The 452,139-nt window shown below is 70.2% G+C and carries 431 protein-coding genes, 2 tRNA genes, 3 rRNA genes and 2 pseudogenes (1 of these 438 only partly in view); 151 read left to right on the top strand and 287 right to left on the bottom strand.

All coding sequences use genetic code 11. The annotated features are described in order from the left end of the window. The 5 genes in view from AC2DFQ_RS02190 to add are tightly spaced (at most 38 nt apart) and all read right to left on the bottom strand, a layout consistent with a single transcriptional unit that may run on beyond the window. Window positions 1–1,096, bottom strand: the 5' portion of a protein-coding gene (locus AC2DFQ_RS02190) for an adenine deaminase C-terminal domain-containing protein (RefSeq protein ID WP_484532805.1). It extends 716 nt beyond the left edge of the window; only the first 1,096 of its 1,812 coding nucleotides appear in the window; it begins with the start codon at window positions 1,094–1,096; its stop codon lies off the left edge, out of view. Continuing rightward, complete coding sequence (locus AC2DFQ_RS02185) at window positions 1,093–2,625, bottom strand: ATP-binding cassette domain-containing protein (RefSeq protein WP_484532804.1); 1,533 nt, start codon at window positions 2,623–2,625, stop codon at window positions 1,093–1,095. Before AC2DFQ_RS02185 ends, AC2DFQ_RS02190 begins: the two co-directional genes overlap by 4 nt. Further along, the gene (locus AC2DFQ_RS02180) at window positions 2,622–3,632 is read right to left on the bottom strand and encodes a BMP family ABC transporter substrate-binding protein (RefSeq protein ID WP_484532803.1); all 1,011 of its coding nucleotides are present in this window, start codon (window positions 3,630–3,632) and stop codon (window positions 2,622–2,624) included. Before AC2DFQ_RS02180 ends, AC2DFQ_RS02185 begins: the two co-directional genes overlap by 4 nt. 38 nt (window positions 3,633–3,670) lie before the next feature. Continuing rightward, window positions 3,671–4,309, bottom strand: coding sequence for a hypothetical protein (locus AC2DFQ_RS02175; RefSeq protein ID WP_484532802.1), 639 nt, complete (start codon window positions 4,307–4,309; stop codon window positions 3,671–3,673). Next, window positions 4,306–5,409 (bottom strand): adenosine deaminase, encoded by a 1,104-nt coding sequence (gene add / locus AC2DFQ_RS02170; protein ID WP_484532801.1) that lies wholly within the window; start codon window positions 5,407–5,409, stop codon window positions 4,306–4,308. Before add ends, AC2DFQ_RS02175 begins: the two co-directional genes overlap by 4 nt. Before the next feature lie 181 nt (window positions 5,410–5,590). Between add and AC2DFQ_RS02165 the strand changes: the two genes are divergently transcribed. Beyond that, window positions 5,591–6,079, top strand: a complete 489-nt coding sequence (locus AC2DFQ_RS02165) for a nucleoside deaminase (protein WP_484532800.1) — start codon at window positions 5,591–5,593, stop codon at window positions 6,077–6,079. On the opposite strand, the gene AC2DFQ_RS02160 is transcribed toward AC2DFQ_RS02165, so the two are convergent. The 3 genes from AC2DFQ_RS02160 to AC2DFQ_RS02150 form a co-directional block, all read right to left on the bottom strand. After that, the gene (locus tag AC2DFQ_RS02160) at window positions 6,076–6,834 is read right to left on the bottom strand and encodes a GntR family transcriptional regulator (protein ID WP_484509478.1); all 759 of its coding nucleotides are present in this window, start codon (window positions 6,832–6,834) and stop codon (window positions 6,076–6,078) included. The two genes, AC2DFQ_RS02165 and AC2DFQ_RS02160, sit on opposite strands and share 4 nt — an antisense overlap. Window positions 6,835–6,912: 78 nt before the next feature. Further along, window positions 6,913–7,737 (bottom strand): SDR family NAD(P)-dependent oxidoreductase, encoded by an 825-nt coding sequence (locus AC2DFQ_RS02155; RefSeq protein WP_484532799.1) that lies wholly within the window; start codon window positions 7,735–7,737, stop codon window positions 6,913–6,915. A 60-nt stretch (window positions 7,738–7,797) separates the two neighbouring features. Beyond that, the gene (locus tag AC2DFQ_RS02150) at window positions 7,798–8,280 is read right to left on the bottom strand and encodes a pyridoxamine 5'-phosphate oxidase family protein (RefSeq protein ID WP_484532798.1); all 483 of its coding nucleotides are present in this window, start codon (window positions 8,278–8,280) and stop codon (window positions 7,798–7,800) included. 208 nt (window positions 8,281–8,488) lie between these two features. On the opposite strand from AC2DFQ_RS02150, the gene AC2DFQ_RS02145 reads away from it, so the two are divergent. Next, window positions 8,489–10,252, top strand: coding sequence for a thiamine pyrophosphate-dependent enzyme (locus AC2DFQ_RS02145; protein ID WP_484532797.1), 1,764 nt, complete (start codon window positions 8,489–8,491; stop codon window positions 10,250–10,252). A 42-nt stretch (window positions 10,253–10,294) separates the two neighbouring features. Here the strand turns inward: AC2DFQ_RS02145 and AC2DFQ_RS02140 are convergent, their stop codons facing one another. Both AC2DFQ_RS02140 and AC2DFQ_RS02135 read right to left on the bottom strand, forming a co-directional pair. Further along, window positions 10,295–10,684: a nuclear transport factor 2 family protein gene (locus tag AC2DFQ_RS02140; protein WP_484509482.1), complete on the bottom strand. Its 390-nt coding sequence runs from the start codon at window positions 10,682–10,684 to the stop codon at window positions 10,295–10,297. Between the two features lie 49 nt (window positions 10,685–10,733). Beyond that, window positions 10,734–11,468, bottom strand: a complete 735-nt coding sequence (locus AC2DFQ_RS02135; protein ID WP_484532796.1) for an NUDIX hydrolase — start codon at window positions 11,466–11,468, stop codon at window positions 10,734–10,736. A 142-nt stretch (window positions 11,469–11,610) separates the two neighbouring features. Between AC2DFQ_RS02135 and AC2DFQ_RS02130 the strand changes: the two genes are divergently transcribed. From AC2DFQ_RS02130 to AC2DFQ_RS02115, 4 genes are all read left to right on the top strand, one after another. Continuing rightward, window positions 11,611–11,904 carry a thioredoxin domain-containing protein gene (locus tag AC2DFQ_RS02130; protein WP_484509484.1) on the top strand — a complete coding sequence of 98 codons (294 nt, stop codon included), beginning with the start codon at window positions 11,611–11,613 and terminating at the stop codon, window positions 11,902–11,904. Window positions 11,905–12,000: 96 nt separating this feature from the next. Next, window positions 12,001–12,465 carry a peptide-methionine (R)-S-oxide reductase MsrB gene (msrB, locus tag AC2DFQ_RS02125; RefSeq protein WP_484532795.1) on the top strand — a complete coding sequence of 155 codons (465 nt, stop codon included), beginning with the start codon at window positions 12,001–12,003 and terminating at the stop codon, window positions 12,463–12,465. Then, window positions 12,462–13,013 (top strand): peptide-methionine (S)-S-oxide reductase MsrA, encoded by a 552-nt coding sequence (gene msrA, locus AC2DFQ_RS02120; protein WP_484509486.1) that lies wholly within the window; start codon window positions 12,462–12,464, stop codon window positions 13,011–13,013. The genes msrB and msrA overlap by 4 nt, the downstream gene beginning before the upstream one ends. Window positions 13,014–13,147: 134 nt before the next feature. Next, on the top strand, window positions 13,148–14,230 hold the full coding sequence (locus AC2DFQ_RS02115; RefSeq protein ID WP_484509487.1) for a DNA polymerase IV: 1,083 nt from the start codon (window positions 13,148–13,150) through the stop codon (window positions 14,228–14,230). 29 nt (window positions 14,231–14,259) lie between these two features. Here the strand turns inward: AC2DFQ_RS02115 and AC2DFQ_RS02110 are convergent, their stop codons facing one another. Then, the gene (locus AC2DFQ_RS02110) at window positions 14,260–14,703 is read right to left on the bottom strand and encodes a hypothetical protein (RefSeq protein WP_484509488.1); all 444 of its coding nucleotides are present in this window, start codon (window positions 14,701–14,703) and stop codon (window positions 14,260–14,262) included. Window positions 14,704–14,805: 102 nt separating this feature from the next. Beyond that, window positions 14,806–15,435: a M15 family metallopeptidase gene (locus AC2DFQ_RS02105; RefSeq protein ID WP_484532794.1), complete on the bottom strand. Its 630-nt coding sequence runs from the start codon at window positions 15,433–15,435 to the stop codon at window positions 14,806–14,808. Between the two features lie 87 nt (window positions 15,436–15,522). Between AC2DFQ_RS02105 and AC2DFQ_RS02100 the strand changes: the two genes are divergently transcribed. Together AC2DFQ_RS02100 and AC2DFQ_RS02095 are read left to right on the top strand one after the other, a co-directional pair. Next, window positions 15,523–16,182: a response regulator transcription factor gene (locus AC2DFQ_RS02100; protein ID WP_484509490.1), complete on the top strand. Its 660-nt coding sequence runs from the start codon at window positions 15,523–15,525 to the stop codon at window positions 16,180–16,182. Next, complete coding sequence (locus tag AC2DFQ_RS02095) at window positions 16,179–17,258, top strand: sensor histidine kinase (RefSeq protein ID WP_484509491.1); 1,080 nt, start codon at window positions 16,179–16,181, stop codon at window positions 17,256–17,258. The genes AC2DFQ_RS02100 and AC2DFQ_RS02095 overlap by 4 nt, the downstream gene beginning before the upstream one ends. Here the strand turns inward: AC2DFQ_RS02095 and AC2DFQ_RS02090 are convergent. The 4 genes from AC2DFQ_RS02090 to AC2DFQ_RS02075 form a co-directional block, all read right to left on the bottom strand. After that, window positions 17,231–17,671 carry a VanZ family protein gene (locus AC2DFQ_RS02090; protein WP_484532793.1) on the bottom strand — a complete coding sequence of 147 codons (441 nt, stop codon included), beginning with the start codon at window positions 17,669–17,671 and terminating at the stop codon, window positions 17,231–17,233. The genes AC2DFQ_RS02095 and AC2DFQ_RS02090 overlap by 28 nt on opposite strands. Window positions 17,672–17,722: 51 nt before the next feature. Next, entirely contained in the window at window positions 17,723–18,541 is an 819-nt protein-coding gene (locus tag AC2DFQ_RS02085) for an SDR family oxidoreductase (RefSeq protein ID WP_484509493.1), read from the bottom strand. Between the two features lie 92 nt (window positions 18,542–18,633). Next, the gene (locus AC2DFQ_RS02080; protein ID WP_484509494.1) at window positions 18,634–18,804 is read right to left on the bottom strand and encodes a hypothetical protein; all 171 of its coding nucleotides are present in this window, start codon (window positions 18,802–18,804) and stop codon (window positions 18,634–18,636) included. A gap of 124 nt (window positions 18,805–18,928) precedes the next feature. After that, window positions 18,929–19,831, bottom strand: coding sequence for an NADP-dependent oxidoreductase (locus AC2DFQ_RS02075; protein ID WP_484532792.1), 903 nt, complete (start codon window positions 19,829–19,831; stop codon window positions 18,929–18,931). A 103-nt stretch (window positions 19,832–19,934) separates the two neighbouring features. On the opposite strand from AC2DFQ_RS02075, the gene AC2DFQ_RS02070 reads away from it, so the two are divergent. The 4 genes from AC2DFQ_RS02070 to AC2DFQ_RS02055 all read left to right on the top strand — a co-directional run bounded on the left by AC2DFQ_RS02070 (window position 19,935) and on the right by AC2DFQ_RS02055 (window position 22,752). Next, complete coding sequence (locus tag AC2DFQ_RS02070; protein WP_484532791.1) at window positions 19,935–20,447, top strand: MarR family winged helix-turn-helix transcriptional regulator; 513 nt, start codon at window positions 19,935–19,937, stop codon at window positions 20,445–20,447. Window positions 20,448–20,574: 127 nt separating this feature from the next. Beyond that, window positions 20,575–21,345 (top strand): glycosyltransferase family A protein, encoded by a 771-nt coding sequence (locus AC2DFQ_RS02065; RefSeq protein WP_484509497.1) that lies wholly within the window; start codon window positions 20,575–20,577, stop codon window positions 21,343–21,345. Beyond that, window positions 21,332–22,141 (top strand): endonuclease/exonuclease/phosphatase family protein, encoded by an 810-nt coding sequence (locus AC2DFQ_RS02060; protein ID WP_484532790.1) that lies wholly within the window; start codon window positions 21,332–21,334, stop codon window positions 22,139–22,141. The genes AC2DFQ_RS02065 and AC2DFQ_RS02060 overlap by 14 nt, the downstream gene beginning before the upstream one ends. Next, window positions 22,138–22,752, top strand: coding sequence for a DUF2238 domain-containing protein (locus tag AC2DFQ_RS02055; protein WP_484532789.1), 615 nt, complete (start codon window positions 22,138–22,140; stop codon window positions 22,750–22,752). Before AC2DFQ_RS02060 ends, AC2DFQ_RS02055 begins: the two co-directional genes overlap by 4 nt. A gap of 35 nt (window positions 22,753–22,787) precedes the next feature. Here the strand turns inward: AC2DFQ_RS02055 and AC2DFQ_RS02050 are convergent, their stop codons facing one another. Then, entirely contained in the window at window positions 22,788–23,294 is a 507-nt protein-coding gene (locus AC2DFQ_RS02050) for a glycine cleavage system transcriptional repressor (protein WP_484532788.1), read from the bottom strand. Window positions 23,295–23,460: 166 nt separating this feature from the next. On the opposite strand from AC2DFQ_RS02050, the gene AC2DFQ_RS02045 reads away from it, so the two are divergent. Then, window positions 23,461–23,754: a DUF503 domain-containing protein gene (locus AC2DFQ_RS02045; RefSeq protein WP_484509997.1), complete on the top strand. Its 294-nt coding sequence runs from the start codon at window positions 23,461–23,463 to the stop codon at window positions 23,752–23,754. Window positions 23,755–23,761: 7 nt separating this feature from the next. Here the strand turns inward: AC2DFQ_RS02045 and AC2DFQ_RS02040 are convergent, their stop codons facing one another. Further along, window positions 23,762–24,082 (bottom strand): TraR/DksA family transcriptional regulator, encoded by a 321-nt coding sequence (locus AC2DFQ_RS02040; RefSeq protein WP_484509501.1) that lies wholly within the window; start codon window positions 24,080–24,082, stop codon window positions 23,762–23,764. A gap of 119 nt (window positions 24,083–24,201) precedes the next feature. Between AC2DFQ_RS02040 and AC2DFQ_RS02035 the strand changes: the two genes are divergently transcribed. Both AC2DFQ_RS02035 and AC2DFQ_RS02030 read left to right on the top strand, forming a co-directional pair. Then, entirely contained in the window at window positions 24,202–25,035 is an 834-nt protein-coding gene (locus tag AC2DFQ_RS02035; RefSeq protein WP_484532787.1) for a helix-turn-helix transcriptional regulator, read from the top strand. 69 nt (window positions 25,036–25,104) lie between these two features. Next, the gene (locus tag AC2DFQ_RS02030) at window positions 25,105–26,127 is read left to right on the top strand and encodes an FUSC family protein (RefSeq protein WP_484532786.1); all 1,023 of its coding nucleotides are present in this window, start codon (window positions 25,105–25,107) and stop codon (window positions 26,125–26,127) included. Window positions 26,128–26,140: 13 nt separating this feature from the next. On the opposite strand, the gene AC2DFQ_RS02025 is transcribed toward AC2DFQ_RS02030, so the two are convergent. From AC2DFQ_RS02025 to AC2DFQ_RS02010, 4 genes are read right to left on the bottom strand one after another with little or no spacing between them, the layout of a single operon-like run. After that, on the bottom strand, window positions 26,141–26,785 hold the full coding sequence (locus AC2DFQ_RS02025) for an SDR family oxidoreductase (protein WP_484533123.1): 645 nt from the start codon (window positions 26,783–26,785) through the stop codon (window positions 26,141–26,143). Next, window positions 26,782–26,907, bottom strand: coding sequence for a hypothetical protein (locus AC2DFQ_RS02020; RefSeq protein WP_484509504.1), 126 nt, complete (start codon window positions 26,905–26,907; stop codon window positions 26,782–26,784). The genes AC2DFQ_RS02025 and AC2DFQ_RS02020 overlap by 4 nt, the downstream gene beginning before the upstream one ends. A 49-nt stretch (window positions 26,908–26,956) precedes the next feature. Continuing rightward, entirely contained in the window at window positions 26,957–28,063 is a 1,107-nt protein-coding gene (locus tag AC2DFQ_RS02015) for an NAD(P)-binding domain-containing protein (protein WP_484509505.1), read from the bottom strand. A 28-nt stretch (window positions 28,064–28,091) separates the two neighbouring features. Continuing rightward, window positions 28,092–28,538, bottom strand: coding sequence for a YchJ family protein (locus AC2DFQ_RS02010; protein WP_484532785.1), 447 nt, complete (start codon window positions 28,536–28,538; stop codon window positions 28,092–28,094). Between the two features lie 152 nt (window positions 28,539–28,690). Here AC2DFQ_RS02010 and AC2DFQ_RS02005 point away from each other — a divergent pair, with 152 nt between their 5' ends. Then, window positions 28,691–29,665 (top strand): DUF4352 domain-containing protein, encoded by a 975-nt coding sequence (locus AC2DFQ_RS02005; protein ID WP_484532784.1) that lies wholly within the window; start codon window positions 28,691–28,693, stop codon window positions 29,663–29,665. Between the two features lie 53 nt (window positions 29,666–29,718). On the opposite strand, the gene AC2DFQ_RS02000 is transcribed toward AC2DFQ_RS02005, so the two are convergent. Continuing rightward, window positions 29,719–30,306, bottom strand: a complete 588-nt coding sequence (locus tag AC2DFQ_RS02000) for a nucleoside deaminase (protein WP_484532783.1) — start codon at window positions 30,304–30,306, stop codon at window positions 29,719–29,721. 111 nt (window positions 30,307–30,417) lie between these two features. Between AC2DFQ_RS02000 and AC2DFQ_RS01995 the strand changes: the two genes are divergently transcribed. Then, window positions 30,418–30,948: a hypothetical protein gene (locus AC2DFQ_RS01995; protein ID WP_484532782.1), complete on the top strand. Its 531-nt coding sequence runs from the start codon at window positions 30,418–30,420 to the stop codon at window positions 30,946–30,948. Between the two features lie 335 nt (window positions 30,949–31,283). After that, entirely contained in the window at window positions 31,284–31,760 is a 477-nt protein-coding gene (locus tag AC2DFQ_RS01990) for a hypothetical protein (protein ID WP_484509510.1), read from the top strand. Between the two features lie 130 nt (window positions 31,761–31,890). On the opposite strand, the gene AC2DFQ_RS01985 is transcribed toward AC2DFQ_RS01990, so the two are convergent. Further along, window positions 31,891–32,148 (bottom strand): hypothetical protein, encoded by a 258-nt coding sequence (locus AC2DFQ_RS01985; protein WP_484509511.1) that lies wholly within the window; start codon window positions 32,146–32,148, stop codon window positions 31,891–31,893. A gap of 43 nt (window positions 32,149–32,191) precedes the next feature. Between AC2DFQ_RS01985 and AC2DFQ_RS01980 the strand changes: the two genes are divergently transcribed. Further along, entirely contained in the window at window positions 32,192–33,118 is a 927-nt protein-coding gene (locus tag AC2DFQ_RS01980; protein ID WP_484532781.1) for a 5'-3' exonuclease, read from the top strand. Window positions 33,119–33,692: 574 nt separating this feature from the next. Here the strand turns inward: AC2DFQ_RS01980 and AC2DFQ_RS01975 are convergent. The 3 genes from AC2DFQ_RS01975 to trpD are packed head-to-tail and all read right to left on the bottom strand — an operon-like array spanning window position 33,693 to window position 37,045. Next, window positions 33,693–34,967 carry an MFS transporter gene (locus AC2DFQ_RS01975; protein WP_484532780.1) on the bottom strand — a complete coding sequence of 425 codons (1,275 nt, stop codon included), beginning with the start codon at window positions 34,965–34,967 and terminating at the stop codon, window positions 33,693–33,695. 20 nt (window positions 34,968–34,987) lie between these two features. After that, complete coding sequence (locus AC2DFQ_RS01970) at window positions 34,988–35,980, bottom strand: PHP domain-containing protein (RefSeq protein ID WP_484532779.1); 993 nt, start codon at window positions 35,978–35,980, stop codon at window positions 34,988–34,990. Window positions 35,981–35,983: 3 nt separating this feature from the next. Next, entirely contained in the window at window positions 35,984–37,045 is a 1,062-nt protein-coding gene (trpD, locus tag AC2DFQ_RS01965; RefSeq protein WP_484532778.1) for an anthranilate phosphoribosyltransferase, read from the bottom strand. Window positions 37,046–37,197: 152 nt separating this feature from the next. On the opposite strand from trpD, the gene ctaE reads away from it, so the two are divergent. From ctaE to AC2DFQ_RS01930, 7 genes are all read left to right on the top strand, one after another. Continuing rightward, a complete protein-coding gene (gene ctaE / locus AC2DFQ_RS01960; protein WP_484509516.1) occupies window positions 37,198–37,833 on the top strand; it encodes an aa3-type cytochrome oxidase subunit III in 636 nt (211 codons plus the stop codon). A 19-nt stretch (window positions 37,834–37,852) separates the two neighbouring features. Next, window positions 37,853–38,656 carry a cytochrome bc1 complex diheme cytochrome c subunit gene (qcrC, locus tag AC2DFQ_RS01955; protein WP_484509517.1) on the top strand — a complete coding sequence of 268 codons (804 nt, stop codon included), beginning with the start codon at window positions 37,853–37,855 and terminating at the stop codon, window positions 38,654–38,656. Window positions 38,657–38,695: 39 nt separating this feature from the next. Then, entirely contained in the window at window positions 38,696–39,775 is a 1,080-nt protein-coding gene (qcrA, locus tag AC2DFQ_RS01950; RefSeq protein ID WP_484509518.1) for a cytochrome bc1 complex Rieske iron-sulfur subunit, read from the top strand. Further along, window positions 39,772–41,619, top strand: coding sequence for a cytochrome bc1 complex cytochrome b subunit (qcrB, locus tag AC2DFQ_RS01945; protein ID WP_484509519.1), 1,848 nt, complete (start codon window positions 39,772–39,774; stop codon window positions 41,617–41,619). Before qcrA ends, qcrB begins: the two co-directional genes overlap by 4 nt. Before the next feature lie 131 nt (window positions 41,620–41,750). After that, window positions 41,751–42,173: a rhodanese-like domain-containing protein gene (locus tag AC2DFQ_RS01940; protein WP_484532777.1), complete on the top strand. Its 423-nt coding sequence runs from the start codon at window positions 41,751–41,753 to the stop codon at window positions 42,171–42,173. A 63-nt stretch (window positions 42,174–42,236) separates the two neighbouring features. Beyond that, window positions 42,237–42,755, top strand: coding sequence for a DUF2243 domain-containing protein (locus AC2DFQ_RS01935; RefSeq protein ID WP_484532776.1), 519 nt, complete (start codon window positions 42,237–42,239; stop codon window positions 42,753–42,755). Further along, window positions 42,752–43,573 carry a cytochrome c oxidase assembly protein gene (locus AC2DFQ_RS01930; protein ID WP_484532775.1) on the top strand — a complete coding sequence of 274 codons (822 nt, stop codon included), beginning with the start codon at window positions 42,752–42,754 and terminating at the stop codon, window positions 43,571–43,573. Before AC2DFQ_RS01935 ends, AC2DFQ_RS01930 begins: the two co-directional genes overlap by 4 nt. Here the strand turns inward: AC2DFQ_RS01930 and AC2DFQ_RS01925 are convergent. The 6 genes from AC2DFQ_RS01925 to AC2DFQ_RS01900 form a co-directional block, all read right to left on the bottom strand. After that, window positions 43,543–44,304 (bottom strand): PP2C family protein-serine/threonine phosphatase, encoded by a 762-nt coding sequence (locus AC2DFQ_RS01925; RefSeq protein WP_484509522.1) that lies wholly within the window; start codon window positions 44,302–44,304, stop codon window positions 43,543–43,545. The genes AC2DFQ_RS01930 and AC2DFQ_RS01925 overlap by 31 nt on opposite strands. A gap of 34 nt (window positions 44,305–44,338) precedes the next feature. Beyond that, window positions 44,339–44,770, bottom strand: a complete 432-nt coding sequence (locus AC2DFQ_RS01920) for a cytochrome c oxidase subunit 4 (RefSeq protein ID WP_484509523.1) — start codon at window positions 44,768–44,770, stop codon at window positions 44,339–44,341. Then, window positions 44,770–46,533, bottom strand: coding sequence for an aa3-type cytochrome oxidase subunit I (gene ctaD / locus AC2DFQ_RS01915; protein ID WP_484509524.1), 1,764 nt, complete (start codon window positions 46,531–46,533; stop codon window positions 44,770–44,772). The genes AC2DFQ_RS01920 and ctaD overlap by 1 nt, the downstream gene beginning before the upstream one ends. Before the next feature lie 6 nt (window positions 46,534–46,539). After that, window positions 46,540–47,427 carry an aa3-type cytochrome oxidase subunit II gene (gene ctaC, locus AC2DFQ_RS01910; RefSeq protein WP_484509525.1) on the bottom strand — a complete coding sequence of 296 codons (888 nt, stop codon included), beginning with the start codon at window positions 47,425–47,427 and terminating at the stop codon, window positions 46,540–46,542. A gap of 173 nt (window positions 47,428–47,600) precedes the next feature. Continuing rightward, window positions 47,601–47,966 carry a HesB/IscA family protein gene (locus AC2DFQ_RS01905; protein WP_484509526.1) on the bottom strand — a complete coding sequence of 122 codons (366 nt, stop codon included), beginning with the start codon at window positions 47,964–47,966 and terminating at the stop codon, window positions 47,601–47,603. Between the two features lie 94 nt (window positions 47,967–48,060). Beyond that, window positions 48,061–49,455, bottom strand: coding sequence for a M20/M25/M40 family metallo-hydrolase (locus tag AC2DFQ_RS01900; protein ID WP_484532774.1), 1,395 nt, complete (start codon window positions 49,453–49,455; stop codon window positions 48,061–48,063). Between the two features lie 46 nt (window positions 49,456–49,501). Here AC2DFQ_RS01900 and AC2DFQ_RS01895 point away from each other — a divergent pair, with 46 nt between their 5' ends. Further along, window positions 49,502–50,068 (top strand): DUF3043 domain-containing protein, encoded by a 567-nt coding sequence (locus AC2DFQ_RS01895; RefSeq protein ID WP_484509528.1) that lies wholly within the window; start codon window positions 49,502–49,504, stop codon window positions 50,066–50,068. Between the two features lie 148 nt (window positions 50,069–50,216). Here the strand turns inward: AC2DFQ_RS01895 and AC2DFQ_RS01890 are convergent, their stop codons facing one another. The 5 genes from AC2DFQ_RS01890 to dnaE form a co-directional block, all read right to left on the bottom strand. Continuing rightward, window positions 50,217–51,230 carry a quinone-dependent dihydroorotate dehydrogenase gene (locus AC2DFQ_RS01890; RefSeq protein WP_484532773.1) on the bottom strand — a complete coding sequence of 338 codons (1,014 nt, stop codon included), beginning with the start codon at window positions 51,228–51,230 and terminating at the stop codon, window positions 50,217–50,219. A 32-nt stretch (window positions 51,231–51,262) separates the two neighbouring features. Then, window positions 51,263–51,751, bottom strand: coding sequence for a transcriptional regulator NrdR (nrdR, locus tag AC2DFQ_RS01885; protein ID WP_484509530.1), 489 nt, complete (start codon window positions 51,749–51,751; stop codon window positions 51,263–51,265). Between the two features lie 25 nt (window positions 51,752–51,776). Further along, window positions 51,777–53,105 (bottom strand): histidinol dehydrogenase, encoded by a 1,329-nt coding sequence (gene hisD / locus AC2DFQ_RS01880; protein WP_484532772.1) that lies wholly within the window; start codon window positions 53,103–53,105, stop codon window positions 51,777–51,779. Window positions 53,106–53,125: 20 nt separating this feature from the next. Next, entirely contained in the window at window positions 53,126–54,283 is a 1,158-nt protein-coding gene (locus AC2DFQ_RS01875) for a hypothetical protein (protein WP_484509532.1), read from the bottom strand. A gap of 100 nt (window positions 54,284–54,383) precedes the next feature. Then, entirely contained in the window at window positions 54,384–57,848 is a 3,465-nt protein-coding gene (gene dnaE / locus AC2DFQ_RS01870) for a DNA polymerase III subunit alpha (RefSeq protein WP_484533122.1), read from the bottom strand. 266 nt (window positions 57,849–58,114) lie between these two features. Between dnaE and AC2DFQ_RS01865 the strand changes: the two genes are divergently transcribed. Both AC2DFQ_RS01865 and AC2DFQ_RS01860 read left to right on the top strand, forming a co-directional pair. Continuing rightward, the gene (locus tag AC2DFQ_RS01865) at window positions 58,115–60,700 is read left to right on the top strand and encodes a CocE/NonD family hydrolase (RefSeq protein WP_484532771.1); all 2,586 of its coding nucleotides are present in this window, start codon (window positions 58,115–58,117) and stop codon (window positions 60,698–60,700) included. 53 nt (window positions 60,701–60,753) lie between these two features. Beyond that, the gene (locus AC2DFQ_RS01860) at window positions 60,754–61,227 is read left to right on the top strand and encodes an NUDIX hydrolase (RefSeq protein ID WP_484532770.1); all 474 of its coding nucleotides are present in this window, start codon (window positions 60,754–60,756) and stop codon (window positions 61,225–61,227) included. A gap of 432 nt (window positions 61,228–61,659) precedes the next feature. Here AC2DFQ_RS01860 and AC2DFQ_RS01855 read toward each other — a convergent pair whose 3' ends face one another. The 19 genes from AC2DFQ_RS01855 to AC2DFQ_RS01765 form a co-directional block, all read right to left on the bottom strand. Next, window positions 61,660–62,583: an RluA family pseudouridine synthase gene (locus AC2DFQ_RS01855; protein WP_484509535.1), complete on the bottom strand. Its 924-nt coding sequence runs from the start codon at window positions 62,581–62,583 to the stop codon at window positions 61,660–61,662. Further along, the gene (gene lspA / locus AC2DFQ_RS01850; protein WP_484532769.1) at window positions 62,583–63,200 is read right to left on the bottom strand and encodes a signal peptidase II; all 618 of its coding nucleotides are present in this window, start codon (window positions 63,198–63,200) and stop codon (window positions 62,583–62,585) included. Before lspA ends, AC2DFQ_RS01855 begins: the two co-directional genes overlap by 1 nt. 9 nt (window positions 63,201–63,209) lie before the next feature. Continuing rightward, the gene (locus tag AC2DFQ_RS01845) at window positions 63,210–63,815 is read right to left on the bottom strand and encodes a DivIVA domain-containing protein (protein WP_484532768.1); all 606 of its coding nucleotides are present in this window, start codon (window positions 63,813–63,815) and stop codon (window positions 63,210–63,212) included. A gap of 129 nt (window positions 63,816–63,944) precedes the next feature. Further along, complete coding sequence (locus tag AC2DFQ_RS01840) at window positions 63,945–64,247, bottom strand: YggT family protein (RefSeq protein WP_484509538.1); 303 nt, start codon at window positions 64,245–64,247, stop codon at window positions 63,945–63,947. Between the two features lie 6 nt (window positions 64,248–64,253). Continuing rightward, window positions 64,254–64,712 (bottom strand): cell division protein SepF, encoded by a 459-nt coding sequence (locus AC2DFQ_RS01835; protein WP_484532767.1) that lies wholly within the window; start codon window positions 64,710–64,712, stop codon window positions 64,254–64,256. A gap of 31 nt (window positions 64,713–64,743) precedes the next feature. After that, window positions 64,744–65,433 carry a YggS family pyridoxal phosphate-dependent enzyme gene (locus tag AC2DFQ_RS01830; RefSeq protein WP_484532766.1) on the bottom strand — a complete coding sequence of 230 codons (690 nt, stop codon included), beginning with the start codon at window positions 65,431–65,433 and terminating at the stop codon, window positions 64,744–64,746. Window positions 65,434–65,500: 67 nt separating this feature from the next. Then, complete coding sequence (ftsZ, locus tag AC2DFQ_RS01825) at window positions 65,501–66,667, bottom strand: cell division protein FtsZ (protein WP_484509541.1); 1,167 nt, start codon at window positions 66,665–66,667, stop codon at window positions 65,501–65,503. A 144-nt stretch (window positions 66,668–66,811) separates the two neighbouring features. After that, complete coding sequence (locus AC2DFQ_RS01820; RefSeq protein ID WP_484509542.1) at window positions 66,812–67,762, bottom strand: FtsQ-type POTRA domain-containing protein; 951 nt, start codon at window positions 67,760–67,762, stop codon at window positions 66,812–66,814. A gap of 5 nt (window positions 67,763–67,767) precedes the next feature. Continuing rightward, window positions 67,768–69,177: a UDP-N-acetylmuramate--L-alanine ligase gene (gene murC, locus AC2DFQ_RS01815; RefSeq protein WP_484509543.1), complete on the bottom strand. Its 1,410-nt coding sequence runs from the start codon at window positions 69,175–69,177 to the stop codon at window positions 67,768–67,770. A gap of 12 nt (window positions 69,178–69,189) precedes the next feature. Beyond that, window positions 69,190–70,314: a UDP-N-acetylglucosamine--N-acetylmuramyl-(pentapeptide) pyrophosphoryl-undecaprenol N-acetylglucosamine transferase gene (locus tag AC2DFQ_RS01810; RefSeq protein WP_484509544.1), complete on the bottom strand. Its 1,125-nt coding sequence runs from the start codon at window positions 70,312–70,314 to the stop codon at window positions 69,190–69,192. Window positions 70,315–70,512: 198 nt separating this feature from the next. Beyond that, a complete protein-coding gene (ftsW, locus tag AC2DFQ_RS01805; RefSeq protein ID WP_484532765.1) occupies window positions 70,513–71,712 on the bottom strand; it encodes a putative lipid II flippase FtsW in 1,200 nt (399 codons plus the stop codon). Further along, window positions 71,675–73,234 (bottom strand): UDP-N-acetylmuramoyl-L-alanine--D-glutamate ligase, encoded by a 1,560-nt coding sequence (murD, locus tag AC2DFQ_RS01800; protein WP_484532764.1) that lies wholly within the window; start codon window positions 73,232–73,234, stop codon window positions 71,675–71,677. The genes ftsW and murD overlap by 38 nt, the downstream gene beginning before the upstream one ends. Next, the gene (gene mraY / locus AC2DFQ_RS01795; RefSeq protein WP_484509547.1) at window positions 73,231–74,334 is read right to left on the bottom strand and encodes a phospho-N-acetylmuramoyl-pentapeptide-transferase; all 1,104 of its coding nucleotides are present in this window, start codon (window positions 74,332–74,334) and stop codon (window positions 73,231–73,233) included. The genes murD and mraY overlap by 4 nt, the downstream gene beginning before the upstream one ends. Further along, window positions 74,331–75,743 carry a UDP-N-acetylmuramoyl-tripeptide--D-alanyl-D-alanine ligase gene (locus AC2DFQ_RS01790; protein WP_484532763.1) on the bottom strand — a complete coding sequence of 471 codons (1,413 nt, stop codon included), beginning with the start codon at window positions 75,741–75,743 and terminating at the stop codon, window positions 74,331–74,333. The genes mraY and AC2DFQ_RS01790 overlap by 4 nt, the downstream gene beginning before the upstream one ends. Window positions 75,744–75,761: 18 nt before the next feature. Beyond that, window positions 75,762–77,555 (bottom strand): peptidoglycan D,D-transpeptidase FtsI family protein, encoded by a 1,794-nt coding sequence (locus AC2DFQ_RS01785; protein WP_484532762.1) that lies wholly within the window; start codon window positions 77,553–77,555, stop codon window positions 75,762–75,764. 4 nt (window positions 77,556–77,559) lie between these two features. Then, window positions 77,560–78,159, bottom strand: coding sequence for a cell division protein FtsL (ftsL, locus tag AC2DFQ_RS01780; RefSeq protein WP_484532761.1), 600 nt, complete (start codon window positions 78,157–78,159; stop codon window positions 77,560–77,562). Then, window positions 78,156–79,109, bottom strand: a complete 954-nt coding sequence (gene rsmH, locus AC2DFQ_RS01775) for a 16S rRNA (cytosine(1402)-N(4))-methyltransferase RsmH (RefSeq protein WP_484532760.1) — start codon at window positions 79,107–79,109, stop codon at window positions 78,156–78,158. The genes ftsL and rsmH overlap by 4 nt, the downstream gene beginning before the upstream one ends. Window positions 79,110–79,207: 98 nt before the next feature. Next, window positions 79,208–79,639: a division/cell wall cluster transcriptional repressor MraZ gene (gene mraZ, locus AC2DFQ_RS01770; RefSeq protein WP_484509552.1), complete on the bottom strand. Its 432-nt coding sequence runs from the start codon at window positions 79,637–79,639 to the stop codon at window positions 79,208–79,210. Between the two features lie 209 nt (window positions 79,640–79,848). Next, a complete protein-coding gene (locus AC2DFQ_RS01765) occupies window positions 79,849–80,223 on the bottom strand; it encodes a DUF3040 domain-containing protein (protein ID WP_484509553.1) in 375 nt (124 codons plus the stop codon). Window positions 80,224–80,286: 63 nt separating this feature from the next. On the opposite strand from AC2DFQ_RS01765, the gene AC2DFQ_RS01760 reads away from it, so the two are divergent. After that, window positions 80,287–81,378 (top strand): polyprenyl synthetase family protein, encoded by a 1,092-nt coding sequence (locus tag AC2DFQ_RS01760; protein WP_484532759.1) that lies wholly within the window; start codon window positions 80,287–80,289, stop codon window positions 81,376–81,378. Window positions 81,379–81,390: 12 nt separating this feature from the next. Here the strand turns inward: AC2DFQ_RS01760 and AC2DFQ_RS01755 are convergent, their stop codons facing one another. Then, a complete protein-coding gene (locus AC2DFQ_RS01755) occupies window positions 81,391–81,735 on the bottom strand; it encodes an Rv2175c family DNA-binding protein (protein ID WP_484509555.1) in 345 nt (114 codons plus the stop codon). Window positions 81,736–81,913: 178 nt separating this feature from the next. Between AC2DFQ_RS01755 and AC2DFQ_RS01750 the strand changes: the two genes are divergently transcribed. Together AC2DFQ_RS01750 and pknB are read left to right on the top strand one after the other, a co-directional pair. Next, a complete protein-coding gene (locus tag AC2DFQ_RS01750) occupies window positions 81,914–82,939 on the top strand; it encodes a LysM peptidoglycan-binding domain-containing protein (RefSeq protein ID WP_484509556.1) in 1,026 nt (341 codons plus the stop codon). Window positions 82,940–83,022: 83 nt separating this feature from the next. Continuing rightward, window positions 83,023–84,951: a Stk1 family PASTA domain-containing Ser/Thr kinase gene (gene pknB / locus AC2DFQ_RS01745; protein ID WP_484532758.1), complete on the top strand. Its 1,929-nt coding sequence runs from the start codon at window positions 83,023–83,025 to the stop codon at window positions 84,949–84,951. Between the two features lie 54 nt (window positions 84,952–85,005). Here the strand turns inward: pknB and AC2DFQ_RS01740 are convergent, their stop codons facing one another. The 3 genes from AC2DFQ_RS01740 to AC2DFQ_RS01730 are packed head-to-tail and all read right to left on the bottom strand — an operon-like array spanning window position 85,006 to window position 88,004. Beyond that, window positions 85,006–86,343 carry a class II 3-deoxy-7-phosphoheptulonate synthase gene (locus tag AC2DFQ_RS01740; RefSeq protein WP_484532757.1) on the bottom strand — a complete coding sequence of 446 codons (1,338 nt, stop codon included), beginning with the start codon at window positions 86,341–86,343 and terminating at the stop codon, window positions 85,006–85,008. A 9-nt stretch (window positions 86,344–86,352) separates the two neighbouring features. Continuing rightward, entirely contained in the window at window positions 86,353–87,066 is a 714-nt protein-coding gene (locus AC2DFQ_RS01735; protein ID WP_484509559.1) for a lysophospholipid acyltransferase family protein, read from the bottom strand. Window positions 87,067–87,068: 2 nt separating this feature from the next. Then, a complete protein-coding gene (locus AC2DFQ_RS01730) occupies window positions 87,069–88,004 on the bottom strand; it encodes an ROK family glucokinase (RefSeq protein ID WP_484510000.1) in 936 nt (311 codons plus the stop codon). A gap of 135 nt (window positions 88,005–88,139) precedes the next feature. On the opposite strand from AC2DFQ_RS01730, the gene AC2DFQ_RS01725 reads away from it, so the two are divergent. After that, entirely contained in the window at window positions 88,140–89,963 is a 1,824-nt protein-coding gene (locus tag AC2DFQ_RS01725) for an AMP-dependent synthetase/ligase (protein WP_484509560.1), read from the top strand. A gap of 98 nt (window positions 89,964–90,061) precedes the next feature. On the opposite strand, the gene AC2DFQ_RS01720 is transcribed toward AC2DFQ_RS01725, so the two are convergent. The 3 genes from AC2DFQ_RS01720 to AC2DFQ_RS01710 are packed head-to-tail and all read right to left on the bottom strand — an operon-like array spanning window position 90,062 to window position 95,524. Then, window positions 90,062–90,553, bottom strand: a complete 492-nt coding sequence (locus tag AC2DFQ_RS01720) for a peptide deformylase (RefSeq protein ID WP_484509561.1) — start codon at window positions 90,551–90,553, stop codon at window positions 90,062–90,064. Window positions 90,554–90,557: 4 nt separating this feature from the next. Continuing rightward, window positions 90,558–92,069, bottom strand: coding sequence for a MinD/ParA family ATP-binding protein (locus tag AC2DFQ_RS01715; protein ID WP_484532756.1), 1,512 nt, complete (start codon window positions 92,067–92,069; stop codon window positions 90,558–90,560). A gap of 47 nt (window positions 92,070–92,116) precedes the next feature. Continuing rightward, entirely contained in the window at window positions 92,117–95,524 is a 3,408-nt protein-coding gene (locus AC2DFQ_RS01710) for a pyruvate carboxylase (protein WP_484509563.1), read from the bottom strand. Between the two features lie 65 nt (window positions 95,525–95,589). Between AC2DFQ_RS01710 and AC2DFQ_RS01705 the strand changes: the two genes are divergently transcribed. Further along, window positions 95,590–96,402 (top strand): ParA family protein, encoded by an 813-nt coding sequence (locus tag AC2DFQ_RS01705; RefSeq protein WP_484509564.1) that lies wholly within the window; start codon window positions 95,590–95,592, stop codon window positions 96,400–96,402. Window positions 96,403–96,508: 106 nt separating this feature from the next. Here AC2DFQ_RS01705 and AC2DFQ_RS01700 read toward each other — a convergent pair whose 3' ends face one another. From AC2DFQ_RS01700 to AC2DFQ_RS01690, 3 genes are all read right to left on the bottom strand, one after another. After that, entirely contained in the window at window positions 96,509–97,054 is a 546-nt protein-coding gene (locus AC2DFQ_RS01700; protein ID WP_484509565.1) for a MerR family transcriptional regulator, read from the bottom strand. 91 nt (window positions 97,055–97,145) lie between these two features. Beyond that, on the bottom strand, window positions 97,146–97,835 hold the full coding sequence (gene ftsR / locus AC2DFQ_RS01695; protein ID WP_484509566.1) for a transcriptional regulator FtsR: 690 nt from the start codon (window positions 97,833–97,835) through the stop codon (window positions 97,146–97,148). Further along, window positions 97,835–98,335, bottom strand: a complete 501-nt coding sequence (locus AC2DFQ_RS01690) for an FHA domain-containing protein (RefSeq protein ID WP_484509567.1) — start codon at window positions 98,333–98,335, stop codon at window positions 97,835–97,837. The genes ftsR and AC2DFQ_RS01690 overlap by 1 nt, the downstream gene beginning before the upstream one ends. 164 nt (window positions 98,336–98,499) lie before the next feature. On the opposite strand from AC2DFQ_RS01690, the gene AC2DFQ_RS01685 reads away from it, so the two are divergent. Beyond that, window positions 98,500–98,847, top strand: a complete 348-nt coding sequence (locus AC2DFQ_RS01685) for a hypothetical protein (protein ID WP_484509568.1) — start codon at window positions 98,500–98,502, stop codon at window positions 98,845–98,847. 18 nt (window positions 98,848–98,865) lie between these two features. Here AC2DFQ_RS01685 and AC2DFQ_RS01680 read toward each other — a convergent pair whose 3' ends face one another. After that, window positions 98,866–99,267 carry a four-helix bundle copper-binding protein gene (locus tag AC2DFQ_RS01680; protein WP_484509569.1) on the bottom strand — a complete coding sequence of 134 codons (402 nt, stop codon included), beginning with the start codon at window positions 99,265–99,267 and terminating at the stop codon, window positions 98,866–98,868. Window positions 99,268–99,367: 100 nt separating this feature from the next. Here AC2DFQ_RS01680 and AC2DFQ_RS01675 point away from each other — a divergent pair, with 100 nt between their 5' ends. Together AC2DFQ_RS01675 and lpdA are read left to right on the top strand one after the other, a co-directional pair. Further along, a complete protein-coding gene (locus tag AC2DFQ_RS01675) occupies window positions 99,368–100,009 on the top strand; it encodes a copper resistance CopC family protein (RefSeq protein WP_484509570.1) in 642 nt (213 codons plus the stop codon). A 10-nt stretch (window positions 100,010–100,019) separates the two neighbouring features. Beyond that, window positions 100,020–101,417 carry a dihydrolipoyl dehydrogenase gene (gene lpdA, locus AC2DFQ_RS01670; RefSeq protein WP_484532755.1) on the top strand — a complete coding sequence of 466 codons (1,398 nt, stop codon included), beginning with the start codon at window positions 100,020–100,022 and terminating at the stop codon, window positions 101,415–101,417. Between the two features lie 158 nt (window positions 101,418–101,575). Here the strand turns inward: lpdA and AC2DFQ_RS01665 are convergent, their stop codons facing one another. Both AC2DFQ_RS01665 and AC2DFQ_RS01660 read right to left on the bottom strand, forming a co-directional pair. After that, window positions 101,576–102,208, bottom strand: coding sequence for a CYTH domain-containing protein (locus AC2DFQ_RS01665; RefSeq protein ID WP_484532754.1), 633 nt, complete (start codon window positions 102,206–102,208; stop codon window positions 101,576–101,578). Further along, complete coding sequence (locus AC2DFQ_RS01660; protein ID WP_484509573.1) at window positions 102,205–102,435, bottom strand: response regulator; 231 nt, start codon at window positions 102,433–102,435, stop codon at window positions 102,205–102,207. Before AC2DFQ_RS01660 ends, AC2DFQ_RS01665 begins: the two co-directional genes overlap by 4 nt. 68 nt (window positions 102,436–102,503) lie before the next feature. Here AC2DFQ_RS01660 and glgP point away from each other — a divergent pair, with 68 nt between their 5' ends. Together glgP and AC2DFQ_RS01650 are read left to right on the top strand one after the other, a co-directional pair. Continuing rightward, window positions 102,504–105,053 (top strand): alpha-glucan family phosphorylase, encoded by a 2,550-nt coding sequence (gene glgP, locus AC2DFQ_RS01655; RefSeq protein WP_484532753.1) that lies wholly within the window; start codon window positions 102,504–102,506, stop codon window positions 105,051–105,053. Continuing rightward, window positions 105,050–105,796, top strand: a complete 747-nt coding sequence (locus AC2DFQ_RS01650) for a glutamine amidotransferase (protein ID WP_484532752.1) — start codon at window positions 105,050–105,052, stop codon at window positions 105,794–105,796. The genes glgP and AC2DFQ_RS01650 overlap by 4 nt, the downstream gene beginning before the upstream one ends. Here the strand turns inward: AC2DFQ_RS01650 and AC2DFQ_RS01645 are convergent. The 7 genes from AC2DFQ_RS01645 to AC2DFQ_RS01615 form a co-directional block, all read right to left on the bottom strand. Next, on the bottom strand, window positions 105,784–106,497 hold the full coding sequence (locus AC2DFQ_RS01645) for an NAD(P)H-hydrate epimerase (protein ID WP_484509576.1): 714 nt from the start codon (window positions 106,495–106,497) through the stop codon (window positions 105,784–105,786). The genes AC2DFQ_RS01650 and AC2DFQ_RS01645 overlap by 13 nt on opposite strands. Beyond that, window positions 106,490–107,485 (bottom strand): YhjD/YihY/BrkB family envelope integrity protein, encoded by a 996-nt coding sequence (locus AC2DFQ_RS01640; protein WP_484532751.1) that lies wholly within the window; start codon window positions 107,483–107,485, stop codon window positions 106,490–106,492. Before AC2DFQ_RS01640 ends, AC2DFQ_RS01645 begins: the two co-directional genes overlap by 8 nt. Before the next feature lie 61 nt (window positions 107,486–107,546). Beyond that, complete coding sequence (locus AC2DFQ_RS01635; RefSeq protein ID WP_484532750.1) at window positions 107,547–108,053, bottom strand: prepilin peptidase; 507 nt, start codon at window positions 108,051–108,053, stop codon at window positions 107,547–107,549. Window position 108,054: 1 nt separating this feature from the next. Beyond that, window positions 108,055–108,354, bottom strand: a complete 300-nt coding sequence (locus AC2DFQ_RS01630; RefSeq protein WP_484509579.1) for a DUF1905 domain-containing protein — start codon at window positions 108,352–108,354, stop codon at window positions 108,055–108,057. Between the two features lie 2 nt (window positions 108,355–108,356). After that, the gene (locus AC2DFQ_RS01625) at window positions 108,357–109,160 is read right to left on the bottom strand and encodes a glycosyltransferase family A protein (protein ID WP_484532749.1); all 804 of its coding nucleotides are present in this window, start codon (window positions 109,158–109,160) and stop codon (window positions 108,357–108,359) included. A gap of 65 nt (window positions 109,161–109,225) precedes the next feature. Beyond that, the gene (locus tag AC2DFQ_RS01620; protein ID WP_484532748.1) at window positions 109,226–110,209 is read right to left on the bottom strand and encodes a helix-turn-helix domain-containing protein; all 984 of its coding nucleotides are present in this window, start codon (window positions 110,207–110,209) and stop codon (window positions 109,226–109,228) included. Between the two features lie 58 nt (window positions 110,210–110,267). Beyond that, window positions 110,268–111,266: an alpha/beta hydrolase gene (locus AC2DFQ_RS01615; protein ID WP_484532747.1), complete on the bottom strand. Its 999-nt coding sequence runs from the start codon at window positions 111,264–111,266 to the stop codon at window positions 110,268–110,270. A 191-nt stretch (window positions 111,267–111,457) separates the two neighbouring features. On the opposite strand from AC2DFQ_RS01615, the gene AC2DFQ_RS01610 reads away from it, so the two are divergent. Further along, window positions 111,458–112,825: an MFS transporter gene (locus AC2DFQ_RS01610; RefSeq protein WP_484509583.1), complete on the top strand. Its 1,368-nt coding sequence runs from the start codon at window positions 111,458–111,460 to the stop codon at window positions 112,823–112,825. 42 nt (window positions 112,826–112,867) lie between these two features. Here the strand turns inward: AC2DFQ_RS01610 and AC2DFQ_RS01605 are convergent, their stop codons facing one another. Both AC2DFQ_RS01605 and AC2DFQ_RS01600 read right to left on the bottom strand, forming a co-directional pair. Further along, window positions 112,868–113,791, bottom strand: a complete 924-nt coding sequence (locus AC2DFQ_RS01605; RefSeq protein ID WP_484532746.1) for a L,D-transpeptidase — start codon at window positions 113,789–113,791, stop codon at window positions 112,868–112,870. A 63-nt stretch (window positions 113,792–113,854) separates the two neighbouring features. Continuing rightward, window positions 113,855–114,190: a nuclear transport factor 2 family protein gene (locus AC2DFQ_RS01600; protein ID WP_484532745.1), complete on the bottom strand. Its 336-nt coding sequence runs from the start codon at window positions 114,188–114,190 to the stop codon at window positions 113,855–113,857. A 180-nt stretch (window positions 114,191–114,370) separates the two neighbouring features. Here AC2DFQ_RS01600 and AC2DFQ_RS01595 point away from each other — a divergent pair, with 180 nt between their 5' ends. The 3 genes from AC2DFQ_RS01595 (at window position 114,371) to AC2DFQ_RS01585 (ending at window position 117,557) form a co-directional block, all read left to right on the top strand. Further along, window positions 114,371–115,597, top strand: coding sequence for a serine hydrolase domain-containing protein (locus AC2DFQ_RS01595; RefSeq protein WP_484509586.1), 1,227 nt, complete (start codon window positions 114,371–114,373; stop codon window positions 115,595–115,597). 68 nt (window positions 115,598–115,665) lie between these two features. Further along, a complete protein-coding gene (locus AC2DFQ_RS01590) occupies window positions 115,666–116,898 on the top strand; it encodes a sensor histidine kinase (RefSeq protein WP_484532744.1) in 1,233 nt (410 codons plus the stop codon). After that, window positions 116,895–117,557 (top strand): response regulator, encoded by a 663-nt coding sequence (locus AC2DFQ_RS01585; RefSeq protein WP_484532743.1) that lies wholly within the window; start codon window positions 116,895–116,897, stop codon window positions 117,555–117,557. Before AC2DFQ_RS01590 ends, AC2DFQ_RS01585 begins: the two co-directional genes overlap by 4 nt. Before the next feature lie 39 nt (window positions 117,558–117,596). Here the strand turns inward: AC2DFQ_RS01585 and AC2DFQ_RS01580 are convergent, their stop codons facing one another. The 4 genes from AC2DFQ_RS01580 to AC2DFQ_RS01565 form a co-directional block, all read right to left on the bottom strand. Then, window positions 117,597–118,163, bottom strand: coding sequence for a mismatch-specific DNA-glycosylase (locus AC2DFQ_RS01580; protein WP_484532742.1), 567 nt, complete (start codon window positions 118,161–118,163; stop codon window positions 117,597–117,599). 1 nt (window position 118,164) lies between these two features. Then, a complete protein-coding gene (locus AC2DFQ_RS01575; RefSeq protein WP_484532741.1) occupies window positions 118,165–119,154 on the bottom strand; it encodes an aldo/keto reductase in 990 nt (329 codons plus the stop codon). A 106-nt stretch (window positions 119,155–119,260) separates the two neighbouring features. Further along, on the bottom strand, window positions 119,261–119,743 hold the full coding sequence (locus AC2DFQ_RS01570; RefSeq protein WP_484532740.1) for a GAF domain-containing protein: 483 nt from the start codon (window positions 119,741–119,743) through the stop codon (window positions 119,261–119,263). Between the two features lie 142 nt (window positions 119,744–119,885). Further along, complete coding sequence (locus tag AC2DFQ_RS01565; RefSeq protein WP_484532739.1) at window positions 119,886–120,899, bottom strand: LLM class flavin-dependent oxidoreductase; 1,014 nt, start codon at window positions 120,897–120,899, stop codon at window positions 119,886–119,888. Window positions 120,900–121,001: 102 nt separating this feature from the next. Here AC2DFQ_RS01565 and AC2DFQ_RS01560 point away from each other — a divergent pair, with 102 nt between their 5' ends. Continuing rightward, window positions 121,002–121,463: a MarR family winged helix-turn-helix transcriptional regulator gene (locus tag AC2DFQ_RS01560; RefSeq protein ID WP_484532738.1), complete on the top strand. Its 462-nt coding sequence runs from the start codon at window positions 121,002–121,004 to the stop codon at window positions 121,461–121,463. Between the two features lie 176 nt (window positions 121,464–121,639). Next, complete coding sequence (gene bla / locus AC2DFQ_RS01555) at window positions 121,640–122,569, top strand: class A beta-lactamase (protein ID WP_484532737.1); 930 nt, start codon at window positions 121,640–121,642, stop codon at window positions 122,567–122,569. 21 nt (window positions 122,570–122,590) lie between these two features. Here bla and AC2DFQ_RS01550 read toward each other — a convergent pair whose 3' ends face one another. Further along, window positions 122,591–123,460: a helix-turn-helix transcriptional regulator gene (locus tag AC2DFQ_RS01550; RefSeq protein ID WP_484532736.1), complete on the bottom strand. Its 870-nt coding sequence runs from the start codon at window positions 123,458–123,460 to the stop codon at window positions 122,591–122,593. A gap of 108 nt (window positions 123,461–123,568) precedes the next feature. After that, window positions 123,569–124,165 carry a TetR/AcrR family transcriptional regulator gene (locus AC2DFQ_RS01545; RefSeq protein WP_484532735.1) on the bottom strand — a complete coding sequence of 199 codons (597 nt, stop codon included), beginning with the start codon at window positions 124,163–124,165 and terminating at the stop codon, window positions 123,569–123,571. 175 nt (window positions 124,166–124,340) lie between these two features. Here AC2DFQ_RS01545 and AC2DFQ_RS01540 point away from each other — a divergent pair, with 175 nt between their 5' ends. Both AC2DFQ_RS01540 and AC2DFQ_RS01535 read left to right on the top strand, forming a co-directional pair. Beyond that, window positions 124,341–125,255, top strand: a complete 915-nt coding sequence (locus AC2DFQ_RS01540; protein ID WP_484532734.1) for an alpha/beta hydrolase family protein — start codon at window positions 124,341–124,343, stop codon at window positions 125,253–125,255. A 53-nt stretch (window positions 125,256–125,308) separates the two neighbouring features. Then, window positions 125,309–125,815, top strand: coding sequence for a GNAT family N-acetyltransferase (locus AC2DFQ_RS01535; RefSeq protein ID WP_484532733.1), 507 nt, complete (start codon window positions 125,309–125,311; stop codon window positions 125,813–125,815). A 10-nt stretch (window positions 125,816–125,825) separates the two neighbouring features. On the opposite strand, the gene AC2DFQ_RS01530 is transcribed toward AC2DFQ_RS01535, so the two are convergent. Further along, window positions 125,826–126,266, bottom strand: a complete 441-nt coding sequence (locus AC2DFQ_RS01530; protein WP_484532732.1) for a MerR family transcriptional regulator — start codon at window positions 126,264–126,266, stop codon at window positions 125,826–125,828. 128 nt (window positions 126,267–126,394) lie between these two features. Here AC2DFQ_RS01530 and AC2DFQ_RS01525 point away from each other — a divergent pair, with 128 nt between their 5' ends. Then, window positions 126,395–127,117, top strand: coding sequence for an SDR family oxidoreductase (locus AC2DFQ_RS01525; protein WP_484532731.1), 723 nt, complete (start codon window positions 126,395–126,397; stop codon window positions 127,115–127,117). Between the two features lie 172 nt (window positions 127,118–127,289). Next, window positions 127,290–127,745, top strand: a complete 456-nt coding sequence (locus AC2DFQ_RS01520; RefSeq protein WP_484532730.1) for an aromatic ring-opening dioxygenase LigA — start codon at window positions 127,290–127,292, stop codon at window positions 127,743–127,745. Window positions 127,746–127,852: 107 nt separating this feature from the next. Here the strand turns inward: AC2DFQ_RS01520 and AC2DFQ_RS01515 are convergent. Beyond that, a tRNA-Pro gene (locus tag AC2DFQ_RS01515) sits at window positions 127,853–127,926 on the bottom strand. Between the two features lie 138 nt (window positions 127,927–128,064). On the opposite strand from AC2DFQ_RS01515, the gene AC2DFQ_RS01510 reads away from it, so the two are divergent. The 4 genes from AC2DFQ_RS01510 to AC2DFQ_RS01495 all read left to right on the top strand — a co-directional run bounded on the left by AC2DFQ_RS01510 (window position 128,065) and on the right by AC2DFQ_RS01495 (window position 131,480). Further along, window positions 128,065–129,480: an HNH endonuclease gene (locus AC2DFQ_RS01510; protein WP_484532729.1), complete on the top strand. Its 1,416-nt coding sequence runs from the start codon at window positions 128,065–128,067 to the stop codon at window positions 129,478–129,480. A 39-nt stretch (window positions 129,481–129,519) separates the two neighbouring features. After that, complete coding sequence (locus AC2DFQ_RS01505; protein WP_484509603.1) at window positions 129,520–130,101, top strand: GNAT family N-acetyltransferase; 582 nt, start codon at window positions 129,520–129,522, stop codon at window positions 130,099–130,101. 115 nt (window positions 130,102–130,216) lie between these two features. Beyond that, window positions 130,217–131,062, top strand: coding sequence for a GNAT family N-acetyltransferase (locus AC2DFQ_RS01500; protein WP_484509604.1), 846 nt, complete (start codon window positions 130,217–130,219; stop codon window positions 131,060–131,062). A gap of 49 nt (window positions 131,063–131,111) precedes the next feature. Continuing rightward, complete coding sequence (locus tag AC2DFQ_RS01495; protein WP_484509605.1) at window positions 131,112–131,480, top strand: RNA-binding S4 domain-containing protein; 369 nt, start codon at window positions 131,112–131,114, stop codon at window positions 131,478–131,480. A 1-nt stretch (window position 131,481) separates the two neighbouring features. Here AC2DFQ_RS01495 and AC2DFQ_RS01490 read toward each other — a convergent pair whose 3' ends face one another. From AC2DFQ_RS01490 to infC, 44 genes are all read right to left on the bottom strand, one after another. Next, window positions 131,482–132,381, bottom strand: a complete 900-nt coding sequence (locus AC2DFQ_RS01490; protein WP_484509606.1) for an NUDIX domain-containing protein — start codon at window positions 132,379–132,381, stop codon at window positions 131,482–131,484. A 96-nt stretch (window positions 132,382–132,477) separates the two neighbouring features. Then, the gene (locus AC2DFQ_RS01485; RefSeq protein WP_484532728.1) at window positions 132,478–133,161 is read right to left on the bottom strand and encodes an SDR family NAD(P)-dependent oxidoreductase; all 684 of its coding nucleotides are present in this window, start codon (window positions 133,159–133,161) and stop codon (window positions 132,478–132,480) included. 111 nt (window positions 133,162–133,272) lie between these two features. Further along, entirely contained in the window at window positions 133,273–134,796 is a 1,524-nt protein-coding gene (gene der / locus AC2DFQ_RS01480) for a ribosome biogenesis GTPase Der (protein WP_484509608.1), read from the bottom strand. Then, window positions 134,786–135,469, bottom strand: coding sequence for a (d)CMP kinase (gene cmk / locus AC2DFQ_RS01475; protein WP_484532727.1), 684 nt, complete (start codon window positions 135,467–135,469; stop codon window positions 134,786–134,788). Before cmk ends, der begins: the two co-directional genes overlap by 11 nt. Beyond that, complete coding sequence (locus tag AC2DFQ_RS01470) at window positions 135,462–136,592, bottom strand: prephenate dehydrogenase (protein WP_484532726.1); 1,131 nt, start codon at window positions 136,590–136,592, stop codon at window positions 135,462–135,464. The genes cmk and AC2DFQ_RS01470 overlap by 8 nt, the downstream gene beginning before the upstream one ends. Then, complete coding sequence (locus AC2DFQ_RS01465) at window positions 136,589–137,356, bottom strand: pseudouridine synthase (protein WP_484509611.1); 768 nt, start codon at window positions 137,354–137,356, stop codon at window positions 136,589–136,591. Before AC2DFQ_RS01465 ends, AC2DFQ_RS01470 begins: the two co-directional genes overlap by 4 nt. After that, entirely contained in the window at window positions 137,353–137,943 is a 591-nt protein-coding gene (scpB, locus tag AC2DFQ_RS01460; protein ID WP_484532725.1) for an SMC-Scp complex subunit ScpB, read from the bottom strand. Before scpB ends, AC2DFQ_RS01465 begins: the two co-directional genes overlap by 4 nt. Beyond that, window positions 137,933–138,748: a segregation and condensation protein A gene (locus AC2DFQ_RS01455; RefSeq protein ID WP_484533121.1), complete on the bottom strand. Its 816-nt coding sequence runs from the start codon at window positions 138,746–138,748 to the stop codon at window positions 137,933–137,935. Before AC2DFQ_RS01455 ends, scpB begins: the two co-directional genes overlap by 11 nt. A gap of 40 nt (window positions 138,749–138,788) precedes the next feature. Continuing rightward, a complete protein-coding gene (locus AC2DFQ_RS01450; protein ID WP_484509614.1) occupies window positions 138,789–139,703 on the bottom strand; it encodes a ParA family protein in 915 nt (304 codons plus the stop codon). A gap of 92 nt (window positions 139,704–139,795) precedes the next feature. Next, a complete protein-coding gene (gene xerD, locus AC2DFQ_RS01445) occupies window positions 139,796–140,719 on the bottom strand; it encodes a site-specific tyrosine recombinase XerD (protein ID WP_484532724.1) in 924 nt (307 codons plus the stop codon). Window position 140,720: 1 nt separating this feature from the next. Continuing rightward, complete coding sequence (locus AC2DFQ_RS01440) at window positions 140,721–141,320, bottom strand: NUDIX domain-containing protein (RefSeq protein WP_484532723.1); 600 nt, start codon at window positions 141,318–141,320, stop codon at window positions 140,721–140,723. Continuing rightward, on the bottom strand, window positions 141,317–143,005 hold the full coding sequence (pyrG, locus tag AC2DFQ_RS01435) for a CTP synthase (RefSeq protein ID WP_484509617.1): 1,689 nt from the start codon (window positions 143,003–143,005) through the stop codon (window positions 141,317–141,319). The genes AC2DFQ_RS01440 and pyrG overlap by 4 nt, the downstream gene beginning before the upstream one ends. Window positions 143,006–143,099: 94 nt before the next feature. After that, a complete protein-coding gene (locus AC2DFQ_RS01430) occupies window positions 143,100–145,898 on the bottom strand; it encodes a hypothetical protein (RefSeq protein ID WP_484532722.1) in 2,799 nt (932 codons plus the stop codon). A 38-nt stretch (window positions 145,899–145,936) separates the two neighbouring features. Further along, on the bottom strand, window positions 145,937–147,628 hold the full coding sequence (recN, locus tag AC2DFQ_RS01425; RefSeq protein WP_484533120.1) for a DNA repair protein RecN: 1,692 nt from the start codon (window positions 147,626–147,628) through the stop codon (window positions 145,937–145,939). Beyond that, window positions 147,625–148,545 (bottom strand): NAD kinase, encoded by a 921-nt coding sequence (locus AC2DFQ_RS01420; RefSeq protein WP_484532721.1) that lies wholly within the window; start codon window positions 148,543–148,545, stop codon window positions 147,625–147,627. Before AC2DFQ_RS01420 ends, recN begins: the two co-directional genes overlap by 4 nt. Beyond that, complete coding sequence (locus AC2DFQ_RS01415; protein ID WP_484532720.1) at window positions 148,542–149,342, bottom strand: TlyA family RNA methyltransferase; 801 nt, start codon at window positions 149,340–149,342, stop codon at window positions 148,542–148,544. Before AC2DFQ_RS01415 ends, AC2DFQ_RS01420 begins: the two co-directional genes overlap by 4 nt. Further along, on the bottom strand, window positions 149,339–149,509 hold the full coding sequence (locus AC2DFQ_RS01410) for a hypothetical protein (protein ID WP_484532719.1): 171 nt from the start codon (window positions 149,507–149,509) through the stop codon (window positions 149,339–149,341). The genes AC2DFQ_RS01415 and AC2DFQ_RS01410 overlap by 4 nt, the downstream gene beginning before the upstream one ends. A 17-nt stretch (window positions 149,510–149,526) precedes the next feature. Next, entirely contained in the window at window positions 149,527–150,567 is a 1,041-nt protein-coding gene (locus AC2DFQ_RS01405; RefSeq protein ID WP_484532718.1) for an HAD-IIA family hydrolase, read from the bottom strand. Then, window positions 150,564–151,301 (bottom strand): hypothetical protein, encoded by a 738-nt coding sequence (locus AC2DFQ_RS01400; protein ID WP_484532717.1) that lies wholly within the window; start codon window positions 151,299–151,301, stop codon window positions 150,564–150,566. Before AC2DFQ_RS01400 ends, AC2DFQ_RS01405 begins: the two co-directional genes overlap by 4 nt. Before the next feature lie 579 nt (window positions 151,302–151,880). After that, window positions 151,881–151,997 (bottom strand): 5S ribosomal RNA (gene rrf / locus AC2DFQ_RS01395). 106 nt (window positions 151,998–152,103) lie between these two features. Next, window positions 152,104–155,209: ribosomal RNA gene (locus AC2DFQ_RS01390) — 23S ribosomal RNA — on the bottom strand. A gap of 407 nt (window positions 155,210–155,616) precedes the next feature. Beyond that, window positions 155,617–157,136, bottom strand: a 16S ribosomal RNA gene (locus AC2DFQ_RS01385). The 16S, 23S and 5S rRNA genes sit together here, the layout of an rRNA operon. 549 nt (window positions 157,137–157,685) lie before the next feature. Beyond that, window positions 157,686–158,480 carry a DUF4184 family protein gene (locus AC2DFQ_RS01380; protein ID WP_484532716.1) on the bottom strand — a complete coding sequence of 265 codons (795 nt, stop codon included), beginning with the start codon at window positions 158,478–158,480 and terminating at the stop codon, window positions 157,686–157,688. A 9-nt stretch (window positions 158,481–158,489) separates the two neighbouring features. Further along, window positions 158,490–159,803, bottom strand: coding sequence for a tyrosine--tRNA ligase (gene tyrS, locus AC2DFQ_RS01375; protein WP_484532715.1), 1,314 nt, complete (start codon window positions 159,801–159,803; stop codon window positions 158,490–158,492). A 30-nt stretch (window positions 159,804–159,833) separates the two neighbouring features. Next, on the bottom strand, window positions 159,834–159,953 hold the full coding sequence (locus tag AC2DFQ_RS01370) for a VOC family protein (RefSeq protein WP_484532714.1): 120 nt from the start codon (window positions 159,951–159,953) through the stop codon (window positions 159,834–159,836). Further along, on the bottom strand, window positions 159,940–160,638 hold the full coding sequence (locus AC2DFQ_RS01365) for a hypothetical protein (protein WP_484532713.1): 699 nt from the start codon (window positions 160,636–160,638) through the stop codon (window positions 159,940–159,942). The genes AC2DFQ_RS01370 and AC2DFQ_RS01365 overlap by 14 nt, the downstream gene beginning before the upstream one ends. Then, window positions 160,635–161,285, bottom strand: coding sequence for a SatD family protein (locus AC2DFQ_RS01360; protein WP_484532712.1), 651 nt, complete (start codon window positions 161,283–161,285; stop codon window positions 160,635–160,637). The genes AC2DFQ_RS01365 and AC2DFQ_RS01360 overlap by 4 nt, the downstream gene beginning before the upstream one ends. A 49-nt stretch (window positions 161,286–161,334) precedes the next feature. Then, window positions 161,335–162,762, bottom strand: coding sequence for an argininosuccinate lyase (argH, locus tag AC2DFQ_RS01355; RefSeq protein ID WP_484532711.1), 1,428 nt, complete (start codon window positions 162,760–162,762; stop codon window positions 161,335–161,337). Further along, window positions 162,759–163,898, bottom strand: a complete 1,140-nt coding sequence (locus tag AC2DFQ_RS01350; protein WP_484532710.1) for a heparan-alpha-glucosaminide N-acetyltransferase domain-containing protein — start codon at window positions 163,896–163,898, stop codon at window positions 162,759–162,761. The genes argH and AC2DFQ_RS01350 overlap by 4 nt, the downstream gene beginning before the upstream one ends. After that, window positions 163,877–164,800, bottom strand: coding sequence for an ornithine carbamoyltransferase (argF, locus tag AC2DFQ_RS01345; protein WP_484532709.1), 924 nt, complete (start codon window positions 164,798–164,800; stop codon window positions 163,877–163,879). Before argF ends, AC2DFQ_RS01350 begins: the two co-directional genes overlap by 22 nt. Further along, window positions 164,797–166,038 (bottom strand): acetylornithine transaminase, encoded by a 1,242-nt coding sequence (locus AC2DFQ_RS01340; RefSeq protein WP_484532708.1) that lies wholly within the window; start codon window positions 166,036–166,038, stop codon window positions 164,797–164,799. The genes argF and AC2DFQ_RS01340 overlap by 4 nt, the downstream gene beginning before the upstream one ends. Beyond that, the gene (gene argB / locus AC2DFQ_RS01335; protein WP_484532707.1) at window positions 166,035–166,937 is read right to left on the bottom strand and encodes an acetylglutamate kinase; all 903 of its coding nucleotides are present in this window, start codon (window positions 166,935–166,937) and stop codon (window positions 166,035–166,037) included. The genes AC2DFQ_RS01340 and argB overlap by 4 nt, the downstream gene beginning before the upstream one ends. After that, complete coding sequence (gene argJ, locus AC2DFQ_RS01330) at window positions 166,934–168,091, bottom strand: bifunctional glutamate N-acetyltransferase/amino-acid acetyltransferase ArgJ (RefSeq protein ID WP_484532706.1); 1,158 nt, start codon at window positions 168,089–168,091, stop codon at window positions 166,934–166,936. The genes argB and argJ overlap by 4 nt, the downstream gene beginning before the upstream one ends. After that, window positions 168,088–169,137 carry an N-acetyl-gamma-glutamyl-phosphate reductase gene (gene argC, locus AC2DFQ_RS01325; protein WP_484532705.1) on the bottom strand — a complete coding sequence of 350 codons (1,050 nt, stop codon included), beginning with the start codon at window positions 169,135–169,137 and terminating at the stop codon, window positions 168,088–168,090. Before argC ends, argJ begins: the two co-directional genes overlap by 4 nt. A gap of 454 nt (window positions 169,138–169,591) precedes the next feature. Beyond that, window positions 169,592–172,147, bottom strand: a complete 2,556-nt coding sequence (gene pheT, locus AC2DFQ_RS01320) for a phenylalanine--tRNA ligase subunit beta (RefSeq protein WP_484532704.1) — start codon at window positions 172,145–172,147, stop codon at window positions 169,592–169,594. Next, complete coding sequence (gene pheS / locus AC2DFQ_RS01315; protein WP_484509635.1) at window positions 172,147–173,187, bottom strand: phenylalanine--tRNA ligase subunit alpha; 1,041 nt, start codon at window positions 173,185–173,187, stop codon at window positions 172,147–172,149. The genes pheT and pheS overlap by 1 nt, the downstream gene beginning before the upstream one ends. Window positions 173,188–173,232: 45 nt before the next feature. Then, window positions 173,233–174,141, bottom strand: coding sequence for an amino acid ABC transporter permease (locus AC2DFQ_RS01310; RefSeq protein ID WP_484532703.1), 909 nt, complete (start codon window positions 174,139–174,141; stop codon window positions 173,233–173,235). Next, window positions 174,138–174,794, bottom strand: coding sequence for an amino acid ABC transporter permease (locus AC2DFQ_RS01305; protein ID WP_484509637.1), 657 nt, complete (start codon window positions 174,792–174,794; stop codon window positions 174,138–174,140). Before AC2DFQ_RS01305 ends, AC2DFQ_RS01310 begins: the two co-directional genes overlap by 4 nt. Before the next feature lie 91 nt (window positions 174,795–174,885). Further along, complete coding sequence (locus tag AC2DFQ_RS01300; RefSeq protein ID WP_484532702.1) at window positions 174,886–175,791, bottom strand: glutamate ABC transporter substrate-binding protein; 906 nt, start codon at window positions 175,789–175,791, stop codon at window positions 174,886–174,888. Window positions 175,792–175,884: 93 nt separating this feature from the next. Continuing rightward, window positions 175,885–176,649 (bottom strand): amino acid ABC transporter ATP-binding protein, encoded by a 765-nt coding sequence (locus AC2DFQ_RS01295; RefSeq protein WP_484532701.1) that lies wholly within the window; start codon window positions 176,647–176,649, stop codon window positions 175,885–175,887. An 83-nt stretch (window positions 176,650–176,732) separates the two neighbouring features. After that, the gene (locus tag AC2DFQ_RS01290) at window positions 176,733–177,533 is read right to left on the bottom strand and encodes a TrmH family RNA methyltransferase (protein WP_484532700.1); all 801 of its coding nucleotides are present in this window, start codon (window positions 177,531–177,533) and stop codon (window positions 176,733–176,735) included. Between the two features lie 108 nt (window positions 177,534–177,641). Beyond that, a complete protein-coding gene (gene rplT / locus AC2DFQ_RS01285; protein ID WP_484509641.1) occupies window positions 177,642–178,025 on the bottom strand; it encodes a 50S ribosomal protein L20 in 384 nt (127 codons plus the stop codon). Between the two features lie 29 nt (window positions 178,026–178,054). Beyond that, window positions 178,055–178,249, bottom strand: coding sequence for a 50S ribosomal protein L35 (gene rpmI / locus AC2DFQ_RS01280; protein WP_484509642.1), 195 nt, complete (start codon window positions 178,247–178,249; stop codon window positions 178,055–178,057). A 49-nt stretch (window positions 178,250–178,298) separates the two neighbouring features. Then, complete coding sequence (gene infC, locus AC2DFQ_RS01275; protein WP_484532699.1) at window positions 178,299–179,015, bottom strand: translation initiation factor IF-3; 717 nt, start codon at window positions 179,013–179,015, stop codon at window positions 178,299–178,301. Window positions 179,016–179,186: 171 nt separating this feature from the next. On the opposite strand from infC, the gene AC2DFQ_RS01270 reads away from it, so the two are divergent. Then, complete coding sequence (locus AC2DFQ_RS01270) at window positions 179,187–179,591, top strand: DUF1844 domain-containing protein (RefSeq protein ID WP_484532698.1); 405 nt, start codon at window positions 179,187–179,189, stop codon at window positions 179,589–179,591. A 177-nt stretch (window positions 179,592–179,768) separates the two neighbouring features. Here the strand turns inward: AC2DFQ_RS01270 and AC2DFQ_RS01265 are convergent, their stop codons facing one another. The 6 genes from AC2DFQ_RS01265 to AC2DFQ_RS01240 are packed head-to-tail and all read right to left on the bottom strand — an operon-like array spanning window position 179,769 to window position 184,039. Continuing rightward, window positions 179,769–180,539: an SseB family protein gene (locus AC2DFQ_RS01265; protein WP_484532697.1), complete on the bottom strand. Its 771-nt coding sequence runs from the start codon at window positions 180,537–180,539 to the stop codon at window positions 179,769–179,771. Next, window positions 180,523–181,269: a bifunctional 1-(5-phosphoribosyl)-5-((5-phosphoribosylamino)methylideneamino)imidazole-4-carboxamide isomerase/phosphoribosylanthranilate isomerase PriA gene (priA, locus tag AC2DFQ_RS01260; protein ID WP_484509645.1), complete on the bottom strand. Its 747-nt coding sequence runs from the start codon at window positions 181,267–181,269 to the stop codon at window positions 180,523–180,525. The genes AC2DFQ_RS01265 and priA overlap by 17 nt, the downstream gene beginning before the upstream one ends. A 46-nt stretch (window positions 181,270–181,315) precedes the next feature. Next, a complete protein-coding gene (hisH, locus tag AC2DFQ_RS01255; protein ID WP_484532696.1) occupies window positions 181,316–181,966 on the bottom strand; it encodes an imidazole glycerol phosphate synthase subunit HisH in 651 nt (216 codons plus the stop codon). Next, window positions 181,963–182,577, bottom strand: coding sequence for an imidazoleglycerol-phosphate dehydratase HisB (gene hisB, locus AC2DFQ_RS01250; RefSeq protein WP_484532695.1), 615 nt, complete (start codon window positions 182,575–182,577; stop codon window positions 181,963–181,965). The genes hisH and hisB overlap by 4 nt, the downstream gene beginning before the upstream one ends. Continuing rightward, complete coding sequence (locus AC2DFQ_RS01245) at window positions 182,574–183,659, bottom strand: histidinol-phosphate transaminase (protein ID WP_484532694.1); 1,086 nt, start codon at window positions 183,657–183,659, stop codon at window positions 182,574–182,576. Before AC2DFQ_RS01245 ends, hisB begins: the two co-directional genes overlap by 4 nt. Before the next feature lie 29 nt (window positions 183,660–183,688). Further along, complete coding sequence (locus AC2DFQ_RS01240; RefSeq protein ID WP_484532693.1) at window positions 183,689–184,039, bottom strand: LysM peptidoglycan-binding domain-containing protein; 351 nt, start codon at window positions 184,037–184,039, stop codon at window positions 183,689–183,691. A gap of 252 nt (window positions 184,040–184,291) precedes the next feature. Here AC2DFQ_RS01240 and lexA point away from each other — a divergent pair, with 252 nt between their 5' ends. Next, the gene (gene lexA / locus AC2DFQ_RS01235) at window positions 184,292–184,972 is read left to right on the top strand and encodes a transcriptional repressor LexA (protein WP_484509650.1); all 681 of its coding nucleotides are present in this window, start codon (window positions 184,292–184,294) and stop codon (window positions 184,970–184,972) included. Between the two features lie 86 nt (window positions 184,973–185,058). On the opposite strand, the gene metE is transcribed toward lexA, so the two are convergent. Then, entirely contained in the window at window positions 185,059–187,386 is a 2,328-nt protein-coding gene (gene metE / locus AC2DFQ_RS01230) for a 5-methyltetrahydropteroyltriglutamate--homocysteine S-methyltransferase (RefSeq protein ID WP_484532692.1), read from the bottom strand. Beyond that, the gene (locus tag AC2DFQ_RS01225) at window positions 187,383–188,333 is read right to left on the bottom strand and encodes a methylenetetrahydrofolate reductase (protein WP_484509652.1); all 951 of its coding nucleotides are present in this window, start codon (window positions 188,331–188,333) and stop codon (window positions 187,383–187,385) included. The genes metE and AC2DFQ_RS01225 overlap by 4 nt, the downstream gene beginning before the upstream one ends. A gap of 163 nt (window positions 188,334–188,496) precedes the next feature. On the opposite strand from AC2DFQ_RS01225, the gene AC2DFQ_RS01220 reads away from it, so the two are divergent. Together AC2DFQ_RS01220 and AC2DFQ_RS01215 are read left to right on the top strand one after the other, a co-directional pair. Continuing rightward, a complete protein-coding gene (locus AC2DFQ_RS01220) occupies window positions 188,497–190,413 on the top strand; it encodes a S9 family peptidase (protein ID WP_484532691.1) in 1,917 nt (638 codons plus the stop codon). Between the two features lie 74 nt (window positions 190,414–190,487). Next, a complete protein-coding gene (locus AC2DFQ_RS01215; protein WP_484532690.1) occupies window positions 190,488–191,048 on the top strand; it encodes a hypothetical protein in 561 nt (186 codons plus the stop codon). Between the two features lie 70 nt (window positions 191,049–191,118). Here AC2DFQ_RS01215 and hflX read toward each other — a convergent pair whose 3' ends face one another. Further along, window positions 191,119–192,660 carry a GTPase HflX gene (hflX, locus tag AC2DFQ_RS01210; protein ID WP_484532689.1) on the bottom strand — a complete coding sequence of 514 codons (1,542 nt, stop codon included), beginning with the start codon at window positions 192,658–192,660 and terminating at the stop codon, window positions 191,119–191,121. A gap of 102 nt (window positions 192,661–192,762) precedes the next feature. Here hflX and AC2DFQ_RS01205 point away from each other — a divergent pair, with 102 nt between their 5' ends. Continuing rightward, entirely contained in the window at window positions 192,763–193,404 is a 642-nt protein-coding gene (locus tag AC2DFQ_RS01205; protein ID WP_484509656.1) for a class I SAM-dependent methyltransferase, read from the top strand. Between the two features lie 19 nt (window positions 193,405–193,423). Here AC2DFQ_RS01205 and dapF read toward each other — a convergent pair whose 3' ends face one another. The 15 genes from dapF to AC2DFQ_RS01130 all read right to left on the bottom strand — a co-directional run bounded on the left by dapF (window position 193,424) and on the right by AC2DFQ_RS01130 (window position 208,082). Further along, window positions 193,424–194,281, bottom strand: a complete 858-nt coding sequence (gene dapF, locus AC2DFQ_RS01200; protein ID WP_484532688.1) for a diaminopimelate epimerase — start codon at window positions 194,279–194,281, stop codon at window positions 193,424–193,426. 62 nt (window positions 194,282–194,343) lie between these two features. Continuing rightward, window positions 194,344–194,766, bottom strand: coding sequence for a GNAT family acetyltransferase (locus AC2DFQ_RS01195; RefSeq protein WP_484532687.1), 423 nt, complete (start codon window positions 194,764–194,766; stop codon window positions 194,344–194,346). Continuing rightward, window positions 194,763–195,683: a tRNA (adenosine(37)-N6)-dimethylallyltransferase MiaA gene (gene miaA, locus AC2DFQ_RS01190; protein WP_484532686.1), complete on the bottom strand. Its 921-nt coding sequence runs from the start codon at window positions 195,681–195,683 to the stop codon at window positions 194,763–194,765. The genes AC2DFQ_RS01195 and miaA overlap by 4 nt, the downstream gene beginning before the upstream one ends. Next, the gene (gene miaB, locus AC2DFQ_RS01185) at window positions 195,680–197,221 is read right to left on the bottom strand and encodes a tRNA (N6-isopentenyl adenosine(37)-C2)-methylthiotransferase MiaB (RefSeq protein ID WP_484532685.1); all 1,542 of its coding nucleotides are present in this window, start codon (window positions 197,219–197,221) and stop codon (window positions 195,680–195,682) included. Before miaB ends, miaA begins: the two co-directional genes overlap by 4 nt. Window positions 197,222–197,299: 78 nt before the next feature. Further along, the gene (locus tag AC2DFQ_RS01180; RefSeq protein ID WP_484532684.1) at window positions 197,300–197,935 is read right to left on the bottom strand and encodes a regulatory protein RecX; all 636 of its coding nucleotides are present in this window, start codon (window positions 197,933–197,935) and stop codon (window positions 197,300–197,302) included. Window positions 197,936–197,966: 31 nt separating this feature from the next. Then, on the bottom strand, window positions 197,967–199,013 hold the full coding sequence (gene recA, locus AC2DFQ_RS01175) for a recombinase RecA (RefSeq protein ID WP_484509662.1): 1,047 nt from the start codon (window positions 199,011–199,013) through the stop codon (window positions 197,967–197,969). A gap of 234 nt (window positions 199,014–199,247) precedes the next feature. Next, window positions 199,248–199,472 carry a DUF3046 domain-containing protein gene (locus tag AC2DFQ_RS01170; RefSeq protein WP_484509663.1) on the bottom strand — a complete coding sequence of 75 codons (225 nt, stop codon included), beginning with the start codon at window positions 199,470–199,472 and terminating at the stop codon, window positions 199,248–199,250. A 3-nt stretch (window positions 199,473–199,475) separates the two neighbouring features. Beyond that, window positions 199,476–199,784, bottom strand: coding sequence for a helix-turn-helix domain-containing protein (locus tag AC2DFQ_RS01165; protein ID WP_484509664.1), 309 nt, complete (start codon window positions 199,782–199,784; stop codon window positions 199,476–199,478). A gap of 157 nt (window positions 199,785–199,941) precedes the next feature. Next, entirely contained in the window at window positions 199,942–200,466 is a 525-nt protein-coding gene (locus AC2DFQ_RS01160; RefSeq protein ID WP_484533119.1) for a CinA family protein, read from the bottom strand. Continuing rightward, the gene (gene pgsA, locus AC2DFQ_RS01155) at window positions 200,466–201,053 is read right to left on the bottom strand and encodes a CDP-diacylglycerol--glycerol-3-phosphate 3-phosphatidyltransferase (protein WP_484532683.1); all 588 of its coding nucleotides are present in this window, start codon (window positions 201,051–201,053) and stop codon (window positions 200,466–200,468) included. The genes AC2DFQ_RS01160 and pgsA overlap by 1 nt, the downstream gene beginning before the upstream one ends. Further along, window positions 201,053–203,737, bottom strand: a complete 2,685-nt coding sequence (locus tag AC2DFQ_RS01150; RefSeq protein WP_484532682.1) for an FtsK/SpoIIIE family DNA translocase — start codon at window positions 203,735–203,737, stop codon at window positions 201,053–201,055. Before AC2DFQ_RS01150 ends, pgsA begins: the two co-directional genes overlap by 1 nt. Before the next feature lie 122 nt (window positions 203,738–203,859). Beyond that, window positions 203,860–204,351, bottom strand: a complete 492-nt coding sequence (locus tag AC2DFQ_RS01145) for a GNAT family N-acetyltransferase (RefSeq protein ID WP_484532681.1) — start codon at window positions 204,349–204,351, stop codon at window positions 203,860–203,862. A gap of 2 nt (window positions 204,352–204,353) precedes the next feature. After that, entirely contained in the window at window positions 204,354–206,030 is a 1,677-nt protein-coding gene (locus AC2DFQ_RS01140) for a ribonuclease J (protein ID WP_484509668.1), read from the bottom strand. A gap of 62 nt (window positions 206,031–206,092) precedes the next feature. Beyond that, on the bottom strand, window positions 206,093–207,070 hold the full coding sequence (gene dapA, locus AC2DFQ_RS01135) for a 4-hydroxy-tetrahydrodipicolinate synthase (protein WP_484509669.1): 978 nt from the start codon (window positions 207,068–207,070) through the stop codon (window positions 206,093–206,095). Window positions 207,071–207,317: 247 nt separating this feature from the next. Next, window positions 207,318–208,082 carry an SDR family NAD(P)-dependent oxidoreductase gene (locus tag AC2DFQ_RS01130; protein ID WP_484532680.1) on the bottom strand — a complete coding sequence of 255 codons (765 nt, stop codon included), beginning with the start codon at window positions 208,080–208,082 and terminating at the stop codon, window positions 207,318–207,320. 35 nt (window positions 208,083–208,117) lie between these two features. Between AC2DFQ_RS01130 and AC2DFQ_RS01125 the strand changes: the two genes are divergently transcribed. The 3 genes from AC2DFQ_RS01125 (at window position 208,118) to gadC (ending at window position 212,096) form a co-directional block, all read left to right on the top strand. Next, window positions 208,118–208,672 (top strand): DUF6578 domain-containing protein, encoded by a 555-nt coding sequence (locus AC2DFQ_RS01125; protein ID WP_484509671.1) that lies wholly within the window; start codon window positions 208,118–208,120, stop codon window positions 208,670–208,672. Between the two features lie 442 nt (window positions 208,673–209,114). After that, window positions 209,115–210,491, top strand: a complete 1,377-nt coding sequence (gene gad, locus AC2DFQ_RS01120; protein ID WP_484509672.1) for a glutamate decarboxylase — start codon at window positions 209,115–209,117, stop codon at window positions 210,489–210,491. Between the two features lie 9 nt (window positions 210,492–210,500). Continuing rightward, the gene (gadC, locus tag AC2DFQ_RS01115) at window positions 210,501–212,096 is read left to right on the top strand and encodes a glutamate/gamma-aminobutyrate antiporter GadC (RefSeq protein ID WP_484509673.1); all 1,596 of its coding nucleotides are present in this window, start codon (window positions 210,501–210,503) and stop codon (window positions 212,094–212,096) included. A gap of 386 nt (window positions 212,097–212,482) precedes the next feature. Here gadC and AC2DFQ_RS01110 read toward each other — a convergent pair. The 4 genes and pseudogenes from AC2DFQ_RS01110 to thyX form a co-directional block, all read right to left on the bottom strand. Then, a pseudogene (locus AC2DFQ_RS01110) lies at window positions 212,483–213,097 on the bottom strand (YhgE/Pip family protein); the annotation flags it as partial. A gap of 120 nt (window positions 213,098–213,217) precedes the next feature. Then, window positions 213,218–214,279, bottom strand: a pseudogene (locus AC2DFQ_RS01105) (YhgE/Pip domain-containing protein); the annotation flags it as partial. A gap of 11 nt (window positions 214,280–214,290) precedes the next feature. After that, window positions 214,291–214,884, bottom strand: a complete 594-nt coding sequence (locus AC2DFQ_RS01100; protein ID WP_484532679.1) for a hypothetical protein — start codon at window positions 214,882–214,884, stop codon at window positions 214,291–214,293. Between the two features lie 230 nt (window positions 214,885–215,114). Continuing rightward, window positions 215,115–215,858, bottom strand: coding sequence for an FAD-dependent thymidylate synthase (gene thyX, locus AC2DFQ_RS01095; protein ID WP_484509675.1), 744 nt, complete (start codon window positions 215,856–215,858; stop codon window positions 215,115–215,117). Between the two features lie 105 nt (window positions 215,859–215,963). Here thyX and AC2DFQ_RS01090 point away from each other — a divergent pair, with 105 nt between their 5' ends. The 4 genes from AC2DFQ_RS01090 (at window position 215,964) to AC2DFQ_RS01075 (ending at window position 218,401) form a co-directional block, all read left to right on the top strand. Next, window positions 215,964–216,401: a thioredoxin family protein gene (locus AC2DFQ_RS01090; RefSeq protein ID WP_484532678.1), complete on the top strand. Its 438-nt coding sequence runs from the start codon at window positions 215,964–215,966 to the stop codon at window positions 216,399–216,401. Further along, window positions 216,394–216,957, top strand: coding sequence for a DUF4395 domain-containing protein (locus AC2DFQ_RS01085; protein WP_484532677.1), 564 nt, complete (start codon window positions 216,394–216,396; stop codon window positions 216,955–216,957). Before AC2DFQ_RS01090 ends, AC2DFQ_RS01085 begins: the two co-directional genes overlap by 8 nt. Window positions 216,958–217,077: 120 nt before the next feature. Then, window positions 217,078–217,503, top strand: coding sequence for an OsmC family peroxiredoxin (locus AC2DFQ_RS01080; RefSeq protein ID WP_484532676.1), 426 nt, complete (start codon window positions 217,078–217,080; stop codon window positions 217,501–217,503). Next, window positions 217,496–218,401 (top strand): TIGR01777 family oxidoreductase, encoded by a 906-nt coding sequence (locus AC2DFQ_RS01075; RefSeq protein WP_484532675.1) that lies wholly within the window; start codon window positions 217,496–217,498, stop codon window positions 218,399–218,401. Before AC2DFQ_RS01080 ends, AC2DFQ_RS01075 begins: the two co-directional genes overlap by 8 nt. Before the next feature lie 20 nt (window positions 218,402–218,421). Here the strand turns inward: AC2DFQ_RS01075 and AC2DFQ_RS01070 are convergent, their stop codons facing one another. Together AC2DFQ_RS01070 and dapB are read right to left on the bottom strand one after the other, a co-directional pair. Then, window positions 218,422–218,877 (bottom strand): hypothetical protein, encoded by a 456-nt coding sequence (locus AC2DFQ_RS01070; protein ID WP_484532674.1) that lies wholly within the window; start codon window positions 218,875–218,877, stop codon window positions 218,422–218,424. Continuing rightward, window positions 218,874–219,686 carry a 4-hydroxy-tetrahydrodipicolinate reductase gene (gene dapB, locus AC2DFQ_RS01065; protein WP_484509681.1) on the bottom strand — a complete coding sequence of 271 codons (813 nt, stop codon included), beginning with the start codon at window positions 219,684–219,686 and terminating at the stop codon, window positions 218,874–218,876. Before dapB ends, AC2DFQ_RS01070 begins: the two co-directional genes overlap by 4 nt. A 31-nt stretch (window positions 219,687–219,717) precedes the next feature. On the opposite strand from dapB, the gene AC2DFQ_RS01060 reads away from it, so the two are divergent. Next, on the top strand, window positions 219,718–220,185 hold the full coding sequence (locus AC2DFQ_RS01060) for a GNAT family N-acetyltransferase (protein ID WP_484532673.1): 468 nt from the start codon (window positions 219,718–219,720) through the stop codon (window positions 220,183–220,185). On the opposite strand, the gene AC2DFQ_RS01055 is transcribed toward AC2DFQ_RS01060, so the two are convergent. The 4 genes from AC2DFQ_RS01055 to AC2DFQ_RS01040 all read right to left on the bottom strand — a co-directional run bounded on the left by AC2DFQ_RS01055 (window position 220,165) and on the right by AC2DFQ_RS01040 (window position 225,257). Further along, window positions 220,165–220,809 (bottom strand): GrpB family protein, encoded by a 645-nt coding sequence (locus AC2DFQ_RS01055; protein WP_484532672.1) that lies wholly within the window; start codon window positions 220,807–220,809, stop codon window positions 220,165–220,167. The genes AC2DFQ_RS01060 and AC2DFQ_RS01055 overlap by 21 nt on opposite strands. Before the next feature lie 235 nt (window positions 220,810–221,044). Then, window positions 221,045–221,647: a histidine phosphatase family protein gene (locus AC2DFQ_RS01050; protein WP_484509684.1), complete on the bottom strand. Its 603-nt coding sequence runs from the start codon at window positions 221,645–221,647 to the stop codon at window positions 221,045–221,047. A 101-nt stretch (window positions 221,648–221,748) separates the two neighbouring features. Continuing rightward, window positions 221,749–222,774: an aldo/keto reductase gene (locus tag AC2DFQ_RS01045; protein ID WP_484532671.1), complete on the bottom strand. Its 1,026-nt coding sequence runs from the start codon at window positions 222,772–222,774 to the stop codon at window positions 221,749–221,751. A gap of 197 nt (window positions 222,775–222,971) precedes the next feature. Beyond that, a complete protein-coding gene (locus AC2DFQ_RS01040; RefSeq protein WP_484532670.1) occupies window positions 222,972–225,257 on the bottom strand; it encodes a polyribonucleotide nucleotidyltransferase in 2,286 nt (761 codons plus the stop codon). 327 nt (window positions 225,258–225,584) lie between these two features. On the opposite strand from AC2DFQ_RS01040, the gene AC2DFQ_RS01035 reads away from it, so the two are divergent. Next, window positions 225,585–226,802, top strand: a complete 1,218-nt coding sequence (locus tag AC2DFQ_RS01035; RefSeq protein WP_484532669.1) for an aggregation-promoting factor C-terminal-like domain-containing protein — start codon at window positions 225,585–225,587, stop codon at window positions 226,800–226,802. A 27-nt stretch (window positions 226,803–226,829) separates the two neighbouring features. Further along, window positions 226,830–227,015, top strand: coding sequence for a DUF5302 domain-containing protein (locus tag AC2DFQ_RS01030; protein ID WP_484509688.1), 186 nt, complete (start codon window positions 226,830–226,832; stop codon window positions 227,013–227,015). A 334-nt stretch (window positions 227,016–227,349) separates the two neighbouring features. Here AC2DFQ_RS01030 and AC2DFQ_RS01025 read toward each other — a convergent pair whose 3' ends face one another. From AC2DFQ_RS01025 to AC2DFQ_RS01010, 4 genes are all read right to left on the bottom strand, one after another. Then, window positions 227,350–228,105 carry a fructosamine kinase family protein gene (locus tag AC2DFQ_RS01025; protein ID WP_484533118.1) on the bottom strand — a complete coding sequence of 252 codons (756 nt, stop codon included), beginning with the start codon at window positions 228,103–228,105 and terminating at the stop codon, window positions 227,350–227,352. Window positions 228,106–228,122: 17 nt separating this feature from the next. Continuing rightward, window positions 228,123–228,788 carry a CE1759 family FMN reductase gene (locus tag AC2DFQ_RS01020; protein WP_484509689.1) on the bottom strand — a complete coding sequence of 222 codons (666 nt, stop codon included), beginning with the start codon at window positions 228,786–228,788 and terminating at the stop codon, window positions 228,123–228,125. Between the two features lies 1 nt (window position 228,789). Further along, a complete protein-coding gene (locus tag AC2DFQ_RS01015) occupies window positions 228,790–229,995 on the bottom strand; it encodes an LLM class flavin-dependent oxidoreductase (protein ID WP_484533117.1) in 1,206 nt (401 codons plus the stop codon). A gap of 107 nt (window positions 229,996–230,102) precedes the next feature. Next, a complete protein-coding gene (locus tag AC2DFQ_RS01010; RefSeq protein ID WP_484532668.1) occupies window positions 230,103–230,987 on the bottom strand; it encodes an alpha/beta fold hydrolase in 885 nt (294 codons plus the stop codon). A 77-nt stretch (window positions 230,988–231,064) separates the two neighbouring features. Here AC2DFQ_RS01010 and AC2DFQ_RS01005 point away from each other — a divergent pair, with 77 nt between their 5' ends. Next, window positions 231,065–232,249, top strand: a complete 1,185-nt coding sequence (locus AC2DFQ_RS01005) for an acyltransferase family protein (protein ID WP_484532667.1) — start codon at window positions 231,065–231,067, stop codon at window positions 232,247–232,249. Window positions 232,250–232,299: 50 nt separating this feature from the next. After that, window positions 232,300–233,328, top strand: a complete 1,029-nt coding sequence (locus AC2DFQ_RS01000) for an isopenicillin N synthase family dioxygenase (protein WP_484532666.1) — start codon at window positions 232,300–232,302, stop codon at window positions 233,326–233,328. A gap of 120 nt (window positions 233,329–233,448) precedes the next feature. On the opposite strand, the gene AC2DFQ_RS00995 is transcribed toward AC2DFQ_RS01000, so the two are convergent. Together AC2DFQ_RS00995 and rpsO are read right to left on the bottom strand one after the other, a co-directional pair. Then, a complete protein-coding gene (locus AC2DFQ_RS00995) occupies window positions 233,449–234,501 on the bottom strand; it encodes a DUF2776 family protein (RefSeq protein ID WP_484509693.1) in 1,053 nt (350 codons plus the stop codon). A gap of 169 nt (window positions 234,502–234,670) precedes the next feature. Then, complete coding sequence (gene rpsO, locus AC2DFQ_RS00990) at window positions 234,671–234,940, bottom strand: 30S ribosomal protein S15 (RefSeq protein WP_484509694.1); 270 nt, start codon at window positions 234,938–234,940, stop codon at window positions 234,671–234,673. Between the two features lie 191 nt (window positions 234,941–235,131). Between rpsO and AC2DFQ_RS00985 the strand changes: the two genes are divergently transcribed. Together AC2DFQ_RS00985 and AC2DFQ_RS00980 are read left to right on the top strand one after the other, a co-directional pair. Further along, window positions 235,132–236,463 carry an MFS transporter gene (locus tag AC2DFQ_RS00985; RefSeq protein ID WP_484532665.1) on the top strand — a complete coding sequence of 444 codons (1,332 nt, stop codon included), beginning with the start codon at window positions 235,132–235,134 and terminating at the stop codon, window positions 236,461–236,463. An 88-nt stretch (window positions 236,464–236,551) separates the two neighbouring features. Beyond that, on the top strand, window positions 236,552–237,478 hold the full coding sequence (locus tag AC2DFQ_RS00980; protein ID WP_484532664.1) for a DMT family transporter: 927 nt from the start codon (window positions 236,552–236,554) through the stop codon (window positions 237,476–237,478). A gap of 45 nt (window positions 237,479–237,523) precedes the next feature. Here AC2DFQ_RS00980 and AC2DFQ_RS00975 read toward each other — a convergent pair whose 3' ends face one another. From AC2DFQ_RS00975 to AC2DFQ_RS00965, 3 genes are all read right to left on the bottom strand, one after another. Then, a complete protein-coding gene (locus tag AC2DFQ_RS00975; RefSeq protein WP_484509697.1) occupies window positions 237,524–238,090 on the bottom strand; it encodes a YceI family protein in 567 nt (188 codons plus the stop codon). A gap of 128 nt (window positions 238,091–238,218) precedes the next feature. Then, entirely contained in the window at window positions 238,219–238,584 is a 366-nt protein-coding gene (locus AC2DFQ_RS00970) for an FKBP-type peptidyl-prolyl cis-trans isomerase (RefSeq protein WP_484532663.1), read from the bottom strand. A 164-nt stretch (window positions 238,585–238,748) separates the two neighbouring features. Next, on the bottom strand, window positions 238,749–239,912 hold the full coding sequence (locus AC2DFQ_RS00965) for a PrsW family intramembrane metalloprotease (protein ID WP_484509699.1): 1,164 nt from the start codon (window positions 239,910–239,912) through the stop codon (window positions 238,749–238,751). 76 nt (window positions 239,913–239,988) lie between these two features. On the opposite strand from AC2DFQ_RS00965, the gene AC2DFQ_RS00960 reads away from it, so the two are divergent. After that, a complete protein-coding gene (locus AC2DFQ_RS00960) occupies window positions 239,989–240,852 on the top strand; it encodes a fumarylacetoacetate hydrolase family protein (protein ID WP_484509700.1) in 864 nt (287 codons plus the stop codon). Window positions 240,853–240,855: 3 nt separating this feature from the next. Here AC2DFQ_RS00960 and AC2DFQ_RS00955 read toward each other — a convergent pair whose 3' ends face one another. The 4 genes from AC2DFQ_RS00955 to AC2DFQ_RS00940 all read right to left on the bottom strand — a co-directional run bounded on the left by AC2DFQ_RS00955 (window position 240,856) and on the right by AC2DFQ_RS00940 (window position 244,965). Then, window positions 240,856–242,328 carry an aspartate ammonia-lyase gene (locus AC2DFQ_RS00955; RefSeq protein WP_484509701.1) on the bottom strand — a complete coding sequence of 491 codons (1,473 nt, stop codon included), beginning with the start codon at window positions 242,326–242,328 and terminating at the stop codon, window positions 240,856–240,858. 113 nt (window positions 242,329–242,441) lie between these two features. Further along, the gene (locus AC2DFQ_RS00950; RefSeq protein ID WP_484532662.1) at window positions 242,442–243,353 is read right to left on the bottom strand and encodes a phosphodiesterase; all 912 of its coding nucleotides are present in this window, start codon (window positions 243,351–243,353) and stop codon (window positions 242,442–242,444) included. A 29-nt stretch (window positions 243,354–243,382) separates the two neighbouring features. Then, window positions 243,383–243,715: a peptidase gene (locus AC2DFQ_RS00945; protein WP_484532661.1), complete on the bottom strand. Its 333-nt coding sequence runs from the start codon at window positions 243,713–243,715 to the stop codon at window positions 243,383–243,385. Next, on the bottom strand, window positions 243,712–244,965 hold the full coding sequence (locus AC2DFQ_RS00940; protein WP_484532660.1) for an anion permease: 1,254 nt from the start codon (window positions 244,963–244,965) through the stop codon (window positions 243,712–243,714). Before AC2DFQ_RS00940 ends, AC2DFQ_RS00945 begins: the two co-directional genes overlap by 4 nt. 175 nt (window positions 244,966–245,140) lie before the next feature. On the opposite strand from AC2DFQ_RS00940, the gene AC2DFQ_RS00935 reads away from it, so the two are divergent. Continuing rightward, entirely contained in the window at window positions 245,141–247,258 is a 2,118-nt protein-coding gene (locus AC2DFQ_RS00935) for a S9 family peptidase (RefSeq protein WP_484532659.1), read from the top strand. 413 nt (window positions 247,259–247,671) lie between these two features. Beyond that, on the top strand, window positions 247,672–248,586 hold the full coding sequence (locus tag AC2DFQ_RS00930; RefSeq protein WP_484532658.1) for a hypothetical protein: 915 nt from the start codon (window positions 247,672–247,674) through the stop codon (window positions 248,584–248,586). 466 nt (window positions 248,587–249,052) lie between these two features. Here the strand turns inward: AC2DFQ_RS00930 and AC2DFQ_RS00925 are convergent, their stop codons facing one another. From AC2DFQ_RS00925 to AC2DFQ_RS00910, 4 genes are all read right to left on the bottom strand, one after another. Next, on the bottom strand, window positions 249,053–250,081 hold the full coding sequence (locus AC2DFQ_RS00925; RefSeq protein WP_484509708.1) for a 6-phosphofructokinase: 1,029 nt from the start codon (window positions 250,079–250,081) through the stop codon (window positions 249,053–249,055). Between the two features lie 98 nt (window positions 250,082–250,179). Beyond that, a complete protein-coding gene (locus AC2DFQ_RS00920) occupies window positions 250,180–252,339 on the bottom strand; it encodes a DEAD/DEAH box helicase (protein WP_484532657.1) in 2,160 nt (719 codons plus the stop codon). Between the two features lie 193 nt (window positions 252,340–252,532). Next, on the bottom strand, window positions 252,533–253,153 hold the full coding sequence (locus tag AC2DFQ_RS00915) for a hypothetical protein (RefSeq protein WP_484532656.1): 621 nt from the start codon (window positions 253,151–253,153) through the stop codon (window positions 252,533–252,535). Window positions 253,154–253,211: 58 nt separating this feature from the next. Beyond that, window positions 253,212–255,623 carry a heavy metal translocating P-type ATPase gene (locus AC2DFQ_RS00910; protein WP_484532655.1) on the bottom strand — a complete coding sequence of 804 codons (2,412 nt, stop codon included), beginning with the start codon at window positions 255,621–255,623 and terminating at the stop codon, window positions 253,212–253,214. Window positions 255,624–255,700: 77 nt separating this feature from the next. Between AC2DFQ_RS00910 and AC2DFQ_RS00905 the strand changes: the two genes are divergently transcribed. Both AC2DFQ_RS00905 and deoC read left to right on the top strand, forming a co-directional pair. Next, on the top strand, window positions 255,701–257,062 hold the full coding sequence (locus AC2DFQ_RS00905) for an MFS transporter (protein ID WP_484532654.1): 1,362 nt from the start codon (window positions 255,701–255,703) through the stop codon (window positions 257,060–257,062). A 9-nt stretch (window positions 257,063–257,071) separates the two neighbouring features. Continuing rightward, window positions 257,072–257,788 carry a deoxyribose-phosphate aldolase gene (gene deoC / locus AC2DFQ_RS00900; RefSeq protein ID WP_484532653.1) on the top strand — a complete coding sequence of 239 codons (717 nt, stop codon included), beginning with the start codon at window positions 257,072–257,074 and terminating at the stop codon, window positions 257,786–257,788. On the opposite strand, the gene AC2DFQ_RS00895 is transcribed toward deoC, so the two are convergent. Genes AC2DFQ_RS00895 through AC2DFQ_RS00875 form a run of 5 tightly spaced genes read right to left on the bottom strand, consistent with a single transcriptional unit; the run spans window position 257,782 to window position 261,170 of the window. Further along, entirely contained in the window at window positions 257,782–258,762 is a 981-nt protein-coding gene (locus AC2DFQ_RS00895) for a bifunctional riboflavin kinase/FAD synthetase (RefSeq protein WP_484509713.1), read from the bottom strand. The two genes, deoC and AC2DFQ_RS00895, sit on opposite strands and share 7 nt — an antisense overlap. Then, entirely contained in the window at window positions 258,759–259,190 is a 432-nt protein-coding gene (locus tag AC2DFQ_RS00890; protein ID WP_484532652.1) for a hypothetical protein, read from the bottom strand. Before AC2DFQ_RS00890 ends, AC2DFQ_RS00895 begins: the two co-directional genes overlap by 4 nt. 44 nt (window positions 259,191–259,234) lie before the next feature. Next, on the bottom strand, window positions 259,235–259,603 hold the full coding sequence (locus AC2DFQ_RS00885) for a hypothetical protein (RefSeq protein WP_484532651.1): 369 nt from the start codon (window positions 259,601–259,603) through the stop codon (window positions 259,235–259,237). Continuing rightward, window positions 259,600–260,496 carry a tRNA pseudouridine(55) synthase TruB gene (gene truB, locus AC2DFQ_RS00880; RefSeq protein WP_484532650.1) on the bottom strand — a complete coding sequence of 299 codons (897 nt, stop codon included), beginning with the start codon at window positions 260,494–260,496 and terminating at the stop codon, window positions 259,600–259,602. Before truB ends, AC2DFQ_RS00885 begins: the two co-directional genes overlap by 4 nt. Next, entirely contained in the window at window positions 260,496–261,170 is a 675-nt protein-coding gene (locus AC2DFQ_RS00875) for a nucleoside/nucleotide kinase family protein (protein ID WP_484532649.1), read from the bottom strand. Before AC2DFQ_RS00875 ends, truB begins: the two co-directional genes overlap by 1 nt. 95 nt (window positions 261,171–261,265) lie before the next feature. Between AC2DFQ_RS00875 and AC2DFQ_RS00870 the strand changes: the two genes are divergently transcribed. Continuing rightward, entirely contained in the window at window positions 261,266–262,132 is an 867-nt protein-coding gene (locus AC2DFQ_RS00870; RefSeq protein WP_484532648.1) for an HhH-GPD family protein, read from the top strand. A gap of 25 nt (window positions 262,133–262,157) precedes the next feature. On the opposite strand, the gene rbfA is transcribed toward AC2DFQ_RS00870, so the two are convergent. The 5 genes from rbfA to AC2DFQ_RS00845 form a co-directional block, all read right to left on the bottom strand. Beyond that, complete coding sequence (gene rbfA, locus AC2DFQ_RS00865; RefSeq protein WP_484532647.1) at window positions 262,158–262,685, bottom strand: 30S ribosome-binding factor RbfA; 528 nt, start codon at window positions 262,683–262,685, stop codon at window positions 262,158–262,160. Window positions 262,686–262,907: 222 nt separating this feature from the next. Then, window positions 262,908–265,712 carry a translation initiation factor IF-2 gene (gene infB / locus AC2DFQ_RS00860; protein WP_484532646.1) on the bottom strand — a complete coding sequence of 935 codons (2,805 nt, stop codon included), beginning with the start codon at window positions 265,710–265,712 and terminating at the stop codon, window positions 262,908–262,910. Window positions 265,713–265,804: 92 nt separating this feature from the next. Then, window positions 265,805–266,056, bottom strand: a complete 252-nt coding sequence (locus AC2DFQ_RS00855; RefSeq protein ID WP_484509721.1) for a YlxR family protein — start codon at window positions 266,054–266,056, stop codon at window positions 265,805–265,807. A 30-nt stretch (window positions 266,057–266,086) separates the two neighbouring features. Continuing rightward, entirely contained in the window at window positions 266,087–267,073 is a 987-nt protein-coding gene (gene nusA / locus AC2DFQ_RS00850) for a transcription termination factor NusA (protein WP_484509722.1), read from the bottom strand. A 105-nt stretch (window positions 267,074–267,178) separates the two neighbouring features. Next, entirely contained in the window at window positions 267,179–269,020 is a 1,842-nt protein-coding gene (locus tag AC2DFQ_RS00845) for a lipase family protein (RefSeq protein ID WP_484532645.1), read from the bottom strand. A 242-nt stretch (window positions 269,021–269,262) separates the two neighbouring features. Between AC2DFQ_RS00845 and AC2DFQ_RS00840 the strand changes: the two genes are divergently transcribed. Further along, the gene (locus AC2DFQ_RS00840) at window positions 269,263–271,842 is read left to right on the top strand and encodes a hypothetical protein (RefSeq protein ID WP_484532644.1); all 2,580 of its coding nucleotides are present in this window, start codon (window positions 269,263–269,265) and stop codon (window positions 271,840–271,842) included. A 65-nt stretch (window positions 271,843–271,907) separates the two neighbouring features. Here AC2DFQ_RS00840 and AC2DFQ_RS00835 read toward each other — a convergent pair whose 3' ends face one another. Both AC2DFQ_RS00835 and AC2DFQ_RS00830 read right to left on the bottom strand, forming a co-directional pair. Further along, window positions 271,908–273,677: a proline--tRNA ligase gene (locus AC2DFQ_RS00835; protein WP_484509725.1), complete on the bottom strand. Its 1,770-nt coding sequence runs from the start codon at window positions 273,675–273,677 to the stop codon at window positions 271,908–271,910. Between the two features lie 36 nt (window positions 273,678–273,713). Continuing rightward, window positions 273,714–274,754, bottom strand: a complete 1,041-nt coding sequence (locus tag AC2DFQ_RS00830) for a DUF3558 domain-containing protein (protein WP_484532643.1) — start codon at window positions 274,752–274,754, stop codon at window positions 273,714–273,716. Between the two features lie 79 nt (window positions 274,755–274,833). On the opposite strand from AC2DFQ_RS00830, the gene pcp reads away from it, so the two are divergent. After that, window positions 274,834–275,469, top strand: coding sequence for a pyroglutamyl-peptidase I (gene pcp / locus AC2DFQ_RS00825; RefSeq protein ID WP_484532642.1), 636 nt, complete (start codon window positions 274,834–274,836; stop codon window positions 275,467–275,469). A gap of 144 nt (window positions 275,470–275,613) precedes the next feature. On the opposite strand, the gene AC2DFQ_RS00820 is transcribed toward pcp, so the two are convergent. Together AC2DFQ_RS00820 and ispG are read right to left on the bottom strand one after the other, a co-directional pair. Continuing rightward, window positions 275,614–276,807, bottom strand: a complete 1,194-nt coding sequence (locus tag AC2DFQ_RS00820; RefSeq protein WP_484532641.1) for a benzoate/H(+) symporter BenE family transporter — start codon at window positions 276,805–276,807, stop codon at window positions 275,614–275,616. Between the two features lie 228 nt (window positions 276,808–277,035). After that, on the bottom strand, window positions 277,036–278,166 hold the full coding sequence (ispG, locus tag AC2DFQ_RS00815) for a flavodoxin-dependent (E)-4-hydroxy-3-methylbut-2-enyl-diphosphate synthase (protein WP_484510008.1): 1,131 nt from the start codon (window positions 278,164–278,166) through the stop codon (window positions 277,036–277,038). Between the two features lie 200 nt (window positions 278,167–278,366). Here ispG and AC2DFQ_RS00810 point away from each other — a divergent pair, with 200 nt between their 5' ends. After that, window positions 278,367–280,271: a chorismate-binding protein gene (locus AC2DFQ_RS00810; protein WP_484532640.1), complete on the top strand. Its 1,905-nt coding sequence runs from the start codon at window positions 278,367–278,369 to the stop codon at window positions 280,269–280,271. 10 nt (window positions 280,272–280,281) lie between these two features. On the opposite strand, the gene AC2DFQ_RS00805 is transcribed toward AC2DFQ_RS00810, so the two are convergent. Then, on the bottom strand, window positions 280,282–281,628 hold the full coding sequence (locus AC2DFQ_RS00805) for a M50 family metallopeptidase (protein WP_484532639.1): 1,347 nt from the start codon (window positions 281,626–281,628) through the stop codon (window positions 280,282–280,284). Window positions 281,629–281,701: 73 nt separating this feature from the next. On the opposite strand from AC2DFQ_RS00805, the gene AC2DFQ_RS00800 reads away from it, so the two are divergent. The 3 genes from AC2DFQ_RS00800 to AC2DFQ_RS00790 all read left to right on the top strand — a co-directional run bounded on the left by AC2DFQ_RS00800 (window position 281,702) and on the right by AC2DFQ_RS00790 (window position 284,908). Continuing rightward, complete coding sequence (locus tag AC2DFQ_RS00800; RefSeq protein WP_484532638.1) at window positions 281,702–282,301, top strand: hypothetical protein; 600 nt, start codon at window positions 281,702–281,704, stop codon at window positions 282,299–282,301. Window positions 282,302–282,398: 97 nt separating this feature from the next. Next, on the top strand, window positions 282,399–283,103 hold the full coding sequence (locus tag AC2DFQ_RS00795; protein ID WP_484532637.1) for a DUF1775 domain-containing protein: 705 nt from the start codon (window positions 282,399–282,401) through the stop codon (window positions 283,101–283,103). A 143-nt stretch (window positions 283,104–283,246) separates the two neighbouring features. Then, on the top strand, window positions 283,247–284,908 hold the full coding sequence (locus AC2DFQ_RS00790) for a Mur ligase family protein (protein WP_484532636.1): 1,662 nt from the start codon (window positions 283,247–283,249) through the stop codon (window positions 284,906–284,908). A gap of 75 nt (window positions 284,909–284,983) precedes the next feature. Here AC2DFQ_RS00790 and dxr read toward each other — a convergent pair whose 3' ends face one another. Both dxr and AC2DFQ_RS00780 read right to left on the bottom strand, forming a co-directional pair. Then, the gene (dxr, locus tag AC2DFQ_RS00785) at window positions 284,984–286,069 is read right to left on the bottom strand and encodes a 1-deoxy-D-xylulose-5-phosphate reductoisomerase (RefSeq protein WP_484532635.1); all 1,086 of its coding nucleotides are present in this window, start codon (window positions 286,067–286,069) and stop codon (window positions 284,984–284,986) included. Between the two features lie 29 nt (window positions 286,070–286,098). Continuing rightward, window positions 286,099–287,040, bottom strand: a complete 942-nt coding sequence (locus tag AC2DFQ_RS00780) for an FKBP-type peptidyl-prolyl cis-trans isomerase (protein WP_484532634.1) — start codon at window positions 287,038–287,040, stop codon at window positions 286,099–286,101. Window positions 287,041–287,153: 113 nt separating this feature from the next. Here AC2DFQ_RS00780 and AC2DFQ_RS00775 point away from each other — a divergent pair, with 113 nt between their 5' ends. The 4 genes from AC2DFQ_RS00775 to dhaM all read left to right on the top strand — a co-directional run bounded on the left by AC2DFQ_RS00775 (window position 287,154) and on the right by dhaM (window position 290,356). Then, entirely contained in the window at window positions 287,154–287,915 is a 762-nt protein-coding gene (locus tag AC2DFQ_RS00775) for a lysophospholipid acyltransferase family protein (protein WP_484509736.1), read from the top strand. Window positions 287,916–287,994: 79 nt separating this feature from the next. Continuing rightward, window positions 287,995–288,987: a dihydroxyacetone kinase subunit DhaK gene (gene dhaK / locus AC2DFQ_RS00770; protein WP_484532633.1), complete on the top strand. Its 993-nt coding sequence runs from the start codon at window positions 287,995–287,997 to the stop codon at window positions 288,985–288,987. Window positions 288,988–288,992: 5 nt separating this feature from the next. After that, entirely contained in the window at window positions 288,993–289,631 is a 639-nt protein-coding gene (gene dhaL / locus AC2DFQ_RS00765; RefSeq protein WP_484509738.1) for a dihydroxyacetone kinase subunit DhaL, read from the top strand. Continuing rightward, window positions 289,628–290,356 (top strand): dihydroxyacetone kinase phosphoryl donor subunit DhaM, encoded by a 729-nt coding sequence (gene dhaM, locus AC2DFQ_RS00760; protein WP_484532632.1) that lies wholly within the window; start codon window positions 289,628–289,630, stop codon window positions 290,354–290,356. The genes dhaL and dhaM overlap by 4 nt, the downstream gene beginning before the upstream one ends. A gap of 8 nt (window positions 290,357–290,364) precedes the next feature. On the opposite strand, the gene AC2DFQ_RS00755 is transcribed toward dhaM, so the two are convergent. After that, window positions 290,365–291,333: a sugar-binding transcriptional regulator gene (locus tag AC2DFQ_RS00755; RefSeq protein ID WP_484509740.1), complete on the bottom strand. Its 969-nt coding sequence runs from the start codon at window positions 291,331–291,333 to the stop codon at window positions 290,365–290,367. A 118-nt stretch (window positions 291,334–291,451) separates the two neighbouring features. Here AC2DFQ_RS00755 and AC2DFQ_RS00750 point away from each other — a divergent pair, with 118 nt between their 5' ends. The 3 genes from AC2DFQ_RS00750 to glpK all read left to right on the top strand — a co-directional run bounded on the left by AC2DFQ_RS00750 (window position 291,452) and on the right by glpK (window position 295,608). Further along, a complete protein-coding gene (locus AC2DFQ_RS00750; RefSeq protein ID WP_484509741.1) occupies window positions 291,452–293,164 on the top strand; it encodes a glycerol-3-phosphate dehydrogenase/oxidase in 1,713 nt (570 codons plus the stop codon). A gap of 106 nt (window positions 293,165–293,270) precedes the next feature. Then, window positions 293,271–294,023: an MIP/aquaporin family protein gene (locus AC2DFQ_RS00745; RefSeq protein WP_484509742.1), complete on the top strand. Its 753-nt coding sequence runs from the start codon at window positions 293,271–293,273 to the stop codon at window positions 294,021–294,023. Between the two features lie 70 nt (window positions 294,024–294,093). Further along, window positions 294,094–295,608, top strand: coding sequence for a glycerol kinase GlpK (gene glpK, locus AC2DFQ_RS00740; RefSeq protein ID WP_484509743.1), 1,515 nt, complete (start codon window positions 294,094–294,096; stop codon window positions 295,606–295,608). A gap of 62 nt (window positions 295,609–295,670) precedes the next feature. Here glpK and AC2DFQ_RS00735 read toward each other — a convergent pair whose 3' ends face one another. Then, window positions 295,671–296,150, bottom strand: coding sequence for an OsmC family protein (locus AC2DFQ_RS00735; protein WP_484532631.1), 480 nt, complete (start codon window positions 296,148–296,150; stop codon window positions 295,671–295,673). A 61-nt stretch (window positions 296,151–296,211) separates the two neighbouring features. On the opposite strand from AC2DFQ_RS00735, the gene AC2DFQ_RS00730 reads away from it, so the two are divergent. Both AC2DFQ_RS00730 and ald read left to right on the top strand, forming a co-directional pair. Beyond that, complete coding sequence (locus AC2DFQ_RS00730) at window positions 296,212–297,195, top strand: asparaginase (protein WP_484532630.1); 984 nt, start codon at window positions 296,212–296,214, stop codon at window positions 297,193–297,195. Window positions 297,196–297,232: 37 nt separating this feature from the next. Further along, on the top strand, window positions 297,233–298,348 hold the full coding sequence (gene ald / locus AC2DFQ_RS00725; RefSeq protein ID WP_484532629.1) for an alanine dehydrogenase: 1,116 nt from the start codon (window positions 297,233–297,235) through the stop codon (window positions 298,346–298,348). Window positions 298,349–298,461: 113 nt separating this feature from the next. Here ald and AC2DFQ_RS00720 read toward each other — a convergent pair whose 3' ends face one another. The 12 genes from AC2DFQ_RS00720 to atpB form a co-directional block, all read right to left on the bottom strand. Continuing rightward, window positions 298,462–301,248 (bottom strand): FtsK/SpoIIIE domain-containing protein, encoded by a 2,787-nt coding sequence (locus AC2DFQ_RS00720; RefSeq protein WP_484532628.1) that lies wholly within the window; start codon window positions 301,246–301,248, stop codon window positions 298,462–298,464. 93 nt (window positions 301,249–301,341) lie between these two features. Then, entirely contained in the window at window positions 301,342–302,115 is a 774-nt protein-coding gene (locus AC2DFQ_RS00715) for a PP2C family protein-serine/threonine phosphatase (RefSeq protein WP_484509748.1), read from the bottom strand. A gap of 172 nt (window positions 302,116–302,287) precedes the next feature. Continuing rightward, a complete protein-coding gene (locus AC2DFQ_RS00710) occupies window positions 302,288–303,022 on the bottom strand; it encodes a DUF5684 domain-containing protein (RefSeq protein WP_484532627.1) in 735 nt (244 codons plus the stop codon). Window positions 303,023–303,139: 117 nt separating this feature from the next. After that, a complete protein-coding gene (locus tag AC2DFQ_RS00705; protein ID WP_484532626.1) occupies window positions 303,140–303,889 on the bottom strand; it encodes a YaaA family protein in 750 nt (249 codons plus the stop codon). A 97-nt stretch (window positions 303,890–303,986) separates the two neighbouring features. After that, entirely contained in the window at window positions 303,987–304,247 is a 261-nt protein-coding gene (locus tag AC2DFQ_RS00700) for a F0F1 ATP synthase subunit epsilon (protein ID WP_484509751.1), read from the bottom strand. Between the two features lies 1 nt (window position 304,248). Then, entirely contained in the window at window positions 304,249–305,691 is a 1,443-nt protein-coding gene (atpD, locus tag AC2DFQ_RS00695; protein WP_484509752.1) for a F0F1 ATP synthase subunit beta, read from the bottom strand. Window positions 305,692–305,713: 22 nt separating this feature from the next. Continuing rightward, window positions 305,714–306,610 (bottom strand): F0F1 ATP synthase subunit gamma, encoded by an 897-nt coding sequence (locus AC2DFQ_RS00690; RefSeq protein WP_484509753.1) that lies wholly within the window; start codon window positions 306,608–306,610, stop codon window positions 305,714–305,716. A 21-nt stretch (window positions 306,611–306,631) separates the two neighbouring features. Continuing rightward, the gene (atpA, locus tag AC2DFQ_RS00685; protein ID WP_484509754.1) at window positions 306,632–308,269 is read right to left on the bottom strand and encodes a F0F1 ATP synthase subunit alpha; all 1,638 of its coding nucleotides are present in this window, start codon (window positions 308,267–308,269) and stop codon (window positions 306,632–306,634) included. A gap of 72 nt (window positions 308,270–308,341) precedes the next feature. Continuing rightward, window positions 308,342–309,133: a F0F1 ATP synthase subunit delta gene (locus AC2DFQ_RS00680; protein WP_484532625.1), complete on the bottom strand. Its 792-nt coding sequence runs from the start codon at window positions 309,131–309,133 to the stop codon at window positions 308,342–308,344. After that, window positions 309,133–309,741: a F0F1 ATP synthase subunit B gene (locus AC2DFQ_RS00675; RefSeq protein ID WP_484509756.1), complete on the bottom strand. Its 609-nt coding sequence runs from the start codon at window positions 309,739–309,741 to the stop codon at window positions 309,133–309,135. Before AC2DFQ_RS00675 ends, AC2DFQ_RS00680 begins: the two co-directional genes overlap by 1 nt. 34 nt (window positions 309,742–309,775) lie before the next feature. Beyond that, complete coding sequence (gene atpE, locus AC2DFQ_RS00670; RefSeq protein WP_043360904.1) at window positions 309,776–310,009, bottom strand: F0F1 ATP synthase subunit C; 234 nt, start codon at window positions 310,007–310,009, stop codon at window positions 309,776–309,778. A gap of 46 nt (window positions 310,010–310,055) precedes the next feature. Next, window positions 310,056–310,757 carry a F0F1 ATP synthase subunit A gene (gene atpB / locus AC2DFQ_RS00665; protein WP_484533116.1) on the bottom strand — a complete coding sequence of 234 codons (702 nt, stop codon included), beginning with the start codon at window positions 310,755–310,757 and terminating at the stop codon, window positions 310,056–310,058. On the opposite strand from atpB, the gene AC2DFQ_RS00660 reads away from it, so the two are divergent. Next, on the top strand, window positions 310,729–310,860 hold the full coding sequence (locus tag AC2DFQ_RS00660; protein WP_484509757.1) for a hypothetical protein: 132 nt from the start codon (window positions 310,729–310,731) through the stop codon (window positions 310,858–310,860). The genes atpB and AC2DFQ_RS00660 overlap by 29 nt on opposite strands. A 138-nt stretch (window positions 310,861–310,998) precedes the next feature. Here the strand turns inward: AC2DFQ_RS00660 and AC2DFQ_RS00655 are convergent, their stop codons facing one another. From AC2DFQ_RS00655 to prmC, 4 genes are all read right to left on the bottom strand, one after another. After that, a complete protein-coding gene (locus tag AC2DFQ_RS00655; RefSeq protein ID WP_484509758.1) occupies window positions 310,999–311,469 on the bottom strand; it encodes a Cg1360 family ATP-synthase-associated protein in 471 nt (156 codons plus the stop codon). Beyond that, complete coding sequence (locus AC2DFQ_RS00650) at window positions 311,466–312,620, bottom strand: MraY family glycosyltransferase (RefSeq protein ID WP_484509759.1); 1,155 nt, start codon at window positions 312,618–312,620, stop codon at window positions 311,466–311,468. Before AC2DFQ_RS00650 ends, AC2DFQ_RS00655 begins: the two co-directional genes overlap by 4 nt. Beyond that, on the bottom strand, window positions 312,617–313,336 hold the full coding sequence (locus tag AC2DFQ_RS00645) for an L-threonylcarbamoyladenylate synthase (RefSeq protein ID WP_484532624.1): 720 nt from the start codon (window positions 313,334–313,336) through the stop codon (window positions 312,617–312,619). The genes AC2DFQ_RS00650 and AC2DFQ_RS00645 overlap by 4 nt, the downstream gene beginning before the upstream one ends. Window positions 313,337–313,452: 116 nt before the next feature. After that, window positions 313,453–314,346, bottom strand: coding sequence for a peptide chain release factor N(5)-glutamine methyltransferase (gene prmC / locus AC2DFQ_RS00640; protein WP_484509761.1), 894 nt, complete (start codon window positions 314,344–314,346; stop codon window positions 313,453–313,455). Between the two features lie 91 nt (window positions 314,347–314,437). Between prmC and cysK the strand changes: the two genes are divergently transcribed. The 3 genes from cysK to AC2DFQ_RS00625 all read left to right on the top strand — a co-directional run bounded on the left by cysK (window position 314,438) and on the right by AC2DFQ_RS00625 (window position 317,407). Beyond that, window positions 314,438–315,376, top strand: coding sequence for a cysteine synthase A (gene cysK, locus AC2DFQ_RS00635; RefSeq protein WP_484509762.1), 939 nt, complete (start codon window positions 314,438–314,440; stop codon window positions 315,374–315,376). Continuing rightward, window positions 315,377–315,946 (top strand): serine O-acetyltransferase EpsC, encoded by a 570-nt coding sequence (gene epsC / locus AC2DFQ_RS00630; RefSeq protein WP_484509763.1) that lies wholly within the window; start codon window positions 315,377–315,379, stop codon window positions 315,944–315,946. Window positions 315,947–316,009: 63 nt separating this feature from the next. Then, the gene (locus AC2DFQ_RS00625; protein ID WP_484532623.1) at window positions 316,010–317,407 is read left to right on the top strand and encodes an amidase; all 1,398 of its coding nucleotides are present in this window, start codon (window positions 316,010–316,012) and stop codon (window positions 317,405–317,407) included. Window positions 317,408–317,503: 96 nt separating this feature from the next. Here AC2DFQ_RS00625 and prfA read toward each other — a convergent pair whose 3' ends face one another. The 9 genes from prfA to AC2DFQ_RS00580 form a co-directional block, all read right to left on the bottom strand. Next, window positions 317,504–318,580 (bottom strand): peptide chain release factor 1, encoded by a 1,077-nt coding sequence (prfA, locus tag AC2DFQ_RS00620; protein WP_484510010.1) that lies wholly within the window; start codon window positions 318,578–318,580, stop codon window positions 317,504–317,506. A 33-nt stretch (window positions 318,581–318,613) separates the two neighbouring features. After that, on the bottom strand, window positions 318,614–320,800 hold the full coding sequence (gene rho / locus AC2DFQ_RS00615; protein WP_484532622.1) for a transcription termination factor Rho: 2,187 nt from the start codon (window positions 320,798–320,800) through the stop codon (window positions 318,614–318,616). A 192-nt stretch (window positions 320,801–320,992) separates the two neighbouring features. Continuing rightward, on the bottom strand, window positions 320,993–321,904 hold the full coding sequence (gene thrB, locus AC2DFQ_RS00610) for a homoserine kinase (RefSeq protein WP_484532621.1): 912 nt from the start codon (window positions 321,902–321,904) through the stop codon (window positions 320,993–320,995). Then, entirely contained in the window at window positions 321,901–322,983 is a 1,083-nt protein-coding gene (gene thrC / locus AC2DFQ_RS00605) for a threonine synthase (RefSeq protein WP_484509767.1), read from the bottom strand. Before thrC ends, thrB begins: the two co-directional genes overlap by 4 nt. A gap of 1 nt (window position 322,984) precedes the next feature. Beyond that, the gene (locus AC2DFQ_RS00600; protein WP_484509768.1) at window positions 322,985–324,340 is read right to left on the bottom strand and encodes a homoserine dehydrogenase; all 1,356 of its coding nucleotides are present in this window, start codon (window positions 324,338–324,340) and stop codon (window positions 322,985–322,987) included. Further along, window positions 324,337–325,782: a diaminopimelate decarboxylase gene (lysA, locus tag AC2DFQ_RS00595; protein ID WP_484533115.1), complete on the bottom strand. Its 1,446-nt coding sequence runs from the start codon at window positions 325,780–325,782 to the stop codon at window positions 324,337–324,339. The genes AC2DFQ_RS00600 and lysA overlap by 4 nt, the downstream gene beginning before the upstream one ends. Before the next feature lie 187 nt (window positions 325,783–325,969). Next, a complete protein-coding gene (locus AC2DFQ_RS00590; RefSeq protein WP_484532620.1) occupies window positions 325,970–326,782 on the bottom strand; it encodes an LmeA family phospholipid-binding protein in 813 nt (270 codons plus the stop codon). 2 nt (window positions 326,783–326,784) lie between these two features. Then, on the bottom strand, window positions 326,785–328,467 hold the full coding sequence (argS, locus tag AC2DFQ_RS00585) for an arginine--tRNA ligase (RefSeq protein ID WP_484532619.1): 1,683 nt from the start codon (window positions 328,465–328,467) through the stop codon (window positions 326,785–326,787). Window positions 328,468–328,709: 242 nt separating this feature from the next. Then, window positions 328,710–329,522, bottom strand: coding sequence for a transglutaminase-like domain-containing protein (locus tag AC2DFQ_RS00580; protein WP_484532618.1), 813 nt, complete (start codon window positions 329,520–329,522; stop codon window positions 328,710–328,712). Between the two features lie 146 nt (window positions 329,523–329,668). Between AC2DFQ_RS00580 and AC2DFQ_RS00575 the strand changes: the two genes are divergently transcribed. Further along, window positions 329,669–330,499: an SGNH/GDSL hydrolase family protein gene (locus AC2DFQ_RS00575; protein ID WP_484532617.1), complete on the top strand. Its 831-nt coding sequence runs from the start codon at window positions 329,669–329,671 to the stop codon at window positions 330,497–330,499. 36 nt (window positions 330,500–330,535) lie between these two features. On the opposite strand, the gene AC2DFQ_RS00570 is transcribed toward AC2DFQ_RS00575, so the two are convergent. Then, entirely contained in the window at window positions 330,536–330,694 is a 159-nt protein-coding gene (locus AC2DFQ_RS00570; RefSeq protein WP_484532616.1) for a hypothetical protein, read from the bottom strand. A gap of 144 nt (window positions 330,695–330,838) precedes the next feature. Here AC2DFQ_RS00570 and AC2DFQ_RS00565 point away from each other — a divergent pair, with 144 nt between their 5' ends. Both AC2DFQ_RS00565 and AC2DFQ_RS00560 read left to right on the top strand, forming a co-directional pair. Beyond that, on the top strand, window positions 330,839–331,057 hold the full coding sequence (locus AC2DFQ_RS00565; protein WP_484532615.1) for a hypothetical protein: 219 nt from the start codon (window positions 330,839–330,841) through the stop codon (window positions 331,055–331,057). Window positions 331,058–331,160: 103 nt separating this feature from the next. Then, window positions 331,161–331,490: a hypothetical protein gene (locus AC2DFQ_RS00560; protein ID WP_484532614.1), complete on the top strand. Its 330-nt coding sequence runs from the start codon at window positions 331,161–331,163 to the stop codon at window positions 331,488–331,490. A gap of 91 nt (window positions 331,491–331,581) precedes the next feature. Here the strand turns inward: AC2DFQ_RS00560 and AC2DFQ_RS00555 are convergent, their stop codons facing one another. Continuing rightward, on the bottom strand, window positions 331,582–331,791 hold the full coding sequence (locus AC2DFQ_RS00555; protein ID WP_484532613.1) for a hypothetical protein: 210 nt from the start codon (window positions 331,789–331,791) through the stop codon (window positions 331,582–331,584). An 87-nt stretch (window positions 331,792–331,878) separates the two neighbouring features. Beyond that, window positions 331,879–332,217, bottom strand: coding sequence for a sugar ABC transporter ATPase (locus tag AC2DFQ_RS00550; protein WP_484509777.1), 339 nt, complete (start codon window positions 332,215–332,217; stop codon window positions 331,879–331,881). Between the two features lie 155 nt (window positions 332,218–332,372). Between AC2DFQ_RS00550 and AC2DFQ_RS00545 the strand changes: the two genes are divergently transcribed. Further along, window positions 332,373–333,212: an SDR family oxidoreductase gene (locus AC2DFQ_RS00545; RefSeq protein WP_484509778.1), complete on the top strand. Its 840-nt coding sequence runs from the start codon at window positions 332,373–332,375 to the stop codon at window positions 333,210–333,212. Window positions 333,213–333,255: 43 nt separating this feature from the next. Here AC2DFQ_RS00545 and AC2DFQ_RS00540 read toward each other — a convergent pair whose 3' ends face one another. Next, entirely contained in the window at window positions 333,256–334,023 is a 768-nt protein-coding gene (locus AC2DFQ_RS00540) for a LuxR C-terminal-related transcriptional regulator (RefSeq protein ID WP_484532612.1), read from the bottom strand. Window positions 334,024–334,423: 400 nt separating this feature from the next. Between AC2DFQ_RS00540 and AC2DFQ_RS00535 the strand changes: the two genes are divergently transcribed. From AC2DFQ_RS00535 to AC2DFQ_RS00520, 4 genes are all read left to right on the top strand, one after another. Continuing rightward, a complete protein-coding gene (locus AC2DFQ_RS00535; protein WP_484532611.1) occupies window positions 334,424–335,956 on the top strand; it encodes a Cys-Gln thioester bond-forming surface protein in 1,533 nt (510 codons plus the stop codon). Further along, on the top strand, window positions 335,953–337,455 hold the full coding sequence (locus tag AC2DFQ_RS00530; protein ID WP_484532610.1) for a Cys-Gln thioester bond-forming surface protein: 1,503 nt from the start codon (window positions 335,953–335,955) through the stop codon (window positions 337,453–337,455). Before AC2DFQ_RS00535 ends, AC2DFQ_RS00530 begins: the two co-directional genes overlap by 4 nt. Before the next feature lie 99 nt (window positions 337,456–337,554). Further along, the gene (locus tag AC2DFQ_RS00525) at window positions 337,555–338,382 is read left to right on the top strand and encodes a universal stress protein (protein ID WP_484509782.1); all 828 of its coding nucleotides are present in this window, start codon (window positions 337,555–337,557) and stop codon (window positions 338,380–338,382) included. 69 nt (window positions 338,383–338,451) lie between these two features. After that, window positions 338,452–338,859 (top strand): HIRAN domain-containing protein, encoded by a 408-nt coding sequence (locus tag AC2DFQ_RS00520; protein ID WP_484509783.1) that lies wholly within the window; start codon window positions 338,452–338,454, stop codon window positions 338,857–338,859. 34 nt (window positions 338,860–338,893) lie between these two features. Here AC2DFQ_RS00520 and AC2DFQ_RS00515 read toward each other — a convergent pair whose 3' ends face one another. The 4 genes from AC2DFQ_RS00515 to AC2DFQ_RS00500 form a co-directional block, all read right to left on the bottom strand. Further along, window positions 338,894–340,096, bottom strand: a complete 1,203-nt coding sequence (locus tag AC2DFQ_RS00515; RefSeq protein ID WP_484532609.1) for a Fic family protein — start codon at window positions 340,094–340,096, stop codon at window positions 338,894–338,896. 36 nt (window positions 340,097–340,132) lie between these two features. Beyond that, window positions 340,133–342,874 (bottom strand): cation-translocating P-type ATPase, encoded by a 2,742-nt coding sequence (locus tag AC2DFQ_RS00510; protein WP_484532608.1) that lies wholly within the window; start codon window positions 342,872–342,874, stop codon window positions 340,133–340,135. Between the two features lie 135 nt (window positions 342,875–343,009). Next, entirely contained in the window at window positions 343,010–343,180 is a 171-nt protein-coding gene (locus AC2DFQ_RS00505; RefSeq protein WP_484509786.1) for a CsbD family protein, read from the bottom strand. A 101-nt stretch (window positions 343,181–343,281) separates the two neighbouring features. After that, window positions 343,282–344,328 (bottom strand): YihY/virulence factor BrkB family protein, encoded by a 1,047-nt coding sequence (locus AC2DFQ_RS00500; protein ID WP_484509787.1) that lies wholly within the window; start codon window positions 344,326–344,328, stop codon window positions 343,282–343,284. Window positions 344,329–344,540: 212 nt separating this feature from the next. Between AC2DFQ_RS00500 and AC2DFQ_RS00495 the strand changes: the two genes are divergently transcribed. Then, window positions 344,541–344,723 carry a hypothetical protein gene (locus AC2DFQ_RS00495; RefSeq protein ID WP_484509788.1) on the top strand — a complete coding sequence of 61 codons (183 nt, stop codon included), beginning with the start codon at window positions 344,541–344,543 and terminating at the stop codon, window positions 344,721–344,723. A 215-nt stretch (window positions 344,724–344,938) separates the two neighbouring features. Then, on the top strand, window positions 344,939–345,148 hold the full coding sequence (locus AC2DFQ_RS00490; protein WP_484509789.1) for a hypothetical protein: 210 nt from the start codon (window positions 344,939–344,941) through the stop codon (window positions 345,146–345,148). Window positions 345,149–345,243: 95 nt separating this feature from the next. On the opposite strand, the gene AC2DFQ_RS00485 is transcribed toward AC2DFQ_RS00490, so the two are convergent. From AC2DFQ_RS00485 to AC2DFQ_RS00460, 6 genes are all read right to left on the bottom strand, one after another. Beyond that, window positions 345,244–345,316, bottom strand: a tRNA-Arg gene (locus AC2DFQ_RS00485). Window positions 345,317–345,443: 127 nt separating this feature from the next. Next, window positions 345,444–346,733 (bottom strand): hypothetical protein, encoded by a 1,290-nt coding sequence (locus tag AC2DFQ_RS00480; protein WP_484509790.1) that lies wholly within the window; start codon window positions 346,731–346,733, stop codon window positions 345,444–345,446. A 95-nt stretch (window positions 346,734–346,828) separates the two neighbouring features. Then, complete coding sequence (locus tag AC2DFQ_RS00475; RefSeq protein ID WP_484532607.1) at window positions 346,829–347,146, bottom strand: DMT family transporter; 318 nt, start codon at window positions 347,144–347,146, stop codon at window positions 346,829–346,831. 112 nt (window positions 347,147–347,258) lie between these two features. After that, window positions 347,259–348,194, bottom strand: a complete 936-nt coding sequence (locus AC2DFQ_RS00470; RefSeq protein ID WP_484532606.1) for a CPBP family intramembrane glutamic endopeptidase — start codon at window positions 348,192–348,194, stop codon at window positions 347,259–347,261. Beyond that, entirely contained in the window at window positions 348,191–348,925 is a 735-nt protein-coding gene (trmB, locus tag AC2DFQ_RS00465; RefSeq protein WP_484532605.1) for a tRNA (guanosine(46)-N7)-methyltransferase TrmB, read from the bottom strand. The genes AC2DFQ_RS00470 and trmB overlap by 4 nt, the downstream gene beginning before the upstream one ends. Window positions 348,926–349,029: 104 nt before the next feature. Next, the gene (locus AC2DFQ_RS00460) at window positions 349,030–349,863 is read right to left on the bottom strand and encodes a DUF3097 domain-containing protein (RefSeq protein WP_484509794.1); all 834 of its coding nucleotides are present in this window, start codon (window positions 349,861–349,863) and stop codon (window positions 349,030–349,032) included. Between the two features lie 143 nt (window positions 349,864–350,006). On the opposite strand from AC2DFQ_RS00460, the gene AC2DFQ_RS00455 reads away from it, so the two are divergent. The 4 genes from AC2DFQ_RS00455 (at window position 350,007) to AC2DFQ_RS00440 (ending at window position 354,219) form a co-directional block, all read left to right on the top strand. Next, on the top strand, window positions 350,007–352,013 hold the full coding sequence (locus tag AC2DFQ_RS00455) for a TPM domain-containing protein (protein ID WP_484532604.1): 2,007 nt from the start codon (window positions 350,007–350,009) through the stop codon (window positions 352,011–352,013). An 85-nt stretch (window positions 352,014–352,098) separates the two neighbouring features. Next, window positions 352,099–352,860: a PspA/IM30 family protein gene (locus tag AC2DFQ_RS00450; RefSeq protein ID WP_484509796.1), complete on the top strand. Its 762-nt coding sequence runs from the start codon at window positions 352,099–352,101 to the stop codon at window positions 352,858–352,860. 94 nt (window positions 352,861–352,954) lie between these two features. Further along, window positions 352,955–353,764, top strand: coding sequence for an arginase family protein (locus tag AC2DFQ_RS00445; RefSeq protein WP_484509797.1), 810 nt, complete (start codon window positions 352,955–352,957; stop codon window positions 353,762–353,764). Next, window positions 353,761–354,219, top strand: coding sequence for a Fe-S oxidoreductase (locus AC2DFQ_RS00440; protein ID WP_484532603.1), 459 nt, complete (start codon window positions 353,761–353,763; stop codon window positions 354,217–354,219). The genes AC2DFQ_RS00445 and AC2DFQ_RS00440 overlap by 4 nt, the downstream gene beginning before the upstream one ends. Window positions 354,220–354,343: 124 nt before the next feature. Here the strand turns inward: AC2DFQ_RS00440 and AC2DFQ_RS00435 are convergent, their stop codons facing one another. The 3 genes from AC2DFQ_RS00435 to AC2DFQ_RS00425 form a co-directional block, all read right to left on the bottom strand. Continuing rightward, a complete protein-coding gene (locus AC2DFQ_RS00435) occupies window positions 354,344–354,808 on the bottom strand; it encodes an SIP domain-containing protein (protein ID WP_484509799.1) in 465 nt (154 codons plus the stop codon). Between the two features lie 83 nt (window positions 354,809–354,891). Then, complete coding sequence (locus AC2DFQ_RS00430) at window positions 354,892–355,617, bottom strand: tyrosine-protein phosphatase (protein ID WP_484509800.1); 726 nt, start codon at window positions 355,615–355,617, stop codon at window positions 354,892–354,894. Beyond that, on the bottom strand, window positions 355,614–356,090 hold the full coding sequence (locus AC2DFQ_RS00425) for a carboxymuconolactone decarboxylase family protein (RefSeq protein WP_484532602.1): 477 nt from the start codon (window positions 356,088–356,090) through the stop codon (window positions 355,614–355,616). The genes AC2DFQ_RS00430 and AC2DFQ_RS00425 overlap by 4 nt, the downstream gene beginning before the upstream one ends. 79 nt (window positions 356,091–356,169) lie before the next feature. Between AC2DFQ_RS00425 and AC2DFQ_RS00420 the strand changes: the two genes are divergently transcribed. The 8 genes from AC2DFQ_RS00420 to AC2DFQ_RS00385 all read left to right on the top strand — a co-directional run bounded on the left by AC2DFQ_RS00420 (window position 356,170) and on the right by AC2DFQ_RS00385 (window position 363,608). Beyond that, window positions 356,170–357,111, top strand: a complete 942-nt coding sequence (locus AC2DFQ_RS00420) for an alpha/beta fold hydrolase (protein ID WP_484532601.1) — start codon at window positions 356,170–356,172, stop codon at window positions 357,109–357,111. 130 nt (window positions 357,112–357,241) lie between these two features. Beyond that, window positions 357,242–358,753 carry an ABC transporter substrate-binding protein gene (locus AC2DFQ_RS00415; protein WP_484509803.1) on the top strand — a complete coding sequence of 504 codons (1,512 nt, stop codon included), beginning with the start codon at window positions 357,242–357,244 and terminating at the stop codon, window positions 358,751–358,753. Next, window positions 358,750–359,700 carry an ABC transporter permease gene (locus AC2DFQ_RS00410; RefSeq protein ID WP_484509804.1) on the top strand — a complete coding sequence of 317 codons (951 nt, stop codon included), beginning with the start codon at window positions 358,750–358,752 and terminating at the stop codon, window positions 359,698–359,700. Before AC2DFQ_RS00415 ends, AC2DFQ_RS00410 begins: the two co-directional genes overlap by 4 nt. Next, window positions 359,697–360,584: an ABC transporter permease gene (locus tag AC2DFQ_RS00405; RefSeq protein ID WP_484509805.1), complete on the top strand. Its 888-nt coding sequence runs from the start codon at window positions 359,697–359,699 to the stop codon at window positions 360,582–360,584. Before AC2DFQ_RS00410 ends, AC2DFQ_RS00405 begins: the two co-directional genes overlap by 4 nt. Beyond that, on the top strand, window positions 360,581–361,384 hold the full coding sequence (locus AC2DFQ_RS00400; protein ID WP_484532600.1) for an ATP-binding cassette domain-containing protein: 804 nt from the start codon (window positions 360,581–360,583) through the stop codon (window positions 361,382–361,384). The genes AC2DFQ_RS00405 and AC2DFQ_RS00400 overlap by 4 nt, the downstream gene beginning before the upstream one ends. Continuing rightward, window positions 361,381–362,172 carry an ABC transporter ATP-binding protein gene (locus tag AC2DFQ_RS00395; RefSeq protein WP_484509807.1) on the top strand — a complete coding sequence of 264 codons (792 nt, stop codon included), beginning with the start codon at window positions 361,381–361,383 and terminating at the stop codon, window positions 362,170–362,172. Before AC2DFQ_RS00400 ends, AC2DFQ_RS00395 begins: the two co-directional genes overlap by 4 nt. Before the next feature lie 37 nt (window positions 362,173–362,209). Next, window positions 362,210–363,277 (top strand): M4 family metallopeptidase, encoded by a 1,068-nt coding sequence (locus AC2DFQ_RS00390; RefSeq protein WP_484532599.1) that lies wholly within the window; start codon window positions 362,210–362,212, stop codon window positions 363,275–363,277. Further along, window positions 363,258–363,608 (top strand): protealysin inhibitor emfourin, encoded by a 351-nt coding sequence (locus tag AC2DFQ_RS00385; RefSeq protein ID WP_484532598.1) that lies wholly within the window; start codon window positions 363,258–363,260, stop codon window positions 363,606–363,608. The genes AC2DFQ_RS00390 and AC2DFQ_RS00385 overlap by 20 nt, the downstream gene beginning before the upstream one ends. A 24-nt stretch (window positions 363,609–363,632) precedes the next feature. Here the strand turns inward: AC2DFQ_RS00385 and AC2DFQ_RS00380 are convergent, their stop codons facing one another. The 3 genes from AC2DFQ_RS00380 to AC2DFQ_RS00370 form a co-directional block, all read right to left on the bottom strand. Then, window positions 363,633–364,244: a GNAT family N-acetyltransferase gene (locus AC2DFQ_RS00380; RefSeq protein WP_484532597.1), complete on the bottom strand. Its 612-nt coding sequence runs from the start codon at window positions 364,242–364,244 to the stop codon at window positions 363,633–363,635. Between the two features lie 120 nt (window positions 364,245–364,364). Further along, window positions 364,365–365,063 carry a uracil-DNA glycosylase gene (locus AC2DFQ_RS00375; protein WP_484532596.1) on the bottom strand — a complete coding sequence of 233 codons (699 nt, stop codon included), beginning with the start codon at window positions 365,061–365,063 and terminating at the stop codon, window positions 364,365–364,367. Window position 365,064: 1 nt separating this feature from the next. After that, window positions 365,065–365,562 carry a phosphoribosyltransferase gene (locus AC2DFQ_RS00370; protein ID WP_484509812.1) on the bottom strand — a complete coding sequence of 166 codons (498 nt, stop codon included), beginning with the start codon at window positions 365,560–365,562 and terminating at the stop codon, window positions 365,065–365,067. Between the two features lie 103 nt (window positions 365,563–365,665). Here AC2DFQ_RS00370 and AC2DFQ_RS00365 point away from each other — a divergent pair, with 103 nt between their 5' ends. Next, on the top strand, window positions 365,666–367,123 hold the full coding sequence (locus AC2DFQ_RS00365; protein ID WP_484533114.1) for an MFS transporter: 1,458 nt from the start codon (window positions 365,666–365,668) through the stop codon (window positions 367,121–367,123). Window positions 367,124–367,227: 104 nt separating this feature from the next. Here AC2DFQ_RS00365 and AC2DFQ_RS00360 read toward each other — a convergent pair whose 3' ends face one another. Beyond that, window positions 367,228–368,007, bottom strand: coding sequence for an SDR family oxidoreductase (locus AC2DFQ_RS00360; RefSeq protein ID WP_484532595.1), 780 nt, complete (start codon window positions 368,005–368,007; stop codon window positions 367,228–367,230). A gap of 126 nt (window positions 368,008–368,133) precedes the next feature. Between AC2DFQ_RS00360 and AC2DFQ_RS00355 the strand changes: the two genes are divergently transcribed. Then, window positions 368,134–369,456, top strand: a complete 1,323-nt coding sequence (locus tag AC2DFQ_RS00355; RefSeq protein ID WP_484509814.1) for a bifunctional o-acetylhomoserine/o-acetylserine sulfhydrylase — start codon at window positions 368,134–368,136, stop codon at window positions 369,454–369,456. Between the two features lie 234 nt (window positions 369,457–369,690). After that, complete coding sequence (gene metX / locus AC2DFQ_RS00350) at window positions 369,691–370,896, top strand: homoserine O-acetyltransferase MetX (RefSeq protein ID WP_484509815.1); 1,206 nt, start codon at window positions 369,691–369,693, stop codon at window positions 370,894–370,896. 51 nt (window positions 370,897–370,947) lie between these two features. Here metX and AC2DFQ_RS00345 read toward each other — a convergent pair whose 3' ends face one another. The 4 genes from AC2DFQ_RS00345 to AC2DFQ_RS00330 are packed head-to-tail and all read right to left on the bottom strand — an operon-like array spanning window position 370,948 to window position 374,623. Then, entirely contained in the window at window positions 370,948–372,168 is a 1,221-nt protein-coding gene (locus AC2DFQ_RS00345; RefSeq protein WP_484532594.1) for an MFS transporter, read from the bottom strand. Window positions 372,169–372,187: 19 nt separating this feature from the next. Further along, complete coding sequence (locus tag AC2DFQ_RS00340; RefSeq protein ID WP_484509817.1) at window positions 372,188–372,505, bottom strand: thiamine-binding protein; 318 nt, start codon at window positions 372,503–372,505, stop codon at window positions 372,188–372,190. Window positions 372,506–372,514: 9 nt separating this feature from the next. Then, window positions 372,515–373,732 carry a hypothetical protein gene (locus AC2DFQ_RS00335; protein WP_484532593.1) on the bottom strand — a complete coding sequence of 406 codons (1,218 nt, stop codon included), beginning with the start codon at window positions 373,730–373,732 and terminating at the stop codon, window positions 372,515–372,517. A gap of 45 nt (window positions 373,733–373,777) precedes the next feature. Continuing rightward, the gene (locus AC2DFQ_RS00330; RefSeq protein WP_484532592.1) at window positions 373,778–374,623 is read right to left on the bottom strand and encodes an ADP-dependent NAD(P)H-hydrate dehydratase; all 846 of its coding nucleotides are present in this window, start codon (window positions 374,621–374,623) and stop codon (window positions 373,778–373,780) included. A 31-nt stretch (window positions 374,624–374,654) separates the two neighbouring features. Between AC2DFQ_RS00330 and AC2DFQ_RS00325 the strand changes: the two genes are divergently transcribed. Beyond that, a complete protein-coding gene (locus tag AC2DFQ_RS00325) occupies window positions 374,655–375,719 on the top strand; it encodes an NADH:flavin oxidoreductase/NADH oxidase (RefSeq protein WP_484532591.1) in 1,065 nt (354 codons plus the stop codon). A gap of 51 nt (window positions 375,720–375,770) precedes the next feature. On the opposite strand, the gene AC2DFQ_RS00320 is transcribed toward AC2DFQ_RS00325, so the two are convergent. The 3 genes from AC2DFQ_RS00320 to guaB1 all read right to left on the bottom strand — a co-directional run bounded on the left by AC2DFQ_RS00320 (window position 375,771) and on the right by guaB1 (window position 379,864). Further along, a complete protein-coding gene (locus AC2DFQ_RS00320) occupies window positions 375,771–376,817 on the bottom strand; it encodes a hemolysin family protein (protein ID WP_484509821.1) in 1,047 nt (348 codons plus the stop codon). Next, complete coding sequence (locus AC2DFQ_RS00315) at window positions 376,814–378,157, bottom strand: hemolysin family protein (RefSeq protein WP_484532590.1); 1,344 nt, start codon at window positions 378,155–378,157, stop codon at window positions 376,814–376,816. Before AC2DFQ_RS00315 ends, AC2DFQ_RS00320 begins: the two co-directional genes overlap by 4 nt. 249 nt (window positions 378,158–378,406) lie before the next feature. Beyond that, window positions 378,407–379,864, bottom strand: a complete 1,458-nt coding sequence (gene guaB1, locus AC2DFQ_RS00310; protein WP_484532589.1) for a GMP reductase — start codon at window positions 379,862–379,864, stop codon at window positions 378,407–378,409. 144 nt (window positions 379,865–380,008) lie between these two features. Here guaB1 and AC2DFQ_RS00305 point away from each other — a divergent pair, with 144 nt between their 5' ends. After that, window positions 380,009–383,677 carry a multifunctional oxoglutarate decarboxylase/oxoglutarate dehydrogenase thiamine pyrophosphate-binding subunit/dihydrolipoyllysine-residue succinyltransferase subunit gene (locus AC2DFQ_RS00305; protein WP_484532588.1) on the top strand — a complete coding sequence of 1,223 codons (3,669 nt, stop codon included), beginning with the start codon at window positions 380,009–380,011 and terminating at the stop codon, window positions 383,675–383,677. Window positions 383,678–383,694: 17 nt separating this feature from the next. On the opposite strand, the gene AC2DFQ_RS00300 is transcribed toward AC2DFQ_RS00305, so the two are convergent. From AC2DFQ_RS00300 to AC2DFQ_RS00290, 3 genes are all read right to left on the bottom strand, one after another. Next, a complete protein-coding gene (locus AC2DFQ_RS00300) occupies window positions 383,695–384,993 on the bottom strand; it encodes a GNAT family N-acetyltransferase (RefSeq protein WP_484532587.1) in 1,299 nt (432 codons plus the stop codon). Window positions 384,994–385,059: 66 nt separating this feature from the next. Then, the gene (locus AC2DFQ_RS00295) at window positions 385,060–385,299 is read right to left on the bottom strand and encodes a zf-HC2 domain-containing protein (protein WP_484509826.1); all 240 of its coding nucleotides are present in this window, start codon (window positions 385,297–385,299) and stop codon (window positions 385,060–385,062) included. A 13-nt stretch (window positions 385,300–385,312) separates the two neighbouring features. Beyond that, window positions 385,313–385,909 carry a sigma-70 family RNA polymerase sigma factor gene (locus tag AC2DFQ_RS00290; RefSeq protein WP_484532586.1) on the bottom strand — a complete coding sequence of 199 codons (597 nt, stop codon included), beginning with the start codon at window positions 385,907–385,909 and terminating at the stop codon, window positions 385,313–385,315. A 103-nt stretch (window positions 385,910–386,012) separates the two neighbouring features. Between AC2DFQ_RS00290 and aroA the strand changes: the two genes are divergently transcribed. The 3 genes from aroA to bcp are packed head-to-tail and all read left to right on the top strand — an operon-like array spanning window position 386,013 to window position 388,894. Continuing rightward, window positions 386,013–387,353 carry a 3-phosphoshikimate 1-carboxyvinyltransferase gene (aroA, locus tag AC2DFQ_RS00285; protein ID WP_484509827.1) on the top strand — a complete coding sequence of 447 codons (1,341 nt, stop codon included), beginning with the start codon at window positions 386,013–386,015 and terminating at the stop codon, window positions 387,351–387,353. Window positions 387,354–387,368: 15 nt separating this feature from the next. After that, window positions 387,369–388,421: a ribosome small subunit-dependent GTPase A gene (rsgA, locus tag AC2DFQ_RS00280; RefSeq protein ID WP_484509828.1), complete on the top strand. Its 1,053-nt coding sequence runs from the start codon at window positions 387,369–387,371 to the stop codon at window positions 388,419–388,421. Further along, window positions 388,418–388,894, top strand: coding sequence for a thioredoxin-dependent thiol peroxidase (gene bcp, locus AC2DFQ_RS00275; protein WP_484509829.1), 477 nt, complete (start codon window positions 388,418–388,420; stop codon window positions 388,892–388,894). The genes rsgA and bcp overlap by 4 nt, the downstream gene beginning before the upstream one ends. Window positions 388,895–388,908: 14 nt before the next feature. Here bcp and AC2DFQ_RS00270 read toward each other — a convergent pair whose 3' ends face one another. Beyond that, the gene (locus AC2DFQ_RS00270; protein ID WP_484509830.1) at window positions 388,909–389,295 is read right to left on the bottom strand and encodes a histidine kinase; all 387 of its coding nucleotides are present in this window, start codon (window positions 389,293–389,295) and stop codon (window positions 388,909–388,911) included. Window positions 389,296–389,511: 216 nt separating this feature from the next. Between AC2DFQ_RS00270 and AC2DFQ_RS00265 the strand changes: the two genes are divergently transcribed. Continuing rightward, entirely contained in the window at window positions 389,512–389,760 is a 249-nt protein-coding gene (locus tag AC2DFQ_RS00265; protein ID WP_019182239.1) for a WhiB family transcriptional regulator, read from the top strand. 99 nt (window positions 389,761–389,859) lie between these two features. On the opposite strand, the gene AC2DFQ_RS00260 is transcribed toward AC2DFQ_RS00265, so the two are convergent. From AC2DFQ_RS00260 to AC2DFQ_RS00250, 3 genes are read right to left on the bottom strand one after another with little or no spacing between them, the layout of a single operon-like run. Continuing rightward, on the bottom strand, window positions 389,860–391,353 hold the full coding sequence (locus AC2DFQ_RS00260) for a sensor histidine kinase (protein WP_484509831.1): 1,494 nt from the start codon (window positions 391,351–391,353) through the stop codon (window positions 389,860–389,862). A gap of 34 nt (window positions 391,354–391,387) precedes the next feature. Further along, complete coding sequence (locus AC2DFQ_RS00255) at window positions 391,388–392,644, bottom strand: CpaE/TadZ family protein (protein ID WP_484532585.1); 1,257 nt, start codon at window positions 392,642–392,644, stop codon at window positions 391,388–391,390. Further along, on the bottom strand, window positions 392,641–393,270 hold the full coding sequence (locus AC2DFQ_RS00250; RefSeq protein ID WP_484509833.1) for an SAF domain-containing protein: 630 nt from the start codon (window positions 393,268–393,270) through the stop codon (window positions 392,641–392,643). The genes AC2DFQ_RS00255 and AC2DFQ_RS00250 overlap by 4 nt, the downstream gene beginning before the upstream one ends. Before the next feature lie 98 nt (window positions 393,271–393,368). Here AC2DFQ_RS00250 and AC2DFQ_RS00245 point away from each other — a divergent pair, with 98 nt between their 5' ends. Further along, on the top strand, window positions 393,369–393,650 hold the full coding sequence (locus AC2DFQ_RS00245; RefSeq protein ID WP_484509834.1) for a helix-turn-helix domain-containing protein: 282 nt from the start codon (window positions 393,369–393,371) through the stop codon (window positions 393,648–393,650). 5 nt (window positions 393,651–393,655) lie between these two features. Here AC2DFQ_RS00245 and AC2DFQ_RS00240 read toward each other — a convergent pair whose 3' ends face one another. Continuing rightward, the gene (locus tag AC2DFQ_RS00240; protein ID WP_484532584.1) at window positions 393,656–394,273 is read right to left on the bottom strand and encodes a hypothetical protein; all 618 of its coding nucleotides are present in this window, start codon (window positions 394,271–394,273) and stop codon (window positions 393,656–393,658) included. A gap of 150 nt (window positions 394,274–394,423) precedes the next feature. Here AC2DFQ_RS00240 and AC2DFQ_RS00235 point away from each other — a divergent pair, with 150 nt between their 5' ends. Further along, complete coding sequence (locus AC2DFQ_RS00235; RefSeq protein ID WP_484532583.1) at window positions 394,424–394,864, top strand: Rv3235 family protein; 441 nt, start codon at window positions 394,424–394,426, stop codon at window positions 394,862–394,864. Window position 394,865: 1 nt separating this feature from the next. Here the strand turns inward: AC2DFQ_RS00235 and AC2DFQ_RS00230 are convergent, their stop codons facing one another. From AC2DFQ_RS00230 to secA, 3 genes are all read right to left on the bottom strand, one after another. After that, on the bottom strand, window positions 394,866–395,213 hold the full coding sequence (locus AC2DFQ_RS00230; protein WP_484532582.1) for a hypothetical protein: 348 nt from the start codon (window positions 395,211–395,213) through the stop codon (window positions 394,866–394,868). A 104-nt stretch (window positions 395,214–395,317) separates the two neighbouring features. Continuing rightward, window positions 395,318–396,544 carry a pyridoxal phosphate-dependent aminotransferase gene (locus tag AC2DFQ_RS00225; RefSeq protein ID WP_484509838.1) on the bottom strand — a complete coding sequence of 409 codons (1,227 nt, stop codon included), beginning with the start codon at window positions 396,542–396,544 and terminating at the stop codon, window positions 395,318–395,320. A gap of 88 nt (window positions 396,545–396,632) precedes the next feature. Further along, on the bottom strand, window positions 396,633–399,455 hold the full coding sequence (gene secA / locus AC2DFQ_RS00220) for a preprotein translocase subunit SecA (protein ID WP_484509839.1): 2,823 nt from the start codon (window positions 399,453–399,455) through the stop codon (window positions 396,633–396,635). Between the two features lie 179 nt (window positions 399,456–399,634). Here secA and AC2DFQ_RS00215 point away from each other — a divergent pair, with 179 nt between their 5' ends. Continuing rightward, on the top strand, window positions 399,635–400,948 hold the full coding sequence (locus AC2DFQ_RS00215) for a hypothetical protein (RefSeq protein ID WP_484509840.1): 1,314 nt from the start codon (window positions 399,635–399,637) through the stop codon (window positions 400,946–400,948). 527 nt (window positions 400,949–401,475) lie between these two features. Here the strand turns inward: AC2DFQ_RS00215 and hpf are convergent. From hpf to mtrA, 5 genes are all read right to left on the bottom strand, one after another. Then, window positions 401,476–402,138: a ribosome hibernation-promoting factor, HPF/YfiA family gene (gene hpf, locus AC2DFQ_RS00210; RefSeq protein ID WP_484509841.1), complete on the bottom strand. Its 663-nt coding sequence runs from the start codon at window positions 402,136–402,138 to the stop codon at window positions 401,476–401,478. Between the two features lie 102 nt (window positions 402,139–402,240). Next, window positions 402,241–402,903 (bottom strand): ComF family protein, encoded by a 663-nt coding sequence (locus AC2DFQ_RS00205; RefSeq protein ID WP_484532581.1) that lies wholly within the window; start codon window positions 402,901–402,903, stop codon window positions 402,241–402,243. Window positions 402,904–402,995: 92 nt separating this feature from the next. Then, window positions 402,996–404,660, bottom strand: coding sequence for an LpqB family beta-propeller domain-containing protein (locus AC2DFQ_RS00200; protein WP_484509843.1), 1,665 nt, complete (start codon window positions 404,658–404,660; stop codon window positions 402,996–402,998). Continuing rightward, window positions 404,657–406,324 carry an MtrAB system histidine kinase MtrB gene (gene mtrB, locus AC2DFQ_RS00195; protein WP_484509844.1) on the bottom strand — a complete coding sequence of 556 codons (1,668 nt, stop codon included), beginning with the start codon at window positions 406,322–406,324 and terminating at the stop codon, window positions 404,657–404,659. Before mtrB ends, AC2DFQ_RS00200 begins: the two co-directional genes overlap by 4 nt. Window positions 406,325–406,331: 7 nt before the next feature. Further along, window positions 406,332–407,012 carry an MtrAB system response regulator MtrA gene (gene mtrA, locus AC2DFQ_RS00190; protein ID WP_484509845.1) on the bottom strand — a complete coding sequence of 227 codons (681 nt, stop codon included), beginning with the start codon at window positions 407,010–407,012 and terminating at the stop codon, window positions 406,332–406,334. Between the two features lie 156 nt (window positions 407,013–407,168). Between mtrA and AC2DFQ_RS00185 the strand changes: the two genes are divergently transcribed. The 5 genes from AC2DFQ_RS00185 to AC2DFQ_RS00165 are packed head-to-tail and all read left to right on the top strand — an operon-like array spanning window position 407,169 to window position 412,580. Then, the gene (locus AC2DFQ_RS00185) at window positions 407,169–408,476 is read left to right on the top strand and encodes a glycerophosphoryl diester phosphodiesterase membrane domain-containing protein (RefSeq protein ID WP_484509846.1); all 1,308 of its coding nucleotides are present in this window, start codon (window positions 407,169–407,171) and stop codon (window positions 408,474–408,476) included. Window positions 408,477–408,484: 8 nt separating this feature from the next. Continuing rightward, complete coding sequence (locus AC2DFQ_RS00180; RefSeq protein WP_484532580.1) at window positions 408,485–409,132, top strand: DUF4129 domain-containing protein; 648 nt, start codon at window positions 408,485–408,487, stop codon at window positions 409,130–409,132. After that, the gene (locus AC2DFQ_RS00175) at window positions 409,129–410,292 is read left to right on the top strand and encodes a DUF4350 domain-containing protein (protein ID WP_484532579.1); all 1,164 of its coding nucleotides are present in this window, start codon (window positions 409,129–409,131) and stop codon (window positions 410,290–410,292) included. The genes AC2DFQ_RS00180 and AC2DFQ_RS00175 overlap by 4 nt, the downstream gene beginning before the upstream one ends. Further along, window positions 410,289–411,275: an AAA family ATPase gene (locus AC2DFQ_RS00170; RefSeq protein WP_484532578.1), complete on the top strand. Its 987-nt coding sequence runs from the start codon at window positions 410,289–410,291 to the stop codon at window positions 411,273–411,275. The genes AC2DFQ_RS00175 and AC2DFQ_RS00170 overlap by 4 nt, the downstream gene beginning before the upstream one ends. A 3-nt stretch (window positions 411,276–411,278) precedes the next feature. Further along, on the top strand, window positions 411,279–412,580 hold the full coding sequence (locus tag AC2DFQ_RS00165; protein WP_484532577.1) for a DUF58 domain-containing protein: 1,302 nt from the start codon (window positions 411,279–411,281) through the stop codon (window positions 412,578–412,580). Between the two features lie 54 nt (window positions 412,581–412,634). Here AC2DFQ_RS00165 and katG read toward each other — a convergent pair whose 3' ends face one another. The 3 genes from katG to AC2DFQ_RS00150 form a co-directional block, all read right to left on the bottom strand. Continuing rightward, window positions 412,635–414,896, bottom strand: coding sequence for a catalase/peroxidase HPI (katG, locus tag AC2DFQ_RS00160; protein ID WP_484532576.1), 2,262 nt, complete (start codon window positions 414,894–414,896; stop codon window positions 412,635–412,637). Continuing rightward, on the bottom strand, window positions 414,893–415,354 hold the full coding sequence (locus AC2DFQ_RS00155; RefSeq protein WP_484509852.1) for a Fur family transcriptional regulator: 462 nt from the start codon (window positions 415,352–415,354) through the stop codon (window positions 414,893–414,895). Before AC2DFQ_RS00155 ends, katG begins: the two co-directional genes overlap by 4 nt. 160 nt (window positions 415,355–415,514) lie before the next feature. Continuing rightward, complete coding sequence (locus AC2DFQ_RS00150) at window positions 415,515–416,510, bottom strand: stage II sporulation protein M (RefSeq protein WP_484532575.1); 996 nt, start codon at window positions 416,508–416,510, stop codon at window positions 415,515–415,517. Window positions 416,511–416,526: 16 nt separating this feature from the next. Between AC2DFQ_RS00150 and AC2DFQ_RS00145 the strand changes: the two genes are divergently transcribed. After that, complete coding sequence (locus AC2DFQ_RS00145; protein ID WP_484532574.1) at window positions 416,527–417,351, top strand: RDD family protein; 825 nt, start codon at window positions 416,527–416,529, stop codon at window positions 417,349–417,351. Between the two features lie 24 nt (window positions 417,352–417,375). On the opposite strand, the gene AC2DFQ_RS00140 is transcribed toward AC2DFQ_RS00145, so the two are convergent. Beyond that, the gene (locus AC2DFQ_RS00140; RefSeq protein ID WP_484509855.1) at window positions 417,376–417,582 is read right to left on the bottom strand and encodes a DUF3499 family protein; all 207 of its coding nucleotides are present in this window, start codon (window positions 417,580–417,582) and stop codon (window positions 417,376–417,378) included. Between the two features lie 69 nt (window positions 417,583–417,651). On the opposite strand from AC2DFQ_RS00140, the gene AC2DFQ_RS00135 reads away from it, so the two are divergent. After that, the gene (locus AC2DFQ_RS00135) at window positions 417,652–418,086 is read left to right on the top strand and encodes a metallopeptidase family protein (protein ID WP_484509856.1); all 435 of its coding nucleotides are present in this window, start codon (window positions 417,652–417,654) and stop codon (window positions 418,084–418,086) included. Window positions 418,087–418,095: 9 nt separating this feature from the next. Here the strand turns inward: AC2DFQ_RS00135 and AC2DFQ_RS00130 are convergent, their stop codons facing one another. The 4 genes from AC2DFQ_RS00130 to manA form a co-directional block, all read right to left on the bottom strand. Then, window positions 418,096–419,490 carry a DUF5719 family protein gene (locus AC2DFQ_RS00130; RefSeq protein WP_484532573.1) on the bottom strand — a complete coding sequence of 465 codons (1,395 nt, stop codon included), beginning with the start codon at window positions 419,488–419,490 and terminating at the stop codon, window positions 418,096–418,098. After that, window positions 419,487–422,315, bottom strand: a complete 2,829-nt coding sequence (locus tag AC2DFQ_RS00125; protein ID WP_484532572.1) for a glycosyltransferase — start codon at window positions 422,313–422,315, stop codon at window positions 419,487–419,489. The genes AC2DFQ_RS00130 and AC2DFQ_RS00125 overlap by 4 nt, the downstream gene beginning before the upstream one ends. A gap of 68 nt (window positions 422,316–422,383) precedes the next feature. Further along, complete coding sequence (locus AC2DFQ_RS00120; protein ID WP_484509859.1) at window positions 422,384–422,707, bottom strand: WhiB family transcriptional regulator; 324 nt, start codon at window positions 422,705–422,707, stop codon at window positions 422,384–422,386. 143 nt (window positions 422,708–422,850) lie between these two features. Beyond that, window positions 422,851–424,020 (bottom strand): mannose-6-phosphate isomerase, class I, encoded by a 1,170-nt coding sequence (gene manA / locus AC2DFQ_RS00115; RefSeq protein WP_484532571.1) that lies wholly within the window; start codon window positions 424,018–424,020, stop codon window positions 422,851–422,853. 41 nt (window positions 424,021–424,061) lie between these two features. On the opposite strand from manA, the gene AC2DFQ_RS00110 reads away from it, so the two are divergent. The 4 genes from AC2DFQ_RS00110 to AC2DFQ_RS00095 are packed head-to-tail and all read left to right on the top strand — an operon-like array spanning window position 424,062 to window position 429,744. Continuing rightward, on the top strand, window positions 424,062–425,465 hold the full coding sequence (locus AC2DFQ_RS00110) for an O-antigen ligase family protein (RefSeq protein ID WP_484532570.1): 1,404 nt from the start codon (window positions 424,062–424,064) through the stop codon (window positions 425,463–425,465). Next, window positions 425,462–426,808: an O-antigen ligase family protein gene (locus AC2DFQ_RS00105; RefSeq protein ID WP_484532569.1), complete on the top strand. Its 1,347-nt coding sequence runs from the start codon at window positions 425,462–425,464 to the stop codon at window positions 426,806–426,808. The genes AC2DFQ_RS00110 and AC2DFQ_RS00105 overlap by 4 nt, the downstream gene beginning before the upstream one ends. A 52-nt stretch (window positions 426,809–426,860) precedes the next feature. Beyond that, window positions 426,861–428,783: a glycosyltransferase gene (locus tag AC2DFQ_RS00100; RefSeq protein WP_484509863.1), complete on the top strand. Its 1,923-nt coding sequence runs from the start codon at window positions 426,861–426,863 to the stop codon at window positions 428,781–428,783. Beyond that, window positions 428,767–429,744: a glycosyltransferase family 2 protein gene (locus tag AC2DFQ_RS00095; protein WP_484532568.1), complete on the top strand. Its 978-nt coding sequence runs from the start codon at window positions 428,767–428,769 to the stop codon at window positions 429,742–429,744. Before AC2DFQ_RS00100 ends, AC2DFQ_RS00095 begins: the two co-directional genes overlap by 17 nt. Here the strand turns inward: AC2DFQ_RS00095 and AC2DFQ_RS00090 are convergent. From AC2DFQ_RS00090 to glf, 3 genes are read right to left on the bottom strand one after another with little or no spacing between them, the layout of a single operon-like run. Next, a complete protein-coding gene (locus AC2DFQ_RS00090; RefSeq protein WP_484532567.1) occupies window positions 429,729–430,475 on the bottom strand; it encodes an ABC transporter ATP-binding protein in 747 nt (248 codons plus the stop codon). The two genes, AC2DFQ_RS00095 and AC2DFQ_RS00090, sit on opposite strands and share 16 nt — an antisense overlap. Then, window positions 430,475–431,266 carry an ABC transporter permease gene (locus AC2DFQ_RS00085; protein WP_484532566.1) on the bottom strand — a complete coding sequence of 264 codons (792 nt, stop codon included), beginning with the start codon at window positions 431,264–431,266 and terminating at the stop codon, window positions 430,475–430,477. The genes AC2DFQ_RS00090 and AC2DFQ_RS00085 overlap by 1 nt, the downstream gene beginning before the upstream one ends. 45 nt (window positions 431,267–431,311) lie before the next feature. Then, a complete protein-coding gene (glf, locus tag AC2DFQ_RS00080) occupies window positions 431,312–432,448 on the bottom strand; it encodes a UDP-galactopyranose mutase (protein WP_484532565.1) in 1,137 nt (378 codons plus the stop codon). 153 nt (window positions 432,449–432,601) lie between these two features. Here glf and AC2DFQ_RS00075 point away from each other — a divergent pair, with 153 nt between their 5' ends. The 9 genes from AC2DFQ_RS00075 (at window position 432,602) to AC2DFQ_RS00035 (ending at window position 444,385) form a co-directional block, all read left to right on the top strand. Further along, window positions 432,602–434,542 carry a DUF6541 family protein gene (locus AC2DFQ_RS00075; protein ID WP_484532564.1) on the top strand — a complete coding sequence of 647 codons (1,941 nt, stop codon included), beginning with the start codon at window positions 432,602–432,604 and terminating at the stop codon, window positions 434,540–434,542. Next, window positions 434,539–435,738: a glycosyltransferase family 4 protein gene (locus tag AC2DFQ_RS00070; RefSeq protein ID WP_484532563.1), complete on the top strand. Its 1,200-nt coding sequence runs from the start codon at window positions 434,539–434,541 to the stop codon at window positions 435,736–435,738. The genes AC2DFQ_RS00075 and AC2DFQ_RS00070 overlap by 4 nt, the downstream gene beginning before the upstream one ends. After that, window positions 435,735–436,934 carry a glycosyltransferase family 2 protein gene (locus tag AC2DFQ_RS00065; RefSeq protein WP_484532562.1) on the top strand — a complete coding sequence of 400 codons (1,200 nt, stop codon included), beginning with the start codon at window positions 435,735–435,737 and terminating at the stop codon, window positions 436,932–436,934. The genes AC2DFQ_RS00070 and AC2DFQ_RS00065 overlap by 4 nt, the downstream gene beginning before the upstream one ends. 2 nt (window positions 436,935–436,936) lie before the next feature. Further along, complete coding sequence (locus AC2DFQ_RS00060) at window positions 436,937–438,076, top strand: glycosyltransferase family 4 protein (protein WP_484532561.1); 1,140 nt, start codon at window positions 436,937–436,939, stop codon at window positions 438,074–438,076. Beyond that, a complete protein-coding gene (locus tag AC2DFQ_RS00055) occupies window positions 438,069–439,310 on the top strand; it encodes a lipopolysaccharide biosynthesis protein (protein ID WP_484532560.1) in 1,242 nt (413 codons plus the stop codon). Before AC2DFQ_RS00060 ends, AC2DFQ_RS00055 begins: the two co-directional genes overlap by 8 nt. Further along, entirely contained in the window at window positions 439,307–440,200 is an 894-nt protein-coding gene (locus AC2DFQ_RS00050) for a glycosyltransferase family 2 protein (protein WP_484532559.1), read from the top strand. The genes AC2DFQ_RS00055 and AC2DFQ_RS00050 overlap by 4 nt, the downstream gene beginning before the upstream one ends. 501 nt (window positions 440,201–440,701) lie before the next feature. Next, window positions 440,702–442,927: a glycosyltransferase family protein gene (locus AC2DFQ_RS00045; protein ID WP_484532558.1), complete on the top strand. Its 2,226-nt coding sequence runs from the start codon at window positions 440,702–440,704 to the stop codon at window positions 442,925–442,927. A gap of 20 nt (window positions 442,928–442,947) precedes the next feature. Continuing rightward, on the top strand, window positions 442,948–443,397 hold the full coding sequence (locus AC2DFQ_RS00040) for a GtrA family protein (RefSeq protein ID WP_484532557.1): 450 nt from the start codon (window positions 442,948–442,950) through the stop codon (window positions 443,395–443,397). Window positions 443,398–443,419: 22 nt separating this feature from the next. Further along, entirely contained in the window at window positions 443,420–444,385 is a 966-nt protein-coding gene (locus tag AC2DFQ_RS00035; RefSeq protein WP_484532556.1) for a glycosyltransferase family 2 protein, read from the top strand. A gap of 53 nt (window positions 444,386–444,438) precedes the next feature. Here the strand turns inward: AC2DFQ_RS00035 and AC2DFQ_RS00030 are convergent, their stop codons facing one another. The 6 genes from AC2DFQ_RS00030 to AC2DFQ_RS00005 all read right to left on the bottom strand — a co-directional run. Continuing rightward, window positions 444,439–445,437 carry a Gfo/Idh/MocA family oxidoreductase gene (locus tag AC2DFQ_RS00030; protein ID WP_484532555.1) on the bottom strand — a complete coding sequence of 333 codons (999 nt, stop codon included), beginning with the start codon at window positions 445,435–445,437 and terminating at the stop codon, window positions 444,439–444,441. Continuing rightward, complete coding sequence (locus tag AC2DFQ_RS00025; protein ID WP_484532554.1) at window positions 445,437–446,534, bottom strand: DegT/DnrJ/EryC1/StrS family aminotransferase; 1,098 nt, start codon at window positions 446,532–446,534, stop codon at window positions 445,437–445,439. Before AC2DFQ_RS00025 ends, AC2DFQ_RS00030 begins: the two co-directional genes overlap by 1 nt. Window positions 446,535–446,574: 40 nt before the next feature. Further along, a complete protein-coding gene (locus tag AC2DFQ_RS00020) occupies window positions 446,575–448,623 on the bottom strand; it encodes a DUF7657 domain-containing protein (RefSeq protein ID WP_484532553.1) in 2,049 nt (682 codons plus the stop codon). Beyond that, window positions 448,620–449,813: an ABC transporter ATP-binding protein gene (locus tag AC2DFQ_RS00015; protein ID WP_484532552.1), complete on the bottom strand. Its 1,194-nt coding sequence runs from the start codon at window positions 449,811–449,813 to the stop codon at window positions 448,620–448,622. Before AC2DFQ_RS00015 ends, AC2DFQ_RS00020 begins: the two co-directional genes overlap by 4 nt. Further along, window positions 449,813–450,730 (bottom strand): ABC transporter permease, encoded by a 918-nt coding sequence (locus tag AC2DFQ_RS00010; RefSeq protein WP_484532551.1) that lies wholly within the window; start codon window positions 450,728–450,730, stop codon window positions 449,813–449,815. Before AC2DFQ_RS00010 ends, AC2DFQ_RS00015 begins: the two co-directional genes overlap by 1 nt. A 27-nt stretch (window positions 450,731–450,757) precedes the next feature. Continuing rightward, the coding region (locus AC2DFQ_RS00005; RefSeq protein ID WP_484532550.1) for a rhamnan synthesis F family protein at window positions 450,758–452,139 on the bottom strand (1,382 nt) is incomplete at its 5' end.

The raw sequence follows: 452,139 nt of genomic DNA, 5'->3' as shown, positions 1-452,139 counted from the left end.
GCGCCACTCCGTCTCGCGCCGCCACCTCGCCGGCGACGAGGACGACGCTCGGGCGGACCTCGGCGAGGTCGGGGATGATCTGGAGATCGGCCAGGCGCGAGGGCGCGATGACGCCGATCGCCTGGTCGAGCCGGTAGTAGAGCGCCGGCTGAGTGGTGGCGATGCGATAGGCCAGTTGCGGGTCGACGCCGAACCGGATGGCCTGGCGCACGTGGTGATCGATGTGCCCCTCCTGGTGCAGGTCGAGGGCGTGCTTGTCGTCCGCGCAGAAACTCATCGACCGCAGCGCCGGGGCGATGGCGTCGACATCGGCGAACAGCGGCACGGTGTTGTCTGTCAGCGATGAGCCCATGACCGTGATCCGGGCCCCGAGGCGCACCCGTTCCAGCACCTCATCCACCGTCGCGGCGTTGTGGTCGTCGCCGACACCGGCGGCGAGGTATCCCCACAGCGACTCGCGCGTCTGGGCGGCGGTGTGACCCGTGATGCGTCGCCCGCTCGCGAGCGCCTCGCGGAATCGCCCCGTGGAGACGTCCCCGTAGTCGAACGGGTTGCTCTCGCCCAGGGTGACGGTGACATCATCGTGCAGCCGTGCCCGGACGGTCTCCTCCGGGATGACCGCGCCGCCGCGCTCGAGGGCGAACGAGCCCGGCGTGGCCGGCGACACCTGCTGGAACACGTGCAGCGGAGTGCCGGTGCGCAGGGTGAAATCCATCCCGCGCGCGCCCCACACGTTCGCCGATCCGTTGGGGTCGGTCAGCACGGTCGTCGTCCCGCGGGGCACCGACAGCCGCGCGAGCTCCCCGGGAGTGAGGTTGGTGTACTCGATGTGGAGGTGCGTGTCGATGAACCCGGGAACCACGTGACATCCGGTCGCATCGATCTCGCTCCTTGCCGTGGCGACATGCCCCCACGGGGTCAGTGCTGCGATGTGACGGCCGGCGATGACGACATCGACGTCGAGCCACTCCTCGGTTCCGGGCGACTGGACCTGCCCACCGCGGACGATGAGGTCGGCTTCGGCGTCGCCTGCCGCGACCGCGCGGAGCCGACCGAGCTCAGCGGCGGTGGGCAGAAGGTCGGTCAGTTCTGTCATGAGTGCTCCTCGGCGTGGATGTCGAGCCCCGCCATCGCCTCGCCCACACGCGCGGTCGAGGCCTGGGCTGCGGGAATGTCAGCGGCGACGCGTCCGGCGTAAAGCACGAGGATGCGGTCGGCGAGGGTGCGGATCTCCTCGAGGTCGTGAGAGGCGACCACCACCGCCGCTCCCCCCTCGGCGGCGGCGATGAGCCGGTCCCGGATGGCCTGAGCCGCACGGAGATCGAGACCCTGCGTCGGGCCGTAGGCGAGCACCGCGCGCGGGGCACCCGTCCCCGTACCCGGCCACACGCGACCCAGCTCCCGGGCGACGAGGAGTTTCTGCTGGTTGCCACCGGACAGGCCGCCCGCGGCGAGGGCCGGGGCCGCGGGGCGCACATCGAACCCGCGCAACCGCGCCTGCGCATCGGCCTCCGCGGGGCGCGGCCCGCGCGTCCCGCGGGCGGACTCGTAAAGCCCGAGCGTGGCGCCCAGCGGCATCGCGGGCACCAGGGCCTCCGCGCGCTCCTCCGGGATCCACGCGACGCCCCTCTGCAGGAGCGCGTGCGCGTCGAGCCCCCGGTCACCGTCGAACTCCACTGTTCCGGCGGTCGGCGCCCGGAGCCCCGCGAGCACCTCGAGGAGCGTGTTCTGTCCGCTGCCGGCCACACCGGCCACCCCCACGATCTCGCCCGCGCGCACGGTGAGCGACACGTCGGACAGCGACGCATCCGCCTCGGAAGCGGCGGCGATGCCGCGTGCGACGATCACCGGCTCCCCCGGTCGCCGGGCCGCGCGGGGAGCCGGCTCTGGGAGGTCTCCCACCATGAGACGGGCGATCTCGGTTGCGGCGAGTCCGCGCGCCGGCCCCGAGTGCACGCGGCGGCCGTGCGAGAGCACGGTCACCTCGTCGGCGACGGCACGGACCTCCTCCAGCCGGTGCGTGATCAGCACCACCGCCAGACCCAGATCGCACAGTCGCCGCAGGTGCTCGAAGAGCCCGCCGACCTCGACGGGTCCGAGACTGGCCGTCGGCTCGTCGAGGATGAGCGTCGTCGCCCCCTCGGCCAGGGCCACGACGATCTCGCCGAGCTGGCGATGGGCCTGGCTGAGGCGAGCGGTCGGAGCGTCCAGGTCGACGGCGACGCCCGCGCGGCTCAGCGTGTCTGCCAGGAGGGCGCGTGCCGGGCGGCGCCGTGCGATCCGGCGAGGTCCGGCGAGAAGGAAGTTGTCGACGAGACTCAACTGACCGACGAGGCTGAGTTGCTGCGGCACCATGTTGACCCCGCGCGCCTTCCCGTCGGCGCGATCACGCGGGGCGAACGGATCGCCGCCCAGGCTCATGCTCCCGGCGCTGGGCATCTCGATTCCGGCCAGGATCTTGGCGAGCGTCGACTTGCCCGCTCCGTTCTCGCCGACGAGGGCGTGGACGGCGCCCGGGCGGACGACGATATCGACGCTGTCGAGAGCCCGGACAGCGCCGAAGGTCTTGGAGACCGACCGGGCGACCAATGCCGCCCGGTCGGTCTCGACGAACGGGACGGTCATCGGGGAATGGTCACGCTTCCGTCGGCGATCCCGGTGACGAGCTCCTCGACCTTGGTGGCGACGTCCGCGGCGACCGTACCGTCGACGTCATTGATCTCCTGGTAGACGATGCCGCCGTTGGCAAGCGTCGAGACGACGCCTTGACCGCCGAAGCCGCCGTCGCCGACCGCCTCGACCCACGCCTTGAGGATGGGGTACATGTCCAGGTCGACCGTCGACACGTTCGTCGCGAGCGCCTCTTCGCCGGCCGCCGGGGAGACGCCGACCGAGAGCACACGGGCGCCGGATGCGGCGGCCCCGACACCGGCGGCGATCCCGTCACCCGTCGTGTAGATGAGCTCGGCACCTTGACCGATGAGGCCCGTCGTCGCGGATGCGGCGGCCTCGGCGTCGTCGAAGCTCCCGGCGTACACCACGGGAAGCAGCGTCGCCTCGGGGTTGGCGGCGGCCACGCCCTGCTGGAAGAACTCATCGGTGGCGACGACGAAGTCGAGTTCGAGGCTCTCCACGCGGCCGATCGGGCTGACCCCGGTCGCGCCCGCGATGTAGCCGGAGAGGTAGCCGACCTGCGACGAGTCGTAGGTCCAGGTCTCGACGTTGTCGGTGTGGCGTTCGAGGATGTCGGGCCCGCCCGAGGCGGTGAAGGCGATGTCGGGGAAGTCCTCCGCGACGGCGAAGATCGCGTCGCCGAGCTCGATCCCGTGGCCGATGATGAGGTCGAATCCCTGGCTCGCGAAGTCCGCGATGACCGGTTCGCTCGTGGCCGGGTCGGCCATCTGTTCGCGCAGCTCGTACTCGATCAGTCCCTCCTCCTCCAGCTGGGCGAGTGCGTCGGCGAGGGCCTGGTTGAAGGCGCCGTCGTTGGCGTGACCCGGGGTCAGCGCGCCGACGCGGATCACGTCGTCGTCATCGCCGGTGCCCCCGCTAGTGGTTGCGGCGCCGGCGCAGCCGGCGAGAGCGAAGACGGTCGTGGCCGCGAGGGCGACGAGGAAGGGGCGGGTGCGCATGGGCGGGGTCCTTTCGGGGTTCGGAAGTCGGGTGCGAGTCAGGGGACGGACACGGTGAAGCCGGGGGCGAGCGTTGCCCCGACGAACGCGGCACTGTCCTCGGACCAGTGCGCCAGCACGGCGCCGGTTCGGCGGTCGAAGCACGGGTCCAGGCGCACGGCGGCGGGCGGAGCATCCGGATGCAGCGCCTCGTCGTCGACGCAGAGCACCGCGCCGCCGGCGAAGGCTCGAGGCGTGGCGGTCTCGGGAAGCCGGCCCTCGCGCGCCAGAGCGACCAGGGCGGCGGTGGCGAGGAACCCGCGCAGCTGCGTGTCGTGGTCGCACAGCGACGACGTCTTGGGACACCCGGTGAGCCAGGTCACGGATCCGTCGGGGGTGACGCGCACTCGGCTGCGCTGCGTCCCGAGCGCCGCGTCCCCCTGCGCCACCGCCTCGATTTGGACGGAGAAGGCGTCGCCTGCGCGCCGGATGCTGATGCGCTCGGTGTAGAGCGGCTCGGACTTGGAGCCGTCCACCGTGTACGCGTCGGGCCACGCGGCCACGATGGGCGCCAGCGGGACGTTCCCGTCGCTCGCGAGAGCGGCCCCGGCGGCCACCGCGGCGACCCCGAGCGCCCCCAGGCCGCCTACGGCCAGGGCGATCAAGGTGCGACGGCGTCCACCGGTGCGGCGGCTCATGCGGCGACACCGACACCCTCCGCGACGGCGGCGAGCTCGGCGTGCAGGGAGGCCTGGGTGTCGGGATCGGCGAAGGACGCGTCGATGGATCGCGCGGCGAAACCGACCAGGTCGGCGTATCCGAAGCCGAACTGCTCGCCCGCCACCGCCCAGTCGCTCTCCAGCGTGGAGCCCAGCGGAGCGGGGTCGTCGGTGTTGAGGGTGACCGCGACGCCGGCGGCGAGAAGGCGCGGCAACGGGTGCTCCGGCCACGAGCCGTAGATGCCGAGCGTCAGGTTGGAGCGCGGGCACACCCCGAGGCTCACCCCATTGGCGATGAGGTGCTCCAGCAGCGCCGGATCTTCGATCGCCCGCACGCCGTGGTCGATGCGCTCGGCACCCAGGAGGTCGACCGCATCCCACACCCCTTCCGGGCCGCTGGACTCCCCCGCGTGGACCGTACGATGCAGGCCCGCGGCAGCCGCCGCGGCGAATGCCGAGCGGAACTTCTCGCCCGTGCGGCCGGTGACCTTCTCGTCGCCGTCCACCGACAGCGCGACCACCCGTCGGGGTCGGTTCGCCGCGAGGGCGGCGACGATGTCGTCCGCCTCACCGGAGCTCTGCGCACGCAGAAGCGAGTACGCGATGTTCACCGTGCACAACCCGTCCTGCTGCGCCTCGTCCAGACCTGCGGCCATCGCGTCGAGGAGGTCGAGTTCGCGTCCACGCCACGCACTCCAGTGGGTGGGGTTCACGATGACGTCGCTGTACCGGATGCCCGACGCACTCTGCCGGGCCGCGAACGCGTACGCGACCCGCGCCGCCTGGTCGGGCGTGCGGACGAGACCGCACTGCCAGTCGAGGAACCGGAGGAATCCGGTGAGCCCACCCGACCCCGCCGCGGCACCGCCGCCGGTGGTCACATCGGGCGCCGTATACGCATGGTGGGTCGAGATGTCGAAGAGGGTCGCGGCCGGCCCCGGCAGAGCAACGCCGTTCTCCTTCGCGAGCGACAGCAGGTCGAAAAGAGAGAAGGTCCCCTCCAGGTGCACGTGGACCTCGGCCTTGGGCAGGGCTCGGATCACGCTCTCGTCGATGCGCGGCGGTGCGGGGTGGGACATGGCGCTCTCTCGGTCGGGTGCTCGGGATAGTCGAACGCTAATTGCCAGCCCCAACTTGTTGACAAGTGGACGCTGTATCTTTCGAAGGCCGTAACACGGGCGTAATCCCGCCTCACGATTGTGCGGGACCGATCGCTACCGTGGAAATTCGGACGTAGTACTTGTTCACAAGGAGACCTGGATGACCCAGCAACTGTCGGATGCCGACCTCGGGAACCTGCGCGAGAGCCTGCGGGTGGCCCAGCGCGCACGGGAGGCGGGAACGCACCCGTTCGGGTCGCTGGTGGTCAGCGCCGACGGGCGGATCGTCGCAGCCTTCGGCAACAACTCCCTCCCTCCGGACGGTGACCCCACTCAGCACGCGGAACTTCAGGCGGTCGCCGCGGCCTTCCGTGTACTCGGGGCCGACGGCATGGCCGGGACGACGCTGTTCACGAGCGCGGAACCGTGCGCGATGTGCGCGGGGGCGGCCTACTGGTGCGGCATCGATCGCGTCGTGTATGCGCTGTCCGAGCGTCGGCTCCTCGAGCTCACCGGCGACCACCCGGAGAATCCGACGTTCTCCCTCCCCTGCCGCGAGGTATTCGCACGCGGGCAGCGGGATGTCACCGTGATCGGGCCACTTCTGGAGGACGAGGCCGCCCAGGCGCACATCGGTTTCTGGAACTAGGAACGCACCGAGCCGCCCCAGGGCGGGCGCACCGTGCGCACGAGCGAGTACGACACGATGTCCGGCGCGTGGTACTCGATGCTGTGCATGAGCCGGCGACCGCTCGCGCCGATCCCGACGATCTCGAACGTCATGACCGGCGTGCCGGCGGGTCGCTCGAAGAGCTCCGAGAGCTCCGGGTCCAGCGCCGCGACGCCGGGGGTGGACACCTCCCAGATGACCGGTTCGCCCCAGATGAGGGCGGCGACGGTGAAAACCGACTCGTCGGGGTCGCACGGATCATCGCCGTCCAGGGGGACGGTGTCGTCGGCGATCATCGCCACCGCGCCGTCGGCACGCCACCGCTTTCGCACGCGGAGCGCCGACATGGTGGCCGGCAGCTCCATCAGGGCGCCGATGTCGGCGCCCAGCTCTGCGCGGTGCGAGGCGAGCGTCTCCACCGACGCATCGAAGCCCAGACGGTCGAGCAGCTCGGTGTGCTCGAACTGCTCCTCCAGCCGCACGCTGAGGCGCAGCGCGATCGGGTCGACCGTGGTCACCGACCCCTGCCGGCGGCGCAGGATGCCGAGCGCCTCGAGGCCGGCCATCGCGTTGCGCAGCTGCTGGCGCGAACATCCCAGCCGGGCCGCCAGTTCCAGTTCGCCCGGAAGCGGCGTGCGGCCGGCGGCGGCCTCCCGCACGAAGCGCAGGAGCTCGTGCTGGATGCGAAGGCTCTCGCCCTCGCTGCGCGGTCGGGGCAACGGCAGGTACGTCACATCCGCCCTCCGGTCGGATCGGATTCGGCCGCCCTCACGCTAGCGCACGCAGGACGCCTGCCAGGGTCGAGGTGCGTGTCAGAGCCCGACGAGTTCCGCGCTGCGCTCCCACAGCTTCTTCGCCAGCACCGGGTCATCGGCGGCCGGGTTGGTGCGGGCGACACGGTTGCGGGCGTAATACCGTCCGGGCTCCCAGTCCAGACCCGGCTTGCCCAGCGCGAGCCACGTCAGGCGCGACCCGCCGACCTCCGAGGAGACCAGGAACCGCCTCATCACGGGATTGTTGTACATCAGCCCCCACGCGCCGGTGGAGGCGGCGGCGACCCCGCTGGCGACCCCGCCGGGGTGAAATGCCACCGCGTTCACTCCGGCATCCCCGTATCGGCGCTGCAGCTCCTTGGTGAACAGGACGTTGGCGAGCTTGGCATTGCCGTACGCCGTGCTGGCGGTGTAGCGCTGCTCACCCTGCAGGTCGTCGATGTCGAAGCGCGCGAGCGTACGCGCGGCGACGCTGGAGGTCTGGATCACCGCCGCCGAACTCTCCACCAACCGGTCCAGGAGCAGGTTCGTGAGGAGGAACGCCCCGAGGTGGTTCACCTGAAAGGTCACCTCGAACCCGTCCGAGGTCACGCTCCGGGTCTCGCCGAAGATCCCGCCGGCGTTGTTGGCCAGGACGTCGATGCGCGGATAGGTCCCGAGAAGCGTCGCGGCGAGGTCGCGTACCTGCGACAGCTCGCTGTAGTCGGCCACGTGCCACGGGGCGCCGATCCGGCGGGCGACGGAGCTCGTCCTGACGGGATCGCGCCCGACCACCACGACCCGCTCGCCCGCGTCCTGCAGTTGAGCGGCCGCCGCCGCGCCGATGCCGTCGCTGGCTCCGGTGATCACGATGGTGCGGGGCACGGAATCTCCTTCGATTCGGACTCGGACGGCGCGGCCCGCTGCGAACGGCGAGCGATCCTGTCAGAGGTTGAACTTCTCGTTCTCCCCCTCCATGCGCTCGCCGGTCACCTTGTGCGTGATGAACGCGACGACGCTCGCCACCCGGCCGCCCGGGCTGTCCCAGTACTCGCCGCTGTGGGTGTCGATCTTCAGCAGCACGACGTCGGGGTCTTCCGGGCCGTCCGGGAACCACGCTTCCAGCCCCGCGTTCCATTGCTCGCGCAGCTTTGCGTCGTCCTGGACGACGTGGGCCGTTCCCGACAGCGACAGCCACGCGTCGTTCGAGCTGAAGGAGACGCCAACGGTGGCGTCGAGGCCGATGTGCTCCACTGCCGAGGCATCACGGCTGATCACGAACCAGAGGTCGCCGTCGAACTCGGTCTCCTGCACCGTCAGAGGGTGGGCGACGAGCTTGCCGTCTGCCGTGCGGGTGGTCACCATCGCGAAACGGAATTTCTTCAGCAGTTCGTTGAGCTTGGCAAGCTCCGAAGGATCAGCGGTCATGGGATTTCCTCTCGAGAACGGACACCCCCATGCAACCGCCGCGCACCCGCTCGAAGCGAGGCGTTGACAGGCCCGAAGATCCATGCGGCGGATCGCACGCGAGAGCCCCCTGCCTCCGGCCGCCACAACCCCCTGGACGGACCACCGCCGCTCGCGAAGACTCGACGGACACGTCGAAGGCGCCCCCGTGCGCCGAGAAAGGATCACCGTGGCAGCGAACGTCGCCGAGCAGCTCGTCCAGCAGCTCATCGATGCCGGAGTGAAGCGCATCTACGGGATCGTCGGAGACTCCCTCAACCCGGTGGTCGACGCGGTGCGGCGGACGGGTGGTTCGGCCCACGGCGGGATCGACTGGATCCACGTGCGCCACGAGGAGGCCGCCGCGTTCGCCGCGGCCGCCGAGGCCCAGCTCACCGGGGAGCTCGCCGTCTGCGCAGGCAGCTGCGGGCCGGGAAACCTCCACCTCATCAACGGTCTCTACGACGCGCACCGCTCGGGCGCGCCGGTCCTGGCGATCGCCAGCCACATCCCCACGGTGGAGATCGGGTCGGACTACTTCCAGGAGACGCATCCCGAGCGCCTGTTCACCGAGTGCTCGAACTATTGCGAACTCGTGTCGACGGCGGAGCAGTCACCGCGCGTGGTCAACTCCGCCATCCGCCACGCCACCGGAGGATCGGGTGTGGCCGTGGTGGTTCTCCCGGGCGACCTCGCCGCCGACAAAGCCGCCGGGACCTTCCCGCCCTTCGTCCCGGCGCGCCCCGGCCGGGTCGCCCCCGCCGCCGCCGACGTCGAGACGCTGGCGGCCGCGATCGGGAAAGCGAAGAAGATCGCGCTGTTCGCCGGGGAGGGCGTCCGCGACGCACGCGACCAGGTGCTCGCCTTCGCCGGCCACCTCCAGGCGCCGATGGGTCACACCCTGCGGAGCAAGCAGTGGATCCAGTACGACAACCCGTTCGACGTGGGGATGTCGGGGCTCCTCGGATATGGCGGCATCGACCGCGCCATGCAGCAGGCGGACCTGCTGCTGCTGCTGGGCACCGACTTCCCCTACGGCCAGTTCTTCCCCGACGCCGGCGACGTGACGATTGCGCAGATCGACGAGGACGCCACCCGCCTCGGGCGACGCGCAGCCGTGACGCACCCCATCCACGGGGATGTCGGCCTCACCCTCGAGGCCCTGCAGGCGCGGCTGCCCGCCCGCAGCGACCGCACGTTCCTCGAGGAGACGCTGAAGCGCCACCGCACGGCGATGAGGGACGCGGTCGCGGCCTACACCGACTCGGATGCGGTGCCCATCCACCCCGAGCGCGCCATGACCGCGATCGACCGGGCCGCCGCATCCGACGCCGTCTTCACCGCCGACACCGGGATGGGTAACGTCTGGCAGGCGCGCTACGTCACGCCCACCGCGGACCGTCGGCTGCTGGCGTCGTTCCGGCACGGCTCGATGGCCAACGCGCTCCCCCAGGCCATCGGCGCGCAGATCGCCTACCCCGACCGACAGGTGATCGCCATCGCCGGCGACGGCGGACTGTCCATGCTCCTCGGCGAACTCATCACCGCCGCCGCGTACCGGCTGCCCATCAACGTCTTCGTGTTCAACAACTCCACGCTCGGCATGGTCAAACTCGAAATGCTCGTCAACGGGTACCCCGATTTCGGGGTGGACGTCCCGATGGTGGATTTCGCTGCGCTCGCTCAGAGTCTCGGGTTCCTCACCCAGCGCGTGACCGATCCGGGTGACCTGGATGCGGCGATCGCGACCTCGCTCGGACACGCCGGCCCCTCGTTGGTGGACATCGTGACCGACCCCGATGCTCTCTCCATGCCGGCGACGATCACCGCGGAGCAGGTGACCGGATTCGGCCTGTCCATGACCAAGCTCGTACTCGGAGCCGAGCATTCCGGCGGCGTCCGTCAGGTGATCGAGACCGCCAAGACCAACATCAAGCACCTTCGGGGGCTGTAGAGCGGGCGGCCATCGAAGAGGGGCCGCGGAGGCGGCAGCGGCCTAGAGCTCGGCGCTCTCCTCGCCCGGCACAGGCGTCTGCTGGTACAGCGCGAGCCGCCACCGGCCCTCGGTCCGCACGTAGACGCTCGACATGAGCGCATCGAACGGCGGACCGCCGGAGGCGCGGAACGCCCGGCCCCGGTAGATGAAGGCCGCCGCATCCGCCCCCATCTCCACGAGACGCTCGTCGGTGATCTGGTACGCCGACCATGCCGGTGCGTCATCGAGGGAGGCCACCACGGCGTCGCGATCGAGCACCGAGCCGTCGGCGAGCACCATGACCGCGTTGTCGGTCATGATCGAGCCGTAGAACTCCCCGCCGGTCCCGTCCGACAGGGCGGTCCACCCGGCATGTTCCAGGCGCAGCAGTTCGGAGACGTCGAAGCCCATGCCGCCAGTCTCCGGGCGGGCGGGCAGAGGCGCAACCAGTGGCCCCGGGTTACGCGCTGTCGGTCGGCGCGGGCGGCGGCAGGGGAAGCTCGCGCTCCGGATCCCACGGCTCCGCCCAGCCGAGGCGGTCGAAGAGCGCGTCCAGCAGCATCCCGGTGAAGCCCCACACCAGATGCGCACCCTCCGCGTGCGGCACGAGGAACGCAGGACCGCGCCACTCCGAGCCGTCCCGCCGGAACACCGTCACCCCGCGGTTGGCCTGGTCGAGCAGGTCGGCGACCGGCGCGCGGAACACGGCGGCCGATTCCGCGTCGTCGACGACCCGCACCGGGGACGGTTGCCGCCACCACCCCACGACAGGGGTGACCACGTGGCGGGAGTACTCGAGCGGCACGGGTGCGAGCGTGCCGAGGACCTCGACCCCGGCGGGATCCAGCCCCGTCTCCTCCTCCGCCTCACGCAGCGCGGCCGCGACCGGGTTCTCATCGTCAGGATCCACGCGTCCTCCCGGAAAGGCGACCTGACCGGGGTGAGAGCGAAGCGTGGCGGCCCGCGCCAGGAGGAGGACGTCGAGGTCGCGGGAGACGGCGCGGGCCTGCGCGTCGTGCTCGCTCGCCCGGGCGTCGAGCACGCCGAACAGGATCAGCACGGCCGCTGCGCGGGCGTTCGCTCCGGCGTCGGGGGCGGGGGGCACGAAGGAGCGCCCTTCCTCATCGACCCCACCGGTCTCGGCGAGCGCGGCCAGCTGCGATCGCGCGTTTCGCAGAGCGGAGTCGACGGCCATTTCCCCAGGGTACGCCGACGGCCCGACAGGGGCGCCGAGGTCGCTCCTCCGCGACGGGATCCCCCCGCCTCACGCCCGGGGCCGTCCGACGGGCGAAATATCGGGAGACGGCCGGGTGTTACCCCCCAAAGGGGAGGTGGCCATGGCACACACACCGACGATCGGGTTCGAGCTGTATTCGACGTCCTTCTGCGGCGCGTGCCGGCAGACGCGAACGGTGCTCGAGCGAGCGCGGCAGCTCGTCCCGGGCGTTACCGTCTCCGAGCACGATGTCGCCTTCGAGCCCGACCTCGCCGAGGAACGCGGCATCGTGTCGACACCGACGGTGATCGTGCGTGATGGCGCGGGGGTGGAGCTGGCGCGTGCGAGCGGCGTTCCGAGCCTGGACCACATCCTCGTCGCCGCGGCACGAGCGATCGACGCCGAGGCGGGCTGACTCACGGGGCCCTGCCAGCTTCGCGGGACCAAAAGAGCCGCGCCCGTCGTTGTCCTCCGTGGACGCCGCAGCCAGCGGCGTCATCGAGGAGGAATCGTGAACGACGAGTACCGCACCACCCCCGAGGCGCTGAGCCGCCTCACCCCCACCCAGTACCACGTGACGCAGGAGGCCGGCACGGAGCCGCCGTTCCGCAACCGGTACTGGGACCACCACGAGGCCGGCATCTATGTCGACGTGGTCTCCGGCGAGCCGCTGTTCTCGTCGACCGACAAATTCGACAGCGGCACGGGCTGGCCGAGTTTCACCCGACCGATCGCTGTGGCCGCCGTGACGGAGGAGACCGACCGTACGCTGTGGATGACCCGCACCGAGGTTCGCTCGGCCGCCGCCGGCAGCCACCTCGGGCACGTGTTCGACGACGGCCCGCGCGAGGCCGGCGGGCTACGGTACTGCATGAACTCCGCCGCACTGCGCTTCGTTCCGCTCGACGACCTCGAGGCCCAGGGGTACGGCGCCTACCGCACGCTTTTCACCGACACGAAGGAGAACCCATCATGACCACCGACACCGGAGCCGTCACCCGCATCCCCGGCGCGGAGACCGCCGTCCTCGCCGGCGGTTGCTTCTGGGGCATGGAGGACCTCATCCGCCGCCAGCCCGGGGTCCTGCAGACCCGCGTCGGCTACAGCGGCGGCAGCAACGAGCACGCGACGTACCGCAACCACCCCGGTCACGCGGAGGCCGTCGAGATCGTCTTCGATCCCGCCCAGACCACGTACCGCGACATCCTCGCGTTCTTCTTCCAGATCCACGACCCGTCGACGCTGAACCGACAGGGCAACGACGTGGGCACCAGCTACCGCTCGGCGATCTTCCCGCAGAGTCCGGAGCAGGAGCGCGTCGCGCGCGACACGATCGCCGACGTGGATGCCTCGGGGCTGTGGCCGGGCGAGGCCGTGACCACGATGGAGCCGGCCGGTCCGTTCTGGGAGGCCGAGCCCGAGCACCAGGACTACCTGATCAAGTACCCCAACGGGTACACGTGCCACTTCCCGCGTGCCGGTTGGGTGCTGCCCCGCCGCGCCGAGGCGAGCGCTACCGTCTGACCCTCCCTCGCCCGCTCCTGCGTGGGGCGGGCGAGAGGATGGGCGCGCGGCGGCACGGAGCACGCGACGGACGGATCCGGACGCACCGGCCGGGACGGGTGTGCATCGCCGCGTCCCGGGCCACACTGGATCGCATGAGCGACAGTGCCGAGCGGGCGTGGGTGCTGCACGTGGACCTCGACCAGTTCATCGCGGCCGTCGAGGTGCTCCGCCGGCCGGAACTGGCCGGCAAGCCGGTGATCGTCGGCGGCCGTGGCGACCCGGCGGAGCGGGCGGTGGTGTCCACCGCCTCGTATGAAGCACGCGCGTTCGGTGTCGGATCGGGGATGCCGTTGCGCCTGGCCGCCCGGAAGGTGCCCGACGCCGTGATCCTCCCGGTCGACGCGCCCGCCTACACGGCGGCCTCCGAGGAGGTCATGGCCACGCTGCGCGCACAGCCCCGGGCCGTCGTGCAGGTGCTCGGCTGGGACGAGGCCTTCGTCGGGATTGCGACGGATGATCCGGAAGCATACGCCCGCGCCATCCAGGCGGCCGTGCTCGAGCGGACGCAGCTGCACTGCAGCGTCGGCATCGGCGACACGCTGGTGCGCGCCAAGGTGGCAACCGGTTTCGGCAAACCCCGGGGCGTCTTCCGTCTCACCGCCGACAACTGGCTGGAGGTGATGGGAGACCGGCCCACGATCGACCTGTGGGGGGTCGGCACGAAGGTCTCACGGCGTCTGGAAACCCTCGGCATCCGCACGGTGACCCAGCTCGCGGCCGCCGACGAGGCACCGCTCGTCGCCGAGTTCGGGCCACGCATGGGCCCGTGGTACCGCCAGCTGGGCCGCGGCGACGGGGCCGCCGTCGTGGATGACACGCCATGGGTGGCGCGCGGACACGGGCGCGAGACGACGTTCCAGCAGAACGTCGCCGACCCCGACGCGATAGAACAGGCAGCCCGTGACCTCGCCGCGCAGGTGCTCGACGATGTCGCCGCCGAAGGCCGGCCGGTCGTCGGGGTGGGGCTGAAGGTGCGGTACGCGCCCTTCACGACGAAGACGTTCACGCGCAAGGTGGCGACGACCTTCGACCGGGGGGTGGTGCTCGAGGAGATCCTCCGGCTGGTGGCGAAGATCGAGCCCGACCGGCCGCTCCGACTCCTCGGGGTCCGAGCGGAGATGGAGATGCCCGACGGTGCGCGCGAGGGCCACACGCCCACGCGCGGCGGGTGGTAGGGCCGAGAACCCGTGCGCCGCGCCGGCGCTCAGGGCACGTCGTCGAGGGCGAGGGGGTCGACGCCGCCGTCGTGCAGAAGGAACTGGGCACGCAGGTGCATGCCGACCTCGCGGCATCCGCCCGCCAGCGCCCTCGCCCACTCCCGGTCATCGGCGGTGGGCGTCGCGTCACCCGTGCGCTCCCACACCAGCACCGCCTGGCTCGCCTCCACGATCTCGGCGATCATCGTCAGGCGATGGGCGAGCACGAGCGAGGCGGGAAGGGTGCCGAGGTCGGCCGTCTCGGACGGCTCGTACGGGTCTCCCGGCAGCTCGGCCCCGGGCATCAGCGGACCCACCACGCGGTGATCGTCATCGAGGAAGATGAGCCACAGCTGGCGACGGATGGCCTCTTTCAACAGGCCGTCGAGCCATCGCTGCAGGTCGGAGTCGGTCGGCAGTGGTCGGTGGGCGGGAGGTGTCGTGTGCGTCATCCCTCCACCGTCCCTCCGTCGCGGAGTCCCCGCGCCCCGGACGAGCACGGCGGTGGATGAGCACGGGCGGTCGCCGCCTGGGGAGGAGAGACCGATCCGCGGTCAGCGGGAGGATTCGGCGGCCGCCCGGACTCCCGACTCCGATGCCGATCGCACTGCCGACGCATCCGGGGCCATCGTCGGGCACGCTTCGCCGGGCTCGATGATCCGCTCGTAGTGCCACATCTCGTTGGCGTACACCTGGCACAGTCCGTACTGCGCGCCGTGCTGGCTGAGCCAGGACTGCGCGTCGACCGGGACGATATCGATCGCCTCCCCCGTGACATGGGCGGACTCCTCGGGGGCGGCGACGAACTGTCGTGCCACCTCTTCGCTGCCGTAGGTCTCGACGGCGGTGTCGAGCAGCCAGTCCTGGTAGGCGGCGCTGCGCCATCCGCTCGTGACTTCGAAGGGCACCCCCGCCAGGGCTGCGTCCGCTGCCGCCTCCCTCATCGCGTGCAGGAGCTCCGGCTCGAGGTTCGCGATGGCGGGATGCTCGTCGCTGAGCGAGATCGCCGCGCCCTCGGGGATGAGGCCGTCGCGGATGTCCGGTGTGAAGGGTGTCGTCGCGAACGACGCGGTCAATCCGGTCGCGAGGATCAGCAGCGCCGCCACGATGGCGGCGAGGCACGCGCCTGCCGCAATGAAGGTCGCCGGACGGATGCGGGTGACGGGGGTGGTGGCGATCGGCATGGCAGCCATCCCACCGGGGCGAGCGTTGCCGCGGCGTATGCCGGTCGTCATACACCCGCGATATGTCGACCCACTTAGCATGGGGGCGTGCGCGTGCTGATTGTCGAAGACGAGTTGTACCTCGCCGAAGCGATCCGCGACGGACTGCGCCTGGAGGCGATCGCCGCCGACATCGCGGGTGACGGCGACACCGCGCTCGAGCAGCTCGCCGTCAACACGTACGACGTGGTCGTGCTCGACCGCGACATTCCGGGGCCGAACGGCGACGAGATCGCGCGCGGTCTGGTGGACGAACCCTCGAGCCCCCGCGTGCTCATGCTCACTGCGGCCGACCGCCTCGACGACAAGGCCTCCGGCTTCGAAAGCGGTGCCGACGACTACCTGACCAAGCCGTTCGCGCTGCGCGAGCTGGTGCTGCGCATCCGCGCTCTGGGCCGCCGCCCGGCGGCGGGCACTCCCCCGGTCGTCGAGGTCGGCGGGGTACGGCTGGACCGGTTCCGTCGGGAGGTCTTCCGTGACGAGCGCTATGTCGGGCTGACGCGCAAGCAGTTCGCCGTCCTCGACGTACTCATGACAGCCGGTGGCGGGGTGGTCAGCGCCGAAGACCTGCTCGAGCGCGCGTGGGATGAGAACGCCGACCCCTTCACCAACGCCGTCCGCATCACGATCTCGACCCTGCGCAAGCGCCTCGGCGAACCCTGGGTGATCGAGACGGTCCCCGGCGTCGGCTACCGGATGACCCCGTGACTCGGCCACGGCCGCGCGGGGTCCCCGTTCGCATCAAGCTCGCGCTGACCTACGCCGGCTTCCTCGTGGTCGCGGGCATGGCGCTCTTCGCGGTCGGGTTCCTCCTCCTGCGGTACATTCCCGAGGGCAACCTCCTGCTTGCCAACGGTAACGACTACGCACCGCGGCGCCGCGACCTCATCGACGTCTTCGTCCGTTACGCCTGGTGGGCGGTCGCCGGGCTCGTGGTGTTCGGTCTCGTCGGCGGCTGGGTGCTGGCCGGGCTCATCCTGCGTCCGCTCGATCGCATCGCCGACGCTGCGCGGCAGGCGCGGGACGGGCGCCTGGACCTGCGCCTCCACCTCCCCGGCCGCGGCGACGAACTCACCGACCTCGCCGACACGCTGGACGCGCTGCTGGATCGGGTGCAGGGCACGATCGACGAGGAACGTCGCTTCGCGGCGAACGCCTCGCACGAACTGCGCACGCCCCACGCGATCATCCGCACGATGGTCGAGGTCGCCCAAGCCGATCCCTCCGGACGTGATGTCGACGTGCTCCTGCAGCGCATCGCCCGAACGAACGAGCGCGCCGTCGCAACCACCGAAGCTCTCCTCGACCTGGCCCGAGCCGGCCACGGCGGGGCGCTCCGCACCGAAGCGATCGACCTGGCCGATGTCGTCCGCGCCGCCGTCGAGGACGTACACGCCGATGTGGCGGGACGGGGCATCCATCTGCAGCCGGACATCACCTCCTGCACGGTGACGGGAAACGCCGCGCTGCTCAGGCAGTTGGTGTGGAACCTGCTGCATAACGCGATCGTCCACAACGTCGACGGAGGCTGGATCGACGTGCACCTCAGGCGGTGCGAGCTCGTGGTCGCCAACAGCGGAGAGGTGCACGCCACCGACGTGGCCGCGACACTGACGGAACCGTTCGTCCGCGGCGCCGGCCGCTCCCGCGGGGCCGGCGGACACGACGGCGCCGGTCTCGGGCTCGCGATCGTCGCCGCGATCGTTCGGGCCCACTCGGGGGGGCTCACGGTGAGGGCGCGCCCCGACGGCGGTCTTCAGGTGCGGGTGACGCTGCCCCGGTGAGCTCGGGCGACAACGACCACCAGCGTCCGGACCGCGGTCACCGCGACCGCACCGAAGGCGCCGCCCGCTGTGTTCCACAGGACATCGGCCGCATCGGGGATGCGCCCGGGGATCAAGGCCTGCACGTACTCGACCGCCGCGGACACACCCAGGCCGGCAAGAACGGCGAGCGGCCACAGCCGGCGGGGCAGAACGAGCGCGGCGGCGGCACCGAGCGGCACGAACATGGCCATGTTCATCAGCCGCTCGGCCTCGGCGTAGCCGGCTCCTGCGAACAGCGGCATCGTGACCGCATCCGCCCACTCGAGGAACGCCGCCCGCGCCGGGCCGACGAACATCTGCGGCGCGAGGGTGAGCGCTGCCACGAGAAGCAGCGCGAGTGAGGCCAGAAGACCGCGGGAGAGGTGACGCATGCTCCCAGTTCAGCGCGGCCGACGTTGCGTCAGCGTATGCGAATCAGGCCCTCACCCCTGAGCGAGACGGGCGACGTCGTCCCACTCCTGCCACGTCTGGAGCCGGGACTCGTAGTCGCGACGCGCGACGGACAGGGGGGCGGCTCCGAAGAACACGCGCAGCGGCGGCTCCTCCGCATCCACGATCCTCAGGATGGCCTGCGCCGATGCGGTCGGATCGCCGGGGGCCTGGGCGGCGCGCTGCTGCGCGCGACGCTCGCGGGCCGCGTCGTAGGCGGGAAGGGGGTCGGAGTGGCGCGAACTCGGGCCCGCCCAGTCGGTGGCGAACCCGCCCGGCTCGACGATCGTGACCTTGATACCGAACTCGGCCACTTCCAGCGCGAGGGCCTGCGAGAACCCCTCGAGCGCCCACTTCGACGCGTGGTACGCGCTCAGGTTGGCGAACGCCGAGATGCCGCCGATCGATGACACCTGGATGATGTGGCCCGATCCCTGCTCGCGCATGAGCGGCACCGCCGCCTGCGACACCCAGACGGCACCGAACAGGTTCGTCTCCATCTGGTCGCGGAGGTCTTTCTCGCTGAGCTCCTCGGCCATTCCGAAGTGACCGTACCCGGCGTTGTTGATGACGACATCGAGGCGGCCGAAGTGCTCGTACGCCGTCTGCACGGCGGCGAAATCGGCCGCGCGATCGGTCACGTCCAGCGCGATCGGCAGCAGGGCGTCCCCGAATCGCTCGACCAGGTCATCCAGCGACGCGACGTCGCGCGCTGTCGCGGCTACGCGATCGCCACGCTCGAGCGCTGCCGTCGCCCACTCCCGCCCGAAGCCGCGAGAGGTGCCGGTGATGAACCACGTCTTCTGTGCCATACCGAGCACGATAGCGCCGCACGCGGGTGACGCCTGCGGCCAGGACTCGAATATGCGTACAACCCCCTGCGTTCGTGCGCAGGACGGCCGGGTCAATCGTTCTCGTCGCCCTCTGCGCTTGGCGTGGCCTCGCCGTCGGTGCCTCCGGCATGGTTCTCTGCGGCGGCAGCGTCTTCGCGCACCTCGTCAGAGACCGCATCCGTGGGCGGCGCGTCGTCGGAGTGTGCGTCGTCCGCGTCGCGGCCGTGGCTGGTGTCGCTCATGAGGTTTCCTTCCGTCCTCTCCAGCCTCGTCACCGCGCGCCCGGCGACAACCCCCTGGACATCGGCGCCCCGCGCAGCGTACGGAGATCGATGAGGCCCTTCGGAGGCTGAGCTCCGGCGTTGGTCAGGGCTGGATGATGACGACCTTGCCGCCGCCGTTCTCGGCCAGGGTATGCGCCTCGACGATGTCGGCCAAGGAGACCTCGTGGTCGACGCGGGGCGTGTAAAGCCCGTCCCGCCCGAGCGCGGCGGCGTACCGCAGGAGTGCCGAGTCGTTGCGCGAGCTGACGGACGTGGCGCCGAGTTGCGCAGCCCCCTCGTGATCGATGACGGTGACGACCTGGGAGGCCACCCCGACGATGCTCACCAGATCCGGCAGCGTGTCGGACGGGGCCGAGTGCAGGGCTGCGTCCACACCGTCGGGCGCGAGGACGGCCACCCGCTCAGCCAGGCCCGGGCCATACGTCGTCGGAAGAACACCGAGCGACTCGAGGTGCGGATGGTTGCTCTCGCGGCCCGTGCCGATGACGGTGGCGCCGGCAGCGAGGGCGAACGCTGCGGCGGCGGTGCCGACGGCACCGGACGCGCCCTCGATGAGCAACGTCTTGCCGTTCAGGTCACCCAGCGCGTCGATGACGGCCGCGGCAGTGGTGGACGCGAGTCCTGCGGCGGCGGCCTGCGCCGTCGACCACGTCTCAGGGACGCTGCTCCATGCGGTCAGAACCGCGTACTCGGCCGTGGTGTCGCTGACCCCGCCCAGGCCGAACACGACGTCACCGACCTGCGTGTCTGTCACACCCGCACCGACTTCGTCGACGACGCCGACCGCATCCCGGCCGGGGATGGCAGGCAGGGGCACGGGCAAGGCCTGCGCGAGGTGACCGGCGCGCAGCACCACGTCGACAGGATTCACGCTCGTCGCATGCACCTTGATCCGAACCAAACCCTCGCCGGCGTGGGGTTCCGGCGCGTCCTCGATGACGAGGACGTCGGGGGCTCCGTACGAGTGGAAGCGGGCAGCGCGCATAAGGGTTCTGCTTTCTGGTGAGCACGACGCAGCATTACTTGCCGCGGAAACTAATGCTACCCCCAGAATTCCTTTCCGCGGCAAGCAAAGGTACTCTGTGATCATGCCTGCCGCAGATCACCTCTCTCCACAGCAGGACCGGACGTGGTCGCTGCTGGTAGGCGTCATGATGTGGCTTCCGGCGGAACTGGATGCCTACCTGGAGCGGTCAGCCCATCTGAGCCACGCCGAGTACGGGGTGCTGCGCTCCTTGTCCGCCAGCGAGGACCGGGAAATCCACATGAGCCACCTGGCTGCCACGGCCAGCGTGACACCGTCGCACCTGTCGCGGATCGTCGGCCGGCTGGAGAAACGCACCCTCCTCACCCGGAGCACGGACCCCGCGGACGCGCGCAAGACCCGGGCGAGGTTGACGCAACCGGGGGCGCGCCTGGTGGCCGAGGTAGAGCCCGGATACGCCGCCGAAGTGCGCGCTCGAGTGTTCGCGCTTCTCGAGGACCGGCAGGTCGAGCAGCTGGAGGACCTTGCCGAAACGATCCTCACGCCGCTGCGAAGTGAGTGCGTAGCCGCCTTGCCACCGCGAGCAGCCCGCGAGGGCGTGAGAAGCGCGTCATGACGCCCTGAGACGGGGTACCGGCTGGGGCCGGGGGTGTCAACCGTGCGGACCCCGACCGAGGCAGCACCTAGCGTGAGGGTGCGACCGGCGACCCCGGTTCGGTCTGCATCCTGACCGAGGAGGCGACGTGACCCGAGTATCCGTCGTCATCCCCGTCAAGAACGACGATGCCGAGCTTCGCCGGTGCCTTCGCGCTCTGGCGGTGCAGACCCGCGTACCCGACGAAGTGATCGTCGTCGACAACGGCTCGTCCGACTCTTCCGCCGCCGTGGCTGCCGAGGCCGGAGCGCGCGTGCTGCGCTGCGAGCGCCCAGGAATTCCCGCCGCCAGCGCCCGCGGGTACGACGCCGCACGCGGTGACATCGTGCTGCGCCTGGACGCGGACTGCATGCCGGCGGTCACCTGGGTGCAGGTCATGACCTCGGCGTTCGAGCGCCGTCCGGATGTCGCCGCGTTCACCGGAGGTGCCCGGTTCCTCGACGGGCCGCGCGTGTTGCGCGTACCGCTGGCAGCCCTGTATCTGGGCGCGTATGCCGCCGTCGCGGTCCCGGCACTCGGGCACCTCCCGCTCTACGGATCCAACATGGGGTTCCGCCGTGACGCTTGGCGCGGCGCCCGCCGGGCGATACACCTGTCGACAGAGGTGCACGACGATTTCGACCTCGCTTTCCACATCGGCCTCCGTCACCGCATCCGGTACCTCCCCCACGCGGCGATGGGCGTGTCGATGCGGCCGTTCGGCCATGCGGGTGCGTTCGCGCGCCGCACCGCGCGCGGTGTGCTCAGCGTCGTGGTGCACTGGCCGGGCGACTTCCCGCCGGTGCGGTGGGTGCATCTCGCGATGCGCCGCGCCGTCGATCGGAACCGGCACGGAGGGGGCGCCCATGCGCATCGGTGAGGCGCTGGTGGGCCCGGCCAGCCCGCCCGAGATCTCGATCATGACCTTCAACGTCCTTCGTGCCCGGAAGGCCTCGCCGGGATGGAAGGACCGGCGCGACCGCGTCGCGGCGCTGCTCCGACGGGAAGGCCCGACCATCCTCGGCGCGCAAGAAGTGCTCCCTCACCAGGTGGGCGTGCTGCGCGACGCGCTCGGCGGCACCTACCGGTCGGTCGGGCGCGGTCGCGATGCCGACGGCGGCGGCGAGGGCTGCCCGATCTTCTTCGACGCGAGCCGGCTGGAGCTGCTCGACTGGGAGCAGACGTCCCTGTCGACCCGGCCGGAAACGGCGGGCACGCGGGCGTGGGGATCACTGTTCCCCCGCGTTCTCACTCGCGCCGAACTCCTCGACCGCGCCACCGGCGTGCGGTTCACCGCCCTGAACACGCACCTCGATGTGCTTTCGCCGCTGGCTCGCCGACGCGCCGCGGAGATCATCGCCGCTCGTGCGGGAGACGGACCGGCCGTGGTCACGGGCGACTTCAACGCCGGTCCCACATCCCCGGCTCGGCGCATCCTGGTCGCATCCGGACTCGCCGACGCCTGGGCCGTCGCCGGTGAGTACCTGACCCGCGAATGGGCGACGTACGCACGCCGCCGTCGTCCCCGCTCGGGAGGCCCGCGCATCGACGCCATCCATGTCCGCGGGTGCGATGTCCTGCGGGTCGGAATCGACGCGCGACCGGTACGCGGCGGTTGGCCGTCGGATCATCTCCCCGTCCAGGCGGTCGTCCGGATGCGGGAGGACCGCGCGTGATCGAACGTTTCCTGCGTCGACCGTCCACCGTCGGCGACTGGATCGCCGACGCGATCCGGGTGGTGGGGGTGATCAGCGTCCTGGTCGCCGGCGTCGGGTGGTCCGCCGTCGACGCGGGCATCCTCGCCTTCGCGCTCCCCGCCCTCGTCCTCCCCCGCTTCCTCGGCGTGCGTGCCGCCTTCGACATCATCTTCGGTCTCTCGGTGCTGGTGGCGGCGTGGAGCAACGTGCTGGACCTCTACCGCACGGTGCCGGGCTGGGATCTCTTCGTGCACTTCGAGTGCACGGGCGTCATCGCCCTCATGCTCTATCTCCTCGCCGGGCGCCTCGACATCATCCGCGACGCCCTGGACGCGAGAGCGCCCGCCCGCATCCCGCTCGTGCTGGTTCCGCTGACAGGCCTGGCCATCAGCGCGGTGTGGGAGATGATCGAATGGGGCGGCTACACCTTCATCACCGACGACATCTTCGTCGCCTACGTCGACACGATCGGGGACATGGCCGCCGGAGGGCTGGGCTCCCTCGCAGCCGGGGCGATCGCCTGCCGCGTGCGTCTCATCCGGCGCGACGATCGGGCGGAAAGCGCGGTGCACGCGGACGCCGTCGGCTAACCTGCGCCGCAAAACGACCCACCGGGCGCCCGGCGTCAGTCGAGGGTCAGATCCACCTGGATCTCCGCCGCGAGCCGTTCCAGTTGCGCCCGGACGTCCTCCAGTCCCACCTCGACGGGAACGAGAGCGGCGATCGAGGCTTCGAACAGCCGCCCGCCCGACATCGCGGCATCCCGGGTCTCCGTCGTCATCCGTTCGATGCTGAGCCCCTGACCGGTGAGGGCGGCCGAGATGTCGCGCACGATCCCCGGATGGTCGTTGCCGATCACCTGCACGGCGACGTGCCGGGATGCGGCCGGGACGCCGGATCCGGCGGCCGGGACCGCGACGGTGACGAGGCCCTCGATCGCGTTGAGGGCGTTGCTGAGCGCCTCGGCGCGCGCCGCGGGGACGGACACTTCGACGATCCCGGCGAAGGCGCCGGACAGTTCGGCCAGCTGGCTGTTCTCCCAGTTGCCGTCATGGGCATCGACCACGCCGGCCACCGCAGCGACGATGCCGGCACGGTCGTCTCCGACGAGGGTGAGGACGAGGGTGGTCATGCCGTCAGCGTACTCAGGTGGCGCTCGCACCCGCAGGAGGGTCGACGGAGGCGGTGGCGCCTCGAGAAGGCAGGAGGTAGACACGAACCATGACACCCACCAGCGACGGGCTCGCCGCCAGATCGGTCGAGTGGTTCCTGCAGCCTCGAGGCGCGGCCGATTGAGCATGTGGGTCGGATGGATCGAATTCGACCTGCTGCTCGGCGACGTATCCTCGCTCAAGCAGAAGCGCAGCGTCGTGCGGCCCATCGTCGCGGACCTCAGCCGCCGTACCGAGGCGTCGGCCGCGGAGACCGGAGCGCACGACCTGCACCGCCGCGCCGAGATCGGCGTCGCTGTCGTCGCGGGCGACGCCGCCCACGTCCGGGATGTCCTCGACCGCGCGGAACGCGCGATGGCGGAGCATCCGGAGGTGACGCTGCTGTCCGCCCGCCGGGGACTGTCCTCCAGCGACGACTGACGCGCGTCTACGCGCAGGCGACGCAGAGGTCGGCCATCGGCCGCACCTCCATGCGCTCCTCGGGGATCCGGCGGCCGCAGCGCGCGCACACACCGTAGGAGCCGTCCGCGACGCGGCGGAGCGCCGCATCGATCTCGGCGAGCTCGGCGATGGCGCCGCGGCGGAGAGCATCCACCCGCGTCCACTCCCCCGACAGGGTCGACCCTTCCGGATCGTGCTCGTCGTCGGCGGTGCCGTCTGCACGGTCGCGCAGGAGGTCGCGCTCATCGGCGTCCAGGCGCGCCAGTCGCGCCGACACCTCGGCGCGCAGACGTTCCAGATCGGGCATGTTCCCACGCTACGCCCCTCGCCGCGCGGTCGGCCGACGCGGGCGTCGTCGCGCTCGCCCCCGCATCGAGGTATCAACGATCCCTGGTTGGCGCGCCCGGGAGCGAGGAGGATGACCCCATGCAGCAACTGGCTGAGTTTCTCCGCAACCGTCGCGAGGCGTTGCAGCCCGAAGACGTGGGTCTGCCACGCGGGCCGCGCCGGCGGACACCGGGGCTGCGCCGTGAGGAGGTCGCTGCGCTGGCGGGCATGTCGACGGACTACCTCAACCGGCTGGAGCAGGCGCGCGGACCGCAGCCCTCCGAGCAGATGCTCACCGCACTCGCGCGGGCGCTGCACCTCGAGCGCGCCGAGCGCGACCATCTCTTCCGTCTGGCCGGGCACGCCGCGCCCGAGCGGGAGGGCATCTCCACCCACGTCTCGACCGGGATGCTGCGGATCCTCGAGCGTCTCACCGACACCCCGGCACAGGTGGTCAACGAACTCGGAGAGACCCTCGCGCAGACCGAGCCTGCGCGGGCGCTCCTCGGTGATGCCCGGCAATTGACCGGGATGCGGCGCTCGACGGTGTTCCGCTGGTTCACCGAGCCGGAATCACGAGACATCTATGCGCGCGCCGATCACGAGCTGCGCGGTCGCACCTTCGTTGCGGAACTGCGCGCGGTGTACACCCGCACCGGCGAACGCTCCCGCGCCGGCGCGATCGTGGCGGAACTGCTCCGCCGGAGCTCCGAGTTCGCTGCCATCTGGGCTCAGCACGAGGTTGCGGAGAAGCATCCGACGACCAAGCGCTTCGCGCACCCGGACGTGGGCGAGATGACGCTGCACTGTCAGACGCTGCTCGACACCGAAACATGCCATCGATTGCTCGTGTTCACGGCAACCCCCGGCACCGAGGACGCGGAGAAGCTCGCGCTGCTGCGGGTCATCGGCACCCAGCTCTCGACGCGCTGAGCCGGCGGGGCCGCCCGACGCCGCAGGCAACCCCCTGCCTGCGACGAGCCTGCCTGTCAGACTCGTACCATGCGCATCCCGGCCACCTTCCGAGCGCCCCGGAGGGGGCCGCTCCTGCAGGTGGCCAAGATGGCCGTTGCGACGATCGCGGCGTGGCTGGTCGCCGGGTGGCTCGTGCAGGGACCGCCGCCCGTCTTCGCCGCGATCGCGGCTCTCCTCGTCGTGCAGCCGAGCCTGAACCAGTCGTTCACCAAGGCCATCGAGCGCAGCGTCGGCGTGATCGTGGGCGTGCTCATCGCTTCGGCCCTGGGCATCGCGCTGGGGTCGCACACCTGGGTGATCCTCCTGTCCACCGCCGTGGCCCTCCTGGCGGCGTGGGCACTGAAGATGACGCCGGGAACGACCAACCAGGTCGCCATCAGCGCCGTCCTCGTCCTCGCCCTCGGCACGGCCACACCCGGCTACGCCGTCGATCGGGTTCTGGAGACCCTGATCGGTGCGGTGATGGGGTTCCTGGTCAACCTGGCGGTGGTTCCCCCGGTGGCCGTCACGCCGGCCCGCCAGAAGACCCGCGCGCTCGTCCTCGAGACCGCCGATGCGCTCGACCGTCTCGCCGACGCCCTCGTCACGCCCCAGTCGCGCGATCAGCTGGAGGAACTGCTCCTGACCGCGCGACTGCTGCGTCCCATGCGCGACGCCGCGGAGGCGTCGATCGGGGATGCCGCCGACTCGCTCACCTTCAACCCGCGCGGACGTCGCCTGCGCGCGGACCTTGCCCGCGTCCAAGAACTGCTCGACGCGTTCACGCCGATCCTCACGCAGGTCATCGGGATGACGCGGGCCGTGTACGACCGCTATGACGCGACGATCGCCGGCGAACCCTCCGTGCAGGCGATCGCGGAGCAGTTGCACCGCGCCGCACACGACGCGCGGCTGCGCGTGTCGGAGGTGCGCGATGAGGCAGCGACGTCGGAGCCGCCGGCGCTCACCCGGCCGCTGCAGGTGGCCACCCCGTCGGCCGACCACTGGGTGCTGGTCGGCTCGCTGCTGATGGATCTGAACCGCATCCACGAGAGCCTCGGCGAGCGCTGAGCACCTGCCGGCGTCAGCGGCCGAGCGCCTCCGCGATGGGCACATCCCCCGAGCCGAACCGCAGAAAGCGGCCCACGGTCCGATCATCGGCCAGAGCCGCCACGATCACGGCGGCCACGTCGGCCCGCGGGACGGCGCCGTCCCCCTCCGGGTCGATCTCGATCCGACCGGTCGGGGGATCGAGGGTCAGCGTGCCCGGTCCCAGGATGGTCCAGTCCAGACCACTCGCCCGCAGATGGTCGTCGGCGGCGAGCTTCGCGTCGGCGTAGGCGAAGAAGGGGTCGTCGGGGTCGATGCCGTGACCCGGTGACGAGCCGATCCACGAGACCATGACGTACCGGCGGACGCCCGCCGCCTTGGCCGCATCCATGGTGCGCACCGCCGCGTCGCGGTCGACGGCGTAGGTGCGGGCGGCGCTCCCCCCGCCGGCTCCGGCGGACCACACGATCGCGTCGAAGCCCGCGAACGTTTCGCGGAGCGCGGCGCCGTGGCTGCTCTCCAGGTCGAGGACGAGCGGCTCCGCCCCGGTCGCGGCGATCTCGTCGGCGTGGTCGGGGTTGCGGATCGCCGACGTCACGTCGTCGCCCCGCGCCACCAGGAGGGGAGCGAGCAGGAGGCCCACCTTCCCGTGGCCGCCCAGGATGAGTACCCGCATCAGTTCTTCCCCACCCACTCGAAACGCAGCGTGGTCACCAGCGCGCTGCCGGCGGGGTGGATCGTGCCCACTGCCCCGTCTCTGGGGGCGCGGAGCAGATGGGTCGGAATCGCGGAATCGGTCACATCCACACGTTAGGGCGTCACCGACGGATGCAGCGAGGGCTTGACGCGCTCACACGACGGAGGGAAGCCGCTCGGAGGCGATCGCCGCCGCAACCGCACGCCCCGCGCGGTTGGCTCCTATCGTCGACGCGGACGGCCCGTAACCGATGAAGAACACGCGCGGGTCATCGAGCGAGCGCCCCTGCCCCACACGGAACCCTCCCTGGGGCGTGCGCAGCTTCAGCGGCGCGAGGTGCTCCAGTGCCGGCCGGAACCCCGTGGCCCACAGGATCGCGTCCACCTCGAGCAGCGACCCGTCGGGCATCCGGACGCCGTTCTCTTCGATCCGTGTGAACATCGGGAGACGGTTCAAGACCCCGCGCTCCTGAGCGCGACGCGCCCACGGCGTCCAGTGCATTCCCGTGACCGAGATGACGCTTCCCGGTGGGAGCCCCTGGCGCACGCGCTCCTCGACTCCGGCGATCGCGGCGACGCGCGCCGGGACGTCGAAGTCGCCCTCGATCCACTCGGGTTCCCGCCGCGTCATCCAGAAGGTCGTCGCGACATGCGAGATCTCCTCGAGCAGCTGCACGCCCGAGATGCCGGCGCCTACGACGATCACGCGCTGCCCGGCGAACTCCTCGGCGGACACATAGTCGGCGGTGTGCAGCTGACGGCCGCGGAACCTCTCCTGTCCGGGGTAGTGAGGCCAGAAGGGCCGCGTCCAGGTCCCGGTGGCGTTCACGATGTAACGCACGGCCCATGTGCCCGAGTCGGTTTCGACCACGAGGCGCCCGTGCGGGTCGGCGTCGGCGGCCCGCACCGCGGTGACGGTGACCGGTCGCTGGACGTCGAGTTCGAACCGATCCTCGTACTCCGCGAAGTAGGGCGGGAGGGCGTCGCGCGCTCGCGAGCGCGGGTCGGCCGGGGGCACCGGGAAGCCCGGAAGCTCGTGGATGCCGTTCACCGTGGCCATGCGCAGGGACGGCCAGCGATGCTGCCAGGCGCCGCCGGGGGCGGCGTTGGCATCGAGCACGACGAAGGTTCCCTTCGCCTCCGGTGTGCTCTGCGATACCGGCAGGAACCCGCGACGGCGCAGGTGGTAGCCCGCCGAGAGACCGGCCTGACCTGCGCCCAGGACGGCGACGTCCGCTTCCCGGGGCTGGTCGGACGTCATGGACGGGAGAACCTGCGGGGAGCCGCGGCTATTCCGCCGAGACGTCGCCGTCCAGGTACAGCCAGCGGCCCCCACGCCGGGCGAATCGGCTGCGCTCCTGCAGCACGCCGCGTCCGCCGGAGTCGCGCCAGTGCGCGCGGAACTCCACCGTCTCCTCGCGGTCCGTGGTCTCCTCGCCGTCCGCGGACTCGTCGCCGTCCGTGGACGCGGCCGCGTCGAGGATCTCCAGCCGCTCCCATGTCAGCGCCGCGTCGAGCGAGACGGTCTCGGGCCGGGTTCGCGGGTGCCACGTGCGCCGCAGATGCGCTGCATCCCCGATCCGGAACGCGGTGAAGCGCGAACGCATGAGCCGCTCGGGCGAGGGGGCGGCCTGTCCGGCCAGCAACGGCCCGCAGCACGCGGTGAACGACCTGCCGCTTCCGCACGGGCATGCCGCATCCTCGGGAGGGATCGAGGCGGCGGCACCGAAGGACATCCCGCCACCCTAACCCGGGCAGGTCGCGCCGGCCGGGCGGTCCTCTCCTCCCCCGCGGCGGTCGTCGCGCAGCTTCCCACAGCTCGGGCGCGGACGGGATAAGGTCCGGCCCGCGGTCCGTAGCATGGGCGCACCCGGCGACAAGGAGCAGCATGACCGATCCGCAGAACCCGTGGGGCGGCGCGGCGAGCGCGACCCCGCCGAGCGCTCCGCCGCTCGTCATGCAGCAGCCCTACCCCGGTGCGCCGCCCACCCTGGCTCCGGCTGCGACGGGATGGGCTGGGACAGGGCCGGCGGATGACGGTGACGGGACGGTCCGGTCCGGGCTCGCCGCGACGGCACTCGTCCTCGGCATCCTCTGCGTCGTGTGCGCGGTGATCCCGTTCCTGGGGACGATCCTCATCGCACCGCTCGTGGTGGCGACCCTGACCTGCGCGGTCATCGCGATGAACCGCCCCGGAGCTTCCCGCGCGCTCCCCGTCATCGCGCTGGTGCTCGCCCTCGCCGGGGTGCTGGTCACCGCCGCGTCATCCGTGGGACGCTCCGCGCCCGCACGGTGGCCGTGGGAGGCCGACCGCTCCGCCGGACTCCCCGCGCCACCCGGCGCCCCGGGTGCCGCCGAGCCGGACCCGGCCGAACCCCCACTGCTGGGCGTGGTGGGCCTGGACGGCAGCGGGACGTCACGCGCGGATCCACTGCCCTACGGCACCTCCGTGACGGTCGTGGATGAGAACACCGGCGACGAGGTGTGGAGCATCACGGTCGGTGCACCCCAGGACGCCACCGCCGCGGTCTCCGACGCCCCGGGCGCCGACGCGGAGAACGGCGGCTATGTGGCGGTCCCCCTCGAACTCACCAACCTCAGCGATACGCCGATCGACCCGTCGCGCGATTACGAGTACACGCTCTACGCCTGGCTGCTCACCGGCGACGGGGGCCGCGCCGACCCGACCTACGTGGCAGAGGAGGCGGGTTACCGCGCGAGCTTCGATCTCGACGAGGTGGCCCCCGGCGACACCGTGGAGTACTTCGAAGTCTTCGATGTGGCGCCCACGGTCACCGGCACCGGGTTCCTCGTGCTGGAGCTTCCCGAGGGAGGCGAGATCTTCTGGGGACCGGCGCAGTGAGCCTCAGCCGTCGGCGGATTCGCGGGCGACGTGCAGCGGCCGGGTGCCGCGCCTCAGGACGTGCCGCGGGCGTTGTAGACGAGGACGTCGGACTTCCCGTACTCGGCGAACACGGCGACCGCCTCATCCCGGCGCACACCGGTGACGACCTGGATGCCGCGTGCCTCGAACTGGGCCGCCCAGTCATCGACGACCGGTCCCTCGTCGAATCCGCTCAGAGCCTCCAGTTCGGGGCCGTCGCCGGCGATGACGAGGGAGCGGACGCCGCTCCACATCGTGGCGCCGTAACACATCACGCATGGGCGCCAGTTGACCACCAGCTGCAGGTTCGCATCCGAGGCGCCGAGGTCCCAGCGCTCCACCGCCGTCTGGGCCAGGCTGATCGCGGTCACCTCGGCGTGCATCGAGCTGAGGCCGGAGCTGAGCACGACGTTCACCCCGGCCGACACCAGGCGGCCACTGTCGGCCTCGACGACGATCGCGGCGAACGGGCCGCCGTTCCCGGCTCGCCAGTTGCGGTCGGCGAGTTCATTGACGAGATCCATGCGGTCCTCGAGCGACGGCAGCAGCTCGGGCAGGTTCGGGAAATCGGACAGGATCCACTCCGGCAGCGTTGCGGAGAAGGAGGTGGCAAGAGTCATGGCGCCATTGTGTCGGATCCATGTTTCCGCCCTGCTACGCACGATCTCGCCGACCGGATGTCGCTGTGGATAACGGATGCGCTCGACCGACCCCGCTCGTAGCCTGGTGCCATGCTCGCCCGAGTCGCCCGCGCCATCGCCGTCGTCCTGCTGGCCGGCGCTGCGATGACCGGATGTGCCGGAACGCCCGAACCGCAAGCGAGCACCCCGGCGCCCCTGACGGACGAGCAGGCGTTCGCCGCGGCGGAGGAGACCTACCGCGCCTACGTCGACGCGTTGAACCAGGTGGACCTGAGCGACCCCACCACCTTCGAGCCCGTGTACGCCCTCACCACCGGAGACTTAAACGCGCAGGACCGGCGAAACTTCTCGGAATGGCACGCGGACGGCCTCTCCATCGAGGGAGACGCGGTCGTTGCCGGGCTACAGCCCGTGGAAATCTCACAGCGGTCTAGCCAGATCGATATTGTCCTTGAGGCCTGTTACGACGTCTCGACGGTTGACGTGGTTACTCCTGAGGGGGCTTCTCTCGTGGACGAGGAAAGACCTGCCGTCCAGCCCCTACGCATCACGGCTGTACGACCCCAAGGCGACGCTCTGCTGATCGCGTCGATCGAGCCCGCGCAGGAGTTGAGATGTTAGGAGCACTTCTGGCGACGGCTCTGGTCGCTGGAGGCGCCATGGGCTATACCGGGTCGGCGTGCAACTCGGCTCAAATCTTAGTTTCTGCATGCGTATCTAACTCGGGCACCGGGGTCGACATCGTCGGGGAGCGGAACGAGCCCGGCCGGAACAACGGCGGGGCCGGCACCGGGCGCAGGTCCGGTGGGGGCACGGGCCCCGCGGACGCAAACTCCAGCCCGGCGACGCAACCGGCGCGGGCCGACGGGTGCACCGAGGTCCCCGCCCGGACCGGCACGTTCCTGGTGTGTCCCGCGGAAGCCGAGGAGGAAGAGGTCGCTCCCGGGATCCCGGCGGTGACCGCGCGCGACCTCGCGAGCTTCGCCCCCGCGGGCCCGGCGCTGGGCAGTGAGCCCGAGGGCGTCGGTGTCGTCGGAATGCCCGCCAACTTCGTCGCCTCGGCGTCGGCGCAGACCACGGGCGGCACCCTCTTCGGCCGACCGGTGACGGTGCAGTTCACCCCGGCCGCCTTCGTCTTCGATTACGGCGATGGTTCCACCGCGCGCTCGGCGTCGGGCGGAGCATCCTGGCGCGACCTGGGCCAGGCGCAGTTCACGCCCACGCCGACCAGCCACTCCTACGCCGAACGCGGCACGTACGACGTCTCGGTCACGATCGAGTACACCGCGGCGGTCGACTTCGGCACGGGGTGGTTCCCGGTCCGCGGCGTCGTCACAGCCACCACGGCCGGCTATCCGGTCGAGATCTTCGAGGTGCGCACCGCACTCGTCGACAAGACGTGCGCCGAGAATCCCACCGGCCCCGGCTGCTGACGCCCCCCGTATCGAGGAGATCTCGGGAATCGAGGATCCCACCGGCCGATCGGGTCCTCGATCGGCGAGATCTCCTCCGATTCATGCGACGGATGCTCGCGGACACCGCCTCGGTGTACCGCAGCTGCTTCTAGTCTTCCGACGACGCCGCTGGCGCCGGTCCCACCTGGGCCGGCCTTTCTCCACGCAGCCGCAGGGCGTTCCCCGCATAGGTGACAGCGAGCGCTCCGAAAAAGAGCAGGATCGCAGCTCCCGCGAGGATCCCGAAACTGCTGCCCCCGTGGGGGATTCGTAAGATCAGGATGGCCGCGCCGGCGGAGGCGGCAACCGCGTTGAGAATCGCCTGGCCGACGGCCAGTCGGAAGCTGGTGGTCTTCATCGCGAACATTCCGTCAATGTACTGCCCGTTCGACGGGCAGTAGCCTGTCGATGTGTCCCCGCGTCCAGACAAGTTGCTTCTGCTCGACACCGCCTCCCTCTACTTCCGAGCGTTCTACGGGGTGCCCGATACGGTGCGCTCCCCCGACGGGACGCCGGTGAACGCGGTCCGGGGGCTGCTCGACATCATCGCGAAGCTGGTCACGACCTACCACCCGACCCACGTGGTGGCGTGCTGGGACGATGACTGGCGCCCGCAGTGGCGAGTCGATCTCATTCCGAGCTACAAGACGCACCGCGTGGCCGAAGTCGTCGCCGACGCACCGGATGTGGAAGTGGTACCCGACCCGCTGGAGGTGCAGATCCCCGTCATCCGGGAGGCCCTCACCATCCTCGGGATCCCCGTCGTAGGCGCCCCCGAGCACGAAGCCGACGACGTCATCGGCACGCTCGCGACGCGCGCCGACATCCCGGTCGACATCGTCACCGGCGACCGTGACCTTTTTCAGCTCATCGATGACGAGCGCGAAGTCCGCGTGGTGTACACGGCGCGCGGCATGAGCAACCTCGAAGTCGTCACCGATGCCACCGTCGTCGCGAAGTACGGCGTGCATGCGCCGCAGTACGCCGACTTCGCCGCGCTCCGCGGCGACGCCTCCGACGGGCTGCCCGGTGTCGCCGGCATCGGGGAGAAGTCGGCCGCCACCCTCCTTACCGCCCACGGCGATCTGGCTGGCATCGTCGCTGCCGCCGAGTCCGGCGAGGGGATGACCGCGGGCCAGCGCGCGAAGATGCTCGCGGGCTCGGCGTACCTGGCCGTCGCCCCGACGGTCGTCGAAGTGGTGCGTGACCTCGACCTGCCGCCCGTGGACGCCCGCCTGCCCGGTGTGGACGCCGAACGCCGTGCGGCAGCCGAAGAGCTCGCAGAGCGGTGGAACCTCGGGTCCTCCATGACCCGCGTCCTCAACGCCCTGACCTGATCAGCGCGGCATCCACCGGCGCGGCATCCATCGGTGCGGCCACGGTGCGCAAAACTCAGGAGATTCCGGCATTTTCGGGGCCCACAGCGCCGTCCGGCCGGCGTGTCTCCTGAGTTTTGAACGCCGGTCCGCCGCGACGGCCCCCGCCACGCACCCCCACCGACCAACGGCGCATCGCCGGCATCCATCCGCAGCCCATCGCCGCGGCGCCGGGCCCTCCGTCGCGGCGGTGCGCAAAACTCAGGAGATTCGGGCATTCTCGGGGCCCACAGCGCCGTCCGGCCGGCGTGTCTCCTGAGTTTTGAACGCCGGTCCGCCGCGATGGCCCCCGCCACACACCCCCACCGACCAACGGCACATCGCCGGCATCCATCCGCAGCCCATCGCCGCGCCGGCGGGCCACGCGCCCCTCGGCCGCCGTCGCTGCGCCGGGACCTCCCCCGCGGCCGAGGTGCGCACAACTCAGGAGATTCGGGAATTCTCGGGGCCCACACCACCCGCCGCTCGGCGTGTCTCCTGAGTTTTGAACACCGCCGGGGCCGCGCCGCGCGACGCGCGCCCGCCGCCGCGGCCCTCAGCGGGCGCGACGCACGGCGGAGAACGCGGCCGCCAGCAGCACGGTGTACACCGCCGCGGCGATCACGAGCACGATCAGCGCGCCGGTCCAGTCGCCGCTGAATTCCCGCATCGCCCCCAGCACCGGACCGGCCATCGCACCGATGGCGTAGCCGCCGCCCTGGACGAAGGCCGACATGCCTGCTGCCTCGCCGTCCGAGCGGGCCACTTGGACGAGCACGCTGAAGACCGCCACGAATCCGCCCGAGTGCCCGATGGCGCCGATCGACAGCCACAGCACCATCAGCGACGGGGCCGCGAGCACGCCGACGGTGAGGGCGAGCCAGCTCCCACTGATCACCACGACCGTCACCCACGGCGGAGCCACTCGCGTCAACAGCGGCACCACGAACGCTCCCACGATGCCGACGCCCTGGAAGATCGAGGCGAGGGCACCGGCTGCCGTGCGGTCCAGCGCCAACAGGTCGCCGGAGAGCACGGGAAGCCAAGTGGTGAACCCGAAGTAGATGAAGGTCTGGAACGCGAAGGTCGCCAAGAGGAGCCACGGCACGGGTCGCCGCAGGAACGATGCGCTGCGCGTGCTGATCACCGGCATGGGGCCCGTGAGCGTGCGCGGGTCGATGTCCTCGATGGCGCCGGCGCGTGCCGGGCTCGCCCCGGAATACCGCTCGCCGATGTCGATGCCCGCGCGGCGCCAGCGCGCGAGGTGCGCGCCCCACAATGCGATACCGGCGATGGTCAGCACCGACCACAGCAGCAGGGCGAGGGGCCACCCCACCAGGGATGCCAGCGGCGCCGTCAGCAGCGAGGTGAGCAGAGACCCGGCGTTGAGCATCGCGACATACGCGGCGGTCAGCAGACTCACCCGCCCGGGGGGCACGTCGCGCCGGATGATGACGGGGATGACGACGTTGCCAACCGTGATGGCCGCGCCGATGACGACCGTTCCGACCAGCATCCACCCGAAGGTCGGTAGAGCCCGCACCGCCGTTCCCACCAGCACCCCGGTGAGCGAGATCAGGAGCGCCAGTTCCGGGCCCGAACGACGGATCACGAACGCGGCGACCGGCGTGAGGATCGCGAACATGAGCACCGGCGCGGTCGTCAGCAGCGCGACGGTCGTGGCCCCCAGGCCGAGATCCTGCTCGATGTCGCGCAGCACGGGGGTCGGCGCCACGATCGGGCCACGCAGGCTCAGCGCGGCTACCAGGACTCCCGCGATGAGCAGCCACGGGAGGGGCCTGCCGAGGGCACCCCCACGTGGCGAGGTCATCACCCCAGTCTACGAGCGGCTCACCGCCTGCGTCCCAGCCATTCCCGCAGCTTCGGCAACGGCCAGGTCGTGACGATCCGGTCGGCCGGGATGCCGGCCCGCTCGGCTCGCGCGGCGCCGTAGTCCAGCAGAGACAGCTGACCGGGCGCGTGGGCATCGGAGTCGATGGAGAAGAGGCACCCCTTCTCCATCGCGATCGCGATCAGCTCGTCCGGAGGATCCTGCCGCTCGGGCCGTGAGTTGATCTCCACGGCGACGCCGTGCGCCGCGCAGGCCTCGAACACCGCGTGCGGGTCTAGGTCGGAGGGCGGCCGTGTGCCGCGTGAACCCTCCACCAGGCGACCGGTGACGTGCCCGAGCACGTCGACGTGCGGGCCCGACACGGCGGCGACCAGACGTCGCGTCATCGGCGCACGCTCCATCCGCAGCAGTGAGTGCACCGACGCCACCACGACGTCCAGCTCGTCCAGGAGGGCGTCCTCCTGGTCGAGGGAGCCATCCTCGAGGATGTCGACCTCGATGCCGCTGAGGAGGGTGAAGCCGTCGCCGCTCATCCCCGGGACGACCTCGAGCTGGGCGCGCAGTCGCTCAGGGGAGAGCCCGTTGGCAACGCGCAGGCGCGGCGAGTGATCGGTGAGCGCGAGGTATTCGTGCCCGAGGCGGCGGGCGGCATCCACCATCGCCTGAATGGGGGTGAGTCCGTCCGACCACTCGCTGTGGCTGTGCAGGTCGCCGCGGAGGGCCGCGCGCAGCTCGGACGGCCCGGCGACGCCGGCCTTCTCCCTCAGCGACGCCAGGTACTCCGGCACGTCGCCGGCCAGCGCCTGCTGGATGACGGTGAACGTCGAGTCCCCGATCCCCTTCCGCCGCCGCAGCCCCGGGTCGCGCAGCTGCGCGTCATCCAGCCCGGCGATGGCATCGGCCGCCGAGCGGAACGCCTTGGACTTGTAGCGGCTGGAGCGCTCGCGCTCGAGGAGGTACGCGATCTCGGTCAGGGCGTCCAGCGGATCCATGCCTCAGCCCGCCAGCTCCTGCGAGGTCGCCGCCCATGCTTCCAGCTTCGCGGCCGCGCGGCCGTCGTCCACCGCCGCGGCCGCCTCCCCATGCGCCTCGGCCAGTCGCTCCACGATGGGACGCTGCACCTCGCCCGGGTCGCGGAACAGCCGGTACGCCACGATGCCGGCGGCGGCGTTGAGCAGGACGATGTCGCGGACCGGTCCGGAGTCGCCGGCGAGCACCCGACGAACCACGCCGGCGTTGTGCTGCGGGTCGCCGCCGAGGAGGTCGTCCATGTCGGCGAGGGGGATGCCGAGGTCCCGCGGGTCGAGGTCGTGCTCGTGCACGTCGCCCAGGCTGATCTCCCACAGACGGCTGTGCCCCGTGGTGGTCAGCTCGTCCAGGCCGTCATCGCCGCGGAACACCAGCGCTGTGGCACCGCGGGTGCGGAACACGCCCGTGATCAGCGGCACGCGGTCCAGATGAGCGACACCGACCGCGTTGGCTTCCGCGCGCGCCGGGTTGCACAGCGGGCCGAGGAAGTTGAACACCGTGGGAACACCCAGCTCCGCCCGGGTGGCCCCCGCGTGCCGGAACCCGGGGTGGAAGGCCGCCGCGAAGGCGAAGGTGATCCCCGTGCGAGCGAGCGTCTCGGCCACCTCATCCGGAGCGAGGGTGAGGTCGATGCCCAGCGCGGAGAGCACATCGGACGATCCCGACTGGGAGCTCGCGGCACGGTTGCCGTGCTTGACGACGGGCACACCGGCTCCGGCGGCGACGATGGCGGCCATGCTGGAGACGTTGACGGTCCCGTACCGATCGCCCCCGGTGCCGACGATGTCGAGGACGCCCGCCGGTACCGGGAGCGGGAGGGCGGCCTCCAGGATCGCGTCGCGGAAGCCGACGATCTCGTCCACCGTCTCGCCCTTGGCGCGCAGGGCGATGAGGAAGCCCGCGAGCTGCGAGGGCGTCGCCTCGCCCTGCATGATGCGTCGCATCGCCCACGTGGATTCCGACACGCTGAGGTCTTCCCCGCCCAGGAGGCTCGTCAGGATCTCGGGCCACGCATACCGCTCCGCCATCCTGCGATCCTATCGAGCGGCAACGCCCCGACCGCGGGCGCATTCAGGGACGACCCGTGGTGAACTTGCGGCCGATTCTGAGGCGTCGCTTATCTCGACGGCAGGTCGATCGGGCACGGCGGTGCCAAAACCTGGGACGGGAATCGGCCATAATGGGGAGCGTGACGACGCCAGCGACATACCCCCAGGCTTTCAGGTCCGTGAAACGGCCCGATCCGGTCGCGGTCGGCACCATTGTCTGGCTCGGCAGCGAAGTCATGTTCTTCGCCGGCCTCTTCGCGATCTACTTCACGCTGCGCAGCACCTCTCCGGAGCTGTGGGCCGAGGAGACCCAGCTGCTGAACGTCCCCTACGCGACGGTCAACACGATCATCCTCGTGCTGTCGTCCGTGACGTGCCAGATGGGTGTCTTCGCCGCCGAGCGCTTCCAGCCGTACCGCACGGGCGCGAGCCCGCTGAAGTGGGGCATGGTCGAGTGGTTCTATCTCACCTTCGCCCTGGGCGCGATCTTCGTGTCCGGCCAGGTGTGGGAGTACGCCCAGCTCGTCGCGGAGGGCATGCCCATCACGGCGAACCCGTACGCGTCGGCGTTCTACCTGACCACCGGCTTCCACGCCCTGCACGTCACCGGCGGCCTGATCGCCTTCCTCCTGGTGATCGGCCGCGCGTACGCCGTCAAGAACTTCGGGCGCAAGGAGATGACCACCTCGATCGTGGTGTCGTACTACTGGCACTTCGTCGACGTGGTCTGGATCGCGCTGTTCCTCGTCATCTACTTCCTGAAATAGAGCGGAGCTCCACCTCGACATGGCACGTGAGAAGAAGCGACGCTCGTCCGGCCGCCGGAGCCCCCTGGCCGCCGCGGCACTGATCGGCATCGGCCTGCTCGTCACCGGCGGCCTCTACGCGGGTGCGACCGCGGCGATCGCCGCAACCGAAGACGACTCCCCCACCGCATCCACCCTCACCGTGGAAGACGGCCAGAAGCTGTTCCAAGCCAACTGCGCCACCTGCCACGGCATGGATCTGCAGGGCACCGAGAACGGCCCGTCCCTCTACGGGGTCGGCGAGCTGTCGGTGCACTTCCAGGTCTCCACCGGCCGTATGCCTCTCCAGGCGCAGGCCCCCCAGGCCCCGCAGAAGCCGGTGCAGTTCACCGAGGACCAGATCGCCGCGATGGCTGCCTACGTGCAGTCGACCTCGGTCGGTCCGACGTTCCCCGATGAGGAGGTGCTGGACGGAGAGGGCGACGTCGCCGAGGGCGCCGAGCTCTTCCGCATCAACTGCGCGATGTGCCACAACGTCGCCGGTGCCGGTGGTGCGCTCACGGAGGGCAAGTACGCCCCGGGGCTTCACACCACCTCTCCGCTGAACATGTACGGGGCGATGGTCACCGGCCCGCAGAACATGCCGGTCTTCAACGACTTGAACCTCACCCTCGAGGACAAGCGCGACATCATCTCCTACCTGGTCTTCCTGCAGGAGAACGAGTCGCCCGGTGGCTACGCGCTCGGTTCACTCGGACCGGTCGCCGAGGGATTGTTCATCTGGATCTTCGGTATCGGCTCGCTCATCGCGCTGACCGTGTGGATCACGGCGAAATCCAACTGATAGACGCTTAACGGCATTCCGGAACGTACGAGGAGCAGCATGGCACACGAGGACGACGCGCTCGAGCACGGGAGGGCTTCCTGGAAGCCGTCTTCGGGGCTCGCGGTCGCGGTGACAGACCCCGTGAGGAATCCGGAGCTCCCGCCGCACCGTGAGCGAGTGACGGACAAGGACCCCAAGGCGATGCGCCGTGCCGTGCGCACGGTCTACACGCTGTTCTACCTCTCGGTCGCAGCGAGCATCTGGGCGGTCGCGGCATACATGCTGTTCCCGATCGAGTCGGGTTCGCTGGTGGACATCCGCTACAACAACCTCTTCATCGGGCTCGGCATCGCGCTGGCGCTGCTGGCGATCGGCATCGGCGCCATCCACTGGTCCAAGGCGATCATGTCCGACAAGGAGTACATCGAGCCCCGCCACGCGACGCGCGGCCGCGACGACACGCGCGCCGCGGCGGTGCAGGTCTTCGCCGCCGCCAACGAGGAGTCCGGATTCGGGCGCCGGACGATGATCCGCAACTCGCTGTTCGCCGCGCTGGCGGCATCGATCCTGCCGGGCATCACCCTCTTCCGCGGGCTGGCACCGGAGAACACCCCGGAGCACCCGCACGCGGGCGACCCGGTGTACCTCCTCAGCCACACGATGTGGAAAGAGGGCTCGCGTCTCGCTCAGGACCCCTCGGGCCGCCCCATCCGCGCGGCCGAAGTCACCCTGGGATCGGCCTTCCACGTCATCCCCGAAGAACTCGCCGGCGTGAGCCACCACGATGGGTACCTCGAGGAGAAGGCGAAGGCGATCGTCCTGCTCATGCGTCTTCTGCCCGAGGATCTGAACGAGCCCGAGGACAAGAAGGACTGGTCCTACGACGGCATCGTCGCCTACTCCAAGGTGTGCACGCACGTCGGATGCCCCGTCGCGCTCTACGAGCAGCACACCCACCACCTGCTCTGCCCTTGCCACCAGTCGCAGTTCGACGTCGCCAACGGTGCGGCCGTCATCTTCGGCCCCGCCGCCCGTCCCCTGCCGCAGCTTCCGATCACGGTCGACGACGAGGGATACCTCGTCGCCCGCAGTGACTTCCACGAGCCCGTCGGCCCCAGCTTCTGGGAGCGCCATTGAGCACCACGACTCATCCCACGGACAACGTCACCACCGAGCCGGCGAATCATCCCGCACCGGGGAATGCCGGACGCGACGGAAAGCCGCTCGGCGGACGGTTCGTCGGCGCTGCCGCGAACTACCTCGACGAGCGAACCAGCATCTCGGGCATCGTCAAGGAGCTCGGTCGCAAGATCTTCCCTGACCACTGGTCCTTCATGCTCGGCGAGATCGCTCTGTGGAGCTTCGTCGTCGTCCTGCTGTCGGGCACCTTCCTGACGTTCTTCTTCGAGGCGTCGATGGTGGAGACGCACTACGACGGCGCCTACGCGCCCATGCGGGGCGTCGCGATGTCGGCGGCGCTGGAATCCACGCTGCACATCTCGTTCGACCTGCGTGGCGGCCTGCTGGTCCGCCAGATCCACCACTGGGCCGCGCTCGTGTTCGTCGCCGGTATCGGCGTGCACATGCTCCGCGTGTTCTTCACCGGCGCGTTCCGCAAGCCGCGGGAACTGAACTGGGTGGTCGGCTTCATCCTCTTCATCCTCGCCCTGGCCGAAGGATTCACCGGCTACTCCCTGCCCGACGACCTGCTGTCGGGCAACGGCCTGCGCATCATCGACGGCATGGTCAAGGGCATCCCGGTGGCCGGAACGTGGATCTCGTTCCTGCTGTTCGGCGGCGAGTTCCCCGGTTCGGTGATCGTCGGTCGCCTCTACACGCTGCACATCCTGCTGCTGCCGGCGATCCTGGTCGCCCTGCTCGTGGTGCACCTGATGCTCATGATCATCAACAAGCACACGCAGTTCGCCGGCCCTGCACGCACCAACGACAACGTCGTGGGCTACCCGATCATGCCGGTGTACATGTCGAAGATGGGCGGGTTCTTCTTCATCACGTTCGGCGTGATCGTGCTCGTCGCTTCGCTGTTCACGATCAACCCGATCTGGAACTACGGTCCCTACGATCCTTCTCCGGTCTCCGCGGGCACCCAGCCGGACTGGTACATCGGGTTCGCCGACGGCGCCCTGCGCCTGGTACCGCCGTACCTCGAGTTCGTCCTGTGGGATCGCACGTGGTCGTGGAACATCCTCATCCCGCTGGCCGTGCTCGGCGTGTTCATCGTGCTCGTCCTGATCTACCCCTTCATCGAGGCGTGGATCACCGGCGACAAGCGCGAGCACCACATCGCGCAGCGTCCGCGCAACGCTCCGACCCGCACCGCGATCGGCGCCGCCGGCGTCACCTTCTACGCGGTGCTGTGGGCTGCGGCGTCCTCGGACATCATCGCCACGCACTTCTGGCTCACGATGGAAGGCGTCATCCACGCCCTGCAGGCGCTGCTGATCGTCGGCCCGATCGTGGCCTACTTCGTCACCAAGCGCATCTGTCTCGCCCTGCAGAAGAAGGACCGCGAGATCCTCCTGCACGGCTACGAGTCCGGCCGGATCGTGCGCCTCCCCGGCGGGGAGTACATCGAGGTCCACCAGCCGGTCGACGAGTACGACCGCTGGAAGCTCGTCGACTCGGAGAACATCTACGCCCCGCTGGTCGTGCGTCCCAACGCTCAGGGACGCATCCCCTGGCATGAGCACGTACGGGCCGCGTTCTCGCGCTGGTTCTTCGAGGACCGCCTCGCCCCGCTCACGCAGGCGGAACTGGATGCGGCGGCCGCGCACCAGCACCACGAGCTCGACCACGTCACGCACGTGGCCGAGGACGAGCTCGAGGCCTCCGATCAGCGCGCCATCGGGGAAGGCCGCCCCGTGGCCGCCCCCCACGACGAGCGAGCGGAAATGGAGATGCCCTCTCCGAAGGGACTGGAGGAGCGCAATCGTCCCACGGGAGAAGACAAGCCGCAGTGACGCGGTGAGATGAAACTCCGGGATGCCCGGTCCGCCCCGCGGACCGGGCATCCCGCGTTTCTGGCAGGATTCGCGCGACCGGCAGCTCACTCAGGATCCGCGCGACGACACGTCTCCCGTAGCCTGATGCGATGACCGACCGTGCCGCGTACTTCCGTGCCCGCCTCGCCGCCGAGACCGACCCGTCCGACGTGTACGCCGCGCAGAAGGCGGGTGACGCGTTCGTCCTCGTGGATGTGCGGGGGCAGGATGCGTGGGCGCAGGGACGCATCCCTGGGGCCATCCACATGCCCTACCGGCAGATCGCCGAGCGGGCGCCGCGGGAGCTCGATCCGGCGGTGCCGGTCGTCGTGTACTGCTGGAGCCCCGGGTGCAACGCCGGCGTGAAGGGCGCGCTCGAGTTCGCCCAGCTCGGCTATGACGTCAGGGAGATGATCGGCGGATACGAATACTGGGTGCGGGAAGGGCAGCCGTCCGAGGGTGACGACGGACCACTGACCCGCACCTTCGATCCCCTCGTCATGGTGGTGCACTCCCCCGTGCTCTCGTCGTAGCGGCGCCCCGCGGCGCTGTCCACCCCGTGTCACCGACCCGGGGCTGCAGCCGAGGCTGGGACCATGACCGTTCCTGCATCCGCCCGCCGCCCGACGACGCCGCGCCCTTCGTGGACATCACGCGCTGACCGGTCGTCACAGAACGCCTGGTCGGGCGCGTTGTTCGGTGTCGGCCTGATCGCGTTCGTCGACGAAGCCGTGTTCCATCAGTTGCTGCACTGGCACCACTTCTACGACCGCAGTACCACCGACATCGGCCTGGTCTCCGACGGCCTCTTTCACGCATTCAGTTGGTTCGCGACGATCGGCGGACTCTTCCTCCTGACAGACCTCCGCCGCCGTAACGCCCTGTGGGCGACGCGGTGGGCCGGCGGCGTGCTGGTAGGAGCCGGCGCCTTCCAGCTGTATGACGGGCTGCTCCAGCACAAGGTATGGCGCATCCACCAGATCCGCTACGTCGAGGACCTCCTGCCGTACGACCTCACCTGGAACATCTCCGCGGCCCTTGTCCTGATCGCGGGGATCGTGGTCGTAGCGCGAACCGGCCGACGCCGCGCCCTCGCGTACGCGGAGGCGGCGTGAGCGAGGCCGTCACCGCGCACGTCCATGCCGGCGGCGGAACCGGGTTCCTCGATGTGCTGCTCGTCGCTCTGTCGGCGTTCGCGGTGACGATCTACGTCACCGCGGCTCTCGCGACGCGACGAAGAGGACGGGAGTGGCCGATCTTGCGCGTGCTCGCGTGGGTCACAGGCGTAACCCTCGCTGCACTCTCCGTCACGGGCCCGGTGGCGGCGGCAGCCCGGAACGACTTCGTCGTGCACATGTGGGGGCACCTGGCTGCGGGGATGGCCGCTCCCGTGCTGCTGGTGCTCGCAGCCCCCGTCACGCTGGCCTTGCGGTCTCTGCCGCTCACCCCGGCGCGACGGCTGTCACGGATGCTGCGCTCCTGGCCGGCCCGCCTCGTCTCCTCGCCCCTCCTCGCCGCGGTGCTGAGCGCGGGCGGCCTGTGGGTGCTCTACCTCACTCCCCTGTTCCCGGCGATGCACGACAATCCGCTCCTGCACGTGGTGGTGCACGCTCACCTCCTTGCCGCCGGTTACCTCTTCACCGCGGCTGTGATCGGCCGAGATCCTCGCCCGCACCGCGCGCGCCGCACCGTGCTCGCCGCGGTGCTCATGGCGGCGATGGCCTCGCACGCCGTGCTCGCGAAATACCTCTACGCGTATCCCCCCGAGGTGGTTCCCGTGGCCCAAGCCCGGGAGGGAGCGCAGCTGATGTACTACGCGGGCGCCTGGGTGGAGGTGGCGATCATCGTCATCTTCTGCGCCGACTGGTACCGCGCCGCGGGCCGCCGGATCGGCACGACGGCTCAGGCCGTCTCGACGTCTTCGGCGAAATAGCGTGCGGCCGACCCGGAGAACACCGGCGGAGAGGCCTCGGAGTCGTCCTCGATGATGTCGCACACCACCGCCGTCACGTTGTCGAGGGAGCCGGCCTCGAGCGCGAACGCGACGAGGTCGGCGGCAGCCTGGCGCGGGCTCTCCCCCGCGCCCAGCAGCGCGGCCACCTCTGGCTCTGGGATGTAATCGGTCACTCCGTCGCTGCAGAGCAGCCAGCGGTCGCCGGCGAGAGCCGTGCGCTCGCTGACGGAGACCACATCGTTCTCGCCACCGCCGAGGGACGCCGTGATGATGTTGCGTCGCGGGTGGGTCGAGGCCGCTTCCGGCGCGAGCAGACCGTGGTCCACGAGCGCCTGCACGTACGAGTCATCCCGTGTCTCCCGGGTGAACCACCCGTCGCGCAGTAGGTACCCCCGTGAGTCGCCGCTGTGCGCCACGAGCATCGAGCCGCTGTGCGCCACGAAGAGGCCGGTGAAGGTCGTCGACATGCCCTGCAGGGACGGATCGCGCACCACATGGGCCCGGAGGTCCCAATTGGCCTCGCGGATGCGGACGAGCAACGCCTCCGCATCGGACGCGCCCGGCGCCCCGGCCACGAGGCGGTGGACGAGGGCTGCCGAGGCCAGGTCGCCCGACGGCCCACCACCGACGCCGTCGGCCACCGCCGCGCCCCAGGACGCAGTGAAGGCGGCGTCCTGATTCGTCGAACGGTGCGGCCCGATGTCGGACACCGCAGCCGCTCTCAGTCGGATCGGCACTCGCCGCTCAGCGCGCGAAATATCCGCGATAGTACTCGAACACCCAGCCGACGATGGCGACGACGAAGATGCTGAGCCCGATGGGCATCATCCAGGTGCCCACGGCGAGCCCGATCATTGCGATCGCCGCCGAGAACGCGAGCACGATGGGCCACCACGACCACGGGCTGAACTCGCCGATCTCCGGGTCACCGTCGTCGATGTCGGCGGTGAGGGTATCTTCGGGCAGCTCACCGCCCTGTGCGCGGTGGACGCGCTGGACGTAGAACGCGATCAGCGCCGACATCAGTGCCGCGAAGATCAGGGCGATCGTGCCGACCCATTCGATGCGGGTGACGACATCGCCGGAGTAGAAGATGATCGCCCATACCGTGTAGACGATCCCGACGATCAGGAAGAAGACCGACAGCAGCCACCACAGGTTCGCGTTGGCGCGCATTACTTGACCTCCCCCTCGGCGGCGTCGACGACCGGTGCGTCGGGCGCGTCCTTGGCCGGGCCCACACCGACCGGGATGCCGGCCTCGGGGTGGTTCAGGTCGAACGCGGGGCGCTCACTGCGGATGCGCGGAATCGACGTGAAGTTGTGGCGGGGCGGCGGCGACGAGGTCGCCCACTCCAGGGAGCCGCCGTAGCCCCACGGGTCGTTGACCGTGATCCTCGGCGCCTTGCGCGCCGTGATCCACACGTTCAGCAGGAACGGGATCATCGAAGCACCGAGGATCATCGCACCCACGGTGGAGACCTGGTTCTCCCACGTCCAATTGTCCTGCGGCGAGTAGTCCGCGTAGCGGCGCACCATGCCGTCCACGCCCAGCCAGTGCTGGATGAGGAAGGTCATGTGGAAGCCGATGAACAGCATCCAGAAGTGCACGTAGCCGAGCCGCTCGTTCAGCATCCGCCCCGTCCACTTCGGCCACCAGAAGTAGAACCCGGCGAACATCGCGAACACGACCGTGCCGAACACGACGTAGTGGAAGTGGGCCACCACGAAGTACGAGTCGGACAGGTGGAAGTCCAGCGGCGGTGAGGCGAGGATGACGCCGGTGAGGCCGCCGAAGACGAACGAGATCAGGAAGCCGAGGGCGAAGACCATCGGAGTTTCGAAGGTCACCGACCCGCGCCACATCGTGCCGATCCAGTTGAAGATCTTCACCCCGGTCGGAACGGCGATGAGCATCGTCATCAGGGCGAAGAAGGGCAGCAGCACCGCACCGGTGACGTACATGTGGTGCGCCCACACCGACACCGACAGGGCCGCGATCGCGATCGTGGCGTAGACGAGGGTCTTGTACCCGAAGATCGGCTTCCGGCTGAAGACGGGGAAGATCTCCGACACGATGCCGAAGAACGGCAGCGCGATGATGTACACCTCGGGGTGACCGAAGAACCAGAACAGGTGCTGCCACAGCAGCACGCCGCCGGCAGCGGGGTCGTAGATGTGCGACCCGAGCACGCGGTCGCTGGCGGCGGCCAGGATGGCGGCGGCCAGCACGGGGAAGGCCAGCAGGATCAGGATGCTGGTGATCAGCGTGTTCCACGTGAAGATCGGCATCCGCCACATGGTCATGCCGGGCGCGCGCATCGTGAGGATCGTGGTGATGAAGTTCACGGCACCCAGGATCGTGCCGAAACCGCTCATGCCGAGGCCCAGCATCCAGAGGTTTCCGCCGACGCCTGGCGAGAAGCTGGCATTGGCGAGCGGCTGATAGGCGAACCAACCGAATCCGGCAGCACCAGCGGGGGTCAGGAAGCCGGAGATCGCGATGAGCGAGCCGAACAGGAACAGCCAGAAGGCGAAAGCGTTCAGTCGCGGGAAGGCGACGTCGGGAGCACCGATCTGCAGCGGGAGGATCGCATTGGCGAAGCCGGCGAACAGCGGCGTCGCGAACATCAGCAGCATGATCGTGCCGTGCATGGTGAACAGCTGGTTGTACTGCTCCTTGGTCGGCAGGATCTGCATGCCCGGCTCGAACAGCTCGGCGCGGATGATCAGCGCCATCACGCCACCGAGCATGAAGAACATCACCGAGGAGATGAGGTACAGGTAACCGATCGTCTTGTGGTCGGTGGAGGTGATCCACTTCACGACGATGTTGCCCTTGTGCTCGACGCGGGACGTGGTCAGCAGCGCCGCCTGGCGGGGCGGGATCGTCGTCGGGCGGCCGGGCGCCGATTCTTTCGGCGGAAGCGTGGTGGTCATGCTCGCTTAACCTTCCTCGGCGCGGCCGAACCCGGTGTTACCCCGGAGTCGGTCATAGGCCTCGTCGATGTCACCGGTCTGTCCCGAGGCGCGCAGCGTGTCGAGGTAGTCCTCGTACTCCGCGTCACTGACGACCTTGACGTTGAACAGCATGGCGGAGTGGTACTCGCCGCACAGTTCGGCGCACTTGCCGGCGTAGGTGCCCTCGCGGGTGGGCGTGAACGACCAGTAGTTGTCGCGCCCGATGTACATGTCCTTCTTGTACAGGAAGTCGATGACCCAGAAGGAGTGCGCGACATCGCGCGACTGCAGCTCGATCTGCACCGTCCTGTCCACCGGCAGGTAGAGGGTGGGCAACGCGTCCTGGTCGACGGTGCCGTCGCCCTCGGGCACGGCCTGCACGCCCATGGTCCACACGGCGTCGGAGGCGTCCTCGGCCTCGCCGTTGTACTGGAAGTCCCATGCCCACTGCTTGCCGTAGGCGGTGATCGACACCTCGGGGTCTTCGTACTGGTCCTCGAGGATGTCCTGGTCGCGCGCGGTGAAGGCGAAGAATCCGACGACGAGGATCAGCGGCACGACCGTGTAGAAGATCTCGATCGGCATGTTGTAGCGCAGCTGCACCGGAAGGCCCGACTGGCCTTTACGACGGCGGTACGCGATGGCGGCCCAGAGCATGAGCCCCCAGGTGACCAGGCCCACGACCAGCAGCACGATCCAGGAGTTGACCCACAGCCCGGCGACCATGTCGACGCGGTTCGTGGTGGGGACGCCGTCTTCCTGGAACCCCGGCAGGTAGCCGTGGAGCTGGGTCGGGCTGCAGCCGGCGAGCACTGCTGCCGTGGCGATCCCAACCGGAAGGAAGGCCCAGCGGAGGCGGCGTTTCGAGGGCACGGTGCACCTTTCCGGACGTGAATGTTGCTCGTTCAGTCTAGGGCAAGCTCTCATGCTTCTCAGGACAACCGCTCAGCCGCGAAAACGCGAAAACCCGCGGGACGAGGCGAAAGTCGCTCGCGTACCGCGGGTTCTGGCGTGTCGGTCCCGGGCTCGGCCCGGGCCGCGTCAGATCAGTGGAAGCTGTCGCCGCAGGCGCAGCTGCCGGCAGCGTTGGGGTTGTCGATCGTGAACCCCTGCTCCGAGATGGTGTCCTTGAAGTCGATGGTCGCCCCGTCCAGGTACGGCACGCTCATGTCGTCGACGATGACCTCGACGCCGCCGAAGTCGACGGCCTTGTCACCATCGAGGTAGCGCTCGTCGAAATAGAGCTGGTAAATGAGCCCGGAGCATCCGCCGGGCTGCACGGCCACGCGGAGACGGAGGTCGTCGCGCCCTTCCTGGTCGAGAAGGTTCTTGATCTTCAGAGCGGCGGCGTCGGTGAGCCCGACCCCGTGCTCGCGGACGGTCTGGTCGGTGGACAGCGCGGTGTCGGTCATGACATCCCCCTCTTCATCGGAGCGCGTCGCGGTTCGGACACGATGATTCTACGCCGCCCGGCGCGAGCGCGCCCCGCCGCCGCATCCGCGCGTCTCACACGGTGCGCGCGTCGAGGCTCTCCAGCAGCAGCGCCTCGGCGGCCACCGCGTGCCGGAAGGTGTCCAGGTGCAGCGACTCATTCGGGCTGTGTGCACGCGAGTTGGGGTCTTCCACGCCCGTGACGAGGATCTGGGCTTCGGGGAATTCGCGGACGAGGTCGGCGATGAAGGGGATCGACCCGCCGACACCGACGTCGATGCTCGGGACGCCGTACCCCTCTTCGAAGGCCCGGCGCACGTCCTCGACGGCCCACCCGCCGGTGTCGACGAGGAAGCCGTCGCCGCAGTCGACGTCGGAGAAGGTCAGCTCGGCACCGAAGGGCGCGCGCTCTCGCAGGTGCGCCTGAATCGCCTCGAACGCCTCGACGGCGGGTTGGCCGGGCGCCACGCGGGCGCTCACCACGACCGTGATCTCGGGCGCCAGGGTGTTGGATGCGGCGGCAACGCTGGTCGCGTCGATGCCGGTGACCGTGATCGAGGGCTGGTTCCAGATGCGACTGAGGATCGCGTCGCGTCCGATGGGCGTGACGCCCTCGAGCAGCCCGGCTTCGCCCCGCAACGTCTCCTCGGTGTACTCGGGGGTCGCCGCATCCCGGATCGAAAGTCCCGGCACGGCGACCGCGCCGTCGTCGTCCCACAGGGTCGCGAGGAGCTTCACGGTCGCGAGCATGGCGTCGGGCGCCGCTCCCCCGAACATCCCGGAGTGCGACGCGTGGTCGAGGGTCCGCACGCGCAGGGTGAAGCGGGCATTCCCCCGGAGCGACACCGTGAGACCCGGGGTGCGCTCGTCCCAGTTGCCCGAGTCGGCCACGACGATCGCATCGGCGCGCAGCGCGTCGGCGTTGTCGGCGAGGAACTGGCCGAATGAGCGCGAGCCGTACTCCTCCTCACCCTCGATGAACACGGCGACACCGAGGTCGACGTCCCGCCCGAGCGCCTCGATCAGCGCGCGAAGAGCCGCGACATGAGCCATGACCCCGGCCTTGTCATCGGCGGCCCCGCGGCCGTACAGACGGCCGTCGCGCACGGTCGGCTCGAAAGGGGGCGTCTCCCACAGCGCCTCGTCGCCGGCGGGCTGCACGTCGTGGTGGGCGTACAGCAGGACCGTGGGCCGGCCGTTGCGGGCGGCGCGGGTGGCCAGGACGGCCGGTTGCCCGTGCTCGTCGGTGCCGGGGATCGCGGCGGTCTTCACCTCGACGCTGTCGAAGAACTCCAGTCCGCGGAAGAGTTCCGCCACCGCCTCGGCGCTGCGGGCGATCTGCGCCTGGTCGAAGGCGGGCCACGCGACGGAGGGGATGCGCACGAGGGACCCGAGATCGGCCAGTGCGGAGGGGATCACGGATGCTGCGGCTGCGCGCACAGCATCTCTGCGGGAGTGTTCGGGGGTCATGCGAGTAATCTTAGAGAGCCCCATCCACTGTCTGCCGAGGTTCCCCGTGGCCAAGACCCCCGTCCCCGCGTCCAACGACGCCCCCGTCGACCCTGCCCGCTCGGGCAAGGGACGTGCGACTCCGACGCGTGCCGAGCGGGAGGCCGCACGCAAGCGCCCGCTCGTCGCCGACACCAAGGAGGCGAAGGCCCGCGCTCGCGCCGAGCTGGCAGCGCGCCGCGAGAAGGCGCGGCTGGGGATGGCGGCCGGGGACGACCGCTACCTGCCGGTGCGCGACAAGGGTCCGCAGCGGCGCTTCGCGCGCGACTTCGTCGACTCGGGCTGGCACCTGGGCGAGGGCGTCATGCCCTTCATGGTGCTCGTGATCGTGGCGACCATCATCCCCGTGCCGATGTTCCAGTACTGGGCGTTCGTCGCCCTGTGGATCTTCGTGCTCTTCGTCATCGGCGACATGATCATCACGTCGATCCGGGTCAAGCGCGCCGCCCGGGAGAAGTTCGGTGCCGACCGCATGGAGAAGGGCCTCGGGTGGTACTCGGCCATGCGGACGGTCCAGATGCGCTTCATGCGCCTCCCCAAGCCGCAGGTCAAGCGCGGCCAGCACCCCGCCTGACCGCCCGGGCCGCCCGCGGCCCGGCCGCGAGACTGCACGCTGCCGGCGAGGCAGCGGCATTATGTCGCACTCTCGTCGGCAGGCTGCGGTCTCGCGGACCCGAGTCGTGCGTGGAGCGGAGGGGCGTCGTGCGTGGAGCGGAGGGGCGTCAGAGGCCGCGGTTGATCTGGCGAGCCCAGAGCGGGCCGCGGTACAGGAACGCGGTGTAGCCCTGCACGAGGGTCGCGCCGGCGTCCAGGCGCTCCCGCACATCGGCGGCGGTCTCGACCCCGCCGGCGGAGATGACGACGAACTCCGCCGGCACCACGGCGCGCACGAGGCGCAGCACGGCCATCGCGCGCAGCTTCAGCGGGGCGCCGGACAGGCCGCCCTCCCCCGCCGCCGCGACGATCGCCGGCGGCGTGCGCAGACCCTCGCGCGAGATCGTGGTGTTCGTGGCGATGAGCCCCGCGAGTCCCAGGTCCACGGCGAGGCGGGCGATCGCCTGCACCTCGTCGTCGTCGAGGTCGGGTGAGATCTTCACCAGCAGGGGGGTCGACCCCGCGGCATCCCGCACCGCCGTCAGCAGGGGGCGCAACGTGTCGAGCGCCTGGAGCCCGCGGAGACCCGGCGTGTTCGGTGACGAGACGTTCACCACGAGATAGTCGGCCAGCGGCGCGAGCAGCCGCGTGCTGCGGACGTAGTCGGCAGCGGCCTCGGCGACCTCGACCACGCGGCTCTTGCCGATGTTCACCCCGATGACCGGGCGGATGCGCCGCCGCCGCAGCCGCTCGAGGCGCCGGGCCGCAGCCTCGGCCCCGCCGTTGTTGAACCCCATCCGGTTCACCACGGCGCGGTCGGCGACGAGGCGGAAGAGCCGGGGGCGAGGGTTGCCCGGCTGCGGGAGCGCGGTGACCGTGCCGACCTCGACGTGCCCGAAGCCGAGAGCATGAAGCCCCGGCACCATCCGCACGTCCTTGTCGAAGCCCGCGGCGACGCCGAAGGGCGAGTCGAACGTCTCGCCCAGCGCCTCGGTGCGCAGCCCTGGGCGGGGTGCGGTGAAGCGCCGGGCCACCCATGAGAACGGGGGGACTCCCAGGAGGCGGATGACCGGGACGGCCAGGTGGTGCGCACGTTCGGGGTCGATCCGCGACAGGACGAGGCGGAAAAGCAGCGGGTACATCCCCGCCAGCCTAGGCCCCCCGGGACGGAGCGCTACTCCGCGACGCCGGCCGGTTCGTCGGCGGCTCGGCGGGCGGAGTGATCGGCGCGCAGCAGCCCGATCGCGGACTCGAAGTCTTCGAGCGACTCGAACCCCTGGTAGACGCTCGCGAAGCGGAGGTAGGCGACCTCGTCCAGCTCGCGCAACGGTCCGAGGATCGCCAGGCCGATCTCGTTCGCCTCGATCTGCGAGGCGCCGGTCTGGCGCACGGTCTCCTCGACGCTCTGCGCCAGCATCGCCAGGTCGGCCTCGGTGACCGGTCGGCCCTGACAGGCCTTCCGCACTCCCGCCATCACCTTCTCGCGGCTGAAGGGCTCGATCACGCCGGAGCGCTTGATGATGTTGAGACTGGCCGTCTCCACGGTCGAGAAGCGGCCCCCGCACTCGGGGCACTGACGGCGGCGACGGATGCTGAGACCGTCGTCGCTCGTGCGGGAATCGATGACGCGGGAGTCGGGGTGGCGACAGAACGGGCAGTGCATGGCATCGACAGACTACGCGACGACGTCAGTCCTCGCGCGGTTCCCGAGCCTGCCGGGGGGCGAAACGCGCCACGACCGCCTCGCCGTGCGCGGGCAGCGCCTCCGCCTCGGCGAGGGCCACGATCCCTTCGCGCACCGCTGCCAGGGCGTCGCGGTCGTATTCGATCACCTGCTGCGGGCGCAGGAACGTCGCCGCCGAGAGCCCCGCGGCGTATCGCGCCTGCCCGCCCGTGGGCAGCACGTGGTTGCTTCCGGCCAGGTAGTCGCCGAGGCTCACGGGCGAGTACGGCCCCACGAAGACGGCGCCGGCGTGGACGAACAGTTCGGGGCGAGGGTCGGCCAGGTGCAGTTCGAGGTGTTCCGGGGCGTAGGCATTGCTGAACGCGGCGGCGCCGTCCAGATCGTCCACCAGGACGATGGCGGACTGCGGACCGGTCAGCGCTGCGCGCACCCGCGCGGTGTGACGGGTCTGCGCCGCGCGCTCGGCCACCGCATCCGCCACGGCCGCTGCCATCGCGGGCGACTCGGTCACCAGGACCGCGGAGGCCTGCTCGTCGTGCTCGGCCTGGCTCACGAGGTCGGCGGCGACCAGCACCGGATCGGCGCTGTCGTCGGCGACGACGAGGATCTCGGTCGCGCCGGCCTCGGCGTCCGTGCCCACCCGACCGGCGACGGCGCGTTTGGCGGCCGCGACGAAGTTGTTGCCGGGCCCGGTGACGACATCGACCGGCTCCAGCCCCAGGGAGGCCACCCCGTACGCGAACGCGCCGATGGCCCCGGCGCCGCCCATCGCGTAGACCTCGGTGATGCCCAGCAGGTGCGCCGCGGCGAGGATGACGGGGTGCACACGCCCGTCGAACTCGCGCTGCGGCGGCGAGGCCAGCGCGACCTCCCCCACCCCGGCGACCTGGGCGGGCACCACGTTCATCACGACGCTCGAGGGGTAGACCGCCTTCCCCCCGGGCACGTACACGCCCACCCGGCGCACCGGCTGCCACCGCTGGGTGACGAGCGCCCCGGGGCCGAGGTGGGTCGTCACCGGCGGCGGCACCTGCGCCGCGGAGGCGTCCCGGACGCGGCGGATGGCTTCTTCCAGCGCCGCGCGCACGGCCGGGCTCAGCGACGCGGCGGCCTCGGACAGCTGCTCCGCCGGGACGCGCACGTCGTGGCCGGAGACCCTATCGAACCGCTCGGCTTGCTCGCGCAACGCCGTCTCGCCGCGCTGTGCCACGTCGGCAACGATCGCCGCGGCCGTCGTGAGAGCCTCGTCACGGGCCGCGACGGCACGCGGGACGGCGTCGAGGAGATCGGCCGTCGTCAGATTCCGACCGCGCAGGTCGATGGTGCGGAGCATCCGTCCAGGCTACCGGCGGCTCAGCCGCGCGTGACCCCGGTCACGTCGTGGAGGTAGCCCACCCGGCCGTCCTCGTGGCGGATGACGAAGACCTCACCGCGGTCCTCGATCACCAGCGCCCACGCGGTGGGACCGATGCGGAACAGCGGGTTGCCGTAGTCGTCGACCACGTCGCGCTCGACGGGAACGAGCGCCCAGAACGCCTGCACCTGCGGCGGAGCGGCCTGCGCGGAGGTGACGGTCTCGTCCGCCATCGACCACTCGCGCGTCTGCGGCTCCTGCGCGGCAGGCTCCTGCGCGGCAGGCTCCTCGCGGAGAGGGGCGAAGACGTCCGTGTCGTACGAACCGGTGTCACCGGACGTACCGGCGGGCGAGGGGGCCGGTGAGGCGGAACCGGTGCCGTACGCACCGGTGCCGTACGCACCGGTGTCGTAGGCCGTGGTCTGCGGTGCCCCGGAGGGGACGGCTGCGGCCTCGACGGGAGCAGGGGCAGCGGCAGGCGCAGGCCGCTCGCGCGCGGGGCGCTGGGTCACCGGCCGGACGGGGCGGGCATTGCGGTGCGCGGGCGTTTCGCGACGGCCCTGGAAGTCCTGCTCCAGCACCGGGATGATCGGCGCGAAGACGGTCAGCACGACGCCGGCGAGCATGAGCACGACTTCGACCCACACCACCCAGGAGCGGGTCCAGAACCCGGTCTCCATCACGATCGCGATCGTCTCCCACAGCTCGGTGAGCCAGACCAGCGCCGCCACGGAGAAGGCGACCGAGGCGAACTGGTCGATGGCGAGGGACCCCACCCGGCGAATGCCCTCGGGAGAGAGGCGACGGAGGACCAGGAGGAACACGGCGACGGTCGGCAGGCCGATCGTCGCGATCCAGGACAGGCCCGACACCCACACGTTGTCGCCACCGAAGAGCGGCCGCGCGTTGCCCTCCACGATGTTGAGCGGGAAGAACGAGACGATGAAGGCCACGAGCCAGACGCCCACGAGGGCGACCTCGCGGATCGAGAACGGACCCACGCCGTACTGCGGCGGGGTCTCCTGCTCGGAGGCGGTCGGAGCCTCGTCGTGCTCGGCGGCGGTGCGAGCCGCGTCGTGCTCGGCGGCGGTGCGAGCCGCGTCGTCGGCAGCGGGGGCGCGGGCGATGGTGGTGTCGTCCAGTTCGGCGTCAGTCACGATGTTCCTCTCAAGGGGGCGGGGACGATCCTACCGAGGGTCGCCGACGCATCCCAGGCAGGCGCCGGTGCATTGACAGGGCTTACGCAGATCCGGCACATCAGCCAAGGCAGTTCGGGCCGAGCAGACCCTTGAGCTCGCCGTACAGATCGGCGGTCACCCGCACGGGATGCGGGACGTCGAACACCTTCGCGGTGCCGCCCTTGTGGAGTTTGAGCGTCACCTCGGTGTCGCCGCGGTGACGGTGCAGAGTCTGGAGAAGCTCGCTCACGAGGTCTTCGCTGGCGCGTTGCTCGGGCATCAACAGCACCAGCGGGCCCGAGTCATCCATCGACCCCAGATCCGGCGAGAACGCCGACTGGGCGTGCAGGTTCAGACCGTCATCGCGCCGGGACACCCTGCCGCGGACCACGAGGATGGCGTCGGCCTGCAGGACCGGGGAGAACTCCTGGTAGGTCTTCCCCATGAACATCACGGTGACCTCGCCGTTGAAGTCTTCGACGGTGATCATGCCGTAGGGGTTGCCGCTCTGCTTGGCGACGCGGTGCTGCACGCTGGTGACCAGTCCCGCGATGGTGACCTGGTCGCCGTCCTGCACGTCGTCGGACGAGAGCAGGTCGTGGATGCTGGTGGACGCGTGCTTGGCGAGGGAGACCTCGAGGCCGGCCAGCGGGTGGTCGGAGACGTAGAGACCGAGCATCTCGCGCTCGAAGGCGAGCTTGTCCTTCTTGGTCCACTCCGGCCGGTCGGGCACCTTGGCGTCCAGCTGCGGTTCGTCCCACAGCGAGTCGAAGTCGAAACCGACCTCGCCGTTGGCCTCCCGCCGCTTGTCGAGCACGGCCCCCTCGGTCGCGTCCTCGTGGATCTCCAGAAGCGCCCGGCGCGTCGCCCCGAGCGAGTCGAAAGCGCCGGCCTTGATGAGCGATTCCACCGTGCGCTTGTTCGCCACGTGTAACGGCGCCTTGGCCAAGAAGTCATGGAACGAGGTGAAGGCGACCGCCTGCCGCGCCGCGACGATCCCGTCGACGACGTTCGCACCGACGTTGCGTACCGCGCCGAGGCCGAAGCGGATGTCTTCTCCGACGGCGGCGAAATACCGGATCGACTGGTTCACGTCGGGTGGGAGCACCTGGATCCCCATGCGGCGGCACTCGTTCAGGTAGACCGCCATCTTGTCCTTGGAGTCGCCGACGCTGGTGAGCAGCGCCGCCATGTACTCCGCGGGATAGTGGGACTTCAGATAGGCCGTCCAGTAGGAGACCAGTCCGTACGCCGCGGAGTGCGCCTTGTTGAAGGCGTAGTCGGAGAACGGGAGGAGGATGTCCCACAGAGCCTTGATCGCCGCTTCCCCGAAGCCGCGCTCCACCATGCCGCCGTGGAAGCCCTCGTACTGCTTGTCCAGCTCCGACTTCTTCTTCTTGCCCATCGCGCGACGGAGAATGTCGGCCTGGCCGAGCGAGAACCCCGCCACCCGCTGGGCGATGGCCATCACCTGCTCCTGATAGATGATCAGGCCGTGGGTGGCCTCGAGGATCTCCTTGAGCGGCTCTTCGAGCTCGGGATGGATCGGCGTGATCTCCTGCTGGCCGTTCTTGCGCAGTGCGTAGTTGATGTGGGAGTTCGCCCCCATGGGCCCGGGGCGGTACAGCGCGATGACGGCCGAGATGTCTTCGAAGTTGTCGGGCTTCATCAACCGCAGGAGCGACCGCATCGGGCCGCCGTCGAGCTGGAACACCCCGAGCGTGTCACCGCGGGAGAGCAGTTCATAGGAGTCCGCGTCGTCGAGCGGGAGGTCTTCCAGGACGAGCTTCTCGCCGCGGTTGGCCTCGATGTTGTCGACGGCGTCGTTGATGATCGTGAGGTTGCGAAGCCCCAGGAAGTCCATCTTGATGAGGCCGAGGGACTCGCACGCGGGATAGTCGAACTGCGTGACGATCTGGCCGTCCTGCTCGCGGCGCATGATCGGGATGATGTCGATGAGCGGTTCGCTCGACATGATCACGCCCGCCGCGTGCACACCCCACTGACGCTTGAGGTTCTCGAGCCCGACGGCGGTGTCGAAGACCGTCTTGGCTTCGGTGTCGGTCTCGATGAGGGTCCGGAACTCCGCGGCCTCCTTGAAGCGCGGGTGCTCCTTGTTGAACATGCCGTCCAGCGGCATGTCTTTCCCCATCACGGCCGGGGGCATCGCCTTGGTGAGCTTCTCCCCCATGCTGAACGGGAATCCCAGCACGCGGCCGGCGTCCTTGAGGGCCTGCTTCGCCTTGATCGTGCCGTAGGTCACGATCTGCGCGACGCGCTCGTCGCCGTACTTCTCGGTGACGTACTGGATGACCTCGCCGCGGCGACGGTCGTCGAAGTCGACGTCGAAGTCCGGCATCGACACGCGATCGGGGTTGAGGAAGCGCTCGAAGATGAGGCCGTGCCGCAGCGGGTCGAGGTCGGTGATCCGCATCGCGTAGGCCGCCATCGACCCCGCCCCCGAGCCACGGCCGGGGCCGACCCGGATGCCGTGGTCCTTGGCCCAGTTGATGAAGTCGGCGACCACCAGGAAGTAACCGGGGAAGCCCATCTGCGTGATGACGCCGGTCTCGTATTCGGCCTGCGTGCGCACCTCGGCGGGGATGCCGTCGGGGTAACGGAACTCCAGCCCCTTCTCGACCTCCTTGATGAACCACGACTCCTCGGTCTCTCCGGCCGGGACCGGGAAGCGGGGCATGTAGTTCGCGGAGGTGTTGAACTCGACGTCGCAGCGCTCGGCGATCAGCAGTGTGTTGTCGCAGGCCTCCGGGTGGTCGCGGAAGATCTGCCGCATCTCGGCGGGAGACTTCACGTAGTACCCGTCGCCGTCGAACTTGAACCGCTTGGGGTCGTCCAGCGTGGACCCCGACTGCACGCACAGAAGCGCCGCGTGGCTCGTGGCGTCGTGCTGGTGGGTGTAGTGCAGGTCGTTGGTGCCGACGAGCGGGATGTTCAGGTCTTTGGCGATCTTCAGGAGATCGCTCATGACCCGACGCTCGATCGACAGCCCGTGATCCATGATCTCGGCGAAGTAGTTCTCCTTGCCGAAGATGTCCTGGAACTCGGCCGCCGCGGCACGCGCCGCGTCGTACTGGCCGAGCCGCAGCCGCGTCTGCACCTCCCCTGAGGGGCAACCGGTGGTCGCGATGAGCCCCTTCGAGTAGGTCTGCAGCAGCTCGCGGTCCATGCGCGGCTTGAAGTAGTAGCCCTCGATCGAGGCCCTGCTGGAGAGGCGGAAGAGGTTGTGCATCCCCTCGGTGGTCTCGGACAGCAGGGTCATGTGCGTGTAGGCGCCCGAACCCGAGACGTCGTCGTTGCTCTGCTCAGGCGTGCCCCAGCGCACGCGCGCCTTGTCTGCGCGGTGGGTACCCGGGGTCACGTACGCCTCGATGCCGATGATCGGCTTGATTCCGGCATCCTTCGCGGTCTTGTAGAACTCGTACGCCGCGAACGTGTTGCCGTGATCGGTCACCGCGATGGCCGGCATGCCCTGCCGGACGGCCTCCTGGACCATCGGGCCGATGCGCGCGGCGCCGTCGAGCATCGAGTACTCGCTGTGGACATGCAGGTGAGCGAAGGAGTCGGATGCCACGCATCGAGTCTACGAGCGCCCTCGGACACGGGCTGCTCCGCAACGCGCTCGCCGCGGGCGCGCATTGTCCCTGCGTCGTGTTACGGGCACCGACGCGTTCCTCAGTGACCGGTTACGGTTTCGTGACGCCCGACCGGCGAACATAACGGTCTGGTCACGTTTCCGCAGAGGCGCGCTGCGGGGACATCGGCCCCCCGGCGCGACGTTATGAATTGGTTATGGAATTATTACGAAATGCGCCCCCCGCGCGGCCACATCGACGCACTGTCCCCCGCAGGATCACCGCCGCGGCCATCGCCGTCGGCATCGCCGCCACGCTCGTGGCACCGGCCACGGCTGCCACCGCCGCGCCCGTGCCCGCACCCACCCCCATCGTCGGAACGTCGACGCAGCCGGTTTTCGAGTACGCCGAAGCGATCCGTGAGCGCGTGTACATCCCCGTCGAGGGCGTCGACCAGGACCGCGACGGGGTGACCGACCGCACGGCCATCGACATCGTCCGTCCGGACGCGGACCCCGCGACGCTCGCGGTACCCGCCATCATCGACCCCAGCCCGTACTTCACGACCGTCGGGCGCGGTAACGAATCGCAGAAGCTGTCGGATCAGGACGGCGACGGCGTGACCGATCTGTTCCCGCTGTTCTACGACAACTACTTCGTCCCCCGCGGGTACGCCGTCATCCACGCACAGATGAACGGCACGGGGTTCTCCACCGGCTGCCCCCTGCACGGGGGCTCCGGCGACATCGCGAGCATGAAGGTCGTCATCGACTGGCTGCAGGGCCGCGTCCCCGGATTCGACGCCGCGGGCGACCCCGTCACCGCCGACTGGCACAACGGCCGGGCGGGCATGATCGGCAAGTCCTACGACGGCACCCTCGCCAACGGCGTCGCCGCCACCGGCGTCGACGGGCTCTCGACGATCGTCCCGATCGATGCCATCAGCGAGTGGTACCGCTACTCGCGGACCAACGGCATCCGGCACAACACCGACTATCCCGCGAGCCTGTCGAGCAACGTCACGAACGAGGATCGTCGCGCGGTGTGCGCGCCGACCCGGGACGAGATGAACGCGATCGACGGCGACGAGACCGGCGACATCAACGCGTTCTGGCAGGAGCGCGACTACCGCGCCGACGCGGACAACGTGCGCGCGTCCGTGTTCGCCGTGCACGGCCTGAATGACGACAACGTGCGGATGAGTCAATTCGCCGAGTACTGGGACGCCCTGGGTGCCAGCGACGTCCCGCGGAAGGTATGGCTGCCGCGCGTGGGTCACGTCGATCCGTTCGACTTCCGCCGCGAGGTATGGGTCGACACGCTGCACCGCTGGTTCGACTACTGGCTGTACGGCCTGGAGAACGGCATCATGTCGGAGCCGCAGTCCACGGTCGAATCCGACCCCGCCGTCTACCTGGACGAGGTCTCCTGGCCCGCGCCGGGTGCCGAGCAGGTCGATGTCCATGTCACCGGGCAGCCGGGGACGGAAGGCTCGCTCGCCCTGGCGCCGACGGAGGGAGCGACCACCATCGCCTTCACCGGCCCCGGCAACAGCCCGAACGAGACCGCGCTGATCACCGGCCCCGAGGGTCAGCAGTCCTCCCGGCTGGTCATCCTGTCCGAGCCGCTCGAACAGGACCTGCGCATCTCCGGCACCCCCACCGTCCGCCTCGACGCGTCGCTGAGCCAGGAGCAGACGAATCTCGGCGCGCTGCTGGTCGACTACAGCACCGCCGCCCGGACACCCCGTGGCACCGGGGACGGAGTGCAGAACCTCGCCACGCGCACCTGCTGGGGTGGCGCCAGCGCGTTCGACAACGCGTGCTACCTCGAGGTGGAGCGACGGTCGGCCACCACCGATTTCTGGCGTGTCTCACGCGGCGTGCTGGACTCGTCCAACCGCGACACCCTGATCGACGGCCAGGCGACGCCGGTGGTCCCCGGGCAGATGTACGGATTCGACTGGACGCTGGAGCCGTACGACTACACGTTCCGCGCCGGCAGCCGCATCGGCCTGGTCCTGACGACCAACATGTCCGGGTTCGTCGCAGGATCCCCGGGAGCCACCGTCACGATCGACGCGACGAGCAGTTCCCTCGTTCTGCCGGTGGTCGGCGGCCTCGACGCCGCCGCACGCTCGGGCGCGTTCGGGGCTCCGGCGCCGGTCACCCTGAGCTTCGACGTCGGCGGTCAGGGGACGGCACCAGCCGCCCAAGAGGTCGCGTACGGCAGCGCGCCGACGGCCCCGGCCGACCCGACCGCCGATGGCCTGGGCTTCGGCGGCTGGTACGCGGATGCCGCGCTCACCACGCCGTTCGACTTCTCGTCGCCGCTGACGGCCAGCACCACCGCCTATGCGCGGTGGCTCACCGTGGCCGAACGCATCGCGTCGATCGAACTCGAGATGAGCGCCCCGTCGGTGCCGCAGGGCGGCACTCTGACGGCGACGGTCGAGGGCTTCGACGCCGACGGCGAGAGCCTCGGTGATGTCACGTCGTTGGCGGTTCTCACCAGTTCCGTGGCGACGGATGTCTTCTCGGGGAACACGGTCAGCTTCCCGCAGGCGAGCCCGCACACGATCACGGCGACGGTGAACGGCCTGACCTCGAGCGTCACCGTGGAGGTCATCCCCGCGGACACCCCGGTGACGGACGAGCGTGAGGGCGGCGTGGGAGCCATCGCATCCGGTCTCGCCGCCACCGGCGGCGGAGCGCTCGCGCTCGTCGGCCTCACCGCCGCCGCCGCGCTGCTCGTCGTCGGAGCCGTGCTCCTGACGGCGCGCCGGAGGCGACGCCTGAGCTGAGCCGGATCGGGGGTGGGGACCGGCTCGGTCCCCACCCCCGCTACCGTGGACGCATGGCCACCCCCGAATTCGTCCTGTCCCTGCGCGAGAAGATCGGGCAAGCCCCGCTCCCCCTCGTCGGGGTCACGGCCGTCGTGTTCCGCGACGAGAAGGTGCTGCTGGGCAAGCGCACCGACAACGGTCGGTGGGCGCCGGTCTCGGGCATCGTCGAACCGGGCGAGGAACCCGCCGACACCGCGGTACGGGAATGCCTCGAAGAGGCAGGAGTCGTCGTCCGCGCCACCCGCCTGGCCCTCGTCCACCAGATCCCCCGCATGACTTACGCCAACGGCGACCAGGTCGACTACCTCGATCTCGTGTTCCGCTGCGACTGGATCTCGGGTGAGCCGCATCCCGCCGACGGCGAATTGACCGAGGTCGGCTTCTACGGCCTGGGCGAGCTGACCGATGTCGCCCACGAGCACGTCCGCCGGATCGCCCTGGCGATGGCCGAGGACGACCCGGCGACCTTCTCCGGCGGCCGCTAGCGCGGATGCGCGGCCCGCGGCCGGAGGATCGCATCGAGGTCGGAGCATCCGCCCGTCATCCTCCGACGACGGTGCCGTCCTCCGACGCGCGAGCCGCCGGCGACGGGGCGGATGCGCGGGCCGCGGGCGCTACAGAGTCCGACGCATCAGCACCCGAGGAAAACCGCCAGCTGGGACACGGGGCGCCGCGAGGGTGCCGCGGCCTTCTCGAACAGCCGCTTCCTCCCGACATAGGCCATCGTGAGGTCGACCTTCTCGTCGCAACCACGTCGAACGACCTCGCGGCGCGTACGTCCACGGTTGATCGCCGTGTGCCGCCTTCCCCGACACTGTCCTCACCGAGGTCGGAGGATGCTGCGCGCGTCGGAGGATGCGCGCAGGATCCTCCGACGAAGGCGAAATGCTCCGACGAAGCGGAACGCCCAGACGCGGTCAGTCGGCGCGGAGGATCTCCAGGGCGCGGGCCAGGTCGGCGGGATACTCGGAGGTGAACGTCGACCACTCCCCCGTCTCGGGGTGTGCGAAGGACAGCTGGCGGGCGTGCAGCCACTGGCGGGTGAGGCCGAGGCGGGCCGACAGCGTCGGGTCGGCCCCGTAGAGGGGGTCGCCCACACAGGGATGCCGGTGCGCGGCCATGTGGACGCGGATCTGGTGCGTCCGCCCCGTCTCGAGGTGGATCTCCAGCAGGGAAGCGCCGGGAAACGCCTCGAGGGTCTCGTAGTGGGTGACGGAGTCCTTGCCGGCGGGCGTCACGGCGAACTTCCACGAGTGCGTGGGATGACGACCGATCGGCGCATCGATCGTGCCGGCGAGGGGATCGGGGTGGCCCTGCACGACGGCGTGGTAGATCTTCTCCACCTCGCGTTCCTTGAACGCCCGCTTGAGGACGGTGTAGGCGTGCTCGGTCTTCGCCACCACCATGAGCCCGCTCGTCCCGACGTCCAGACGATGCACGATCCCGCGCCGCTCGGCGGCGCCGCTGGTGGAGATGCGGAACCCGGCCCCCGCCAGTGCGCCGAGCACCGTGGGCCCCTCCCAGCCCATCGACGGATGCGCCGCCACCCCCGAGGGCTTGTCCACCACGACGATGTCGTCGTCGTCGTACACGATGCCGAGGCCCGGCACCTCGACGGGCACGATCTCGGGTTCGCGTTTGGCCGTCCACGTCACCTGGAGCCACGCGCCGCCGTGCAGCCGGTCGGACTTGCCGACCGTCCGTCCGTCCTGCTCGACGCCCCCCGCGTCGGCCACCTCCGCGGCGAAGGTGCGGGAGAATCCGAGCATCTTCGCCAGTGCGGCATCCACCCGGGTGCCGTCGAGCCCGTCGGGGACGGGAAGACTCCGTGACTCCGTCATCAGCGCGGCGCCGGTCCGGGGTCGGTCTGATCGCCGACCGCGCCCGGCTCCTCATCATCCGGGACGGCGTCATCCCCGGCGGCGTCATCCCCGGCGGCGGCACGGGTCTCCCGCGTGCCGTCCAGGCGCAGCCCGATGAGGACGAGCAGCGCCACGGCGATCATCATCGTGACGATGAAGATGTCGGCGACGTTGTAGATGGCCGGCATCATCCAGGGCGTGGAGATGAAATCCACCACGTGTCCTACGGGGAATCCCGGTGACCGCAGCAGCCGGTCGGTGAGGTTCCCGAGGACGCCGCCCAGGAGCAGTCCGAGCGTCACCGCCCACGCGCGGGAGGTCACGCGTGTCACGGCGAGCCAGACGAGGACGACGGCGACGACGGCCAGCGCGATCGTGAAGACCCACGTGACACCCTGCCCGAGCGAGAACGCCGCGCCGGGGTTTCGCACCAGGTAGAACTGCAGGAACTCGCCGAGCACGGGAACCGGCTCCTCGGGAGGCAGGTTCGCGATGGCGAGGTACTTCGTGAACTGGTCGGCGGCCAGCACCGTCACCGCGAGGATCGCGATGAGGATGCCGGCCGCCGCCTTATGCAGGGGTGCTCGGCTGCGCACCGAGCGGGCCTAGAGCCCGATCGCCGAGACCGGGGTGGATCCGGACGGCGTTGCGGTCGTATCGAGGTCGCGGAGCTTGCCCTCGATGTAGCTGCGCAGCTGTGCGCGGTAGTCGCGCTCGAACGCGTTCAGCTCGGAGATGCGGCCCTCCAGCGCGACGCGCTCCTTCTCCAGGCGCGCGATCTCGTCGCGGCCCTTCGCCTCGGCCTCGGCCAGGATGGCCGCCGCGCGGGACTGGGCTTCGGAGATGAGCTGGTCGCGCTGCGCCTTGCCCTCGGCGACGTGCTCGTCGTGCAGGCGCTGGGCCAGCTCGATGATGCCCGCCGACGTCGATGCCGGGTCGGCGGAGGAGACGGGGGCGGCGACCGGGGTGGGCGCGGGGACGTCGGTGACGACCGGCTCGGCCGGTGCTTCCGCGCGCGGCTCGGCGGCGGGCTGCTCACCGGACTCGTAAGCGGCGAGCCGGGCCTTCAGCTCCTCGTTCTCGGCGAGGGCCTTACGCCACTCGACGACGATCTCGTCGAGGAAGTCGTCCACCTCGTCCGGGTCGAAGCCTTCCTTGAACCGGACGTGCTGAAACTGCTTGGTGACGACGTCATCAGGGGTCAATGGCATGGTGATTCCTCTTTCGAGAGCTGGTCTCGGGCCGGGGTTCTGACGGCGCTCCGGGCCGTGCGTGCTTCGAGCAAGCATAGTCGGCGGCTCCGCAGGCTGTCGAAGCCTTGCGGTCGGGCCGGGGGTCGGTCAGCCTCCGGCGATCGAGCGCGTGATCCCCAGCAGGAGGAAGCACAGCAGCATCGTCAACGCGAAGGCGAAGTCGATGGCGACGGGCCCCACACGCAAGGGCGGGATGAAGCGACGGAAGAGCCGGATCGGCGGGTCGGTCACCGTATAGACGACCTCGGCCGCGATCAGTGCCCCACCGCGCGGTCGCCACGACCGGTTGAACATCGGGATGTATTCGAGCACGAGTCGCACGAGCAGCACGATGACGTACAGGAAGAGCAGCCCGTTGAGGATCGTGGCGACCAGGCGCAGCACGTCCACGGTCGGTTACGGCTGAGCGAACGCGACGGACTCGGAGTCCCCCTGCGCAAGCGCACCGTCGCCGGATACGGCGATGTTCTCCGGAGACAGCAGGAACACCTTGCTCGTGACCCGCTCGATCCGCCCGTACAGCCCCATGGACAGGCCGCTGGCGAAATCGATCAGGCGGCGCGCGTCGGCGTCGCTCATCTGCGACAGGTTGATGATGACCGGAACGCCCTCGCGGAAGTTCTCGGCGATCACCTGCGCGTCGCGGTACTGCTTGGGGTGCACCGTCAGGATCTCGCTGATCGGGCCCGGGGTCGGCTGACGCACCACCGAGGGGCGGTGGATCGGCGTCACCGGTGCGGCCTTCTCGACAGCCTGCGGTTTGCGGCTCGAAGGCTGCGTCGCCGGCTCGTCGAAGGCTTCCTCTTCGTCAGCGAGGCCCAGGTACACCATGGTCTTTTTGAGCGGGTTCGACATCGCATCCTCCGTTCGCTCGTCTGTTCCGAGGCTATCCGCGCACGGGCCTCGGGCCCGTGATTGCCGAGCCGATCCGCAGGTGTGTCGCGCCCATTGCGATCGCTTCGGGGAAATCTCCGGTCATCCCGGCCGAGATCCACGTCGCCTCCGGTGCCACGCTGCGCACCGCGTCCGCCGCGGCACGCAGGCGGGAGAAGGCGCGCTCGGGCTCCTCGTCCAGCGGAGCGACGGCCATGACGCCCCGGACGCGCAGGGTGGGCAGCGCCGCCACGTGTTCGGCCAAGCCGAGGACAGCCGCCGGCTCGACACCGCCGCGACCGGGATCGTCGGTCAGGTTCACCTGCACGAGCACGTCCAGGACGCCCCCCGGCTCGGGGGCCGCCGCATCCAGGGCATCGGCCAGCCGCGCACGGTCGATCGAGTGCACCGCCGATGCCACGGCACGGATGGCCCGGGCCTTATTGGTCTGCGCCTGCCCGATGAAGTGCCACCGCAGGTCGGTCAGCGCCGTCAGGTCGGCCGCCTTCGCCGTCAGCTCCTGCTGACGGTTCTCCCCCACGTCTCGCACACCCAGCGCGTACAGGTCGCGCACGAGGGCGGCCGGGTGGAACTTCGTCACGACGATGCGGGTGATCTCCGCGGGATCGCGCCCGGCGGCCCGGGCGGATGCGGCGATCCGCTCATCGACGGCGGCCAGACGGTCGGCCAGTTCGCTGTCCACGATTCCTCCCGGAAAACGCTGTGGCGGGCCCGGGGCATGCCGGACCCGCCACCGCTGTTGAGGACTCCTACTTCAGGAAGTCGGGGATGTCCAGGTCGTCGTCGCCGAATGCCGAGTCGTAGGCAGGCTCGGGATGGCGGGCAGCGACCGGCACCGACTCGCGCACGCGCTCCTCCTCGGCGACCGGCGCCGAGGGCGTGGTCTCCTCGGTGGGCAGCGGCAGGGGCGGGAGGACGGGCGTTGCCGGCCGCTGGGCAGCACCCACGGCATCCAGACGCAGCGACGGCTCTCCGCCGTCGAAGCCTGCCGCGATGACCGTGACCCGCACCTCGTCGCCGAGAGTGTCGTCGATCACCGTTCCGAAGATGATGTTGGCCTCGGGATGCGCGGCCTCCTTCACCAGCTGCGCGGCGTCGTTGATCTCGAAGATGCCGAGGTTCGAGCCGCCCTGGATCGACAGCAGGACGCCGTGGGCGCCCTCGATCGACGCCTCCAGCAGCGGAGACTCGACGGCCAGTTCGGCGGCCTTGATCGCGCGATCGGCGCCGCGCGCGGAGCCGATGCCCATGAGCGCGGATCCCGCACCCTGCATGACCGACTTGACGTCGGCGAAGTCGAGGTTGATGAGACCCGGCGTGGTGATGAGGTCGGTGATGCCCTGCACACCGGCCAGGAGCACCTGGTCGGCCGTGGCGAAGGCCTCGATCATCGAGATGCCGCGGTCGCTGATCTCGAGGAGCCGGTCGTTCGGCACCACGATGAGGGTGTCGACCTCTTCCTTGAGCTTGGAGACGCCGGTCTCGGCCTGCTGCTGGCGGCGACGCCCCTCGAAGGAGAAGGGCTTCGTGACGACACCGATGGTCAGGGCGCCGATCGACTTGGCGATGCGTGCGACGACCGGTGCGCCACCGGTGCCCGTGCCACCGCCCTCGCCGGCCGTGACGAACACCATGTCGGCGCCGGCCAATGCCTCTTCGATGTCTTCCGCGTGGTCCTCTGCGGCGCGGCGCCCCACCTCGGGGTCGGCGCCGGCACCGAGGCCGCGCGTGAGTTCCCGTCCGACGTCGAGCTTGACGTCGGCGTCGCTCATGAGCAGCGCCTGAGCGTCCGTGTTGATCGCAATGAACTCCACGCCGCGCAGGCCGAGCTCGATCATGCGGTTGACGGCGTTGACGCCACCACCGCCGACTCCCACGACCTTGATCACGGCGAGGTAGTTCTGGTTCTGGCTCATGCCGGCCTCCATATCCCGAACCTTAAACCTCATCTAGAGGGTTAAAGAATTGCTGGGTATGCAATTCCTGATTCCGAACGTAGGTGGCGGACGCGGCGTCAGCCGGAGCGACGCGGCGTGTCGCCACAACCCGCGGATAAAGCGTCAGCGCACCACGATGGCCGACGGGGAGGAGACGTCGTACACGCTCGTGTCGGCAGGCGGACGGCCCTGCATCGCGCGCTCCAGGGTGAGGGCCTTGAGAGCGGATCGGTCGGCGCTCCCCCACACGACCGTCGTCTCGGTCGCGCCCAGGGTCAGCGTGACGTCATCGGCCGTGGTGGCCGAGACCGCCGTCACCTGCATCCGGATCGCGTCGGGCAGCGACCGCATGACCCGCCCCGCCGCCTGGAACGCCGCCGACCCCACGCCGCCGGTGATGGTGAGCACCGGCTGACCCGGTGGCGCCGAGGGGGTCGTCGACAGCGCGACGCCCGCGGCATCCACGACCGTGTAGCCGGCGGCGGATCCGATCGCCCCCACCGGGGTGCGTTCGACGATACGTACGACGAGGTCGTGCGGCGGGCGCGCCTCGAGCGTGTAGGACTCCACGAGCGGGAAGCGCACGAGCGCGGCTTTCACGGCACTGTCGTCCACGAGCGGGAGCGGCGTGCCGAGCTGGTCGTCGAGAGCCTCCGCGACGGCGTTCGCATCCAGCGTGCTCGTCCCGGCGACCTCGATGCGCTCCACGGCGAACAGCGGACTGTAGGCGGCACCCACCGTGCCCAGGACGAGCAGCGCCACCGCCGCGGCGGCACCGATCCACAGCATCCGCCGGCGGCGCTGGCGCACCGTGAACCGGCGCACCTCTGCGCGGAGTGCCCGCCGGCGGGCACGGGAGGCGCGCCACACGTCGCGCAGACCGAGTCGGTCAGGGGTTCCGGCGTCTTCCGGAGCGGTCGGCGCGGACGGGCGGGCGGGGCTCCACCGCTCCTCGCCCGGAAGGAGCGGGATGACCGGGGCGGTGGGTTCGCGCGCGGCGGCCGGCTTCTCGGTGGTCCGTCGGGCGGGCGACGATTCCGCGGGCGGCGGCGGCAGGGGGCTCGGCCGGCGCATCCGCGTCACTCCTCGGCGATCTCGGCGGTGCGCGAGAGTGCCTCGAGCACCTGCGGGATGATGAGGTTCACGTTGCCGCAGCCGAGGGTGATGACGTAGTCGCCGCCGCGCGCCACCGCCGCGGTGTAGTCGGCGGCCTCCTGCCAGTCCGCGACGAAGTGGACGTGGTCGGGATCGCGGAAGGCACCGCTGACCAGTTCTCCGGTGACACCGGGTACCGGATCTTCGCGGGCGCCGTACACGTCCAGCACGACGGTGTGATCGGCGTACGACTCCAGCACCTCGGCGAACTCGCGGTACATCGCCTGAGTGCGCGAGTAGGTGTGCGGCTGGTGCAGGGCGATGATGCGGCCGTCGCCGATGACGGTACGGGCGGCCGCGAGGGCGGCGGCGACCTCGGTCGGATGGTGCGCGTAATCGTCGTACACGCTCACCCCGCGCCGGACGTCGTGCAGCTCGAACCGCCGCGCGGTGCCCCCGAACCCGGAGACCGCTCGGGCCGCCGCAGCGACGTCGTACCCGAGCGTGACCAGCACCGCGACGGCGCCCGCGGCGTTGACGGCGTTGTGCGCGCCGGGAACCCGCAACTGCAACGGAACGGTCGTGCCGGCGGTCGTGAGGGTGAAGGAGACGGGTCCGTCGGTGCGGATGTCGGCCACGCGGACGTCGGCGGAAGCATCCAGCCCGAACGTGATGACGCGAGGGTGCGACAGGCGTGCGCGCACGCGCTGCGCGCCGGGGTCATCGGCCGAGATCACCACCGCCTCGCGCGCCCGGTCGGCGAACTGCGCGAAGGCGGCATCGAACGCGTCGAACGAGCCGTAGTGGTCGAGGTGGTCGGGATCGACGTTCGTGATCAGCGCGACCGCCGTGTCGTAGAGCAGGAACGTGCCATCGGATTCGTCGGCCTCGATCACGACCAGATCGTCGGAGCCGGTCGCGCTGGAGGCGTCGTAGTCGGCGATCACCCCGCCGTTGACGAACGTCGGGTCGGCGTCGAGGGCGCGCAGGCCCGTGACGATCATGCCGGTGGAGGTCGTCTTGCCGTGGGCACCGGCGACCGACACGAGCCGGCGTCCGCCGATGAGCCAGTGCAGCGCCTGCGACCGGTGGATCACGGCGAGCCCGCGCTGTTTGGCGGTGACGAACTCGGGGTTCTCCGGCCAGATGGCGCCGGTGTGGACGACCGTGTCGGCGTCGCCCAGATGAGCGGCGTCGTGACCGACGTGCACGGTCGCGCCGAGGCTCTCCAGGGCACGCAGCCCGGGGCTGTCGGCGCGGTCGGACCCCGACACGCGGATGCCGCGCTCGAGGAACATGCGCGCCAGCCCCGACATCCCCGAGCCGCCGATGCCGATGAAGTGGGCGGCTTCGATGTTCTCGGGGATGGGCAGGCTCAAGTCGGGTCGAATCATGACCCGATCATCCTAGGTCGGCGTTCCTGGGCGTCGGCCCCGGCGCGCGGAGGCACCGTCGCTCCGGCCCGCAAGGGCCTCGTCGATCAGGTCGATGACGTTCTGCGTTCCGGTGCGCGTGCCGGCGGAGGCCGCCGCATCCCGCATCGCCCGCCGTGCGCCGGCATCCTGCAGCAGCGGGACCAGTTCTGCCCGCACGCGGTCGGGCGTGAGTTCCGCGTCGGGGATGATGCGGGCAGCTCCCGCGCGGACGGCGGCGGCGGCGTTGAGGCGCTGCTCGCCGTTGCCGACGGCGTAAGGCACGTAGACGGCGGGGATCCCGAGGGCGCTGACCTCGCTGACGGTCGCCGCCCCCGACCGCGACACGATGACGTCGGCGAGGGCGTAGGCCAGATCCATCCGGTCGACGTAGCGGACGACGGCGTAACCGGGCGCGCCGGGATCGGGGAGGTCGGACCGCTCGCCGGTGACGTGCAGCAGCTGCCAGCCGGCGGCGAGGACGTCCTGCCACGAGCCGCCGAAGGCTTCGTTGAGCCGCTGGGCGCCCAGCGAGCCGCCGAAGACGAGGAGCGTGGGGCGACCGGCGTCGAGCCCGAAGTGCTCGGCCGCCGCGGAGCGGGAGGCCGCGGCATCGAGGTCGACGATCTCGCGGCGCAGCGGCATCCCGACGACGCGTGCGCCCCGGAGCGGCGTGCCGGCGAACGCCACGCCCACGGCGGCCGCGCCGCGAGCGCCGAGCACGTTCGCGAGGCCCGGTCTGGCGTTGGCCTCGTGCACCACGACCGGCACGCCCGCGCGCCGGGCGGCGACGTAGGCGGGGGCCGACGCGTAGCCGCCGAATCCCGTGACCACGTCCACCTCGCGGTCGCGCAGGTGGGCGCGCACCTGCGCGATGGCGCGGCGGAAGCGGACCGGGAACATCGCCGCGGCGCGGTCGGGGCGACGCGGGAAGGGGACCTTGTCGACGACGAGCAGCTCGTAGCCGCGCAGTGGGACGAGGCGTGACTCCAGGCCCTCGCGCGTGCCCAGCACGTACACGGCGGCGTCGGGGTCGCGCTCACGCAGGCCGTCGGCGACGGCGAGCAGCGGGTTGACGTGGCCGGCCGTGCCGCCGCCGGCGAGGAGGTAGGTCGTCACCATCCGACCCTAACAACCGCCGCCTGTGCGTTCCTGCCTGACCCCGCACCCGCACCGCGTACCGTACTCAGTCTGAACCGCTCAGGCGGAGCGCTCGGCCGCAGGAACACGCGGACTCGTCCTGCACCCAGTGCCGTTCAGACTGAGTACGGTACGGGGGCGGCGCGGCAGCGGGCCCGGATGGGGAGGGCGACAGCGTCAGCGGACGCGGACGGGGAGGCTGCGGGCGAACGAGAGCAGCACGCCGCACGCGATCAGCACCGAAAGCAGGCTCGTGCCTCCCTGGGACATGAAGGGCAGCGGAACGCCCAGCACCGGGAACACCCGCAGGACGACGCCGATGTTGATGAGCGCCTGCCCGACGATCCAGATGGAGATGGCACCGGCGACGATCCGCACGAAAGGGTCGTGGGTCTTGCGCACGATGTGGAAGGCCCCCACCGCGAACAGCGCGAACAGGGCCAGCACCACGGCGCAGCCGATCAGCCCCAGCTCCTCCCCCACGATGGCGAAGATGTAGTCGTTCGCCGCCGCGGGGAGCCAGTCGTATTTCTCCTTCGAGTTCCCCAGCCCCAGTCCGAAGATGCCGCCCGACGCCAGACCCCACACGCCGTGCAGCGACTGGTAGCAGGTGTCGTAGTAGCAGTCGAGCGAGCCCGCGTTGAGGAAGCTCATGATGCGCGCCATGCGGTTCGGGCTGCTCACGGCGAAGAAGACCACGGCGATCACGGCGGCCAGAGCGGGCAGGATGAAGATCCGCAGCTTCACGCCCGAGAAGAACAGGGCTGCGAGCACGATGAGCACGAGGATCATCGCGGTGCCGAGGTCCCGTCCGGCCAGGACCGTCGCGATGACCATGATCGCGACCGGGACGATCGGGATGAAGACGTGGCTCCACGACGTGAGAAGGGTGCGCTTGCGGTACATCACCGCCCCCATCCACAGCGCCAGTGCGATCTTGAGGAACTCCGCGGGCTGGAATTGGAAGCCGGCGATCGAGACCCAGTTGCGGTTTCCGTACGACTCGATGCCGAGCCCGGGCACGAACACGAGAAGCTGGAAGACGGTCGCGCCGATGAGGGCCGGCCACGCGATCCTGCGGAGGAACGTCACAGGGAATCGGCTGATGACGAACATCAGCGGGATGCCTAGCACCGCGAAGACGCCCTGTTTGATCACATGCTCGAACGGGTTCTGCGCCCCTCCGAGCGCCGACGTCGCCGACAGCACCATGATGAGCCCGAACCCGGTGAGCAGGAGCGCGGTGGAGGCGATGAGGAGGAATTCGCTCGGCACCGGTGCGAAGACCCGTCCGAGCGACACCTTCGCGGCGAGACCGCGACGAGAGGGGTCGGCAGGGTCAGGCGCCTGGGTCGGGGGCGGTGTCGTCGTGGTCACGCGGTTCCCCCTTCCCTGCCGGCGGGCGGCCGGCGATACGTTCGTTCACCGCATCGGCGAATCGCCTGCCGCGGTCGGCGTAGGAGGAGAACTGGTCGAAGGATGCCGCCGCCGGTGCCAGCAGCACCACGTCTCCGTCGCGAGCGACGTCCATCGCCAGGTCGACGACCCGTGCCATGACGTTCTCAGTCTCTGCGGGGTCGACCTCGAACACCGGCACCCCGGGCGCGTGTCGCGCGAACGCGTCCAGCACGGCGCCGCGCTCGACGCCGATCACGATCGCGGCCTTGGCCGCCGCACCGCGCCCGGCCACGAGCGGGGCGATGTCGACGCCCTTGAGGAGTCCTCCCACCACCCACAGCGCACCGGGGAACGCTGCGAGCGAGGATGCCGCGGCATGCGGATTCGTCGCCTTCGAGTCGTCCACCCACGTCACGCCGTCGTGCACGGCGACCACCTGGATGCGGTGCGGGTCGAGCGTGAACGACGCCAGTGCCGAGCGGATGGCCGCGGGCGCGACATCCCGGGAGCGAGCCAGGGCGCTGGCGGCGAGGACGTTCGAGACGATGTGCGCAGCGCCGAGCCCTGCCGCGGCGAGGTCGGCGACCGTGGTGAGCTCCAGAGCCGAGGTGCGCCGCTCCTGGAGGAACGCGCGGTCGACGAGGATGCCGTCCACCACGCCGAGGTCGCTGGGTCCCGGAACGCCGAGGTCGAATCCGATCGCCCGCGCGCCCTCGACGACGTCGGCTTCTTCGACCATCTCCCGCGTCGCGGCATCGGCCTTGTTGTAGACGCACGCGACGCGCACGTTCTGGTACACGACGGCCTTGGCCGCACGGTACGCCGCGAACGAGCCGTGCCACTCGAGGTGGTCGTCGGCGAGGTTGAGGCACACCGATGCGTACGGCGACAGCGGGTCGGGTCCGCTCTGCCGCCCGAGGTACCAGAGCTGGTGGCTGGAGAGCTCGACCACCAGCACGTCGAAGCCGGCGGGTTCGCGGACGGCGTCGAGCACCGGCACGCCGATGTTGCCCACCGGGGCAGCGCGCAGCCCGCCGGCTGCGAGCATCGACGCCGTCAGCCGGGTCGTGGTCGTCTTGCCGTTGGTGCCGGTGATCAGCATCCAGTCCGCCGGCGTGCCGTCGGGGCGCAGCACCTTGTCGCGGACGCGCCACGCCAGTTCCACGTCGCCCCACAGCGCCGTGCCGGTGTCCTGGGTCCACGCGACCACCGGATGCTGCGGCGAGAACCCCGGCGAGGCGACGACCACGTCGGGGGCGAAGGCGACCAGCTCCTCCGGCACCGAGGAGAGGGCGCCGGTCCACAACCGCGCCCCGATCACCGGGAGGAGCCGCTCGTACTCGTCGTCGACGGACTCGGTGAAGACGAAGACGACGGCCCCGAGCTCGGCGAGAGTGTCGGCGACGGAGAATCCGGTGACCGACATGCCCAGCACTGCGACGCGCAGGCCGCGCCAGTCGGCATGCCAGCTGGTGAGGGTGTCCAGGCGCTCGGCGCTCATGCCCGCGACAGCCACTCGACGTAGAAGAATCCGACGCCGGAGACGGCGAGCAGGCCCGCGATGATCCACATCCGCACCACGATGGTGACCTCGGACCAGCCGCGCATCTCGAGGTGGTGATGCAGGGGGCTCATCAGGAAGAGCCGTTTGCCGCGCGTGATCTTGAAGTACGCGCGCTGCAGGATGACCGACCCGGACGCGATGACGTAGACGCCTGCGACGAGAACCATCAGAAGCTCGGTGCGGGTGAGGATCGCCATCGCGGCGATCACGCCGCCGATGGCCATGGAGCCCACGTCGCCCATGAAGATCTTCGCCTTGGGCGCGTTCCACCACAGGAATCCGACGAGCGCGCCCACGAAGGCCGCCGAGATGATGGCGAGGTCGAACGGATCACGGGTGCCGTAGCAGGCGGGTTGCACGGCCTCTGCGACGTTCGTGCAGACCTGCTGCACCTGCCAGAAGGCGATGAGGCTGTACGCGCCGACGACGAAGATGCCCGAGCCTGCCGCGAGGCCGTCCAGCCCGTCGGTGACGTTGACGGAGTTGGAGGTGGCGACCCCGATGAGCGAGACCCATGCGAGGTAGAGGAGCCAGCCGATGACGGGGCCGAGGGCGAACAGCCACAGCAGCGGGACGTCGCGGAACACGGAGATGTAGGCGGATGCGGGGGTTTGCCCCGCCCGGTTGGGGAAGTTCAGGGCGACGATGCCGAACGGCACGGTCACGATCACCTGCCCGACGATCTTCCGCCAGCCGGTGAGGCCGAGGCTGCGCTGCCGTCGGACCTTCATGTAGTCGTCGATGAAGCCGACGGCGCCGAACCCGACCATCATCCAGATCACGAGCCAGCCGGAGATGGTGGGCGGGTTGTTGCCGGTGAAAGAACCGACGAGGTAGCCGACGATCGTGCCGAGGATGAAGATCGTGCCGCCCATCGTGGGCGTGCCGCGCTTGGCGCCGTGGGAGGGGTTGCGGATGTCTTCGGGCGTGCGGATCACCTGACCCCAGCCCCACTTGCGGAACAGCCGCAGGAAGACAGGGGTGAGGAAGAGCGTGAACGCCAGGGAGATCGCCGCGGCAGTCAGGAGGGATCTCACGAGAACGATTCTCCCAGACGATCGCCGAGGAACCGGAGGCCCGCGGAGTTGGAGCTCTTCACCAGCACGCGGTCACCGTCGCGCAGTTCGCCGAGGAGGTAGTCGTATGCCGCGTCGGCGTCCGGGAAGAACACCGCCTCGCCGTCCCACGAGCCCTGAGAGATCGCCTCCAGGTACATCCGTCGCGCGTCGGAGCCGACGACGACGATGCGCTGGATGCCCAGGCGCACCGCGAGGAGGCCGATGCGGTCGTGCTCGTCGCCGGAGTACTCCCCCAGTTCGCTCATGGCGCCGAGGACGGCGACGGTGCGCTCGTGGGGTGCGGTGATCTGCGCGAGGGTGCGGAGGGCTGCGGCCATCGAGTCGGGACTGGCGTTGTACGCGTCGTTGAGGATGCGGACACGGTCCGAACCCAGCGGCTGCATGCGCCAGCGCTCGGCGATCTCGACCGTCTCGACGCGGGCGATCGCGTCGGCGGCGGTGACCCCGAGCGCGGTGGCGGCGGCGATGGCGGCGAGGGCGTTCATCACGTGGTGCTCGCCGAGGACCTGGAGGCGAAGGGGCATCGCCACGCCGTCCACGACGAGGTCGGCCCGGGTGCCCCTCGCGCCGACCTCCACGTCGATCGCGCGGACCTCGGCGCCGGGGCCGCGTCCGAACCAGCGCACCGACACGTCGCCCTCGGCGGCGATCGGCGCCATCGCGCTCACCCGCGGATCGTCGGCGTTGAGGACTGCGAGTCCGCCCGGGCGGACGGCGCGGACGAGTTCGGATTTCGCCGCGAACGTGGCCTCGATGCCGCCGAATCCGCCGGCGTGCGCCATTCCGACCATGAGCACCACGCCGATGTCGGGGGTGACGAGGCCGGCCAACCGGGCGATCTCCCCGGGGCCGCTCGCCCCGAACTCGCTCACGAGGAACCGGGTGCGCTCGCTCACGCGCAGCATCGTCAGGGGGGCGCCGACGGAGTTGTTGAACGAGGCGCGCGGGGCGACGGTCTCCCCTTCGCCCTCGAGGATGCGGGCGAGAAGGTTCTTCGTGGTCGTCTTGCCGTTGGACCCGGTGATCCCGACGATGCGCAGGTCTCCGCGCTCGCGGACGCGGGCGACGACTTCGCGCGCCAGGTCGGCGAGGGCGGCCACCGCATCCGGGACCACCACCTGTGTGACGGCGGCATCGACCGGGTGCTCGACGACCGCGAGGGCGGCGCCGCGCGCGACCGCCGCATCCACGAATTGATGCCCGTCGGTGGTCTCGCCGGGCTTGGCGACGAAGATTCCGCCCGGCTCGATCAGCCGGGAATCGGTGTCGACGGCGCCGGAGACGACCGTCTCGGGGGTGTCGGATCCGGCGAGACGGAGGACGCCGCCGACGGCGTCCGTGAGCTGTGTGAGGGTGAGGGCAATCATGGTGTGTGCGGCGGAGCGTCAGCCGAACTTGGGCAGTTCGGGAGTGGCGGAGCCCGACGGCATGACGCGGTAGGTCTTGAGAACCTGCGTCATCGCCTTCTGGAACGCCGGCGCGTTGGCCGCAGACGACTTTACCGTCGCGGGCTCGTCGAGAGTGACCGCGACGACGTACTGCGGGTCCTCGGCGGGAGCGAAGCCGATCATCGTCGTGTAGTACGCACCCGCTTTGTAGCCGCCGGCGCCGTCGGGTTTCTCACCCGTTCCGGTCTTCACCGCCAGGCGGTAGCCGGGGATCTCGATCTGCTTGGACAGGGTTCCCTGCGCGGCGACGTTCTCCAGCATCAGGGAGACCTCGTCGGCGGCCTTCTCGCCCACCACCTGCTGCCCGGTGGCGTCGGGCACGTCCGTCACCGTGCCGTCGGCGCGCGTGCACCCCTCCACGAGCGACAGCGGCATGCGCACGCCGCCGTTCGCGAGCGTCTGGTATGCGTTCACGAGTTCGGGAACCGTCGTGGTGAGGCCCTGCCCGAAGTTCACGTTGTAGTAGGTCTGGTTGTCCCACTGGTCGAACGGGCGCAGCTCGCCCTTGGCCTTCTTGTCGCCGTTGAAGTCGATGACCGAGCCGCTGCCGATGCCGAAACTCTTCAGGTAGTCGTAGCGCGTCTGAGCGTTGACGGTGTCGCCGAACTTCGAGATGCCGACGTTGGACGAATCGATCAGCACCCCGGTGAGCGTGTACGTGTTCGTGGGGTGGACGAACGGGTCGCGCACGCTCGCGCCGTTGGGGAACGACTCCTTCGTGGCGGCGGTGACGGTGGACGAGGGGGTGGCCCCGCCCGCGTCGATCGCGATCGCCGCGGTGAGCGCCTTGAACGTGGAACCGGGTTCGAAGGACCCGCTGAAGATGCGGCTGTACCGGTCGTCGTCCTCGGCGCCGTCGACGTGGTTGGGGTCGACCGTGGGGTACTCCGCCATCGCGCGGACCTTGCCGGTGTCGACCTCGGCGACGGTGATCGTTCCCGACTGCGCGCCGGTGTTCTGCACCTGCTCGGCGATCAGCTGCTGCAGGTACCACTCGAGGTCGCGGTTGATCGTCAGCTGCAGCGTCCCCCCGTCCACGGCGGGCTCCTCCACCGCCGTGCCCGGAATCGTGACGCCGTCCTTGCCGCGCTGCCACCGCAGCAGCCCGTCGGTGGCGCTCAGGCAGTCGTTCTGGGCCTGCTCGAGACCCGCGAGGGGCTGGCCGTCGGTTCCCACGAAGCCGATGAGGTTGCCCGCAACGGCCCCGTCGGGATACATCCGCGACGGGTGGGGAACGAACGTGAGGAACGGGATGTCCAGGTCGGCGAGGGCTCGGTACTGCTCTGTCGTGAGACCGCGCTGGAGGTAGGCGAACCTGTTCTCGGGATCCTCGGCCAGGGCGTCCGGAACGATCCTCTCCACCTCCGCTGCCTCCTGGCCGGTCACGCCGGCCAGGAGGACGGCGATCTCGGCCCACGTGACCTCCACGCGCTCGCCGTTCGGGTCTGTCCGCTTCACGCCCTGCTGCGCGAGGTAGGGGTCCAGCTGCGCGTCGTACAGCAGGATGCTGCCGGCCAGGGTCGCGCCGGTCTCATCGACGATGGCTCCGCGGGTGCCGTGGAGCTTGCGCTCGGCGGCGAAGCCGAGCGAGAGGGAGTCGTCGATGTGCTCGCGGGCGTTGACGACCTGGATGTCCACCAGGCGCACCACGAAGCCGACGAGCACCGCGAGGACCACCGCGAGGGCGACCACCGTGCGGCGTCGGGGGCTTCTCGTGCTGCGTGTGGTCATGGGGCTATCGTGTCGCGGGAGTGGGCAGGCCGTCGGTGATCGGCGGGGGTGTCGTCGAACCGGTGCCGTCGGCGGCCGTCCCGGCTTCGGCTCCGTCCTCGACCACGAGCGGAGCGCCCTGGATGGTCGCCTCCGGTGCGGTGATCAGCGGCGTGTCGGTGATGAGCGCGTTCTGCACGGCGCCACGGTTCAGAGCATCCACCGCCGACGTTCCGGCGGCGGCGTGGCCTGCCCCGATGATCGCTCCGTCGCTGAGGCGGAGGTAGGAGGGCGATTCGTTGATCACCATGCCCAGCGCCGCGGCGTTGGCGGCGAGGTACTGGGGGGAGTTGAGTCCGGCGACGTCGTCGGCGAGGATCTGCTTCTCGTACGTGAGGTCGCGCTGCTGCTGCGTCAGCGCGGCCATCTCGTACGTCCCCTGGGTCGTGAGGATCGACAGTCCCATCTGCGCGAGGGCGATCGCGACGGCACCGGCGACGGAGATGACCCCGTAGGCCAGTTTCGGGCGGCGGCGGCGAACGGGCTCCTGAACGACGTGCAGCCGTCGAGACGGCGGCGTCTGCGCGGGCCGCCGGAGCGGGACCGCGGTGGCGAGATCGGTCATGCCGCCTCCCTGATCCGCTCGGCGGCGCGCAGGCGCACGGGGGTGGCACGCGGGTTGCGGGCGCGTTCGTCGTCGGAGGCGAGTTCGGCGCCCTTCACCAGGAGCCGGAAGCGCGGTGCGTGTTCGGGGAGCTCGACGGGGAGGCCCGCCGGTGCCGTCGAACGGCTGGCCTCGGCCAGCACCCGCTTGACGAACCGGTCTTCGAGCGACTGGTAGGACAGGACGACGATGCGCCCACCGACCCCCAGGAGATCGAGCGCCGCGGGCAGGGCCCGATCGAGCGCTGCCAGCTCGCCGTTGACCTCGATGCGCAGCGCCTGGAACACCCGTTTGGCGGGATGCCCGGCGTTCTGCAGGGCGGCCGGGGTGGCCGCCGACAGAATCTCCACGAGCCGGCCCGAGCGCACGATGGGCTCCTCGGCTCGCGCGGCGATGATGGCGCGCGCGTAGCGGCCGGCGAGCTTCTCCTCGCCGTACCGCTCGAAGATGCGACGCAGGTCGCCCTCGCCGTAGGTCGCGAGAACGTCCGCTGCGGTGATTCCCGCGCTCTGGTCCATGCGCATGTCCAGCGGAGCATCCTTCGCGTAGGCGAATCCCCGGTCGGCGACATCCAGCTGCAGCGAGGAGACACCGAGATCGAACAGGATGCCGTCGACGCGGTCGACGCCGGCCCCGGCGACCGCCGCGGCGATGCCGTCGTAGACGGTGTGGACGAGCGTGACGCGGTCACCGAACGGCGCGAGCCGCTCCCCCGCGATCCGCAGCGCATCCGTGTCGCGGTCGAGGCCGATCATCCGCAGCTGCGGGAAGCGCTCGAGGAAGGCCTCGGAGTGGCCGCCCATGCCGAGCGTCGCGTCGACGAAGACGGCGCCGGGGCGGCCCAGGGCAGGGGCGAGCAGCTCGAGGCAGCGCTCGAGGAGGACGGGAGTGTGGATGTCGCGGGAGTCCATGATGCAGGGGCCTCGGCCCCGAGCTCTGATCCCCATCCGCTTCGACCTGGCGCCGGGGAAGTGCGTCAGGGCGAGCGGCTGGGAATCACAGCCGGGGGTCAGAACAAGCCCGGGATCACCTCCTGCTCCATCTCGGCGTACGTCTCTTCGTTGCTCTCGGCGTAGGCGGTCCACGCGTCGGCGTTCCAGATCTCCGCGTGTGCGCCGACGCCGGTGACGACGAGGTCGCGCTCGAGCGCTGCGTATGACCGCAGTGCCGGCGGGATCGTGATGCGGTTCTGGCTATCGGGCTTCTCCGCGCTGGCGGCGGACAAGAACATGCGCAGGAAGTCACGCGCCTGCTTGTTGTTCAACGGCGCTTCGCGGATGCGCTCGTGCACCCGCTCGAACTCCGTCGTGCTGAACACGTACAGGCAGCGCTCCTGTCCGCGGGTGACGACCACGCCTGCACCGAGGTCGTCGCGGAACTTCGCCGGGAGGATGACGCGGCCCTTGTCGTCGAGCTTGGGGTTGTGCGTGCCGAGCAGCATCCGTACACCCCCTCCGTCCGGCCCTGCGAAGTGACTCCACTTTACTCCACTCTCCTCCACTTAACCATCACAATCCACCCCCGCGTGGGCTTTTTCCCCGTCGAGCGGCGAATTCCCCGCGGAGCGGGCGCGGGAGCGCACAAAAAAAGCACCGACTCCGCAGAGTCGGTGCTTGTGTCGTCCGGGCTGCCCGCCCGGTCAGATGCGGGTCAGCGCCCTTCTTGGCGGCGGTCCCAGCGGTCGTTCATGCGATCCATGAAAGAGGAGCCGGTCGCCTGAGCGGGGCGGGGGCGCGAAGTGGAGGACGCGGGAGGTGCGGCGCCGCGCAGGGGGGTCACGGCGAGGATGACGCCGCCGAGCATGAGGGCGAACCCCACGACGCCGACCACGATGCCGGGGGGGTTCATGCCGACCGTCACGCCGAAGATGAGGCCGCCGAGGCCGAGGAGGACGAGGATCGTGCCGTAGACGATGTTGCGGTAGCTGAGCGCACGCACGGGTGCCGTGACGACGTCGGCGTCGTTGCGCATGAGATGGCGTTCCATCTCGTCCAGCAGGCGCTGCTCCTGTTCGGAGAGTGGCATGGAACCCCCTCGGTGTATCTTGGCGTCGATTCTACGCGCGCGGTGAGTTACTAGGCTAGGCCCGTGTCGCCCTCCCCGGATCCCATCGAGGCTGTTTCCCAGCGTCTGAGCACCTTCATCGCGGATCGACGGGCCGAGGCCGGCGACCTCGGCGACGAAGCCCTTCTCCTCATCGAGGCCGCCGCCCACGCGGTGGAAGGCGGCAAGCGACTTCGCGCCCGCTTCTGTCTCACCGGATGGCGCGCCGTCGCCTTCCCGCGGCACGGCGACCCCGTCCCGGCCGCCGCCATCGGCGCGGCCGCCGCCCTCGAGATCTTCCACGCCGCCGCACTGGTCCACGACGACCTCATCGACAACTCCGACACCCGCCGCGGCCGTCCCTCCGGGCACCGCGGTCTCGAAGCCGCGCACGCGAGCCGGCGGTGGCACGGCGACGCCGCCTCGTTCGGCCGCTCGGGTGCCATCCTCCTGGGCGACCTCCTCGTGGCGTGGAGCGACGATCTGCTCGAGGAGGCAATCGCCTCCCTCCCGCCCGGACGCGCCGCCGCCACCCGTGCGGCGTACGCGCGGATGCGCCGCGACGTCACGGTCGGGCAGTTCCTCGATGTGGCCGAGGAGTCGGCCTTCACGAGCCAGCCGGATGTCGCGCACGCCGACCGCGCTCTGCGGGTGGCGTCGCTGAAGTCGGCGCGCTACAGCATCCAGCAGCCCCTGTTGATCGGGGCGGCCCTGGCCGGCGCCGATGCCGCGCAGGATGCCGCGCTGTCGGCGTTCGGGCATCCGGTCGGCATGGCGTTCCAGCTGCGGGACGACGTGCTGGGGGTGTTCGGTGACGCCTCCGTCACCGGCAAGCCCTCGGGGGACGACCTGCGGGAGGGCAAGCGCACGGTGCTCGTCGCCTACGCGCGGGAGGCGCTCTCGCCGGGCGCGCGTCAGGTGTTCGATGAGCTGCTGGGCGACCGCGGGCTGGACGAGGGACAGATCGCCTCGCTGCAGCGCACCATCGCCGAGACGGGTGCCCTTCAGCGCACCGAGGACCTGATCGCCACCTTCGCCCGCGAGGCGGATCGGGCGCTGTCGGGCGCGCACCTGGACAACGCCGCCGTCGGCGAGTTGCGCGAACTGGCACGCGCGGCCACGACGCGCTCGTCCTGACCTGCTGCGGACTCAGGCGAGGGTCTGGGCGACCCGTCGCACCTCCGCCTTGCGCCCCGCGCGGAGCGCCTCCAGGGGCGCGACACCGATCGACTCCTCCGGCGTCAGCAGCCAGTCGATGGCCTCGTCGTCGCTGAAACCTGCGTCATGCAGCACGATCGCCGTCCCGCGCAGGGACGACAGCGGCTGACCGTCGACGAGGAACAGCGCCGGGACCTTGATCGGCCCCTCACGGCGAGAAGCGATGAGGTGGTGCTCGTCGATGAGCCGCCGGACGCGGCCCAGTGGTTCGCCCAGCGCGTCGACGAGTTCGGGGAGGGTCAGCCACGTGGTTTCGAGGGGGGTACCGGTCACCATTTCACTATCTCACCCCGTCCGCGCCGTCCTCCGCTTTCTCCGCTCCGCGCGCGGTTTCCTGCGTCTCATTCACGCGGCGTCCGCGCTCGCGGTGTCACAGTTTTCACAGCAGTCACAGTGGTTGACATCATTAACACATCCGTGACAGCGTGACCGCAGTCGAGAAACGGAGCATCCCATGCGACATTCCGGGCGAATCCCCCGCGTCCGCTCGTTGGCCTCCGGTCTGCCGCTGGCACTGGCCGGATCCATCGCGCTCGCGCTCACTCCCGAATCCGCGCACGCGGTCGCGCCGCCGTCCGCGCCGGAGCCCGCGCGTTCGGGCGACTCCCCCGGCCCTGTCACCGCCCCCACGGGAAAGGCCAGGGCCGCGCACGCCGCCCCGCTGGCACTGTCAGCGCCGGCCGAGTACGTCGTCCAGGCCGGCGACACCATCAGCAGCATTGCCGGCCGCCACGGGCTCCGCACCGGCGACGTGCTCAGGTCGAACGGCCTGAGCTGGTCGTCGATCATCTACCCCGGTCAGGTGCTGCGACTGGCCGCTTCCGCCGCCGCCCCGGCGGCCCCGGCGGCGGCCGCCCCCGCGCCCGCCGCACCCAGCGCCGCGCACACGGTGCGAGCGGGTGACACGGTGAGTGCGATCGCCTCCGCCCACGGGGTGAGCACGCAGGCGGTCCTCGATGCCAACGGCCTGACGCGGGCATCGATCATCTACCCCGGGCAGACCCTGGCCCTCCCGGCACCGGTCCTCTCCGCTGCGCCGGCCGCGTCATCCACGCCTGCTGCCCCTGCCGCCGGGCTCGACGCGGAGCAGACCGCCAACGCCCAGACGATCATCCGCGTCGGGCGCGAGGTCGGGGTGTCCGACCGGGGCATCGTCATCGCCCTGGGCACCGCGATGCAGGAGTCGTGGTTGCGCAACCTCGACGGGGGAGACCGCGACTCGCTCGGGCTCTTCCAGCAGCGCCCGAGCACCGGATGGGGAACGGCCGCCGAGATCCTCGACCCCGTCCGATCCACCCGTGCATTCTTCGGCGGGGCCGGCGACCCCAACGGCGGGAACACCCGCGGGCTCCTGGACATCCCCGGGTGGGAGACGATGGCCTACGCCGACGCAGCGCAAGCCGTTCAGATCTCCGCATTCCCCGACCGATATGCCCAGTGGGAGCAGCCGGCCACGGTGTGGCTGGCCGCGCTGGGCTGACGCCGGGAATCCGCCGGGAACGACTGGGTAACGCCGGTGAGGCGCTCCCGGGGCTCGCACAGCCTCCTCCGTAGACTCTCCCCGTGAGCACGACTCAGGCCGACCCGCTGATCGGACGTCTCGTCGACGGCCGATACCGGGTTCGCGCGCGCATCGCGCGGGGCGGGATGGCGACCGTGTACGTCGCGACCGACCTCCGCCTGGAGCGCCGGATCGCGCTCAAGGTCATGCACGGGCACCTCAGCGACGACGCCGTGTTCCAGAGCCGCTTCATCCAGGAGGCCCGCTCCGCCGCGCGCCTGGCCGACCCGCACGTGGTGAACGTGTTCGACCAGGGCCAGGACGGCGACATGGCCTACCTCGTCATGGAATACCTGCCCGGCATCACGCTGCGCGAGCTCATGCGCGAGCACCGCCGGCTCACCGTTCCGCAGACGGTGACGATCATGGATGCGGTGCTCTCGGGCCTGGCAGCGGCCCACCGCGCCGGGATCGTCCACCGCGACGTCAAGCCCGAGAACGTCCTCCTCGCCGAGGACGGCCGGATCAAGATCGGCGACTTCGGCCTCGCACGAGCAACCACGGCCAACACCGCCTCCGGCCAGATGCTCATGGGCACGATCGCCTACCTCGCCCCCGAGCTCGTCACCCGCGGCACAGCCGACGCCCGCAGCGACATCTATTCGCTCGGCATCATGCTCTACGAGATGCTCACCGGGGAGCAGCCCTACAAGGGCGAGCAGCCGATGCAGATCGCCTTCCAGCACGCGACGGACTCCGTGCCCCGGCCGAGCGTGAAGAACCCCGGCGTCCCCGAGCAGCTCGACGAGCTCGTCCTGTGGGCCACCGAGAAGGTGCCCGACGATCGTCCGCTCGACGCCGGCGTCATGCTCGCCCGCCTCCGCGAGATCGAGCGCGAGCTCGGCGTCGCGCCCCAGGTCGCCCGCGCCGTCGCGGTCGGGACCACGGCGACCGAGGATGAGGTGGATTCCCGCGAGCTCACCAAGGTGCTGCCGCACACCGTCGTCAGCGCACCGACGGCGGTGGAAGAATCCGACAACGGCGCGCGCCTGCGTGCGCGGACGAAGCGCCGGGCGGCGAAGGGCGGATGGCTGTTCGTGCTCGTGCTTCTGCTGGCCGGGCTCGCCGGCGGCGCGGGATGGTGGTTCGGTTCGGGCCCCGGGTCCCTCGTGGTCGTCACGGACGTCTCGGACGGGACCTTCGCCGACGCGCAGGCCCGGCTGGCCGAAGACACGCTCGTCGCCGTCGAGGAGGGCGTCTACAACCTCGAGGTCCCCGCCGGCACGGTCGTCACCACCGACCCGCCGGCCGGCTCCCGCGTCGACCGCGAGACGAGCGTGACCGTGCTGGTCTCCCTCGGACCGCGGCCGCAGACGGTGGAGCCGGTGTCCGGGATGACGGCCGAGCAGGCCCGCGGCATCCTCACCGGCGTCAATCTCGTCGTGAGCGAACCGGATCAGGCCGAATTCACCGATGCGCCCGCGGGGTCCGTCATCGGCGCGACGTTGACCCCCCGGGCCGGCGAACCCGCCGACTGCTCACAGGGATGCGAGGCCCACGAGGGCGACACGATGTCGCTGCTGGTGTCCCTCGGCCCGGTGCCCGACGTCTCCGGTGTCAGCGTCGACCGTGCCACGCAGCGGTTGACCGACGTCGGCCTCGAGGTCTCCGGCGACCGCCCGTCGGACTACAGCAACTCGATCGCCGAGGGGGATGTCATCGGCATCCTGGATCGCGAGGAGAGCGGCAACTGGCGCCCCGGCGACGCCGTGACGCTGCTCGTGTCGGAGGGTCCTCGCCCGATCGAGGTGCCCGACGTGGTGGGCAGCACGGTCGCGGATGCGATGAACACGCTGCGCCGCGCCGGCTTCGAGCCCGGCACGGCCCTCCCCGAACTGGTGTGGGGCATCTTCACCGTCAACCGCACCGACCCCGAGGCCGGGACATCCCACCGCCCCGGCACCGCGGTGCGGGTCTTCGCCACCGGTTGACCTCGGCCGGGCCCGCGGGAGCTGTCCGCGGCGCGCACGGGCTCCGCGGTGTCGTCAGAGCCTTTCGAGCTCCTCGGCGACCAGGAAGGCGAGCTCGAGGCTCTGCATGTGGTTCAGGCGCGGGTCGCACAGGCTCTCGTAGCGGGTCGCCAGGGTGGCCTCGTCGATCCGCTCCGAGCCGCCCAGGCACTCCGTCACGTCGTCGCCGGTGAGTTCGACGTGGATGCCGCCGGGGAAGGTCCCCACGGCGCGGTGCGCCTCGAAGAACCCGCGCACCTCGTCCACCACGTCGTCGAAGCGGCGCGTCTTGTAGCCGGTCGGCGTCGTGATGCCGTTGCCGTGCATCGGGTCGGTCACCCACAGCGGGGTCGCGCCGGAAGCCTTCACGGCCTCCAGGAGCGGCGGAAGCGCGTCCCGGATCTGTGCGGCGCCCATGCGCGTGATGAACGTCAGACGCCCGGGCTCGCGCTGGGGGTCGAGCTTGTCGATGAGCGCCAGCGCGGTCTCCGGCGTCGTGCTGGGCCCGAGCTTGACGCCGATGGGGTTGCGGATGCGGGAGAAGTAATCCACGTGCGCTCCGTCGAGGTCACGCGTGCGCTCCCCGATCCAGACGAAGTGCGCCGAGGTGTTGTAGGGCGTCCCGGTGCGCGAATCGATCCGCGTCATGGGCCGCTCGTAGTCCATCAGCAGGCCCTCATGGCCGGTGTAGAACTCCACGCGCCGCAGCTCGTCGAAGTCGGCGCCGGCGGCCTCCATGAACTTCATGGCGCGGTCGATCTCCGACGCCAGTCGCTCGTACCGCTGGTTCGCGGGGTTGGAGGCGAAGCCCCTGTTCCAGCTGTGCACTTCGCGGAGGTCGGCGAAGCCTCCCTGGGTGAAGGCGCGGACGAGGTTCAGGGTCGACGCAGCGGTGTGGTAGCCCTTCAACAGGCGTGCGGGGTCGGCTTTACGGGATTCCTCCGTGAAGTCGTACCCGTTGACGATGTCTCCGCGGTACGCCGGCAGCGTCACGTCTCCGCGCGTCTCGGTGTCGCTCGAGCGGGGCTTGGCGAACTGTCCCGCCATGCGGCCCATCTTCACGATCGGCATCGAGGCGCCGTAGGTCAGCACGACGGCCATCTGCAGAAGCGTCTTGACCCGGTTGCGGATCTGATCGGCCGTCGCACCGGCGAACGTCTCGGCGCAGTCACCGCCCTGGAGGAGGAAAGCCTCTCCGGACGCGGCCCGGGCGAGGCGTTCGCGCAGCAGATCCACCTCACCGGCGAACACCAGCGGGGGTAGGCTCGCGATCTCCGCGGATGCTGCGGCCACCGCATCGGCGTCATACCACTGGGGCTGCTGCTTGATGGGCAGAGTGCGCCAGTGATCGAGGCCGTCGAGGTGCTGAAGCATCCTCGAAGTCTATCGGCGCGGGGAGTCCCCGGTGCTCCCGCGGGACGCCAGGAGGCGGTCCTTGACCGTGGAGGCGTAGACGTCCTCGTACTCCTGCTCGCCCAGCCGCTGGAGTGCCACCGTGATCTCGTCGGTGACCGACCGCAGGATGTAGCGGTCGCTTTCCATGCCGGCGAAGCGCGAGAAGTCCAGGGGCTCTCCGATGACGACCCCCACGCGTCCGATCCGCGGGATGCGCGTGCCGATCGGCTGGATCGTGTCGGTGTCGACCATGACCACCGGCACCACGGGGACATGGGCTTCCAGCGCCATCCGGGCGATCCCGGTACGCCCGCGGTAGAGCTTGCCGTCGGGGCTCCGCGTGCCCTCGGGGTAGATGCCCAGGAGCTCGCCGCGGCCGAGGACGCGCAGGCCCGTGTTCAAAGACGCCTCGGAGGCCTTGCCGCCGGTGCGGTCGATCGGGATCTGACCGGTGGCCTTGAGGAACCCGCGCGTCGCCCAGCCTTTGATGCCTTTGCCGGTGAAGTAGTCGCTCTTGGCGAGGAACGCCATCCGGCGGTCGATCATGAGGGGGAGGAAGACCGAGTCGGCGAAGGACAGGTGGTTGCTGGCGAGGATGGCCGCGCCCTCGGTGGGGACGTTGCGGCGACCCACGATCCAGGGGCGGAAGACCGCCTTGAGGAACGGCCCGATCACGACGTACTTCATCAGCCAATAGAACATGCTCAGCCGTCCCTGCCCGCGAGATCGGCGACACCGATGACCCCGGCGTCGTTGCCCAATTGCGCCACCGCGAACTCCGCGACCGGGCGGTCGCCGAACCCGGGGAGCGATGTCTCGTAGGCGATCCGCACCGGCTCGAGGAGCACATCGCCCAGCTGGGCGACTCCCCCGCCGATGACGAACACCTCGGGGTCGAGCACGGCCTGGAACCCGCCGCACGCCTCCCCCAGGGCGGTGGCCACCCGGCGGAGCGCTTCCAGCGCACCGGGGTCGCCGGCCAGCACGAGACGCGAGATCTCCGACCCGTGGATGGTGCCGTCCACGTCCCGTGCGTCCGCCAGAGCCTGCCCGATCCCGCCCTGAGTCGCCAGCGACGACGCCTCCCGCTGGAGCGCCCGCCCGGACGCATACTGCTCGAGGCATCCGTTCTGTCCGCAGCCGCACGGGAGTCCGTTGCGGGCGAACCGGATGTGGCCGAGCTCGCCGCCGATGCCGTGCCCTCCGCGGTACAGCTTTCCTTCCGCCACGACCGCCCCGCCGACGCCCGTGCCCATCGTGAGCATCACCATGTCCGATCGCCCCCGCGCGGCCCCGAAGCGGAACTCGCCCCATCCGGCGGCATTGGCGTCGTTCTCGATCGAGACGCGCGTGCCCAGCCGCGCCTCCAGTACGGCGCGCAGCGGCTCGTTCCGCCAGGCGATGTTCGGGGCGTGGATGACCGTGGCACGGGTGCGGTCGATGAACCCGGCGGCTGCCACGCCGATCGCGGAGACGTCGTGACGCGAGCGCAAGGCGTCGGCCATCGCGACGACGGCGTCCACCAGCGCATCCACATCCACCGGGGTGTCCACACGGAGCTTCTCGATGACGCCGCCCGCGGCGTCGACGACGGCCCCGGCGATCTTCGTCCCGCCGATGTCGATCCCGACGTTGAGCACCGTGCTCCCTCCCCACCGACGACCGACGACGGCGCCTGAAAGTCTAGTCACGCGGCAGGTACCCACGAAGGGTCCCCGCGTCCCGATACACTCAAGTATCGGAAGGCTGTTCTTCCCGGTACCGAAGGAGTTGCCGTGATTCAATTCGATGTCCCTGTGGTCGTGCCCGCCGACCCGAGTGCGAACATCTCAGATCTGCTCGCCGAGCGCGCCGCCGGCACGCCCGACCGCCCGCTTTTCGCGGTTCCGGACGGCCCTGGTTGGCGTGACGTGACCGCGGCGGAGTTCCAGCGCCAGGTGATCGACCTCGCCAAGGGTTTCGTCGCCGCCGGAATCCAGCCCGGCGACAAGGTCGCCTTCCTCGCCCGCACGACGTACGACTGGACGCTGGTGGACTTCGCGCTCTTCTACGCGGGGGCCGTGATGGTGCCCGTCTACGAGACGAGCTCGCCCGCGCAGATCCACTGGATGCTGTCGGATTCGGGGGCCATCGCCGTCATCGTGGAATCCCCCGACCATTCCGCACGACTGGACGAGGTGCGCGCCGACCTGCCGCTCGTCCGCGACGTGTGGGGGATGCACCTGGGCGATCTCGACAAGCTCAGCAGGGCCGGCGCATCCGTCGATGAGGCCGAGATCCAGCGCCGCCGCAGCCTCGCCCAGGGCGACGACATCGCGACGTTGATCTATACGTCGGGGTCCACCGGTCGCCCGAAGGGGTGCGTGCTGACCCACAGCAACTTCGTCGAGCTCTCGCGCAACGCCGCCAAGGCACTCCATGAGGTCGTCGCGCCCGGTGCCTCCACCCTGCTGTTCATCACGACCGCGCACGTGTTCGCGCGCTTCATCTCGATCCTTTCCGTTCACGCGGGGGTGAAGGTGGGGCATCAGCCCGACACCAAGCAGTTGCTCCCCGCGCTCGGATCGTTCAAGCCGACGTTCCTCCTCGCGGTGCCACGAGTGTTCGAGAAGGTGTACAACTCCGCCGAGCAGAAGGCCGAGGCCGGCGGCCGGGGCAAGATCTTCCGCTCCGCGGCGCATGTGGCCGTGGAGCACTCCAAGCTCCTGCAGGAGGGCAAGAAGGTTCCGCTCGGCCTGACGCTCCGGTTCCGGCTCTTCGATCGCCTGGTGTACTCGAAGCTGCGTGCCGCCATGGGCGGGCGCGTGCAGTACGCCGTGTCGGGTTCGGCACCGTTGGGCGAGCGTCTCGGCCACTTCTTCCACAGCCTGGGCGTGGTGATCCTGGAGGGCTACGGCCTCACCGAGACCACCGCCCCCGCGACGGTGAACCTCCCGACCAAGTCCAAGATCGGCTCGGTCGGACCGGCGGTGCCCGGGGTGGGCGTCCGCCTCGCCGACGACGGCGAGATCGAGGTGCGCGGGATCAACGTCTTCAAGGAGTACTGGCGCAATCCCGAGGCGACGGCCGCGGCGTTCGACGGTGACTGGTTCAAGACCGGCGATATCGGCGCGTTCGACGGCGAGGGCTTCCTCACCATCACCGGGCGGAAGAAGGAGATCCTCGTCACCGCCGGCGGGAAGAACGTCGCGCCGGCGGCGCTGGAGGATCCCATCCGCGCCAACCCGATCATCGGGCAGGTCGTGGTGGTCGGCGACCAGAAGCCCTTCATCTCGGCGCTGATCACGCTCGACTCCGAGATGCTCCCGGCATGGCTGGCCAACAACGGGCTCTCAGCGGACATGACGCTCGCCGACGCCGCGCGCCACGAGGCGGTCCACGCGACCGTCCAGCGTGCCATCGACGAGGCCAACGCCCACGTGTCCCGGGCCGAGTCGATCCGGAAGTTCACGATCCTCCCGATCGAGTGGACCGAGGCGAGCGGTCACCTCACGCCCAAGCTCAGCATCAAGCGGAGCGTCATCATGACCGACTTCGCCGCCGAGGTCGAGGAGATCTACGCCGCGCCGGTGACCACGAGCAACGTCACGCTCCCCTGACGCATCCCGCGCCCGCCGCGAGAAACCACATCCGGGTCGAGAAACCCCGCGTCGCGGGGTGTCTCGCCCGAGATGTGGTTTCTCGCGTGTGGGGCGGGTCAGAACCAGGCGCTCTCGCGGATCTCGCGCATCGCCTGGCGACGCACGTCGGCCGGCAGACGCTGGACGAACAGCATCCCGTCGAGGTGGTCGGTCTCGTGCTGGAGGGCCTGGGCCATGAGCCCCTCCCCCTCGAGGATCAGCTCCTCGCCGTCGAGGTCCATCCCGACGACCTTCGCGTACGGATGGCGCGGAGCATCGTGCCACACGCCGGGGATGGAGAGGCACCCCTCCGCCGTCGGCACGAGGTCGCCGTCGGTCTCGACGAGCACGGGGTTCAGGACGTAGCCGATGTCACCATCGATGTTGTAGCTGAAGGCCCGCAAGCCGACGCCGATCTGTGGCGCGGCGACCCCCGCGCGGCCCGGAGGCTCCACGGTGTCCAGGAGATCGCGGACGAGCGCGCGGACGCCGTCGTCGATGTCGGTGATGAGGGCGCTGGGCGCGCGGAGGACGGGGTCGCCGAAGAGGCGGATGCTGCGGACAGTCATCGCCTCACGCGGCCTGACCGGGGTCGCGCAAGCCTTCGACGACCGCGGCGGCCAGCCGGCGCGCGGCCTGCCGGGTGCCGGGCTGAAGGTCGCGGAACGTGATGTGGCTGCCCGAGCCGATCAGCGGGTCGTACGGCATCCGCACCACGGAGCGCACACGCGTGCGGAAGTGCGCCTCGAGCTCGTCCTCGTTCACGAGCGGGGGGCCGGGTCGAGCGTTGTTGAGCACCACCACGGCGCTGCGCACCTGGTCGGAGTATCCGTTGGTCTCCAGCCACGTGAGCGTCTCGGACGCGAGCCGCGCCTCGTCCACGCTCAGCCCCGCGACGATGACGAGTTCATCGGCCATCTCGAGGGTGGCGCCCATGACCGAGTGCACGATGCCGGTGCCGGTGTCGGTCAGGACGATCGAGTAGTAGTGGGCGGCGACGGCGGCCACGTCGTGGTAGTCGCGGTCGCTGAAGGCCTCGGACACCCGCGGGTCGGAATCGGAGGCCAGGACATCCAGGCGCGTGGTGTCACGCGCGACGATCGTGGAGATGTCGTTGAAGCCCGTGACCTCGCCGCGCACGCGGGCCAGGTCTCGCACGGTGCGCCCGCGGGCGCCTCCGATGCGGTCGGCGAGCGTCCCGCGATCGGGGTTCGCATCGATGGCGATGACGCGGTCATCCCGCGCCGACGCCAGCGCCATGCCGAGGAGCGTCGTGATGGTCGTCTTGCCCACCCCGCCCTTGCGCGAGAGCACCGGGACGAAGCGCGCTCCGCCCGGCAGCGGCGCGCTGATGCGCACATCCAGCTGCTTGCGTGCACGGGCCTTGCGGCTGTCGCCGAGGTTGATGCGGTGGCGGGAGAGGGAGTACACCAGCTGCTGCCACAGCCCCTCCGGCTCCGCACCGCTGATCTGACCGCGGTCGAGCAGCCGGTCGGCCGTCAGCAGGTCGGGGGTCTCTCGGCTCGCGTCGAACTCGCCCAGGCGCTTGGACGCGAGATCCAGTTCGGGTTGCGGGGGGTGGACCCGCTCGACAGCGTGCGCGCGCTCACCGCGACCGTGCTCGTCGGAGTGATGAGCGGCTCGGCGGCTGGAGGGGACGACCCCGGTCAGCGGAACGGGGTCGCCCACCGGGATCGAGCCGGTCGCGCGCGCCACGGGCACCGCAGTGGTGTCGGAACCGGCGGGCGGCGTCTCAGCCGGCATGCCCGCGGCGGGCGGCGTGGATTCCTCGTCCGCGGCGGGCTCGTCGACGACCTCGTCGGCGTCGTGGATGTCGCCGGTCGGCGTGTACGACTCGGGGGCGTGCTCGAGGATGATGTCGCCGGTCGCGATCTCCTCGACCGCGACGTCGTCGACCGCTTCGTCCTCGGCGAGGTCGTCATCGTCGACCGGAAGAGACAGGCTCACGCGCGCCGTACGGGCTCCGAGGATGCCGATGCCGGCCGTGTCGAGGCTGCCGGCATCGGTCAGCATGCCGTGCTCGGCCTCTTCGTCGGGCGTCTCGTCGTGTCGATCGGGCGTCACAGCAGGTCTCCAAACGGGGTCGGGCGCGCCGCGCCCATCCCCCCAGGTTACTGCGAGGGGCGGATGACGACCAAAAGGTCCCCCGCGTCCACATGCCGGGTCGAGTCGATGACGAGGCGCTCCACGACGCCGTCCAGGGGGCTGGTGATGGCGGCCTCCATCTTCATCGCCTCGATCGAGGCGACCGGCTGTCCCGCTGCCACGGTGTCGCCGACGGCCGTCTTGACCGTCACGACCCCGGAGAAGGGCGCTGCGACCTGACCGGGCTTGGAGGTGTCCGCGCGCTCGGCCGCGCGGGTCTCCACCGCGATCGATCGATCGCGGACGAAGACCGGTCGCAGCTGGCCGTTCAGCGTCGTCATGACGGTGCGCATGCCCTTGTCGTCGGCTTCCCCGATCGCCTCGAGGCCTACGAACAGCTGCACCCCGCGCTCGATCTCCACCACGTGCTCGGCGCCGGGCATGAGGCCGTAGAGGTAATCGGCCGTGTCGAGAGCGCTGAGATCGCCGTAGTTCTCCCGTGCCTCGGCGTACGCCTGGGTCGGTGCGGGGAAAAGCAGCCGGTTGAGTCGGTCGCGTCGCCGGGGCGAATCCGCCGCCAGCTCCCCGGCATCCTCCTCGGTCAGTGGCGTCACGCCGATCTTCACGTCGCGACCGGCGAGGACCTTCGTCCGGAACGGCTCCGGCCAGCCGCCGGGAAGGTCGCCGAGCTCCCCCGCCATGAAGCCCACGACCGAGTCGGGGACGTCGTACTTCTCCGGGTGGGCGGCGAAGTCAGCCGGATCGGCCTTGACGGCGGCGAGGTGGAGCGCGAGGTCTCCCACGACCTTCGACGACGGCGTGACCTTCGGGACGCGGCCGAGGATGTCGTTGGCGGCCGCGTACATGTCTTCGATCAGCTCGAAGTCGTCGGCGAGACCGAGCGCGATGGCCTGCTGGCGGAGGTTGGAAAGCTGCCCGCCCGGGATCTCGTGCCGGTACACCCGCCCGGTGGGGCCGGGAAGGCCCGACTCGAACGGGCGGTAGAGGTGCCGGACGGCCTCCCAGTACGGCTCCAGATCCGACACGGCGCGAAGATCGAGCCCGGTGTCGCGCTCGGTGTGCGCGAGCGCGGCGACCAGCGCGGACAGGGACGGCTGGCTCGTCGTCCCCGACATCGGCGCGGACGCCGCATCCACCGCATCCGCGCCCGCCGCCGAGGCGGCCAGGAGCGTGGCGAGCTGCCCGCCCGCGGTGTCGTGGGTGTGGACGTGGACGGGCAGATCGAACCGGTCGCGCAGCGCCGCGACCAGCCGCGTCGCCGCGGCCGGCCGGAGCAGCCCCGCCATGTCTTTGATCGCCAGCACGTGGGCGCCGGCATCCACGATCTGCTCGGCCAGACGCAGGTAGTAGTCCAGCGTGTACAGCGTCTCGTCCGGGTCGAGCAGGTCGCCGGTGTAGCAGACGGCCACCTCCGCGACCGAACGCCCCGTCGCGAGCACGGCGTCGATGGCCGGACGCATCTGCGACACGTCGTTGAGCGCGTCGAAGATGCGGAAGATGTCGATGCCGCTGGCGGATGCCTCGGCCACGAAGGCGTCGGTCACCTCGGTCGGGTACGGCGTGTACCCGACGGTGTTGCGGCCGCGCAGGAGCATCTGGACGGCGATGTTCGGCAGAGCGGTGCGCAGCGCATCGAGGCGCTCCCACGGGTCTTCGGCGAGGAATCGCAGCGCGACGTCGTAGGTGGCTCCGCCCCACGCCTCCACCGACAGAAGCTGCGGCGTGAGCCGTGCCACGTACGGGGCGACGGTGACCAGGTCCTTCGTGCGCACCCGCGTGGCCAGCAACGACTGGTGCGCGTCACGGAACGTCGTCTCGGTGACGGCGAGGGCCGTCTGCTCTCGCAGCGCCCGCGCGAACCCGGCGGGGCCGAGCTCGTCCAGGCGCTGGCGGGAACCGGCCGGCGCGGGTGTCAGAAGGTCGAGCGCGGGGAGCTTGAGCCTCGGGTTCACCGTCACCGGGTTCTCCCCGTTCGGGCGGTTCACCGTGGCGTCGACGAGCCAGCTGAGGATCTTCGTGCCCCGGTCCTTCGACTCCCGGCCGCGCAGCAGTTCCGGGCGCTCGTCGATGAACGATGTGCTCACATCGCCGGCGAGGAAGGCGGGGTCATCCAGCACCGCCTGCAGGAACGGGATGTTGGTCGAGACCCCGCGGATGCGGAACTCCGCCAGTGCCCGCCGGGCACGCGCGACGGCCGCGGGGAAGTCACGTCCGCGGCAGGTCAGCTTGGCCAGCATCGAGTCGAAGTGCGGGCTGATCTGCGAACCGGCCGCCGTCGTCCCGCCGTCCAGCCGGATGCCCGCGCCGCCGGGCGAGCGGTACGTCGTGATCTTGCCGGTGTCGGGACGGAACCCGTGCGAGGGGTCTTCCGTGGTGAGCCGGCACTGCAGCGCGGCGCCCCGCAGTCGGATCTCGTTCTGGGCGAGGTGCAGCTCGTCGAGCGTCTCCCCCGCGGCGATGCGCATCTGCGACTGGACGAGGTCGACGTCGGTGACCTCTTCGGTGACGGTGTGCTCCACCTGGATGCGGGGGTTCATCTCGATGAAGACGACCTCGCCGGTGCGGGGGCCGGCCGTCTCCAGGAGGAATTCCACCGTGCCGGCGTTCTGGTAGCCGATCGATTCGGCGAACGCGACCGCGTAGCGGTGCAGGGCGGTGCGGATGTCGTCGGACAGGTTGGGGGCCGGCGCGATCTCGATGACCTTCTGATGACGCCGCTGCAGCGAGCAGTCGCGCTCGAACAGGTGCACGGTGTGCCCGGTGCGGTCGGCGAGGATCTGCACCTCGATGTGACGGGGCCGCTGCACGGCCTGCTCCAAGAACATCCGCGCGTCGCCGAAGGCGCTCTGCGCTTCGCGCATGGCCTCCGCCAGTGCGGGGGCGAGCTCTCCCCGGGACTCGACGCGCCGCATGCCGCGCCCGCCGCCGCCGGCGACCGCCTTGGCGAACAACGGGAAGCCGATGTCCTCGGCCTGTGCCACCAGCGCGTCGACGTCGTCGGAGGCGCCCGTGGAGCGGAGGACCGGGACCCCCGCGGAGGTGGCGTGCTCCTTGGCGGTGACCTTGTTGCCGGCCATCTCCAGCACCGGGGCGGGCGGGCCGATGAAGGCGATGCCGTTGGCCGCCGCGCGCTCGGCGAGGTCGGGGTTCTCCGAGAGGAAGCCGTACCCGGGGTAGATCGCGTCCGCACCGCTTTCGCGGGCGACGCGGATGATCTCGTCCACATCGAGGTACGCCCGGACCGGGTGGCCCCGTTCGCCGATCTGGTAGGCCTCATCCGCCTTCAGCCGGTGCAGCGAGAAGCGATCCTCATAGGGATAGACGGCGACCGTTCGGGCGCCGACCTCGTACGCGGCTCGAAAAGCACGGATGGCGATCTCGCCGCGGTTGGCGACCAGGATCTTCTTGAACATGCGCACCTCACGGTGGTGGTGGCCGGAATGTGCTCACAGCTTATGGGACGGTAACGTAGACGATTGTGCACGTACTCTCCGTCAGCTCCCTCAAGGGCGGCGTAGGCAAGACCACCGTCACACTCGGGCTTGCCTCCGCGGCTTTCGCGCGCGGCGTGCGCACCCTCGTCGTCGATCTCGACCCGCAATCGGACGTTTCCACGGGGATGGACATCCAGGTAGCGGGGCGTTTGAACGTCGCGGATGTCCTCGCCAATCCCCGGGAGAAGGTGGTGCGTCAGGCCATCACCAGCAGCGGCTGGGCGAAGGTGCACCCCGGCACGATCGACGTGCTCATCGGCAGCCCGTCCGCGATCAACTTCGACGGCCCACATCCGAGTGTGCGCGACGTCTGGAAGCTGGAAGAGGCCCTCGCCACGATCGAGGCCGACTACGACCTCGTCCTCATCGACTGCGCTCCGTCGCTGAACGCCCTCACGCGTACCGCGTGGGCCGCGAGCGACCGGGTCATCGTCGTCACCGAACCCGGATTGTTCTCGGTCGCCGCCGCCGACCGCGCGCTGCGCGCGATCGAGGAGATCCGCCGCGGCCTGTCCCCCCGTCTCCAGCCGCTCGGGGTGGTCGTCAACCGCGTGCGTCCCCAGTCGATCGAGCACCAGTTCCGTATCAAGGAGCTGCGCGACATGTTCGGCCCGCTCGTCCTGAACCCGCAGCTGCCCGAGCGCACGTCGCTGCAGCAGGCGCAGGGCGCCGCCAAGCCCCTCCACGTATGGCCCGGCGACTCGGCCCAGGAGCTGGCCGCGGACTTCGATGCGCTACTGGACCGCGTGATGCGCACCGGCCGCATCCCGGTTCCCGGCGACGCCGCCAGCGTCTGATCGCCGCGGCGCACTCCGATCAGTCCCCTCCGCCCGACTCCGGACAGATGCACGTCGGACGTTCCCCAATCCCGGGAGATCGGGAATCCGGGACGGTTCCGGGAGCCTAGGCGCTGCGCTTGACCCGACGAGCGGCGAGCTCGTCGACCGGGTCGGGTACGGTCGCGTCGAACTCCACGAGCGTGGACTCGACCTCGCGGAGCACCTTGCCCACGGCGATGCCGAAGACGCCCTGACCGCGGCTGACCAGGTCGATCACCTCGTCGTTGGAGGTGCACAGGTAGACCGATGCGCCATCGCTCATGAGGGTCGTCCCGGCGAGGTCGCGGATGCCGGCGGCACGGAGCTGATCCACGGCGGTGCGGATCTGCTGCAGGGAGATGCCGGTGTCCAGCAGCCGCTTGACGAGCTTGAGAACCAGGATGTCGCGGAAGCCGTACAGCCGCTGGGATCCGGACCCGGTCGCACCGCGCACGGTGGGCTCGACGAGCTCGGTGCGGGCCCAGTAGTCGAGCTGGCGATACGTGATCCCCGCGGCCCGAGCGGCGACGGCGCCGCGGTAGCCGACCTCGTCATCCATCGCGGGCAACCCATCGGTGAAGAGAAGATCCGAGACGAACCGAGGTTCGCCGACAGCTTCATCAGCGGTCATGCCGGAAACCTCCTCACCGAATTGGATAGCTCCACGCTAGATGAGCGAGGGGTCCCGGGCAACGACATCCCCGGCGCGGCGTGTCGAGCGATCACGACATGATGCGTTCGATGGCGTCGCGCACGAAGACGGCTCGGACGTCCTCCAGGCGCTTGGCGAGCTCGGGCGCCAGCTCGCTCGCACGGGCGCGCGACGCGGCATCCGTCCGCCGCATCAGCGTCGCCAGCGCCGACTCGATGAGCGCGGCCTCGCGCTCGGCGCTCTGGCGCAGTGAACGCAGATGGCGCGGCTCGATCCCATGCCGGTCCAGCGCCACCAGCGCGCGCAGCAAGGCCACGGTCTGGTCGGTGTAGGACTCCGCAGCGGCGATCACACCCGTGCTGATCGCGTCATTGAGCAGCTGCGGAGCCGCACCGGCAGCGGCCAGCAGCTCGGGGCGCCGATAGCGACGCGCCGCCGGCACGATCGAGGGGACCGCGTTGGGCGGTGACGGGTCGCGCCCAGCATCGAGCTCGCCGAGGTAGTCGCGGATGACGTTCAGGGGCAGGTAGTGATCGCGCTGCAGGGTCAGTGCCAGCCGGAGCCGATCGAGGTCGTCCGCGCAGAATTTGCGGTACCCGGAGTCGGTCCGCGTGGGCGTGACGATGCCCTGAACCTCGAGGAAACGCAGTTTGCTGGAAGTGAGGGAGGGAAACTCCGGCGTCAGCCGGGCGAGGACCTGACCGATGCTGAGAAGTCCCGCGGACGAAGAGGATCGACCGCGGGCAGAGGCGGCGGGCATCAGGCGTCGGCGACCAGCGGGAGATCCGCCGGCGAGACGAAGAAGGTGAGCCGGAATTTTCCGATCCGCACCTCGGCGCCGTTGGTCAGCGCGGTGCGGTCGACCCGTTCCCCGTTCACGTAGGTGCCGTTCAGGGACCGTTGATCGACGATGTCGAAACGCGGCGTCTCGCGGATGATCTCGGCGTGGCGGCGCGACACGGTCACGTCGTCGAAGAAGATGTCGGCCTCGGGGTGGCGCCCCACCGTGGTCACATCGGTGTCGAGCAGGTAGCGCGCACCCGCGGTCGGCCCGGAACGGACGATCAGCAGCGCGGCGCCCGAAGGCAGGGCGCCGATCGCCTCGACCTCGGCTTCGTTGAGTTCGCTTCCGAACGGCACGAAGGACAGATCGGCGTCGTGGCCGAAGGTCTGCGTGGTGTCATGTGAGCGCGCTTGCGGCGTACCGTCATCGGCGTCACGCCGGATCTCGCCCGGCTCGGGTCGACGTGTTTCGTCCACGAGTCCTCCTTCCGCGTCCACACTATCCGATCGCCCGGGTGTCACCAGGTCCGTCCCCAGGGCGGGCGAGAGGGAGTGTTGCGCTGTGTAACGGCGTCGGGAGCGCCGTGTGTCGTCTCCGCCTAGCCTGGCGGGACTTCGAACCTACTGACAAGGAGTCCGCCGTGTCGAGCCCGTCCCCCCGCCGCCCGCCCCTCGAGGTGAGGGAGCGGGCGGCGTGCAGGTGCGTGGCCGGTGATGCGTGCTCCTCGTTCGCTCCCGGGCACGCGCTGCACCTCATCCAGGCGCGCCTGGCGGCGGCGACGCCGTCGGAGTGGGTCGACGCGCTGGTGGCCGCCGTCGATGCCGGCGCCGGTGAGGTGGAGCTGCGGGCGGTGGCCGACGGCACGCCTTTCACCGTGTGGCACGCCGCACCGCTCGGCCTCACCGTCGGGGAGCCCGTGACGCTGCACTCCCGTTATGCGGTGCTCGCGACCCGCGGGCGGCGCCTGAACGTCGCACGGCTCGGCTGAGCGCCCGCGGGGGCGCGGTCAGGCCGCGGCCATCATCGAGTCCCTGAGCGCCATGCACGCGTCGATGCAGGCGCGGCACGCCTGAGCGCACATGTCGCACACCACGTGATGCGGGGCGTGCTCGAGGCACTCCTCCTCGCACACCTGGCACATCGCGATGCATGCGTCGAGCATCGCCATCATCGCCGCCGGAGTGGTGCCCTGCATCCGCAGCAGCGTGCGCATCATCGTGTTGCACATGTCCGCGCAGTTCATGCAGGCCGGCGCACACGAGAGCATCTGCGTCGCGCACACGGTGCACGCCTGCTCGCACGCCGCACACGCGTCCAGGCACGCCTGCAGCACCTCCATGTCCATCGTGTCCATGCCGGGCATCGACATCCCGTCGGCCGACATCACGTCCATCATCCGAGCATCCATTGCGCGCCTCCGTGTTCTCCGGCGGCGGGCAGGACCGCCCGCCTGCCCGTCATGGTAGGGCGCCGGACCGTCGCGCAGAAGCCCCAGTTAGGCTCGGAACGTGATCACCGCGCAGCTCCGAATCCGTCCCGCCGCCGCTCTCGTGGCCGCTGCCGTGCTGGCCGTCGTCCTGCTGGGGGCGTTCGCCTCCCCCGCTGCCGCCCACGACGAGCTGCTCTCCAGCGACCCCGGGGCCGACGCCGCCGTGGATGCCCTCCCCGAGACCGTGACCCTCACCTTCAGCGGCGAGCTGCTCGGCGGCGAGGACGCGAACGAGGTGCAGGTGACGGATGCGGCGGGGGCGACGCTGAGCGAGGGGCCCGCGGTCGTAGACGGAACCACGCTCACCCAGACCCTCGCCGGTGAGGCCAGCGGCAGCATCCAGGTGCTGTGGCGGGTGGTGTCCGGCGACGGCCATCCCATCTCCGGCGAGTTCGCCTTCACCGTCACCGGCTCGCCCGAGCCGACCGCTTCGCCGAGCGAGAGCGCCGCCACCGCGGAGCCGCGCGAGACCGCGACCCCCAGCGCCGCGCCGGAGCCGTCGGCAACGCCCGCTGACGCCCCGGCCGAGGATGCCGCCGCTCCGCTGCCGTGGATCATCGGGGTGGTCGTCCTGCTGCTCGTCATCGCCCTCGTGCTCTACCTCCTCGTGGTGCGTCCACGGCGCAACCGAGCCGTCTCCGACCCCTCCGCCGACCGATAGGCTGGGAGTCATGCCTCACTACGACGTCGTCATCCTTGGCGCGGGTCCCGGCGGTTACGTCGCGGCGGTCCGCAGTGCTCAGCTCGGCCTTTCGGTCGCGGTCATCGAAGAGAAGTACTGGGGCGGTGTCTGCCTCAACGTGGGCTGCATCCCCTCCAAGGCGCTTCTGCGCAACGCCGACCTGGCGCACACCTTCCACGCGAAGGCCGACCTCTTCGGCATCTCCGGAGACGTCACGTTCGACTTCGGCGCGGCGTGGGATCGCAGCCGCAAGGTCGCGGACGGCCACGTCAAGGGCATCCACTACCTGATGAAGAAGAACAAGGTCACCGAGTACGACGGCCGCGGCACCTTCGTCGACGCGAACTCGATCGATGTGGCCAAGGCCGACGGCGCAGTCGAGCGCGTCACCTTCGACAACGCGATCATCGCCACCGGCTCCACCGTCCGGCTCCTGCCCGGTGTGACCCTCAGCGAGAACGTCGTGACGTACGAGGAGCAGATCCTCAACCGCGAGTTGCCCGAATCGATGGTCATCGTGGGCGCCGGCGCAATCGGCATGGAGTTCGCCTACGTGCTGACCAACTACGGCGTCAAGGTCACGATCATCGAATTCCTCGACCGGGCCCTCCCCAACGAGGATGCCGAGGTCTCCAAGGAGATCCAGAAGCAGTACAAGGGTTATGGCGTCGACATCCTCACCTCGACCAAGGTCGAGACCGTCGTCGACTCCGGTGACAAGGTCACCGTCACCTACACGGCCAAGGACGGCACGAAGGGCTCGATCGAGGCCGACCGCGTGCTCATGTCCATCGGCTTCGCGCCGCGCGTGGAGGGCTTCGGCCTGGAGAGCACCGGCGTGAAGCTCACCGAGCGCGGCGCCATCGGCATCGACGACTACATGCGCACGAACGTGCCGCACATCTACGCGATCGGTGACGTCACCGCGAAGCTCCAGCTGGCGCACGTCGCCGAGGCGCAGGGTGTCGTGGCGGCCGAGACCATCGGCAAGGCCGAGACCATGACGCTGGGCGACTACCGGATGATGCCGCGGGCGACCTTCTGCACCCCGCAGGTGGCGTCGTTCGGTCTCACCGAGCAGCAGGCCCGGGATGCCGGCCACGAGATCAAGGTCGCGAAGTTCCCCTTCAGCGCCAACGGCAAGGCCAACGGCCTGGGCGAGCCGGTCGGGTTCGTCAAGCTCATCGCCGACGCCGAGCACCTCGAACTCCTCGGCGGTCACCTCATCGGCCCCGACGTCTCCGAGCTTCTGCCCGAGCTGACGCTGGCGCAGAAGTGGGACCTCACCGCGGTCGAACTGGCCCGGAACGTCCACACCCACCCGACGCTGTCGGAGGCGCTTCAGGAAGCGTTCCACGGCCTCGCCGGGCACATGATCAACATCTGACGCGCCCGGTCGCCGCTCTCCGCGCGACCGGACAGCAGACCTGCGGCGCCGCCCCGTCCGAAGCCGGGGGCGGCGCCGTGGCGTTTCCCACGCAGTCGAGTCGCCGGAAAACGTCGGGTTGCAGGCGGAAACCGCGCGTTTGTTGGCGACTCGACGGGTCAGCGGCCGAGCGTGCGGGCGAGCTTCGAATCGGATGCGGCGGGGCGGCCGCCGGCGGCAGCGACCGCGGCGTCCACGGCCGCGAAGAATGCGTCGCGCCAGGCCCGATCGGCGGGGGCGGCGGGGCCGAGTTCGACCTCCCACTCGCGCCACCGGGTCTCTCGGCCCGCTCGTTCGTCCAGCGCCCGGACGCGGTCGTCGACGAATTCCGCAACGAGTTCCCCGTCCGCATCCCGCAGCGCGTATGCCGTGCGCGTGTTGCGGACGCGCGCCAGCGGGGCCAGCGGCGGCGCCGCCCACCCCGCGATCGCGGCGATGAGCCCCTCGGGGGGAACGGGGTCGCCGTCCGAGTCATCCAGCGGCCACTGCCATTCGTGGCGGCCGTCCGGGGCCGACACCTTCACGTGCCATCCGGCGTCGGGGCCGCCCGATCGGCGCCGCACCGCGACGTGGGCTCGCGCGAGCGCGGCGTCAGCGGTGTCGAGGTAACGCGCGTCCAGCTCGCGTACCTCCGGTGCGCCGACCCGCACCACCCCCGGCAGAGCCGACCAGTCCGGAAGCGCGGTGCGCGCATCGACGTCGTACTTGCGCTCGACCTCGACGGAGCGGTGCGGCTCGGCGGCCTCGGTCACCCCAGGCGTCCATCCTCATTCGGGTTGATGTCCTCGGTCTCCTCGGCGTAACGGTAGGTCGCCCGCGTAGGACCGTCGTCATCGCCGGTGTTCTCGAACTCGCCCTCGCGGCGGTAGACCAGCTGGCCCTCGCCGTAGGGCACGATCAGGGTGTCGTCGTCGTTGTCGTCGTCGAGGGGAAGAACCTGGCCGTCCAGCGGCCCTCCGGTCAATCGTGCGATAGCCATTCCGACAGCGTAGCCCCCACCCGTCGACCACCGCGGGGCCGGCGTCCGGCTCACTTAGACTCGGTGGGGTGAAGGCCCTGCGTACGTTCACCGTCCGGCCCGTGCTCGCCGAGCCGCTCGCTCCGCTGGACCGCCTCGCATCCAACTGGCGATGGTCCTGGAGCCGTGGCACGCATGCGCTGTTCGCGTCGATGGACGGGCAGCTGTGGCAGCAGGTGGGCGAGAACCCGTCCCGGATGCTGGGGGCTCTCGGCCAGTCGAGGTTGGACGAGCTCGCCGGCGACGAGAACTTCACCTCGCGTGTCCGCGAGGAGGACGAGCGCCTGCAGGCGTACCTGACCGGCGACCGCTGGTTCCAGAGCCTGCCCGAGCCCAGACCCCGCTCGATCGCGTACTTCTCCCCCGAGTTCGGGGTCGACGGCTCTCTCCCGCAGTACTCCGGCGGCCTCGGCATCCTCGCCGGCGATCACCTCAAGAGCGCGTCCGACCTCGGCGTTCCGCTCACCGGCGTGGGGCTGTTCTACCGCGCGGGATACTTCCGCCAGTCCATCGGCGACGACGGCTGGCAGCGGGAGAGCTATCCGGTGCTCGATCCCTACGGCCTGGGCCTGACGCTCCTGCGGGAATCCGACGACTCGCCGGTCGAGGTCTCCTTGACCGTCACCGGCGGCCGCACCCTGTTCGCACGCATCTGGGTCGCCGACATCGGGCGCGTGCCGCTCCTGCTCATGGATTCGGAGACCCCCTCCAACCCGGAAGACCTCCGCCGCGTCACCGACCGTCTGTACGGCGGAAGCGGGGAGCACCGTCTCCTGCAGGAGCTGCTGCTCGGGGTGGGCGGCGTCCGGGCCGTCCGGGCGTGGACCCGGGTGACCGGCCGCGACGAGCCGGAGGTCTACCACACCAACGAGGGCCACGCGGGCTTCCAGGGGCTCGAGCGCATGTCGGAGCTCATCAGCGGGGCGGGCCTGTCCTTCGACGCCGCGCTGGCGCAGGTCCGCGCATCCACCGTCTTCACCACGCACACCCCCGTCCCCGCCGGTATCGACCGCTTCCCCCGCGGGCTCGTCGCCGAGTACCTCGCGACGGGCCTCCTGCCCGGGCTCGACACGGAACGCGCACTCGCGCTCGCGGGCGAGGGGTACGCCGGCGGCGACGGCGACGTCTTCAACATGGCCGTCCTCGGACTGCACCTCGGGCAACACGCCAATGGCGTGTCGGCGCTCCACGGCAAGGTCAGCCGATCGATGTTCGGGGCGCTCTGGCCGGGAGTGGACACCGACGAAGTGCCCATCGGGTCGATCACCAACGGCGTCCACGGCCCCACGTGGGTGCACCCGGCTCTGAAGGGCCTCAGCGAGCGGGCGTTCGGCGACGCGCTGACGACCGAGCACGACTGGCGCGACGGCGCGCTGGTCTCGGACGGGGAGCTGTGGGCGGTGCGCGCCGAGATGAAGCACGAACTCATCGCCGAGGCGCGGCGACGCCTGTCCGAGGCGGCGGGGTCGACGGCCGGAGCCTGGGCCGGGGAGGTCCTGGACCCCGGGGTCCTCACGATCGGATTCGCCCGGCGGGTGCCCACCTACAAGCGGCTCACCCTCATGCTGCGCGACCCCGAGCGGCTCACGCGGCTTCTCACCGACCCCGAGCGACCGGTGCAGATCGTGATCGGCGGCAAGTCGCATCCGGCCGATGACTCGGGCAAGCAGCTCATCCAGCAGCTCGTGCGCTTCAGCCGCGACCCCCGGGTGCGCGGGCGCATCGTGTTCCTGCCCGACTACGACATCACCCTGGCCAAGACGCTGTACCCGGGATGCGACGTGTGGCTGAACAACCCGCTCCGCCCGCTGGAGGCGTGCGGCACCTCGGGCATGAAAGCCGCGCTCAACGGTGCGCTGAACCTGTCGGTGCTCGATGGCTGGTGGGACGAGTGGTACGACGGCCGCAACGGCTGGGCGATCCCCACCGCCGACAGCGCCACGAGCGACGAGGAGCGCGACGACCTGGAGTCCGCGGCCCTTTACGACCTCATCGAGCATCAGCTCATCCCGGCGTACTACGAGCGCGAGGGCGGGATCCCGCGGGCGTGGCTGGATCGCGTGCGCCACACGATGACGGACCTCGGGGCGAAGGCGACGAGCGACCGGATGGTGCGGGAGTACGTCACCGACCTCTACGCGCCCGCCTCCGTCCACGCCCGCGCCCTGACGGCCGACGGGTACGCCGCAGCCGCCGAGCTCGCCGCGTACCTCACCCGCGTGCGCGCGGGCTGGTCTGCCGTCCGGGTGCTGAGCGTGGATGCCACGGGAATCTCCCAGCAGGCGCACGCCGGCAACCGACTGGGGGTGCGCGCCGAGGTGGAGCTGGGCGCGCTGGCTCCGGAGGATGTGGCGGTGCAACTCGTGTCGGGCCGCGCCGACCCGGACGGCGAGCTGACCGGTGAGCGCGCGATCCTCGCGCTCACGCCCGGCGAGAGGGGGAACGGCGGTCCGACCGTCTTCGAAGGGGTCCTCGACCTCGACGTGACCGGCCCCTTCGGCTACACCGTCCGCGCCGTGGCGCACCATCCGCACCTCGTCTCGGCCGTCGAGCCGGGCCTGGTGACCTTCGCGTCGTGACCGTGGTGACGCAACGCCCCTTCGTCCTTCTCGCCACGCGCGCGGAGGACGACCCCGCCGACGAGGAGTACGCGCTGTTCCTGCGCTACAGCGGACTGCGTGCCGACCAGCTGCAGCGTGTGCGGCTGGAGGCGGGACCGCTCCCTCCCCTGGACCTGGACGCGATCTCGGGGATCTTCGTCGGCGGCAGCCCCTTCAACGCGTCCGACCCCGTCGCGCGGAAGTCCGCCGTCCAGCAGCGCGTGGAAGCCGAATTCGCCGCCCTGCTGCCGGAGGTCGTGGCGCGTGATATCCCCTTCCTCGGCGCCTGCTACGGCGTCGGCACGCTGGGGACGCACCTGGGCGCGGCGATCGACGGCCGGTACGCCGAGCCCATCAGCATCGTGCCGGTCTCGCTCACCGACGCCGGGGCGGACGACCCCCTGCTGTCCGGGATGCCGCGCACGTTCGACGCGTTCGTCGGACACAAGGAATCGATCAGCTCGCTGCCGCCTGAGGCCGTGCTGCTGGCGTCGTCGCCGGGATGCCCCGTGCAGATGTTCCGGGTGGGAGAGAACGTCTACGCCACCCAGTTCCACCCCGAGCTGGATGTCGACGGCATCACGACACGCATCCGCGCGTACGCAGGGTACGGCTACTTCCCCCCGGACGAGATGGATGCCACCCTGGCGGCTGTCCGGCGTGTGCCCGTCACCGAGCCCGGCCGCATTCTGCGCCGGTTCGTGGAGCGTTACGCCCGCTGAGTGCGGGGTACGCGCACGACCGGAACCGGTCCGGTCACGGCCGGTCTGGTGCGCGCCAGAGCGGGCTCAAGGCCAAGCTCGACCAGCCGCAGGTCGCCGGCCAGCCGCGGACCGCGGCCGCGGACGAGGCCGGCCTTGACGGCGCCGAAGGTGACGGTCGTATCCGCGGGGAGCACCGTGTCGTCGGCGTCACCGTCGTCGGGATGCAGGCCGCTGGGCAGGTCGACAGCGATCACCGTCGTGCCGCCCGCGCGGATCACCGGGAGGAGCGACTCGACCACGGCGCGGGCCACACCGCGCAGGCGCGGGTCGGCGGAGGCGCCGATGCCGAGGATGCCGTCGAGCACGAGGGCATAGGTCGCCGGTTCCCGGCACACCTCCCCCGCCGCTCGCAGTTCGGCGCCGGCGCTCATCGCGGCGGCCAGTGCCTCCCGGTGGACCCGGTCGGAGGTGAGGACCACGTCCACGGGTTGGCCCGGTGACGCGACCTCCGCGGCGGCGTACAGGGCGTCGCCCCCATTGTCACCGCTTCCCGCCAGCACCAGCACCCGGCCCGGCGCCTGCGCCAGCCGCTCGCGCACGACCTCGGCGAGGGCGGAGGCGGCCTCCCGCATGAGAGGCTCGCCGGCGGCGAGCAGCGGCGCCTCGGCAGCACGGACGGCAGCGGCGGTGTAGGCGGGGACGAGCGCGCGCTCAGGCATTCTCGCGTTCTTTCGCCTCCGCCTCGCGTGCGGCGCGCAACTCGTCGGTCATGGCTTGCACCGAGCGCTCGGCGCGGCGCACCCGGAACTGCGCGAGAGTGCTGGCGCCGTGGCGCGCGCCCAGGCGGTCCTCGTCCTCCTCCGTGCCGATGACGATGTACGCGGAAGCGATCAGGATGACCTGGCTCGACAGGTTGAGCCACAACAGGAGGGCGATGAGGGAGGCGAACGAGGCCAGCAGCGGATTGTTGGACGCTCCGCCGACGAAGAAGCCCGACAGCTGCTGAAGCACGGTCAGGCCGAACCCGCCCAGCATCGCGCCGGTCCACAGCGTCCGCGCCCGAGGGCGTACGCCGGACAGCAGACGGAAGGATGCCGCGACCACGACCGTGTCCAGCGCGAAGACCACCAGCGCCGACACGAGCCACGCGACGAAGCCGAGCGCGGGAGAGCCCCCCGGGATGCCCAGCCAGCCGGTCAGCAGCGTGAGTCCGGCGGTGGCGAGGAACGTGGTCGCCGCCGCCGCGGCCAGGCCGGCACCGATGCCGATGGCCAGGAGGAGATTGCGGAGGATGACCCAGACGAACAGGATGTCGTCGGTGGCGATGCCGGCGATCGAGCGCAGCGCCGAGCGCAGCGATCCCACCGCGCCGATGGCCGCGCCGACGAGCGCGACGACCGAGATGGCGCCGGCGATGCTGAGACCGGCAGGCTCCGGGAGCTTGTCGAGGTCGACCAGCTCCAGGAGCCCCGGGATGGCCGCGTCCAGCGCGCCGACGAGGGCGCGCCACGCCTCGCGGTTGCCCGCGAGCCATAGCGCCGCGACCGAGAACCCGAGGAGCACCCCGGCGAACAACGCGAAGAGGGTTCGGTAGGTGACCGAGTCGGCGAGCATGGGTCCGCGCGCCCTGGTGTACAGCAAAGCAGCGCGCACCGGGCGACGCGCGAGCGCCCAGGCCGTGACGCGGGACAGCACCGTGCTCGACATATCGTCAGGCTATCGGCTGGCCCGTCCGGGATCCGGGGGTTGACGCCCGACCGGCCGGCCGTCAGTCCGCGCCGAGCGAGGGCAGAAGGGCCGCGATGATCGCGAACCAGGCCCCGCCCAGCATCCACGGCCCGAAGGGGATCGCCGTCGCCGCCCGCGCCCTCCGCGCGACCATCAGGAAGAGCGCGTAGAACCCGGCGAGGAGGAACCCCGCCAGCGCGCCGGTGAGCACGGCGTCCCACCCGATGAACCCCAGGTAGGCGCCCACCACTCCGGCCAACTTGACGTCTCCCCCGCCCATGGCGGCGGAGCGGAGCATCCGCAGCACCAGGTAGAAGGCGAACAGGGCCAGCGCACCCCCGGCGGCGACGAGAAGGCGGTCCGCAGCGCCGGAGGTGAGAGCGGAACCGGTCAGGAGGACGGCGGCGACCGGGTATCCCGGAAGGACATACCGATCGGGCAGCCGGTGGGTGCGCGCGTCCAGGACCGCGAGGACGACCGACTGCACGGCGAAGAAGCCGTACGCGGCGAGCGCGCATCCCACGGCGATCCCGGTGGCAGGCGTCATCTCAGCCGTCGAGGATGTCGAGCCGTACGGTCAGGGGGCCGCCGTCCACGAGGCCCTCCGCCACGCGGACGGCGCGCTTGAGCGGGAGCGAGTAGATGCCCGAGGAACCCGGGAAGATCGAGGTGCGCCACGTCGTCGTCCCGACCGTGGCCTCCACGCGCACCGCGCCGAAGCCCCGCGCGAAGGGCTCCATGATCTCCCGGATGTCGGCACTCAGCTCCTCCGGGACCTCCGCGAAATACCATGCCGAGTCCTCACGCGCGTTCCAGCGATACACCTCGGAGTCGAACTCGATCTGCATCGTCACCTCTTCCCGTCCTCGGTGGGCGCTCCGTCCGCGGGCCAGGAGATGCGGGCGGCATCCAGCGGGTGCGCTTCGTGGGATTCCCGTGCGCGGTGCCACGGCGCACCGGTCGGCCAGCTGGCCGCGAAGGTGGGGACGACCCGCCACACGCGCCTCAGGAGCGCGGAGGGGCGCGCGAACGGGCGGGCGGAGACCGGCATGCGCAGGTGCGGGTCGTATCGGACGCCGTCGGCCGGGCGGAGGTGGATGGTCAGGTCGAGGTCGTCGTGGATGCGGGGGTTGGTGCGGTCGACCTCGTCGCGCACCCGCGCCCACACGCTCGAGCGCATCGCAAAGTTCGATCCGAAGACCAGCGGGATTCCCAGCCACTGCCGCACCCAGTAGGTTCCGCCCCCGATGTACCAGTGGGCGCCGAGGTAGTTCACGAGCGGTGTGGAGCCGTAGAACTCCGCGCCGCCGGTGAGAACGCCCAGGTGGGGGTCGGCGACGAAGGACTGCACGATGCGCGAGACCCAGTCGGGATGCGGCCGCGAGTCCGCGTCCACGCGTGCGATGAGATCGAACCCGAGCGCTTCGTCGTAGCCGCGCGCGGCGGCGGGCCAGATACCCACGAGCGGTTCCGACACGACGCGCGCGCCGTGGCGCCGGCCGACGTCGCCGGAGCCGTCGGTGCTGGCGTTGTCGACGACGATGACCTCGTCGGGCCGACGGGTCTGGGCAGCGAGGGCCCGGAGGCACGCGTCCAGGAACGACGCGTCGTTACGGCACGGGATGACCACGGCGATACGCGGGACCAGGGACACGCGGCCTACGCTACTCGCGGGTCCCCGGCCCCGCGGCCCGGGCGCCGGCGGCTGGGGAGAGCGGCTCACTCCGCCCGCACCGACAGGCGGAACAGGATGCGGGCGACCTCGTACCGCGTGCGGCCCACCGGTGTGCGCGGGTCGTACCCGAGCAGCCGGGTGAGGGCGTCGTGGCGCGCCTGCAGGGTGGAGTGGTGCATGCCCATCGCCACCGCGGCCGCCCGCACGCTCTCGGCGTGGGCGAGCGTGTCGAGCGCCGATCGGCTGTGGGGGTCCAGGCCGGCCAGGACGGCGACATCCGGGTGCGTTCGGCCGGCGGCGTGGGCGGCGAGGACGGCGTCCAGCAGCACTCCGTACTCGGCGGCGTCGATCACGGGCGTCGCGTCGTCGGAGAGCCGGTACGCCACCAGCGCCGACTCCCATGATCGCGGCAGGTCCAGGACCGTTCCCGGAGCTCCCCTTCCCCCGCGGGAGAGCGCGGCCGTGCCGCGGGAGACGGTGGCACGCACGACGCCGTACCGGGTCGCGACCAGCCGGGACGGCCCGGTGGGAGTGACCTCCGGGGATGTCGCGAGCACGCACAGGGCGCCCGGGTCCAATCGGAGCCGCGTCGCGGCGGCCTCGCGGTCGGCCGGGGCGCGCGCGGCATCGAGCACCGCCTCGACGGCATCGTCGGGTGCTGCCACTCGGCGGGCGCGCACCGACGCGACGCCCAGCCCCCACCGTTCCAGGACCAGCTGGTCGTTGATGTGCCGCTCGCCGTCCCGCTCCAGCCAGATCCGGGCCGACTCGTCCACCCAGAGCGTCAGCCAGCCGCTGGCCGGATCGGCGTCGACAGGGTCTGCCAGGCGCCTCCCGGACGCATCGACGCGGATGACCCTGCCGGAGGCCTGAAGCCCGGCGACCGCGCCGGACAGTGCCGCCGCCCCCCGCACGAGGGTCTCGAGGTTGACCCCGCCCGCCACGAGGGCGTCGAAGTAGGAGATCACCCTGAAGCTCTCGCTCACGGTGGGATCGAGTGACGTGACCCGGCCCATCAGCTCCTGCATGCTCGGCTCCCTCGCGCGCGCCCGCGTTCATCCTGCCACGCCGGCCGAACGGGGCAGGTCAATACTCCAGGAGCCGGTGCACCCAGCGGTCGCGTGCGTCGCGCATCTGCTGTGACAGAGCGGCCTGCGGCGCGTACCCCTCGAAGCCGTGGTACCCCCCGGGCCACACGTGGAGCTCGGCTTCCCCGCCCGTTGCCCAGATGGCACTGGCGTAGGCCACATCCTCGTCGCGGAACACCTCGGCACTTCCGCAGTCGATGAAAGCCGGGGGGAGGCCCGAGAGGTCGGTGGCCCGCGCGGGGGCGGCGTAGATGGAGACATCCGCGGTGCCCCGCCGGTCGCCCAGGAGGGCGGTCCACCCGGTGCGGTTGCTGCCACGATCCCAGACGCCCACCCCGTCGATCTGCAGCGTGGAGGAACTGCGATCGCGATCGTCGAGCATGGGGTACATCAGAAGCTGGCCGAGGAGCGGCCGGTCGCCGCGGTCGCGCATGAGGAGCGTCACTCCCGCCGCGAGCCCGCCCCCCGCGCTGGCGCCGACGAGGAGGATTCGCTCGGGATCGGCGCCCAGCTCGCGGGCGTTGTCACGGAGCCAGCGAACGCCGGCGTAGGAGTCCTCGACCGGATACGGGTCGGGGAACTCCGGCGCGAGGCGGTACTCGAACGAGACGGCCACCGCGTCGTAGCGGTGCAGCCAGTCGAAGAGCGCCGCGACCCCCGACCAGCGGTCACCCACGATCATGCCGCCCCCGTGCAGGTACGCGATCGCCGGGCCGCCGCGGCGCCGGCCGCGCGCCTCGAGGACGGTGGCGACCAGCGATGCGCCGTCGAGGCCCGGCACGCGCACATCCCGCGTCACCAGTCCTGCGCCATGGGCCATCTCGGCCGTCACGCGCACCCGCGGGTTGCGGCGCATCGGCTCGATCATGTCCGGGGTGACCGTCTGCGGCACGCCGTCGGCGAGCGCGGTGAGGGCCGCCTCGAGTTCGGGGTCGAACGGGGGCCGGGCGATCCGCGGACCGCTCCCGGTCCTGTCAGTGGTGCCGATGTGTTCCATTGCGCTCTCTCACCCGGGTCTCGTCGGTGCGACCGCCACCATCCTGCCGGTATCGCCGACCCCTCCGCACCGCCATCTGGCGCGCCGGCGGGCACGAACTGCCCGCCAGCCGGCGGGGCGCGGCGATCGTCCGCGGTCATACGGTGGCGTGCGTCGAGAGCCGACGAGGGCTTTCGTCCGAAAGGATGACCATGAGCACTGCCGCAGGGGTCGACACATCGACGACCGATCCCACCGTCCGCCGCCGCCGGGCGATCCGAGGAGCCTTCTGGGGGTTCCTCGTCGACTCGTTCGACATCTACCTCCCCTCGATCGCTCTGCTGCCGGCGATGATCTACTTCACCCAGGGCATGGATGCGGGGCAGACGGCGGTGGTCACCGGCTTCACGCTCGCGACCACGCTTTTCGGTCGTCCGATCGGTGCGTTCCTCTTCGGCCACCTCGCCGACAAGCTCGGGCGTAAGCGCGTCGGGGCGATCTCGATGTACGGGTTCGGTCTCATCACGCTCCTCATCGCGTGCCTTCCCGGCGCCGAGCAGATCGGCAGCGTCGCGGCGATCACCCTTCTCCTCCTCCTCCGCTTCGTCGACGGGATCTTCCTCGGCGGCGAGTACACCGCGGCCACGCCCATGGCGATCGAGTACGCGAAGGTGTCACGGCGCGGTTTCATCGGCGGTTTCGTCCAGAGCGCCTCGACGATCGGCTACCTCGCGATCGCGGTGTTCACCTTCCTCGCCCTGCAGATCTCCCCCGCCGGCGACATCGACTCGCCCTACGTGCAGTGGGGCTGGCGGATCCCGTTCGTCATCGGCGCGATCTTCGCGTGGGTCGTCGCGCGGTACCTCCGCAACGACGTGGAGGAGTCGGTCATCTGGATCGAGGCAGAGAAGGCCAAGAACCCGATCCGCGAGATGCTCGGACGCACGCACATCACCGCGTTCATCCAGGTGTTCGTCCTGATGACCGGGGTGTTCTTCATGGTGAACATGGTGGGCTCGGTCATCCCCCAGCTGCTGCTGGCCCGCGAGGGGTTCACCGCGACCGATCTGACCCTGAGCATCATCTTCGCCAACATCATCGTCCCGTTCGCGTACATGCTCTCCGGGCGCCTCAGCGACACCTTCGGGCGCAAGCCCGTCCTGCTGTTCGCGGGGAGCCTCGTCCTGGTCGTGATGTCGGGGCTGTTCCTCGTCCTCGGCAGCGACATCCAGATCCCCTTCTTCGGGCTGGTCGCGATCGTGTTCTTCGTGCAGTGCGTCAACGGCTTCACGATCGGCACCCTGCCCTCGTACATCAACGAGCGTTTCCCCACCCGTATCCGCTCCTCCGGCTGGGGCATCGGATACTCCCTCGCCGTCGTGATCCCCGGCTTCTTCGCCGCCTACCAGGCGGGACTGTCGACCCTCATGCCGCTGAGTCTGACGCCGGTCGTGCTGACGGTTGTCGCCGGCGTTCTGATCATCGTGAGCGTCGCGGTCTCGCCGGAGACCCGCGGAGTCGACCTCTCCAGCGACGCGGCCGTCCGCTCGCCCAGGGAAGAGGAGCAGGCGAAGGCCTGATATCGGCCGAGACCGTGCGCCGCTGCCGCAGGCGGTGCCTGCTCAGCGGATGACGACGGGGGTTCCCACCGGCAGCTGCCCGAGGCGGTCGATGGCCTCCGGCGCGAGCCGGATGCAGCCGTTGGAGATCGCACCCGATCGGGCGTCGTGGTAGTGGAACGCCGTGACGGCGACCGGGACGCCCCCGAAGCCGTCGAGGGTGGGCGACTGGACGGAGAGGTACACCAGCGGATGACCCCGCGTGTAGGCGAGCGCCGCTTCCGTGCGGACCATCATGACGAACGAGCGGCCACGGGGCGTGGGAGTCGCCTCCGTTCCCCAGGCGAAGTCGTCGGCCACGCGTTCGCGGGCTCCGTCAGCCGTGACGATGTCCAGGGTGCGGGCGCCGAGGTCGACCTCGATCGTCGCCTGCGCAGCGGTGAACTCGACGTCCTGGGCTCGCACCCAGCCGGTCAGCTGCGCCGGGTTGCCCGTCGACGGCAACGCGGCCCGACCGGTGAGCAGCACATGCACCCAATGCTCCTGCCGCTCGATCACGGGAACCGTCGTACCGTCGTAGTGGTGGTCCCGCGGAAGCGCGGCGACCGGCTCCCCGGTCGGATCGGCGAAGACCGGGACCCGCTCGGCGGTCGCGCGCGCCAGCTCGCCGGTGAGGGGCCCGTACGGATCGGCGTCCACCGGGAGGCCCGGGATGACGGCGTACACGTCGACCTGCGGCAACGAATCCAGCGCGTATGCCGTGGTGTTGGCGGGGAATCCGGATGGCGTCGGGGTCGTCGTCGCACGCGGTGACGGCGCGATGCTCGGAGCCGGCGGCGCCGGCGGCGCGGTCGCCGCCGGAGTCGACGTGCCACCTCGGTCGGCGAGGACCCACACGGCGACACCACCGCCGGCGACGAGGACGGCGGCGACGGCCATCGCGACGCCGCGGGCAGCGCGGGGTGCGGGGCGGCGGAGATCGGTCACTCCCCCATGGTCGGCCTCCGCGCCGCGCGGGGCAAGCGCCGTTGACTACTCCGGCTACTCCGGCTACTCCGGCGCGATCGTCAGGCGCGAGATCCGGCCGTCCGTCAGCTCGAACGTCATCGGCCCGGTGCCGTTGTAGCCGTCGCCGCTGACGGTGAGGGTCACCACGAAGGAACCGGTGCCCGTGCCGGGGGCGATGTCCACCAGGGAGAAGTGCGCCCGCTTGCCGATGTTGTCGGTCTGGTTCCACTGCGCGACGCCGTCGCGTCCGCGGAAGACCCGGCCCCAATCCGACAGCACGGCGTCATCGGAGAACGCGGCGAGGAACCCCTCCGCGTCGCCGGCGTTGGTGGCGTCGACGAACGCGGCGATCGCGGGGGGTACGGGGGTGTCTGCCATGGGAGATCCTTCCGGATGAGGGGTGCTGACCACAGCGTGCCCCCTCCCGGGGGTCGGCGGCAACCGTCGGGGCTCGGGTCGACGGACCGGGGGGCGCGGCGCAGCGTCCTGTTCTTCCGGACAGGGCGGACTGATCCCGCGGCCGGGGTGCCGGCCGATGCGAAGGCAGATGCTGGTGTCATGACCGAGAACACCACCTCCCCCGCCCCCGCCTCCTCCCCCGCCGAGGGGCGCCCCCAGCGCCGCGGCCGGATCGTGCTGGCCAGCGCGGCCGCCGCTGCCCTCGTCGTCGGCGCGTTCGCCTTCGGCGCCGCGGCGCGCAGCACCCCCGCCGATGCCGAGCGCGAGAGGCTCGAGCAGCGTCTGCAATCCATCGTGGACGCCGGTTACCCCGCCGCGCAGGCCGCCATCACCCACCCCGACGGCACCAGCATCGAGGTGCTGGTCGGCGACGGCGACCTGGATTCGGACCGCGACACCCCGCAGGACGGCGAGGTGCGCGTCGGCAGCAACACCAAGATGTTCGTCGCGACGGTCGTGATGCAGCTCGTCGAGGAGGGTCTGGTCTCCCTCGACGAACCGATCGACACCTACCTGCCCGGCGTGATCGCCGGCGAAGGCATCGACGGGACGGCCATCACCGTGCGGAACCTCCTGCAGCACACCGCCGGCCTCGCCGAGAACGCCGAGGAGTTCGCCCTGGACGCCTTCGGGTCGCAGGAGCTCTACGTCTCTGCGCGTGACATGGTGGACATCGGTCTCTCCCAGCCGGCCAACTTCGCCCCCGGCGAGCGCTTCGACTACAGCAACACGAACTATTTCGTCCTCGGTCTCCTCATCGAGCGCGTCACACAGCGCGCCCTCTGGGAGCAGATCGACGAGCGGATCGTGCAGCCGCTGGAGCTGGAGCACACCTACCTCCCCGGACCGGCCGAGCGCGAGCTGCGCGGCGACCACATCGAGGGGTACCACGCCGATTTCCCCGGAGAGCTGCGGGAGATCACCGACCTCGACACCTCGACGGCATGGTCCGCCGGCGCGCTGGTGTCCACCCCGACCGAGGTGAATCTCTTCATGCAGGCGCTGCTCCGCGGCGACCTCGTGAGCGAGGAGAGCCTGGCGCTCATGCAGCAGACGGTCCCGGCGCCCGACCCCTTCCACCCGGACAACGCGTACGGCCTCGGCCTGCAGAGCTTCTCGCTCGATGACGGCGGCCTGGCCTGGGGACACGGGGGCGACATCCAGGGGATGCAGACGCGCAACGCCGTGGCCCCCGACGGAACCGCCGTCACCATCGCCGTCAGCGCGCTCCCGTGGGCGATCGCGGACCCGGAGGCGGAAGAGCCGCTGGAGGAGAAGTACCAGGTCATCTTCGACGTGCTGGACGAGACGCTGGCGGATCAGTGATCCGCTCCGATCAGACGACGGGTGTCGGCGCGACTGCGCGCCGGCACCCGTCGTGGTTGACTCTGACCATGTCCGAGCCCGCGGCACCTCCCCCCGCATCGGGGTGGCGGGTCGCGGTTGTGCCCGTGCTGGTCCTCGCCGTCGCGGTGGGGTACGTCGGGGTGGACTTCGCCGGCAGCTTCGATGACCCGGTGATCTCGCCGGTCCCGCCCGTCGCCCACGCCGCGCTGGTGGCGCTCCAGGCCCTCGCCCTGGTCTCACGCACACGCTTTCCGGTTGCCGCCCTGGCCGCGGTCGTCGGTTTGGATGCGGCGATCCTCGCCACCAGCGGCGGAGAGCTGGGGATCGGGGCGCTCGCGGTCCTCTTTGCGACCTACGCCGTGTGGCGGCGGTTGCGGTGGCCCGCCTCCCTCGTCCCGGTCGGGGTCGCCGCGGCCGCGACCGTCGCCGTCGGTGCCGTCGCGATGACGCTGGCCGGCATGCCCGCAGCCGCCATCGTCATTGCGAGCATGTCGCGGATCGTCGTTCTCTACGGGTTACCCGTCGCCGCCGCCGAATACGTCGGCAACAGGGAGCAGCTCGCTCTCGCGCATCGCGAGCGGGCCCTGTTCCTCGAGCGCGAGCGCCGCGAGAGGGCCGAACGTGCACTGCGCAGCGAACGAACCGCGCTGGCCCGCGAACTCCACGACGTGGCCGGCCACCACCTTTCCGGCATCATCGTCTCGGCGCAGGCGGCGTCGGCACTGACCCGGACCGATCCGGAACGCGCGCGCGAGATGCTCGCCGCCGTCCAGGCCGACGCCCGCACCGCCCTGACCGACCTGCGCCGAACCGTCGGACTGCTGCGCGAGGACGACGGGGCGGGGGCGGGGCCTCAGGCGCCCGCCGAACCACCGTCGCTCTCCCGCATCCCCGCCCTGATCACCCAGGCCCGGGAGTCGGGCCGCAGCGTGGACCTGGTCGTCGAGGGTGAGTCGCCGCCGCTCGGGCCGCTCGCCGAGACGGCGGCCTACCGGATGGTTCAGGAGTCGCTGGCCAACGCTGCGCGCCACGCTCCCGGCGCCGCATCCGAGGTGCGGGTGGAGGCCGGTGCGGATGCCGTCCGCATCGTCGTGCGCAACGAGCCGAGCGATCAGGCGCCACCCCGCGATGTCACCGCAGGCTCGGACGGGTACGGCCTGGCCGGCATGCGGGAGCGTGCCGAACTGATCGGGGCGCGACTGAGCACCGGCGCGCAACCGGACGGCGGGTGGCGGAACGAACTCGTCATCCCGCGACCACCAGAGAGGAACGCCGGATGATCCGAGTGCTCATCGCCGACGACCAGTCCATCGTGCGGGCCGGGCTGTCGGTCATCATCGGGGCCGAGGACGACCTCGAGGTCGTCGGCGAAGCGGCCGACGGGGCCGAGGCGATCGCGATGGCCCGGATGCTGCATCCCGACGTCGTGTGCATGGACATCCGGATGCCGGGAACGGACGGGATCGCCGCGACCCGGGCGATCACCAGCGACCCCGCGCTGTCCACCGACGTGCTGGTGCTCACGACCTTCGACATCGACGAAGACGTCTTCGCCGCGCTGGAAGCGGGAGCTGCCGGGTTCCTGCTCAAGGGGGCCGACGAGGCGGCACTGCTGGGAGCCATCCGCTCCGTGGCCGCGGGCGACGGGACGCTCGATCAGCGGCTGACCCGCCGCATCCTGAAGGAGTTCACCGAACGGCGGCCCGGAGTCGCATCCCGCACCGGCGGAGCGACCGCGGTGGCGCTGACCGAGCGCGAACTCGACGTCCTGCGGCTGCTGGCCGAGGGGCTGTCGAACGCGGAGATCGGCGAGCGACTGTTCGTCGAAACCACGACGGTGAAGTACCACCTGGCGCAGATCCTGCAGAAGACGGGCTCCCGCGACCGCCTGCAGGCCGTGCTGTGGGGCATCCGCACGGGCGTGGTCCCGATCGGCTGACGCGGCGTTGTGACGGGCGCTGCGAGCGGTGGCCGGAGTTCAGGAGAGGATGCCCGCGGCCCGGGCCGGTTCGGCGTACGCCGTCGCCAGCGACGCGACGGTGTCGTGCGCGTTCAGTCCGCTCGGGTGCGGGACGACCCACGTCGAGACACCCGCGATCTCGTTGCTTTGCCGCCCCACCGACGCGCGGGGGTATCCGAACGCCTGCCGGTAGGCCGTCACGCCTAGGACGGCGATGACGCGCGGCTGCCAGCGCTGCACGTCCACGGCCACGCGCTCCGCGCCGTCCCGCAGTTCGTCCCGGGTCAGCTCGTCGGCGCGGGAGGTGGCCCGGCGGACGAGCGCCGAGATCCCGATCCCGGCGTCGAGGATCATCCGCCGGCCCTCGTCGCTCAACGGCTCGGAGAAGGCGGGAAGGCGGGGCAGGATGCCCGCCGCCACCAGCGCCGGGTAGAACCGATTGCCCGGATGGGCGAACGGCGTTCCGGTCGCCGCGGTCCACAGACTCGGGTTGATGCCCACGAAGAGGAGCTTCGGATGCTCCGGCACGAGGTCGGGGATGGTGGCGCCCCGGAACGACTCCAGTTCTGCGCGAGTGAACCGCATGTCACCAGTGCGGGTGGATGTCCGCCCGCAGGCGCTCGTCGTACACGCGATGTACGGCCGCGTCGAAGCCGCTGAGATCGACGTCGGACAGGACGGCCGCCGCATCCGCGTTCTTCTCCGCCTGTGCGACGCTGCGGGCTCCCGGGATGACGCTCGTGACGCCGGGCTGGGAGGCGATCCACGCGAGGGTGGCGGCCGGGAGGGACACCCCCTCCGGGAGCGCCTGGGTCAATTCGGCAACGGCGGCAAGGCCGACCTCGAAATCGACGCCCGAGAAGGTCTCGCCGCGGTCGAATGCCTCACCGTGCCGGTTGAAGGCGCGGTGATCGTCGGCGGCGAACGTCGTGTCGGCGGTGTACTTGCCCGACAGCAGACCGGACGCCAGTGGCACCCGAGCGAAGATCGCCACTCCGGCCGCGCGCGCGGCGGGGAGCACCTCATCCAGCGGCTTCAACCGGAACGGGTTGAAGATGATCTGGACGTTCGTCACGTTCGGCCGTGCGATGGCGGCGAGGGCCTGCGCCGTCGTCTCCACCGATACGCCGTGGGCGGCGATGGTGCCGTCGGCCACGAGCGCGTCCAGCGCGTCGTACGTCGCGTCGCTCTCGATCACCTCGGTGGGCGGGCAGTGCAACTGCACGAGATCGAGCGTGTCCGTGCCGAGGTTCCGGCGCGAACGGTCCGCCCAGGCGCGGAAGTTCTCCGGCGTGTAGTTCTCCGGCGTCTGCTCCACTCGGCGTCCGATTTTGGTCGCGACGAAGATGTCCGCTCCGGGATGCTCCGCGAGGTAGGCCCCGATGAACCTCTCGCTGCGTCCATCCCCGTACACATCCGCCGTATCGAACAGGGTCACGCCGCGATCCGCCGCCGTGGTGAGGATGGCGCGGGCCGCGTCATCGGTGACCTCACCCCAGTCGGCCCCGAGTTGCCAGGTGCCCAGGCCGATGGCCGAGACGGTGCGGCCGGTGCGGCCGAGTTCGCGCTGCTGCATGATGTTCCCTCCGAGCCGGGCACACGGCCCGCCGCTACGACAATGCCACGGATCTCTTCGCGACGGGACCGACCTGGGGCCGGGCACCTCACCGCATCTGGTCGCGTCAGCGCCGCCACAGCCGCACTGATGCCTCGGCCGCCGCGTGGTCGTGGATCTCCTGCCAGTTGCGGCCTCCCCGGGCGAACGCGACAAGCACGCGCCGGGGAACGTCGTTCTCGGAAACCGGGTCGTCCAGCCAGGAGCAGCGCCGGACGTGAACGAGGTCGACGCGCGCTGCCTCGGCGCTGCCGTCGTAACGCCAGGGTCCTCCGAGGCGCCCGAGCCAGAAGAGGCCGTCGACGTCCCGGGTCCACACCAAGGCGCCATCGGGGACCGCAGCGAATCGCTCGAGGCGGCGCGCCATCCGCTCATCGTGGTGGGCAGCCAGGCCGGCGGTCGCCTCCCCCAGCGACCCCGGCTGCGATGCCAGGATCCCACCGAGGCCGCACAGACCTTCCGAAAGCGCGCGCTCCACCGCTGCACCGTCCGGCACGTCGTCGTTCCGCGACCGCATCGGAGCGCGGAACGCACGGGGGAACTCGGTCACGGATGTCATCCTCGCAGGCCCCGGTCGCGCCGGACGCACCTGTCGTCGGGGCCTCAGGGCAGACTCCGCGTCATGACGGAGGTAGGTCCTCTGGTCCTGCCGTGGAACGCCGACAGCTGCTGACCGACTCATCGCGAACCGGTCAGTCGTGCCATCCGAGCTCGCGTCCGATGGCGTGGACTGCCGCGAGCTGTCGAATGTTGAAGTCCACGCCGAGCTGGTTGGGGATAGTGACGAGAACGGTGTCCGCAGCGGACAGTGCCACATCGTGTCGGAGGCGTTCGACGAGATCTTCGGGCTCACCGATGAATGAGGCGCCATACCGGTAGGCCGTGCCCTTGAGGACACCGATCCCCTCGTCCCGGTCGAGGCTCGTGCCGAAGTAGGCCCGGCTCTCCTCGTCGACGAGCGGAACGATGCTGCGAACGACGGTGACCCGGGGGCTCCACGACCACCCGTGCTTCCGCCACGCATTCCGAAAACCTTCGATCTGTTCGAGTTGGAGCTCGCTGAACGGGATGCCCTTCTCATCGATGATCAGTGTCGAGCTCATGAGCCCCAACCCCTGCTCCGCCGCCCAGAGCGCGGTGTTGAGATTGCCGGCACCCCACTGAATGCGCTCATGCAGGGTCGAGGACTGTGGGCTCACCGGCAGACGGCCGAAGCCGGCGCCATGCTCCGGGTTCGGGGCGGCGATCGCCGCTCCCCGGATGGCGGCCAGCGCCTGCTTCGTGTGCTCCCGCGCCATCTCCCCGGGCTCCTGACCCGCTGCGGGAACGTGGCCGAAGTGCCGGTAGCCACGGTCGGCCGCCTCGGGCGACCCGCGTCCGACGCCGAGTTGCACACGCCCTCCGGAGAGCAGATCCAGCGACGCTGCCTGCTCGGCGAAATAGAGCGGGGACTCGTAACGCATGTCGATGACACCGGTGCCGACGTCGAGCTGCCTGGTGCGCGCGGCAATGGTGGCCAGCAGCGGGAAGGGCGAGGACTGCTGCTCCGCGAAGTGGTGCACCCGGAAGTAGGCACCCCTCATGCCGATCTCCTCGGCGGCGACGGCGAGATCGACAGACTGCGAGAGCGACTCACCGGCCGATCTCACACGCGAACCCATCCCCTGACTCCAATACCCGAACGAGAGGAATCCGATCTTCTTCACGCCACTCCTTGATTACCCGCAACTTGACGATTCAAGTAGAACCTAGGCCGTACAACTTGAACAATCAAGTCAGCTGTGCGAGATTGGCGTGGAGGGGGAAGTATGAGCCACCGGCCGCCATTGAGCCACGACGAAGAGTCCGCGTGGACCCAGCTGCACATCATCGCGCAGTGCCTCCCGACCGTCATGGAGCAACAACTGCGACGCGACGCGGGTCTGGGCTACTACGAGTACGCCGTGCTCCTGACCCTGCACCGTCAACCGGACCACTCCACGCCGATGAACGAGCTCAGCGCGATCACGGCCGGCTCGCTCTCTCGCCTCTCCCACACCATCACGCGAATGACGGAGCGCGGGCTCGTCACTCGGGAACGCCGCGGCACGAACCGGCACGTCGCTCTCACCGAGACCGGGCGTCGCACCTTCCTCGCCGCCGCAGCCGGACATATGGACCAAATCCGGGAGCAGGTGCTCGACCACATCCCCCCGGACATGGTCGCGTTGCTCGGCGAGATCCTCCGCCCTGTCGCCGAGCAACTCCGCAGGACAGTGCCGCGCGGCTGACGCCGACGCCGGGTCCGCCCCACCCGGTGCGGGCACCCGCAGAGGAGCGGCAGCGAACCGGGGGACGGTTCACCAGCCCCCGGTTACGACCCGCAGTGCCTCCATCTCGACCACCAATACCTCACTGACGCCGCCACCCTCGGCCCATCCCGGGCCGCCCGCCCTATGGAGTACTCGTGACCCGTTCCTCTGTCCTCGGTCGTCTCGCGACCTGCGCCGTCGCCGTCACCGCGTCGGGGGCGATGGCTCTCGCCGGATGCTCCGCATCCGGACCGGCGACGGAGCCGACCGCGTCCGCCCCGGCGGCGACCGCGATCGCACCGCCCGATACCTCTGCGGCCTTCACCGAACTCGAGTCGCGATTCGACGCGCGGGTGGGCGTCTACGCCCTCGACACCGGAACGGGCGCGGAAGTGGCGTGGCGCGATGACGAGCGCTTCGCCTATGCGTCGACGGTGAAGGCGATCGCAGCCGCAGCCGTACTCGACCAGCGGGGCGTCGAGGGCCTCGAGGAGGACGTGCGGATCACCGCCGACGTCCTCCTCCCCCACTCACCGGTCACCGAGCAGCGGGTCGGTGAGACGATGACCCTCGCTGAGATCGCCGCGGCTGCCGTGACCCGCAGCGACAACGCCGCAGGAAACTACCTCTTCGACGCCCTCGGCGGCCCCCAGGCACTCGACGCCGCGCTCGCCGAGCTCGGCGACGACGTGACGACCGTGTCACGCGACGAGCCCGAACTGAACGAAGCCGCCCCCGGCGACGACCGTGACACGACCACACCGCGCGCCTTCGCCGAGAACCTGCACGAGTACGTTCTCGGCGACACGCTGACCGACGACGAAGAAGCACTCCTGGCCGGGTGGCTCACCAGCACGCAGACCGGCGACACGCTCGTGCGCGCCAACCTGCCCCGCGACTGGGTCGTCGGAGACAAGTCCGGCGCCGGCAGCTACGCCAGCCGCGGTGATATCGCGGTCATCTGGCCCACGGAGGGCGCACCGATCGTGATCGCCGTCTTGTCGGGACGCGACACGCAGGACGCCGAGTACGACGACCGGCTCGTTGCGGAGGCCGCCGAGGTCGCCGTCTCGGCCTTGAGATGAACCGCGGTACCGCGGTTCCGGTCAGCGCTCCGCGTCGACCAGCAGGTCGCCCGGCGTCCGCTCCGGCGCCGATGCGGACGCGAGGAGGGCCAGCTTCTCGGCCGCGACGGTTCCCGCATCCGCGTGATAGACGACGAGCATCAGGCCCTGGGTCCCGCCGATGCTGAGGCGCTCGCGGTTGAGAGCCAGCTCGCCGACCTGAGGGTGGACGATCCGGATGAGAGTCCCGCGCTGTCCTCGCACCTCGTGCCGGGCCCAGAGCTCGCGGAACAGCGCGCTGCCCCGGGACAGCTCGCCCACCAGAGCGATGAAACGGGGATCATCGACCGCCGTGCCGGCGGACTGCCGCAGATTCGCGATCAAGCACTCCGCCAGGTCTGCCCAGTCGGGCTGCAGAGCCTGCTCGGAGGGGTCGAGGAACATATCCTTCAGCTGGTTCCTGCCCGGTGCGAGGCGCGGATTCAGCACCGTGGCGAGTGGGTTGGCGGCCAGGACATCGAAATACCGCCCCTCGATGAAGGCGGGCTGAACCAGCGAATCGAGGAGCTTGAGCGCGCTGGGCGGCACGGTCTCCGTGGGCGCAGGGCGTCGATGGAGCCGCGGCGCCTCGGCGCCCAGCGCCAGGAGGTGGGCGACGTGCTCGTCATCGAGGCGGAGCACCCGGGCGATCGACTCGAGGACCTGCGCCGAGGGGTTGCGATCGCGTCCTCGCTCCAGGCGCAGGTAATAGTCCGCGCTGATGCCGGCGAGCATGGCGACTTCCTCCCGCCGCAGGCCCGGCACCCGCCGTCTGCCGACCTCCGGGATCCCCGCCTGCCGCGGCGTCACGAGCTCCCGCCGCGCACGCAGGTAGGCACCCAGCGGGTTGTTCGTCTCGTTCGCGCTGTGCATGGGATACTCAACCGGCCGGGCGGACGGATTATTTCGGGCTGTCGCGCTACGACGCCACGCGGCGTGACGAATGCGGTTCCCGCCCCGTGGCGGGAGCGGGCAGCGCACTCACGCCTCGGAGTCGGATCGGCGGAGTCCTCGGAGCAGGAGAGCGACCATGCGGCGCGGGTCGTAGCGCGCGTCGGCGTCGCTCCCCACGCACAGGTTGCCGATCGCGCGCATCACCTCGTACGCGTCCGCGTCCGCACTGATCTGGCCCGCCTTCTCCGCCGCTGCCAGCATGTCGGCGAAGACGGGCACGAGCCGCTCGAGGAAGTGCTCGTGCAGCCGCTGGAATCGGGCGTCGTCCGACCCCAGCGCGTCGGCCAGCCCGTGTTTGGTGACGAGGAAGTCGACGAACTGGTCCACCCACGCCTCCAGCGCGACCAGGGGTGACCGTTCCGAGGCCAGCAGCCGGGGGCCCGCGACTGCGCAGTCCTCGACTTGATGGCCGTACACCGCGATGACGAGGTCGGTGCGGGTCGGGAAGTGCCGGTAGATCGTGCCCAGGCCGACACCCGCCGCGCCGGCGATCTCCCGGATCGGCGCATCGACGCCGGAGGTCGCGAAAACGGTGGCGGCAGCGACGAGCACCCGCTGCTCGTTGCGCATCGCGTCGGTGCGACGCGCGCGGGGTGGCGAGGTGGGCGGCATTGGCTGAGTCATCGAACTTCTTTCTGTCTCTTGACAATGCGGAACATTGTTCCGTAACGTTACCGGAACACAGATCCGCTACCACTCTACTCGTGCGGCGTTCTCTGTCACCTCGCTCCATCACTCACTACCCGGAGAGGCTCACGTCGATGACCTACACCAGCTACACCCGAACCCCGCATCCCCCGTGCTCTCGCTCGCACCGGTGACGATCTCCACGCCGGATCGCGTGAAAGATCTGGAGGTGCGCGTGTCCGCACCCGTCGACGGCACGGACCTGCCCATCGTCCTGCTGTCGCACGGACACGGGCCGGCGAACTTCCTGTCGTCGCTCTACGGGTACGGCCCCGTCGCCAACTTCCTCGCCGCGCACGGGTTCGTGGTCATCCAGCCCACGCACCTCGACTCGGCCACGCTCGGTCTGCGCGAGTCCGACGACCCGGAAGCTCCTCTGTTCTGGCGCTCGCGCGCCACGGACATGTCGCGCATCCTCGATCACCTCGACGCGATCGAGGCCGCGTTGCCGGGGCTCGCCGGACGTACCGACCGGGACAAGACCGCGATCGTCGGCCACTCGATGGGCGGTTTCACGGCCAACCTGTTACTGGGCGCCCGCACGATCGATCCTGCCGATGGCTCCGTGGTCGATCTCACCGAGCCGCGTTTCACGGCCGGGGTCGTGATGTCGGCGCCAGGGCGCGGAGGCGACTCGCTGAGCGATTACGCGCGCGAGCACTACCCGGTCTTCACGGGCTCAGAGTTCTCGCACATGAGCACGCCCGCTCTGCTGATCGCCGGCGCGGACGACGCGTCGGAGCACCTGACGGTGCGCGGGCCCGACTGGTACACCGACCCCTACACGCTCTCCCCCGGGCGTAAGGCGCTGGTCCAGCTCTTCGGTGCCGGTCACAGCCTGGGTGGAGTCCCGGGATACGACGCCGCCGAATCGGCGGATGAGAACCCCGAACTGGTCGACGCCGTCGAGTGGCTCACGTGGGCGTTCCTTCGGACCGAGCTGGGCCTCGACGAGAACGCGTGGACGGTGGCGAGCGAGTCCTTCTCCGGCGCCGCCACTCCGCTCGGACGCCTCGAGTCGAAATAGCGTCCGATGTCCCCGGTCTCTCGCCACCGGGGACATCGAGGCAGGATGAAGGGGTGACCGAACGGCATATCCGGGAAGCCCTCCCCTCGGACGACACCTCGGTGCTGATGCTCATGACGGAGTACATGACGTGGGCGTTGGCGACGTTCGAGAGCACGTACGGGTTCTCCATGGAGGGCGAGGCGGAACACACCCCCGCGTCGTTGCACCGCTTCCGCCGTCCCCGCGGGCTGCTCGCGCTGGCAGAGGTCGACGGGATGCCCGCCGGGGTGGGAGCTGCGCGGGCGCTGAATCCCGGTGTGGTCGAGATCAAACGGATGTACGTGCGTCCCGAGCACCGCGGCGTACACCTCGGATCTCGGATGCTGGACTGGCTGCTCGATGGCTCCCGCGATCACTTCCAGGCGCCGATCATCCGGCTGGATAGCAACCGCTTCATGGGCGACGCCCACCGACTCTACGAATCCCGAGGCTTCGTCGAGCGAGCACCGTACGACGAGACCGACATCCCGCCCGACCTCCGGCACCTCTGGCGGTTCTACGAGCGCTCCCTGGCGTAGTCCAAGGCGCTCACGCGGCCGCGTCGGCGGGCGCCGCCATTCCTCGGGGTTCGGGGGTGTACGGCGTCCAGGCGGGTTCTCGGAGGGGGGGACAGTGTTCAGCAGTCGGATGGTTGGCGATGTCGATCATTCGATCGAGAGCATCCCGCGCCGCGGCGAGGTCTGCCATCGCGGTGGTGATCCGGTCACGTTCGGCCGCCATCAGCTCGAGCGCTTCGGGAGAAGCGTGCCCGGCTTCGATGCAGGGCAGGAGCTTGCGGATGGTGCGGCTGGGCAGGCCTGCGGTGAAGAGCTGCTGGATCAGGCGGACGCGTTCGACGGCCGAGTCGGGGTAGGTGCGCTGGCCGCTGAAGGTGCGGTCCGAGGCGAGCAGGCCTTGCTCTTCGTAGTAGCGGAGGGCTCTGGTGCTCACGCCTGCCCTTCGCGCGACCTCTCCTATGCGCACGTGCATCCTCCCTCTCATCCCGCCTCGGCGGACCGCCCACTTGACCTTGACGCCAACGTGAAGGATTAGCGTAGCCGCCGGCGTGCCCACCCCGGACCGCTGAACGAAAATAAGCACACAGGAGCACCGCACACATGAACGTCACCCCTCAGATCGCTCTCGTCACCGGCGCCAACCGCGGTATCGGTCGGCAGTTCGTTCTCGAACTGCTCGAGCGAGGGGCGAGCAAGGTCTACGCGACGGCTCGCCGGCCCGAGAGCCTCGACTTCGACGACGCCCGCGTGGTGCCGCTCCGCCTCGATCTGTTGGACCACGAGTCCATCGTCGCTGCCGCGGAGGCCGCCCCGGACGTGTCCCTTCTCATCAACAACGCCGGCATCAGCACCGGTACCCCGCTCGTCACGGGCGATCTGAGCATGATCCACCGCGAGATGGACACGCATTTCTGGGGCACGCTCGCCACGATCCGCGCGTTCAGCCCGATCCTGGCGGACAACGGCGGAGGAGAGATCGTGAACGTCCTCTCTGCAATGTCCTGGTTCGCCGCGCCGGGCGCAGGCGCCTACGCGGCAGGGAAGGCCGCCGCGTGGAATATGACCAACGCCGTCCGCCTGGAACTGGCCGCTCAGGAAACGCACGTCCTGGGGGTGCTCCTCGCCACAGCGGACACCGACATGATGGCCGGATACGAGGGCCCGCTGATGCACCCTCGGGACGTGGCTCGCGCGACGCTCGACGGTCTGGCCGCGGGGTCGATCGAGGTTGTCGTCGACGACTGGACCGCCATGGTGAAGGGATCACTCTCCGGTGACCAAGCCGCGTTCTACGTGAGGATCACCGAGCTCCTCGGGGCGTAGGCGTCTCACCGGCCGGCTTCGCGGCGCCGCATCCACGACCCGGGGCGCCGCTGAGCAGGCGCCGGTGAAGTCAGGCTCACATTGGGGTCGAGCGCCCCTACTGGGGTCAGGCCACCAATGACACGCTGCAGAGAGGGCGAGGTTCCCCTCGTCCTCTCACTGGGAGGTCACCATGACGCAGTCGACAACCGACCACGAAGTCCGTACTTCGAGAAAGCGCCCCTTGATCTGGTGGGTCGGCTTGCTGGCGATCGTCGCCGGCATCGTGATGATCGTGACCGGCGGGGTGGTGTGGGGTGTGGTGAGCTCCCAACTCGCCGACCAGCGCATCACTGTCGCCGACGACGCGTCCTTCCTCGCCGGCGCGGAGGTCAGGGGCCCGCTCACTGCGCTGGCTCAGGCAGACATCATCAACGTGCATGCCACGGAGATGGCCGACGGGAAGACGTACGCCGAGCTCGATCGGGACGACCCCCTCCGCGACACGGTGATGAACGCCTCGTTCCTGCGCGCATCGCTTTTCACCTCCGTCGTGTCGTTCGGCGTGGCCCTGTTCGCGATGGGCGCGGGTCTCGTCTTCGCTCTGCTCGGTTGGGCCGTCATGAGGCTCAGCACCACCCGCTCCTGAGCGCGATCAGAACGCGAAACCGGGCCGGGGTCCCTCTCGGAGCCCTCGGCTCTTCACGGACATGCAGAAGGCCCGGAACCTCTTGTGAGATTCCGGGCCTCTTCCGGTCGGGATGACAGGATTTGAACCTGCGACCCCTTGACCCCCAGTCAAGTGCGCTACCAAGCTGCGCCACATCCCGGTGCCCGCGAGCGGACAACTCCCCCATCTTAGCCCGTCCGTTCGGCCGCCGCGAACGCGGCGCGGACACTTCAGCGTCGTTGTCCACGAGCCCCGGAACACTCGAACGAATGTCCGAGGTTGGTGATTCCATAGAGGCATGAACAACCCGGTGGACCCGCTCCTGGAGACCACGACCGCTCTGCGGGCGGCGTGGGGCGCGGCGAGTTCCGCCCACGGAGATGCGCGCGCGATGACTGCGGCGGATCTGCTCGACATGAACGAGCGGATCGCCGCAATCCGACGCCAGCTCGACGGCCTGCACACACAGGTCGCAGCCGAGATGGCGGCCCGGTCGCGCCCCGAGCTCGGCAAGGACGGCCTCGCCCGGCAGGCGGGATTCCGCACCCCCGCCAAGCTGATCGCCGCGAGTACCGGTGGCCACGTCGGCGACGCCGTCCGGCTCATCCAGGTCGGCGAGGCCACACGCGAACGCAGCCTCCTTTCGGGCGAGTCGGCTCCCCCGCGGCATCCCGAGGTCGCACGTGCGGTAAGCACGGGCGCGATCAGCGTCGCAGCGGCCTGCGCGATCACCGGGATGCTGGATCGCATCGCCCTCCGCGTCGACATGGCCACATGGACCGAAGCCGAACGAGCCCTGGTCGGCCAGGCGCCGCTCCTCTCGCTCGAAGAACTGCACGCCGTGCTGCGCCGTGCCGAGGCACACCTCGACCCCGACGGGCTCGAGCCGGCCACCGGCGAGATGCACGGCGAACGGTCGTTGAAGATCGGGCACGACGCCTCCGGTATGACCGTGCTGACCGCGCGGCTCGACCCGGAGAGCGCAGCGCCCGTGGTCGCTGCGATCGATGCGATCGTCACGGCACAGCTCCGAACGTCGCGGGGACGCAACACCCCGGACGGGGTCGTGCTCGAGGACGGTTCCGCACCCGTCGCGGCGGAGTCCCGATCGCTGCCGCAGCTCCGCGCCGACGCCCTGGCCGCGATCTGCCGCCACGCGATCGGATGCGACTCCCACGTCGTACCCGGGCCGTCGACATCGGTCATCGTGCGCATGGATCTCGATCACCTCACCACCGGTACCGGCATCGCGACCATCGACGGGATCGAACAGCCCATCGACGCGGGCGCCGCCCGCCGTCTCGGCGCGGCGGCGAACATCATCCCCTGCGTCCTCGGCACCGACAGCGAGGTCCTCGACTTCGGGCGAAGCAGGCGGCACTTCACGAAGGCGCAACGCCGAGCACTCGTCGAACGGGACGGCGGATGCGCCTTCTGCCACCTTCCCCCCGCCTACGCCGAAGCGCACCACATCCTCTGGTGGCTGCGAGACGACGGACCCACCGACCTCGACAACGGGATCCTCCTCTGCACGGCATGCCACCACCGGGTGCACTCAGAAGGATGGGAGATCCGGATCGAAACGCCACCGGGTTCCCCGCCATCCGCCGGCGCCGTCTGGTTCATCCCACCCGCGCACATCGATCCCGACCGCACGCCACGCTTGGGCGGGCGAAGACGCTTCGACCCCCTCGCCTTCATCCTCGCCGCCTGAGCCGATCGGGATGTCCCCGCCCGCGATTACCCTTCCGATATGAGCATCGAGATCCTCCCCGCAACCGCCGAACGGTTCGACGATGCCGAGCACGCCCTGACCGGCGGCGGCGACGGTCCGTCGTGTCAGTGCCAGTGGTGGATGATCCCGGCCGCCGAGTTCCGCACCGCCACGCGCGAGCAGAAGACCGACATGCTGCGCATCGAGACGGCGGGCGACCGGTCCCCGGGGCTGGTCGCCTACGTCGACGGGGGCCCCGCAGGCTGGGTGCGCGTCGGGCCGCGCACAGCGCAACCCCGTCTCCTGCGTACTCGGATACTCATTGCCAACACACCCGAGCCGTTGGATGACCCGTCGGTGTGGGCGGTCTCCTGCTTTGCGATCCGCAAAGAGCACCGCGGCGCCGGCCTCATGCGGAAGCTTCTGGATGCCGCCGTCGCCCACGCCCGAAGCGCCGGCGCTCGCGTCCTAGAGGCTTACCCGTTCGACCCCTCCGTGAATAAGCGCCCGTCCAACGACCTCTACCGCGGCGTGCTGTCGGTGTTCACCGCGGCCGGGTTCGACGTCGTGGCACGGCCCAGTGACGACCGCGCCCTCGTGTCGCTCACCCTCCGCGAGTGACGCGGCGGGCCGCATCCGCCTCCACGGCCACCATCACCCCGGTCATCACGACCGCCGCGGCCGCAAGCGAAGCGCCCCGGTCCCGGGCGTCGTGGGGGCAACTACACTCGTTCGAATGCGCGACCTGGAAATCATCACCGCCGCAGAGACCCGCGAGATCAACACGCTTCTGAGCCTGTTGAGTTCCGGCACACAACAGACGCGTGATGCGCTCGGCATGACCGCCGTCCAACTCCCGAGCGGAGTGGCTGTCACGGCGCTCGGGAAGGACCCGGGCGGGTTCTGGAATCGAGTGCTCGGTCTCGGCCTGTTCGAGCCCGCCACACCGGAGGCGACGGATGCTGCCATGCAGGTTCTGGCGCAGAGCACCGCAGACGTGGCCAGGGTCCAAGTGGTACCCGAACTGCTCACCGACGAGTGGGACGACATCGCCGCGCACCATCGACTTCGCCGATCGGGGGCGTGGTACAAGCTCGGGCTGCAACTCTCGCAGTTCGATGCATCGCCATCGGGTCCCCCGGTTCGACAGTTCCGGGGCGACGAAGTCGACGAGGGAGCACGCCTCCTCGGTGGCGCGTTCGGTTGGTCCGACGAGGTCGTCGACGCGGTCTACAGCTCCCCGGTCCGGTCGGGGGCACTTCTCGGTTACGGCGCCTTCGATGGCGACCGGATGATCGCCGCTGCCGCTGTCGCAGTCGACGGCCCCACCGCGCACATGTACGGCGCGGCCACATTGCCCGAGTATCAGAGGAGGGGCGCTCAGACGGCGCTCATCGCTGCCCGCGCGGTGGCGGCCCGGGAGGCAGGCTGTGAGCTGGCGATCGCCGAAACGTGGGTACCCGAGACCGAGGGAGGCAACCCGTCGCTCAACAACATGATGCGTTCCGGCTTCGAGGTGCTGTATCAGCGCGACAACTGGGTGTGGGAGCGCTCGAAGGACGCACCCGGCGCCGAGGCGTGACGACGCTCATCGACGACGGTGATGTGCGGCCGGCGTCGAGGATCGCGCGATGACGGGCGGTTCGGCCCGCGTCGACGCGTGGCTGTGGGCCGTGCGCGTCTACAAGACACGATCGATCGCCACGACCGCCTGCCGGGCAGGGCACGTGCGCGTCAACGGCGAGCGAGCCAAGGCCTCGGTGCAGGTGCGCCCCGGAGACGAGTTGCGGGTGCGCGTCGCCGGATTCGACCGCATCCTGGTCGTTCGTGAACCGATCGCCAAGCGCGTGAGCGCTGCGCAGGCAGCACTCGCCGCGGAGGATCGGACGCCTCCCCCGCCGCCACGCGAGAGCATCCCCGCGTTCGCGGTGCGCGACCGCGGTGCGGGGAGGCCCACCAAGCGCGAGCGGCGCGAGATCGATCGCCTGCGCGGATCCTGACTCAGCCGAGCAGCTCGAGCAGCCAGCCCGCGCCGCGGGTGGATGCCCCGAGAGCCTCCACGCGCTCCCGCAGTCCGCGGTCACTGGTGACGACGATCGCCTGATCCGGATGCGGCAGCGCGGCGGTCTGCCGGACGATCTCGTCATCGCCCTCGCCGGGCGCTGCAACCACCCTGACCCCCGCCCACTCCGACGCCGCACTCCGTGCAGCCCCCTCCACGACCGCCACCAGGGACGGGAACCATCGCGTCGCGCTGAGACCGAGCGCCTCGGCGTCGACGCCCGTGGCGGCCAGGACGTCGAGCCGTTCCAGCAGGCGCCCTGCCGCGCCCGCCCGGTCACGCCACCAGCCGTCGGGAACCGAACCCATGACGTTCGCGACGTCCACGACGATCGTCGGGCGGATGTCCAGCGCTCCGCGGAGAGCCGGCCACGACGCCGCGAAACCCGGATGCAACGGCAGCTGATCCACGTCAGCGATCGGCACCCACGCCAGCGCGCGGCTCTCCGGGTCGCTGATGACGGGCTCGAACGGTTCGATGACATCGCCGACGAGAGTGGTATAGCTCCACACGTCCAGGTCGAGCACGCTCACGAATCGCGGCACCACCGATCCGCCGGGGACCCCGGCTTCTTCCGCCGCCTCACGCAGCGCGGCCGCGCCGGCCGACTCGTCCTCGTGCCGGGCACCCCCTGGGAGGCCCCACGTGTCACCGAAATGGCTCCACGCCACCCGATGCTGCAGCAGCACTCCGCGCTCCGGGTCGACGGCGAGGAGCCCCGCGGCGCCGAAGCGCCCCCAGTACCGCTCGCCGGAGGCGGCGACCACCCACGCGTCGCCGGGGTCGCGCGGACCCGACGGGCGGCGCGGCTCCCCTGGGCGGGGCGGCTGATTGCTCACGCTCCCAGCCTGTCATAGCGCTGACGGGTCGAGTCGCCGACATCCGCGCGGCGGCGGCGAAAAAGGCGACGGATGCTGGCGACCCGACCCCCTCGTTCACCAGCGCAGGACGCCGGCTTCGTCGTGGAACGTTCCGGTCGGGCCGTCCTCGCCGAGGGTGGCCCACTGGACGATGAACCGCGCCGTCTCCTCGACCGGCCGCCCGACTCCGAACGCCGCGGTCATGTCCGTGGCCGTCGTGCCCGGCTCGATCGCATTGAACTTGATGCCGGGGTGGGCCTTGGCGTACTGCACCATGAGCATCGTCGCCGCCGCCTTCGACGCCGAGTACAGCACGATCGCGAAGCCCGACTCCACCCGGTCGGGGTTGTTCACGGCCCAGAAGGAGCCGAGGCTGCTCGAGAGGGCGACGACGTTCGGGTTCGACGAGCGCTCCAGGAGCGGCAGTGCCGCCTCGGTGACCCGGACGATCCCCACCGCGTTCGTGTCGAACGAGCGCTGCGCGGCAACGCTGTGACGCTCCAGATCCTGAACACCGGCGTTGTGCACGAGAACATCCAGGCGTCCTTCGGCTGCCTCGATGGCCGCCATCGCGGCGTCCACGGACTCGTCGTCGGTCACATCGAGGTGCACGTACTTCGCGCCGACGCTCGCAGCGGCCTGCGCCCCGCGATCCGCGTCGCGCGCGCCGATGTAGACGGTGTGGCCCATCTCACGCAGCTGCTTGGCGGTCTCGAATCCGATGCCTCGGTTGGCGCCGGTGATCAATATGACGGTCATCTCTGTCCTCCCGGGCGGTTCGATCGAACCGCCCGTTGAGACGCTAAGCGACGCGCCGCCGGCGAGTCAGAGCCCTCTCGACACGGGGGTCTGACGGGACCCCCGTTCCGGTCAGCGCTGGCGACGCTCGCGGATCCGCATGTTCAGGACGATCGGCGTGCCCTCGAAGCCGTAGATCTCCCGCAGGCGCCGCTGGATGAACCGGCGGTAGCCCGGGTCGAGGAACCCGGTCGTGAACAGGACGAACGTGGGCGGACGGGTGGAGGCCTGCGTGCCGAAGAGGATGCGGGGCTGCTTGCCGCCGCGCAGGGGGTGCGGGTGCTCGGCGACGAGTTCGGAGAGGAACGCGTTGAACTTCCCGGTGGGGATGCGCTGGTCCCACGAGTTCAGGGCCGTGTCCAGGGCGGGGACGAGCCGGTCGAGGTGCCGGCCGGTGCGGGCGGAGATGTTCACCCGCGGCGCCCAGGCGACGTGGGCCAGATCCTGTTCGATCTCGCGCTCGAGGTACCGGCGCCGGTCCTGGTTCTCGAGCTCCGGCGTGTTGAGCAGATCCCACTTGTTGAACGCGAGCACCAGGGCGCGCCCCGATTCGAGGACGAGGTCGATGATGCGCACGTCCTGCTCGCTGAGGGGCTGCGAGATGTCCAGCACGACGACGGCGACTTCGGCCTTCTCCAGCGCGGTCGCGGTGCGCAGCGACGCGTAGAAGTCGGCCCCCTGCTGCAGGTGCACGCGCCGGCGGATGCCGGCGGTGTCGACGAAGCGCCACAGCCGTCCGCCGAGCTCGACGACCTCGTCCACGGGGTCGCGGGTGGTTCCGGCGAGCTCGTTGACGACGACGCGCTCCTGGCCTGCCGCCTTGTTCAGCAGCGACGATTTGCCGACGTTCGGACGACCGAGGATCGCCACCCGGCGCGGTCCGCCGATCTCGTGCTTGGCGATGGCGGAGACCTCCGGCAGCACCTTCATGAGCGCATCGAGCAGATCCGCCACTCCGCGCCCGTGGATCGCCGAGACCGGGTACGGCTCACCGAGGCCGAGGTTCCACAGCGCTGCGGCCTCGGGCTCCTGGCGTGCGTCGTCGATCTTGTTCGCCACGAGGAACACCGGCTTGCCGCTGCGACGTAGGAGTTTGACGACGTGCTCGTCGGTGGAGGTGGCGCCCACGCGCGCATCCACGACGAACAGCACGACGTCGGCGAGGTCGATGGCCACTTCGGCCTGCAGTGCGACGGAGCGGTCGATGCCGCGCGCGTCGGGTTCCCACCCTCCGGTGTCCACCAGCGAGAAGCGGCGGTCCATCCATTCGGCCCGGTAGGTCACCCGGTCACGCGTCACGCCCGGGGTGTCCTCCACGACCGCCTCTCGGCGACCGAGGATGCGGTTCACCAGGGCCGACTTGCCCACGTTGGGGCGTCCGACGATCGCCACCACCGGCAGCGCGGGCAGGAATTCGATCCCGTCACCGCCCTCGGCGAGCCCCGCCAGGAGCGCGGCGTCCTCGTCATCCAGCTCGAAATCATCGAGGCTGGCCCGAAGAGCCGCAGCCCGCTGCTCGGCGAGCGTCTCATCGAGCTCGTCCATCTTCTCGGCGAGCTGGTCGGGACCGGCGTCGTATTCGTCTTCAGCGCCCATCGAGGGCTCCCCTCGTGCGTTCGATCGCCGTGAGAACGGCGTCGACGGTTTGTGCGAAATCCAGGTCGCTCGAATCGACGACCTCCACGCCGGGGGCGGCGGTGAGGAAGTCGACGACAGCGGAGTCGGTGGCGTCGCGGCGATGCAATGCCGCCGCGACGGAGGCGGCGTCCTGGGTGGTCAGTTCGGCGCTGCGGCGCGCGGCGCGGATCTCGGGGGCCGCCGTCAGCAGCAGTCGCACGGGTGCGTCCGGGGCGACGACGGTGGTGATGTCGCGTCCCTCGACCACGACGCCGGGACGGCCCGACTCGGCGATGAGTCGCCGGAAGAGCGCGTTCACGGCGTGCCGCACGGCGGGGATGCGCGCAACGCCGCTCACGGCGTCGGTCACGCGCGGCTCACGGATGGCGTTGGTGACATCGCGATCGCCCACGCGCACCCAGTAGTCGTCGGGGGCGAGCGAGATGGCGAAGTCGAAGTCGCCGAACACGTCGAGGACGGCGGAGGCATCCGACGTGTCGGCGCCGTGGTCCAGCGCATGCCATGCCAGGGCGCGGTAGGCCGCGCCCGTGTCGAGGTAGCCGAAGCCGAGTCGGCGGGCGGCTTCTTTCGAGACGCTCGATTTCCCGCTGCCCGCGGGGCCGTCGATGGCGATGATCGTGGGGTCAGTCATGGGTGCTCGCAATCCGCCAACCGCGGGCGGTCAGGCCATCGGTGGCGCGGCGCACCGCGTCGGGGACGACACTGATCTCGGCCAGGCCGAACTGCGCACCCGGGGAGTGTTCGAGGCGAAGGTCTTCGACGTTGACGGCCAGCTCCCCCAGTTCGCCGAAGAGACGGCCGAGCTGCCCGGGGGTGTCGTCGACCATCACGACGAAGGACTCGAAGCGGCGGTTCTGGCCGTGCTTGCCGGGAAGACGCTCGACTCCCTCGTTGCCGCGGCGGATGAGGTCGGCCACCGCGCGGCGCGCCCCCGGGGCATCCGGTGCCCGCAGCGCATCGGCGACGGCCGTGAGGTCTCCGGCGAGCGCGTCGAGGACATCGACGACGGGAGCGGCGTTGGCGCCGAGGATCTGAACCCACAGCTCGGGGGCGGATGCGGCGATGCGCGTGGTGTCGCGCACCCCCTGACCGGCCAGTCCCAGCGCAGCATCGGGAGCATCGACGAAGCGACCGGCAAGAAGGCTCGCCACCAGCTGCGGGACGTGGGAGACGAGCGCGACCGAGCGATCGTGCTCGTCCGGCGACATCTCCACCGGTACCGCGCCGAGTTCCAGTGCCAGGCCCTCCACCAGCGCGAGGTCTTCGGGCGGCGTCTCGCCGTCGCGGCAGACGACCCACGGCCGGCCGACGAACAGATCGGCACGGGCGGAGATCGCGCCGCCGCGTTCGCGTCCGGCCAGCGGGTGCGACCCGATGTAGTGGGTGAGGTCGACACCGCGCGCGCGCAGCTCGTGCAGGGGCTGCAGCTTGACACTGGCGACATCGGTGACCACGGCCCCCGGGTGGTCGGCGAGCTCACGGGCGATGACGTCGGCGGTCACGTCCGGCGGCACGGCCACGACGATCAGCGCCGGCGCGTCGTCGGGGTGCGCGGGCCGGCCGGCGCCGTAATCTACGGCCAGGCGCAGCTGCGCGGGAGACGCGTCGTCGAGCGCGACATCGACACCGCGTGCGGCGAGGGCGTGCCCGATGCTCGCACCCAGGAGTCCTGCTCCGACGATCCGCACCGTCCCTCGAACACGCGGGGCCAGCGGGGCGGCCGCGCGCGCGGAAGAAGTCTCTGAATCGCTCACGGGGTTTCGTCTGGTGCGCCCTCGCGACGCGAGAGGGTCAGCAGCGCACCACGTTCCACCTTAGTCAACTCGCGCGCCCGCCCGACCGGGAGGCTTCCCAGGTGCAGCGGGCCGAACTGGCGGCGCACCAGTTCGACGACGGGATGCCCCACCTCGGCCATCATGCGGCGCACGATCCGGTTGCGCCCGGAGTGCAGCGTCAGTTCGACGAGACTCGACTCGCCGGACGCGTCCAGAAGCCGGGCCTTGTCCGCAGCGATGGGGCCGTCTTCCAGCTCGATACCGCGGGTCAACCGTGCGATGGTCTGCGCGGTGACGCGCCCGTCCACCTTGGCGATGTACACCTTCGTGACCCCGAACGAGGGGTGCGCGAGCACGTGGGCGAGGTCGCCGTCGTTCGTGAGGACGAGCAGGCCGCTGGTGTCGGCGTCGAGGCGGCCGACGTTGTACAGACGTTCGCTCCATTCCTCGGTGAACCGGCGGAGGTCGGGGCGGCCGTGCTCGTCCTTCATGGTGCTCACCACACCGGTCGGCTTGTTGAGCATGACGTAGCGCTTGTCGGTGTCCAGCTGCACGGCGACACCGTCGACGTCGATGAGGTCGACGTCGGGGTCGACGCGGCTGCCGAGCTCGGTGACGACCGTGCCGTTGACGCGCACCCGGCCCTCGACGATGAGCTGTTCGGAGACGCGGCGGGATGCGACGCCGGCGTTGGCCAGCGCCTTCTGCAGTCGAACGCCCTCGGTGTCGCGCGGCTCGCTCATCGCACCCCCTCCAGGTCGAAACCCTCGGACCCGTCATCCAGGAGCGGCGAGATGTGCGGCAGCTCGTCGAGCGAGTTGATGCCGAGGTTGCCCAGAAGCGCCTCGGTCGTGCCGTAGTGGATCGCCCCCGTTTCCGGGTCGGTGAACACCTCCGTGATGAGGCCGCGGGCCAAGAGCGTGCGCACGACGGAGTCGACGTTGACGGCGCGGATCGATGCGACCTGTCCCCGCGTGACGGGCTGCTTGTACGCGATCACCGCGAGAGTCTCCAGCGCCGCCTGGGACAGGCGCGAGGGGGCCTGCGTGTTGACGAACTCCGACACGAGGTCATCGAACTCGGCGCGGACGTACATCCGCCACCCCCCGCCGACCTCCCGCAACTCGAAGCCGCGACGCGGGCCGGAGGCGTTCCCGTCGTAATCATCGACCAGGGACTCCACCGCCTGGCGCACGGCCGCGACCGGCGCGCCCACGGCGGCGGCGAGACTCACGAGGCTCTGCGGCTCTTCGACGATCAGCAGAATGGCCTCCAGCCGCCGGGCGACGTCGGTTGCCGCCCCCGTGCCTGTCGACGTGTCATCGGTCATAGTCGGCTCCCAGGGTCGCGAGGTTCTCCTCCGACCACCGTTCGGCGGTCCAGCGGAGGGTGAGTTCCCCGAGCGGTTCGAGCTGCTCGAACGTCAGCGCCGCGTGGCGATACAGCTCGAGCACGGAGAGGAAGCGCGCCACGACCACTCCGGTCTGCGTCACCCCGGCGATGAGGTCGCGAAACGACAGGACGCCGGCGCTGCGGAGGAGGGTGACGACGACCGCGGCCTGTTCCCGGATGCTCACCAGCGGGGCATGCAGATGGTCAAGGCCCACACGCGGGATCTCCTTGGGCGCGAAGGCGAGCAGGGCCAGCGCGGCGAAGTCGTCGGGGCTGAGCGTCCAGACCAGGTCGGGGGCGGCGTTGCGGTACTTCTCATCCAGTCGCACGGCGCGCACGTGCCGGCGGTCTTCCGCCTGGAGGCGGTGGGCGAACCATGCCGAGACCTCCTTGAAGGCGCGGTACTGCAGCAGCCGCGCGAACAGCAGGTCGCGGGCTTCGAGCAGGGCGACGGATTCGGCGTCCACGAGCTCGCCCTGCGGCAGGAGCCCGGCGACCTTCATGTCCAGGAGCGTGGCGGCCACGACGAGGAACTCCGAGGCTTCGTCCAGCTGCGCGTCAGGTCCCAGTGCCCGCAGGTAGCCGATGAACTCGTCGGTGACGGCGCTGAGCGCCACCTCGGTGATGTCGAGCTCGCGCTGCGAGATGAGGGAGAGGAGCAGGTCGAACGGGCCGTCGAACACCGGCAGCGAGACGCGGAACCCTTCGACATCGCTCAGGGACCGCCCTTCGACATCGCTCAGGGACCGCCCTTCCGTCCCCTCGTCGGTCGGCGGAGCCTCGTCAGGCGACGGCGCCACGGGCGACCAGCTCCCGCGCCAGGCGCAGGTACGCCTGTGCGGCCGCGTGCTCGGGCGCGAATTCGGTGATCGGCACACCCGAGACCGACGCGTCGGGGAACTTCACGGTACGGCCGATGACCGTTTCCAGAACGTCGTCGCCGAACGCCTCGACGACGCGCTCGAGAACCTCGCGCGAATGCAGCGTCCGCGGGTCGTACATGGTGGCGAGCACGCCGTCGAGCATGATCGCGGGGTTCAGCCGGTCGCGCACCTTGTCGATGGTCTCCACGAGGAGCGCGACGCCGCGGAGCGCGAAGAACTCGCATTCCAGCGGGATGACCACGCCGTGGCTTGCCGTGAGGGCGTTGACGGTGAGGAGCCCGAGCGACGGCTGGCAGTCGATGAGGATCACGTCGTACTCGGGGGCGACATGGCGCAGCACCCGGGCGAGGATGGTCTCCCGGGCCACCTCGTTGACGAGGTGCACCTCGGCGGCGGACAGATCGATGTTGGCGGGGATGACGTCCAGGCCCTCGACCGAGGTGTGCACGATCGTGTCGTGCGGGTCGCGCTTGGTGTCCAGCAGCAGGTCGTAGATGGTCGGGATCTCGTGCGTCTGGATGCCCAGACCTGCCGACAGCGCACCCTGCGGGTCGAAGTCGATCGCGAGGACCTTGCGGCCGTAGCCGGCGAGGGCTGCGGCGAGGTTGATGGTCGTCGTGGTCTTGCCCACGCCGCCCTTCTGGTTGCACAGCGCGATGATGCGCGCCGGCCCATGTCCGTCCAGCTTCGGGGGCGTCGGGAAGCCGTGGTAGGGACGACCCGTCGGGCCGAGGATGACCTCGTCCCGGGCCGCTGCGGCCTTCGCCTTGCCCTTGGTCGCGCTGCCCGCCACAGACTCTCCTGACCTTGCCATAATCTCCCCCGATTCTAACCGGCCGATGGCCCTGTCCCCTGGACGCGCGCCGCATCCGCATGATCCCGGCGCTCGACCGCGGTGACGCCGCGTCAGCGGGCGCGGGGGTGCGACGTGGCGTACACGTCGCGCAGCGCGTCGACGCTCACGTGCGTGTAGATCTGGGTGGTGGCCACCGAGGCATGTCCGAGCAGCTCCTGAACCACCCGCACGTCCGCGCCGCCCTGCAGCAGATGCGTCGCGAACGAGTGGCGGAGGGTATGCGGGGACACGTGCGCCGACAGCCCCGCGCGCTCGGCGGCGCTCTGGAGGATGAGCCACGCACTCTGGCGTGACAGCGGTGCGCCGCGCACCCCGAGGAACAGCCGCGGAGACGCCGTCCCGCGACGGGAGAGCTCGGGCCGCACGCGGGTCAGGTAGGCGTCGACCGCGGCGCGGGCGTACGAGCCGACCGGCACGATGCGCTCCTTCGAGCCCTTGCCCCGCACGCGCAGCACATCGCCGTGCGCGAGGTCGTCGACATCCAGCTGCACGATCTCCGACACGCGTGCGCCGGTGGCGTACAGCAGTTCGAGGAGAGCCCGGTCGCGGATGCCGGCGATGTCGGCGGCGGCGGCCTCCTGCGGCTCGGGGCCCGACGCGTTCAGAAGCCGCGTGACCTGGTCGATGGTGAGCGCCTTCGGGAGGCGCTGTGCCGCCTTCGGTGGGCGCAGCCGGCCCGACGGGTCCTCCGCCGCGATCCCTTCACGGGCGAGGAAGCGGTGCAGCCCGCGCACCGAGGACTGCAGCCGCGCGATGCTGGATGCTGCCGGCGGCGGCTGAGCGGAAGCCCGCTCCGCCGCGAAGCGGGCCACCAGCCCCGGATTCACCGCATCCGAGTCGTCCGCGCCGTGCTCGCCGAGCCACTCCAGGTAGCCGGCGAGGTCGCGGCGGTAGGCGGCCACGGTGTGCTCGGACAGGCCGCGCTCGAGCGAGATGTGCCGCAGGTACGCGTCGACCGCGCGCGACAGGCGCACGTCACCGTCCCGTCGGGTCGCCCGCCTCGCGGCGCAAGACCTCGGCGGCGGCGAGCACGCCCGTGGCGAGGATGCCGTTGGTCAGGCGCCCCTCCAGCACCCCGGTGACCGCGTCGGCCAGCGGAATACGCGCCACGCGCATGTCGGCTTCCTCATCCGCGCGGGCGAACGCCTGCGGAGCATCCGACAGTCCCCGCGCCAGGAACAGGTGCACCGTCTCGTCGTTGCCGCCGGGGCTCGTGCGCAGAGACGCGAGGGGCTGCCACCGGGAGGCGACGAGATCGACCTCTTCGGCGAGTTCGCGCTTCGCGGTCTCCAGCGGCGGCTCACCGGCGACATCGAGCAGCCCCGCGGGGATCTCCCAGTCGCGGAGGCGCAGCGGATGGCGGTACTGCTGGATCAGCACCACGTTCTCGTCGTCGTCGATCGCCACGATCGCCGACGCGCCGGGGTGCTCGACGTACTGGCGGACGATCTCGCCGTCGCCGTAGCGCACGGTGTCCGATCGCACGTTCCACACGGCCCCGCGGTAGACGACCTCGCTCGAGACGACCTCGGGCGCGAGGGGCTCGTCGCGCAGCGCCTCGTCGCCGGCGGTCATGCCTGCTCCACATCGAACAGTTCGCTGGCACGGTGGCGCTCCAGCGCCGCACCGATGAGCCCGCGGAACAGCGGATGCGGCTCCGTCGGGCGGGAACGCAGCTCGGGGTGCGCCTGCGTGGCGATGTAGTACGGGTGCACCTCGCGCGGGAGTTCGACGTACTCCACCAGGCCCAGCTCGGGGTTCACTCCGGAGAAGACCAAGCCGGCTTCGGCGAGCTGATCCCGGTAGGCGTTGTTGACCTCGTAGCGGTGGCGGTGGCGCTCGGACACCCGGGGCGTCCCGTAGACCTCCTCGGCGATCGACCCGGCGAGCAGGTCCGCGGGATAGAGGCCCAGTCGCATCGTGCCGCCCAGATCGCCCCGGTCGAGGATGTCGATCTGCTCGGCCATCGTCGCCACGATCGGGTTGGCGGTGTCGGGGTCGAATTCGCTGGACGAGGCGTCCTCGATGCCGGCGACGTTACGCGCGTACTCGATGACGATGCACTGCAGGCCGAGGCAGATGCCCAGGGTCGGGATGCCCTGCTCCCGGGCGAAGCGCAGCGCGCCGAGCTTGCCCTCGATCCCCCGGATCCCGAAACCGCCCGGGATGACGATGCCGTCCAGGGCGCCGAGCGCCTTGGCCGCGCCATCCGGCGTCTCACACAGGTCGGAGGGGATCCACGTGATGTTCACATGGGTCTCCTCGCCGAATCCACCGGCCTTGAGCGCCTCGGTGACCGACAGATACGCATCGGGGAGGTCGATGTACTTGCCGACGAGTCCGATGGTCACCTCGTGCTTGGGATTGTGCACGGCCTGCAGCACGCGCTCCCAGCGCGACCAGTCCACCTCGTCGGCCTTGCCGATCCCCAGAGACTGGACGATGTAGTCGTCGAGTCCCTGCTCGTGGAGCATCGTCGGGATGTCGTAGATGCTCGGCACGTCCACCGCGTTGACGACCGCGGCCTCGTCGACGTCGCACATGAGGGCGATCTTTCGCTTGTTCGACTCGGTGACCGGGCGGTCGCTGCGCAGCACGAGGGCGTCGGGCTGGATTCCGATGGAGCGCAGCGTCGCGACGGAGTGCTGCGTGGGCTTGGTCTTCTGCTCGCCCGAGGCTCCCATGAACGGCACGAGCGACACGTGCACGAAGAACACATTGTTCCGGCCGAGCTCATGGCGGATCTGGCGGGCGGATTCGATGAAGGGCTGGGACTCGATGTCGCCCACCGTGCCGCCGATCTCGGTGATGATGACGTCGGGCCGTGGCTCCTCGGTGGCCTGCAGCCGCATCCGCCGTTTGATCTCGTCGGTGATGTGCGGGATCACCTGCACGGTGTCGCCGAGGTACTCGCCCCGTCGCTCGCGCGCGATCACCTGCGAGTAGATCTGACCCGTGGTCACGTTCGCGGCCTGGCTCAGGTTGATGTCGAGGAAGCGCTCGTAGTGTCCGATATCGAGGTCGGTCTCCGCACCGTCGTCGGTGACGAAGACCTCGCCGTGCTGGAACGGGTTCATCGTGCCCGGATCGACGTTCAGATACGGATCGAGTTTCTGCATCACGACACGCAGGCCGCGAGCGGTGAGAAGGTTGCCGAGGCTGGCCGCCGTCAGGCCCTTCCCGAGAGACGAAACGACACCGCCCGTCACGAAAATGTGCTTGGTGGTGTCGTTCGGATGTCCCGCGTCTGAAGTCTGCATCACGGGCTTCGATCCTATCAGCCGGCTACCGGTAAGACTCCGCCGCGGCGCGTGCGGAACTGGTTCCCTGCAGTCTGCCAGCATCCGGGCGTTCTCATGGTCTCCGCCGAGTGACGAACGCATTCCAGCCGGCCAGCACGACGGCGATGCCCGCGGGGATGCCGAGCAGGATCAGAAGGGGGTCCTCCCCCACCGCATCGGCTGTGCGCCATACGGAGATGACGACCGCCGCGGCGGCGAACCAGGGCGGAAGCCACCGCACGACGTCTCGGAGCAGGCCGGGGCGCTTCACGCGCTCCACGCCCCCGCCCCGCAGGATGAGGCCGAACAGCGCCGTGCCCGCGGCCAGGGCCGACAACGCGAGGGCGATCACCGTCGGGGCGACGCGCGCGGTCTCCGCCACCCACCAGGAACGGCGGTCCACATCGACGAAGGTCCCGGGAGGGAACACCAGGTGGACCCCGATGTCCTCGTTGGCCTCCGTGGGCCAGTAGCCGTCGGACTCCACCGCCATCTGCCAGCCGTCACCGACATCGCCTCCCGCTCCGCCCCGCTCCAGTGCACGCACGACGGCCTCGCCGCCGCTGCGTCCGGCCAGCCATCCGCTGGCATCGGACGCTTCCCCGGCCAGCGCCGCGGGGATGCGCACAGACAGCGAGACCCTTTCCAGCGTGTGCTCCGGCTGCCACGACCACGCCCACTCCCACCCCTCGTTCAGCGCGGTCCACAACACCTCCTCGGACCACTGGCCGCCCCGCTGCACGGGCACAGCCGCATTCGCGAGGATGTAGTCGATCGTCACGACATGCTCGCCACCCCAATGGCGTGTCAGGGCCGTCTGCAGAAAGGCCATCCCCTGCTCGCGGCGCACCTGGAACGGCACGGGTTCGCCGTCCACAACGACCGCCGAGACCTCCAATGCCATGTCGTGGCCGGACACCACGTCGCGCCACTGCCGCATCACCTGGGGCAGGAGATCGCGGTCGTCATCGATGAACACCGCGAGCGTCTCGGTCACCGAGACGCGGGCCTTGCCGGCGGCGGTCCGCTCCACCTCGGCATCGGCGGTGAACTCGCTCACGACCCAGCCGCGCCCACCGGGCAGATCACCCGAGTATGCGAGATCCTCGGCCCTCTCGCGCTCGGACGGTGAAGGCACGAGGTATGCCAGCAGGAGGACCGCGGCCACGCTCACAACGGCGACGGCACGAACGATCAGCCGCGGCAAGGAGAGGAACCCGGCCGGCATGCGGGAGTGCGGAGAGCCGTGGTCGGAGAGCAGTCGCGTCACCAGCGCACCGGCGCCCCGAGGCGGGGAGAACATCACCGCGTACGTGAGGAGCTCATCGCGCAGGGTCATCCGCTCGGCCGACTGCGTCTGCTCCAGGTAGAGCCGCAGACCCAGCAGGTGCTCCTTCGCGAGTGCACCGGCACGAGTGAGGGGGCGGGCCGACAGTGCCACGGCCAGGACGACGGCGGCGAGGAGGAAGCTCGCCGTCACGATCAGGAGGGGCCACCAGTAGACGGACAGGGGGATCTGGTGCGACAGCTGGCGCACGAGACCCAGCTGGAGCAGCAGGAGCCCGAGGGCCGCACCGACGAACACGTCGCGGACGATGCCGCGGGGCACGCGCCTCAGCCCGGAACGGAACTGTTCCCCCCACGCCGGGGCGGTGAGGTAGGTGCGCCACGCCGGAACGATGTCGCCCGGCCGGCCGGTGCGCCATGCGACCGGCCCGACGCCGGCCCATGGCCCGCGGTCGCGGCGCCTCTCATGCAGCGCCTGCACGAGAGGCGCGGTGAGGACCTGACGCATCACCCGGGAGGCGACGGGGGCCGGCACGGCGGGGTCCGGTTCGTATTGGGCGACGTACCAGGCCCGGCCCGCGTCGTCGTTCCACACCGTCGCTCTGGCTGCGAGCACGAACAGCATCCCGACGGCGAGGAGGAGGAGCGGCACGAAGGGGCCGACCATGAGCACCCAGTACAGCGGCGGCGGGTCGGGCATCGCGAAGGTGCCCTCGGCGAAGCGGGCCGTGAACCAGAACTGCGCGTACGGGGGCAGCGACTGGTCGTTCTCCACGACGTAGGTCACGGTGTCGGCGGTCTCGGTGTCGGGCGTGAGACTGGTGGCGTCCGACAGCAGGGTCCACGCGACGGCGGCCCGCGGGGGACGCTCGAGCGCATCGTCGAGCTCGCGCGGAATGACCAGGGTGGCGGACGTGCCGGCCACCCCCTGTGGCGAGGCCGGACCGAACAGGTCCCACTCCAGCAGGTCCTGCATCCGATCGGTGGATCGGTCGAGGGCGCGGTAGGCGACGTCGGAGAGGGTGTAACGCACGACGAACTCGTGCGCGCCACGGAGGACCGCGCCGCTCTCCCAGCGCAGCGTGGTCGTCGTGGCGTCGGGGTCGACGGTCACCTCGGCAGGCGTCCCGTCGATCTGCGCCCCGGTGACCTCGGGGTGCAGGTCGTGCCCGCCGTAGTGCGACGCGATCGTGCGGCTGATCCCGGTCTCGACTACCCCGTCCGGGAAGACCGCGTCGATCCGCTCCTCCACGTGCAGCAGCATCCGTCCCTCGTCGGTGCGCTCCACCTCGAAGGTCGCGTCGAACGATCGCGCGATCCACCGGTCGGTGGCCTCCGATGCGGCCGCTGTGATGTCGTCGAGGTCGCGGGGCTCGTTGACCACCGGGCCGAGCAACAGGATCAGCCCAGAACCGGCGATCAGCAACCACACCCCGAGGTTTGCGAGGCGGAGCCCGAGTGGTCCCCGCGCCCGTGTCCGCGCCTCCAGCCAGACCAGAGAACGGGACAGCGCCCGGTAGAGCGGTGTGGGGCGCCGCGTCTGGATGTGGACGGCACCGTCGGGGGCCGGTCCGTCCGCGGCCACCGGCCCGTCACTACCCGTCGGGTCGGACGCCTCCGGGGTCACCGGGTCACGCGGCCGGCGGCCAGCAGCTCACGCGCGTGCGTGATCGCGGCGTCGGAGTCGGGCATCCCCGACAGCAGCCGTGCCATCTCGGCCTCGCGCTCGGCGCCGTCCAGGCGCCGGACGCTGGAGGCGGTGACGGACCCGTCGGTGCCTTTCACCACGGAGAGGTGGTTGCCGGCGAAAGCGGCGACCTGCGCGAGATGCGTCACGGCGATCACCTGCGATGTCTCCGCCAGACGGGCCAGGCGTCGGCCGACTTCGATCGCCGCCGCCCCGCCGATTCCCGCATCCACTTCGTCGAAGACGAACGTGGGCACGGGATCCACCCCGGCGAGCACCACCTCGATGGCGAGCATGACCCGGCTGAGTTCCCCACCCGAAGCGCCCCGCGCCACCGGTCGAGGCTCCGCGCCGGGGTGCGGGGCGAGCAGGATGGTGACGTCGTCACGTCCGGATGCGGAAGCGGCCCCGGGCGCGACGGCGACGGTGAGCGTCGCATCCGGCAGCGCGAGGGCGTGGAGCTCCTCCGTCACCGCTGTTGCCAGCCGTCCTGCCGCTTCGACGCGAGCCGCGCTCAGCGCTTCCGCTGCCCGGTCGAGGCGCCCGGCCGCTTCCGACCGCTCGGCGGAGAGACGCGCGATGCGGTCGGAGTCGTCATCCAGCTCCGCGAGACGGGCCGAACCCGTCTCGAGCAGGTCGAGGGCCGCGTCCAGGCTGCCATGGGTGCGGGCGAGCCCGGCGAGCACTGCCCGGCGCTCCTCGACGGCGGCGAGCTCGTGCGGGCCGGTCTCGTCGAGATCGGCGAGGTAGCCCGACAGCGCCGCGGCGATGTCGGTGACCCGGTAGCCGAGTTCGGCCACCTGATCGGCCAGCTCGGTCAGCGCCGTATCCCCGCCGCGCTCGAGCGCCCGCCGCGCGTCGGCGAGCAGTGCGGTCACGTCGGGCGCGTCGCTCTCGGAGGAGAGCGCCTCGTGCGCGGTGACGGCTGCGAGCCGGAGCTCCTCGGCGTTCCCGAGGCGTTCGGCGCGCGCTGCCAATTGCACGTCCTCCCCCGCGACAGGCGCGGCGGCCTCGATCTCGGCGATGCGCGCGCGCAGGTCGTCCGCCTCACGCGCACGCACATCCCGGTCGTTCTCGATCGTCGTCAGCTCCGCGTCGAGCGCGCGCCAGCTCTCGTACGCGTCCCGGTACGCGGCCAGCGCGCCTGCGAGCGGGGCGCCGCCGAAACGATCGAGCGCATCCCGTTGCGCGGCCGATGAGCGCAGTCGCAGCTGGTCGGATTGACCGTGGACGACGACGAGATCGTCGGCGAGGTCGGCGAGCACCCCCGCGGGGGCGGTGCGTCCTCCCACGGTCGCCCGCCCGCGGCCCTCGCTGGAGACGGTACGTCCGAGGTACAGCTCGGCGCGGCCGTCGCCGATGGGTTCGATGTCGCCGCCGGCCTCCCGGACGCGATCGGCCACCGAGCCGTGCTCGGGCACGACCCAGACGCCTTCCACCCAGGCCTGGCCGGCACCCGAGCGCACCGCACCGGAGTCGGCCCGCTGGCCCAGCAGCAGTCCCAGCCCGGTGACGACCATGGTCTTCCCGGCTCCGGTCTCCCCCGTGATCGCGGTGAAACCGGCACCGATGGGCAGTGTCGCGTCGGCGATCACGCCCAGATCGCGCAGGCGCATCTGCTCGATCACGCCGGCGCCCCGTCGGGGCCGCGCCACCCCTCCACAGGAAGGCGGAACTTGCGGACGAGCCGGTCGGTGAACACGGCGGGATGCAGCCGCGCCAGGCGTACCGGTCGACTGGAGCGGCGGACCACCACGCGGGCGCCGGGGGGCAGATCGTGCGAGCGCCGGCCGTCGCACCAGAGGATGCCGACGCCACTGGTCCGCTCGAGCACCTCGATGGCCACGGACGCGTCGGGATCCACGACCAGCGGACGCGCGAACAGGGCGTGCGCCGAGAGGGGCACCACCGCGATCGCCTCGACGTTCGGCCAGATCACGGGGCCACCGGCGGAGAAGTTGTACGCGGTCGACCCGGTGGGTGACGCGACGACGACCCCGTCACATCCGAACGACGACAGCGGCCTCCCGTCGACCTCCATCACGACCTCGAGCATGCGTTCGCGGCTGGCCTTCTCCACGGTCGCTTCGTTCAGCGCCCACGTCTCGTAGATGACGTTGTTGGCCGCGTCCTTCACCCGCACCGCGAGCGCGAGGCGCTCCTCGACGCGATAATCCTTGGCGATCACGCGTCGCACCGCATCGTCCATGTCGTCGCGTTCGATCTCCGCCAGGAAGCCGACGTGACCGAGGTTGATGCCCAGGATGGGCGCCGTGCCGCCGCGGACCAGTTCGGCGGCCCGCAGGATCGTGCCGTCGCCGCCCAGGACGATGGCGAGCTCGACGTCTTCCAGGGGCACGTCCACGGCGAGCGTGCCCACGCCGGTGAAGTCCAGCAGATCGTCGAGCTCCGCCCGGTCGTCTGCGGAGAGCACGGGCCGGGCGCCCGCCGACCGCAGCTCCGACAGGACGCGGCGCGCTGCATCCACCGTGTCTTCCCGGCGGGAGTGCACGACGACCAGGATGCTGCGTTCGCTCGAATTCATGGGGTACCGACCACTTCGTTCAGGGTGCTCCCCCATTCTGACGGATCGCTTCCCCGACCGGTCGCCAGATGCACCACGAACTCGCGATTGCCGTGCGTGCCGGGCACCGGCGACTGGATGATCCCCACCGTGCGAAGACCCACGTCCCACGCCGACCACAGCACGGTACTCACCGCGTCCGCCCGCAGCGCAGGATCGCTCACGAGGCCGCCTTTGACGGCGGTGCGGCCCACTTCGAACTGGGGTTTGACCAGGAGCACGACATCGGCATCGGGCGCCGCCACCGCGACCACCGCGGGGAGGACGTGGGTGAGGGAGATGAAGGACAGGTCGCCGGTGACCACCGTGGGCGCGGCGGCGATCCCGGTGGCCTCGGCCAGACTCGCCGCATCCATGTACCGGACGTTGTAGCCCTCGACGGCGATCACCCCAGAATCCGCCGCCACCTGGGGCGCGAGCTGCCCGTGGCCGACGTCCACGGCCAGGACCGGAGCGGCTCCGCGCTCGCGCAGAACCTGGGTGAACCCTCCCGTGGACGCTCCGAGGTCCAGCGCCAGACGCCCGCGGACATCGATGCCGAACGCGTCGAGGCCCGCCAGCAGCTTGTGCGCGGCACGGCTGACGTAGGAGTCCGCGGCGGCGACTTCGATGAGCACGTCCTCATCGACCGGGGTGGAGGGCTTGACCACGGGACGCCCATCGACGCTGACGGACCCCGCGCTGATGAGCTGCGCGGCCTGGGTACGCGAGCGCGCGAGTCCTCGCGCAGCAACGGCCGCGTCGAGGCGCTGCGTCATCCGCGCGATCCGCCGTCCGCGGTCGGCCCCGACTCGAGCCGCCGGGCGAGCTCGTCGTGCAGGGATGCGTAGGCGCCCGCGCGATTGGCGAGCGGCTGCGATTCGATCACCCGGAGGCGGCTGATCAACTCGTGGCCGTCGTCGGAGGGGTCGTCGCGGTCGGGCATGCCGCTATCGTAACGACCTACACCCGCCAGAAGGGGTCGGCATACAGGCGTTCGGGCACGCGGAACCCGTAGATGGCACGTCCCGATGACCAGATGGCCGACGCCCCGGCGCGGAGTAGGTCGACCGGGCGATCGCCTTCCGCCACGATGCGGAGGTCGGCGCCGTCGATCTCGACGGTGGACCGGCCCACGGTCGTGCGGGCCCCGTCGACGAGAGTCTGCGGGTACGGCTCGAAGAGCTCGCGCAGATCACCGAGGATCACGTCCGGTCGCGCGTCCGGCGGGGCCGCGAGCACGTGCTTGGGACGGTCGATCCCGGTGAGCACGAGCGCGGAGGCGATCCCGGCCCGCGAGGCGCCCTGGATGTCGGTGTCGAGGCGATCACCGATGAACAGGGGTGAGGCGGCACCGAAGCGGGCCACCGCTTCGGTGAAGATGGGCGTCTCCGGCTTTCCGGCGACGGTCGCCAACCGCCCGACAGCCGTGTGCACGGCCGAGACGAGTGTCCCGTTCCCCGGCGCGATTCCCCGTGCCTGCGGGATCGTCCAGTCGGTGTTCGTGGCGATCCACGGGATGCCGCCCTCCTCCTCCGGCCGCTGCAGGGCGTAGGCGGCCTCGGCAAGCTGTGCCCAGCCGACCTCGGGCGCGAACCCCTGCACCACGGCGGCCGGGGCATCCTCGGCGCTCCGCGTCACGGTGTAGCCCGCCTTCTCCACCTCGACGACCAGTCCTTCCCCGCCGACGACGAGGATCGTGGCGGGCGGGGCGACGCGATCACGGAGCAGCCGCATCGCCGCCTGCGGGCTGGTGACGACCGCGTCCGCCCTCACGGTGAGACCGAGCTCGGTCAGATGCGCGGCGACTGATGCATCGGTGCGGGAGGCGTTGTTGGTGATGAACCCGAGCCGGCGCCCCTCCCGCTCGGCACGGTTGAGGCTATCGACGGCGTGCGGGATCGCACCGGGACCGGCGTATACGACGCCGTCGAGGTCGGCGAGAACGACGTCGACCCCGTCCAGCGGCGCAGGGCCGGAAGGTGCCGGACGGCGACGGATCACTCCGGGGACCCCGGGCCTTCGACGCGCCGCGTCGCCGGGGCGTCATCATCCTCCTCGTCGACCTCCTCCACGACGAGCACCTCGCGGTCGGCCGCCCCTGTCGCGGCATCGAGCGCGTCTTCGGCTACCTCGGCGCGGCGATACCACTGTTCCGCCTCGTCGTCGCGGCCGAGCTCCTCCAGCACCGCCGCGCGGGCGGCGAACAGACCGGGGCTCCACTCGAAGGCGCGATCGGGGTCGAGTTCGGGGATATCGAGTTCCCGCAACGCCTCCTCCGGCTGCCCCAGGTCGAGCCGCGCGCCCGACATGGCGATCGCGAGTTCGACCCGCACCCCGACCGGCAGGGTGGAGCGTTCCACCGAACGGCCCACCTCGAGAGCGCGATCGGGACGCCCGACGCCGCGCTCGCTGTCGACGATGAGCGGCAACTGGTCGTCGCGTCCGGAGATCCGGCGGTACGTCCGCAGCTCCCGCAGGGCCAGCGCGAAGTCCCCGATCGCGTACGCAGTGATGGCGGCCGTCTCGCGGACCACCCCGACACGCCCTGCGCGGCGGGTCGCTGCCAGCGCGTGCTCATGCGCCAGCGCCGGGTCCTCGTCGATCAAGCGGGCTGCCATCGCGAGATGGCGGGCGACGTTCTCCGCGTTCTCCTTGCTCAGCGTCTTCAGCTCGTTGCGGGCCGGCGACGCCAGGTCGTACGGCGTGACCTCGTCGGGAATGAGCGGCTCGGCCACGCGGGCACGACGGTCGTCACTGGTCGGAATCGGACGCGGCGAACGGTGATCGGCTCCGCCTCGCGGGGCCGCGCCCCGGCCCGACGCGTCGTCGCGACCGCTCGGACGCTCTCCGGAGGGTCGTCGATCCGCGCGACGCGCGCCGTCGGCCGCCGGGCGCTGGCCGGATCCTGCGGAACGGGGGCCGTCACCCCACGGCCGACGCTCCCCGCCCCCCGCCGGACGGCGAGGCCCGTCACCCCACGGTCGACGTTCGCCGTCGCTGCGGGGACGACGTTCGCCATCACCGGCCGGCCGCTGCGGCCGATCGCCCGACGGGCGGCGCGGAGCATCGCCGTTCGGGCGTCGCGGAGCATCGCCGTTCGGGCGTCGCGCCCCACCGCCGTCGCGCCGCGGCGCGTCCGAGGAGGCCCGAGGAGGACGCTCGTCGCGGCGGTCGCGGTCCCCACCGCCGGAGCGCGCCGTGCGCGGTTCGCGGTCGTCGCGGTCGTCCGTTGCCACGGTGATCTCCCTTGGGATAAAAGTGCCCGTAAAACGCGAAATGGCCACCCAACGTTGGGTGGCCATTTCTCGAAAGAAGTCCGGCGGTGTCCTACTCTCCCACAGGGTCCCCCCTGCAGTACCATCGGCGCTGTGAGGCTTAGCTTCCGGGTTCGGAATGTAACCGGGCGTTTCCCTCACGCTATGGCCGCCGAAACACTATTGATGTTTCAGTCGTACACAAACGTAAATCATTATTGTGTTGTTTTTCCCGACCGTACATCGGGAACCACTCAGTGGACGCAAGCACCAAAAACGGTGTGTTATCAAGTCATCGGCTTATTAGTACCGGTCAGCTTCACGCGTTACCGCGCTTCCACATCCGGCCTATCAACCCAGTAGTCTGGCTGGGAGCCTCTCGCCCGAAGGCATGGAAGTCTCATCTTGAGGCCGGCTTCCCGCTTAGATGCTTTCAGCGGTTATCCATCCCGAACGTAGCTAATCAGCGGTGCTCCTGGCGGAACAACTGACACACCAGAGGTTCGTCCAACCCGGTCCTCTCGTACTAGGGTCAGATCCTCTCAAACTTCCTACGCGCGCAGCGGATAGGGACCGAACTGTCTCACGACGTTCTAAACCCAGCTCGCGTACCGCTTTAATGGGCGAACAGCCCAACCCTTGGGACCTACTCCAGCCCCAGGATGCGACGAGCCGACATCGAGGTGCCAAACCATGCCGTCGATATGGACTCTTGGGCAAGATCAGCCTGTTATCCCCGAGGTACCTTTTATCCGTTGAGCGACAGCGCTTCCACAAGCCACTGCCGGATCACTAGTCCCGACTTTCGTCCCTGCTCGACCTGTCAGTCTCACAGTCAAGCTCCCTTGTGCACTTACACTCGACACCTGATTGCCAACCAGGTTGAGGGAACCTTTGGGCGCCTCCGTTACTTTTTGGGAGGCAACCGCCCCAGTTAAACTACCCACCAGGCACTGTCCCTGAACCGGATTACGGTTCTAAGTTAGATATCCAGAGTGACCAGAGTGGTATTTCAACGATGACTCCACATGAACTGGCGTCCATGCTTCAAAGTCTCCCACCTATCCTACACAAGCCACACCGAACACCAATACCAAGCTGTAGTAAAGGTCACGGGGTCTTTCCGTCCTGCTGCGCGTAACGAGCATCTTTACTCGTAATGCAATTTCGCCGAGTTCGCGGTTGAGACAGTTGGGAAGTCGTTACGCCATTCGTGCAGGTCGGAACTTACCCGACAAGGAATTTCGCTACCTTAGGATGGTTATAGTTACCACCGCCGTTTACTGGGGCTTAAATTCTCAGCTTCGCCTTGCGGCTAACCGGTCCTCTTAACCTTCCAGCACCGGGCAGGCGTCAGTCCGTATACATCGTCTTGCGACTTGGCACGGACCTGTGTTTTTAGTAAACAGTCGCTACCCACTAGTCTCTGCGGCCTCCAAACGCTTTCGGAGCAAGTCCTAATACGCCGAAGGCCCCCCTTCTCCCGAAGTTACGGGGGCATTTTGCCGAGTTCCTTAACCACGATTCTCTCGATCTCCTTGGTATTCTCTACCTGACCACCTGAGTCGGTTTGGGGTACGGGCAGCTAGAACCTCGCGTCGATGCTTTTCTTGGCAGCATAGGATCACCCACTTTTCATCCGCATCGTGTCTCAGCCTTAATGAGTGACGGATTTGCCTATCACTCGGCCTACGCACTTGCACCAGGACTACCATCGCCTGGCTGGGCTACCTTCCTGCGTCACACCTGTTAATACGCTAACCGCACCAGCATGGGGTCGAGCGTTCGCCAAGACGGCTTCACCCCGAAGGGATCCGTCCATTCCTGGTTAGGACTCTTAGCACCACTGGATTAGCTTGGGCGGTTCTTCGCCGGTACGGGAATATCAACCCGTTGTCCATCGACTACGCCTGTCGGCCTCGCCTTAGGTCCCGACTTACCCAGGGAAGATTAGCTTGACCCTGGAACCCTTGGTCTTTCGGAGGACATGTTTCTCACATGTCTTTCGCTACTCATGCCTGCATTCTCACTCGTGTAGCCTCCACGGCTGGTTCACACCGCCGCTTCGCTGGCCACACGACGCTCTCCTACCCATCAACACGGCTGGACCACGAAGGCCTACCAATAATGTCAATGCCACAACTTCGGTGGCGTGCTTGAGCCCCGTTACATTGTCGGCGCGGAATCACTTGACCAGTGAGCTATTACGCACTCTTTCAAGGGTGGCTGCTTCTAAGCCAACCTCCTGGTTGTCAAGGCAACTCCACATCCTTTCCCACTTAGCACGCGCTTAGGGACCTTAGTTGGTGGTCTGGGTTGTTTCCCTCTCGACTATGAAGCTTATCCCCCACAGTCTCACTGCTGCGCTCTCACTTACCGGCATTCGGAGTTTGGCTGACGTCAGTAAGCTTTTGGGCCCCATCGGCCATCCAGTAGCTCTACCTCCGGCAAGAAACACGCAACGCTGCACCTAAATGCATTTCGGAGAGAACCAGCTATCACGAAGTTTGATTGGCCTTTCACCCCTATCCACAGCTCATCCCCTCAGTTTTCAACCTAAGTGGGTTCGGTCCTCCACGACGTCTTACCGTCGCTTCAACCTGGCCATGGATAGATCACTTCGCTTCGGGTCTAGGACACGCGACTGAATCGCCCTATTCAGACTCGCTTTCGCTACGGCTACCCCACTCGGGTTAACCTCGCCACGTATCGCTAACTCGCAGGCTCATTCTTCAAAAGGCACGCTGTCACAGCTGCTATGGCTGCTCCAACGGTTTGTAAGCAAACGGTTTCAGGTACTATTTCACTCCCCTCCCGGGGTACTTTTCACCTTTCCCTCACGGTACTTGTCCGCTATCGGTCATCTGGGAGTATTTAGGCTTATCAGGTGGTCCTGACGGATTCACACGGGATTTCTCGGGCCCCGTGCTACTTGGGATACTTCTCGCGCCAAGGAAGGCATTTCGACTACGGGGTTTGCACCCTCTATGACCGGCCTTTCAATGCCGTTCGTCTATACCTGCTTGTAACGCCGGCTGTTCGGCAGAACAGCCTGAAAAGTCCCACAACCCCGAATACGCAACTCCTGCCGGATATCACACGTACTCGGTTTAGCCTGTTCCGGTTTCGCTCGCCACTACTAACGGAATCGCGGTTGCTTTCTCTTCCTGTGGGTACTGAGATGTTTCACTTCCCCACGTTCCCTCTACCCGCCCTATATATTCAGGCGGGAGTCACTGGGTCGGCACGCCGCCCAGCGGGGTTTCCCCATTCGGAGACCCTCGGATCAAAGTGTGCTTATCCACTCCCCGAGGCTTATCGCAGATTGCTACGTCCTTCTTCGGCTCCAGATGCCAAGGCATTCACCGTTTGCTCTTAAAGACTTGAAATCACATGAGTTTTATCAAGAATCGGTTCGGACTAAAAGTCCGACTCGAAATTGATTAATGATCTTTAAGATCATCTATATGAGCTGATCTAAAAGATCAGCTCAAAGATGCTCGCGTCCACTGTGTAGTTCTCAAAGTACGGGCGGTGCCCTTCTCGTGTGTCGCACTGCGACAACGAAAAAGGCCCAGAGGTTCAGCTGCGGTCGAAACCGCATCCGGTCCCTCAGGACCCAACAGCGTGCTTGTGCCGGCCAGTTCACCAAGTTCATTTCCAGCTGCAAGCAGCGTACTGAGAACCGGGAGACCCGATCGGCACCTCGTCAAATGTTCCACCCTTGAGCTACCAGCGAGAACATTCGTCTCGATCTGGCGCCTGGACACTCCGAAGAGTGCCAGATGCTCCTTAGAAAGGAGGTGATCCAGCCGCACCTTCCGGTACGGCTACCTTGTTACGACTTAGTCCTAATTACCGATCCCACCTTCGACAGCTCCCTCCACAAGGGTTGGGCCACCGGCTTCAGGTGTTACCGACTTTCATGACTTGACGGGCGGTGTGTACAAGACCCGGGAACGTATTCACCGCAGCGTTGCTGATCTGCGATTACTAGCGACTCCGACTTCATGAGGTCGAGTTGCAGACCTCAATCCGAACTGGGACCGGCTTTTTGGGATTCGCTCCACCTCACGGTATTGCAGCCCTTTGTACCGGCCATTGTAGCATGCGTGAAGCCCAAGACATAAGGGGCATGATGATTTGACGTCATCCCCACCTTCCTCCGAGTTGACCCCGGCAGTATCCCATGAGTTCCCACCATTACGTGCTGGCAACATAGAACGAGGGTTGCGCTCGTTGCGGGACTTAACCCAACATCTCACGACACGAGCTGACGACAACCATGCACCACCTGTATAGAGACCTTGCGGGGCGACTGTTTCCAGCCGTTTCCTCTATATGTCAAGCCTTGGTAAGGTTCTTCGCGTTGCATCGAATTAATCCGCATGCTCCGCCGCTTGTGCGGGTCCCCGTCAATTCCTTTGAGTTTTAGCCTTGCGGCCGTACTCCCCAGGCGGGGAACTTAATGCGTTAGCTGCGTCACGGAATCCGTGGAATGGACCCCACAACTAGTTCCCAACGTTTACGGGGTGGACTACCAGGGTATCTAAGCCTGTTTGCTCCCCACCCTTTCGCTCCTCAGCGTCAGTTACGGCCCAGAGATCTGCCTTCGCCATCGGTGTTCCTCCTGATATCTGCGCATTCCACCGCTACACCAGGAATTCCAATCTCCCCTACCGCACTCTAGTCTGCCCGTACCCACTGCAGGCTGGAGGTTGAGCCTCCAGTTTTCACAGCAGACGCGACAAACCGCCTACGAGCTCTTTACGCCCAATAATTCCGGATAACGCTTGCACCCTACGTATTACCGCGGCTGCTGGCACGTAGTTAGCCGGTGCTTTTTCTGCAGGTACCGTCACTTTCGCTTCTTCCCTGCTAAAAGAGGTTTACAACCCGAAGGCCGTCGTCCCTCACGCGGCGTTGCTGCATCAGGCTTTCGCCCATTGTGCAATATTCCCCACTGCTGCCTCCCGTAGGAGTCTGGGCCGTGTCTCAGTCCCAGTGTGGCCGGTCACCCTCTCAGGCCGGCTACCCGTCGACGCCTTGGTGAGCCATTACCTCACCAACTAGCTGATAGGCCGCGAGCCCATCCCAGACCGAAGTTCTTTCCAGCTGCTGACCATGCGGTCGCAGCTCGTATCCGGTATTAGCAGCTGTTTCCAACTGTTATCCCAGAGTCCGGGGCAGGTTGCTCACGTGTTACTCACCCGTTCGCCACTGATCCGGAGAGCAAGCTCTCCTTCACCGTTCGACTTGCATGTGTTAAGCACGCCGCCAGCGTTCATCCTGAGCCAGGATCAAACTCTCCGTAGAAGAATTTTGCTGCGATCGAACCGGAATGGGTTCGGCCGAGCGAGTTTGATCTGACGATCGGATGTCATTACTGACATTTATCCGTTTAATCTCAAAAGAATCTCATCGGTCAGACAAGCTGACCGCGAGGTTTTTTGGCATTTGACAAGTGCACGCTGTTGAGTTCTCAAGGATCGGATGCTCCTGCTGCTCGGCCTCTCGGCTCTGCCCGCAGGGCAACTTCTCTATCTTATCCGTTTCGCTCAGCTTGTCAAATCGACGTTTCGTTCGTTCCGAATCGGAACCGAGCGTCGGGGACGCAGCCTGAGCGGCCGGAACCCCATCCTAGACCCGGAGGTCGTCACACTCAAGTGAGTGTGAGGCTGGGGGTGGTTCTCCGCTTGAGAGGTAGCGGGGCCTTTCGGCCTCTCCGCTCTCCCCTGTGGGGCGAACAAGTAATAAGTTACGTGGGATCCGGGGACTCGGCAAATCTCGGCGCATCCCGGGCGTGTCGCCCGTGTTTCCGGGCCTCGGGGCAGACGGTGGCGCGGGGCCGGTGCCGCCGAGAAGTCACCCCGCCGCCCGCCGTCGCAGCAGGATCGCGAGGCACAGGAGCAGCGTCGCGGCGCCCCACCCCGCCGCGGCGGGGGGCAGCACGCGGTAGGCGAGGTGGGCGGGGGTGAAGCCGGCGCCGAGGGGGCCGTGCACGGCGAGGCCGATCAGCCACGCGCCGGCGAGGACGACGGGCAGCGAGCACCACCATGCGGTGCGTACCGGTGCCGGAAGCAGGCGCACCACCGGCTCGGGCGTGCGGCGGCTCATCCGGATCAGGCCCCACGCGGCGAGGATCGTGAGACCGACGACGCTCGAGCCGTGCTGCAACCACGAGTACCCCCGGAGCGCGCCCCACCGTTCGTCGAGCACGGGGAGCAGTTCCACTCCCCCGCGTCCTTCGTGCGTGAACAGGTCCCACACGATGTGCGTCACCACGCCGAGCGCGAGGGAGAGCACGACCAGGCCCACGCGTGGCCACGACAGCCGCCTACCCGGAAGAGCGACCGTCTCGCGCAGGCCCTCGGTCGCCCCGGCGTCCCACGCGGCGGGAAGCCGCTCGGCCACCCGCCGCGGGACGAGTTCGCGGACGGCAGGACGCAGGACGCATCGCCACACCAGCAGCAGCATGGCCGCCATCGCCACGGTCAGGGGCAGCCATGCCAGATCGTGCGTGCGACCGTAGGGCGGCACCACCCCCCGCACGAACAGCGGCAGATCGGGTGCCATCGCCCCGATCGCGAGTGCCGCCGGAACCAGGGGCGTGCGCACGAATGCCAGGGCCACCACCGCGTGGCTCGGCGTCAACGGCACGGCGCGGGCTCAGTCGAGGAAGACGCCGGCGAGAGTCTTCTTGCCACGTCGGAGCACCGAGACCCCGCCGGGAAGCGATGCGTCGACGACGGCGTCGTCCGCGGTCACCCGCTCACCATCCAGCGTCACCCCGCCCTGCGCGATCGCGCGCCGCGCCTCGCTCAGACTCGTCACGAGCCCGGTCGCCACCAGCGCATCCACCACCGATGTGCCCGCCGGCACCCGGGCGTGCGGAAGCTCTTCCAGCGCGCTGCGCAGTGTCGCCGCATCCAGCGACGAGAGGTCTCCCTGACCGAAGAGAGCCTCGGATGCCGCAGCCACTGCGGACGCGGACTCCATGCCGTGCACGAATGCCGTCACTTCCAGCGCGAGTCGTCGTTGCGCGCCACGGCGGAACGGCTCCTCGGCCACCAGCCGTTCGTACTCCGAGATCTCCGCCCCCGTGAGGAACGTGAACACCTTCAGGCGCGCGATCACATCCGCGTCGAGGGTGTTGAGGAAGAACTGGTAGAACGCGTACGGGCTGCACATCTGCGGATCCAGCCAGATCGCGTTGCCCTCGCTCTTGCCGAACTTCGTGCCGTCGGCGTTGGTGATCAGCGGCGTGCCGACCGCGTGCACCGATCGCCCCTCCACCCGGTGGATGAGGTCGACGCCGCTGACGAGGTTCCCCCACTGGTCGCTCCCCCCGGTCTGCAGAACGCAGCCGTACGAGCGGAAGAGCTCGAGGTAGTCCAGCCCCTGCAGGATCTGGTAGCTGAACTCGGTGTAGCTGATGCCGGCGTCGGAGTTGAGCCGCGCCGCCACCGCGTCCTTCTTCAGCATCGCGCCCACGCGGTAGTGCTTTCCGATGTCGCGGAGGAAGTCGATGGCGCTCAGCGGCGCCGTCCAGTCGAGATTGTTCACGATCCGCGCCGCGTTGTCGCCGTCGAAGCTCAGGAAGCGCTCGACCTGGGCGCGGAGGAAACCGACCCATTCCTGCACGGTCTCGGGAGTGTTCAACGTCCTTTCGGCCGTCGGGCGCGGATCGCCGATCAGGCCGGTCGACCCGCCCACGAGCCCGAGCGGCCGGTGGCCGGCCAGCTGCAGACGTCGCATCGTCAGCAGTTGCACGAGGTTTCCCAGGTGCAGGCTGGGCGCCGTGGGGTCGAACCCGCAGTAGAACACGATCGGAGGCCCGCCCAGGAGCGTGCGCAGATCCCCGGCATCCGTGGACACGTGCACGAGCCCCCGCCAGTTCAGCTCGTCCCAGACGTTGTCGAAGGACGGGTCGTTCTCGGGCGCGAGCGCGCTCACAGCGCTGTCGGTGGGTGGGGCGGACACATCCGCCAGGCTACCAGCGGGCGTGGGGCCTCACGACGCTGCGACCTCATCGAACAGCCCGATGAGGTTGCCCTCCGAGTCCCTGATGTAGACCCATCGGGAGGTGTCGGTGAGGGGCTGGATCTCGCCGATCTGCTCAGACCGCAGCACCCCACCACACGAGCGCTGCGGCCCCCAGGGCGCAGGCCCAGCTGACGAGGCTCCCCACGAGGAAGTACTCGGCACGGTCTCCGGCGTCGCCGTCACGGGAGATCTCGGGGAAGCGCACGATGCCTTTCGCCGCGAGAACGGCCGCCAGCAGCGTGTAGGCGCCGGCCAACGTGAGCGCGAAGACGAGGAGGCGCTCGAGCGGGCCGATGAGACGCCCGCCCTTCAGGGCGGAGTCGGCCGGCGCGAGCGCGACGCGCTCCCCGCGTAGCGCCGAGCGGACGACGATGTTCGCCGATTCGAGCAGGAACATCGCCGCGCCCACGACGACGACGAGCGCGTCGATCGCGACCGGGCCGAAGGGCGCCACCGGCTGCCAGCTTTCGCCGAGCGGTCCCGGCGTCGCCCGCGGGCCCGCGGCGAGCACGGCCGTCGCGCAGATCGCCGCCACGACCGCTGCCGCCCAGATACCGGCGCGCCGCGCCCCGTCCGGGGAGACCAGCGCCACCCAGCCGGCGGCCAGGAGCGCCGCCGCGATCGCCACGGGGACGGCGTCCACCGCCGCGCTCGCGGCGATCAGCACGACGGCGGCGGCGAGGTAGGCGAGCCATCGGCCGCGCGCGGGCGCGAACTGGCGCAGCAGATCGGCTGCCCCGATCATCAGCAGGAGCATGCCGGCGAAGATCACGGCGTCCCCGCCGGGGTCAGCGAGGCGAAGCCCTCCACGATCGCACCGGCACCGGCACCGCCGAGTGCCTGTGACACGGCGGACTGCGTGATGCCCTCCGCCTCGGCCAGCGCCCGTTGCGTGCGACCGAGGCACCGTCCGTATACGAGGCGCCGCGTGCGCTCGCTCATCGAGCCCACGAGCTGGTCTCGTGCGAGGAGATACGCGTTGGCGAACGCGGCGGAGGAGCGCATGCCGGCATTCTCCTCCCCCTCTGCGACGCTCACCCATGTCCGCGCGCTCGGCGCGGCGCGCTGCTGCAGGCCGTGCACGCGGTCGATCGCCGCCCGCGCCGCCCACCACCCAGGGCCGTCGGTGAGCTCGCTCGCGCCCGAGGGCACGGGGTTGACGCGGCCGAGGCCGACGCCGAAGCGGCACTCCACGCCGTCGGGCAGTGCCAATTGCAGCAGGAGCAGCGAACTCAGCGCCGCCTCCAACCCCGGATAGACCGCCTGCAACTCGTCGCCGACGGTGGGTGTCAAGCGGCGTTCGGCGAGGGGATGCTCCGCCTCCACGCGCGCGATGGTCTCCTCGAGGACGCGCTGTGCGTGCGCGCGGTCGGCGAGGCGGCGGGAGCCGACGATGTCGGCGATCACGACCGTGGTCATCCGATAAGCATATAACTGATCGTCAGGAAATATCAGCCAAAGACTTATCTCAGAGTCCGAGTTCGCGCGTCACCGCCTGCGCGCGAGTGACGAGCTGACGCCGCTGCTCGCTCACGCGCTCCGGGGCGGTCCCGCCCACACCCGAGCGACTGGCGACCGAGCCTTCGACCGTGAGGACGTCGCGCACCGCGGGGGTGAGCGCCGGGGAGACCTCCGCGAGGAGCTCGTCCGGAGCATCCTCGAGCCCGATCCCGCGCTCCTCGCAGGCCCGCACGAGCGAGCCCGAGATCTCGTGCGCATCACGGAAGGGCACTCCCTGCCGCACCAGCCAGTCGGCCACGTCGGTCGCGAGCGAGAACCCCTCCGGCGCCAGGGCGGCCATCCGGGCGGTGTCGAAGCGCAGCGTCGCGATCATTCCCGCGAAGGCGGGAAGCACCAGCTCGAGGGTGCGCACGCTGTCGAAGACCGGTTCCTTGTCCTCCTGCAGATCGCGGTTGTACGCCAACGGCAGGCCCTTGAGCGTGGCCAGGAGCCCCGCCAGGTTGCCGATGAGGCGCCCCGCCTTGCCCCGGGCAAGCTCCGCGATGTCGGGGTTCTTCTTCTGCGGCATGATGCTCGAACCGGTCGAGTACGCGTCGTCGAGCGTGACGAAGCCGAACTCGCGCGTGTTCCACAGGATGACGTCTTCGGCGAAGCGCGACACATCCACCGCGATCATGGCCGTGACGAAGGCGAATTCGGCCACGACGTCGCGCGAGGCGGTGCCATCGAGGGAGTTCTCCGCCGGGCGGGCAAGGCCCAGTTCCCGGGCGACCAGCTCAGGGTCGAGCCCGAGGCTCGATCCCGCCAGCGCTCCCCCGCCGTACGGTGACACCGCGGCGCGACCCGACCAATCGCGCAGACGCTCGAGCCCGCGCAGCAGCGCCCAGCCGTACGCCTGCAGGTGATGCGCGAGCAGCACGGGCTGAGCATGCTGCAGGTGCGTCCGCCCCGGCATGACCGCGTCGGCGTGCGCGTCGGCCTGAGCGACGATCGCGTCGATGAGGCGCAGGACCTCGCGCGCGATCGTGCGACCGTGATCGAGGAGGTAGAGCCGCACGAGGGTGGCGATCTGGTCGTTGCGGCTCCGGCCGGCGCGGAGCTTCCCCCCGAGCCCGGGGCCGACCTGCGCGATCAGCGCGGCCTCGAGGGCGCCGTGGACGTCCTCGTCGTCCGGGCCGGCTACGAGAGTTCCCTCCACCACCCGGGCGGCGAGCGCGTCGAGCCCCGCGTGCATCGCCGCCGCCTCATCCACGCTCAGATAGCCCGCCGCCTCCAGCGCCTTCGCGTGCGCATGCGAGCCGGCGATGTCGTAGAGCGCGAGGTCCCAGTCGAAGTGCGTCGAACGGCTGAGCGCGGCCAGTTCGGCTGACGGGCCGCCCGAGAACCGGGCACCCCACAGGGCCCCGTCGTTCGTGCCGTGCCCCGACTGACTCATTGCTCCAGCCTATCGACCCGCTCGCGGGCGGCCGGCTCCCGCACGACCCAGTCGCTCACCCGGGCGATGCCGGCCTCCAGCGGTCCGCGTCCGATGAGCAGAGCCCAGAGCGTGCACGCCGCCAGCAGCGCGAGCGTCATCGGCCAGAACGGTTCGAGCGCCCGGAACCCGCGGAGGTCACCGCTGTCGCCCAGCACGGATGCCGCGATCACGGCCCACACGACCAGCTGCGCCGTGTAGGCGGTCAACGGCATCGAGCCCACGGCGCGCAGCGGCACGACCACCCAGCGGAGCACCGTGCGGCAGACGAGCAGGGACAGACCGATCACGGCGATCGCGAAACCTCCTGAGCCGACCACCTCCAGCACGCCGCTGGAGTGCGCGCGGGCCGTCCATACGGCATTGAAGAGCGACAGCGGCTCGTCGGCGAACTGCGAACCCGATACGGCCGCCACGGCGTACGCGAGCACGGCGAGGGCGGAGCCGGCGCCCAGGAGGAGCACGGCCGTCCGGACCGACCGCAGGTCGGTGCGGCCGATGGCCATCCCCGCGAGCAGGAACGCGATCCACACCGGGAAGGGGTAATGCCACCCGATGACCGTGGAGATCGCGGCCCCATCAGGGGTGAACCAGAAGGGCGACGCGTCCCACAGCGCCTGCGGGAAAGGCATGACGATGCCGAGGACCGCGGCGAGCACGAACAGCGTACGGGCGCGGAGGCCGAGGAACGGCAGCGACAGGAGGAACAGGATGGCGTAGGCGGGCAGGATGACGTAGACCGGCACCCCGGTGCTCACCAGGGCCACCCCGATGACCCACAGCAGCGCACCCCGCAGCGCGATGCGCCCCGAGGCGCGGGCGCGCGCGGGGCCCTGCAGCGGCCTGGGACCGCCGGTGACCAGCGCGATCGACACACCCGCGAGCGTGGCGAAGAGGATCGAGGACCGGCCGTTGACGACGTCCACCCACGTGGCCGGGTCGGCCGGGACGAACGCCTCGATGACGAGCAGGTGCGCCGCGAGCATCCCGACGACGGCCAGTCCTCGCGCCAGGTCGATGCCGGCCAGGCGCGGCGGCGCGTCGAAACGCCGCCACCGCGACGTGAGCCAGCCGGTCAGTCCTGCCGCAGCAGCCACACCAGGAGCGCCTTCTGCGCGTGAAGCCTGTTCTCGGCCTCATCCCACACGACGCTCTGGGGGCCGTCGATGATCTCCGCGTCGACCTCGTAACCGCGATCGGCGGGCAGACAGTGGATGAAGATCGCGTCCTGCCGCGCGAGCCCCATGATGTCGTGCGTCACCTTGTAGGCGCCGAGATCACGCAGGCGTGCGAGTTTCTCCTCCTCCTTGCCCATCGACACCCAGGTGTCGGTCACGACGACATCCGCCCCCGCGGCCGCCTCGATGGCGTCGGTGTACAGCGTGACCGAGCCGCCGGTGCGGGCGGCGATGGCGTCGGCATCGGCGACGACATCCTCGCGCGGCGCATAATTCTCCGGCGAGGCCACGCGCACGTGCATTCCGGCGGTGACGCACGCCAGGACGTACGAGTGCGCCATATTGCTCCGGCCGTCGCCGAAGAAGGAGAGGGTGAGGCCGGCCAGCTCGCCCTTGTGCTCGCGGATGGTCAGCAGGTCGGCCAGCAGCTGGCAGGGGTGGAAGTCGTCGCTGAGCGCGTTGACGACGGGAACGCGCGTGCCGCGGGCCATCTCCTCGAGCCCCGACTGCGCGTACGTGCGCCACACGATCGCGGCGACCTGCCTCTCGAGCACGCGGGCGGTGTCCGAGGGGGTCTCCTTGCCGCCCAGCTGGCTGTTGGCGGTGGAGATGATCAGCGGGGATCCCCCGAGGTCGGCGATGCCGACGGCGAAGGACACCCGCGTGCGCGTGGACGACTTGTCGAAGATCACCGCCACGGTCTGGGGGCCCGCGAGGGGCCTGGTCCCCCAGCGATCCTTCTTCAGTTCGAGCGCGAGGTCGAGGATCTCGGATTGTTCGGCGGGACTGAGGTCATCATCACGCAGGAGGTGTCGGGTCACGCGGAAACTCCCTTCGCCGCTTCGGCGGCATCCTCGAGCAGCAGCGAGTCGGAAACGGTCGCGAGCGACGCGGCGAACAGCCGCGTGAACTCCTCGATCTCGGTGTCGCCGATCGTCAGCGGCGGCGCGAGACGGATGGTGTCATCGTTCGGGGCGTTCACGATCAGGCCGTGCTGCTGAGCGGCGGCGACGATCGCCTTGGCGACGGGGTGGCTCAGCGTCACACCGAGGAGCAGTCCCCGTCCGCGGATGCCGGTCACCAATGTCGAGCCGATTCCCTCGATCGCGGTGCGCACTTGAGCGCCGCGCCGGCGGGCGTTGTCCACGAGCCCCGCCCGCTCGATCTCATCCAGGACCGCGCCGGCCACGGCGGTGCCGAGCGCATTGCCGCCGAAGGTGGAGCCGTGGGTGCCGGGGTAGAACAACTCGCTCGCGGCGGCGTAGGTGATCAGCGCGCCGATCGGGAAGCCGCCGCCCATACCCTTCGCCACCGTGATCGCGTCGGGGGTGATGCCCTCGTGCTGGAAGGCGAACCACTCCCCCGTGCGCCCGGCGCCCGTCTGGATCTCGTCGATGATCAGCAGCGCGCCGGAGCGCCCCGTGAGAGAACGGGCTGCGGCGAGATATCCCTCCGGAAGGTCCACGACGCCGGCCTCGCCCTGGATCGGTTCGACGATCAGGGCGGCGACGCGGTCATCCATCGCCGCCGCCAGGGCGTCGATCGTGGGGTCGATGTGCTCGACGCCCGGCACCATGGGGAGGAAGTCGGCCTGGAGGGCCGGCTTCCCGGTGAGAGCGAGGGTGCCCATGGTGCGGCCGTGGAAGCCGCCCTTCAGGGTGAGGATGCGGGTGCGACCGGTTTCGCGGCCGTGCAGGCGCGCCAGCTTGAACGCCGCTTCGTTGGCCTCCGCACCGGAGTTGCCGAAGTACACGCGCCCGGCGGGGCCGGTTCCGGCCAGCCGCTTGAGGCGGGCGGCGAGCTCGAGTTGCGGCGGGGTCGCGAAGTAGTTCGACACGTGCACGAGGGTGGCCGCCTGACGGGAGACCGCCTCCACGAAGACCGGGTGCGCATGGCCCAGCGCGTCCACGGCGATCCCGGCGAGGAAGTCGAGGTAGCGCCGTCCGTCCTCGTCCCACAGATATGCGCCTTCACCGCGGACGAACAGCGCCATCCGTTCGCCGAAGCTGCGGACGAGGTCGCGCCCGGCGTCCTCCTGCCACGTCGTTGCGTCGCTCATGCGACGACCTCCGTTCCGATCCCCTTGCTGGTGAACAGCTCCACGAGCACCGAGTGCGGCACCCGGCCATCGATGATCGCCGCCGTCGGCACGTCACCGTCGACGGCGTCCAGGCACGCCTGCATCTTAGGGATCATCCCGGACTGCAGGCGCGGCATCATCGCTCGAAGCTCGGACGATGTCAGGTGGGAGACGAGGGATTGCCGGTTGGGCCAGTCGGCGTACAGCCCCGCCACGTCGGTGAGGATCACGAGCTTCTGCGCTTTCAGCGCGACCGCGAGCGCGGCCGCGGCCGCGTCGGCGTTCACGTTGAGCGAGTGGCCGGGACGATCCAGGTCGGGGGCGATGCTCGAGACGATCGGGATGCGGCCGGCGGCGAGGTGGTCGAGGATGGCCTTCGGATCCACCGACTCGACGTCGCCCACCCGGCCGAGGTCGTGCTCGATGCCGTCGACGACGACGCCGCGGCGCCGCCCGCCGAACAGCCCCGCGTCCTCACCGCTGAGGCCGGTGGCCAGCGGGCCGTGGGCGTTGACCTTCGCCACCAGCTGCGGGTTGATCTGGCCGGTGAGCACCATCCGCACGACGCTGATCGCCTCCGTCGAGGTGACCCGGTAGCCCCCCTTGAACTCGCTGGGGATGGCCAGGCGATCGAGCATCGAGGAGATCTGCGGGCCCCCGCCGTGCACGACCACCGGGAGCACCCCGACATAGCGGAGGTAGGCGATGTCGGCGGCGAATGCCTCCTGCAGCTCGTCGCTGACCATCGCGTTGCCGCCGTACTTGATCACGATGATCGAGTCGCGGTACCGCCGCAGCCACGGGAGGGACTCCACGAGGATGGCCGCGCGCTCGCTCGCGGCGGCGGGGTCGGTGTCTTGAAGATCGATTCCGGTCATGAGGAGTAGGCGCTGTTCTCGTGAACGTAGTCGTGGGTGAGGTCGTTGGTGAGGATCACCGCGCCGGCGTCGCCGGCTTTCAGGTCGATCCCCACCCGCGTGGCACGCGGAGTGAGATCGACCTCTTCGCGGGGGCGGTCCGGCCCGCCGGCCGTGCACACGCGCACCCCGTTCATCCACACGTCCACGTCGTACGGGTCGAACTGCGCCGTGGTGGTCCCGATCGCGGCGAGCACCCGGCCCCAGTTGGGGTCGTTGCCGAAGATCGCGGCTTTGAAGAGATTGTTGCGGGCCACCGAGCGGCCGACTTCGACGGCCTCTTCCTCGGTGGCGGCGTGCACCACCTCGATGCGGATGTCGTGGCTCGCGCCCTCCGCGTCGGACTGCAGCTGCTCGGCCAGATCGAGGCACACCGCGGCGAGCGCCGCACGGAACGACCCGGCCTCGGGGCGGATGCCGCTGGCCCCGCTCACGAGAAGGCTGACCTGGTCGTTCGTGGACATGCAGCCGTCGGAGTCCAGCCGGTCGAAGCTCACGCGGGTCGCGTGCCGGAGCGCGGCATCCGCCTCGGCGGAGTCGAGCACCGCGTCGGTGGTCAGCACCACGAGCATCGTGGCAAGCCCGGGGGCCAGCATCCCGGCACCCTTCGCCATCCCGCCGATCGTCCAGCCGCCCTCGCTGTGCACGACCCGTTTGGGGCGCGAGTCGGTCGTCATGATCGCGAGCGACGCGTCCTCTCCCCCGTCGTCCGAGAGCGCCGCGACGGCCTCCTCGACACCGCGGAGCACCTTGCCGCGGAACACCTCGTCGCCGGTGCCGATGAGACCGGTCGAGCACACCAGCACGTCGCCGGCACCGACCCCGAGGAGCTCCCCGGTCTTCTCGGCGGTCTGATGCGTCGTCTGGAATCCGAACGAGCCGGTGAAGCAGTTGGCCCCGCCGGAGTTGAGCACGATGGCCTCGACGACCCCGTCCTTGATCGCCTGCTCCGACCACAGGATCGGGTTGGCCTTGGCGCGGTTGGACGTGAACACGGCCGCTCCCACCTTGAGCGGGCCGCGGTTCACCACGACGGCGACATCGGGCTTGCCGGTGGATTTGAGTCCGACGGCCACGCCTGCGGCGTCGAATCCGGCGGGGGCGGTGACGCTCACGGTGCCACTCCGTTCACGCTCAGCGCGCGGGTTTCGGGAAGCCCGAGCGCGATGTTCATCGACTGCACAGCGGCACCTGCGGTGCCCTTGACGAGGTTGTCCACGGCCGTGACCACGACGACGCGGTTCGCGTCCCGGTCGATCGCGAGCCCCAGCAGAGCGGTGTTCGCGCCGATCACGTCCGCGGTGCGTGGGAAGGCGCCGGCGGGCAGAAGGTGGACGAAGGGCTCACCGTCGTACGCCTCCTCCCACGCGGCACGGATCTGATCGTCGGTGGCCCCGGGGGTGATCGGCGCGGAGGTGGTGGCGAGGATGCCGCGGGCCATCGGGACGATCACCGGGGTGAAGGAGACACGCACCGATGCCGCATCCGCGCCCGCCGCCACCAGGGCCTGGCGGATCTCGGGGATATGGCGGTGGGTGCCGCCGACGGCGTACGGGTTGGCCGAACCGAGGACCTCGCTGGCGAGGAGATTCGTCTTGAGGCTCTTCCCCGCACCGCTGGGGCCGACCGCGAGCACGCTGACGATGTCGGACGCGGACACGACGCCGGCGGCGACCCCCGGCGCGATGCTGAGCGACACCGAGGAGGCGTTGCATCCGGGGGCTGCGATCCGCGTCGCACCGACGAGGGCGTCGCGCTGCTTTCCGGAACCGACCGGCAGCTCCGGCACTCCGTACGTCCACGCCTCGGCGAAGTCGCCGCCGTAGAAGCGGCCCCAATCGACGGAATCGGTGAGGCGGTGGTCCGCTCCGGCGTCGATCACGAGCGGCGTATCGGCCAGCGCGTCGGTGTACTGACCGGATTGTCCGTGCGGAAGAGCCAGGATGACGATGTCGTGCCCGGCGAGGACCTCCGGCGTCGTCTCCTGCAGGGTGAGACCGGCGAGGGAGCGCAGGTGCGGCTGGTGCTCGATGAGCGGCTGGCCGGCGGTGGAGTGCGCGGTGACGGTGCGGATCTGGACGTCCGGGTGTCCGGCGAGCAGGCGCAGCATCTCGCCGCCGGCGTAGCCGGATGCACCGGAGACGGCGACCGAATAGGGCATGACTTCCACCTTATGTCTGGGACGGGGCCGGAGACGGCGACACCCGAGCCGCAGACGCGCTCCCGGAGTCGCCTAGAGTCGGCGGCCGCGGCGAAGCGGGCGCACGCCGGGGCCGCGGAGCGCGAGCGAGGCGGAGCCGGCGGGAAGCATGCGCCGACCCTAGCCCCGTGCGAGACCGGTATGCAAATCCCGTCCCGACAGCATCGTCACCGAGCTGGCCGACGGCGAGGCGGCGTTCGGCGTTCAAAACTCAGGAGATTCCGCCCCATCCGGGCCCCAACGGCCACCCCGCACGGCGTGTCTCCTGAGTTTTGAACGCCGACAGGCCGCACCGGGTACCGACACCCGGCGCCACGCCGCGAGGCCCGGTCTGTTCAAAACTCAGGAGATTCCGCCCCATCGGGGCCCCACGGCCACCCCGCACGGCGTGTCTCCTGAGTTTTGAACGCCGAGGTCAGTCGCGGATGCTGGCGCCGAAGCGCTCAGAGGCGACCGCCACGCCGGCGAGCTTGGCCTCGGTGGCCTCCGCGGACGTGAGCGTGCGGTCGGGCGCGCGGAACCGCAGTGCGTACGTGAGGCTCTTGCTCCCCTCCGCCACGCCCTGCCCGCGGTAGTCGTCCACCAGCCGCGCGGACTCCAGCAGCGCGCCCGCGCCGTCGACCAGCGCGGAACGCACCTCGGCCGCCGGCACATCGGCGCCCACGACGAGGGACACGTCCTGCGTCGCTGCCGGGTAGCCGGAGAGGGATGCGGCGACCACGGGCCCACCGGTCCGCTCCAGGAGCAGGTCGAGGTTCAGCTCGGCCACCGCGACACGACCCGGAAGGTCGGCGTCGGCGGCGACGGAGGGAAGCAGTTCGCCCACGTAGCCCACCTCGGCGCCGCCCACCGTGAGCACGCCGGTGCGGCCGGGGTGAAGGGCCGCGCGCCGGCCCTCGGCGACGCCGATCTCGACTCCGGCTGCGGCCCCGATCGTGCGCACCGCGTCCAGCGCGTCGGCGACGCCGAAGGGCTCGGCGTCGACGCCGGGCTGCTTTGCCACCCGGTTACCGGTGAGCAGCACCGCGACGTGCCGGGGCTGCGGGGGGATGGCCGCGTCGAGTTCTGCCAGCGTCGCTGCATCCGGACGCACGGCCGGCTCCGGGACGATCTCGGTGCCGTAGGTGACACCGGGCTCGGGGAGGAACACCGTGCCGGTTTCGAAGAGGGCGAGGTCGGTCAGTCCGCGGGAGACGTTGCGGTGGGCCACCTGGAGGAGCCCGGGCACGAGCGAGCGCCGCAGGAACGGCGCCTGTCCGTCAAGCGGGTTCGCGAGCTTGACGCTCGGGAGGTGCTCGCCCCCGGCCGACCCGTGCAGGTGGTTCTGCTCGGCGGTGGTGAAGCCGAAGGACGGCGTCTCGACGTATCCCGCGGCCGCCAGCGCGTTCGCGACACGGCGCCGCCCCTGCTGCAGCGGGGTGTAGCCGCGGCCGGACGGGGGGACGGGGAGCTCCGACGGGATGCGGTCGTACCCGGTGATGCGCGCGACCTCTTCGGCAAGGGTCCATTTGTCGGTGAGGTCGGGGCGCCACGACGGCGGGATGACGATCCAGGCGCCGGCGGCGGCGTCTGCTTCGGTCACGTCGCACCCGATGGTCTCGAGCGCGCCAGTGATCTCGGCATCCCGGTAATCCACCCCGATGAGTCCGGAGACGAACACCTTGGGCAGTTCGACCGCCTCGACGAACACCTCGGCGAAGATCGCTCCGCCCGTCTCGGTGTCGAGGGTGCCGCCGGCGTGCTCGACCATCAGGTCGGCGACGCGCCGCGCCGCGACGAACGGGATGAGGGGGTCGACGCCCCGCTCGAAGCGGCGCGACGCCTCGGACGGCAGCTTGTGACGGCGCGCGGTGCGGGCGATGGTGACCGGGTCGAAGATCGCCGCTTCGATGAGGACGTTGCGGGTCTGCCCCGTCATCTCGGTCTTCCCGCCGCCCATCACGCCCGCCAGCCCGATGGGGCCCGACTCGTCGGTGATCAGCAGGTCTTCTGCGCTGAGCGTGCGCTCCTTGCCGTCGAGCGTCGTGAGCTTCTCGCCGTGGTGCGCCCGGCGCACCGTGATGCCGCCGGTCAGCGTGTCCAGGTCGTAGCCGTGGATCGGGTTGCCGAGCTCGAGCATCACGTAGTTGGTGATGTCGATGAGAATGCCCAGAGACCGGATGCCCGCGAGGGTGAGCCGTGCCACCATCCACGGCGGCGTGGGCCTGGTCGGATCCACGCCGCGGACGATCCGGGCCACGAACTCGCCCGCCCCGACGCGTCCCCGGATCGGCGACTCGTCGATGACGGCGACCGGGAACCCGCCGGTGGGCTGGTCGAGCTCTTCGAACGGGCGGTCGCCCGGGTCGCGGAACGCCGCGCCCGTGGCGTGGGAGTACTCGCGTGCCACGCCGCGCAGACTCAGGGCGTACCCGCGGTCGGGCGTGACGTTGATCTCGACGGCGACGTCATCCAGCCCCAGCAGCGCAATCGCGTCGGTGCCGACCTCGGGGTCGAGGCCGAGTTCGGTGAGTCGCAGGATTCCGCTGTGCTCCTCCCCCAGCCCCAGCTCCTTGGCCGAGGCGATCATGCCGTCCGAGACATGGCCGTACGTCTTGCGCGCGGCGATCGGGAACGGACCGGGGAGGACGGCGCCCGGAAGGGTCACGACGACCTTGTCACCGACGAAGAAGTTGCCCGCCCCGCACACGATCCCGCGGACATCCCGGTCACCGCCGCCAGCGGCGGTGTCGGTCCCTGAGCCTGTCGAAGGGCCGACGTCCACCTGGCACCAGCGGATGGTCTTGCCGTTGGACTGCGGCTCCTCGACGAAGTCGACCACCTGTCCGACCACGATCGGGCCGGTCAGGCCGAACCCGTGGACGTCCTCCTCCTCGAAGCCGACGGAGACGAGGGAGGCGAGGATGTCTTCGGGCGTGGCGTCGGCGGGAACGTCGACGTACTCACGCAGCCACGCGATGGGAACGCGCATCAGACCACCATTCCGAACTGCTCGCTGAAGCGGATGTCACCCTCGGCCATGTCGCGCATGTCCTGGACGTCGGAGCGGAACATCAGCGTCCGCTCGAAACCCATCCCGAAGGCGAAGCCGGAGTACACCTCCGGGTCGACCCCGGCCGCGCGCAGCACGTTGGGGTTGACCATGCCGCATCCGCCCCACTCGATCCAGCGCGCCCCGCCCTTGAAGGTCGGGTGCCACAGGTCGAACTCGGCCGAGGGCTCGGTGAACGGGAAGTAGTTCGCGCGCATCCGCGTCTTGGCCTCTGCTCCGAACAGCTGCCGGGCGACATGGTCGAGGGTGCCGCGGAGGTGGGCCATGGTGATGCCCTTGTCGACCACGAGCCCCTCGAACTGGCTGAACACCGGGAGGTGCGTCGCGTCGAACTCGTCGGTGCGGTACACCCGGCCGGGCGACACGATGTAGATCGGCAGTTCGCGGGTCAGCAGCGAGCGCATCTGCACGGGGCTCGTCTGCGTGCGCAGCAGCAGGTGGCGCGAGACCGGGTCGACGTAGAAGGTGTCCTGCATCTGGCGGGCCGGGTGGTCGGCGTCGAGGTTCAGGGCGTCGAAGTTGTACCACTCGTGCTCGAGCTCCGGGCCCTCCACGATCTCCCAGCTCATCCCGACGAAGATGTCGGCGACCTGGTCCTGCAGGAGGGTGAGCGGATGCCGCGCACCGACGCGGGCGCGCTGCGGGAGCGCCGTGATGTCCAGGCGCTCCGCCTCCAGCTTCGCCGCGGTCTCCGCCTCGGCCAGCGAGGCCTCGCGAGCGGCGAGCGCCTGGTTCACGCGGCCGCGCGCCTGCCCGACGAGCTTGCCGAACTGCGCCTTGTTCTCCGGCGCCACGTCGCGCAGGCGGGCATTGAGCCGCGCGAGCGGCGACCCCTCGCCGGAGTGTGCAGCACGAGCGGACTTCAGGTCGGCGGTGCTGGCGGCGGCGTCGATGGCGGCGAGAGCCGCATCCACGGCGGCGTCGACCGCTTCAGGGGTGATCTCGGGGGCGTCGGACACGAGAGTCGAGTCTACCGACGGGCGGGCGGCGCCCCGTTCGTGTGGTCAGCCGGCGCCGTTGTACTTGCCCGGCGCCCGCTGGGCGACGATCAACTCGGTGTCGGTGACCTCCTGGGTGGGCTGGTTCGCCCCCGCCACCCGCGCGACCCTCGGCGAACGGCGCAGGCGTCGCTCGACCGCGGTGGCCACTCCCGAGAGGATGAGGCAGAGCCCGATGTAGATCGCCGCCACGATGATCGTTGCCGGGACGATCGGAGAATCCAGGGACGCCTGCGAACCGATGAAGCGCGCGTAGAAGAGCAGCTCCGGGTACGTGATGATGAAGCCGAGCGCGGTGTCCTTCAGGGTGACGACCAGCTGCGCGATGATCACGGGCATCATGGCGCGGATCGCCTGCGGCAGCAGCACCAGGCGCATGACCCCGCTCTTGCGGAGCCCGATCGCGTAGCCCGCCTCCCTCTGCCCGCGAGGAAGCGACTCCACCCCGGCCCGGATGACCTCGGCGAGCACCGACCCGTTGTACGCGATGAGCGCGATCACCACGGCCCAGTAGGGATCCATCCGCACACCCAGCACCGGGAAGCCGTAGTAGAGCAGGAACATGAACACCAGCACGGGGATGGCGCGGAGCACTTCGATGACGGCCGTGAACGGCCAGCGGATCCAGGCGTGATCCGACAGGCGCCCGATCGCGAGGACGAACCCGAGGACGAGGGCACCGACGGCTGCGACCGCGAACGCCGACAGCGTGCGCAGCGTCGCCAGACCGATCTGGAGCCACACGTTGGTGTACGTGAAGGCCGACCACTTCTCCGCGGTGAACTGTCCGGTCGCGGCCAGGCGCCACAGGAAGAACCCGGTCACGGCGAGCACGACGAGGATCGTGAGCACCCCGAGGATGCGGTTGCGGATGATGGCGCGGGGGCCGGGTACGTCGTAGAGAACGCTGCTCATCGCGCTACCCTCCATCGGTTCTCGAGGCTCCGCTGAAGCCACGAGAGGAGGAGCACCAGTGCGATGAAGATCACCATGACCCACAGGATCACGACGAACTGGTTCTCACCCCGCTCGCTCAGATAGTTGCGGACGGAGCCGAGGTTCACCACGGAGAAGCCCGCTGCCACGGTGGTGTTCTTCAGGAGGGCGATGAAGACGCTGACCATCGGGGGGATGACGGAGCGGAACGCCTGGGGCATCACGACGAGCGACATCACCTGGCCGAACGTCAGCCCGAGGGCGCGGGCAGCTTCGGCTTGACCCACCGGGACGGTATTGATTCCCGAACGGATGGTCTCGGCCACATACGTGGCCGTGTAGATGCCCAGGGCGCAGATGGCGAGGATGAGGGAGACCTGGCCGGTCAGCCGGAGACCCAGAAGAGGCGGCAGCGCGAAGGCGAAGCCGAAGAAGACGAGAGTCAGCGGCGTGTTGCGGATCGTCCCGACGTAGATCGTCCCGACCGCGCGGGCGACCGGTATCGGGGAGACCCGCATGGCCCCCACGATCGTGCCGAGGACCAGGGCCAGGACGCCGCCGCCGGCGAACAGGATCAGCGTGCCGAGCAGCGTCTGCCACCAGAGATCAAGGTTGTCGGTGATGACGCTCACGGCGACTCCTCTTCATGGACGGTCCCACACGGTGGTGGATGGTCGGGATGGGCGTGGGAGCGGTCGAGAGGCCACTCCCACGCCCCCGCACTCACTCCTCGACGGCGGGCTGCTCGGCCTCGATACCGGCCGGTGCCAGGTGCTGCTCGAACAGCGCCGTCCACACGTCGCCGCCGTCGGTGAAGACGGCGTTGATGTGGCCCTTGAGCGCGGTGTCGCCCTTTTCCAGGCCGACGCCGTAGCGCTCCTCGCTGAAGGGCTCGCCGGCGATCTTCAGGACGTCGGGCTCGAGCGCCACGTAGCCGGCGAGGATCGCCTCATCCGTGGTGATCGCATCGACCGAGCCGGCCTTCAGCTGCTCGACGCACTGGGAGTACGTGTCGTACTCGACGGCGTCGCCGGGGTTGTACTCGTCGCGGATGCGCTGCAGCGGGGTCGAACCCGTCACCGAGCACACGATCTTGCCGGCGAGGTCGTCCGGGCCGGTGATGTCCTCGTTGTCGGCGGCGACCAGCAGGCCCTGACCGGTGATGAAGTAGGGACCGGCGAAGTCGATCTGCTGCTTGCGCGCGTCGGTGATCGAATAGGTGCCGACGTAGTAGTCGATGTCGCCGTTGACGATGGCCTGCTCGCGGTTCGCGGAGGGGATCGTCACGTACTCGATCTGGTCTTCGTCGAAGCCCAGGGATGCGGCGATCCAGCGCGCGGTGTCGACGTCGAAGCCGGTGCGCTCGCCCGTGGCGGCGTCTTCGTAACCGAGCCCGGGCTGGTCGTTCTTGACGCCGACGATGACGCCGTCCCGCTCGACCATGCGGTCGTAGGTGGGGCTATCGGCGAGGTCGACATCGGTGGCAACTTCCCACAGGGCGTCGGTGCCGGGCGTTTCCCCACCCCCGCCGCCGGTGCCGGCGGTGGGTGAGCCGCTGTTGCAGGCGCTGAGGGTGAGCATGGCGACGGCCGCGAGGCCGATGCCGCTGAGGATTCGTGAGGTTCGCATGTGAGATCTCCTTGATGCGGGCTACTGCGGGGCGATGGTGCGGGGTGGGGCGGTGCGCGGGGCGGAACGGCCTCTTGTCGGCGGATGGTGCGGTCAGTGCGTGATCAGCTTGGAGAGGAAGTCCTTCGCACGGTCCGACCGCGGGTTGGTGAAGAACTCCTCGGGTGTCGCCTCTTCGACGATGAGCCCGTCCGCCATGAAGACGACGCGATCCGCGGCCTTGCGGGCGAACCCCATCTCGTGGGTGACGACGACCATCGTCATCCCGTCCCGGGCAAGCCCGACCATGACGTCGAGGACCTCGTTGATCATCTCGGGGTCGAGGGCGCTGGTGGGCTCGTCGAAGAGCATCAGCTTGGGCTGCATCGCCAGCGCACGGGCGATCGCCACGCGCTGCTGCTGTCCGCCCGAGAGCTGGGCGGGGAGCTTGCCGGCCTGCGCGTCGATCCCGACGCGCTCGAGCAGCCGGTGGGCCTCGCGTTCGGCGTCGGCGCGCTTCATCCCCCGCACCTTGATCGGTCCGAGGGTCACGTTCTCGAGGATGGTGAGGTGCGCGAACAGGTTGAACGACTGGAAGACCATTCCCACGTCCGCGCGCAACTGCGCGAGAGCCTTGCCCTCCTTGGGCAGCTCGGCACCGTCGATGGAGATGGTTCCGGAGGTGATCGTCTCGAGCCGGTTGATCGCGCGGCAGAGCGTCGACTTGCCCGACCCGGACGGGCCGATGACCACGACCACCTCACCGCGACCGACGGTCAGGTTGATGTCCTTCAGCGCTTGGAAGTCGCCATAGTGCTTCTGCACATCCTCGAGCACGACAAGAGGATCGCCTGGGGCGCGGGCGTCGGGGGTCACCATAGTGACACCCTAGGAGGGCAGTGCACACTGACCAAGGATTGACCGGCGGCTTTATCGACTTGTAACAGCAGGGGGCCGGCGGGTCACTGGCCGGCGCGCTGCGCGAAGGCCGTCTCGTACAGGCAGACGCTTGCCGCGGTGGCGAGATTCAGCGACTCCGCACGACCGTAGATCGGCAGGCGCAGGGTGAGGTCGGCCTGGGCGAGCGCACTCTCCTCGAGTCCGCGCGCCTCGTTGCCGAACAGCCACGCGGTGGGCTCGGCCAGCACCGCGCGCGAGTCGAGGAAGTCCGTTCCGGCGACATCGGCGGCGACGACCCGCATGCCAGCGCCGTGCGCGCGCTCGACGACGGTTTCCAGCTCCACTCCGACCACGATCGGAAGGTGGAAGAGCGATCCGGTCGTGGCGCGGACGACCTTCGGGTTGTACGGGTCGACCGTGCGACCGGTGAGGACGATCGCGTCGGCCCCGGCGGCGTCGGCGGCGCGGATGATCGTGCCCAGGTTCCCCGGGTCGCGGACCTCCTCGCAGATCGCGACCAGGCGAGGGGAGTCCGCGAAGACGTCCTTCAACGCCGTCGGTGACTGCTGCGCGACGGCCACGATGCCCTGCGGGGTCACGGTGTCGGCCATCGCGTCGAGCACGTCCTCGGTCGTGAACTGGATGTCCAGACCGGCCGCGCGCGCGGCATCCCGGACGTCACCGTGCCGCTCCATCGCCGACGGTGTCGCGAACAGTTCCAGCACCGTGGCCGGCACATAGGCGAGGGCCTCGCGGGCGGCTTGGGGGCCTTCGAGGAGGAAGAGCCCCGTCTCCTGGCGCGCGCTGCGCTTACTCAGTTTCGCGACCGCGCGAACGCGCGGCGAGCGGGGGTTCTCCAGCACACCCTCAGTGTATGGGGACGCCTGCTCCCCGCCGACCACCGACGCCCGGGAGAACGTGAAAAAGGGGCGCCCTCCGAAGAGGACGCCCCTTTGACGTGGATGCGAGATTTACGCGGTCTTCGCGGCGTTCACGTCGCCGGGCAGCGCGTTCTTCGCGGTGGCGACGAGCGACGCGAACGTCGCCGGCTCGTTCACCGCGAGCTCGGCGAGCATGCGACGGTCGACCTGCACGCCGGCGAGCCCGAGACCCTGGATGAAGCGGTTGTACGTGATGCCGTTCGCGCGGGCAGCGGCGTTGATGCGCTGGATCCACAGGCGGCGGAAGTCGCCCTTGCGCTTGCGACGGTCGCGGTAGGCGTAGACGAGGGAGTGGGTGACCTGCTCCTTCGCCTTGCGGTACAGGCGCGAACGCTGTCCGCGGTAGCCGGACGCGCGCTCGAGGATGACGCGACGCTTCTTGTGGGCGTTGACGGCCCGCTTGACTCTAGCCATTTCTTCTATTTCCTAACGTGCGACGGCGCTCAGATGCCGAGGAGCTTCTTGGCGACCTTCGCGTCGCCCTTGGCGAGGACCTGGTCCTGCGACAGGCGACGGGTGCGCTTGGTGGGCTTGCCTTCGAAGTTGTGACGGAGTCCCGCCTGCTGCTTCATGATCTTGCCGCTTCCGGTGACCTTGAAACGCTTCTTGGCACCCGAGTGGGTCTTCTGCTTCGGCATGTGTCTTCCTTCGTTGTCTTTCCCGCTCGGGCGGGCGTAGTGGGGGGCCTCAGTCGGCCGCGGCCTCGGTGGACCGGGCCTGGTCGGCCGTGTCCTCGTCGTCGGCGTGTCCGTCGCCACGGGCGGCCGCACGAGCGGCTTCCCTGTTGGCGGTGCGCTGTGCGTTCTGCTCGGCTTTGGCCTCGGACTTGTTCTTGTGCGGGGCCACGACCATGACCATGTTGCGTCCGTCGATGGTCGGGTTGGATTCGACGGTGCCGAATTCTGCGACGTCTTCGGCGAACTTGCGTAGGAGGCGCACTCCCTGCTCGGGCCGTGACTGCTCGCGACCGCGGAACAGGATCATGGCCTTCACCTTGTCGCCGGCCTGCAGGAAGCCTTCGGCGCGCTTGAGTTTGGTTATGTAGTCGTGTGCCTCGATCTTCAGGCGGAACCGCACCTCCTTGAGGACGGTGTTCGCCTGGTTGCGACGCGCTTCCTTGGCCTTCTGCGCAGCCTCGTACTTGAACTTCCCGTAATCCATGATCTTGACCACGGGGGGTTTCGAGTTCGGGGCCACCTCGACGAGATCGAGGTCGGCCTCTTGGGCCAGGCGCAGCGCCACCTCGATGCGGACGACGCCGACCTGCTCACCCGCGGGCCCGACGAGGCGGACCTCGGGGACGCGGATGCGATCGTTGGTGCGGGGATCGCTGATATGGAACTCCTCTTCTGCGGATGTCAGCCACCGCGCCGCAGGTGCGGCGGGAGCGGAAGAGGAATACACGCCACCCGGCACGACGTTTTCAACGCCGGCTTCTCGCACCCGAACAGCCCCGCAGAACGGGACGGAGTGCGTGGACCCGGTAGCCTGGAGCGGCGAACGGGTGGGATGGAATCCTCTTTCGTCCGAAGCAGAACGCTCCGGAGCCCGCCAAAGTCTACCAGAGAGAACCCTGTGCACACGATCCCCGACAGCGAACCCACCCCTGACCCGGATGCCGAGCGTCTGGCCCGCTGGGAAGAGCAGGAGCGCGTCGCCGCATCCGCTTCTCGTGACATCGCCGACGTACCGGCGGTCGAGGTCATCACCACCACGGCCGTCCACCTGCTGAGCGCCGCTGCGGTCAAGGTCGGTCTGGCCGATGACCCCGAGAACCAGACCGACCTCGACGAGGCGCGGAAGGTCATCAACGCGCTGGCCGGACTGGTCACCGCCGGAGCGCCGGAGATCAGCGACATGCACGCCCGGTCACTCCGCGACGGCCTGCGCTCGGTGCAGCTGGCCTTCCGCGAGGCCTCGGTCATCCCCGACCCCATCGGCAAGGGGCCGGGCGAGAAGTGGACGGGACCCGTCACCTGACTCGGCCGGGCTCCTAGCTCTCGGCTCCCAGCACCGCTCCACGCGCCGGATAACGAGGAAATCACGGAAATCGAGGGTGGCTGGAGCCGAACCGGACCTCGATTCGCGAGAACTCCTCGATTTCCGGGTACGCGGCTGCGGGCACGGGAGCGGCTGCAAGAGCGGACCCCGTGAAGGCTAGGAGGAGCGGTGGAGTTTCACCGTGAGGGAGTCCACCAGCACGGCGATGCGATCGTCGGCGGCCCAGCGGCGTGCGACGCGCGCCAGCACGGCGTCCAGCTCCTCCTGGTCGAGGCCCTGCATCAGGTGCAGATGGACGACGAGTTCGGGGCCGCGCAGCCGGGACGACGGGTCTCCGGGCTCGACCGCGAGGTCCAGCACGGCGAGCTCTCCGGAGATGCTCTCCTGAAGCCCCGTGAACACGTCCGCCGACAGATGACTCGGCTCCCACGCCAGACCCTGCCCGATCGCCCACACCGCCGGTCGCCGCAGCACGAACTCCGTCTCGGACCCTGGGTCGATCACGATCAGATCCGTGTCATCGGATGCGGCGGCCAGCGCCGTGCGCACTCCGTCGGCCGGCACCGGTCGCGCCGACGCATCCCACCTCCCCATCGCCCCCACGGAGGAGAAGACCGGGAGCACTTTGCGGCCGTCGGGGGCGGCGACGGTCACGATCGACAGCTCCTGCGTCTTGTCGACGGTCAGCCCGTGCGCGCCGACACCGGAGTCGCCCTTCTCGGCGATCAGCGGAATGAGCAGACGCGCGTGGCGGTAGGCGTCGACGACGGCGACCGCATCCCCGCCGCCCGCGCGGAACGCCGTCAGCGCCGCGAGCAACGACGGGTCGGCCGACCCGTCATCGCCGGAGTGAGGGTTCGCTTCGAACCGGCGCCCCTCCCATGGCACGCCCGCCGAATCGGCGCCGGGGTCAGGCTCCGGCGACATCCAGCGCCTCGGCCAGCGTGAAGGCACCGGCGTACAGGGCTTTGCCGACGATGGCGCCCTCGACCCCGAGCGGCACCAGTTCGCGGAGGGCGACGATGTCATCCAGGCTCGAGACGCCGCCGGAGGCGACGATCGGTTTCGGGGTACGGGAGGCCATCTCTCGAAGCAGCTCGAGATTGGGGCCCTTCAGCGTGCCGTCCTTGGTCACATCGGTCACGACGTATCGGCTGCATCCGGCGTCCTCCAGCCGGTCCAGCACCGTCCACAGATCGCCGCCGTCGCGCGTCCACCCGCGGGCGGCGAGGGTCGTGCCGCGCACGTCCAGCCCCACGGCGATGACATCTCCGTAGCGGCCGATCACATCGGCCGCCCATTCGGGGTTCTCCAGGGCCGCCGTGCCCAGGTTGATGCGCGCGGCACCGCTGTCCAGCGCCGCCTGGAGCGACTTGTCGTCGCGGATGCCGCCGGATAGCTCGACCTGGACGCCCCGGACCTGCCTGATCACCTTGCGGAGGATCCCCGCGTTGCTCCCCCGACCGAACGCCGCATCCAGGTCGACGAGGTGGATCCATCGGGCACCCTGTCGCGCCCACTCGGCGGCGGCATCCACGGGGTCGCCGTAGCTGGTCTCCGTGCCTGCCTCGCCCTGGGTCAGGCGCACGGCCTTCCCTCCGGCGATGTCGACGGCGGGCAGAAGGATCAGCTCGGGGCTGGACGCGAAATCGTTCATGGTTCCTCGTGCGTACGGACGGCGGGCGCCCGCGCTGGGCACAAGCTCAGAGAGTAGCCCCGCGGAGGCCGCCGATCCAATTGGACAGCAGCTTGATGCCCGCCTCGCCCGACTTCTCCGGGTGGAACTGCGTGGCTGCCAGCGGGCCGTTCTCCACCGCAGCGAGGAACGGCGTGCCGTAGGTGGACCAGGTGAGCGTGGGCGAGGGGAAGGGCGGCATGGCCTCGAGCTGCCACTGCTGGGCGGCGAAGGAGTGGACGAAGTAGAAGCGCTCCGATTCGATTCCCGAGAACAGCCGCGAGCCTGCGCCGGCATCGACGGTGTTCCACCCCATGTGCGGGAGCACCGGAGCATCCAGCTCGCTGACGACGCCGGGCCACTCCCCCAGCCCCTCGGTGTCGATGCCGCGTTCGACCCCGCGACCGAACAGCACCTGCATGCCCACGCAGATCCCGAGAACGGGGCGTCCGCCGGCCAGGCGTCGTTCGATGAGGTGGTCTCCGCGACTCTCCCGGAGCGCCTCCATGACCGCGTGGAAGGCGCCGACGCCGGGAACGAGCAGACCATCGGCGTCGCGGATGAGCCCGGGGTCATCCGTCAGACGCGCGTCGGCACCCGCGGCGGCGAGGGCCTTGACGGCCGAGTGGACATTGCCCGAGCCGTAATCCAGGACCGCGACGAGAGGTCGGTCCGTCACAGCGCGCCCTTCGTGCTCGGGATGCCCTCCACGAGGGGATCGACGGCCTTCGCCTGGCGGAACGCTCGCGCGAACGCCTTGTACTCGGCCTCCGCGATGTGGTGGGCGTCGCGGCCCTCGAGCACGCGGACGTGCACGGTGAGTCCCGCGTGGAAGGCGAGGGCCTCGAACGTGTGCCGGACGAGGGAGCCGGTGAAGTGGCCGCCGATGAGGTGGTATTCGAAACCGGCCGGCTCGCCGCTGTGAACGAGGTAGGGGCGACCGCTGATGTCGACCACGGCCTGCACGAGCGCCTCGTCCAGCGGCACGAGGGCGTCACCGAACCGCGTGATGCCGGCCTTGTCCCCGAGGGCCTGCCCGATGGCGTCGCCCAGCACGATCGCAACGTCTTCCACCGTGTGGTGGGCGTCGATGTGCGTATCCCCCGTCGCGCGCACCGACAGGTCGGTCAACGAGTGCTTCGCGAAGGCGGTGAGGAGGTGGTCGTAGAAGGGCACGCTGGTGGAGATGGAACTGCGACCCGTGCCGTCGAGGTCGAGCTCGAGCTCGACGCTCGACTCGCTCGTGGCCCGTCGCAGAGCAGCGGTGCGCGGCGCGCCGGTTCCGGTCATACCTTCGATCCTACCGAGGCCAGCGCGTCGAGGAACGATGTGGTCTCCTCCTCCGTGCCCGCCGTCACGCGCAGCGTGTGCGCAATGCCGACGTCGCGGATGAGGACTCCTCGGTCATAGAGCGCGTTCCAGGTCGCTGACGGGTCATCCACCCCACCGAAGAGGACGAAGTTCGTCGCCGACTCGTACGGCGTGTAGCCCAGTGCGGACAGGGTCGCGCCGATCCGGTCGCGCTGGAGGATGATGTCATCGACCATCCCGAGCATCGTCGACGCGTGACCGAGCGCCGCCACGGCCGCCGCCTGCGTGAGAGCGCTCAGGTGGTACGGCAGGCGGACGAGCCGCAGCGCGTCGATGAGCGCCGGATCCGCCGCGAGATACCCCACGCGTGCGCCCGCGAAGGCGAAGGCCTTGCTCATGGTGCGCGAGACCACCAGCCGCTCGCGCCCCGGCAGCAACGACAGAGCGGAGCGGCCTTCTCGAGCCGCGAACTCCTGGTACGCCTCGTCCACGATGACGATGCCGTCGGTGGCGTCGTAGACGGCCGAGACGACATCGAGCCCGAGAGGCGTGCCGGTGGGATTGTTCGGAGCACACAGGAACACCACATCCGGCCGCGCGCGGGCCACCTGCTCTGCGGCCGATTCGGGCGAGACGCTGAAGTCGTGCGCCCGTTCCCCGGCGACCCACTGCGCTCCGGTGCCCCGGGTGAGGAGGGGATACATCGAATAGGTGGGGGCGAAGCTGAAGGCGGTACGCCCGGGCCCGGCGAAGGCCTGCAGGAGATGCTGCAGCACCTCGTTCGAGCCGTTGCCCGCCCAGATCTGGTCGGGGGTCAGCCCGTGCCCGAGGTAATCCGCGAACGCCTCGCGCAGTGCCGTGAACTCCCGATCGGGGTACCTGTTCACGTCCCGCAGTGCCCGGGCGAGGGAGTCGAGGATGTCGTCGGCGACCTCTTGCGGAACCGGATGCGTGTTCTCGTTGACGTTCAGGGCGATGGGAAGCGGGGCCTGCGGGGCCCCGTACGGCACCATCCCCCGCAGATCGTCGCGCAGGGGGAGATCGTCCAACCGGGTCGTCATTCTCCCCATGCTACGGCGAGAGGTCTCCCCTACGAGGTCGGGGCGTACTCCGCGGGGATGGCCAGGCGCTGCCCGGCGGACACCGCCGAGGAGTCCAGCATGTTGAGCCGCGAGATCGCGTCGACGACGTCGCGGGGATCGGCGCCGGGGGCGACGTCCTGTGCGATCGACCACAGCGACTCCCCCGACATGACGGTGATCTCGGCGAAGCTCCCTGCAGGCGTCCCGGCGTCACCGGATGCCAGGGCGGCCCCGCCCCCCAGGACCGCGAGGGTGATCGCGATCACGGCCGGCAGCGCCGCGACGGATGCGAGCACTCGGCGGCCGCGCGCGGTCAGGCGCAGACGGGTGGTCGGTGCGACGCTCGCGATGGTGGCCATGGTTCCTCCTCTGGGGGAAGATTCGCATCCGGCTCTCGGCCGGGAGGGCCGGATGCGAATCTGTCTTCCGAATCTATCTTCGATATACTGCGCGTGTCAAACATCCCGGGATCGGACATCGATCGGATGCGACACGCGCAGCGCAGCCGCACGCGAGGCCCGATACCGGATACGGTTTCGACAACGGAAGACCATCACGGACCTCCGACATTCGAAGACCGGTGCCATCGCGGGCACGGAGGGAGCACGAGAATGACCGACGCGACCGCTCGGGACAAGCCGCAGACGCGGCGACGCAAGAGCCTCAGCGACAAGCAGCTCGCGATCCTCGAGGTCATCCAGCGTTCGATCGCGCGGCACGGTTATCCGCCGAGCATGCGCGAGATCGGCGACGCGGTGGGGCTGAAATCGCTGTCCAGCGTGACGCACCAGCTCAACCAGCTGGAGCTCAGTGGTTATCTGCGCCGCGACCCGGGAAAGACCCGGGCCATGGAAGTCCTGATCGATCTGCCCGGGACCGCCGCCGAGAACCCCGCCGACACGGCACCGCCGCTCGGTGACGCGGCCATGGTGCCCCTCGTCGGCCGCATCGCCGCCGGGGTGCCGATCACCGCCGATCAGCAGGTCGAGGAGATCTTCCCGCTGCCCCGTCAGCTGGTCGGCAAGGGCGACCTGTTCATGCTGAAGGTGTCGGGCGACTCGATGATCGACGCGGCGATCTGCGACGGGGACTGGGTGGTCATCCGCTCGCAGTCCACCGCCGAGAACGGCGAGATCGTCGCGGCGATGCTCGAGGGCGAAGCCACCGTGAAGACGTTCCGCCGACGTGATGGTCACACGTGGCTGCTCCCGCGCAACTCGGCGTTCGAGCCGATCCTCGGCGACCACGCCGTCGTCCTCGGTCGCGTCGTGGCGGTGCTGCGCGCCGTCTGACCCTCCCCTCACACCGCGACAAACAACATTCCGGCCCAGAAGTCACGCGCCGCGTGGTTTGTGGGCCGGAATGTCGTTTCTCGGCGTCAGGCGACCGGCGCGGACACCCGCTCACGCGTCCGACGGGTCGCCTGGATGATGTTGCGGAGCGATGCGACGGTCTCGTCGTACCCGCGCGTCTTCAACCCGCAGTCGGGATTCACCCACACCTGGCGCACGGGAAGCTCGGCGACCGCGCGGTCAAGCAGCTCGGCGATCTCGTCCACCGACGGCACGCGCGGCGAGTGGATGTCGTAGACGCCCGGGCCGATGCCGTGCGCGAACCCGGACGTGCGGATGTCGCCGATCACCTCGCCGCGGCTGCGCGCGGCCTCGATCGAGGTGACATCCGCATCCAGAGCCGCGATCGCGTCGATGACCACCGCGAACTCCGAGTAACACAGGTGCGTGTGCACCTGTGTGGCGGTGCCGGCGCCCGCCGTGGCGAGCCGGAAGGATCCGACCGACCAGTCGAGGTATGCCGGCTGAGCGTCGCGTCGCAACGGGAGCAGTTCGCGAAGCGCCGGCTCATCCACCTGGATGACTCCGATCCCGGCCTCCTCGAGGTCGCGGATCTCGTCCCGGAGGGCCAGGGCCACCTGATTGGCCGTCTCCCCCAGCGGCTGGTCGTCGCGGACGAACGACCACGCGAGGATCGTGACCGGACCCGTCAGCATGCCCTTCACCGGCAGCGCCGTGAGCGACTGCGCATACGTCGCCCACCGCACCGTGATCGGTGCCGGCCGCGATACGTCGCCCCACAGGATCGACGGGCGCGTGGCCCGCGAACCGTACGACTGCACCCAGCCGTTGCGGGTGACCGCGAAGCCGTCGAGGTTCTCCGCGAAGTACTGCACCATGTCGTTGCGCTCGGGTTCCCCGTGGACGAGCACGTCGAGCCCGAGCTCCTCCTGCAGCGCGATGACGCGGGCGATCTCCTCGCGAAGGAACCCCTCGTAGGCAGCCTCATCGATTTCGCCCCGCGTGAACCGCGCCCGCGCGCGGCGGATCTCACCGGTCTGGGGGAACGACCCGATCGTCGTGGCGGGAAGGACCGGCAGATGCAGCGCCTCCCGCTGCGCCGCCTCACGCGCGGCGTAGGCGTCGCGGGCGAAGTCGGCCGCGGTGAGCGCCGCGGCGCGGGCGCGCACCGAGCCGTCGGCGACGCCGGGCGCGTGCGATCGGTCATCCAGCGCGGCGGATGCCGCCGCCACGTCGGCAGCGATCGCATCGGAACCCTCCTCGATGCCGCGGGCGAGGATGGCGACCTGGCCGATCTTCTGGTCGGCGAAGGCGAGCCACGGCACCAGCCGGGGGTCGAGGTCTGTCTCGTCCTCGACATCGTGCGGAACATGCTGCAGGGACGTGGATGTTGCGGCGGCAACGGCTGCCGGGCCGAGCTCCGCGAGCGCATCCAGGCGCGCCCATCCCACGCCGAGGTCGCCCCGCCAGACGTTCCGCCCGTCGATGACACCCCCCACGAGCGTCTTGCCGGCCAGCCCGTCGACGACAGGGGGCACGGCGCCGCGCGTGAGGTCGAGGGCGATCGCCTCCACCGGCGCGGCTGCCAGCGCCGTCCACGCAGCATCGCTCAGCTGAGCGTAGGGCGCCGCCACCAGGATCGCGGGGCGTACGGATGCCCCGCCCAGCACCGCATACGCGCGTTCGGCCGCTGCCGCCAGGGTCGCCGCATCCTCCGGCAGGCTCTCGCTCACGAGGGCCGGCTCATCCAGCTGCACCCACTCGGCGCCCGCCGCACGCAGCGACGAGAGGAGTTCGACATACACCGGCAGGAGGTCCTCGAGGCGGTCGAGCGGACGGAAGCCGTGCGGTGAGCCCTCCGCGGCCTTGGCCAGTGCCAACAGCGTCACCGGCCCGACGACCACCGGCCGCGTCGTGTAACCGTCGGCTCGGGCCTCGGCCACGAGGCGGGCGTAGTGGTCGCTGGAGAGCGCGAACACGGTGCCGGGCGAGATCTCGGGCACCAGGTAGTGATAGTTGGTGTCGAACCACTTCGTCATCTCCAGGGGCGGATGCTCCCCCGCGCCCCGTGCCGCGGTGAAGGAGGCCGCGAGGGGAACGGCGCCGTCGGCCTCCCGCAGCTGCGCGAAACGCTCCGGCAGCGCCCCGACCGTGACGGCGGCGTCGAGGACCTGGTCGTAGTACGAGAACGACTCGGGGATCGCCGAGTCGGTGCGTCCGAGCCCCAGCGCCGCGAGCCTCGCGCGGGTGGCGCGGCGGAGCGCCGCGGCCCGCGCCTCCAGCTCGCCCTGGTCGATGGTGCCGCTCCAGTACGCCTCGACGGCGTGCTTGAGCTCGCGCCGGCGGCCGATCCGGGGGTAACCGAGGATCGTACCGGTGGGGAATGCGGTCATCTCGTCGTCTCCTTGTGCGGGGTGAGGACACCGGCCTCGCGGAGCACCGCGAGCACCGTGTCGTGATTGTTGACGGCATAGAGGTGGACGCCGGGAGCGCCCCCGTCGACCACGTCGGCGAGGAGGGCGGCCGCGTGGGCGATTCCCACCAGACGCCGTCCCGCCACCGTCGGCTCGACCTCGAGGTCGATCGCCAGCTCCGCCGGCAGCTCCTCTCCGGTGAGGTCGAGCACGCGCCGGAGGCGTGAAGGTGAGGTGATCGGCATGATGCCGGGAAGGATCGGGATCGTCACCCCGGCTGCGCGGGCACGCGAGACGAACCCGAGATAGTCGTCGGCGTGGAAGAACAGCTGGGTGATCGCCAGCGTCGCGCCGGCGGCCTCCTTGGCCAGCAGCGCGTCGATGTGCTCGCGGGGATGCCGCGAACGCGGGTGTCCGCGGGGAAAGGCGGCCACGGCGATCTGCACGTGCGGGCGTCGGTCCACGCGTGCGGCGCCGGGGAGCCCGGGGATGCCCGCCTCCGTGTACGGCGCTCGCTCGGCCTGGACGCGGTCGATGAGCTGCACGAGTTGCGCCGAGCTCTCCAGATCGCCGAGCTCGACCTCGTCCTCGCCGACGCCCTCGGGCGGGTCGCCGCGCAACGCGAGGAAGCTCGTGATCCCGGCGTCGAGGAACTCGCGGATGAGAGCGGCCGCTCCCGCGTAGGTGTTGCCGATGCACGTGAGGTGCGCGAGCGGGCGGACATCGGTGGTGCGGCGGATATGCCGGAGCACATCGAGGGATCGCCCCCGCGTGGAACCGCCGGCGCCGTAGGTCACCGAGATGAACCGCGGCCCCACCTCGGCCAGACGCGCGATCGTCTCGTGCAGCGCCGGCTCCGAGGTCGCCGAACGCGGCGGATACAACTCGAAGGAGAACGGCACGTGGGTGCGCGATTCGTCGGGCATCTCTGGCTCTCGAACGGAGGTGGGGGCCCGCCGCGCGCGATCACGAGCGGCGGGGGCGGCTGCGACGCATGCCCGCAGGCGGCGTCGTGAGGTATGACGGTACCGGCGCCGCATCCGGGCCGCAGCGGTGTGTCGGACTGTTTCGCGCGCCTAGGCTGACGGCATGCCGACTCCGCTCCCCTACGGTTCGTGGCCTTCCCCGCTGTCGGCGCAGGAGGTCGCGACGGCCTCCCCCCGTCTGGACGGCGCGCGATTCGTCGGCGACGAGATCTGGTGGGGGCAGACCGTGCCCGAAGAGGGCGGGCGCTCCACGGTCCGGCGCCGCTCGGCGGACGGGTCCGTGACGGACGTGCTGCCGGCTCCCGCGAGTGCGCGCTCGAGCGTTCACGAGTACGGCGGCGGCGCGTGGACGGCCACGGATGAGGGCGAGCTCGTCTACGTCGAGAAGAGCGACCAGCGCGTGTGGGCGCTGGTACCGGGGGCCGAGCCCCGCCCGCTGACCCCGCCCGACGATCGCACCCGGTTCGGCGGGCTGCACCATCGATCCGGTCTGCTCCTGGCGATCCGGGAGGTTGCCCGGGACGGCGCGACCCCGGCCCGCGACATCGTGCGCATCCCCCTGGACGGTTCCGGCGCCACGGATGCGACGGCCGTCCGACGAGTCGTCGGGGGAAGCGACTTCCTGGCACAGCCCGCGCTCTCCCCCGACGGCACGCGGCTCGCATGGGTGGCATGGAACCATCCGGACATGCCGTGGGATCGCACCGAGGTGCGCGTCGCCGAGCTGACCCACGGTGCGGCCGACACGTGGACCACCGTTGCCGGTGGCGCCGGTCGAGCGCCCCTGCAGCCGGAATGGACCGGCCCGGACGAGCTCACCTACATCGACGAGACGACCGGACGGTGGAACCTGTGGCGCGCTCGGCTCGGCGAGGCGCCGCATCCGGTCGCCCCCGCCGACGCCGACACGGGCGGCGCGCTGTGGGTGCTCGGCTCGCGCTGGTTCGCGCCGGTCAACGGCGGCCTGGTCGCGGTGCGCACCCAGGGGGCCGACGAGGTCGTCTACCTGGACGGCACCGGGGAGCGGAGGCTGCCGGTGCCCGTCACGTCGGGCGCGGTGATCGAGCACGCGCGCGGGCGCCAGGTGCTCGTCTCCGGAGCCGGCCATCGCCGGCAGAGCGGACTGTGGCTCGTCGACGTCGACACCGAAGACGCGGTCCTCGTGTCGGGCGGAGCAGCGGTGCTGCCGGACGAGTGGATGCCGACGCCGCAGTCGCTCACGGCGGACGGGCCGCACGGCCCGGTGCACGCCTTCGCCTATCCGCCGACGCATCCGGACCACACGGGGCCCGCCGGCGAGCGGCCGCCGTACGTGGTCTTCGTCCACGGGGGGCCGACCTCCCACGTGGGCCCGGGCGCGTCGGCGAAGATCGCCTACCTCACCAGCCGCGGCATCGGGGTGCTGGACGTCAATTACGGCGGTTCCACGGGCTACGGTCGCGCGTACCGTGAGCGCCTGCGCGGACAGTGGGGCATCGTCGACGTGGACGACGTCGCGGCAGCGGCAGCCGACCTGGTGGCCCGCGGCGACGCCGACGGCGCGCGCCTCGCGATCGACGGCGGATCGGCCGGAGGATGGACGGTGCTCGCGGCTCTCGTGGGCACCGACGCATTCGGCGCCGGCGTCGCCCGATATGCGGTCGGCGACGCCCGGTCGCTGGCGACCGACACGCACGACTTCGAGGCGCGCTACCTCGACGGGCTCATCGGCCCGCTGCCCGAAGCCGACGACCTCTACCGGCAGCGGTCACCGCTGAGCCGGCCGGAGCGCTTCCGCGTGCCGGTGCTGATCCTGCAGGGCGCCGACGATCGCGTCGTACCGCCGGCACAGTCCGAGGCCATCCGCGACGCGCTCGCTGCCCACGGGATCCCGCATGCGTACGTGCTCTACGAGGGCGAGGGGCACGGCTTCCGCCGTGCCGAAACCGTCGCGCACGCCCTGGAGAGCGAACTGTCGTTCCTCGGGCAGGTCTTCGGGTTCGATACGCCGGGGGTCGAGCCGATCACGCTGGATTGCTGAGCCTCTGCGGCGCCACGTCCGGAGCTGTCAACCGAAAGTTGACACTTGCCGTCAACCAATGGTTGACTTCCGGCATGGACGAGATCCGTGCAGCACAGAGAGCGGTGCAGAAAGCCCGCCGGCGCCTGGAGGCTGCGGTCGACGCGGCGCGCGCCGACGGCCGGACCTGGGCCGATATCGGGAAGGAATTGGGAATGACACGACAGGCGGCATTCAAGCGATTCGGGAAGCCGGTCGATCCGGTGGGCGGCGAGCCGCTGACCAAGCGCGGGGTGAGCGATGTGCGCACGATCACGGAGCACGTCTTCACGCTCATCGCGACCGGCGACCAGGACGGGCTCGCCGCCATCATGCACCCCGTCACCGCGCGCGAACTGCCGAGGGAACGGATCGCGGAGACGTGGCGGACGGTGCTCGGGGAGGTGGGGGCGTTGCAGAGCCTGCGCGATACCCGCGTGGAGATGCCCGGCGGTGCCGAGCTCTCCGACGACGACGAGGTGGTCGGCACCGTCGTGGGGGCGACGACCCTGGTGTGCGAGGCCGGAGAAATGACCGGTCGCGTCGCCGTGAACGAGGACGGGCTGGTCGTCGGCATCCTCATCGTGCCGGAGGGCTACTCGCCTCTGCCCTTCTGACGCTCCGCACCGGAACGAACGAATCGGCCGCCGAACTCAGGTTCGGCGGCCGATTCTGGTGGTGGCGACGTCAGGAGGAGTAGGGCGCGAGCTCGGCGGCGAGCCGTTCCCCCACGTGCGCATGCAGGAAGGTCCCCTCGGCGCGGTGCTCCTCCGCCAGGATGAGGCCGGAGTCGTGCGCCGCGGAGATCAGCTCGCCACGGTCGTACGGGACGACCGCACGGACCTCGACAGCGGGAAGCGGCAGAGCATCCTCGATCGCGGCACGGAGTTCACCGATGCCCTCACCGGTGCGTGACGAGACGAACAGCGCGTTCGGCTGGAAGCCGCGCAGGACGAGCCGTGCGTCCGGGTCGAGAAGGTCGGCCTTGTTGAAGACCACGATCTCGTGCGTCGAGCGCGCACCGACGTCCCCCATGACGTTGCGCACCGTGGCCAACTGGGCCGCCGGGTCGGGGTGCGATCCGTCCACGACGTGCACGATGACGTCGGCACCCGCGACCTCCTCGAGCGTCGAGCGGAACGCCTCGACCAGCTGAGGGGGCAGATTGCGCACGAACCCGACGGTGTCGGTGAGCGTGTACACGCGGCCGTCGGCCGTCTGCGCCCGGCGAACGGTGGCATCCAGCGTGGCGAACAGGGCGTTCTCCACCAGCACTCCGGCGCTGGTGAGCCGGTTGAGCAGGCTCGACTTGCCGGCGTTGGTGTAACCGGCGATGGCGACGGCCGGAATGGTGTGGCGCTTACGCTCGGCACGCTTGGCGTCGCGGGCGGGGCCGAAGTCGCGGATCTGGCGGCGCAGCAGCGCCATCCGGGTGCGGATGCGGCGCCGGTCGAGCTCGATCTTGGTCTCACCCGGTCCACGCGAACCCATGCCCGCACCGCCGGCACCCACCTGGCCACCGGCCTGGCGGCTCATGGAGTCACCCCATCCGCGCAGACGCGGCAGCAGGTACTCCAGCTGTGCCAGTTCCACCTGCGCCTTGCCCTCGCGGCTCTTGGCGTGCTGGCTGAAGATATCGAGGATCACGGTCGTCCGGTCGATGACCTTGACCTTCACGACGTCTTCGAGGGCACGCCGCTGGCTCGGGGCGAGTTCGGTGTCGGCGATCACGGTGTCGGCACCCACGGCCGCGACGATGTCGCGCAGCTCCTGGGCCTTGCCTCGTCCGACGTAGGTCGCCGGGTCGGGGTGCGGACGCCGCTGCAGGACGGCGTCGAGCACCACGGCGCCGGCGGTCTCCGCGAGCGCGGCCAGCTCTCGAAGCGAGTTCTCCGCCTCGTCCTGCTCGCCCTGCGGGTGCACACCCACGAGGACGACGTTCTCCAGACGCAGCTGGCGGTACTCGACCTCGGTGACGTCTTCGAGCTCCGTGGACAGGCCCGCGACGCGCCGCAGCGCAGCGCGCTCCTCGCGGTCCCACTGCTCACCGTCGGTGTCGCCGTCGCTCACGGTGGTCTGGTCTTGCAGAGCCTGTGCGGCTCCGAACACACTGACCCCGGAGCGAGCCGCGCTGCGCGCGAGCACACGATCCACCGGATCCACCGGCGTCTCCTCGGCGCTCTGCACGGGCGTGTCCTGCCCGTGCCGGGGTGTGGTGGTGTCCGTCATATCATCCTTCCTCGGTGCCCCGGCCTCCGGTTCCGGCCGGACGGGGCATCCCTGGCACTCTAACTCTCCCCCTGTGCGGATGGTCTCCGCTACGCTTCCGGCATGGGGAGCGACCACTATTTCAGCGCGTCGCCGGCGAGTCCCGCGCAGTTGCGCCGTATCCGCGTCTCCTTGGCCGGACGTGACCGTGAAGTGACGACGGCGGCCGGAGTCTTCAGCCCCGACCGGCTCGATGCCGGTACCGCGGTGCTGCTGTCCCACACGCCCCCGCCGCCTGCCGGCGGTCATTTCCTCGATCTCGGCTGCGGCTGGGGCCCGATCGCGCTGTCACTGGCGCTGCAGTCGCCGCGCGCCACTGTGTGGGCGGTCGACGTCAATGAACGGGCCCTGGACCTGGTGCGGCGCAATGCCGAGGAACTCGGGCTCGATAACGTCAACGCCTCGAGGCCCGAAGATGTTCCTGCCGATGTCGTTTTCCGCACGATCCGTTCCAATCCCCCCATCCGCGTGGGCAAGAACGAGCTGCACGGGATGCTGGAGCAGTGGATTCCGCGGCTGGACGAGCGCTCGGACGCCTGGCTGGTGGTGCAGCGCAACCTCGGTTCGGACTCCCTGCAGCGATGGCTCGGTGCCACCTTCCCGAGCGGCTACAGCGTGTACCGCGCGGCGACGGGCCGTGGGTATCGCGTGCTGAAGGTACGCCGGCACGGGTCGCCGGAGACGGGAACGATCGCGCTGCCCTGAGGCGGCGAGCGGGCCGGGGTCAGGCGAGGGAGATCTCGCCGGAGTACACCAGCGACGCCGGTCCGGAAAGCAGCACGCTTCCCTCTTCCATCCGCACGCCCAGGCGCCCGCCGGGAACATCGACGATCCACCGGTCCGGTGCGGCAGGACCTGCCCAGTGCCGGACGGCCAGCGCGGCTGCGGCGACGCCGGTTCCGCAGCTGAGGGTCTCTCCCACTCCCCGCTCGAACACCCGCATCCGGATCCGCCCGATGCCTTCGTGCACCAGGGGGTCGGCGGGCACCACGAACTCCACGTTGGCCCCCTGCCGGGGAACCGGGTCGAGGATCGGCTGGTACCCCAGGTCGAGCCCCTCCAGCTCCGCGGCGGATGACAGCGCCACGACGACGTGGGGATTGCCCACGTCCACCGCGACGCCCGGCCGCGCGACATCCAGGCCGCGTGCCCGCACGAGGCTCTCGCCCGCGTCGATCCGGTAACGCCCGAGATCGACCTCGAATCCGTCGTCGCTGCGCGTGAGTGTCTTCACCCCGGCGCGGGTGCCGATGCGGAGTCCTCCGTCCACCGAGGCCAGTCCCGCCTGCTGCAGGTACTTGGCGAAGACCCGCGTGCCGTTGCCGCACATCTCGGCCTTCGATCCGTCGGCGTTGCGGTAGTCCATGAACCATTCCGCCCCCGCGGCAGCGGCGTCCGAGCCATCGTCGATGGCGGCGGAGCGGACCACCCGCAGCATCCCGTCCGCGCCGATCCCGAAGTGGCGATCGCACAGCACCGCGACCTGGGCATCCGTCAGGTTCAGCTCACCATCCGGGTCGAGGATCACGACGAAGTCGTTTCCGGTGCCGTGCCCCTTCGTGAAAGAGACGGTCTGCGGCATCAGGCCATTCTACGGTGCGCAGGACGGGGCCGATCCGGGCCGCAGCGCCCGCACCGCGGCGGTCAGTCGGCGATCAGGCGCTTCCCGGTCGCCCACGTGTCGAACGTCTCGTAGCCGAGGGCGTCGTAGAAGCCGCGGGCGGCGGCGTTGTCGGGGCGCACCATGAGCTGCACCTTGGGGCACCCCATGCGCTCCAGAAGGCGCTCCGCCTCGGCCACCAGCGCCCGGCCGACGCCGTGTCCGCGCGCGGCCGGGTCCACCGCCAGGTAGTACAGCCACCCCCGGTGGCCGTCGTACCCGGCCATCACCGAACCGACGAGCACGCGCTCGGTCTCGGCGACGAGGAAGAGCTCGGGCTGCACCGTCATCTTGCGCTGGATGTCGCGGTACGGGTCGTTCCAGGGCCGGGTCAGCCCCGCATCCCGCCACAGCGCGACGACGGCCTCGGTGTCGTCGGCGATGAAGGCGCGCACCACCGTGTTCATGCGTCGTCCGCCACGAGGGCCGCGGCATCGGCCGTCCGCGCGTCCAGCCACGTCACGGCCTCGTACCGGCGGAACCATGACACCTGACGCCGCGCGTAGCGCCGGGTGAGCGCCTGGGTCTCGGCGATCGCCTGATCCTGACTCACCTCGCCACGCAGCTGCGCGAGGGCCTGCGCGTACCCGATCGCACGGCGCGCGGTGACGCCCTCCTCCAGACCGCGAGCACGCAGCCCGTCGACCTCGGCGACGAGACCCTCGCGCCACATCCGTTCGACCCGGAGGTCCAGCAGCGGGACCAGCTCGGACCGCTCCATCCGCGTGCCCACGATGCGGGTGTCGGGATGCCACAGGACCGGGCGGTCGGGTAGGGCCGCGCCGTGCGTCGCCTCCCCCTGCGCGAGAACCTCGAGCGCGCGGACGATGCGGCGGCCGTTGTGCGGATCGATCCGGGCGGCGGTGGCGGCGTCGGCCTCACGCAGGCGAGCGTACAGAACCCCCGGGCCGAGCTCGTTCAGTTGCTCCTCCAGCCGCGCGCGCAGCACGTCGTCGTGCGGGGGGAAGCGGAAGTCGTAGATCACCGCGGAGACGTAGAGCCCGGACCCGCCCACGAGGATGGCATCGGCGCCGCGCTCATGGATGCTGCGGATCGCCGTGCGGGCAGCGTCCTGATACCACGCGACCGCGGCCTCGTCGGTGACCTCGAGGACGTCGAGCAGATGGTGCGCGATGCCGCCGCGGTCGGCGCTCGGCAGCTTCGCCGTGCCGATGTCCATCCCGCGGTACACCTGCATGGCGTCGGCGTTGACGATCTCCGCCGATCGACCGGCCGCCGTCAGCGCGTGGGCGAGCGCGAGCGACAGGGCGGTCTTCCCGGTGCCGGTGGCCCCGACGACCACCCAGAGCCGTGGCCCGCTCACACCCCGACGCGCAGGCCCGGAAGACCCAGCGATACGGGACGGGCGGCCGCGGCGGTCGCCGGCACGGCGCACGAGCCGGCCTCCCCGCGGTCCCAGGCGTCGCCGGCGCGCGTGCGCCGGATTCGCAGCGGGGCACCGTCGGGGCTGTCTGCGAGCAGGTGGAACGGCGCGGCGTGGGTGATGACGGCGGTCACGACGTCGCCGGGGCGCGCACCGGCCGATCCGGCCGGCACCTCGACGTGCACCAGGCGGTTGTCTTCGGCGCGCCCGGTGATGCGGTGCGTGGCGGCGTCCTTCTTGCCCTCCCCGGTGGAGACGAGAACATGTGCTTCGCGACCGAGCTGACGGCGGTTCTCCTCCAGCGCGATCCCCTCCTGGAGGGCGAGCAGCCGCACATACCGCTCCTGAACAACCTGCTTGGGCACCTGGTCGGGCATCGTGGCCGCCGGAGTACCCTCGCGGATGGAGTACTGGAAGGTGAAGGCGCTGGAGAAGCGCGACGCCGCCACGACCCGCATGGTGTCCTCGAAGTCCTCGTCCGTCTCACCGGGGAATCCGACGATGATGTCGGTCGTGATGGCCGCGTGGGGAATGCGGTCGCGCACGCGGTCGAGGATGCCGAGGAATCGCTCGCTCCGGTACGAACGGCGCATGGCCTTGAGAACGCGGTCGCTGCCGGATTGCAGCGGCATGTGCAGGGACGGCATGACGGCGGGGGTTTCGGCCATCGCGGCGATGACGTCGTCGGTGAACGCGGCCGGGTGGGGGCTGGTGAACCGGATGCGCTCCAGGCCATCGATCTCGCCGGCCGCCCGCAGGAGCTTGCCGAACGCCCCCCGGTCGCCGAATTCCACACCGTAGGAGTTCACGTTCTGTCCGAGGAGGGTGACCTCGATCGCGCCGTCGTCCACGAGCATCCGGATCTCGCTGAGGATGTCGCCGGGGCGACGGTCTTTCTCCTTACCGCGGAGGCTCGGCACGATGCAGAACGTGCACGTGTTGTTGCATCCCACGGAGATCGAGACCCAGCCGCTGGCCGCGGAGTCACGCTTGGTGGGCAGCGTCGAGGGGAACACCTCGAGGGACTCGAGGATCTCGAGTTCCGCTTCGCCGTTGTGACGGGCGCGCTCGAGAAGACTCGGGAGGGATCCCATGTTGTGCGTGCCGAAGACGACATCGACCCAGGGCGCCCTGTCCAGGACCGCCTGCTTGTCCATCTGCGCCATGCATCCGCCGACGGCGATCTGCATGCCGGCGCGGACGTCTTTGCGTGACTTCAGGTGGCCCAGCGTGCCGTACAGCTTGCCCGCGGCGTTGTCGCGCACCGCGCACGTGTTGATGACCACGACGTCCGCCTCCTCGCCCGACGCGGCGCGGATATATCCCGCGCTCTCCAGCGACCCGGACAGGCGTTCGGAATCGTGCACGTTCATCTGGCACCCGAAGGTGCGCACTTCGTACGTGCGGGGGCGCCCGTCCGCGCTGTACGCGGCGGTGGACGGCGCGATGAGCGTGGGTGCGGCGGACAGGATGGTCATGGTGCCCCATTCTAGGTTCGGCGGCGGGCGGAACGGAGGCGACCGGCGCGATCCGTCGCGGTCCCGCCCGCGCGCCGGTCAGCGGAAGCGGACCCCTCCGCTGGATCGGTTCTCGGCGAGGGCCGCGCGCGCCGCCGTGGCGGCCACCGACCCGGGGTAGCCGCGGCGGGCCAGTTGCCCCATCAGCCGCCGCAGTGCCGTGTCGTCGTCGTAGCGGCCCAGCTGCCGGGCTTTTCCGCGGGCGAATTCGAGCGCGCGCTCGGCGTCATCGTCGGGGAGCCCGTCCAGCACCTGTTCCGTGACGGCGCGAGGGATGCCACGTGCGGCCAGGGTCTGCGCGATGGCGCGCCGGCCCTGTCCTTTTCGCTCCGTGGCGGCGTGGATGAGCTGCTCGGCCAGCATCGCGTCGTCGAGGTATCCCCGTCGGACGAAATCGGCGAGCAGAGCCTCCGCCTCACCCGGACCCGCAAGCCTCTCGACCACGAAGGACCGTGCCTCCGAGATCGACAGCTGCCGCGTCCGGAGGCGGCGGAGGAGGGCACGTTCGGCTTCGGCGGCAGCGTCGGAGGGCGAGATCTCCGGTGACGCGACGTCGTCCTCCGCAGAGGGGTCGGCCTCGCCCGTCCAGGCGGGGTGCCACCCGCCTGCCTGCGGCTCGGAGCCGAACAGGGGGACGACGGGGGCGAGGCGCTCGTCCTCGCCCCCGTCACTCATAGCTCACCCCGGTTGTTGAGCGACGTCGACATCAGGCCGGACGGCGAGCGGCGAGCTCGTCCTCGACCGAGGTCGCGCGCGGCGCACCGATACCGAGCTTGTCCTTGATCTTGGTCTCGATGTCCGCGGCGATGTCAGGGTTCTTGAGCAGGAAGTTGCGCGCGTTCTCCTTGCCCTGGCCGAGCTGTTCCCCGTCATAGGTGTACCAGGCGCCGGACTTCTTGACGATGGTGTGCTCGACACCGAAGTCGATCAGGCTGCCCTCGCGGGAGATACCCGTGCCGTACAGGATGTCGAACTCGGCCTGCTTGAACGGCGGAGCCATCTTGTTCTTCACGACCTTGACGCGCGTGCGGTTTCCGACCGCGTCGGCCCCGTCCTTCAGCGTTTCGATGCGGCGGATGTCCAGGCGCACGGAGGCGTAGAACTTCAGCGCCTTTCCACCCGCGGTGGTCTCGGGCGAACCGAAGAACACGCCGATCTTCTCGCGCAGCTGGTTGATGAAGATCATCGTCGTGTTGGTGGTGTTCAGCCCACCGGTGAGCTTGCGGAGCGCCTGCGACATCAGACGGGCCTGGAGACCGACGTGGGTGTCGCCCATCTCGCCCTCGATCTCCGCGCGCGGCACGAGCGCGGCAACGGAGTCGATCACGACCAGGTCGATCGCGCCGGAGCGGATCAGCATGTCGGCGATCTCCAGCGCCTGCTCGCCGGTGTCGGGCTGCGACACCAGCAGCGAATCGATGTCGACGCCGAGCTTCTTGGCGTACTCCGGGTCGAGCGCGTGCTCGGCGTCGATGAAAGCGGCGATTCCGCCCTGACGCTGGACGTTCGCGATCGCGTGAAGGGTCAGGGTCGTCTTACCCGAGGACTCGGGGCCGTAGATCTCGATGATGCGGCCACGCGGGAGGCCACCCACGCCGAGGGCCACATCCAGGGCGATCGATCCGGTCGGGATGACCGCGACGGGCGCGCGCTCGTCGCTGCCCAGCCGCATGACCGAGCCTTTCCCGAACTGCCGGTCGATCTGTGCGAGGGCCGATTCCAGGGCCTTCTCGCGGTCGGCGGGTGATGGCATGGCCTGCTCCTTCTGCTGCGCGTGTCCGTCGCCTGTAGGCTGTCGCGCTTCCATCCGGCGGACGGGATGCTGCGACAAGGCGTGTGGTGTCGTTCGACGTTGTTCACGCTAGGCGGGGCCTCCGACATCGCGGAGGATCCCCGTCGTGGCGTGGACAACGAAACCTCGACACCTGCTGTGCAGGAGCCTACGCGCCAGTCGAACAGAACTTCGATGACACGCCGCGAACGCGCGTCAGCGCCGGCGGGGTTCCAGCCGCCCGGCGCCGTACCGGCGCGAGGGCGGGACATCCGTCTCCTCGCACAGCGCCAGCCACACGTCACGCGGCGCGACCCCCGCCTCCAGCGCGGCGGCGGCCGTGCGGCCGCCCACGGCGGACAGCACGAGATCCGTCACCAGCGAGGATCCGCGCGCACCGAACTCATCCGATACCGCGCGGTCGAATTCCGACCGGCGCACGTCTCAGCGCAGCGAAAGCTCGGGCTCGACCGAGGCGACCAGGTCGTCGGGAACCACGTCGGGGAAGCTGTGCACGCCCTCGAGGACCGAGATGCGGTCACCGACCTCACGCATGATGGTGGAGATCGGAACGTCGAGTGCTTCGGCCACCGAGGCGAGGATCTCGCTCGAGGCCTCCTTCTGACCGCGCTCCACTTCGCTCAGGTAGCCCAGGGCGACGCTCGCGCGGCCGGCGACCTGCCGAAGGGTGCGGCCCTTCTGCTGACGGAGCTCACGCAGGACTTCGCCGATCTCTTGTCGTACCAGGATCATTTCAAGCCCCTCCTCACGTTGACTCCGCATTCTGCCGGGTGCACAACGGTACAACACCCCATGATGGCAATCTAATCCCTCGCGCTGGGGAATGGATGGGAATCGCCGGATGTAACGGCGCAGAAACACCTGCTATTCCCGTGTGCGGCACCGGCGCTCACAGGGCCAGGAGAGCCCGGCGGACGGCGATGCGCGCCGCCTCCACGCGGATGGCGTTCCGGTCTCCTCCGAGCACCAGCGAGTCCACGCGGGTGCCCAGGGGCGTCGACACCGCGATGTGGACCGTTCCGACGGGCTGCCCGTCGGGAGAGTCCGGTCCGGCGATCCCCGTCGTGGCGATTCCCACTTCCGCTGCAGCACCGTCCTGCCCGAGCACGTCGCGCACGCCGCGAGCCATCTGGCGGGCCACCCGGGGATGAACCGCCCCGTGCGCCTCCAGGAGGGAGGCATCCACGCCGAGGACGCTGCGCTTGAGGTCGGTGGCGTAGGCCACCACTCCCCCGCGCACGACGCGCGAGGCCCCCGGCACGGCGACCAGCGACGAGACCACGAGCCCGCCCGTGAGGGATTCCGCCACGGCGACGGTCCACCCCAGTTCGGCGAGACGCGCGACGAGGCCGGCGGCGCTCTCACGGGGGTTGCTGACGAGGGTCTCCTCGAGCTCCGCGGGGAGGTCGTCCATCACGACGCGGCCCTCCGCGACCGGGCGGCGCGGAGCTCGCTGACGAGATAGTCGATGCCGCTGGCGATCGTGAGGGCGATGGCGATGGTCATCGTGAGGACATTGGCCCACCACACCGTGGCGTCCCAGACGGGCTGGTCGACGAGGGCGGCCAGGGGAAGGAGCGCGAGAGAGAGCGCCACGGCCTGCGCGACGGTCTTGAGTTTGCCCATCCACGCCGCGGCGAGGACGTGGTCGCTCACCACGACGAAGCGGTACACGGTGATGCCGATCTCGCGCACCAGCACGACGATCGTGACCCACCACGGCAGCTCGCCGAGGATCGACAGGCCGACGAACGCGGCGCCGGTGAGCACCTTGTCCGCGATCGGGTCGAGGAGCTTCCCGAGATCGGTGACGATCTCATACCGGCGCGCGAGGTACCCGTCGATGCCGTCTGAGGCGATCGCGACGATGAACAGCACCGCCGCCCACCACCGCAGCGCACCGTCGGCGCCATCGTCGGCCAGCAGCATCCACAGGAAGACGGGCGCGCAGAGGATGCGGACGACCGTGATGACGTTCGGCAGCTGCCGGGGAACAGCCATCAGTCGCGGCCCGTGAGCTGCCAGGCGTCGCCGTCGTCGTCGTCCGCGTCGACGACGGGGAGGCCGGCGAACTGCGCCTCGACCGGGTCGGGGCCGTACCCGTCGGACGCGACGGCCTGGGGTGCGTCATCCCCGCGAAGGCGTGCCAGCACCGAGGGCAGTTGCTCGGCCGTGACCAGCACATCACGGGCCTTGGAGCCCTCGGACGCCCCCACGATCTCTCGCGACTCGAGCAGATCCATGAGGCGCCCCGCCTTCGCGAAGCCGACTCGGAGCTTCCGCTGCAGCATCGAGGTCGAACCGAACTGCGTCGACACGACCAGTTCGGCCGCCGCCAGCAGCAGCTCCAGATCGTCCCCGATGTCGGCGTCGATCTCCTTCTTCTCGGCCGTCGCCGCCACATCGGAGCGGTACTCCGGGCGGGCCTGCTGCGTGACGTGCGCGACGACCTTCTCGATCTCCGACTCGCTCACCCACGCGCCCTGCACACGCAGCGACTTCGACGTCCCCATGGGGAGGAAGAGGGCGTCGCCCTGTCCGATGAGACGATCAGCACCGGGCTGGTCGAGGATGACGCGGGAGTCGGTGACGCTGGTCACGGCGAAGGCCAGGCGGGACGGCACGTTGGCCTTGATGAGTCCGGTGACCACGTCGACCGAGGGCCGCTGGGTGGCGAGCACCAGGTGGATGCCGCTCGCGCGGGCCAGCTGGGTGATGCGCACGATCGAATCCTCGACATCGCGCGGGGCCACCATCATGAGGTCGGCGAGCTCGTCGACGACCACGAGCAGGTACGGGTAGGGCTTGAGGACCCGTTCGCTCCCGGCCGGCAGCTTCAGTTCGCCGGCGACGACGGCCTTGTTGAAGTCGTCGATGTGGCGGAACCCGAACGACGCGAGGTCGTCGTACCGCATGTCCATCTCCTTCACGACCCACTGCAGCGCCTCGGCGGCCTTCTTCGGGTTCGTGATGATGGGCGTGATCAGGTGCGGCACGCCGGCGTACGCGGTGAGCTCGACGCGCTTGGGGTCGACGAGCACCATGCGCACCTCCGACGGCTTGGCGCGCATCAGCAGGCTCGTGATCATGGAGTTGACGAAGCTCGACTTACCCGAACCGGTGGAGCCGGCCACCAGCAGGTGGGGCATCTTCGCGAGGTTGGCCACGACGTAGCCCCCGCCGACGTCCTTGCCCACCCCGATGGTCATGGGATGCGTCGAGGCGGCCGCGTTCTGCGAGCGCAGGACGTCTCCGAGGGTCACGATCTCACGGTCGGTGTTGGGGATCTCCACGCCGATCGCGCTCTTGCCGGGGATGGGGGCGAGGATGCGCACCTCATTGGAGGCGACGGCGTAGGCGATGTTGTTGGTCAGCGCCGTGATGCGCTCGACCTTCACGCCCGGTCCGAGCGAGATCTCGTACTGCGTCACGGTGGGCCCCCGGGAGAACCCGGTGACGCGTGCGTCGACGTTGAACTGCGACAGGACGCTCTCGATGGCCGCGACCACGGCGTCGTTGGCCGCCGAGCGTTCCTTGTGCGGCGTGCCGGCCGAGAGGTGCGCCACGGAGGGCAGCCGGTAGTTCGCCGCAGGCGGGAGACCCTGATTGTCGCCGCCGAGTCCGGAGATGCTCGGCAGCTCTTCGGCGGTGTGGGCGGGAGCGTCGTCGCGCAGCGTCGTGTCTCCGGGGATCGCCCCCGCGAGGGCCCGGTGGTCGAGAACCTCGGTGAGTGCGTCGGGGGTCGGAGGCAGCGGCGGAGGCGGCGGGGTCGGTGTGGGGAAGACCTGTTCGAATCCGCCCTCGGGCACGCCCGGCGTGAGCAGCTCGGTGAGATCCTGCGAGCCGAGGCCGCCGTCGGCGTCCTGCTCCCGCCCTGAGCGATTGCGGCGCCACCATGGCAGGGACGGGTCGGCGTCTTCGCCCTCGTCGGGGGACGCCGCATCCATCTGCTTCGTCTCGGCGCGCATCTCGGCGCGCTGGGCGCGTTCGGCGGGGTCGGCGCCGAACAGCCAGTCGTACAGATCGCCGAGGCGGCGACCGATGCGGTTGGGTGGCGTCTTGGTGAGGATCAGGATGCTCAGCACCGCGACGAGTGCGAGCACCACGGATGCGCCGACGGGAGTGAGGAGCATCGCCAGCGGCTCGCCCACCATCCATCCGAAGAGCCCTCCCGCCGTGCTGAGGACAGGCAGGCCGGCGCTGGGCTGCGGGCGGCCGCCCAGGACATGGCAGAAGCCGGCCACGGTGATCAGGAAGAGCGCGAAACCGATGCCGATGCGGCCGTTGTCGTGCACGGAGGAGGGGTGACGGAAGAGCCATCCCGCCAGCAGGAGCAGCAGCACGGGGAACACGAACGCCTCGCGCCCGATCAGGCCTCCGACGCTGTACGCGCTGATGATCGCGGCGACCTCGGTGCCGATGAGGAACCACTCCACCACGGCACCGGCGGCGGCCAGCAGGACCAGCAGCAACGGGAAGCCGTCGCGGCGCTGATCCTTCTCGAGGGTCTCGGGCCCGAACGCGCGGAAGGCTCCGCCCACCGCGTGGGCCAGGCCCAGCCAGGCGCGGACGATGACCGGCGGCTTCTCCGGTTCTCCGACGTAGCGCTTGGGGGCGGGGGCCGGTTTGCGCGCGCCACCCTTTGCGGACGCGCGGGCGCCGGTCGTCGTGGTGGTGCGGGGCATACTCCCACGGTAGGCCGCCGAGCCGACGTTTGGCCGGATTGACGCGGGAGTCTCAGCGGAGCCGCTTGACCATCGTGCCCCGCCGGGGCGGGACACCGTGTGGACGGGGGCGCCCGGACGGCTCAGCGGAGCCGCTTCACCATCGTGTCGCGTCCGATGCTCGCACGGGTGATCGCGAATCCCTCCGAGCGGTACAGCGTCGAGGCGAAGTTGCCGCGCTCGACACTGAGACTGATCCGAGCGAACCCCTCCGCGCGCGCATGCTCGCAGAGGCCCTGCAGGAGCAGGCGGCCGACGCCGTGGGAGCGCCAGATGGGGCGCACGCCGATGATGAGCTCGGGAACCCCGGTGCCCACGTAGGCGAATCCGGGCTCGCTCCGCGGCAACATCCGGTACCAGGCCGCCCCCACCGGCTCGCCGGCGGGCGACTCGGCCACGGCGCCGGCGTCTCCCGGCCGCATCCACCCGGCGAGGTAGCGCTGATAGTCCGTGCCGGCGAGCACCTCGTGGCGCGGCCGCGCCGCCCCCGGGCGCCAATTGGCGGCCTCCACCACCATGTCCGCGAGGAAGGTCCCATCCGACTGACGGGCCGCGCGGACACGGGGGGCGGGCATGGTTACGCCTCGATCACCAGGGGAACGATCATCGGACGCCGGCGCAGCGTCTGGTTCACCCAGCGACCGATCGTGCGACGGACGACCTGCGACATCGCATGACTGTCGCGGGTACCCGACTGCGCGGCCTCGGCCAGCGCAGCGGCGATCTTCGGCTTCACGCTCTCGAAGACGCCCGCGTCCTCGGCGATGCCGCGGGCGTGGATCTCCGGCCCGCTGATGATCTTCCCCGTCGCCGAGTCGATCACGACGATGACGGAGATGAAGCCCTCTTCACCCAGGATGCGGCGGTCCTTCAGATCGGCCTCGGTGATCTCTCCCACGGAGGAGCCGTCGACGTAGACGAACCCGAGGTCGAGCTGGCCGACGACCTCCGCGAGACCGTTGCGCAGATCCACGACGGTGCCGTTCTCTCCGAGGATCGTGCGCTCGGCCGGGATGCCGGTGTCCTGGGCGAGGCGGGCGTTGGCCATCAGGTGGCGGTATTCGCCGTGCACGGGCAGGACGTTGGCCGGCTTGATGATGTTGTAGCAGTAGATCAGCTCGCCCGCGGCGGCGTGACCGGACACGTGCACCTTCGCGTTGCCCTTGTGCACGACGGTGGCGCCGAGCTTGGTCAACCCGTCGATGACGCGGTACACCGCATTCTCGTTGCCGGGAATGAGGCTCGAGGCGAGGATGACCGTGTCGCCGGGTCCGGGCTCGATCTCATGGTCGTTGTTGGCCATGCGCGAGAGCACCGCCATCGGCTCACCCTGGGATCCGGTCGACATGTAGACGATGCGGTTCTCGGGGAGGTCGCGCGCCTTCTTGTAGTCGATGAGGACGCCGGCGGGAACATGCAGGTAGCCGAGCTCTTCGGCGATCGTCATATTGCGCACCATGCTGCGGCCGAGCAGCGCGACCCGCCGTCCGTGCGCGGCTGCGGCATCCAGAACCTGCTGCACGCGGTGCACGTGGCTGGAGAAGCTCGCGACGATCACGCGGCGCGGCGCCTGGCCGATGACCTGCTCGAGCACCGGGCCGATGCTGCGCTCGGTCGGCGTGAAGCCGGGCACGTCGGCGTTGGTGGAGTCGACGAGGAACAGGTCGACGCCCTCCTCGCCCAGGCGCGCGAAGGCGCGGAGGTCGGTGATGCGGCCGTCCAGCGGCAGCTGGTCCATCTTGAAGTCGCCGGTGGCCAATGCCATCCCGGCGGGCGTGCGGATGGCGACGGCCAGCGCATCGGGGATGGAGTGGTTGACGGCGACGAACTCGAGATCGAACGGTCCGAGACGCTCGCGCTGCCCCTCGGCGACGGTGAGCGTGTACGGCTTGATCCGGTGCTCTTTCAGCTTCGCCTCGACGAGGGCGAGGGTCAGCCCCGACCCCAGGAGCGGGATGTCGCTCTTGAGCCGGAGGAGGTAGGGCACCGCCCCGATGTGGTCTTCGTGCCCGTGGGTGAGCACGACGCCCACGATGTCGTCGAGCCGGTTCTTGATCGGCTCGAAGTCGGGCAGGATCAGGTCGACGCCGGGCTGGTGCTCCTCGGGGAACAGCACACCGCAGTCGACGACGAGGAGCTTGCCCTCGTACTCGAACACGGTCATGTTGCGGCCGACCTCGCCGAGTCCGCCCAGGGGCGTCACTCGGAGCGTCTGGGGGGCCAGCGCGGGCGGTTCATAGACGGTCGTGGGCATCTGTAGCCTCCTCGGGACGGCGAAGCATCCCTTCGTGGGGCTCGCTCAACGCGAGCCCGTTGTCATCGTGTGGTGCCGTGCACCTTCGGCAGCGCGCCACCGGCGGCCGCGTTGCGATCGGGACGGAAGTTCGAGAAGTCGGCGCCGGGGACGTCGCGGACGAGAGCGAGTTCGTCCTCGATGACCGCGGCCTCCCACTCTTCGGGGCCGACGAGGGGAAGCCGGACCCGGGGACTGGTGATGCGTCCCAGGCCATGAAGGATGTACTTCGCCGCGACGGTACCCGGCACGTGCGTCATGACCGCGCGCACGAGCGGTTCCAGCCGCTTGTGCTCGGCGGTGGCCGCTGCGAGATCGCCGCGGTTCACCGCATCCACGATCGCGCGGTAGGGGGCTGCCGCGACGTTGGCGGTCACTCCGATGAGTCCGACGGCACCGATCGACAGGTGCGGGAGGACGTTCGCGTCGTCGCCGGAGAAGTACATGAGATCGGTCTGGTTCAGCACCCGGCTGACCTCGCTGAAGTCGCCCTTGGCATCCTTGATGGCCAGCACGTTCGGGTGCTTCGCGATCCGGAGGATCGTCTCGTAGCGGATGGGAACGCCCGTGCGGCCGGGGATGTCGTAGAGGATCACCGGCAGGTCGGTCGCGTCGGCGACGAGCCGGAAGTGCGTGAGGATGCCCGCCTGAGTGGGCTTGTTGTAGTACGGCGTGACGATCATGATGCCGTCGGCGCCGGCCTTCTCGCTGGCCTTGTACAGCTCGATGGCGTGCGCGGTCTCGTTCGATCCGCCGCCGGTGATGATCTTCGCGCGGCCGGCGGCGACGTCCTTGCCCACCTCGACCAGACGGAGCTTCTCGGGGTCGGTCAGGGTGCTGGTCTCACCGGTGGTGCCGGTCACGACGATGCCGTCGGCGCCCGCCACGATCACGTCGTCCATGTGCTTCTCGACGGCGGGCCAGTCGACCTCGCCGTCGGCCGTCATCGGGGTGACGAGCGCGACGAGCACCTGCCCGAAGGGATTGCCCGAATGCGTCATGTTCTCAGGGTATCGGTCGGCGCGGCGTCGCCGCGGCATCCTGGCGCCCAGGCGTTCGCAGGGGGTTCTGTCGCCCGAGGCTGGCGGGCGGGGCGGGCGGGCGCAGCGGGCGCCGGCGCGGGGGTGGGCGTGCACGTCGGGAGGAGAAGTGCACTCGGGAGGGCCGAATCCGGCACTCACCCCCTCCCCAAGCGACATCTCCTCCGCCAGCGCACAGGTATCGGGAGGTTCGGAGGGGGAGGCCGCGTCAGCGGCCGCGACCGGCGGCCTTGACCACCACGGCGTCGGGCAGGAGACGGGAGGCGGTGACGAGCGCCTTGTATCTGCGGGACGGGATGGAGACCGACCTGCCCCGGCCGAGGTCCCGGAGCGACTCGCGGACGACGTCCGGCGCGTCCAGCCACATCCAGGCCGCGATCCCCTCCTCGCCCGGCGGCAGTCCGAGCCGCTCGTGGAAGTTGGTGTGCACGAAGCCGGGGCAGACGGCCGTCACGGTGACACCCCGGTCGCGGTACTGCACGTTCGCCCACCGGCTGAAGCTGACGAGCCACCGCTTCACGGCGCCGTAGGTGCCCCGCGGGATCAGCCCCGCGACGGACGCGACGTTGAGGATCTTGCCGCTCCCCCGCGCGAGCATGCCGGGCAGCGCCGCGTGCATGAGCCGCATCGGCACCTCGACGTGCAACTGAAGATGCCTCACCTCGTCCTCAATCGGGTTCCGCTCGAACGCCAGCGGCAGGCCGTAGCCGGCGTTGTTCACGAGCAGGTCGATCGGATGCTGCCCATCGGACAGGCGCGCGACCACCGTGTCGCGCTGCTCGGCGTCGAGAAGGTCGGCGACCAGCACCCGGGCCGAAACCCCGTGCGCGTCGCGGACGGAGGTGGCGAGTGCCTCCAGCGCGTTGCGGTCGCGGGCGACCAGCACGAGATCCATCCCCCGCGCGGCCAGCTGTCGCGCGTACTCGGCGCCCAGGCCGGAGCTGGCTCCCGTGATCAGTGCCGTGCGTGCCATCACGGCCAGCCTAGGACCGCCGTTAGCCTGGCGCCATGACGCGCGTGTGGCTGACCGGATGGGAATGGGGATGCTGCGGGGAGCCCTTCCGCGTGGGCGACGCCGTCGACTTCGGCATCGCCTCCCGCACGGGCGATGCGTGGCTTCACGAGCTCCTCGGATCCGACCTCGCCGCAACCGTCGACGCGGTCGAGTCGCACCACGAGAAGGAGTTCCCCGACCGGGTGCGCGGGGTCGTCACGGCCGTGCACGCGGTCGCGATCGGATACGTGGAACGCCGCGAGCTGCGCCGTCCGGGGCACGGCGCGCCCCCGGATGCCGTCGCTCCACGACCGGGCGAGGAGTGGCCGGAAGCTCGGCGACAGGTCGGCGACGGGATCTTCATCGGTACGCGCCCGTCGCGGTACGTGGTCGTCTGCGAACCCGTTCCGGACAGCGCGACCCTTCATCCGGTCGAGGGGGTGCGTCTGGCCGAACCAGAGGGCGGAGCCGTCATACCCACCAGGGACCCTCTGCCGGACCCGTCCCCGGAGCGCCGTCTGCGATCGACGGCCGGATGGCTCGTCGACCTCGAGGCTGACCGCGCGTGACCGGGCATCGGCCGACCGTCACCCGATCCCTTCGGTCACCGTCTCGTTGTACGAGAACTCCAGGTCGAGGTTTCGACCGAAGTAGTGGTCGCGGGTGGTGTCCCTCGCGCCTGCGCACATGGGACCGTCTCCGATGGGTGCTCGTTCGTCTCACGTTGGAGGCCTCGGTACGTCCGGCCCAGACCGCATCGCCAGGGGCGAACGACCGAACAATCGCTGCTGCTCGGCGCGACCCGCCGCTGGTTCCGCCGCTCTGCGCCGCATTCTCCACGCGCGCCGCCGCTCCGACGGGCCATCCGTCCGGGGGGACGAACGACCCTGGTCCGGCCGCGTGCCCCCGGCGTACGCTCGCCACGGGTGCACGGCCGCGGACTCCTCGTCGGCCGTCGCACCTGTGACGACCACCTACTTGTGGCCGCTCGGGAGCTAGACAGGAGATGTCATGAACGCATTCCAGGCCAGCGGTGATCTGACTCCGAGGTTCGCGCGGCCCGGTGAGGCGACCATCGCCGCCCGCCACGTCATCCCCCAGGAGGAGTCCCTCCCCGACACCGCAAAGCAGATCGTCGACGACGAGACGATGCTTGACGGCAACTCCCGCCTCAACCTCGCCACCTTCGTGGGGACCTGGATGGACGAAGACGCCAAGCAGGTGTACGAGGCGTCGTTCGACAAGAACATGATCGACAAGGACGAATACCCGCAGACCGCGGCTATCGAGGACAACTGCTGGCACATGCTGGCGAACCTCTGGAACGCGCCCGACGCCTCCCAGAGCATCGGCACGTCGACGATCGGTTCGTCGGAGGCCTGCATGCTCGGCGGCCTCGCCTTCAAGCGGCGCTGGCAGCAGTCTCGCCGCGTCGCCGGGAAGGACACGTCCAAGCCGAACCTGGTGATGTCATCCGCGGTGCAGGTGTGCTGGGAGAAGTTCTGCAACTACTTCGACGTCGAACCCCGGTTCGTGCCGATCAGCATGGACCACAAGACCCTCGACGGGTACGGGCTCGAGAAGTACGTGGACGAGAACACGATCGGCGTCGTGGCGATCATGGGGGTCACCTACACCGGCATGTACGAGCCGGTCGCCGAGATCGCCAAGGCGCTGGATGACATCGAGGCCACGACCGGCCTCGACATCCCGATCCACGTGGACGGGGCATCCGGGGCGATGATCGCGCCGTTCCTCCAGCCCGACCTCGTCTGGGACTTCCGCCTCGAACGCGTGCACTCGATCAGCACCTCGGGCCACAAGTACGGGTTGGTGTACCCGGGCCTGGGCTGGGTGGTCTGGCGCAACACGCAGTGGCTGCCCGAGGACCTGGTGTTCCAGGTGAGTTACCTCGGCGGGCAGATGCCGACGTTCGCCCTGAACTTCTCCCGCCCCGGCGCACAGGTGCTGCTGCAGTACTACATGTTCCTCCGCCTCGGCTTCGAGGGGTACCGCGCCGTGCAGCAAGCGTCGCAGGACGTCGCGAAGTACCTCGCCAAGGGTATCGCCAAGATCGGCGCCTTCGAGTTGTGGAACGACGGCAGCGACATCCCCGTCTTCGCGTGGTACCTGAAAGACGGGCACACCAAGAACTGGAATCTCTACCATCTGCAGGATCGACTGCGGATGAAGGGCTGGCTCGTGCCGGCGTATCCCATGCCCGATGACCTGAGCGATCTGACGGTGCAGCGCATCGTGGTCCGCAATGGTCTGAGCATGGACTTGGCCGCCGAACTGCTCGAGAGCATCGAGACCGAGACCGCCTACCTCGATGCACTCGAATCGCCCATGCCCGTCGAAGCTCAACACTCCGGTTTCCACCACTAGGCGGCGGAGATGTCGACCAACGCATCGAATCAGACAGCGGATGCTGCCGCGAAGGCCGCGTCCAATCATCCGCTCACGTCCCGCAAAGTCGTCACGAGCTTCCTGGGAGTCGGCCAGCTCGCACTGCTGACGCTCGTGGTCGTGGCGAGCCTGCGTTCGCTCCCCGCGATGGCCGTGTACGGGCTCGGGAGCGTCACCCTTTACATCATCCCCGCCGTCCTCTTCCTCATCCCGACCGCGCTCGTGGCCGCCGAGCTGGCCACAGGGTGGAAAGGCGGTGTCTACGTCTGGGTTCGCGAGGCCTTCGGCAACCGCTGGGGGTTCACGGCGGTCTGGCTCCAGTGGATCCAGAATGTCGTCTGGTACCCGACGCAGATCGCGTTCATCGCCGCGGCGCTGGCGTTCGTGTTCGTCGACCCGTCGCTGGCGAACTCAGGGCTGTTCACCGCGATCGTGATCCTGGTGCTGTACTGGGGGTCGACGCTCATCACGCTGCGCGGCGGCAACCTCTTCGCCAAGCTCGGCTCGTGGGGCGGCATCCTCGGCACGCTCCTGCCGGCCGTGCTGCTCATCGTGTTCGGCTTCATCTGGCTCGGCACCGGCCAGAAGAGCGAGGTGCCGCTGGACGCCTCGGCGATCATCCCGCCGTTCACCGGCATCGCCTCCATCGTGCTGATCGTCTCCAACGTGCTGGCGTACGCGGGCATGGAGGTGAACGCCGTCCACGTCAACCAGATGAAGGATCCCGGCAAGGGGTACCCGCGGTCGGTGCTGCTGGCCTCGATCCTGATCCTTCTGGTGTTCATCCTGCCGACGATCGCCATCTCGATCGCCGTGCCGGAGAAGGAGCTGGGGCTCACCAACGGCATCATGCTCGCCTTCCAGGCCTACTTCGACAAGTGGGATCTCGGATGGGGAACCGCGGTGGTGTCCGCGCTCATCGCGGCCGGCGCGCTCGCATCTGTCATCACGTGGATCGCCGGTCCGTCGAAGGGTCTGCTCGCCGCGGCCGAGACCGGGCTGCTCCCGCCGGCCCTGCAAAAGCGCAATAAGGCGGGGGTCCAGTCCGGCATCCTCATGCTGCAGGGCACCATCGTGACGATCCTGGCGGCGATCTTCGTCGTCGTGCCCAACGTCAGCGCCGCGTTCGTCGCTCTCGTCGACATGGCCGCGGCGATCTACCTCATCATGTACATGCTGATGTTCGCCGCCGCGATCGTCCTGCGCCGCAAGGAACCTGACGTGAAGCGCACCTACCGCGTACCGGCGATGAACCTCGTGGCCGGTGTCGGATTCGTCGGGTGCCTCGCCGCGTTCCTGCTCGCCTTCATCCCCCCTGATGGATTCACGGCGTTCCCACCCGCGGTGTACCCGTGGATCGTGGGTGTGGTCATCGTGGTGCTCGGCGCTCCGCCGCTCGTCTTCTACGCCCTCCGCCGACCTGGATGGGACCGCCGCAGCGAAGCCGACAAGACCAAGCACGGCACCCACGACGAGGATGACGCCCAAGGCAACTCGGAGTCAGGACCCACCGCCTCGGCGGCGCGCCCCCCGACGACGGGATCCGCGCGGGGTACGAACAAGTCGAGCCGGACGCCGGATTAGAAAACCCAGAGCCAGCGAGCCCGTCGTGGTCGTCACGAAGGCGCCCCAGGGTTACCCGCTGCGCACGCCCGCGTGACGAGCCCCGGTTCACGACGCGGACCGCTTGAGAGCAGCGGGCAGGGTGATTCGTCGGTGCTGGAGGCGCCGTGGCTCTCGATCCTCAGCGGAGGCATGCTGGGTGCGCCCGGCTTCCGAACGCCACACCGACGACAGCACGCCCGCGAAGGCGGCCGCCACCCCGGGCACGACGACGCTGAGGGGGGCCGGCATACCACGGCGATGCCCGGCTGGCTCGCAACAGCCGGTGGGTGTGGCGAGGGAGCTGCGAGGGGGTAAAAGCCGCGCATCCATCCCCCGTCCTTCTCGGCCATCGATGGGCCGAACCGCTACTGGATGATGCTGGGTTGGAGGTCGCCCAGGGTGAAGAAGCGGGTCATCCGCGTGACGCCCGCCGTGGCCACGATGGCCGCCACCAACGCCCAGCACAGGACCACCCCCATGTCGGTCCAGACGCGGGAGAGGTCGCCGCCGTACATGACCTGACGCAGCGCGTCCACGACGAACCCCATCGGCAGCACGTGGTGCAGCGCCGCCAACGGCGCAGGCAGGGTTTGCCAGGGGAAGGTGCCCCCCGCCGTCACCAGCTGGAGGACCATGAGGACGAGCCCGAGGAACTGACCCACCGCTCCCAACCAGATGTTCAGGGCGAGGATGATCCAGGTGTACGAAGCCGAGGCGAACACGAGCAAGCCCAGCACCGCCGCCGGGTTGGCGAATCTGAACTGCAGGGCCAGCGCAAGCACGGCGAATAGCCCGACCATCTGCACCGCTCCGAGCAGGGCCGGGGTGGCCCATCCGGCGATCGTCACGCGCACCGGCACCTCCATGGCGCTCACCGCCCGACGCGAGACCGGCTTGACGATGAGGAACAGCGCGTAGATCCCGATCCACGCCGCCAGCGCGGCGAAGAACGGCGCCAGCCCCGCGCCGTAATTCTGCGCGGTGGCGAGCGATGTGGTCTCGATGCGGACCGGCTCGGCCAACGTGGCGCTCTGCTTTTCGCGCGTCGCCTCATCGGCGTCGGGCACCTGTCCGGCGCCGTCCTGCAGCCCGGTGGTGAGCTCGCCCGCACCGGCCGACAACTCGGTGATTCCGGCGGCCAGCTGGTCGATGCCGCCGCGCAGCTCGGTCGCCCCCGATTCCGCTGACCCCAGTCCCCCGGCCAGGCTCGACGCCCCGGCAGCGACCTCCCCCGCCCCGGCCGAGAGGCGGTCGATTCGCGACACCGCACCCTGCACGCGGTCGTTCAGGCTGCGGAGCCGGTCACCCACCGGTTGGAGACGGGCGAGGGCCTGGTCGATCTGATCCGGCGGGAGACCCGCGTCGGTCAGGACCTGGACGAGATCGGCCTGCACCTGCGGAAGGTCGGCAGTGGCCCGCGCGGCCAGCGCGCCCGCGTCGTCCGCGACGCCGTCCAGTTCTCGCACGCCGGCGGCGACCTCCTGCGCTCCCACCGCCAGGCTCTCGCTTCCCTCGCGCAACTGCGCGGTCCCATCGAGGAGTTGCTGCGATCCTGAGCGCAGCTGCTCGGCGCCGGCCCCGGCCGTCGACAGTCCCTCAGAGAGTTGCCCGGCTCCGGACGCGGCCTCCAGCAGTTTGGCGCGGATCTCGGCGAGGCCGCCCAGCACAGCCAACGCCGCCTCATCGATCACCTTCCGGGCGATGACGTTCTGCACCCGCTGGACGGCCTGCGTGCCGATCGAGGAGGCCAAGTAATTGTTGGCGTCGTTCGTGCGCAGTTCGATCGCCGCGCGCTCAGGCGCGGATCCTGTGATCGAGGCGACGGCCTCCGAGAAATCGCGGGGCACGACGATGAGAAACTCGTATCTGCCGTCCCGAAGGCCAGTCTCCCCGGCGCGCTCGCCGACGACGCTCCACTGAAACGTCTTGCTCTTGCGCAGTTCCTCGGAGATCTCGTCGCCGAGATTGCGCTGCTCGCCCTGGATCTGAGCGCCCGCGTCCAGGACGACGATTCCGGCGGGAATGCTCCCGAGCCGCTGGTACGGATCCTGGTTCGCCCACAGATAAAAGCCCCCGTAGAGGATGGGCACACACAGCAGTGCGACGAGGGCGAGGGCCGACATCGGTCTCGACACCAACCGCCGCAACTCGGCGGCCACCATATGGGAGATCTTCACGACGCACCGGTCTGGCCCGCCGCGATCGCCCGCGGCGCCGGGTCGTCGGGCACGCCGATGCGCGCACCCAGGACGAGGCGCGAGGCCTCCCCGGCGATCACGAGCACGGCGAACCGGCGGGCGGCCAACTCGGCCACGAGCGACCACCAGTCGCGAGGATCTGCACCGTGGCGATCGGGTGACACCAGCACCAGTCCGCTGACGTTCTTGCGCAGCACCGCCAGCTCACACAGTATGCGCAGACGCCGTACCGGTTCGAGGTTGCTGACCGGACGGCGGGCGGCGTCGCTCATCCCCTGTTCGCGCAGCCAGCGTCGCGCCGCGACCGGCCCCGAACGCTGACCGGCGAACATCAGCTCCTCCGCAACGACAGCCGCGACGGCCACGTTGGGTTCGGGCGCCGAGATGTCCGGGGCGTCGACGAGGGCCACCATCCGGCGCAATGCACGCGCATCGGGTCGGCCGTCGAGGAGCACCGCGCCGGTGTCCGGTCGCATCCGGCCCGCCGCCAGCAGTCCCAGGACCGTGGGTCGCTGCTCCGTCTCGGCCAGCCCGAACGTCGTCCGCCCGGTTTCGAACTCCACCGTCATGGGCGGGAGTGCATGAGCGCGTTCGTCCTTGCCGACGCCGTCCAGGTGGACGCGCACGGCTCACACCACCTTCAGCACCGTCACGGTTCGGGCGCGGAGTGAGCATGAATCGGCCATGTCCACTCCCTCCGGGCGAGGGCCTCGCCGCTGCTCACTCTCGCCGCGGCGGGAACGAATGACCAGAGACTAAAGACCCAATCGGAGGAAGCGCGTCATGCCGCCGGCGTCACTCAGGGAGCCACGCGGCCGTTCGCGTTGAACGCGGAGTGGGTGAGCGGCATGAGCTCGGTCCACAGGGTTTCCATCTTCTCTGCACACATCTCGATCTCCCGCTGCGGGAAGGACGGGAAGTGAGTGCCCTCGACTTTCGTGCGCAGCGACAGGAAGTTCATCAGCGAGCGCGCGTTCATCGTCACGTACATCGACGAGTAGATGTTCAGCGGCAGCACGATGCGCGCGACCTCGCGGGCGACGCCGGCGGCCAGCATCCGCTGGTACGCCGAGAAGGCGAATTCCGCGGCATCCTTCGTCGCGGTGTCGACGATCGCGTGCTGCTCGGGGGTGCCGGGGAGGAACTCGTAGGCGCCGGGCTTGCCGACCTGAACGAGATTGCGCTCGGGAGCGGGAACGTAGAAGACCGGTCGCAGCTCGCGGTAGCGACCGGATTCCTCGTTGTACGAGGCGATGCGGTGGCGCATGAACTCGCGGAAGACGAAGATCGGCGCCTGCACGTAGAAGGTCATCGAGTTGTGTTCGAAGGGCGAGCCGTGCCGGTCGCGCATGAGGTAGTTGATCAGGCCCCGATCGCGACCGGAGGCCTCGGTGCCGGACTGCGCAGCCTCGAGGGTCTGCTCCCCCTGCGTGGACACGCGGGCGGCGAAGAGCACATCGGCGTCCGACGCGCTGGCTCGCACCAGTTCGACGGTGACGTCACTGCGGAATTCGATCTCGGGGCGGATGTCGGGGTCGGTCACCGTGCCACCCTACTGCGAGCGGCCGACCGCCGATCGTTACGCCCGCCGCGTCATATCGAAAATGGCGGCCCCACCCCGAGCCCCCCGGCGCTAGCCTGGGTCCTGATGACGATCCTCGATGCCATCCTCGCGCTCTCGGTCCTTCTGGCCGCGACCGTCGTGGGCGGGCTCGCGCTCCGCCACCGCGCGGGGCGGGTCCGCCGGCACATCCCCCACGAGATCGTCCAGCCCGAGCGTCTGGGCGCCGACGGACTCGGGGAGAGCGCGACGCTGCTGCAGTTCAGCACCGACATGTGCTCCCGCTGCCCGGGGGTGCACCGCATGCTGTCGTCGGTCGCGGCGGGCCACGACGGTGTGCGCCACCTCGATGTGGACCTCACGCACCGCCCCGACATCGCCAAGCACTTCCACGTCCTGCAGACCCCGACGACGCTCATCCTCGACCGCCACGGCGCCGTGCAGTCGCGGATCGGCGGCGTTCCCGGCCGCGACATGCTCGAACTCGAACTCGCCCGCCTGACCACGGAGGCCGCCCGTGCCTGATGCCGAATCACGCCGGATCGATCCGCGCGGGCCGCGTTTCGGCGCCGCGATCACCGCTGTCCTGCTCGCCGTCGCCCTCGTCCCGGCACTGACGGGCATCTCCACCGCCCGGGCGCCGGAGCAGCTCACGGGAGACTTCGCTTTCGTCAGCGGGGCATGGTCTGTGGCCGTTGCCCCTCTCTCGGCACGCATCCTCGACCCGGGCTTCCTGCTCGTCCTCGTGATCGCGCTGTTGTTCCTGTGGGGCGTCGTGTCGCCCCGCACCGCGCCGTGGGGCGTGCTGTACCGGCGGGCCGTCCAGCCCCGGCTGCGCCCGCCGAGCGACCTCGAAGACCCGCGTCCGCCGCGCTTCGCGCAGGGGGTGGGCCTCTTCGTGACCGGCGTGGGCCTCGTGCTGCATCTGGCCGGCGTGCCGTGGGCGCTGCCGATCGCCGCCGCGATGGCGTTCGTGGCCGCGTTCCTCAACGCCGCCTTCGGGCTGTGCCTGGGCTGCCAGCTGTACCTGCTCCTGCAGCGTGTGGGCATCCTCGGTCGTAGCCGCCCGGCCGCTGCCTGAGCACGCTCGCGGCTACCACGCACACCCGTCGCTGTCGAGACATCCCGTCGCCTGCGGGAGCCGATTAGGCTCGCACCGACGCCGCCGACGCGGCGCCACCGTCGACCCTGGAGGTATTCCATGACCGTCACGAGCGAAGCCAGCACCGCCTGGAAAGGGAGCCTGTTCGAGGGCTCCGGACAGGTGTCCCTCGCCACTTCCGGCACGGGGACGTTCGACGTCAACTGGAAGGCGCGCAGCGAGGGCTCCGCATCCGTCACGACGCCGGAGGAACTGCTCGCCGCGGCCCACTCGGCGTGCTTCAGCATGGCGCTCTCTAACGCGCTGGCCGAGAACGGCACGCCCCCCGAGTCGGTCGATGCCACCGCATCCGTGACGTTCAAGCCGGGCACCGGAATCACCGGGAGCCACCTGAACGTCAACGCGGTGGTTCCGGGCATCGACGCCGAGACCTTCGAGCGCATCGCCGCAGACGCGAAGGCCAACTGCCCTGTCTCGCAGGCCCTCGCGGGCATCGAGATCACCCTCGAGGCAACGCTTGCCTGACACCCGCATCGTCGTCGCGGGCGCTTCCGGGCTCATCGGAAGCGCCCTCGTCGACAGCCTGCGGTCGGACGGCGTGGAGGTCACCACCCTCGTGCGTCGCCCGCCGTCGGCACCCGGTGAGGTCGAATGGCTCACCGGGCCCGAGCCCTTGGACCCCGACGTGCTCGCCGGCGCGGACGCGGTCATCGGGCTCAACGGCGCCACGATCGGCCGGTTCCCCTGGACGGCGGCGTACAAGAGCACGCTCCTGTGGTCGCGCATCACCCCGACCCGCACCCTGGCCACCGCGATCAGGGCGCTGGGCGCGGATGCCCCGGCCTTCCTCAGCGCGTCCGCGGTGGGGTACTACGGCTCGGCGCCCGGCGAGCGGCTGACCGAGCAGTCACTGCGGGGAGAAGGATTCCTCGCCGACTTGTGCGGCGAGTGGGAGGGAGCTGCCCGGGCGGCCGGGCCCCACGCACGCGTCGCGCTCCTGCGGACGGCCCCTCTCGTGCACCCCGACGGGGTGCTCAAGCCGCTCCTGCTGCTCACCCGGCTCGGGCTGTCAGGTCCGATCGGACGGGGAACACAGGTCTGGCCCTGGATCTCGCTCGAGGACGAGGTGCGGGGCATCCGTCATGTCCTGGACGAGAAGATCACCGGTCCCGTGAACCTCACCGGACCCGGGCGCGCCACGTCGAACGACCTCGGCTTCGCGCTCGCCCTGCGGATGAATCGCCCCTACCTTCTGCGGGCGCCCGCCTGGGCCGTGCGTCTGGTGCTCGGCCGGGACGCGACGGAGGCGATCCTCACCTCCGACGCGCACGTCGTCCCCGAGGTGCTCGAGCGGACGGGGTTCACCTTCCGGCACCCGACCGTGGAGTCGGTCATCGACGCCGTGGTGCCGCGCGCGGCGTGATTCCCCCCGCACCGCGGGCATCAGCCGGTGCGCCGGCGCTCGGTCCCCTCGAGGCGGATGGCGCGGCGGATGGACTCGCGGGCGCGACGCCGATCGGATGCGGCGTCGTAGGCCAGTCCGAGCCGGTACCAGGCACGCCAGTCGTCGGGATTCTGCTCCACTCCGGCGCGGTAGTGCGGGAAGACCGCGTCCCCGTCCTCTCGCACCACGCGCCCGCTCGGGCGCATCGCCACGGTGTCTTCGGGGAGCTCCCCGTCGCGGTCCAGGCGGCGTCCCAGCCGGTCGGCCCGCCAGCCGAACCACAGCTCGCGGCCCAGCGCCCACGCCGCCAGCAGGGGAAGCACGATGAGCGCGACACCCAGGGCGACGCCGACCGCGTCACCGCTGGCCAGGAGGAGCCACGCGCGCTGACCGACGAGGACGATGTACAGCAGCAGGACCGCCGCCATCAGGGCGACGCCGATGCGGGCGGTCATACGTTCGTCGAGCGGGCGACCTGGCCGGGCACCGCATCCTCGGCCACCGGAGCACCCTCGCGGGGCGCTTTCGTGCGCACGCCAAGATCGATGAAGCTGTCAAGGCCCACGGTGACGCCGCGCGCCTCCCGCGCCGCCGCCAGGGCGATCCGGATGCCGGGCGCGTAGGCGAGGGCCGGGTCGACGGTGTCGTGCACGATCGTGAGCGATTCTCCGGGCCCGGACAGGACGACCTCCTGCCGCGCGATCACACCCGGCCGGCGCAGCGAGTGGACGGGCACGCTGGCGACCTGCTGCCCGCGGGCGCGCTGATCGACGTGGGGCGATTCGACGGGCCCCACCTCGGCCCGCGCGGCTCCGATCATCTCCGCGGTGCGCACCGCCGTGCCGCTGGGGGAATCGACCTTGGTCTCCCGGTGGGCCTCGATGATCTCGATCGAGGGGAACAGCGGGGCAGCGACCGCGGCCAGGACGCTTCCCACCACCGACCCCAGCGAGAAATTCGGGATGAACAGGGCGCCGGTGCCTGCGGCCTCCACGAGGGGACGGATGAGAGCGATCCGCTCGTTCGACCACCCCGAGGTGCCCACGAGCACGTTGATACCGCGTTCCACTGCCGCTCGCACCACGTCGATCGAGATCGCCGGCGAGGACGCATCCACGACGAGGTCGGCGCCATCCATCTCGCCCAGAGCCGACGTGGACGTGAGGACGGCCGTCACCTCGAAGCCGGGCTCGTCATCGACGACCGCCCGGATGACTCGGCCGAGCTTGCCGGTCCCGCCCACGATGGCCACGCGCGTCGTCATGCCCCCAGCCTAGGTGTCCTACCCTCGGAGCATGGTTACGATCCGTCCGGTGGGCGTCGACTCTCCCGATGCCCACGCGCTGCTGGAGGAGTACTTCGCACTGCGCGCCTCGATCTTCCCCGGGGGCCAGTATCGCGTCACGTTCCCCTCCCCCGAGTCGTTCCGGGAACCCGACGGCGTCTTCCTCGTCCTCTACGACGGCGAGGAGCCCGTCGGCTGCGCGGGCATCCGGCGGCTCGCCGACGGTCCGCTCGGCGCCCGCTTCGAGGTCAAGCACCTCTACGTGTGCGATGCGGGCCGCGGCCGAGGCTGGGGGCGGATGCTGCTGGAAGACCTCGAACGGCGCGCGATCGAGGCAGGCGGCACCGACATGGTGCTGGACACGCATCACACCCTGGATGCCGCCGGCGGCCTGTACGCGCGGTCCGGCTACGCGCCGATCGAGCCCTATAACGACAATGCCAACGCGACCGTGTGGTTACGGAAGGTGCTGGTCTGACGCTCCAGCGCCCGAGGATGACCGGTCCACCGACCTCGCCCACCACACGAAGGCATCCTGGACCTCGTCGAAGAACGCCGTCTTCGCGCGCGTGTAGTCGTCGTAGTCGGCTTTACCGGCGTTCTCGGCGGACAGCGCGCGCTTGAGGTGCGCGTACCGCTCCCGCGCGGCGTCGTCGGCGCGCAGCCAGTCGCGGAACCAGACGGTGTACCGGCCCCACGGGGAGTCCGCCCGGCGGATGTGCAGAATCGTCGATCCGTCGTCACCGACGAAGAGTCGCTTCTCCCACACCTCCTCGTTCACCGCCTCGTCGCCGCGGGGGATGTCGCGATCGACGCCGGGCGAGTCCGGCCGGGACCCCCTCGCGCGGACGAAGCCGATGCGGTTCAGCCGCTCGCCGAGAGCGTCCTCGGACGGCAGGGGCAGGATGCGAAGCTGCAGATCCAGGAAGGGCTTGGCCACGAGCCCCGGCACCGCGGTGGAACCGATGTGCGCGTAGTCCGCCTCATCCGCACCGTCCAGTCCCGCCAGTACGCCGCGGATCGCGGCCAGCCGGTCTCTTGCCCTCCCGATCCAGGCGGGATCGTGATCAAAGAGTTCCGCGGGGTTGTCGGTCGTGGCCATCGCGAAAGCCTACGTGCCCCGTGCGTACCGGCCCGCGCCCCGTGGCCACGCCGGCGCCGCTCCGCGTCCGGGCCTCGGGGCCACGGCGGCGCCGCTCCGCCGCGCACAACTGCGGGGATGGTGCGCGGCACGCCGGTGGTGCACGCCGGGCGACGGCGTGTCACCGACGATCTCCGCCGTTGTGGATTTCGCGGCAGGCGCTTCGGCGGTACGGGCCCTCGACGGCGTGGCGGGCTCAGACGGGGCTGGGCTCGGGGAGTCCGGTCCGAAGCTCGAACGGGAGGTGGGCGAGATCGTTGTGCGCCAGCAGCGTCCAGGGGCGTCCGGGCTTCTGGGCGATGACCGTCAACCCGCAGTGCGCCTGGTTCAGCGTCATCCAGCGCCAATGAGGTGCCTGCAGCACCTCCCGCACGAACCAGGCGATGACGAAATTGTGCGTGATCAGCAGCTCATGCACGTCACCGGATCGGCGAGCGAGGAACTCCGTCGTCGCATCGGCCATCTGGGCGCCCCCCGCCTCGATCTCAGCCTCGGTGACGGCACCGAAGAAGGGTTCATAGGCAGCCGGCGTCTCGTCGGTCATTCCGGTGGGGATGCAGTCGAACAGCAGCGCCGACGGGGTCGGGGTCACGGCGGGCAACCGCTCGGCGAAGGCGACCGCGGTCTGCTCGGCGCGCTGGAGGGGTGAATGCCAGACCGCATCCAGGGGAACCCCGGAGAGGCGATCGGCGACGGCGGCCGCCTGGCGAAGGCCTCGCGGCGACAGCGGACCGTCTGCCAGGCCGTGCTCGGCATCCAGATGCTCACCATGGCGCACGAGGTAGATGTAGTGCGTCACGTCAGCTCGCTTCGTCGTCGGTGGGCGTGCCCGAGGCACGTCTCCACCCTACGTCAGGGGCGGTGACGGATGAGGGTGTGAGACGCATCCCGGCGGTGCGCTCAGGCAGCGGCGCGAGCGATGTCGGAGAGGTGAGCGCGGCTCAGCCGGATGCCCACGCCCTGCACGAGTTCTTCCACGTGCTCGCGTGTGAAGGCGTTGACGATGGGCGCCGTGACGATGCGCTGCGCGAGCAACCACGCGATGGCCACCGCGGCGACCGGGACGCTCAACTCCTCGGCCACGCCGTCCAGCGCCCGCAGGGTGCGACTGCCGCGCCGCGTGAGGCTGGCCGCCATCTGCGCGCCTCGAACCGAACGCACATCGCGCGGGCGGCGCCGCTGCACCCCGGCGAGGAAGCCGTGCTCGAGCGCGTGCGAGGGCGTGACGGCCATCCCCTGCGCGCCGGCGACCAGGCGCAGGTCGCCGTCGAACTCGTCACGGCGGAGCACGTTGTACGGGACGTCGAGCACGGTGATGCGGGGGTAGCCCGCCGCCGCGAGGATGCGGGCCTCCACGAGTTGGGCGGCGGTGTATCCGTAGGCCCCGACCGTGTGGACCTTGCCGGCTTCCACGAGCCACTCCGCGGTAGCCAGGGTGTCTTCCAGCGGCACCGCCTCACCCGACTTCGCATCGAGGTAGAGCACGTCGATGCGTTCGATGTCCAGACGGGTCAGCGACGCCTCCACCGCGCGCACGAGGTTGACCGACCCGAGCCCGGGATTGTCGGGGTGACGACCGACGCGGACGGCGACGACCATGTCACCGCGCGTTCCGCGCGAACGCATCCACTGCCCGATGATGTACTCGCTGCGCCCGGCGGAGAAGCTGTCGGCGGTGTGCAGCAGGTTGCCGCCGAGTGCGGCGTACGTGTCCAGGATGCTGTGGCTGTCGTCGATGTCGACATTCCACCCGAACTCGGCCCCGCCCAGCGCGAGCGGGAAGACATCGAGCCCCGACTCCCCCAGCGGCACGCGCACGCCCTCACCGAGCGCGGGGCCCTGCACGGGGATGGGTGCCGACGGATGCGCCGGAACGTGCGAACGCAGACTCGCGGAGGCCGGTTGACCGACGCTCGAGCCCGACATGGTGCACTCCCCAGCTGAGGCCGGCGAGCGCGGATCCAGTGGTGAACCGCGCGCCCCGGCGCGTAGTACGAGGGTATGGCCTGCCTCCGACGCTCCGGGCGATTGGGACGGCATGGCGGTAAATATTCCGTAACGCTTTCGCGGAAAGACGATGCCCGCCCCGCGGAAGCGGGGCGGGCATCGTCTTTGCGACGAACTCAGACCTCGGCGGGCGCCTCCACAGCGGCCTCGGCCGGAGCCTCGGCCTCGGCGGCCTCTTCGACGACCGGCTCGAGCGACAGCTTGCCGCGGTCGTCGATCTTGGTGATGCGCACGAGCAGCTTCTGACCGACGTTGAGCACGTCTTCGACGTTCTCCACACGCTTGCCACCGGCGAGCTTGCGAACCTCGCTGACGTGCAGCAGGCCGTCCTTGCCGGGCACCAGCGAGATGAACGCGCCGAACGTCGCGATCTTGACGACCGTGCCGAGGAACTGCTCGCCGATCTCCGGGTTGGAGGGGTTGGCGATCGCGTTCACCTGGGCACGCGCCGCCTCGGCGGCGGGACCATCGGTCGCGCCGATGTAGACGGTGCCGTCCTCCTCGATGGAGATGTCGGCGCCGGTGGCGTCCTGGATGGCGTTGATCGTCTTGCCCTTGGGGCCGATGAGCTCGCCGATCTTGTCGACCGGGATCTGCACGCTGATCACGCGCGGCGCCGTGGGAGCCATCTCGTCCGGAGCGTCGATCGCGGCGTTGAGGACGCCGAGGATCGTCAGGCGGGCCTCGTGAGCCTGCTGCAGCGCGGCGGTGAGCACCGACGACGGGATGCCGTCGAGCTTCGTGTCGAGCTGGATCGCGGTGACGAATTCGCTCGTGCCGGCGACCTTGAAGTCCATGTCACCGAGGGCGTCTTCGGCGCCGAGGATGTCGGTCAGCGCGGCGTAGCGCGTCTGGCCGTCGACCTGGTCGGTCACCAGGCCCATGGCGATACCGGCGACGGGTGCGCGCAGCGGCACACCCGCGTTCAGGAGCGACAGGGTCGATGCGCAGACGGAGCCCATCGACGTCGACCCGTTGGATCCGAGAGCCTCGGAGACCTGACGGATCGCGTACGGGAACTCGTCGCGGCTCGGCAGCACGGGAACGAGAGCGCGCTCGGCGAGGAAGCCGTGGCCGATCTCGCGACGCTTCGGGCTTCCCACACGACCGGTCTCACCGGTCGAGTACGGCGGGAAGTTGTAGTGGTGCATGTAGCGCTTGCGCGTCACCGGCGACAGCGAATCGATCTGCTGCTCCATCTTGAGCATGTTCAGCGTGGTGACACCCAGGATCTGGGTCTCGCCGCGCTGGAAGATCGCGGAACCGTGGACGCGCGGGATGACCTGCACCTCGGCATCGAGCGGACGGATGTCCGCCAGACCACGGCCGTCCATACGCACGCCCTCGGCGAGGATGCGCCCACGGACGATCACCTTGGTGACCGACTTGTAAGCCGCCGAGAACTCCAGCGTCGCCACGGCGGGCAGCTCCCCCGCCTCGACGGCGGCGAGAAGTTCGGCCCGGACGGCCTCCTTCAGCTCGTCGTCGGCGTTCTGCCGCTCGATCTTGTCGGCGATCTGGTAGATCGGCACGAGCTTGTCGTAGGCGCGCCCGGCGACGAAGTCGTAGGTCTGCTGGCTGTACGGCAGGAAGACCGGGAACTCCTTGATCGGCTTGGCCGCCGTGTTCGCGACGACGTTCTGCGCCGCGACGAGCTGCTTGATGAAGGGCTTCGAGGCCTCGAGGCCCTCAGCGACGACCTGCTCGTTGGGCTTGGTGGCGCCGGCCTTGATGAGGTTCCAGCTGCCTTCGGTGGCTTCGGCCTCCACCATCATGATCGCGACATCCTCGTTGCCGTCGGCATCCGTGATGACGCGGCCGGCGACGATGAGGTCGAAGACGGCGTCCTCGAGCTGCGAGACGGTCGGGAAGGCGATCCACTGGTCGGCGTTCTCGCCGGAACCGGGCATGAGCGCGAGGCGCACACCGGCGATCGGACCCGAGAACGGCAGACCCGAGATCTGCGTCGAGAGGGACGCGGCGTTGATGGCGAGGGCGTCGTAGAACTCGCCCGGCGCGATCGAGAGGATCGTCACGACGATCTGGACCTCGTTGCGGAGGCCTTCGACGAAGGACGGACGCAGCGGCCGGTCGATCAGGCGGCACACGAGGATGGCCTCGGTGGAGGGGCGGCCCTCACGGCGGAAGAACGAGCCGGGGATCTTGCCCGCGGCGTACGAGCGCTCTTCGACGTCGACGGTCAGCGGGAAGAAGTCGAAGCCTTCACGCGGGTGCTTTCCGGCACTGGTGGCCGAGAGGAGCATCGTCTCCTCGTCGAGGTAGGCGGCGACAGCGCCCTGCGCCTGCTGGGCGAGGCGACCGGTCTCGAACCGGACGGTGCGGGTGCCGAAACGGCCGTTATCGAGAACGGCCTCGGCGGCGGTGATTTCTGGACCTTCCAAGAGGTCCCTCCTTCTTTGTTTAGGCTCGCCACCCCATGTGGGCCGCGAGCGAACATACGAAGGAGCAGGAACAGGCAGAAGGGCGCGCGACGACAAGTCGGCGCGGTACCGGGCATCTGGCCACCAGTAGACGACCACCATCCGACACGGATGGGGATCCACCACAGGGGACCAGCGTCTGCCGGCCTGCTCCGCAGCTCATATGGAATTGAGCGGGTGCCGGAATCGGCAACCCCCACCAGCGTATCAGCCGCACTCTCCCCCCGCCTGAGAGCGGGCGCCGGAATCCCTGGTGCGGCGTGCCCGCTTCTCCTCTACGGTGACCTCATGGGCCTCGTACGTCACATCCGTCACAGCGGTGCGGCGTGCGCCCTCGTCCTCGCCCTCGGGCTGTCGGGCCTCCCCGCATCCGCCGCGGCTCAGCCGGCGAGACCCGCGACCGTCGCCGACCTGAGGGCGGAGATCGCGGCCGTGGAGTCCTCGGCCGCCTCCGCCTCGGTGCGCGCACTCAACGCGACCACCGTCGCGGCGCTCTCCCGCGCCGACGCGGATGCAGCGGCCGCGCGGGCGGAGGAGCTGGAGACGCAGACGACACACGCCGAGAGCGAGCTCATCCGGAGGCGGGAGCAATTCGGCACCGTGGCCGCGAGCCTTTACCGGTCGGCGTCGGACGGCCTCGTCCTCGCACAGCTGCTCACCACGTCCGACCCCGAGTCGCTCCTCGGACGCCTCGGCGTCCTCGAGCGCGTGACGGAGGCCTCGGCGCGTTCGGCCTACGCCGCGCGATCCGCGGCGTCGGTCGTCGCCGCCGTGCGGGAGCAGGCCCGCGCAGCAGCGCGGGAGCACGAACAGCTCGCCGCCGAGGCTGAGGCCGCCGCCGCGGCGGCACGCGGGGAGGCGGATGCAGAGACCGCAGCCGTCGCCGCCGCCCAGAGTGCGCTCGACGCCGCGTACGCGCGCCTGGCGGCCGCGCGCGGGACGACCGTTACCCGCGAGAGACAGGCGCATCTCGCGGAGCGAGCCGCTGCGGATGCCGCCGCCCCCGGTGGCGCTGCGGGCGGCGGCGTGACCGCGCCCGCGCCGGCGATACCCGCCGCGGGTGGCCCGGCACGCCACACTCCCCCACCGGCAGCCGCACCGGCCCCCGCGCCCGCACCTGCCCCGCCCGCACCGGCCCCGGCACCCGCACCGGCCCCGGCCCCCACCCCCGCCCCCGCACCCGGAGCAGGCGCGGTCATGTCCCCCAGCCAGGCACAGGCGCACGCGCGCGGTGCGATCGGCCGCTACGGATGGGGTGAGGATCAGTTCGGGTGCCTCGTTTCCCTGTGGAACCGCGAATCGGGCTGGCGCGTGGAAGCCCTCAACCGCTCCAGCGGCGCGTACGGGATCCCTCAGGCGCTCCCGGGGGCGAAGATGGCCTCGGCCGGCCCCGACTGGCGCACCAGCGCGGCGACACAGATCTCCTGGGGGCTGGCCTACATCAAGGCCCGATACGGGGCCCCGTGCGGGGCCTGGGAGCACTCCCAGCACACCGGGTGGTACTGACCCGAGCCCCGCGCCTAGGCTGGGACCATGAGCACCGACGGCAAACCAGAGGGCGCCGCATCCGATGAGATGAAGCGCAAGTTCCGTGAAGCGCTCGACAAGAAGAACGCGGCGAGCCGCAGCGGCGAGGCCCACCTCGACGGCGACTCGCCCGTGCACGGTGCGCACGGGGCGGCCAACATGAAGCGCGAGTTCCGCCGCAAGAGCGGCTGACCGCAGCCCCGGAGGCGGCGTTCGGAGGCTGCGGATGCGGCCGCGCGCGCCGCCTCCGGGAAGCTGCACGTAGTCGTGGTGTTTGGCGACGCGCCGGCCGTGCGTCCGCGCATCAAGGCGCCACAGCCACGGCAGGATGTCCCGCCTGAACCAGCTCCCACCTGACGGCTCGTCGTCGGCGGTCGAAACTCACCTGTTCAAAATTCAGGAGACACGCCGCACGGACCCGCCCCAGCGGCCACCGGAGCCGCGGATCTCCTGAGTTTTGAACCGGATCCGCGGGGCATCCGCGCGCAACCAGGCCGCAGCATCCGTCCCGCCGTGTACAGACCGATCAGCGGATCAGGTCGAGGGTGCGACCCGCGGCGTCGGCCAGCGCACGGCCATAGGACCTCCCGTGCCCGGCGGCGTGCACGGCGAGGGGATGCAGCTGATGCAGCGGGATGCGGTCACGCCAGCCCGCCCGCAGCGGCGAGCGCGCGTGGTACGCGTCGCGAACCACGTCGAGGAACGGGCACCCGAACAGGGCGAGCATCGCCAGATCCGTTTCCCGGTGCCCGCCGTGGGCGGCCGGGTCGATGAGAACCACGCCGTCGGGACTCCAGAGGACGTTGCCGGCCCACAGGTCGCCGTGCAGCCGCGCGGGCGGATCCCCGTCGTCGAACGCCCCGTCCGCGATGACCGCGCAGGCGTCCGCGACGAGCGCCGCTTCGACCGGCGTGAGATTCCCGGCCTCGACCGCCGGCGGGAGGAACGGCAGCACCCGCTGTGCGGCGTAGAACGCCCCCCACGTGGAGGTGGGCTCGCAGGCCTGGCGACGGCGACCGATGAACGTGGGCCCTGCCCATCCCGGCGGTGGTGCGCCGAACCCGTCGGCTCCTGCGCTGTGGGTGTCGGCGAGCGCGCGGCCGAAGGCCGCGGCCGCTGCGGCATCGGGTCGCCCATCGGCCACGCGCTCCAGGACGATGCGCCCGGGCGACACCTCCAGCACGCGCGCCACCGGCACCCCGCCGGCGGCGGCGAGCCACTCCAGCCCCGCCGCCTCGGCTTCGAAGAATCCCGCCGGCGCGTCGGCGCGCTCCTTGACGATCCGCTGCACGCGCCCGGCTACTCCCCCGCGAGCCCGCCGAGAAGGTGTCCGAACGAGCGCCCCTCACCGAGGTAGGACGACGGGTCGTACGGGTCGTCGCCGTGCGCCGCCTCGCGGGTGGACACGGCTGCGGCCAGTTCCCGTGCGGCCCGCTCCACCCGCACCCCGAGCGGAGCGACCTGGTCGGCGGCGGCCCCCCAGTCGCTCGAGGCCGCGAACACCCCGGTGGGCACCGGGTTCGCGTGCAGATAGGTGAACAGCGGACGCAGTGCGTAATCGATCGCGAGCGAGTGCCGCGCCGTTCCGGCGTTCGCCCCGAGCAGGACCGGCACCCCGGTCAACGCGTCGGGGTCGAGGAGGTCGACGAACGACTTGAACAGCCCCGAATAGCTGGTGGAGAAGATCGGCGTGACCGCGATGATCGCGTCGGCCGACACCACGGCGTTGATCATCGACTCCAGCGCCGGCGGGGCGAAACCCGTCAGGAGGTTGTTGACGATGTCGTGCGCATAGTCCCGCAGCTCGAACACGTCCACCTCGGCATCGATCCCGTCAGGGTCGGACGGCGTGGACGTCGCGCGCAGAGCCGCGACGGAGGCGGCGGCCAGCCGATCGGCCAGCATGCGCGTCGATGAGGGGTTCGACAAGCCGGCTGTCACCACGGCGATGCGACGGACGGCCATGTCAGGCCCCCGTCCGGGCTGCCGCGGCGCCGAAGGCGCTGCCGGCGGATGCGGCGGTGTCGCGGTACGGCGATCCGTCGGTGAGGTTGTCGCCCCGGTTGGCCTTCGGACGCGCCTCCCGGGGCGCGCCCTCGCCGTAGGCGGCGGCGACCAGGTTGGCGTGGGTGGGAGCATCCGGTACCGACGCCGGCCGGTTCTGCGCCAGCTCCCTGCGGAGGACGGGCACGACCTCGCCGCCGAGGATGTCGAGCTGCTCCAGCACCGTCTTCAACGGAAGGCCGGCGTGATCGAGAAGGAACAGCTGGCGCTGGTAGTCCCCGAACGCGTCACGCATGCCGGCGTAGCGGTCGATGACCTGCTGGGGCGAACCCACGGTCAGCGGCGTCATCTCCGTGAAGTCCTCGAGGCTGGGGCCGTGGCCGTACACGGGAGCGTTGTCGAAGTACGGGCGGAACTCGCGCACGGCATCCTGCGAGTGGGCGCGCATGAACACCTGCCCGCCGAGCCCGACGATGGCCTGCTCCGGCGTCCCGTGCTCGTAGTGCGCGAACCGCTCGCGATACAGCGTGATCAGGCGCTGGTAGTGCTCCTTGGGCCAGAAGATGTTGTTGGCGAAGAATCCGTTGCCGTAGTACGCGGCCTGCTCGGCGATCTCGGGGGTGCGGATGGAGCCGTGCCACACGAACGGCGGCACGCCGTCCAGCGGCCGCGGGGTGGAGGTGAAGCCCTGCAGCGGCGTGCGGAACTTCCCCTCCCAGTCCACGACGTCCTCACGCCACAGGCGGTGCAGCAGGTCGTAGTTCTCGATGGTGAGGGGCAGGCCCTGGCGGATGTCCTTGCCGAACCACGGGTACACGGGGCCGGTGTTCCCACGGCCGAGCATGAGGTCGACGCGGCCGCCGGACACGTGCTGCAGCATCGCGAAGTCCTCGGCGATCTTCACCGGGTCGTTCGTGGTGATCAGCGTCGTGGAGGTGGTGAGGATGAGGCGGTCGGTCTGCGCCGCGATGTAGGCCAGCGTGGTCGTGGGCGAGGACGACCAGAACGGCGGGTTGTGGTGCTCCCCCAGCGCGAAGACGTCGAGGCCCACCTCCTCCGCGTGCTTGGCGATCGTCAGGGTCGCCTGGATCCGCTCCGCCTCGCTGGGAGTCCGCCCCGTCGTGGGGTCTTCCGTGATGTCGCTTACCGTCATGATGCCGAACTGCATGCCCGGCCAGGTCTTCTCGTTCACGTCTTCTCCCGTGTCTTCCACGCTCGGATTATATGCGCGTGAATATATCCCGTGTAACGCGTCGTTCCCGAGGTTATTCCCGCTCACGCGGTGGCGAACAGGTCCACCAGGTCGCGGACCACCTGGTGCGGTGCGGTCTCGCACGGGCTGTGCCCCGTGTCGTACACGGCCGAGCGTGCACCGATGCGCCGGGCGTAGGCGCGGTGCTGGGCAGTGGGCCAGAGGTCGTGCGAACCGACCGCGGAAAGGACGGGAACGCCGGCATTGCGCACGTCCGACGCGACGTCGGGCATGCGCATCATCAGGCCGACGATGTCATCGACGCTCTCGCGTCGGGTCAGCGCGAACCGCTCCCGCACGAACGCCAGGCGTCGCGGCGGCACGCCGTTGAGGTTGTTGCGGATGCCCCAGAGCATCAGCGTCGCCCCTCCCCGACCGGATGTCAGTGCACTGAGCCGTCCGATGCGCTTGATCCCGCGAAAGACGTTTCCCGTCGCCGGCGGCGTCGACAGAAGCGTGAGGGAGGCGAAGAGGTCGCCACGCCGCGAAAGGGCCACCTCCGCGACGAGGCCGGCGAAGGAGTAGCCCACGACGTGTGCGGGCGACGCCCCATCCTCGAGCACCGCGACCAGATCGTTGACGAAGAGGTCGTAGTCGTAATGTGCACGCGGTGGATCGAGACGTTCGGGACCAGCCCGGTACGACTCGTATTGCCCGGCGAGATCGAACGCTTCCGCCCGGTACCCCGCGTCGGCCAGCAGCGGCAGCATCAGGGTGAAGTCTTCCTTGGACCCGGTCGCCCCGGGAACGAGTACGACCCGGCCGCGTTCCCCCGACCCCATGGCCACGCGCGCGAGGGGACCGCTGGGTGCGGCGAACACGTCACTCTCCGCCCCCACGGGCAGCACGCGCCAGTCGAGGTCCGACAGCGCGCGGTCGCGACGGGATGCATCGTCGAGGGTGGTCATCTGGCGGTACATTATCCCCTCGCCCTCCGTGCAAGGGGGGTCGGCGCGGTGACCGGCCGAGATAGTGTGGCGCGGACATGAGCGACGCCTCCACCCCCGCCGACCCGGCATCCCCCACCGGCACCGCGACCACGGCGCGCCCGCGGCGACGCGTTCCGTTCTGGGACAACGCCCGCTTCGCGTGCATCGTGCTCGTCGTCCTCGGCCACGCGACACAGCGGCTGACCTACGACTCCGATGTCGCTCTCGCGCTCTATCTCCTCGTGTACGCCTTCCATATACCGGCCTTCGCGATCATCTCGGGGTACTTCTCGAAGTCCGGAACACCCACCCGACTGCAGATGGCGCGCATCCTGACCGACATCGTGGTGCCGTATGTCATCTTCGAAGCCCTGTGGACGATGACGAAGTGGTTCGTCGAGGGTCAGGCCAACCCCAACCTCACCCAGCCCTCATGGACGCTGTGGTTCCTCCTCGCGCTCGGCATCTTCCGCCTCGTGCTGCCGTACCTCGCGCTCCTGCGCTGGCCGCTGCTGTGGACGGTCGTGATCTCCATCGGTGTGGGCTACCTCCCCAACGTCGACTCCACGTTCGCACTCACCCGCACCCTCGGACTGCTGCCTTTCTTCACGCTGGGCTGGTGGCTGCGCGAGCACGACATCGTCGAGCGGTTCCGCCTGCTCGGACGGCGCCCGTGGTGGGTCGTCGCGGCATCGATCGCAGCCTTCGTCATCGGAGCTCTCGTCAGCTGGTTCTTCGTGGACCTCTGGCGCGGTGTCGACCTGCGGACGTGGCTGTTCTACGACGACGCATACTCCGTTCTCGTCGGGCCGCAGTGGTGGGGTGGCGGCGTGCGTCTGCTGCTGATCGCGGTCGCCGTCATCCTGTGCACGGCGTTCTTCACCCTCCTGCCACGACGGCAGACGTGGTGGACGCACTTCGGCAGGTACACCATGTACGTCTACCTGCTGCACTCGTTCGTGCTGTATCCCTTCCGCGAGTCGGGTGTGCTGCGCGACCTCGAGCCGACGTGGCTGTGGCTGCCGATCGTGATCGTCGCCAGCGTCCTCGTCGCGTTGGGACTGGCGACGAGCCCGGTGCGCAGGGTGTTCCGGCCCCTGGTGGAGCCCCGGCCGGGCTGGCTGTTCGCAGATCCCGCGCTGGCGACGCGGGAAGGCCACCGGGACGACCCCACCGGGTCACGCCGGCCGCGGGAAGATCCTCGCCCGCTCCCGGCGGATCCCGGACCGAGCGGCCGGTAACGCGGGGCAACATTCGTGCGCCACGGCGCACGGAGATCTAGCCTCGGGGCATGTCCGACCTGAACCTTCCCGTCCTCGATCTGTCGCTTCTGGACCAGGGTCCCGACGCCGCCCAGCGCTTCCGCGAGGAGCTCCGCGCCGCGACCCATCACGTCGGGTTCTTCTATCTCGTCGGCACGGGCGTGACGCCGGAGCTCGAGGCCCGTCTGCTGCAGGGCGCCAAGGACTTCTTCGCTCTCCCCGAGGCAGACAAGCTCGCGATCGAGAACGTGCAGAGCCCGCATTTCCGCGGCTACACGCGTGTCGGCGGCGAGCGCACGCAGGGCAAGGTGGACTGGCGCGAGCAGATCGACATCGGCCCGGAGCGTGAGGCCGTCGCCGAACCCGACGCCCCCGACTACGCCCGGCTGATCGGCCCCAACCTGTGGCCGGCCGCTCAGCCCGAGCTGCGGGAGGTCGTGACCGAGTGGCACGACCACCTCACCGGGGTGGCGCGAAAGCTCCTGCGCGCATGGGCGCTGTCCTTGGGAGCCGAGGAGTCGTACTTCGACCGGCACTTCGGCGAGCCCTCCACCCTCATCAAGATCGTGCGATACCCGGGCAAGGAGGACCCGACCCCGCAGCAGGGGGTGGGAGCGCACAAGGACTCCGGCGTGCTCACGCTCCTGTGGGTCGAGCCGGGCAAGGGCGGGTTGCAGGTGCAGCGGGATGGGGAATGGGTGGATGCTCCGCCGGTGCCCGGCGCATTCGTGGTGAACATCGGCGAACTCCTCGAGTACGCGACGCAGGGCTACCTCACGGCCACGAACCATCGCGTCATCTCGCCGCGCTCCCCCGACGAGCGCATCTCGGTGCCGTTCTTCTTCAACCCGGCGCTGGATGCGACGCTGCCCATCATCCAGCTCCCCGCCGAGCTCGCCGCCGAGGCGCGGGGTGTGACGGATGACCCGTCGAACCGCATCCACGCGACCTACGGCGAGAACGCGCTGAAGTCGCGCCTGCGGGCACACCCCGACGTGGCGGCCATCCACCACCCCGACCTCGTCGCCGCCCGCGCCGCTTCATCCGCGTCTTCCTGACGCTCGCGCACTCTCCCCCGCGCTCCGTCTCGACCGCGAGACTGCGAGCGGGCCTCGTTCGGGTTCGGCTGCAGCCTCGGCGACGGGGCGACAGGGCCACGGGACGAGGCCAGAGCGGGGTCAGGAGTCCTTCGAGGTGCCCGCCTCGAGGATCGAGACGATGGAGAACAGCGTGAAGCAGACCGCCCCGAGCCCTGTGAGGACGCGGGCGGGAACGAAGAAGTTCGGGTCGGTCGTGGCCGCCTCCGCCAGGAACGCCGCGAAGAAGAGGCAGGTCAGACAGGTCATGATCGGGATGATCGGCACTCTGTTGGCCAGCGGGAAGTCGCGGCGCCATACCGAGGCGAGCAGCCAGACCTTCGAGATGATGCTGAAGCAGATCAAGCCGAGCCCGAGCAGGATGCAGCCAGGTGCGATCCGCTCCGGGCGGTTCGAGCCGAACAGTACGAACAGCCCCCACACGATGGTGCCGGTTCCCATGACCAGCACCCAGATCGACCACGACCAGCGCTCCGGTTCGTCGAACTGATTGCGCACCTGTCGCACGACGGTGCCCACCAGCGCGATCAGACTCGAGCAGATCGCGGTCAGTCCGAGCAGCACGTGCCCGGCGACATAGTGATCAGCCTGCGCCCCACCTGCCAGCAGCACCACCGCCCAGGCTCCGGCGATGAACGTCGCTGCGACGGGCACGCTGAGTAGCGCCCAGGCCGCCGACCTGCTGTAGGCCTCCGCGGGCGCGCCGTCGCTGCGACTGCCCGCGGCGTTCCGCGGGATCAGCGTGAACGCGCTGGATGCGGCACCGACGGTCGAGACGCAGGCGGCAACCAGCCCGACCCCGAACACGACGTGACCCGCGACGAACGATTGAGCAGACGTCGCGTCCGATCGGAGCCAGAGACCCCAGGCGGCTGTGGCGAGGGCGACCCCGTAGCCCACCGCGGGGAGAACGACCTTCCACGCCGGCGCGAAGGTGTTCGTCAATTGACGGATGATCATCGCCGCCGTGGTGAACAGTGCGATGCAGATGGCCGTCAACGCGGTCAGCACGTGCCCTGCGACGAAATGACCCGCGTCGCTGCCGCCGCTGAGGACGTACAGCCCGAACCCCAGGCAGACGGCGCCCATCAGCAGAGGAATGGCGCGGAAGAGGATGCTGATCCCGTAATTCATGCGGAGCACCTCCTCATGAGCCGAAGGACGTCGCCCGAATTCCCCCGGCATCCACAACGTATCCGCGTCTCCGGGCATTCACAAGTGTGCCGCCGAACGCAAGGCGAAGGGCCGCCCCACACCTGGGACGGCCCTCGAAGAAGTGCGATATACGCCGGGTGGCGATGCCTTAGCGGCGGAGTCCCAGACGTTCGATCAGTCGGCGGTAACGCGCGATGTCGATGTCCTGGAGGTAGCCGAGCAGACGACGGCGCTGACCGACCATCAGGAACAGACCACGACGCGAGTGGTGGTCGTGCTTGTGCTCCTTCAGGTGCTCTGTGAGGTCCTTGATGCGCTGCGTCAGCATCGCGACCTGCACCTCGGGGGATCCGGTGTCACCGGGGTGCGTCGCGTACTCGTCGATGATCGCCTTCTTAGCATCAGATTCGAGTGGCATAGATGGGATCCCCTTCCTGCTTGTTGCGCGGCGCCCGACGCCTGATGCGTGAGCTCTGTTTATCCGCGGCCGATCCAACGGCAACCGGGAAAGTCTACCAGCGAACGGATGCGGCGGCGCGCCCGCCCTCGCCTCCCCCGATAGCCTGAACGGATGCGCCGGCATCCCGATTCCGTCCGCTCGCGCGTCCCGTGAGCGGGGACGAGGGATCCGCTCGTTCCCGCCGGCTTCGCCGCGAGCACCTCATCGACCTCCGGCCCCTGCGCACTCCCGCGTTCGCCCGCCTGTGGGCTGGCTCGGCGCTGGCGGGGCTGGGCGGTCAGCTCACCGTGGTGGCCGTCATGCTGCACGTCTACGAGCTGACCGGCGACACCTTCGCGGTGTCGATGATCGCGGTCGCCGGGCTCGCACCGATGATCGTGGCCGGCCTGTACGGCGGGATGCTGGCAGACGCGTTCGACCGCCGTCTCGTCGCCCTGCTGGCGGCCGCGGTGACCTTCGCCTCCACCGTGGTGCTCGCCGCGCTCGCGTGGACAGGCGGTGAGACGGTGGGGTGGCTGTATCTGCTGAGCGTCGTGAACTCCGCCGCCAACTCGGTCGTCATGGCCACCCGCGCCGCGATCGTCCCCCGGCTCATCACGCGCGACCTCCTGCCCGCCGCTGCGGCGCTCCAGGGCATCGCCACCGGCGCGATGACCATGGGCGGACCGGCCCTCGCCGGCATCCTGGTGGCGTTCACCGGGTACGCCTGGACGTACACCATCGATGTCATCCTCATGCTCGGGCTGTTCCTCGGGCTGTGGACGCTCCCCCGGATCGCTCCGGAGGGCGACGCCGTCGCGGCCGGGCTGCAGTCGCTGAAAGACGGATGGCGGTTTCTGCGTCGCGCCTCCAACATCCGCCTGCAGTTCCTCCTCGACATCGTGGCGATGACGTTCGGGCACCCTGTCGCGTTGTTCCCGGCGATCGGGGCCGTGCTGCTGGGGGGCGGGGCGGTCACCACCGGAGCGCTCACGTCCGCCGTCGCGGTCGGCGTCCTCCTCTCGAGTCTGTTCTCCGGTCGGATCGGCCAGGTGCAGCGCCAGGGGCTCGGGATCGAGCGGGCCATCCTCGTGTACGGCGTCGCCATGCTCGTGTTCGGGGTCATCCTCGCCGCCGCAGCGTCCGGTGCGTTCGCCCAGCCCGAGGTGAGCGACGGCTCCGCCAACGTCGCCCTGATCATCGCCGGGATGGGGGCGCTCGTCCTCGCGGGAGCCGCCGACAACATCAGCTCGATCTTCCGCTCCACGATGCTGCAGGCGGCCGTCCCCGACAACATCCGCGGACGCCTCCAAGGCGTGTTCATCGTCGTCGTCACCGGCGGCCCCCGTCTGGGAGCGCTGTACGCCGGCACCCTCGCGACGCTGACGACCCTGTGGTTCCCGCCGCTGCTCGGCGGCCTGGTCATCCTCGCCCTCGTCAGCGTCCTCGTCCGACTCAACCCCCGGTTCCGCCGGTACGACGCGGGGCATCCGGAACCCTGACCGCGCGCGAGCGCCGTATGCCGAAGGATTTCGGACGACGTATCCGCCACCGCGCGCCCGTGTCCACCGCCGGCACTATCGTCGGCGGGTGACCTCTCCCCGCCCCGTCCGTACGCCCACGCCGCTTGCCGTGGGCGTGCAATTCGTCCTCACCGGCATCGTCTGGGGGTCGAGCTTCCTGTTCATCGCCGTCGCCCTGACCGGTATGAACTTCGCCCAGGTCGCGTGGTGGCGGCTGGTCTTCGGTGCCGTCGCCCTGGTCGCGATCGTGCTCATCCGCCGGGAGCGCCTGCCTCGCACGCCGCTGATCTGGGCACACCTGGTCGTGGTGGCCGTGACGTTCTGCATCCTGCCCTACCTGCTCTTCGCGTGGGCCCAGCAGCACGTCACCTCCAGCCTCGCGAGCATCTTCAACGCGACGACGCCGATCATGACCGCGGTGCTCGCGTGGGCGGTGTTCCGGGTCGAGCGCCTGCGCGCCGGACAGCTCGTGGGCATCGCGGTGGGTGTGGCCGGCGTCGTCGTCATCATCGCCCCGGGCGCCACGTTCGAACTCGGCGACAGCCTCCTCGCGCAACTGGCGCTACTCGTCGCCACCGCCTGCTACGGCTTCAGCCTCGCGTACATGCGGCGCTTCCTCGGGAACACCGGCCTGTCCGGCATCGCCATCGTCACCGGGTACATCGGCATCGCCGCGGCCGTCATGCTCGTCCTGTCGCCGCTGGTCTTCCTCGAGCCGATGCGGTGGGACCCGTGGGTGCTGGCCAGCGTCGTCCTGCTGGGGTGCCTCGGCACCGGGCTGGCGTACATCTGGAACCAGGACATCCTGGCCGCGTGGGGGCCGACCCGATCGTCCACCGTCACCTACATCACACCGGTGGTGGGGGTGATCCTCGGCATCGCGGTCCTGGGCGAGACGCTCAGCTGGAACGAGCCGGCAGGTGCGGCGATCGTGCTGCTGGGGATCCTCCTCGTCCAGGAGCGGATCCGCCTCAGGCCCCGCACACCCGCGTGAACGACGAAGCGGCGGATGCCGGAGCATCCGCCGCTTCATTCGCGATCAGACCTGGAGCGTGCCCTCAAGCTCGAGTTCCATGGTGACCTCCTTGCCGACGAGCACCCCGCCGGTCTCCATCGCGGCGTTCCACGTCAACCCGAAGTCCTCGCGGTTGATGACGGCCTTCGCGCTGGCGCCCGCCTTGTAGGTACCCATCATGGGGTCCGTGCCGAAGCCGCCGAACTCGAACGAGAAGGTCACGGGCTTCGTGACGCCCCGGATGGTCAGGTCGCCGTCGACGAGGAAGTCACCGCCCTCGAGGCGCACACCCGTCGAGCGGAACTCCATCGTGGGATGGTTCTCGACGTCGAAGAAGTCGGCCGAGCGCAGGTGCTGGTCCCGGCCGGCCTCCTTCGTGTCGAGCGAGGCCACGTCCACCGACGCCTCGACGCGTGCGTCGAGCGGGTTCTCCGGCGCGATCAGGGTGGCACTCTTCATGCCGAAGGTGCCGCGGACCTTCGAGATCATCATGTGGCGAACGGTGAAAGTCACCTCGCTGTGCGCGGGGTCGAGCACCCAGGTGCCCGCCCGGTAGCCGGGGATGTCGGTCGTTACTGTCGTGTCGGTCATGTGTCTCCTCGTCGGATGCAAATGGATCAAGCCCCAGCCCCAACCTGCATTCATACGCATGTATTCCGGGCTCGGGAAAAGAAGAGCACCCAGGACCCCTGGGGTCCCGGGTGCTCGGCTCTGCGCCGTCAGCCGACGGCGAGGAGGTCGATGATGAAGATGAGGGTCTTCCCGCCGAGGAAGTGTCCTCCGGCCGGGCCATAGGCCAGGTGCGGCGGGATGATGAGCTCCCGGCGTCCGCCGACCTTCATGCCGGGGATGCCGTCCTGCCAGCCCTGGATGAGGCCGCGCAGCGGGAACTGGATGCTCTCCCCGCGCCCCCACGACGAGTCGAACTCCTCGCCGGAGTCGTACTCCACGCCGGCGTAGTGCACGGTCACGGTGTCGCCGGGCTTGGCCTCGGGTCCGTCACCGACGATGAGGTCACGGATGACGAGGTCGGAGGGAGCCGGCCCCTGGGGCGCGTCGAATTCGGGCTTGGTGCGATCGGTCATGCTCTCATCCAAGCATGCCTCGCCGGAGTGCGCGCGACCCCTCTTGACAGGCTCGGACGAGGCGGAGATCCTGAGTGCAGGCCAACTCAGCGCTCGGTAGACACGCAGGCATCGCCGCGGCACCGAGCGCTGAGTCTTGCTGCGACCTCTCCCGGCGCGGGAGGCTACGGGGCGAACAGCGCTCCTCGCGCCTCGGCCGTACGCCGCAGGAGCTGCCGCTCGGCATCGGCGGCGTTCGGGTCGCGCCCGGTGAGGGCGCGCTCGCGGGCGGCAGCGAGGGCCGTGGCATCCGCGATGAATGTGCGCATGAGCTCGCGCCGGTCCCCGCGCAGCGTCCGGGCCCAGTTCAGCCCCGCACGGCGGCCCGGCGCGGTCGCGAGCATGTCGACCTCCTGCGGCGTGAACCATCCCGCCGCAGCATACTCACCCAGCCGCGCGCGGGTGAGGCGGGCCTCCTCGCGGCGAAGGAGCACGATACCCAGCAGGAAGAGGACGAACAGGGGCACCTGGAGGGTGAAGTACAGGCCGAAGAAATCGGCGAGCACAGCCGACCCGTTCCACAGGGCGTGCAGTGCGATCGCGGCGATCAGCCCGACCGATCCGTAGCGGAGCGCACCCCCGACGCCCAACCCCCGTCGAGCCGCCAGCCCCAGGGCGAAACCGGTCATGGCGGTGAACATCACGTGCGCGAACGGTGAGAGCACGGCCCGCAGGAAGAACGTCACCGTCACGTCGCCGATCCCGCCCTCGAGGAGGCTCACGGCGAAGTACTGGATGTTCTCGGTGAAGGCGAAGCCCGCGCCCACAAGGGCTCCGTACACGATCCCGTCCACCGGCCCGTTGAACGCCCGGCGCGCGCTGACGTAGATGAGGAACACGCCGAGCCCCTTGGCGATCTCCTCGACGACGGGCGCCTGCACCACGGCGGAGAGCACGGGACTGCCGGAGCCGAACATCACCGCCAGGACCAGGTCGACGCCCAGGGCGATGGCGACGGACGCGATCGCGCCCCACGCGATCGCGAACACGACCAGGCCGCGCGGCTCGGGCTCCCAGCGGTCGACGATCCGCACCGCCAGCCACACCCCCACGAACGGGACGATCGCCAGCAGGATGCCGACCAGGGATGCTCCGGGGCCGAGGAAGCGCAGGAAGTACCACACGAGAACCAGCAGCAGGAGAGCGAGGACGCCGCCCACCCAGATGAGCGCGGCTCCGGTGCCGCGGCCCCGGCCGGGCGCACTCTGCGGGACCGGTGCGGCCGGGGCGGGCGGGATCAGCGCTCCGACGCCAGGGTGGGGTTGAGACAGCGGCGAGGGGTGCGACATGGGCCCAGCCTAGGGGCGCCGCGCTCCCCTCCCGCGACGGCACGGGCGGCACCGAATCGCCCGGTAGCGTGGAAGCATGCGTTTCGCCCATGTGGTCCCCCCGTCGTCGGGCTCGCCCCGCCTCGTGCTCGTCCGCGACGGTCGGACCGCCTTCGTCGACGAGTTCTTCCCCGGGGCCCCCTCGACACTCGACGACCTCGTCGCCGGTGGCGACGAGCTGCTCGCGCGGGTGCGGGACGCGCAGGACGAGGCGACGTGGGAGCCGCTGGCCGATCCGACCTTCGCCTCGGCGCTGCTGACCCCGCCGGTGATCCTCGCCATCGGCCTGAACTACGCGGCGCACTCGGGCGAGCTGGGACTGAAGACCGACGCGACCCCGACGGTCTTCGTCCTCTGGCCCAACTCGCTCACCGGTCACGACGCGACCACCTCCTGGCCCCGCACGCTCAGCCAGTCCGTCGACTACGAGGCCGAACTGGGCGTGATCATCGGCCGGCCCGCCAAGGACGTCAGCGTCGACGACGCGCTGGACCACGTGTGGGGCTACACGGTGGTGAACGACATCACCGCCCGCGACATCCAGTTCTCGGAGGCGCAGTGGTCGCGCTGCAAGTCCTTCGACGGGTTCACCCCGACCGGGCCGTTCGTGGTGACGGCGGACGAGATCCCCGACCCCCAGGACCTCCACATCTGGACGGTCGTGGACGGGCACCTCGTGCAGGACGCCTCGACGGGTCAGATGGTGCGGTCGGTGGCGCTGCTCATCTCCCACCTCTCCCGTTCCGTCACGCTGCTCCCCGGCACCCTCATCTCCACGGGAAGCCCCGGCGGGGCCGGCTATTCGCGTGACCCGCAGATCTTCCTGCGCGATCGCTCCACCGTCACCGTCGGTGTCGACGGGATCGGCGAACTCACGACGCACTGCCGCATCGTGGAGTGAGGTTCAGCCCTCGGGCGGTGCGACCACGTTCTCCGCGGCGTGGATGACGGTGATCGCCTCGGTGATCGCTTCCAGCCCGGACAGGCGCTTCGGGGAGAGCTGCTTGGTGACCTCGACGCGCGACATGAGGCCGGCTTCCACGACGAGATCGGCGACGCTCCGACCGGTGAGCAGGGCGGTCTTGGCCAGCGCCGCGGAGGCGGCGTAGCCGATGAACGGGGTCAGTGCGGTGACGACGCCCACCGACGCCCCGACCATGGCCCCCAGCCGCTCGCGGTTCACGGTGATGCCCTCGACGCAGTTGACCCGCAGCGTCCACATCGCCTGCTGCATCCACGTCATCGACTGGAAGATCGAATGCGCGATCACCGGCTCGAAGGCGTTCAACTGCAGCTGACCGCCCTCCGCGGCCATCGTCACCGTCAGATCAGCACCGGCCACGGCGAAGGCGACCTGGTTGACGACCTCCGGGATGACCGGATTCACCTTCCCCGGCATGATGCTCGAACCGGCCTGCCGCGGGGGGAGGTTGATCTCGCCGAATCCGGCCTGCGGGCCGCTGGAAAGGAGGCGAAGGTCGTTGCAGATCTTCGACATCTTGATGGCGTTGCGCTTGAGCGACGAGGAGAACGACATGAAGGCGCCGGTGTCGCTGGTCGATTCCACCAGATCGGTCGCCGTCTCCAGGTCCAGGCCGGTGTTCTCGCGCAGGTGGCGGAGCACGGAGCGGCCGTAGCCGGAATGCGTCGTGATCCCGGTTCCGATCGCCGTGGCACCCATGTTGATCTCCGACAACAGGTACGCGTTCTCGGTGAGCCGGTTGTAATCCTCGCCCAGCGTCGTGGCGAAGCCGTTGAACTCCTGGCCCAGGGTCATCGGCACGGCATCCTGCAGCTGCGTCCGGCCGACCTTCAGCACGTCGTGGAACTGCACCGCCTTGTCCAGGAACGCCTGCCGTAGGAGCGCCAGCTCGGCCAGGAGGCTCCGCAGCGTCAACGACAACCCGACTTTCACCGCGGTCGGGTACACGTCGTTGGTGGACTGGCTGCGGTTGGTGTGATCGATCGGCGACAGGAACCCGTAGTCGCCTTTCTCGCGGCCGGCGATCTCCAGCGCGACGTTGGTGATCACCTCGTTGGCGTTCATGTTCGTCGACGTGCCGGCACCGCCCTGGATGACGCCCACGACGAACTGCTCGTGGAACTCTCCGTCGATCACCCGCTGCGCGGCCGCGTCGATCAGCTCCGCCTTGTCGGCGTCGAGGACGCCGATCTCGCAGTTGGCGCGGGCCGAAGCCTGCTTCACCATCGCCAGCGCGCAGACCAGGTTCGGGTAGACCGAGATGGGACGTTTGGAGATCGGGAAGTTCTCCAGCGCCCGCGCCGTGTGGATGCCCCAATAGGCATCCGCGGGGATCTCCAGGGAACCGAGCGAATCGGTCTCGAGACGCGTACGCGTCGGTTCGTCCAGAGGCATGTGATGTCCTTGTGGGTCGTTCACGGCGGTCCGGGGTGCTTCGAGCGTACCGCCCAGCCCCGCGGTGCGCCCTGCCTGCCGCGTGTTGCCGCCCCGCTCCTCGGTCGCCCGGGTCAGGTCGTCGGGCGCTTGCGCGAGAACGCCTCGAGGCGCTGCTCGGCGGTCAGCTGCGCCATCTCCTCGACCCATGCCGCGGTGAAGTATCCCGACGGCTCGGCATCGACCACGGGGACCACCGCCGACGTGACGGTGTCGTCGTACACGTGGACGAGGTGGAAGGACTGCCCGGCATCCATGCCGTTGACCTCGACGGCCGGACGCGCGAGATCCATCGTGTAGCAGGTCGCGGCGGACACGCTCACGGGGACCCCCGCGAAGGTGCCGCTCGTGGAGTAGTGCAGGTGGCCGGCGAGGATGAGGCGCACGTCGCTCCCCGCGATCGCGGCGGCGAGTCCGTTCTGGTCGCGCAGCTCGAGGATGTCGAACAAGGGGATGTGCGTGGGAAGCGGGGGGTGGTGGAGGGCGAGGATCGTGCCGAGGGGGGCGGGCTCCGCGAGGACTTCCCGCAGCCACGCCAGCTGTGCGGCGTCGAGGTCTCCGTGATGCCACCCGGGAACCGTGCTGTCCAGCGCGACCAGGCGCAGGCCGCCGAGGTCCCAGATGCCCGTGACCGGCTCCTCCGTGGGTGCGAGCCCGAGAAGGTCTTGGCGCATCGCGGGCCGCTCATCGTGGTTTCCCGCGACCCAGATCACCGGCGCACCCAGGCGCGCGGCGACGGGGTCGACGGTCGCGCGCAGGGTGCGGTAGGCCTCGGGCTCGCCGAGGTCGGTGAGGTCGCCGGTGAACACGATCGCGTCGGGGCGGACGCCGAGCGCCTCGACGGACTCCAGGGTGCGCGTGAGGTTCGCGACCGTGTCGTAGCGACCGCCCAGCTGCCGGCCGCCGGCGAGCAGATGCGTGTCACTGACGTGCACGATCACCCGGCGGGCGGGGGGATGCTGACCGAATCGGACCGCTGCGACCATGGCTCCACCCTAGAGCGGGCCGCCGACCCTCAGCGTCCGAGGACGATGAGGAGGATGCCGCCCAGCACGGCGAGCCCGCACACGACGAAGCATCCGTATGCCGCGGCCAGCGCGATCCGCTTCTGGGCGGCGCTGAGCGGGCTCTTCCTCGCGGCCTTGGCCGCCGCCTTCGCCGCGCGGCGGCGCTGCTTCTCGGTGACGACGGCGATCGCGTCCGTGAACTCCGCCGGCGCCACGACGGGCACACGCCCGGCCCGTACCAGCATCCGCAGGCCCAGGGCGTAGAAGCTCACGACGATCAGTGCGCCCACGAGCGCCACGACGAACACCTGGACGAATGCGAGCCAGTCGATCGCGATCACGGGCGCGTCCCCTCGTCGGTGTCGGAGGAGTGGCGGGATGCGGCGGCGCTGTCCGCGTCGGCGAGCCGGCGCTGACGGCGGGTGGGCGGCGGGTTGCGCGTGACCTTCACCGCGCGGCCGGAGCCGGCCACTTCGCTCATCGCGTTGGCAGAGGTGACCTGATTGCGGCGGGAACGCCAGAACATGCCCAGCACCACGACGACGGCGAGAACCGCGTCCAGGGCGATTCCCCACGGTCCGAGCCACACGACCAGCAGGGCCGCGAGCGCCCCCACGCCGCCGGCTGCCGGCAGGGTGAGCAGCCACCCCACCATGATCCGGCCGACGGTGCGCCAGCGGACGACCGAACCGCGTCGCCCCAGTCCGGAGCCGATCACCGAGCCGGACGCCACCTGCGTGGTCGACAGGGCGAACCCGAGGGCGCTGGAGGCGAGGATCGTCGACGCGGTCGAGGTCTCCGCAGCGAAGCCCTGCGCAGGCTTGACGTCGGTGAGGCCCTTCCCGAGCGTGCGGATGATGCGCCATCCGCCCATGTACGTGCCCAGGGCGATCGTGACCGCGCACGCCACGACCACCCACAACTGCGGCTCGTGCCGATCGGCCGACTGCCACCCGACCGTGATCAGGGCGAGCGTGATGACGCCCATGGTCTTCTGCGCGTCGTTGGTGCCGTGCGCCAACGCCACGAGGCTGGAGGTGAAGATCTGCCCCCAGCGGAACCCGTCGCGCCCATCGGGCTTGGAGTCGTACCTGCGCGTGACGGCATAGGCGATCTTGGTCACCGTGAAGGCGATGATGCCGGCTGTCAGGGGGGCGATCACCGCCGGGAGGATGACCTTGGACATCACGACCCCGAAGTCGATGGCCATGGCACCCACCCCCACCAGCGTGGCGCCGATGAGTCCGCCGAACAGGGCGTGCGAGGAGCTGGAGGGAAGCCCCAGCAGCCACGTGAGCATGTTCCACGTGATGGCGCCGATCAGCCCGGCGAAGATGATCGCGGGGAAGATGGCGGCGGATATCTGGTCCTCCCGCACGATCCCGCCGGAGATGGTCCTGGCCACCTCGGTGGACAGGAACGCTCCGACGAGGTTCAGCACGGCCGCGAGTAGCACCGCGACCCGGGGCTTGAGGGCGCCCGTCGCGATGGGGGTGGCCATCGCGTTCGCGGTGTCGTGGAATCCGTTGGTGAAGTCGAAGAACAGCGCCAGCACAATGACCAGCACGATGACGAGAGTTGCGGTCTCCACCGTTCGCTTTCCGTGAGGGGATGGGTGGCCGCCGGGGCGGCCGTGTGACGAACGAACAGTTCACCGTCGAGTCGTGTCCCGTTCACCGGGCACCGCAGAATCCTGACACCCTCGCCTGCCCGGGTCAAACTTGCCTCCCCGGCTCCCTCCCGTCACACTCCACTAGCGTGGAAGCGTGACCGACACCGCAGCACCCCCGACCGCGCCGCAGGCGGACCGCAAGCCGGTGGCCCGCACCCACCACGGCGACACGTTCGACGACCCGTACGAGTGGCTGCGGGAGAAGGACGACCCCGCGGTGATCGCTCACCTCGAGGCCGAGAACGCCTTCACGGCGGCGCGCACCGCCGACCTGCAGAGCCTCCGCGAACGGATCTTCGCGGAGATCAAGGGCCGCACCCTCGAGACCGACCTGTCGGTGCCGACCCGTCGCGGGCACTGGTGGTATTACGGCCGCACCGCAGAGGGCAGCGAGTACGGCATCCAATGCCGGGCTCCGATCTCCGCACCCGATGACTGGACGCCGCCCGACCTCTCCCCCGGCGTCGCCGTCCCCGGCGAACAGATCCTGCTCGACGGCAACGTCGAGGCGGAGGGCCACGACTTCTTCTCGCTGGGGAGCTTCGAAGTCTCCGCCGACGGCGACCGGATGCTGTACGGCGTCGACGCGGCCGGAGACGAGAGGTACACGCTGCGGGTCCGCGACCTGACCACGGGCGACAACCTCTCCGACGAGATCCCGGGAACGTTCGCCGGTGCGAGCTTCTCCCCCGACGGCCGGTTCATCGTCTACACGACCATGGATGACGCGTGGCGGCCCGACACCGTCTGGGTGCACCAGATCGGCACCGCCGTGGCCGACGACGTGAAACTGTTCACGGAGCCGGACGAGCGCTACTGGGTGGGCGCCGGTTTCACGCGCAGCGACCGATACCTCGTGATCGAGGTCGGGTCCTCCATCACCAGCGAGGAGTGGCTCGTCGATGCCGAGGATCTGCGCGCCGAGCCGCGCGTGATCTGGCCTCGCCGCGAGGGCGTGGAGTATTCCGCATCCCATGCCATCGTCGACGGCGAGGACGTGCTGTACGTCCTGCACAACGACGGCGCGTTGGACTTCGAGCTGGTCCGCGTCGCCGCATCCGACCCCCAGGGTGAGCGCTCGGTGGTGCTCGCGCACGAGCCGGGACGGCGTCTGCTCGACATCGACACCTTCCGCGACTGGGGGGTGACCGCCTACCGCCGGGAGGGCATCGCCCGGGTGGCGCTCCTGGACTACGCCGACGGGTCGCTGGACGAACTCGAGTTCGGCGAGCCGCTGTACAGCGTGGGCACCGCGGGGAATCCCGAGTGGGCCCCGCCGCTGCTGCGTCTCGGGTACGGGTCGTTCGTGACGCCGGGCACTGTCTATGACTACGCGATCGCCACGGGTGAGCTGCTGCTGCGCAAGCGCCAGCCTGTGCTCGGCGGCTACGACCCCGACGACTACGCGCAGGCGCGCGTGTGGGCGACGGCGCAGGACGGCACCCAGGTGCCGATCTCGGTCGTGTGGAAGCGGTCGTTCGGCGAGGCGGGGGCGGCACCCCGCCCCGTGCACCTGTACGGCTACGGCTCGTACGAGCACTCGATCGACCCGGGATTCTCGGTGGCACGACTGTCGGAGCTGGACCGCGGCGTGATCTTCGCCGTGGCGCACGTGCGCGGCGGCGGGGAGCTCGGCCGCCAGTGGTACGAGGACGGCAAGCTGCAGTCCAAGCGCAATACGTTCACCGACTTCGTCGACTGCGCCCGCCACCTCATCGACGCCGGCTACACCACCGCGGACCGGATGGTCGCCGAGGGCGGGAGCGCGGGCGGCCTGCTGATGGGCGCCGTCGCCAACCTCGCTCCCGAGCTGTTCGCCGGAATCCTGGCCGACGTGCCGTTCGTGGACGCGCTGACGACGATCCTCGACCCGTCGCTGCCGCTCACGGTCATCGAATGGGACGAGTGGGGCGATCCCCTGCACGACCCCGACGTCTACGCGTACATGAAGTCGTACTCGCCGTACGAGAACGTCCGCGATGGGGTGCAGTATCCCCGCATCCTCGCCGTCACGTCCCTCAACGACACGCGGGTGCTCTACGTCGAGCCGGCCAAGTGGGTCGCGCGCCTCCGCGAGGTGGGAGCCGATGCGCTGCTGAAGTGCGAAATGGTCGCCGGCCACGGCGGAGTGAGCGGCCGGTACAACGCCTGGCGCGAGCGCGCCTTCGAGCTCGCGTGGCTCCTGGACGTGCTCGCCCTCGCCGACGACTGACCCCGCGCACCTCCCCGTCCCCCTCCGCCCTTTCCCTCTGCCCCTTCCCTCTGCCCCTGCGCCCCTCCCTCCGCCGCTCCGCCCCTGCGCCTCTCCGCCCCTCCGCCCCTCCGCCTCTCCGCCTCCATGGCGCGTGTCTCACTTTCCGCCGTGCGTGTCTCACTTTCCGCCGTCGGTGTCTCACCTTCTGCAAGGCGAGGGGGCAGACCTTGCGGATGGTGAGACATGGGCTGTCCTCCCCAAGTCGGGCGGGCGGTGGGGTTATCCCCCGGTAGCGCGTGGAGAGGTGGGGGCCAGACCTTGCGGATGGTGAGACATGAGGTGTCCTCCCCATGTGGGGCGGGCGGTGGGGTTATCCCCCGGTAGCGCGTGGAGGGGTGGAACGAAGCGCGTCGAGCGGAAGGCTGACGGGCGTGCCGAGACGCCGCGCCCTCCCCGAATCCCTTCCCCCGACCTTCAGCGTGCGGGAGGCGGTTCACCTCGGCGCTTCTCCGCACTCCCTACGTCGCGTCGACCTCCGCGCGCCCTACCCCGGCGTGCGAGCATCCGGCCCCCCGCCGGTGGAACTGGTCGGGCGGTGCGACGAGTATGCGCCGCGCCTGACCCGCGGCCAGTTCTTCAGCCACGAGACGGCGCTCGTTCTCCTCGGCCTACCGGCGCCGGGCTATCCGTACCGCCCCGCCGTGCACGTCGCGACACACCGACCTGCCTATCCGCCGCGCGTGGCGGGGGTGCGGGCGCACCGCCTGCAGGTGCGCGACGACGCCTGCCTCGTCGATGCACGGGGGTGGCCCGTGGAGCATCCGGTGCGGGCATGGCGGCAGACCGGCACTCTCTGGCGGCTGGATGACCTCATCGCAGCCGCGGACTTCCTCGTCTCCGGCGACCGGCCCCTGGCCACCGTCGGAGAGCTCCGGGAGGAGGTGGCCGCGATGGGTGATGTGCGCCGCGGCGTGCTGACCCGCGCGCTCGCCGAGGTGCGCGTGGGTCCGCGATCGCCGAGAGAAACCTCGCTCCGCCTCCTGCTGGTACGTGCCGGCCTTCCCGAACCCGAGATCAACTGGGTGCTCCGCGACGCGCATGGTCGAGCGGTGGCTGAGCTGGACCTTGCTTATCCGCGGTGGCGGGTGGGACCCGAGTACGACGGCAGAGTGCACGCGGAGGACGATCGACAGTTCGCCAGGGACGCCGACCGGTGGGCGGCGATCCGCCGCGAGGGCTGGGACCATGTCCGCATCCTCACACACCACATGCGGGGGGACGGACGCGGCGCCGTGACACTCGTGCGCGAGGCCCTGGAGCGGGCGGGATGGCGCGGCCCCCACTGACCCGCGTGGTCCTGCCGCCTCGCCCGTCCCCTCTCCCTGCCTCCTCATCCTGCCTCCTCATCCTGCCCTCTCCCGGTAGCCCCCCACCCACCCCACCGGCGCCCGCCCGTGTCTCAATTCCGGCAAATGCGACGCCTCCGGCTTGCAGAAGCTGAGACATGGATCGCTGAGGCTGAGACATGCAGGGACCAGGCACAGGACTGCAGAGGGCGCGATCGCGCAAGGCGGGCGGGATGGCGCGGCCCCCACTGACCCGCTGGCCTGCCTCCTCGCCCGTCCCCTCTCCCCGCCCACCCCACCGGCGCCCGCCCGTGTCTCAATTCCTGCAAATGCGACGCCTCTGGCTTGCAGAAGCTGAGACATGGATCGCTGAGGCTGAGACATGCAGCGACCGGGCACCGGACTGCAGGCAGGGTGGGCGCACGCACGGCGGGTTGGGCAGGCGCGACCGCGCACGGCAGGCGGGTCAGCCGAAGAGAGCGGCGGCTTCCTCGTAGCGGTAGTACGGAACGGAGTTGAGTTCGCCCAGAGCGTCGGCGAACGGCACGCGGACGATGTCGGTGCCGCGCATCGCGACCATCTGCCCCCAGTCCTCGTCCATGAGGGCATCAGCGGCGTGCAGGCCCAGGCGCGTGGCGAGCACACGGTCGAAGGCCGACGGCGAGCCGCCGCGCTGGATGTGGCCGAGCACCGTGGAGCGGGTCTCGATGCCCGTGATCCGCTCGATCTCCGGCGCAAGGATCTCGCTGATCCCGCCCAGGCGCGGGCGGTTGAACGCATCCAGGCCCTTGTCGCTGTACGCGTGGTCCATGCCCTTCAGCGTGAACCCCTCCGACACGACCACCAGCGGCGCGCGGCCGCGGTCGTGGGCGCGCGAGACCTGCGCGCAGATCTCCTCGATCGACATGGGGACCTCGGGGATGCAGATGACGTGAGCACCGGCGGCGATGCCCGCATGCAGGGCGATCCAGCCGACGTGGCGGCCCATGACCTCGGCGACCATGCAGCGCTGGTGCGAGTCGCCGGTGGTGCGCAGGCGGTCCATCGCGTCCGTGGCGATGTTCACGGCCGTGTCGAAACCGAACGAGTAGTCGGTGGCGCGGAGGTCGTTGTCGATCGTCTTGGGCACGCCCAGCACGTTGATGCCGTCCTTGGACAACCGGTCAGCCGCGGCGAGGGTGCCTTCGCCGCCGATCGCGACGACGCCGTCGATGCGGTGGCCGTACAGGGTCTTGGCGATATTCTCCGCTCCCCCGCGCGGTCCCTCATAGGGGTTGGTGCGGCTGGTGCCGAGGATGGTGCCGCCCACTTTGGACAGGCCCTTCACCTCATGGCGGGTCAGCGGGAAGAAGTCCGCGTCGACGACGCCGCGCCATCCATCGCGGATGCCGACGAATTCGATGTCGTACGTCGTCGTGCCCTTGAGCACCGCGCCGCGGATGACGGCGTTCAAGCCGGGGCAGTCCCCGCCGCTCGTCAGGATGCCGATCTTCATAGCTGTGGTCCTCGCTGTGTCGGATGAAGGGGCCGGCGACGCTGCCACCCCGACCCTAGCGCGGTGTCATGCAGACCTGCCATACGCCCCGGCGAGCGTCAGTCGCCCCCGAGAGCCTGCCGCAGCAGGTGGGTGAGGGCGCTGAGCTGCACCGAGTCGCTCGAGGTCGCGTCCATCGCCACGCCGTCGAGCGCCCGCAGCGCGAGCCCCTGCTTGGAGTCGATGAGCTCGGCGATCTTCGTGTCGATCGTGTGCGCGGCGATGATCCGCCATGCGGTGACCGGCTCGTCCTGGCCGATGCGGTGCACGCGGTCGATGGCCTGCGTCTGCTCGGCGGCGGTCCAGCTGAGCTCGGCGAGCACGACGTTGGAGGCGGCCTGCATGTTCACGCCGACGCCGGCCGCGGTGAGGGAGCACACTGCGATCCCCACGCCGGGGTCGTTGTTGAACGCGTCGATGGCGGCCTGACGCGCGGGCGTGGACTGGTCGCCGCGGAGGGAGACCGTGCGCACCCCGGATGCGGCGAAGTGGGCTTCCGCAGCATCCATGACGTCGATGTGCTTGGCGAAGAACACCACCTTGCCCACCGAGCGCTGCAGCTGCACGGTGTAGTCGGCGGCCAGGTGCGCCTTGGCCTTGCCGATGCGGCGGACCATCGTGAACACGTTCTCCGACCCCGACCCTGCGGCCTTGGACTCGTCGAGCTCGTTCTGCGCGACCAGGCGCACGATGTCGTGATCGATCTCGCCCGCAGGCAGACCCCTGTCTCCGCGGGCGACGACGATACGGCGGTACTTGGCCGCGAGCCGGTCGGCGAGCTCGCGCTCGGCGCGTCGGATCGAGCGACCCTCCTCGTCGTCGAGCTCGACGGGCAGGTCGGCGACGAGCTTGTCGGGCAGGTCGGCGGCGACGTCCTTCTTCTTGCGGCGCACGATGCCCATCGAGATGACCGCGTCGCGAGCCTGCGGATAGAACGCCTTGTCAGCGGGGGTGAGCCCCGTCGAGTCGAGCTTCTCCATCAGGTCCGGTCCGGGCTTCTCCCCGTTCGTCCAGCCGAGGAAGCGCCAGATCGCGTCGAAGTCCTCGACATCGTTGATGAGCGGTGTTCCCGTCAGCGCAAGCAGGAGCGGGTCACGCACCTGCTCGCGGATGCGGGTCGCCAGAGCCAGCACGTTCTGCGAGCGCTGCGATGTGAGGTTCTTGATGAAGTGCGCCTCGTCGACGACCATGCCCTTCAGGCCGATCGAGCTGAGCCACGACAGGTGCCGGTCGAGGATCTCGTAGTTGACGATGAACACGTCCGCGAAGGCGTCCATGTCCTCGCCGTCGCCCGTGATCACCGTGGCGCGGCGCTGCGGGGTCCATCGGTGCACCTCGCGCGCCCAGTTCATCTTCACCACGTTCGGAACGACCGCCAGCAGCGGGTAGGCGTCGGCGACGGATGCCGCCAGCACCGACTCGGCCGTCTTGCCGAGGCCCGGCTCGTCGGCCAGGAGGAACGTCCGGTGTCCCTCGCGGACGGCTTCGAGGAACCGCGACTGGTGCGGCATGACGTCCAGGCCCTTGGGCGAGAGGCGGTCGTACTCGGGAACCTCGGGAAGGTCCATGGATGCGGCCGAACCGCCGGCGCCCGTCTCGAACGCCTTGTAGAGGGGTCCCATGAGTTCCCAGCCGTCCAAGCGGCGCCGGGGCGTCGTCTGCGCGGGCCGCGCCGTCAGATCGGGCGCGAGGAACGGATGGGCCATCTTGCGCGCTTCGACCGCCGCGGGGAAGACCTGGCGTTCGGCCAGCGCGGCCGGGACGACCTGGGCCGTGGGGGGTGCCACGTCGGTGATGATGAGCTCATCGGGGGGCAGCTCTGCTCCCGACTCCAGGAGCCAGTCACGACGCATCCGCCGGGCGACAGGCGAGGCCGCCTGGTCGCCCTCGAGCAGCTGGATGAGCGACGTGTCGCGCGCAGCCGTCTTGGCGAGGATCGTGGCGACGCCGTCGAGGCGCTTCAGCAGCTCGGCGCGGGTCGCATCGGTCAGCTCGGTATCAGCCTTCACCCGTGCGCGCTCCTCGCGGACGAGGAAGGCGATCACCTGGAATTTCACCCGGTTGGTGGGGCCGAGCTTGCCGCGCTGAGCCTTCGCCTCGACCTCGCGCACCTTGCGCGCGAGGATCGGGATGAGAGGGGCCTCGTCGTCGCGGCGGGCGGACGAGGACTTCCTGCGCTTCTGGCCAGAGCCGGAAGCGGCGGTCGCCGTGGTCGGCATGCTCCTCCTGAGCGTGTCATCCGGTTCTCGACGTCATCGACGGCTGATCCGGTGGGTCTGCGGTCCCGGGGGGCGGCGCGAGCCGTGACTCCCGCGGGGCGGTGCCCCCACCCGGTCGCAGGCGCCCGCTTCAGCGGGCTGCGTCGTCGGGCCGTGAGGCTCCGCCATCTAGTCTAGCGCTTCGAGCGCATGCTCAGCGTCCGAGTGCGGCCAGGACGTCTTCGGTGTAACCCTCGGGGTCGAGGTTGAGCCATCCCGTGGCGACCCACAGGTCCCCTCTCAGCGCGTGCGTCTCGCCCCGAACGTACTCGGCGTCGTCCAAGGTCAGGCCTCGCTGCTCGATGCGGCAGACCATGGCTCCGTCGTCATCCTCGCACCCGAATCCGGCTGCGTTGAGCGCATCGGAGACGGTTGCGGATTGGTCGGAGTCCACCAGCGACACGGTGGTGGCAAGCCCCACCTCGCCGGGCGCTCCCCACGTGCAGCGGAGATTCGGCACGATTTCGAGAAGCTCCAGGAGGGTGGCGTTCTGCGTGGAGAACATCGTGACGCCCGGGTCGTTGAGGGGTAGACCTTCGCCCTCCAGCGTGGCTCGCATCTCGGCGGAGTAGATCTCCGCACAGTCGGCGGGCAAGGTGGCCGCCGCCTCGCTCGGGGTCGCCGACGGGGCAGGCGAAGCGGGCGAGGCCGAAGACGAGGCCGTCGACCCGCTGGGCGCAGGCGAAGAATCCGGCTCGGGCACGCAACCGCTGAGCAGCACGGCGAGCGCCGCCGTGGCGAGCGCCGCGGACAGGGCGGAGCGGGTCGTGGTCATGGGCGTACCTCCGGGGTTCGCCTCGACCCTAGCCCGTGGGCGCCGCGGAGATCCGGCGTTAGCGGGCGCGTCGCAGCCGGAGGCTGTTGAGCACCACGAATACGCTCGAGAACGCCATCGCCGCCCCCGCGATCATGGGGTTCAGCAGGCCCAGAGCCGCCAGGGGGAGCGCTGCGACGTTGTACGCGAACGCCCAGAACAGATTCTCCCGGATGACTCGCATGGTTTTCCGGCTGAGGCGGACCGCGGTCAGGATTCCACGCGGGTCGCTGCGGATGAGGGTGACATCGCTCGCGTGCATGGCCGCGTCGGTGCCCCCGCCCATCGCGATGCCCAGGTCTGCCGTGGCAAGGGCCGCCGCGTCGTTGACACCGTCGCCGACCATCGCCACCGTGCGCCCCTCGGCGCGCAGGCGCTCGAGCACCGCGACCTTCTCCTCCGGCGTCGCACCGGCCGACACCGACGCGATGCCCAGCTCGCCCGCGACGGCGGCGGCGACGCGGGGGTTGTCGCCCGTGAGCAACTGCACGTCCAGCCCCGCGTCCCGGAGTCCCCGGACCGTCTCGGCACTTTCTGGACGCAGGGCGTCGGCGACGATGAAGACGGCTCGTGCGCGGAGCGTCCCGGCGTCGTCGGCCCAGCCGGTGACGACGACGGTGCCCCGCTCCTCCCCTTCACGGACCGCGGCATCCAGGTCGGCCGGGAGGTCGGCACCCAGGTCACGGGCGAATCCGACACGCCCCGCGAATGCCGCACGGCCGTCGACCAGACCGGTGACGCCGGCGCCGGCGGCGGAGCGGAAGTCGTCCACGTCCGCATCGGCGGCCGAGGCCGAGGCGACCGCCTGGGCGACGGGATGCTCCGAGCGACGCTCGAGCGCGGCCGCCACGCGGCGCGCCTCGAGGTCGTCGCCGGGCTCGGCGATGACCTCGATCAGGGTCATGCGGCCGGTCGTGAGCGTGCCGGTCTTGTCGAGGACGATCGTGTCGATGCGCTGGGCGGACTCGAGAGCCTCGGGACCCGTGATCAGTACGCCCAGCTGCGCGCCGCGTCCGGTGCCGACGAGGATTGCGATCGGGGTCGCCAGTCCCAGGGCGCAGGGGCACGCGATGATCAGGACGGCTACCGCGGCGGTGAAGCCGGCTGCCGGGGATGCGCCCGCCACCATCCAGCCCACCAGGGTCAGGACGGCCAAGCCGATGACGACGGGGACGAACACCGCCGACACACGATCGGCGAGGCGCTGCACGCGGCTCTTGCCGGTCTGGGCCTGTTCGACCAGGCGCGCGATGTGCGCCAGTCGCGTGTCTTCGCCGACGGAGGTCGCGCGCACGACGAGGCGTCCGTCGACGGCGATGGTGCCACCGGTCACGGTCGCACCGGTGGTCACCTCCGAGGGGACGGATTCTCCGGTGAGCATGCTCTCGTCCACGGCGGCCGAGCCGGCCACGACCACGCCGTCGGCAGCGATCGTGCCGCCGGGGCGGACCACGAACCTGTCCTCCACCCGGAGCTGCTCGACAGGGATACTCGCGCCGCTTTCGAGCTCCACGTCGCGCGCACCGAGGTCGAGCAGGGCGCGCAGCGCCGAACCGGCGCGGCGCTTGGACCGCTGCTCGATGAAGCGCCCGAGCAGCAGGAACACCGTCACGGCCGCGGCGACTTCGAAATACACCAGCGCGGTGGCGTCGTGCACGGGCCCGAACAGGACGACCTCGTGCTGGATGCCGATCCGCCCGGCCGACCCGAAGAACAGCGCCCACACGCTCCAGAGGAAGGCCGCGAACGTTCCGAGCGTGATCAGGGTGTCCATCGTCGCCGCGCCATGGCGGGCGTTGGCGATGGTGGCCCGGTGGAACGGCCAGCCGCCCCACAGCACGATCGGCGCCGTCAGGACGAGCGACACCCACTGCCACCCCGGGAACTGCCACGCAGGGACCATGCCGAGGGCGACGACGGGCAGCGCCAGCGCGAGGGAGACCAGCAGGCGCGTCCGGAGAGTGGCGGTGCCGGGGCGATCTTCCACGTCGTGGTCATGAACCCCTGCAGCCGAGTCGTGACCGGCGTGATCGTGGCCGGCGTGATCGTGGCCGGCCGAGTCGTGACCGGCGTGATCGTGGCCGGCCGAGTCGTGACCCGCGTGATCCTGACCGGCGTGATCGTGGGAATCCCGATCGTGGCCCGCGCCACCCGCGGGCGCCTCGCGGCGGCGAACGGGGGTCCGGGTGCGGACGCGGGCCTCGTAGCCGGCCTCCCGCACCGCCCGCACGAGCCGCGCGCTGTCGACGTCGTCGGGGAAGCTCACGCGCGCCGACTCGGTGGCCAGATTGACCGTCGCCTCCACGCCATCCACTGCCCGCAGCCGCTTCTCCACGCGCGTGACGCAGCTCGCGCAGGTCATCCCCGCGATGTCGAGGGTCGCCTCACGGCGTGCCTCCCCCGCTGCCGCGTGCTCCGTGTGCGTCGACATTCTGCCTCCTGCCTCGACAACAGAATACCCCCCTGGGGTATTTCGAGCCAGTCGGCATCCGGTCGTAGGGTGGTGCCATGACGGAGCCGATGACCCGGGACCAGCGGCTGGTCCTGTGGATCGCCATCCTCGGGTCGTTCGTCTCCTTCCTGGACGGAACCGTCGTCACGGTCGCTCTCCCGGCCATCCAGGAAGACCTGGGCGGGGGGCTCACCACCCAGCAGTGGGTCGTGGACGCCTACCTCGTCACCCTCGGCGCACTCATCCTGGTGGCCGGCTCGCTGAGCGACGTCCTCGGCCGGCTCCGGGTGCTCACCATCGGCCTGATCGGATTCGGTGTCACCTCGATCGCGGTCGCCGCGGCAGCCACCCCCGAGTTCCTCATCGTCGCCCGAGCCCTCCAGGGCGTGGCGGGCGCGCTCCTGGTGCCGAGTTCGCTGGCGCTGATCACGGCGAACTTCCGGGATGCCGCGCAGGCACGCGCGATCGGCATCTGGACGGCTGCGACCACCGGCGCCATGATCGCCGGCCCGGTTCTCGGCGGGCTCTTCGTCGACCTGCTGTCGTGGCGCCTCGTGTTCCTCATCAACGTCGCGCCACTGGCCGTCACCCTCTGGCTCATGGTGCGCCTCGGCCACCGCGATTCCCGCCGCCCCGGCGCCACGGTCGACCTCCTGGGGGCAGCGCTGTGCACCATCGGGCTGGGAGCGAGCGTCTTCGCGCTCATCGAGCAGCCGGCCCTCGGATGGGCCTCGCCCGTGATCTGGGGAACGATGACGGTCGGACTGGCGTCGTTCGCGGGTTTCCTCGTGCGCCAGCGGTTCGCCCGGCAGCCGATGATGCCGCTGAGCCTCTTCCGCGTACGGAACTTCTGGACCGGCAACCTCGCGACCGGGTTCGTGTACGCCGCGCTGTCGCTGAACGGGTTCGTCCTGGGTGTGTACCTCCAGCAGGGCGCCGGCCTCCCCGCGACGCTCGCCGGCCTGGCAACCCTTCCCGTCACCGTCCTGATGATCGCATTCAGCTCTCGCGTCGGCGCCCTCGCCGGGCGGCGGGGATCCCGCGCGTTCATGACGGCCGGGCCGCTGGTCATGGCCGCGGGGGCGCTCCTGCTCCTGAGCGTGTCGGAGGACTTCTCCTACTGGTGGCAGGTACTGCCGAGCGTGCTGATGTTCGGGATCGGGCTCACCCTGACCGTGGCACCTCTCACGGCGACGGTCCTCGGCTCCATCGATGCGAGCCGCTCGGGGATCGCCTCAGCGGTCAACAACGCGGTCTCGCGCGTGGCCGGGCTCATCGTGATAGCCCTGCTGTCCACGATCGTCGGCGGGTCGCTGGACCTCGCGGGGTTCCATCGCGCCGCGATAGTCACAGCGACGCTCCTCGCTGCCGGCGGCGTGGTGTCGTTCCTCGGAATCCGCAATCGGGTCCGCGCCTAGGCTGGAGGCATGTCCCGCATCACCGAACGCGAGCTCGCCGCGACGATCGACCACGCCATCCTCAAGCCCGAACTCACCCGCCCACAGGTCGATGCCGACCTCGACGTCGCTGCCGAGTGGGGGGTGTTCAGCGTCTGCGTACGCCCGTCCGACATCTCGCACGCCGTGCGCCGATTGGATGGGACCGGGGTGGCCGTCGGCACGGTCATCGGGTTTCCGCACGGCACCACATCGACCGCCGCGAAGGTGGCCGAAGTGACCCAGGCCCTCGCCGATGGCGCGAGCGAGGTCGACATGGTCGTGAACATCGGGGGGCTGCGGTCGCGGTTCGACGCGGAGGTCGTGGCCGACATCCAGGCGGTGGCGGATGCGGCGGCCGGACGTGTCACGAAGGTGATCCTGGAGACCTCATACCTCGACGACGAGCAGATCGCCCGTGGCAGTCGGCTGGCCGAGGCCGGCGGCGCGGCGTTCGTGAAGACCTCGACCGGGTTCGGCGGGGGCGGGGCGAGCGTGGAACACGTGCGGCTCATGCGCGCCAGCGTCGGGCCCGACGTGCAGGTGAAGGCGTCCGGGGGCGTGCGGGGCCTCGACACCGCGCTGGCCATGCTCGAGGCGGGGGCGACCCGATTGGGCACCAGCGCGAGCGCGACCATCCTGGGAGAACTGCGGGCCATCGAGACCGGCACGGGTGCGACGGGCGCGCGCGATGACTCGTCCTACTGACCGCTGCGTTCCTGCGACTCGCTGAGGACGCTGCGCACCCGATCGACGTCGTCGGCCATCTGGTCCTTGAGCGCGTCGATGCCCTCGAACGCGACCATTCCGCGGATGCGGGCGACGAACCGCACCTCGACGCGGTGACCGTAGAGGTCCAGGTCGGTCTCGTCGAGGACGTAGGCCTCCACCTGGCGGACGGGCACGTCGCCGAAGGTCGGGTTGACCCCGACGCTGATGGCTGCGGCGTACCGGGTGCCGGGCCGCAGCCCCGCTTGCGACCTCTCATCGATCAGCCAGCCGGCGTACACCCCGTCGGCGGGAACGAAGCCTTCCAGTTCGGGCGACAGGTTGGCAGTGGGATAGCCCAGCTCGCGCCCCCGCTTGAGCCCGTGCACGACCTCGCCCCACACCGACGGCGCGCGTCCCAGGAGTTTCGCCGCCCGCTCGACGTCGCCATGGCCGAGGAGTTCGCGGATCCACGTCGAGGAGACGCGACGATCGTCGTCGATGGCGCGGACGTCGTCGACGACGTCGACGACGAAGCCGTACTCGCGCGCCATCTCGCGGAGGAGGTCGGGGTCACCCGCGCCGCCGCGACCGAAGCGGAAGTCCTGGCCCACGAGTACCGTGCGCACGCCCAGCGCCCGGACCAGCACATGGCGGACGAATTCCTCCGCGGTCAACTCGGCCAGCGCCTCGTCGAAGGTGAGCAGCAGCGTCGCGTCGACGCCGGCGCGCTCGAGGAGGTCGAGCTTCTGGTGCACGCCGATGAGATCGGCCGGGCTCTGCTCGGGTCGTAGCAGTCGCAGCGGGTTGCGATCGAAGGTGACGGCGACCACCCGCGCGCCGGTTGCGGCGTCCACCCGGGCCCGGTCGATCACGGCGCGGTGCCCGGCGTGCACGCCGTCGAACTTGCCGATGGCGACGACCGACGGGCCGAAGCCGGCGGGGATCTCAGCCGGATCGCGGAAGACGATCACGACGCCACCGCCACCGGAGCGGGCGCCGGAGCACGGTGCGCGGCGAGCCACCACAGCCCGAGGAAGGGGAGGATGAGCGGAACGAAGAGGTACCCGTTGCCGTACAGCGACCACACCGTGGGGTCGCGGAAGAGCTCGGGGAGCAGGAGACTGAGGGTTCCCACGACGAGCACGCCGGCGAGTTCGAAGACGATCGCCACCCACGCCACCGCATACCAGGGGCGCCGCCCGGCGAACATGAGCGCCAGGGTCGCGAGGATGTAGACGGCCGCGCTGACCGCCGACAGGGTGTACGCCAGCGGCGCCTCGTCGAAGCGCTCCACGATCTGAACGAACGAGCGGCCGGTGGCCGCGAGCGCCATGACCAGGTAGACGATCACGAGGACCCTGCCGATGCCGGTCATCCGGCGAGGTGTGCGAGTTGCCATGACCTGTCAATCCTAGGCCGCACCACCGGGCTCTCCGGTCGCGCTCACGCCACCTGGATGGTCCAGATCACCTGCATGCGCCACACCATCACGGCGACCGCGAGGGCCGCGACACCGAGGATGACCGTGCTCCAGCGGCTCCGCTCGACCAGCGCCCACGCGACACCCACCGGCGGGAGGAGGGCGGCCGAGACGAGGTACACCCAGAATTCGAGGGGGCTTCCCGTGGGGGGATTACCGGCGAAGGGTGCGACGACGGCCGTGACGATCTGCCCGATGAGCAGAACCTCCACGAGCGCGAGCCCGCCCACGGTGACATCCCCGGGCCGGCGGCCGGCCAGGCCCGCGACCACGGCGATCACGCCGGCCGCGCACGCGACGACGACCTGCACCAGGGTGAACCACAGGATCATGGGCGCGGTTCCTCGGGCATGTTCATGGCGCTCTTCACGTCCGCACCGCGCGGCTCCACGATGCCCACGAGTGCGCCGTCGGGGCCGAGAGCCGCCGCCCGCGGACCGGGCAGGCGGTCGGCGGCGCCGGGGAGGCGTTTGCCGTGGCGAAGGTCGCGGGCCTCGTCGGCGCTCACCGGCATGGAGCCGAGGACCGCCGTGGCCGCCTCGGCCGGCGACAGCATCCGGTCGGGGTCCAGGGACTCCAGGTCGGACGCGTGGGCGAGGAGGAAGGGACCGACCCGTTCACGCCGGAGCGCGGTGAGATGACCGCCGACTCCGAGCGTCGCGCCCAGGTCGCGGGCCAGCGCGCGGATGTAGGTGCCGCTGGAGCAGTCCACGACGACGTCGAGGTCGATGTGATCGGGGGCGCGGCGCACGGCGCGAACCTCGAACCGCGACACCGTCACGGCGCGGGCGGCCAGTTCCACGTCGATGCCGTCACGGGCGAGGTCGTACGCGCGCCTGCCACCCACTTTGATCGCCGACACGCGGCTGGGGACCTGGGAGATCCGACCGGTGAGGGCCGCGATACCGCGCGCGACGGCGGAGTCGTCCACGGCGGCGACGGCGGCAGCATCCGCCCGTGCCAGCGTGGCGCCGTCGGCGTCGTCACTGTCGGTGCTCTCACCGAGCCGGATCGTCGCGGCATAGGTCTTGTCGGCGCCTACGACGAAGGTGAGCAGACGCGTGGCGCCCTCCACGCCCAGCACGAGGAGCCCGGTCGCCATCGGGTCGAGGGTTCCGGCGTGTCCGACCTTCCGCGTCCCCAGTGCCCGCCGGGCTCGCGCGACCACATCGTGACTGGTGATCCCCGCGGGTTTGTCGACGAGGAGGAATCCGCTCGATGCCATCAGCAGAAGTCCCCGAAGATCCGCACGGGTGCGGCGAGGTCGGAGTTCTCCACGGTCGCCGACGCTGCTCTTCGCGGATCGGCCTCACGTAGATACAGTTCCTGGCCCCTCCGGTAGGGGGCGTTCGCGGGGGCCTCCGGGTCGGGGTCGCTCCCATCGCGCAGCGCCATCCGGGCGAAGGCCACCGGGAAGGGCACCTCGAGCCACACCGACCAGTCCCACAGTCCGCGCAGCTCGGGGCGGTGCAGGAAGACACCGTCGATGATCAGGACGGCGTCGCGGGGGGCGGTGACCCACTCCGATTCCACCGGGATGTCGCGGGCGACGTCGAACGCCGACAGCTGGAAGCCGGTGCTGCCACCGGTGCGGAACGGGTCGATGAGGACGCGGCGGAAGGTCGCACAATCGAAGGAGTCTCGGTAGTACCCCTCGGGCGAGGTGCGACCGCGTGCGTACCGGTCGCTGCGCGGACGGTGGAATCCGTCGATGGACGCGCGGAAGACCGCTCCCCCGTCTTCGGCGAACACCTCGGCGAGAGAATCTGCGAGGACGGTCTTGCCCGCACCGTCGACCCCGTCCACGGCGACGATGACCCGCCCGGCAGGATAGTGCTGACGCACCTCATCGCGTAGTCCGCGCAGGAGGGCGATCGCCGGGGTGGTGGGAAGCCGCACCCTCCCAGCGTACGGGGCCGCTCCGCAGGTGAGCGCCGCGCATCGGCGCCGGCGCACGCCGCACCCGGGGTCTCACCGCGACCTAGGCTGATCGGGTGCAGGATCTCACCGCCCCGCTCGCCCGTTGGTACGCGGGCGCGGCGCGTGACCTGCCGTGGCGACGGCCGGGATTCGGACCGTGGGGCACGTTGGTGAGCGAGTTCATGCTGCAGCAGACACCCGTGGCCCGCGTCATCCCGCAGCTGGACGCCTGGCTGACACGATGGCCGACGCCCAGCGCACTTGCCGAGGACCCGCCGGCCGAGGCGGTGCGCCAGTGGGCGAACCTGGGGTATCCCCGCCGCGCGCTGTGGTTGCACCGAGCGGCGGTGGAGATCCGCGACCGCCACGACGGGATCGTGCCCCGCGACGTCGACACGCTCCTGGCTCTTTCGGGCATCGGGGACTACACCGCGCGGGCCGTGGCGGTCTTCGCCTATGGCGACCGGCATCCGGTCGTCGACACCAACACGCGCCGCGTGCTCGCGCGGGCTCTGGACGGCCGCGCTCAGCCCGGCCCGCCCTCGCGCCGGGACCTCGCCCGCATGAGCGGGCTGCTGCCCGACGACGTCGCCGAATCGGCGGTCGTCAACGCAGCGGCGATGGAGCTCGGAGCCACGATCTGCACGGCACGGTCTCCGCGCTGCGATGCCTGCCCGATCGCGCCGGCCTGCGCGTGGCGCGCAGCCGGCTACCCGCCTTCCGAAGATCGACGGCGCCGGCAGGCCCGCTACGAGGGCAGCGACCGACACGCGCGCGGCGCGGTGCTCAAGTCGCTGCGGGATGCGGCGCCGTCGCCGCTCCGCCTCGACAACGTGCTCAGGGAGTGGCCCGACGCGCAGCAGCGCGACCGGGCGATCGACTCGCTCATCGCGGACGGGCTCGCGGAGGCCTCAGAAGACCTCCTGCGCCTCCCCCGGTGACGACCGGGAAGCCCCGGCCCTCCGGTCAGCGGTGGTCGTCGACCGCCGCCGCTTCGTCGCCCGCGCCGGTGTCGTCCGCCTCGGCGTCGTCATCGGACTCGTCGTCCTCATCCGCCTCGTCCGGGTCTGACGCCTGATCCTTGGGCTTGACGTACGGGTCGGCGTCCCCGGCGTAGTTGCCGCTGGCAGCCAGGGCCGCGACGGCCTCGTCCCGCTCGCGGGCCTCGCGGAGGAGGGCAGCGATGTGGTCGGCGTTCTCGGGGATGGCGTCGAGGAAGAACTCCAGCGAGGGCGTCAGCCGGGTGTTGAGATGCTTGCCCACCTCGGAGCGCAGCATCCCCGTCGCGGACTTCAGGGCTGCGGCCGTGTCGGCGCGCAACGCCTCATCGCCCATCACGGTGTAGAACACGGAGGCGTGCTGGAGGTCGCCCGTCACCTTGACGTCGGTGATGGTGACGAAGCCGAGGCGCGGGTCGCGCAGCCCCTTCTCGAGCCGCTCGGCGAGCACCACGCGGATGCGGTCGGCGACTCGTGCCTGTCGTTCGGATGCCATGTCTTCTACTCTCTCTCGCACCGTGATGGTGTTTCGTGCCACGTTCGCTGTGGGTGATTTCTGCGCCCGGCGAGGACTCGGATGTTCCGCCGGAGCGATCGGGGTAGGGGCCCCTCTCTCGCGGAGGCGGGACATCCGATCCTCAACTCCGGAGCAGTGGCCGAACCCGGCCCGGTCGGAAACCGAAGAGGCCCCGAGCCGCAGCCCGGGGCCTCTCTGGAATCAGCCTCGCGGCTTCTCGATCATTTCGGTCGTCTCGATCTCGTCACCGATCTGGATGTCGTTGAACCTACCGAGTCCGATGCCGGCCTCGAAGTCCGTGCGCACCTCGGTGACGTCGTCCTTGAACCGGCGCAGCGACTCGATGGCCAGGCCATCGGCGATCACGACACCGTCGCGGATGACACGCGCCTTGGCGTTTCGCGTGATCGTTCCCGACCGCACGATGACACCGGCGATGTTGCCGAACTTCGAGGAGCGGAACACCTCGCGGATCTCGGCGACACCCGACTGCACCTCTTCGAACTCCGGCTTGAGCAGGCCCTTGAGCGACTGCTCGACGTCGTCGATCGCGTTGTAGATGACCGAGTAGAACCGGACGTCCACACCCTCGCGGGCGGCACGCTCGCGCGCCTTCGTGTCGGGGCGGACGTTGAACCCGATCACGATCGCGTTATCGATCGTGGCGAGGTTGATGTCCGACTCCGTGATCGCACCGACGCCGCGGTGGATGATCCGCAGCTGCACGCTGTCGTCGACCTCGATCTTGAGGAGCGACTCCTCCAGCGCCTCGACGGCACCGGACACGTCGCCCTTGATGATGAGGTTGAGAGATTCGACCTTGCCCTCTTCGAGAGCGCGGGTGAAGTCCTCGAGCGAGATGCGCTTGCGCGCCTTGGCCAGAGCGGCGTTGCGCTCGGCGGCCTCACGCTTCTCAGCGATCTGACGGGCCAGGCGGTCTTCCTCGGTCACGATGAACGTGTCGCCGGCACGCGGCACCGAGTTCAGACCCTGCACCTGCACGGGGCGCGACGGGGCGGCTTCGAGCACGGCATCGCCGTTCTCGTCGGTCATCGCACGGACGCGGCCATAGGCCGTGCCGGCGACGATCGCATCGCCGACGTGCAGCGTTCCGGACTGGATGAGCACCGTCGCCACCGAACCGCGACCCTTGTCGAGCTTCGCTTCGATCGCCACTCCACGGGCTGCCTTGTTCGGGTTGGCCGTGAGGTCGAGTCCGGCGTCGGCGGTCAGCAGCACCGCATCCAGAAGTTCCTGGATACCGATGTTGTTACGCGCCGACACGTCGACGAACATCACGTCGCCGCCGTACTCCTCGGCGACGAGACCGTATTCGGTCAGCTGCTGGCGCACCTTGGCGGGGTTCGCGTCGTCCTTGTCGATCTTGTTCACCGCGACCACGATCGGAACGTTCGCCGCCTGGGCGTGGTTGAGAGCCTCGACCGTCTGCGGCATGATGCCGTCGTCGGCCGCGACGACCAGGATCGCGAGGTCGGTCACCTGCGCACCACGGGCACGCATGGCGGTGAACGCCTCGTGACCCGGTGTGTCGATGAAGGTGATCGCGCGCTCGATGCCTTCGTGCTCGGTCCAGACCTGGTACGCACCGATGTGCTGCGTGATGCCGCCGGCCTCGCCCGCGACCACGTTGGTCTGGCGGATGGCGTCGAGCAGTCGGGTCTTACCGTGGTCGACGTGACCCATGACGGTCACGACCGGCGGGCGGATCTCGAGGTCGTCTTCGCTCTCGGCCTCGAGTTCTGCGGCGAGGTCGAGACCGAAGCCCTCCAGGAGCTCCTTGTCCTCGTCCTCGGGCGAGACCATCTGGATGTGGTAACCCAGCTCCCCGCCGAGCACCTCGAAGGTGGCCTCATCCAGCGACTCGGTGGCTGTGGCCATCTCACCCAGGTTGAACAGGATGGTGACGAGCGTGCCGGGCTGAACCGTGTAGCCGGTCAGCGCCTCGATCTTGTCGGCGAAGTCCGAGATCGATGCGCCACGGCGCATGCGGATGATCTCGCCGTTGCCCTTGGTGACGTTGACGCCGCCGACGACAGGCGCCGACCGCATCTCGAACTCTTGCCGCTTCGCCCGACGCGACTTGCGCTGCTTGGACTTGCCGCCGCCCTTACCGAACGCACCAGCGGTACCACCGCCGGGACCACGGCCGCGGCCACCGCCGCCACCGGGACGACCGGCGAATCCGCCACCGCCGGCGGGACGACCAGCGAAACCGCCGCCTGCACCGCCACCGGCGCCGCCCGGACGACCGGGACCGCCGGGACGCTGCTGGAAGGGAGCGCCGGGACGGCCGGCGCCACCGGGACGACCCGCACCACCGGGGCGCGGAGCACCGGGACGAGGCGCGCCGGGACGCGGAGCCTGCGGACGCGGGATGTTGCCGGGCGACGGGCGCTGGCCCATGCCCTGCTGAGAGGAGAAGGGGTTGTTACCCGGACGCGGACCGGTGGGACGCTGGCCCATGCCCTGCGCCGACGAGAACGGGTTGTTACCCGGACGCGGAGCGCCGCCGGGACGCGGCGGCTGAGGTGCCGCCGGACCGGGCCGGGGTCCACCAGAGGGTGCAGCGGCGGGAGCGGGCGCAGCCGACTCCGGCGTCGGAGCTGCGGGTGCGGATGCCGCCGGTGTGGCGGGCGCGGCCGGAGCCGCGGGGGCTGCCGGAGCAGGGGCTGCCGGAGCGGGCGTCGCCGCAGCGGGCGCTGCCGGTGCCGGTGCGCTGGGAACGGGTGCCGAGGGGCGCGCGGGTGCGGCCGGGCGGGACGGCCCGGGCTTGCCCGCGGAGCGCGCCGGGCCACCGGGTGCGGCAGCGGCAGCCGGCGCGACGCCGTCCGCCGAGAGCGCGGCCCGGAGCTTGCGGGCCACCGGGGGCTCGATGGTGGATGAAGGGCTCTTGACGAATTCGCCGAGCTCCTTCAGCTTCGCGAGGGCGACTTTACTGTCGACGCCGAGCTCGGAAGCAATTTCGTGTACGCGTGGTTTTGCCACAATTCTCCTGTCGGGGGCCTACCCCGGACAGGGCAGACCGTTACGTGCGGACGGGTCTCATTTCGAGCCGTTCACTTTGTGTCCATAGCCGTTCAGCCGTTTCGCTGGAGGGTCATTTCGAAGGTCTGCGTGTCGAGAGGGCCCGACACACGTAATGCGCGGACGAAGGCGCGGCGCCGCAAGGCGTTATCCACGCACGCATCCGTCTGATGCACCCACGCGCCCCGCCCCGGCATCGCCGCCCGGTCGTCGCGAACGAGGACCGAATCGACGGCCACGACCCGAAGGAGCGTGGACCGGGGTGCGCGCGTGCGACAACCGACGCACGTTCGTACCTGATCCATTCTACACCTCGGGCCTGTGGCCTCGATCCGTCAGTCCTCGAGGATGCTGTCGGGCTGAATATCGATCTTCGCGCCGGTCAGCTTGGCGGCGAGTCGCGCGTTCTGGCCCTCCTTGCCGATGGCGAGGGACAGCTGATAGTCGGGCACGAGCGCACGGACGGCCTTCGTGGCGGGGTCCAGGACGAAGCTGGACGTCACCTTCGCCGGCGACAGCGCGTTGGCGACGAACGGCGCGAGTTCGGGGTCGTAGTCGACGATGTCGATCTTCTCCCCACCGAGCTCCTCGGTGACCGCACGGACGCGGCGACCCAGTTCGCCGATGCACGCACCCTTGGCGTTGATGGTCGGGTCGTTGGCCTTGACGGCCAGCTTCGTACGATGCCCCGCCTCCCGCGCCAGGGCGACGATCTCGACCAGGCCGGAGGCGATCTCGGGCACCTCGAGCGCGAAGAGCTTGCGCACCAGGCCCGGGTGCGTGCGTGAGACCGTGATCGACGGTCCCTTCGTCCCGCGCGAGACTGAGGTGACGTACACGCGCAGCCGCGAGCCGTGCGCGTAGGTCTCCCCCGGCACCTGCTCCTCGGGGGGCAGGATCGCCTCGACGGTTCCGAGGTCGACGTGCACCATGCGCGGGTTCGGGCCCTGCTGGACGACGCCGGCGACGATGTCGCCCTCCTTGCCGCGGAACTCACCCAGCACGGCGTCGTCGGCGATATCGCGCAGACGCTGGCTGATGACCTGCTTGGCAGCGAACGCGGCGATCCGGCCGAAGTCCTCGGGGGTCTGCTCCTCCTCGCCGATGACGGCGCCCTCTTCGTCGATGACCGGGGTGAAGACCCCGACGTGGCCGGTCTTGCGGTCCACTTCCGCCCTGGCGCCCTCGGGCACGGCTCCGGTGGGCGAGGTGTGCTTGCCGTACGCGGTGAGGATGGCCTGTTCGATGATGCGCGCAAGCTCGTCGAAGGGGATCTCCTTCTCACGCTCGATCGTCTTCAGCAGTCCAAGATCGATGTCCACCGTGGGGCCCTCCGTTATTCAGCTCTCGTCGGTGCGAGAACGCGCCGACAACCCCACAACGTTACCGGATGCAGTCGCCCGGCGCCTGCGAGAGCGCTGTGCCGCTCACCTCCGGCCGCAGTCATCCAGCAGTTGCGGAGAGCGCTCGAAGAGTCCCTCGGTCCACTGGAAGAGGACCGGGAGGAACCGCGACCCAGGAAGGATCGGGCGAAGGTGGGTGTAGTCGCGGTAGGCGCGCCAGCGCACCTGCTGACCCTGCTCGCACAGCCCGCTCACGTAGCGCTCCTGGAGGCTGGTCGGGATGACCTCATCCTCCTGGCCCCACGCGACGAGGATGGGCGAGCCGGTGGGCCCGGTGACGGCGTTCTCCGCCAGGCGCCGTCCGAGGGCCCCGGCGGTGAGGTCCGCGGTGTACAGCGGCCGGTCCTCGGACACGCCGAGGGCAGCCAGCACGGAGACGACCACGCCGGGCTCGGTGGGGCACCGCTGCGTCATCTCGCGCACGATGGCGCGCGCGCCGGCGGCGACGTAATCATCCAGGTGCACATCGGCATACGTCTCGGCGTAGGGCACCAGGACCCAGGAGATGAGCACCGACAGGATCGCGTTCGCGTCCGACCGCAGCAGCTCGTCCGCCAGCGCCGCGGGATCCGCCACCGGCGCGATCGCGGCGGTTCCCAGCACATCGACACCGGGGGTGTACTCCGGGGCCAGCTGGGTGGTCCACAGCGCCGCGTGCCCGCCTTGCGAATGGCCCCACACCACGGTGTCGGGAGAGAGGGTGAGATCGGGCAGCTCACCGGCTGCCAGCACGGCATCCAGGGACGATCTCCCCTCCCCCTTGCCGATCAGGTAGGGGAAGGCGCCGGGTGCGCCCTGTCCGGAGTAGTCCGAGGCGACGACCACCCAGCCGGCGGCGAGCGCCTCCTCCAGCGCGGGGATGGACCAGCGCGTGGCCGACGCATCGCGCAGACTCGGCGCGCATCCCTGCGCGACCCCCGTCGTGCCGTGGTTCCACACGATGACGGGGCGCGGACCCGGCGGCGGATCGTTCGGCACGATCACGAGGCCGCTGGCCACCGCCGGCCGGCTGACCGCGTCGCGCGTCGTGTACAGGATGCGGCTGACTTCCCCGCCCTGCGGCGCCCGCCCGAGATAGTCGTCCCAGCGGATGAGTCGTCCGTGCCCGGGCGGGAGCCGGTCGGGCGGGTCGTAGAAGGCGTCGACGACCGGTGCACCCTCGGCGAGCCAGTCGTCGAGCCACCACCCCCCGGTCGCCGAGGCGACGAGAAGGACAGCCAGCGCATACCGGCCCGCCGCGGCCCACGCTTCCGCGCGACGCACGCGACGGCGATCCGGCGGGACGACCGGCTCCGGGCGCCGTTCACGACCGGCCGCGCGTATGCCGCGTACGGCCCGGACGATCAAGGTCACCCCGAAGGCCACCGTGCGCACGCCGAAGACGAGCGCGACGACCAGCACGGTCACATCGGGCCAGGTGAGCGAGAGCACCCCGAAGGCGATCTGGGCGGCGCCGGAGGCGGCGGCCAGCACCCGCTGACTCGCGCGGCCACGTGCCACCGCATCCCCCACCGACGCCAGTCCGCCCACGATGAGGAAGACCGCGAGCACCGACGGCAGCAGATCCAGGCTCCGCCCGAGCCAGATCAGCACGAGCACACCCCCCGCGATCCAGGCGAGGGCGAACGGCCGCGTCCACCACCGGGGCGAGCGATGGCGGGAGAACAGCTCGACCAGCCCTGTCGCGATCGCGCTCAGGGCGACATAGATCCCCAGCAGCACGAGCGAGGTGAGCGGTCGCGTCACGATGAGTACGCCGAGCGCCACGAGGGCGATGCCGACCACGAGCAGGACGCGAGCGGGGGCGCGTCCGAGGAGAGCGGGCAGAGCGCTCCAGCGCGCGGACAGGCGCCGAGTGGTGGGCATCCGCCCCATGATAATCGGGCACCCTGCCGGGCGCCCGCCGCTGGTCAGCCCACATCGCCGGTCGCGGCCCGTCCGGACCCCGGTGTCAGCCCGCCATCGGGTCGGCGGAGGTGCGCAGCGGTGACGTTTGCTCACGTGGACACCCGGGCGTCGCCTCGGCGACACGCGGCGGACACCCGGCCGCTCCACTCTCGGTCGAGTGCGCGCACCGGGCGCGCACTCGCCAGAACAGGAGTTGCCGCGTGCCCCCACGCTCTCCCCTCGCCCCTCGTCGGTACCGCCGTGCGGTCGGCGGATGGGTGGCCGCCGCCATCGCGGCCGCTGCCGTCCTTTCCGCGGGCCCGGCCGCGTCGGCGGGCACCGCGCCACCCGATGAGGACCTCGCGTCGCGGTTCACCCTCGCGGTACTGCCCGACACCCAGTTCTATTCGCGTTATTCGTCCGACCAGTTCGTTCCTCGATACGGCACGGACCCGTTCGCGGTGCAGACGGAGTGGCTGGCGGAGCACTCAGCGCAGCTGCGGATCCCTTTCGCCGCGCACCTCGGCGACGTCGTCGACCGGGCGGGCACGGCAGCTGAGTGGGAGGCCGCCGACCGGGCGATGCGCACGCTCGACCAGTCTCCGCTGTCGTACTCGATCCTGCCCGGCAACCACGACGTGCTCGACGAGGGCGTGGAGGACACGCAGCTCGACCCGGCCCACGAGCCGTTCCTGCGGTGGTTCGGCCCCGACCGCCGTGCGGCCCGGAGCACGTACCAGGGGTCGGATGCCACCGGCATGAGCCAGTACCACCTGTTCGAGGCGGAGGGTCAGCAGTTCCTGGTCCTCGCGGTGGCGTGGCGGGCCTCGGACGCGACGCTCGCGTGGGCGCAGGGCGTGATCGATGCGCACCCGGCGGTGCCGGTCATCCTCACCACCCACGCCCTGGTGAACGTCGCGACCGACCAGTCGACGCCGCTGGAGACCGAGGAGAGCCAGCGGATGTGGGATCGGCTCATCCGGGGCAACGATCAGGTCTTTCTGACGCTCAACGGCCACTTCCACGGGGCGACGCGCCTTACCAAGACGAACGACTTCGGCCACGAGGTCACCCAGGTGCTCATGGACTATCAGATGGCCTACGAGGGCGGAAACGGCTACCTCGGCCTCTTCGAGTTCGACCTCACGAACAACCGAATCGGGCTCCTGACCGCTTCGCCGTGGGTCGTGTCCAAGCCGCGGGAGGTCCTCACCGCCTACGACCAGCCCCTCCTGGAGGGTCCGCACCAGCAGTACACCATCGACATCGACTTCGCCGAGCGGTTCGCGGGGTTCGACCCGACGTTCGCCGCGGGCACTCCCGATGAGCCGCCCCTCCTGACCACCGCGCGCGAATTGCTGCTCGAGGGCTTCGACGGCCCCGACCCGGTCACGACCGAACAGCCGGGGAACGAACTCGACTTCGCCCAGGCGGAAGGCACCCTCGCGCACTGGCGGTTCAACGGGCTCGAGGGCGTCGTGGATGCCGACACCGTGGTGGAGGACATCGCCGGCGACAACGACCTGACCCGGGCCGACCCGGCCGCCACCGGAGCCGTCGGCGCCGTGTGGGAGGACGTCACCATCGAGACCGACGACGTCCACGGGTTCTCCTCCGACGGCGCCGCGGCGTGCTTCGACAACTCCTCGGGCTCGCGATTCAACTACCTCACGACGGCCCCCGACGCACCGATCAACGACGCCGACCTCACCCGCGGCTACACGATCGAGACCTTCGTGAAGATGGATGCCGACTGGGATGCCGCCGCCAACGCGTGGTCGAAGTTCGTCACCCGCACGGGAAACCGGTCGGAGGTGCCCGGTGTGCCGTGGTCGCAGTGGGACTTCACCGCCTCCCCCACGGCGGTGGGCATCTCGAACCTGCGCGAGTTCCAGTTCACCAGCATCCCCGCCGCCACCAGCGACGCGTCGGCCACGCCGCTGAGCGACAGGACGAACTGGTCGGGCGAGATCATGGTGGACTCGTGGGCGCACGTCGCCGTCGTCAACGACCCGGAGGCTCGGACGACCACGATGTACGTGGACGGGGCGCCGGTGCTGCGCAACGCCACCGACACCGTGGGGATGGCCCACCAGGACGGGATGGCGTGGATCCTCGGCGCGGACTGGGTCGATGACGCAGCCCGCAACGGGTGGCACGGCTGCATCGGTGAGACCCGGATCATCGACCGCCCCACGACGGCGGACGAGTGGCTGACGGAGCGCGCCGACCTCAGCGGGTTCGCGGTCACCACGGCGCCCGCGGGGACCCTCGCGGCCGACGTCGCGTCCGTCCGGCTCGCCGGCGTCGGCTTCCCCGGCGCCGAGGTGCGTCTTGCACCGGCTCAGGACGCCCCCGGCGTCGCCATGGCAGCCGCTGCCGACCTGGGCGGGGCGACGACGACGGTGGCGGGCGACGGCACCTGGGAGATCGAGGTGACCGCAGGCCTCAGCCCCGGTCAGCATGCCCTGGTGTTGGCGCAGTCCCTCGGCGAGCGCTCGTCCGATCCGGTGCCGGTGTCGTTCGCGATCGCTGCGGCCGCCGTACCCGGGGCGTCACCGACGGCGCCGGGGCCGCCCGCTTCCGCCGCGCCGATCACCGCTCCGGCCACGGGTGACCGCGCGTCCGCCGGTGACCGCGCGTCCGCCGGTGACCGCGCGTCCGCCGGTGACCTCGCATCCACCGGCGGCGACGGTGCCCTGGCGCTTGCCGCGGCCGCGGTGGGGGCGCTTCTGGTCGCCGTCGGCGGTGTTCTCGCGGCGGCGCGCATCCGGCGGAGGCCCGCGGTGACCCGGTCCTGACCCGGGTTAACCGAACGCGGGTCCCGTCCGTGATGGACGGGACCCGCGTTCGTCGCGTGTGCGTGTCAGGCCGTGAGACGAGCGACGGCGTCGGCGGCGGGGACGACCTCGCGCTCGCCGGTGCGGCGATCCCACAGCTCCACCTCGCCCGCGGCGGCACCGCGGCCGACGATGACGATGCGCGGGACGCCGACCAGCTCGGCGTCGCCGAACTTCACGCCGGGTGACACCTTCGGCCGGTCGTCGAAGAGCACGTCGAGCCCCGCCGCTTCCAGGTCGGCGCTGAGAGTCTCGGCGAGCTCGAAGGCCGCCGCATCCCGGCCCGTCGCGACGACATGCACGTCGAACGGCGCGACCGATGCGGGCCAGATGAGGCCCTTCTCGTCGTTGTTGAGTTCGGCGATGATCGCGAGGATGCGGGTCACGCCGATGCCGTACGAACCCATCGTGACCGTGACGAGCTTGCCGTTCTCGTCGAGCACCTTCAGTCCCAGCGTCTCGGCGAAGAACCGGCCGAGCTGGAAGACGTGACCGATCTCCATGCCGCGCGCCAGTTCCACGGGCCCGGAGCCGTCAGGGGCGGGATCGCCGGCGCGGACGGTTGCGACCTCGATGAATCCGTCCGCGGTGAAGTCGCGGCCGGCGACGAGCGAGTGCACGTGCTTCTGGTCGATGTTCGCGCCCGTGATCCAGCTGGTGCCGTCGACGACGCGCGGGTCGAGCAGGTAGCGGATGCCGGTGGCGGATTCCTCGCCCAGCACCGGCCCCGTGGGCGACCACGGGCCGATGTAGCCCTTCACCAGGAAGGGGTTCCGCTCGAAGTCCGCCTCGGTGGCCTGCTCGACCTCGGCTGGCGCGAAGGCCACCTCGACGCGCTTGTCATCGACGTCGCGATCGCCCGGCAGGCCCACGACGACGAGTTCGCGCGTGCCGTCCAGGTGCTTCAGCGCCAGGACGACGTTCTTCAGGGTGTGCGCGGCGGTCCACTCCCCGCCGGCGGCCGGAGGGTCGAGGACCGCGTTGGAGTGGTCGACGAGCGTCTGGATCGTGGGGGTGTTCGGCGAGTCGAAGATCACCGGTTCGGGCAGCCCGTCGAACGGGATCGGCTCGGGCACGAGGGTCGTGAACGCCTCGACGTTGGCGGCGTAACCGCCGGCGGAGCGGACGAACGTGTCTTCCCCGACGGCGGTGGGATGCAGGAACTCCTCGCTGCGCGCGCCTCCCATGAGACCGTTGTCGGCGTTGACGATGACGTACTCGAGCCCCAGTCGCTGGAAGATGCGCTCGTAGGCATCGCGCTGGGCCTGGTACGACGCATCCTGGCCCTCGTCGGTGTAGTCGAACGAGTACGCGTCCTTCATCGTGAACTCGCGTCCGCGGAGGAGTCCCGCGCGGGGGCGCGCCTCATCGCGGTACTTGTCCTGGATCTGGTACAGCGTCAGCGGCAGGTCTTTGTAGGACGAGTACAGGTCCTTCACCAGGAGCGTGAACATCTCCTCGTGCGTGGGGGCGAGCAGGTAGTCCGCACCCTTACGGTCCTGCAGCCGGAAGATGCCGTCGCCGTACGACTCCCAGCGTCCCGACGCCTCGTACGGTTCGCGCGGCAGGAGCGCCGGGAAGTGCACCTCGTAGGCGCCGACGGCGGCCATCTCCTCGCGGATGATCGCCTCGATCTTGGCCTTGACCCTCAGGCCCAGCGGGAGCCACGCGAAGATGCCCGGCGCGCTGCGGCGGATGTAGCCGGCACGCACGAGGAGGCGATGGCTCGTGACTTCGGCATCGGCGGGGTCTTCACGGAGCGTGCGGAGGAAGAAGTGCGACAGACGGGTGACCACGAGGATTCAGTCTAGGTGCGGGGGCGTGGTGGACATTCAGCCGAGCTCAGCGAGCAGCCGGGGGGCGAGTTCGAGCACTCGCGCGGGGTCGCCGCCCGTTGCGAACCGGATGGTGAGGCGATTCGGCCCTGAGACGGCGGCGAGCGCCACATCGCTGGGATGCTGGGGATCCACCTGCATCCAGGCGGCATCGGCGCCCTCGACCTCAACCTCCTGCACATCCTGACCCTGCAGTGTCCGCTCGCTCGGCGCTCCCGCGCCCGGCTGGGGGTAGACCTCGGCGATGGTCGACGAGTACGCAGTCGTGCGGTACGAGGAGCACCATTCCGCCGCTCCCGCGTCAACGAGGATCTCCCATGCAAGGCCGGCCGGCACCGAATCGCCGGGGAATCCGGCAGTCATGGGCTCGCCCACTGCGGTCTCGACCACCCCGCGCACATCCTCGCAGTCCGGAATGCTCCACCACTCGGCGTCACGCGCCCTGGCGACAGCCATGCTCGGAGTCGCCTTCGCCGCCACAGTTTGGATGACCGCCTCGAGGCGATCGGTTTCGCGCAAAGCCTCCTCGTCCGACATCTCCCGCCAGGGATCGTCGAGCATGGGTACCAGGCTCACGCCTATCCATGCGCCGCCGACGACGCGGCCCATCTCGCACGAGCCGGTCGTACCGCCACACTGCATGGTGCTGTACCGACCCACTAATTCCCTCGAAACCACGGCCGAGTCGAGCACGCTCACACCCACGTAGTTGCCACTGTCGGTGTACCAGCTGCACATCACTCCGCCAAGATTCGCCGAGAGCGCCGGGGGGGTCGAGAGCAAGGACGAAGAGTCGTCGAAGAGCGTCAGTCCGGCCCCCGCAGTGGCCTCGAGCTCCTCGGGGGTGAGAACGCGAGCGCAGTCGCCCTCGAACGCCACAGACGGCGCGATGCTGGGCGTGGGTGTCGCCGCAGCCGGAGTGCTCACATCCGGCGAGGGCGTCGGCGTTCGATCGGGCTCGGGCGCGCAGGCCGCCAGTGCCAGAACAACGACGACGAAGGAGAGTGTGGCCCCCACCCGGGGCGCGCGCCGAAACATACTCGGAGGATAGGGGTGCCGCCGGTACTCAGCGGATCGCCGCCTATAACGGTCCACTCACGTTCTTTAGGCTGGAGGGGTGGCGACCGTACTGCTGACCGGATTCGAGCCCTTCGGCGGCGACGCATCCAACCCGTCCGGGGAAGCCGTGCATGTGGTCGCGGATCGGTGGCGCGGGCCGGAGGTTCTCATCACCGACGTCTTGCCCGTGGCGTTCGCCGGCGCGACCGCGCGGATGCGTGAGCTCTTGGACCAGCACTCTCCCGACCTCGTCATCGCGACGGGCCTTGCCGGGGGCCGCGCGGCCGTGACGCCCGAGCGCGTCGCGATCAACCTCGCCGACGCCCGCATCCCCGACAACGACGGCGTCCAGCCGGTGGATGACCCGGTCGTCGCGGATGGACCGGCGGCGTACTTCGCGACGGTCCCGGTCAAGGCGATCACGGCGGCCATCGCCGCGGCCGGGATCCCCGCATCCGCCTCGCACACCGCGGGGACGTTCGTCTGCAACGCCGTGATGTACACCGTGCTGCACGCCACCGCGGGGACGCCCACCCGGGCCGGTTTCCTCCACCTGCCCTGGGCGGATGGTGCGGGGCCCGCCGGTGCGCCGTCGCTGGCCATGGGCGACCTCATCCGGGCCGTCGAGGTCGCACTACGCACGGCGCTGGATGTGCGGGACGACGCCCCGCTCCGCGGCGGCGCCCTCTCCTGACCCGCCCGGGCCGTTCAAAACTCAGGAGACACGCCGGGCGCGACCCCCGGAACACCGCCGCAACGCCCGAATCTCCTGAGTTTTGCGCAGCGAAGCGCCGGGAGAGGAGGATCGGCTCGGACGGCGAAGCCGCGCCGAGAAGCCTCAGCGGCGTCCGGCATGCAGCACGGCCCGCACCACCAGCCCCGCCAGGAGCGCCCAGAACGCGGCACTGACACCGCCGATCGCCACACCGGATGCAGCGACGAGGAAGGTCACAACGGCCGGCAGCCGCTCCTCCGGGTCGTCGATGGCCTGCTGCACGGCCGACCCGAAGGTCGCGAACAGCGCGACACCGGCTACCGCGGGGATCAGCGCCTCCGGCGCCACGACGACGAGCGCCACGAGGGCGGCCGACAGCGCGCCGAGCACGATGGCGGTCGCCCCCGTGGACACACCCGCCACCCACCGGCGCTTCGGGTCGGGGTCGGCTTCCGGCGCGGCCGCGAGGGCCGCGCTGATCGCCGCGAGGTTGATGGCGTGAGCGCCCGCCGGCGCACCCAGGGCCGTCCCCACTCCGGTCACGAGCATCGCTCCGCGCCACGGGACGGTGTATCCATAGCTGCGCATGATCGCCACGCCCGGAACGTTCTGCGACGCCATCGTCACGAGGAACAGCGGAAGCGCGAGCCCCACCACCGCTCCCCCGGTGAGGGTCGGAGCGGTCAGCTCGATGCCGGGCACCAGATCGCCCGGGGGCACGCTCGCCCCGGTCGCTGCGACGTGGATGCCGACGACCACGGCGGCCGCGACGAAGGACAGCGGCACGGCCCACCGCGGCACGAGGCGGACGCAGATGAGCCACGTGAGCAGCACCGGCGCCACGCCCCACGGGTTGGCGACGAGTCCGCCGACCGGCGCCAGGCACAGGGGCAGCAGCACCCCGGCGAGCATCGCCTGCGCGATGGACGGGGGGATGCGGGCGATGATCCGGCCCAACTGCGGCCACAGAGCCGTGAGCAGGATGAGGCCCGCGGTGACGAGGAACGCGCCCACCGCGGCGGGCCACCCGCCCTCGACCGCGCCGGTGGCTGCCAGCACCGCAGCCCCGGGCGTCGACCACGACGCCGTGACCGGCATGCGGGAGCGCCACGCGAGGAGGATCGAGGCGATCCCCATGGTCACGCACAGCACCATCAGGCCGCTGGCGGCCTGCGCCGGGGTCGCGCCCACCGCATCCAGACCCGTCAGGACGACCGCGAAGGTGCTCGTCGTCCCGACCAGGGCGGTGACGGCACCCGCGATGATCGGCCGGGAAAGCGGCGCGGGTGCGATCGTGGAGTCGGTCATGAGATTCATGACGGTAGTGGATGCGCCGGCACCCGCCTCGATGCCACCTGCCAACCCGTGGCCGCCCCGGGCCCTGCCCGACTCCCGACCGCACACCCCCGCCATGGCGACGTCCGCGCGCACAACGGCGGATCCGGGCGGCGACACCCCGCCACATCCACCCGTACCCCGGCGCGTCGCCGAAGATCTCCGCAGCCGTGCCCGCGCGTGAACCCCCTGGGGCGCACCGCCCAGGGGTCAGACGGTGACGACCTGCGCGGTGCCGATGCGGGCGTCGGGGCCCATCTCATCGGCGAGGCGGTTGGCTTCCTCGATGAGCGTCGCGACGATCTCCGACTCCGGGACGGTCTTGATGACCTGGCCCTTCACAAAGATCTGACCCTTGCCGTTTCCGGATGCGACGCCGAGGTCGGCCTCGCGGGCCTCTCCCGGTCCGTTCACGACGCAGCCCATGACGGCGACACGCAGCGGCACGGTCATGTCCTTGAGACCCTCGGTCACGTTGTCGGCGAGCGTGTAGACGTCGACCTGAGCCCGGCCGCAGGAGGGGCACGACACGATCTCGAGCTTGCGCTCGCGGAGGTTCAGCGACTGCAGGATCTGGTGGCCGACCTTGACCTCTTCGGCCGGCGGGGCCGACAGCGAGACCCGGATGGTGTCGCCGATGCCCTCGGACAGCAGGATGCCGAAGGCGGTCGCGCTCTTGATCGTGCCCTGGAAGGCGGGGCCCGCCTCGGTCACGCCCAGGTGCAACGGCCAGTCGCCCATGGCGGCGAGGAGCCGGTAGGCCTTGACCATGATGACCGGGTCGTTGTGCTTGACGGAGATCTTGAAGTCGTGGAAGTCGTGCTCCTCGAACAGCGACGCCTCCCAGCGGGCGCTTTCGGCGAGCGCCTCGGGCGTGGCCTTGCCGTACTTCTCGAGGAGGCGCTTGTCGAGGGATCCGGCGTTCACGCCGATGCGCAGGGACACCCCCGCGGCCTTGGCGGCGGCGGCGATCTCCCCCACCTTGTCGTCGAACTGGCGGATGTTGCCGGGGTTGACCCGGACGGCGGCGCATCCGGCGTCGATCGCCTGGAAGACGTATTTCGGCTGGAAGTGGATGTCAGCGATCACAGGGATCTGACTCTTCTTCGCGATGATCGGCAGCGCCTCCGCGTCGTCCGCGCTGGGCACTGCTACCCGCACGATCTCACACCCGGACGCGGTCAGCTCGGCGATCTGCTGAAGGGTGGCGTTGATGTTCGTCGTCGGTGTCGTGGTCATCGACTGCACGCTGACGGGAGCATCTCCGCCCACCAGCACCTTGCCGACCCGGATCTGGCGGCTCTTGCGTCGGGGCGCGAGCACCTCGGGAATCCGCGGCATTCCGATGTTGACTGCTGGCACTCGTTTAGCCTACGCCGCGCTCCTGCAAGGGGGCTCGATGCGGTGGTGTGATAAATTCGGCCCATGTCCGCGAACCTCAGCTGGTGGCTCACCGTCTAGGCGGTGTGTTCGCGTAACAGACCGCTCCCCCGGGGCGGTCTTCTTCGTTGGACGGTCGCCCCTCCGACGAAAGATCGACGATGACCCGGCCCGACATCCCCCAGATCCTCCGCGACCTCGCCGAGGGCACCGCGCCCTTCGCGCTGCTCGCCCGCGACGCATCCACCGTCGAAGTGCTCACCGGCGACGTCGTCGACGTCGCGCTCCTCGCCGACATCCCCCTGACGGATGCCGCGGGCCGGGCCCGCGAGGTTCTCGCGCTCGTGCCGTTCCGGCAGGTGCGCGAGCGCGGCTTCGTCAGCCACGACGACGGCGCTCCGCTGCGCTGTCTCGTCGTGGACCGGCATGACGCGCTCCCCCGCGACGCGGTCATCGCCGCGCTCCCCTCGGCGCCGGTGCCGCTCGGGGATCCCGGCTTCGACCTGGGCGACGAGGAGTACGCCGGCATCGTCCGCCGCGTGATCGCCGAGGAGATCGGCCGCGGCGAGGGCGCCAACTTCGTCATCCGGCGGGATTTCACCGCGGCCGTCGACACCGACCCCCGCGTGGCGGCGCTGACCTGGTTCCGCGCGCTGCTCGAGCACGAGCGTGGTGCGTACTGGACCTTCGCGGTCGTGACCGACGGCCACATCGCGGTGGGCGCGAGCCCCGAGGCGCACGTGAGCGCACGGGGTGGGGTCGTCACGATGAACCCCATCTCCGGCACCTTCCGCCACCCACCCGGTGGTGCGACGGCCGAGACCCTGACGGAGTTCCTCGAGTCGACCAAGGAGACCGAGGAGCTCTTCATGGTCGTCGATGAGGAACTGAAGATGATGTCGGCGGTGTGCTCGGACGGCGGGCGCATCACCGGTCCGCATCTGAAGGAGATGTCGCGCCTCACCCACACCGAGTACATGCTGCGCGGTCGCAGTCGCCTCGACCCGCGCGACATCCTGCGCGAGACGATGTTCGCCCCGACGGTGACCGGCTCCCCCATGCAGAACGCGTGCACGGTCATCGCCCGGCACGAGACCACGCCCCGCGGCTATTACTCCGGGGTGGCCGCGCTGTTCACACCCGCCGACCCGTCGACGGGTGACGACGGCGGCGCGACGCACGATCTGGACGCTCCGATCCTCATCCGCACCGCATACCTCGTCGACGGGCGCCTGCGGGTGCCGGTGGGCGCGACGCTCGTGCGCCACTCCGACCCGTACGGCGAGGTCAGCGAGACCCACGGGAAAGCTGCCGGCGTGCTCGGCGCGATCGGGGCGATCCCGCGGGATGCTCCGGCTCCCGATCCCGACGCTCCGGCCGGCGGACACCCCGCCCTGGCCGACGATCCGGCCATCGCCGAGCTTCTCGCCTCACGCAACGCCCGCCTCGCGGCGTTCTGGCTGCAGCCGCAGGACACCGCACCGGCGGGCCCGTTCGCCGGCCGGGACGCCCTCGTCGTCGACGCGGAGGACCGCTTCACGACCATGCTCGCCCATCAGCTGCGTCACCTCGGGTTCGACGTCACCATCACGCCGTGGTCGGAGGTCACCGATGCGCAGCTGGATGCGGCCGGTGTGGTCGTGTCCGGCCCCGGTCCCGGCGACCCGCGCGACCCGGACAGCCCGCGGATGCAGCGCATGCGCGAGGTCGTGGCGCGGCGTCGCTCGTCGGGGGCCCCGCTTCTGGCGGTGTGCCTGAGCCACCAGATCCTCGCCGGTTCGCTCGGGATCGGGCTGGCGCCTCTGGACCGGCCTCACCAGGGTCTCCAGCTGAGCGTCGACGTCTTCGGCGAATCGGCCTCGATCGGGTTCTACAACACGTTCACCGCCCGCGTTCCCGCGGGAACGACCCGGGTAGGAGACGCCGAGGTCGCCGCCGGTTCCGCCGGCGACGTCTACGCGTTGCGCGGGCCCGGCTACGCCTCGGTGCAGGGCCACCTGGAGTCGATCCTGTCGCGCGACGGCATGCGCACCCTCGAGCGCCTCCTCACCCACGCCCTGTCCTGACCTGCGCGGATCAGAACAGCGACACCGGGTTGAACAGGTCGGCGAGGATCAGGATGCCCCCCATCCCGATCAGCAGCACGACGACCACGAACGTGACCGGCACGAGCTTGGTCGCATCCACCGGTCGCGGCGGCGGGCGGCGGAACAGCTTCGCCCACGCGCGCTTGAGGCCGTCCCACAGCGCGACGACGACGTGCCCGCCGTCCAGCGGCAGCAGCGGGATGAGGTTGAAGACGAACAGCGCGATGTTCAGCGATGCGACGAGTCCGATGAGGCTCGCGACGCGATCGAGGACCGGTGCATCGGTCGCGGCGACCTCGCCGGCCAGGCGCCCTGCCCCCACGACGCTGAGCGGGCCGTTCGGGTCGCGCTCCTGACCGGTGAAGAGGTCGACGGCGGTGTCCCACACGCGCACCGGCAGCTGAGTCATGATGCCGGCGACGGCTCCGACGTTCTCGACTGCCGCCTGCGGACCCGCCCACAGCGGCTGCGTGACGCGGCTGACCTGCGGGCCGACACCGATGAAGCCGACCTCGCGCATCTGGGGCTCGCCGTCGGGGCCGATGACCGTCCGGCCGTCCTCGCCGACGACCTCCCGATCGGTGCGAAGCGGCGTCACCGTGAGCGACTGCTCCTGGCCGTCGCGCTCGAGCACCACGCCGAGCGGGTCGCCGGGGTGGTCCTGGATGATCGCGGACAGCTCGTCGAACGTGGAGACGTCCGTCCCGTCCACGGACAGCACGACGTCCCCGGGCAGGATGCCGGCCTCGGCGGCGGGGGCCGCCGGGTCGGACGGCCCGCAATCGGTGCGGTCGGCGTCGGCGGGGATGACGCATTCGCTCACGGAGGCGATCGTCGTCGTCGCCGTGGCGATCCCGAAGCCGCTGAAGAGCACGGCGAACAGCACGACCGCCAGGACGAGGTTCATGACCGGCCCGCCGAGCATGATCACGACGCGTTTCCACACCGGCAGGCGGTAGAACGCGCGCCGGTCGTCGTCGTCTCCGGTGAGCGTCTCGTCGTTGGCGGCGCGCGCATCCTGCACCATCGTCGCGAAGAATCCGCCGCTGGCTCTGCCCGACTGCTCTCCGGCCAACGCGGCCTCGCGCTCACGGGGGGACGGCGGGTACATCCCCGCCATCGAGATGTAGCCACCGAGCGGGATCGCCTTCACGCCGTACTCGGTCTCACCGAAACGCCGGGACCACAGCGTCGGACCGAAGCCGATCATGTACTGGCCGACCCGGACGCCGAAGCGCTTGGCGGGAACGAGATGGCCGATCTCGTGCAGCGCGATCGACACCGCGAGCCCGACGACGAGCAGCACGACACCGAGCACGAACAGCAGAACCGTCACGCCGTTCACGGTACCCCGGCGCGCCTTTGAGTTGGCCGTGGAGCTTCTCGCGCCGGGCACCTAGCCTGGAGCCGTGAGCACACGGTCGGCCAGGGCGCTGCGGGGTTCCGCGTTCGCCGTGCTCGCGACCGTCATCGCCGCGGCAGCCCACTCCCTCGCCGGAGGCGGGGCACCCAGCCCGCTGTTCTGCGCGGTGGTCGCAGCGCTCGCCACCCCCGGGGCGACAGCGCTCGCCGGCGCCCGCACGGCGCCGTGGCGCACCGCGCTCGCCGTGGGATTCAGCCAGCTCCTCTTCCACGCCGCCTTCGCCACGATCGGCGATCTGGGCCGGTGGGATGCCGCCGCCCCGCATGTCCACGGCAGCGCTGTCGTGGTCGGCGAGTCGGCGGTGGCGGCACTTCCCGGCGGCGCGGCGATGACGGCGGCGCATACGGGTGCCGTCCTCGTCACGATCCTCGCTCTCACCCGGGGGGAGCAGGCCGTACGCGCCATCGCGCGCCGGCTCCCCCGGTTCCTGCCCCCCTCGACCCCGAAGATCCCGACGATCTCGGTTCGCCGCCCGGTGCGGGCGATGTGCGACAGCGCGCCGCTCGTGCGCCCGCGCCCTCGCGCGGCCTCGGTGTCGCGCCGCGGACCGCCGTCGCACGGGTTCCTCCCCACCCTCGCCGCCTGAGGCGCACGGGCACGCTCGATGCTGCCCGTGCGGGCGCGTGCCTGCGCGCGCCCGCCCCGCGCGCCCGGCGGCCCACCCACACTGCGAAGAGAGAGTCATGTCCCCTACCACCGTCATCCCGGCGCGCCGCCGCGCGCGCGTCATCCTCGGCGCGCTCGCCGGGGCCGCCCTCGTCGTCGGATCGCCCCTGGCCGCCGTCGCGCACATCCACGTCACGCCGGACACCTCACCCGCGGACGGCACCACGACGCTGACGTTCTCGTTCAGCCACGGTTGCGAAGACTTCCCGACCACCGCGCTGGCCGTCGACATCCCGGACGGAGTCACCAGCGTGGTGCCGGTTTCGTCGGCGGGATGGTCGATCCACCGCGACGTCGCCGACAACGGCACCGTCAGCCGCGTCGTCTACACGGCAACCGAACCGATCGAGTCGGGAATCAAGGGCGAAGTCAGCCTCGATGCGCGCTTCTCCGCAGAACTGGCCGGGTCGGTCGTCGCATTCCCGGTGATCCAGGAGTGCACGACCGGCTCGACCGCGTGGACCGAGGAGACCGTCGAGGGCGAGGAGGAGCCGGAATCGCCCGCCCCGGCCGTCGCCGTCACGGCGGTCGACGAAGAGGCGACGGACGGTCACGGCGCCCCGAACCCGGATTCGGCCGGGGCGTCCGAGGATGCCGCCTCCGCGCCCGCGGCCCCTGGTTCGGCGGCGACCGCCGCGCTGTGGCTCGGGGCGGGCGGCCTCGCCCTCGGCTCGGCCGCCCTCGTGGTCGCGGTGGTGGCGCTCAACCGGCGCCGCGCGTGACCGATCCCGGTGCGTCGTCGCGCGGCGGCGGCGCACCGGGTCCCCGGCGTCCGTGGGCCCGCGGCGTCCGTGGGCCGCGACCGCAGGCCCGCGTGAGCCGGGATCGGGGGACTCCCCGCGGCGGGTGAGAGGATGGGAGCGCCATGCCCACCGACGCCCCCGCCAATCTCCCGCCCGTCCTGCGACCCCAGCGGCCGCCCGTGCGCGCCCTCGACGACCTCGCCCGCCGTTTCGGAGCCGAGGTGCGTGGCGACACCACGGGCGTGACGGTGTCGGGTATCACCCTCGCCACCGCAGACCTCCGCTCCGGCGAGGCCTTCGTCGCCCTTCGCGGGGTGAACCGCCACGGCGCCGAACTCGCCCGCGAGGCCGTAGCGGCCGGTGCCGTCGCGATCATCACCGATGAGGACGGCGCGCGTCTGGCCGCAGACGCAGGTGTCGCGCTGGTCGTCGTGGACAACCCCCGCGCTCTCCTGGGTGAGCTCTCGGCCTGGGTGTACGGCACCGGGGCTGACGACGACCTGCCGCTCCTCCTGGGCACGACCGGCACGAACGGCAAGACGAGCGTCTCGCATCTCCTCGAGGGGATCCTCGCGCAGCTGGGCGTGGTGACCGGTCTGTCCTCGACAGCCGAGCGTCACATCGCCGGGGAGGTCATCGTCTCGCGGCTGACCACGCCCGAGGCATCCGAATTCCACGCGCTGCTGGCCTTGATGCGCGAGCGCGGTGTCGAGGCGGTCGCCGTCGAGGTGAGCGCGCAGGCACTCAGCCGGCACCGCGTGGACGGGCTGGTGTTCGACGTCGCGGCGTTCACGAACCTCTCCCACGATCACCTCGACGACTACGCCGACATGCGGGAGTACTTCGAGGCGAAGCTCCCGCTGTTCCAGCCCGACCGCGCGCGCCGCGGCGTCGTGTCGCTCGATTCCGCGCCCGGAGCCGAGGTCGTCGCTCGAGCGGGGATCCCCGTCGTGACGGTGGCGACGCCCGTCATCGCCGCCGACCCCGACGCGGCATCGGCGGCCGACTGGGTCGTGGAGATCCGCGAGGAGCGGCAGGACGGAACCGAGTTCACCCTCTCCGGGCCGGCGGGGCGATCCCTCACGACGGTCGTACCGGTCATCGGCCGGCACATGGCATCCAACGCCGGGCTCGCGATCGTCATGCTGCTCGAGGCGGGGTACGCGTGGGACGCCCTGGTCGCGGCGCTGGACGGGGGACGGATCGCGGCCTTCCTCCCCGGTCGCACGCAGCGGGTCTCCGGGGACCGCGGCCCCGCGGTGTACGTCGACTTCGGCCACTCCCCCGACGCCTTCGAGAAAACCCTCGCCGCCGTCCGCCGCGTCACCCCCGGCAAGGTGGTCATGCTGTTCGGCGCCGATGGCGACCGCGATGCCACCAAACGCCACGACATGGGTCGGACGGCCGTGGAGGGCAGTGACATCCTCGTGCTGACCGACCACCACCCGCGGTTCGAGGATCCGGATTCCATCCGCGCGACCCTCATGGAGGGCGCGCGGCGGGCCCGTCCCGACGCCGAGATCCACGAGTACTCGCCCCCGGAGCGCGCCATCGTGGAGTCGGTGGCGCTCGTGGGCGAAGGCGACGCGATCCTGTGGGCGGGGCCCGGCCACCAGGACTACCGCGACATCCGCGGGCGGCGCACCCCGTATTCGGCCCGTGAGCTCGCGCGTCGTGCGCTGCGTGCTGCCGGCTGGCCCGTCCCCGACCCCGCGTGGCCGGTCCCCTACCCGTCGGAGGAGACCCCCTCCTCCGACCCCGAGCGCCCCTACCCCGCGCCCTGACCCACCGAGAAACGAAGAGACGGGCGAGACGGCACGCCGCGCGCCCTTTCTCGTCCGGATTGCCGTTTCTCGGCGTCAGGATGCGGCGGAGATGGCCCGGTCCGCCGCCGCGCGCGCCCACGATTCGGCCTCGGCGAGGGACTCGCGGGTGAGCTCCCCCGGCGCCTCGTGCGCCTCGACCACCTCCCGGACGGTGTCGAGGATGCCGAGGAACGCCAGACGTCCCTCGTGGAACGCGTCCACGGCCTGCTCGTTGGCGGCGTTGAAGACCGCCGGGTAGGTGCCGCCGAGGCGGCCGACCTGCTTGGCCAGTGCCACGGCGGGGAAGGCGTCCTCGTCGAGCGGCTCGAAGGTCCACGACGACGGGGCGCTCCAGTCCAGCGGGCTCCCCACGCCCGCGATGCGGTGCGGCCAGTCGAGTCCGAGCGAGATGGGAAGGCGCATGTCCGGCGGCGACGCCTGGGCGATCGTGGAGCCGTCGACGAACTCGACCATGGAATGCACGATCGACTGCGGGTGCACGACCACGTCGATCCGGTCGTAGGGCACGCCGAACAGGAGGTGTGCCTCGATCACCTCCAGCCCCTTGTTGACGAGGGTCGCCGAATTCGTCGTGACGACGCGCCCCATCGTCCAGGTCGGGTGGGCGAGCGCGGCTGCCGGGGTGACGTCGGCCAGCTCCGCGCGCGTCCGGCCTCGGAAGGGCCCCCCGGATGCGGTGAGCACGAGGCGGCGCACCTCGCTGTGTTCACCGGCCCGAAGGGCCTGGGCGATCGCGGAGTGCTCGGAGTCGACCGGCACGATCTGACCCGGCCGCGCCAGGGCCGTGACGAGATCGCCGCCGACGATCAGCGACTCCTTGTTCGCCAGGGCGAGGGTGCGCCCGGCCTCCAGCGCCGCGAGGGTCGGCCCGAGACCGACGGAGCCGGTGATGCCGTTGAGCACGACGTCGGCCTCGACGTCGCGGACCAGCTGTTCGGCCTCGGCCGCGCCGACGGCGGTGTGCTCCACATGGAACAGCTCGGCCTGCGCACGCATCCCTTCGCGGTCGCTGCCGACGGCGAGGCCGACGACCTCGAACCGATCGGGGTGGCCCTGGATGACCTCCAGGGCCTGGGTGCCGATCGAGCCGGTCGATCCGAGAACGAGGACGCGCCGCATCCGGTCAGCCTACCGACGGCGCCCCCGCGTCACTGTCCGGCGTTCTCGCTCGCGATGATGTTCACCACGAATACGAGAGCCTCGCCGGCCAGCTCATGCTGCGACGACGCCCTCTCGCCGTACGCGCACGTCGCCGGCATCGCGACCAGCACCGTCGAGCCGACCTGCTGGCCCTCCAGCGCGACGCGGAAACCGTCGACCACGCCATCGGTGGTGAAGGTCTCGCTCTCCCCGCGATCCCAGCTGGAGTCGAAGGTGGATCCGTCCGACCACTTGACGCCGGTGTAGTTCACGTCGACCGCACTCCCGGGTTCGACGACGTCGCCGTCGCCTTCCTCGAGCACCTCGACGGAGACCGCCGCGGGCGCATCGGTGGCCGGGATGGTGATCGCCGGTGCGCCGCCCTCGCCGAAGGTGACGGCCGGGGCGTTTCCATCGAACTCCTCCGCGACGCACCACTGCGCCTCCGGGATGACGTCGAGCACGTCGAACACGTAGACCTGCGGGGCGTTCTGCCCGCCGTCGCCGGGAAGGGTGGCGACCACCCGCGAGCCCTGCGGCGCGCATCCCAGAACCTGTCCGAGCGCGCTTTCCGGCGAGATCTGCTGCGGCTGCAGGGGCGACTCGTAGCCCGCGGTCGCGATCTGCTCGCTGGTGCCTGCATCGAACGCGGTCAGGGCGTAGGAGACATAGTCACCCGCGCTGACCTCCTCACCCGATCCCTCGGTCACCACCGTGCGTTCGACGTCAGAGACCTCCAGCGGCGCCCCGAAGCTCACGGTTGCCGTCGAGCCGAACTCCCCCTCGACGGTCACCGCGTCCGAGGCGGCGCCGGACGGCGCGGCGGCCGCGCACAGATCCCCGGGAGTCCCGGTCGGGCTCGCCTCCGGGGCGGATCCGCCCGAGCAGCCGGCGAGGACGACGACTGCGGCAGCAGCCAGTGACAGGGTGGCAAGCGGTCGGATGCGCACGGGCGAACCTCTCGAGGGTGTCGGGGACAGTCCATCCTGGCGCATCCCGCCTACGAGGCGCCTGAGAACAGGGCATGCCGTAGGGGGAATGAAATGCGGGGTAGCCTCGTCGGGTGACTTCCGAGGAGGCGCCCGCGACGGCCGCCACGCCCGACGGCGACCCGCTTCCGCGAGGCGGTGCGGCCTACGCCTTCGGGCGGACGGTCGTCGCTCCGCTGGCTCGCGCGATCTACCGGCCCCACATCGAGGGCCGGGCACTGGTGCCGCGGACGGGACCGGTGATCTTCGCGAGCAACCACCTGTCGTTCATCGACTCGATCGCGATCCCCGTCGCCGCTCCCCGGCCGGTGCACTTCCTGGCGAAGTCGAGTTATTTCGACTCCTGGGCGTCGCGACAGTTCTTCTCCGGGCTGGGCGCGATCCCCGTCGAGCGGGGGGCGGGCCAGGCGGCGCTGGACGCCCTCGACCAGCAGCGACGGCTGCTCGAGGACGGCCGCGCCGTCGCGCTGTACCCGGAGGGTACGCGCTCCCTCGACGGACGCCTCTACAAGGGCCGCACCGGGGTAGCCTTCCTCGCGCTGCAGACCGGGGCGCCGGTCGTCCCGGTCGGCCTGAGCGGCACGGATGTCGTCATGCCGGTGGGCGCGCGTTTCCCCACGCTCCGTCAGCGGATCACCGTTCGGTTCGGCGCCCCCCTGGACCTCACCGCGCACGGACCGGCATCGTCCGGCCGCGCCAGGAGGGCCGCCACGGATGAGATCATGGCGGCCATCCACGCCCTGTCGGGGCAGGAGCTGGCCGGCGTCTACAACGAGGTCCCGGCCGCCGGCCCGATCGATCGCATCCGTCAGGTCCTCCCGCACGAGCGGCGCTGACCGCTCCCGCGCGCCCTTGACAGGCCCCGCGGTCAGGTGGAGATTCTCCCTGACCGCACCGCCGCGCCCGGAGGGACCCATGAAGAAGCTCATCAATGCACCCGCCGATGTTCTCATCGAGGCCCTCCGGGGCATCCAGGCCGCACATCCCGAGCTGCGCGTGGACACCGCGGACCGCGTGGTGTATCGCGGCGAACCCCCGCGACCCGGCAAGGTCGCGTTGGTCTCGGGAGGCGGATCCGGGCACGAACCGATGCACGGCGGTTTCGTCGGAAGGGGGATGCTGGATGCCGCGGCCGCCGGCGAGGTGTTCACGTCGCCGACGCCCGACCAGGTGCTCGCCGCCACGAAGGGCGTCGACTCCGGTGCCGGGGTCCTCCACATCGTGAAGAACTACACCGGCGACGTCCTCAACTTCGAGATGGCCGCCGAACTCGCCGCCGCCGAGGGGATCCGCGTCGAATCCGTCCTGGTCGCCGACGACGTCGCGGTGCAGGATTCCACGTGGACGGCCGGTCGCCGCGGCACCGGCACCACGGTGATCCTGGAGAAGATCGTCGGCGCGGCCGCGGAGGAGGGCGCCGACCTCGACACCGTGCGCGCGCTGGCGGAGAAGGTGAGTGCCAGCGGACGCTCGATGGGTGTGGCGCTGACCAGCTGCACGGTGCCGGCTGCCGGAAAGCCCACCTTCGAGCTGCCCGACGACCAGATGGAGATCGGCGTCGGCATCCACGGCGAACCCGGGCGCGAGCGTGTGCCGCTGGCGCCGGCGAAGGAGATCGCCCGGATGCTGGTGGAACCGATCCTCGCCGACCTCGATGCCACGGGACCCGCGATCGTGATGCTCTCGGGCCTGGGCGGCACTCCCCTGATCGAGTTGTACCTCATGTACGGCGAGGTCGCCGCTCTCCTCGCCGACGCCGGCGTCGAGGTGCAGCGCTCCCTCGTGGGCGACTACATCACGAGTCTAGACATGGCCGGATGCTCTCTGACCGTCGTGAAGGCCGACGATGAGCTGATCCGGCTGTGGGACGCCCCGGTCACCACCCCCGGGCTGCGCTGGGGGGCGTGAGTCAAATGGCCGTCACAACCGCCGTCCTCAGCGACTGGATGACACGCTTCGACGCACTCGTGAGCGAGCATGAGTCCGAGCTGACCGCTCTGGACTCCGAGATCGGCGACGCCGACCACGGCTCCAACATGGCCCGCGGGATGCACGCGGTGGTGGGCAAGCTGGCCGCCGATGCACCGTCCACCCCTGCCGACTTGGGCAAGACGGTCGGGATGACGCTGGTCTCCACGGTCGGCGGAGCGAGCGGCCCCCTGTACGGCACGTTCTTCCTGCGACTGGGCGCCGCTGCGGGGACCGGTGCGACCCTCGACGCCGACGGTCTGGGAGCGGCGCTCCGCGCCGGCGTGGAAGGGCTCGTCGCCCGCGGCAAGGCCGCACCCGGTGACAAGACGATGATCGACGCGCTGCTGCCCGCAGCCGACGCGTGGGACGCCGCCGTCGCCGACGGCGCCGATGCCGCGACGGCCGCGCGCGCGGCGGTGGAGGCGGCACAGAAGGGACGTGACGCCACGATCCCGCTGGTGGCGCGGAAAGGTCGCGCCAGTTACCTCGGTGAACGCAGCGCCGGCCACATGGACCCGGGCGCGGCATCGGCGACTCTTCTCCTTGAAGCGCTGCGCGACGCGCTGGAGCAGGCGGCATGATCGGACTCGTCGTCGTCTCGCACAGCGCATCCCTCGCTGCCGCCGGCGTCGACCTGGCACTGCAGATGGGAGGCGACGCACCGCCGCGCATCGAGGTGGCCGCCGGCACCTCCGACGGGGGCTTCGGCACCGACGCCGTGGAGATCGCGGCGGCCATCGACCGCGCCGCATCCGAGGACGGGGTCCTCGTGCTGATGGATCTCGGCTCCGCGATCCTCAGCGCGCAGATGGCGCGCGAGTTCGCGCAGACCCGGGCTCCGGTCGTCCTCAGTTCCGCCCCTTTCGTGGAGGGGCTGGTCGCCGCCGTGGTGGCAGCGGCCGCCGGTGGGTCGCTGGATGACGTCGCCACCGAGGTGGCAGGCGCGCTGGAGGCCAAACGCACGCAGCTGGGCGACGAACCGGTCGCCGCCGCATCCGGCGACCTGCCCCGCGATGCGGGGACGGTGGATGAGGCGTCGTTCGAAGCGGTCATCCGCAACCCGTCGGGCTTGCACGCGCGTCCGGCCGCCGCGTTCGTGCGCGCCGCCGGACGTTTCGATGCCCGCGTGACGGTGTCCGACCTCGATTCCGGGTCGGCGCCCATCGCCGGAAACAGCCTGCTGGCCCTCATGTCGCTCGGTGTGCGCCCCGGCACGCGCGTGCGGGTGGCGGCGACCGGGCCGCAGGCGCAGGAGGCCGTCGACGAACTGCGCTCGATGGTCGAGGACGGCTTCGGCGAGCTCTGACGGAGCGCTCAGGGGGCGGCGGCGACCTCCAGCAGTTGCCGGGCCAGCGACTCCTCCACGACGAGCTCGGTGATGATCCCCGCCGCCAGCGCTCCGCGCAGGCTGTCGAGCTTGGACAGGCTCGACACGACGCAGAACCGGTTGGGGATCCGGCGCACCGCGTCGAGGTCCGGGCCGCTGGAGCGCTCATTGAGGTCGATGCCGTCGGATGTGCCGTCGATGCGGTAGAACACCGTCGCGCAATCGCCCACCACGCCGTGCCGCTGGATCGAACGGCGGTCGACCTCGTCGAAGTAGTCGCCCGAGTAGACGTGCGACGGCACATCCGCGTGGGGCGACCCCAGCCCGAACACGAAGACGCCCGCGTGCTCCTGGATCTGCAGCACCGCCCGCACCGACCGCTCACGCCACATCGCGCTCTTGGTGAGCGGATCGTCGAACAGGGCGGGCACGGGGAACTGGTGCACCGAGGCCGACCAGGCCGTGCCGAACCGCGTGAGGATCTCCCCCGCGTAGGGGATGCCGGAGGTGCGCACGTTCGCGGCGCCGTTCATCTGCACCACACGCGAATCGTGGGTGCGCTTGGCGGGCAGGTGCCGCGCGACCGCCGACAGCGTCGACCCCCACGCGATCCCGATCGTCATCGACGAATCCACCCGCTCCGTCAGAATCCGCGCCGCTGACAGCGCGGTGCGCTCGAGCCGCTCGGCCTCACTGATGCGATCCGGGGTCGGCACCACATGCGCCGTGACGCCGAACCGGCGCGCGAGACGGTTCTCCAGCTGGTCTCGGGCATCCTGCGGCGAATGGATCGAGATCGTCACGAGTCCGCTCTCGCGCGCATACGAGAGGAGGCGCGACACCGACGACCTGGAGACGTGCATCTCGCGCGCGATGCCCTCCATCGTCAGGTCTTGCAGGTAGTACAGCTGCGCCGCGCGCAGGGCGTCCTGCGCGCGGGTGGATGCCGACGGCATGGCGCCTCCTGGAATGTCAGAGCCAGTGTGCACGTTTGTGCAGACTGCTTGCAACTACGTTCAACCGGGGGGCACCCTGGTAGGACGCACCACACGAAAGGTCGGACCCGTGTCTTCGATGTCGACTCCCCCCTCCCGCCCCGATGTTCAGGCTCTCCGCGAGCGCGGCGAGGTCGACATCCTCGTGGTGGGCGGAGGCATCAACGGCATCGCGGCCTTCCGCGATCTGGCCCTGCAGGGGGTCGATATCGCTCTCATCGATCGTGGCGACTTCGTCTCCGGGGCCTCATCCGCCTCGAGCCACATGGTGCACGGCGGCATCCGCTACCTCGAGAACGGCGAATTCCGGCTCGTGCAGGAGGCGGTCACCGAGCGCAATGCGCTGCTGCGGACCGCGCCGCACTACGTGCGTCCGTTGGAGACCACGATCCCGATCTTCAAGACGCTCTCCGGCATCCTCTCGGCGCCCTTCCGCCTGCTCGTCACGCACGGGCGCGGGAAGCCGCGCGAGCGGGGTGCGCTGTTGATCAAGACCGGCCTGATGATCTACGACACGTTCTCGCGCGGCGGCGGCACGGTCCCCCGCCACCGCTTCCACGGACGGAAGAAGTCGCTCGCGGAGTTCCCCGCGATGAACCCCGACGTCAAGTACACCGCGACCTACTACGACGCCTCGATGTGGGACCCCGAGCGCCTCGCGCTGGACGTGCTGCACGATGGACGTGAAGCCGGCGGCCCCCGTGCACTGGCGGTCAACTATGTCGCAGCCGCGGGTATGGCCGGCGGCGCGGTGCTGCTGCGCGACGAGGTGACCGGCGAGGAATTCTCCATCCGGGCCAAGGTCGTCGTCAACGCCAGCGGCCCGTGGACCGACCTCACCAACGATGCACTCGGGATGCCGACCCGGTTCATGGGCGGCACGAAGGGCTCGCACATCGTGCTGGACCACCCGGAGCTCTTGGCCGCGACGAGGGGCCGGGAGATCTTCTTCGAGGCGTCGGACGGGCGGATCGTCCTGATCTACCCCCTCAAGGGACGGGTCCTGGTGGGCACGACCGACATCGACGCCGACCCGGCCGAACCCGTGGTCACCACCGACGAGGAGATCGACTACTTCTTCGACCTCGTCAAGCAGGTGTATCCCGACATCGTCGTGGACCGGTCGCAGATCGTGTACACCTTCTCCGGGATCCGCCCGCTGCCCCGTCACGACGACACGGCGCCGGGCTTCGTGTCGCGCGACTACCGCATCGTCGACGACACCCTTCAGGGGATCCCCATCCTCAGCCTCGTCGGCGGCAAGTGGACCACGTTCCGCGCGCTGGCCGAACACCTGAGCACCCGGACGATGGAGACCCTCGGCCGTCGGCACCGCGTGAGCACCGTGGGTCTCGCGATCGGCGGCGGCGAGGGCTTCCCGCGCACCGACGCCGAACGGCGCCAGTGGATCCGGCAGAACGCCGCGGGGCACTCCGCGGAGCTGGCCGACCGGATGCTGACGCGCTACGGCACGCGAGCTGCCGACGTGCTCACGGCCATCCCCGTCGACGCCGCCGCGCTCGAGCACGCCCCGGGGTACTACCGCGAGGAGTTGGCGCACCTGGCCGGGACCGAGCAGGTCGTCCATCTCATCGACCTGCTCCTGCGCCGCACCTCGATCGCGTTCGTCGGCGGCATGACCCCTCAGACTCTCCGTGAAGTCGCCGACGCCGTCTCCGACGTCCTCGGCTGGGATGCGGAGCGGCGTGACCACGAGGTCGCGCGCACGGTGGAGATCCTGCGCACCGCGCATCGCGTCGAGTTCGAGGAGGTCGGAACCGCGCACATGTGAGACGTCCGGCGCCCGCCGGCAACCCGATCTCTAGCCTGACATTCCACGGCCCCCGCAGTCGCGCATCGCTGCGCACGCGGGACTTCTCTGAAAGGTCAATGTCGACATGCAAGACGTCAATCTGGGTCTGTATTTCCTGTCTGAACTGGTCGGCACCGCGATGCTTCTGCTTCTCGGTGCCGGCGTGGTCGCCAACGTCGTCCTCGCCCGAACCAAGGGCAACGGCGGTGGCTGGCTGCTGATCAACTGGGGCTGGGGCCTGGCGGTTTTCGCCGGCGTGCTCGTCTCGGCATACTCCGGCGCGATGATCAACCCCGCCGTGTCGCTGGCGCTGCTCATCGCCGGCACGATCGACGGCCTCATGTTCCTCGTGGCGGTCGCGGCGCAGCTGATCGGCGCGTTCCTGGGCGCGGTTCTCGCGTGGGTCGCCTACAAGCAGCATTTCGACGAGGAGCCCGACCCGGCACTGAAGCTCGCAGTCTTCTCCACCGGCCCGGCGATGCGCTCCTACGGCTGGAACCTCGCCACCGAGATCATCGGCACCTTCGTGCTCCTGTTCGTCATCTTCGCCTTCGCCGACTACGGCGACGTCGAGATCGGGACGCCCGGTGCCCTCGGCCCGTTGTCGGCCGTTCCCGTCGCACTGCTCGTGGTCGGGATCGGCGCATCCCTCGGTGGCCCCACGGGCTACGCCATCAACCCGGCGCGCGACCTCGGTCCCCGCATCGCCCACGCCATCCTCCCCATCAAGGGCAAGGGGTCCAGCGACTGGGCCTACTCCTGGGTGCCGGTCGTGGGGCCGCTCATCGGAGCCGCGATCGCCGCGCTCCTGGCACCGCTGCTTCTCGGCCTCGGCTGAGGCCGCGGGCGCCGCCCGCAGTGCCCCACCTCTTTTCCTCGCCACCACTCACAGACAAGGAAGTCACACCATGGCCGACTACGTTCTCGCCATCGATCAGGGCACCACCTCAACCCGCGCGATGATCTTCGACCGCAAAGGAACCGTCGTCTCGATCGGGCAGAAGGAGCACGAGCAGATCTTCCCGAAGGCGGGGTGGGTCGAACACGACCCCGCCGAGATCTGGCGCAACACGCAGGAAGTGATCGGCCTGGCCCTCAGCCGCGCCGACGTGACCCGCCACGACATCGCCGCGATCGGCATCACCAACCAGCGCGAGACCGCGGTGGTGTGGGACAAGAACACGGGCAGGCCGGTGTACAACGCCATCGTGTGGCAGGACACCCGCACGCAGTCGATCGTGGACCGCCTCGCCGAGGACGGCGGCGCTGACCGCTTCAAGGACATCGTCGGCCTCCCGCTGGCGACGTACTTCTCCGGCACGAAGATCGTGTGGATCCTCGAGAACGTCGAGGGAGCGCGCGCGAAGGCCGAGTCCGGCGATCTCCTCTTCGGGACGACCGACTCGTGGGTGCTGTGGAACCTCACCGGCGGCACCGAGGGGGGCGTCCACGCCACCGACGTGACCAATGCCAGCCGCACCCTCTTCATGGATCTCGAGACGCTGCAGTGGCGCGATGACATCCTCGAGATCTTCGGCGTGCCGCGCTCGATGATGCCGGAGATCCGGTCCTCCTCGGAGGTGTACGGCAAGGCGGAGCCGTCGTCGCTGCTGCGCGAGACGCCGGTTGCCGGCATCCTCGGCGACCAGCAGGCGGCCACCTTCGGGCAGGCGGCCTACGATCCGGGCGAGAGCAAGAACACCTACGGCACGGGCAACTTCCTCATCTTCAACACCGGTGAGGAGATCGTCCACTCCAAGAACGGTCTGCTGACCACCCTCGGCTACAAGCTCGGCGACGGGCCGGCGCACTACGCACTGGAGGGCTCGATCGCCGTCACGGGGTCGCTCATCCAGTGGCTCCGCGACCAGCTCGGGATCATCAGCTCCGCTCCCGAGGTGGAGAAGCTCGCCGAGGCCGTCGAGGACAACGGTGGCGTGTACTTCGTGCCGGCGTTCTCGGGCCTGTTCGCGCCGTACTGGCGAGCCGATGCCCGCGGGGCGATCGTCGGGATGACGCGCTACGTCAACAAGAACCACATCGCCCGCGCAGCGCTGGAGGCGACCGCGTTCCAGACCCGCGAGGTGCTGGAGGCGGTCAACGCCGACTCCGGCGTCGACCTCACCGAGCTCAAGGTCGACGGCGGCATGACCGCCAACGACGCGCTCATGCAGTTCCAGGCCGACATCCTCGGGGTGGCCGTGGTGCGGCCGGTGGTGGCGGAGACCACCGCCCTCGGCGCCGCGTATGCCGCGGGCCTCGCGGTGGGTTTCTGGGACAACCTGGACGACCTGCGTGCGAACTGGCAGGAGGACAAGCGCTGGGAGCCGAACATGGACTCCGACGAGCGCGAGCGTCAGCTGCGGCTGTGGAAGAAGGCCGTGACGAAGTCGATGGACTGGGTCGACGCCGACGTGATCTGACCCGCCCCACCGGAGACCGCGAGAATCCACTGTCCCGGCCTGGATTCTCGCGGTCTCCGAGGTTACGGGGTCCGGTCGGCGACGGTGACGGTGGGCTCGTGGCGCACCGGGAAGTTCACAGAGTTGGCGATGAAACACCACTCGTGCGCGTCGCGATGGGCCGCGGTCGCCGCCTCCACCATGGACTCGTCGGCGACCACGACGCGGGGATGCAGCACGACCTCGAGGAAGCGGCCACTCATCCCCTCCACGACCATCGTGCCGGTGGCCTCGTCCTCGTAGCCGACGACGACCACCCCGGCCGACGTGCACGCGTGGAGGTAGGACAGCAGGTGGCACTCCACGAGCGCCGCCACCAGGAGGTCCTCGGGGTCCCACCGGCTCGGGTCGCCGCGGAATGGCTTGTCGGCGGAAGCGAGGAGATCGGGCTTGCCCTCGACGCCGATCGTGACGGACCGGTCGTAGTCGCGGTAGCCGCTCGTTCCCGTGCCGCGGTCGCCCGTCCACGTGGCGTGGACCCGATAGGAATGCTCAGCCGTCATCCGGTCAGTCTTCCATCGTGAGTCGCCCCGCGGGCCCGACATCCGCGGATAGTGTGGGAGCGTGCCGTTGACCTCCGCCGCATCCGTCGACCTCGCCACAGTCGAGCGCAACGGCTTCGTCGAATCGCGACACTCCGGTGCCGCGATCGTCTTGGCCCCCGACGGCACCGTCGCCGAACGACTCGGCGACGTCAGCGCGAGCATCCTCCCGCGCTCCAGCATGAAGCCGTTCCAGGCCCTGGGCTGCCTGACCGCCGGCGCTCCGCTGGAGGGGCAGATGCTGGGCCTGGCCACGGCCAGCCACACCGGCACCGATCGGCACGTCGCGGTCGTGCGCGAGATCCTCGCCGCGGCCGGACTCGGCGAGGACGACCTGGGCTGCCCCCCGGCCTGGCCCTCCGACACCGCCACGCGCGACGAGATGATCCGCGACCATGCCCAGCCGGCGCGCATCCGGATGAACTGCTCCGGAAAGCACGCCGCCATGCTGCTCACGTGCGTCACGAGCGGCTGGGATACCGCGGGGTACCTCGATCCCGCCCACCCGCTGCAGGTGCACATCCGGGAGGTCATCGAGCGCCTCACCGGGGAGAGGACGACGGCGACGGCGATCGACGGATGCGGCGCACCGGTGTACGCGATGACACTGGCGGGGCTTGCCCGGGCCATCCAGCGGGTCGGAACCTCGTCCGAGCGCTCACCCTTCGCCCTGCACCGCAACGCGGGCGCCCTCGTCCGCGCCGTCCGTGAGAACCCGTGGACGATCGACGGCCCCGGTCGCCCCGACACCGTCGTCATCGAGCGCCTCGGCGTGTTCGCCAAGGGCGGGGCAGAAGGCGCGATGGTCATGGTGGCCCCCGACGGCACCACGGTCGCGCTGAAGATCCTCGACGGCAGCGGCCGCGCCGCATCCGCCGTCGCGCTCCGCCTCCTCGAACGCGCGGGAGCCCTCGCCCCCGCAGATGTCGCGGATGCGATGGCCAGGCTTCCCCTGTCGGTCTCCGGCGGCGGGAAGGACGTCGGGGCGATCCGCCCTGCGTTCTGAGGCGCGGCCCACCCGGCTGCGCGGAAAGGTGGATCGGATGAGGATCTGCGTACCGAGCGAGGTGAAGGACCACGAGTACCGGGTCGCCCTGACGCCCTCCGGAGTGCACGACCTGGTCACAGGCGGGCACGACGTGTTCGTCCAGCGCGGCGCCGGCCGGGGGTCGGCGATGAGCGATGCCGACTACCAGGAGGCCGGCGCGGTTCTTCTGGAAAGCGCCGCCGACGTGTGGGCGCGGGCGGAGCTGCTGCTCAAGGTCAAAGAGCCGATCGCCAGCGAGTACGGGTACTTCCGCGACGACCTCGTCGTCTTCACGTACCTGCACCTGGCCGCCGATCGCCCCCTCACCGAACGCCTCCTCGCCGACGGCGTGACCGCCATCGCGTACGAGACCGTCCAACTCCCCGGGGGTGGCCTGCCGCTGCTCGCACCGATGAGCGAGGTCGCCGGCCGGCTCGCGCCGATGGTGGGCGCACACACGCTGCTGCGCTCCCAGGGGGGACTGGGCCTCCTCATGTCGGGAGTCCCCGGCACGCGGCCGGCGCAGGTGACGGTCATCGGCGGGGGCGTGGCCGGGGCGAACGCCACGGTGGTCGCTGTGGGCCTCGGCGCTCAGGTGACCGTGTTCGACACCAATGTCCAGCGTCTGCGCTACCTCGATGATCATTTCCAGGGCCGCATCCGCACGGCCGCGTCCAACCCCCTCGACCTCGAGCGCGCGGTGGTCGACTCCGACCTCGTCATCGGGTCCGTCCTCATCCCCGGAGCCCGCGCGCCCAAGCTCGTCTCGAACGAGACCGTGTCGCGGATGCGTCCGGGAAGTGTGCTCGTGGACATCGCGGTCGATCAGGGCGGATGCTTCGCCGACACCCGCCCGACCACGCATGCCGATCCCACCTTCGCCGTGCACGGGTCGGTGTTGTACTGCGTCGCCAACATGCCCGGCGCCGTGCCGAACACCTCGACCTCGGCTCTGACGAACGTGACCCTCCCCTACGTGCGGCAGATCGCCGCTCGGGGGTGGAAGGAGGCGCTGCGCGCCGACCCCGCCCTGGCGGCCGGGCTGAACATCGCCGGCGGCGCGGTGGTGAACCCGGGGGTGGCCGCGGCCCACGCGCTGCCCGCCGCATCCCTCGGCGATGTCCTGGCATGACCCGGCCTCGCCGTTCAGGAGGCCGGCCGGCGCCGTTGAGGGCTCCCGCTCGGCGTGTCTCCTGAGCGCCCAGAAGAGGCGGCGGCGCCCGGCGGGCGGCGCACCACCGACCATTACGGGCCGGGCGACGGGGTCACCGCCACGCGGCGCGGTGGCCGCCCCGCCGCGAACTCCCACGCGCGGCCCTGGTGCGGCGCGGCGTACGGGGGAAGATCGCGATCCCCCGTGAGCAGCCGCACGTCGCGCGCGCAGGCCGCGTCGATCACGAGCGCGGAGTCCGACCGCATCCGCTCCAGCAGCCGCGGACGGACGGCCCACTGCTCCGGGTCGCCCACCAGGAGCACCCGGCCCCCGGGCTCGGGTACGGCGGGATCGTCGGTGGCGTCCACGGCGCGCAGGCGCACCCCGCTGCGCTCCCACCGCTCGAGCGGTTGTGTCGTTCCGCGGCGGGTGACGAAACCGGAGACTCCCACGGGCGGATGCCACAGCGGCAGAGCCGACGGAGCACCCGGTGCCGTCGCGTCGGGGGCAACGGCCACCTGCACGACCCGACGCTCGATCACCCCCCGTCCCGGAGGCGCCGACACCACGTAGTCGGCGGCCATCCCACCGGCCGCCACATGCTCGGCGCGACTGGGCGTGCCGAGCACCAGTCGGCTCGGGAAGAGGTCGGCGACCCGCCCGGCGACGCCGGTCAGGCGCTGCGCGGCGGCGAAGACCTGGATTCCCAGCCTCCCCCCATCGCGGATGAGACGCTCCACCGCCTCGGCGGCCGCCCTCGCGTACTCGTCCGGCAACCGCCCGGCCAGGGCGTCGAGGTCGTCGAGGAAGACGGCCGTCCCCGGCGCCGGCGGATGAAGCGCAGCCGTCGAGAGTACATCCCAGGCGTGCTCGGGGTCGGCTCCCACCCAGAGCGCGGTGGCCACCTGCGCGGCAATCGTGCGAAGGGACGTGGTCTTCCCCGACGCCGGTCCTCCCACGACGAGGAGGCCCCGGCCGTCCCGGGGTAGGAGCGCGGCCTCCTGGCGCTGGTGGTCGGGCTCGTCGCGGAGACCGAGCACGATACCGGGAAGCGGCGTCCGCACCTCGTCGAGGGGGATCGTCGTCGGCAGCTCCGGCAGCCAGCTGGCGCGGGGCAGGAGCCCGGCCCCGTCGACGGCGGCGCTGACGTCGGCGGGACCGGACAGGGCGATGCGCACGCGGGCGGCCCGCGTGTCGGGTCCGCGGCGGATCACGGCGAGGCCGCGCGCCTCGGGCCCGCCGGGAAGGGAGGCGGCGTCGGGCGTCCCGACGACGGCTGTGCTGTCGTACGGGTCGGCCACGCGCAGGCTGATCCGCAGGCCGCAGTTGGCCAGGAGCGCGTCACGCACGACGCCCCCGACGCGTTGGGTGCCGAGGATGAGGTGGATGCCGAGGGCTCGCCCCCGGGCCGCGAGGTCGGCGAAGAGCGGCTCCAGGTCGGGATGGGCTTCGCGCAGCGCGGCGAACTCGTCCACGATGACGACGAGGCGCGGCAGGTCGACCGCGCCCACGTCTCGCTCCCCCGCCCCGGCCAGCACGCCCTCCCGGTGTCGGATCTCCGCGCGGAGGCTGTCGATGGCCCGCCCCGCGCTGCGGGCATCCAGGTCGGTGATGACACCGGTCACGTGCGGCAGCCTCGCGAGGGGCTCGAACGCCGTCCCGCCCTTGAAGTCGGCGAGGAGGAAGGTGACATCGGCCGTCGTGTATCGCGCGCACAGTGCGGTCACCCACGTGACCAGCAGCTCGCTCTTGCCGGCACCGGTCATCCCGGTCACCACCGCGTGGGGGCCGTGGCGCACCAGATCCACCTCGTACGGCGTGCCGGTGGCGACCCCGATCGTGACAGGGAGGCCGTCGCGGGAGCGCTCGCGCATCGGAGGCCGGAGAGCCGACAGCGGCACGGGCCCGGCATCGTCGGCGGCTGAGCTACCGGCCGCGTGCCGCTCGGCGAGGTCGCGTGCGACCAGCGCCGCCTGGGCGGCGCCCAGCGCCTCGACCTCGATCTCGTGCGCCTCGACACCGATCTCCACGCGTGCACTCCCGGGCCCCGTCATGGTCACGACCACACCGCAGCGCGGAGGAACCGGCTCCCCCGGCCGCGTGCACAGCATCACGACGTCCGCGTCCGGGAGCACTCCCCCCTGGCGCGCCCACACCACCCGGCGGGCGCCGGGCCTTCCGGCGTGCGGGAGGTTCTCGACCCACCTCTCACCCTCCTCCAGCGCCTCGATCTCGACCTCGCCCGGCGGGTGCACCATCGCCACCTGCAGCAGCAGCGACCGCATCACGGCGTGAGCCAGCGCATCGGGTCCGACCACGGCGCATCCGCTGCCCAGGACGACGGGAACGGGCGCGTCGGCCAGGATGCGAGCAGCCTGCGCGAGGCGGAGGTCGTCGGGGTGCGCGCCCGCTGTCGACACGCGGGTCCGGCTGGGCAGCGCGCCCCGCCCCACCGCCACCCGCCCCGATCGCTCGGCTCCCGCCCGCCAGATCTGCTCCGGCCGCGCGAGATACCCGGCGACGTCGGGGTGGCGCATGGCCAGCGCGGCACGCTCGGCCGCGTGCCGCTCCTCGACCTCCCCGCCCACGCGGTCTCGGGCCTCGGCCGCCTCCCTGTCACCGGCGCGACGTTCGCGGCGGGCCGTCCGCATCCCGTCGGCGACCCCCGCGACCGCGATGACGGGCCCGAGGAGCGCGAACCACAGCGCGAACACCGACCCGGTGAAGGCCCAGAAACCGAGCGCACCGACGACGGGAACGGAGGAGGCCAGCCACGGCACGGGCGGGCGGGAGGGCCGTGGTGGTCGTGCCGGCAGCGACAGGGCGGGCGCGTCGCTCTCTCGCGAAGCGGAGAGGGACACGAACCCGGCGGTGCTCATGACCTCAGTGCACCGCGCGCCCCGACGTCACGGGGCCCGGCGGGACCAGACAGGGGACAACCGCGGGAGCGGCCCGGCTGGGGAGGAGGATTCTCAGCCGGCGTCGCGGTGCACGTCGAGCACGACGATCGTGACGTTGTCGCGTCCGCCGTTCTCCAGCGCCGCCGCGAGCATCGCCTCGACGGCGTCGGCGGGGTCGGGATTCTCCTCGAGGAAGTGCCGGATGCCGTAGTCGGTGAGCTCCTTGGTCAGCCCGTCGGAGCAGACCACGAAGCGGTCCCCATCGATGACGTCCAGGCGCACGTAGTCCGGCTTCACGCTCTCGGTCGGACCGACCGCACGGGTGATGACGTTGCCGTACGGGTGGTTCTCTGCCTCTTCGGGGCTGAGGCGGCCGGCAGCGACGAGTTCCTGCACGACGGAATGATCCGTGGTGATCTGGACGAGATCACCATCCCGCAGGAGATACACGCGCGAGTCGCCGATGTTCAAGGTGACCCAGTGCGGCGGATGCTGCGATGTGTCCAGGAACAGGCCGGTCAGCGTGGTGCCGGTGCCCTCATCGGTGGTCTCCGGGTGGGACAGGATGTCTTTGACCGCGCGCACGAGGGCTTTCTCGATGGCCTTCGGGGTGACCGTGCCGTCGTCCACCATCCCGCGGAGGCGGTCGACCGTGCTCGCGCTGGCGATCTCGCCGCCGACGTGCCCGCCCATGCCGTCGGCCACGACGAACAGCGGGTAACTGGTGAGGACGGCGTCCTGATTGGCCTCGCGTCGACGCCCGGTGTCGGTGACCTCCGCCCACGACAGCTCGATCGTGGCGTCCTGAACGCGGACGGAGCGGGTGCTGGTCGTCACCTGGGGCACGCCACATCCTCCGGTTGCCGAGAGCGGTCGCCGCGCTGAACCCGTGCGACGTCCTGCCATCCTAATGGACGGCTGAGGTCATCCCGCGGCACCATCCCCATCGGCTCAGCAACGTCGCATCCGGACGCAGAGAGCCCCCGCCGACGGCGGGGGCTCTCTGCAGTGCGTGCGCTCAGACGCGCGGCGGAGCCGGCGGCTCCTCCGTGGGCGGGGCCGGGGGAGCTGCCGGGGGCTGCTGCGGGGCCGGCGGCGGGGTCTGGCCCGCCGGCGGCGGGGACGCCGGGCCTCCGGGCGCCGGGTAGCCGGCGGGCGGCGGGGTGTAGCCGGCCGGCGGCGGCGGGTAGACGCCCGGAGCCGGGTAGCCCGGCGCGGCGGGAGGGGCGTATCCGGCGCGACCTGCCTGCACCGGCACGCCCTGCCACGCGGTGGTGTCGGCCAGGAAGCTGTTCGCCCACGGGGCCGGGGCGAAGGCGGTGTTCCAGCGCGACTTGTCGAAGGCCATGATGCCGAGCCACACGATCCACAGGAACACCGCGAGGATGAGCCACGCAGTTTCTTTGCCGAGCTTCATCTGCACGCGGTAGGCCGCGAGCATGACGTACACGAACGCGGCGAGGGCGGGGATCCCACCGAGGATCGGACCGAGGTACGGGATGACGTTCAGCACGAAGCCCGCGCCGATGAGCACGAGAAGCCACCAGGGATTGAGGTCGCCCAGCTTCACGAAGATCATCTCGCGATACACCGGAACCCATGCGCGCCAGCCGCCCTCAACGCCCGCCTTCGCGAAGATCTTGGCGAAGAAGATCGAGGAGACCACATAGTAGGCCGCGACGAGGATCAGCCAGATGAAGAAGAAGGCGAAGAGCAGCGCGATGAGCGCTCCGCCCGAGGTGTCGTTGTACACGGAAGTCCTTCCGAAGGGTTTGACGTCGCGAGCGACGCGGGGATCCCCGCGTTCGTCATGCTAGCGAACGGAGGATTCTCCGACGGCTGCGACGCGCGCGGCCGCAGAACACCGCACTCACACCACCAGGTCGATCTCTCCCGCCCGGCCAGGTCGGAGGAGGAGCCCCGACCCCGCGGCCCACCGCAGGAAGGCGTCGGGCGAGGAGATGCGCGGCCGATCGGCGGCCAGCGCGCGCACGAGGGCTCCCTTGGCGTGCTTGTTGAAGTGGTTGAGCGCCCGAGCGAGGCCGTCACCCGTGTCGGTCACGACGCGCACGTAGACCGCGTCGGCACCGGCGGGAACCGGGCCCAGTGCCACGTAGGCCTCGGAACGCAGGTCCAGGATGAACCGGGGCGAAGCCTCGGCGAGGGCGGCGGTCACGGCATCGGCCCAATGCCGACGCAGCGGCGCCACTCCGGGCAGCGCCGCACCGGCCGCCAGGCGGTAGGCGGGAATGGGATCGAGAGCGCCCACGGGCCCGAACGGCGCGGAGTGGATGAGGACGTACTCGCCGAGCCACCTCCGGGACGGCGCATCGAGGGTTCCCGCCCCGAGCGCGTCGTAGAGCACTCCGGTGTAGCGGTCCACCGCGGGAAGCGTCGGGCTCTGCCGCACGGCGGCGTTGACGGCGACTTCACCCCGCCGGCGCGCGCTGAGCTTCAGCACGCGCGCCGCCTCGTCCGCGTCGGCCGACAGCGCGATGAGCGCATCCACCACCTGCTCGCGCTGTCCGCGCAGCGTCGGCAGCGCGAGCACGTCCAGGTCGAGACCGGCCCCGCGCCCGCCCGGGCGCTTCGTCTCGGACGGCGGCAGCAGGATCAGCATCCGCCCTTACCCCTCCCATGCGAGAAACCACACCCCGGATGAGACGCCGCGCGCGGCGGTGCGTCTCGTCCGGGATGTGGTTTCTCGGTGACTGATGCTACGAAACGAGTGCGGCGTTGCCCGCGACGATCGTGAGGTCGTCGCCCTCCATCGACAGGAAGCCGTCCTGCGCGTTCGCGATCACCTTCGAGCCGTCGGCACGCGTGATGCGCACCTGGCCCTCGGCGAGGATCGCGAGCACGGGCTCGTGACCGGACATGAAGCCGATCTCGCCCTCGACGGTCTTGGCCACCACGAGTGAGGCTTCACCCGTCCACACCTCGGCGTCGGCCGAGACGAGGTGCACCTGGAGCGGCATGTCAGCCGTTCTCCTTCTGGATCTGCGCCCACTTGGCCTCGACGTCGGCGATGCCGCCGACGTTGAAGAACGCCTGCTCAGCGACGTGGTCGTAGTCGCCCTTGACGATGGCGTCGAACGACTCGATGGTCTCCTTGATGGGAACCGTCGAGCCCTCGACACCGGTGAACTTCTTCGCCATGTACGTGTTCTGCGAGAGGAACTGCTGGATGCGGCGTGCACGGGACACGACGATCTTGTCCTCTTCGCTCAGCTCGTCGACACCAAGGATCGCGATGATCTCCTGCAGCTCCTTGTTCTTCTGCAGGATCTGCTTCACCGAGGTGGCCACGCGGTAGTGGTCCTCACCGATGTAGCGCGGGTCGAGGATGCGGCTGGTCGAGCTCAGCGGGTCCACGGCCGGGTAGAGGCCCTTCGACGCGATCTCGCGCGAGAGCTCCGTCGTGGCGTCGAGGTGCGCGAACGTGGTCGCCGGCGCCGGGTCGGTGTAGTCGTCGGCCGGGACGTAGATGGCCTGGAGCGACGTGATCGAGTGGCCGCGCGTCGAGGTGATGCGCTCCTGGAGGACGCCCATCTCGTCGGCCAGGTTCGGCTGGTACCCCACCGCGGAGGGCATGCGACCCAGCAGCGTGGAGACCTCGGAACCGGCCTGCGTGAAGCGGAAGATGTTGTCGATGAAGAGCAGGACGTCCTGGTTCTGCACGTCGCGGAAGTACTCCGCCATCGTCAGCGCCGACAGGGCGACACGAAGACGCGTCCCCGGCGGCTCGTCCATCTGGCCGAAGACGAGGGCGGTCTTGTCGAAGACACCCGCCTCCTCCATCTCGGAGATGAGGTCGTTGCCCTCACGGGTGCGCTCGCCCACCCCGGCGAACACCGACACACCACCGTGGTCCTGCGCGACGCGCTGGATCATCTCCTGGATGAGCACGGTCTTACCCACGCCGGCACCGCCGAACAGGCCGATCTTGCCGCCGAGCACGTAGGGCGTCAGCAGGTCGATGACCTTGATGCCGGTCTCGAACATCTGGGTCTTGGACTCGAGCTGGTCGAAGTTCGGCGCCTTGCGGTGGATGGGCCAGCGCTCGGTGATCTCGATCTTCTCGCCGGGCTCGGCGTTGAGGATGTCACCGGTCACGTTGAACACGCGGCCCTTGGTGACGTCACCGACGGGAACGGTGATCTGCTCGCCGGTGTCGCGCACCTCCTGGCCGCGGACGATGCCGTCCGTCGGCCTCAGAGCGATGGCGCGGACGAGGTCGTCCCCGAGGTGCTGCGCAACCTCGAGCGTGATCTCCGTCGACTCGTCGCCGATCACGATCGTCGTCTTCAGCGCGTTGTAGATGTCGGGGATGGAATCATGCGGGAACTCGATGTCGACGACCGGCCCGGTGACGCGCGCGACGCGCCCGACGACCGCGGTCTTCTCGGCGGTGAGGCTCATGGCTTCTTCTCTTTCTCTGGGTCTACTTGCCGGACGCCAGCGCGTCGGCGCCGCCGACGATCTCGGCGATCTGCTGCGTGATCTCGGCCTGACGCGCGTTGTTGCGCAGGCGGGTGTAGTCGGTGATGAGCTTGTCGGCGTTGTCGCTGGCCGACTTCATCGCCTTCTGGGTCGCGGCGTGCTTCGCGGCCGACGACTGCAGGAGGGCGTTGAAGACGCGGCTCTGGATGTACACCGGCAAGAGCGCGTCCAACACCGTCTCGGCGTCCGGCTCGAACTCGTACAGCGGGTACACCTGCGCGCCGGTGGGCTCTTCGGCCTCGACGACCTCGAGCGGGAGAAGGCGCACCGACTCCGGGCTCTGCGTCATCATGCTGACGAAGCGGTTGTACACGAGGTGGATCTCGTCGACGCCGCCCTCGCCGCCGCCACGGTTGTAGGCGTCGATGAGGGTCGCGGCGATCTCCTCCGCGGTGCGGAACTGCGGGGTGTCGGTGTCACCGGTCCACTCGGCCGCCGTCGCGAGGCGGCGGAACTGGAAGTACCCCACCGCTTTGCGGCCGACCACGTAGAAGGCGACGTCCTTGCCCTGCGAGCGCAGCAGGTTGGCCAGCTCCACACCCTCGCGGAGGATCTGCGAGTTGAAGGCGCCGGCAAGTCCGCGGTCGGAGGCGAAGATGACCACGGCCGAGCGGCGGATGTCGGCGCGCTCGGTGGTCAGCGGGTGGTCGATGTTGGAGTGCGTCGCGACCGCCGAGACGGCGCGCGTCACGGCTCGCGCGAAGGGCGACGACGCGCGCACCCGCGCCATCGCCTTCTGGATGCGCGAAGCCGCGATGAGCTCCATCGCCTTCGTGATCTTCTTGGTGGTCTGAGCAGAGTTGATCTTCTGCTTATAGACCCGTAGTTGTGCGCCCATGGTGTTGTCTCCCCGCCGCTGTTAGCGGCGGCCCTTGACGATCTTCTCCTGGTTGACGTCGTCCACCTCAGCGGCATCGGCCGACTCGGTGCCCGGCGCTGCGATGCTCTGACCCTCGCCGGCCTGGAACTCCAGGACGAACGCGTCAACGCGCTTCTCGAGCTCCGCCGCGGTGTCGTCGTCGAGGACGTTGGTCTCGCGGAGGGTGTCGAGAACAGTCGAGTTGCGGCGCAGGTAGTCGAGGAGCTCGCGCTCGAAGCGCAGCACGTCGGAGACCTCGACGGTGTCGAGCTTCCCGTTGGTGCCGGCCCAGATCGACACGACCTGCTCCTCCACCGGGTACGGCGAGTACTGCGGCTGCTTGAGCAGCTCGGTGAGGCGTGCGCCACGGGACAGCTGACGACGGGATGCGGCATCCAGGTCGCTCGCGAACATCGCGAACGCCTGGAGCGAGCGGTACTGGGCGAGCTCCAGCTTGAGCGTGCCGGAGACCTTCTTGATCGACTTGACCTGGGCGTCACCGCCGACGCGCGACACCGAGATGCCGACGTCGACCGCGGGACGCTGGTTGGCGTTGAACAGGTCGGACTGCAGGAAGATCTGGCCGTCGGTGATCGAGATGACGTTGGTCGGGATGTACGCCGAGACGTCGTTGGCCTTGGTCTCGATGATCGGAAGACCGGTCATCGAGCCCGCGCCCAGCTCGTCGGACAGCTTCGCGCACCGCTCCAGCAGACGGGAGTGCAGGTAGAACACGTCGCCCGGGTAGGCCTCGCGGCCCGGCGGACGACGCAGCAGCAGCGAAACCGCACGGTAGGCCTCGGCCTGCTTGGTGAGGTCATCGAAGATGATGAGGACGTGCTTGCCCTGGTACATCCAGTGCTGGCCGATGGCGGAGCCGGTGTAGGGCGCCAGGTACTTGAAGCCGGCGGGGTCGGAGGCGGGAGCGGCGACGATCGTCGTGTACTCCATGGCCCCTGCGTCCTCGAGCGCGCCCTTGACGGAGGCGATCGTGGAGCCCTTCTGGCCGATGGCGACGTAGATGCAGCGAACCTGCTTGTTGACGTCGCCGGATTCCCAGTTGGCCTTCTGATTGATGATCGTGTCGATCGCCAGCGCCGTCTTGCCGGTCTGGCGGTCACCGATGATCAGCTGACGCTGACCACGGCCGACGGGGATCATCGCGTCGATGGCCTTGATGCCGGTCTGCATCGGCTCGTGCACGCTCTTGCGCGACATGACGCCGGGCGCCTGCAGCTCGAGCGCGCGGCGACCCTCGGTCACGACCTCGCCGAGGCCGTCGATCGGGTTGCCGAGCGGGTCGACGACGCGACCGAGGTAGCCGTCGCCGACGGCGACCGAGAGGACCTCGCCCGTGCGGGTGACTTCCTGGCCGGCCTCGATGCCGGAGAACTCGCCGAGGACGACGACACCGATCTCGTGCTCGTCCAGGTTCAGGGCCAGGCCCTGCGTGCCGTCTCCGAAGCGCACGAGTTCATTGGCCATCACGCCGGGCAGGCCCTCGACGTGGGCGATGCCGTCGGCGGCGTCGATAACGGTGCCGACCTCGGTTGCGGCGGCGCCAGTGGGCTCGTAGGCGGCGACGAAATCTTTCAGCGCGTCACGGATGACGTCGGGGCTGATCGTGATATCTGCCATTGTCTTCCTTCGTGTTGTGGGGCCGGGGAGCCCCGAGATGTGCGGTCCTCGCGGACGGCAAAGCCTTGTAGTTTAACCCGCCAGGCGCTGGCGGAGGCCGGCCAGGCGGGTGGAGATGCTCGCGTCGATGACGTCGTCGGCGATCTGCACGCGCAGGCCGCCCACCACCGACGGGTCGATCACGACGTTCAGCGACACCTCGCCGCCGTATCGCGCAGATAGCGCCGTGGCGAGGCGGGTGCGCTGGGTGTCACTCAGCGGTGTGGCCGACACGACGGTCGCCACGGTGCGGCCTCGCTGGTCGCCGACGAGCCACATGGCCCGGTTGAGCAGGCTCCGTACGCGACGCTCCCGCGGCTGCTGCACGAGCGAGGAGATGATGAGCGTCGTGGCGGCGCTCGCGCGCTCCCCCAGGAGCGAGGTGATGAGCGCCCCCTTGGCCGCGGGATCGCCGAGGCGACTGCCGAGAGCAAGCTCGAGCTCGGGGTTCTGTGCGACGGTGCGCGAGAACGAGAACAGCTCGGCCTCCACCTCGGAGCCGGTCGCCCCGATCGCCGCCGAGCGGACCGCGAGCTCCTCGATCCCGTCAACGAGATCCGATGCACGCGACCACCGCTGGTCGACCAGCGAGCTCAGCAGCGACACGGTCACCGGCCGGAAGGAAGGACCGAACACGTCGGCGATCACCTTCGCACGGGACTCCGGCGAGGCCGACGCATCGGCCAGCGCGCCGCCCAGCTGCGACGAGTCGCCGATGGCGCGCGCCGCAGCGAACAGCTCGGCGGCGACCTGGAGGTCGACGCCCTGCGCCGCGCCGAGCGCTGCGGTCGTGACCTCGAGTGCCTGAGTGGTCGCGCTTCCCACTAGGACATCACCGGTCCCTGTGCTTCGGCAGGCTCAGCAACCGGCTTCGAGGATGCCGCGTTCTCCGACGCTTCCAGGTCGGCCAGGAAGCGGTCGACGACCGCCTGGGCCTTCTGGTCGTCGGAGAGGGTCTCGCCGATCACGTTGCCGGCCAGATCGAGCGCCAGCGAGCCGACCTCGCTGCGCAGCGACACCAGCGCCGCCTGGCGCTCGGCTTCGATCTGCGTGTGCGCGGTGGCCGTGATGCGGGCGGCCTCGGCCGACGCCGTCTCGCGGGCCTCGGCGACGATCTTCTTGCCGTCCTCGCGGGCGGCCTCACGGATCTCACCGGCTTCCTTGCGAGCATCGGCCAGCTGCGCCGTGTACTGCTCCAGCGCCGCCTCGGCCTGCCGCTGGGCCTCGTCGGCCTTGGCGATGTTGCCTTCGATGGCGGCACCGCGCTCGTCCAGCAGCTTCTGCATCCGCGGAAGAACAACCCGCCAGAACGCGAGCAGGATGACGACGAAGCAGACAGCCGACCAGATGATGTCGTACCAGGCCGGAATCAGCGGGCTCGGCGCCGATTCTTCCGCGTGGTCCGCGGCGAATACGACAAGAGCGTTCAGCATCCCGTCTCCTTTGTCTGAGTAAGTGGCGGCCGGATCAGGTGAAGATGAAGCCGGTCGCGATACCGATGAAGGCCAGGGCCTCGGTGAAGGCGATACCGATGAACATCAGGACCTGCAGGCGGCCGGCGAGCTCGGGCTGGCGAGCGACGCCCTCGATCGTCTTGCCGACGACGATGCCCACGCCGATGGCCGGGCCGATGGCGGCGAGGCCGTAGCCGATCGTCGCGACGTTTCCGGTGACCTGGGCGAGAACCGTAGTTGCGTCCACGGGGTGTTTTCCTTTCGGTTGGGTGGCTCGGCGTGCGCCGGGCCGCTCAGTGCTCTTCCGCGACCGCGAGCTGGATGTAGACCGCGGTGAGAATCGCGAAGACGTACGCCTGGAGGAAGGCGACGAACAGTTCGAACAGGGTGAAGGCGAAGCCGAAGGCGAGGCTGCCCATGCCGAGAGCCGACCACCAGCCGCCGAGACCCACGATGAAGAACTGCGTGGCGGCGAAGAACAGCACCAGCATCAGGTGCCCGACGATCATGTTCATCAGCAGTCGCAGCGTCAGCGTGACGGGACGGATGATGAAGGTCGAGAGGAACTCGAGCGGGATGATGATGATGTAGAGGAACCACGGCACGCCCGAGGGCATGAGGGAGTTCCGGAAGAAGTTGCCCGGGCTCTTGCGCACGCCCGCGTAGATGAACGTGACGTAGGCGACGATCGCGAGCAGCAGCGGGACGGCGATGACGCTCGTTCCGGCGATGTTCAGGAACGGGATGACACCCGTGATGTTCATGAACAGCACCATGAAGAAGATCGTGGTGAGGATCGGCAGGAACCGGTCGCCGTCCTTGCGGCCGAGCAGATCGTGCGCGATGTTCACCCGGACGAAGTCCAGACCCATCTCCACGATGCTCTGGAACCGGCCGGGAACGAGCTTCATGCGGCGCGTGCCCAGCACGAACAGCACGACGAGCACCGCCGTCGCCAGCATCTGGATGAGGTTGATCCGCGTGATCGCGAAGATCGTGCCCTCGAACAGAACAGCGTCGGGGAAGAACTCGTTGATCGACGGCGGATGGAACTCCGCGTCGGAGGACGCGACGTTCGCGATCAGGGTCGCAGCTTGAGTGAACAGCGCTGGCTCCAGCTTTGGGGCATCGGTGAGGACCGTTGCGACGATGGTCGGTGAGGGCGCCCCGAAAGCGCTTGGGAGAGCGTGCGGGTGCAGGTAAACACTATCAAACTACGGCCCGCTCGGATTCCGTTCACTGGCGGCGGTCACCGGCATCCGGGTCGGTGGGCAGCGAGACGTCGCTCGCATGGGGGATGCGCATCCGCATGAGGACGATGAGGTCGACGATCAGCGACCCGAGGACGCTCGCGACCAGGGCGACGAAGAACACGATCGGATCGATCCACGGCTGGTCGCGGAGGACGAGGAGCGCGACGATGAACAGCACGAGTTTCACGATCCAGCCCCCCAGCACGATGCCGAAGAAGATCGGCACGTACAACGGGTCGCCGAACCACCGGTTGGCGATGAGGATGCTCGCGGCGGTGACCGCGGAGAAGAATGCGCCGACGAGTACCCCGACGAGCGCGCTGGCCACGCCCTCTCCCCCGCCCACGGCGAAGCCGAGGATCGCGCCGACGACGGCCAATGCCCCCGCGACGACGCCTCCCCAGGTCAGAGCGGTGCGGAGCACCGGGGTGCTGGAGACGGGACTGGGGGTCATGCGGGCTCCTCGATGGGGGCTGGGCGCGCGCGGCGGCGCGAGGGGAGGAAGGTCAGAACCAGGCATGCGACGACGCCGAGCACGCCGAACCCGACCCCGATGAGGTAGTCGCCCGGCCAGCTCTGCTGCGTGCCGAGGTACATGAGCAGGAAGGAGAAGCTCACCACGGCCGTCCACGCGTAGAAGATCAGCACCGCGTCACGGTCGCTGTGCCCCATGTCGAGCATGCGGTGGTGGAGGTGCTTGCGGTCGGGCGAGAACGGCGATTTCCCCGCGCGCATGCGTCGCATCACGGCGAGCCCGAAATCGAGCAGGGGCAGCAGGACCACCACGATGGGCAGCAGGATCGGGATGAAGGCACCCAGCAACTGGGAACGGCCGAACCGCTCGGGGTCCAGGACCGCCGGATCGATCTGCCCCGTGATCGCGACGGCGGAGCTTGCCATCAGAAGGCCGAGCATGAGGGCGCCGGAATCTCCCATGAAGATCTTGGCGGGGCTCCAGTTGAAGGGCAGGAAACCGATGCAGGCCCCGACCAGGACGGCGGCGAGGAACGAGGCCAGGTTGAAGTAGGTGCTGGCGCCGGTGTCGCGCACGAGGATGTACGAGTAGGCGAAGAACACGCCGTTGGCGATGAGGCAGACCCCGGCAACCAGACCGTCGAGCCCGTCGATGAAGTTGACGGCGTTCATGACGATCACGATCGCGAACACCGTGAGCGTGAAGCTCATCCAGCCCGACCCCACCGTCAACCCCCCGATCGGGAGGGAGAGGATCTGCAACTGCCCGAACCACGTGATGATGCCGGCGGCGACGAACTGCGCGCCCAGCTTGATCATCCAGTCCAGGTCCCAGAGGTCATCGGCCACGCCGACGAGCACGATGACGAACGTCGCGGCGAGCACCGCCAGCACGGGGCCGGGGTTGGTCCAGATGATCGAGAAGAACGTCTGCTGACTGGAGAAGAGGAAGGCCGCCGCGACGCCGAGGAACATCGCCACACCGCCGAGGCGGGGCGTGGGGTTCTTGTGCACGTCGCGCTCCCGGATGCCGGGATACAGCTTGTACCGCAGGCTCAGGCGCCACACGGCCCACGTGAGGACGAAGGTGACCACCGCGGTGAACAGCACCAGGAGAAGGTACTGCTTCACGCCGACCCGTCCCGTCCGGCTGCGGCATCCGGTTCCCCGTCGGCGTCCGAGTCGTCGGGTTCGAGCAGGTCGCCGAGCACGTCGCGGAGCCGGTCGCGGGGCACGGCCCCCTCGCGGAGGATCCGCACGGAGGGGGCGGCGCTTCCGACCAGGCGGGTGGCATCCACGATCGTGGACGCGATCCCGGTTTCGCTCGGGCCGCCGTCCAGATACACCGCGACGGAGTCGCCGAGCATGTCGCGGGCTTCGTCGATCGTGACAGCGGCGGGGGCGCCGGTGCGATTGGCGCTGGAGACGGCGAGCGGGCCCGTCTCCTCGAGCAGCTCGAGGGCGATGTGATGGGCGGGCATCCGCACCGCGACCGTTCCCCGGGTCTCGCCCAGATCCCAGGACAGGGAAGGCTGCGACGGGAGGACCATCGTGAGCCCCCCGGGCCAGAACTCCTCCACGAGGCGCTCGACGGGGCCCGGCACCTCGGCCACGAGGGCGCGGAGTGTGCCGACTCCGGCGACCAGTACCGGCGGCGGCTGCTGACGGCCGCGGCCCTTGGCGGCCAGGAGCGCCGCGACCGCGCGCGCGTTGAACGCGTCGGCGGCCACGCCGTACACCGTGTCGGTGGGCATGACGACGAGTTCGCCGCGGCTGAGCGCCTGGCGTGCGTGGCGCATACCGGAGAGCAATTGCGCTTCGTCACGGCAGTCGTAAACGGGTGACATGTCCCGCTCAGTCTAGTTCGAGCCCTCCCCCGTCTCTCATCCCCGCGTCGAGTCGCCAGCAAACGCCGGGATTCGGCCGAAGATACGACCGATGCTGGCGACTCGACGGGGGCCGGTCAGGGGCGGAGGGCCGTGGTGGCACGGTCGCGGCGGGTGAGGTCGGGATGCGTCGCTGCGGCGCGCCATCCGTCGGCGGCGAGGATGTCGCGGATCGCCGCGCCCTGCCATTCCCCGTGCTCGATCACGATCACGCCCCCCGGGTGGGCGAGCCGCAGTCCCACCCGGCTGAGCACGCGCACCACGTCGAGGCCGTCCGCGCCCCCGTACAAGGCCGCCGGCGGGTCGTAGAGGCGCACCTCGGGATCGCGCGGGATGGCGTCATCCGGCACATACGGCGGATTGGAGGCGACCACCGAGACCGTGCCGTCGAGTTCGGGGAACGCCCGTTCGAGATCGATGAGCGCCAGCTGGAGGTTGTCGGCACCGATGCGCCGCGCGTTCTCGGTGGTCCAGGCGAAGGCCTCGACGGAGTTCTCCGCGGCGTACACCCGGGCATGGGGCACCTCTGTGGCCATCGCGAGGGCGATGGCACCGCTCCCCGTCCCCAGGTCGACCGCGACCGGCGCGGGGGCCGCGGCGGAGACGAGCGCGTCGATGGCGAGCTGGGCCACCATCTCGGTCTCGGGCCGAGGGACGAACACGCCCGGTCCCACGGCGAGCTCGAGGTGACGGAACGGCGCGCGACCGGTGAGGTGCTGCAGCGGCACCCGCGCCGAGCGGCGCTCGACGAGCTCGTCGTACTTGGCCGCGGCCGCCGCATCCACGCCGTCGCCGCGGATGGCGGCGGCCTGAACGGCGCCCCGGCCGGCGCCGAGTACGTGGGCGGCCAGCAGTTCGGCGTCCACGGCGGCATCGGGCACGCCGGCGGCGGCAAGACGCTCGGTGGCCGCGCGCACGAGAGCGGAAAGCGGCCTTCCGGCGGGAGCGGGTGCGGGGGTGGGCTCGGGCATGGGCCTTCTCAGCCTACGGCGCCGCCGTCATACGCCGGCGATGTCGCTCGGTAGGCTGGTGGGTGACCCGTCCGACGGCGAAAGGCACGCCATGCCCGGCATTCACTCCGACATCACGTCCGCCTTCGGCGACACCCCGCTCGTGCGGCTGAACCGCGTCGCCGAGGGGGCGGGCGCCACCATCCTCGCGAAGCTGGAGTTCTACAACCCGGCCGGCAGCGTCAAGGACCGCCTGGGCATCGCCATCGTGGATGCTGCAGAAGCCTCCGGCGACCTACAGCCGGGCGGCACGATCGTGGAGTCCACGAGCGGCAACACCGGTATCGCCCTGGCCATGGTCGGTGCGGCGCGTGGATACCGCGTCGTCCTCACGATGCCCGCATCCATGTCGAAGGAGCGACGCCTGCTGCTCAAGGCGTTCGGCGCCGAAGTGCACCTCACCGACCCGACGAAGGGCATGTCGTTCGCGGTGGAGGAGGCCAAGCGCATCGTCGACGAGACCCCGGGCGCGATCTGGGCGCGGCAGTTCGAGAACGAGGCGAATCCCGAGGTCCACCGCAAGACCACCGCCGAGGAGATCCTGCGCGACACCGACGGCGCGGTCGACTACTTCGTCGCCGGCATCGGCACCGGGGGCACCATCACCGGCGTCGGCCAGGTGCTCAAGGAGCGCGTGCCCGGCGTGAAGGTCGTCGCGGTCGAGCCCGCCGACTCCCCCATCCTCACCAAAGGCCACCCGGGTCCGCACAAGATCCAGGGAATCGGTCCGAACTTCGTGCCCGCGATCTTGGACCGGGATGTCATCGACGAGGTCATCGACGTCGAGTTCGACGACGCCATCCGCCTCGCGCGCGACACGGCGACGAAGGACGGCATCCTCGTCGGCATGTCGAGCGGAGCCGCGATCTGGGCCGCGCTCGAGGTGGCGAAGCGCCCGGAGGCTGCGGGCAAGACCATCGTCGTCATCATCCCGTCGTTCGGGGAGCGGTACCTGTCCACCGCCCTGTACGAACACCTCCGCGAGGACTGAGTGGGCGTCGTCGCCCGCCTGCGCGAAGACATCGCCGCGGCCAAGCTCCGTGACCCCGCGGCACGCGGTTCCCTCGAACTCCTGCTGCTGTACTCCGGGTTGCACGCGGTGTGGGCCTACCGGCTCACCCATCGACTGTGGCGGCGCGGATTCCGTTTCCTCGCGCGCCTCGGCTCGCAGGTGACCCGATGGCTGACCGGGGTGGAGATCCACCCCGGAGCCGTCATCGGGCGCCGGTTCTTCATCGACCACGGCATGGGCGTCGTCATCGGCGAGACGGCCGAGATCGGCGACGACGTCCTGATGTACCACGGCGTGACCCTCGGGGGCCGCCAGCGCGCGGGGGGCAAGCGCCATCCCACTCTCGGTGACGGGGTCGCCGTCGGTGCGGGGGCGAAGATCCTCGGGTCCGTCACCATCGGCGACCGCAGCGTCGTGGGCGCCAACGCCGTCGTGACCAAGGATGCTCCCGCAGACTCCGTGCTGGTGGGGGTTCCGGCCACGCCGCGTCCGCGGCGTGCGGGCGAAGACACGCGCGCTCTCCTGACGGCGCCGGAGTACTCGATCTGACCCATCCCTTCGCCGGCAGGCGGGGGTGCGGGGCGACATCGCTCCCGTGGCTACGCTCGAGGGATGACCGCGCTGCATGATTTCTCGGCGATCGAACTGGCGGGGATGCTGCGCGGCCGCGACCTCAGCCCGGTCGAGGTCGCGACGCACTTCCTCGAGCGGATCGCCGCGCACGCAGACCTGGGCGCGTTCGCCGAGGTGACGGCGGATGCAGCGCTGCGGCGCGCCCGCGCGCTGGAGGCCGCGCCGCCGACGGGGGCGCTGTGGGGCCTCCCACTCGCCGACAAGGATCTCGTGGCCCGGGCGGGCGTTCCCACCCGCTACGGCTCCCGCGCCCGCGTCGACGTCGTGCCCACCGCATCCGATCCCCTCGCCGCGGCACTGGACGCGGCCGGCGCGGTGAGCCTCGGTAAGACGAGTACGTCGGAGTTCGGTCTCACCGGCTACACCGAGCCCCGCACCGCTCCCCCGGCGCGCGACCCGTGGGACCCGGCATCCGGCGCGGGCGGATCCAGCGGGGGCGCGGCCGTCGCCGTCGCCGCCGGACTCCTGCCGTGTGCGCCGGGCTCGGACGGCGGCGGGTCGATCCGCATCCCCTCGGCCACCGTGGGCGTGGTCGGGCTGAAGCCGTCGCGCGGACGCCTGCCGATCGGATCGGGGCTGGACTCCCCCGACGGCCTCGCGGTCACCGGCCCCCTCGCCCGCACGGTGGCCGACGCGGCGTTCCTCCTCGACGCCCTGTGCGCCCTGGCGCCCTATCCGTTCGCCACCGGCGCGGCCGACGCCGCGCCGTTCCTCCCCGCCACCCTGAGTGACCCGCCGCGGCTGCGCATCGGCGTCACGACCGTCTCCCCGTGGGACGACGACGTGGAGATCACGCTGGATGCCTCGGCCCGGCAGGCGTTCGACGTCGCCGCGACCGCCCTCGCCGATCTCGGCCATGACGTGCAGGATGCGCCGTGGCGGCCGGAGGGGTACGGACCGCTCTTCCGCGTGCTCTGGCGGGCGAGCGCCGCGCGCATCCCGCTGACGGAGGCCGACCTCGACCTCGTCGAGCCGATCACGGCATGGCTCGTCCGGCAGGGCCGTGCGCTCCCGGCGCCACTGCTGCTCGGCGCCCTCGCCGGCGCACGAGTGTTCGAGCGCGCGACGATCGCGGCGTTCGCGCCGTACGACGTGGTGCTGACCCCTGCCCTCGCGCTCCCCCCGCGTCCGCTGGGATGGCATGACGCAGCCGATGCCGAGCGCAGTTTCACGCAGCAGGTGCAGTACGCCCCCTACAGCAGCTTCGTCAACGTGTCGGGGCTGCCGGCGCTCGTCCTGCCGGTGATGCAGGACGCCTCCGGGCACCCCGTGAGCGTGCAGCTCGTCGGGCGCCCCGGTGGGGAGCGGATGCTCCTGTCCGCCGCATCCCAGCTCGAACGCTGGCGCGGCACCCTCCCGCATCCCCCCGCCTGGTAACCCCGCCGCGTCCCGCCCGTCGAGTCGCCAGCAAACGTCGAGAAGTCGCGCGAAACACGACGGATTGTGGCGACTCGACGGCCCGGGAGCGGGGGGTCAGGAGGCGGAGAGGGCGGCGAGGCGCGCTTCCTCGTCGGCGGAGATGGCCGACTCGATGAGGGGGCCGAGGGCGCCGTCGAGCACCTGATCGAGGTTGTACGCCTTGTAGCCGGTGCGGTGATCGGCGATGCGGTTCTCGGGGAAGTTGTACGTCCGGATGCGCTCGGACCGGTCCATGCCGCGGATCTGCGACTTGCGCGCGTCCGAGGCCGCCGCATCCCGTTCCTCCTGCTGCTTCGCGAGGAGCCGGGCACGGAGCACCCGCATCCCGGCCTCGCGGTTCTGCAGCTGAGACTTCTCGTTCTGCATCGACACGACGATGCCGGTCGGAAGGTGCGTGATGCGCACGGCCGAGTCGGTCGTGTTCACCGACTGCCCGCCGGGGCCCGACGAGCGGAAGACGTCGATCTTCAGGTCGTTCGGATCGATCTGCACCTCTTCGGGCTCATCCACCTCGGGGAAGACGAGCACGCCCGTCGTGGAGGTGTGGATGCGGCCCTGCGACTCGGTCGCCGGCACGCGCTGCACGCGGTGCACGCCGCCCTCGTACTTCAGGTGCGCCCAGACGCCCTGCGCGGGGTCGTTCGAGGAGCCCTTGATGGCGACCTGAACGTCCTTGTATCCGCCGAGGTCGGACTCGTTGCGCTCCAGCATCTCCGTCTTCCAGCCCTGGGATGCCGCGTACTGGAGGTACATCCGCAGGAGGTCGGCGGCGAACAGCGCACTCTCGGCGCCGCCCTCTCCCGACTTGATCTCCATGATCACGTCACGCGCATCGTCGGGGTCACGCGGGATCAGGAGGCGGCGCAACCGTTCCTGCGTCGCGGTGACCTGCTCTTCGAGAGCGGGCACCTCTTCGGCGAACGCCTCGTCGTCCTTCGCGAGCTCCCGCGCGGCGGCGAGGTCGCTCACCGCTCCCGTCCACGCCTCATAGGCGTGGACGATGCGATTCAGCTCGGCGTACCGCCGGTTGACGCGCTTGGCGCGCCCCGCATCCGCGTGGACCGCAGGGTCGTTGAGTTCGAGCTCGACGGCCTTGTGCTCCTCGAGGAGCCCCCGGACCGACTCGAGCATTCCCGACGCTTCGACGGGCTCAGCGGCCACGACTCAGCGGATGCTGTTGTCGTGCCCGTGTGCGCCGCCGGCGCCGTGCGCCGGTGCGGGCATCGACTTCTGCATCTGTACGAGGAACTCCACGTTGGACTGCGTCTCCTTCAGCTTGCCGAGGACGACCTCCAGCGCCTGCTGGGTGTCGAGACCGGCCAGGGCGCGGCGGAGCTTCCACGTGATCTTCACCTCGTCGGGCGAGAGGAGCATCTCCTCGCGCCGCGTGCTGGAGGCGTTGACATCCACCGCGGGGAAGATGCGCTTGTCGGCCAGCTGGCGGCTGAGGCGCAGCTCGCTGTTGCCGGTGCCCTTGAACTCCTCGAAGATGACGTCGTCCATCTTGGAGCCGGTCTCCACGAGAGCGGTCGCGAGGATCGTGAGAGACCCGCCGTTCTCGATGTTGCGCGCGGCGCCGAAGAAGCGCTTGGGCGGGTACAGCGCGGATGCGTCGACCCCACCGGTGAGCACGCGGCCCGACGTGGGCGCGGTGATGTTGTAGGCGCGGCCCAGGCGGGTGATCGAATCCAGCAGCACGACCACGTCGCGACCGAGCTCCACCAGGCGCTTGGCGCGCTCGATCGCGAGCTCGGCGACCGTGGTGTGGTCTTCGGCCGGGCGGTCGAACGTCGAGGCGACGACCTCGCCGCGTACCGTGCGCTGCATGTCGGTGACCTCTTCGGGCCGCTCGTCGACGAGGACGACCATGAGGTGCACCTCGGGGTTGTTCTGCGCGATCGCGTTGGCGATCTGCTGCAGGACGATCGTCTTGCCGGCCTTCGGCGGCGCGACGATCAGGCCGCGCTGCCCCTTGCCGATCGGGGCGACGAGGTCGATGATCCGCTGCGTGAGCTTCTCCGGAGCCGTCTCCAGCCGGAGGCGCTCCTGCGGGTACAGCGGCGTCAGGTCGCCGAACTCGACGCGCGTGGCGGCGTCATCGACCGACAGCCCGTTGATGGCGTCGACCTTGACCAGCGCGTTGTACTTCTGCCGGCCCGACTGCTCATTGTCGCGGGGCTGCTTGATGGCCCCGACGACGGCGTCGCCCTTGCGCAGGTTGTACTTCTTCACCTGGCCGAGGGAGACGTAGACGTCACTCGGGCCCGGAAGGTAGCCGGTGGTGCGGACGAACGCGTAGTTGTCGAGGACGTCGAGGATGCCCGCGATGGGGATGAGCACGTCGTCGTCGTTGATCTCGGTGTCGAACTCGTCGGTGGGGGTCTGACCGCGGCGCTTGTTGCGCTGACGGTTGCGACCGTTGCCCTGGTCGCCGTCCAGCTCCGCGGCCGGCTGCTGCGGCTGCTGACGCTCCCGCTGCTGTCGCTCGGGCTGCTGGGGCTCCTGCTGCTGGCGCTCCTGCTGCGGGCGCTCGGGCTGCTTGTCCGCCTGCTGGTCGCTGTTCGAGCCGCCTGCGTTGCGGTTGCGGTTCCGGTTCCGGTTGCGGTTCCGGTTGCGACCCGAGGAGGCGCCGTCTTCGGGCTGCTCGGCGTCGGTGGAACCCGATTCGGCCTGAGCGGAATCCGCGGGCGCGTCGGCGGCCGGGGCCTGAGGGCCCTGGGAGTCGGCGGGGGCTGCCACGGGGGCATCGGTGGTCGGGGCCTCGGCGGTCGGGGCCTCGGATGCGTCGGCCGGGGCCTCTCGCGGTGCCTCGACGGTGGCCGGGTCAACCGGGGCGTCAGCGGCCGCGGGGGCGGCGTCGGCAGGCGCGGCGTCGGCCGCGGGGGCTTCGGCCGGCACGGCGTCGGCGGGAGCGGCGTCGGCGGCGGGGGCTTCGGCCGCGGGGGCCTCGGCGGGCACGTCGCTGCTCTTGGCGCGGCGCGGGGCGCGCTTGCGCGGCGTGCGCGCGGGCTTTTCGGCCACGGGTGCCGGCGTCTCGTCAGCGGCCGGAGCCTCGGCGGGTGCCGGAGCCTCGTCAGCGGCCGGAGCGTCGGCGGGGGCCGGCGCGGCAGCTGCCGGCGCATCCTGGGCGGGGGCGTCCACGGCCGGAGCGGCCTGCGGCTCGACCGGCGCCTCTTCGACCGGAGCGTCTTCGGCCACCGCCGGCGCGTCATCCGCGGCGGGAGCCTCGCCGGCAGGCGTGGCCTCCTCGACGGCGTCAGCCGATGTCTCGACCGCGGCGGCGGTGTCTTCGGTGTTCGTCGCGTCGTCGGACGACGCGTCGACACCCTGGATCTCGGAGATGGACTCCACGAGTGCTCCCTTGTGAAACGGATGATTGACCGCACACGACACCGGAGAGAACAGGCATCGGCCCTTTGACAAGCTCGGGGTTCCGCTCCGCGATTCGCCGGCCGAAGCGGCCGAGGCGGGTTGCGGGTGCGTGCGGTGGTTTTCGCAGATTTGCGACGGGGGCCAGATTCACGTGGTACGTGGAACCCCCCGCTACTCCCTCACTGTACCACCCTTGACGTCGACGGCGAGCATGTGGGCCTCCCACGGGGTGTCGACGAGGGACGCCGCAAGGTCCGCCGCCTCCTGGCGGCGACCGGGCCCGTCGGCGAGCACGAGGACGCTCGGGCCGGCGCCGGAAACGACCGCCGCGTACCTTTCCGCCCGCAGCGCCCGGACGAGCCGGTCGGTCTCGGGCATGGCTTGCGCGCGGTAGCTCTGATGCAGCTTGTCTTCGGTGGCGGCCATCAGCAGCTCCGGGCTCTGGGTGAGCGCGGCGATGAGGAGGGCCGAACGCGACACGTTGAACACGGCGTCCTCGCGCGGCACCTGGAGCGGCTGCAGGCTGCGGGCCACCTTCGTCGACATCGTGAACTCCGGCACCATCACCAGCGGCGCGACGCCGCGATGCACGATGAGCTGCTTGTGCTGCGCGCCCGTCTCATCCAGCCACGCGATCGTGAGCCCGCCGAAGAGGGCCGGGGCGACGTTGTCGGGATGCCCCTCCAACTCGGTGGCCAGGCGCAGCAGCGCGTCGGGGGCGAAATCCACCTCGCCCTCCAGGAGCCCCTTCGCCGCGAGCAGACCCGAGACGACGGCCGCTCCGGATGACCCCATCCCCCGCCCGTGCGGAATGACGTTGTGCGCTTCCAGCCGCACGCCGGGAAGCTCCCGGCCGGCGGCGGCGTACGCGTGCGCCATGGCGCGCACGACGAGGTTGGATGCGTCGCGGGGAACGGATGCGGCGCCCTCGCCCGTCACCTCCACCTCGATCCGGTCTCCGGGGAGCTCGGTGACGACGAGTTCGTCGTAGACGCTGAGCGCAAGCCCGAGGGTGTCGAATCCAGGACCGAGGTTCGCGCTGGTGGCCGGCACGCGCACCTGCACGCGACGCCCTGCGGTCATGCCCGGGCCGGGGCGAGCTCGAGGACGGCGGCGACCTCGCTGGTCGCCGCATCCACCACCGTGGGCTCGACGGAGGAGCCGTCGGCGTTGCGGAGAGCCCACTGCGGGTCTTTCAGCCCGTGCCCGGTGACCGTGAGCACGACACGTGCACCGGCGGGGACGATGCCGGCCTCCGCCCGGTCGAGGAGACCGGCGACGCTGATGGCGGAGGCGGGCTCGACGAAGATGCCGACCTCGCCGGCCAGGAGTTTCTGGGCTGCGAGGATCCGCTCGTCGTCGATGGCACCGAAGTAGCCGTCGGTGGCCTCTCGGGCCTCGATGGCCAGCTCCCACGACGCGGGGTTGCCGATGCGGATGGCGCTGGCCACCGTGTCGGGGTTGCGCACAACCTCGCCGTGCACGAGCGGGGCGCTACCGGCTGCTTGGAAGCCGAACATGCGCGGCACGCGCGTGGAGACCCCTCGGGCGGCCTCTTCCCGGTACCCGCGCGAATACGCGGTGTAGTTGCCGGCATTGCCGACGGGGATGAAGTGGAAGTCGGGTGCATCCCCCAGCGCCTCGACGATCTCGTAGGCGGCGGTCTTCTGGCCTTCGATGCGATCGGGATTGACCGAGTTCACCAGGTGCACGGCGTAGTTGTCGGCGAGCTCCCGGGCGATCTCGAGGCAGTCGTCGAAGTTGCCCCGCACCTGGATGAGGCGGCCGTTGTGGGCGACGGCCTGGCTCAGCTTGCCCATCGCGATCTTCCCCTCGGGAACGAGCACGGCGGCGGTGATGCCGGCGTGGGCGGCGTACGCCGCCGCGGATGCCGAGGTGTTGCCCGTCGATGCGCAGATGACCGCCTTCGCGCCGTGCTCGACCGCGCGGGAGAGGGCGACGGTCATGCCGCGGTCTTTGAACGAACCGGTGGGGTTCATCCCCTCGTACTTCACCCATACGTCCGCTCCCGTGCGGCGCGAAAGCGCCGGAGCGGGAAGCAGCGGCGTGCCGCCTTCGCCCAGGGTCACGATGGTGGAGGCGTCGGTGACGCCGAGGCGATCGGCGTATTCGCGGAGGACTCCGCGCCAGACGTGTGCCATGTCAGTCTCCTTCCACGCGCAGCACCGAGACGACGCGTTCGACCACGCCGCTCTCCGCCAGACGCGTCACGGTCTCGCTCAGGTGCTGTTCACGTGCTTCATGGGTGCCGATGACCAGACGCGCCATCGGGATTTCTGGGCCGGATGCGGTCGATTCGACAGCGGCGACGGACCCGGTGCGGGCCCGGGGGATGACGGTCTGCTCGACGGTCGCGATCGACACGCGTCCCTCGCTGAGGATGCCGGCGATGGTGGCGAGCACGCCCGGCTCGTCGTCGACTTCGAGGGTGATCTGGTACCGCGTCGTGACATGACCGATCGAGACGATGGGCAGATTCGCGCGCGTGGACTCGGCGACCCCCACTCCGCCGGCGATGTGACGGCGTGCGGCGGAGACGACGTCACCGAGAACGGCCGAGGCCGTCTGCACGCCACCGGCACCGGCGCCGTAGAACATGAGGTTGCCGGCGGCCTCAGCTTGAACGAACACCGCGTTGTGGGCGCCGTGCACGCTCGCCAGCGGGTGGGCACGGTCGACGAGGGCCGGGTACACGCGCACCGAGATCGACTCCGAGCCGTCGTCGGCGAGCAGCCGCTCGCAGACTGCGAGCAGCTTGACGACGTAACCGGCGTGGCGGGCGGCATCGATGATGTTCTTGTCGATGCCCGTGATGCCCTCACGGTGCACCGTGTCCAGCGGGACGGTCGTGTGGAAGGCGAGGCTGGCCAGGATCGCCGCCTTCTGCGCGGCGTCGTGGCCTTCGACATCGGCGGTGGGGTCGGCCTCCGCGTACCCGAGCGCCTGCGCCTGGGCGAGCACGTCGGCGAACTCTGCGCCCTCGACGTCCATACGGTCGAGGATGTAGTTCGTGGTGCCGTTGACGATGCCCATGATCCGCTGCACGCGGTCGCCGGCGAGCGAGTCGCGCAGCGGGCGGATGATCGGGATCGCGCCGGCGGCGGCGGCTTCGTAATACACCTGGGCGCCCACCTGGTCGGCCGCCTCGAAGATCTCGGGGCCGTGCGTGGCCAGCAGCGCCTTGTTGGCGGTGACCACGTCGGCCCCGGCGTTGATCGCCTGCAGGAGGTAGGTGCGCGCGGGCTCGATGCCGCCCATGAGCTCGATGACGATGTCGGCTCCGACCAGCAGCGGCTCGGGGTCGGTGGTGAAGAGTTCGCGCGGCAGGTCGACCTCGCGGGCCGCGTCCAGGTCGCGCACGGCGATGCCGACGAGCTCCAGGGTTGCTCCGGCGCGGTCGGCCAGCTCCGCACTGTGCTTGAGCAGCAGTGCGGCGACCTGTGATCCCACGGCGCCGGCGCCCAGGAGAGCCACACGCAGACGGCGGTACTCGGTCACTTCGACTCGCTCCGCTCGCTCGGTACCGGCATGCTCTTCCCTTCGTTGTGCCCAGCGCCCGTGTCGCGGGCGAGGAGGTCGGCGACGGTCTCCCGCCGCACGAGGACGCGCGCCCGGCCTTCGCTCACGGCGATGACCGGCGGACGCGGGGTGTAGTTGTAGGTGCTCGCGAGCGAGAAGCAGTACGCGCCGGTGGCGGGGACGGCCAGCAGGTCGCCGGGAGTGACGTCGCCGGGCAGGTATTCGGCGTCCACCACGATGTCGCCCGACTCGCAGTGATGCCCCACGACCCGCACGAGGGCGGGGTCGGCGTCGCTCGTGCGGGAAGCCAGACGTGCGCTGTACTGCGCGCCGTACAGCGCGGTACGCACGTTGTCGCTCATCCCGCCGTCGACGCTCACATAGAGACGCCGGAGGTCCTCGGTCACGGCGACGGGCTTGACGGTGCCGACCTCGTACAGGGTGATCCCGGCCTGGCCGACGATCGCCCGCCCTGGTTCGAAGGCGAGTTCGGGGAGCGGGATGCCGCGCACGGCGCACTCGTCGGCCACCGCATCCACGATCCCCGCCGCGATCTCTTCGAGAGGACGCGGCGAGTCGGCCGACGTGTAGGCGATCCCGAAGCCCCCGCCGAGGTTGAGGAGCGGAATGTCGCCTCCGCCGAGGAGGTCGGCGTGGAGGTCGACCAGCCGTCCGGCCGAGGCGCGGAAGCCGTCCGCGTCGAAGATCTGCGACCCGATGTGCGCGTGCAGGCCGGTGAATCTCAGACCAGGAAGCTCGCGGATGCGCGCGACGGCGCGGGGCACGTCCTCGACGGCGAATCCGAACTTCTGGTCTTCGTGCGCGGTGGCCAGGAACGCGTGGGTCTCGGCGTGCACGCCCGTCCGCACCCGCACGAGGACCGGCTGGATCGCTCCGCGACGTTCGGCGACGGCGGAGAGCCGTTCGATCTCGATGTCGCTGTCGACGATGACCGTTCCGACGCCCACGTCCACGGCGCGCTCGAGCGCAGCAGGGGACTTGTTGTTGCCGTGGAAGCCGAGGAGGCCCGGCTCGATCCCCGAGGCCAGCGCCACTTCGAGCTCGCCGTGGCTGCACACGTCCACGCGCAGCCCCTCCTCGGCGACCCAGCGGGCGACATCGGTGGTCAGCAGGGCCTTGCCGGCGTAGTAGACGCGGGCGGTCGCGCCGTGGCGCGCCGCCGCGTCGCGGAATGCGGCGAGCGCGCGCCGCGCGTGGGCGCGGACGTCGTCCTCGTCCATGACGTACAGGGGCGTGCCGTACTCGGCAGCCAGCTGCCGAGTGGAGACGCCACCGATGTGCAGGGCTCCGGCGTCGTCGCGCCGGGTGGAGGAAGGCCAGATGGCGGGGTCCGCAGCGTTCGCGTCGTGCGGCACGCGCAGCCACTCCGGCACCAGTGGCGTGGAGGGCGAGGCGGACACGGACAGGACCAATCGGGTGGATGCGGCAGTGCGGGCGGCCGCGGGAGCAGCGTCAGCCGCGGCGGAACGGCTCACGCCGGGCAGTGCTTGCAGTCTAGCGGGACACCCGCGCCGCTCCCGTACCCCGCCACGCACGGGGATGAGGGGCCACCCCGGGCGGGCACGGCCGCCGATCCACGCCGCGCGATCACGGGCATGCGCCGGGCTGGCGGAGCGCGGGGTCGATGATCACGGCGCCGTCGATGTCGAACGTCGCCACGACCGCGCTGTTGTCCACGGCGGCCGAGGTGAGAGTGAGGGCGGCGGGCAGGTGCTCGGCGATGCACACGCTCCACTGGCGCAGCACGGCGTCGGCCAGACCTCCGAACCGGGTGCGGAGGGCGTCGGCGGTGACGTCGGTGCCGCCCAGTTGGAACGCCACGGGGGTCATGGTGAGGTCGCCGTCGGCTGCTCCCGGCTGCAGGGCCACGCCCAGCGGAATCGCCGCCCCGAACAGCGACAGCTCGGTGGAGACGGTCACGGTCGGGCCGGAGATGGCCACCGTGTCCCCCGGGAATCCATCGATGGTGCTCAGCAGGGCTCGCAGCTGCTGCTCATCCAGGCGCACCGTGGCCGAACCCGGCCCGGCCGCCGCATCCGCGGAAACCGGCACGTCGGTGAGGGTCACGACCACGTCACCCGCGACCGGTCCGAGAGCCACGTCCGGTGACCCGACGGTGATCTCCCTGAGCCGTCCGGAGAGGAGCTGAGGCAGCACCAGTCCGTCCACCTCCACGTCGACCGGCTGGTCGGCGGGAAGATCGAGCTGCGTCACGACGAGTTGACGGACACCGCCCTGCACCGCACCGCGGGCCAGCATCTCGGCCCCCACCGCCGCGCCGACGATGAGCGCCACCACGACAGCGAGCGTCGCGATCCACGGCCACGCGCGGCGCCGCCGACGCGGAGACGGTTCGGAGGGCTGGAGGTCGAACGGCAGCGTGGCGCGGTCGTCGGTCATCGCTACATCCGTTCGGGCGCACTGACCCCGAGCAGATCCAGACCGTTGCGCAGCACCTGGCCGGTGGCATCGTTGAGCCACCGGCGGGTGCGATGCAGGGTCTCGACGGGCTCGTCACCCAGCGGGATCACGCGGCAGTTGTCGTACCAGCGGTGGTAGAGGCCGGCGAGCTCCTCGAGGTAGCGGGCCACCCGATGCGGTTCCCGCACCTCCGCGGCGAACGCGACCGTGCGCGGGAACTCCTGCAGCGCGCCCAGCAGCGCCGACTCGGTCTCGTGCGAGAGCAGCTCGGGTGCGAACTCCGACCGGTCCACGCCCGACGCCTCGGCGTTGCGGGCCACGTTGTGGGTGCGGGCGTGCGCGTACTGGACGTAGAAGACCGGGTTGTCGTTGGTGCGCTTCTGCAGGATCTCGGGGTCGAGCGTCAGCGGTGAGTCGGCCGGATAGCGCCCGAGGGAGTATCGCAGCGCGTCGGTGCCGAGCCATTGCCGGAGGTCGTCGAGTTCGATGATGTTGCCGGCGCGCTTGCTCAGTCGCGCGCCGTTGATCGACACGAGCTGCCCGATGAGCACCTCGACATCCTTGTCCGGGTCGTCCCCGGCGGCACCGGCGAGCGCCTTCAGGCGGTGCACGTAGCCGTGGTGGTCGGCGCCGAGGAGATAGATCTTGTGCGCGAATCCGCGGTCGCCCTTATTGAGGTAGTACGCGGCGTCGGCGGCGAAATACGTGTACACGCCGTTGGCGCGGCGGATGACGCGGTCTTTGTCGTCGCCGAAGTCGGTCGTGCGCACCCAGACGGCGCCATCCTCGTCGAAGACGTGCCCCTGGGCCCGCAACCGCTCCACCGCCTCGTCGACGAGGCTCGGACCGCCGCTCTCCGGTGCTGCGTGCAGGACGCGCTCGGAGAACCAGACGTCGAAGTGCACGTTGAATGCCTCGAGCGAGGCCTGGATCTCGCCCAGCTGCAGCTGGTAGGCGCGCTCGGTCACGAAGGCCAGTTGTTCCTCCGGCGACGCCTCGAGCACCCCGCCGGGCTTCCCGGCGAAGGGGGTGTCACGCACGCGGTCGGCGAGGACCTGGATGTATTCCCCCGCATAGCCGTCCTCGGGCGCGGGCTCCCCGAGCACGGCAGCCAGGACGGAGCGACCGAACCGCTCCATCTGCGCCCCCGCGTCGTTGATGTAGAACTCGCGCACGAGGGTCGCGCCGCTAGCGAGGAGGAGGCGTGCGATCGAGTCCCCCAGCGCCGCCCACCGCGTGTGGCCGATGTGCAGCGGTCCCGTGGGGTTCGCCGAGACGAATTCGAGGTTGATCGTGTTCCCGCGCTGGGACTCGTTCGCACCGAAGGCCGCGCCGGCTTCGACGATCGTGCGCGCGAGGGCTCCCGCTGCCGCCGCATCCAGACGGATGTTGATGAAGCCCGGGCCGGCGACCTCGACGCTCGCAATGCCGTCGACCCCGGCGAGTGCCTCGGCGATCTCGGCGGCGAGCTCACGCGGGTTGGCGCCGACGGCCTTGGCGAGTTTGAGCGCTGCGTTGGAGGCCCAGTCTCCGTGGTCGCGGTTCTTCGGACGCTCCAGAGGAAGGTCGGCGGCGCTGAGACCCGCTGTCGAACCCTCTCGTCGAGCCTCCGCGATCGGTGTCACAACGGCGAGCAGAGCGGAGGAGAGGGCTTCGGGATCCATAGCCTCTTCATCCTACGTTCGCGCCGGTGGGCGAACCTGCGCGTGATCGGATGCCTGCGGCGAGTCCGGACACGGGTGGGGCGAGCGGTCCGCCGGTCCCCCACGGCGGACCGCCCATTCCCCCTCGGTCAGTGACGACCGATGACGACAGGCTGGCAGACCACCCGCAACGAAAGCGCAAGACAAGCGCAAGACGAGCACAAGATCTTCCCCGCCGCGGAGAGCTCCCGTTTCGCCACGGGTCAGGCCATCCGGACGAGCGACAAGTGGTCGTCGGCGCCCCTCTCCGCGGTGGAGCCGTCCGCGGCGAGCCGGGCATCGACGTACATCCGCTCGAGACCGACGTTCCCGCCGTGATAGCTCAGGAATGCGCAGTCCGCGGCGTCCCGTCCGGTCGCGATCCGCACGAGCGAACGCCGGTCGGCCAAGCGCGTCGCGTCGATGACGTACCAGGCGCCATCGAGGTACGCCTCGGCCACCGCATGGAAGTCCATGGGCTCGAGGCCCGGGGCGTAGCACGCCGCGTAGCGGGCGGGCACATCCATCGCCCGCAGAAGAGCGATCACGACGTGGGCGTAGTCGCGGCACACCCCCTGGCCACTCGCGAGCGTCGCGACGGCACTGTCAGTGCCGAGACTGACGCCCGGGGTGTACGTCACGCCGGATGCGACGAATGAGGACACCGCGTCGACGAGGTCGACCCCGTGGAGGCCGCGGAACTGCCGGCGCGCCTGGCCGAACACCTCGTCGGACTGGCAGTACCGGCTCGGGCGCAGATAGGTGATCGCGTCCAACTCCCCTGGCGGTTCGGCCGGGAACGACCCCTCGATCGTCGCGGAGTAGCGCACCTCGAGCGGACCGGCATCCGCCGTGAAACGGTGCAGGCGGCTGCCGGCGGCATCGATGATCTCGGTCGCCGTATGGCGCCGGTCACCCTGCGCGAACGTCAGTGATTCGGTGACGACGGGTGCGCCCTGAGCGGCCGTGATCTGCAGGACGAGGTCGACGGAGCCGCCGAGTTCGAGGTCCAGCTCGGCGGTGACGAGGCGCTTCACCGGGCAATCCTCGCATGCCGTCGGCCGCCCCCGATCGTGCGGATCGAGCCGCCGCGATCCCGGCCGCAGGCTGCGGAGGTTCGACGATTCCCCCGGGTTCCGAATCCGGCGTGTCGGCAGCGCGCACGATCATCTACACTCTGCGCGTGACCTCGCCCGCGCTGAGCCGACCACGCCGGCGGCCCCGATGGCCCCTCGTCGTCCTCGCGCTGATGGTCATCATCGTGTGCGCACTCGCCGGGTGGCGCCCCTGGACGCAGCCGAATGCGGTGGTCTCCGCGAGCGGAGAGTCCGCGCCCGTGGCCGCCCCCGCGGCACTGGCGCTTCCGGATGACCCGCGCGTGCTGATCTTCGGCGATTCGTGGACCTACGGCTCGGCCGCATCCGATCCCGCACTCGGCTACGCCTACGTCCTGGGGCAGACCCTCGGGTGGGACACGGTCGTCGACGGCGTGCGCGGAAGCGGCTACCTCAAGCCCGGTTGGGACGGCGGATCCTTCGGCGAGCGCATCGCCGCTCTCGACCCGGCCCTCGACCCCGATCTCGTGATCGTCGAGGGGTCGATCAACGATCGCCGCCTGCCGGCGGAGGGCTACGGCGAGGCCGTCACGGCGGCGTGGGACGCGCTCGCCGGGCTCTACCCCGACGCCACGATCGTCATCCTCGGGCCTGCGCCGCAGGTGCTGCCCGTCGAACCGGCGACCGCCCGCATCGACGGCGACCTCGCCGCCCTCGCCGAGGCGCGCGGATGGTGGTACATCTCGCCGATCGCCGAGGAGTGGATCACGTCGGAGAACTACCTCGCCGTCATCGATACGAGCGATATCGGCCGGGATCACCCCTCCACGGCGGGACACGCCTACCTGGCAGAGCGCGTGGCGGATTCCCTCGCCAGCGTCTCGGCGCCCACCGATGTCATCGCCGACGCACCGATCGGTTCCACCTCCGGCGGCGTGCTCGAACCGTCCGGCGACTGAGCGGCCGCGCCCACCCCGGTCACCGCGCGGGCGCCGTCACGTCTGGCGCCGGATGAAGCGCATCAGCCACGCGATGATGGCCAGCACGAGGATGACGACACCCACCCACAGGAGGAACTTCACCGCCTCCACGAAGATGCCGAGGAGGAGGAGAACGATGCCCACGATGAGAAGGATGACTGCGAGTCCGGCCATGACCCGACACTCCCCTACCGACGGTCCTCGCATCCAGGGCTTGACACCGTCGGCGTGACAGCGCGTACACCGCGGGTCTATCGCCGACAAGCCCCGCTGCCTGCTGCGCTCGGCGGCGTACCGTCGCAGGTCGAAGGAGGCATCATGACCGATTCCACCCCCGTGCCGGCCGCCGCGCCGGGCGATGACGACAACGCCGAAGCGGTACCGGCCCCCGACGAGGGGCCGAGCGGATCCAAAGCGCCCACCGGCGACGACGCGCCGACGGGCGGCGACGAGCTGACCGAGGACAACCTCCAGGCCGACAACGCCGTGGAGGAGGACATGCTGCGGGCACTCGACCCTGGTGCCCCCTCCGCGTGACACGCCGGGAGGGACGCGTTACTTCGCTTGACTGATAGTTAGGATGCCTAGTAATCTTGCTATCGAGGAAGTCACCCGACCTCCCGTCGTCCTAGGAGCCCGCATGGCACACCTCGCACTCGTCGCGCTCGCCGATATCGCCTGGTCCGAGGTCGAGCCCGGGTTCCATGTGGGGTCGCGCCAGGGCGAGTTCGCCGGCTTCGTCGAGAAGACGCCCGACGGGTCGTTCGTGGCCTTCGACGAGTACACCACTCCCATCGGACGGTTCTCCCGCCTGCGCGACGCGCAGAGCTCGCTGTCGACCACCACCACGCCGTCGAACGAGCGCCGTCGGGCGCGGATGCGCCGCGTCAGCCAGACCGCCGCCGCCGTCGCGGGTGGCCTCGCCGGCACGATGGCGCTGACGGCGGGGGTGCTGGCTCCCTACCTCTGAGCCGGCGGATCGTCGGGCGGTAGCCCGCTCCATCGGGCCGTCTGGGTCGCGCGTGGGCCCCACCGATCGGGCTAACGCGCGTCGACCACGGTCAAGCCCGCAGCTGGCCCGGCTCGTAGGACCAGCCGATGCGAGACCACAGCATGGTGTGCTCGGCGGGGGCGATCGTCGCCGTCGGGTCGGTCTTGATGTAGTCGAGCTGCTCGGCCACTTCCACGACGTCGCCCGGGCGGTCGGCATCCAGCAGCTGCGCGCGCACGATGATGCGGCGGGCCTGATCGAGCGTGAGGCGGTGCGTCACGCCACCGACGTTAGCGGCCCCTCCCGACATCTCCGCGGGGCGTGGACCGCCGGGTGGCCCGGAAGGGGCGCCACCCGGCGGCGCCGATCAGTAGTCCTCGGGCGCGAGGTCGCCGTTGCCGTCTTCGCCGAGCTCGGCGATCTCCGGGTCCTGCCCCTGCGTCTCGGGCTGCTGCCACTCGGCGGCGAGGTCTTCTGCCGGGATCTCGTCGTCGGGCGCCGGGATCTCCGCCGGGTCGGCACCGGTCGCCGTCGCCGGGGCGAGGTCGTCCGGCGAGGCTCCCGCATCCAGGGCCGTGGTCGCGTCCCACTCCGCCTGGGCGGGGTCGATCGCGGGGTCCGGCTCGATCGATGTGTCTCCGTCACGCAGCGGTTGGATGCTGGGATCCTCGATCTCCGCGAACGAATCAGACGTGGTGTCGCTCATCATGCTCCTCTCGTTGCATCCATCGAACGAGGTCGGATGCCCGGACCGGGGGGCCTTGACAAGGGCAGGCGGGATGTCAACCCCGATGGCGAAATCGCCGGGATGCTGTCCAGTCGTAGGAGGCAATCCCCGTTTCCGAACCCAGGAGGTCGCGCATGAACCAGCCCGCGCAGCAGCAGCCCGTGCCCGGATCCGATCAGAAGATGGATCCGAAACCGGATTACGGCCAGGACAGCTACCGCGGCTCCGGCCGCCTGGAAGGCAAGGTCGCCCTCATCACCGGCGGCGACAGCGGCATCGGCAAGGCCGTGGCCCTCGCGTATGCGCGGGAGGGCGCCGACGTGGCCATCAGCTACCTGAACGAGCACGAGGATGCGGAGGAGGCGAAGAGGTTCGTCGAAGACGCCGGCCGCCGAGCCCTCCTACTCCCCGGCGACATCTCGGACCCCGCGCACTGCCGGTCGCTGGTCGCTCGTACCGTCGAGGAGCTGGGCGGGCTGGACATCCTCGTCAGCAACGCGGCATTCCAGATGGATCACCCGAGCCTGGACGAGATCTCCGACGAGGAGTGGGACTACACGTGGGCGACCAACGTCAGCGCCTACTTCCACCTCGTGAAGGCCGCTCTGCCGCACCTGAAGCCCGGAGCATCCATCATCGGGTCCTCCTCAATTCAGTCCGACCAGCCCTCGCCGAACCTCCTCCCGTACGCCGCGACCAAGTCGGCGATCGCGAGCATCACCGCGTCGCTCGCGCAGATGCTGGGCGAGCGAGGGATTCGTGCCAACAGCGTCGCACCGGGGCCGGTGTGGACGCCGCTCATCCCCGCGACGATGCCGCCCGACACCGTCGCGAGCTTCGGCGAGCAGACACCCCTCGGCCGCGCCGCGCAGCCCGCCGAGCTCGCGCCGGTGTACGTGATGCTCGCCTCCGACGAGGCCAGCTACGTCTCCGGTGCGCGCATCGCCGTGACCGGCGGGAAGCCGATCCTCTGAGACCGGTCGGCGGCGGTCCCGGTCGAGGTCCCGCCGCCGACCTTCATTTCCGGGCCGGGTCGCCCGCGACCCGGCCCGCGACATCCCCGGAACCGGCCGAGCCTTCCGAGTAAGCCGCATGCCCGTTGTGGGTCATCTCGTAGATGGCGGCCTGAGTGCGGCGCTCGACCTGCAGCTTGGCCATCAACGCGGAGACGTAATTCTTCACCGTCTTCTCCGCCAGGCCGAGCCGGTTTCCGATCTGCCTGTTCGTCATCCCCGTCCCGATCAGTTTCAGAACCTGCTGTTCGCGGGTGGTGAGCTTCGGATCCTGAACCCGGACGGCCATCGGCACGGCAGCGGCGTCGAGGGGAAGGACGCTCGCTCGCGTCATCATGCGCTGCCCGCGCGCCACCCGGCGGATCACGTCGAGGAGAACCCGGGCACGCACGTCGTCCGTGAGATAGCCGTGCGCGTTCGCGGCCTCGGCCGCGCGGCGTGCCTCCTCTCGGTCGGAGCGACCGAAGATCACGCACCGGGCGCGCCGGTTCTTGGCCCGGATCGTGCGCGCCAGGTCGATCGCGCCATCGTCGGGGAGAGAGACGTCGATGATCACGACGTCGGGGCGACTGCGCGCGACTCGGCGGACGCTTCCCGTCACCGCCTCGGCTTCTCCCACGAGATCCAGACCCGGCGTGGTCTCGAGAAGATGTCGGAGCCCACCGCGGACAATCTCCCGGGAGTGGACGAGGAACACCCTCACCGTCGCGGTTTCAGGATTCGGCGCACCACCGGGGCCGACCACGCGCGCGGTCTCCGATTGTCCGGACATGGCGGCACCTCCCGTCCAGATAGTGGGCACAGGATAAGCACGATTTCGCGGTTCCGTAAAGGGCTTCCGCCGCCGCCGATCTGTGCATCGGCCAGGGTCGGATGGCGGCTCTCCCAGGGGACTGTGGACCCCACTGCCGGGCCACGTCGGGTCGGCCGAGGGCGCCGACTGCGGGACCTTGGGCCCTACTGCGAGGCACGGAAAGCGGCTTCACTGAGAATCCCATGACAATGCCCCCTGGACTCGCTAGGAACGACGCCGTCACCGGCGGGCGGCAGCGCCGGTCGGTCTCGACGTGGTCTTGGCCGCGGCCGCGCGGGCGGCTCCCGACCGGCTGAGCCGGACCCGAAAACCCGGGCGCCCGCGCTCACCCTTCCCCTCCCCCCGGAAAGGCCCCCCCTTGACCGCTGCGCCTGCGACCCACCGCCGCCCGCCCCTGCGTCGACGACCGACCGCCCGATTCGGCCTCATGGCGGTCGTCGTCTCCCTGGCTATGCTGATCGTCCCCGTTGGCGGAGCGGCCAACGCGTGGATCGAGGACGGTGCGCCGGTCATCGAGTCGCCGGACGGGCCGGACACCGCGATCGAGTTGGCGTCCACCGGCGCGGGCCAGAGGATCAGCGGCGGATATCCGGCCACCGCCGTCGTGCCGGATCCGCAAGCGGACTACCCTGCCGCACCCCCCGCGGGGTATACCGTGCGGAGCGGGTTCGCCGGCGTGCTCAACGTGGCCCGCGTCTCGGATCTGAGCCAAAGGGGGCAGGTGTTCTGCATCAGCGCTCGCACCCCCGCGTACGTCGGTGTCGGGTACGAGTCCGGCTCCTGGAGCGAGTCGGAGGTAGCGAACCTCGGGCAGGTGGCCTACATCCTGAACAACTACTACCCGGCCGTCCCCGGCGCCCCGGCCACGCTGGGCACGCCGAACCAGCGCGCCGCCGCGGTACAGGCGGCGATCTGGTACTTCACCGACGGCTTCGTGCTCGACCCTGCCGACAGCGTCCGTGCCGCCACGGCCGAGATCATCGCCGACGCGCAGGGGAACTCCCCGGCCCCGGAGCCTGAGCTCCCGCTCGCCATCACTCCGGCCTCGAGCTCCGTGGGGGTGGGCTCCCTTGCCGGACCGTTCACCGTCACCGCCGACGCCGCGGCGGTGACCCTCGCTGTCCCCGCCGGATACGCCATGTACGGCAGTGCGGTCGGGGGCACCCCTCTCCCCAACCCGTACACCACCACCTCGGGCGCACAGGTGTGGGTCGGCAGCGAATCCGGCGCGGCCGATACGACGGTCCTGACCGCGACCGCATCGGTCGCCGTGCCGCGTGGCCGGGTCTACCTCTACGACGGCCTGGCACCGGGCCTCCCGGAGTCCCAGCCTCTCATCCTCGCCGAGACGGCCCAGCTGGAGACGACGGCGACGGCGCAGGCGACCGCCGAGTTCTTCGCCGTGGCCGGCCTCACGATCACCAAGGCCTTCGCCGGTGACGCCGTCGGCCAGCAGGGAGCGATGGAGCTGGTCGTCGACTGCGGCGACGGGGTTCCGCGTTCGACGACCATCCCAGCCGGCGCGTCCACGACTCAGTCGTTCCCGTTCCCGGGTATTCGGGTGGGGGCCACGTGCGTCATCACCGAACCGACGACGGGTGCGACCACCGCGGTGGATGTGACCAGCGACGCGCCTCAGCAGGTCGTGATCACCGACACGGGCGCGACGGCGACGATCACCAATACCGTGACCCGGCGTGGGGATGTGCCCGGGGTTCTCCCGGCGACGGGCACGGAAACTCCGTTCCCGCTCTTGTGGGGCGGCCTCGCGGGGCTGCTGGGGGGCGCCCTCCTGATAGCTGCGCGTCTGACGCTCCTCCGCCGACCCGGGGCGACCGCCTTGGTCGTAGCCGCGCTGGTCCCCCCACACCGACGAAAGGCCTCCCCGTGACCTACTCGCGCCCCCGTCTTCGATCCCGAAACCCCGGCGGACGTCTGCCCGCGTCCGTCCTCTGGGCGACGGCCGCGATGGCCGCGATGGCCGGGATGGCCGCTCTCGCCTTCGTCTTCCTCCCGGTCGGTGGGTCTGCCCAGGCGAGGCTCACCGAGGAGTCTCCCATCATCGAATCGCCGGACGGACCGAACACCGATATCGAGGTGACCGGCGTCGGAACCGGAGCGAGGTTGACGGGAGGGTATCCGGCCACTCCGACGCCGCAGGATCCGACGGCGCCCTACCCCGCTGCACCCCCCGCGGAATACACCCAGGGCGGCGGCCTCACCGGGCTGATCAACACCGCGAGCGTGACTGATCCGGCACTGACCGCGGAGATGTACTGCATCGACGTCCGCGTCGGGACCCTGATCGGCGGCGGTTACGAGAACGGAACGTGGGACGAATCGAACGTCCAGAACCTCGGGTACGTCGCCTACATTCTGAACAACTTCTACCCCGCGGTCCCCGGCGAACCGGCGGGTCTGTCCGAAGGCGAACAGGCCGCCGCCGTGCAATCGGCCATCTGGTACTTCACGGACGGCTTCATCCTGAACGCAGGCTTGCCGATGCGGGCAGCGACGGCAGAAATCATCGCGGCCGCGCAGCTCAACGGCCCTGTGACCGAGCCGCCTCCCCCGGCGGTGTCCATCACCCCGCCCGCTGCCGCCGCGCCGGTGGGGTCGGCGGCCGGCCCGTTCACCGTGGCAACGGACGCCCCCAGCGTGACCCTCTCAGTACCCGACGGGTACACGATGTACGGTGACGCGGCGGCCACCGCTCCTCTCCCCAACCCCTACCCGACCACCTCGGGGGCCCAGGTGTGGGTGGGCAGCGGAACCGACGCGGTAGACCAGACGCTGCTGAGCGCTCGAGCGGTCGTGCCCGTCCAGCGCGGGCGGGTGTACCTCTATGACGGTCTGGCACCGGGCGTCGATGAGTTGCAAAAACTCGTCCTTGCCGAGACGGCCACTTTGGAGGCCACCGCCCAAGCGCCTGCGGAGTTCTTCGCGGCGGCCAGTCTGACCGTCAACAAGGCCTTCACGGGCGCCGGAGTGGGGCAACAAGGGGCAAGTCAGCTGACCGTCGATTGCGGTGACGGCGTGGCACGGGTAGCGGACATCCCCCAGGGCGCGTCCACGACCCAGGTCTTCACCTTCCCGGGCATCGCCGTCGGCGCGACCTGCGTCATCGCTGAGCCCGCGACCGGTGCGACGTCCATGGTGGATGTGACGACCGACGCGCCTCAGGAGGCCTTCATCACCGAGACGGGGGCAACGGCGACGATCACCAACACGGTGACGCGCCGCGCAGAGGTGCCCGGGGTGCTCCCGGCCACGGGGGCGGACACTCCCGCGCCTCTCCTCTGGGCCGGCGCCGGCGGCCTGGTGGTCGGCTCGCTGCTGGTCATCGCCAGCCTGACGCGACGCAGGCCCTCCGCGGCGTCCCCGCGGTGACACGGGACTCGGTGACGCGCGACGGAGCGGTTGAGCACCGTCCCGGCGCTGTACCGGGTGTGGATGTCACACCGATACGCTGGCCGCGGAGGCATACCCATGAACGGAACGATCCTGGTCGGGATGACCGAGTCCCCAGCGGCGCGCGCGGCGGCGGAGTGGGCTGCCCAGCGCGCGTCCGATCGCGGCGATCGGCTCGTGCTGATGTCGGTCGTCGGCGGCGCGCTCGGCGTGGTCGGCGAGGGTGACGTCCTGGAACACGCCGTCGAGACGACCCGGGCGCAACTGGAGCGTGAAGCCGAACGGCTCGGCGCCGTGGAAGTGCGCGTCACGCGTGGCAAGCCGGTGGAGGAACTCCTGACCGCGTCCGAAACTGCCGACCTCCTCGTGATCGGCAGCGACTTCCGCGGCCCCCGATCAGGGATCACTCGTGGCCCCCATGGCGTGCGGGTCGCCGCCGGTTCATCGTGCCCTGTCGTCGTGGTACCCCAGTTCGACCTTGCCGGCCGCACCGGCGTGGTCGTCGGAGTCGACGGCTCCGAACTGTCGGAGGCCGCGATCCGATTCGCCGCCACCGAGGCGGATCGGCTGGGCGAGCCGCTGATCGCCGTCAGCGCGTGGACGCCCATCACCGCGACGCTCGGCGTGATCACCTACCCCGACGACTACCGCGAGAACGCGCGACGGCTGACAGAGGAGGCGATGGGGCTCTCCCTCGCCGGTCTTGCCCAGGACTACCCCGACCTCGAGGTGCGACGAATCGTCGAAGCCAGCGATCCCGCGACACTCATCAATCGCGTGGCCGCCGACGCCCGCCTGGCAGTCGTGGGGTCTCGCGGGCGGGGAGCCGTCGCGCGCTTCCTGCTCGGGTCGACCAGCCACGATGTGCTCCTGACCCTCTCCACGGCCACCGCAGTCGTCCGCTGACACGCCGCGCGGTGCCTGGGGACGGGCAGGCCGGGTGGTCTCACAGGCGCCGGCCGATACCGTCGATACATGCCTGTCTGGTGGGAACGCGTCCGACACCTGCTGTCGATGCCTGCGCTCGACCACGGGACGCTTCCCGACCTGCGCGCACTCCAGTCGACCCGAGTTCGGGTCAAGGGCACCCAGTACCGCGTTCACGATCCGGAGCGGGGCCTCGCCGGCGATCGGCTGTACGTCCTGCGGCGGGAGCCCGGCAATCGACGCCACTCCGCCGCCATTGCGGTGTATGCGGAGGGTCGTGGAATCGGCTATGTCTCGACCGTGCGAGCCGAGCGGATGGCGCCGTTGCTGGACCGCATCGGGGGTGCTGCCCTGGTGAACGGGGTCGGCGCGGACACGGACAGCATCCGGTTATGGGTCGACCTCCCCGACGAGGATGTCCTCCGGGACTTCGTTCATTCCTACCAGCCGGATTGAGCCCTCACGCCTCTGTTGCCCAGACGGCCTCCTGTCACCGGCCGGCGCGCATGCGCTCCTGAATACGCCGGTCGAGGTCGTCCAGCTCGGTCAGCACGTCGGTTGCCACCCACACTCGGCCGCGCTTGCGCGCGGTGACCTCGCGGATCACGCCGGCCGCCTCGAGCCGCTCCACCGCCTGGTAGGCCTGCGCGCGCCCTGCTCCGGAGAACCGTTCGACCTCCGCCGCACCCATTGCCGGGTGCTCCGCGAACGCGGGGATGAGCGCGGCAGCGGCCGACCCCCGCCTCGGCTTCGCCGCGGCACCCCACGCCTCGGGGAGCTCCTTCACGCGGACAGCACCCACACGCGATTCGGTCGCGGCGACGCGCGCGCAGTTCGCGACCAGGACGATGATCGGCGAGGGGTCGCCGTCCCGGTACGCCACGAGCGACTCGAGGTACTCCTCCGGCCGCGCAAGCAGGCCGCAGGTCACCGGCACGAGCGCATGGCTGCTCACCCCCCGCCGCCGTAAGGAGGCACCGAGGAGTGCACGACCGATGCGGCCGTTGCCGCGCACGAACGGGCGGATGGAGAGGAACTGCGCGTGCCCGATGGCAGCCTGCACGATCACCGGGACGTCGTCGCGGTTGAGATACGCCACCAGATCCGCCAGCAGCGCCGGTACCCGAGCCGGAGTCGGTGGCATGTACGCCGCGTCTCGCGGAGCCCCGGCAGAGCCGATCCAGGTCTGCGTGTCGCGCACCTGGCCGGCGACGCCCCCCTCAGCGCCTGCGAGAAGCATCGCATGGGCAGACCGGATGCCGTCGACGGTGAAAAGCCCGTGCGCGTCGATGCTCCCGAGCAGGGCGTCCAGCGCCTCGCCTGCTCGAACCGCCCGCGTCGCGTTCTCGTGGTCGCCGAGCCCCGCCTCCGCCTTCGCGTACTCAGCGGCGCTCACGCCGATGCCGTCGATGCGGGAAGAGGCGATCGACTCGCATCGGATCATGAATCGCCGCACGGCCGCCGGCGCGCCTGCAGCTCCGGTGTCTGCCTGCGCGACCGCGATGAGCGCAGCCTCGCAGGTTCCGACCGTGCGCAGCGACGGAGAGTAGTCCAGGGCCGCGATGGTCGGAGGAATCGCGGCATCGATGGGGACGCTGCCCGAACCGTCTGCGGGGTCCTCGTACGCGTCGCGCGGCAGGGTCTCCGATCGGTGCGCCGGCCATACCTCAACGAATTCACCGAACGAGTTCATAGCCGTACTCTGCCACGTTATTCCGGCTTAGCAGACCTAACCGAGACTGACCCGCCGCCCGGTAGCGTGCCGCCGCGGTCGGCGCTCCGCTGCGATGGCGAACGCCTTCTCCACCTCGACCGCGACGAAAATGGCCGCCGACAGTGCTCCCACGCGGAGCCACTCCTCCGGGCCGAGGGGTGCCGTGTGGAACCAGGCCTGCATGAACGGCGCGTAGATCAGAAGCAGCTGAAGAACCACCAGCACACCGATCGAGTACCACACCACGGGATTCCCGCTCAAGACACGCCACGTGAAGCCGCTGCTGCGCAGGAACCTCGAATTGAAGAGGTACGCGACCTGGGCGAAGACGAGCAGCGTGACCGCGCTGGTCTGGGCCACCGCGAAGGGCGCACCGGTGTTCATCTCGTAGAAGAACACCCCCGTGGATGCTGCGGCGATCAGCAGGGCCGCCCACCCCACGCGAGGCAACAGAATGCGATCGATCACCGGCCCCTGGGCATCCCGGGGTGGACGCTGCATGATGCCCCGCTCAGCCGGCTCGTAGGCGAGAGCGATCGACAACGTGACCGCCGTGACGAGGTTGACCCACAACACCTGCGTCGGTTGCAGTGGCGGGACATACCCGACCAGCACCGCGGTGAGGACGACCAGCGCCTGCCCGAAGGTCGTCGGCAGGATGAACATCAGCGACTTCTGGATGTTGTCGAAGATGCGGCGGCCTTCCGACACCGCGCGCTCGATGGTGGCGAAGTTGTCGTCGGCCAGGACGATATCGGCGGCATCCTTGGTCGCCTCGGTGCCAGTGACGCCCATGGCGATCCCGATGTCGGCGCGGGCGAGGGCGGGCGCATCGTTCACGCCATCGCCTGTCATCGCGACGACCTGGTCGCGGGATTGCAGCGCCCGCACAACCCTGATCTTGTGCTCGGGGCTGGTGCGCGCGAACACGTCGACGTCCGGGGCGATGTGGGCCAGTTCGGCATCGCTCATGGCGTCCACCTCCGCGCCGGTCACCACGAAGGGCGCAGCACGGAGCGCGATACCGAGGTCTCCGCCGATCGCCGCGGCGGTCACGGCGTGGTCGCCGGTGATCATGGTGACGCGGATGCCGGCATCCCGGCACTCGCGGATCGCGCGGATCGCCTCGGGGCGTGGCGGGTCGGCGATGCCGACCAGTCCGAGGAAGGTGAGATCGCGGACCGTAGCGGGGCCGAGCACGTGCGAGGGGGACGCCGGAGCCGAGGCCGCGGCCAGGGTACGCAGACCTCTGCCGCCCAGCTCTGCGATCACGGCGTGCCATCGGCCGGCGTCCAGCGGCCGCACCGTTCCGTCCGGGGCGAGCTCATCGCGGCAGCGCTCGAGCAGACGGTCGGGAGCGCCCTTGGCGATCATGTGCACCACCCCGTCGGCGTCGCGATCGAGCACAGCCATGAACTTGAGCGCCGAGTCGAAGGGCAGCTCGTCGAGCCGGGTACGGCCCGCCGGGTCATAGCCCAGCTTCCGGGCGAGCACCACCAGACTGCCCTCGGTCGGCGCGCCCACCACGGTCCACGCATCGCCGTCGCGCCGCACCGCTGCGTCGTTGCACCGCGCCATGGCCGATACGAGCTCGCCGAGCTCAGGCGCATCCGTCAGCGTCACCACGTTGCCGTCCGAACCGCGCACCTCGCCCTCCGGACGATAACCCTCGCCCGCGACGGCGTAGGTGTCGGCCGGTGTGACGACAGCTCGCACCGTCATCTCGTTGAGCGTGAGCGTGCCCGTCTTATCCGAGCAGATGGTCGTCACGGCCCCGAGCGTCTCGACGGCGGTGAGCTTCCGCGTGATCGCCTGCCGCTTCGCCATCTGCTGCACGCCGAGCGCGAGGGTGATGGTCACGATGGCCGGCAAGCCCTCCGGAACCGCGGCCACCGCGAAGGTGATCGCCGAATCCAGCAGCGACTCAGGCGACTGGTCATGCAGAACCAACCCGACGACCGTCATGACCGCCGCAGTGACGAGGATGAGGACCGCGATCTGCGTGCTGAGCGCCGCGAGCTGTCGGGTCAGCGGCGTCGTGAGGGGCTGCGCCTCGGCGATCAGGCTCTGGATGTGTCCGATCTCCGTGTCACCGCCCGTCGCGGTGACGACGCCGTCCGCGCTGCCACGCGTCACGAGCGTTCCCGAGTACGCCATTCCGACACGATCACCGATCCCCGCATCGGGGATCGTCGCCTCGGTCGATTTGGCAACGGGCACCGACTCGCCCGTGAGGGCTGACTCGTCGATCTCCACCTGCGACGCGGACACCAGGCGCATGTCGGCGGGCACCTTGTCTCCCGCCCGGACGCGGACGATGTCCCCGGGCACCACGTCCTCCGCGGGGATCTCTGCCCAGCGGCCATCACGGCGAACGCGCGCCGACAGGGAGAGCATGTCGCGGATACCGGCGAGCGCCCGCTCCGCCTGCCCCTCCTGGAGGAACCCGATCAGTGCCGTGACGACGGCGACGGCGAGGATGACGCCGAAGTCCAGCCAGTCCCGGTAGACCACCTTGATGACCGCCGAGGCGAGGAGGATGTAGATGAGGATGTTGTGGAAATGGCCGAGCAGTCGCACCAGCGCCGGGCGGCGTCGCTGCTCGGGCAGCCGGTTCGGTCCCCCCTCCGCCAGCCGTGCCGTCGCCTCTGACGTCGACAGGCCCGCGCGGGACGAACCCAGCTCCTCCAGCACTGTCCGGGGAGCCTGGGCGTAGGCGTGGTCCGCAAGAGTACGGACATGAGCGTCGTGGGCCATGGCCTCTGCACCCTACGCGTGCGGGGAGTCCGCGGGTAGGGTCCACGGTGACTTCGTTGCCCCTCGCCGGCCCGTGCTGAGACGAAAAGAGGAACGCCCCGACCGCGTGGCGGTCGGGGCGTTCCTGACTTCTGCTTACTTGAACGCGTCCTTGACGTTCTCGCCCGCCTTCTTCAGGTTGGCCTTCGTCTGGTCGGCCTTGCCCTCACGCTCCAAGTTCTCATCGTCGGTACCCTTACCGGCGGCTTCCTTGGCGTGACCGGCGGCGTCCTGGGCGGCGTTCTTGATCTTGTCATCGAGTCCCATGAGGTCTCCTCTCTCTGACGGCCGGGGGCGTATCCCCCGGCCTCTTACGCTACCCGCGGCAGGCTTGCCGAGGATAGGCTCGCCAACCGGGGCATCCTGCGCTAGGCGTCGTGGTCCTCGCCGTGCTGCACCCGGATACGGCGGCCTTCTTCGATGTCCTTCTGCTCCTTCGCGGCGGCTTTGTCGCTCTTGCGCGTATCCCGCGGGGGCAGCTGGATGTCGCGCTCGGCTGCGATACCCGACTGCAACTGGCGTCCGCGCTCGAGCTCCGCGTCGAACTCCGCGCCGAAGAGGATGGCAAGGTTCGCGATCCACAGCCACAGTAGGAAAACGATGACACCGGCCAGCGAGCCGTAGGTGCGGTCGTAGTTGGAGAAGTTCGCGACGTAGAGCACGAAACCGGCCGTGGCGATGGCGAGGACGACGAGCGCGATGATGGCCCCGACGCTGATCCACCGGAACTTCGGCTGCTTCGCGTTGGGAGCACCGTAGTAGAGGATCGCGAGGGTCAGGACCACGATGACCAGCAGCACCGGCCACCGGGCGATCTGCCACACGGTCACGGCGACCTCACCCAGCCCGATCGCGTTGCCGATGGCTTCGGCGATCGGTCCGGAGACGACGAGGATGAGCGCCGCGATGGTGACGAGGATGACGACGATCACCGTCAGAAGCAGCTGAACCGGCTTGAGCTTCCAGAAGGGGCGCCCCTCCTCGATCTCGTAGATGCGGTTCATCGCCCGGCTGAACGCGCCGACGTAGCCGGATGCCGACCAGAGGGCCAGCACGATTCCACTGATGAGAGCGAAGCCGGCCCCCGGCGCGGATGCGACCTGCTCGATCGGGCCGCGCAAGGTCTCCGCCGTCCCGCCCGGCGCCACCTGGTCGATGATGTCCAGAACCGCTGTGGCGGTCTGGTCGCCCTGCCCGACCACTCCGAGGAGGGAGAAGACGGCGATGAGCCCCGGGAAGAGCGCCAGCACCCCGAAGTAGGTCAGGGCAGCGGCGATGTCGAGACACTGATCCGAGGAGAACTCCCGAACGGCCTTGACGAAGACGTACTTCCACGATCGCTTGGTGAGATCGTTTGGCGAATCCGGCTTGGAGTCGCTTTCCGGGTGCGGGCGGGCGTGCTGTGTGTCCGACATGGGGGTCCTCTCGGGTGCCGGTGGGGACGGCCTCCCTCCGGTTTACGTCGACCCGACCCGTACGTCGGGCGGGTTGACGAGCGGCGACCGGTGTGTCACACGGGGCGATTCTTCGCCGATCCGGTCATCCACCGATCGCGGCGCGAGATCCGCAAGCCCCCCTCCCCGGGAGGCTGGATGCGGTTGGCTAGGCCCAACCGAAAGGAGCACCCATGACCGACTCCACCCCCACCGACCGCCCCGAGGACTCCGGCGGCCAGCAGGACAACTCCGTTGCCGATGACGACACCGCCGCCGAGACGGGGTCGGAGTCGCCCGAGGAGGGCGCCGCAGCGGAGGAGGCAGCGGCCGACGCGGTCGTCGACCCTGACTCAGGAGGCGCCGCCAGCATCTAGCTTCACCATGCACGACGCGGCCTGACGCGTCGCGAACACCGAAGGGTGCGAGCGGCCGATGTCGCCCCGGGGTGGCTCTCGCCCACCCCGGGGCGCGACCGCGCACCAATACGGACAACAAGGAGAAGCGGCGTCCACGCCCGGCCGGCTCGTCAAGGGCGTTGTCGCCGGGATGCGCGGATGAGAGCCTTCTGGGTGAAGAGAGGAAGCGACCAATGAGCGACACGGCCAGGGACGAGCAGGACGGCAACGAAGAGACGCTGGCGGACAGCGAACTGGAGCAGCCGAGCACGGAGAACGAGCCCGGCGAAGAACCCAAGGGCGGAACGAACCAGGAAGCGGAGTCGAAGCCCGATCACGAGGCCGTGGGGATCGGGGTCATCGGCGGTCCGCAGACCGACACGGAAGACAGCCCGGCCGGCTGACGCGGCTCCCGCGTCGTCCCTACCGGGTGACCGCGCGACGACGGTGGAACGGCGAGGACACGCCCTGACATGGGGTCGCCGAACTCATCGTGGAGTGCCCCCGACAGGAGTCGAACCTGCGACCTACGGTACCGGAAACCGGCGCTCTATCCACTGAGCTACGGAGGCGTACTGATCGAGGTTATCACCGGCGCAGGGCCTCTCCCGCCAGCGTGCCGCGCCTCCCCCGGCACCGGCGCGGCAGCGTGGGAGTTCGGCGGTCACCGCTCCGCGCCCACGCCGCGCGGGCACGGCTTCACGGGTGGTTGATGGCCCACAGGAGCCACACCGCGACGACCTGCAGCGCGAGGCACCCGGCGAGGATGCCCACGCGGCGACGGGGCGTGGCGGCGAGGCGGTTGTCGCCGAGCAACGGCGACAACGGCACCATGAGGCGGAACGTGCTGCTCTGCGGCAGGAACACCGCGAACAGGTAGAGCCCGTAGCTGAAGGCGTACGCGACCACCACGACCCCGAGGCGGCGAACCGGTCGCGACCACAGCACCAGCGCGAACCCCACCATGAGCGCGACGACCAGCACGATCCCGATCACGCCGAGGTGCGTGCCCGCCTGACGGAACCACGGGGTGAAGGGGACGAACGGACCGTTTCCCACCGACCCGAGCCACCACCCGAGCTCTGTGCGGATGTACGCGCTGTCCACCCCGGTGGCGCGCTCGGCGATCACCGTCCAGCCCAGACCCCCCGCCGCCGTCGACATCCCCGCGACGAACAGGCCGGCCGCCTGGGCCGGGGTGAACGGGTCGGCACGGTGACGCAGCATCCGCACCAGGAACAGGATGCCCAGTGCCGCAGCGAGCGCCAGCGCCCCCGGCCGCGTGAAGGCGGCGATGACTCCGATCGGCGCGATGGGCAGATATCGGCGGTCCAGCGCCAGGACGAGCGCGGCGAAGGTGAGGAAGAGAGCCAGCCCCTCGCTGTAGCCCAGGACGTAGACGAAGGACAGCGGGGCGAAGGAGAAGAAGGTCACGCCCCACCAGGCCGCCCGGGGGTTCGTGACCCGGCGGAGGAGGACGAACAGCATCCACGTGGCGCCGAGGCCGGCGGCGAGGCTGATCGCCACGGCGATGACCTGCCAGGAGAATCCCGTGGCGTCGTGCAGGTACCGCGTGAGGTAGGGGAAGACGGGCAGGAACGCCCAGTTGTTCGGCATGATGTCGCCGAACTCGTTCACCGGCAGGCGGTCGGGGTACCCCTGGGTCGCAATCGTGCCGTAGCGATCGGCATCCCAGCCGTTGAGGAAGTCGAGAAACGTCCGGACGTGCGCGTCATCGGGGCCGAATCCCCAGCGAGCCGCGCGGGCGATCGCGTAGAAGCCGAAGAGGATCGACAGGTTCACCGCTCGCGCGGTCACCCACAGGGCGACGATGCGGGCGAAAGCGCCGCGCTCGATCGGCTCGACGTCGCGCGGGGCGCGCAGCAGGTCGGCCGCGAACAGACGCAGCGACCGCGCAGTCCGCGAACGCAGCGGGGGGCGGAGCGGCGAACGGAGGATGTCGGTTCGGCCGCGCTGCGGTGTGCTCACACGGAACCTTTCGCGGGGGTCCGCGCATCCTGCCAGCGGGATGTTCCCATCGGGTGAACCGCCGGTGGCGTGATGGTGACGCGCGCCGCCGCGGGTCAGTCGCTGACGAGCTTGAGCCCGACGATGCAGCCGACGAGCCCCAGGACGAGGAGCACCTTGACGAGCGACACGGGTTCGCTGCCCGTGGCCATCCCGTACACGACCGTCAGGCTCGCACCGATCCCCACCCAGACGGCGTAGCCGGTGCCGGTGGGGATCTCACGCAGCGCCCAGGCGAGACCGCCCATGCTCGCCACGAGCGCGGCTCCGAAGATGATCGTCGGCCACAGCCTGCTGAAGCCCTCGGATTTTCCGAGTGCGGTGGCCCAGACCGCCTCGAGCACACCGGAGACGACGAGAACGATCCACGACATGAGCAGCTCCTTGGCCAGTCTAAGTTCGCGCGAGAAACCACATCCGGGACGAGACATAACGCCCCGCGTCGTTTCTCGTCCGGAACGTCGTTTCTCGCGACCGGGGTGGCGCTCAGGGCGCGGGAACGAGGAAGAGAGACACGAGGCCTGGATTGTGGGCGTGCACGAGCACGCCGAATACGACCGCGTCGAAGAGCAGGTGCACCACGACGATGTACCAGAGCGACTGGGTGCGGAGGAAGAGGAATCCCTGCACGAGCGCGAACGGGATGGTGAGGACGGGCCCCCACGCCTGGTAGCCGAGCTCCCATAGGAACGAGACGAACACCACCGCCTGCAGCAGGTTCGCCTGCCACACCGGGAAGTGCCGCAGCAGCAGCACGAAAACGGTGCAGATGAAGAACAGCTCGTCCCAGATGCCCACGGCGCCCACGCCGACGAACAGCCGCGCGATCATCTCCGGAGTGTCGACGGTGGGCCAGTTCTGGTACACCCCGCTGGTGATGAAATAGAACGGCAGGATGAGCCAGCCGAGGGCGATGACCGCGACGAGCCACACCCACTGCCACCACTCCCAGCGCCCGCCGCCGCGCCACGGGAAACGGATGGCGTGGTCTTTGTAGAGGTACCGGCTGATGACGTAGGGCACCACCACCGCTCCCCCGAGCGCCAGCCCGAACCGCACGAACGCGGCGTTGTCGAGCTCGGCCTTCAGGGGAATGGCACTGACGATCAGCATCCCGATGGCGATGAGCGAGAGGTCGCGCAGCAGGCTGGGGGGCGGGGATGCTGCGTGCATCCGCATCGCGTTCTCCCGGTCCCCGCCGCCTGCCCCCCGGCTTCGCCGGGCCGGCAGGATCGGCACCGACGAGCGGCGGTCGACGAGCCACGCGCCGAGGAGCGCGGCGGCCAGAAGCAGAAACCCGAGCCACGGCGCGAGCAACACGAAGAAGGCCGGGGCGGCCAGGCACGCCAGGAGCGCCGGAATGAGCCCCCATGCCGACGAGGCCGCGCGGGGCGGGGCGACGTGCGCCTTGCGCGCGCTCATGCGCCGGACCGCCGGTAGGTCAGGTCACGGATGTCGCGTCCGGCGCGAGCGCCTTTGCGCTCGAACGCCGTGAGCACTCGGCCGTCGAAGCGCCCGGCCCAGTCGCCCTCGAACGCTCTCTCGAACAGCGGCGACTCGTCGAGCACGGAACGCATCTGCCGCGCGTAGTCCTCCCAGTCGGTCGCGAGCCGCAGCATCCCGCCGTCCTTCAGCGCGGAGGCCGCCACGGGGGCGAAGTCGGCATCGACGAGGCGTCGCTTGGTGTGCTTGTTCTTGTGCCACGGGTCGGGGAAGAACACCCACACCTCGTCGGCGGATGCGGCAGGCAGCAGGTGTGCGAGCACCTCGGGCGCGTTCGCCTCGACCAGGCGGAGGTTGCGTACGCCCGCGCGATCGGCGTCGAGCATCGTGCGGGCAAGGCCCGCCTTGAACACCTCGACGGCGAGGAAGTCGCTGTCGGGGCGCTCGGATGCCGCGTGCACGATGGCGTGCCCCTGGCCCGAGCCGATCTCGACGATCAGGGGCGCCTTCCGCCCCCACACCGCTGCCGGGTCGATCTCGGATCCTGCGCGCACGCTCGTGGCGGCAGCATCCCGCGGCGCCTCCAGGAGGTAGATCGGCGACAGCTCGGTCCATGCGCGCTCCTGCGCCTCCGACATGCGGCCGCTGCGGCGTACGAACGACACCGGCCGCTCGCGGAAGGCGCCGGGCGCGGCGGAGGTGTCGGGCATACCGTTCAGGCTACCGAGCGAGCCGGCGGATTCCGCATCGTCTCGCTGCCCCTCATTCCCCGGCCGGGAGACCGCCGAGCGGCCGGATGCACGCCCTGCCACCGCTACGCCGTCACGAAGTCGATGAGCTCTTCGACCCGGCCGAGCAGTGCCGGCTCCAGGTCGCGGTAGGACGAGACACTGCCGAGGATGCGCTGCCACGCGCGGGCCAGGTCGGCCTGGTCGCGCGCGGGCCAGCCGAGGGCGCGGCACACCCCCACCTTCCACTCGATCGGGCGGGGCACCTCCGGCCATCGCGGTATGCCGACGGCGGCGGGCCGCACGCACTGCCACACGTCGACGAAGGGGTGCCCGACGATCCGCACGTGCGCGCCGTGCTTCCCGCGGGCGATCGTCTCGGCGATGCGGGTCTCCTTCGACCCGGGAACAAGGTGATCGACCAGCACTCCGTAGCGGCGGTCGGCGCTCGGTGGTTCCGCCTCCAGCGCGTCGGCGAGCAGATCGATCCCCTGCAGGTACTCCACCACGACGCCCTCGACGCGGAGATCATCGCCCCACACCTTCTCCACCAGCTCGGCGTCGTGTCGCCCCTCCACGAGGATGCGGCTGGGCCGCGCGACCCGGGCACGGGCGTCCTCCACCGCGAACGACCCGGATGCGGTGCGCTTGGGGCCGGCGGGACCGGCCGGGGCGGGCGGGATGAGCACGACCGGGGCCCCCTCGACCAGGAACCCGGGCCCGAGCGGGAACAGGCGTCGCCGGCCGCGGCGGTCTTCGAGTTCGACGGTCCCCGACGCGACCTTCGTGACCGCACCGCAGAAGCCGTCGCCGGACACCTCGACCACGAGGTCTCGCTCGGCCGGCACCTGCGGAACCGCGCGGCGCCCCACATCGCGCCATCCCTTGGCCAGCACGTCAGTGCCGTAGCGATCGTCCATGTGCGTGCCTCCTCGAAGCCACGACCCTAACCCGGCTCGATCCGCGAGCCCGAGGACCACGCCGGGCCCGAGCGCAACCGCTATCGGCATATTCGTCACCCTGCATAGACTCGACTGGGCTTTCACCCCGCCCGAGGAGGACGATGCGCGCCCGCTGGTCTGTAGTGCTCATCTCGACGCTCGCCGTGGCGCTCGGGCTGGCCGCCGCGCCGGCCGCATCCGCCACCGACCCCGTGAGCCTGGGCAGCGGATCCGTCCTCGACGAGGCCGGCGTCCTCAGCGCGAACGAGCTGGCCCAGGCGGAGGACCGGCTCGAACGACTCTCGGATGAGACGGACCTCGACCTGTGGGCGGTCTTCGTCGACGAGTTCACCGACCCGGCGAGCGCCGAGGACTGGGCAAACACCACCGCGGACCTCAACAACCTCGGGCCGAACCAATACCTCCTGGCCGTCGCCGTCGACGGGCGGGCGTTCTACCTCTCCGGATTCTCCGAGGGACCCGTCTCGTTCGACCAGCTGGGCGCCATCGAGCAGCAGCGGATCCAGCCGCAGCTCTCCGACGAGGAGTGGCTCGGCGCGGTCGAGGCCGCAGCCGACGGGCTCACCGATGCGGTCGGCGGAGGCACCGGCGGCACCGACAGCGCGGGCGGCGGGGTGAACTGGTCGCTCATCGGGCTGGTCCTTCTTCTGATCGCGGTGTTCGCGGGCGCGCTCCTCTGGCTGGCGGTGCGCAGGCGCCGGCGCGCCGCATCCGCACCCGCCCCCGTCGAGCAACTGAGCCTGGAGGAACTGGAACGGCGCTCCGGCTCCGCTCTCGTGGCCGCCGACGACGCGATCAAGACCAGTGAGCAGGAGCTCGGTTTCGCCCGCGCGCAGTTCGGTGATGACGCGGTGGCCGAATTCCGCGCCGTGCTCACGCAAGCCAAGACCGACCTTGACCGCGCTTTCTCGCTGCAGCAGTTGCTCGACGATTCCACCGCCGACACCGAGGAGCAGATCCGGGCGTGGCGCGGGGAGATCCTGACGCTCACGACGGCGGCGAACGAGGCCCTCGACGCCAAGGCCGATGCGTTCGACGCGCTGCGCGACCTCGAACGCAACGCCCCCCAGGAGCTCGCCCGCACGCAGCAGGAGCGCGCCGCCGTCGCCTCTGCCGTCGCCGCTGCCGAGGCGCGACTGACCGCGCTGCACGCCGAATACGCCGACGACGCACTCGCGACCGTCGCCGACAATCCCGCCCAGGCGCGCGAGCGCATCGCCTTCGCCGACGCGCAGCTCGCCGAGGCGCAGTCCGACCTCGCGGCCGGGCGCGCAGGCGAGGCCGCGGTGGGCATCCGTGCCGCGCAGGAAGCGGTGGCGCAGGCGAAGCTGCTGGAAGATGCCGTCGAACGGGTCGGCGCCGACCTGGCCGCTGCAGGCACCCGCGCCGCCGGACTTCTGCGCGAAGTGGAGAACGACATCACGGCCGCGTCGGCCCTCCCCGACCCGGACGGGCGGATCGCGGCGGCCGTGGCGGCGGCCCGCGAGCAGCTGACCCGCGGACGCCAGGCGCTCTCCTCCGCCGACCGTCGACCTCTGGAGGCCCTCTCCGGACTCGATGCCGCGGGAGCCGCCCTCGACGAGGTGATCGCCGAGGGGCGGGATGCGGCGGAGCGTCAGCGCCGGGCGGCGCAGCAGGTGGACCAGGCCCTGCTCCAGGCGCGCGCGCAGGTCTCCGCCGCGGAGGACTTCATCGCGGCTCGCCGCGGCGCCGTGGGCGCCGAGGCCCGCACGCGGCTGGCCGAGGCCAACGCCTCCCTCTCCCACGCCGAGCAGGTGCGGGCGGCAGATCCCGCGTCGGCCCTGGCGGCCGCGCAACGCGCGACACAGCTGGCCGGGTCGGCGGCCAACGCCGCGCAGAACGACGTCGGAGCGTTCGGTGGTTACGGCGGCGGCGGCTCGTCGGGCGGCGACGGCATGATGGGCGCCATCCTCGGCGGCATCGTGATCAACTCCCTCCTCGGCGGGGGCGGGGGCCGCGGCGGCTTCGGCGGCGGCTCGTCGCGCGGCGGCGGCTTCGGTGGCGGATTCGGCGGCGGCCGATCGCGCAGTGGCGGCGGCGGCTTCGGCGGGGGTTCGCGCTCACGCCGGGGAGGTGGCCGCTTCTGACCCCCGAATTTCGTCCCTCATCCCACGCATCCCACAGGAAACGCCGACAGACTTGATACGACGTCGACAGGAAAGGAAATCCGCGATGGCCAAGCAGTCCATCTTCGGTCGCATCTCAACCCTCATGCGGGCGAACATCAACTCACTCCTCGATCAGGCCGAGGACCCGCAGAAGATGCTCGACCAGCTAGTGCGCGACTACACCAACTCGATCGCCGACGCCGAGTCGGCCATCGCCGAAACGATCGGCAACCTGCGCCTTCTCGAGCGCGACCACCAGGAGGACGTCCAGGCGGCCGCCGAGTGGGGCAACAAGGCCCTGGCAGCCAGCCGCAAGGCGGACGAACTGCGCACGGCCGGCGACGCGGGCGAGGCCGACAAGTTCGACAACCTGGCGAAGATCGCGCTACAGCGCCAGATCTCCGCCGAGGGCGAGGCGAAGTCGGCCGAGCCGACGATCGCCTCCCAGACCGAGGTCGTCGACAAGCTCAAGGACGGCCTCAACGGCATGAAGGGCAAGCTCGACCAGCTCAGGTCCAAGCGCAGCGAACTGCTCGCCCGCGCCAAGGTCGCGCAGGCGCAGATCAAGGTGCACGACGCCGTCAAGTCGATCGACGTGCTCGATCCCACCAGCGAGCTCGGTCGGTTCGAAGACAAGATCCGTCGCGAAGAGGCGCTGGCCGCCGGCAAGGAGGAGCTCGCCGCATCCAGCATCGACGCGCAGTTCAACAGCCTGGAAGACCTCGGTGAGCTCACCGAGGTCGAGGCGCGCCTGTCGGCCCTGAAGGCCGGCGGCTCCGCGCAGCCGCAGCAGGCCATCACGGCACCCAGCCCGGACGCCGTCTGACCCGCTTTCCTTCGATGGGACGCCGCTTCGCGGCGTCCCATCGTCGTCCCCCCCGCCGGAGCTCGGTGCGGTGCACGGATGGCAGGATGAACGCGTGACCCGGTTCGTGGTGGTGCCCCAGTGGCAAGGCAGTCCGTCGACGCGCGCGATGCTGTTGCGCGATGGAGCAGAGGCGATCGCGGGCGACCTGCCCCGTGCAGGGACCGTCGTGCTGGACGTGCCCCTGGAGGCGGGTGACTCCCAGGGCACGGGCGTCTCGCGCCTGAGCGCGGTCCGCCGCACCGCCGCGCTCCTGGACGACGCTCTGTCGATGTCATCCGAGCGGGCGGTCGTGATCGGCGGCGACTGCAGCGTCAGCGTCGCTGCTGCCGCCCACTACGCCGCCGACGATCTCGCCGTCGTGTGGATCGATGCTCACGCCGACCTCAACGACCCCGTGAGCTCCCCCTCGGGCTCCCTCGCCGGCATGGCGCTGCGCGCCCTCGTGGGCGGCGTGCCCGATGCGCTGGAGGCCGCGGCAGTGGCCGCGGAACGGGTGGTCCTGGTCGGGGCACGCGAGCGGGATGCCGCGGAAGACGCGTTCCTCGCGGCGAGCGGGATCCGCCACCTCACCGAGAACGACCTCGCCGACCCCGGCGCTCTGGCCGCCGCGGTGGCGGCGACGGGCGCATCGCGCGTGTACGTGCACCTCGACCTGGACGTTCTGGACCCGTCGGAATTCACCGGGTCGGCATGGGCGATCCCGTTCGGTGTCTCCGTCAGCGACCTCGTCGCCTCCCTGCAGCGCCTGCGCACCGAGATCCCGCTCGCCGGTGCGACGATCGCCGGATTCGCGCCGGCGAGCCCCGCGGCCGCGGTGGACGACCTCGGCGCGATCCTCCGTCTCATCGGAGCGGTCGCGTGAGCCGCATCCCTCCCCCACCGGCGGACTGGCGGGACGGCGCCGAACGCGCCGTGGCTCGCAGCCGCCGCATCGAGCGGCTGCTGCCGCGGCTGCTCCTGGACTCCCCCATCAGCTACCTCGGTTATCTGTACGGCACCGCGGTCGGCTGGGTGTGGGGGTCGCTGTGGAGCAGGGGGCGCGTCGAGCGACGAGACGGCCTGTGGGTCTTCCGCGGGATGCCGCGCTGGACCTTCGGCCGGGGCGGAGTGACCGTCGGCGGATGCTTCCTCACCGGAAACGGCCGCGTCACCCCGGCGCTCCTCCGCCACGAAGCCGTCCACGCACGGCAGTGGCGCCGCTTCGGGCTCCTGATGCCCGTGCTCTATTGGGTCTCCGGCCGAAACCCGCTGCGCAACCGCTTCGAGATCGAGGCCGGCCTCGCCGACGGCAACTACATCCCGCGCAACGCGGCATAGGGCGCACCGGACAGCGAGCAACACGAGGAGATCTCGCCGATCGAGGGCGCTCGGAGGTGCTGGGCTCCTCGATCCGCGAGATCTCCTCGATTTCCGCGGGCGACGCGCGACGCGAGGACGCGGGTCAGCGGGCGGTGGCCAGGCCGAAACGCTCGGGCGTGTGGATCGACTCGGGCGCCACGCCGCGGCGCTCGACCAGGTCGTCCACGATCTCGGCCGTACCGAGGTACCCGCCCAGGAGGATCACGCGAGTGGAGTCGCCCTCGTGGCCGAGCATCTCTCCGGCCCAGCCCGACACGGCGCGCGCGACGGCCTCGCCTGCCGCGCATCCGCGGCTCGTCCCCGGTGCTCCGCTGCGGCGCGACCGGTCGAGCCACGTCACCGTCATCCGGGCGGGGGCGGACACCTTACCGATCCACGACTCGTCCGGTACTTCCACGAATACACGCCCGGTGGAGCACAGCGGCAGGGTGCTCAGCAGCGCTTCCAGCTCGGCGAGGGAGTTCTCATCGGCGGTCACCAAGTGCTGCACGCGCGTGTGGCGCGACGCGCGGCAGGCGGTCGGATTGTGTTCGAGGGAAGCGGCCATGGCACCACCGACTATACCCGAAGCATAGGGTTGCCTTACCTAGCTTTCGCTACTCGCAGCCGACGTACGGGAAGCGCACTCGGTTACTGCTCGGCGACGAGGATGCGGCGGAGTTCCGCGATCTCGTCGTCTCCGAGCCCGTGTGCCCGGAGGTAATCCGCCGGAGAGCCGAACACCGCATCCAGGTGTGCGAGCAGATCGCGCATGACGGGGGCCGGTGACCGCGTGGCGAGGTCTTCCAGGTGCACGGCCTCCGGATGAAAAGCCCGCAGTCGCGCGACGACCTCGCGGTTGCGCGAGGCCGGCAGCAACGCCTCCGTGCGGGCGTAGTCGGCGATGACGGCGTCGGTATCGACCCCGGCCGCCGCGAGGGTCAGGGCGACCGTGACCCCGGTGCGGTCCTTCCCCACGGTGCAGTGCACCAGCACGGGCTGGTCGTGCAGCACCCCGCGGACGACCTCCACGACTTGATCGGCGGAGTCTTCGATGAGGCTCGAATACAGACCCGGAAGGCTGACGTCGTTCTCGAAGAACGAGGCGACCGACCCCAGGAACAGCGGCACGCGCTGGGTGACGAGGTCCAGTCCCTCTACGCGGCTGGGCGCCCAGCGCACCTCCTCGTCATCGCGCAGGTCGATCACACGCCTGAGGCCCAGGGCGCGCAACGTCGCGAACCCCGCCTCATCCACGTGTGCGAGGTTGCCGGAGCGGTAGAGGACGCCGGAGCGGGTCCGGCCGGTGCCGGCCGGGAGGCCGCCCACGTCGCGGAAGTTCATCGAACCCGAGACGAGGGACTGCCCCTCACTCATGGCTGCGGATCGTCGAGGCGCGCGACGTCGTAACGCCCGGCGATCGCCACGCGGTTGAACGCGTTGATCGAGACGAGCACCCAGCACAGGGCGACGTACTCCGCCTCGGTGAAGATGCCGCCGGCCTGGTCGTACACATCGTCAGGAATTCCCGCTTCGGAGATGAACGTGAACGACTCCGCCAGGGCGAGGGCGGCCCGCTCCCTCTCGGAGAAGACTCCCGAGTCGCGCCACACCGGGATCTGCGAGATGGTGTCCGGCGAGACGCCCGCCTCGACTGCACGATCGAAGTGGATGCGCACGCAGTACGCGCACTTGTTCAGCTGGGACGCATGGATCTGGACGATCTCCTTCAGCCCGGGCTCGATACCCGCCTCGGCTGCCAGGTATCCCGCCGTCTTGGCCACACCCGACAGCGCGAGGTAGGCCTTCGGGGCCGAGCGCGACAGGTGAACGCGCTGCTCTTCGCTCATACCCCCAGGGTAATGCGCGCTCGCGATGAGCGGCGGCCGGGCACAATGGTGCCAGCCGCCCTGGCCGGAAGGATGCCGCGTGACCGAATCGCCCGATGTGTTCGACGAATTCTCCTACCTGCCGGACCAGGCCGCCGACAACGGCATCCCCGGTCCCATCCCCCGTGTGGAGCGCGTCTCACTGACGCTGGATGACGGCCGCACGCTCAGCGCGCTGCGGTACGGCGACGCGCCGCCGCAGGTCACCCTCCTCCACGGGGCGGGGCTGAACGCACACACGTGGGACACCACCGTCCTCGCGCTGGGCCTTCCGGCCCTCGCGCTCGACCTCCCGGGGCACGGAGACTCGTCCTGGCGCCCCGACGCGGCCTACGCGGGCCGCATCCTCGCGCCCGATGTCGTCGCCGCGCTCGACGCATGGACCGACCGACCGCAGGTGCTGGTCGGGCAGTCCCTCGGCGCTCTCACGGCGGCGCCGGTCGCGGTGTCGCGCCCAGGGTCGGTGGCCCAGCTCGTCATCGTCGACATCACCCCCGGCGTCGATCCCCACGCCGGGCCCACGCAGATCCGGTCGTTCTTCGCCGGCCCCACCGACTGGGCCTCCCGCGACGAGCTCGTCGACCGCGCGCTGTCGTTCGGCCTCGGCGGCGGCTCCCGCCGGACGGCCGAGCGGGGCGTGTACCTCAACTCGCGGGTGCGCCCAGACGGGCGCGTGGAGTGGAAGCATCACTTCGCACACCTCGCCGCAGCGGATGCGGGGGCCGACGCCCCCGCATCCGACGATGCCGTGACCGGGCTGCTGTCTGCGGCCGGGTGGGAAGACCTCGCCGGGGTCACCGCCCCCGTCACGCTCGTCCGCGGGGAACGCGGCTACGTCACGCCCGCCGACGCCGACGAGTTCGCCCGCCGCGTGCCCCGCGCACGCGTGGTCACCCTGGGAGGCGGGCACAACCTCCAGGAAGACGCGCCGCTGGCTCTGGGGAGGCTCCTGCGCGACCTCGCAGAGTCGAGGGAAGGATGACGCGCCTCCGTGCGTTCGGGTAACACGGCGACTCGGTGAGAAAGGCCGCAATAGGCTGATGTCGCACCGAGTTGCCTCCAGCGGCATCCGACATCATCGAAGGTGCCGCTGGCCTGCGAAAGGATCATCCATGCCACGACGCACCGCCCTCGCCGCCTCCGCGCTCCTGCTTGCCGGAACCCTCGCGCTGGCGTCCTGCACGGGCGGCGGGCCCACGCCGACGCCCACCTCGGGCGGCGCACCCGACCCGGATGCGACCCTCACCGTGGGCCTCGTGCTGGAACCGGGGAACCTCGATGTCCGCCGGCAGGCCGGCGCAGCGCTGGAGCAGGCCCTCATCGGCAACGTGTACGAGGGGCTGGTCGCCCGCACGCCGGAGAACGAGATCGTGGAGTCGCTCGCGAGCGCCTACGACGTGTCGGAGGACGGCCTGACCTACACGTTCACGCTGAATGAGGGGGTGACCTTCCACGACGGCACCCCGATGACCGTGAACGACGTGGTGACCTCGCTCACACAGGTGAAGGATGACACGTTGCTCGTCGGGAACGCCGACTTCCAGAATGTCGCGTCCGTCACGGCGCCGGACGACTCCACCGTCGTGATCACCCTGACGCAGCCGAACCAGGACTTCCTGTTCCTCCTGACCGGGCGCCCGGGGCTCGTCTTCAAGACGGGCGACACCACCGATCTGCAGACCGCCGCCAACGGGACCGGGCCCTTCTCCCTGACCGCCTGGAACCAGGGCGACAGCATCGAGCTCGCCCGCAACGACGAGTACTGGGGCGAACCGGCCGGCGTGGCCGAAGTGGTGCTGCAGTACATCCCCGAATTCACCGCCGGGGTGAACGCGGCGCTGGACGGCTCCCTCGACGTGCTCACCGCCGTGCAGCCCGACCTCGCCGCGCAGCTGGAGGGCGGCGACTTCACCCTCACGACGGGGCAGACCACCGACAAGGGCACTCTCGCCTTCAACAACACGCGCGCGCCGCTCGACGACGTGCGGGTGCGGGAGGCGCTGCGCCTCGCGATCGACCACGAGGCTCTCGTGGAGGCGATCGGCGCCGGCCAAACGCAGTACGGCCCGATCCCCGCCCTCGATCCGGGCTACGAAGACCTCTCCGATGTGGCCCCCTACGACCCCGAGCGCGCGCGGGAACTCCTCGAGGAGGCCGGGGTCGAGGACCTCGAGCTCACCCTCACCATCCCGTCGCTCTACGGCACGACCGTCCCCCAGGTGCTCGTGTCGGACTTCGACGAGATCGGCGTCGACCTCGAAGTGGAATCCGTGGGGTTCCAGGCCTGGCTGGGCGACGTTCTCGAGAACCGCGACTACGAGCTCAGCTTCGTGCTCCACGTCGAGTCACGCGACCTCGACAACTTCACCGACCCCGCGTACTACTTCGGGTACGACAACCCCGAGGTGCAGGAGTTGTACGCGCAGGCCCTCGCCGCGTTGGATGAGGAGGAGTCGGCCGCGCTGCGCGCTGAGGCCGCCCGCCGCGTTTCGGAGGACCACGCCGCCGACTGGCTATACACCGCAGAGGCGATCACGGCGGTGGGTGCAGGTGTCTCCGGATTCCCCCAGGACTCGATCAACTCCCGCATCAACCTCGCGGGTGTGACAGTCTCGTCGGAGTGATCCGGTACGCGCTCACCCGGTTGGCCCTGCTGGTCGTGGGGCTTGCCGTGGCCAGTGCACTGATCTTCGTCTCGCTCCGCGTCCTTCCTGGTGACGTCGCGCAGCTGATCGCCGGCACCGAGTCATCGCCGGCGCAGGTCGCGGCGATCCGGGAGAGGCTCGGACTGAACGTGCCGCTGCCCGTGCAGTACGCCGAGTGGATCGGCGGGATCTTCCGTGGCGACCTCGGTTCGTCGCTGCTGTCCGGCACCCCGGTGATGAGCGCACTGGCCGACAAGGGCCGCATCACGGTGCCCCTCGGCATCCTGTCGCTCCTGATCGCCCTGCTGATCGCGGTGCCCCTCGGGGTGCTGTCGGCCGTCCGCCGCGGGCGTGCCGACGGCACCGCGATGAGCGTGGCCGCCCAGGCGATGGCGGCCGTACCGGTGGTGTGGGCGGGGATGATGCTCGTCGTCGTCTTCGCGGTCTGGCTCGGGTGGCTTCCCGCGCAGGGGTTCCCCCGCGCCGGCTGGAGCGATCCGGGCGCGGCGCTCCGCGCCCTCGTGCTCCCGGCGCTGACGATCGGCATCGTCGAGGGCGCGATGCTGCTCCGGTTCGTGCGCAGCGCGACGCTGCAGGCCTTCGGCCAGGACTACGTGCGCACCGCCGCGGCGAAAGGGCTCACCCGCACGCAGGCGCTCCTCCGACACGGCCTGCCCAACGTCGCGCTCTCCGTGGTGACGGTGCTCGGCCTGCAGGTCGCCGGAATCCTCGTCGGCGCCGTCGTCATCGAGCAGCTGTTCACCCTCCCCGGCATCGGGCGGATGCTGGTGACCGACGTCGGCGCGCGCGACCTCCCCATGGTGCAGGGCGAACTCCTCGTGCTCACCGGATTCGTCCTCGTCGTCGGCTTCCTCGTGGATCTCCTCCACCGAGCCATCGACCCCCGACAGCGGGAGACCTCATGAACCGGCGCCGGCGGATGGCGTGGCTCGGGCGGCTCTGGGGCCTCGGCACTGGGCGGTTCGGACTGATCGTCGTCTCGATCATCGTCCTCACGGCGATCGTCGCGGCAGTGTGGACCCCCTTCCCCACGCAGCGCGTCGAGCTCGGCGACGCGTGGGAGCCGCCGGGATGGCCGCACGTCCTGGGTACCGACAACCTCGGCCGCGACATCCTGAGCCTCATCATGGCCGGCGCGCGGACGACGATCCTCGTGGCGGTGGGGGCCGGTGTCGTGGCGACGATCCTGGGCCTGTTCCTCGCCGCTCTCGGCGCTCTCACGGCCCGCTGGGTGCGCGAGAGCATCGCGGTACTCGTCGACATCCTCATCGCCTTCCCCGTGCTGATCATCGCCATGATGATCTCGGCCGTGTGGGGCGGGTCGCTGTGGGTTGTGATCTGGTCGGTCGGGATCGGATTCGGCGTGAACGTCGCTCGCGTCACCCGTCCCGAACTGCGGCGCGTGCTGCACAGCGACTTCGTGCTCGCCGGGCGGGCAAGCGGCCTCACCCCGGCGCAGAACCTGTGGCGGCACCTCCTCCCCAACGTCGCGCCCGTGTTCATCGTGCAGCTGTCCTGGGGCATGGCGGTGGCGGTGCTCGCCGAGGCCGGGCTGTCGTATCTCGGGTTCGGCGCGCCGGTCACCGAGCCCTCGTGGGGCGTGCTGCTGTCCGACCTGCAGCGGTACATCACGCTGTATCCCCTGTCGGTCATCTGGCCGGGGCTCGCGATCACGCTGACCGTGCTCGGTCTCAATCTCCTCGGCGACGGGCTGCGCGAGGCGACCGATCCCACCCTCTCCCAGCGCTCCCCCGCTGCGCGCCTGCACGTGCCGGAGGTCGTGGCATGACGCTCCACGTGCGCGACCTCGCGGTCGAGATCGGCGGCCGACGGGTCGTGGACGGGATCTCCTTCGACGTGCCCGACGGCGCCCGGCTCGGACTCATCGGCGAATCCGGCTCCGGGAAGTCGCTGACAGCCCTGGCCATCCTCGGGCTCCTCCCGGACGGCGCTCGCGCGACCGGCAGCGTGCGCTGGGACGACCGCGAAATCCTCGGCCTTCCCGACCGTGAGCTCGCGCGCCTCCGCGGCGACGACATCGGCATCGTCTTCCAGGAGCCGGCGACGGCGCTGAACCCGATCCGCACGGTCGGCCGGCAGATCGCCGAGTCGATCCGCATCCACGAGCACGTGACGCGCGGCGAGGCGCGCCGCCGCGCGGTGGCCGAGGCCGAGCGGGTCGCCCTTCCCGATCCGGCGACGACCGTCGCCCGGTATCCGCACCAGCTGTCGGGCGGGCAGCGGCAGCGCGTGGCGATCGCGATGGCGCTCGCCTGCCGCCCGCGGCTTCTCATCGCCGACGAGCCGACCACGGCACTGGATGTCACCATCCAGGCCGGCATCCTGACCCTCCTGCGCTCGCTCGTGACGGAGTCGGGCATGTCGCTGGTCTTCATCACCCACGACCTCGCGGTGCTCAGTCAGATCGCCACCCACGCCGTGGTCCTCGAGCACGGACGCGTCGCGGAGGCGGGCCCCCTCACGCAGCTCCTCACCGCGCCCGCCAGCGCCGTGACGCAAGCGCTCCTGCGGGATGCGACGGCCACCCTGTGGCATCCCGAGAACGGACACCGGGGAGCGGACGCATGAGCGACACGCTGCTGCGCGCGCGAGGACTGACCCGCCGCTACGTGTCTGCCCGCCGGACGCTGTTCGGCCCGCGGACCGTGACCACCGCGCTGGACGATGCCGATCTCGACGTGGACGCCGGGTCGGCGGTCGGGGTCATCGGCGAGTCGGGCTCGGGCAAGTCGACCCTGATGCGCCTGGTCCTCGCGCTGGATGTCCCGACCGCGGGCACCGTGGAGTTCGACGGCCGTCCGGTCGATGCGCGGAGCAATGCCCGCGCTTTGCACTGGCTGCGGCGGGACACGGGAATCGTCTTCCAAGATCCGTACGCCTCTCTCGACCCGCGGATGAGCATCGGCCGGATCGTCGGCGAGCCCCTGTGGGCGCTGGACGTGCCCGGCGACCGCCGAGCGCGGGTGCGCGAGGTGCTCGAGGAGGTGGGCCTGGAGCCGGCGATGGCCGAGCGCCACCCGCATGAGTTCTCCGGCGGCCAGCGTCAGCGCATCGCGATCGCCCGGGCCATCGTGCACCGTCCGCGTCTGCTGGTGGGCGACGAGCCGCTCTCGGCCCTCGACGTGACGGTGCGTGCGCAGATCCTGCGCCTGCTCGGGGACCTGCGCGAGCGCACCGGTCTGACCCTCCTCATGGTGAGCCACGACATCGGGGTCGTGCAGAACCTCTGCGATCAGGTCGTCGTGATGAAGGACGGACGCATCGTCGAGGAGGGGCCGACCGAGAAGGTGCTGCTGCAGCCGCAGGCGTCGTACACGCGCGCACTCCTCGCGTCCATCCCCACCATCCGCCCCTGAGCGGGCGAAGGTCGGGGGTCGGTCGTACAGTCGGGGGATGACCCCCGGTATCGTCCCGCCGTTCCTGTTGGCGCGGATCGCGTCAGCGGCCGAGCCCCAGTTCGCCCGTGCCGCCGCCGCAGCGGCTCGTACGCTCGCGGTGCCGCGCCCCCCACACGGGCCCGCCCGTACGCGCCTCCGGCTTTCCATCGAGGAATCCGGCACCCTGGTGGCCGAGACCTCCCCCGCGCCCGACCGCCTGGTCTCGGACGCGCAGAACCGTGAGACGCTCCCCGGCGTCCGCGTACGCGGGGAGGACGACCCGGCCACCGGCGACGCCGCGGTCGACGAAGCATTCGACGGCCTCGGGGCGACCTTCGACTTCTTCTGGGACGCGTTCACCCGCAACGGCATCGACGGGGCGGGGGGTTCGCTCCTGGCGACCGTGCACTACGGCGTGGAGTACGACAACGCGTTCTGGAACGGCGAGCGCATGGTGTTCGGCGACGGGGACGGCGAGGTGTTCACCGGGTTCACCCGGTCGCTCTCGGTGATCGCCCACGAGCTCGCCCACGGGGTGACCGACGCCGAGGGCGGCCTGGAGTACCAGGGGCAGTCCGGCGCCCTGAACGAGTCGTTCTCCGACGTCTTCGGGGTGCTGGCCGAGCAGCACGCCGCGGGTCACACCGTCCAGGATGCGTCGTGGCTCGTGGGCACGGGGATCTTCACGGATGCGGTGGAGGGCGTCGCGCTCCGCTCGGTGAAGAACCCGGGCACGGCGTACGACGACGACGTGCTCGGGCGCGACCCGCAACCGGGCCACATGCGCGACTACGTCGAGACGGCCGAAGACAACGGCGGCGTGCACATCAACTCGGGCATCCCCAATCGCGCGTTCTATCTCGCCGCGGAGGCCCTCGGCGGCTTCGCGTGGGAACGGGCCGGACGGATCTGGTATCGCGCACTCACCGAGGGACTCAGTCCCTCCGTCGACTTCCCCGCGTTCGCGCAGGCCACGCTGGATGCGGCACGGGCGGAGTACGGTGAGAACTCGGAGGAGGTCGCCGCCGTCCGCGACGGATGGGTGGGCGTCGGCGTCATCGAGAATGGATCACCCGCATTCTGACGACCCGCGGAGCCCTGCCGCGCCGGGAGCCGCCGACCGCGACGAGCCCGCGCACACCGTGGTCGTCACGGTGATCCGCTCCGGCGGCATCGCCGGGCGGCGCCGCCAGTGGCGTGCCGAGCCGCCGCCGGACGACACGCCGCACTGGAGGTCGCTCGTGGACCGTTGCCCGTGGGACGACATCGGGGGCGACTCCGGGGGCGCTGACCGCTTCGTGTGGATCATCCGCGTCGCGGACGGTCACATCCCGCCCCGTGAAGCCGAGCTTCCGGACTCGCGGCTGGACGGCCCGTGGCGCGAGCTCGTGGACGCGGTCCGGGCCGCATCCTGAATCGCCGCATGCCGAGCCGGCAGATCAGCGGTCCAGCAACGACCGCTTCCTGCGCTTGGGCAGGCTCTTCTGCAGATAGACCACGCCCAGCCAGCGGTTGAACTTGTACCCGACGCGCCCCATGCGCCCCACTTCGGTGAATCCGAACTTCTCGTGCAGGCGGATCGAGGCGTCAGCGCCCTTGTCGCTGATCGCGGCGACGACCTCGCGGATGCCCGCCTCCTGACATGCCTCCAGGAGCGCACCGAGGAGAGCCGACCCGAGGCCCTTCCCCGCTGCTGCCTGCCCGAGGTAGATCGAGTCCTCGACGGTGTAGCGGTAGGCGGACTTCGACTTCCACGGCTGCACGAGCGCGTACCCGAGGACCTGACCGCGGGGGCTCTCCGCCACGAGGAACGGCATGCCGAGCTTGGTGAGGTGGGCGAACTTCTCCCGCCACTGCGCGACCTTCCACGCCTTCTCGTCGAAGGTCACGACGGAGTTGGTCACGTAGTAGTTGTAGATCTCCCGGATGTCGGGGATGTCGCGCTCCTCGACCGGGCGGATCGAGTAGGCGAAGGGCTGTTCCGCCGGCGCGGCCGGGCGCAGATGCCGGGGAAGGCGGCGGCGGCTCTTGTCGTACTCGTCCTCCAGCACGGCTGCCACTCTAGCGCCCGGGTCCTCGCCCCCCCCCGCCCAGCCCACGAGAAACGACGTTCGGGACGGGAAACAACGCGCCGCGTTATGTCTCATCCGCATCGTCGTTTCTCGCTTGAGCTACGGGCGGGCGGGGAGACGCCAGTCGAGCGGGGGTGCGCCCTGCTGTTCGAGGAGAGCGTTGGCGCGGGAGAACGGGCGGGACCCGAAGAACCCCCGGCGTGCCGACAACGGCGAGGGGTGCGCGGACTCCACGATGGGGGTCGCACCGAGCAGCGGGCGCAGGTTCGCGGCATCCCGACCCCACAGGATCGCCACCAGCGGTGCGTCGCGGGCGACGAGGGTGCGGATCGCGTGCTCGGTGACCTGCTCCCACCCCCACCCCCGGTGCGACGCGGGAGAGCCGGGGGCGACGGTGAGTACGCGGTTCAGGAGCATCACGCCCTGATCGCTCCACGCGGAGAGGTCGCCGTGCGGTGCGGGCGGGATGCCGAGGTCGGTCTGCAGCTCGGCATAGATGTTCGCCAGGCTGCGTGGCAGCGGCCGCACACCGGCGTCGACGGCGAACGACAACCCGATGGGATGCCCCGGGGTGGGGTACGGGTCCTGTCCGACGATCAGCACCCTCACCGCGTCGAGGGGACGTTGGAATGCCCGCAGCACACGGTCACCGGCGGGGAGGTAGCTCCGGCCCGCCGCGACCTCCGCGCGGAGCCGATCGCCGAGGGCCGCGATCTGCGGGCCGACGGGGTGGAGCGCCTCCGCCCATCCCGCATCCACCAGTCCGGCTGCGGCCAGTTCGGGCAGGCTCCGCGGCACGTCAGGTTCCTGCGGCCTCATCGAGCACCGAGCCGCGCGCCGACCACGGGAAGTCGATCCACAGCGCGGTGTCTTTCCACGAGTAGTCCGGTCGCACGATCGTGGTGGGCTTGGTGTAGATCACCACCGACCTCATGTCGGCGCCGCGGTCGCGGAGGAGCTCCACGGCCAGCGCGAGGGTGCGGCCGCTGTCGGCGACGTCGTCCACCAGCAGCACGCGTCGCCCCTCGAGGTAGTCGATGTCGAGGGCCGGCGGGATCACCTCCGGCTTGTCCAGCACTGTGCCGATGCCGGTGTAGAACTCGACGTTCAGCGCGCCGCAGTTCTTCACCCCCAGGCCGTACGCGATCGCCCCGGCAGGGAGGAGCCCCCCGCGGGCGATGGCGACGACCACCTCCGGGACGAACCCGTCGGCCAGGACCGACCGGGCGAGATCGCGCGAGGCCTCCCCGAACTGGTCCCACGTCAGGATCTCCCGGTCGCCGGTGCCCTCGCTCACATGCCCTCCTCGGTGCTGAAACCCCCAGCCTACGGGCGCTCCCGGGCCCGCACCGTCACCGGTGTATCCTCAGCGCGTGACCCGAGCTTCCACCTCCGCGGGGATGCGGAGAACCGGCCTCGGCGTGACCGCCGGGCTCATCGGCTGGTTCATCGTCGTGGAGCTGGTCAGCGGCATCCTGCAGGGGTACTACGTGCCCTTGTTCAGCGACATCGTCATCGCCCTCGGCATCCACGACTCCGACGTCAACTGGTTCGAAGCGGGGCAGCTTCTCCTTTCGGCGCTCGTCCTGCCGATCCTCGCCAAGCTCGGCGACATGTTCGGCCACAAGAAGATCCTCCTGATCTCGGCGCTCCTCACGGCCGGCGCCAGCTGGTGGCTGGTGTTCGCGGACTCGTTCTGGACGTTCCTCCTCGCGTGGTCGCTGCAGGGCTTCTACGTCGTGTGGCTGCCGCTGGAGATCGCGCTCATCTTCGAGCGCGGGCGCCGCCAGTCGCGCGGCGTCTCGCAGACCCGCCGCGCCGCGGGGCTGCTCGTGGTGGGCCTGGAGGCCGGCGCGATCGTCGGCGCCCTGGCCGCGGGGCGCCTGTTCGCCGCGTCCGGCGAGAACCTGCAGCTGACCCTGATGATCCCCGCGATCGCCGTGACGCTGGTGTCGGTGGTCATCTGGCTGAGGGTGCCGGAGTCCGAGCCGGTGCCGGGGCGGCGTTTGGACACCGGCGGATTCGTCCTCCTCGCCTTCGCGCTCCTGCTGGTCACCGGAGGCCTGTCGTTCCTGCGCGTCCCCGAGGGGCCGGGCCCCGCAGTGGTGCTCGCGCTCATCGTCGCCGGCATCGCCGCGTTCGCCGTGTTCGTCTGGTACGAGCTCCGCCAGAGCGACCCCGCCATCGACATCCGCGTGCTCATTCAGCCGCAGATGTGGCCGGTGCAGGCGACGGCCTTCCTCGTCGGCATCAGCCTGCTGGGCGCGCAGGGACCGCTCGCCACCTACGCCGGGACCGATGCGTCTCTCGGCTACGGACTGGGACTGGATGCCACGGATCGCTCCAACATCATCGGCGTGTACCTCGTGTCGCTGATCGTGGGTGCGGTGCTGTTCGCGATCACCTCGCGTCGCGCGAATCCGCGCGTCATGCTGATCGGTGCGGCCCTCCTCGTCGGCATCGGGTACGCCCTGTTCGTGCCGTTCCACGTCGAGCTGTGGCAGGTGGTGCTGAACCTCTCCCTCGCCGGAATCGGGTCGGGCGCTCTCGTGGGCGCCATGCCCGCTGCCGCTGCCGCGGCCGCCCCGCGCGGGCAGACCGGCATCTCCTCCGCGCTGACGAACACCACCAAGACGATCGGCGGCACGTTCGCCTCCGCCGTGTTCGGGGTGGTCCTGGCCGGATCGGCCGGGGCGGCCGTCGCATCCACCGCCGCCCCGCTGGTGGGGTACCTCACGGTGTGGACGGTGTGCGCGGCGGGCGGGTTCCTCGCGGCGCTCCTGCTGCTGTTCGTGCCGAAGGTGGCCTTCGCCGACACCCTCCCCGAGGAAGCGGCCGCCCAGACCCAGGTCCTCTGACCCCAGCCCCCTCCCCGCCGCATGTCCCACTTCGGCAGGTTCTGCGGCCCCGGATGCTGCAGAAGTGAGACATCACGCCGCAGACGAGGGCTCGGGGCGATGGGCTACTCGGCGAGACGGGGGCGGAGCGGGCCGCGGGCGAGCAGGTGCTGGGCCGACTGCGCGACGGGACGCATCGTGATGAGGTCGAGGTTCACGTGCCCGGGGGCATCCAGGGCGTAGGCGATCACGTCGGCGACGTCGTCGGCCACCAGCGGGTTCTCGACGCCGTCGTAGACGCTGTCGGCCGCGTTGCGGTCGCCCCGGAGGCGGTTCACCGTGAACTCCTCGGTGTAGACCATCCCCGGTGCCACCTGCGTCACCCGGATCGGCTCGCCGTTGAGTTCGAGCCGGAGCGCACCGGCGAGCATCGCCTCCCCCGCCTTGGCCGCGTTGTACCCCCCGCCCCCCGCGTAGGCGACGTGCGCGGCGGTCGAGGTGACGAAAAGCGTGTCGGCGTGACCGTCGGCCGCCGCCGCCCGGCGGAGGAGCGGCAGCATCGCGGCGACGAGCATCTGGGCCGACAGGACGTTCACCTCGAACATCCACCGCCAGTCGTCGGGCCGTCCGTTCTCCACGGTGTCGGCGCCGCGCGCGCCACCGGCGACGTGCACCAGTGCGTGCACGGGTCCGGACTCGCCGAGCCACTGTGCGAGCCCCTCCACGTCCTCCTGCCGGGTGAGGTCGGCCGCGTAGCCCACGATGCCGGTCTCGTCCTGGAGGGCCTCGAGGCGTTCCGCGCGTCGAGCCACGCCCACCACGTCCCATCCGCGCTGGCGCAGCAGCCGCGCCGTCGCCTCGCCGATTCCCGAGCTCGCGCCCGTCACCACCGCACGTCGTGTCATGCCGCAACGCTACCTCGGCGGTGTTACGTAACATTTCCCTCCGGTTGTCGCCGAGCCGCGGCTTTCGTAGCCTCGCACGTGGTGAGGGCACCCCGCCGCCACCCCGAGAAACGCAGGAGTACGAACATGTCCACACCCGAGAACTGGCAGTTCGAGACCAAGCAGATCCACTCGGGCGCGCAGCCCGACCCGACGACCAAGGCGCGCGCGACGCCGATCTACCAGACCACGTCGTACGTGTTCGACAACGCCGACCACGCGGCGAACCTGTTCGCGCTCGCCGAGTTCGGCAACATCTACACCCGCATCCAGAACCCCACCCAGGATGTCGTCGAGCAGCGGGTCGCCGCCCTCGAAGGTGGCACGGGCGCCCTGCTCGTGGCCAGCGGCCAGGCGGCGGAGACGTTCGCCGTGCTCAACATCGCGCAGGCCGGCGACCACATCGTCTCGTCGAGCTCGATCTACGGCGGCACCTACAACCTCTTCAAGTACACCCTCGCCAAGCTGGGCATCGAGGTCACCTTCGTCGAGAACCAGGACGACCCGCAGGAGTGGCGCGCAGCGGTCCGCCCGAACACGAAGCTCTTCTTCGCCGAGACCATCGGTAACCCGCAGATCAACGTCCTCGACATCCGCACCGTCGCCGACCTCGCCCACGAGGCCGGCGTGCCGCTGATCGTCGACAACACGATCGCCACGCCGTACCTGATCCGCCCGTTCGAGCACGGCGCCGACATCATCGTGCACTCGGCCACCAAGTTCCTCGGCGGGCACGGCACGGTCATCGGCGGCATCATCGTCGACGGCGGCACGTTCGCGTGGTCGCAGAACGTCGAGAAGTTCCCGGGCCTCACCGAGCCCGACCCGTCGTACCACGGGGCGAGCTACACCACGGCCGTCGGCGACGCTCTGGCCTACATCATCAAGGCCCGCGTGCAACTGCTGCGCGACCTCGGTGCCGCGATCTCGCCGAACAGCGCGTGGCTGCTCATCCAGGGCATCGAGACCCTCTCCCTGCGCATCGAGCGCCACGTGCAGAACGCGCAGGAGATCGCGGAGTGGCTCGAGGCGCGCGACGACGTCGCGTCGGTGAACTACTCGGGCCTGCCCACGTCACCCTGGTACGCCGCCGCCAACACGTACGCGCCGAAGGGCGTCGGCGCTGTGCTGTCGTTCGAGCTCAAGGGCGGCGTGCAGGCCGGGCGCGAGTTCGTCAACTCGCTCACGCTCTTCAGCCACCTCGCCAACATCGGCGATGTGCGGTCGCTGGTCATCCACCCTGCCTCCACGACGCACTCCCAGCTCACGCCCGAGCAGCAGCTGACCTCCGGCGTGACGCCGGGGCTCGTGCGCCTGTCGGTCGGTCTGGAAAGCGTCGACGACCTCAAGGCCGACCTCGAGCAGGCCCTCGACGCCGCCCGGCGCTCGGTCGAGGCCGCACGCGTCTGAGTCGCTGCGCCGGCCCGTCGCCCGCATCCGGATGCCCCGGTTCCGCCTCGGCGGGCCGGGGCATCCGCCTGTGCGCGCTGCGTCCGGGGCCGGTCGCCGCATCCACGGGCCCCGGCGCCGTAACACGTGCCGGACACGTCGCGGACTCCGAGACAATGGGGGGATGCACCGGCACACCTCCGCCCGACGGGTGACCGCGCGTGACGCCGCCCACGAGCGCACGGGCGCTGCCTGATGGATTGGCAGACGTCCGAAGACACGGTGCCCTCCGCTCCGGTCACAGAGGCCGACGCCCGGCTCCTCCTCGGCCGCCCGCCCGCCACCGGCGCCTGGCGCGACGGCGACCCGGCCGGTGAGCGGCACTTCGCCTCCTTCGGCGCCTTCGCCACCGAAGGCGGGTCCGAGCTCCCCGGATTCCGGCTCGCATACGAGACCTGGGGCGAGCTCTCCCCCGCTCGCGACAACGCCGTCCTCATCCTCCACGCCCTCACCGGCGACAGCCACGTACGCGGCCCGGCCGGTCCCGGCCATCCCACCGCCGGATGGTGGGACGACCTCGTCGGCCCGGGGGCTGCCATCGACACCGACCGGTGGTTCGTCGTGGCCCCCAACATGCTGGGGGGATGCCAGGGCTCGACGGGTCCGGCGAGCATCGCGCCCGACGGATACGAGTGGGCCTCGCGCTTCCCCTACCTGACCATCCGCGACCAGGTCACCGCCCAGGCCCGCCTCTCGGACGCGCTCGGCATCGACACCTGGGCCGCCGTCATCGGCGGCTCCATGGGGGGAATGCACACCCTCGAATGGGCGGTCGGCCATCCCGAGCGCGTCGCGCGGGCGGCGATCCTCTCGGCTCCCCCGGCCAACACCGCCGACCAGATCGCGCTGAACTCGGTACAGCTGGAAGCCATCCGCATCGATCCGCGGTTCGCCGGCGGCGAGTTCTACGACGCCGGCGACGGCGACGGGCCCCACCGCGGGCTGGCCCTGGCCCGGCGGATGGCGTTGCTGAACTACCGCAGCCCCACCGAGCTCAACTCCCGCTTCCAGCGCAGCTGGCAGTCCGGGGTCAGCCCCCTCGGACGGGGCGGCCGCTTCGCGGTGGAGTCGTACCTGGACTTCCACGGCAACAAGTTCACGCGCCGTTTCGACGCCAACAGCTACATCGCCCTCGTGGAGGCGATGAACTCCCACGACGTCGGCAGAGAACGCGGCGGCATCGAAGAGGCGCTCCGCCGCGTGACGGCGATCACCCTCGTGCTCGGCATCGACAGCGACCGGCTCTTCCCCATCGACGGCCAGCACCGCATCGCCCGCAGCATCCCGAACACCCTCGACGGCGACGAAGCCGTCGTGCTCGCCAGCGACTTCGGCCACGACGGCTTCCTCATCGAGACCGCCGCCGTCGCCGCGCACCTGCGCCGCCTCCTGGCCGCCTGAGCCGGCCGCCTCCTCCTCGCTGCTCGGTCAGAGCGACGCGGCGCTGCGCGGTCAGAGCGACGCGGCGGTGCGCGAGCGACGCTCGACGGCGAAGCTCACCGCGGCTATCCCGGCGCCCGCGAGCCCCAGAGCCGCGCCCACCCATGCGGGGGCTCCGAAGCCCCAGCCGGCGGCGATGGCGAGACCACCCAGGAACGCGCCCAGGCTGTTGCCGATGTTCAGGGCCGAGTGGTTCAGCGCCGCCGCGATCGACTGGTTGTCGCCGGCCACGTCCATCAGCCGGGTCTGGATGCTGGGGCTCAGCGCCGCGCCGGAGAAGGAGACCGCGAACGCGAACACCGCGAGCGTCACCACCCATCCGGCGGTGAGGGCCAGCAGCGCCGACGTCACGGCGAGGGCGGTGAGCCCCAGGAGCATCCACCGCTTGAGGTTCCCGTCGGCCAGGCGCCCCCCGACCAGGTTGCCGGCCGTCATCCCGATGCCGGAGATCACCAGGACGATCGAGACGCTCCACTCCGGCGAGCCGGCGAGATCGGTCACCATGGGAGCGATGTAGCTCAGCATCGTGAAGAGGCCGCCGAAGCCGATGGCCCCGGTGGCCAGGGCGAACCACACCTGGCCGACGCGGAACACCCGCAGCTCGTCGCGCAAGCGGCGCCCCGGCTCACCGGGATGCTGCGGCACCGTCAGCCCGATGGCGATCGTGGCCACGACGAAGACGGCCGCCACGACCAGGAAGGCGCTCCGCCATCCCAGCTGCTGACCGAGGAGGGTACCGAGCGGCACGCCGACGACGTTTGCGACCGTGAGGCCCGTCAGGACGAACGCGACCCCCTGCGCGCGCTTGTTCGGCCCGAGGAGATCGGCGGCCACGAGGGCGCCGATGCCGAAGTACGCCCCGTGCGGCAGACCTGCGAAGAACCGCGATGCCGCCACCAGCTCGAAGGTCGGAGCGAGCACCGTGAGGGCGTTGAAGACCGTGAGCGCCAGCGCCAGCGCGATCATCACGCGGTGGCGCGGAAAGCGGGCCACCGACCCGGCGATCGTCGGCGCGCCCACGACCACGCCCAGGGCGTACAGCGAGATGAGCCATCCGGCCTGGGCGATGGCGTCGTCGGAGTCGGCCGCCCACTGCGCGGGGAGGAGCTCCGCGGCCACGTTGGGCAGCAGCCCCATGATGACGAACTCGGTCATGCCGATGCCGAAGCTGCCGATGGCGAGAGCGAGGAGCGCCCACGTCGCCGCCCCCCTCGGAGAGGTCGAGGAGGTCACCGCAGAATGCTAGCGCCGTTCAGTCGGCGTCGCGAATCGATTCGAGTGCGGACTCGAGCCGATCGATCTTCCCGTCGATCTCGCCGGAGCGCCCGGGGCGGATGTCGGCCTTCAGCACGAGCGATACGCGCGAGCCGAACGGCAGAACCGCGTCGGTGGCGCGACGGATCACGTCGAAGACCTCGTCCCACTCCCCCTCGATCTCGGTGAACATCGAGGTGGTGCGGTTGGGCAGGCCCGACTCCCGCACCACGCGTACGGCGGCGGCGACGGCGTCGTGCACCGAGCCGTCGGCGGAGCTGGATCCGGAGGGGGCGACGGAGAAGGCAACGAGCATGATGCGACGCTACTCCGCCGGAGCGAAGTGGCGCGAGGGTGCCCGGTGCACCGGCACCCGTACCAGCCGCACGCACATCCACGCGAACAGCGCCACGAGAGCGGCGTTGCGCAGCGTGAGCACGAGGACCGCCGTGGGCTGGGCGCCCAGGAGCGGGTCGTAGAGCACCGGGTACACCAGCTGCGTGAGGCCGGACACGAACAGCACCACGGCCGCCGGGCCCGCCCACCGCCACCGGTCCAGAACGACGGCTGTCACCAGGGGCGGGACCAGCCAGGTCATGTACTGCGGCGAACCGACCTTGTTGGTCACGATGACGGCGAGAACCAGTGCGAGGGCGAGGGGTGGGAACAGCGCGGCGAAGGATGCTCCGCGCCGAGCTTTCCACGCCCCGGTCAGCGCCACCGCCCCCACGGCGAGGACGAGCACCGGCGTCATCACCGCCGCCACGGTCGCGGCGCCGGGACCGGTGACTTCGAAAGTGATGATGTCGGCGGCGTAGAAGATCGCCGACCCGGGCACCCCCAGCATCGTCCGCCACACGTACGGGGTGCTCACCGGCGCCTCCACCTGCAGCCCACGCCCCGTCTGCCCCCCGACGAACCCGAGGGCGTATGGGGCGCCACCGGCCAGCACGACCATCAGCAGGATGACCGCCGACACCGCCAGCGCCGCCCCGACGACGGCGCCTCGACGGCGAAGGGCGAGGACGGCGGCGGCGACCAGTGCGGCGGGCCACACCTTGATCCACGCCCCGGCCGCCAGGAGTAGGCCGGCCAGCCACGGGCGGCCGACCAGCCACAGGCATCCCGCGATCGCCAGCGGAACGGTGACCGCATCCAGCCGGTAGAGCGCGACGGGACCCAGTGTCAGGATCGCGCCGAGCCACAACCACGCGGCGGCGACCCGGCCGCGGGAGCGTCCGCGGCCGACGAGCATCGCGAACACCAGCGCATCGAACACGGTGACCAGCACCGCCCAGGCGAGAGTGTACGAACCCACCCACACGAAGCCCCACGCCAGCACCATCGGCACGAGCGCGAGTTGCGGATACACCCACGCCTCGGTGATCCCCACGACGCCGGTCCCGCCGAGCGCCTGCCGCGACCAGGGTTCGTAGACGTTGTACACGTCGCCCATGGGCTGGCTCGGCAGAAAGAACCCCAGGGCGACAACCGCGGCATGCACGAGGACGAACGCGATCCACAGCGGCACGCGTCGGGACACGCTGACATCCTACGGGCGTCGCTGCCGCCACGCCCGGATGCGGCGTCAGGTCGAGGTGATGGTGCGACCGACGATGAGCGGCAGCGCCTCGGCGACGTCGATCGCGGTGATCGGGCCGCCCATGGCTCCGCGGAGGGACGCCGCCTCCGAGCCGGCGTGGCCGTGCAGCCACGCCGCGGTCGCGGCGAGGGCCGCCAGGTCGTCCACCGTGCTCGCGTGCGCTCCGGCGATCACCGCCCCCAGCACACCCCCGAGCACATCGCCGGTGCCCGCCGTGGCGAGCCACGGCGTCCCCGACGCGACGCGCCGCAACCACCCGGACGGCGAGGCCACCAGGGTCGTGGCGCCTTTCAGGAGCACCGTCACCCCCAGGCGCGCGGCGGTCTCCAGGGTCGCCCCGGCCCGCTCATGGTCGTCCGCGTCCGCAGCGACCGGCGGGAGCCCCGCGGCACCGCGGATGCGGTCGTGCTCGCGGGCGTGCGGGGTGAGCACGAGCGGCGCCGCAGCCCCGGGCACCAGGTCCAGCGCCCCGGCGTCCACCACGACCGGCACGTCTCCGGCAAGCAGTTCGCGCAGGGCCGTCTCCTCCTCGGGCGAGCGGTGCGCCGCATCCATCCCCGACCCCACGACCCACGCCTGGACCCGGCCCTCCCCGGCCACCGTCTCGGGGCGGCGCGCCAGCACCAGATCGCTCGCGCGGCGGGGCCCGACGTAACGCACCATCCCCACGCCCGTCCGCCATGCCGCCTCCACACCCAGCACCGCTGCGCCGGGGTACGCGTCGGACCCGGTTCGGAACCCGACCACACCGCGGGAATACTTGTCATCGGTGGCGGTCGGCATACGCAGCACGGCACGCACCTCGTTCACCCGCCAGTCATCGACCGCCATGCCCCACACCCTAGCCGCGAGGAGACCCGGTATGCCCCGTCTGTTCGACCCCTTGACGATCCGCGACACGACCTTCCGCAACCGGCTGTGGGTGTCGCCCATGTGCCAGTACAGCGCCGCGGAGGGGGTGCCCAACGACTGGCACCACGTGCACCTGGCGCAGTTCGCCGCGGGCGGGGCGGGCCTCGTGATGGCCGAGGCGACGGCGGTATCGCCGGAGGGGCGCATCTCCCCGGAAGACACCGGCATCTGGAACGACGCCCAGGTGGCGGCGTGGCGGCCGATCGTCGACGCCCTCCACAACCGGGGCGCGACCGCCGGTGTGCAACTCGCGCACGCCGGGCGCAAGGCCTCCACCTGGTCGCCCCTCACCCGCAACCGCGGAACGGTGCCGGAGGACCAGGGCGGCTGGGCCGCGGTCGCCCCCTCCGCCCTCGCGTTCGAGGGGTACGCCGAGCCGACTGCGCTGGATGAGGCGGGAATCGACCGCGTGGTGGCCGACTTCGCCGCCGCCGCGCACCGGGGCCTCGCGGCCGGATTCGACGTGCTCGAGGTGCACGCCGCACACGGCTACCTCCTGCACGAGTTCCTCTCGCCCCTGTCGAACACGCGCACCGACGCCTACGGGGGATCGCGGGACAACCGCATCCGCCTCCTCCGCCGCGTGGTGGAGGCGGTGCGCGAGGCAGCTCCCGCGGCAGTGGTGTTCGTGCGGCTGTCGGCCTCCGACTGGGCCGAGGGCGGATGGGACGTGACCGACTCGATCGCGGCGGCCGCGGCCGCACGTGACGCGGGAGCGGATCTGATCGACATCTCCAGCGGCGGCCTGGTGGCGCACCAGCGGATCGCGACCGGCCCCGGCTACCAGGCGGAGTTCGCCGCACAGGTGCGCGCCGGAGCATCCGTCCCGGTGAGCGCCGTCGGGATGATCGACTCCCCCGCCCTCGCGGAGGAACTGGTGGCCCGCGGACACGCCGATGCCGTGATGGCCGGGCGTGAGTGGCTTCGCGACCCGCACTACGGCCTCCGCGCCGCCACCGAACTGGGAGTGGAGGGCAACTGGCCGGCGCAGTACGTGCGGGCGCGCCGCGCGTGAGCGAGGATCCACCGCGCGACGCGACGGCGAGCGCCGCGCGGTGGCATCGCTTCAGCGCCGTCGCGCCGTAGCGTCCTGCACTTCGCCGATGAGTTCCTCGATGATGTCCTCGAGGAACAGCACCGCAGTGGTCTGACCGGCCTCATCGCGCACCTGAGCGAGGTGACGCCCGGCGCGGCGCATGAGGGCGAGGGCATCTTCCAGGTCGGTGGACTCCATCACCGGGACCATGTGGTGGATGCGCTTCGCCGCGATGCGGTGAGCCTGACCGTCGCCGTTCTCGGCGGCGCGCAGCACGTCCTTGAGGTGCACGTACCCGATGGGCTGCCCCTCGCTGTCGACGATCACGTACCGGGAGAAGCCGTGCTTGGCGACGGCCCGCTCGAGCTCGTTCGGCGTCGTGGTCTCCGGCAGCGTCACGAGCTGACCGAGCGGGAGGGCGACGTCGCGCGCCTTCTTGTCGGTGAACTCCACGACGGCCGCCACCGTTCCGGCCGCATCATCCAGCACGCCCTCGCGGCGTGACTGGCTGACGATCGTGGCGACCTCCTCGAGCGTGAACGTCGAGGCGGCCTCGTCCCTGGGCTCGACCCGGAACAGGCGCACGGCGTGGTTGGCCGTCCAGTTCAGCGCGACGATGATCGGGTAGAACGCCTTCGACACCCACACCAGCGGCGTGGCGAGGAAGAGCACGGCCCGGTCCGGCAGCGAGAACGCGAGGTTCTTCGGCACCATCTCGCCGATCACGACGTGCAGGTACGACACCAGCAGCAGCGCGACGACGAATGCGATGACATCCACCATCGCCTCGTTCAGACCAGTGAGCCCGAGGGGTTCGGCCAGGAGGTGGTGGATCGCCGGCTCGGAGACGTTCAGGATCAGCAGCGAGCAGATCGTGATGCCCAGCTGACACGTCGCGAGCATGAGCGTCGCGTGCTCCATCGCGTAGAGAGCGACCTTCGCCGCGCGCGACCCGCGTTCGGCGCGGGGCTCGATCTGCGATCGGCGCGCGGAGATGACGGCGAACTCGGCACCGACGAAGAAGGCGTTGGCCAGCAGCAGCACCACGAGCCAGGCGATTCCTGCCCAATCGTTCATCGCTGGTCACCACCCTTCGCCGCGCGGACGAGATCGTCCACGTCCTGCGACTTCGGCGACGGTGTGAATCGCACCCGATCGATCCGGCGACCCTCCATCCGCTGCACCGTGAGCGCGCCGTCCTCGGTGGGCACGGTGTCGCCGACCGCCGGGAGGCGCTCGAGGACGCTCATGATGTACCCGCCGACGGTGTCGTAGACCTCGCCCTCGGGCACGCGGACGCCCGCGCGATCCAGCGCCTCGTCGGGACGCAGGTCACCGGGGAAGCTCACCGAACCGGCCGAGCGGACGACGCCGGCGCGCGAGCGGTCGTGCTCGTCGAGCACTTCGCCCACGATCTCCTCGACGAGGTCCTCGAGGGTGACCACGCCCGCGGTGCCGCCGTATTCATCCACGACGATCGCCATCTGGTAGCCCCGAGCACGCAGCTCGGCGACGAGCGCGTCGAGGTGCACCGTCTCGGGCACCCGCAGCGGCTCGGTCGCCAGCGCGGCGGCGGGGACATCCGCCCGGCGCTCCCGCGGCACCGCGATGGCGGCCTTCAGGTGCACGATGCCGGCGATGTCGTCCATCGACTCCTGGTACACGGGGAAACGGCTGTGGCCGGTGCGCATGGCCAGCTGCACGACGTCTTCGACGGTGTCGTCGGCGGCGAGCGCGTGCACGCTCGGACGGGGCGTCATCACGTCGGCGGCGCTCAGCCGCGAGAAAGTGAGGCTTCGATCCAGCAGGGACGCGGTGTCCTCCTCGAGCACGCCCGCGCTGGCGGAGCGGCGGACGAGGCTCGACAGCTCCTCGGCGGTGCGGGCGCCCGACAGCTCCTCCTTCGGCTCGACGCCGAAGGAGCGCAGGATGCCGTTGGCGCTGCCGTTGAGCACGGCCACGGCGGGGCGGAACACGGTGGTGAAGGCCACCTGGAAGGGCATCACGAGTTTGGCGGTCTGCCGCGGGATCGCCAGGGCGAAGTTCTTGGGGACGAGTTCGCCGACGATCATCGACAGGACGGTCGCGAAGGCGACCCCGATGACCGTCGCCAGGCCCGACACCAGTGCCTCCGGCCATCCCCACGACATCAGCACCGGGCGGAGCAGGTTCGAGATCGCCGGTTCCATCGTGTAACCGGTGAGGAGGGTCGTCAGGGTGATCCCCAACTGCGCGCTGGAGAGGTGGGTCGAGGTGATCCGCAGCGCGTTGATCGTCAGCGACAAGCGGGCCTCACCGGCATCCCGACGCGCTTCCAGATCTGCGCGGTCGAGGTTCACCAGGGCGAACTCGCTCGCGACGAACAGTCCGGTTCCGAGTGTGAGCAGGAGCCCCACGCCCAACATGACGTAATCCATCACGCATCACCCCCGTGAGTGCGGGGAGCGGGTCGGTGGGGCGAGCGTCTGCAACTGGGAGGGTCGTCCATCGTGCCGAAAGTCTACGGCAGGTCCGGTCGGCCCGTTCCGCCGTTCCCTGGTTCAAAACTCAGGAGATCCGGCCCCCGGCGGGCGCCCCGGCGCACTCCGCGCGGCGTGTCTCCTGAATTCTGAACGGGGGGCGGGGTGCGGCCGCGCCGCGTCGTCCGGGGGTGGCGCGTCGCCCGGCTACCAGCTCATCGGGAGGGCCTTGCCCTCGTCGTACCCCGCGGTGGACTGCAGGCCCACCAGCGCGCGCTCGGCGAACTCGGGGACGCTCGCCGCTCCCGCGTACGTGAACGACGAGCGCACGCCCGAGGTGATCATGTCGACGAGGTCCTCGATCCCGGGGCGCAGCGGATCGAGGTAGATCTTCGATGACGAGATGCCCTCGGCGAACAGTTCCTTCCGAGCCAGCTCGTACGGGTCGAGCCGCCCGAACCGCTCGTGCACGGCCTTCGCGGACGCCATGCCCCACGACTCCTTGTACGCCCGCCCCTGATCGTCCACGAGCAGCTCGCCCGGAGCCTCGATCGTGCCGGCGAACCACGACCCGATCATGACGGATGCTGCCCCCGCTGCCAGCGCGAGCGCGACGTCGCGGGGGTAGCGCACACCCCCGTCCGCCCACACGTGCGCACCGAGCTCGCGCGCGGCCTGGGCGCTTTCGAGCACCGCGGAGAACTGCGGGCGACCGACGGCGGTCATCATCCGGGTGGTGCACATCGCACCGGGGCCGACACCGACCTTCACGATGGACGCCCCGGCTTCGACGAGGTCGCGCACGCCCTCCGCCGTCACGACGTTGCCCGCGACGAGCGGGATGCCGAGGCCCACCTCGGCGACGGCACGGAGGGCGCGCAGCATCCCCTCCTGGTGTCCGTGCGCCGTGTCGAGGACGAGCACGTCGACGCCGGCGGCGGCGAGTGCACGCGCCTTGGCCGCCACGTCGCCGTTGATGCCGATGGCGGCGGCCACGGCGAGGCGGCCCGACGCATCCACGGCAGGCGGGTAGAGGGTGGCGCGCAGGGCGCTGCGCCGCGAGAGGGTGCCCACGAGCCGGCCGTGGTGCAGCACGCAGACGGTTTCGGCCTCCGCCGCGATGAGGAGATCGAACGCATGGCGGGCACTGTCGACGTCGTCGGCGTCGAGCGATGCCACGCCGACGCGCGCAAGATCGCCCAGGCGGGCATCGGGGAGGGCGGTGGCGAGTCGGCCCGCCGGGACGACCCCCACGATCTCGCCGATGGTGAGGTGTTCGGCCGCCGCGTCCCCCACGACGATGCCGTGCCCATCGATCGGCGGCAGAAGACGCGCCGCGTCTGCCACCGTCGCCGTCGCCGGCAGGACGAGCGGCGTGTCCCACGCCACCGGCTGGGCCTTCACCCAGCGGATGGCCGCGTCCAGTTCCTGCAGCGGCATGTCCTGCGGCAGCACGCCGAGCCCGCCCCGGCGAGCCAGGGTCGCGGCCAGCCGCGCCCCGGTGACGGAGTTCATGTTCGCCGAGACCAGCGGCAGGCGCGCGGGGGTGCCGTCGCCGGGGGTGAGATCCACGTCGAGGCGGCTCGTGATCGACGAGCGCCGGGGCATGAGGAAGACATCGGAGTACGTCAGGTCCATGTCGGGACGCTCACCGTGGAAGTCCATGCGTCCACGGTACCCACCCGGGTCGGTAGAGGCATCGATCGTCGGGCGGCCGGAGTCCTCCGTGCGTTAGGCTGGGGGGTGGTGTACGGAGGGTAATCCCCTCGCCACCCACCGTTCTTCATCGAGGAAAGCAGGCGATCGACCGTGTCGAGCCAGGTCACAGGCGTCGGTACTTCGAACGAGGGCGAATTCGGGGCCAATGAATGGCTCGTCGATGAGCTCTACGAGCAGTACAGGGTCGACAAGAACTCCGTGGACAAGGCCTGGTGGCCCATCCTCGAGGCGTACCACCCCGTCGTCGACGGCAGCGGTGCCCCCGCACCCGCGGTGAACGAGCCCAAGCCGGTCACCGCACCGATCCCCGTCGTCGGCGCCCCTCCGGTGGCACGCACGACCGCCAAGCCCGCCGCCCCGCAGCCCATCCCCGCCCAGGCCCCCGTCTCCGACCGCGACTCGTCGTCGGAGAAGCTGGAGGAGGACAAGGTCACGCCGCTGCGCGGCATGCCCAAGAGCCTCGCGGCGAACATGCAGGAGTCGCTCACCGTCCCCACCGCCACGAGCGTGCGGACCGTCCCGGCGAAGTTGATGATCGACAACCGCATCGTCATCAACAACCACATGGCGCGCACGCGCGGCGGCAAGGTGAGCTTCACGCACCTCCTCGGCTGGGCCATCATCCAGACGCTCAAGGAGTTCCCGAGCCAGAACGTCTTCTACGCCGAGATCGATGGCAAGCCCTCCGTGGTCGCTCCCGCGCACATCAACCTCGGCGTGGCGATCGACCTCCCCCGGCCCGACGGCACCCGCGCGCTCCTCGTTCCGAGCATCAAGCGCGCGGAGAGTCTGACCTTCGGCGAGTACCTCACCGCGTACGAGGACGTCGTCCGGCGCGCGCGCGGCAACAAGCTCACCGCCGCCGATTTCCAGGGCACCACCATCTCGCTGACCAACCCGGGCGGCATCGGAACCGTGCACTCGGTTCCGCGCCTGATGAAGGGCCAGGGATGCATCGTCGGCGCCGGAGCGCTGGAGTACCCCGCCGAGTTCCAGGGCGCCAGCGACAAGACGCTCAACGAGCTGGCCATCGGCAAGACGATCACGCTCACCAGCACCTATGACCACCGCGTCATCCAGGGCGCAGGTTCCGGCGAGTTCCTCAAGAAGGTGCACGAGCTGCTCATCGGGCAGCGCGGCTTCTACGACGACATCTTCGCGGCGCTGCGCATCCCGTACGCGCCCATCCACTGGGCCGGCGACATCAGCGTCGACGTGTCCGAGCGCATCAACAAGACCGCTCGCGTGCACGAGCTCATCAACGCCTTCCGCGTGCGCGGCCACCTCATGGCCGACATCGACCCGCTCGAGTACGTGCAGCGCACGCACCCCGACCTGGAGATCGAATCGCACGGTCTGACCTTCTGGGACCTCGACCGCGAGTTCGTCACCGGCGGCTTCGGCGGTAAGCGCCAGATGAAGCTGCGCGACATCCTCGGGGTGCTCCGCGATTCGTACTGCCGCACCATCGGCATCGAGTACATGCACATCCAGGACCCCGGCGAGCGCAAGTGGTTCCAGGACAACGTCGAGGTCAAATACACCAAGCCGGGCCACGACGAGCAGCTGCGCATCCTGTCGAAGCTCAACGAGGCGGAGGCCTTCGAGACGTTCCTGCAGACCAAGTACGTGGGGCAGAAGCGGTTCAGCCTGGAGGGCGGAGAGTCGCTCATCCCCCTCCTGGACGAGATCCTGCAGGGCGCCGCATCCGCCGCCCTGGACGGTGCGGCCATCGGCATGGCCCACCGCGGACGGCTCAACGTGCTGACCAACATCGCCGGGAAGACCTACGGCCAGGTGTTCCGCGAGTTCGAGGGCTCGGTGGCCGTGGGCAGCAAGCGCGGCTCCGGCGACGTGAAGTACCACCTGGGCACCGAGGGCACCTTCGTCGCCGACGCGGGCGACGAGCTGCCGGTGTACCTGGCGGCAAACCCTTCCCACCTGGAGACCGTGGACGGCGTCCTCGAGGGCATCGTCCGCGCCAAGCAGGACCGCAAGCCCATCGGCACCTTCTCCTGGCTGCCCGTCCTCGTGCACGGCGACGCGGCCTTCGCCGGTCAGGGCGTCGTCGTGGAGACGCTGCAGATGTCGCAGCTGCGCGGCTACCGCACCGGCGGCACGATCCACGTCGTGGTCAACAACCAGGTCGGCTTCACGACGACCCCCACCGATGCACGGACGTCGGTGTACGCCACGGATGTGGCCAAGACCATCCAGGCGCCGATCCTCCACGTCAACGGCGATGACCCCGAAGCGGTCGTGCGCGTGGCGGAACTGGCGTTCATGTACCGCCAGGAGTTCCACCGCGACGTCGTGATCGACCTGGTCTGCTACCGCCGACGCGGCCACAACGAGGGCGATGACCCCTCAATGACGCAGCCGCTCATGACCAACCTCATCGAGGCCAAGCGCTCGGTGCGCCGCCTCTACACCGAGTCGCTCGTTGGCCGTGGCGACATCACCGAAGAGGAATACGAGCAGGCCAAGCAGGACTTCCAGCGCCGGCTCGAGGTGGCTTTCGCCCAGACCCACGAGGCCGAGACGGGCACGAACCCCGTCGTCGATCCGGATGTCGTGGACGAGCCGGTCAGCGGCGCGCCGGAGACGACGGGCGTGCCGCGCGAGGTCGTCCAGTCCATCGGCGACGCCTTCGTCAACAAGCCCGAGAACTTCACGGTGCACACGAAGCTCCAGCAACTACTGGACAAGCGCCTGGAGATGAGCCGGAGCGGCAACATCGACTGGGGATTCGGCGAGCTGCTCGCCTTCGGCTCCGTGTTGCTGGAGGGCACGCCGGTGCGCCTGGCGGGCCAGGACTCCCGCCGCGGCACGTTCGTGCAGCGTCATTCGGTGCTGCACGACCGCGAGAACGGTCAGGAATGGATTCCGCTGGCCAACCTCAGTGAGAACCAGGGCCGGTTCTACGTGTACGACTCCCTCCTCAGCGAATACGCGGCGATGGGGTTCGAATACGGCTACTCCGTCGAGAGGCCCGACGCGCTGGTGTTGTGGGAGGCGCAGTTCGGCGACTTCGGCAACGGTGCGCAGTCGGTGATCGACGAGTACATCTCGGCCGCCGACCAGAAGTGGGGCCAGCAGTCGAGCGTCGTCCTGCTCCTCCCCCACGGGTACGAGGGCCAGGGGCCCGACCACTCCTCGGCCCGCATCGAGCGCTACCTGCAGATGTGCGCGCAGGACAACATGACCGTCGCCCGCCCGTCGACGCCCGCCTCGTACTTCCACCTGCTGCGGCGTCAGGCGTACCAGCGCCCCCGCCGCCCGCTGGTGGTGTTCACCCCGAAGGCGATGCTGCGCCTGCGGGGTGCGACGAGCCCGGTGGAGGACTTCCTCACCGGCAAGTTCGAGCCCGTGCTCGACGACAGCCGCACCCTGGACCGCGCGGCGGTCAAGCGCGTGCTGCTGCACTCCGGCAAGATCCACTGGGACCTGCGCGGCGAGATCGAGAAGAACCCCAACCCCGAGGTCGCCCTCGTCCGCCTGGAGCAGTACTACCCGGCACCGGTCGACGAGCTCAACGCCGTGCTCGACACCTACCCGAACGCCGAATTGGTGTGGGTGCAGGACGAGCCGGAGAACCAGGGCGCATGGCCCTTCATCGCCCTGGAGGTGGTGAAGCACCTCCGCGGGCGCACCATCCGTCGCGTGTCGCGGACGGCTGCGGCATCGCCGGCGACCGGATCGCCGAAGGTGCACGCCCAGGAGCACGCCGCCGTGATGCAGGCTGCTCTCACGCTCTGACACCCCGTACGGGGTGCTCAGAACCAGATGCTCAGCGCGGGTACGGCGGCGGGCGTGAACGCACGGTCGAGGTCCGCGAGGGCCCTGGGGTCCCCCGCCACCGCGCCGGCGGCGGCGAGTGTTCGCGCCGACACACCGCCGAGCAGGAGCGAACCCAGTGCGGCGGCGCCGAGCGTGACGTCGGGGCGGGTCTGCGTGGGCGCGGCGGTCGGCCGGCCCGCCTCGTCGATCTCGACGCGCCACGTGCCGTCGGCGAATCCGAGCGGGTCCTCAACGCGGACGGTGAGGGCCAGCGGAGCGGCGAAGCTCCGCGAGCCCAGAGCTGCGGGCACGTCCAGCACGCGCAGCCAGTGGTGATCGACGACGGTCTCCCGCATCGCGCGCTGGTCCGACAGCATCCACCGCGTGGGCGCGCCGGCCGGCTGCAGGGTGGCCGTGACCGTGCCGACGAGGTCGTGCTCGATGGCGAAGCGCCAGAGCGCGGCGAACGCGTCGTCGTTGGTGGTGAAGAGCACGTGCATGCGCAGTTCGTGCTGGGCGTGGTCGGCCTTCTCCGCGACGGTGTAGACGAGGATGCCCTCCTCGCGGCCATCCTCGCCCCGATACGCGACGGCGCGGATCTTGCGTGCGTCCTCGGCACCGGGCCGGAGCCCCGCCATACGTCGGTACAGGCCCGCCCACCCGGCTACCTCGCCGGGGCGCTGGGACCGAGCGCGCTCGTGGACGGCGTGCAGACGCTCAGGCAGCTCATCCTGCAGCACGAAGTCCAGCCGTCCGGACGGGCGCGGTCCCGTCCACCGCGCGCGGGTCGTGTCCACGGTGACATCCGAGGTCAGAACGGCGGGCCCGAAGCCCCACCGGCCGTAAATGGTGGCCTCGGTGACCGTCAGACCGGCGATCGCGAGGCCTGCCGCTGCCGCCGTGCGTAGTTCGCCGCCGAGCATCGCCCGCGCGATCCCGCGACGCCGGTGCGTCGGCGCGACGGTGACGGCGCTGATCGCCCACATCGGGACGGTACGCCCCGGCTCGGTCGTCAGCTGGGTGATCCACGAATCCACGGTGCCGACGGGAATCTCGGGATGGGTCGCGCGCGCATCGAACACGCCTGTGAGCCGCCGCTCCTGCAGCGCCGACCGCGAGTCCTCCACCTGCTCAGCGGTGGGGTCACTGTCGAGGAAGCCTCGCGACACCGCACGCAGGAACGCATCGAAGGGAGCCCCCTCGTGGGGTACCTGCGCGTAATCCAGCCCCTCCGCGGCCAACTCTGCGGCCGAGGCCGGGTCGAGGGGAAGGGAATGGAAGTCGACGTCGGCCATGCGTCCCAGCCTAGGTCGCCCCGCGACAGCGCGGAACGGCGGCCCGGGAAGCCCATCGCGCGGGGTTCAGGAGACGGGTTCTGCCCGCAGACGCGCGATCACGAGCTCGCGCAGCTCCTCCGGAGCGTTTTCCTTGCACGCCCGCGCAACGACCTCGGTGAGGGTCCGCGAGAAGTGCGCCTCGTCGCGGCATCCAGCGCAGTGCGCCAGATGCTCGGCCATGTCCTCATAGGACGTCGGACACACCTCGTTGCGCAGGTACTCTTCGAGGTCGCGTCGCGCCTTATCGCAGCCGCAGTCGCTCATGTTCGTCACTCTCTCACTTCTGGGCGGGCTCCGCGGCAGTGATGCCGCGCTCCCTCGCGTAATCCGTCAGTAGCTCACGGAGCATTCGCCTGCCACGGTGCAGACGGCTCATGACCGTTCCGATCGGCGTTTTCATGATGTCGGCGATCTCCTGATAGGCGAAGCCCTCGACGTCGGCGAGGTACACCGCCATCCGGAAATCCTCCGGAATCGACTGCAGGGCGTCTTTCACCACGGATGCAGGCATCCGATCGATCGCCTCCGCCTCGGCCGAGCGTGCACTGCTGGCCGTGGTCGATTCCGCTCCCCCGAGTTGCCAGTCCTCGAGGTCGTCGATGGTCCCTTGGTAGGGCTCCCGCTGCTTCTTGCGGTAGGTGTTGATGTACGTGTTCGTCAGGATGCGGTACAGCCACGCCTTGAGATTCGTTCCCTGCGTGAACGTCCGCCACGAGGCGAACGCCTTCACGAACGTCTCTTGGACGAGATCCGCGGCGTCGGCGGGATTGCGCGTCATACGCATCGCCGCCGCGTACAACTGATCCATGAAGGGGAGAGCCTGCTCCTCGAACTGCGCGCGCGCGTCGGCCCCGGCATCGGCCTTGTCGTTCATCACCCGCCAGTCTACGTCCATCCGCGTCGCATCTACGCCGACGTCTACGGCCGTGCCGTCAAGAACCCCGATCATCCACCCCTCCTTTACTAGTGTGGAACCGATGACCCCCCACGGCTATTCCCCTCCCCCCTCCCACGTCCCCCCACGCGGCGCCTGGGAGGCGCCCGTCGCCCACGGTCCCCTGCGAGGGACCGTCACGGTGCCCGGCTCGAAGTCGCTGACCAACCGCGAGCTCATCCTCGCGGCGATGGCGGATGGTCCGAGCCTCCTGCGCTCACCGTTGCACTCCGACGACTCCGACCGCATGGTCGACGCCCTGACGTGTCTCGGTGTCGCCGTCGACCGCGTCGCCGGCGAGCGCCGGGCCGGCGACGACCTGCGGATCACCCCCCGGGCGCCCTTCCACGGCGGTGTCGAGATCGACTGCGGCCAGGCGGGAACGGTGATGCGGTTCGTCGCCGGGCTCGCCGGGTTCGCCGTCGGAGACGTGACCCTCACCGCGCACGAGAGCGCCCTGCATCGCCCGATGGGGTCGCTCATCGCCGCGCTTCGCGAGGTGGGCCTCGACATCGACGACGGCGGCCACTGGTCGCTGCCCTTCACGGTGCGCGGTCATGGCCACGTCCGCGGCGGCGAGATCGAGATCGACGCCAGCGCCTCGAGCCAGTTCGTGTCGGGTCTCCTGCTGGCGGCACCTCGGTTCGACGTCGGTCTGCACCTGCGTCACACCGGTCGGCGCCTACCGAGCCTCCCCCACATCGACATGACGATCGATTCGCTCGCCCATCGCGGCATCCATGTGGAGCGTCCCGCCCCGGGAGAATGGATCGTGCCGCCGGGGCCCGTTCGGGGCAAGGACGTCACCATCGAGCCCGACCTCTCCAACGCCGCCCCGTTCCTCGCCGCGGCGATGGTCGCGGGAGGACAGGTCACCGTCCCCGGCTGGCCCCTGCACTCGACGCAACCGGGCGCTCTGCTGTCGGAGATCCTGGCCGAAATGGGCGCCAAGGTCGTCCGCCGCTCGACCAACCTCACCGTCACCGCCGGAGAGGCCATCGAGGGCATCGATCTCGATCTGTCCGCCGCGGGCGAGCTCGCCCCGACGCTCTTCGGCCTGGCCGCCTTCGCGCAGGGTCCCACGACGCTGTACGGCATCGGCCATATCCGCGGGCACGAGACCGACCGCATCGCCGCTCTCGTGGGGAATCTGCGCGCTCTCGGCGGCGAGGCGCATGAGCTGGAGGACGGCATCCGCATCGTGCCGAGGCCCCTTCACGGCGGCACGTGGAAGACGTTCCACGATCACCGGCTGGCCACGACCGGTGCGCTTGTGGGGCTGCGGGTCCCCGGCGTCCGGATCGACGACATCGGCACCACCGCCAAGACGATGCCCCAGTTCGTGTCGCTATGGCAGGGGATGCGGGAGGGTGCCGCCCGCTGACGGCGGGCGAGGACGATGAGCTGGCTGGAAGACTTCGACGCCGACGAGGACGACGACCTCGACGAGACCGACGTGCGCGTGCGGCCGAATCCGAAGGCGAACCGCCCCCGCACGAAGCGGCGGCCCGCCCATGCGGACGCCGTGATCGCGCGCGTGCTCGGTGTGGATCGCGGGCGCTACGCCGTGCTCGTGGATGAAGGCGGGCCCGATGAGCGGCGGATCACCGCCACGCGGGCGCGCGAACTGCGCAAGCAAGCCATCGTCAACGGCGATCGCGCCCGCGTGGTCGGCGACACCTCCGGCGCGGAGGGCACCCTCGCACGCATCATCGGCATCGAGGACCGCACGTCGCTCCTGCGCCGGAGCGCCGACGACACCGACCAGGTCGAGCGCGTGATCGTCGCCAACGCCGACCAGATGCTCATCGTCGTGGCCGCCGCCGACCCCGAGCCGCGCGCACGGCTGGTCGACCGCTACCTCGTCGCGGCGCTGGATGCGGGCATCCGGCCCCTGCTCGTGGTCACCAAGACCGATCTCGCCGACCCGTCCGCCTTCCTCTCCCACTTCGATGGGCTCGGTCTCGAGGTGTTCACCAGCGCACCCGGCGACGTACCCCTCGATCGCATCGGCGCGGCCCTCGTGGGCCACTCCACGGTGTTCGTCGGGCACTCGGGCGTCGGGAAGTCGACGCTCGTCAACGCCCTCACCGGATCGGAGCGGGCGATCGGACACGTCAACGTCGTCACCGGTCGCGGCCGCCACACCTCGTCCTCGACGGTCTCGTTCCGCTACCGCGGACAGGGCGGGGCGGGGTGGGTCATCGACACCCCCGGTGTCCGCTCGTTCGGCCTCGGACACGTCGACCCCGCCAACATCCTGGCCGCGTTCACCGATCTGGCCGAGATCGCCGAGGAGTGCCCGCGCGGCTGCACGCACCTGCCGGATGCTCCCGACTGCGCGATCGCGGAAGCCGTCGCCGAAGGGCGGCTCGGCGAGGGCGGCGCCGCCCGCCTGGATTCGCTTCACCGGCTGCTGTCGACCTTCGCGGACCGTAGGCTGGACGGGTGAGCACCCTCGAGCCCGGCATGGCAGCACCCGACTTCACTCTTCTGGATCAGGACGAGCATCCGGTCTCGCTCGCCGACTTCCGCGGCCGCCGCGTGATCGTGTACTTCTATCCGGCGGCCATGACGCCCGGGTGCACCACGCAGGCGTGCGACTTCCGGGACAGCCTGGGCTCGCTTCAGGGTGCGGGCTACACCGTGCTGGGGGTCTCCCGCGATCAGCCCGCGAAGCTGCGGGAGTTCCGCGAGCGGGACGGGCTCGTCTTCCCGCTCCTCAGCGACCCCGACCACGCCGTCCACGACGCGTACGGCGCGTGGGGCGAGAAGCAGAACTACGGCAAGACGATCGAAGGCGTGCTGCGCTCGACCTTCGTGATCGATGAGGACGGCGTGATCGAGTACGCGTTCACCAACGTGAAGGCCACCGGGCACGTCGCGCGCCTGCGCAAGACGCTCGGCATCGACGTCCCCGCCTGAGCTGCGGCAACCGGTCAGGACGCTTCGCGCCCGCCGGCATCCTTGGCCGCATCGCGGACCGACAGGAACAGCAGGATCCCACCGAGCACCGCCGGAGCGGCGATCAGCGCGGCCAGCGCCGGATTGGCCTGCTCGCCGGTGAACGCGCCGAGCGCGACGGCGAGGATGAGCGCCTGCACCACGATGCCACCGGAGCGGCCCCACGACTGACCCCGGGCCGTGGCCACGGCGAACGCGGCGACGGCGATGACGCCGACGAGCGTCAACACGGCGAGGGCGAGCGCGCTGGAGACCGACACGATGTCGCCCGCCGCGATCGCCGCCACCTGCCACACGAGAAGCGCCGCGACACCGACCGCCTCGAGGACGAGGACTCCGGCAGCGAGAAGCCGTACGGGCATGGCGTGACTCCTCGTCATCGGATGTGGGGGCGACTGGTAACAGGCTGTAAACCTGCCGTTAACCTCTTGATAGCTCAGACCGCCTATGGGAACATGGAGCAAGCCGTGTGCTCCCACAGCGACGTGGGGCGAGCCGAACTGCTCGCATCTCCCACCAGGGTATCGGAGACCCGACTCCGGGCTCTGCTAACCGAATTTGTTTCAAGGAGCACCACCATGGATTGGCGCGACAAAGCTGCCTGCCTCACCGTCGACCCCGAGCTGTTCTTCCCCGTGGGGAACACCGGTCCGGCCGTCGACCAGATCGAGAAGGCGAAGTCCGTGTGCGCCCGGTGCACGGTCACCGAGATCTGCCTCCAGTACGCGCTCGAGTCCGGCCAGGACTCGGGGGTGTGGGGCGGTCTCTCCGAGGATGAGCGGCGTGCCCTGAAGCGCCGCGCCGCCCGCGCCCGCCGCGCGTCCTAGCCACCCCTCCGTAGGGCACTGCGCCGGAGCGCCGGGAGTGCGGTCGTCTCCGCATCCTCGGCGCCGACGCGCAGTGTCGGTTTAGACGAATTCCTGGCCTCACATGCTCGATCGGTCGATGTAACGCATCGGGATCTCGATCGTGACTTCGGTACCGCTTCCCACGAGGGTGTGCCAGTCGATCGTTCCGCCGAGTTCGCCCTGGATGAGCGTGCGAACGATCTGCGTCCCGAGGCCCCGGCCCACCTGACCTTCGGGGAGCCCGACGCCGCTGTCCCGAACGCGCACCTCCAGCACTTCGTCCGTCCGGACGGCGGAGATCTCGACATCGCCCTCCTGCCCCGCCAGCCCGTGCTCGACGGCGTTGGTCACCAGCTCCGTCAGGGCGAGAGCCAGCGGCGTCGCGTACTCGCTCGGCAGGGTGCCGAACCGACCGGTCGAGCGAGTACGAGCGCGGGTGTTGGGTGCGGCGGCGACCTCGGCCACCAGCTTGAGCACACGGGCGAACACGTCGTCGAATTCGACGTTCTGTGCGAGACCCTCCGACAGGGTGTCGTGCACGACCGCGATCGCGGACACCCGCCGCATCGCCTGGGTGAGCGCGTCGCGTGCTTCGTCCGAGTGCGTGCGGCGAGCCTGGATGCGCAGCAGCGACGCCACCGTCTGCAGGTTGTTCTTCACCCGGTGGTGGATCTCGCGGATGGTGGCGTCCTTGGTGATGAGCTCCTGCTCCTGGTGGCGGATCTCGGTCACGTCGCGGCACAGCACGATCGCACCGATCCGGGTTCCCCGCTCGCGCAGCGGGATGGTGCGCAGCGACACCTGCACTCCGCGCGCCTCGATGTCGGCGCGCCACGGCGCGCGGCCGGTGACCACGACCGGGAGGGATTCGTCCACCTGCCGCTTGGAGGGGAGGATGCGGGTCGTCACGTCGACCAGTGACTCGCCCTCGAGTTCGTCGTCGAAGCCCATCCGGTTGAACGCCGACAGCGCATTCGGGCTCGCGAACGTGGCGATGCCGTCCACATCCAGGCGGATGAGACCGTCCGACGCGCGCGGGGCACCGCGGCGCGGAGCCGTCGGGGCGGCCAGGTCGGGGAACTCGGCGGTGGAGATCATGCCGAACAGGTCGTCGGCGCAATCGTTGAAGGTGATCTGCTGACGAGAAGGGGTGCGGGTCTCCCCCAGGTTCGTGTGACGCGTGAGGACACCCACGGTCACGGGGGCGTCCCCGTTGCGCGCGAGCTGACGCACGATCGGCACGGCACGCACACGCGTGGGGGTCTCCTCGAACCAGTCGGGCGATGCGGAGTCGACGATGCGGCCGCTCTCGAACGCCTCACGCACCTGCGTGCGCCACTGCGGCCGCACGCGGTCGCCGACGATGTCGCGGTAGAACAGCGTCGCAGCGCCCCCGGGCCTGGTGTGCGCCACGGCGATGAACGAGTCATCCTGGGTCGGCACCCACACCACGATGTCGGCGAAGGCCAGATCGGCGAGAAGCTGGCCGTCGCTCACGAGCCGGTGCAGCCAGTCGACGTCGGCCTCGGTCGAGCGGCCCTGGGCGTAGACGAGATCGCTGAGCGTGGACACGTCCCCAGCCTAATTTGCTGCAGGACGGGTCTCGTCACTGTGCTCGGGCCGTCTGGGCGATCGTCGCCGGCTCCGCCCGCCGCTCGCGGCGTCGGCGACGACGTTCGGGCGCCGCCGCTCGAGGAGGCTCGACCGCCTCACCGACGAAGCGCCGGACGGCCGCGGCCAGGGGCGACCGAGGGGCGGCCTCGGCGACGGGGCGGGCGGCCAACATCGCCGCATCCGCCGACCGGGGATCCATCGGCACGAACCACACGTCCTCGATCCCGGCGAAGCGCTCGAGCGTGCGTCGCACCTGGCCGCGGGCGTCGATTCCGAGCGTTCCCGGGCGCAGGCGATTGACGACGACGGCCACCCGCGTCGTCCCGATGGCCGCCCGCAGCTCCGTGTAGGCGCGCAGGAACCGCGCGACCCCCACCGGGTCGGCCGCGCACACCGCGACCACGAGATCGGACGCCCGCAACGCCGCGAGCGTGGCCGCGTTGCGGCGCGGACCGTCGAGGTCGCTCACGATCTCCTCGTCGCGCTCGAGGGAGGCCGCGACATCCACGACGGCGGAGTGCACCCATGTGCGACAGATCCCCAGGACCGCGCCGACCCGCCGGTCGGACAGCTCCGGCCACCGCCCCGGCCGGTTGATGCCGGGGAGCACCTCGACCGTGCCCCCGGCCGTGCGCAGCGGCACGCTGATGCGGCTGAGTTCGGCCGCATCCAGACCCCCGAGTTCGGCCTGCCGGCACGCCGCCGCGAACCCCGGGCCCTCATCGGCGAGTCCCAGCGAGAGGGCGAGGGACGGCGCGTGCGAGTCGGCATCCACGAGGGCGACCGATCGCCCGCCGCGGGCGAGCTCGGCGGCCAGCTCGATCGCCAGGGTGGATCGTCCGGGTGCCCCGTGCGGCCCCCACACCGACACGATCCGCCCCGCCGGCTCCGGCTCTGCGCGCACGGGGCGCATGGCCGGCAGCGACAGCGCATCCATGAGCACCCACCCCTCGATATCGAGCGGCAGCGGCGGGGCCAGCCCGAACCGCGCGGCGATCCGGCGACCGGTTTCGTCGGCGCACAGGGCCACGATGCGGATCCCCCGGGCGTCGCACTCGCCGAGGACGGCGGCGCTCAGGGTGCGCGCATCCGCCTGCAGGATCAGGGTGTCGACCGAGCCGGCGGCGGCAACCGCCTCCCGTGCGGCACCGGCGGGGACGACGGCGTCGATCTCCACCCCCTCCTCGGCGAGTTCCCGGGCGAGGAGGTCGCCCCGAGGGGCGTCGACGGCCACGAGCACCCGGATCACGGCGTGCGCCCCGCCACGGGGACGACCGAGAGCGAGGACCCGTCCGACACCGCGTCCAAAGTGGCAGCCACGTCCGCGCGCGGGATCACCAGTTCGAGGGCGGCTCCCGCCTCGCCGATCACGCCGTCGTCGCGCGTGACGCTGGCCACGGTCGCATCGGCGACGAGGATGCGGGGCGTGTCGAAGACTCCGCGCTCCAGCGCCGGTGCGAACCACACCTCGACCCGGCTTCCCGAGGCGATCGCGGCGGGCACGTCCACGGCGGTGTCGATCACGACGGTCGTCACGCGGGCCTCGCCCGCCGCACCCACCGCCTCGGCGGGAACCAGCTCGCCCTCGCCGATCGTCCGCGTGGCAACGGCTCCCTCGGGCAGCGCATCGGCGGCGACGTAGGCGGCTCCGGCCGTACCGAGTGCCACGTCCACCGTGCGGAAATCGTCCGCGCCGACGGTCTCACCCGGGACGATGGTGCGAGAGGCGGCGAGGACGGGTGCGGTCTGGCGAGCCGCGCTGACCACGAGCCAGACGCCCGCGACGGAGACCACCACCAGGAGGACGCCGAGAAGGAACCGCGCGTCGCCCCAGAAGGGCCGCGAGCGTGCACGCGGTGGATCGAGGGCAGTCATGCCGATATGGTGCTCCGATCGCTGCATCCGCGTCCGCGTTTATCCACAGCGGCGCGGGCCGTCCGGGGCCCCCGGAGGAGGCCGGTAATAATGGGCACATGCCCGACCGCCCGCCCCCAGGCACGCGCTTGCTCGCCCCCGCTCAGGTGGCGGAGCTCCTGGACATCTCCGTGGACGAGGTCGTGGCCCTGGTGCACGAGGGGCGGCTGCGCGGCATGCGCGTGGGGAGCCCTGCGCGCTGGCGGGTCGAGGAGGACAGCGTCGACGCGTACCTGGAGGATCAGGCGGAGGAAGCACGGCGGATGGCGCTGTGGCGCCAGTCCAACGCCGCCAGCTTTCCGGAGCTGTGGGGTCGAGGGCGGGCCCCCCAGGGCGACTGAGGGGGTCAGCCTCGCACGGCGTCCGGGTGACCCTCGACCGCGATCCAGGAGACCGCGGCGAACGGCACGATGCGGTAGCCCGTGACCTCGGCCGCGCGCCGCACGGCACCCCGCTCGTGCAGTGCGAGATCGAGGTGGTCGGCGCCCGCGCGATCGATCGTCCCCGCCATGGATCTCCCGTCCTGCCCATGGACGACGACTCCCGCGCGTCGGCGCACGAGGTCTCGCACCGCGAACCCGAAGGTGGCGCGTCGCGAAACGGCGGATGCCGCGGCGGCGCTCCCGGGGCGGGCCGTGCGCAGCAACGGGGCGTGCGCGAGCGAGATCCCCATGATCGCGTCCAGCGGCACCAGCGCCGCGCCCGACCGCGAGCCCCACGGGGAGGCGAGCAACCAGTCCGCCCCCAAGCCCGCGATCGGGGCGGTCAGGGTGGCGCCGCCGCGCAGGTCGAAGGAGGCGGCCACCGGGTCGCCGTCGGTCGCCGCGAGCGCGGTCAGCCTCTCATGCAGCGTGACCCGCGAGAGCCGCAGACGCTCCGCCTCGGTCTCCAGCGCTGCCCGCTCGGCCTCCCACTCGGAGGCGAGCTGGTCCTCGATGTCTTCGAAGAAGCGATCCCAGCGCATGGCGCGAGGTTAGGGCACGGGGCTCTCGAGCACGGCGAGTTGTCCACACCCGGAACCGAATCTGTTGCGGCGCTCGCCCGTGTGCTCTACTGAAAGCCGAGAAAGCGACCGTTGTTCCACGACATCCCCCCTGTCGAGATAGGCGCGCCTATGGCTCCGATGCCGGCGGGCTCTGCCCGCCCCTACCCCGTGATCGTGCGCTCCGCCGATGTGGACGAGTTCTTCGCGCCGCAGCGGACGTCCTCCTCCGCGCTCCCCGAACCCGAACCGCTCCTGCGCAACCTGACGCGCGGCGTGCTGGAAGTGCTCGCCGGAGTGCGGGAGATCGAGCAGCTGGCGCGCTGGCTGACCGAGGACGCCTACCGCGGACTGCTGACGCGGGCGAATCTCGCCACCCGCGCGCGCAGTGCCCGCGGGGTGCCGGCGACCCGTCCCCTGCACGCGATCCTGTCCGTGCGGACGTGCATCCCTGCCGACGGGGTGGTCGAGGCCGTGGTCATCGTGGCCTCTCCTGCCCGCACCCGCGCGGTGGCGATCCGCCTGCAGGGCATCGACCGGCGCTGGCGGGCGACATCCCTCGCGCTGCTGTGACTCACGAACCGTCGATGAGCTCCAGGAGCGATCGGAGGGCATCACGGATCTCGTCATGGTCGTACTGGCCCGCCCGGCTCTCGCCGGAGATCACGCCGGAGCGATGCACGGCGCGGAAGTCGCCGAAGGGGAACGAGTAGGCGCCCTTCGTCTCCCGGTTCTCGCTCTTGTCGATGCCGAGGTGCCAGTGCGAGTACTCCGTCCAGCCTTCCTTCTCCAGGAACGCGTTCTCCTGCGCGGCCGTGGGCGCGGCCTCGGACCAGTCGTCTCGCTCGTCCTTCACGACCTTGCCGTCACGGATGAGCGCGCGGGCGTGGCGGAGGGCGGGTTTGTTCAGTTCGATCGCCATGCCGGAAGGTTACGCCCGCCCACACTGCGCGCGAGAAACAACATGCCGGACGAGAAACGGCGCGACGCGTGCCGTCTCATCCCGCACGTCGTTTCTCGCGTGGGCTACGCGCGGTAGGAGGCGAGGAAGTTGCCGAGGCGCTCGATGGCATCCGTCAGCACACGCGCCTCCGGGAGCGTCACGATGCGCAGGTGGTCGGGTGTCGGCCAGTTGAAGCCGGTGCCCTGGACGAGCAGCACATGCTCGGCGACGAGGAAGTCGTACACGAACTTCCCATCGTCGGGGATGTCGTACACCTGGGGGTCCAGGCGCGGGAACGCGTACAGCGCGCCACGCGGGCGCACGCACGAGACCCCGGGGATCGCCTCGAGGCTCTCCCACGCCGCATCCCGCTGTTCGTGCAGTCGCCCCGACGGCGCGATGAGCGCATCGATGGACTGCACGCCGGTGAGGGCGGCCAGGACCGCGTGCTGAGCGGGCACGTTCGCGCACAGCCGCGTGGAGGCCAGGAGTTGGATGCCCTCCAGGAACCCGGCCGCGTGCTTCTTCGGACCCGTGATGGCGAGCCACCCCGACCGGTAGCCGGCGACGCGGTACGTCTTGGACAGGCCGTTGAAGGTCAGGCACAGGAGGTCGGGGGCGACCACGGCCATGGGGATGTGGACGGCGTCGTCGAAGAGGATGCGGTCGTAGATCTCATCGGAGAGCACCAGGAGCGAGTGCTCGCGCGCGATCTGCGCGATCCCCTCCAACACCTCTCGGGAGTACACCGCGCCGGTGGGGTTGTTGGGGTTGATCACGACGATCGCCTTCGTGCGCGGCGTGACCTTCGCGCGGATGTCCTCGAGGTCGGGTTGCCACTCGTCCAGTTCGTCGCACAGGTAGTGCACCGGCGTGCCGCCGCCGAGGCTCGTCATGGCGGTCCAGAGCGGATAGTCCGGGGCGGGGATGAGCACCTCGTCGCCCTCGTCCAGCAGCGCCTGCATGACGATCGTGATGAGTTCGGACACGCCGTTGCCGAGGTACACGTCATCCGGATCCAGCGCGGGGAAGCCCGGCACCTGTTCATAGCGGGACACCACCGCCCGCCGGGCCGACATGATGCCGCGGCTGTCGCTGTACCCGTGCGCGTGCGGAAGCGCCTCGATCATGTCGCGCACGATCTGGAACGGTGCTTCGAAGCCGAACACCGCCGGGTTGCCGGTGTTGAGCTTGAGGATCGCGTGACCCTCCGACTCCAGCCGGTCCGCCTCCACGAGGGCCTGCCCACGGATCTCGTACAGGACGTCCCTCAGCTTCGAGGACTGGTCGAGGGGGCGCAGCGGGCTCATCGGATCAGAATATCCCGCCGTCTTCGCTGCGCCCACGAACGGGAGCGGGCCAATGCCGCTCCCGTGGCGCCCTCCCCGACCTCCGTGCCTACTTCTTCTTGTCGGCGGCGCGGCGCTCAGCGCGGTTGCCGGCCGGTGCGCTGGGCGTGGAGCCATCCGGGCGCTGACCGAACGCGCCACGGGGCGCCTCGGCCGTGCGCGTGGGCGCGCCGGCGGGCGCCGGTGCGGCACCGGCGGCAGCGGCGGCCTGGCGTAGACGGCTCGTGGCCGCCTTCTGCACCTGCCCGCGATCGTTGCGCACCTCGACCTCTCCGGCATCGTTCGCGGCGGAGTACTCCAGCCGCTGCGCCTCGGAGGGGCCGGCGGCCAGACCCTTGGCCTCGACCTGCGCGGCCTGCTCGCCCTCGACCCGGCGCACCTCGACCTCGAGGTTGAAGAGGTAGCCGACGGACTCCTCCTTGATCTGCCCCATCATCGCCTGGAACATCTGGTAGCCCTCGCGCTGGTACTCGATCAGCGGGTCGCGCTGGGCCATGGCGCGCAGGCCGATGCCGTCCTTGAGGTAGTCCATCTCGTAGAGGTGGTCGCGCCAGCGGCGGTCGAGCACCTGCAGCACCACGCGGCGCTCGAGTTCGCGCACGGCCTGCTCGCCCAGCTGCTCCTCGCGCTTGGCGTACGCGATCCGCGCGTCGGAGAGGATCTCGCGCTTGAGTCCCTCCGCCGTGATGCGTCCGCGCGTGCCGGCGTCGGCGACGACCTCGTCGATCGTGACGCCCACCGGGTAGAGCGTCTTCAGCTCTGTCCACAGCGCGTCGAAGTCCCAGCTCTCGGTGTGACCGCTGCCGGTGTGATCGTCGATGACGGCGGAGATCGCGTCTTCGATGAAGTGCTGCACGCGATCGGCGATGTCGTCGCCCTGAAGGATGTGGCGGCGGTCGGCGTAGATCGCCTCGCGCTGCCGGTTGAGGACGTCGTCGTACTTCAGGACGTTCTTGCGCAGCTCCGCGTTACGCGCCTCGACCTGCGTCTGAGCGCTCTTGATGGCGCGGGAGACCATGCCCGACTCGATGGCGACGTCGTCGGGGAAGTTCGCCCGGGCCATGATCGCTTCGGCCGCACCCGACTGGAACAGTCGCATGAGGTCGTCCGTCAGCGACAGGTAGAACCGGCTCTCCCCCGGATCTCCCTGCCGGCCCGAGCGCCCGCGCAGCTGGTTGTCGATGCGGCGGGACTCGTGCCGCTCCGTGCCGAGCACGTACAGCCCGCCGGCTGCGACGACCTTCGCGCCCTCCTCGGCCACGACCTCGCGCACACGCGCGTACGCCTCATCCCATTCGGACTCGTACGCCTCCGGCGTTTCGACCGGGTCGAGACCCTTGGCCTTCAGCTCCTGGACGGCGAGGAACTCCGCGTTGCCACCGAGCATGATGTCGGTACCGCGACCGGCCATGTTCGTGGCGACGGTGACGGCGCCCAGGCGCCCGGCGCGCGCGACGATCTCCGCCTCGCGCGCGTGGTTCTTCGCGTTGAGGACCTCGTGCTTGATGCCCTTCTTCGCCAGGAGTCGCGACAGGTACTCGCTCTTCTCGACGCTGGTCGTGCCCACGAGGACGGGCTGGCCGGTCGCGTGGCGCTCGGCGATGTCTTCGACGACCTGCGCGAACTTGGCGGTCTCGTTCTTGTAGACCAGGTCGGACTGGTCCTTGCGGATCATCGGCTTGTTGGTGGGGATGGGAACGACGCCGAGCTTGTAGGTCGACATGAACTCCGCGGCCTCGGTCTCGGCCGTACCGGTCATGCCGGCGAGCTTCTCGTAGAGGCGGAAGTAGTTCTGCAGCGTGACCGTGGCGAGGGTCTGGTTCTCCGCCTTGACCGGCACCGCCTCCTTGGCCTCGATGGCCTGGTGGATGCCCTCGTTGTACCGGCGCCCCACGAGGATGCGGCCCGTGTGCTCGTCGACGATCATGACCTCGTCGTTCATCACGACGTAGTCGGCATCGCGCTTGAACAGCGCGAGGGCCTTGATGGAGTTGTTCAGGAAGGAGATGAGCGGCGTGTTCGCCGACTCGTAGAGGTTCTCGATGCCGAGGTAGTCCTCGACCTTCTCGATACCGGGCTCGAGCACGCCGATCGTGCGCTTCTTCTCGTCGACTTCGTAGTCCACGCCCGCCTCGAGCGTGCGGGCGATCTTCGCGAACTCGGCGAACCAGCGGTTGGCCTCACCGGACGAGGGCCCCGAGATGATCAGCGGCGTGCGGGCCTCGTCGATGAGGATGGAGTCGACCTCATCCACGATCGCGAAGTAGTGCCCGCGCTGGACCAGGTCCTCCTTGCGCCACGCCATGTTGTCGCGCAGGTAGTCGAAGCCGAACTCGTTGTTCGTGCCGTAGGTGATGTCGGCGGCGTACTGCGCGCGACGCACTTCCGGCGTCTGCCCCGACACGATGACGCCCGTGGACATCCCCAGGGCGCGATAGACCCGACCCATGAGCTCGGACTGGTAGGTGGCGAGGTAGTCGTTGACGGTGATGACGTGCACGCCCTGGCCGGCGATGGCGTTGAGGTACACCGCGAAGGTCGCCGTCAGGGTCTTGCCCTCACCGGTCTTCATCTCGGCGATGTTGCCCAGGTGAAGCGCTGCCCCACCCATGATCTGCACGTCGTAGGGGCGCTGGCCGAGGGTGCGCTGCGCGGCCTCGCGGACGGCGGCGAAGGCCTCCGGCATGAGGCGGTCGAGGCTCTCTCCGGCCTCGAAGCGGGCGCGCAGCTCGGCGGTCTCGCCGCGCAACTCGTCGTCGGTGAGGTGCGAGTAGTCCTCCTCCAGCGCGTTGACGGCCTTGACCACTTGCTGGAGGCGCCGGATGATGCGGCCCTCTCCGGCACGGAGCAGTCTTTCGAGAGGATTGGCCACGGAGCATTCCCATCTGTCGCGTTCGGCCCAGCGCGACTGACGCGACGGACCCGCCTGCACGCAGGCATACTGTGCCATGTTATCCGTTTGTGACCTCGGAAGACCCTGCGAACGCTCTGACAGCGCGCGCAGAGCGAACACGGGCGCGCCGACCGTCGGACACTCGTAGGATCGATGCCATGGCCGGGTTCTGGGGTAAGCGAAAGCGTGAAGAGCAGGACGCCGCGGATGCAGACCTCGCCCGGCAGGCCGAGCTGGCGCTCGTCGCCGCGGATGAGCGGATCCGGCTCACCACCGACGAAGTGGACTTCGCCGTCGCGGAGCTCGGTGACGTGCGGACCGCCGACCTGCGCGCGGCGCTGACGGCCGTTCGCACCCACATGGGCGAGGCGTTCCAGCTGCACCAGCTGAACCACGACCACATCCCCGACACCCCCGAGGAGTTGCGGACACGCAACGCCCGCATCATCCAGCTGTGCCAGTGGGCGGAAGACCTGCTCGAAGAGCGCACCACGGCCCTGCAGCCGGCCATCGAGGCCGTTCGCCGGGCGCCGGAGATCCTCCAGCGCGTGCGCGCCGACCGCGAGCGACTCGAGGAGCGCGTGCCGCACGCCCGCGAGGCGCTGGAGCGCCTGTCCCGCCGCTACAGCGAGACGGCGCTGCATCAGATCGACGGCAACCCCGACGAGGCCGACCAGCTCCTGGACTTCGCCGTGCACACCGCGGATGTGTCCCAGCGCCGCCGGGAGGCCGGCCAGCGCGAGCAGGCGTCGGTCGCGCTGGAGGCGGCCACCGAGTCGGTGCGCCGAGCGGAGTCGCTGCTGGATGCCGTGGACGCGTTCGAGATCGAGGCTCTGCGCGCCGAATCGACGCTGGCCGCGGTGATCGACGATTCGCGCAGCGACCTCGTGGAGGCGCGCAGCGGCCCGCAGACCCCAGCCGTGACCGCCGCGATGGCCGACCTGGAGTCGGCGCTGGCATCCCTCCCCGCCTCTGCGGCCAAGGACGATCCCTTCGGAGCGCTGTCCCGCCTGCGCACGGCGAACGCCGCACTGGACACCGCGCGCGAGCGCGCCGCCCGGCCGGTGATCTCGGAGTCGCACGTGCGCCACACGGTGGATGACGCAGACCGTCAGATCTCCGTGGCCCGCAGCGTCATCGCCGGCCACCGCGGCTGGATCGGCGCGGACGCCCGCACTCGGCTCGCCGAGGCCGAGCGGCTCCGCGGCGAGATCCCCTTCGGGCCGATTCCGGAGGACGACCGCGAGGCCGCTCAGGCCGTCGCACGGCGTGCCGGGACGCTCGCGAGCGAGGCGCTGCAGCTGGCCCAGCAGGACATCGACGCCTCGCGCCCGGATGACTGGGGTAACGGCGGCTGGGGCGGCCGCGGCATGGGCGGACGCGGCATGGGTATGGGCGGCGGCGGGATGGGCGGCGGCATCCTCGGCGGCCTCGTCATCGGGTCGCTCCTGGGCGACATGTTCGACGGCTGACCCCTGGGAAACCCGCCCACCGCCGAGCACCCGCCGACGAGCGCCCCTCGCCGAACGCATCCACCCGTGGTGCAGGAGCCGGAGTGCGGCCACCCACCCCGGCACTAACTCAGGCTGAAACCGCCTGAGCACCGCCATACCGAACGGATCGCGGTATCCGTGCGCGGAGAGACTGAGTACGGCACACCTCAGCGGCGGCTGACGGTCCCCGGCCACTCGGAAACTGGGGGATGGAGAAGCGCGGAGCCGCGTCCACCCCGGCCGCCGAGCCCACCGACGAGCGCACCGGCCGTCGTGCGGCCACCCACCCCGGCACTAACTCAGGCTGAAACCGCCCGAGCGCCGCGACACCCCGCGGATCGCGGTGTCCGCGCGTGGAGAGACTGAGTACGGCACACCTGAGCGGGCGAGACTGCGCGCGCCGGCGAGGATGCCGGTCCCCCCACCCCTCGACTCGCCAGCAACCGTCGCTCCGCGCGGGAAAATCGCGCGTTTGTTGGCGACTCAACGAGAGCGCTGCGCGGCGGTTACGACGCGGCGCGCGCGGCCGGCGGTGCCGCCGCGGTGAGGGAGATGACGCCGTAGTCCCAGCCCTTGCGTCGGTACACGACGCTCGGGTGGTCGGTGCGGGCGTCGATGAACAGGAAGAAGTCGTGACCGACGAGCTCCATGCGGTCCACGGCCTCCTCGACCGTCATCCACTCGGCATCGAACCGCTTGGTGCGGATGACGACGGGGTTGTAGGGCTCGTCGTCCTCTCCCGAACGGAGGACGGGGATCTCCCCCGTCGCCACCGCGCGGATGGCGTCCACCGATGCCGGCTGCACGTCGATGCCCTGGATCGAGCCGGTGCCCTTCTCGAACTTCGCTCCACGCGGGTGGTTGCGGCCGTCGACGCGCTTCTCCTTCGCACGCCGCAGCTGCTCGCTCAGCTTGTCCACGGCCAGATCGAGAGCGGTGAACTTGTCACCGTCGGTGGCTTCGGCCCGCACGACGGGGCCCTTGCCGATGAGGGTCAGCTCGACGGTGTCGTCTTCCATATGCCCGTTGTGATGCGCGCGATGCGTCACCTTGACCTCGAGGGTCTGCGCTCGGGGGAAGAGGTGCTCGATGCGGGCGGCCTTCTCCTCGACGACACTGCTGAAGCGATCGGTGATCCCGACCCCCACGCCGACGATGCTGGTGTCCATCCGTTACCTCCTTGTTCCGGGTCCGCCCCCGGTTCCGGGTTTCCGGGAACGGACTGTCCGTGGCTTCTGTCCCCACCACGCTATCCGGCGCGCCTCGGGGTGTCACGGGCCGAAGGATGGTGTTTCCGGTTCCCGCAGCACCCGCCGCGGCGTGGCGGCGAGCGTGACGGCTCCGATCACCTCCGCTCCCGCGGCGCGCAGCGCCCTGGCGGCTTCAGCCAGCGTCGCGCCCGTGGTGACGACGTCGTCGACCAGGAGCACGCGGGCCCCCGCAGCCCCCTGCGCCCGCAGACTGCCCGCCACGTTGGCCGCGCGGGCGGCGCGGCCGAGCTCCCGCTGATCGGCGGTGCGCCGCGACACCCGGAGCAGCCGTTCGGGCCGCCATCCCGCGCGGCGGGCGAGCAGTTCCGCCACGCGGTAACCCCGGCGTCGCATCGCCGCCGGGGAGGTCGGGACGGGCACGACGACGACCCCGGAGAGGTCCCAGGATGCGGCGCTGTCACGGAGAGCGGCGGCCAGAGGCCGTGCGAGCGACGTGCGCCCCTCCTCCTTGAGGGCACGGACCACCCGCGCCACCACTCCGTCGTAGACCAGACCGCTGCGCACCGCCAGCTCGCCGACCCGGTGCGGTACCGGGTCGGGGGTCAGGCAGGCACGGCACGTGGTGCACAGCGCCACGTCGGCGGCGCCGCATCCGGCGCACTCGACGGGCAGCACGAATGCCAGAGCGTCGGCGAGGGCCGTGCGCACCGGGGCCAGGTCCATGCGCCGAGTCTGCCCGGACATCGCCTCGTGACGCGCCGTCCACCGATTCCCGTGGAGTCCTGCATCGGAGAACGCGACGGTGCAGGAGAGCGCTACGGCATCCCCTGCTGCCCGGCGAGAAGCCGGATGTCCGTCGCGAGCTGTTGCCAGGTGGGCCCCTGGCGCACATAGAGCACGCCCGCGCTGGAGAGGAGCCGGGCGCTGGAATTGCCTCCGGCGATCGACGACACTCCCGCGGGAATGGTCAGCTCCGTCCCCGGGCCCCCGACGGGCTGCTCGCGAAGCGACACCTCCGCGCCGACCCGGACGAGGAGACCGAGAGTGGTGTCATCCAGCCACGCGAGCCCGGCGCCCTCACCGGCGACGACGGCGACGACGTGGGGCTCGCCCAGGGCGATGCCCGCCCCATCCGCGGCGCGGCGGATGCCGGCGACCCACAGTTCGGTGTGGCCGCGAACCGTCACCGCGGCCGCCACCCGAGCACCATCCCGGGCGACCTGCATCGCGGAGACGGCGGTGGCTGCCGGCCATGCCGCCTCCACCGGTACGGGGGCGGCGCCGACGGCGAAAGCGCGGACCGCGGCGGGGTCGGTCCCCGGAACGCTCCACACGAAACCGAACGGATCGATCGTCGGGCGGATGAGACCGGGGCGCTCATCCAGCGGAGCCGTGGTCTCATCCCCCCCGGCGCGCACCACGGCACCGGTCGCGGTCAGCACGGCGGCCGCCTCGAGGTCGCCCGACGCCTCCACGGCCATGGCGTCGAGCGATTCGACCGCCCCCGAGAGCCCCGCGACGGGCTCGACGTCTTCCCCGTTGAGGAACCCGAACCGACCGTCCGCGACTTCGACCAGGGACTGGGGGTCGACCCGCGTCGACAGCGTGGGAGCCGAACGCGCCGTCAGGGGAGAACCGTCCGCCGTCATCTGCACGGTGGTGACGCCCGCCGAGCGCAGCGACGCCTCGAGCTGGGCTTGCATACGATCCAGCACGTTCTGCCCCAGCGACAGCGCTCCGTCGGTGAGGTCGACCTGCGCCACCCCGTCGGAGATGGGGACGGCCCGGGTGGCGGTCTCGACCTCTTCGGGGAAGGCGGTCACCACCGCACCGGCCAGCCACGGACTCGGCGCACCGTCGATGAGGGCACCGGCCACGTAGGCGGCGATGTTGGTACGGGGGAACCAGCGCACGTCCGGCACCAGGAACTGCCACGACGGCTCGAAGAACATCAGCGACGCCGAGCTGAACACGCTGCGGAACTGCTCCTCGAAGAGCACGATGCCATCCGGCGCATCGGAGATGCGCCACTCGCCGTTCTCCTCCTCGAGCGTGAAGCTGAGCGTCGAGGGCGCCCCGCCCTGCGGCAGGTACGATCCCTCGGCATCGACGATCCCCGTCGGGGTGATCTCGACGAGACTCACGCCTTCGACGGGAGCCGTCGGCGCGGAGCGGTCCTGGAGGCGGTCGACGGTGACGGTGGTGAGCGGATTCCACTCCCGCGCGAACGAACCGGCCAGGAATTCCCGCGCCGTGGCCCACGAGTCCTGGGGGCCGGAGCCGGCCCGGATGAACCCGTTGACGATGTCTTCCGGCGAGGCACCGGGCTGCGGGCTGTCGGGCACGAAGCGGAAGTCGGGGTCGGCCACGATATCGACCGGCGAGCGCCCCGGATACACCGCACCGGAGCTCGGGAGCCCCGCGCATGCGGTGAGCAGCAGGACGAGCACGGCGGCGGCCACCCCGGCCAGGCGCTTCATGCGCTGCCCTCCGTCACGTCGATGGGCTGGGTGAGTCCCAGCGCCTCCAGCGAGGTGTCGTCGTCGTCCACATCGAGCGCGATCGGCGAGCGCCCGCCGAGGTCGCCCCCCGCGCGGCGCGGAAGCGTGAGGACGAAGTGCGACCCGCGGCCGAGCTCGGACCACACCTCGAGCCGTCCGCCGTGCAGCCGTGCGTCGCCGAGAGCGATGGACAGACCCAGGCCCGTGCCGCCGATCGTGCGCGTGCGTGAGGGGTCGGCCCGCCAGAAGCGGTCGAAGACGTGTTCCGCCTCCCCCGGCCGCATCCCGAGGCCGAAGTCGCGGACGCCGAGCGCGACGGCGTTCTGGTCGCTGTCGACGGTGACGACGATCGGGCGACCCTCCCCGTGCTCGATCGCGTTCCCGAGCAGGTTGCGTACGATCCGGCGCACGCGGCGGGCATCCATCTCCACGAGGGAATGTCCCCCGGGCGCCAGCAGGCGGACGTCCGAGCCGTGCCGCTCCGCGAGCTGGTGCATCGACCCGATCACGTCCTCGGCCAGGTGTGCGAGACTCGTCGGCTCCAGCTCCAGCTGAACGGATCCCGCGTCGTAGCGGCTGATCTCCAGCAGGTCGGTCAGCAGCGTCTCGAACCGCTGCACCTGGGCGTGGAGGAGCTCGGCGGCTCGCGCCGTGGCCGGGTCGAACCGGTCGCGCTGGTCGTTGAGCATGTCGGCGGCCAGGCGGATGGTGGTCAGGGGCGTCCGCAACTCATGCGAGACGTCGGAGACGAAGCGCTGCTGCACGAGGGAGAGCTCCGCGAGCTCCTTGATCTGCGCCTCGATGCTGTCGGCCATCGCGTTGAACGAGCGGCCGAGGACTGCCAGCTCATCGTCGCCGCGCACGGGGAGGCGCACGGCGAGGTCGCCCGCCGCGAGCTGCGCGCTGGTCTCGGCCGCTTCGCCGATCGGGACGGTGACCGAGCGCAGCGCGAACCAGGTGATGCCGCCGATGAGCGCCACCAGTGCGATCCCGACGACCCACAGCATGGCCTGCACGAAGGTCAGGGTGGATGAGGCGGCTTCGAGGTTGTACGCGAGGTAGACCTCGTACGGGCCGACGCCGCGGACATCGAGCTGCTGGCCGACGAGGATGCCCGGACCCGTCCCGCCCTCGGTGGGCAGCGACACCGACTGCCACCACTGCGTCTCGGTGTTCGAGCGCACGAGCTCCCGCAACTCCGACGTCACGAGGGTGCGCTCGAATCCGACCGAGTCCACGTTCTGCGGGGCCAGGGACGACGCATCCGTGTCGATCCGGTAGGAGGCGAAGGCGTCCGCGCCGGACTGCTGCGAGAGGGTACGCAGGACGCTGTTCATGAGGTTCTGCACCGTCACGGGATCATCGGTCTCCGCCGAGGCGTCCAACGTGACCTGCGCGGCGATGGTGGCGCGCTGCGCCGATGTGAGCGCCTGGCGGAGCCGGGACTGGAACAGGTCGTTCTGGATCGCCAGCGCCATCCACACGCACGCGATGAGGATCGTCAGCGCGGTCAGCCCCAGGGTGACCAGGATCGTCCGGAACCGCAGCGAGCGCCGCCACAGCGCCGTGACACGGCCCGGCCACGAGCGCCACCCCTGCACGACGGTCGGCACCGCTCGCCGCGGGGCCGTCGCCGTGGTCATGCCGGCCTCACACCACCGCGCCGGCGCGGTACCCGACTCCGCGCACGGTGGTGACGATGCGAGGGTTGTCGGGGTCGGTTTCGACCTTGGCGCGCAGGCGCTGAACGTGCACGTTCACCAGGCGCGTGTCGGCCTTGTAGTGGTAGCCCCATACCTGCTCGAGCAGCATCTCCCGCGAGAAGACCTGCTGGGGCTTGGATGCGAGGGCGACGAGCAGCTCGAATTCCAGCGGCGTCAGCGCGATCACGCCATCGCCGCGGCGCACTTCGTGCGCGGTGACATCCACGGCGAGGTCGCCGATGCGCAGAACCTCGCCCCCCGCGGCGGACACCGGCCGCAGGCGGGTGCGGATGCGGGCGACCAGCTCCTTCGGGTTGAAGGGCTTCACGATGTAGTCGTCGGCGCCGGACTCGAGCCCCTTGACCACGTCGGCGGTGTCGGTGCGGGCGGTCAGCATGATGATCGGCACCCCCGACTCGGCACGGACCCGCGTGCACACCTCGATGCCGTCCATCCCGGGCAGCATGAGGTCGAGCAGGATGAGGTCGGGGCGTTCGCGGCGCCAGGCGTCGACCGCTTCGGCGCCGTCGGCACAGAAGGCGGTGTCGAACCCTTCGGTGCGCAGCACGATGCCGATCATCTCCGCCAACGCCGTGTCGTCGTCGACCACCAGGATTCGTGAAGTCATCTGCGCGTTCGTCCTCACATCCGTCCCGCTGCGCGACGGGCGCGCGGCAGCATCCCCGTGCGCTCACTTCACACAGTAGTCGACGCGACTGAGCACCAGCCGAGCGCCTCGCCCGCGTGTGACACGATAGAACCAGCCCAGCAAGAGGAGGCGCATGTGACCGCGTACCCGGCCTGGACGCCGGCCCCCCGCCCGGGCATCGTGCCCCTGCATCCCTACGGTTTCGGCACCACGCTCGGCCGGTCGTTCACCGCACTGCGGCAGAACCCCGGGGTGCTGCTCGGGTTCGCCCTGGGCGTGCAGGCACTCGCCTTCCTGGTGCTGATCCTGGTGACCGGCGGGGTCGCCTTCGCCGCCTTCTCGCGCCTGGACACCCTCACCCCCGGCACCGAGGACTTCGAAGCCGTGACGGCCGGGTCGATCGCGATCACGGCGATCACCGGCGTCGTGCTGACCCTTGCCGCCGGGGCGCTCGGCGTTCTCGTGCAGGGCGTCGTCGTCAGCGAGGTCGCGCACGCGGTGGTCGCCGAGAAGCTCCCCCTCCGCGGGGTGTGGCGACGGGTTCGTCCCGTGGCCGGCCGGCTGCTCGGGTATGCGTTCCTCCTGCTCCTGGCCGTCGCGGTCGTCGTGGCGATCGTGGTGGCCGTCCTCTTCGCCCTGGGCACCGCATCCGTCCCGGTCGCGATCGTCGGCGGAGTACTGACGTTCCTCGCCGCCATCCCCCTCACCCTGTGGCTGAACACCAAGCTGCTCCTCGTGCCCGCGGTCATCATCCTCGAGCGGGCGCGCATCGGCCAGGCGCTCGCGCGGTCGTGGCGGCTCACCCGCACCCGCTTCTGGCCGACGCTGGGCATCATCGTCATCATCTCCCTCACTTTCGGTGTCGTCGCGCAGCTCGTGGGCCTTCCCCTCCAGTTCGTCGCGCTGGGGCTGACGACGATCGTCACGCCCACCGGTGAGCCCGAAGCGGGCGCGCTCATCGCCTTCCTCGTCACGGCCGTGATCACTCAGATCGTCACGATCCTCATCCAGTGCATCGCGCTGATCGTCCAATCCACCGCGACCGCCCTGGTGTACGTGGACTGCAGGATGCGGCACGAGGGCCTCGACCTCGACCTGCTCGCCTACGTCGATCAGCGCGACGCCGGCGCGGAGGATCTCCCCGACCCGTATCGCGTGCACATCGGACGCGAACTCCCCCCGCGCGCACCCGCCGCGCCGGCGTGGGCGTACCCCGGGCCGGCCGGTGCGATGCCGCAGGCAGCCGTCCCCGGCGCTTTCTCGTCCCCGCCGCCGTACGCGCCAGCACCCCCGCAGATGCCCAGCGGGCCGCCGCCGGCGGGTGCGCCGGTCCCCGGGCCGGTCGCGGCACCGGCCCCGCCCGCTCCACCGGCGCCCCCGGCCCCGCCGGCGCCGACGACGTGGGCGCCCCCGGGCGCGCCGGCGGGCCCCGGCCGACCGTGACGGCACCGGTGCAGCGCTGGAGCGCCGCTCCCCTCCAGCCCAGTCCCGACGACGCCCGAGAACGGCTGCGGCGGGAGCTGGCCGATCCGGTCTACGAGGCGGCGGAGCCGACGTTCCTCGATCGTGCGGCGCGAGCCGTCGGCGAGTTCTTCACCCGCCTGCTCGACCCCGACCTGTCCGGCGGGTGGGGCCCGACTGCCGCCGTCGTCGCCACGGTCGTGGTCGTCGCGCTCCTCGTCGCCGCCCTCCTCGTGTGGGGGCGCCCGCGCCCGGCGGCACGCTCCCATCGAACGGTCGGACCGCTGTTCGGCGACGGTGACGACCGGTCGGCCGATCGGCTGCGGGCCGACGCGAGCGCGAGCGCCGCCCGCGAGCGGTGGGAGGAGGCCATCGTCCTGCGCTTCCGGGCGCTCGCACGCGGCCTGTCCGAACGCGCCATCATCGAACCTCCCCCCGGCGCGACCGCTCAGGCCTTCGCTCGGGAGGCCGCGCGGGCCTTCCCCGCCGCGGCGACCGAGCTGGCCGCGGCGGCCACCGGATTCGACGACGTCCGCTATCTGCGCCGCCCCGGGAGCCGCGCCGTCTACGACCGGATCGCGGGTCTGGACGACGCTCTCGCCCAGACCCGTCCGGCGCTGAGCGAGGCGCCGCGATGAGTGCGACAGACCTCGACCGGCCCCGCCGGCGCACGCGCGCGCTCGGCTGGGCGGTGATCGCCGTCGCGCTCACCCTCGTCGCCGTCGCCGGTGCTCTCCTCGGCCAGAGCGCCGGCTGGGCCGAACGGTCGGCGCTCGATCCCGAGTCGGCGGGTCCGGACGGCGCCCGCGCGCTCGTCCGCGTCCTCGAGAACGAGGGCATCGACGTCCGCATCGCGCGCGACCTGCCCGCCGCCTCGGCCGCGCTGGCGGACGGGGACGCCACCCTGGCACTGCCCGATGCGCCCGGTCTGTCGGATGCGGCGGTGACGGAACTGGCGGCGGGCGCGGCGGACGTGGTGCTCCTGGAGCCTCGGTCGCGCACTCTCCGCGTGCTCCTGCACGACTCGGCCGCGGCAGGCGCGTTCGCCGACGACACCCTCGCACCGGAGTGCACGCAGGCCGCTGCGCGTCGTGCGGGCGAGATCGTCGCCGGGGAGCTTTTCACCCCCGGCGACGGCGTCGAGGGGTGCTACCCCCTCGACGACGCCTTCGCGCTCCTGACCGCGTCGCGGGGGGCACGCGCCGTCACCGCGGTGGACGGTCGCGCGCTGCTGGCCAACGACACGGTCGGCCAGGCGGGCAACGCCGCCCTCGCCCTGGGCCTGCTGGGAGCACGACCGACGCTCGTCTGGTACGTCCCGTCCCTCGCCGACGTGGATGCGGCGGCGCCCACGCTGGGCGAACTCACCCCACCCTGGGTGACCCCCGCCATCGTGCTGCTCCTGGCCGCCGGCGTCACCGCGGCGATCTGGCGCGGGCGGCGGTTCGGACCGCTCGTCGCCGAGACGCTGCCCGTCACGGTGCGCGCGGCCGAGACGACCATCGGCCGCGGGCGCCTCTATGCCCGCAGCCGCGACGCCGCGCACGCGGCCGGTCAGCTCCGCGCCGCCGCGATCGGCCGGATCAGCCGCATGCTGGGGCTCGGCGCCCACGTCGCGCCGATGGCGGTGGCGGATGCCGCGGCCCGCCGCCTCTCGCGCGATCCGGGCGCCGTGCGCAGCATCCTCATCACCGACGCCCCCGCCACCGACCGCGAGCTGGTCGACCTCAGCGACCGCCTGCACGACCTCGAGGCGGATGTCTCCGCCGCCACCCGACCGGAAGGGACCCCCTCATGAGCGACAACGCACCGGACGACGACGCACCGGACGACGACGCCCTGCGCGACGCCATGCACCGTGTGCGCGGTGAGATCGGCAAGGCGGTGGTCGGGCAGGACGGCACCGTGACCGGGCTCCTCATCGCCCTCCTGGCGCGCGGACACGTGCTGCTGGAGGGGGTTCCCGGCGTCGCCAAGACGCTGCTCGTGCGCACCTTCAGCCGCGCGGTGGGCCTGGACACCAAACGGATCCAATTCACCCCCGACCTGATGCCCGGTGACGTCTCCGGTTCGCTCGTCTACGACGCGCGCACCGGCGAGTTCGAGTTCCGGGCGGGTCCGGTGTTCACGAACATCGTCCTCGCCGACGAGATCAACCGCACTCCTCCGAAGACCCAGGCGGCCCTGCTGGAGGCGATGGAGGAGCGGCAGGTGTCCACCGACGGTGTGACCCGGCCGCTTCCCGAGCCCTTCCTCGTCGCGGCGACCCAGAACCCCATCGAGCACGAAGGCACGTACACGCTGCCCGAGGCGCAGCTCGACCGCTTCCTGCTGAAGCTCCTCGTCGACGTGCCGGGGCGCGAGGCCGAACTGGATGTGCTCCGTCGTCACGCGAACGGCTTCGACCCGCGCGCGCTCGGGGCCGCGGGGGTCGAGCAGGCGGTCACCCCGCAGGAGATCCTCGACGCCCAGCGGGCGTCGGCCGCGGTCACCGTGGCCGACGACGTGCTCGGATACGTCGTCGACCTCGCCCGCGCCACCCGCCAAAGCCCGTCCGTGCAGCTGGGTGTGAGCCCGCGCGCGACGACGGGACTCCTCGCGGCGGCCAAGGCCTGGGCGTGGCTGAGCGGGTATCCCGCGATCACGCCCGACCACGTGCAGACGATGCTCGTCCCGACCTGGCGCCACCGCATCCGATTGCGCCCCGACGCCGAGATCGAGGGGGTCTCCGTCGACGCCATCCTCACCTCGGTGCTGCAGCAGACCCGCGTTCCGCTCTGACCCGTGTACGTCACCGGCCGTCTTCCGATCCTCGTCGCCCTGGGCGTCGTCCCCGTCGTGCTGCTCTCGGCGGCGGAGGTCGCGCCGTGGGCGGTGGCGGGGGTGTGGATGCTGCTGTGCGCGGCGGGCGCGGCCGCCGACGTCGCTCTTGCCGCTGATCCGCGACGGCTCACGATCGATCGCCGGCTCCCCGGGCGAACCCTCCTGGACGAACCGGTCGTCTCGGAGGTCGTCGTCACGAACACGGGCGATCGACGCGTCCGCGGAGTGCTGCGGGACGCGTGGCAGCCGACGGCGGGGGCGGGGACCACGCGGCTCCGGCTGGACGTGCCCGCCGGGGAGCGGCGCATCCTGAGGCAGGCGCTCCGCCCCGGCCGTCGCGGCGAACTGCGCAGCGACTTCGTGGTGACCCGCTCGGTCGGCCCGCTGGGCCTCGCGGGACGCCAGGCGCGCCTGGACGCCCCCGGACGGCTGCGCGTCCTCCCTCCGTTCCGCGCGCGGCGTCACCTCCCCTCGCGCCTCGCGCGCCTGCGGGAGCTCGACGGCAACACCAGCGTGCAGGTGCGCGGTCAGGGCACCGAGTTCGACAGCCTCCGCGAGTACGTGCGCGGCGATGACGTGCGTTCGATCGACTGGCGCGCCACCGCGCGGGCGGGTGCGACGATGCTCCGCACGTGGCGACCGGAGCGCGACCGTCACATCGTCATCGTCGTCGACACCGGGCGCACCTCGGCGGCGCGCGTGGGCGACGGCACTCGCCTGGATGCGGGGATGGAGACGGCGCTGCTGCTGGCGGCGCTGGCGCAGCGGGCCGGCGACCATGTGCACCTGCTCATGTTCGACCGGCTCGTCCGTGCGCGCGTGAGCCGGGTGGAGGGACCGGGACTTCTTCCCGCGCTGGTGGATGCGATGGCGCCGGTGGAGCCGGCACTCCTGGACACCGACTGGGACGCCGCGCTCGCCCACGTCCGGACGCTGGCGAACCACCCCTCGCTCGTGGTGCTCGTCACCGCTCACGACGACCCGGCCGCCGCTCGCGGATTCCTGGGGTCGCTTCCCGGCCTCACCGCGCGCACGCGGGTCCTCGTCGCCACCGCCGCCGAAGTGCCCGTCGCCGACACGGCGGGCACGAACGCGGCCGAGGTGTACGCCGCCGCCGCCGCCGTGCGGGCGAGCGAGGACGCTCGCCGGGTCGCGGCGGCCGTCGAGCGCGCGGGCGGCGATGCGGTCACCGCATCCGCCGACGATCTTCCTCCGCGCGTGGCCGACCGCTATCTCGCGCTCAAGGCCGCCGGGCGCCTGTAGCCCGGACAACGGAACGGCCCGCCCCTTTCGGGACGGGCCGTTCGCAGATGGTGCTCAGACGATGTCGAACCGATCGAGTTCGGTGACCTTGCGCCACGCCGCGACGAAGTCGCGGACGAGCTTCTCCTTGGCGTCATCGCTGGCATACACCTCGGCGAGGGCGCGCAGCTCGGAGTTGGAGGAGAACACCAGGTCGACGCGGGAGCCGACGCCCACACGCTCCCCCGAGCCGTCCTTCGCCCCTTGGAATGCGTGCTTGCCGCTGTCCAGCGGCGTCCACGTGGTGCCGAGGTCGAGCAGGTTCACGAAGAAGTCGTTCGTGAGCGCACCCGGCGTCGCGGTGAACACACCGAAGGGCGACCCGTCCCAGTTCGCACCGATCGCGCGCATCCCGCCGACGAGCACGGTCATCTCCGGCGCCGTGAGCGTGAGCAGGTTGGCCTTGTCGACCAGCAGGTACTCCGCCGGCAGCTTCGCATCCCGCGAGATGTAGTTGCGGAACCCGTCGGCGACCGGCTCGAGGTACGCGAAGGACGTCTCGTCGGTCTGCTCCTGCGTGGCGTCGGTGCGACCGGGGGTGAAGGGCACCTCGACCTCCATGCCGCCGGCCAGGGCCGCCTGCTCCACGCCGGCGTTTCCGGCCAGCACGATGAGGTCGGCCAGCGACACGGTCTTGGCGCCCGCCTGCTGCGCGTCGAACTCCGCCTTGATGCGCTCGAGCACGCCCAGCACCTTCTGCAGCTGCGCGGGGTTGTTGACCTCCCAGTCCTTCTGCGGGGCGAGGCGGATGCGGGCGCCGTTGACGCCGCCGCGCTTGTCGCTGCCGCGGAAGCTGGATGCTGCGGCCCACGTGGTTCCGACGAGCTCCTGAACGCTCAGTCCGCTGTCGAGGATCTGGCGCTTGAGCGCGGTCGCGTCGCCCTGGTCGATGAGGGGGTCGACGGCAGCGGGCAGCGGGTCCTGCCAGATGAGCTCCTCCTGCGGCACCTCGGGTCCGAGGTAGCGCGCCTTGGGCCCCATGTCGCGGTGGGTGAGCTTGAACCACGCGCGGGCGAAGGCGTCGCCGAACGCGATCGGGTCGTCCTTGAACCTGCGCGAGACCTCGTCGTACGCGGGGTCCATGCGCAGCGCCAGGTCACTCGTGAGCATGCGCGGCTCGCGCTTGCCCTCGGAGTGGGCGAGCGGGACCATGTCGGCCCCCATGCCGTTCTTCGGCCACCACTGGTGCGCGCCGGCGGGGCTCTGGAACAGCTCCCACTCGTAGGCGTACAGGATGTGGAAGAACTCGTTGTCCCAGCGCGTGGGGTGGTAGGTCCACGTGACCTCCAGGCCGCTGGTGACCGTGTCGTCGCCCTTGCCGGTGCCGTACTCGTTCTTCCAGCCAAGGCCCTGCTCCTCGATGTCGGCGGCCTCGGGGTTGGGGCCGACGTGGGAGTCGGGGGCGGCGCCGTGGGTCTTGCCGAAGGTGTGGCCGCCGGCGATGAGGGCGACGGTCTCCTCGTCGTTCATGCCCATCCGGCCGAACGTCTCGCGGATATCCCGTGCCGACAGCAGCGGGTCGGGGTTGCCGTTGGGGCCCTCCGGGTTGACGTAGATGAGGCCCATCTGCACGGCGGCGAGGGGCTTTTCCAGCTCCCGGTTGCCGGTGTAGCGCTCGTCGCCGAGCCACGTGGTCTCCGGGCCCCAGTACACGTCGTCGTCCGGCTCCCACACGTCGGCGCGTCCACCGGCGAAGCCGAAGGTGGAGAATCCCATCGACTCCAGCGCGACGTTTCCGGCGAGGATCATCAGGTCGGCCCACGAGATCGACTGGCCGTACTTCTTCTTGACCGGCCACAGCAGCCGGCGGGCCTTGTCGAGGTTGACGTTGTCGGGCCAGCTGTTCAGGGGTGCGAAGCGCTGCATCCCGGCTGCGCCACCGCCGCGACCGTCGGTCACGCGGTACGTGCCGGCGCTGTGCCACGCCATGCGGATCATGAGCGGACCGTAGTGACCGAAGTCGGCGGGCCACCAGTCCTGAGACGTGGTGAGCACGTCCTTGATGTCCTGCTTGAGGCTCGCGAGGTCGAGCGATTCGAAGGCGGCCTTGTAGTCGAATCCATCATCCAGCGGGTCGCGCTGGGCGGTGTTCTTCGCGAGGATCTTGAGGTTGACGCCGTTGGGCCACCAGACGCGGTTGGCCGAACCCTGCGTCGGGTGCGGCAGGTGCCCGGCGGGCTGACTGTCGGCGGGGGCTTCTCCCACGGGCAGTCGGTTGTCGTCGGGAGCTGCACCGTCGTGGAAAACGGGGCAGCCGGGAGCGGCGATGTCGCTCATTCAGATCCTCTCGGAGGGTTCGGGTGGTTCGTGTCTGCTCGACAGTTCGGGCACAGTCCCCAGAACGTCACCTCTGCGGAGCGGATGTCGAACCCGCTCCCCTCGGGCACGTGCAGGCACGGCGCGCCACCGACGACGCAATCGACGTCTTCGATGCGGCCGCACTCCGTGCACACCATGTGGTGGTGGTTGTCGTCGACCCGCAGTTCGAACGTGCCGGGGTGACCGGCCGGTTCGATGCGGCGCGCCAGGCCCGCATCGACGAAGTCGCCCAGCGCGTTGTACACCGACTGCTTGCTCGTCGCCGGGAGGGTGACGCGGATGCGGTCGAACACCTCCTCGGCGGAGGCGTGCGGTCTGCCGGCGAGGGCGTCGAAGACGGCGGTGCGGGTCGCGGTCACGCGCAGACCCGCGGTACGCAGACGCGCCTCGAGAGTCATGCCGGTACCGTCGATCATGTTCCGAACCTAGCCCAGTTTTGACTCGTTCAAAAAAAGGCCGGTCGCGCGGCGAGCCTCGTAGCCCACCTGTTCGCCGGAGCATCCGCCCGTTCAGGGGACAACTCCTGCCGCCTCACCGAGGCGCGAGGCGACGATTCCTGACCCTTGAGCGGGCGCTTCAGCCGGAGACGAGGCGCGTGGTCCCCGCCTCGTACTCCGTGAGGTCGCCGTCCTCGCCGGCCCGGGCTGCGCGCCGACCGAGCACGAGCAGGTAGGCGAGGAAAGCCGCGAGTGCCAGCGCGCCGATGGTGATCTTGACCGGCGTCGGCCACGGCGATGGCGTGACGAAACCCTCGATGACCCCGGAGAGAGCGAGGACGAAGACGAGGCCGATCGCGATCGTGCCGAGGGATCGTCCCGCCGAGGCCAGCGCGTCCGCCCGGGAGCGGGGGCCCGGCGCGACCCAGGCCCAGAAGATCTGGAGCCCGGCGGCCCCGGCCACCAGGATCGCGGTGACCTCCAGCAGACCGTGCGGGAGGATGAAGGAGAAGAACACGTCGCCGCGGCCGAACGCGAACATCACGGCCGCGGCCGTTCCGATTCCCACCGCGTTCTGCACGAGCACCATGAGCGGCCAGATGCCGGTGATCCCGAACAGCACGCACTGCGCGGCGATCCAGGCGTTGTTGGTCCACACCGTCCCCGCGAACACGGCAGCCGGATTCTCGCTGTAGTACGCCGTGAACTCCTCCTCGGCATAGGACTGCAACTCGGCCTCGTCCCCCAGTGCGGCGACGGCGGCCGGGTCGGAGGCGATCCACACGGCCACGAGGGTCGTGACCGCGAGGAAGCCGACGGCCACGGCCAGCAGCATCCACCGCACGCGGTAGAGGGCGGCGGGCAGCTGCCACAGGAAGAAGCGGGGCACGAGTGCGCCGGGGTTCTCCCGCACACCGGTCAGCCGCAGCCGAGTGCGTGCCAGGAGCGTCGAGACGTAGTCGCCCTGGGGCGTTCGGCCTGCCGAGGTCTTGATCTCGGCGAGGTCGGCGGATGCGGCGCGATAGCGCGTGACGAGTTCATCGACCTCCGCCCCGGACAGGCGGCGGGCGCGGCTCAGTTCGTCCAGGCGTGCCCACTCCTGCCGCCGCGCGGCCGTCAGGGCGTCGAGGTCCATTTGCTTTACTGTACCCATGGCCTCCGACCGACCCCCCGCCCTGGTGCAGATCGCTCAGGACGAGACGGTCACCGGCGAAGCCGTGGCGCTGGACGTGCAGTCGGTGGGATTCTTCCTCCGCGCCGCGGGCGCGCTGATCGACTTCCTCATCGGGGTGGCCGTGCTCGTGCTGCTGGCGAGCGTCCTGACATGGCTGGTGAGCGCGGGCGTCGTGGGCGAAGAGGCGGTGCCGCCTCTGGCGATCACGGTGCTGGTGCTCGTGGCGGTGGTGGCCCCGACCACCGTGGAGACGGCCACCCGCGGACGCAGCCTCGGCAAGCTGGCCGTCGGCGGCCGGATCGTCCGCGCAGACGGCGGCGCCATCGGATTCCGGCACGCATTCCTGCGGGCCCTGGCGGGGGTGCTCGAACTGTGGCTCACGCTCGGGTCGCTGGCCGCCCTCGTCGGCGCGTTCACGCCGCGGGCGCAGCGCCTGGGCGATCTGCTGGCCGGAACCTACAGCGAACGCACGCGCACGCCGGCGCTCCCGGCGCCGGCGCCGGGGGTCCCTCCGGCGCTCACCGGCTGGGCTCAGGTCGCCGATGTCGCGCGCCTGCCCGACCGCCTCGCCGCCCGCATCGCCCAGTTCGTGCGCTCGGCGCCGCACCTGGAGCCATCCGCGCGGGTCCGCCTTGCCGAGTCGCTCGCCGCGGAGGCGCGCCCATTCGTCGCTCCACTACCGCCGGTCGACGCCGAGCTGCTCCTCCACGGCATCGCCGCCGTGCGGCGGGACCGCGAGTTCCGGGCGCTCCTCCTCGAAGACCAGCGCGTCGCCGCGCTCCTCCCGCCGACCGGTCACTGAACCCCGGTTGACGGGGGCGCAGCGTCAGACGCGCAGCGTCTCGTGGCGGACGACGACCCATCCGCGGGGGACGGACAGCCGATCGGTGTGGATGGCGCACAGGTCATGCGCGTGCGGATCGCCGCCTCGACCGAGCGGTCCGACGGCCGCCATCTGGTCGCCGTAATCGTAGGTCAGGGTCGTCACCGCCTCGCGGGAGCATCCCACCTTGGAACAGAGTCTGTCGCGCATCGCCGTCAGCCTAACCGCGGCATCGGCCGGCGCCCCGCCGCCTCGCCGACCGCGTCGTAGGATGGGGCCATGGTCCGCCGCCGCTCCCGCGAGCGCCTCCGCGCACGACCTCCGCGGCACGGTCGTCATGGCCGCGAGAACCGCAGCCCGGTCGTGCGCCCTCCGCTTCCCCCATTGGACACCCGCGTGGAGCGCTTCGATCTGGCCGTCGGCACCGCCGCGGAGTTCCTCCGCTCCGCGTGGAGCGAGCTGCGGGAGGTGTCCTTCGAGATCGGGGTGCTGCCACCCTCGACCGATGACCACGGCATCCCGCGCTGGCGGGTACTGCGCGAGCAGAAGCGCATCATCCTCTATCGCGTACCGATCGAGCGGCTGAGCCACCTGCACCGCGACGACGACCTGCACCGGCGCATGATGATCGAGAGCGCGGTGTTCCGCGCTGCCGCCGAATACCTCGACCGCGATCCGTGGGACCTCGGCCCCGAGCGGTTCCGCTACTTCTGAGCCTCCCGGCTACGGGAAGACGGGGATGGGCGGAGCCGCGGCGTCCGCGCTCCACACCGGGAACCCGGCGAGCGCTCCCGCCGCGGAGAAGGACACCGCCGCCCGCACCGGTGCGGACGGGTCGAGGACGTACGCCCCCGACTCGGCGAGAGCCACCTGCGCCGCGGCATCCGGCGCCACGTCCACCTCGGTCGTCGAACCGCCGGGGGTGGTCACCGTCACCGTCGCCGTTTCGCCGCCCTCGTTGACCAGGGTCAGCGCCGGCGATGCGCCGGTGGGCACGGCGACCGCCGTCGGTCGGTCGACCTCCGGGGCGGCGGCGAACCACGCGAAATCGGATCCCTCTCCGAAGCCCGTGGTCCCCCACACGCCGCTGACCACCGGCGCCGTGGCCGCCACGTCGACCGTGTAGGTGCCCGGGCTCAGCGCCGGGAGACCGAATTCGCTCGGAATTCCGGCGACGAGCGGCACGGCCGCGTCCTCGCCCACCGTGCGGCCGGCGCTGTCGCGCACCGACACGATGGCCTGGGTGTCGGCCGCGGGCGAGAGGAGACGGACGATCGTGCGCGCCCCTTCCACGCCTTCGGTGCCCTCTTCGGGGACGACCACTCCCGCGACGATCTGGCGCTCCGTGGCCGCGGCGACCGGGCTTACCTGGTCGATCCCGCCGGGAAGGAGCGTGCGGATGAGGCTGGACTGCAGAGCCGCCGTGACGGGGGCACCCATCGCCGTCACCGAGATCACGGGGCTCGCCTCGTCCGGGAGGAGACCGGCGAGGGGGATCACCACCTGGCTGCCTGCGGGAACGACCCGGTCGGTACCGCCGGGGGCCACCTGCGCGCCGGATGCGCCGTAGACGGTGACCTGCACGGTCGCGGCGACCGTGCCCGGGTTCGACAGCACGACCAGGTCACTCGAACCCGTGGTCGTCGCGCCCCCCACGAGCCACGACTCCAGAAGCGGCGGGCGGCAGGCGGATGCGGCGAATCCGCGAAGATCGGCTGCGTCGATGGAACTGGAGCCCGCCGCGGCGAAGGTCGCCGGTTGAGAGCCGTCGGGGGCGGAGGCGAAGGCGAGCGACTCCGCGCCTTCTGCGGGTGCGGTCAGTGCGCGCTCGGTGGCCCCGGCGCTCGCGGGGCCGGCGACCACCGACTGGGAAGCGGCGACCGACAGCTGTCCGGCCTCCTCCACCACCCGGCCGAGCGCCAGGAGCGGTCCGTCGCAGGCCAGCACGGTATCCGAGGGCGCCGGCGTCGCCACCACGCGCACGGGCTCGGCCGTCACCGTCGGCCACGGGAAGGCGATCGCGAGCACGACGGCGATGACCGTCGCGGCGGCGGCGGCAGCACCCGCCACGACGCGGGTGCTCGTGAGCACCCACCGGAACAGCCGCCGCTGCGTCATCGCGTCTCCTTCGGTGCCGGCCCGACGATGCGAGGGGTCCGACGTGCGATACGACGGCTCGCGGCGGTCGGCACGGACAGCAGCAGGCAGATCGCGACGACGGCGAGCTGGGCCAGCGCCAGCGCCCGCGCGGTGTCGCGGACGGCCGCCGAGTCCGGTGCGCGCGGCTCGACGTCGCCGGTGAGCCGCCAGAGGGCACCGCGTGCGGTCTCCCCGACGGCGTCCAGGCCGTCCCGCTGGTCGAGCGCCGTGGATGCGGCCAGCCGCAGTGCCTGGACGGTCTCGACGTCACCGTCCGGGGCCTGGAGCAGGACGAAGCCGATCCCGCGCTCGGCGAGCGCCTGCACGGCTTCCGGACTGGTCGAGGTCACCAGGTCGGCCGACAGGTCGGCCAGCTCTCGATCGGCGGCGGAGGCCTCGGTACGAGTGGCCTGGACGGTGCTCTGTCCGCCGAGCGTCTCACTGCCGCCCCACACCACCTGCACGACCATGCCCTGGTCGACCGGATTCAGCACGATCGTGCCCACGCGCGGGTCGCCGTTGCCCTCCGCGGCGACATAGGCGGGCAGGGTCGCCGCGGGCCCGTTCGTGAGCACCGACGCGTCGCGCGCGGGCGCCGTGAGGGAAGGAACAGCCACCACGACCACCCCGGCGACGAGGAGGAGGGCTGCGACCGGGCGCAGCATCCGCAGACGCGGGACGAGCCCCGAATCCAGCGTCACCACCGCCGCACCGGCCGCGCCCGCCCACGCAAGGCTCAGTGCAGTGCCGGGCCACAGGGGCACGGACGCCGTCCCGGCGAACGACACCGCGATCCCGACAGCCGCGAACGCGGTGGCCATCCCCAGCACGGCCAGCACGACGAGGGCCGCACCCACCGGCCATCGCGGAGTCACGAGCGACATGAGCGCGAGGACGGCCAGCGGCGCCAGCAGCAGCGGCACCCACCACACCGGCGCGCCGCCGAGGAACGCGCTCCATCCGCCCGGGTCAGCGGTGGGGAACCCGGCGGCCAGGAGCAGGCGTCCGGCAGCATCCGCCGACACTCCCCCGCCCACGGGAACACCCGGGTCGGCCAGGAGCGCGAGCAGGTCGCCGGAGCGGACGCGCACCCAGACGAGCGGGGCGAAGAAGACCGCCGACGGTACGACGAGCCACACGACCTTCGCCACCCCGCGGCCGCGCCGGGCGGCGATGACGGTCACGAGCATCCCGAGCCAGGCGATCAGCAGCGCGGGTGCGAGGGATGGGGCGCACGCCAGCACGGCGGCCAGGAGGAGCGACGCGCCACCGGCGCTCGCCCACGATCGGTGCGCGACGGTGCCGGTGTACAGGAGCCAGGGAAGAAGGAGGTGAACGAGGACCGCGGCCGGGCGCCCCTCGACGAGCGCCGTGAGGAATGTCGGGGCAAGACCCCACACGATGGCTGCAACGATCCGCAGGAGCGAGCGCTCCGTCAGCCGGGTCGCTGCGAACCACCCGCCGAGGACGGCCAGGGGAAGAGCGAGGAGCCACAGGAGCACGATGGCGCGGGACGGCTCGACCGGCCACAGCGTGCCGATCACGGCGATCACCGCCGCGAACGGGTCGGCCGGTGCGACATCGGCCAGCCCCAGCGCGCGAGAACCGAACGCGGCGTCGGCCCACAGTCGCCCGACGGTGGACCGCAGCGGCAGGAGTGCGCCGCCGCCGAGCACCGGCCAGGCAAGGAGCTCAGGAAAGACGCCCACCGACACGACGGCTGCTGCCAGCACCACCCATGCCCCTCCGCCGGTGAAGAAGCGCAGCTCCGAGCGCACCGGCGCGTCGGGGTCTGCGCCGTCGCCGTCCCATCGGAGCCGCAGCTGCGCCGAGGTGATGCGCAGCGGCGTCAGGCGCGCCCACCCCGTGCGGCGGGTGGCGCGGATGCGGCCACGGGCCCGCGCGATCGCGCCCCATCGGACGAGAACAACCAGGGTGGCCCACCAGTCCGGTCCCACTCGACCCGGCTGCTTGGCCACGAGAAGGGAGACCGTGCGCCACACCGCGAGCGGCAGCAGCGAGAGCCAATGGAACGCCACGGCCACCGCGGGCGCATAGACGATCCTGCGGTGCAGCTCGGCGGTGCGGGTGGCGAACTCGCGCCTCGTCGAGTGGCGCTCGGACGGAAGACCTGCCACTCCGTCCCCGGCCACGGCCACCACGGCGGAGGGAACCAGGGTCACCCGCTCCCCCGCGAGACGGGCGCGGACCCCCAGGTCGAGTCCTTCGTCCGCGCCGGCGAGGCCGGCATCCAGCCCGCCGAGTTCGCGCCACGCGTCGCGGCGGACGAGTACCCCGCGAATGTCGGTGCCGAGAACGTCCTCGGTCATGTCGTGCTGCCCCTGGTCGAGTTCGCCGGCGGCGAGCTCCACGGTTCTTCCCAGCGGCGACAGGCTCACCCCGAGCGAGACGAGCTCCGAGGGGTCGTCCCACCGCACGAGCTTGGGGGCGACGAAAGCGACGGACGCCGCCACTTCCAGGGCGCCGGCGAGCCGGATGAGGGCGTCGGGCTCCGGAGCGGTGTCCTGCGCGAGCAGCCACACGGCGTCACCGGTCAGGCGCGGGGTGGCCATCGCCGTGGCGGCGGCGAAACCCGTGCCGTGGGAGGCGGTGATGACGCCCTCGGCACCCGAGCGCGCGGCGAGGTCGCGCAGGTCGTCGCCCCCGCCGCAGAGGATGATCGTCAGCGCGTCCACGGGCCGGGTCTGCGCGGCCAGCGCAGCGAGCGTTCGGCGCAGGTGTGCGGCAGCGGGCGTGCGCCCTTCCGGGCGCACGACGAGGATCGCGTGGACTCGAGCGGGCATGACGCAGTCAGCCTAGGCCGAGACCGTGTCCGCGCTGCGGCGCACGCGCCGCGGAGAGCGGATCGCGCTCAGCTTGCGCGGCGCTTGAGCTTGCGCCGCTCGCGCTCGCTGAGCCCGCCCCAGATACCGAACCGCTCGTCGTTCTGCAGTGCGTACTCGAGGCACGCGTCGCGGACGTCGCACGTGGTGCAGATGCGCTTGGCGTCGCGGGTGGATCCGCCCTTCTCCGGGAAGAAGGCTTCGGGATCGGTCTGGGCGCACAGGGCGTCGGTCTGCCAGGACAGGGCGTTGTCGTCGGCGTCGGTGTCGCGGCGGACTCCCGGCACTCCGAGATGAACGGGGTCGACGAACCAGTTCTCAGGTACGCCGGAACGATACGGTGATCCAGCCATCTCGTCTCCTACCTGAGCCCCTCAGCCACGCCGGCCGCGTGTAGTCATAATTACACCCGTGTCATTCGCTCAGGTCAAGTCGCAGATACTAAAGCCTCAAGGCGGACTTCAAACTTCACCACGCCCGCGGCGTGTCGGGGATGTTATGCCCGACCCGGCATCGCCACGAAGGCCTGACCGGCGCCGGCGAAGACGAGAGGGCTCTCGACCGGCGTGGCGAGCAGCGCCTGCCCGGGCTGGAGGGTGAGCCGAGCGCCGCTGGCGCCGGTGACCTCCACGATCCCCGTGACCGCCAGGGCGAGCGCCGTGCCGTGAAGCTCCACCTCGAGGGAACCCTCTCCCACGGTGACCGCGGCGAGCGCGAAGTCGGGCACTCCGGCGTCGAAGAGGTCGACGCCGGGCGCCAGGGCGCGCGGTGACAGCACCGGAGGGCCCGAGGGCGTCGCATCCAGCACCCGCATCAGCTCGCCGGTGTCGATGTGCTTCGAGGTGAGGCCACCGCGCAGAACGTTGTCACTCGCGGCCATCAGTTCCACACCCAAGCCCGCCACGTAGGCATGGAGGACGCCGGCGGGGACGAAGATGGCCTCGCCACGGCGCAGGGTCACGAGGTTCATCAGCAGCGCCACCACCACGCCGGGGTCGGCCGGGTAGGCCTCAGCGAGACTCCGCGCGAGCGCGAGTTCCGGGGCGAACTCCTCCGACCGGGCGCCGGGGATGGCGGAGATGATCTCCGCGACCTCGCCGGCGGCATCGCCGTCGAGCAGCCATCCGATCGTCGCGCGCAGGCTTTCGGCCGCATCCTCCCCGGCGAGGTGAGCGGCCAGCGCGCGCGGACCCGGCCCGTCGCCCAGCGCCGCGATCAGCCGGCGCGTCGCGGAGATGTCGCGGAGTCCGGCGAGCGCGTCGAACCGGTCGCTGAGCGCGACGAGCAATTCCGGCTTGTGGTTGTCGTCGCGGTAGTTGCGGTCGGCCGCATCCCGCGGGACTCCGGCCGTCTCCTCCCGGGCGAACCCCTCCTCCGCCTGCGACTTCGACGGATGCGCCTGGATCGACAGCGGCGCGCCGGCCGCCAGCAGCTTCATCAGATAGGGCAGCCGCTCGGGCACCCCGAGGGCCGTCGCCTCCTCGGGCAACCAGGTGTCGAGGGTGCGATGCGAGCCGTCATGCACGAAGGCCGGTGAGCCGGGATGGTCACCGAACCACACCTCCGCCTCCGGGGCCCCCGAGGGTTCCCGTCCCTCCAGCTCGGCGAGGAGCGCGGTCGATCCCCACGCGTAGTCGCGCGGGGCGTTGGAGATCCGGGTCAGCACGCGCCCAGCCTACGGCGCGCCGGGGACTACCCTGAGTTCCCATGGCGGTTCACACGAAGCATCCCGCGTCGGCCCCGCCTACCCCACCCGCGCGAGAGAAGACCGGGCACCTGTTGCTGCGGGGCTGGTGCGTCTTCGTCGTGCTCCTCGCCCTCGGGGGAACTGCATGGGTGCACGCCTTCGGCGAGGTCGCCACCGGCGCTCTGACGGTCCTGTCGGGCGTGGTGTCCGTGGTGCTGTGGCTCTCGATCCGGCCGCCCGTGCAGGGCCGGCGCATGCCGTGGCTGGCCTTCGGGTACATCGCCTGGGCGGGGGTGTCCGTGCTCTGGAGCGCGTGGCCGGCGACCTCGGCCCTCACGTGGCTGCTGCTGGCGATCACCACGCTCCAGGGCCTGTTCGTCGCCGCCGCACTCACGTGGCGCGAGATCGTCCGCACCATCGCCTCCGCGCTGAAGTGGGTGATCGGCCTCAGCATCGTGTTCGAACTCTGGGTCTCGATCGTCGTCGGCGGCCCCATCCTCCCGGGATGGGAGCGACCGGTCGGGAAGATGGATCCGATCGTCTACTGGTCGCGCGACAACCTCTTCGACTGGAGCGGACGCATCCAGGGGATCTTCGGCAACTCCAACCTCCTTGCGGGCGTCATGGTGCTGGCCCTGGTCGTCTTCGCGATCCGCTTCGCCGCCCGCTCCCCCCGGCGGGAACTGCTCGTCGCGTGGATGGTCGCCGCCGCCTTCCTCCTGGTACGCGCGGGCTCCGCCACGGCCTACCTCTGCGTCGCCGCGATCGTCGTCGTGCTGGGCACCGTCCTCCTCATGCGCACCGCCCGGCGCCCCGGCGAGCGGACCCGCTGGTATGTCCTCTACGCCCTCGTGGGGTTCGGCGGCGGGGCCGCGCTGTGGTTCGGCCGTGACGCCCTCTTCACGCTCCTCGGCCGCTCGGCCGACCTCACCGGGCGCGAGCAGATCTGGCAGCAGGTGCTCGAACGCGCCTCGCAGCATCCCCTCATCGGATGGGGCTTCGCGACGCCGTGGCTGCCGCAGGACCCCCAGTTCGACGGGTGGATCGTGGACCACGGGGAGACCGTCCTGCAGGCGCACAGCATGTGGCTGGACGCGTACCTCCAGCTGGGCGTCGTCGGCGTCGTGCTGCTGGCCCTCGCCTACCTCGCGTTCGTCTGGCGTGCGTGGTTCTTCGCGGTCGACCGGCCCCGCTTCGACCTGCGCGCCGATCGTCCGTACTCGCCCCTCACCCTTCTTCCCACCCTGACCGCCACGCTTCTGCTCGTGCAGGGCATCTCGGAATCCGGGCCGCTCCTGGTGTGGGGATGGATGCTGTTCATCCTGTTCTCGTTCAAGATCAAGCAGGCGCCGCTGGTGGGCGTCGGTCCTGCCGAGCGGCGTCTGGCCATCGAGCGCGGCGACCTGCAGAGCGCAGTCCCGTGAGCGGCCCCGCGCCGCACCCGGCCTCCACCCTGCCGGCCCTGCTGGCCTCGGCGTCCTTCGCCCGCGCGTACACGCTCACGACCCTGGGCACGGTGTTCTCGGCGTTCGCGATCCAGCGGATTGCCGGCACCGTCACGTTCATGACCATCGTCACCGGCCTGTGCGTCGTCGGCATCGGGATGCTGCTGGCCCGCCGAGAGGAGTACTCCCTCGCGCGCGTGGCGCCCACGACGCTGCTGAGCTTCCTGGCGTGGACGCTGGCCTCGGTGGCCTGGACCGGCGACCGCGGGCACACCGTCGCCGGGTGGACCGCTCTCGCCGCGATCGCGCTCCTCGCGGTCGTCGTCGCGCTCGTCCGAGACACCCTCCAGACCGTGCGCGCTCTCGGCGACGTGCTGCGCTGGCTGCTGTCGATCTCGCTGGCCTTGGAGATCCTGTCCGGGATCCTCCTGGACATGCCGTTCGGCTTCCTCGGCATCCAGGGCCGGATCGCGGAGTTCGGACCCATCCAGGGCATCTTCGGCACCCGCAACCTGCTCGGCTTCGTCACAGTGATCGCCCTCATCACGTTCCTCATCGAGTACCGCACCCTGTCGGTGCGCACCGGCGTCGCCGTCTTCTCCGTCGTGCTCGGCGGGGTCACGGCCGTCCTCACCGACTCCCCCACCGTGTTCGTGGTGGCCGTCGCCGTCGCCGTGGCGACGGCGGCCCTCGTGGCCGTCCGCAGCGCGGCACCCGAGCGGCGGAGCATCCTGCAGTGGACCATCGGCGGCGTCGTCGCCGTGGTCGTCCTCACCGGGTACGCGATGCGAGGGACGGTCATCGAGCGGCTCGGCGCGCAGAGCGACCTGTCGCTGCGCACCGATCTGTGGGGCACGCTCGTGCCGTTGGTGCGATTCCGCCCGGTCCAGGGCTGGGGATGGTTCGGCGCCTGGGTTCCCGGCGAGTTCCCCTTCAACGCGATCAACGCCACCCTCCGGGAATCACACGCCTCGGCGCTCAACGCGTACCTCGACGTCCTGCTGCAGATCGGGTGGGCGGGCTTGCTGCTCTTCCTGGCGCTGGGCGTGGTCGCCCTCGTGCGATCGTGGCTCGTCGCGAGCGAGCGCCGGTCTGTCGTCTACGCGTGGACACCGCTCGTCCTCGTCGCCCTCCTCGTGGACTCGCTCTTCGAGAGCTTCACCCTGAGCGGATTCGGCTGGTTCATGCTCGTTCTGTGTGCCATGCGGGCGGGGCAGAGTCGCTCCTGGCGCGAGCGTATGGACTCCCTCGGCGAGCCCGACGCGCCCGGAATATTGCCGTTGGCGGACGGCGCTCAGGGGTTGGACGGCCGGCGCGGGTAGGATTCAGCGTGGCCGAATCGTCGGCCCGGTGCAGCATCCGGAGACTCTTCACGTGGCGTACACCCTTCAGCATGTCGTCTTCCCGATCGAACGCGACCCCGACCTCCTGCCTCTCTACGCGGACCCCGAAACGTGGTCGGTGATCGATGAGGAGCCCGTGCGCGTGTCCAATCTCGCGCAGCTCGGCAACGTCCTCGGGCGCCGGCGCGCACGGATCGCGGCGGGGCGACGCGTTTCGTTCGGCACGTACTTCAACGGCTTCCCCGCCTCGTACTGGCAGCACTGGACGGCCGTCCGGCGGGTGCGGCTCACGGTCAGGATGAGCGGGAAGGCCACCATCCTGGTGTACCGCTCCAACGGCGGCGGAGTGAAGCAGCGGCTCGAGACGGAGGAGGTCTCCGGCGAATCCGAGACGTCGTTCGACCTGGAACTGACCCAGTACAGCGATGGCGGGTGGATCTGGTTCGACATCGCTGCCGACGAGGAACCGGCGACCTTCGAGGGCGCCGAGTGGACCACAGAGGACGAACCGGTGCGAGCAGGCAAGGCCAGCATCGGCATCACCACGTACAACAAGCCCGACTACTGCGTCTCCACGCTCGAGAATCTCGCGGATGCCCCCGAGGCCCTCGAACTGGTCGATCGGATCTTCCTCATCGATCAGGGCACCGACCTGGTCACCGAGCAGGACGCCTTCCCCGCCGTGGCCGCGCGCCTCGGCGACACGCTCGAGGTCATCCGGCAGCCCAACCTCGGCGGCTCCGGTGGCTTCGCCCGGGCGATGGCCGAGACGCTGCAGCGCCCCGACAGCGACTTCGTCCAGCTGCTGGATGACGACGTAACGATCGAACCCGAGTCGGTGCGCCGGTCGATCATGTTCGGGCGGTACGCGTCGGTCCCCACGCTCGTGGGCGGGCACATGTTCGACCTGCTCGACCGCCCGAAGCTGCACGCGTGGGCCGAGGTCGTCGACGACGCGCCGTTCATGTGGCGCGCGCTGTACCAGGAGAATCTGCCGCACGACTTCAGCGTCGCGAACCTCCGGCAGTCGCCGATGCTGCATATGCGGATGGATGCCGACTACAACGGCTGGTGGATGTGCCTCATCCCCGTCGAGGTCATCCGCGAGATCGGCCTCGCCCTCCCCGCCTTCATCAAGTGGGATGACGCCGAATACAGCCTCCGCGCGCGCGACGCCGGCTTCCCCACGGTTTCCGTTCCCGGCGTCGCTCTGTGGCACGTCTCATGGATGGGCAAGGACGACTCGATCGACTGGCAGGCCTACTTCCATGCGCGCAACCGGATCGTGGCGGCGCTTCTGCACTCGCGGACGCCAGCCGGCGGGACGCTGGTGCGCCACAGCCGACGCGTCGACCTCAAGCATCTGATGATGATGCAGTACTACCCGGTCGCGCTCCGGCATCGGGCCATCCGCGACGTCCTCTCCGGCCCGCAGCATATGCGGGCGGGGCTCGCGACGGCGATGCCCGCCGCGCGCCAAGTGGCGAAGTCGTTCCCGGAGACCGTCGTACACAAGGACTCGGGCGTCCCGCTGCGATCCCGGCGCGGGCGTCAGGTCTTCCGGCGGATGAAGGCCCATGAGTTCGACAGCCCGACCGGACTCGCGCTGCGGACATTCACGGCGCGCACTCTCCTCTCGCACTGGATCCATGCACCGAAGCCGGAGAACACCGCCCAGCCCGAGGTCGAGTTCGGGAAGGGCGATGCGAACTGGTGGCGGGTGCCGCTGTATGACAGCGCCCTCGTGAGCGCGGCCGACGGGTCGGGCAAGAACGTCTACACCCGCGATCGCGCGAAGTATCGTCGAATGCTGATCGACACCGTGCGTCTGCATCGGCGCCTCCGCCGGGAGTGGTCCACCCTCGCGCGGCGATACCGCGACGCCCTGCCCCAGCTCACCTCCGAGGCCGAGTGGCAAGACACCTTCAGGAGCCCCGATGACGCAAGACGCTAAGCCGTTCGACCCGGCGTCCGCGACGATTGCGATCGTCACCTACAACCGATCGGGTCTGCTCTCGCGCCTGCTGACGAGCATCGAGCGGATGGATCCCAAACCGGGGCACATCGTGATCATCGACAACGCCTCGGTGGATGACACCACCGAGGTTGTCGAATCGTTCCGCGCACGCCTGGGATCGGAGCTGGTGTACCGGAGGCTCGACACGAACACCGGCGGATCCGGCGGATTCAGCGAGGGCATGCGCACCGCCTACGAGCTGGGCTCGCAGTGGATCTGGCTCATGGACGACGACGTCGAGGTCCTCCCCGACGGCCTCGCGCGCATGGGCGCGTGGGCGCCCCGCTTCCGCAGCATCCAAGGACGACGTTACGACTACGACGGCAGCGAGTTCTACTGGCAGTACCGCGTCGCCGAATCCATGGCCATCCCGATCCCGTTCGCACCTGCCGGTTTCGACGAGTCCGGCTACAAGGAGATGAACTCCGGCTGCTTCGAGGGCATGTTCATCCACCGCGACATCGTCGCGAAGATCGGCCTCCCCGATCCGCGGTTCTTCATCTACTGGGACGACCAGCTGTACGGCTGGCTCGCCTCCCGGCACACCACATCGGTGATCGTCGACGAATTCGTGCTGCGCCGCACCCGCGAGATCAAGCAGTGGGACATGGGCATCCGGCACATGAACGCCTCCAGCGACGCCTACCGGTACTACATCATGCGCAACCGGGCGCTCATCAAGCAGTACTACCGCGCTCTCGGCGCCTACAAGCCGCTTCCCTTCGCCGCCGGCACCTCACTGACGTTCGTCAAGGAGCTCATCCGGCTCCTGCTCGTGGAGCGCACGGTCCGCGGCACGAGCCACCTGTTGCGCGGGCTCCGCGACGGCGGGCGCATCGCGCGCGACCGGTCCTGGCGGCCGATGCCGTCCTTGACCCAGCCTCAGCCTGCGGCGTAGTCGGCGTTGTAACGGTCGAGCACCTCGGCGATGGGTGCGTCCATGGCCAGAACGCCCTTGTCGAGGTAGAGTCCGCGGGTGCAGAAGCGGCGCAGGTCGCGCTCGTTGTGGCTGACGAAGAACAGGGTTCGCCCCTCGCTGAGCAGCTCGTCGATCCGGCGGTAGCACTTCTCGCGGAACGCCTTGTCGCCGACAGCGAGCACCTCGTCCACCAGCAGGATGGGCTCATCGAGCTGGGAGACGACGGAGAACGCCAAGCGCACCTTCATGCCGTTGGACAGATGCTTGTACGGCGTATCCACGAAGTCGCGGATCTCGGCGAAGTCGATGATGCCGTCGAACCGACGGTCCACCTCCGCCCGGGACATCCCATGAAGGCCGGCCGCCAGCCGCACGTTCTCGCGGACCGATAAGTCACCGACGAACCCCCCGGTGATCTCTATCAAAGGCGCGACTCCCCCGCGGACTGTCACCCCGCCCTCGTCGGGAAGGAGGACACCGGCGACCAGCTTCAGCAGCGTGGACTTTCCCTGGCCGTTGCGGCCGACCACTCCGATCGACTCGCCGGGATGCACATCGAAGGTCACGTTGCGCAGGGCCCAGAATTCGCCCGGACGTGTGCGCCGCGATGACCCGGCGAAAAGATCTTTGATCGTGCGCTTCCCCCGCTTATTGCGGCGGAATCGGACGCCGAGGTCGCGAGCCTCGATTGCGGAGTGTGGCGTGCTCATCACAACTCCTTCAGGAGGGGTCGTTCCAGCCGCGGGAAGGCGAAGAGGCCGAGGAGGAGGAGACCGATGGAAATCACAGCGGACATCACGACGGAGAACGTGTCCCACTGGGCGGGAAAGAAGCCGGCGCGGAAGAGGGTGAAGATGCCCGACAGTGGGTTGAACGCCGCGAGCTGCGGGAAGATCCCGGGCAGATCACCGACACCGTAGATAACGGGCGACGCGTAGAAGAGAGCTCGCAGAATGAGCCGCGTGGTCCTCTCGAGGTCGCCGAAGAGCACACACAATGGCGCCACGAGGAGTCCGAGCCCGACCAGCAACACCGCCTGCAGTGCGACAGCCACCGGGAACAGCAGGAGGCCCCAACTCACGGTCGCGCCACCGAATACCGCGAACAGGATGAGGACGGGGATAGCGAAGAGGAACTCGATCCCCTTGCTCAGCACGATGCGATTGACCCAGATGGAGCGAGGGATCGAGGTCGACCGCACTAAGCGAGCATCCTTGTTGAAAGCTCGCGTGAAGTCAGTGACAGCGGCGTTGAACCACACCCAGGGCAGGAGGGCGGTGATGAGGAACACGATGTACGGCTGCTCACCCACGGTGCGGTCGAACACCTGCGTAAAGACGAACCAGTAGATGAGGCTCATCACGAGCGGGTCGAGGACCGACCAAAGGTAGCCCAGTGCGCTGGTGGCATACCGGACGCGCAGGTCCCGTGCCGACAGCAACCACAGCGAGTGCAGGTAGCGCCGGGCGGAGCCAGGGGCGCCGACGGCGGCGGTGGTCACGGCATCGATCCTACGATGCGGTCGGCGGGGACGCTGGCGACGCACTCAGGCGAGCTGGTTGTTCCACATCGACAGGGCGGAGCCGATCGCCATGTGCATGTCGAGATACTGGTACGTCCCGAGGCGTCCCCCGAAGATGACGTCCCGCTCACCCTTGGCCAGCTCGCGATAGGCCAGCACGCCCGCTCGGTCCTCGGGGGTGTTGACCGGGTAGTACGGCTCATCGTCGCGCGTGGCGAACCGGGAGAACTCGCGGACGATGACCGTTCGATCCGTGGGGTATCGGTCGGCCCTCTCCGGGTGGAAGTGCTTGAACTCGTGGATGCGCGTGTACGGCACGTCGGCGTCGGCGTAATTCATCACGCTGGTGCCCTGGAAGTCGCCTGTGGCGAGCACCTCCTGCTCGAAGTCGAGCGTGCGCCATGACAGTGCACCCTCGGCGTAGTCGAAGTAGCGATCGACCGGGCCCGTGTAGACGATCGGGAGCTGTCCGACGGTCGCGGCCCTGTTGAGCGGTTGTGCGTCGTCGAAGAAGTCGGTCGAGAGCTTCACCTCGATGTTCGGGTGATCCGCCATCCGTTCGAGCCACGCCGTATACCCGTTGACCGGCAACCCCTCCCACGTGTCGTTGAAGTACCGGTTGTCGTACGTGTAGCGAACCGGAAGCCGCGAGATCACTTCTGCAGGAAGGTCCTTGGGATCGGTCTGCCACTGCTTGGCGGTGTAGTCGCGGATGAACGCCTCGTACAGCGGCCGGCCGATGAGGCCGATAGCCCGTTCTTCGAGGTTCCCCGCCTGCTTGGCGTCGAACTCGCCGGCGAGTTCGCGGATCAGGGCCCTCGCCTCATCCGGGGTGTATGCCGCCTGGAAGAACTGGTTGATCGTTCCCAGGTTGATCGGAAGGGGGTACACGACTCCCTTGTGCGTCGTGTACACGCGGTGCACGTAGCTCGTGAACTGGGTGAAGCGGTTGGCATACTCCCACACCGTGGGGTTGGAGGTGTGGAAGAGGTGTGCGCCGTACCGGTGAACCTCGATGCCGGTCTCGGGCTCGTCCTCGCTGTAAGCGTTCCCGCCGAGGTGATGCCGGCGGTCGATCACGGTCACCTGGCGGCCGGATGCGGCCGCACGCTCCGCGATCGTGAGGCCGAAGAAACCCGAGCCGACGATGAGCAGATCCATAGAGAGAGCTTTCGTGTCGAGGAGCGGGGCCCGCCCGCTGAAGGCGTCGTTTCGATCCTACGTGGCTCCGCCCGGGCGCCCCGCCTGCCTCAGCGGTCGGTCAGGGGTCGTCGGTTACGATGGCTCACTGTTGTCGTCGAGAAAGCGGAGTAGATGATTCAGGACTGGGGAGGCGCCGTCGCGCCGTTCCTCGTCTCCGCGGGCGCTCTCCTTCTCCCCGGTCTCGCAGTGATGATCGCCGGCTGGGGCCGGCGGCGCGTAGAGACGCTTCTTCTTGCGCCGGCCGTGTCGGTGGCCATCATCGGCATCGCGGCACCGCTCGCTCCCATGGTCGGATTGGCGTGGTCCCCGCTACCCGTCCTCGCGGTCACCGCAGTCATCTCGGCCGCCGCTTTCTTCCTCCCTCGCGGGACCGGCTCGCGAGGGCGAGGGCGCACTGATGCGAGGACAGCGATCGTCGCGATCGCCGCCCTTCTCGCGGCTTGCGCGGTGCTCGTCGCCCAGTTCGCACGCGCGTTCGGCGACCCCCAGAACATCGCGCAGCGTTTCGACACCATCGTGCACCTCAATTCCGTGGCTCTGGCCATCAACTCGGCGAACGCCTCCCCGTTCCACGTCGGGGCGACCTCGGATATCTCCTTCTATCCGAGCACATGGCACGCGATCGCCAGCCTGGGTGGTCTTCTCACCGGCGTTGATGTCCCGGTTGCGGTCAACGCTGCCAACGTCGCCATCGTTTCGATTGTCTGGCCCGCCTCTTCGATGGCTCTCGCCGCAGTCTTGTTCCGATCTCGGCCGATCGCCCTCGTGGCCTCTGCGGCTCTTTCTACCGGCTTCGGCGCCTTCCCGGCGCTCTTCTTCAACTGGGGCACTCTGTACCCCAATGTCACGGCGTATGCCGTGCTTCCAGCGGTCCTCGCGGCGGGCGTCATGGTGCTGGACATGGGGCCTGTGCGAGTTCGGGTACTGAACTCTCTCCTTCTGCTCCTGCTGCTCGGCGGCGCAGGGCTCGCTCATCCCAACGCTTTCCTCTCCTCTCTGGCCCTGGGCGGGCCGCTGGTACTTGGTGTACTCGTGGTTCGGGCGATCACCGTCCGCTCGCGGCGCGCGGTATGGCAAGCAGCCGGGACGGGGATCGGGCTCATCGTGGTCGGCACAGCAACATGGGCCGTCGCCCGGACGGGGGCCGAGCACTCGCAGTGGCAGCCGTGGGAGAGTCAGGCGCAGGCTTTCGGTGAGGCTGCGCTTGTGTCTCCGCGCGGCTTCCCGCCCACCTGGGTGATCGTGGCGCTGATGTTGGTCGGTGCCTTCATGCTGGCGCGACACACGCATCGCCTTCCTCTCGCCCTTCCGTTCGTCGCGGCGGGAACGCTTTTCGTGCTCGCCGCCGGTTTCCCCGTCGAAAGCACGAGTCGTTATTGGCTCACCAACCCCTGGTACAGCGACCCCAATCGAGTGGCGGCTCTGCTTCCGGTCGCCGCGATTCCCCTGGCCGTCTACGGCGTCGTCATCGCAGTGGACCTGCTCCGGAACGCGGGGAGCCACCAATTCGGGCGCCGCGGATGGGTCTCCTCGATCGCCCTCGCCGCAGCGGGCGGGCTGCTGCTGACCGTGGCGGCCACCGGGCCCAACGTTTCGGTGGCGCTCGCGCAGGCGCGCGAAGCCTACGATTCTGAGAACGCTGACGCCCTCCTGCTCAGCCCCGACGAACGAGCCCTTCTCGACCGGCTGGACGAGGAGGTGCCGGCCGACGCTCTCATCGCCGGAAGCCCGCGCACGGGGACCTCCTTGGCGTACGCCATCGCTGATCGCGATGTGGTCGAAATGCATGTCTTCGGCTCTCGAACCGCGGACGAGATCACCGTCGCAGAGCATCTCCGTGACCTCGACACCGACCCTGCGGTGTGCGCGGCAGTGAACCGCCTCGGGATCGATTACGTACTGGACTTCGGGCGTCGCGACATCTTGGATAACGATGAGGCAGCCGGGGCCTACGCCGGTGTGCAGTCTCTGCAGCCTTCGGAATCCCTTGTCCTCGTGGACTCCGAGGGACCCTCATCGCGCCTCTTCCGTATCGAGGGGTGCGGACAGTGAGCAGCCGACCCACGACCGTTGCCGTCGCATATGACTGCCTCTTCCCGTACACGACCGGCGGCGGCGAAAGACAATACCGCGCCGTCGCCGAGGAACTCGCCGCGCTAGGGCGCGAGGTCGACTACCTCACCGCGGTCCAGTGGGACGGCCCGACCCCCGAGGCACCAGCCTTCCGCATCGTTCCCGTGTGCGGTCGGCTGACTCTCTATTCGCCGACCGGTGTCCGCCGGATCCCGGCCGCACTCCGGTACGCAGGTGGGCTCTTCCTCTCCCTCCTCCGTCGTCGCCGGCGCTACGGCGCGGTCATCGTGAGCGGGCTTCCGGTGTTCAACGTCTTCGCCGCGCGCCTTGCACTCATGGGATCGGCGACCGACGTGGTGGTCGACTACCTCGAGGTCTGGCACCGGCGGCAGTGGATCGAGTACACGGGCCGCGTGACCGGGACGATCGCCTGGATGCTGCAGCGCCTGGCCATCCTCGCGACCCCGATCGCCACGTGTCACTCGCAATTGACCGCGACCCGTCTGCGCCGCGAAGGTCTTCGTTCCGAGCCCCTCGTCAGCCCCGGCCTGATCGACTCTGCTGCCGAGGCGGGTCCCGTCTCCCCGGCTACGACACCCCCCTATGTTCTGTATGCGGGGCGACACATTCCCGACAAACGGGTCGAGGTTCTGCCTGCGGTCGCTGCGGCCGCCCGCGCGCACCTTCCGGGGCTGCGGTTGATCATCCTCGGATCGGGGCCCACCACCGAAGCCATCAGGGCGGCTGTCAGGGATGTCGACGGCGACCAGTGGACGGACTTTCCGGGGTTCGTCGACGACGCGGAGCTCGACCGGCTCATGCACGGTGCGCTCTGCCTCATCAACCCTTCCCGGAGGGAGGGCTACGGCCTCGTGGTCGTCGAGGCGAACGCCCACGGCACGCCGGTGGTCTTGGCCGCCGATGAGGGCAACGCGTCGACGGAGCTCGTTGATGATGGAGTCAACGGTTTCGTCGCCCCCACCGCTGACCCCGAGGATCTCGCCCGCGCCATCGTGCATGTCGCCGAAGGCGGCGACGATCTCCGCGCCACATCCCGGGCGTGGTACGACGACGCCGTTCGTACTCGCACCATCCGACGCACCGTCGAGGGGATCGTGTCGGCTCTGGACCGACCGACCGCACGCACGGGGAAGACGAAAGCAGGAAGCACGTGACCGAACCACAGGCGGCTAGTCCCGTCGAACTCACGATCCTCATGCCGTGCCTCAACGAGGCCGAGACCCTCGAGGTGTGCATCCGGAAGGCGCAGGGGTTTCTTGCGCGCACCGGCATCAGCGGCGAGGTGCTCATTTCGGACAACGGGAGCACCGACGGCTCGCAGGAGATCGCCTCTCGTCTCGGTGCCCGGGTCACCCTGGCCCCCCGACGCGGGTACGGGGCCGCGCTCATCAACGGCATCGAAACCGCTCGCGGCCGCTACATCATCATGGGCGACGCGGACGACAGCTACGACTTCGAGAACCTCGACCCGTTCGTGGAACGTCTCCGCGCGGGGGCCGACCTCGTCATGGGCAACCGGTTTCAGGGCGGCATCGCCCCCGGCGCCATGCCGCCCCTCCACAAGTACCTCGGCAACCCCGTGCTCTCGACCATCGGGCAGCTTTTCTTCCGCCCGAACATCGGTGACTTCCACTGTGGAATGCGCGGGTTCAACCGCGATCGCATCCGCGCCCTCGACCTCCAGACGACGGGGATGGAGTTCGCGTCGGAGATGGTGGTCAGGGCCTCGCTCGACCGCTACCGGATCGAAGAGGTTCCCACGACCTTGAAGAAGGATGGGCGTTCGCGGCCCCCGCATCTGCGCAGCTGGCATGACGGGTGGCGGCACCTGCGCTTCCTTCTCCTCTTCGCTCCGCGCTGGCTGTTCGTCTACCCGGGGCTCGTCGCTTTCTTCCTCGGTGCGCTCACGGTCGGCGTGCTCGCCTTCGGCGGCATCCGGATCGCCGGGATCGGGTTGGATGTCACGACCATGGTCTACGCCAGCGCATTGTGCGTCACCGGTTACCAAGCACTCCTCTTCTTCTGGCTGACGAAGCTCTACGCCACGCAGGAGGGTTTCCTGCCGGCCAGCGAACGGTACCGGCGCATCGTGTCCCGCTGGTCTGCCGAACGCGGGTTGCTCATCGGGGTGGCTCTCTTCCTCATCGGCATCATCATCGGCATCGTGCAGGTCGTTCGGTGGGGCAGCCTCGATTTCGGGCCCCAAGACGCGACCGAAGTAGTGCGGATCGCGATCCCGAGCTCTTTGGGCATCATTCTCGGATTCCAGACGATCATGATGAGCTTCTTCTCGGGCGTTCTGACCACGCCTCGGCGTGAACAGAGGCCCGAGGCGGTCCTCGAGAGCTGACCGTGCCCACGAGGATTCTCGTCGATCTGCTCGGGTACACGGGCGGTCGCGGCGGAACGGAGACGTACGTCCGCGAGGTTCTCCCGCGCTTGGCGGCGGAGCTTCCCGATGCGGAGTTCGTCGCACTCACGGGCAGGGCAGGCCAGGATCGAGTCCGCGGGTTCTTTCCCGGGGAGGTCCTCACTGTCAGGTGGGTCGGCGGTGATCGCGCGACCTGGGCCGCCGGTGAGGTCCTGACGGTCAATGCGATGGCGCGGCGAGCGGACGCTGACCTGATCTGGTGTCCGGCGAACTTCGGGCCGATCACTCGTGGACCACTCCCCCGGGTGGTGACCATCCATGACGTGATTTATCACGAGTTCCGCGGGAACGGCATCGACGCATGGACACGTCGCGTCACGGCTGTGCTCATGGAGCGGACCGCGACGTCGGCCCGCGCGCTCATCACGGTGTCTGCGTCAGCGGCGGATGCGGTCACCGCGCACTTGGGGATCCCTCGGGATCGAATCACCGTCGTGCACAACGGCAGCGCTTCCGTCCGACGGAGCGAGGATCCGTGGGACGAGCTCGCCACGCTGAGCATTCCGTCTCGACGGCCGATCCTCCTCAGCACCGGTAACCGGATGCCGCACAAGAACTTCCGAGGGCTCCTGGAAGCCGTCGCGACCCTCGCCCCCGAGCGGCGCCCGCTGACGGTCATCCCCGGAGCCGGGGATGTAGACCCGCTGCGCGACATCGTGCGTGAGCTGGCGCTCGAATCCGACGTCATCCTTCCCGGATGGATCACCGACGCACAGCTGGCAGCGCTGTACGACGTTGCATCGTTGTACGCGTGTCCGTCGTTGACCGAGGGCTTTGGCCTCCCCGTGGTGGATGCCATGAAGCGGGGTTGTCTTGTCGTCGCGAACGATGTGCCGGTTCTCCGCGAGGTCGGCGGCGCTCACGCGCTCTACGCCGACGCGCGCGACCCGCTCGCCTTCGGTCAGGGGATCGCCGATGCGCTCGCGATGGACACGGACAGCGCTGAGGAGCGGCGGCGCGAAGGACGGCGGTGGGCTTCGCAGTTCACCTGGGAAGCGACCGCGCGCGGTATCGCCGGTGTCATCCGTGACGTGTCCGGGGGTGGCTCGGCGAATGACTGACGCACCCCGACTCCGCCACCGGCTCCTCGGTTTCGGGCTCCTTCCCGCGGTGGCCGCGGTGTCACCACTCGTCGTCCTCCCGGCCGTCTCCCGCTCAGCCGGCCCCGACGGCTGGGCCAGCGCGATCGCGGGCGAGTCGATCGGGACCTTCGCCGCCATCGCCGTCGCCTACGGCTGGACCACCGTGGGGCCCTCACTCATCGCGATCACGGCGGACGACTCGCGGCGGGGTCGCCTGTACCGCGACGCCATGGTGGTGCGAGCGCTCACATCACTCGTCGCCCTGCCCGCCCTGGTGATCCTCTGTCTCCTGGTCGCCTCTCCCGGTCACGGGTGGCTGGCGGCGCTCATGGGGCTGCAGGGAGCACTCATCGGGCTCTCCTTCACCTGGTTCTCGGTAGGAGTCGGCGATCCTCGGCCGATCCTCATCTTCGACGCCGCCCCGCGCCTGTGCGTGGCCGTCGTGGCGATGCTGGCCATCGTCGGTGGCGCCCCGGTCGAGGTCTACCCGATCGCCGGCATCGCCGTGACCGTGATCGGGACGACGCTCTATTCCCTCTCCATCCTGCGTCGCTACCGGTCGCCGTGGCCTCCCCTCCGAGAGATCCCGGGGCTCTTCCGGGTCGGCGCGCCCGTGGCCCTCAACGACGCGGCCCTCGGCGCATACTCGTCGGTGCCCACTCCCCTGGTGAACGTCGTGGCTACCGGGACGGCAGCGGCCGGCTTCGCCTCGGGCGACAAGATGGCGAAACTCGGGCAGTTCCTTCCCCTCACCCTTGCCAACGCCCTCCAGTCCTGGACGGCGGAGACGGTCGGTGCCGCTCGACTGCGACGCCTTCACCTCTCGCTGGCACTGCACGGAGGCTCCGGCCTCCTGGGATGGCTGGTTCTCGGACTGGCCGGCCCGCCCGCGAGTCTCTTGCTCTTCGGGCCCGACGCCATGGCGACCACACCCATCTGCTTCGCCCTCGGGGCCGCCTTCGCGATGTACTCCCTGCGGACCTCAATGACACGGCACGTCCTCTTCCCTGCCGGCGAGCAGGGGGCGGTTATGCGGGCGACGCTCATCGCAACCGCCTTCGGCATCCCGGCGATGGTCGCCGGTGCGATCGCCATGGGGCCCGTCGGCGCAGCGGTGGGCTACGCACTGACCGAGGCCATGTCGACGGTGCTTCTCGTCCGCCGCACGGGACGATCACTCACCCGGCTCACCCGAGAGGAGCCCGCGGGATGACCTTGCCGATTCTCCTGGTCGTCTCCACCCTCGGCCGGGTCGACCCCTTGCGCCGGCTGGTGGCCACCCTGGCGCCTCAGTTGGAGCCGAAGGACCGGCTGGTGATCGTCGCCCAGGACCGCGAGGATGCCGTGCGCGACCTGGCTCGAAGCGCCGCCCTCGACTCCCGCGGGTCCATCGACGTCACCACCTCCGCCCGGGGAGCATCGCTCGGCCGCAACGCGGGGGTCCGGCTGGGTGGCGCCGGGCTCGAGGACGCCTGGGTCATGTTCCCCAACGACACGACCTGGTTTCCGCCCGGCACGCTCGCGGCGATCAGACTCGGAATGGGCGGCGCTCCCGCAGGAGCGGTGACGGTCGAGACAGCAAGCGGTCCACGCTTCACGCTCCCGGCGCCAGGTACGGCGCTGAACGTGACCACGGTCTGGCAGGTCATCGAGATGAGCCTTGTCATGCGGTTGTCGGTCTTCCGTGCGGCGGGGGCGTTCGACGAAATGATCGGCACCGGCGCCCCCACTCCATGGCAGGCCGGCGAGGTGACCGATCTCCTCATGCGGGCGCTGCGGCGGGAGCCGACGCTGGCGACCAGCTTCCGATGGTTCCCGCCTCACGCGGCCTCCGTGTGCGGGATCGAGGAATCCGCGGGTCTGACCGCAGCCGAACGTCGCTGGAAACTACGCGCGTACGGCCGTGGAGTTGGTCAGGTGTTCGCACGCCACCCCTTCCCCCCGTGGCGACGCCTCGGATTTGTGGTCGCTGGTCTGCTCGTGGGCGTTCGTCGCCGGGAGTACGGCCTCGGCGACGGCCGCGCGGCGTTCCTCGGCCGACTCGAGGGCGTGACCGGCCGCACCTTCGGCCGCGATCGACTCTCGGAAGCCGTCAACCGATAGCCCACTGGGCGCGCGGACCGGTTCGTGCCAGGGCAAGGGAGTCGCTGGCTCTCTGCCCTCTCCTGCACATGCGCTGGACTGCGTATCGGCCGACGCGGCAGAAGAGGCGCGCGGAGCGCAGATACCGATCGGTCCTCGTCCCCCCGGCGGCCATCCAGCCGCCGTCGGATACGATTGCTGACTGTTGGCATCAGAGAGCGGAGTCCATGAGCGAGACGTGGCACTTCGTCGTCGCGCACCGGTTCTTGACGTTACGGACGCCATGTCCTTCGCCTGCGGTCGCTATTCGACGAGCCGTTGGCGACGCTTGGTCAGGGGTCTCGCTGTACTCGCGGACCTTGTCGAGTGCCTCCAAATCGTTGTGTCAGTCACTTCCCCCTCGGTTCACCACCTGTGTCGCGAGCGCGCAGCATGCCATCGCCGTCGCTGCCGCGTCATTCCTGCCCCTCGCCGACGACCGCTCGCCAGCCGGTCGGTTACCTATTCGAGGAGACCGAGTGCATGAGTAAGGCGGCCCATCCCGGCGCGTCGCCAAGCCAACAGCGGAGCCGCGTTCGCAGCTTCCTATCCGCCCTACGGAAGGAGGTCCGGCGAGCCAGGGACAAGAAAGCCCTCCGGCCTCTGATCGCCATCGTCGATCGCGCATGGTGGGCCACCGTCATCCGGCGGGCCGACATCGTTGACCTGGACTTCGTCGCCGCTCAACGCGGCCCGATGTCGGCGCGGTCCGCCATCAGACGCTATGTCGGGGGCGGCTTTCGCAACGGATTCTCCTTGAATCCTCTCTTCATGGAGCAGATGGTCTCGCACCAGCTCTCCGACGCGGGACGTGTGCCTGCGCTCTATGCGTACCTTGTCAATGACGCGCGCAGAATTCGAACCAGCGTCATCTGGGACGCGCCCGCCTTCTTCGAGGGCTTACCCACGGCCGAGAGGGCATCGACGAGTCCCTTGACCGCGGCCTGGCAGCACTTGCTCGCGGGCGGGACGATCAACTGGGGGGTGCCCGAGGCCACCCGCGTCAGCCTGGCAGACGTGCGTTCCCTCGCGCGCGCGGCGGCCTATGGATCGATAGATCCAGAGCGGTACGCGCGCCTGGGTTTGCCGCTCCACGGCGATGCCATCATCATCGAAATCGACGCCCACGAGCGTGACCTCGCCCGCGCCCTCGAGGCAGGAGTCACGGCGGGCCGTCAGATCGATGCGGAGGTGGTGTACTCCCTCCCCACCGGGAACGTGGACGCCTGGGTAGCCGCCCTCGGCTTCGCCCTCGGAGGGGGCGAAGTGCACGTCGTGAGCTCAAGTGGGGCGGGACGCGTGGGCCGCCTTGTCGAGAGCCAGGCGCCGATCGGCTCGAGGATCGTCGTTCGTGGTGCTGATGATGAGATCGACAGCGACGGGCTCGTACTGTTAGCGCAACAAGCTCACCGGGGACGGGTGGCACCGGTAGTACTCGACGTCGACGGCGTTGTCGCCTCTGCGGGAGTCGCGCTCCACGGGGGTAAGCCATTTCATCTCTTACGCGGTCATCCCATCGAAGACGTCCTCGCTCTGGGAGAGACGATAGTGGGCCTGACCGATATCGCCAGCACCACCTACGCTGTGACAAGCACCGCTGGAAAGGGGAGCATCGGCGCCGCGCCGGTGACGCTCACCGCCGTCTCTGTGATCAGTACCCGCAGGCCCCAACCTTCCCGGAGGCATCGGAATACAGAATCGGCGACCGACGCCGAGGCCCTGCTCACGCGGAACGGATGGGCCGTACATACGTGGACACCGTACGGCCCCCTCCTCGTGCGGCAACGCTCGGAAGGGGATGTGGCGCTTCGTTGGTCTATCAAGACAGCCGCACCCGGTGGACTGGCCGGCGAGTGGTGGGGAGACACACACTTCGCCCGCGGCCTCGCGGATGCACTGCGGCGCCTTGGTCAGGAAGTGATCATCGACTCCTACGGCGCACGCGATCGCCCCACCCGTGTGCTGGACGACGTGGAGCTGGTCCTCCGCGGGCCGGAGCGGATTGAACCACGTGAGGACGCTCTCTCTCTGCTCTGGGTCATCAGCCACCCCGATCAGATCACCGCCGACGAGATCGAAGCGTTCGACGCGGTCTTTGCTGCCTCCACATGCTGGGCATCCGGTGCAAGCGAGCGGTTCGGCCGCGACATTCGGCCCCTCCTCCAGTGCACCGACGCACGGCGGTTCCGGCCCACAGGACGCCGCCGGGGCGATCGCATCGTTTTCGTCGGCACGGCGCGCGGAGAAGAACGACCCTCTGTCGTCTTCCCCATCCGTGCGGGGATCCCCGTCGATGTCTATGGCCCGGACTGGACGGGGTACATCCCTGCTTCCTCGGTCATCGCGTCTGGTATCGCGAACTCCGAGTTGCCGGGCCTTTACGAGTCGGCCGGCGTGGTGTTGAACGACCACTGGCCTGCGATGCGGCGGGAGGGATTCATATCGAACCGCCTGTTCGACGTCGTGGCGGCTAATGGTCGGGCCATCAGCGACGACGTCCCGGGGATCGGTGACCTCTTCGGTGGCTCGGTCCGCACGTACGAATCCACGCACGAGTTGATCGCGTTGCTTCAACGCCCACTCGACACCGAGTTCCCCGCCGAGGCGGAGCAGCTCGCCAACTCCGCGCGCATTCGGGCCGATCATTCTTTCGATGCACGGGCGCGCACCTTGCTCGATGCCGCACGCACGGCGCGGGGCTCTCGGTGAGTCGCACGTCCGCTGGCAAAATGGAGAGCATGCCGCCACACCCGGGTTCGCGACCGCCATCCGCGATTCGTCGAATCTGGTCGTCCAGCGTCGTCCGCTATCTCGTCGCAGGAGCGCTGAGTTTCGCATTTGACGTAGGCCTCCTGTGGCTATTGCACGAGGCGGTCGGCATGCCACTTCCGGTCGCCACCCCGATCTCCTTCCTCGCCAGCTTCGCCGTGACGTACTCATTGCAGCGCACTCTTGCGTTCCGTGCCCAGAGCGCGGTCGTCGCAAGCGTTGCGCGTTACGCCGCGCTGGTGGCCGTAAACACCGCGCTGACGACCGCCATCGTGTGGGGTGCTGATGCGCTGGGGGCGCCCTGGGTGCTCGGGAAGCTGTTGGCCGTGGTCGTCACAACCGTTGGGAACTACTTCGCGTACCGCCACTGGGTATTCGACCGACCGAAGGAGACATCTCCGCATGTATAAAGGAGCTACCGTCGCCGCTGTCGTGCCGGCGTACAAGGAAGAGAAGATGATCGGCCTGGTCATCGAAACCATGCCGGCATTCGTCGATCACATCGTCATCGTGGACGACTGCAGCCCGGACGGGACGAGTGAGGCGGCACTTGCGCGAGAAGACCCGCGTGTGCTGCTCATCAGACACGAAGTCAACCAGGGCGTCGGCGGCGCGATCATCACCGGTCACCGCGCAGCTATGGCTGCTGGTAGTGACGTCAATGTCGTGATGGCAGGCGACGCGCAAATGGACCCGGCGTATCTTCCCCCGTTGCTCGACCGGGTGGTCGAGGACGGCTACGGATTCGCGAAGGCAAACCGTTTCTACTCACCGGAGTCATTCCGAGGCATGCCCGGGTACCGGATCTTCGGGAACATTGCTTTGTCGTTCCTCACGAAGCTCTCATCCGGGTACTGGAACCTGTTTGACCCGCAGAACGGGTACACCGCGGTGAGGACCGAGGTGCTGAAGCGCGTCCCTCTTGAGCGGGTTGCGAAGCGTTACAGCTTCGAGAACGATCTGCTGATCCACCTGAACATTCTTCAGATCTCGGCAGTGGATGTCCCTATTCCCGCGGTCTACGGCGACGAGGTCTCAAGCATCAAGCTCCGGAAGGTGGTGCCGGAGCTTTTCCACCGACTCACAGTCGGGTTCTGGCACCGGATCTGGTATCGGTACGTCCTGTGGTCGTTCTCGCCGATCGCCCTGCTGCTGTTCCTCGGGCTCGCGTTTCTGGCGTTCGGCATCGCTGTCAGCATCTGGCTCATCTTCCAGATCCTCGGTACCGCGATCGCTACGGCCGCCACCGTCATGCTGGCGGCTCTGCCGCTCCTGCTAGGTACCCAGCTGCTGGTGAGCGCATTGCAATTGGACATCCAAGCGACGCCTTCCACCCCGGATCTCCCCCCCCTGACATCGGCGGCAGACCCTTGCCGCAGCCGGGAGCGCCCGTCCTAAGTACGAGTTCCCGGGTCGCTTGGCCCGGTCAGCCGTGTGCGGAGGCGCTCACCTCAGGGAGTGGAGGTGTAGGACAGGCGGCCCTGGTGCTCAGCAGAGCTCAGTGCCGCTTCCACTACCTCCAAGACGTGGACAGCCTCCTTCATGGTGGATAGCTGGCTGGGCCGGCCCCATACCGCATCGCGGAAAGCTTCCAGCTCCGATCGCAGCGGCTCGCGCTTGGTGAAGGCGTACCGGGTCATGTCGCCTTCGGAGACCCCTCTGAAGGTCGAGACGGATTCCCACTCAAGCGCCTCAGTTCCGTTGGCGAAGAAGGTCAGGTCCGCGGTGGCAGTGTCGGCGATGTACGTCCCGCGTTCACCCGTCACGACGGTTACGCGCTCCTTCATGGGGCTCAGCCAGTTGATCAGGTGGTTGACGACAGTCCCGTTTCCCAACCTCCCGGAGATCGCGATCATATCCTCGAACTCTCGTCCGCTCTTGTGCGCGGTTTGGGCGGACACAGCTGAGTAGAACGACTGAGCGACCCACGCGGTGAGATCGATGTCGTGAGATGCGAGGTCCTTCGCGACCCCCACATCGCCGACGCGCGCGGGAAAGGTGCTTTGCCGGCGTGTGGCTATCTGGTACACGTCACCGATTTCCCCAGCCTCAAGACGGGCTCGAAGCTGCTGAAGAGCGGGGTTGAAGCGCTCGACGTGGCCGACGGCGCCGACAAGTCCGCGCGAATCGAACAACTCCGCGAGGCGGTGTGCGCTGACTGAGCTGTCGGCGATGGGTTTCTCGACAAGTGTGTGGACGTCGGCTTCCCCCAAGCGAGTGGCAGCCTCTGCATGGAAACGAGTAGGCACCGCCACGATCGCGATATCGATCCCGCTCGCGACGAGGGCGTCCACGTCCTGCAGAACGGTGAGATCGCCTGCGACCCCGTGGGGGTCACCAGCGGGGTCGGCCACGGCCACAAGCTCCACACCCTCGATCTCGCGGAGTAGACGTGCGTGGTGCCGACCCATCATCCCGAGACCGAGGAGACCGGCCCGCAACGGCGTCATTATGCGCCCGCTCCCGCCAGCCTCGAAACCGCAACTGCGATCCGCTCGAGGTCTCCCTCACCAAGGGAGGGATGCACCGGGAGCGACACGACCTCTCGAGCGGCGCGTTCCGTCTCCTGGAGATCGAGACCGGGGGCAAAGCCCGCTAGAGAGGGCAGCCGATGGTTGGGGATGGGGTAGTAGACACCGCTGCCCACACCGTGCTCCTCCCGCAGAGCGCGGACGAATCCGTCCCTATCCTCGGGCACGCGGATCGTATATTGGTGGTAGACGTGGTGGGCGCCCTCGGCGACCGGAGGGGCCGCCATGCCGCTCAAGTTGGCGTCAAGGAACGCTGCGTTGCGTCGGCGCGCCCGCGTCCAATCGTCAACCTTCGTCAGCTGCACACGACCGATAGCCGCGTGCAAATCCGTCATTCGCGCGTTGAATCCGATGAGCTCGTTCTCGTACTGTCGCTCCATCCCCTGGTTGCGCAGGAGCCGAACGCGTCGCGCAGTCTCGGGCGACGAGAGCGTCACCATGCCGCCCTCCCCGCTGGTCATGTTCTTCGTCGGATAAAGCGAGAACATCGCGAACTCTCCCCAGGTGCCCACTTTTCTGTCAATGAGCATCGCGCCGTGCGCCTGTGCCGCGTCTTCGAACAGTGCGATCCCGTGCTGGGACGCAATGCGCTCCAACTCCGTCATCCGGGCCGGATGCCCGTACAGATGCACGGGGAGGATCCCCCGGGTGGACGGTGTGATAGCCGCTTCCACAGCACGCGGGTCCATCGTGAAGGTGTCTGGCTCGATGTCGACGAAGACCGGCCTCGCTCCTGTCAGCGCGACGGAATTGCCGGTGGCGGCGAACGTGAACGACGGAACGATGACCTCGTCACCGGGGCCGATGCCGCATGCGAGTAAGCCGAGGTGCAACCCGGAGGTTCCCGAGTTCACAGCCACGGTCTCTCGCCCGCCCACGAAATGCGCCGCGAATTCCTCCTCGAACGCCGCCACCTCCGGTCCCTGAGCGATCATCCCGGAGAGAAGCACGCGGTCAACGGCTTCGCGTTCTTCTTGGCCGATGATCGGCTTGGCAGCGGGGATGAATTCATCCATCTGTGCGTCTCCTTGTGGTTCTCGTCATCTGTCGCTCGTCTCACCCAGTCAAATTCTCGGGGCGTTCAGCTTCGACGACCTCATAGATATACATCGTGGTCGGACCCTCCGTCGTCGTGGTCTCAAGGGAAAGGCATGCCTGGTCCAGGGGGCCGTCGGCCAGTACCCACGCGACATCGGACTGCGCAAACGGGGCACACGAGTCGAACGTGAGCTGGATCTGATCCGGAGCAGGATTGCGCGGAGCGGGATCTCCTTCTCCTGCCACCCAGGAGACGTTAGCCAACCTATTCCAGGTCTCCTCGCTCGAACCCGATGGGTCGATCTGCCCCCACATCTCTGGTGAGGGAGCGCTCTGGAACCCGTTGTACGCCGGCGTTCCAGACTCGATGAGCATCATCGTAGGGAGAACGGTCGCTCCAATTCCCACCCATCTTCCCGGGTCGTCTTGCGCGAGTTCTTCGACGACATCGACGGTAACGGTGTCCCGCAAATCCAGAACCCCGCGATACACAGGGTTCACGAGCCCGGAGCAGATCAGGGAAATACCCAACAGTAGCGCTGCTCCGAGGGAAGCCCGTCCCCAGGCAATCAGCGCGACCACGAGGATGAGCCCGACGGCGACGCCCACTGATATCGCGAGGCGCACAGGGGAGAGTTCACTGAGCACGTCCTCTGCGTCCACGTGCGATGCCGCGCGAGCGAGGACCGCAAGTTCGGCAAGAACGGCAAGCCCCGCTGGCAGAAGAAGCACCCATAACGGCACCTTCCGCTCGGTGAACTCCCGCCGCTCCCAGAGGCGGAGGGTCACGAGCGCAACGAGGACGAAGCTCAGGACGCCAAACCCGATCCGCATCCGCGCGTACGTCGTTCGGTCAAGGAACAGCGCGTGAGCGAGGAGGTCCCAATGAGGAACTACGAGGAAAGCACCCATGACAAGGCCGACCGCCATGACCCCGACGGAGACTCCGTCGACCCCCCGCCCTTGCCGCACCCGCTCGACGACCATCCACGCCAGCAGGATGACCAGAAACAGGCCGGGAAGGAAGAAAGTCGAAGCCTCGGACGCGTTGACGTTGAACGGCGCACCCTGCGTTCTTTCCAGACCGAACGAGAGGAACCCGCTGAACAAGCCCGCGATTTCATCGGTCGTGGCCAAGCCAACTCGTTGGAGGCGCTCGCCCGGGTAGACAGTGCTTGTGAAGCCTTGGATGGTCGGCAAACGGGTGAATACCCAAACCAGAAGAACAGCTGCGGCCGCTAGTCCTGCGCCGAACACGGGAAACAGCGCTGCAAGACGTCCGCGGAAGCTCGGTGGACCCCACCCCGCACCCACCGCAGCTCCTACGCCGAATCCCAAGACCACCAGCACCACCGGGACGATGAACGGGACGTAGATGCCGACGGCGAGTGCTACTGAGAGGTACGCGAGGGTCACGGAAAGAGCTATTGCACCCCGACGGCGCGTGGACTTCAGGCACCACACGATCGCAGCCATCGCAAGCAGTGCCCAAGCAAGGGGGTACAGAGTGGTCGACAGATACCACCATTGGAGGAAGGGGGCGTAGAGGAGGGCGGTGGACAGGGTCAGGCCAAGGATCGGTCGCCTCGGCAGCAGCGTCAACATGAAGAGCAGTCCGCTCGCCACAACCGAGGCCGCAGGGAGCCACCACTTCAAGGCCATAGCCTGATCCAGCGGCAAGAAGAAAAAGCCCACCAGATGTGGGCGGAAGGCGCTCGACCAGTCCCCGGCGGGGAGGTCGTGCTGCACCGTGGCGTCCATGCCGCCGGGAAAGGTTTCGTTACGCCCGGGGAGACCCTGCTCCACCTGCGAAATAACCCAGCTCGTCTGTACTAGCCATTCGTCGCTCCTCACGAGCTGCGGCTGGCCGACCAAGAGGTCAGGGTCGCTCGAGGTGGAAATCAGTGGATGAACGGCACCCGTCGAGCTTCCTGTGATCCCGAGCGCAACGAGGACCGCCATTGCGACCCCGATAAGCGCGAGGAAAGCCGCCACGAGCCGACCATTCGGCAGGTCGTCGGCAGTCGGCTCCGCGAACCGTTTCCACCACTGGCGCACTCGCCTCACGGGGACACCGTGACGTGAGCGGAGACCGTGCCCACCGTGGGGTTGTCCGCTATGACGCTGAACATCGCCCCTTGCGGTAGGCCATGGCTGCTTGGCTCGCTCACGCCTGCCGCGTTCGCGTTGACGTAGTACTGGCCCGCGCCGAGGTGCAGGGAGGCCACGCGAAGGTCGACGTATACCGGCCCGCCGATCGGGTCCAGCCGATGTTCGAGAAGTTCAGTGTTCGACGCCAGCACCATGTGGCCGAGCGGCGTGTCAATGCTGAAACCGACCTCCCACCTGTCGATCTGCCTCATGGAATCGACGTGTATGCGGATTGTGAGAGCCTCACCCTCGCGAATGGATCGGGTCCGCACCCCGTCGTCGTCGAACAACTCGATCCGCTTGACTTGGATGGGGTGCACGGTCTGCACCGGAGGTGCCTCGCCCACCCGCCGACCCTCGAGAACATCCCGGAGGGCAGCGATCGCGCTACGGGTCTCCCCATCGAATACGACTGCGCCATCCTTCAGCACGATGCCGCGGTCGCACAGTTCGGCGACCTGCTGCGCGGAATGGGTGACCAGGATGATGGTCCGGCCCTGAGCTCGAAACTCCGCGATGCGGTCCATGCACTTCCGCTGGAAGGTCTCGTCACCAACGGCGAGCACCTCGTCGACCAGCAAGACGTCCGGATCCGTGTGGATAGCCACCGCAAAGGCCAGGCGGACGTACATTCCTGAGGAGTAGAACTTCACGGCCGTGTCGATGAAGTCCCCGATGCCGCTGAAGTCGACGATGTTGTCAAACTCGCGATCGATCTCGGCTCGACTCAATCCCAAGATGGATGCGTTCAGATAGACGTTCTCCCGACCGCTCAAGTCGGGATGGAACCCCGCGCCCAGCTCCAGCAGAGCCGCCATCCTCCCCCGGGTCTGAACCGTGCCCGTGGAAGGCGACAGGATGCCCCCGATCAGCTTCAGGAGCGTGCTTTTCCCCGACCCGTTTGCTCCGAGAAGGCCGACGGTCGTTCCTGCCTCGATGCTCAGGCTCACATCGTCGACCGCCACGAAATCCTGACGAAACGTCTTCCCCAGGCGACCGAAGTGCACCACCCGGTCCTTGAGGGTGTTGTCCTTGCGAACGCGGAATTGCTTCGTCACATTCGAGAGACGCACGATCTCGGGCGCGTTGGTAGTCCCTTCCCTCATCACAACTCCTGCGCGAAATTGCCCTGCATCCGGGTGAAGACCCGGTGCGAGATCCAAAGAAAGACGAGGCCAATAACACCCGCGACGAGCATTCGCAGCCCGAGGTTCGGTGGGTAATCGGCGGGGGTCCCTGCACCCCAGAACGCCCGGTGGAAACCTAGCACCGCGATCGTCAGAGGGTTGGCAGCGTAAATCTCGAGCACCCACTCTGGCAGGGAGAACCGCGTGATGACGTCGCGAACCATCGCCCACGAGTAAACGATCGGCGCCCCCCACATCGCAAGCATCAGGACCACTTCCGTGAGGTACTGGATGTCGCGGAGATATACGTTCAGCGCTGAAAGAAGGAGGCCGATCGCCAATCCATATACGAGGATCAAGACCACGGAGGGGAAGAACCAGAGCATCATCGCGGGAGTAGGAAGAGCCCGGAAAATGAGAGCCGCGATCAGGAGCACCCCGAGCTGGACGAGAAACATGAATCCGGCGCCGCCAATGCTCGCGAGGGGGAAGATCTCTCGGGGAAGGTAGATCTTCTTCACGAGTCCGCCGTTCTGCAGGATTGCGCCGGTGGCACCGAAGACCATGTCATTGAAGAAGACATACAGGGTGAGACCCGAGAAGAGATAAATCGCGAAATCGTCGATGCCCTCGGCCGCGCGAAGGAATTGGCCCAGCACGATGAAATACATCAGGAACTGGATCAGCGGCCGGATCACAGTCCACAGGAATCCCAAAACACTGTCACGGTACCGAGCCTGCAGGTCTCGTCGAACAAGCAGCCCTAGCAGGTCGCGACGTCCCAGTAGTTCGCCAATCTTTCCCCCACGGCCGACCACCCGTTTCCCGGTGGAGTCCATCGTTGAAAACGATTGTGCCGCGAGGCGGTTGAAACGCTCGGAAGCCTCAGTGCTCACGTTCGCCGACCTGGGGTTGGTGCTCGGTCATCGGGTCTCCATTTGTCGCGTCGTACGTCCGCGCCATGTGTTGAGGCGTCGGCGAGCCCGATCAATCCATCGTCCCGGTCGTTTCCCCGGGTCCATCATCCGACGGAGTCGATGCACGGCGCTCATGTGGTTCCGCCGCATATACATTCTCAGGAAGTCCTTCCCCGTTCCGGCCCCAACGAATCCGGCAGACCGAACGAAGTCGATCTTCTCGTATGCGTGACCCGGAATGGTGGCGGACATCTCGTCGAGTTTGTATTCAAGAGCCGTGTGGCTGATCGACATGTACTCGGGGGTGGTGATCGTTCGCGTGTGGTAGCCCAACTCGCCGGCTGCGTACGAGGGCATTCTTTCGAGGATGTGCGCCAGGCCGCCGTCGCGGTAGGCTTCCGCACCCCCGAAGTCCTCGTATCGCCATGGATGCTCGGCGAGCAGCCGCAGCGCCGCAGGGCGGGCGAAGAACATCGACCCGTACGGGGCCAACGGCGACACGTCGTCGAGCGGCACGCGAATGCCCAGTTCTCCGGCGAGCTTCTCAAAGCCCGGCTTGTTAGACCACCATGCCCGCCCGAGGGTCGGGTATCCGACGTGGATCATCGGCGGATACGCCAGCCCGAGTCCCGGTTCTCGTTGAAAGAGGGCCACGACGCCTGCGGTATGTCCGGAATTACGGAGCAGATTGTCGAACTGCTGCCGTTTGAAGTGCCGCCCGACGTTATAGCCGTCTTGAGGCGTCTTCTTCGAGTGAATCTTGACCACCAGATCGTAGCGACCACCGAGCAAGACATCCCGACACCCGACGAGGAACGCGCTCTGGTCGCGACCGTCATTTGATTCCAGGACGCGCACATCGACATTGCGACCTTCGCGCGGGCGGCTCGCGATGATGGTCGAGATCGCTGCGGCCTTATTCGGATCGGGCGTCGTGACGACGAGGTCATACGCACCCGGTAGCGTATCGGCCCGATCGAGCATCTCGTGCGTCATGTCCTCGTAGAAGATGTGCGCGATCACGACGGTGCGGAGAGGCTTATCCACGTCCAGTCCAGGGGCGTGGTCGTCGATCACATCGAGCAGCCCGGCGTCCATGTTGAGGTCCTTGGGCGCGACGTTGCGCGCGAGGTTGCGGAGCGCAATGTCCACGGGGTACCCGAAGGACGCCGCTGCATTCAGGGTCCACTTCCCGATCACCGCGTGGCGGTCGAGGAATGGCGGCCAGTGGAAGAAGGGCCGCCTCTTGAGCACCGGGCACCCGTCGCGAAGGAGCGCCTCCGCGTTCAGGAGGGACGCGTTCTCCGTGTTGTAGTCCGTCGAGGGGTATGCGGGCTCGGCGGTGTAGCCCATCCGAGTGAAGTGCTCGGTGAAGATCGCCTCGTGCT

Source organism: Microbacterium sp. Z11_20, from assembly GCF_057197605.1.
This window is presented reverse-complemented; position numbering and strand designations above follow the sequence as displayed.

Excerpts from the sequence above, each read along its gene's own strand:
- AC2DFQ_RS02185 (WP_484532804.1), bottom strand. The coding sequence starts at position 2,625 with ATGACCGTCCCGTTCGTCGAGACCGACCGGGCGGCATTGGTCGCCCGG.
- AC2DFQ_RS02180 (WP_484532803.1), bottom strand. The coding sequence starts at position 3,632 with ATGCGCACCCGCCCCTTCCTCGTCGCCCTCGCGGCCACGACCGTCTTC.
- AC2DFQ_RS02175 (WP_484532802.1), bottom strand. The coding sequence starts at position 4,309 with ATGAGCCGCCGCACCGGTGGACGCCGTCGCACCTTGATCGCCCTGGCC.
- add (WP_484532801.1), bottom strand. The coding sequence starts at position 5,409 with ATGTCCCACCCCGCACCGCCGCGCATCGACGAGAGCGTGATCCGAGCC.
- AC2DFQ_RS02165 (WP_484532800.1), top strand. The coding sequence starts at position 5,591 with ATGACCCAGCAACTGTCGGATGCCGACCTCGGGAACCTGCGCGAGAGC.
- AC2DFQ_RS02150 (WP_484532798.1), bottom strand. The coding sequence starts at position 8,280 with ATGACCGCTGATCCTTCGGAGCTTGCCAAGCTCAACGAACTGCTGAAG.
- AC2DFQ_RS02140 (WP_484509482.1), bottom strand. The coding sequence starts at position 10,684 with ATGGGCTTCGACGTCTCCGAACTGCTGCGCCTGGAACATGCCGGGTGG.
- AC2DFQ_RS02135 (WP_484532796.1), bottom strand. The coding sequence starts at position 11,468 with ATGGCCGTCGACTCCGCTCTGCGAAACGCGCGATCGCAGCTGGCCGCG.
- AC2DFQ_RS02130 (WP_484509484.1), top strand. The coding sequence starts at position 11,611 with ATGGCACACACACCGACGATCGGGTTCGAGCTGTATTCGACGTCCTTC.
- msrA (WP_484509486.1), top strand. The coding sequence starts at position 12,462 with ATGACCACCGACACCGGAGCCGTCACCCGCATCCCCGGCGCGGAGACC.
- AC2DFQ_RS02115 (WP_484509487.1), top strand. The coding sequence starts at position 13,148 with ATGAGCGACAGTGCCGAGCGGGCGTGGGTGCTGCACGTGGACCTCGAC.
- AC2DFQ_RS02110 (WP_484509488.1), bottom strand. The coding sequence starts at position 14,703 with ATGACGCACACGACACCTCCCGCCCACCGACCACTGCCGACCGACTCC.
- AC2DFQ_RS02105 (WP_484532794.1), bottom strand. The coding sequence starts at position 15,435 with ATGCCGATCGCCACCACCCCCGTCACCCGCATCCGTCCGGCGACCTTC.
- AC2DFQ_RS02090 (WP_484532793.1), bottom strand. The coding sequence starts at position 17,671 with ATGCGTCACCTCTCCCGCGGTCTTCTGGCCTCACTCGCGCTGCTTCTC.
- AC2DFQ_RS02085 (WP_484509493.1), bottom strand. The coding sequence starts at position 18,541 with ATGGCACAGAAGACGTGGTTCATCACCGGCACCTCTCGCGGCTTCGGG.
- AC2DFQ_RS02080 (WP_484509494.1), bottom strand. The coding sequence starts at position 18,804 with ATGAGCGACACCAGCCACGGCCGCGACGCGGACGACGCACACTCCGAC.
- AC2DFQ_RS02075 (WP_484532792.1), bottom strand. The coding sequence starts at position 19,831 with ATGCGCGCTGCCCGCTTCCACTCGTACGGAGCCCCCGACGTCCTCGTC.
- AC2DFQ_RS02070 (WP_484532791.1), top strand. The coding sequence starts at position 19,935 with ATGCCTGCCGCAGATCACCTCTCTCCACAGCAGGACCGGACGTGGTCG.
- AC2DFQ_RS02060 (WP_484532790.1), top strand. The coding sequence starts at position 21,332 with ATGCGCATCGGTGAGGCGCTGGTGGGCCCGGCCAGCCCGCCCGAGATC.
- AC2DFQ_RS02050 (WP_484532788.1), bottom strand. The coding sequence starts at position 23,294 with ATGACCACCCTCGTCCTCACCCTCGTCGGAGACGACCGTGCCGGCATC.
- AC2DFQ_RS02045 (WP_484509997.1), top strand. The coding sequence starts at position 23,461 with ATGTGGGTCGGATGGATCGAATTCGACCTGCTGCTCGGCGACGTATCC.
- AC2DFQ_RS02040 (WP_484509501.1), bottom strand. The coding sequence starts at position 24,082 with ATGCCCGATCTGGAACGTCTGCGCGCCGAGGTGTCGGCGCGACTGGCG.
- AC2DFQ_RS02035 (WP_484532787.1), top strand. The coding sequence starts at position 24,202 with ATGCAGCAACTGGCTGAGTTTCTCCGCAACCGTCGCGAGGCGTTGCAG.
- AC2DFQ_RS02030 (WP_484532786.1), top strand. The coding sequence starts at position 25,105 with ATGCGCATCCCGGCCACCTTCCGAGCGCCCCGGAGGGGGCCGCTCCTG.
- AC2DFQ_RS02015 (WP_484509505.1), bottom strand. The coding sequence starts at position 28,063 with ATGACGTCCGACCAGCCCCGGGAAGCGGACGTCGCCGTCCTGGGCGCA.
- AC2DFQ_RS02010 (WP_484532785.1), bottom strand. The coding sequence starts at position 28,538 with ATGTCCTTCGGTGCCGCCGCCTCGATCCCTCCCGAGGATGCGGCATGC.
- AC2DFQ_RS02005 (WP_484532784.1), top strand. The coding sequence starts at position 28,691 with ATGACCGATCCGCAGAACCCGTGGGGCGGCGCGGCGAGCGCGACCCCG.
- AC2DFQ_RS02000 (WP_484532783.1), bottom strand. The coding sequence starts at position 30,306 with ATGACTCTTGCCACCTCCTTCTCCGCAACGCTGCCGGAGTGGATCCTG.
- AC2DFQ_RS01995 (WP_484532782.1), top strand. The coding sequence starts at position 30,418 with ATGCTCGCCCGAGTCGCCCGCGCCATCGCCGTCGTCCTGCTGGCCGGC.
- AC2DFQ_RS01985 (WP_484509511.1), bottom strand. The coding sequence starts at position 32,148 with ATGTTCGCGATGAAGACCACCAGCTTCCGACTGGCCGTCGGCCAGGCG.
- AC2DFQ_RS01975 (WP_484532780.1), bottom strand. The coding sequence starts at position 34,967 with ATGACCTCGCCACGTGGGGGTGCCCTCGGCAGGCCCCTCCCGTGGCTG.
- AC2DFQ_RS01970 (WP_484532779.1), bottom strand. The coding sequence starts at position 35,980 with ATGGATCCGCTGGACGCCCTGACCGAGATCGCGTACCTCCTCGAGCGC.
- trpD (WP_484532778.1), bottom strand. The coding sequence starts at position 37,045 with ATGGCGGAGCGGTATGCGTGGCCCGAGATCCTGACGAGCCTCCTGGGC.
- ctaE (WP_484509516.1), top strand. The coding sequence starts at position 37,198 with ATGGGGAGCGTGACGACGCCAGCGACATACCCCCAGGCTTTCAGGTCC.
- qcrC (WP_484509517.1), top strand. The coding sequence starts at position 37,853 with ATGGCACGTGAGAAGAAGCGACGCTCGTCCGGCCGCCGGAGCCCCCTG.
- qcrA (WP_484509518.1), top strand. The coding sequence starts at position 38,696 with ATGGCACACGAGGACGACGCGCTCGAGCACGGGAGGGCTTCCTGGAAG.
- AC2DFQ_RS01940 (WP_484532777.1), top strand. The coding sequence starts at position 41,751 with ATGACCGACCGTGCCGCGTACTTCCGTGCCCGCCTCGCCGCCGAGACC.
- AC2DFQ_RS01935 (WP_484532776.1), top strand. The coding sequence starts at position 42,237 with ATGACCGTTCCTGCATCCGCCCGCCGCCCGACGACGCCGCGCCCTTCG.
- AC2DFQ_RS01920 (WP_484509523.1), bottom strand. The coding sequence starts at position 44,770 with ATGCGCGCCAACGCGAACCTGTGGTGGCTGCTGTCGGTCTTCTTCCTG.
- ctaD (WP_484509524.1), bottom strand. The coding sequence starts at position 46,533 with ATGACCACCACGCTTCCGCCGAAAGAATCGGCGCCCGGCCGCCCGACG.
- AC2DFQ_RS01905 (WP_484509526.1), bottom strand. The coding sequence starts at position 47,966 with ATGACCGACACCGCGCTGTCCACCGACCAGACCGTCCGCGAGCACGGG.
- AC2DFQ_RS01900 (WP_484532774.1), bottom strand. The coding sequence starts at position 49,455 with ATGACCCCCGAACACTCCCGCAGAGATGCTGTGCGCGCAGCCGCAGCA.
- AC2DFQ_RS01890 (WP_484532773.1), bottom strand. The coding sequence starts at position 51,230 with ATGTACCCGCTGCTTTTCCGCCTCGTCCTGTCGCGGATCGACCCCGAA.
- nrdR (WP_484509530.1), bottom strand. The coding sequence starts at position 51,751 with ATGCACTGCCCGTTCTGTCGCCACCCCGACTCCCGCGTCATCGATTCC.
- hisD (WP_484532772.1), bottom strand. The coding sequence starts at position 53,105 with ATGCTCCGCACCATCGACCTGCGCGGTCGGAATCTGACGACGGCCGAT.
- dnaE (WP_484533122.1), bottom strand. The coding sequence starts at position 57,848 with ATGCTCGACGGCGCCGCGCGCATCGGCCCGATGGTCCAGGAGGCCGTC.
- AC2DFQ_RS01865 (WP_484532771.1), top strand. The coding sequence starts at position 58,115 with ATGGAATTATTACGAAATGCGCCCCCCGCGCGGCCACATCGACGCACT.
- AC2DFQ_RS01860 (WP_484532770.1), top strand. The coding sequence starts at position 60,754 with ATGGCCACCCCCGAATTCGTCCTGTCCCTGCGCGAGAAGATCGGGCAA.
- AC2DFQ_RS01855 (WP_484509535.1), bottom strand. The coding sequence starts at position 62,583 with ATGACGGAGTCACGGAGTCTTCCCGTCCCCGACGGGCTCGACGGCACC.
- AC2DFQ_RS01845 (WP_484532768.1), bottom strand. The coding sequence starts at position 63,815 with ATGCCATTGACCCCTGATGACGTCGTCACCAAGCAGTTTCAGCACGTC.
- AC2DFQ_RS01835 (WP_484532767.1), bottom strand. The coding sequence starts at position 64,712 with ATGTCGAACCCGCTCAAAAAGACCATGGTGTACCTGGGCCTCGCTGAC.
- ftsZ (WP_484509541.1), bottom strand. The coding sequence starts at position 66,667 with ATGAGCCAGAACCAGAACTACCTCGCCGTGATCAAGGTCGTGGGAGTC.
- AC2DFQ_RS01820 (WP_484509542.1), bottom strand. The coding sequence starts at position 67,762 with ATGCGCCGGCCGAGCCCCCTGCCGCCGCCGCCCGCGGAATCGTCGCCC.
- murC (WP_484509543.1), bottom strand. The coding sequence starts at position 69,177 with ATGATTCGACCCGACTTGAGCCTGCCCATCCCCGAGAACATCGAAGCC.
- murD (WP_484532764.1), bottom strand. The coding sequence starts at position 73,234 with ATGAGCGCCGAGCGCCTGGACACCCTCACCAGCTGGCATGCCGACTGG.
- AC2DFQ_RS01790 (WP_484532763.1), bottom strand. The coding sequence starts at position 75,743 with ATGATTGCCCTCACCCTCACACAGCTCACGGACGCCGTCGGCGGCGTC.
- AC2DFQ_RS01785 (WP_484532762.1), bottom strand. The coding sequence starts at position 77,555 with ATGACCACACGCAGCACGAGAAGCCCCCGACGCCGCACGGTGGTCGCC.
- ftsL (WP_484532761.1), bottom strand. The coding sequence starts at position 78,159 with ATGACCGATCTCGCCACCGCGGTCCCGCTCCGGCGGCCCGCGCAGACG.
- rsmH (WP_484532760.1), bottom strand. The coding sequence starts at position 79,109 with ATGGACTCCCGCGACATCCACACTCCCGTCCTCCTCGAGCGCTGCCTC.
- mraZ (WP_484509552.1), bottom strand. The coding sequence starts at position 79,639 with ATGCTGCTCGGCACGCACAACCCCAAGCTCGACGACAAGGGCCGCGTC.
- AC2DFQ_RS01765 (WP_484509553.1), bottom strand. The coding sequence starts at position 80,223 with ATGCCACTCTCCGAACAGGAGCAGCGCCTGCTGGACGAGATGGAACGC.
- AC2DFQ_RS01755 (WP_484509555.1), bottom strand. The coding sequence starts at position 81,735 with ATGGTGACCGGTACCCCCCTCGAAACCACGTGGCTGACCCTCCCCGAA.
- AC2DFQ_RS01750 (WP_484509556.1), top strand. The coding sequence starts at position 81,914 with ATGCGACATTCCGGGCGAATCCCCCGCGTCCGCTCGTTGGCCTCCGGT.
- AC2DFQ_RS01740 (WP_484532757.1), bottom strand. The coding sequence starts at position 86,343 with ATGCTTCAGCACCTCGACGGCCTCGATCACTGGCGCACTCTGCCCATC.
- AC2DFQ_RS01735 (WP_484509559.1), bottom strand. The coding sequence starts at position 87,066 with ATGTTCTATTGGCTGATGAAGTACGTCGTGATCGGGCCGTTCCTCAAG.
- AC2DFQ_RS01720 (WP_484509561.1), bottom strand. The coding sequence starts at position 90,553 with ATGACTGTCCGCAGCATCCGCCTCTTCGGCGACCCCGTCCTCCGCGCG.
- AC2DFQ_RS01710 (WP_484509563.1), bottom strand. The coding sequence starts at position 95,524 with ATGTTCAAGAAGATCCTGGTCGCCAACCGCGGCGAGATCGCCATCCGT.
- AC2DFQ_RS01700 (WP_484509565.1), bottom strand. The coding sequence starts at position 97,054 with ATGACCGCTGATGAAGCTGTCGGCGAACCTCGGTTCGTCTCGGATCTT.
- ftsR (WP_484509566.1), bottom strand. The coding sequence starts at position 97,835 with ATGCCCGCCGCCTCTGCCCGCGGTCGATCCTCTTCGTCCGCGGGACTT.
- AC2DFQ_RS01680 (WP_484509569.1), bottom strand. The coding sequence starts at position 99,267 with ATGGATGCTCGGATGATGGACGTGATGTCGGCCGACGGGATGTCGATG.
- lpdA (WP_484532755.1), top strand. The coding sequence starts at position 100,020 with ATGCCTCACTACGACGTCGTCATCCTTGGCGCGGGTCCCGGCGGTTAC.
- AC2DFQ_RS01660 (WP_484509573.1), bottom strand. The coding sequence starts at position 102,435 with ATGGCTATCGCACGATTGACCGGAGGGCCGCTGGACGGCCAGGTTCTT.
- AC2DFQ_RS01645 (WP_484509576.1), bottom strand. The coding sequence starts at position 106,497 with ATGCCTGAGCGCGCGCTCGTCCCCGCCTACACCGCCGCTGCCGTCCGT.
- AC2DFQ_RS01640 (WP_484532751.1), bottom strand. The coding sequence starts at position 107,485 with ATGTCGAGCACGGTGCTGTCCCGCGTCACGGCCTGGGCGCTCGCGCGT.
- AC2DFQ_RS01635 (WP_484532750.1), bottom strand. The coding sequence starts at position 108,053 with ATGACGCCTGCCACCGGGATCGCCGTGGGATGCGCGCTCGCCGCGTAC.
- AC2DFQ_RS01630 (WP_484509579.1), bottom strand. The coding sequence starts at position 108,354 with ATGCAGATCGAGTTCGACTCCGAGGTGTATCGCTGGAACGCGCGTGAG.
- AC2DFQ_RS01620 (WP_484532748.1), bottom strand. The coding sequence starts at position 110,209 with ATGCAGGAGCTGATGGGCCGGGTCACGTCACTCGATCCCACCGTGAGC.
- AC2DFQ_RS01615 (WP_484532747.1), bottom strand. The coding sequence starts at position 111,266 with ATGGAACACATCGGCACCACTGACAGGACCGGGAGCGGTCCGCGGATC.
- AC2DFQ_RS01610 (WP_484509583.1), top strand. The coding sequence starts at position 111,458 with ATGAGCACTGCCGCAGGGGTCGACACATCGACGACCGATCCCACCGTC.
- AC2DFQ_RS01600 (WP_484532745.1), bottom strand. The coding sequence starts at position 114,190 with ATGGCAGACACCCCCGTACCCCCCGCGATCGCCGCGTTCGTCGACGCC.
- AC2DFQ_RS01595 (WP_484509586.1), top strand. The coding sequence starts at position 114,371 with ATGACCGAGAACACCACCTCCCCCGCCCCCGCCTCCTCCCCCGCCGAG.
- AC2DFQ_RS01590 (WP_484532744.1), top strand. The coding sequence starts at position 115,666 with ATGTCCGAGCCCGCGGCACCTCCCCCCGCATCGGGGTGGCGGGTCGCG.
- AC2DFQ_RS01585 (WP_484532743.1), top strand. The coding sequence starts at position 116,895 with ATGATCCGAGTGCTCATCGCCGACGACCAGTCCATCGTGCGGGCCGGG.
- AC2DFQ_RS01580 (WP_484532742.1), bottom strand. The coding sequence starts at position 118,163 with ATGCGGTTCACTCGCGCAGAACTGGAGTCGTTCCGGGGCGCCACCATC.
- AC2DFQ_RS01575 (WP_484532741.1), bottom strand. The coding sequence starts at position 119,154 with ATGCAGCAGCGCGAACTCGGCCGCACCGGCCGCACCGTCTCGGCCATC.
- AC2DFQ_RS01560 (WP_484532738.1), top strand. The coding sequence starts at position 121,002 with ATGAGCCACCGGCCGCCATTGAGCCACGACGAAGAGTCCGCGTGGACC.
- AC2DFQ_RS01550 (WP_484532736.1), bottom strand. The coding sequence starts at position 123,460 with ATGCACAGCGCGAACGAGACGAACAACCCGCTGGGTGCCTACCTGCGT.
- AC2DFQ_RS01545 (WP_484532735.1), bottom strand. The coding sequence starts at position 124,165 with ATGACTCAGCCAATGCCGCCCACCTCGCCACCCCGCGCGCGTCGCACC.
- AC2DFQ_RS01530 (WP_484532732.1), bottom strand. The coding sequence starts at position 126,266 with ATGCACGTGCGCATAGGAGAGGTCGCGCGAAGGGCAGGCGTGAGCACC.
- AC2DFQ_RS01525 (WP_484532731.1), top strand. The coding sequence starts at position 126,395 with ATGAACGTCACCCCTCAGATCGCTCTCGTCACCGGCGCCAACCGCGGT.
- AC2DFQ_RS01520 (WP_484532730.1), top strand. The coding sequence starts at position 127,290 with ATGACGCAGTCGACAACCGACCACGAAGTCCGTACTTCGAGAAAGCGC.
- AC2DFQ_RS01510 (WP_484532729.1), top strand. The coding sequence starts at position 128,065 with ATGAACAACCCGGTGGACCCGCTCCTGGAGACCACGACCGCTCTGCGG.
- AC2DFQ_RS01505 (WP_484509603.1), top strand. The coding sequence starts at position 129,520 with ATGAGCATCGAGATCCTCCCCGCAACCGCCGAACGGTTCGACGATGCC.
- AC2DFQ_RS01500 (WP_484509604.1), top strand. The coding sequence starts at position 130,217 with ATGCGCGACCTGGAAATCATCACCGCCGCAGAGACCCGCGAGATCAAC.
- AC2DFQ_RS01495 (WP_484509605.1), top strand. The coding sequence starts at position 131,112 with ATGACGGGCGGTTCGGCCCGCGTCGACGCGTGGCTGTGGGCCGTGCGC.
- AC2DFQ_RS01485 (WP_484532728.1), bottom strand. The coding sequence starts at position 133,161 with ATGACCGTCATATTGATCACCGGCGCCAACCGAGGCATCGGATTCGAG.
- der (WP_484509608.1), bottom strand. The coding sequence starts at position 134,796 with ATGGGCGCTGAAGACGAATACGACGCCGGTCCCGACCAGCTCGCCGAG.
- cmk (WP_484532727.1), bottom strand. The coding sequence starts at position 135,469 with ATGACTGACCCCACGATCATCGCCATCGACGGCCCCGCGGGCAGCGGG.
- AC2DFQ_RS01465 (WP_484509611.1), bottom strand. The coding sequence starts at position 137,356 with ATGAGCGAGCCGCGCGACACCGAGGGCGTTCGACTGCAGAAGGCGCTG.
- scpB (WP_484532725.1), bottom strand. The coding sequence starts at position 137,943 with ATGACCGATGACACGTCGACAGGCACGGGGGCGGCAACCGACGTCGCC.
- AC2DFQ_RS01450 (WP_484509614.1), bottom strand. The coding sequence starts at position 139,703 with ATGGCAAGGTCAGGAGAGTCTGTGGCGGGCAGCGCGACCAAGGGCAAG.
- AC2DFQ_RS01440 (WP_484532723.1), bottom strand. The coding sequence starts at position 141,320 with ATGACCGCCGGCGACGAGGCGCTGCGCGACGAGCCCCTCGCGCCCGAG.
- pyrG (WP_484509617.1), bottom strand. The coding sequence starts at position 143,005 with ATGCAGACTTCAGACGCGGGACATCCGAACGACACCACCAAGCACATT.
- AC2DFQ_RS01420 (WP_484532721.1), bottom strand. The coding sequence starts at position 148,545 with ATGAATTCGAGCGAACGCAGCATCCTGGTCGTCGTGCACTCCCGCCGG.
- AC2DFQ_RS01415 (WP_484532720.1), bottom strand. The coding sequence starts at position 149,342 with ATGACGCAGCGCCTCGACGCGGCCGTTGCTGCGCGAGGACTCGCGCGC.
- AC2DFQ_RS01410 (WP_484532719.1), bottom strand. The coding sequence starts at position 149,509 with ATGCCCGACCGCGACGACCCCTCCGACGACGGCCACGAGTTGATCAGC.
- AC2DFQ_RS01360 (WP_484532712.1), bottom strand. The coding sequence starts at position 161,285 with ATGACCACGGTCGTGATCGCCGACATCGTCGGCTCCCGCCGCCTCGCC.
- argH (WP_484532711.1), bottom strand. The coding sequence starts at position 162,762 with ATGAGTCAGTCGGGGCACGGCACGAACGACGGGGCCCTGTGGGGTGCC.
- AC2DFQ_RS01340 (WP_484532708.1), bottom strand. The coding sequence starts at position 166,038 with ATGAGCGACGCAACGACGTGGCAGGAGGACGCCGGGCGCGACCTCGTC.
- argB (WP_484532707.1), bottom strand. The coding sequence starts at position 166,937 with ATGACCGGAATCGATCTTCAAGACACCGACCCCGCCGCCGCGAGCGAG.
- argC (WP_484532705.1), bottom strand. The coding sequence starts at position 169,137 with ATGCCCTATTCGGTCGCCGTCTCCGGTGCATCCGGCTACGCCGGCGGC.
- pheT (WP_484532704.1), bottom strand. The coding sequence starts at position 172,147 with ATGCGCGTTCCCATCGCGTGGCTGCGTGAGTACGTCGACGTTCCCGCC.
- AC2DFQ_RS01310 (WP_484532703.1), bottom strand. The coding sequence starts at position 174,141 with ATGAGCAGCGTTCTCTACGACGTACCCGGCCCCCGCGCCATCATCCGC.
- AC2DFQ_RS01300 (WP_484532702.1), bottom strand. The coding sequence starts at position 175,791 with ATGCGAACCTCACGAATCCTCAGCGGCATCGGCCTCGCGGCCGTCGCC.
- AC2DFQ_RS01295 (WP_484532701.1), bottom strand. The coding sequence starts at position 176,649 with ATGGTGACCCCCGACGCCCGCGCCCCAGGCGATCCTCTTGTCGTGCTC.
- rplT (WP_484509641.1), bottom strand. The coding sequence starts at position 178,025 with ATGGCTAGAGTCAAGCGGGCCGTCAACGCCCACAAGAAGCGTCGCGTC.
- rpmI (WP_484509642.1), bottom strand. The coding sequence starts at position 178,249 with ATGCCGAAGCAGAAGACCCACTCGGGTGCCAAGAAGCGTTTCAAGGTC.
- AC2DFQ_RS01265 (WP_484532697.1), bottom strand. The coding sequence starts at position 180,539 with ATGTCGCCGGAGCCTGACCCCGGCGCCGATTCGGCGGGCGTGCCATGG.
- priA (WP_484509645.1), bottom strand. The coding sequence starts at position 181,269 with ATGAACGATTTCGCGTCCAGCCCCGAGCTGATCCTTCTGCCCGCCGTC.
- hisB (WP_484532695.1), bottom strand. The coding sequence starts at position 182,577 with ATGACCGGAACCGGCGCGCCGCGCACCGCTGCTCTGCGACGGGCCACG.
- AC2DFQ_RS01245 (WP_484532694.1), bottom strand. The coding sequence starts at position 183,659 with ATGACGACCCGGTTGGACGATCTCCCCCTGCGCGACGATCTGCGGGGG.
- AC2DFQ_RS01240 (WP_484532693.1), bottom strand. The coding sequence starts at position 184,039 with ATGGCCACCATCGCGAGCGTCGCACCGACCACCCGTCTGCGCCTGACC.
- lexA (WP_484509650.1), top strand. The coding sequence starts at position 184,292 with ATGACCGACGCGACCGCTCGGGACAAGCCGCAGACGCGGCGACGCAAG.
- metE (WP_484532692.1), bottom strand. The coding sequence starts at position 187,386 with ATGACCGCATTCCCCACCGGTACGATCCTCGGTTACCCCCGGATCGGC.
- AC2DFQ_RS01225 (WP_484509652.1), bottom strand. The coding sequence starts at position 188,333 with ATGCCCGACGAATCGCGCACCCACGTGCCGTTCTCCTTCGAGTTGTAT.
- AC2DFQ_RS01220 (WP_484532691.1), top strand. The coding sequence starts at position 188,497 with ATGCCGACTCCGCTCCCCTACGGTTCGTGGCCTTCCCCGCTGTCGGCG.
- AC2DFQ_RS01215 (WP_484532690.1), top strand. The coding sequence starts at position 190,488 with ATGGACGAGATCCGTGCAGCACAGAGAGCGGTGCAGAAAGCCCGCCGG.
- hflX (WP_484532689.1), bottom strand. The coding sequence starts at position 192,660 with ATGACGGACACCACCACACCCCGGCACGGGCAGGACACGCCCGTGCAG.
- AC2DFQ_RS01205 (WP_484509656.1), top strand. The coding sequence starts at position 192,763 with ATGGGGAGCGACCACTATTTCAGCGCGTCGCCGGCGAGTCCCGCGCAG.
- dapF (WP_484532688.1), bottom strand. The coding sequence starts at position 194,281 with ATGCCGCAGACCGTCTCTTTCACGAAGGGGCACGGCACCGGAAACGAC.
- AC2DFQ_RS01195 (WP_484532687.1), bottom strand. The coding sequence starts at position 194,766 with ATGAACACGGTGGTGCGCGCCTTCATCGCCGACGACACCGAGGCCGTC.
- miaB (WP_484532685.1), bottom strand. The coding sequence starts at position 197,221 with ATGACCATCCTGTCCGCCGCACCCACGCTCATCGCGCCGTCCACCGCC.
- AC2DFQ_RS01180 (WP_484532684.1), bottom strand. The coding sequence starts at position 197,935 with ATGAGTGACGGGGGCGAGGACGAGCGCCTCGCCCCCGTCGTCCCCCTG.
- recA (WP_484509662.1), bottom strand. The coding sequence starts at position 199,013 with ATGCCATCACCCGCCGACCGCGAGAAGGCCCTGGAATCGGCCCTCGCA.
- AC2DFQ_RS01165 (WP_484509664.1), bottom strand. The coding sequence starts at position 199,784 with ATGATCCTGGTACGACAAGAGATCGGCGAAGTCCTGCGTGAGCTCCGT.
- AC2DFQ_RS01160 (WP_484533119.1), bottom strand. The coding sequence starts at position 200,466 with ATGGACGACCTCCCCGCGGAGCTCGAGGAGACCCTCGTCAGCAACCCC.
- pgsA (WP_484532683.1), bottom strand. The coding sequence starts at position 201,053 with ATGGCTGTTCCCCGGCAGCTGCCGAACGTCATCACGGTCGTCCGCATC.
- AC2DFQ_RS01150 (WP_484532682.1), bottom strand. The coding sequence starts at position 203,737 with ATGCCCCGCACCACCACGACGACCGGCGCCCGCGCGTCCGCAAAGGGT.
- AC2DFQ_RS01145 (WP_484532681.1), bottom strand. The coding sequence starts at position 204,351 with ATGCCCGCCCCCCGTGTCCGCGCGGCCCGTCAGTCGGATGGGACCTTC.
- AC2DFQ_RS01140 (WP_484509668.1), bottom strand. The coding sequence starts at position 206,030 with ATGCCCACGACCGTCTATGAACCGCCCGCGCTGGCCCCCCAGACGCTC.
- dapA (WP_484509669.1), bottom strand. The coding sequence starts at position 207,070 with ATGACGCATTCGGGCAATCCCTTCGGGCAGGTGCTCGTCGCGCTCGTC.
- AC2DFQ_RS01130 (WP_484532680.1), bottom strand. The coding sequence starts at position 208,082 with ATGGCACGCACGGCACTGATCACGGGAGCCAGCTCCGGCCTGGGCGCC.
- AC2DFQ_RS01125 (WP_484509671.1), top strand. The coding sequence starts at position 208,118 with ATGACGCGCGTGTGGCTGACCGGATGGGAATGGGGATGCTGCGGGGAG.
- gad (WP_484509672.1), top strand. The coding sequence starts at position 209,115 with ATGAACGCATTCCAGGCCAGCGGTGATCTGACTCCGAGGTTCGCGCGG.
- gadC (WP_484509673.1), top strand. The coding sequence starts at position 210,501 with ATGTCGACCAACGCATCGAATCAGACAGCGGATGCTGCCGCGAAGGCC.
- AC2DFQ_RS01100 (WP_484532679.1), bottom strand. The coding sequence starts at position 214,884 with ATGACGGTGGAGTTCGAAACCGGGCGGACGACGTTCGGGCTGGCCGAG.
- AC2DFQ_RS01090 (WP_484532678.1), top strand. The coding sequence starts at position 215,964 with ATGACGATCCTCGATGCCATCCTCGCGCTCTCGGTCCTTCTGGCCGCG.
- AC2DFQ_RS01080 (WP_484532676.1), top strand. The coding sequence starts at position 217,078 with ATGACCGTCACGAGCGAAGCCAGCACCGCCTGGAAAGGGAGCCTGTTC.
- AC2DFQ_RS01070 (WP_484532674.1), bottom strand. The coding sequence starts at position 218,877 with ATGACCGCCCGCATCGGCGTCGCCCTGATGGCGGCGGTCCTGCTGCTG.
- dapB (WP_484509681.1), bottom strand. The coding sequence starts at position 219,686 with ATGACGACGCGCGTGGCCATCGTGGGCGGGACCGGCAAGCTCGGCCGA.
- AC2DFQ_RS01060 (WP_484532673.1), top strand. The coding sequence starts at position 219,718 with ATGGTTACGATCCGTCCGGTGGGCGTCGACTCTCCCGATGCCCACGCG.
- AC2DFQ_RS01055 (WP_484532672.1), bottom strand. The coding sequence starts at position 220,809 with ATGGCCACGACCGACAACCCCGCGGAACTCTTTGATCACGATCCCGCC.
- AC2DFQ_RS01045 (WP_484532671.1), bottom strand. The coding sequence starts at position 222,774 with ATGTCGGGCTCGAGCGTCGGTCAACCGGCCTCCGCGAGTCTGCGTTCG.
- AC2DFQ_RS01035 (WP_484532669.1), top strand. The coding sequence starts at position 225,585 with ATGGGCCTCGTACGTCACATCCGTCACAGCGGTGCGGCGTGCGCCCTC.
- AC2DFQ_RS01030 (WP_484509688.1), top strand. The coding sequence starts at position 226,830 with ATGAGCACCGACGGCAAACCAGAGGGCGCCGCATCCGATGAGATGAAG.
- AC2DFQ_RS01020 (WP_484509689.1), bottom strand. The coding sequence starts at position 228,788 with ATGGCCGTCCGTCGCATCGCCGTGGTGACAGCCGGCTTGTCGAACCCC.
- AC2DFQ_RS01015 (WP_484533117.1), bottom strand. The coding sequence starts at position 229,995 with ATGCAGTTCGGCATCATGACGGTAAGCGACATCACGGAAGACCCCACG.
- AC2DFQ_RS01010 (WP_484532668.1), bottom strand. The coding sequence starts at position 230,987 with ATGACCACCCTCGACGATGCATCCCGTCGCGACCGCGCGCTGTCGGAC.
- AC2DFQ_RS01005 (WP_484532667.1), top strand. The coding sequence starts at position 231,065 with ATGAGCGACGCCTCCACCCCCGCCGACCCGGCATCCCCCACCGGCACC.
- AC2DFQ_RS01000 (WP_484532666.1), top strand. The coding sequence starts at position 232,300 with ATGTCCGACCTGAACCTTCCCGTCCTCGATCTGTCGCTTCTGGACCAG.
- AC2DFQ_RS00995 (WP_484509693.1), bottom strand. The coding sequence starts at position 234,501 with ATGAATTACGGGATCAGCATCCTCTTCCGCGCCATTCCTCTGCTGATG.
- rpsO (WP_484509694.1), bottom strand. The coding sequence starts at position 234,940 with ATGCCACTCGAATCTGATGCTAAGAAGGCGATCATCGACGAGTACGCG.
- AC2DFQ_RS00975 (WP_484509697.1), bottom strand. The coding sequence starts at position 238,090 with ATGACCGACACGACAGTAACGACCGACATCCCCGGCTACCGGGCGGGC.
- AC2DFQ_RS00970 (WP_484532663.1), bottom strand. The coding sequence starts at position 238,584 with ATGACCGATCGCACCAAGCCCGAATTCGACGCGCCCCAGGGGCCGGCT.
- AC2DFQ_RS00965 (WP_484509699.1), bottom strand. The coding sequence starts at position 239,912 with ATGTCGCACCCCTCGCCGCTGTCTCAACCCCACCCTGGCGTCGGAGCG.
- AC2DFQ_RS00960 (WP_484509700.1), top strand. The coding sequence starts at position 239,989 with ATGCGTTTCGCCCATGTGGTCCCCCCGTCGTCGGGCTCGCCCCGCCTC.
- AC2DFQ_RS00955 (WP_484509701.1), bottom strand. The coding sequence starts at position 242,328 with ATGCCTCTGGACGAACCGACGCGTACGCGTCTCGAGACCGATTCGCTC.
- AC2DFQ_RS00950 (WP_484532662.1), bottom strand. The coding sequence starts at position 243,353 with ATGGTCGCAGCGGTCCGATTCGGTCAGCATCCCCCCGCCCGCCGGGTG.
- AC2DFQ_RS00925 (WP_484509708.1), bottom strand. The coding sequence starts at position 250,081 with ATGAAGATCGGCATCCTGACGAGCGGCGGGGACTGCCCCGGCTTGAAC.
- AC2DFQ_RS00920 (WP_484532657.1), bottom strand. The coding sequence starts at position 252,339 with ATGCCGACCACGGCGACCGCCGCTTCCGGCTCTGGCCAGAAGCGCAGG.
- AC2DFQ_RS00915 (WP_484532656.1), bottom strand. The coding sequence starts at position 253,153 with ATGACCACGACCCGCTCCGCCCTGTCCGCGGCGCTCGCCACGGCGGCG.
- AC2DFQ_RS00910 (WP_484532655.1), bottom strand. The coding sequence starts at position 255,623 with ATGTCGACGCACACGGAGCACGCGGCAGCGGGGGAGGCACGCCGTGAG.
- AC2DFQ_RS00905 (WP_484532654.1), top strand. The coding sequence starts at position 255,701 with ATGACGGAGCCGATGACCCGGGACCAGCGGCTGGTCCTGTGGATCGCC.
- deoC (WP_484532653.1), top strand. The coding sequence starts at position 257,072 with ATGTCCCGCATCACCGAACGCGAGCTCGCCGCGACGATCGACCACGCC.
- AC2DFQ_RS00890 (WP_484532652.1), bottom strand. The coding sequence starts at position 259,190 with ATGGCAACTCGCACACCTCGCCGGATGACCGGCATCGGCAGGGTCCTC.
- AC2DFQ_RS00885 (WP_484532651.1), bottom strand. The coding sequence starts at position 259,603 with ATGATCCTGTGGTTCACCCTGGTGCAGGTCGTCGTCGCGTGCGCGGCC.
- truB (WP_484532650.1), bottom strand. The coding sequence starts at position 260,496 with ATGGCATCGAGCGGATTCCTCCTCGTCGACAAACCCGCGGGGATCACC.
- rbfA (WP_484532647.1), bottom strand. The coding sequence starts at position 262,685 with ATGGCATCCGAACGACAGGCACGAGTCGCCGACCGCATCCGCGTGGTG.
- AC2DFQ_RS00855 (WP_484509721.1), bottom strand. The coding sequence starts at position 266,056 with ATGGATCAGGTACGAACGTGCGTCGGTTGTCGCACGCGCGCACCCCGG.
- AC2DFQ_RS00845 (WP_484532645.1), bottom strand. The coding sequence starts at position 269,020 with ATGCCCACCACTCGGCGCCTGTCCGCGCGCTGGAGCGCTCTGCCCGCT.
- AC2DFQ_RS00830 (WP_484532643.1), bottom strand. The coding sequence starts at position 274,754 with ATGTTTCGGCGCGCGCCCCGGGTGGGGGCCACACTCTCCTTCGTCGTC.
- AC2DFQ_RS00820 (WP_484532641.1), bottom strand. The coding sequence starts at position 276,807 with ATGAATCTCATGACCGACTCCACGATCGCACCCGCGCCGCTTTCCCGG.
- ispG (WP_484510008.1), bottom strand. The coding sequence starts at position 278,166 with ATGCCGCGGATTCCCGAGGTGCTCGCGCCCCGACGCAAGAGCCGCCAG.
- AC2DFQ_RS00810 (WP_484532640.1), top strand. The coding sequence starts at position 278,367 with ATGACCCGGCCCGACATCCCCCAGATCCTCCGCGACCTCGCCGAGGGC.
- AC2DFQ_RS00795 (WP_484532637.1), top strand. The coding sequence starts at position 282,399 with ATGTCCCCTACCACCGTCATCCCGGCGCGCCGCCGCGCGCGCGTCATC.
- AC2DFQ_RS00790 (WP_484532636.1), top strand. The coding sequence starts at position 283,247 with ATGCCCACCGACGCCCCCGCCAATCTCCCGCCCGTCCTGCGACCCCAG.
- dxr (WP_484532635.1), bottom strand. The coding sequence starts at position 286,069 with ATGCGGCGCGTCCTCGTTCTCGGATCGACCGGCTCGATCGGCACCCAG.
- dhaK (WP_484532633.1), top strand. The coding sequence starts at position 287,995 with ATGAAGAAGCTCATCAATGCACCCGCCGATGTTCTCATCGAGGCCCTC.
- dhaL (WP_484509738.1), top strand. The coding sequence starts at position 288,993 with ATGGCCGTCACAACCGCCGTCCTCAGCGACTGGATGACACGCTTCGAC.
- dhaM (WP_484532632.1), top strand. The coding sequence starts at position 289,628 with ATGATCGGACTCGTCGTCGTCTCGCACAGCGCATCCCTCGCTGCCGCC.
- AC2DFQ_RS00755 (WP_484509740.1), bottom strand. The coding sequence starts at position 291,333 with ATGCCGTCGGCATCCACCCGCGCGCAGGACGCCCTGCGCGCGGCGCAG.
- AC2DFQ_RS00750 (WP_484509741.1), top strand. The coding sequence starts at position 291,452 with ATGTCGACTCCCCCCTCCCGCCCCGATGTTCAGGCTCTCCGCGAGCGC.
- AC2DFQ_RS00745 (WP_484509742.1), top strand. The coding sequence starts at position 293,271 with ATGCAAGACGTCAATCTGGGTCTGTATTTCCTGTCTGAACTGGTCGGC.
- glpK (WP_484509743.1), top strand. The coding sequence starts at position 294,094 with ATGGCCGACTACGTTCTCGCCATCGATCAGGGCACCACCTCAACCCGC.
- AC2DFQ_RS00735 (WP_484532631.1), bottom strand. The coding sequence starts at position 296,150 with ATGACGGCTGAGCATTCCTATCGGGTCCACGCCACGTGGACGGGCGAC.
- ald (WP_484532629.1), top strand. The coding sequence starts at position 297,233 with ATGAGGATCTGCGTACCGAGCGAGGTGAAGGACCACGAGTACCGGGTC.
- AC2DFQ_RS00720 (WP_484532628.1), bottom strand. The coding sequence starts at position 301,248 with ATGAGCACCGCCGGGTTCGTGTCCCTCTCCGCTTCGCGAGAGAGCGAC.
- AC2DFQ_RS00705 (WP_484532626.1), bottom strand. The coding sequence starts at position 303,889 with ATGCTGATCCTGCTGCCGCCGTCCGAGACGAAGCGCCCGGGCGGGCGC.
- AC2DFQ_RS00700 (WP_484509751.1), bottom strand. The coding sequence starts at position 304,247 with ATGCCGCTCCAGGTGCACCTCGTCTCGGCCGACGCCGAGGTGTGGACG.
- atpD (WP_484509752.1), bottom strand. The coding sequence starts at position 305,691 with ATGAGCCTCACCGCCGAGAAGACCGCGGTCGTCGGGCGCGTCGCGCGC.
- AC2DFQ_RS00690 (WP_484509753.1), bottom strand. The coding sequence starts at position 306,610 with ATGGGCGCACAACTACGGGTCTATAAGCAGAAGATCAACTCTGCTCAG.
- atpA (WP_484509754.1), bottom strand. The coding sequence starts at position 308,269 with ATGGCAGATATCACGATCAGCCCCGACGTCATCCGTGACGCGCTGAAA.
- AC2DFQ_RS00675 (WP_484509756.1), bottom strand. The coding sequence starts at position 309,741 with ATGCTGAACGCTCTTGTCGTATTCGCCGCGGACCACGCGGAAGAATCG.
- AC2DFQ_RS00660 (WP_484509757.1), top strand. The coding sequence starts at position 310,729 with ATGAGGTTGATCCGCGTGATCGCGAAGATCGTGCCCTCGAACAGAACA.
- AC2DFQ_RS00655 (WP_484509758.1), bottom strand. The coding sequence starts at position 311,469 with ATGACCCCCAGTCCCGTCTCCAGCACCCCGGTGCTCCGCACCGCTCTG.
- AC2DFQ_RS00645 (WP_484532624.1), bottom strand. The coding sequence starts at position 313,336 with ATGTCACCCGTTTACGACTGCCGTGACGAAGCGCAATTGCTCTCCGGT.
- prmC (WP_484509761.1), bottom strand. The coding sequence starts at position 314,346 with ATGCCCGAGCCCACCCCCGCACCCGCTCCCGCCGGAAGGCCGCTTTCC.
- cysK (WP_484509762.1), top strand. The coding sequence starts at position 314,438 with ATGCCCGGCATTCACTCCGACATCACGTCCGCCTTCGGCGACACCCCG.
- AC2DFQ_RS00625 (WP_484532623.1), top strand. The coding sequence starts at position 316,010 with ATGACCGCGCTGCATGATTTCTCGGCGATCGAACTGGCGGGGATGCTG.
- prfA (WP_484510010.1), bottom strand. The coding sequence starts at position 318,580 with ATGCTCGAGTCGGTCCGGGGGCTCCTCGAGGAGCACAAGGCCGTCGAG.
- thrB (WP_484532621.1), bottom strand. The coding sequence starts at position 321,904 with ATGACCGCAGGGCGTCGCGTGCAGGTGCGCGTGCCGGCCACCAGCGCG.
- thrC (WP_484509767.1), bottom strand. The coding sequence starts at position 322,983 with ATGGCACACGTCTGGCGCGGAGTCCTCCGCGAATACGCCGATCGCCTC.
- AC2DFQ_RS00590 (WP_484532620.1), bottom strand. The coding sequence starts at position 326,782 with ATGACCGACGACCGCGCCACGCTGCCGTTCGACCTCCAGCCCTCCGAA.
- argS (WP_484532619.1), bottom strand. The coding sequence starts at position 328,467 with ATGGATCCCGAAGCCCTCTCCTCCGCTCTGCTCGCCGTTGTGACACCG.
- AC2DFQ_RS00570 (WP_484532616.1), bottom strand. The coding sequence starts at position 330,694 with ATGGCCGGACTCGCAGTCATCCTTCTCATCGTGGGCATCGTTCTCCTC.
- AC2DFQ_RS00565 (WP_484532615.1), top strand. The coding sequence starts at position 330,839 with ATGACCGATTCCACCCCCGTGCCGGCCGCCGCGCCGGGCGATGACGAC.
- AC2DFQ_RS00560 (WP_484532614.1), top strand. The coding sequence starts at position 331,161 with ATGGCACACCTCGCACTCGTCGCGCTCGCCGATATCGCCTGGTCCGAG.
- AC2DFQ_RS00550 (WP_484509777.1), bottom strand. The coding sequence starts at position 332,217 with ATGAGCGACACCACGTCTGATTCGTTCGCGGAGATCGAGGATCCCAGC.
- AC2DFQ_RS00545 (WP_484509778.1), top strand. The coding sequence starts at position 332,373 with ATGAACCAGCCCGCGCAGCAGCAGCCCGTGCCCGGATCCGATCAGAAG.
- AC2DFQ_RS00540 (WP_484532612.1), bottom strand. The coding sequence starts at position 334,023 with ATGTCCGGACAATCGGAGACCGCGCGCGTGGTCGGCCCCGGTGGTGCG.
- AC2DFQ_RS00525 (WP_484509782.1), top strand. The coding sequence starts at position 337,555 with ATGAACGGAACGATCCTGGTCGGGATGACCGAGTCCCCAGCGGCGCGC.
- AC2DFQ_RS00520 (WP_484509783.1), top strand. The coding sequence starts at position 338,452 with ATGCCTGTCTGGTGGGAACGCGTCCGACACCTGCTGTCGATGCCTGCG.
- AC2DFQ_RS00515 (WP_484532609.1), bottom strand. The coding sequence starts at position 340,096 with ATGAACTCGTTCGGTGAATTCGTTGAGGTATGGCCGGCGCACCGATCG.
- AC2DFQ_RS00510 (WP_484532608.1), bottom strand. The coding sequence starts at position 342,874 with ATGGCCCACGACGCTCATGTCCGTACTCTTGCGGACCACGCCTACGCC.
- AC2DFQ_RS00505 (WP_484509786.1), bottom strand. The coding sequence starts at position 343,180 with ATGGGACTCGATGACAAGATCAAGAACGCCGCCCAGGACGCCGCCGGT.
- AC2DFQ_RS00500 (WP_484509787.1), bottom strand. The coding sequence starts at position 344,328 with ATGTCGGACACACAGCACGCCCGCCCGCACCCGGAAAGCGACTCCAAG.
- AC2DFQ_RS00495 (WP_484509788.1), top strand. The coding sequence starts at position 344,541 with ATGACCGACTCCACCCCCACCGACCGCCCCGAGGACTCCGGCGGCCAG.
- AC2DFQ_RS00490 (WP_484509789.1), top strand. The coding sequence starts at position 344,939 with ATGAGCGACACGGCCAGGGACGAGCAGGACGGCAACGAAGAGACGCTG.
- AC2DFQ_RS00475 (WP_484532607.1), bottom strand. The coding sequence starts at position 347,146 with ATGTCGTGGATCGTTCTCGTCGTCTCCGGTGTGCTCGAGGCGGTCTGG.
- AC2DFQ_RS00470 (WP_484532606.1), bottom strand. The coding sequence starts at position 348,194 with ATGAGCGCGCGCAAGGCGCACGTCGCCCCGCCCCGCGCGGCCTCGTCG.
- trmB (WP_484532605.1), bottom strand. The coding sequence starts at position 348,925 with ATGCCCGACACCTCCGCCGCGCCCGGCGCCTTCCGCGAGCGGCCGGTG.
- AC2DFQ_RS00460 (WP_484509794.1), bottom strand. The coding sequence starts at position 349,863 with ATGGACGATCGCTACGGCACTGACGTGCTGGCCAAGGGATGGCGCGAT.
- AC2DFQ_RS00455 (WP_484532604.1), top strand. The coding sequence starts at position 350,007 with ATGCGCGCCCGCTGGTCTGTAGTGCTCATCTCGACGCTCGCCGTGGCG.
- AC2DFQ_RS00450 (WP_484509796.1), top strand. The coding sequence starts at position 352,099 with ATGGCCAAGCAGTCCATCTTCGGTCGCATCTCAACCCTCATGCGGGCG.
- AC2DFQ_RS00435 (WP_484509799.1), bottom strand. The coding sequence starts at position 354,808 with ATGGCCGCTTCCCTCGAACACAATCCGACCGCCTGCCGCGCGTCGCGC.
- AC2DFQ_RS00430 (WP_484509800.1), bottom strand. The coding sequence starts at position 355,617 with ATGAGTGAGGGGCAGTCCCTCGTCTCGGGTTCGATGAACTTCCGCGAC.
- AC2DFQ_RS00425 (WP_484532602.1), bottom strand. The coding sequence starts at position 356,090 with ATGAGCGAAGAGCAGCGCGTTCACCTGTCGCGCTCGGCCCCGAAGGCC.
- AC2DFQ_RS00415 (WP_484509803.1), top strand. The coding sequence starts at position 357,242 with ATGCCACGACGCACCGCCCTCGCCGCCTCCGCGCTCCTGCTTGCCGGA.
- AC2DFQ_RS00405 (WP_484509805.1), top strand. The coding sequence starts at position 359,697 with ATGAACCGGCGCCGGCGGATGGCGTGGCTCGGGCGGCTCTGGGGCCTC.
- AC2DFQ_RS00400 (WP_484532600.1), top strand. The coding sequence starts at position 360,581 with ATGACGCTCCACGTGCGCGACCTCGCGGTCGAGATCGGCGGCCGACGG.
- AC2DFQ_RS00395 (WP_484509807.1), top strand. The coding sequence starts at position 361,381 with ATGAGCGACACGCTGCTGCGCGCGCGAGGACTGACCCGCCGCTACGTG.
- AC2DFQ_RS00390 (WP_484532599.1), top strand. The coding sequence starts at position 362,210 with ATGACCCCCGGTATCGTCCCGCCGTTCCTGTTGGCGCGGATCGCGTCA.
- AC2DFQ_RS00385 (WP_484532598.1), top strand. The coding sequence starts at position 363,258 with ATGGATCACCCGCATTCTGACGACCCGCGGAGCCCTGCCGCGCCGGGA.
- AC2DFQ_RS00365 (WP_484533114.1), top strand. The coding sequence starts at position 365,666 with ATGCGGAGAACCGGCCTCGGCGTGACCGCCGGGCTCATCGGCTGGTTC.
- AC2DFQ_RS00360 (WP_484532595.1), bottom strand. The coding sequence starts at position 368,007 with ATGACACGACGTGCGGTGGTGACGGGCGCGAGCTCGGGAATCGGCGAG.
- AC2DFQ_RS00355 (WP_484509814.1), top strand. The coding sequence starts at position 368,134 with ATGTCCACACCCGAGAACTGGCAGTTCGAGACCAAGCAGATCCACTCG.
- metX (WP_484509815.1), top strand. The coding sequence starts at position 369,691 with ATGGATTGGCAGACGTCCGAAGACACGGTGCCCTCCGCTCCGGTCACA.
- AC2DFQ_RS00340 (WP_484509817.1), bottom strand. The coding sequence starts at position 372,505 with ATGCTCGTTGCCTTCTCCGTCGCCCCCTCCGGATCCAGCTCCGCCGAC.
- AC2DFQ_RS00330 (WP_484532592.1), bottom strand. The coding sequence starts at position 374,623 with ATGGCGGTCGATGACTGGCGGGTGAACGAGGTGCGTGCCGTGCTGCGT.
- AC2DFQ_RS00325 (WP_484532591.1), top strand. The coding sequence starts at position 374,655 with ATGCCCCGTCTGTTCGACCCCTTGACGATCCGCGACACGACCTTCCGC.
- AC2DFQ_RS00320 (WP_484509821.1), bottom strand. The coding sequence starts at position 376,817 with ATGAACGATTGGGCAGGAATCGCCTGGCTCGTGGTGCTGCTGCTGGCC.
- AC2DFQ_RS00315 (WP_484532590.1), bottom strand. The coding sequence starts at position 378,157 with ATGGATTACGTCATGTTGGGCGTGGGGCTCCTGCTCACACTCGGAACC.
- guaB1 (WP_484532589.1), bottom strand. The coding sequence starts at position 379,864 with ATGGACTTCCACGGTGAGCGTCCCGACATGGACCTGACGTACTCCGAT.
- AC2DFQ_RS00300 (WP_484532587.1), bottom strand. The coding sequence starts at position 384,993 with ATGGCCGACGTCGACTTCCATTCCCTTCCCCTCGACCCGGCCTCGGCC.
- AC2DFQ_RS00295 (WP_484509826.1), bottom strand. The coding sequence starts at position 385,299 with ATGAGCGACTGCGGCTGCGATAAGGCGCGACGCGACCTCGAAGAGTAC.
- AC2DFQ_RS00290 (WP_484532586.1), bottom strand. The coding sequence starts at position 385,909 with ATGAACGACAAGGCCGATGCCGGGGCCGACGCGCGCGCGCAGTTCGAG.
- aroA (WP_484509827.1), top strand. The coding sequence starts at position 386,013 with ATGACCCCCCACGGCTATTCCCCTCCCCCCTCCCACGTCCCCCCACGC.
- rsgA (WP_484509828.1), top strand. The coding sequence starts at position 387,369 with ATGAGCTGGCTGGAAGACTTCGACGCCGACGAGGACGACGACCTCGAC.
- AC2DFQ_RS00270 (WP_484509830.1), bottom strand. The coding sequence starts at position 389,295 with ATGCCCGTACGGCTTCTCGCTGCCGGAGTCCTCGTCCTCGAGGCGGTC.
- AC2DFQ_RS00265 (WP_019182239.1), top strand. The coding sequence starts at position 389,512 with ATGGATTGGCGCGACAAAGCTGCCTGCCTCACCGTCGACCCCGAGCTG.
- AC2DFQ_RS00250 (WP_484509833.1), bottom strand. The coding sequence starts at position 393,270 with ATGACTGCCCTCGATCCACCGCGTGCACGCTCGCGGCCCTTCTGGGGC.
- AC2DFQ_RS00245 (WP_484509834.1), top strand. The coding sequence starts at position 393,369 with ATGCCCGACCGCCCGCCCCCAGGCACGCGCTTGCTCGCCCCCGCTCAG.
- AC2DFQ_RS00240 (WP_484532584.1), bottom strand. The coding sequence starts at position 394,273 with ATGCGCTGGGATCGCTTCTTCGAAGACATCGAGGACCAGCTCGCCTCC.
- AC2DFQ_RS00235 (WP_484532583.1), top strand. The coding sequence starts at position 394,424 with ATGGCTCCGATGCCGGCGGGCTCTGCCCGCCCCTACCCCGTGATCGTG.
- AC2DFQ_RS00230 (WP_484532582.1), bottom strand. The coding sequence starts at position 395,213 with ATGGCGATCGAACTGAACAAACCCGCCCTCCGCCACGCCCGCGCGCTC.
- AC2DFQ_RS00225 (WP_484509838.1), bottom strand. The coding sequence starts at position 396,544 with ATGAGCCCGCTGCGCCCCCTCGACCAGTCCTCGAAGCTGAGGGACGTC.
- AC2DFQ_RS00215 (WP_484509840.1), top strand. The coding sequence starts at position 399,635 with ATGGCCGGGTTCTGGGGTAAGCGAAAGCGTGAAGAGCAGGACGCCGCG.
- hpf (WP_484509841.1), bottom strand. The coding sequence starts at position 402,138 with ATGGACACCAGCATCGTCGGCGTGGGGGTCGGGATCACCGATCGCTTC.
- AC2DFQ_RS00205 (WP_484532581.1), bottom strand. The coding sequence starts at position 402,903 with ATGGACCTGGCCCCGGTGCGCACGGCCCTCGCCGACGCTCTGGCATTC.
- AC2DFQ_RS00200 (WP_484509843.1), bottom strand. The coding sequence starts at position 404,660 with ATGAAGCGCCTGGCCGGGGTGGCCGCCGCCGTGCTCGTCCTGCTGCTC.
- mtrB (WP_484509844.1), bottom strand. The coding sequence starts at position 406,324 with ATGACCACGGCGACGGCCCCGCGGCGAGCGGTGCCGACCGTCGTGCAG.
- mtrA (WP_484509845.1), bottom strand. The coding sequence starts at position 407,012 with ATGACTTCACGAATCCTGGTGGTCGACGACGACACGGCGTTGGCGGAG.
- AC2DFQ_RS00175 (WP_484532579.1), top strand. The coding sequence starts at position 409,129 with ATGAGTGCGACAGACCTCGACCGGCCCCGCCGGCGCACGCGCGCGCTC.
- AC2DFQ_RS00170 (WP_484532578.1), top strand. The coding sequence starts at position 410,289 with ATGAGCGACAACGCACCGGACGACGACGCACCGGACGACGACGCCCTG.
- katG (WP_484532576.1), bottom strand. The coding sequence starts at position 414,896 with ATGAGCGACATCGCCGCTCCCGGCTGCCCCGTTTTCCACGACGGTGCA.
- AC2DFQ_RS00155 (WP_484509852.1), bottom strand. The coding sequence starts at position 415,354 with ATGATCGACGGTACCGGCATGACTCTCGAGGCGCGTCTGCGTACCGCG.
- AC2DFQ_RS00150 (WP_484532575.1), bottom strand. The coding sequence starts at position 416,510 with ATGGACCTCGACGCCCTGACGGCCGCGCGGCGGCAGGAGTGGGCACGC.
- AC2DFQ_RS00145 (WP_484532574.1), top strand. The coding sequence starts at position 416,527 with ATGGCCTCCGACCGACCCCCCGCCCTGGTGCAGATCGCTCAGGACGAG.
- AC2DFQ_RS00140 (WP_484509855.1), bottom strand. The coding sequence starts at position 417,582 with ATGCGCGACAGACTCTGTTCCAAGGTGGGATGCTCCCGCGAGGCGGTG.
- AC2DFQ_RS00135 (WP_484509856.1), top strand. The coding sequence starts at position 417,652 with ATGGTCCGCCGCCGCTCCCGCGAGCGCCTCCGCGCACGACCTCCGCGG.
- AC2DFQ_RS00130 (WP_484532573.1), bottom strand. The coding sequence starts at position 419,490 with ATGACGCAGCGGCGGCTGTTCCGGTGGGTGCTCACGAGCACCCGCGTC.
- AC2DFQ_RS00125 (WP_484532572.1), bottom strand. The coding sequence starts at position 422,315 with ATGCCCGCTCGAGTCCACGCGATCCTCGTCGTGCGCCCGGAAGGGCGC.
- AC2DFQ_RS00120 (WP_484509859.1), bottom strand. The coding sequence starts at position 422,707 with ATGGCTGGATCACCGTATCGTTCCGGCGTACCTGAGAACTGGTTCGTC.
- AC2DFQ_RS00110 (WP_484532570.1), top strand. The coding sequence starts at position 424,062 with ATGGCGGTTCACACGAAGCATCCCGCGTCGGCCCCGCCTACCCCACCC.
- AC2DFQ_RS00095 (WP_484532568.1), top strand. The coding sequence starts at position 428,767 with ATGACGCAAGACGCTAAGCCGTTCGACCCGGCGTCCGCGACGATTGCG.
- AC2DFQ_RS00090 (WP_484532567.1), bottom strand. The coding sequence starts at position 430,475 with ATGAGCACGCCACACTCCGCAATCGAGGCTCGCGACCTCGGCGTCCGA.
- glf (WP_484532565.1), bottom strand. The coding sequence starts at position 432,448 with ATGGATCTGCTCATCGTCGGCTCGGGTTTCTTCGGCCTCACGATCGCG.
- AC2DFQ_RS00075 (WP_484532564.1), top strand. The coding sequence starts at position 432,602 with ATGATTCAGGACTGGGGAGGCGCCGTCGCGCCGTTCCTCGTCTCCGCG.
- AC2DFQ_RS00055 (WP_484532560.1), top strand. The coding sequence starts at position 438,069 with ATGACTGACGCACCCCGACTCCGCCACCGGCTCCTCGGTTTCGGGCTC.
- AC2DFQ_RS00050 (WP_484532559.1), top strand. The coding sequence starts at position 439,307 with ATGACCTTGCCGATTCTCCTGGTCGTCTCCACCCTCGGCCGGGTCGAC.
- AC2DFQ_RS00045 (WP_484532558.1), top strand. The coding sequence starts at position 440,702 with ATGAGTAAGGCGGCCCATCCCGGCGCGTCGCCAAGCCAACAGCGGAGC.
- AC2DFQ_RS00040 (WP_484532557.1), top strand. The coding sequence starts at position 442,948 with ATGGAGAGCATGCCGCCACACCCGGGTTCGCGACCGCCATCCGCGATT.
- AC2DFQ_RS00030 (WP_484532555.1), bottom strand. The coding sequence starts at position 445,437 with ATGACGCCGTTGCGGGCCGGTCTCCTCGGTCTCGGGATGATGGGTCGG.
- AC2DFQ_RS00025 (WP_484532554.1), bottom strand. The coding sequence starts at position 446,534 with ATGGATGAATTCATCCCCGCTGCCAAGCCGATCATCGGCCAAGAAGAA.
- AC2DFQ_RS00015 (WP_484532552.1), bottom strand. The coding sequence starts at position 449,813 with ATGAGGGAAGGGACTACCAACGCGCCCGAGATCGTGCGTCTCTCGAAT.